At 45.3% G+C, this 461,373-nt stretch carries 403 protein-coding genes, 6 tRNA genes and 1 riboswitch (2 of these 410 running past the window's edge); of the genes, 224 read left to right on the forward strand and 185 right to left on the reverse strand.

Annotated elements, in window-relative coordinates; genetic code table 11:
• The 6 genes from GFS24_RS14520 to GFS24_RS14545 all read right to left on the reverse strand — a co-directional run.
• A protein-coding gene (locus GFS24_RS14520; RefSeq protein WP_153660379.1) for a murein L,D-transpeptidase family protein crosses the window boundary here: on the reverse strand, positions 1-462 show its 5' portion. It extends 93 nt beyond the left edge of the window; only the first 462 of its 555 coding nucleotides appear in the window; its start codon is at positions 460-462; its stop codon lies beyond the left edge, outside the window.
• Positions 463-572: 110 nt separating this feature from the next.
• A complete protein-coding gene (locus tag GFS24_RS14525; RefSeq protein ID WP_153660380.1) occupies positions 573-3,509 on the reverse strand; it encodes a pitrilysin family protein in 2,937 nt (978 codons plus the stop codon).
• 120 nt (positions 3,510-3,629) lie between these two features.
• Positions 3,630-3,962 carry a hypothetical protein gene (locus GFS24_RS14530; RefSeq protein WP_153660381.1) on the reverse strand — a complete coding sequence of 111 codons (333 nt, stop codon included), beginning with the start codon at positions 3,960-3,962 and terminating at the stop codon, positions 3,630-3,632.
• 121 nt (positions 3,963-4,083) lie between these two features.
• On the reverse strand, positions 4,084-5,013 hold the full coding sequence (locus GFS24_RS14535) for an outer membrane beta-barrel protein (protein ID WP_173003086.1): 930 nt from the start codon (positions 5,011-5,013) through the stop codon (positions 4,084-4,086).
• 25 nt (positions 5,014-5,038) lie between these two features.
• A complete protein-coding gene (locus tag GFS24_RS14540) occupies positions 5,039-6,079 on the reverse strand; it encodes an anti-sigma factor (RefSeq protein WP_153660383.1) in 1,041 nt (346 codons plus the stop codon).
• A gap of 27 nt (positions 6,080-6,106) precedes the next feature.
• Complete coding sequence (locus tag GFS24_RS14545) at positions 6,107-6,592, reverse strand: RNA polymerase sigma factor (protein ID WP_153660384.1); 486 nt, start codon at positions 6,590-6,592, stop codon at positions 6,107-6,109.
• Between the two features lie 363 nt (positions 6,593-6,955).
• Here GFS24_RS14545 and kbl point away from each other — a divergent pair, with 363 nt between their 5' ends.
• The 4 genes from kbl to GFS24_RS14565 all read left to right on the forward strand — a co-directional run bounded on the left by kbl (position 6,956) and on the right by GFS24_RS14565 (position 10,984).
• Positions 6,956-8,158: a glycine C-acetyltransferase gene (kbl, locus tag GFS24_RS14550; protein WP_153660385.1), complete on the forward strand. Its 1,203-nt coding sequence runs from the start codon at positions 6,956-6,958 to the stop codon at positions 8,156-8,158.
• Between the two features lie 116 nt (positions 8,159-8,274).
• Complete coding sequence (gene blaOXA, locus GFS24_RS14555; RefSeq protein WP_153660386.1) at positions 8,275-9,078, forward strand: class D beta-lactamase; 804 nt, start codon at positions 8,275-8,277, stop codon at positions 9,076-9,078.
• A gap of 113 nt (positions 9,079-9,191) precedes the next feature.
• Positions 9,192-10,229, forward strand: coding sequence for a VWA domain-containing protein (locus tag GFS24_RS14560; protein WP_153660387.1), 1,038 nt, complete (start codon positions 9,192-9,194; stop codon positions 10,227-10,229).
• The gene (locus GFS24_RS14565) at positions 10,226-10,984 is read left to right on the forward strand and encodes a tetratricopeptide repeat protein (protein ID WP_153660388.1); all 759 of its coding nucleotides are present in this window, start codon (positions 10,226-10,228) and stop codon (positions 10,982-10,984) included. The genes GFS24_RS14560 and GFS24_RS14565 overlap by 4 nt, the downstream gene beginning before the upstream one ends.
• Before the next feature lie 191 nt (positions 10,985-11,175).
• On the opposite strand, the gene GFS24_RS14570 is transcribed toward GFS24_RS14565, so the two are convergent.
• Entirely contained in the window at positions 11,176-12,042 is an 867-nt protein-coding gene (locus GFS24_RS14570; protein WP_153660389.1) for an AraC family transcriptional regulator, read from the reverse strand.
• A gap of 201 nt (positions 12,043-12,243) precedes the next feature.
• Between GFS24_RS14570 and ispG the strand changes: the two genes are divergently transcribed.
• Both ispG and GFS24_RS14580 read left to right on the forward strand, forming a co-directional pair.
• Positions 12,244-14,226 (forward strand): (E)-4-hydroxy-3-methylbut-2-enyl-diphosphate synthase, encoded by a 1,983-nt coding sequence (gene ispG / locus GFS24_RS14575; RefSeq protein WP_153660390.1) that lies wholly within the window; start codon positions 12,244-12,246, stop codon positions 14,224-14,226.
• 249 nt (positions 14,227-14,475) lie between these two features.
• Positions 14,476-14,997 carry a hypothetical protein gene (locus GFS24_RS14580; protein WP_153660391.1) on the forward strand — a complete coding sequence of 174 codons (522 nt, stop codon included), beginning with the start codon at positions 14,476-14,478 and terminating at the stop codon, positions 14,995-14,997.
• Positions 14,998-15,043: 46 nt separating this feature from the next.
• Here the strand turns inward: GFS24_RS14580 and metH are convergent, their stop codons facing one another.
• Both metH and GFS24_RS29095 read right to left on the reverse strand, forming a co-directional pair.
• Positions 15,044-17,752 (reverse strand): methionine synthase, encoded by a 2,709-nt coding sequence (metH, locus tag GFS24_RS14585; RefSeq protein WP_216647429.1) that lies wholly within the window; start codon positions 17,750-17,752, stop codon positions 15,044-15,046.
• A 30-nt stretch (positions 17,753-17,782) separates the two neighbouring features.
• A complete protein-coding gene (locus tag GFS24_RS29095) occupies positions 17,783-18,796 on the reverse strand; it encodes a homocysteine S-methyltransferase family protein (RefSeq protein WP_216647430.1) in 1,014 nt (337 codons plus the stop codon).
• Positions 18,797-19,249: 453 nt separating this feature from the next.
• Between GFS24_RS29095 and GFS24_RS14590 the strand changes: the two genes are divergently transcribed.
• The gene (locus tag GFS24_RS14590; protein WP_153660392.1) at positions 19,250-19,438 is read left to right on the forward strand and encodes a hypothetical protein; all 189 of its coding nucleotides are present in this window, start codon (positions 19,250-19,252) and stop codon (positions 19,436-19,438) included.
• A gap of 96 nt (positions 19,439-19,534) precedes the next feature.
• Here the strand turns inward: GFS24_RS14590 and GFS24_RS29335 are convergent, their stop codons facing one another.
• Positions 19,535-20,218, reverse strand: coding sequence for a phosphoribosyltransferase family protein (locus GFS24_RS29335; protein WP_153660393.1), 684 nt, complete (start codon positions 20,216-20,218; stop codon positions 19,535-19,537).
• Positions 20,219-20,261: 43 nt separating this feature from the next.
• Positions 20,262-21,629, reverse strand: coding sequence for a DNA repair protein RadA (gene radA / locus GFS24_RS14600; protein WP_153660395.1), 1,368 nt, complete (start codon positions 21,627-21,629; stop codon positions 20,262-20,264).
• Between the two features lie 577 nt (positions 21,630-22,206).
• Here radA and GFS24_RS14605 point away from each other — a divergent pair.
• The 6 genes from GFS24_RS14605 to pyrH all read left to right on the forward strand — a co-directional run bounded on the left by GFS24_RS14605 (position 22,207) and on the right by pyrH (position 26,895).
• A complete protein-coding gene (locus tag GFS24_RS14605; protein ID WP_153660397.1) occupies positions 22,207-22,902 on the forward strand; it encodes a zinc metallopeptidase in 696 nt (231 codons plus the stop codon).
• 249 nt (positions 22,903-23,151) lie between these two features.
• Positions 23,152-23,595 carry a 50S ribosomal protein L13 gene (gene rplM / locus GFS24_RS14610; RefSeq protein ID WP_153660399.1) on the forward strand — a complete coding sequence of 148 codons (444 nt, stop codon included), beginning with the start codon at positions 23,152-23,154 and terminating at the stop codon, positions 23,593-23,595.
• 13 nt (positions 23,596-23,608) lie between these two features.
• Positions 23,609-23,998, forward strand: a complete 390-nt coding sequence (rpsI, locus tag GFS24_RS14615; protein ID WP_153660400.1) for a 30S ribosomal protein S9 — start codon at positions 23,609-23,611, stop codon at positions 23,996-23,998.
• A gap of 45 nt (positions 23,999-24,043) precedes the next feature.
• A complete protein-coding gene (gene rpsB, locus GFS24_RS14620; RefSeq protein ID WP_153660402.1) occupies positions 24,044-25,087 on the forward strand; it encodes a 30S ribosomal protein S2 in 1,044 nt (347 codons plus the stop codon).
• A gap of 138 nt (positions 25,088-25,225) precedes the next feature.
• Positions 25,226-26,050 carry a translation elongation factor Ts gene (tsf, locus tag GFS24_RS14625; RefSeq protein ID WP_153660404.1) on the forward strand — a complete coding sequence of 275 codons (825 nt, stop codon included), beginning with the start codon at positions 25,226-25,228 and terminating at the stop codon, positions 26,048-26,050.
• A 131-nt stretch (positions 26,051-26,181) separates the two neighbouring features.
• Positions 26,182-26,895 (forward strand): UMP kinase, encoded by a 714-nt coding sequence (pyrH, locus tag GFS24_RS14630; protein WP_153660406.1) that lies wholly within the window; start codon positions 26,182-26,184, stop codon positions 26,893-26,895.
• Positions 26,896-27,306: 411 nt separating this feature from the next.
• Here the strand turns inward: pyrH and GFS24_RS14635 are convergent, their stop codons facing one another.
• The 3 genes from GFS24_RS14635 to GFS24_RS14645 form a co-directional block, all read right to left on the reverse strand.
• Positions 27,307-27,843: a hypothetical protein gene (locus GFS24_RS14635; RefSeq protein ID WP_153660409.1), complete on the reverse strand. Its 537-nt coding sequence runs from the start codon at positions 27,841-27,843 to the stop codon at positions 27,307-27,309.
• A 271-nt stretch (positions 27,844-28,114) separates the two neighbouring features.
• Entirely contained in the window at positions 28,115-28,294 is a 180-nt protein-coding gene (locus GFS24_RS14640; protein ID WP_153660411.1) for a hypothetical protein, read from the reverse strand.
• A 168-nt stretch (positions 28,295-28,462) separates the two neighbouring features.
• A complete protein-coding gene (locus tag GFS24_RS14645; protein WP_153660413.1) occupies positions 28,463-30,400 on the reverse strand; it encodes a tetratricopeptide repeat-containing sensor histidine kinase in 1,938 nt (645 codons plus the stop codon).
• Positions 30,401-30,755: 355 nt separating this feature from the next.
• Between GFS24_RS14645 and GFS24_RS14650 the strand changes: the two genes are divergently transcribed.
• From GFS24_RS14650 to GFS24_RS14675, 6 genes are all read left to right on the forward strand, one after another.
• Positions 30,756-31,037, forward strand: coding sequence for a hypothetical protein (locus tag GFS24_RS14650; RefSeq protein ID WP_153660415.1), 282 nt, complete (start codon positions 30,756-30,758; stop codon positions 31,035-31,037).
• Positions 31,038-31,107: 70 nt separating this feature from the next.
• Positions 31,108-31,383: a hypothetical protein gene (locus GFS24_RS14655; RefSeq protein ID WP_153660417.1), complete on the forward strand. Its 276-nt coding sequence runs from the start codon at positions 31,108-31,110 to the stop codon at positions 31,381-31,383.
• Between the two features lie 97 nt (positions 31,384-31,480).
• Positions 31,481-32,242 carry an exodeoxyribonuclease III gene (locus tag GFS24_RS14660; RefSeq protein WP_153660419.1) on the forward strand — a complete coding sequence of 254 codons (762 nt, stop codon included), beginning with the start codon at positions 31,481-31,483 and terminating at the stop codon, positions 32,240-32,242.
• Between the two features lie 2 nt (positions 32,243-32,244).
• The gene (locus GFS24_RS14665) at positions 32,245-32,547 is read left to right on the forward strand and encodes a DUF4286 family protein (RefSeq protein WP_153660421.1); all 303 of its coding nucleotides are present in this window, start codon (positions 32,245-32,247) and stop codon (positions 32,545-32,547) included.
• A gap of 296 nt (positions 32,548-32,843) precedes the next feature.
• Positions 32,844-33,113 carry an HU family DNA-binding protein gene (locus GFS24_RS14670; protein ID WP_074241463.1) on the forward strand — a complete coding sequence of 90 codons (270 nt, stop codon included), beginning with the start codon at positions 32,844-32,846 and terminating at the stop codon, positions 33,111-33,113.
• 130 nt (positions 33,114-33,243) lie between these two features.
• Complete coding sequence (locus tag GFS24_RS14675) at positions 33,244-33,360, forward strand: 30S ribosomal protein THX (protein ID WP_153660423.1); 117 nt, start codon at positions 33,244-33,246, stop codon at positions 33,358-33,360.
• 66 nt (positions 33,361-33,426) lie between these two features.
• Here GFS24_RS14675 and pdxH read toward each other — a convergent pair whose 3' ends face one another.
• The gene (pdxH, locus tag GFS24_RS14680) at positions 33,427-34,062 is read right to left on the reverse strand and encodes a pyridoxamine 5'-phosphate oxidase (protein ID WP_153660425.1); all 636 of its coding nucleotides are present in this window, start codon (positions 34,060-34,062) and stop codon (positions 33,427-33,429) included.
• A gap of 66 nt (positions 34,063-34,128) precedes the next feature.
• Here pdxH and GFS24_RS14685 point away from each other — a divergent pair, with 66 nt between their 5' ends.
• The 9 genes from GFS24_RS14685 to GFS24_RS14725 all read left to right on the forward strand — a co-directional run bounded on the left by GFS24_RS14685 (position 34,129) and on the right by GFS24_RS14725 (position 44,903).
• Positions 34,129-35,244: a DUF3298 and DUF4163 domain-containing protein gene (locus tag GFS24_RS14685; RefSeq protein WP_153660427.1), complete on the forward strand. Its 1,116-nt coding sequence runs from the start codon at positions 34,129-34,131 to the stop codon at positions 35,242-35,244.
• Positions 35,225-37,144 (forward strand): RecB family exonuclease, encoded by a 1,920-nt coding sequence (locus GFS24_RS14690; protein WP_153660429.1) that lies wholly within the window; start codon positions 35,225-35,227, stop codon positions 37,142-37,144. Before GFS24_RS14685 ends, GFS24_RS14690 begins: the two co-directional genes overlap by 20 nt.
• A 51-nt stretch (positions 37,145-37,195) precedes the next feature.
• Positions 37,196-38,641, forward strand: a complete 1,446-nt coding sequence (locus GFS24_RS14695) for an Ig-like domain-containing domain (RefSeq protein ID WP_153660431.1) — start codon at positions 37,196-37,198, stop codon at positions 38,639-38,641.
• Between the two features lie 28 nt (positions 38,642-38,669).
• On the forward strand, positions 38,670-39,293 hold the full coding sequence (gene recR, locus GFS24_RS14700) for a recombination mediator RecR (RefSeq protein WP_153660433.1): 624 nt from the start codon (positions 38,670-38,672) through the stop codon (positions 39,291-39,293).
• Positions 39,294-39,382: 89 nt separating this feature from the next.
• Positions 39,383-39,904, forward strand: a complete 522-nt coding sequence (locus GFS24_RS14705; RefSeq protein ID WP_153660434.1) for a glutathione peroxidase — start codon at positions 39,383-39,385, stop codon at positions 39,902-39,904.
• A 6-nt stretch (positions 39,905-39,910) separates the two neighbouring features.
• Positions 39,911-40,438, forward strand: a complete 528-nt coding sequence (locus GFS24_RS14710; protein ID WP_153660436.1) for a hypothetical protein — start codon at positions 39,911-39,913, stop codon at positions 40,436-40,438.
• Between the two features lie 20 nt (positions 40,439-40,458).
• Positions 40,459-41,595 (forward strand): hypothetical protein, encoded by a 1,137-nt coding sequence (locus tag GFS24_RS14715; protein ID WP_153660438.1) that lies wholly within the window; start codon positions 40,459-40,461, stop codon positions 41,593-41,595.
• 128 nt (positions 41,596-41,723) lie between these two features.
• Positions 41,724-43,400, forward strand: coding sequence for a regulatory iron-sulfur-containing complex subunit RicT (gene ricT / locus GFS24_RS14720; protein WP_153660440.1), 1,677 nt, complete (start codon positions 41,724-41,726; stop codon positions 43,398-43,400).
• 66 nt (positions 43,401-43,466) lie between these two features.
• Complete coding sequence (locus GFS24_RS14725) at positions 43,467-44,903, forward strand: rhomboid family intramembrane serine protease (protein ID WP_153660442.1); 1,437 nt, start codon at positions 43,467-43,469, stop codon at positions 44,901-44,903.
• Between the two features lie 600 nt (positions 44,904-45,503).
• On the opposite strand, the gene GFS24_RS14730 is transcribed toward GFS24_RS14725, so the two are convergent.
• Positions 45,504-46,556 carry a nucleoid-associated protein gene (locus GFS24_RS14730; protein WP_153660444.1) on the reverse strand — a complete coding sequence of 351 codons (1,053 nt, stop codon included), beginning with the start codon at positions 46,554-46,556 and terminating at the stop codon, positions 45,504-45,506.
• A 57-nt stretch (positions 46,557-46,613) separates the two neighbouring features.
• On the opposite strand from GFS24_RS14730, the gene GFS24_RS14735 reads away from it, so the two are divergent.
• The gene (locus GFS24_RS14735) at positions 46,614-47,492 is read left to right on the forward strand and encodes an SMP-30/gluconolactonase/LRE family protein (protein WP_153660446.1); all 879 of its coding nucleotides are present in this window, start codon (positions 46,614-46,616) and stop codon (positions 47,490-47,492) included.
• Positions 47,493-47,640: 148 nt separating this feature from the next.
• On the opposite strand, the gene fabG is transcribed toward GFS24_RS14735, so the two are convergent.
• From fabG to lptB, 3 genes are read right to left on the reverse strand one after another with little or no spacing between them, the layout of a single operon-like run.
• Entirely contained in the window at positions 47,641-48,390 is a 750-nt protein-coding gene (gene fabG / locus GFS24_RS14740) for a 3-oxoacyl-[acyl-carrier-protein] reductase (protein ID WP_153660448.1), read from the reverse strand.
• Between the two features lie 31 nt (positions 48,391-48,421).
• On the reverse strand, positions 48,422-49,945 hold the full coding sequence (locus GFS24_RS14745) for a GH3 auxin-responsive promoter family protein (RefSeq protein WP_153660450.1): 1,524 nt from the start codon (positions 49,943-49,945) through the stop codon (positions 48,422-48,424).
• A gap of 30 nt (positions 49,946-49,975) precedes the next feature.
• On the reverse strand, positions 49,976-50,737 hold the full coding sequence (gene lptB / locus GFS24_RS14750; protein ID WP_153660452.1) for an LPS export ABC transporter ATP-binding protein: 762 nt from the start codon (positions 50,735-50,737) through the stop codon (positions 49,976-49,978).
• 147 nt (positions 50,738-50,884) lie between these two features.
• Between lptB and metF the strand changes: the two genes are divergently transcribed.
• On the forward strand, positions 50,885-51,838 hold the full coding sequence (gene metF / locus GFS24_RS14755) for a methylenetetrahydrofolate reductase [NAD(P)H] (protein ID WP_153660454.1): 954 nt from the start codon (positions 50,885-50,887) through the stop codon (positions 51,836-51,838).
• A gap of 204 nt (positions 51,839-52,042) precedes the next feature.
• Here metF and GFS24_RS14760 read toward each other — a convergent pair whose 3' ends face one another.
• From GFS24_RS14760 to GFS24_RS14775, 4 genes are all read right to left on the reverse strand, one after another.
• Positions 52,043-52,759: an outer membrane beta-barrel protein gene (locus GFS24_RS14760; protein WP_153660456.1), complete on the reverse strand. Its 717-nt coding sequence runs from the start codon at positions 52,757-52,759 to the stop codon at positions 52,043-52,045.
• A 296-nt stretch (positions 52,760-53,055) separates the two neighbouring features.
• A complete protein-coding gene (locus GFS24_RS14765) occupies positions 53,056-53,676 on the reverse strand; it encodes a porin family protein (RefSeq protein ID WP_253906490.1) in 621 nt (206 codons plus the stop codon).
• A 71-nt stretch (positions 53,677-53,747) separates the two neighbouring features.
• Entirely contained in the window at positions 53,748-54,455 is a 708-nt protein-coding gene (locus GFS24_RS14770; RefSeq protein ID WP_153660458.1) for a porin family protein, read from the reverse strand.
• A gap of 92 nt (positions 54,456-54,547) precedes the next feature.
• Positions 54,548-55,957, reverse strand: coding sequence for a TlpA family protein disulfide reductase (locus GFS24_RS14775; protein WP_153660460.1), 1,410 nt, complete (start codon positions 55,955-55,957; stop codon positions 54,548-54,550).
• A 64-nt stretch (positions 55,958-56,021) separates the two neighbouring features.
• Between GFS24_RS14775 and rlmD the strand changes: the two genes are divergently transcribed.
• From rlmD to GFS24_RS14815, 8 genes are all read left to right on the forward strand, one after another.
• Positions 56,022-57,431, forward strand: coding sequence for a 23S rRNA (uracil(1939)-C(5))-methyltransferase RlmD (gene rlmD, locus GFS24_RS14780; protein WP_371730792.1), 1,410 nt, complete (start codon positions 56,022-56,024; stop codon positions 57,429-57,431).
• Positions 57,432-57,459: 28 nt separating this feature from the next.
• Entirely contained in the window at positions 57,460-58,317 is an 858-nt protein-coding gene (locus GFS24_RS14785) for a rhomboid family intramembrane serine protease (protein ID WP_216647431.1), read from the forward strand.
• A 39-nt stretch (positions 58,318-58,356) separates the two neighbouring features.
• Positions 58,357-59,307, forward strand: coding sequence for a rhomboid family intramembrane serine protease (locus tag GFS24_RS14790; protein ID WP_153660462.1), 951 nt, complete (start codon positions 58,357-58,359; stop codon positions 59,305-59,307).
• Between the two features lie 161 nt (positions 59,308-59,468).
• Entirely contained in the window at positions 59,469-60,575 is a 1,107-nt protein-coding gene (locus GFS24_RS14795) for an endonuclease/exonuclease/phosphatase family protein (RefSeq protein WP_153660464.1), read from the forward strand.
• 50 nt (positions 60,576-60,625) lie between these two features.
• A complete protein-coding gene (locus tag GFS24_RS14800; RefSeq protein ID WP_153660466.1) occupies positions 60,626-61,738 on the forward strand; it encodes an endonuclease/exonuclease/phosphatase family protein in 1,113 nt (370 codons plus the stop codon).
• 89 nt (positions 61,739-61,827) lie between these two features.
• The gene (cysS, locus tag GFS24_RS14805) at positions 61,828-63,324 is read left to right on the forward strand and encodes a cysteine--tRNA ligase (RefSeq protein WP_153660468.1); all 1,497 of its coding nucleotides are present in this window, start codon (positions 61,828-61,830) and stop codon (positions 63,322-63,324) included.
• Positions 63,325-63,335: 11 nt separating this feature from the next.
• Complete coding sequence (locus GFS24_RS14810; protein WP_153660470.1) at positions 63,336-64,304, forward strand: M28 family peptidase; 969 nt, start codon at positions 63,336-63,338, stop codon at positions 64,302-64,304.
• Positions 64,305-64,308: 4 nt separating this feature from the next.
• A complete protein-coding gene (locus tag GFS24_RS14815; protein ID WP_153660472.1) occupies positions 64,309-64,923 on the forward strand; it encodes a DNA-3-methyladenine glycosylase in 615 nt (204 codons plus the stop codon).
• Here GFS24_RS14815 and GFS24_RS14820 read toward each other — a convergent pair.
• Complete coding sequence (locus tag GFS24_RS14820) at positions 64,913-65,521, reverse strand: hypothetical protein (protein WP_153660474.1); 609 nt, start codon at positions 65,519-65,521, stop codon at positions 64,913-64,915. The two genes, GFS24_RS14815 and GFS24_RS14820, sit on opposite strands and share 11 nt — an antisense overlap.
• 208 nt (positions 65,522-65,729) lie before the next feature.
• On the opposite strand from GFS24_RS14820, the gene GFS24_RS14825 reads away from it, so the two are divergent.
• The 3 genes from GFS24_RS14825 to GFS24_RS14835 all read left to right on the forward strand — a co-directional run bounded on the left by GFS24_RS14825 (position 65,730) and on the right by GFS24_RS14835 (position 71,385).
• Positions 65,730-68,810 carry a TonB-dependent receptor gene (locus GFS24_RS14825; protein WP_153660476.1) on the forward strand — a complete coding sequence of 1,027 codons (3,081 nt, stop codon included), beginning with the start codon at positions 65,730-65,732 and terminating at the stop codon, positions 68,808-68,810.
• A gap of 11 nt (positions 68,811-68,821) precedes the next feature.
• The gene (locus tag GFS24_RS14830) at positions 68,822-70,567 is read left to right on the forward strand and encodes a RagB/SusD family nutrient uptake outer membrane protein (RefSeq protein ID WP_153660478.1); all 1,746 of its coding nucleotides are present in this window, start codon (positions 68,822-68,824) and stop codon (positions 70,565-70,567) included.
• Between the two features lie 353 nt (positions 70,568-70,920).
• Positions 70,921-71,385: a hypothetical protein gene (locus GFS24_RS14835; protein WP_153660480.1), complete on the forward strand. Its 465-nt coding sequence runs from the start codon at positions 70,921-70,923 to the stop codon at positions 71,383-71,385.
• Between the two features lie 418 nt (positions 71,386-71,803).
• On the opposite strand, the gene GFS24_RS14840 is transcribed toward GFS24_RS14835, so the two are convergent.
• Complete coding sequence (locus tag GFS24_RS14840; protein ID WP_253906491.1) at positions 71,804-74,797, reverse strand: glycoside hydrolase family 3 N-terminal domain-containing protein; 2,994 nt, start codon at positions 74,795-74,797, stop codon at positions 71,804-71,806.
• Between the two features lie 377 nt (positions 74,798-75,174).
• Here GFS24_RS14840 and GFS24_RS14845 point away from each other — a divergent pair, with 377 nt between their 5' ends.
• From GFS24_RS14845 to GFS24_RS14865, 5 genes are all read left to right on the forward strand, one after another.
• A complete protein-coding gene (locus GFS24_RS14845) occupies positions 75,175-75,762 on the forward strand; it encodes an adenylate kinase (RefSeq protein WP_153660484.1) in 588 nt (195 codons plus the stop codon).
• A 116-nt stretch (positions 75,763-75,878) separates the two neighbouring features.
• Positions 75,879-76,925 (forward strand): GTPase ObgE, encoded by a 1,047-nt coding sequence (obgE, locus tag GFS24_RS14850; protein ID WP_153660486.1) that lies wholly within the window; start codon positions 75,879-75,881, stop codon positions 76,923-76,925.
• A 4-nt stretch (positions 76,926-76,929) separates the two neighbouring features.
• A tRNA-Thr gene (locus tag GFS24_RS14855) sits at positions 76,930-77,002 on the forward strand.
• 179 nt (positions 77,003-77,181) lie between these two features.
• Complete coding sequence (locus tag GFS24_RS14860) at positions 77,182-77,979, forward strand: hypothetical protein (protein ID WP_173003087.1); 798 nt, start codon at positions 77,182-77,184, stop codon at positions 77,977-77,979.
• 9 nt (positions 77,980-77,988) lie between these two features.
• Positions 77,989-78,780: a hypothetical protein gene (locus GFS24_RS14865; protein WP_153660490.1), complete on the forward strand. Its 792-nt coding sequence runs from the start codon at positions 77,989-77,991 to the stop codon at positions 78,778-78,780.
• Positions 78,781-78,825: 45 nt separating this feature from the next.
• Here the strand turns inward: GFS24_RS14865 and GFS24_RS14870 are convergent, their stop codons facing one another.
• The 4 genes from GFS24_RS14870 to GFS24_RS14885 all read right to left on the reverse strand — a co-directional run bounded on the left by GFS24_RS14870 (position 78,826) and on the right by GFS24_RS14885 (position 85,883).
• On the reverse strand, positions 78,826-79,593 hold the full coding sequence (locus GFS24_RS14870) for a ThuA domain-containing protein (RefSeq protein WP_153660492.1): 768 nt from the start codon (positions 79,591-79,593) through the stop codon (positions 78,826-78,828).
• Positions 79,594-79,601: 8 nt separating this feature from the next.
• The gene (locus tag GFS24_RS14875; RefSeq protein ID WP_153660494.1) at positions 79,602-80,366 is read right to left on the reverse strand and encodes a ThuA domain-containing protein; all 765 of its coding nucleotides are present in this window, start codon (positions 80,364-80,366) and stop codon (positions 79,602-79,604) included.
• Between the two features lie 84 nt (positions 80,367-80,450).
• A complete protein-coding gene (locus GFS24_RS14880) occupies positions 80,451-82,931 on the reverse strand; it encodes a ThuA domain-containing protein (protein ID WP_153660496.1) in 2,481 nt (826 codons plus the stop codon).
• Positions 82,932-82,937: 6 nt separating this feature from the next.
• A complete protein-coding gene (locus GFS24_RS14885) occupies positions 82,938-85,883 on the reverse strand; it encodes a glycosyl hydrolase family 28-related protein (protein WP_153660498.1) in 2,946 nt (981 codons plus the stop codon).
• 73 nt (positions 85,884-85,956) lie between these two features.
• Between GFS24_RS14885 and GFS24_RS14890 the strand changes: the two genes are divergently transcribed.
• A complete protein-coding gene (locus GFS24_RS14890; RefSeq protein WP_153660500.1) occupies positions 85,957-86,769 on the forward strand; it encodes a DUF72 domain-containing protein in 813 nt (270 codons plus the stop codon).
• 274 nt (positions 86,770-87,043) lie between these two features.
• Here the strand turns inward: GFS24_RS14890 and recA are convergent, their stop codons facing one another.
• The 4 genes from recA to GFS24_RS14910 form a co-directional block, all read right to left on the reverse strand.
• A complete protein-coding gene (recA, locus tag GFS24_RS14895) occupies positions 87,044-88,054 on the reverse strand; it encodes a recombinase RecA (protein WP_153660502.1) in 1,011 nt (336 codons plus the stop codon).
• A gap of 208 nt (positions 88,055-88,262) precedes the next feature.
• Entirely contained in the window at positions 88,263-88,928 is a 666-nt protein-coding gene (locus tag GFS24_RS14900) for a hypothetical protein (protein WP_153660504.1), read from the reverse strand.
• Positions 88,929-88,944: 16 nt separating this feature from the next.
• A complete protein-coding gene (rpoN, locus tag GFS24_RS14905; protein WP_371731044.1) occupies positions 88,945-90,369 on the reverse strand; it encodes an RNA polymerase factor sigma-54 in 1,425 nt (474 codons plus the stop codon).
• 77 nt (positions 90,370-90,446) lie between these two features.
• A complete protein-coding gene (locus GFS24_RS14910; RefSeq protein WP_153660508.1) occupies positions 90,447-91,058 on the reverse strand; it encodes a ribonuclease HII in 612 nt (203 codons plus the stop codon).
• A gap of 118 nt (positions 91,059-91,176) precedes the next feature.
• Here GFS24_RS14910 and GFS24_RS14915 point away from each other — a divergent pair, with 118 nt between their 5' ends.
• Both GFS24_RS14915 and GFS24_RS29455 read left to right on the forward strand, forming a co-directional pair.
• The gene (locus GFS24_RS14915; protein ID WP_253906492.1) at positions 91,177-92,205 is read left to right on the forward strand and encodes a COX15/CtaA family protein; all 1,029 of its coding nucleotides are present in this window, start codon (positions 91,177-91,179) and stop codon (positions 92,203-92,205) included.
• Positions 92,206-92,316: 111 nt separating this feature from the next.
• Positions 92,317-94,554, forward strand: coding sequence for a patatin-like phospholipase family protein (locus GFS24_RS29455; protein WP_153660510.1), 2,238 nt, complete (start codon positions 92,317-92,319; stop codon positions 94,552-94,554).
• Positions 94,555-94,705: 151 nt separating this feature from the next.
• On the opposite strand, the gene GFS24_RS14925 is transcribed toward GFS24_RS29455, so the two are convergent.
• Positions 94,706-95,695: an alpha/beta fold hydrolase gene (locus GFS24_RS14925; RefSeq protein ID WP_153660512.1), complete on the reverse strand. Its 990-nt coding sequence runs from the start codon at positions 95,693-95,695 to the stop codon at positions 94,706-94,708.
• Between the two features lie 203 nt (positions 95,696-95,898).
• Between GFS24_RS14925 and typA the strand changes: the two genes are divergently transcribed.
• A complete protein-coding gene (typA, locus tag GFS24_RS14930; protein WP_153660514.1) occupies positions 95,899-97,713 on the forward strand; it encodes a translational GTPase TypA in 1,815 nt (604 codons plus the stop codon).
• An 80-nt stretch (positions 97,714-97,793) separates the two neighbouring features.
• Here typA and GFS24_RS14935 read toward each other — a convergent pair whose 3' ends face one another.
• Positions 97,794-98,108, reverse strand: coding sequence for a YbaB/EbfC family nucleoid-associated protein (locus GFS24_RS14935; protein ID WP_153660516.1), 315 nt, complete (start codon positions 98,106-98,108; stop codon positions 97,794-97,796).
• Between the two features lie 84 nt (positions 98,109-98,192).
• Here GFS24_RS14935 and GFS24_RS14940 point away from each other — a divergent pair, with 84 nt between their 5' ends.
• The 3 genes from GFS24_RS14940 to GFS24_RS14950 are packed head-to-tail and all read left to right on the forward strand — an operon-like array spanning position 98,193 to position 103,098.
• Positions 98,193-99,431: an NAD(P)/FAD-dependent oxidoreductase gene (locus GFS24_RS14940; protein WP_153660518.1), complete on the forward strand. Its 1,239-nt coding sequence runs from the start codon at positions 98,193-98,195 to the stop codon at positions 99,429-99,431.
• Between the two features lie 8 nt (positions 99,432-99,439).
• The gene (locus tag GFS24_RS14945; RefSeq protein ID WP_153660520.1) at positions 99,440-100,531 is read left to right on the forward strand and encodes a DUF2891 domain-containing protein; all 1,092 of its coding nucleotides are present in this window, start codon (positions 99,440-99,442) and stop codon (positions 100,529-100,531) included.
• Between the two features lie 29 nt (positions 100,532-100,560).
• Entirely contained in the window at positions 100,561-103,098 is a 2,538-nt protein-coding gene (locus GFS24_RS14950) for a DUF3857 domain-containing protein (RefSeq protein WP_153660522.1), read from the forward strand.
• Between the two features lie 36 nt (positions 103,099-103,134).
• On the opposite strand, the gene GFS24_RS14955 is transcribed toward GFS24_RS14950, so the two are convergent.
• The 5 genes from GFS24_RS14955 to GFS24_RS14975 form a co-directional block, all read right to left on the reverse strand.
• Positions 103,135-103,458 (reverse strand): Dabb family protein, encoded by a 324-nt coding sequence (locus GFS24_RS14955; protein WP_153660524.1) that lies wholly within the window; start codon positions 103,456-103,458, stop codon positions 103,135-103,137.
• Between the two features lie 7 nt (positions 103,459-103,465).
• Positions 103,466-104,773, reverse strand: coding sequence for an amidohydrolase family protein (locus GFS24_RS14960; protein ID WP_153660526.1), 1,308 nt, complete (start codon positions 104,771-104,773; stop codon positions 103,466-103,468).
• Positions 104,774-104,802: 29 nt separating this feature from the next.
• The gene (locus tag GFS24_RS14965; RefSeq protein ID WP_153660528.1) at positions 104,803-105,990 is read right to left on the reverse strand and encodes an ABC transporter permease; all 1,188 of its coding nucleotides are present in this window, start codon (positions 105,988-105,990) and stop codon (positions 104,803-104,805) included.
• Between the two features lies 1 nt (position 105,991).
• A complete protein-coding gene (locus GFS24_RS14970; protein ID WP_153660530.1) occupies positions 105,992-106,642 on the reverse strand; it encodes an ATP-binding cassette domain-containing protein in 651 nt (216 codons plus the stop codon).
• A 94-nt stretch (positions 106,643-106,736) separates the two neighbouring features.
• The gene (locus GFS24_RS14975) at positions 106,737-108,476 is read right to left on the reverse strand and encodes a DUF4836 family protein (protein ID WP_153660533.1); all 1,740 of its coding nucleotides are present in this window, start codon (positions 108,474-108,476) and stop codon (positions 106,737-106,739) included.
• Between the two features lie 167 nt (positions 108,477-108,643).
• Between GFS24_RS14975 and GFS24_RS14980 the strand changes: the two genes are divergently transcribed.
• The 3 genes from GFS24_RS14980 (at position 108,644) to GFS24_RS14990 (ending at position 114,329) form a co-directional block, all read left to right on the forward strand.
• Positions 108,644-108,928 (forward strand): YciI family protein, encoded by a 285-nt coding sequence (locus GFS24_RS14980; RefSeq protein WP_153660535.1) that lies wholly within the window; start codon positions 108,644-108,646, stop codon positions 108,926-108,928.
• A gap of 431 nt (positions 108,929-109,359) precedes the next feature.
• The gene (locus GFS24_RS14985) at positions 109,360-112,599 is read left to right on the forward strand and encodes a TonB-dependent receptor (protein ID WP_153660537.1); all 3,240 of its coding nucleotides are present in this window, start codon (positions 109,360-109,362) and stop codon (positions 112,597-112,599) included.
• 17 nt (positions 112,600-112,616) lie between these two features.
• Positions 112,617-114,329 carry a RagB/SusD family nutrient uptake outer membrane protein gene (locus GFS24_RS14990; protein ID WP_216647432.1) on the forward strand — a complete coding sequence of 571 codons (1,713 nt, stop codon included), beginning with the start codon at positions 112,617-112,619 and terminating at the stop codon, positions 114,327-114,329.
• 188 nt (positions 114,330-114,517) lie between these two features.
• Here GFS24_RS14990 and msrB read toward each other — a convergent pair whose 3' ends face one another.
• On the reverse strand, positions 114,518-115,069 hold the full coding sequence (gene msrB, locus GFS24_RS14995; RefSeq protein WP_173003088.1) for a peptide-methionine (R)-S-oxide reductase MsrB: 552 nt from the start codon (positions 115,067-115,069) through the stop codon (positions 114,518-114,520).
• A gap of 175 nt (positions 115,070-115,244) precedes the next feature.
• On the opposite strand from msrB, the gene mutL reads away from it, so the two are divergent.
• The gene (gene mutL / locus GFS24_RS15000; protein ID WP_371730815.1) at positions 115,245-117,083 is read left to right on the forward strand and encodes a DNA mismatch repair endonuclease MutL; all 1,839 of its coding nucleotides are present in this window, start codon (positions 115,245-115,247) and stop codon (positions 117,081-117,083) included.
• Here mutL and GFS24_RS15005 read toward each other — a convergent pair.
• Complete coding sequence (locus tag GFS24_RS15005; RefSeq protein WP_153660539.1) at positions 117,054-118,553, reverse strand: gluconokinase; 1,500 nt, start codon at positions 118,551-118,553, stop codon at positions 117,054-117,056. The genes mutL and GFS24_RS15005 overlap by 30 nt on opposite strands.
• 98 nt (positions 118,554-118,651) lie before the next feature.
• Here GFS24_RS15005 and GFS24_RS15010 point away from each other — a divergent pair, with 98 nt between their 5' ends.
• The 3 genes from GFS24_RS15010 to GFS24_RS15020 all read left to right on the forward strand — a co-directional run bounded on the left by GFS24_RS15010 (position 118,652) and on the right by GFS24_RS15020 (position 121,359).
• Positions 118,652-120,385 carry a GMC family oxidoreductase gene (locus GFS24_RS15010; RefSeq protein ID WP_153660541.1) on the forward strand — a complete coding sequence of 578 codons (1,734 nt, stop codon included), beginning with the start codon at positions 118,652-118,654 and terminating at the stop codon, positions 120,383-120,385.
• Between the two features lie 5 nt (positions 120,386-120,390).
• Complete coding sequence (locus GFS24_RS15015) at positions 120,391-121,077, forward strand: gluconate 2-dehydrogenase subunit 3 family protein (RefSeq protein WP_153660543.1); 687 nt, start codon at positions 120,391-120,393, stop codon at positions 121,075-121,077.
• Between the two features lie 87 nt (positions 121,078-121,164).
• On the forward strand, positions 121,165-121,359 hold the full coding sequence (locus tag GFS24_RS15020; protein WP_153660545.1) for a hypothetical protein: 195 nt from the start codon (positions 121,165-121,167) through the stop codon (positions 121,357-121,359).
• A gap of 107 nt (positions 121,360-121,466) precedes the next feature.
• Here the strand turns inward: GFS24_RS15020 and GFS24_RS15025 are convergent, their stop codons facing one another.
• On the reverse strand, positions 121,467-123,104 hold the full coding sequence (locus GFS24_RS15025) for a peptide MFS transporter (RefSeq protein ID WP_153660547.1): 1,638 nt from the start codon (positions 123,102-123,104) through the stop codon (positions 121,467-121,469).
• Positions 123,105-123,324: 220 nt separating this feature from the next.
• On the opposite strand from GFS24_RS15025, the gene GFS24_RS15030 reads away from it, so the two are divergent.
• Positions 123,325-124,773, forward strand: coding sequence for a Gfo/Idh/MocA family protein (locus GFS24_RS15030; RefSeq protein ID WP_153660549.1), 1,449 nt, complete (start codon positions 123,325-123,327; stop codon positions 124,771-124,773).
• A gap of 132 nt (positions 124,774-124,905) precedes the next feature.
• On the opposite strand, the gene GFS24_RS15035 is transcribed toward GFS24_RS15030, so the two are convergent.
• Positions 124,906-125,433 (reverse strand): hypothetical protein, encoded by a 528-nt coding sequence (locus tag GFS24_RS15035; RefSeq protein ID WP_153660551.1) that lies wholly within the window; start codon positions 125,431-125,433, stop codon positions 124,906-124,908.
• A gap of 196 nt (positions 125,434-125,629) precedes the next feature.
• Between GFS24_RS15035 and GFS24_RS15040 the strand changes: the two genes are divergently transcribed.
• On the forward strand, positions 125,630-125,971 hold the full coding sequence (locus tag GFS24_RS15040; RefSeq protein WP_153660553.1) for a type II toxin-antitoxin system RelE/ParE family toxin: 342 nt from the start codon (positions 125,630-125,632) through the stop codon (positions 125,969-125,971).
• 2 nt (positions 125,972-125,973) lie between these two features.
• Complete coding sequence (locus tag GFS24_RS15045; RefSeq protein ID WP_153660555.1) at positions 125,974-127,062, forward strand: HigA family addiction module antitoxin; 1,089 nt, start codon at positions 125,974-125,976, stop codon at positions 127,060-127,062.
• Positions 127,063-127,256: 194 nt separating this feature from the next.
• Here GFS24_RS15045 and GFS24_RS15050 read toward each other — a convergent pair whose 3' ends face one another.
• The 7 genes from GFS24_RS15050 to GFS24_RS15080 form a co-directional block, all read right to left on the reverse strand.
• Complete coding sequence (locus GFS24_RS15050; RefSeq protein WP_173003089.1) at positions 127,257-133,412, reverse strand: MBG domain-containing protein; 6,156 nt, start codon at positions 133,410-133,412, stop codon at positions 127,257-127,259.
• A gap of 17 nt (positions 133,413-133,429) precedes the next feature.
• Positions 133,430-134,320 carry a PorP/SprF family type IX secretion system membrane protein gene (locus tag GFS24_RS15055; protein ID WP_153660560.1) on the reverse strand — a complete coding sequence of 297 codons (891 nt, stop codon included), beginning with the start codon at positions 134,318-134,320 and terminating at the stop codon, positions 133,430-133,432.
• A 193-nt stretch (positions 134,321-134,513) separates the two neighbouring features.
• On the reverse strand, positions 134,514-141,125 hold the full coding sequence (locus tag GFS24_RS15060) for an MBG domain-containing protein (RefSeq protein ID WP_153660562.1): 6,612 nt from the start codon (positions 141,123-141,125) through the stop codon (positions 134,514-134,516).
• Positions 141,126-141,141: 16 nt separating this feature from the next.
• Positions 141,142-142,005: a PorP/SprF family type IX secretion system membrane protein gene (locus GFS24_RS15065; protein ID WP_153660564.1), complete on the reverse strand. Its 864-nt coding sequence runs from the start codon at positions 142,003-142,005 to the stop codon at positions 141,142-141,144.
• Positions 142,006-142,152: 147 nt separating this feature from the next.
• The gene (gene dinD / locus GFS24_RS15070; RefSeq protein ID WP_153660566.1) at positions 142,153-143,010 is read right to left on the reverse strand and encodes a DNA damage-inducible protein D; all 858 of its coding nucleotides are present in this window, start codon (positions 143,008-143,010) and stop codon (positions 142,153-142,155) included.
• 200 nt (positions 143,011-143,210) lie between these two features.
• Entirely contained in the window at positions 143,211-143,660 is a 450-nt protein-coding gene (locus GFS24_RS15075) for a hypothetical protein (protein WP_153660568.1), read from the reverse strand.
• A 27-nt stretch (positions 143,661-143,687) separates the two neighbouring features.
• Entirely contained in the window at positions 143,688-144,155 is a 468-nt protein-coding gene (locus GFS24_RS15080; protein WP_153660570.1) for an META domain-containing protein, read from the reverse strand.
• Positions 144,156-144,348: 193 nt separating this feature from the next.
• Here GFS24_RS15080 and GFS24_RS15085 point away from each other — a divergent pair, with 193 nt between their 5' ends.
• Positions 144,349-146,490, forward strand: a complete 2,142-nt coding sequence (locus tag GFS24_RS15085; RefSeq protein WP_153660572.1) for a S46 family peptidase — start codon at positions 144,349-144,351, stop codon at positions 146,488-146,490.
• Positions 146,491-146,541: 51 nt separating this feature from the next.
• On the opposite strand, the gene GFS24_RS15090 is transcribed toward GFS24_RS15085, so the two are convergent.
• The 3 genes from GFS24_RS15090 to GFS24_RS15100 form a co-directional block, all read right to left on the reverse strand.
• Positions 146,542-147,828, reverse strand: coding sequence for a D-alanyl-D-alanine carboxypeptidase/D-alanyl-D-alanine-endopeptidase (locus tag GFS24_RS15090; RefSeq protein ID WP_173003090.1), 1,287 nt, complete (start codon positions 147,826-147,828; stop codon positions 146,542-146,544).
• A gap of 85 nt (positions 147,829-147,913) precedes the next feature.
• Positions 147,914-149,260 carry a Gfo/Idh/MocA family protein gene (locus GFS24_RS15095; protein ID WP_153660575.1) on the reverse strand — a complete coding sequence of 449 codons (1,347 nt, stop codon included), beginning with the start codon at positions 149,258-149,260 and terminating at the stop codon, positions 147,914-147,916.
• A 91-nt stretch (positions 149,261-149,351) separates the two neighbouring features.
• Complete coding sequence (locus GFS24_RS15100) at positions 149,352-150,317, reverse strand: formylglycine-generating enzyme family protein (RefSeq protein ID WP_153660577.1); 966 nt, start codon at positions 150,315-150,317, stop codon at positions 149,352-149,354.
• Positions 150,318-150,519: 202 nt separating this feature from the next.
• Between GFS24_RS15100 and GFS24_RS15105 the strand changes: the two genes are divergently transcribed.
• Positions 150,520-151,449, forward strand: a complete 930-nt coding sequence (locus GFS24_RS15105) for a hydroxypyruvate isomerase family protein (RefSeq protein WP_153660579.1) — start codon at positions 150,520-150,522, stop codon at positions 151,447-151,449.
• Positions 151,450-151,524: 75 nt separating this feature from the next.
• Here GFS24_RS15105 and GFS24_RS15110 read toward each other — a convergent pair whose 3' ends face one another.
• The 5 genes from GFS24_RS15110 to GFS24_RS15130 form a co-directional block, all read right to left on the reverse strand.
• Complete coding sequence (locus tag GFS24_RS15110) at positions 151,525-152,250, reverse strand: DUF2490 domain-containing protein (RefSeq protein ID WP_153660581.1); 726 nt, start codon at positions 152,248-152,250, stop codon at positions 151,525-151,527.
• A gap of 6 nt (positions 152,251-152,256) precedes the next feature.
• Entirely contained in the window at positions 152,257-153,147 is an 891-nt protein-coding gene (locus GFS24_RS15115; protein WP_153660583.1) for an alpha/beta hydrolase, read from the reverse strand.
• Between the two features lie 21 nt (positions 153,148-153,168).
• Positions 153,169-154,062: a YitT family protein gene (locus tag GFS24_RS15120; protein WP_153660585.1), complete on the reverse strand. Its 894-nt coding sequence runs from the start codon at positions 154,060-154,062 to the stop codon at positions 153,169-153,171.
• 9 nt (positions 154,063-154,071) lie between these two features.
• Entirely contained in the window at positions 154,072-155,211 is a 1,140-nt protein-coding gene (locus GFS24_RS15125; RefSeq protein ID WP_153660587.1) for a formimidoylglutamase, read from the reverse strand.
• A 183-nt stretch (positions 155,212-155,394) separates the two neighbouring features.
• Positions 155,395-155,613 (reverse strand): hypothetical protein, encoded by a 219-nt coding sequence (locus GFS24_RS15130; protein ID WP_153660589.1) that lies wholly within the window; start codon positions 155,611-155,613, stop codon positions 155,395-155,397.
• Positions 155,614-155,997: 384 nt separating this feature from the next.
• On the opposite strand from GFS24_RS15130, the gene GFS24_RS15135 reads away from it, so the two are divergent.
• Entirely contained in the window at positions 155,998-157,098 is a 1,101-nt protein-coding gene (locus tag GFS24_RS15135; RefSeq protein ID WP_153660591.1) for a glycosyltransferase, read from the forward strand.
• Between the two features lie 34 nt (positions 157,099-157,132).
• On the opposite strand, the gene GFS24_RS15140 is transcribed toward GFS24_RS15135, so the two are convergent.
• Positions 157,133-157,483 carry an arsenate reductase family protein gene (locus tag GFS24_RS15140; RefSeq protein ID WP_153660593.1) on the reverse strand — a complete coding sequence of 117 codons (351 nt, stop codon included), beginning with the start codon at positions 157,481-157,483 and terminating at the stop codon, positions 157,133-157,135.
• A 35-nt stretch (positions 157,484-157,518) separates the two neighbouring features.
• On the opposite strand from GFS24_RS15140, the gene polA reads away from it, so the two are divergent.
• From polA to GFS24_RS15155, 3 genes are all read left to right on the forward strand, one after another.
• Complete coding sequence (gene polA / locus GFS24_RS15145; protein ID WP_153660595.1) at positions 157,519-160,338, forward strand: DNA polymerase I; 2,820 nt, start codon at positions 157,519-157,521, stop codon at positions 160,336-160,338.
• 117 nt (positions 160,339-160,455) lie between these two features.
• On the forward strand, positions 160,456-161,001 hold the full coding sequence (locus tag GFS24_RS15150; protein ID WP_153660597.1) for a GNAT family N-acetyltransferase: 546 nt from the start codon (positions 160,456-160,458) through the stop codon (positions 160,999-161,001).
• Between the two features lie 62 nt (positions 161,002-161,063).
• The gene (locus tag GFS24_RS15155; protein WP_153660599.1) at positions 161,064-162,209 is read left to right on the forward strand and encodes an aminopeptidase C; all 1,146 of its coding nucleotides are present in this window, start codon (positions 161,064-161,066) and stop codon (positions 162,207-162,209) included.
• 35 nt (positions 162,210-162,244) lie between these two features.
• Here GFS24_RS15155 and GFS24_RS15160 read toward each other — a convergent pair whose 3' ends face one another.
• Entirely contained in the window at positions 162,245-162,865 is a 621-nt protein-coding gene (locus GFS24_RS15160) for an L-threonylcarbamoyladenylate synthase (RefSeq protein ID WP_153660601.1), read from the reverse strand.
• A gap of 108 nt (positions 162,866-162,973) precedes the next feature.
• Here GFS24_RS15160 and mtgA point away from each other — a divergent pair, with 108 nt between their 5' ends.
• Positions 162,974-163,696, forward strand: coding sequence for a monofunctional biosynthetic peptidoglycan transglycosylase (mtgA, locus tag GFS24_RS15165; RefSeq protein WP_153660603.1), 723 nt, complete (start codon positions 162,974-162,976; stop codon positions 163,694-163,696).
• On the opposite strand, the gene GFS24_RS15170 is transcribed toward mtgA, so the two are convergent.
• The 4 genes from GFS24_RS15170 to GFS24_RS15185 all read right to left on the reverse strand — a co-directional run bounded on the left by GFS24_RS15170 (position 163,683) and on the right by GFS24_RS15185 (position 167,111).
• Positions 163,683-164,195, reverse strand: coding sequence for an AAA family ATPase (locus tag GFS24_RS15170; protein ID WP_371730828.1), 513 nt, complete (start codon positions 164,193-164,195; stop codon positions 163,683-163,685). The two genes, mtgA and GFS24_RS15170, sit on opposite strands and share 14 nt — an antisense overlap.
• On the reverse strand, positions 164,167-164,778 hold the full coding sequence (gene pnuC / locus GFS24_RS15175; protein ID WP_153660605.1) for a nicotinamide riboside transporter PnuC: 612 nt from the start codon (positions 164,776-164,778) through the stop codon (positions 164,167-164,169). The genes GFS24_RS15170 and pnuC overlap by 29 nt, the downstream gene beginning before the upstream one ends.
• Positions 164,779-164,784: 6 nt before the next feature.
• A complete protein-coding gene (locus tag GFS24_RS15180; RefSeq protein ID WP_153660607.1) occupies positions 164,785-166,449 on the reverse strand; it encodes a PNGase F N-terminal domain-containing protein in 1,665 nt (554 codons plus the stop codon).
• Between the two features lie 80 nt (positions 166,450-166,529).
• Complete coding sequence (locus GFS24_RS15185) at positions 166,530-167,111, reverse strand: NifU family protein (protein WP_153660609.1); 582 nt, start codon at positions 167,109-167,111, stop codon at positions 166,530-166,532.
• A 120-nt stretch (positions 167,112-167,231) separates the two neighbouring features.
• Here GFS24_RS15185 and GFS24_RS15190 point away from each other — a divergent pair, with 120 nt between their 5' ends.
• Positions 167,232-167,687, forward strand: coding sequence for a methylglyoxal synthase (locus GFS24_RS15190; RefSeq protein WP_153660611.1), 456 nt, complete (start codon positions 167,232-167,234; stop codon positions 167,685-167,687).
• 70 nt (positions 167,688-167,757) lie between these two features.
• Here GFS24_RS15190 and GFS24_RS15195 read toward each other — a convergent pair whose 3' ends face one another.
• Entirely contained in the window at positions 167,758-168,762 is a 1,005-nt protein-coding gene (locus GFS24_RS15195; protein WP_153660613.1) for a DUF3500 domain-containing protein, read from the reverse strand.
• Between the two features lie 165 nt (positions 168,763-168,927).
• Between GFS24_RS15195 and GFS24_RS15200 the strand changes: the two genes are divergently transcribed.
• The 5 genes from GFS24_RS15200 (at position 168,928) to GFS24_RS15220 (ending at position 178,671) form a co-directional block, all read left to right on the forward strand.
• Positions 168,928-170,469, forward strand: coding sequence for a glycoside hydrolase family 10 protein (locus GFS24_RS15200; RefSeq protein ID WP_153660615.1), 1,542 nt, complete (start codon positions 168,928-168,930; stop codon positions 170,467-170,469).
• Positions 170,470-170,761: 292 nt separating this feature from the next.
• On the forward strand, positions 170,762-175,297 hold the full coding sequence (gltB, locus tag GFS24_RS15205) for a glutamate synthase large subunit (RefSeq protein ID WP_153660617.1): 4,536 nt from the start codon (positions 170,762-170,764) through the stop codon (positions 175,295-175,297).
• A gap of 33 nt (positions 175,298-175,330) precedes the next feature.
• Positions 175,331-176,806 (forward strand): glutamate synthase subunit beta, encoded by a 1,476-nt coding sequence (locus GFS24_RS15210; protein WP_153660619.1) that lies wholly within the window; start codon positions 175,331-175,333, stop codon positions 176,804-176,806.
• A gap of 456 nt (positions 176,807-177,262) precedes the next feature.
• Positions 177,263-178,111, forward strand: a complete 849-nt coding sequence (locus GFS24_RS15215; protein WP_153660621.1) for a neutral zinc metallopeptidase — start codon at positions 177,263-177,265, stop codon at positions 178,109-178,111.
• A gap of 5 nt (positions 178,112-178,116) precedes the next feature.
• A complete protein-coding gene (locus tag GFS24_RS15220; RefSeq protein ID WP_153660623.1) occupies positions 178,117-178,671 on the forward strand; it encodes a putative glycolipid-binding domain-containing protein in 555 nt (184 codons plus the stop codon).
• Here the strand turns inward: GFS24_RS15220 and GFS24_RS15225 are convergent.
• Positions 178,668-179,729, reverse strand: coding sequence for a lipase family protein (locus GFS24_RS15225; protein WP_153660625.1), 1,062 nt, complete (start codon positions 179,727-179,729; stop codon positions 178,668-178,670). The two genes, GFS24_RS15220 and GFS24_RS15225, sit on opposite strands and share 4 nt — an antisense overlap.
• 81 nt (positions 179,730-179,810) lie before the next feature.
• Between GFS24_RS15225 and GFS24_RS15230 the strand changes: the two genes are divergently transcribed.
• The 6 genes from GFS24_RS15230 to GFS24_RS15255 all read left to right on the forward strand — a co-directional run bounded on the left by GFS24_RS15230 (position 179,811) and on the right by GFS24_RS15255 (position 183,353).
• Positions 179,811-180,308, forward strand: a complete 498-nt coding sequence (locus tag GFS24_RS15230) for a GNAT family N-acetyltransferase (protein ID WP_153660627.1) — start codon at positions 179,811-179,813, stop codon at positions 180,306-180,308.
• A complete protein-coding gene (locus tag GFS24_RS15235; RefSeq protein ID WP_153660629.1) occupies positions 180,305-180,670 on the forward strand; it encodes a septal ring lytic transglycosylase RlpA family protein in 366 nt (121 codons plus the stop codon). Before GFS24_RS15230 ends, GFS24_RS15235 begins: the two co-directional genes overlap by 4 nt.
• A gap of 71 nt (positions 180,671-180,741) precedes the next feature.
• Positions 180,742-181,272 carry a hypothetical protein gene (locus GFS24_RS15240; RefSeq protein WP_153660630.1) on the forward strand — a complete coding sequence of 177 codons (531 nt, stop codon included), beginning with the start codon at positions 180,742-180,744 and terminating at the stop codon, positions 181,270-181,272.
• A 68-nt stretch (positions 181,273-181,340) separates the two neighbouring features.
• On the forward strand, positions 181,341-182,609 hold the full coding sequence (locus GFS24_RS15245) for a DUF3472 domain-containing protein (RefSeq protein ID WP_153660632.1): 1,269 nt from the start codon (positions 181,341-181,343) through the stop codon (positions 182,607-182,609).
• A 120-nt stretch (positions 182,610-182,729) separates the two neighbouring features.
• On the forward strand, positions 182,730-183,146 hold the full coding sequence (locus GFS24_RS15250) for a hypothetical protein (RefSeq protein ID WP_153660634.1): 417 nt from the start codon (positions 182,730-182,732) through the stop codon (positions 183,144-183,146).
• 6 nt (positions 183,147-183,152) lie between these two features.
• The gene (locus GFS24_RS15255; RefSeq protein WP_153660636.1) at positions 183,153-183,353 is read left to right on the forward strand and encodes a helix-turn-helix transcriptional regulator; all 201 of its coding nucleotides are present in this window, start codon (positions 183,153-183,155) and stop codon (positions 183,351-183,353) included.
• Between the two features lie 171 nt (positions 183,354-183,524).
• Here GFS24_RS15255 and GFS24_RS15260 read toward each other — a convergent pair whose 3' ends face one another.
• Positions 183,525-184,235 (reverse strand): hypothetical protein, encoded by a 711-nt coding sequence (locus GFS24_RS15260; RefSeq protein ID WP_153660638.1) that lies wholly within the window; start codon positions 184,233-184,235, stop codon positions 183,525-183,527.
• A gap of 208 nt (positions 184,236-184,443) precedes the next feature.
• On the opposite strand from GFS24_RS15260, the gene corA reads away from it, so the two are divergent.
• The gene (gene corA, locus GFS24_RS15265) at positions 184,444-185,541 is read left to right on the forward strand and encodes a magnesium/cobalt transporter CorA (RefSeq protein ID WP_153660640.1); all 1,098 of its coding nucleotides are present in this window, start codon (positions 184,444-184,446) and stop codon (positions 185,539-185,541) included.
• A gap of 37 nt (positions 185,542-185,578) precedes the next feature.
• Here corA and GFS24_RS15270 read toward each other — a convergent pair whose 3' ends face one another.
• On the reverse strand, positions 185,579-186,082 hold the full coding sequence (locus GFS24_RS15270; protein ID WP_153660642.1) for a DUF2480 family protein: 504 nt from the start codon (positions 186,080-186,082) through the stop codon (positions 185,579-185,581).
• Between the two features lie 260 nt (positions 186,083-186,342).
• Complete coding sequence (locus tag GFS24_RS15275) at positions 186,343-188,460, reverse strand: peptidylprolyl isomerase (RefSeq protein ID WP_153660644.1); 2,118 nt, start codon at positions 188,458-188,460, stop codon at positions 186,343-186,345.
• Between the two features lie 755 nt (positions 188,461-189,215).
• Here GFS24_RS15275 and nadA point away from each other — a divergent pair.
• Together nadA and GFS24_RS15285 are read left to right on the forward strand one after the other, a co-directional pair.
• Positions 189,216-190,223, forward strand: coding sequence for a quinolinate synthase NadA (gene nadA / locus GFS24_RS15280; protein ID WP_153660646.1), 1,008 nt, complete (start codon positions 189,216-189,218; stop codon positions 190,221-190,223).
• 255 nt (positions 190,224-190,478) lie between these two features.
• Positions 190,479-190,673 (forward strand): hypothetical protein, encoded by a 195-nt coding sequence (locus GFS24_RS15285; RefSeq protein ID WP_153660648.1) that lies wholly within the window; start codon positions 190,479-190,481, stop codon positions 190,671-190,673.
• A 77-nt stretch (positions 190,674-190,750) separates the two neighbouring features.
• Here GFS24_RS15285 and GFS24_RS15290 read toward each other — a convergent pair whose 3' ends face one another.
• The gene (locus tag GFS24_RS15290) at positions 190,751-190,981 is read right to left on the reverse strand and encodes a FeoA family protein (protein WP_074241570.1); all 231 of its coding nucleotides are present in this window, start codon (positions 190,979-190,981) and stop codon (positions 190,751-190,753) included.
• A 173-nt stretch (positions 190,982-191,154) separates the two neighbouring features.
• Between GFS24_RS15290 and ybeY the strand changes: the two genes are divergently transcribed.
• The 5 genes from ybeY (at position 191,155) to GFS24_RS15315 (ending at position 197,756) form a co-directional block, all read left to right on the forward strand.
• Positions 191,155-191,541: an rRNA maturation RNase YbeY gene (gene ybeY / locus GFS24_RS15295; RefSeq protein ID WP_253906493.1), complete on the forward strand. Its 387-nt coding sequence runs from the start codon at positions 191,155-191,157 to the stop codon at positions 191,539-191,541.
• Between the two features lie 68 nt (positions 191,542-191,609).
• Entirely contained in the window at positions 191,610-192,074 is a 465-nt protein-coding gene (locus tag GFS24_RS15300; RefSeq protein ID WP_153660652.1) for a hypothetical protein, read from the forward strand.
• 1,516 nt (positions 192,075-193,590) lie between these two features.
• A complete protein-coding gene (gene mnmG, locus GFS24_RS15305; protein ID WP_153660654.1) occupies positions 193,591-195,459 on the forward strand; it encodes a tRNA uridine-5-carboxymethylaminomethyl(34) synthesis enzyme MnmG in 1,869 nt (622 codons plus the stop codon).
• A gap of 396 nt (positions 195,460-195,855) precedes the next feature.
• Positions 195,856-196,431 carry an RNA polymerase sigma factor gene (locus GFS24_RS15310; RefSeq protein WP_216647433.1) on the forward strand — a complete coding sequence of 192 codons (576 nt, stop codon included), beginning with the start codon at positions 195,856-195,858 and terminating at the stop codon, positions 196,429-196,431.
• A complete protein-coding gene (locus GFS24_RS15315; RefSeq protein ID WP_153660656.1) occupies positions 196,428-197,756 on the forward strand; it encodes a porin family protein in 1,329 nt (442 codons plus the stop codon). The genes GFS24_RS15310 and GFS24_RS15315 overlap by 4 nt, the downstream gene beginning before the upstream one ends.
• 5 nt (positions 197,757-197,761) lie before the next feature.
• Here GFS24_RS15315 and GFS24_RS15320 read toward each other — a convergent pair whose 3' ends face one another.
• From GFS24_RS15320 to GFS24_RS15355, 8 genes are all read right to left on the reverse strand, one after another.
• A complete protein-coding gene (locus tag GFS24_RS15320; RefSeq protein WP_153660658.1) occupies positions 197,762-198,295 on the reverse strand; it encodes a CopD family protein in 534 nt (177 codons plus the stop codon).
• A gap of 11 nt (positions 198,296-198,306) precedes the next feature.
• Positions 198,307-199,122, reverse strand: a complete 816-nt coding sequence (locus tag GFS24_RS15325; RefSeq protein WP_253906494.1) for a carotenoid biosynthesis protein — start codon at positions 199,120-199,122, stop codon at positions 198,307-198,309.
• Positions 199,123-199,259: 137 nt separating this feature from the next.
• On the reverse strand, positions 199,260-200,561 hold the full coding sequence (locus GFS24_RS15330) for an MFS transporter (RefSeq protein ID WP_153660661.1): 1,302 nt from the start codon (positions 200,559-200,561) through the stop codon (positions 199,260-199,262).
• 209 nt (positions 200,562-200,770) lie between these two features.
• Positions 200,771-201,841, reverse strand: coding sequence for a winged helix DNA-binding domain-containing protein (locus GFS24_RS15335; protein ID WP_153660663.1), 1,071 nt, complete (start codon positions 201,839-201,841; stop codon positions 200,771-200,773).
• A gap of 76 nt (positions 201,842-201,917) precedes the next feature.
• Complete coding sequence (locus GFS24_RS15340) at positions 201,918-203,327, reverse strand: Gfo/Idh/MocA family protein (RefSeq protein ID WP_153660665.1); 1,410 nt, start codon at positions 203,325-203,327, stop codon at positions 201,918-201,920.
• 18 nt (positions 203,328-203,345) lie between these two features.
• Complete coding sequence (locus GFS24_RS15345) at positions 203,346-204,110, reverse strand: SDR family NAD(P)-dependent oxidoreductase (protein WP_153660667.1); 765 nt, start codon at positions 204,108-204,110, stop codon at positions 203,346-203,348.
• A gap of 6 nt (positions 204,111-204,116) precedes the next feature.
• The gene (locus GFS24_RS15350; protein WP_153660669.1) at positions 204,117-205,481 is read right to left on the reverse strand and encodes a putative oxidoreductase C-terminal domain-containing protein; all 1,365 of its coding nucleotides are present in this window, start codon (positions 205,479-205,481) and stop codon (positions 204,117-204,119) included.
• 15 nt (positions 205,482-205,496) lie between these two features.
• Positions 205,497-206,348, reverse strand: a complete 852-nt coding sequence (locus GFS24_RS15355; protein ID WP_216647434.1) for a ThuA domain-containing protein — start codon at positions 206,346-206,348, stop codon at positions 205,497-205,499.
• A 256-nt stretch (positions 206,349-206,604) separates the two neighbouring features.
• Between GFS24_RS15355 and GFS24_RS15360 the strand changes: the two genes are divergently transcribed.
• From GFS24_RS15360 to GFS24_RS15370, 3 genes are all read left to right on the forward strand, one after another.
• The gene (locus tag GFS24_RS15360; RefSeq protein ID WP_153660670.1) at positions 206,605-207,621 is read left to right on the forward strand and encodes a LacI family DNA-binding transcriptional regulator; all 1,017 of its coding nucleotides are present in this window, start codon (positions 206,605-206,607) and stop codon (positions 207,619-207,621) included.
• Positions 207,622-207,825: 204 nt separating this feature from the next.
• Positions 207,826-210,861: a TonB-dependent receptor gene (locus GFS24_RS15365; RefSeq protein ID WP_153660672.1), complete on the forward strand. Its 3,036-nt coding sequence runs from the start codon at positions 207,826-207,828 to the stop codon at positions 210,859-210,861.
• A gap of 11 nt (positions 210,862-210,872) precedes the next feature.
• Positions 210,873-212,360, forward strand: coding sequence for a RagB/SusD family nutrient uptake outer membrane protein (locus GFS24_RS15370; RefSeq protein WP_153660674.1), 1,488 nt, complete (start codon positions 210,873-210,875; stop codon positions 212,358-212,360).
• 38 nt (positions 212,361-212,398) lie between these two features.
• Here GFS24_RS15370 and GFS24_RS15375 read toward each other — a convergent pair whose 3' ends face one another.
• From GFS24_RS15375 to GFS24_RS15385, 3 genes are read right to left on the reverse strand one after another with little or no spacing between them, the layout of a single operon-like run.
• Positions 212,399-212,929: a hypothetical protein gene (locus GFS24_RS15375; RefSeq protein WP_153660676.1), complete on the reverse strand. Its 531-nt coding sequence runs from the start codon at positions 212,927-212,929 to the stop codon at positions 212,399-212,401.
• A 10-nt stretch (positions 212,930-212,939) separates the two neighbouring features.
• Positions 212,940-213,341, reverse strand: a complete 402-nt coding sequence (locus GFS24_RS15380; RefSeq protein WP_153660678.1) for a hypothetical protein — start codon at positions 213,339-213,341, stop codon at positions 212,940-212,942.
• Positions 213,342-213,350: 9 nt separating this feature from the next.
• Positions 213,351-214,118 carry a hypothetical protein gene (locus GFS24_RS15385; protein WP_153660680.1) on the reverse strand — a complete coding sequence of 256 codons (768 nt, stop codon included), beginning with the start codon at positions 214,116-214,118 and terminating at the stop codon, positions 213,351-213,353.
• A 204-nt stretch (positions 214,119-214,322) separates the two neighbouring features.
• Here GFS24_RS15385 and GFS24_RS15390 point away from each other — a divergent pair, with 204 nt between their 5' ends.
• A complete protein-coding gene (locus tag GFS24_RS15390; RefSeq protein WP_153660682.1) occupies positions 214,323-216,527 on the forward strand; it encodes an ATP-binding protein in 2,205 nt (734 codons plus the stop codon).
• A 144-nt stretch (positions 216,528-216,671) separates the two neighbouring features.
• Positions 216,672-217,406 (forward strand): HAMP domain-containing sensor histidine kinase, encoded by a 735-nt coding sequence (locus GFS24_RS15395; RefSeq protein ID WP_173003092.1) that lies wholly within the window; start codon positions 216,672-216,674, stop codon positions 217,404-217,406.
• A gap of 106 nt (positions 217,407-217,512) precedes the next feature.
• Here GFS24_RS15395 and GFS24_RS15400 read toward each other — a convergent pair whose 3' ends face one another.
• The 4 genes from GFS24_RS15400 to recQ form a co-directional block, all read right to left on the reverse strand.
• Positions 217,513-218,304, reverse strand: coding sequence for a hypothetical protein (locus GFS24_RS15400; protein WP_153660686.1), 792 nt, complete (start codon positions 218,302-218,304; stop codon positions 217,513-217,515).
• 109 nt (positions 218,305-218,413) lie between these two features.
• Positions 218,414-218,486: transfer RNA gene (locus GFS24_RS15405), tRNA-Phe, on the reverse strand.
• A 61-nt stretch (positions 218,487-218,547) separates the two neighbouring features.
• On the reverse strand, positions 218,548-219,312 hold the full coding sequence (locus tag GFS24_RS15410; RefSeq protein ID WP_153660688.1) for a DUF3050 domain-containing protein: 765 nt from the start codon (positions 219,310-219,312) through the stop codon (positions 218,548-218,550).
• A complete protein-coding gene (recQ, locus tag GFS24_RS15415; RefSeq protein WP_153660690.1) occupies positions 219,302-221,509 on the reverse strand; it encodes a DNA helicase RecQ in 2,208 nt (735 codons plus the stop codon). The genes GFS24_RS15410 and recQ overlap by 11 nt, the downstream gene beginning before the upstream one ends.
• A gap of 176 nt (positions 221,510-221,685) precedes the next feature.
• Between recQ and GFS24_RS15420 the strand changes: the two genes are divergently transcribed.
• Complete coding sequence (locus tag GFS24_RS15420) at positions 221,686-222,660, forward strand: SIS domain-containing protein (RefSeq protein ID WP_153660692.1); 975 nt, start codon at positions 221,686-221,688, stop codon at positions 222,658-222,660.
• 3 nt (positions 222,661-222,663) lie between these two features.
• On the forward strand, positions 222,664-223,755 hold the full coding sequence (locus tag GFS24_RS15425; protein WP_153660694.1) for a mannose-1-phosphate guanylyltransferase: 1,092 nt from the start codon (positions 222,664-222,666) through the stop codon (positions 223,753-223,755).
• 49 nt (positions 223,756-223,804) lie between these two features.
• Here the strand turns inward: GFS24_RS15425 and GFS24_RS15430 are convergent, their stop codons facing one another.
• The 3 genes from GFS24_RS15430 to GFS24_RS15440 all read right to left on the reverse strand — a co-directional run bounded on the left by GFS24_RS15430 (position 223,805) and on the right by GFS24_RS15440 (position 226,691).
• Positions 223,805-224,479 carry a carbonic anhydrase family protein gene (locus GFS24_RS15430; protein ID WP_153660696.1) on the reverse strand — a complete coding sequence of 225 codons (675 nt, stop codon included), beginning with the start codon at positions 224,477-224,479 and terminating at the stop codon, positions 223,805-223,807.
• A 28-nt stretch (positions 224,480-224,507) separates the two neighbouring features.
• Complete coding sequence (locus GFS24_RS15435) at positions 224,508-226,154, reverse strand: SulP family inorganic anion transporter (protein WP_153660698.1); 1,647 nt, start codon at positions 226,152-226,154, stop codon at positions 224,508-224,510.
• Positions 226,155-226,427: 273 nt separating this feature from the next.
• Positions 226,428-226,691 carry a hypothetical protein gene (locus tag GFS24_RS15440; protein ID WP_153660700.1) on the reverse strand — a complete coding sequence of 88 codons (264 nt, stop codon included), beginning with the start codon at positions 226,689-226,691 and terminating at the stop codon, positions 226,428-226,430.
• Between the two features lie 405 nt (positions 226,692-227,096).
• On the opposite strand from GFS24_RS15440, the gene GFS24_RS15445 reads away from it, so the two are divergent.
• The 4 genes from GFS24_RS15445 (at position 227,097) to GFS24_RS15460 (ending at position 232,488) form a co-directional block, all read left to right on the forward strand.
• Positions 227,097-227,441, forward strand: a complete 345-nt coding sequence (locus tag GFS24_RS15445; RefSeq protein ID WP_153660702.1) for a PadR family transcriptional regulator — start codon at positions 227,097-227,099, stop codon at positions 227,439-227,441.
• Between the two features lie 40 nt (positions 227,442-227,481).
• Positions 227,482-229,254, forward strand: coding sequence for a PspC domain-containing protein (locus GFS24_RS15450; RefSeq protein ID WP_153660705.1), 1,773 nt, complete (start codon positions 227,482-227,484; stop codon positions 229,252-229,254).
• Between the two features lie 180 nt (positions 229,255-229,434).
• The gene (gene feoB, locus GFS24_RS15455; RefSeq protein ID WP_153660707.1) at positions 229,435-231,561 is read left to right on the forward strand and encodes a ferrous iron transport protein B; all 2,127 of its coding nucleotides are present in this window, start codon (positions 229,435-229,437) and stop codon (positions 231,559-231,561) included.
• Positions 231,562-231,597: 36 nt separating this feature from the next.
• Complete coding sequence (locus GFS24_RS15460) at positions 231,598-232,488, forward strand: M28 family peptidase (protein ID WP_153660709.1); 891 nt, start codon at positions 231,598-231,600, stop codon at positions 232,486-232,488.
• A gap of 451 nt (positions 232,489-232,939) precedes the next feature.
• On the opposite strand, the gene GFS24_RS15465 is transcribed toward GFS24_RS15460, so the two are convergent.
• From GFS24_RS15465 to GFS24_RS15475, 3 genes are all read right to left on the reverse strand, one after another.
• Complete coding sequence (locus tag GFS24_RS15465; protein WP_153660711.1) at positions 232,940-234,379, reverse strand: S41 family peptidase; 1,440 nt, start codon at positions 234,377-234,379, stop codon at positions 232,940-232,942.
• Between the two features lie 23 nt (positions 234,380-234,402).
• A complete protein-coding gene (locus tag GFS24_RS15470; protein WP_153660713.1) occupies positions 234,403-234,834 on the reverse strand; it encodes a carboxypeptidase-like regulatory domain-containing protein in 432 nt (143 codons plus the stop codon).
• 61 nt (positions 234,835-234,895) lie between these two features.
• A complete protein-coding gene (locus GFS24_RS15475; protein WP_153660715.1) occupies positions 234,896-235,525 on the reverse strand; it encodes a hypothetical protein in 630 nt (209 codons plus the stop codon).
• Between GFS24_RS15475 and paaA the strand changes: the two genes are divergently transcribed.
• From paaA to nadD, 5 genes are read left to right on the forward strand one after another with little or no spacing between them, the layout of a single operon-like run.
• Entirely contained in the window at positions 235,524-236,648 is a 1,125-nt protein-coding gene (paaA, locus tag GFS24_RS15480; RefSeq protein WP_253906495.1) for a 1,2-phenylacetyl-CoA epoxidase subunit PaaA, read from the forward strand. The two genes, GFS24_RS15475 and paaA, sit on opposite strands and share 2 nt — an antisense overlap.
• A gap of 7 nt (positions 236,649-236,655) precedes the next feature.
• Complete coding sequence (locus tag GFS24_RS15485) at positions 236,656-237,033, forward strand: 1,2-phenylacetyl-CoA epoxidase subunit B (protein ID WP_153660717.1); 378 nt, start codon at positions 236,656-236,658, stop codon at positions 237,031-237,033.
• Positions 237,030-237,794 (forward strand): 1,2-phenylacetyl-CoA epoxidase subunit PaaC, encoded by a 765-nt coding sequence (paaC, locus tag GFS24_RS15490; RefSeq protein ID WP_153660719.1) that lies wholly within the window; start codon positions 237,030-237,032, stop codon positions 237,792-237,794. Before GFS24_RS15485 ends, paaC begins: the two co-directional genes overlap by 4 nt.
• 2 nt (positions 237,795-237,796) lie before the next feature.
• A complete protein-coding gene (gene paaD / locus GFS24_RS15495; protein WP_153660721.1) occupies positions 237,797-238,282 on the forward strand; it encodes a 1,2-phenylacetyl-CoA epoxidase subunit PaaD in 486 nt (161 codons plus the stop codon).
• A gap of 17 nt (positions 238,283-238,299) precedes the next feature.
• Positions 238,300-238,872, forward strand: coding sequence for a nicotinate (nicotinamide) nucleotide adenylyltransferase (gene nadD, locus GFS24_RS15500; RefSeq protein ID WP_153660724.1), 573 nt, complete (start codon positions 238,300-238,302; stop codon positions 238,870-238,872).
• Positions 238,873-238,888: 16 nt separating this feature from the next.
• On the opposite strand, the gene GFS24_RS15505 is transcribed toward nadD, so the two are convergent.
• Positions 238,889-239,965, reverse strand: a complete 1,077-nt coding sequence (locus GFS24_RS15505) for an AI-2E family transporter (RefSeq protein WP_153660726.1) — start codon at positions 239,963-239,965, stop codon at positions 238,889-238,891.
• A gap of 202 nt (positions 239,966-240,167) precedes the next feature.
• Here GFS24_RS15505 and GFS24_RS15510 point away from each other — a divergent pair, with 202 nt between their 5' ends.
• Genes GFS24_RS15510 through GFS24_RS15520 form a run of 3 tightly spaced genes read left to right on the forward strand, consistent with a single transcriptional unit; the run spans position 240,168 to position 241,152 of the window.
• Complete coding sequence (locus GFS24_RS15510) at positions 240,168-240,362, forward strand: YtxH domain-containing protein (protein WP_153660728.1); 195 nt, start codon at positions 240,168-240,170, stop codon at positions 240,360-240,362.
• Between the two features lie 33 nt (positions 240,363-240,395).
• Positions 240,396-240,782, forward strand: coding sequence for a hypothetical protein (locus GFS24_RS15515; RefSeq protein WP_153660730.1), 387 nt, complete (start codon positions 240,396-240,398; stop codon positions 240,780-240,782).
• Positions 240,783-240,795: 13 nt separating this feature from the next.
• Positions 240,796-241,152 carry a hypothetical protein gene (locus GFS24_RS15520; RefSeq protein WP_153660732.1) on the forward strand — a complete coding sequence of 119 codons (357 nt, stop codon included), beginning with the start codon at positions 240,796-240,798 and terminating at the stop codon, positions 241,150-241,152.
• A 5-nt stretch (positions 241,153-241,157) separates the two neighbouring features.
• Here GFS24_RS15520 and GFS24_RS15525 read toward each other — a convergent pair whose 3' ends face one another.
• Positions 241,158-242,186: an SPASM domain-containing protein gene (locus GFS24_RS15525; protein ID WP_153660734.1), complete on the reverse strand. Its 1,029-nt coding sequence runs from the start codon at positions 242,184-242,186 to the stop codon at positions 241,158-241,160.
• A gap of 111 nt (positions 242,187-242,297) precedes the next feature.
• On the opposite strand from GFS24_RS15525, the gene GFS24_RS15530 reads away from it, so the two are divergent.
• On the forward strand, positions 242,298-243,065 hold the full coding sequence (locus tag GFS24_RS15530; RefSeq protein ID WP_153660735.1) for a glycoside hydrolase family 25 protein: 768 nt from the start codon (positions 242,298-242,300) through the stop codon (positions 243,063-243,065).
• 9 nt (positions 243,066-243,074) lie between these two features.
• Complete coding sequence (locus tag GFS24_RS15535) at positions 243,075-243,326, forward strand: hypothetical protein (protein WP_153660736.1); 252 nt, start codon at positions 243,075-243,077, stop codon at positions 243,324-243,326.
• A gap of 5 nt (positions 243,327-243,331) precedes the next feature.
• Here GFS24_RS15535 and GFS24_RS15540 read toward each other — a convergent pair whose 3' ends face one another.
• Positions 243,332-243,883 carry a CAP domain-containing protein gene (locus GFS24_RS15540; RefSeq protein WP_153660737.1) on the reverse strand — a complete coding sequence of 184 codons (552 nt, stop codon included), beginning with the start codon at positions 243,881-243,883 and terminating at the stop codon, positions 243,332-243,334.
• A gap of 234 nt (positions 243,884-244,117) precedes the next feature.
• A complete protein-coding gene (locus GFS24_RS15545; RefSeq protein WP_153660738.1) occupies positions 244,118-244,669 on the reverse strand; it encodes a CAP domain-containing protein in 552 nt (183 codons plus the stop codon).
• Between the two features lie 621 nt (positions 244,670-245,290).
• Here GFS24_RS15545 and GFS24_RS15550 point away from each other — a divergent pair.
• From GFS24_RS15550 to GFS24_RS15560, 3 genes are read left to right on the forward strand one after another with little or no spacing between them, the layout of a single operon-like run.
• Entirely contained in the window at positions 245,291-245,869 is a 579-nt protein-coding gene (locus tag GFS24_RS15550; protein ID WP_173003093.1) for a DUF4241 domain-containing protein, read from the forward strand.
• A 12-nt stretch (positions 245,870-245,881) separates the two neighbouring features.
• Positions 245,882-246,469, forward strand: a complete 588-nt coding sequence (locus GFS24_RS15555) for a YiiX family permuted papain-like enzyme (RefSeq protein WP_153660741.1) — start codon at positions 245,882-245,884, stop codon at positions 246,467-246,469.
• 31 nt (positions 246,470-246,500) lie between these two features.
• Positions 246,501-247,199: a DUF4377 domain-containing protein gene (locus GFS24_RS15560; protein ID WP_153660744.1), complete on the forward strand. Its 699-nt coding sequence runs from the start codon at positions 246,501-246,503 to the stop codon at positions 247,197-247,199.
• Here the strand turns inward: GFS24_RS15560 and GFS24_RS15565 are convergent.
• Both GFS24_RS15565 and GFS24_RS15570 read right to left on the reverse strand, forming a co-directional pair.
• Entirely contained in the window at positions 247,180-247,452 is a 273-nt protein-coding gene (locus GFS24_RS15565; RefSeq protein WP_153660746.1) for a hypothetical protein, read from the reverse strand. The genes GFS24_RS15560 and GFS24_RS15565 overlap by 20 nt on opposite strands.
• Positions 247,453-247,494: 42 nt before the next feature.
• Positions 247,495-248,085, reverse strand: a complete 591-nt coding sequence (locus GFS24_RS15570) for a type 1 glutamine amidotransferase family protein (protein ID WP_173003094.1) — start codon at positions 248,083-248,085, stop codon at positions 247,495-247,497.
• Positions 248,086-248,232: 147 nt separating this feature from the next.
• On the opposite strand from GFS24_RS15570, the gene GFS24_RS29340 reads away from it, so the two are divergent.
• Positions 248,233-248,364: a hypothetical protein gene (locus tag GFS24_RS29340; RefSeq protein ID WP_256379082.1), complete on the forward strand. Its 132-nt coding sequence runs from the start codon at positions 248,233-248,235 to the stop codon at positions 248,362-248,364.
• A gap of 65 nt (positions 248,365-248,429) precedes the next feature.
• Here GFS24_RS29340 and GFS24_RS15575 read toward each other — a convergent pair whose 3' ends face one another.
• The 5 genes from GFS24_RS15575 to GFS24_RS29460 form a co-directional block, all read right to left on the reverse strand.
• Positions 248,430-249,548: a polymerase gene (locus GFS24_RS15575; protein WP_153660750.1), complete on the reverse strand. Its 1,119-nt coding sequence runs from the start codon at positions 249,546-249,548 to the stop codon at positions 248,430-248,432.
• Positions 249,549-249,714: 166 nt separating this feature from the next.
• Positions 249,715-251,124 carry a nicotinate phosphoribosyltransferase gene (locus GFS24_RS15580; protein ID WP_153660752.1) on the reverse strand — a complete coding sequence of 470 codons (1,410 nt, stop codon included), beginning with the start codon at positions 251,122-251,124 and terminating at the stop codon, positions 249,715-249,717.
• Positions 251,125-251,259: 135 nt separating this feature from the next.
• Positions 251,260-251,952 (reverse strand): NUDIX domain-containing protein, encoded by a 693-nt coding sequence (locus GFS24_RS15585; RefSeq protein ID WP_153660754.1) that lies wholly within the window; start codon positions 251,950-251,952, stop codon positions 251,260-251,262.
• Positions 251,953-251,973: 21 nt separating this feature from the next.
• The gene (locus GFS24_RS15590) at positions 251,974-252,357 is read right to left on the reverse strand and encodes a hypothetical protein (RefSeq protein WP_153660756.1); all 384 of its coding nucleotides are present in this window, start codon (positions 252,355-252,357) and stop codon (positions 251,974-251,976) included.
• An 18-nt stretch (positions 252,358-252,375) separates the two neighbouring features.
• Complete coding sequence (locus GFS24_RS29460) at positions 252,376-253,998, reverse strand: M20/M25/M40 family metallo-hydrolase (protein ID WP_153660758.1); 1,623 nt, start codon at positions 253,996-253,998, stop codon at positions 252,376-252,378.
• Positions 253,999-254,152: 154 nt separating this feature from the next.
• Between GFS24_RS29460 and gcvT the strand changes: the two genes are divergently transcribed.
• The 3 genes from gcvT (at position 254,153) to GFS24_RS15610 (ending at position 256,532) form a co-directional block, all read left to right on the forward strand.
• The gene (gene gcvT / locus GFS24_RS15600) at positions 254,153-255,241 is read left to right on the forward strand and encodes a glycine cleavage system aminomethyltransferase GcvT (protein ID WP_153660760.1); all 1,089 of its coding nucleotides are present in this window, start codon (positions 254,153-254,155) and stop codon (positions 255,239-255,241) included.
• An 81-nt stretch (positions 255,242-255,322) separates the two neighbouring features.
• Positions 255,323-255,796 carry an SRPBCC family protein gene (locus GFS24_RS15605; RefSeq protein ID WP_153660762.1) on the forward strand — a complete coding sequence of 158 codons (474 nt, stop codon included), beginning with the start codon at positions 255,323-255,325 and terminating at the stop codon, positions 255,794-255,796.
• Positions 255,797-255,806: 10 nt separating this feature from the next.
• Positions 255,807-256,532 carry a 2-phosphosulfolactate phosphatase gene (locus GFS24_RS15610; RefSeq protein ID WP_153660764.1) on the forward strand — a complete coding sequence of 242 codons (726 nt, stop codon included), beginning with the start codon at positions 255,807-255,809 and terminating at the stop codon, positions 256,530-256,532.
• Positions 256,533-256,567: 35 nt separating this feature from the next.
• On the opposite strand, the gene GFS24_RS15615 is transcribed toward GFS24_RS15610, so the two are convergent.
• Positions 256,568-256,999: a DoxX family protein gene (locus tag GFS24_RS15615; protein WP_153660766.1), complete on the reverse strand. Its 432-nt coding sequence runs from the start codon at positions 256,997-256,999 to the stop codon at positions 256,568-256,570.
• A 105-nt stretch (positions 257,000-257,104) separates the two neighbouring features.
• On the opposite strand from GFS24_RS15615, the gene GFS24_RS15620 reads away from it, so the two are divergent.
• The 3 genes from GFS24_RS15620 (at position 257,105) to GFS24_RS15630 (ending at position 263,548) form a co-directional block, all read left to right on the forward strand.
• A complete protein-coding gene (locus GFS24_RS15620) occupies positions 257,105-257,896 on the forward strand; it encodes an MBL fold metallo-hydrolase (protein WP_153660768.1) in 792 nt (263 codons plus the stop codon).
• 190 nt (positions 257,897-258,086) lie between these two features.
• Positions 258,087-261,818 (forward strand): DEAD/DEAH box helicase, encoded by a 3,732-nt coding sequence (locus tag GFS24_RS15625; protein WP_153660770.1) that lies wholly within the window; start codon positions 258,087-258,089, stop codon positions 261,816-261,818.
• Between the two features lie 8 nt (positions 261,819-261,826).
• Entirely contained in the window at positions 261,827-263,548 is a 1,722-nt protein-coding gene (locus GFS24_RS15630) for a S41 family peptidase (protein WP_153660772.1), read from the forward strand.
• Here the strand turns inward: GFS24_RS15630 and GFS24_RS15635 are convergent.
• Positions 263,538-264,227: a response regulator transcription factor gene (locus GFS24_RS15635; RefSeq protein ID WP_153660774.1), complete on the reverse strand. Its 690-nt coding sequence runs from the start codon at positions 264,225-264,227 to the stop codon at positions 263,538-263,540. The genes GFS24_RS15630 and GFS24_RS15635 overlap by 11 nt on opposite strands.
• A gap of 6 nt (positions 264,228-264,233) precedes the next feature.
• A complete protein-coding gene (locus GFS24_RS15640) occupies positions 264,234-265,736 on the reverse strand; it encodes a cell wall metabolism sensor histidine kinase WalK (RefSeq protein ID WP_153660776.1) in 1,503 nt (500 codons plus the stop codon).
• Between the two features lie 129 nt (positions 265,737-265,865).
• Here GFS24_RS15640 and GFS24_RS15645 point away from each other — a divergent pair, with 129 nt between their 5' ends.
• Both GFS24_RS15645 and GFS24_RS15650 read left to right on the forward strand, forming a co-directional pair.
• The gene (locus GFS24_RS15645; protein WP_153660778.1) at positions 265,866-266,744 is read left to right on the forward strand and encodes a GLPGLI family protein; all 879 of its coding nucleotides are present in this window, start codon (positions 265,866-265,868) and stop codon (positions 266,742-266,744) included.
• A 43-nt stretch (positions 266,745-266,787) separates the two neighbouring features.
• Positions 266,788-269,553: an outer membrane beta-barrel protein gene (locus GFS24_RS15650; protein ID WP_153660780.1), complete on the forward strand. Its 2,766-nt coding sequence runs from the start codon at positions 266,788-266,790 to the stop codon at positions 269,551-269,553.
• 72 nt (positions 269,554-269,625) lie between these two features.
• On the opposite strand, the gene GFS24_RS15655 is transcribed toward GFS24_RS15650, so the two are convergent.
• Positions 269,626-269,946, reverse strand: a complete 321-nt coding sequence (locus tag GFS24_RS15655; protein WP_153660782.1) for a hypothetical protein — start codon at positions 269,944-269,946, stop codon at positions 269,626-269,628.
• A gap of 222 nt (positions 269,947-270,168) precedes the next feature.
• Here GFS24_RS15655 and GFS24_RS15660 point away from each other — a divergent pair, with 222 nt between their 5' ends.
• A complete protein-coding gene (locus tag GFS24_RS15660) occupies positions 270,169-271,062 on the forward strand; it encodes a hydroxypyruvate isomerase family protein (protein ID WP_153660784.1) in 894 nt (297 codons plus the stop codon).
• Positions 271,063-271,064: 2 nt separating this feature from the next.
• Here GFS24_RS15660 and GFS24_RS15665 read toward each other — a convergent pair whose 3' ends face one another.
• The 3 genes from GFS24_RS15665 to mqnC form a co-directional block, all read right to left on the reverse strand.
• Positions 271,065-271,607, reverse strand: a complete 543-nt coding sequence (locus tag GFS24_RS15665) for a GNAT family N-acetyltransferase (protein WP_153660786.1) — start codon at positions 271,605-271,607, stop codon at positions 271,065-271,067.
• Between the two features lie 165 nt (positions 271,608-271,772).
• A complete protein-coding gene (locus tag GFS24_RS15670) occupies positions 271,773-272,414 on the reverse strand; it encodes a hypothetical protein (RefSeq protein WP_153660788.1) in 642 nt (213 codons plus the stop codon).
• Positions 272,415-272,549: 135 nt separating this feature from the next.
• On the reverse strand, positions 272,550-273,674 hold the full coding sequence (mqnC, locus tag GFS24_RS15675; protein WP_153660790.1) for a cyclic dehypoxanthinyl futalosine synthase: 1,125 nt from the start codon (positions 273,672-273,674) through the stop codon (positions 272,550-272,552).
• A gap of 130 nt (positions 273,675-273,804) precedes the next feature.
• On the opposite strand from mqnC, the gene GFS24_RS15680 reads away from it, so the two are divergent.
• The 4 genes from GFS24_RS15680 to GFS24_RS15695 all read left to right on the forward strand — a co-directional run bounded on the left by GFS24_RS15680 (position 273,805) and on the right by GFS24_RS15695 (position 278,044).
• Positions 273,805-275,022 carry an aspartyl protease family protein gene (locus GFS24_RS15680; RefSeq protein WP_153660792.1) on the forward strand — a complete coding sequence of 406 codons (1,218 nt, stop codon included), beginning with the start codon at positions 273,805-273,807 and terminating at the stop codon, positions 275,020-275,022.
• A gap of 78 nt (positions 275,023-275,100) precedes the next feature.
• Entirely contained in the window at positions 275,101-276,339 is a 1,239-nt protein-coding gene (locus tag GFS24_RS15685; protein ID WP_153660794.1) for a pitrilysin family protein, read from the forward strand.
• Between the two features lie 9 nt (positions 276,340-276,348).
• On the forward strand, positions 276,349-277,632 hold the full coding sequence (locus tag GFS24_RS15690) for a pitrilysin family protein (RefSeq protein WP_153660796.1): 1,284 nt from the start codon (positions 276,349-276,351) through the stop codon (positions 277,630-277,632).
• Between the two features lie 64 nt (positions 277,633-277,696).
• Positions 277,697-278,044, forward strand: coding sequence for a phage holin family protein (locus GFS24_RS15695; protein WP_153660798.1), 348 nt, complete (start codon positions 277,697-277,699; stop codon positions 278,042-278,044).
• 66 nt (positions 278,045-278,110) lie between these two features.
• On the opposite strand, the gene GFS24_RS15700 is transcribed toward GFS24_RS15695, so the two are convergent.
• Together GFS24_RS15700 and GFS24_RS15705 are read right to left on the reverse strand one after the other, a co-directional pair.
• Entirely contained in the window at positions 278,111-279,688 is a 1,578-nt protein-coding gene (locus tag GFS24_RS15700; protein ID WP_153660800.1) for an amidohydrolase family protein, read from the reverse strand.
• A gap of 11 nt (positions 279,689-279,699) precedes the next feature.
• Positions 279,700-280,131 carry a DUF4440 domain-containing protein gene (locus GFS24_RS15705; RefSeq protein WP_153660802.1) on the reverse strand — a complete coding sequence of 144 codons (432 nt, stop codon included), beginning with the start codon at positions 280,129-280,131 and terminating at the stop codon, positions 279,700-279,702.
• Positions 280,132-280,222: 91 nt separating this feature from the next.
• On the opposite strand from GFS24_RS15705, the gene GFS24_RS15710 reads away from it, so the two are divergent.
• Genes GFS24_RS15710 through GFS24_RS15730 form a run of 5 tightly spaced genes read left to right on the forward strand, consistent with a single transcriptional unit; the run spans position 280,223 to position 284,184 of the window.
• Positions 280,223-281,416 (forward strand): DegT/DnrJ/EryC1/StrS aminotransferase family protein, encoded by a 1,194-nt coding sequence (locus GFS24_RS15710; RefSeq protein WP_153660804.1) that lies wholly within the window; start codon positions 280,223-280,225, stop codon positions 281,414-281,416.
• Positions 281,416-282,153, forward strand: a complete 738-nt coding sequence (kdsB, locus tag GFS24_RS15715) for a 3-deoxy-manno-octulosonate cytidylyltransferase (protein WP_153660806.1) — start codon at positions 281,416-281,418, stop codon at positions 282,151-282,153. Before GFS24_RS15710 ends, kdsB begins: the two co-directional genes overlap by 1 nt.
• 6 nt (positions 282,154-282,159) lie before the next feature.
• Complete coding sequence (locus GFS24_RS15720; protein WP_153660808.1) at positions 282,160-283,236, forward strand: iron-containing alcohol dehydrogenase family protein; 1,077 nt, start codon at positions 282,160-282,162, stop codon at positions 283,234-283,236.
• A 51-nt stretch (positions 283,237-283,287) separates the two neighbouring features.
• On the forward strand, positions 283,288-283,782 hold the full coding sequence (locus tag GFS24_RS15725) for a hypothetical protein (protein WP_153660810.1): 495 nt from the start codon (positions 283,288-283,290) through the stop codon (positions 283,780-283,782).
• Between the two features lie 6 nt (positions 283,783-283,788).
• Positions 283,789-284,184: a group III truncated hemoglobin gene (locus tag GFS24_RS15730; RefSeq protein ID WP_153660812.1), complete on the forward strand. Its 396-nt coding sequence runs from the start codon at positions 283,789-283,791 to the stop codon at positions 284,182-284,184.
• Here GFS24_RS15730 and GFS24_RS15735 read toward each other — a convergent pair.
• The 8 genes from GFS24_RS15735 to thiS form a co-directional block, all read right to left on the reverse strand.
• Positions 284,158-285,429: an MFS transporter gene (locus tag GFS24_RS15735; RefSeq protein WP_253906496.1), complete on the reverse strand. Its 1,272-nt coding sequence runs from the start codon at positions 285,427-285,429 to the stop codon at positions 284,158-284,160. The genes GFS24_RS15730 and GFS24_RS15735 overlap by 27 nt on opposite strands.
• Positions 285,430-285,460: 31 nt before the next feature.
• Positions 285,461-286,573: a 2-iminoacetate synthase ThiH gene (gene thiH, locus GFS24_RS15740; RefSeq protein WP_153660814.1), complete on the reverse strand. Its 1,113-nt coding sequence runs from the start codon at positions 286,571-286,573 to the stop codon at positions 285,461-285,463.
• An 11-nt stretch (positions 286,574-286,584) separates the two neighbouring features.
• On the reverse strand, positions 286,585-287,364 hold the full coding sequence (locus GFS24_RS15745) for a thiazole synthase (RefSeq protein ID WP_153660816.1): 780 nt from the start codon (positions 287,362-287,364) through the stop codon (positions 286,585-286,587).
• Entirely contained in the window at positions 287,352-287,990 is a 639-nt protein-coding gene (locus GFS24_RS15750) for a thiamine phosphate synthase (RefSeq protein ID WP_153660818.1), read from the reverse strand. Before GFS24_RS15750 ends, GFS24_RS15745 begins: the two co-directional genes overlap by 13 nt.
• 47 nt (positions 287,991-288,037) lie before the next feature.
• Positions 288,038-288,778 (reverse strand): hydroxymethylpyrimidine/phosphomethylpyrimidine kinase, encoded by a 741-nt coding sequence (locus GFS24_RS15755; protein WP_153660820.1) that lies wholly within the window; start codon positions 288,776-288,778, stop codon positions 288,038-288,040.
• Entirely contained in the window at positions 288,763-289,377 is a 615-nt protein-coding gene (locus GFS24_RS15760; protein ID WP_153660822.1) for a thiamine phosphate synthase, read from the reverse strand. Before GFS24_RS15760 ends, GFS24_RS15755 begins: the two co-directional genes overlap by 16 nt.
• A 5-nt stretch (positions 289,378-289,382) precedes the next feature.
• Positions 289,383-291,203: a phosphomethylpyrimidine synthase ThiC gene (gene thiC / locus GFS24_RS15765; RefSeq protein WP_153660824.1), complete on the reverse strand. Its 1,821-nt coding sequence runs from the start codon at positions 291,201-291,203 to the stop codon at positions 289,383-289,385.
• A 114-nt stretch (positions 291,204-291,317) separates the two neighbouring features.
• A complete protein-coding gene (gene thiS, locus GFS24_RS15770) occupies positions 291,318-291,521 on the reverse strand; it encodes a sulfur carrier protein ThiS (RefSeq protein WP_153660826.1) in 204 nt (67 codons plus the stop codon).
• A 50-nt stretch (positions 291,522-291,571) separates the two neighbouring features.
• Positions 291,572-291,673: riboswitch (TPP riboswitch) on the reverse strand.
• 57 nt (positions 291,674-291,730) lie between these two features.
• Here thiS and GFS24_RS15775 point away from each other — a divergent pair.
• Complete coding sequence (locus GFS24_RS15775) at positions 291,731-292,210, forward strand: lipocalin family protein (RefSeq protein ID WP_153660828.1); 480 nt, start codon at positions 291,731-291,733, stop codon at positions 292,208-292,210.
• 110 nt (positions 292,211-292,320) lie between these two features.
• Here the strand turns inward: GFS24_RS15775 and GFS24_RS15780 are convergent, their stop codons facing one another.
• The 3 genes from GFS24_RS15780 to dnaN form a co-directional block, all read right to left on the reverse strand.
• On the reverse strand, positions 292,321-292,581 hold the full coding sequence (locus GFS24_RS15780; protein WP_153660830.1) for a hypothetical protein: 261 nt from the start codon (positions 292,579-292,581) through the stop codon (positions 292,321-292,323).
• Positions 292,582-292,617: 36 nt separating this feature from the next.
• Positions 292,618-293,448 carry a sterol desaturase family protein gene (locus GFS24_RS15785; RefSeq protein WP_153660832.1) on the reverse strand — a complete coding sequence of 277 codons (831 nt, stop codon included), beginning with the start codon at positions 293,446-293,448 and terminating at the stop codon, positions 292,618-292,620.
• Between the two features lie 294 nt (positions 293,449-293,742).
• On the reverse strand, positions 293,743-294,861 hold the full coding sequence (gene dnaN / locus GFS24_RS15790) for a DNA polymerase III subunit beta (RefSeq protein WP_153660834.1): 1,119 nt from the start codon (positions 294,859-294,861) through the stop codon (positions 293,743-293,745).
• Between the two features lie 278 nt (positions 294,862-295,139).
• On the opposite strand from dnaN, the gene GFS24_RS15795 reads away from it, so the two are divergent.
• The 6 genes from GFS24_RS15795 to GFS24_RS15820 all read left to right on the forward strand — a co-directional run bounded on the left by GFS24_RS15795 (position 295,140) and on the right by GFS24_RS15820 (position 303,939).
• Positions 295,140-296,399, forward strand: coding sequence for a pyridoxal phosphate-dependent aminotransferase (locus GFS24_RS15795; protein ID WP_153660836.1), 1,260 nt, complete (start codon positions 295,140-295,142; stop codon positions 296,397-296,399).
• Between the two features lie 645 nt (positions 296,400-297,044).
• Entirely contained in the window at positions 297,045-297,650 is a 606-nt protein-coding gene (locus GFS24_RS15800) for a TetR/AcrR family transcriptional regulator (protein ID WP_153660838.1), read from the forward strand.
• A 2-nt stretch (positions 297,651-297,652) separates the two neighbouring features.
• Positions 297,653-298,267 carry a TetR/AcrR family transcriptional regulator gene (locus tag GFS24_RS15805; protein WP_153660840.1) on the forward strand — a complete coding sequence of 205 codons (615 nt, stop codon included), beginning with the start codon at positions 297,653-297,655 and terminating at the stop codon, positions 298,265-298,267.
• A gap of 15 nt (positions 298,268-298,282) precedes the next feature.
• On the forward strand, positions 298,283-299,650 hold the full coding sequence (locus tag GFS24_RS15810; protein WP_153660842.1) for a TolC family protein: 1,368 nt from the start codon (positions 298,283-298,285) through the stop codon (positions 299,648-299,650).
• An 8-nt stretch (positions 299,651-299,658) separates the two neighbouring features.
• Positions 299,659-300,723, forward strand: coding sequence for an efflux RND transporter periplasmic adaptor subunit (locus tag GFS24_RS15815; RefSeq protein ID WP_153660844.1), 1,065 nt, complete (start codon positions 299,659-299,661; stop codon positions 300,721-300,723).
• A 21-nt stretch (positions 300,724-300,744) separates the two neighbouring features.
• The gene (locus GFS24_RS15820) at positions 300,745-303,939 is read left to right on the forward strand and encodes an efflux RND transporter permease subunit (protein WP_153660846.1); all 3,195 of its coding nucleotides are present in this window, start codon (positions 300,745-300,747) and stop codon (positions 303,937-303,939) included.
• Positions 303,940-304,025: 86 nt separating this feature from the next.
• On the opposite strand, the gene proC is transcribed toward GFS24_RS15820, so the two are convergent.
• From proC to dusB, 3 genes are all read right to left on the reverse strand, one after another.
• Positions 304,026-304,826 (reverse strand): pyrroline-5-carboxylate reductase, encoded by an 801-nt coding sequence (proC, locus tag GFS24_RS15825; protein ID WP_153660848.1) that lies wholly within the window; start codon positions 304,824-304,826, stop codon positions 304,026-304,028.
• A gap of 137 nt (positions 304,827-304,963) precedes the next feature.
• Positions 304,964-305,533 (reverse strand): HNH endonuclease signature motif containing protein, encoded by a 570-nt coding sequence (locus GFS24_RS15830; protein ID WP_153660850.1) that lies wholly within the window; start codon positions 305,531-305,533, stop codon positions 304,964-304,966.
• A 37-nt stretch (positions 305,534-305,570) separates the two neighbouring features.
• A complete protein-coding gene (dusB, locus tag GFS24_RS15835; protein ID WP_153661628.1) occupies positions 305,571-306,641 on the reverse strand; it encodes a tRNA dihydrouridine synthase DusB in 1,071 nt (356 codons plus the stop codon).
• A gap of 92 nt (positions 306,642-306,733) precedes the next feature.
• Between dusB and GFS24_RS15840 the strand changes: the two genes are divergently transcribed.
• The 5 genes from GFS24_RS15840 (at position 306,734) to GFS24_RS15860 (ending at position 309,803) form a co-directional block, all read left to right on the forward strand.
• Positions 306,734-307,693: a CPBP family intramembrane glutamic endopeptidase gene (locus tag GFS24_RS15840; RefSeq protein WP_153660853.1), complete on the forward strand. Its 960-nt coding sequence runs from the start codon at positions 306,734-306,736 to the stop codon at positions 307,691-307,693.
• Between the two features lie 3 nt (positions 307,694-307,696).
• The gene (locus GFS24_RS15845) at positions 307,697-307,930 is read left to right on the forward strand and encodes a putative signal transducing protein (protein WP_153660855.1); all 234 of its coding nucleotides are present in this window, start codon (positions 307,697-307,699) and stop codon (positions 307,928-307,930) included.
• Positions 307,931-307,961: 31 nt separating this feature from the next.
• Positions 307,962-308,837: a phosphatidate cytidylyltransferase gene (locus GFS24_RS15850; protein ID WP_153660857.1), complete on the forward strand. Its 876-nt coding sequence runs from the start codon at positions 307,962-307,964 to the stop codon at positions 308,835-308,837.
• Between the two features lie 72 nt (positions 308,838-308,909).
• The gene (locus GFS24_RS15855; RefSeq protein ID WP_153660859.1) at positions 308,910-309,566 is read left to right on the forward strand and encodes a phosphatidylserine decarboxylase family protein; all 657 of its coding nucleotides are present in this window, start codon (positions 308,910-308,912) and stop codon (positions 309,564-309,566) included.
• 36 nt (positions 309,567-309,602) lie between these two features.
• The gene (locus tag GFS24_RS15860; RefSeq protein WP_153660861.1) at positions 309,603-309,803 is read left to right on the forward strand and encodes a hypothetical protein; all 201 of its coding nucleotides are present in this window, start codon (positions 309,603-309,605) and stop codon (positions 309,801-309,803) included.
• 154 nt (positions 309,804-309,957) lie between these two features.
• On the opposite strand, the gene GFS24_RS15865 is transcribed toward GFS24_RS15860, so the two are convergent.
• Positions 309,958-310,653, reverse strand: coding sequence for a YjjG family noncanonical pyrimidine nucleotidase (locus GFS24_RS15865; protein ID WP_153660863.1), 696 nt, complete (start codon positions 310,651-310,653; stop codon positions 309,958-309,960).
• 96 nt (positions 310,654-310,749) lie between these two features.
• On the opposite strand from GFS24_RS15865, the gene GFS24_RS15870 reads away from it, so the two are divergent.
• The 3 genes from GFS24_RS15870 (at position 310,750) to GFS24_RS15880 (ending at position 314,266) form a co-directional block, all read left to right on the forward strand.
• Positions 310,750-311,457, forward strand: a complete 708-nt coding sequence (locus tag GFS24_RS15870; protein WP_153660864.1) for an SDR family oxidoreductase — start codon at positions 310,750-310,752, stop codon at positions 311,455-311,457.
• Positions 311,458-311,554: 97 nt separating this feature from the next.
• Positions 311,555-313,492, forward strand: coding sequence for a BatD family protein (locus GFS24_RS15875; protein WP_153660866.1), 1,938 nt, complete (start codon positions 311,555-311,557; stop codon positions 313,490-313,492).
• 6 nt (positions 313,493-313,498) lie between these two features.
• Positions 313,499-314,266 carry an SH3 domain-containing protein gene (locus GFS24_RS15880; protein ID WP_153660868.1) on the forward strand — a complete coding sequence of 256 codons (768 nt, stop codon included), beginning with the start codon at positions 313,499-313,501 and terminating at the stop codon, positions 314,264-314,266.
• Positions 314,267-314,301: 35 nt separating this feature from the next.
• Here the strand turns inward: GFS24_RS15880 and GFS24_RS15885 are convergent, their stop codons facing one another.
• The 7 genes from GFS24_RS15885 to GFS24_RS15915 form a co-directional block, all read right to left on the reverse strand.
• Positions 314,302-315,045, reverse strand: a complete 744-nt coding sequence (locus GFS24_RS15885) for a LytTR family DNA-binding domain-containing protein (protein WP_153660870.1) — start codon at positions 315,043-315,045, stop codon at positions 314,302-314,304.
• Between the two features lie 50 nt (positions 315,046-315,095).
• Positions 315,096-315,791 (reverse strand): sensor histidine kinase, encoded by a 696-nt coding sequence (locus GFS24_RS15890; RefSeq protein WP_173003095.1) that lies wholly within the window; start codon positions 315,789-315,791, stop codon positions 315,096-315,098.
• 267 nt (positions 315,792-316,058) lie between these two features.
• Entirely contained in the window at positions 316,059-316,769 is a 711-nt protein-coding gene (locus tag GFS24_RS15895; RefSeq protein WP_153660875.1) for a response regulator transcription factor, read from the reverse strand.
• A 62-nt stretch (positions 316,770-316,831) separates the two neighbouring features.
• Positions 316,832-317,848 (reverse strand): sensor histidine kinase KdpD, encoded by a 1,017-nt coding sequence (locus GFS24_RS15900; RefSeq protein WP_153660877.1) that lies wholly within the window; start codon positions 317,846-317,848, stop codon positions 316,832-316,834.
• Between the two features lie 6 nt (positions 317,849-317,854).
• On the reverse strand, positions 317,855-318,340 hold the full coding sequence (locus tag GFS24_RS15905; protein WP_153660879.1) for a gliding motility lipoprotein GldH: 486 nt from the start codon (positions 318,338-318,340) through the stop codon (positions 317,855-317,857).
• 24 nt (positions 318,341-318,364) lie between these two features.
• Complete coding sequence (locus GFS24_RS15910; RefSeq protein WP_153660881.1) at positions 318,365-319,240, reverse strand: YicC/YloC family endoribonuclease; 876 nt, start codon at positions 319,238-319,240, stop codon at positions 318,365-318,367.
• A gap of 69 nt (positions 319,241-319,309) precedes the next feature.
• Complete coding sequence (locus GFS24_RS15915; protein ID WP_371730890.1) at positions 319,310-319,897, reverse strand: pseudouridine synthase; 588 nt, start codon at positions 319,895-319,897, stop codon at positions 319,310-319,312.
• Positions 319,898-319,968: 71 nt separating this feature from the next.
• Here GFS24_RS15915 and GFS24_RS15920 point away from each other — a divergent pair, with 71 nt between their 5' ends.
• The 3 genes from GFS24_RS15920 (at position 319,969) to GFS24_RS15930 (ending at position 322,739) form a co-directional block, all read left to right on the forward strand.
• The gene (locus GFS24_RS15920) at positions 319,969-320,673 is read left to right on the forward strand and encodes a Crp/Fnr family transcriptional regulator (RefSeq protein ID WP_153660885.1); all 705 of its coding nucleotides are present in this window, start codon (positions 319,969-319,971) and stop codon (positions 320,671-320,673) included.
• 421 nt (positions 320,674-321,094) lie between these two features.
• Positions 321,095-322,036 (forward strand): UDP-3-O-(3-hydroxymyristoyl)glucosamine N-acyltransferase, encoded by a 942-nt coding sequence (locus GFS24_RS15925; RefSeq protein WP_153660887.1) that lies wholly within the window; start codon positions 321,095-321,097, stop codon positions 322,034-322,036.
• Positions 322,037-322,040: 4 nt separating this feature from the next.
• Positions 322,041-322,739, forward strand: a complete 699-nt coding sequence (locus GFS24_RS15930; RefSeq protein WP_153660889.1) for a hypothetical protein — start codon at positions 322,041-322,043, stop codon at positions 322,737-322,739.
• A gap of 118 nt (positions 322,740-322,857) precedes the next feature.
• Here GFS24_RS15930 and GFS24_RS15935 read toward each other — a convergent pair whose 3' ends face one another.
• From GFS24_RS15935 to pheS, 3 genes are read right to left on the reverse strand one after another with little or no spacing between them, the layout of a single operon-like run.
• Positions 322,858-323,835, reverse strand: coding sequence for an NAD-dependent epimerase/dehydratase family protein (locus GFS24_RS15935; protein ID WP_153660903.1), 978 nt, complete (start codon positions 323,833-323,835; stop codon positions 322,858-322,860).
• 35 nt (positions 323,836-323,870) lie between these two features.
• Entirely contained in the window at positions 323,871-324,713 is an 843-nt protein-coding gene (locus tag GFS24_RS15940) for a 3-hydroxyacyl-CoA dehydrogenase NAD-binding domain-containing protein (RefSeq protein WP_153660906.1), read from the reverse strand.
• Between the two features lie 49 nt (positions 324,714-324,762).
• Complete coding sequence (gene pheS, locus GFS24_RS15945; RefSeq protein ID WP_371730893.1) at positions 324,763-325,797, reverse strand: phenylalanine--tRNA ligase subunit alpha; 1,035 nt, start codon at positions 325,795-325,797, stop codon at positions 324,763-324,765.
• Between pheS and GFS24_RS15950 the strand changes: the two genes are divergently transcribed.
• Together GFS24_RS15950 and GFS24_RS15955 are read left to right on the forward strand one after the other, a co-directional pair.
• Positions 325,771-327,156 (forward strand): histidine kinase, encoded by a 1,386-nt coding sequence (locus GFS24_RS15950; RefSeq protein WP_153660910.1) that lies wholly within the window; start codon positions 325,771-325,773, stop codon positions 327,154-327,156. The genes pheS and GFS24_RS15950 overlap by 27 nt on opposite strands.
• A gap of 32 nt (positions 327,157-327,188) precedes the next feature.
• A complete protein-coding gene (locus tag GFS24_RS15955; RefSeq protein ID WP_153660912.1) occupies positions 327,189-327,530 on the forward strand; it encodes a hypothetical protein in 342 nt (113 codons plus the stop codon).
• Positions 327,531-327,624: 94 nt separating this feature from the next.
• Here GFS24_RS15955 and purU read toward each other — a convergent pair whose 3' ends face one another.
• From purU to GFS24_RS15980, 5 genes are all read right to left on the reverse strand, one after another.
• The gene (gene purU, locus GFS24_RS15960; RefSeq protein WP_153660914.1) at positions 327,625-328,443 is read right to left on the reverse strand and encodes a formyltetrahydrofolate deformylase; all 819 of its coding nucleotides are present in this window, start codon (positions 328,441-328,443) and stop codon (positions 327,625-327,627) included.
• 29 nt (positions 328,444-328,472) lie between these two features.
• A complete protein-coding gene (locus tag GFS24_RS15965) occupies positions 328,473-328,913 on the reverse strand; it encodes an SRPBCC domain-containing protein (RefSeq protein WP_153660916.1) in 441 nt (146 codons plus the stop codon).
• 118 nt (positions 328,914-329,031) lie between these two features.
• Positions 329,032-329,520 carry a molybdopterin-dependent oxidoreductase gene (locus GFS24_RS15970; RefSeq protein WP_153660918.1) on the reverse strand — a complete coding sequence of 163 codons (489 nt, stop codon included), beginning with the start codon at positions 329,518-329,520 and terminating at the stop codon, positions 329,032-329,034.
• A gap of 9 nt (positions 329,521-329,529) precedes the next feature.
• A complete protein-coding gene (locus tag GFS24_RS15975; RefSeq protein ID WP_153660920.1) occupies positions 329,530-331,470 on the reverse strand; it encodes a TonB-dependent siderophore receptor in 1,941 nt (646 codons plus the stop codon).
• A gap of 128 nt (positions 331,471-331,598) precedes the next feature.
• Positions 331,599-332,015 carry a winged helix-turn-helix domain-containing protein gene (locus GFS24_RS15980; protein WP_216647435.1) on the reverse strand — a complete coding sequence of 139 codons (417 nt, stop codon included), beginning with the start codon at positions 332,013-332,015 and terminating at the stop codon, positions 331,599-331,601.
• A 291-nt stretch (positions 332,016-332,306) separates the two neighbouring features.
• Between GFS24_RS15980 and GFS24_RS15985 the strand changes: the two genes are divergently transcribed.
• The 3 genes from GFS24_RS15985 (at position 332,307) to GFS24_RS15995 (ending at position 334,853) form a co-directional block, all read left to right on the forward strand.
• A complete protein-coding gene (locus tag GFS24_RS15985) occupies positions 332,307-332,876 on the forward strand; it encodes a hypothetical protein (protein WP_153660922.1) in 570 nt (189 codons plus the stop codon).
• Positions 332,877-333,038: 162 nt separating this feature from the next.
• Positions 333,039-334,199 (forward strand): hypothetical protein, encoded by a 1,161-nt coding sequence (locus tag GFS24_RS15990; protein WP_153660924.1) that lies wholly within the window; start codon positions 333,039-333,041, stop codon positions 334,197-334,199.
• Between the two features lie 21 nt (positions 334,200-334,220).
• Positions 334,221-334,853 carry a hypothetical protein gene (locus GFS24_RS15995; protein ID WP_153660926.1) on the forward strand — a complete coding sequence of 211 codons (633 nt, stop codon included), beginning with the start codon at positions 334,221-334,223 and terminating at the stop codon, positions 334,851-334,853.
• Between the two features lie 45 nt (positions 334,854-334,898).
• Here GFS24_RS15995 and GFS24_RS16000 read toward each other — a convergent pair.
• A tRNA-Ile gene (locus GFS24_RS16000) sits at positions 334,899-334,972 on the reverse strand.
• A gap of 129 nt (positions 334,973-335,101) precedes the next feature.
• Here GFS24_RS16000 and GFS24_RS16005 point away from each other — a divergent pair.
• Complete coding sequence (locus GFS24_RS16005; protein WP_153660928.1) at positions 335,102-335,719, forward strand: HAD family phosphatase; 618 nt, start codon at positions 335,102-335,104, stop codon at positions 335,717-335,719.
• On the opposite strand, the gene GFS24_RS16010 is transcribed toward GFS24_RS16005, so the two are convergent.
• Genes GFS24_RS16010 through GFS24_RS16020 form a run of 3 tightly spaced genes read right to left on the reverse strand, consistent with a single transcriptional unit; the run spans position 335,720 to position 336,685 of the window.
• A complete protein-coding gene (locus tag GFS24_RS16010) occupies positions 335,720-335,974 on the reverse strand; it encodes a hypothetical protein (protein WP_153660930.1) in 255 nt (84 codons plus the stop codon).
• A gap of 53 nt (positions 335,975-336,027) precedes the next feature.
• On the reverse strand, positions 336,028-336,381 hold the full coding sequence (locus GFS24_RS16015) for a TM2 domain-containing protein (RefSeq protein WP_153660932.1): 354 nt from the start codon (positions 336,379-336,381) through the stop codon (positions 336,028-336,030).
• A gap of 7 nt (positions 336,382-336,388) precedes the next feature.
• Positions 336,389-336,685 (reverse strand): DUF2752 domain-containing protein, encoded by a 297-nt coding sequence (locus GFS24_RS16020; protein WP_173003096.1) that lies wholly within the window; start codon positions 336,683-336,685, stop codon positions 336,389-336,391.
• A 201-nt stretch (positions 336,686-336,886) separates the two neighbouring features.
• Between GFS24_RS16020 and rimP the strand changes: the two genes are divergently transcribed.
• The 7 genes from rimP (at position 336,887) to GFS24_RS16055 (ending at position 347,294) form a co-directional block, all read left to right on the forward strand.
• Complete coding sequence (rimP, locus tag GFS24_RS16025; protein ID WP_153660936.1) at positions 336,887-337,351, forward strand: ribosome maturation factor RimP; 465 nt, start codon at positions 336,887-336,889, stop codon at positions 337,349-337,351.
• 14 nt (positions 337,352-337,365) lie between these two features.
• Positions 337,366-338,613, forward strand: a complete 1,248-nt coding sequence (gene nusA / locus GFS24_RS16030) for a transcription termination factor NusA (RefSeq protein ID WP_153660939.1) — start codon at positions 337,366-337,368, stop codon at positions 338,611-338,613.
• Between the two features lie 68 nt (positions 338,614-338,681).
• Positions 338,682-342,203, forward strand: a complete 3,522-nt coding sequence (gene infB, locus GFS24_RS16035) for a translation initiation factor IF-2 (RefSeq protein WP_253906497.1) — start codon at positions 338,682-338,684, stop codon at positions 342,201-342,203.
• A gap of 119 nt (positions 342,204-342,322) precedes the next feature.
• Positions 342,323-343,711, forward strand: a complete 1,389-nt coding sequence (locus GFS24_RS16040) for a peptidylprolyl isomerase (RefSeq protein WP_153660941.1) — start codon at positions 342,323-342,325, stop codon at positions 343,709-343,711.
• A 675-nt stretch (positions 343,712-344,386) separates the two neighbouring features.
• On the forward strand, positions 344,387-346,234 hold the full coding sequence (locus GFS24_RS16045; RefSeq protein ID WP_153660943.1) for an amidophosphoribosyltransferase: 1,848 nt from the start codon (positions 344,387-344,389) through the stop codon (positions 346,232-346,234).
• Positions 346,235-346,410: 176 nt separating this feature from the next.
• The gene (locus GFS24_RS16050; protein WP_153660945.1) at positions 346,411-346,917 is read left to right on the forward strand and encodes a histidine phosphatase family protein; all 507 of its coding nucleotides are present in this window, start codon (positions 346,411-346,413) and stop codon (positions 346,915-346,917) included.
• 47 nt (positions 346,918-346,964) lie between these two features.
• Entirely contained in the window at positions 346,965-347,294 is a 330-nt protein-coding gene (locus tag GFS24_RS16055; protein ID WP_153660947.1) for a hypothetical protein, read from the forward strand.
• Positions 347,295-347,296: 2 nt separating this feature from the next.
• Here GFS24_RS16055 and GFS24_RS16060 read toward each other — a convergent pair whose 3' ends face one another.
• From GFS24_RS16060 to GFS24_RS16070, 3 genes are all read right to left on the reverse strand, one after another.
• Positions 347,297-347,683 (reverse strand): acyl-CoA thioesterase, encoded by a 387-nt coding sequence (locus GFS24_RS16060; RefSeq protein WP_153660949.1) that lies wholly within the window; start codon positions 347,681-347,683, stop codon positions 347,297-347,299.
• Positions 347,680-348,570 carry an S-adenosyl-l-methionine hydroxide adenosyltransferase family protein gene (locus GFS24_RS16065; protein WP_153660951.1) on the reverse strand — a complete coding sequence of 297 codons (891 nt, stop codon included), beginning with the start codon at positions 348,568-348,570 and terminating at the stop codon, positions 347,680-347,682. Before GFS24_RS16065 ends, GFS24_RS16060 begins: the two co-directional genes overlap by 4 nt.
• A 340-nt stretch (positions 348,571-348,910) precedes the next feature.
• Positions 348,911-349,465 (reverse strand): RNA polymerase sigma factor, encoded by a 555-nt coding sequence (locus GFS24_RS16070; RefSeq protein WP_173003097.1) that lies wholly within the window; start codon positions 349,463-349,465, stop codon positions 348,911-348,913.
• A 115-nt stretch (positions 349,466-349,580) separates the two neighbouring features.
• Between GFS24_RS16070 and GFS24_RS16075 the strand changes: the two genes are divergently transcribed.
• The 11 genes from GFS24_RS16075 to GFS24_RS16125 all read left to right on the forward strand — a co-directional run bounded on the left by GFS24_RS16075 (position 349,581) and on the right by GFS24_RS16125 (position 363,751).
• Positions 349,581-350,570 carry a FecR family protein gene (locus GFS24_RS16075; protein WP_153660956.1) on the forward strand — a complete coding sequence of 330 codons (990 nt, stop codon included), beginning with the start codon at positions 349,581-349,583 and terminating at the stop codon, positions 350,568-350,570.
• A 38-nt stretch (positions 350,571-350,608) separates the two neighbouring features.
• Positions 350,609-354,079 carry a SusC/RagA family TonB-linked outer membrane protein gene (locus GFS24_RS16080; RefSeq protein WP_153660958.1) on the forward strand — a complete coding sequence of 1,157 codons (3,471 nt, stop codon included), beginning with the start codon at positions 350,609-350,611 and terminating at the stop codon, positions 354,077-354,079.
• 36 nt (positions 354,080-354,115) lie between these two features.
• Positions 354,116-355,705 (forward strand): SusD/RagB family nutrient-binding outer membrane lipoprotein, encoded by a 1,590-nt coding sequence (locus tag GFS24_RS16085; RefSeq protein ID WP_173003098.1) that lies wholly within the window; start codon positions 354,116-354,118, stop codon positions 355,703-355,705.
• Positions 355,706-355,735: 30 nt separating this feature from the next.
• Complete coding sequence (locus GFS24_RS16090; protein ID WP_153660963.1) at positions 355,736-357,064, forward strand: glycosyl hydrolase family 18 protein; 1,329 nt, start codon at positions 355,736-355,738, stop codon at positions 357,062-357,064.
• Between the two features lie 101 nt (positions 357,065-357,165).
• On the forward strand, positions 357,166-357,669 hold the full coding sequence (locus tag GFS24_RS16095) for an RNA polymerase sigma factor (protein ID WP_173003099.1): 504 nt from the start codon (positions 357,166-357,168) through the stop codon (positions 357,667-357,669).
• 26 nt (positions 357,670-357,695) lie between these two features.
• On the forward strand, positions 357,696-358,130 hold the full coding sequence (locus GFS24_RS16100; protein WP_153660967.1) for a hypothetical protein: 435 nt from the start codon (positions 357,696-357,698) through the stop codon (positions 358,128-358,130).
• Between the two features lie 92 nt (positions 358,131-358,222).
• The gene (aspA, locus tag GFS24_RS16105) at positions 358,223-359,629 is read left to right on the forward strand and encodes an aspartate ammonia-lyase (RefSeq protein WP_153660969.1); all 1,407 of its coding nucleotides are present in this window, start codon (positions 358,223-358,225) and stop codon (positions 359,627-359,629) included.
• A 2-nt stretch (positions 359,630-359,631) separates the two neighbouring features.
• The gene (locus tag GFS24_RS16110; RefSeq protein ID WP_153660971.1) at positions 359,632-360,684 is read left to right on the forward strand and encodes a type II asparaginase; all 1,053 of its coding nucleotides are present in this window, start codon (positions 359,632-359,634) and stop codon (positions 360,682-360,684) included.
• A 35-nt stretch (positions 360,685-360,719) separates the two neighbouring features.
• Complete coding sequence (locus tag GFS24_RS16115) at positions 360,720-362,060, forward strand: anaerobic C4-dicarboxylate transporter family protein (protein WP_153660973.1); 1,341 nt, start codon at positions 360,720-360,722, stop codon at positions 362,058-362,060.
• Positions 362,061-362,085: 25 nt separating this feature from the next.
• Positions 362,086-363,243, forward strand: coding sequence for a porin (locus GFS24_RS16120; RefSeq protein ID WP_153660975.1), 1,158 nt, complete (start codon positions 362,086-362,088; stop codon positions 363,241-363,243).
• A 19-nt stretch (positions 363,244-363,262) separates the two neighbouring features.
• Complete coding sequence (locus GFS24_RS16125; protein ID WP_153660977.1) at positions 363,263-363,751, forward strand: VOC family protein; 489 nt, start codon at positions 363,263-363,265, stop codon at positions 363,749-363,751.
• Here the strand turns inward: GFS24_RS16125 and GFS24_RS16130 are convergent.
• From GFS24_RS16130 to GFS24_RS16140, 3 genes are all read right to left on the reverse strand, one after another.
• Complete coding sequence (locus GFS24_RS16130; RefSeq protein WP_153660979.1) at positions 363,748-364,200, reverse strand: low affinity iron permease family protein; 453 nt, start codon at positions 364,198-364,200, stop codon at positions 363,748-363,750. The two genes, GFS24_RS16125 and GFS24_RS16130, sit on opposite strands and share 4 nt — an antisense overlap.
• Positions 364,201-364,205: 5 nt before the next feature.
• Positions 364,206-365,642, reverse strand: coding sequence for a sigma-54 dependent transcriptional regulator (locus tag GFS24_RS16135; RefSeq protein ID WP_153660981.1), 1,437 nt, complete (start codon positions 365,640-365,642; stop codon positions 364,206-364,208).
• Between the two features lie 69 nt (positions 365,643-365,711).
• On the reverse strand, positions 365,712-366,071 hold the full coding sequence (locus GFS24_RS16140) for a response regulator (RefSeq protein WP_153660983.1): 360 nt from the start codon (positions 366,069-366,071) through the stop codon (positions 365,712-365,714).
• Between the two features lie 391 nt (positions 366,072-366,462).
• Between GFS24_RS16140 and GFS24_RS16145 the strand changes: the two genes are divergently transcribed.
• A complete protein-coding gene (locus GFS24_RS16145; protein WP_153660985.1) occupies positions 366,463-366,648 on the forward strand; it encodes a CsbD family protein in 186 nt (61 codons plus the stop codon).
• 282 nt (positions 366,649-366,930) lie between these two features.
• Here GFS24_RS16145 and GFS24_RS16150 read toward each other — a convergent pair whose 3' ends face one another.
• Entirely contained in the window at positions 366,931-367,389 is a 459-nt protein-coding gene (locus GFS24_RS16150; protein WP_153660987.1) for a PA2169 family four-helix-bundle protein, read from the reverse strand.
• A 219-nt stretch (positions 367,390-367,608) separates the two neighbouring features.
• On the opposite strand from GFS24_RS16150, the gene GFS24_RS16155 reads away from it, so the two are divergent.
• Positions 367,609-367,761 (forward strand): lmo0937 family membrane protein, encoded by a 153-nt coding sequence (locus GFS24_RS16155; RefSeq protein ID WP_153660989.1) that lies wholly within the window; start codon positions 367,609-367,611, stop codon positions 367,759-367,761.
• Positions 367,762-367,823: 62 nt separating this feature from the next.
• Here GFS24_RS16155 and GFS24_RS16160 read toward each other — a convergent pair whose 3' ends face one another.
• Entirely contained in the window at positions 367,824-369,260 is a 1,437-nt protein-coding gene (locus GFS24_RS16160) for a hybrid sensor histidine kinase/response regulator (RefSeq protein WP_153660991.1), read from the reverse strand.
• Between the two features lie 54 nt (positions 369,261-369,314).
• The gene (locus GFS24_RS16165) at positions 369,315-370,733 is read right to left on the reverse strand and encodes an ATP-binding protein (protein ID WP_153660993.1); all 1,419 of its coding nucleotides are present in this window, start codon (positions 370,731-370,733) and stop codon (positions 369,315-369,317) included.
• A 314-nt stretch (positions 370,734-371,047) separates the two neighbouring features.
• On the opposite strand from GFS24_RS16165, the gene GFS24_RS16170 reads away from it, so the two are divergent.
• From GFS24_RS16170 to GFS24_RS16180, 3 genes are read left to right on the forward strand one after another with little or no spacing between them, the layout of a single operon-like run.
• On the forward strand, positions 371,048-371,428 hold the full coding sequence (locus GFS24_RS16170) for a hypothetical protein (RefSeq protein ID WP_153660995.1): 381 nt from the start codon (positions 371,048-371,050) through the stop codon (positions 371,426-371,428).
• 3 nt (positions 371,429-371,431) lie between these two features.
• Positions 371,432-371,989, forward strand: coding sequence for a ferritin-like domain-containing protein (locus tag GFS24_RS16175; protein WP_153660997.1), 558 nt, complete (start codon positions 371,432-371,434; stop codon positions 371,987-371,989).
• A 17-nt stretch (positions 371,990-372,006) separates the two neighbouring features.
• The gene (locus GFS24_RS16180; protein WP_153660999.1) at positions 372,007-372,876 is read left to right on the forward strand and encodes an SDR family oxidoreductase; all 870 of its coding nucleotides are present in this window, start codon (positions 372,007-372,009) and stop codon (positions 372,874-372,876) included.
• Positions 372,877-373,029: 153 nt separating this feature from the next.
• Here the strand turns inward: GFS24_RS16180 and GFS24_RS16185 are convergent, their stop codons facing one another.
• Positions 373,030-373,398 carry a hypothetical protein gene (locus tag GFS24_RS16185; RefSeq protein WP_153661001.1) on the reverse strand — a complete coding sequence of 123 codons (369 nt, stop codon included), beginning with the start codon at positions 373,396-373,398 and terminating at the stop codon, positions 373,030-373,032.
• Positions 373,399-373,607: 209 nt separating this feature from the next.
• Between GFS24_RS16185 and GFS24_RS16190 the strand changes: the two genes are divergently transcribed.
• From GFS24_RS16190 to GFS24_RS16255, 14 genes are all read left to right on the forward strand, one after another.
• Positions 373,608-374,378 carry a Ku protein gene (locus tag GFS24_RS16190; RefSeq protein ID WP_153661003.1) on the forward strand — a complete coding sequence of 257 codons (771 nt, stop codon included), beginning with the start codon at positions 373,608-373,610 and terminating at the stop codon, positions 374,376-374,378.
• Positions 374,375-375,064 (forward strand): DNA polymerase ligase N-terminal domain-containing protein, encoded by a 690-nt coding sequence (locus GFS24_RS16195; RefSeq protein WP_153661005.1) that lies wholly within the window; start codon positions 374,375-374,377, stop codon positions 375,062-375,064. Before GFS24_RS16190 ends, GFS24_RS16195 begins: the two co-directional genes overlap by 4 nt.
• A gap of 17 nt (positions 375,065-375,081) precedes the next feature.
• Entirely contained in the window at positions 375,082-377,112 is a 2,031-nt protein-coding gene (ligD, locus tag GFS24_RS16200) for a DNA ligase D (RefSeq protein ID WP_153661007.1), read from the forward strand.
• Positions 377,109-377,252 (forward strand): hypothetical protein, encoded by a 144-nt coding sequence (locus GFS24_RS16205; RefSeq protein WP_153661009.1) that lies wholly within the window; start codon positions 377,109-377,111, stop codon positions 377,250-377,252. The genes ligD and GFS24_RS16205 overlap by 4 nt, the downstream gene beginning before the upstream one ends.
• A 5-nt stretch (positions 377,253-377,257) precedes the next feature.
• Entirely contained in the window at positions 377,258-377,758 is a 501-nt protein-coding gene (locus GFS24_RS16210; protein ID WP_153661011.1) for a DUF4199 domain-containing protein, read from the forward strand.
• A gap of 24 nt (positions 377,759-377,782) precedes the next feature.
• Complete coding sequence (locus tag GFS24_RS16215) at positions 377,783-379,123, forward strand: sigma-54 dependent transcriptional regulator (protein ID WP_153661013.1); 1,341 nt, start codon at positions 377,783-377,785, stop codon at positions 379,121-379,123.
• A 158-nt stretch (positions 379,124-379,281) separates the two neighbouring features.
• Positions 379,282-379,620, forward strand: a complete 339-nt coding sequence (locus GFS24_RS16220; RefSeq protein ID WP_153661015.1) for a hypothetical protein — start codon at positions 379,282-379,284, stop codon at positions 379,618-379,620.
• Between the two features lie 91 nt (positions 379,621-379,711).
• Positions 379,712-379,789: a potassium-transporting ATPase subunit F gene (locus GFS24_RS29465; RefSeq protein ID WP_371731047.1), complete on the forward strand. Its 78-nt coding sequence runs from the start codon at positions 379,712-379,714 to the stop codon at positions 379,787-379,789.
• A 9-nt stretch (positions 379,790-379,798) separates the two neighbouring features.
• Complete coding sequence (gene kdpA / locus GFS24_RS16230) at positions 379,799-381,514, forward strand: potassium-transporting ATPase subunit KdpA (protein WP_153661017.1); 1,716 nt, start codon at positions 379,799-379,801, stop codon at positions 381,512-381,514.
• 18 nt (positions 381,515-381,532) lie between these two features.
• Positions 381,533-383,581: a potassium-transporting ATPase subunit KdpB gene (gene kdpB, locus GFS24_RS16235; protein ID WP_153661019.1), complete on the forward strand. Its 2,049-nt coding sequence runs from the start codon at positions 381,533-381,535 to the stop codon at positions 383,579-383,581.
• A gap of 11 nt (positions 383,582-383,592) precedes the next feature.
• Positions 383,593-384,156 (forward strand): K(+)-transporting ATPase subunit C, encoded by a 564-nt coding sequence (locus GFS24_RS16240; protein ID WP_153661021.1) that lies wholly within the window; start codon positions 383,593-383,595, stop codon positions 384,154-384,156.
• A gap of 90 nt (positions 384,157-384,246) precedes the next feature.
• Positions 384,247-385,326, forward strand: coding sequence for a porin (locus GFS24_RS16245; protein ID WP_153661023.1), 1,080 nt, complete (start codon positions 384,247-384,249; stop codon positions 385,324-385,326).
• An 88-nt stretch (positions 385,327-385,414) separates the two neighbouring features.
• Positions 385,415-386,521: a universal stress protein gene (locus tag GFS24_RS16250; protein ID WP_153661025.1), complete on the forward strand. Its 1,107-nt coding sequence runs from the start codon at positions 385,415-385,417 to the stop codon at positions 386,519-386,521.
• On the forward strand, positions 386,518-388,188 hold the full coding sequence (locus GFS24_RS16255) for an ATP-binding protein (protein ID WP_153661027.1): 1,671 nt from the start codon (positions 386,518-386,520) through the stop codon (positions 388,186-388,188). Before GFS24_RS16250 ends, GFS24_RS16255 begins: the two co-directional genes overlap by 4 nt.
• On the opposite strand, the gene GFS24_RS16260 is transcribed toward GFS24_RS16255, so the two are convergent.
• Positions 388,185-391,151, reverse strand: coding sequence for a PAS domain S-box protein (locus GFS24_RS16260; protein ID WP_153661029.1), 2,967 nt, complete (start codon positions 391,149-391,151; stop codon positions 388,185-388,187). The two genes, GFS24_RS16255 and GFS24_RS16260, sit on opposite strands and share 4 nt — an antisense overlap.
• 251 nt (positions 391,152-391,402) lie before the next feature.
• On the opposite strand from GFS24_RS16260, the gene GFS24_RS16265 reads away from it, so the two are divergent.
• Positions 391,403-392,110: a porin family protein gene (locus GFS24_RS16265; protein WP_153661031.1), complete on the forward strand. Its 708-nt coding sequence runs from the start codon at positions 391,403-391,405 to the stop codon at positions 392,108-392,110.
• Between the two features lie 370 nt (positions 392,111-392,480).
• Here GFS24_RS16265 and GFS24_RS16270 read toward each other — a convergent pair whose 3' ends face one another.
• Positions 392,481-393,263 (reverse strand): enoyl-CoA hydratase-related protein, encoded by a 783-nt coding sequence (locus GFS24_RS16270; RefSeq protein ID WP_153661033.1) that lies wholly within the window; start codon positions 393,261-393,263, stop codon positions 392,481-392,483.
• A gap of 18 nt (positions 393,264-393,281) precedes the next feature.
• Positions 393,282-395,291 (reverse strand): S9 family peptidase, encoded by a 2,010-nt coding sequence (locus GFS24_RS16275; protein WP_153661034.1) that lies wholly within the window; start codon positions 395,289-395,291, stop codon positions 393,282-393,284.
• A 111-nt stretch (positions 395,292-395,402) separates the two neighbouring features.
• On the opposite strand from GFS24_RS16275, the gene hflX reads away from it, so the two are divergent.
• Both hflX and GFS24_RS16285 read left to right on the forward strand, forming a co-directional pair.
• Positions 395,403-396,599: a GTPase HflX gene (hflX, locus tag GFS24_RS16280; RefSeq protein WP_153661036.1), complete on the forward strand. Its 1,197-nt coding sequence runs from the start codon at positions 395,403-395,405 to the stop codon at positions 396,597-396,599.
• Positions 396,599-396,937, forward strand: a complete 339-nt coding sequence (locus tag GFS24_RS16285) for a Rieske (2Fe-2S) protein (protein WP_153661038.1) — start codon at positions 396,599-396,601, stop codon at positions 396,935-396,937. Before hflX ends, GFS24_RS16285 begins: the two co-directional genes overlap by 1 nt.
• Before the next feature lie 151 nt (positions 396,938-397,088).
• On the opposite strand, the gene GFS24_RS16290 is transcribed toward GFS24_RS16285, so the two are convergent.
• The 4 genes from GFS24_RS16290 to GFS24_RS16305 form a co-directional block, all read right to left on the reverse strand.
• Positions 397,089-399,512: a TIM-barrel domain-containing protein gene (locus tag GFS24_RS16290; RefSeq protein ID WP_216647436.1), complete on the reverse strand. Its 2,424-nt coding sequence runs from the start codon at positions 399,510-399,512 to the stop codon at positions 397,089-397,091.
• Between the two features lie 81 nt (positions 399,513-399,593).
• Complete coding sequence (locus tag GFS24_RS16295) at positions 399,594-401,141, reverse strand: RagB/SusD family nutrient uptake outer membrane protein (protein WP_153661042.1); 1,548 nt, start codon at positions 401,139-401,141, stop codon at positions 399,594-399,596.
• Between the two features lie 20 nt (positions 401,142-401,161).
• A complete protein-coding gene (locus GFS24_RS16300; RefSeq protein ID WP_153661044.1) occupies positions 401,162-404,110 on the reverse strand; it encodes a SusC/RagA family TonB-linked outer membrane protein in 2,949 nt (982 codons plus the stop codon).
• Between the two features lie 238 nt (positions 404,111-404,348).
• Entirely contained in the window at positions 404,349-405,944 is a 1,596-nt protein-coding gene (locus GFS24_RS16305; RefSeq protein ID WP_153661046.1) for a DUF6377 domain-containing protein, read from the reverse strand.
• Between the two features lie 119 nt (positions 405,945-406,063).
• Here GFS24_RS16305 and GFS24_RS16310 point away from each other — a divergent pair.
• The 3 genes from GFS24_RS16310 to GFS24_RS16320 all read left to right on the forward strand — a co-directional run bounded on the left by GFS24_RS16310 (position 406,064) and on the right by GFS24_RS16320 (position 408,193).
• Positions 406,064-406,137, forward strand: a tRNA-Asn gene (locus GFS24_RS16310).
• Positions 406,138-406,322: 185 nt separating this feature from the next.
• On the forward strand, positions 406,323-407,606 hold the full coding sequence (locus tag GFS24_RS16315; protein WP_153661048.1) for an AAA family ATPase: 1,284 nt from the start codon (positions 406,323-406,325) through the stop codon (positions 407,604-407,606).
• Positions 407,606-408,193, forward strand: a complete 588-nt coding sequence (locus GFS24_RS16320; protein ID WP_153661050.1) for an HNH endonuclease domain-containing protein — start codon at positions 407,606-407,608, stop codon at positions 408,191-408,193. Before GFS24_RS16315 ends, GFS24_RS16320 begins: the two co-directional genes overlap by 1 nt.
• Before the next feature lie 151 nt (positions 408,194-408,344).
• On the opposite strand, the gene GFS24_RS16325 is transcribed toward GFS24_RS16320, so the two are convergent.
• Complete coding sequence (locus GFS24_RS16325; RefSeq protein WP_153661052.1) at positions 408,345-408,749, reverse strand: contact-dependent growth inhibition system immunity protein; 405 nt, start codon at positions 408,747-408,749, stop codon at positions 408,345-408,347.
• Positions 408,750-408,919: 170 nt separating this feature from the next.
• Positions 408,920-409,231 (reverse strand): barstar family protein, encoded by a 312-nt coding sequence (locus GFS24_RS16330; RefSeq protein WP_153661054.1) that lies wholly within the window; start codon positions 409,229-409,231, stop codon positions 408,920-408,922.
• Between the two features lie 234 nt (positions 409,232-409,465).
• Here GFS24_RS16330 and GFS24_RS16335 point away from each other — a divergent pair, with 234 nt between their 5' ends.
• Positions 409,466-409,927: a hypothetical protein gene (locus GFS24_RS16335; RefSeq protein ID WP_153661056.1), complete on the forward strand. Its 462-nt coding sequence runs from the start codon at positions 409,466-409,468 to the stop codon at positions 409,925-409,927.
• Here the strand turns inward: GFS24_RS16335 and GFS24_RS16340 are convergent.
• The 5 genes from GFS24_RS16340 to GFS24_RS16355 form a co-directional block, all read right to left on the reverse strand.
• The gene (locus GFS24_RS16340) at positions 409,924-410,562 is read right to left on the reverse strand and encodes an NAD(P)H-binding protein (RefSeq protein ID WP_153661058.1); all 639 of its coding nucleotides are present in this window, start codon (positions 410,560-410,562) and stop codon (positions 409,924-409,926) included. The two genes, GFS24_RS16335 and GFS24_RS16340, sit on opposite strands and share 4 nt — an antisense overlap.
• Positions 410,563-410,579: 17 nt before the next feature.
• Complete coding sequence (locus tag GFS24_RS16345) at positions 410,580-411,299, reverse strand: SDR family NAD(P)-dependent oxidoreductase (RefSeq protein ID WP_153661060.1); 720 nt, start codon at positions 411,297-411,299, stop codon at positions 410,580-410,582.
• A gap of 13 nt (positions 411,300-411,312) precedes the next feature.
• On the reverse strand, positions 411,313-411,900 hold the full coding sequence (locus tag GFS24_RS16350; protein ID WP_153661062.1) for an NAD(P)H-dependent oxidoreductase: 588 nt from the start codon (positions 411,898-411,900) through the stop codon (positions 411,313-411,315).
• A 79-nt stretch (positions 411,901-411,979) separates the two neighbouring features.
• Positions 411,980-412,156, reverse strand: coding sequence for a hypothetical protein (locus GFS24_RS29100; protein WP_216647437.1), 177 nt, complete (start codon positions 412,154-412,156; stop codon positions 411,980-411,982).
• Between the two features lie 9 nt (positions 412,157-412,165).
• A complete protein-coding gene (locus GFS24_RS16355; protein WP_216647438.1) occupies positions 412,166-412,567 on the reverse strand; it encodes a Crp/Fnr family transcriptional regulator in 402 nt (133 codons plus the stop codon).
• Between the two features lie 81 nt (positions 412,568-412,648).
• Here GFS24_RS16355 and GFS24_RS16360 point away from each other — a divergent pair, with 81 nt between their 5' ends.
• Complete coding sequence (locus tag GFS24_RS16360) at positions 412,649-413,218, forward strand: hypothetical protein (RefSeq protein ID WP_153661064.1); 570 nt, start codon at positions 412,649-412,651, stop codon at positions 413,216-413,218.
• A gap of 50 nt (positions 413,219-413,268) precedes the next feature.
• On the opposite strand, the gene GFS24_RS16365 is transcribed toward GFS24_RS16360, so the two are convergent.
• Positions 413,269-413,661, reverse strand: coding sequence for a DoxX family protein (locus tag GFS24_RS16365; protein WP_153661066.1), 393 nt, complete (start codon positions 413,659-413,661; stop codon positions 413,269-413,271).
• Between the two features lie 319 nt (positions 413,662-413,980).
• On the opposite strand from GFS24_RS16365, the gene GFS24_RS16370 reads away from it, so the two are divergent.
• The 8 genes from GFS24_RS16370 to GFS24_RS16405 all read left to right on the forward strand — a co-directional run bounded on the left by GFS24_RS16370 (position 413,981) and on the right by GFS24_RS16405 (position 424,605).
• Complete coding sequence (locus GFS24_RS16370; protein ID WP_153661068.1) at positions 413,981-414,553, forward strand: phage tail protein; 573 nt, start codon at positions 413,981-413,983, stop codon at positions 414,551-414,553.
• A 22-nt stretch (positions 414,554-414,575) separates the two neighbouring features.
• Positions 414,576-415,658 (forward strand): ABC transporter substrate-binding protein, encoded by a 1,083-nt coding sequence (locus GFS24_RS16375; protein WP_173003100.1) that lies wholly within the window; start codon positions 414,576-414,578, stop codon positions 415,656-415,658.
• A 34-nt stretch (positions 415,659-415,692) separates the two neighbouring features.
• Positions 415,693-421,275 carry a gliding motility-associated C-terminal domain-containing protein gene (locus GFS24_RS16380; protein ID WP_153661071.1) on the forward strand — a complete coding sequence of 1,861 codons (5,583 nt, stop codon included), beginning with the start codon at positions 415,693-415,695 and terminating at the stop codon, positions 421,273-421,275.
• Between the two features lie 12 nt (positions 421,276-421,287).
• A complete protein-coding gene (locus GFS24_RS16385) occupies positions 421,288-422,196 on the forward strand; it encodes a PorP/SprF family type IX secretion system membrane protein (protein ID WP_153661073.1) in 909 nt (302 codons plus the stop codon).
• Positions 422,197-422,263: 67 nt separating this feature from the next.
• Complete coding sequence (locus GFS24_RS16390) at positions 422,264-422,656, forward strand: hypothetical protein (protein ID WP_153661075.1); 393 nt, start codon at positions 422,264-422,266, stop codon at positions 422,654-422,656.
• A gap of 348 nt (positions 422,657-423,004) precedes the next feature.
• Complete coding sequence (locus tag GFS24_RS16395; protein ID WP_153661077.1) at positions 423,005-423,370, forward strand: hypothetical protein; 366 nt, start codon at positions 423,005-423,007, stop codon at positions 423,368-423,370.
• A 152-nt stretch (positions 423,371-423,522) separates the two neighbouring features.
• Entirely contained in the window at positions 423,523-424,164 is a 642-nt protein-coding gene (locus GFS24_RS16400) for a Crp/Fnr family transcriptional regulator (protein WP_153661079.1), read from the forward strand.
• A 69-nt stretch (positions 424,165-424,233) separates the two neighbouring features.
• Positions 424,234-424,605 (forward strand): helix-turn-helix transcriptional regulator, encoded by a 372-nt coding sequence (locus tag GFS24_RS16405; RefSeq protein ID WP_173003101.1) that lies wholly within the window; start codon positions 424,234-424,236, stop codon positions 424,603-424,605.
• On the opposite strand, the gene GFS24_RS16410 is transcribed toward GFS24_RS16405, so the two are convergent.
• From GFS24_RS16410 to GFS24_RS16425, 4 genes are all read right to left on the reverse strand, one after another.
• Positions 424,602-425,399: an SDR family oxidoreductase gene (locus tag GFS24_RS16410; protein ID WP_153661083.1), complete on the reverse strand. Its 798-nt coding sequence runs from the start codon at positions 425,397-425,399 to the stop codon at positions 424,602-424,604. The two genes, GFS24_RS16405 and GFS24_RS16410, sit on opposite strands and share 4 nt — an antisense overlap.
• A gap of 45 nt (positions 425,400-425,444) precedes the next feature.
• Positions 425,445-426,527 (reverse strand): slipin family protein, encoded by a 1,083-nt coding sequence (locus tag GFS24_RS16415; RefSeq protein ID WP_153661085.1) that lies wholly within the window; start codon positions 426,525-426,527, stop codon positions 425,445-425,447.
• A gap of 467 nt (positions 426,528-426,994) precedes the next feature.
• Positions 426,995-427,069 (reverse strand) — tRNA-Phe (locus GFS24_RS16420).
• A 4-nt stretch (positions 427,070-427,073) separates the two neighbouring features.
• Positions 427,074-427,147, reverse strand: a tRNA-Lys gene (locus GFS24_RS16425).
• A gap of 681 nt (positions 427,148-427,828) precedes the next feature.
• On the opposite strand from GFS24_RS16425, the gene GFS24_RS16430 reads away from it, so the two are divergent.
• Positions 427,829-428,572 (forward strand): murein L,D-transpeptidase catalytic domain family protein, encoded by a 744-nt coding sequence (locus tag GFS24_RS16430; RefSeq protein WP_253906498.1) that lies wholly within the window; start codon positions 427,829-427,831, stop codon positions 428,570-428,572.
• A gap of 49 nt (positions 428,573-428,621) precedes the next feature.
• Complete coding sequence (locus GFS24_RS16435; protein ID WP_153661089.1) at positions 428,622-430,364, forward strand: glycoside hydrolase family 9 protein; 1,743 nt, start codon at positions 428,622-428,624, stop codon at positions 430,362-430,364.
• Here GFS24_RS16435 and GFS24_RS16440 read toward each other — a convergent pair.
• Positions 430,338-430,886: an RNA polymerase sigma-70 factor gene (locus GFS24_RS16440; protein WP_153661091.1), complete on the reverse strand. Its 549-nt coding sequence runs from the start codon at positions 430,884-430,886 to the stop codon at positions 430,338-430,340. The genes GFS24_RS16435 and GFS24_RS16440 overlap by 27 nt on opposite strands.
• A 193-nt stretch (positions 430,887-431,079) precedes the next feature.
• Here GFS24_RS16440 and GFS24_RS16445 point away from each other — a divergent pair, with 193 nt between their 5' ends.
• From GFS24_RS16445 to nagA, 4 genes are all read left to right on the forward strand, one after another.
• On the forward strand, positions 431,080-432,063 hold the full coding sequence (locus GFS24_RS16445) for a FecR family protein (RefSeq protein ID WP_153661093.1): 984 nt from the start codon (positions 431,080-431,082) through the stop codon (positions 432,061-432,063).
• Positions 432,064-432,336: 273 nt separating this feature from the next.
• Entirely contained in the window at positions 432,337-435,858 is a 3,522-nt protein-coding gene (locus tag GFS24_RS16450) for a TonB-dependent receptor (protein ID WP_216647439.1), read from the forward strand.
• Between the two features lie 19 nt (positions 435,859-435,877).
• Positions 435,878-437,632, forward strand: coding sequence for a RagB/SusD family nutrient uptake outer membrane protein (locus GFS24_RS16455; RefSeq protein ID WP_153661095.1), 1,755 nt, complete (start codon positions 435,878-435,880; stop codon positions 437,630-437,632).
• Positions 437,633-437,653: 21 nt separating this feature from the next.
• On the forward strand, positions 437,654-438,757 hold the full coding sequence (gene nagA / locus GFS24_RS16460) for an N-acetylglucosamine-6-phosphate deacetylase (protein WP_153661097.1): 1,104 nt from the start codon (positions 437,654-437,656) through the stop codon (positions 438,755-438,757).
• A 1-nt stretch (position 438,758) separates the two neighbouring features.
• Here the strand turns inward: nagA and GFS24_RS16465 are convergent, their stop codons facing one another.
• Genes GFS24_RS16465 through GFS24_RS16475 form a run of 3 tightly spaced genes read right to left on the reverse strand, consistent with a single transcriptional unit; the run spans position 438,759 to position 441,571 of the window.
• Positions 438,759-440,144, reverse strand: a complete 1,386-nt coding sequence (locus GFS24_RS16465) for a hypothetical protein (RefSeq protein WP_153661098.1) — start codon at positions 440,142-440,144, stop codon at positions 438,759-438,761.
• Positions 440,141-440,722, reverse strand: coding sequence for an RNA polymerase sigma factor (locus GFS24_RS16470; protein ID WP_173003102.1), 582 nt, complete (start codon positions 440,720-440,722; stop codon positions 440,141-440,143). The genes GFS24_RS16465 and GFS24_RS16470 overlap by 4 nt, the downstream gene beginning before the upstream one ends.
• A 60-nt stretch (positions 440,723-440,782) precedes the next feature.
• Complete coding sequence (locus GFS24_RS16475) at positions 440,783-441,571, reverse strand: RDD family protein (protein WP_153661102.1); 789 nt, start codon at positions 441,569-441,571, stop codon at positions 440,783-440,785.
• A gap of 57 nt (positions 441,572-441,628) precedes the next feature.
• On the opposite strand from GFS24_RS16475, the gene GFS24_RS16480 reads away from it, so the two are divergent.
• The 5 genes from GFS24_RS16480 to GFS24_RS16500 are packed head-to-tail and all read left to right on the forward strand — an operon-like array spanning position 441,629 to position 447,040.
• On the forward strand, positions 441,629-442,615 hold the full coding sequence (locus GFS24_RS16480) for a stage II sporulation protein M (RefSeq protein ID WP_153661104.1): 987 nt from the start codon (positions 441,629-441,631) through the stop codon (positions 442,613-442,615).
• A complete protein-coding gene (locus tag GFS24_RS16485) occupies positions 442,612-443,421 on the forward strand; it encodes a DUF4129 domain-containing protein (RefSeq protein WP_153661121.1) in 810 nt (269 codons plus the stop codon). Before GFS24_RS16480 ends, GFS24_RS16485 begins: the two co-directional genes overlap by 4 nt.
• Positions 443,422-443,425: 4 nt before the next feature.
• Positions 443,426-444,709: a DUF4350 domain-containing protein gene (locus tag GFS24_RS16490; protein WP_153661124.1), complete on the forward strand. Its 1,284-nt coding sequence runs from the start codon at positions 443,426-443,428 to the stop codon at positions 444,707-444,709.
• Positions 444,709-445,695 (forward strand): MoxR family ATPase, encoded by a 987-nt coding sequence (locus tag GFS24_RS16495; RefSeq protein WP_153661126.1) that lies wholly within the window; start codon positions 444,709-444,711, stop codon positions 445,693-445,695. Before GFS24_RS16490 ends, GFS24_RS16495 begins: the two co-directional genes overlap by 1 nt.
• 1 nt (position 445,696) lies before the next feature.
• Positions 445,697-447,040 (forward strand): DUF58 domain-containing protein, encoded by a 1,344-nt coding sequence (locus tag GFS24_RS16500; protein ID WP_153661128.1) that lies wholly within the window; start codon positions 445,697-445,699, stop codon positions 447,038-447,040.
• 9 nt (positions 447,041-447,049) lie between these two features.
• Here GFS24_RS16500 and GFS24_RS16505 read toward each other — a convergent pair whose 3' ends face one another.
• The 3 genes from GFS24_RS16505 to GFS24_RS16515 form a co-directional block, all read right to left on the reverse strand.
• On the reverse strand, positions 447,050-449,722 hold the full coding sequence (locus GFS24_RS16505; RefSeq protein ID WP_153661130.1) for an outer membrane beta-barrel protein: 2,673 nt from the start codon (positions 449,720-449,722) through the stop codon (positions 447,050-447,052).
• 249 nt (positions 449,723-449,971) lie between these two features.
• Positions 449,972-450,676, reverse strand: coding sequence for a LytTR family DNA-binding domain-containing protein (locus GFS24_RS16510; protein WP_153661132.1), 705 nt, complete (start codon positions 450,674-450,676; stop codon positions 449,972-449,974).
• Positions 450,673-451,668, reverse strand: a complete 996-nt coding sequence (locus GFS24_RS16515; protein WP_153661134.1) for a sensor histidine kinase — start codon at positions 451,666-451,668, stop codon at positions 450,673-450,675. The genes GFS24_RS16510 and GFS24_RS16515 overlap by 4 nt, the downstream gene beginning before the upstream one ends.
• A 222-nt stretch (positions 451,669-451,890) precedes the next feature.
• On the opposite strand from GFS24_RS16515, the gene GFS24_RS16520 reads away from it, so the two are divergent.
• Positions 451,891-452,745: an alpha/beta fold hydrolase gene (locus tag GFS24_RS16520; protein ID WP_153661136.1), complete on the forward strand. Its 855-nt coding sequence runs from the start codon at positions 451,891-451,893 to the stop codon at positions 452,743-452,745.
• 133 nt (positions 452,746-452,878) lie between these two features.
• The gene (locus tag GFS24_RS16525) at positions 452,879-454,363 is read left to right on the forward strand and encodes an OmpA family protein (protein ID WP_153661138.1); all 1,485 of its coding nucleotides are present in this window, start codon (positions 452,879-452,881) and stop codon (positions 454,361-454,363) included.
• A gap of 380 nt (positions 454,364-454,743) precedes the next feature.
• Here GFS24_RS16525 and GFS24_RS16530 read toward each other — a convergent pair whose 3' ends face one another.
• The 3 genes from GFS24_RS16530 to GFS24_RS16540 all read right to left on the reverse strand — a co-directional run bounded on the left by GFS24_RS16530 (position 454,744) and on the right by GFS24_RS16540 (position 458,823).
• On the reverse strand, positions 454,744-455,217 hold the full coding sequence (locus tag GFS24_RS16530; RefSeq protein WP_153661140.1) for a Dps family protein: 474 nt from the start codon (positions 455,215-455,217) through the stop codon (positions 454,744-454,746).
• Positions 455,218-455,253: 36 nt separating this feature from the next.
• Positions 455,254-456,162, reverse strand: a complete 909-nt coding sequence (locus tag GFS24_RS16535; RefSeq protein ID WP_153661142.1) for a transglutaminase domain-containing protein — start codon at positions 456,160-456,162, stop codon at positions 455,254-455,256.
• A gap of 90 nt (positions 456,163-456,252) precedes the next feature.
• Entirely contained in the window at positions 456,253-458,823 is a 2,571-nt protein-coding gene (locus GFS24_RS16540; protein ID WP_153661144.1) for an NACHT domain-containing NTPase, read from the reverse strand.
• A 748-nt stretch (positions 458,824-459,571) separates the two neighbouring features.
• Here GFS24_RS16540 and GFS24_RS16545 point away from each other — a divergent pair.
• On the forward strand, positions 459,572-461,373 hold the start of the coding sequence (locus tag GFS24_RS16545) for a gliding motility-associated C-terminal domain-containing protein (protein ID WP_153661146.1). 8,170 nt of this gene lie beyond the right edge of the window; only the first 1,802 of its 9,972 coding nucleotides appear in the window; it begins with the start codon at positions 459,572-459,574; its stop codon lies beyond the right edge, outside the window.

Raw genomic sequence — 461,373 nt, forward strand, 5'->3', positions numbered from 1 at the left:
GTTAATACGTTGCTCTACATAATTATCACGGATGCCGGATGCGTACTCCACACCATGAATGCCAATACCACCACCAATATCCGCACCTTTTTGAATGAGCCCTCTCGCCTGGCGTTGCTGAAACTTCTCGCGTGATTCTATGTTGGGATAATCCAGCAGTAAGAAACGGCTCCAGCGATTGTCGTAACGTTTGGCAAGAATACGGAATGTTCCATCTGGTGTACGGCGATCTCCCTGCACGTATTTATCTCTTGCATCTTCATTGCCAAACACCACTTTATAGATCTTAATTAAAGTGGCATCTTCATAGAGATACATGCGGTAATCACTCTTGTCTACCAGCAGAAATACTTTGTCAATATCTATCCGCGCGGCGTTCAGCCTAACGCTATACAGATCATTGTTATTGTGCTCAAAGGCAAATAGCGGCAATAAGGAAAATAAAAAGCAAATACGCCACATTGTAGTTACAGGATTTCAGAATAGATTAACGGTGAGCAGAATGCGAATATTGTGTTAAAAAAAATGGAGCCGCAATAATTGCGGCTCCATTTATAAAAAAGCTTTTAAACTTAATATCCGAATATCTCTTCCAGCGTTACTTTCTGTACATCGCCATACTTTTTCAGGTCATCCAGTTTAATGCGTTTCTCAGACGCCAGGATGCAGTATGAATAAGGCTTTCCGGCTATGTTTTGATCGTGCAGTTGCTTCACATCGTCAAAGTTCAGCTTGTCTACACTTTCATATACTGTTTTACGTATATCAGTATTCAGGCCCAGTTTCTGTGCGCCCAGGTAGCTGAAAATAATACCGTCTTGTGTGATGCGTTCCGTTTCAATATCTTTCTTCATGCTGCTGCGCGCAGTTTCAAAAGACTTCTCTGCTTTAGGAATAGTCGTTAACAATTCATTCATGCCTGCAATCGCTTCGTTCACTTTATCTGCCTGGCTGCCTACATAAGCCAGCACCGCATAACGGTCTGTTTTCTTATTGGGCGCTGCGTAAAAAGCATACGTAGAATAAGCCAGCGCTTTGGATTCGCGGATGGTCTGGAACACAATAGAACCCATACCTCCTCCAAAATAAGAGTTGAAGAGGTTTATTACTGCGGTGTTGGATGGATTAAACACATCCCCGTTACGTACCCAGTTCACTTCTGCCTGCACCATGTCGTAGTCTGCAAACAAAACTTTATTACTGCTCTGCACAGTTTTCTCAAACTGTTTTGCAGGCATGTCTGCTTTGAAAGCAGCTGGTTGCTGATGCAGTTTGAAAACGGCTGCAGATGTTGCTGCCAGATCATTAGGACCGTAATAAATAACCGTGTGTTTATAGTTCGGCAGTTCGTGCAGGATGTCTGTTAGTTCCTTTGCCGTTAGCGCATCCAGTTCTTCTTTGCTCAGCTGGTTATTGAACGGATTTTTAGCCCCGTATGTTGCGTAAGACCTCAAACCACTTAAGATCTGGGCTTTATTCAGTTTACTATCTGAACGGGATTTCGCGATCCGGTTCTTGAAACCAACCAGCGCTTTTTCATCCGGTTTGCAATTAGCGATCACATGATCAAACAATTGCACCGCTTTGTCGAAATTCTCCTGTAAGCCGGTGATGGTAATGGTTGTTTCTTCTGCTCCGGCAGCGAGGTTAAAGGAACAGGCAATATTGTAGAATTGCTTGCTGATCTCTTCTGAAGAATATTTGTCCGTACCCAGGAATTGCAGGTATTGGGCTGCTATCGGGAGTTTGTTATTGCTCCAGCTGCCCATGTTAAAACGGTAGTAAAGGCGGAAAAGGGAATTATCCTTGTTCTGCACATACAACAGGTCCGTATTGCCCACTTTTCCTTTCTGGATGTCTTTGTCGTAATCCAGCCAGAGTGGTTTTACAGGCGTTTCCGGCAGGGCGGCTACACTCTTCAGGAATTCAGATTGCGCATCGCGGTTTACTTCTACCGGGGTGATCGGTGGTTTTTCCACTTTCTCAATATTCTTATCTTCTCCCTTACGTTTGTACAACAGCACATAACTATCGCTCATGTATTTGTTCGCAAAATCAACGATCTGTTGTTTGGTTACTTTGCGCATGTCCTCTACATAGGAAACATCATACAACCAGTTCTTGCCGGAATGTTTGATGAAGCCATCCATCAGGCTGGTAGCGCGATTTTCGTTGCTTTCCAGTCCCTGGATCTCGTACAGTTTGAAGTTGTTAACGATCGCAGTGATGAGGGATTCATCAAATTCACCTTTCTTCAGAATATCCAGCTGGCCCAGCAGCAGGTCTTTCACTTCATCCAGCGTTTGGCCTTCTTTGGCGCGGCCGCTTAAAGCAAATACGGTATAGTCTTTCCAGGGCAGTGTGCTTACGCTGGCACCCAGTACTTTTTGTTGTTTGTTCAGGTTAAGGTCCAGCAGACCAGCCTTTCCGTTGGAAAGGATCTGGGAAAGCACCGTGAGGATAACGGAAGATTTAGTATCCAGGGCGCCCGGCATGCGATAAGCCAGGTTCACATTCTCTGCATCAGGTCCAAATACATCCTTCACAATGGGTTTTGTAATTGGCGCTTCGGCAGGAGCTTTATATTCCTTCACCGGCTTGGCTTTCATATAACCAAACTGCTGATCGATACGTTTGATCACATAGTCAGGATCAAAGTCACCCGCAAATATGATGGCCATATTATTAGGTACATAATACTCATTATAGAACTGGCGGATAGCCTTCAGGGAAGGGTTCTTCAGATGTTCTACTGTTCCTATGGTAGACTGCTGCCCGTAATTATGCGTAGGGAATAAATTGAACAGCATGGCTTCGTACATTTTGCGGCCATCGTTATCCAGCCCACGGTTCTTCTCTTCGTATACGGCTTCCAGCTCTGTATGGAAGATCCGGAAAATGGGATCACGGAAACGTTCTGCCTGCACTGCCAGGAATTTATCTACTGCCGTGGAAGGAATGTCTTCCTCATAAACAGTTTCCTCTACCCAGGTATGGGCATTGGTTCCCTGAGCGCCCATGTTCGTCATCATCTTATCATACTCATTGGCTATGGCGAATTTAGCGGCAGCGCCGGACATGCTGTCTATCTGTTTGTAGATAGCCTTGCGTTTTTCGGCATCGGTGGTTTTGTTATAAGTGTCGTACAGGCCCTCTACCTTATCCAGCAAAGGTTTTTCTTTGGCCCAGTCCAGGGAGCCAAACTTTGTGGTGCCTTTAAATAACAGGTGTTCCAGGTAGTGTGCAAGGCCGGTATGGTCTTTAGGATCACTATTGCTACCTGCGCGAACCCCTATGAGGGTTTGGATACGTGGGTCTTTTTTATTCACACTAAGGATAACGGTGAGGCCATTCTTTAATGTGTAAAAGCGTGCCTGCATTGGGTCTCCGGTTATATACCGGTAGGTATAGCCGCCAGAAGTGGCGTCTTTCCACTGGTGCTTTTCCTGGGCTGATAATTGTACAGTCCCGGCCAGCAGCAGCCATAAAACAAGGGAGGTTATTCTCATACAGTTGGTTTAAAAAAATTGATCTTTTCAAATATAAAAAATGCCGGAGGACATTCAACGGCCAGATCAGGATTTTTCTACGCCAGAAAGGATGAGCGGAAGATTTTGGGGATGGGGATTTTATCTGTAGATCATATTGCCTGCATATACACGGCTACCGGTTACAGGGCCGGGAGTGGTCAGGAACAGGGTATCTGTTTTAACATATAATACGTGATAGTGGTTTGTTACATATAAGTTATGATCCCCGCGGTAAGACTGGAACAGGCTATCTGGCAAATATACCAGGGACTCCGTAGCCTCAGGAACAGGCAATTGTGCCGTACTGCCAGGTATGGATGCAGATGCTGCAAAGCCTTCTAAGGATGTGGGGGTTTCAGGTAACCTTAAATTGGTGGCATGCATGAACACAATGAAAGTCACTACAGCTACAAACATCAGGATAGATCGCATACTTTTTTGGATTTGTGGTTGTACAGTTTTAATAGGATAAAGGAAATGAGGGGATTGTTACCCCTTCCTTTCAAAATTCATCCGGTTATAAATAGAATATGTGCTCTTACTCTTTGCTCATTTAGAATCCGTTGAACCGGAAACCCACTGAAAAAGGGTATTGTTCCAGTCCATAATCATGTAAAGGAGTGAGCGCAAAGTTACTATATAGTTTAATAGGACCATACGCAATCTCTCCGGTAAGGCCTAAACGCCATTTATTTAGGCTGAAATCGTCTGTGTGCCTCACTTTACCTCTTTCTTCACTTATTTGTTTGGTGCGTGATTTCAGCAAATATCCGCCGGAAAAGCCCAAACTCATTTCAAAAGAGCGTCCCGGACGGGCTGGATTTGAGTTAAAATTCAGCATTACAGGGATCGTCAGATATTGTGCAAACAGCTTGTTTTTGGAAAACCCTACTGTATCACGAATGATAGTGGTAGGATAACCAGCCACATAGGTGATATTCCGTGCAAACCGATAGTTATTCATTTCTACACCTAAAGCGTAGATAAGGTTCAATTTATGCTGATGAATATTTAGGCGCTGCATCACCACCCATATATTAAAATTGACTGATTTTCCCGTCATAAGTTTAAATTCAGACGGTGTTAATGGCTCACTGGCCCTCCGTGGGGCGAATTTATTGAGCGCGGCGCCGGAGTAATCAAAGCTGGCTTCCCCTGCTGCAGTAAGATTGGGGTAATTGTAATTCTGCTGGTTCTGCGGGTAAAGGGACATAACCATTGCGCCCGGATAATTGCTCCGGTCCCGGTAATTATTAAAGCCTACGTCAAAAACCAGCCATTTGGTATGGAGGTTCTTTTTCAGTTTCTGGCGGGCATATGCCGTATCCTGGTATGCTTTGAATACACTTTTCCCTCTGTCGTTCTTCCCCTTTACAATAACCAAACCCTTGATCTGGATGGTGTCCAAAGACTCCTGCTGAGCAAAAGCGCCGCCCATTGCAAGGATCATTGTAAGAATGGTGAGTAAAAATTTTCGCTTCATATGACTGTGCCGTTTTACCGGTTCGTTATTTATTTTTCTTTCTGGCAAAGAACCTTGCCACATTAGTTACCTTATCCAGCACTTTGCTTTCCAACCCGTTACCTGTAACAGACATGATCAGTTCTCCGGGTTCTGCTGCCGGTGCAGGAGTTGCCAGGGAAGTGGGGGTACCTACTTCTATAGAAGGGCGGTTGGCCGCTACTTCACTACCCGGGATCTGTTTCAGCTGTTGCGAGATATCCTGTGCAATGGCTTTATTATTAAGCTGTTCTGCCGGTTTTTCCGTTGGAATATTTGTTAGGTCTGCTGTATTAGCTGCGGCTAAAAGGGTTTCTTCTTTTACAGGAGCTGCATCCTGGCGAACAGCTTTGGGTGCACTTTTAGGAGCAATAGCCGCTACTGCAGGGGCTGTTGCTACGTTTCCTGTTGTTGCCGCTGTTTCCGGAGTTGTTACTGCTGGATTTGTAGTTGTTGCGGTTGCGGCTCCCGTTGTTCCAGATTCAGGAACTGCTGTTTCCGGAACTGTTACTGCCGGTTGCTTCACAGCCACTATATTTTTTGTTTCCGTTGTATCTGATAATGTGAGGAAGAATAATGCCCCGGCCACTACAGCTGCGGCTCCCCACCAATAAGCAGGACGGATCGCTATCCGGCGGCTGGTTTTACGATACAGCACCGATCTATCTTCAAAACGAACTGAAGTATCTGCGGCTACCTTAGTGGCCTGCCAGATCTTTAACTCCTGCTGTACATGCGCATGCTGAGAAACAAATTGTTCAAAAGCCGCTTTCTCCTGCTGGTTCAGCTCCCCGTCTATATAACTTAAAAGATGGCTTTCGTAAGTCTGGAGGCTTATTTCACTACCACGGTAAAGGGAAGCCTTGTTGCTGAACACCATGATTTCCGGCTGCAGGCGGGTGGACATCAAAACGTCCAGCTCTGCCTGGAATTGCGGATGCATTTCCAAAAAGCTTTCCAGGGCCGCTATCTCTTCGGCCTGCAGTTCACCGTCTACATAACTGTAGAGGTAATCTTCGTAATTTGATATGTTGATGTCTGTTGACATAAAATGCTGATTTTGAATACCTTTTACCTAGATCACATTTTCCATCTTAACCAGGTATTCCTTCAGATGGGCCCTTGCCCGGTGCAGATAAACCTTTACCTGTGAGGGGTTTAAATGCATTATTTCTCCAATCTCCTCATAGCTGTACCCTTCGTAATCTTTCAATAACACCAGGGATCGCTGTACATCACTTAACCGGTCCAGCGCCTTTTCTATAATATGGCGGGCGTTGTGTATTTTTTGTTCAGCCACCTTCGCCTCCTCCTTAAACTCCTCCACCAGCGTGATCCGCTTCACTTTCCGCACATGATCTATCATATTATGGTACGCTACGGTAAACAAATAACTCTTGGCCTTCTCAAAAGGCACATCAGTACAATGTTTCCATAATATTTCAAACGCGTTCTGTACCACATCCCTGGCATCTTCAGTGTGTTCGAGATTCTTCACAATGAACCGGAAGAGATTATCGCTATACAGATCTACGCATTTGTTGTACTCCTTTTCCGTCATCCGGCGCTATGGCTTTTGAGTGCAAATTTCCGACATTTTGTTTACAAGTGCTCCTTTCCGATGCATCGGAAAGCAAAAAAGCCACTTTTTACCAGCTCCATGACTATATTTCCACAACGTGCCGCCTTCTGATGACTTCAGGGACATCCCGGCCTTTGCCAGTTTCCCAACGGATCAGTGAGCGTACAGTACCTTTCGTCATTTATTACCGTCTATGATAATTGTATGACGCTGGGCGACTCTTAAATGTTACACATCGGTCAAACTTTTTATCATTGGGGAGATTCCACTCCTTTCCCGCTGAATTACTAGATACATTTAAACCCCTAACTTTGTCAGATACAGGATAAAACACGCGATAACATGAACCAACATTTCATCAAACGTTTACAACAGGAGCTGGATGAAATACAAACCGCCGGCTTATACAAGAACGAGCGGATCATTACGTCCGAACAGGGCGCCGAAATTAAAGTGGGTGGCAAAACGGTTATTAACCTTTGCGCCAACAATTACCTCGGCCTCTCTTCTCATCCCAAAGTAGTGTCTGCTGCTAAAAAAGCAATTGATACCCATGGCTATGGCATGAGCAGCGTACGTTTCATTTGCGGCACCCAGGATATTCACCGGGAACTGGAAGAAAAGATCTCCAAATTCCTGGGCACGGAGGATACCATTCTGTATGTGGCAGCCTTTGATGCTAACGGCGGCGTGTTTGAACCCCTGTTCTCAGAACAGGATGCCATCATTTCCGATGCATTAAACCATGCCTCCATTATAGATGGCGTACGCCTCTGTAAAGCACAGCGCTTCCGTTATGAACACAATAACATGGAAGACCTGGAAGCAAAACTCAAGGAATCTCAGGGTGCCCGCAGCCGCGTGATCGTTACGGATGGCTCTTTCAGCATGGACGGCACCATTGCACAATTAGACAAGATCTGCGACCTCGCTGATAAATACAATGCCATCGTGATGTCCGACGAAAGCCATTCTTCCGGCTTTTTAGGCAAAACAGGCCGTGGCACACATGAATATCGTGGTGTAATGGGCCGGGTAGATATTATTACCGGCACCCTGGGTAAAGCCCTGGGCGGAGCATCCGGCGGTTTTACCAGCGGCAGCAAAGAAATGATAGACATACTGCGCCAGCGCAGCCGGCCCTATCTCTTCTCCAATTCAGTAGCCCCCAGCATCGTTGGCGCTTCCATTGCAGTATTGGATATGCTCAGCGAAACCACTGAACTGAGGGATAAACTCGAATTCAACACTAAATACTTCCGTGAAAAAATGACGGCAGCGGGATTTGACATCAAACCAGGCGATCACCCCATCGTTCCGGTGATGCTGTATGATGCCAAACTCAGCAAAGAATTTGCCGACAAACTTTTACAGGAAGGTATTTACGTGATCGGGTTCTTCTTCCCTGTTGTGCCGAAAGGCCAGGCGAGGATCCGTGTGCAGCTCAGTGCAGCACATAGCCAGGAACAGCTGGATAAGGCTATCACCGCCTTCACCAAGATCGGACGGGAACTTGGCGTAATCAAAGAACCTGTAACCATATAATAATTTATTGATTAAGAAAGGCTCCGATCCAGATCGGGGCCTTTTTTTATTCCTTTCCGTAAAATCCATTCCGCATCCCTTACTTTTGCAGCATTACCGTTAAAAACAGATACCAGATGAAAACGTTCGGCCTGCTTATGCTGTCCGCCACTTTATGGCTGAGTGCGTGCTCCCCCAACAATGTAGAAGATGCAAAGAACTGGGAGAAATATTTTACACAACACAAGCTGGAAGGCTGTTTTATGCTGTTCGACAATGGGCAGGGTACTTTCAAAGTGTATAATATAGATCGTGCCAAAGAGCGGTTTATCCCTGCTTCCACCTTTAAGATCTTCAATTCCCTGGTAGGTTTGCAAACCGGCGTGATCAGCGATACCAATATGGTCATAAAATGGGATAGCGTTAAACGCTGGAATGACGACTGGAATAAAGACCTCACTATGGCACAGGCTTTCAGGTTATCTTCTGTTGGTTACTACCAGGAAGTAGCCCGCCGCGTTGGTAAGGATACCATGCAGCGCTGGCTGGATTCCGTACAGTACGGCAATCACAGGATCAGCAAAGTAGATTCCTTCTGGCTGGATAATTCCCTGCAAATTTCCCCTGATGAAGAACTGGGCTTTGTAAAGCAACTATATTTCAATCAACTTCCTTTCCAGCAAAGGGTACAGGAATTAGTAAGCGCTGTGATGGTGCAGGAAACCACACCTAAATATAAACTGGCCTATAAAACCGGCTGGGGCATAGTGGGCCCTAAAAATATTATCTGGATCGCCGGCTGGATCGAGGAAAATAAACACCCCTGTTTCTTCGTCCTGAACTTTGAAACAGAAGATAAGAACCTGGATGTCCGCAAAGTAAGAATGGAGATCCTGCGCAACATCCTCACGGAAGAAGGCTTCTTTAAAGGCGAAAAATAGGGTTCCCTGTTAAAAAACTCCTAAATCCTTTTATAACATCCTTGTAATACGTTATAAAAAAATTATTTTTGAACTACTTGCCCCGGCAATGACCGGGGTAAGTCATTTTAACCATGTTAAGATTTCAACATACAGAATACCTCTGGGCTTTTGTGCTCCTGATCGTACTGGTACTGGCTTTCGCCTGGGTTACCTGGTGGAAACGCAGGTCGGTTCGCCGTTTAGGTGATCCCGTTATGGTGGAAAAGCTCTTCAGTGGCTATTCCCGCCGCCTCTTTACCGTCAAATTCCTCTTGCTTTTTATTGCCTTCTTCTTTGGGGTGATAGGGCTGGCCAATCTCCAGAAAGGTAGCCGTGTTGAAAAGATCACCCGCAAAGGGGTAGATGTGATCATCGCACTGGATGTGAGCAAAAGTATGCTGGCCACAGATGCCAAACCAGACCGCCTCACCCGGGCTAAACAATTGGTGATCAAACTCATGGAGAAACTGGATAATGACCGGGTAGGTATTGTGGTATTTGCTGGCAATGCATATCTGCAAATGCCCCTCACCGTAGATTATTCCGCTGCGCGGATGTACCTGGGCAGCATTTCCCCGGACCTCATTCCCAAACAAGGCACGGAGATCAATGAAGCCATCCGCGTAAGCGATGAAGCTTTCAATAAAAAAGAACGCAAACACAAAGCCCTCATCATCATTTCCGATGGGGAAGATCATAATGAAGGCGCCATCGCTGAAGCCAGGAAAGCATTGGAAAATGGTGTAGTGATCAATACAGTGGGTATTGGTTCTCCTACCGGTTCTCCCCTGCCTGATCCTGAAAACGGTGGTGTAAAAAAGGATCGCGAAGGCAATACCGTGATCTCCAAATTAAATGAAGATGCCCTGAAATCCCTTGCTGCTGAAGGAAAAGGAATGTACCTGCACCTGATGAACAATACGGACGAAGTGGTGGAAGCCCTGGCTACCAAAATAGACAGGATGGAACAGAAAGAATTCGGAGAAAATGTGTTCACTGATTACAATAGCTATTTTCAATATTTCCTGGGCATCAGCCTCCTGCTGATCCTGCTGGAATTCTTTATACCGGAAGGCAAAAAGAAAAAAGCAGAAGAACTGCCCGGACTTAAAACTGCGCAAGCCAAATGAAACAGAACTTTTTTCATATAGCTGTTGCCGTTACCGGCCTGCTGTTATGCAGCGCAGGGGCAACATTTGCTCAGGAAGGCACCAATAAACTGATCCGTAAAGGAAACGACCAATATAAAAAGCAGCAATACGCAGATGCGGAAGCCAGCTATAAAAAGGCGTTGGAACGAAACAACAAGTCAGTTGCAGGGAATTACAATCTCGGCAACTCCTTATACGAACAGAAAAGGTTTGATGCCGCCCGCGCACAATATGCCAATACCTTAAAAGTAGATGGAAAGAAAGAAGTGAAGGCAGATGCTAATTACAACATTGGCAACACTTTCATGGAAGATAAGAAATGGGAGGAAAGCATCAAGAGCTATAAATCCGCACTGAAAGCAAATCCCACAGATGAGCAGGCCCGTTATAACCTGGCCTACGCACAGGCCATGCTGAAAAAGCAACAGCAGGAAGGTGGCGGAGACGATAAAAAAGATAACAAGGACAAACAGAAAGACAAGCAAAAGGATAACAAAGAGAATAAACAGGACGAGAAGAAAGAGCAGGATAAAAAAGACCAGGAGAAGAAGGATCAGGAGAAGAAAAAACAAGAGGAAAAAGAACAGCAGCAGCAACAGCCTAAACCCAGCAAACTATCTCCGGAAGAAGCAAAACGTTTATTACAGGCACTGGCACAACAGGAAAAGAAATTGCAGGAAGACAAGATGAAGAAAGTAAAAGCCAGCCCTGGCACAGTAGAAAAAGACTGGTAACCATCACCATAAAAAAGCCGCCCGTGTATAAACAGGGCGGCTTTTCTCTTACTTTCCTTTCCTTTTTACCTTTTAAATTAAAAAACGCGTTTGGTAAAAACGCGCCCTAAAAGCATGGTTTCCTTTTAACGAGTTGTAAAAGTAGTCACCATTTAGCCGCTATGTTTGGACAAACGGCCAATTGGCTGGTACTATTTGAACATTGTCTCCCTGAATTCATGGGGGGAGGTGGAAGTATGCTGCCGGAAGAAGCGGCTAAAGTAGGCCGGGTCCTCAAACCCTAACTCATAACAGATCTCTTTTACGCTCCTGTGGCTGAATGCCAGTTGCCGTTTGGCCTCCAGGATCAGCCTCGCACGGATCATATCTGTGATGGTTTTACCTATTGCCTCCCTTGTAATTTCATTTAAACGCTTGGCCGTGAGGGCAAAATGCTGGGCATAAAAGGCTGCCTGGTGCTCTTTGCGGAAATGCTTTTCTACTACCCTCCGCAACTCTATGATGCGGGCATCATGATGTAACAGCGCGGGGGAATTTGCCACGTTGTGTTTTTTCTCCCGCTCTGCCAGTAAGAGAAAGGCATTCAATAAGTGTTTGATCACACTACTGCTGCTGCCCTCAAACTGAATAGATAATTCCTGCTGCATCAGTGTGATGAGCATAGAAAAATTACTCGCCGTGGCATTACTGATGCGTATGGGCGCATACTCCTGGGAATCATCAAACAAAGTGGTAAAATCGTACAAGGATTCCCGGTCGTGCTTATTGGAAAAGTAAAATTTCTCTGTGAAGGTGATGCTAAACCCATAAATGCCACTGTCCGGCAATTGATGGATCTGGCCAGGCCGGAGCAGGAAGATCATTTGATCCGCCATATCGTATGTAACGAAATCTACCACATGCTCACCTTTTGCTTTTGTAAGCCAGATGATCTGAAAGTCGTGATGCCGGTGTGGCAGGCCCGCCAGGTCACTATGGAAGTGTTCCACTTCAAAGATACTGAACTGGCCTTTTAGCGGTAATTTCTGATAGGGTATGGTATCCACGGTTTTATTCATGGTGCATCAATATGCTGATTAAAAAAGCCGGTTACAAACATACTATGAGGTTAAAACTAGGCATAATAACGGCATGTTCTTTACCGTTCATATAAAACATGTTAAACGGGAAGGGGTTATGTCGGAAAAGATTCCGTGAATCTTTCTTCTTTCCGCCGCTGAATCTTTCCTAATTTTGCGTTACATCTATATATTATTTTCATGCAATTGTATTGCCATTCGCTGACTCAGTATAAACGTTTAGCCACTCTGGAAGTAAAGGTGGGCGATCTTACTATCGGAAACTTTAACCCTATCCGCATTCAAACCATGACCACTACGGATACCATGGATACCCAAGGGACCGTAGCCCAGGCCATCCGTTGTATTGAAGCCGGAGCAGAACTGGTACGTATTACCGCACCCAGCAAAAACGAAGCAGAAAACCTGCTTCCCATCAAAAATGAATTACGCCGCCGGGGTTATACCACTCCGCTGGTTGCAGATATCCACTTTACACCCAACGCTGCAGAAGCAGCCGCCCGCATCGTAGAAAAAGTACGGGTGAATCCGGGTAACTATGTAGATAAAAAGAAATTTGAACTGCTGGAATATACGGATGCAGAATACCTGGAAGAAATTGACCGCATCCGCGATCGCTTCACTCCACTGGTGAACATCTGTAAAGAATATGGAACCGCTATGCGCATCGGTACCAATCACGGTTCCCTCAGCGACCGGATCATGAGCCGCTATGGAGATACACCCATGGGAATGGTGGAAAGTGCTATGGAATTCCTCCGCATCGCAGAGGACCTCCACTATCAGAATATTGTGCTCAGCATGAAATCCAGTAACCCGCAGGTAATGGTACAGGCCTATCGCTTACTCGTGCAAACCATGCAGCAGGAACTGGGCCATTGTTACCCTCTTCATCTCGGCGTAACAGAAGCTGGCGACGGAGAAGACGGACGGATCAAATCTGCAGCAGGTATCGGTACTTTGCTGGAAGATGGTGTAGGAGATACCATCCGGGTATCCCTCACAGAAGATCCTGAATTTGAACTCCCCGTTTGCCGCGACCTCGTAAAACGTTACACACATCGCATTTCTCATACTCCGATCCTTCCATTAAAAGATCCGGAAAAACTCCCCTACTCCCCCTTTGCTTTCAAACGCAGAGATACAGTGGCTGTAGATAATATCGGCAACAAACAGGTACCGGTAGTGGTAGCTGATTTCAGCCACCTGCATAACATTTCCCCGAAGGAACTGCAAAGCATTGGTTATACATATGATGCGGACACGGATAAATGGAACATCGGCGATGCCGCAGCAGATTATATCTTCACCGGCAACCAGGAGTTAAATTTTGCATTGCCCGGTACACTCAAAGTGATCGTGCAATACCATACCTGGCTGCACGTAGCAGATAAAGAAAAGTACTTCCCTTATTTTGATATACAAGGATACCTCGCGGCACGCCAGGATAACCGTTTGGCCCAGATCAATTTCGTTCATGCAAATACAGATGAACTGGGCACTGCGGACTTTACAACTTTCCTGGAAAACCTGGAAAGCAGCGTGGTGCCGGTATTGCATTCTTCCTCTGCGCATGCCATGGCATCTATCAGAAGAACGATGGTAGATCTGATGGAAAGGAAGATCACACAACCCGTTATCCTCCTTTGCAACAGCGAACATAACAATCCGGAAGAAGACCTGATCCATTATGCCACAGAAACCGGCGCCCTTTTGCTGGATGGTTTTGGAGACGGCCTTTGGCTGAAAGCATTGCCAGACCTGTCTGTAAGCCGGCAACCTTCTGCCGTAACAGAACCCTTAGGCCTCATCAACAATGTAGCCTTTGGTATTTTACAGGCAACGCGTTCGAGGATCTCTAAAACAGAATATATCTCCTGTCCTTCCTGCGGCCGCACCCTGTTTGATCTGCAGGAAACCACCGCCCGCATTCGCGCAGTCACCAATCATTTAAAGGGAGTGAAAATAGCCATCATGGGCTGTATCGTAAATGGCCCCGGTGAAATGGCAGATGCGGACTTTGGCTATGTAGGCAGCGGCGTAGGCAAGATCACATTGTATCGTGGTAAAGATGTGGTGAAACGTGGCCTGAGCAGCGATGTAGCGGTTGATGAACTGATCGGCCTTATCCGGGATAATGGGATGTGGGTAGATGTGAAGTAATGAGAAAAAATAAGAGAGGCGCATTTTGCCATACGCCTCTCTAAAACTGTAACTGGGGTTAACAAAAGCAGTGTACCTTAACTTGATTTCAAATTCTGAACTTTTTTGGGGTTAAATGCGATTCTTAAGCATGTCGTAAAGGTACTACCCTCAAGAGGGTAGATCAAGCGTAGTTTTACGCAAATTTTAACGTGGTTTCCCTGAACATCAGTTGTTATTATCATTATCTTTAAATTAAACCATCTTGTTATGAAAAATATCTTCGTTGTGGGATGCCTCTTGCTAATGGCCTGTGGTGGCGGTAATAAACCCAACACTACAGATTCCCTCAAGACAGATAGCCCTCATGTAGTTACTCCCACCACCAACGCTCCGATCCATTTCAGACAGATCAATGGATACTTTGTAAAGAACACGCTGAATCAAAAAGACAGTATAGCCTGTTGGGTGATCCAGTCCCAGCCTATCTTTGATAATATTTTCGGTGCGGCCAAAACGATGAACAATACGGTAGATACGATCAATTTCGATCGGGAAGTACTGCTGGCGGCAACACTTCCTGCTTCTTTTGAGAGAAGAACGCTGGGGCTTACTAACTATAAACTGGATCAGTCTGTATTACATGTGCAGTTATCTGTAAACGGGGGAAAGAAGGAAAGTTATAGTTCTACAGCTGCCTGGCTGGGTACGGTGGATGCTATACCAGGGCTGAAGGAGATTAAGTTTTATAATGGGGATCTGCTGATTGCAACGATTCCTTTGTTAAAATAAAAAAAGCCCCTCACAGCGTGAAGGGCTCTTCGTTTATCCACAAAGGTTACATATCATATTCAAGGCTCGGACGCAGCCATTTCTCTGCTTCCTCCAGAGGCCAGCCTTTTCTCTCCGCATAATCTTCCACCTGGTCCTTCTCGATCTTACCCAATCCAAAGTACTTCGATTGAGGATTGGCAAAATACCATCCACTCACACTCGATGCCGGATACATGGCCAGAGACTCTGTAAGGATGATCCCTGTTTCTTCCGTTGCATTCAACAGATCAAAGAGTTTATATTTCTCTGTATGTTCCGGACAGGCAGGATATCCCGGTGCCGGACGGATACCAAGGTATTCCTCCTTGATCAGCTCTTCGTTGCTGAGATGTTCTTCTGTAGCATAACCCCAGAATTCCTTCCGCACCCTTTCATGCAACAGTTCAGTAAATGCTTCTGCAAGGCGGTCTGCCAATGCTTTCAGCATGATACTGCTATAATCGTCATGTTCTTTCTTGAAATGTTCCAGCCACTCTTCAATACCTTCTCCCGTTGTAACCGCAAAGCCACCAATATAATCCTGCTTGCCGGTAGATTTCGGAGCAATGTAATCTGCCAGGCTGAAGTTAGGTTGGCCTGGCGCTTTCTTGATCTGCTGCCGCAGGAACTCCAATGGGAATTCCGCACCATCAGGAGCCGTTACCATAATAGTATCTGCTGCAGAAGTATTAGCAGGGAACATTCCTATTACCGCTCTTGCACGTAACCATTTCTCATCAATGATCCGTTGCAGCATTTCCTTCGCATCATTATATAAACGGGTAGCTTCTACTCCCACCACTTTATCCGTCAGGATCTGCGGGAATTTACCATGCAGTTCCCATGCAATGAAGAATGGCTGCCAGTCTATATACTTAGCGATCTCTGCAAGATCGTAATCCGTAAATGTTTTAGTACCCAGCAAGGCAGGCTTCACAGGCTGGAAGTTATTCCAGTCAACAGGCGCCTTATTTTCCCTGGCCTGTCCAACAGTCAAATATTGTTTAACCGGACGTTTATTACGGAAGGCATCGTTCAGTTTAACGTACTCCGCCTTCACATCTTCCAGGAAATTCTTATTCAATGCTTTGTTCAGCAGGTTACCAGTAACGGTTACACTTCTGGAAGCATCCAATACGTGCACTACTCCATTCTCATACTCAGGTGCGATCTTCACCGCAGTATGTGTACGGGATGTGGTAGCACCACCTATCAGCAAAGGAATATCAAATTTCTGCCGTTTCAGTTCACGGGCAATGTGTACCATTTCATCCAGGCTGGGCGTGATCAAACCACTCAGGCCAATAATATCTACCTGGTGTTCTTTAGCGGCCTGTAATATTTTATCAGCAGGCACCATCACACCAAGGTCTATGATATCATAACCATTACAACCTAATACCACACCAACAATGTTTTTACCAATGTCGTGTACATCACCTTTCACCGTGGCGAGTAATATTTTACCGGCAGATTTGATCTGTCCTCCATTTATCCTAACGTATTCCGCTTTCTCTTCTTCAATGAACGGCGTCAGCACTGCAACAGATTTCTTCATCACCCGTGCGCTCTTCACCACTTGTGGCAAGAACATCTTACCACTACCAAAAAGATCACCCACAACATTCATCCCATCCATCAACGGACCTTCGATCACCTGTAACGGACGATCATATTTTAAACGGGCTTCTTCCGTATCTGCTTCAATATAATCTGTAATACCATTCACCAATGCATGGCTAAGTCTTGCTTCCACTGTACCTTCTCTCCAGGCCTGGCTTTTCTCTTCAACCTTTCCTTTTGCTTTTACTGTTTCTGCAAAATTGATCAGGCGTTCCGTTGCATCATCTCTGCGGTTGAGGATAGCATCCTCACACAGTTCGCGGAGCTGTGGTTCGATCTCATCATAGATCTGGATCATACCGGCATTCACGATACCCATATCCAGCCCGGCTTTGATGGCATGGAGCAGGAATACGGAGTGCATGGCTTCACGTACTGCATCATTTCCCCGGAAAGAGAAAGAAACGTTACTCACACCACCACTGATCTTGGTGAGCGGCATGAGTTTTTTGATCTGGCGGCAGGCTTCGATGAACTCAACTGCATAGTTGTTATGTTCTTCAATACCTGTAGCGATCGCAAAAATATTGGGATCGAAAATGATGTCCTGGGGATCGTATCCTACTTTTTCTGTAAGGATCTTATAAGCACGATGGCAAAAATCCACCCGCTTCTGCAATGTGTCTGCCTGGCCGTTTTCATCAAAGGCCATTACAACAACAGAGGCTCCATAGCTCTGGCAGATAATAGCATGCTCAATGAACTTCTCTTCTCCTTCCTTTAAACTGATGGAGTTCACAATACATTTACCCTGCAGGCATTTCAATCCTGCTTCTATCACACTGAACTTACTGGAGTCGATCATTACGGGGATCCGGGAAATATCCGGTTCAGAAGCCAGCAGGTTAAGGAAAGTCGTCATGGCTTTTTCGCCGTCCAGCAGCGCATCGTCCATGTTCACATCCAATACCTGGGCACCGCTTTCTACCTGTTGGCGGGCAACAGATAATGCTTCTTCATATAAGCCTTCCCGAACGAGCCTTGCAAATTTCTTGGAGCCTGTTACGTTGGTACGTTCACCTACGTTAAGAAAGTTAGTTTCCGGCCTTACAACCAGTGGTTCGAGACCACTTAACCGCATATACGGTTTAATAATATGTGGAGTATTCATGCTTGTTGTTCCTCTTATTCAGATACTATATTACAATGTTGTTTCCAACACTGGTAAAGGGCGTGGGGTGATGGGTCTTACACTTTCAGCCATATGGCGGATGTGATCCGGGGTAGTACCGCAGCAGCCTCCTACAATATTTACAAATCCTTCTTTCGCAAAATCTTCAATGATGTGCGCTGTTTCATGCGGCTCTTCATCATATTCACCAAATGTATTCGGTAAACCGGCGTTAGGATAACAGCTAACATAACAGTTGGCGATCTGGGAAAGCTCTTCTATATAAGGCCTCATCTGCTCTCCGCCCAATGCACAGTTCAAACCAATAGAGAATGGTTTGGCATGCATCACGGAAATATAGAAAGCCTCCAGCGTTTGACCACTCAGCGTTCTGCCGGAAGCATCTGTGATAGTACCAGAGATCATAATCGGCAGTTCAGGTTTGCCTGAATCCCTGTAGTATTTTTTAATAGCGAAGATGGCGCCCTTGCAGTTCAGTGTATCAAAGATGGTTTCTATCAGGAGGATATCTGCGCCTGCTTCTGATAAAGCTTTCACCTGCTGATAATAAGCATCCACCACTTCATCAAAGGTCACTGAACGGAATCCCGGATTGTTCACATCCGGAGAAATAGACAGTGTCTTATTTAAAGGACCAATGGCGCCGGCAACAAAACGAGGTTTGTCTGGCGTGCGGCGGGTATAATCTTCAGCTGCACGTTTAGCTACCTGTACAGCAGCAATGTTCATTTCGTATGCCAGGTCCTGCATATCATAATCAGCCTGTGCAATCACCGTACTGCTGAATGTGTTAGTTTCAATAATATCCGCGCCTGCTTCCAGGTATTCCCTGTGGATAGCTTCAATGATACCGGGTTGGGTAATAGACAACAGATCACTGTTACCTTTCACGTCACTGTGATAGTTCTTAAATCTTTCTCCCCTGTAATCGGATTCTTCGAGTTTATAGCGCTGGATCATGGTGCCCATGGCACCGTCAATGATGAGGATACGCTCTTTGGCGCATTGTTGTAATGATTTCATGGCAATAACGTTTATTAGTTACGGTTTACAATGAAACCCGGAGGTCGAACAATAAACAAATCTACCCTCGGGCATTTGCAAAGATAGACAACTCCTGATTAATAACAGCATATGTATTGCCTATGAGCCCATTGTACAGCCTTATGAGAATTTAATCTTTCTAACTAATTAATAATTAACCAGTTACAATAAATATGATAGAAATCATAAAAAATAATTTTTGTGGGAATGAAAAGTCCACTAGATTTGTAGAGTAATAGCAAACAAAACAGAAACCAACCGTTCAATTTTTTAAAACTATGCTTTTAAAGGAGACGCTTAAAGATCCAGATCACCTGCAGGCAGCTGTACCTTACCACCACCGCGCTGCCGCCGGATGTTGTTATATGTGTTGCTGATATCATTTAACCCGATCAGTAAAAACATATTAATAACCCGGAAAAAACATTCGAGATGACGATCAAAGACGATATCGGACAATTGAGCCGCAACCTGGAAAAACTGGGATTGCAACAGGTGATTGTTGAAAACTCCCTGGCGGATGATTCCTTCAGAGTAGTATACATCAACAAGAATGTGCGTAAACAGGGATCTGAACAAAGCACTCCAGGAAAAGGAAAAAATAAAAAATCTTCCTCATAAGCTGTAGTTGACATAATGCAACAATTGCGTATTCATAACGTGGAATAGTTACCAGAGACAGGTGTTTTCGAACACCTGTATTTTTTTGCCCCTACCCTACCTGTTGGCATAAGCCAGGCTGCAAATACTCAGTTCTACCTCCTTTACTGTCTGCAATGCATGTGCACAGGCCTCCAGCGTAGCGCCGGTGGTCAGTACATCATCCACCAGCAACACATGCCGGTCTTTTACTTTCTCCGGGCAACTCAGCGAAAAGACCTCCGCCACATTTTCCCATCTTTCCAGCCGGTCCTTATGGGTTTGGGTAACAGCATTTGCTTTACGGGTCAGCGCGTTGGCTGATACATCGCAGCCCAATACTTCAGCCATGCCATTTGCCAGCAAAGCCGCCTGGTTATATCCCCTGTGCCGTTGTTTTACTTTGTTTAAGGGCACCGGCACTATCAGGGAGATCTTTTGCCACCAGCTACTTTGCTTTAACTGCAAGCCCAGCTGGCGCCCTAAGTAAACAGCAATATCTCTTCTTCCGCCATATTTAAACTGATGAATGAGATGCTGCAAACAAGTATCCCTGGCAAAGTAATAACCAGCCATAGCATGTTGCAGTTGCACACGCCCATAAAAGATCTGTTCAACAGGATTGTCTGCTACTGATTGAAAAGAGGTAACAGGCATTTTCCGCATGCAGCTGATACATAACACTTCTTCCGTAGCGGTAAGATCATGTCCGCAATTTTCGCAGACATGTGGGTATAACAAGTGCAGCAATGATTGGATCACAGTGCTCCATTTAAGGTTAACAAAACAATAAGGCTCCCTCAGATCAGAATAAGAAACGATATACTTCTTCTACCCTGCCAAGCGGAACCACTTCGATATTCAATTTACTGAAATCAAGTCCTTTCTTATGATATTTTGAGATAAATATTTTATCAAACCCTAACTTCTCTGCTTCCGCGATACGTTGCTCAATCCTGTTCACAGCGCGGATCTCACCACTTAAACCAACTTCCCCTGCAAAGCAATATTTATGGGATACACCGGTATCTTCGTAGGAAGACAACAAAGCACACAACACAGCAAGATCAATAGAAGGATCTTCTACCCGGATCCCTCCGGCTATATTTAAGAACACATCCTTTACACCAAAATGAAAGCCGCCTCTTTTCTCCAATACTGCCAGTAACATTTGCAAACGGCGAAGATCAAAACCGGTAGCTGTGCGTTGCGGTGTTCCATAAACAGATTGTGTTACCAATGCCTGTACTTCCACTAACATAGGACGCAACCCTTCAATCGTAGATGCGATGGCTACACCACTTAAAAGATCATCCCGTTGAGATATCAGTATCTCGGAAGGATTACTCACCTGCCGGAGTCCTTCTCCTGTCATCTCATAGATGCCCAATTCTGCAGTTGAACCAAATCTATTCTTGATAGTACGAAGTATCCTGTAGGCATAATGCTGGTCGCCTTCAAACTGTAAAACCGTGTCCACCATATGTTCCAGGATCTTTGGCCCTGCTATGGCGCCATCTTTTGTGATGTGACCGATGAGAAAAACAGGTGTGTTGGTCTCCTTAGCAAAGCGTTGCATTTCAGCAGCGGTTTCTCTGATCTGCGATACACTTCCGGGAGCAGATTCTATTAAGGGAGATTGTAAAGTTTGAATGGAATCTATGATCACCAGTTGTGGCTCCAGTTTTTTAATCTCCTGGAAAATAACCTGTGTAGATGTTTCTGTAAGCAGGTAGAATTGATCGTTATTGATCTTCAATCGGTCTGCCCTCATTTTGATCTGTTGCTCACTTTCTTCTCCGCTGATATACAACGTTTTAATGCCCTTCAGTAACAGTGCATTCTGCAGGAATAAAGTAGACTTTCCAATTCCTGGTTCTCCACCTACCAATACCAGCGAACCCGCCACTATGCCACCTCCCAGCACTCTGTTCAATTCTGCATCAGGTGTTAGCCATCTTCTTTCTTCAAGGCCTTCCACTGCATCCAGGTTCACTACTTTTGGTGCCTTGGGATGATCTGATTTCCATTCCTGCTGACGTAGCGGTATATCCTTCTGAACTTTTTCTTCTACGAAAGTGTTCCATTGATTACAAGAAGGACATTTACCTGTCCACTTTGCTGTTTCATAACCGCAATTCTGACAAAAAAATGCCGTTTTGATTTTACTCATGCAGCAAAGTAAGATGAAAAAAAGGAGAAGAATAAATCAACGATCTTATCATCGCGTTTTGATGCGAAAAATTGAAAATTGAATCTAAAAAAAGAGAAAATCGGGGACAAGAATGGCTTAAATGAGAAAAGAGCCAACGGAGGATTCCGCTGACTCTTTCTACTTACTAACCCATTAAATTCAGGACTAAATTACTAAATGGCTCGAGAATAAAAAAGTTTATTTAAAGGATGTTAATAACTTTTAAAGTGTTAATTCAGGTGGCAGCCTGTCGGCTGTAAGCCTCTATTGTAGCCTATTTCGCCCGCAAGTAATTTTCAGCAACTACTCGTAAAATATTGATAAAGAAGGGAGGTAATACAAGCTTTCATATATTAATATTCGAACATATTAAGATTAAGTTTAACTATATAAAATGCCCCTTAAGCTAGCCTCAAAACCCCTCTTTCGGACAAAGTGGCAGTGTTAATTTTTTGCTGCTGCCAAATAACTCTGTTTTTTTGTATTTATTCAAATGGTAGGAGTTTTGATAGTAGTTAAGGGTAATAATTAAGACAACACATTAAAAAGAATTACGATGCTAACACCCGGAGTGACTATCATTTCATTGATCTTCTTTGGCATCAGTATGCTGGTTAGCTACAGATTAAAAAATAAATTCAAGCAATACAGCGCGGTGCCAACCTCCTCAGGCCTTACTGGTCGTGAGATAGCTGAGAAAATGTTGAAGGATAACGGTATTTATGACGTAAAAGTGGTATCTGTGGAAGGCCATTTGAGCGATCACTATAACCCGGCTACTAAAACAGTGAACCTCAGCCCTGATGTATATAATAACAATAGTGTGGCCGCTGCAGCGGTAGCAGCCCATGAATGCGGGCACGCAGTTCAGCATAATACTGCTTACCAGTGGCTGACCTTACGGTCTAAACTGGTACCTGCAGTACAATTTAGCTCCACTATCATGCCCTGGATCCTTTTAGGGGGTGTATTGATGATCAATATCTTCCCCGGCCTCCTGTTGGGCGGGATCATCCTGTTTGCCATTACCACCCTTTTTTCCGTGATCACCCTGCCGGTGGAGTTTGATGCTTCCAAAAGGGCCCTGAACTGGCTGGACAGTGCAGGCATCACTTATCAAAAAGAGCATGCCATGGCCAAAGATGCACTTTGGTGGGCTGCAATGACTTATGTAGTGGCGGCTGTATCCTCCCTGGTTATCTTATTCCAGTACGTTTTGATGTACATGGGCGCCAGGGACCGGAATAACTAATAACAGCTATAATAACTCCATATAAAAAGCAGAAAGGATCGGATTTCCGGTCCTTTCTGCTGTAAAAGCGCCTGTAAAACCGGGCATTTAATAACCTGTTGATAACTCTTTGTCAAATTCTTTATTGAATATCAATTCGTTACAGGCATGCTCTGAAAAAAAGAGCCTCAAACTGATGGTTATTTTATTTTTACAACTTAGCTTTGCACTCCCAAATAGGGCGAGAAAAAAAACTTATTTTATTAAGCAATGAATACTTTAAGCTACAGAACAAAATCTGCCAATGACGCTTACGTAAAGCGCGACTGGCATATCGTGGATGCTACTAACCAGACGGTAGGTAGAATGTGCGCGAAAATTGCAGCCATACTGAGAGGTAAGAATAAACCTTACTACACTCCTCACACTGACTGTGGTGACAACATTATTGTGATAAACGCTGATAAAGTTGTTTTCACAGGTAATAAACTGAACGATAAGGAATACCTGACTTACTCAGGTTATCCCGGTGGTCAGAAAGCAGAAACTGCAAAGAACCTGCTGAACCGTCGTCCGGAAGTTGTGATCGAAAGGGCCATAAAAGGTATGTTACCTAAGAACCGCCTGGGCCGTGCGATGTACAAAAAACTTTTTGTATACGCTGGTGCAGAACATCCTCATGGTGCACAGAAACCACAACCTTTAACTTTCTAATCACACCTGAATAATGGAAAAACAAAAAAATACTATCGGTCGTCGTAAGGAAGCAGTTGCCCGTGTTTACATGAGCAAAGGCACCGGCACCATTCTGGTGAACGACAAGGATTATAAAACATATTTTGCGCTGATCTATCTGCAAAATCAGGTAGAAGCGCCTTTCAAAACCATTGACGCGCTGGATAAATTCGATGTAAAGGTGAATGCGCAAGGTGGCGGTATCAAAGGTCAGGCAGAAGCTGTAAAGCTGGGTATTGCCCGCGCACTGTGCGAGGTTAATCCTGAATTCCGCCCTGCACTGAAAGCTGCCGGCTTGCTGAAACGTGATCCGAGACAAGTTGAACGTAAGAAACCAGGTAAAGCTAAAGCAAGAAGAAGCTTCCAGTTCTCTAAACGTTAATGATTGTATCATTCAATTCTTGACCATCAATTTGATTAAAACAACATGGAAAATAATACTTCATTACAGCAGCAGTTACTGGAAGCCGGTGTACACTTCGGTCACCTGAAGAAAAAATGGAACCCGAAGATGCTGCCTTATATTTTCGCAGAAAAGAAAGGTATTCATATCATTGACCTCAACAAAACCGTTGAAGGTTTACAGGAAACAGCCGCAGCGCTGAAATCCATCGCAAAAAGCGGTAAAAAGATCATGTTCGTAGCTACTAAGAAGCAAGCGAAAGAGATCGTTGCCGACGCTGCAAAACGCGTAAACATGCCTTACGTTACCGAAAGGTGGTTAGGTGGTATGTTGACCAACTTTGCTACCATCCGTAAGAGCGTTAAGAAAATGCAGAGCATCGAAAAGATGCTGGCTGATGGTACCTTTGATAACATTACCAAGAAAGAGCGTCTCACGCTCTCCCGTGATAAGGATAAAATGGAAAAAGTGCTGGGTGGTATCTCCCAACTGGCGCGTGTTCCTGCTGCCCTGTTCATCGTAGACATCAGCCATGAGCACATTGCACTGGCAGAGGCAAAACGCCTTGGTGTTTCTACTTTCGGTATGGTGGATACTAACTCCGATCCTACTAAAGTTGACTTCGCTATCCCTGCGAACGATGACGCAACTAAATCTATCGCTATTATCGTAAGCTACATTGCTGCTGCAATCGCTGAAGGTCTTGCTGAAAGAGCAGTTGAAAAAACTGACGAAGTTTCTGAAGAAGAAGAAGCAGACAACCGCATCCGCAAATTTGAGCTGGAAGGTGGTGACGAAAAAGGTGAAAGAGGTCGCAAACCTGGTGGTCCCGGACGTGGTCCTGGAGGCCCCGGCGGTAGAGGCCCTGGTGGTCCCGGACGTGGTCCTGGCGGCCCTGGTGGCGGCGGCGGTAACCGTGGTGGCGGTCCTGGCAGAAGCGGTGGCGGTAATCGTCCCGGTGGTGGTGGTGGCGGCAACCGTCCTGGTGGCGGTGGTGGCAATCGCCCAGGTGGCGGTGGCGGCGGATTCCGTCCTTCCGGTGCAGGCAGACCTGGTCCTTCCAGATAATTTAATGCTGAAATAATAAATAGTGAATCGTGAATGGTATTTAATCGTTCACGATTCACTTTATAAAGATTCCCTGAGCCATTTGCATCCCGCAAATGAGTCAATTCAAATTTTTAACGTATAAACTGATTATATACCATGGCAACAATTACAGCAGCTGATGTAAATAAACTGCGTCAGCAAACAGGAGCTGGCATGATGGATTGCAGAAAGGCACTGGTAGAAACTGACGGTGACTTTGAAGGAGCAGTTGATTACCTCCGCAAAAAAGGTCAAAAAGTAGCCGCGCTGCGTTCTGACCGTGAAACCAAAGAAGGTGTTGTGATCGCTAAAACTACTGCAGACGGTAAAGCCGGCGTGGTAATTTTGCTGAGTTGTGAAACTGACTTCGTAGCCAAGAACGAAGATTTTATCAAATTTGCCCAATCAATTGCTGACCTGGCACTGGCTAATAACAGCCAATCCGCTGAGGAACTGAACGCTACTCAACTGGATGGCGCTACTGTAGCTGATAAAGTAAATGACCAGGTTGCCAAGATCGGCGAGAAGATCACCCTGAGCAAATTCGAAAGAATTGAAGCAGCTGCCGTTATCGCTTACATCCACGGTAACTACCGTATGGGCGTACTCGTTGGTTTCAGCAAACCTGTATCTGAAGAGGTCGGTAAGGACATCGCCATGCAGATTGCAGCGATGAACCCAATTGCACTTGATGCGGATGGTATTCCTGCTGAAGTGATCGCCAGAGAGAAAGAGATCGCTATCGAGCAGATCAAAGCAGAAGGCAAACCCGCTGAAATGGCCGAAAAGATCGCTGCCGGCAAAATCAGCAAATTCTTTAAAGAAAGCACCCTGTTACAGCAAGGATTCGTAAAAGACGACAAGAAATCTGTAGCAGACTACCTGAAATCTGTAGATGCAGAGCTCAAGGTGGCTTCCTTTAAGCGCGTTGCTTTAGGATAATCTAACCAGATAATACAAAAGGAGAGAATGTAAAAATTCTCTCCTTTTTTTTGCATATCACATTCCAGGGAATATTTTTGAAGATGGAATTGTATATTTATTAGTAGAATCTTACAATAATCATAGCTGACATGTTGCCAAAGTACAAAAGAATTTTGCTCAAACTGAGTGGGGAGTCCCTGATGGGAGATAGTAATTATGGAATTGATTCAAAGGTGATCACTCAGTATGCGCACGACATCAAAACCGTTACAGACCTGGGAGTGCAAGTGGCTGTAGTAATTGGCGGAGGTAATATCTACCGCGGAATGAATGAAGCAGAAACCGGTATTGAACGGGCCCAGGGAGATTACATGGGCATGCTGGCAACGGTGATCAATGGAATGGCACTGCAAAGCGGCCTGGAAAAAGCGGGAATGTACACCCGCCTGCAATCAGCCATCAAAATGGAACAGATCGCAGAACCTTATATTCGCCGCCGCGCCATCCGCCACCTCGAAAAAGGCCGCGTGGTGATCTTTGGGGCTGGTACCGGGAATCCTTATTTCACCACAGATACAGCCGCCTCTTTACGTGCTATCGAGATCCAGGCGGATGTGATCCTGAAAGGAACCCGCGTGGATGGTATTTATACGGCAGATCCCGAAAAGGACCCAACCGCCACTAAATATGAAACCATCACTTTCTCCGAAGTGTACCAGAAATCACTGAATGTGATGGATATGACTGCTTTCACCCTCTGCCAGGAGAACAAACTGCCGATCATCGTATTCGACATGAACAGGACCGGTAACCTGTTGCAGGTGATCATGGGCAGAAATGTAGGAACGCTCGTTAAAGGATAATAAAACTTATTCCGCATATAAAGTAGCTGGCCGGATTCCCAAAAGGGTTTCCGGCCAGTTTTTTGAACTAAAATCACCATAATATCCAGGGAGGAATCCCCGAAGCACTGTTAGTCATATTCATTACATTATAACCCAAAAGAAAGCTTGCTGCCTGTATGCTAAAGGAGAAAAGGAGGAAGAAAACGAGTCAGAAAAAACACCGGGGAAGACTCCCCGGATCACATTTTTTCTCCATCTATGAAAATATTTTAATGATCTTATAACCACGGGAGGAAAAATATCCGGAGAAGAATCCCCGGATCCCCGTTAAGGTTATGAAATCGTACTTGTGATCTTAATAATTTTATGCCCCTTCAAAAGCCAGGAAAGAGATATCCAGAGAAGAATCCCCGGATCACTGTTATCTCGTTATATCCGTTTTACTAAATATTTTTCCGGCTGTTCATCAAAACAATCCCGATAATCCGTCATCATACACTCCGGATCATGCCCCCTGAGATAAAAGGATGCAGAAGAAAAAGCATAGTCTGTTGCACAGCTGCAAAGCCCCGCGGAAACAGGAGCTTCATGTAACTGCCCCAGCTTTTCTTCCGCCGCACCGGGATCAGGAATGCTCGTTGAAAAGGACGCTTTCTCCCAGAACTGGAACTGCCGGTCGTGCAGATCGCTTCTATAAAGTTGCAGTTCCTTCCTATCCTCTGCCCAAAGTTTCCGCTTGATCCGCTGGGCAGTGAATTTCAGCAGCATCTGCCGGATGTTCTTACCTTCCCACTCCGGTTGTTTTTTCCAGAGCAGATGAAATTCATCTTCCATGATCACATATCCGTATAGCCATATCCGTTTCTCCATTACCATGAACGCGAGACTGTTCATCACAATCTCTTTATGTTCATCCTTTCTTAATAACAGCCTGTTATTACTACAGCTGGCAGTAAAAAGTTCCATATCGTTTTTTTGAGGATACGCATAACTTGCTGTGCGCTGAAATGCAGATCGGACAATGCAGACCGGGTGGCCTCCCCCCAAACATTTCCTCCGGATACAACCCCATATTCATCCAGTAATACAGGCCGGTGGAAAGTATATCATTTTGAACCCCAAATCCGTATTGGGGGGAGGTGTTATTGCAGAGATCCAGAATAACCCGGTCATAAAGTGCATACGTTTATCTGCATACAGTGGAATATGCTTTGCTCATGCGTATTACGTGAATAATTTATTTGCCTTTTTTGAATTGACGGGAAGGAAGCGGCCAGTCATTTCCCTTGAAATGCGCAGCCACCATTAGTAGCAATTTACTCAAACCTCTTTCCGGCAAACTTTCGGCAGGAATATCGCCCAGATAGAAAGATTCCGATAGTCTACCTGTGATAAAGGTCTTTCCTGGTTTCTTCATGATTGGTGGTTTTTGTGTGGTTGTTGGGTAACAAAATTTGAAATATTTATGCATGCAATTTAGGATGCAAAAACGAAAAACCGATCGTTCAGTTTATTCATTATCACTGGGGTGTTAAGACCTGTTTGCAACAAAATCTATCAGTAGACAGAGAAAATATCGGGAGATTTATATCGTGTACTCAAACGTCGTATAATGTGTGCCATCACTTTTCACAGCAATAGCGCCACCCATCTTCTCAATGAAATCCTTGCAGATGATCAATGCGAGGCCTGCACCACGGCCTGTTTCACGGGTTAACGTGCCGGGTGTTTTATAATCAAATATATACGGCTGGTCATTTGCAGAAATACCACTGCCTTCATTCGTGATAGAAACAAATGCATGTGCTGCTTCTCTTGCAGAAAAAATAGTGATACGGCTCCCTCTCAGTGAAAATTTAACGGCATTATGCAAGAGGTTACGATTTACAAATTGCAGCATTTCATGATCTGCCTGTATCTTCAGGTCCTGCGGTATATGCATTTCCACGATCAGTCCTTTATCATTGATCTCCTGGAGCAGCGGCTCCTTCGCTTCATTCCAGAGATCACGCAAAGAGTATACCTGCGGGGAATATTCAAAACCTGCCAGCTGTGATTTTATCCAGCGGAGCACTGTTTCAAACAACACCAATGTTTCTGTTGCCCTCGAGGCAATGTTCACCGCTATCTCCCGAAATTGCTCTGCCTGTATATCTTTCTGCGTAAACAATTCCGTTACTTTAATAATATGCGCCAGCGGCATGCGGAAATCATGTGCCAGGATACTTAATAATTTATTCTTGAAATCATCATGATGCTGCAGTTCTTTATTCTTCATAGCAATCATCTTTGCTGCATTCCTGAAGTGTTTGGTGTTCTGTTTGGAATTTCTGAAAGAGCGGTAATAAGTAGCCAGCAATCCCGCCAGCAAAACACTGCACACGGTGAGAAAGATGATCAGCATGATCCTTTTATTCTTTTCCAGCCTGTCTGTAGCAATGGTTTGTTCCTGCAGCGCATTATTTAACCGGAGCGTTTTCAATTCCTGTTCATGCAGGAAGGATTCCAGGTAATCCAGTTCTCCCTGCGTACGAAGCTCTTCCTGATGTGTTGCGATCTCACTCATGATATCCGCATATGGAATAGCCGCAGCTGCATTAATGGCTTTATAATACCGGTAAAGGGCTGTGACCGGACGGGTCATTAATTTTTTATATCCTCCCATCACGGCAGCATCCAGCATTTTCTGTTTATAGAGGATGCTATCCGCCATGCCGGCTTCTGTTGCATAAAGGTCCAGTTGTGCATTGGCATATACTGCCAGGTATACCATCCCTTCTTCCAGGGCGTGTGCAGATAATATTTTCAGATCTTCCATAGCCTGCGGCACTTCCTTATTCCGCGATCTTTCATGCGCAATGAACAGACCGGTATAAGTGATCATACGATCATCATGATACCTGATGGCAATGTCCCTCGCTTTGTGTAATGCCCAGCGCGCAGAATCCTGCCGCGTACTGTCTTCCGCAAACATCCTGTAATAATTGGCCAGCATGGAGGACCAGGAGGAATCGCTTAAAAGACGGCTGCCAATAGCCAGGGCTTCTGTTATTAAAGGAGCAGCTATCTCCGGACGCCCTTCATAATGATAATAAGCGCCGATGTTATAAGTAGCCTGGCAAATTCCCGCGGAGTCGCGCATGCTTTTGAAACGTTGCAGCGCTTCCATGTAAAAACGATGGGCCAGCCGGCCGTTATTCAGGAAAGTAAAACAGGTGCCGAGATTCATATAAGCCTCCGCTAATCCTTTAGGATAATGGATCCGGTCTGATAACAGCTGTGCTTCTTTTGCATATTTGCCACTACTGTCCAGCTGCACAGCAATATATAATGAGCTAAGGCGGTTCAGTGCATCTGCATAACGCATACTGTCTTTACCGAGCTGGGGAAGTTTTGCTTTTACTGTATTGATCAATTTTGTTTGTGTATATGCCTGCCGGGGAATAGAGATCAGCAGGAACATGCATAAGGAAACGGAGCACAGGTATGTGCGCAGCAGAAAGGAAAGGGGTGATTTTGTCATGCTTCAAACGTGTATCAGGCCAGTACAATGGCTCTTCTCAATATCAAGGCTAATTTCCAATTATTTTGTTAACCGTTTGCTAATCCAACCTGTTCAAGTTCTGTTCAATAAATGAACGGAATCCTACCTATCTATCTGATAATGAACAAAATGAACAGTTGCTGATCGATTGCACTGTATTAATTTAGAGGTTATCATAGAAGAATGATCATGGAAGTCCCCGTCGCAACGTTCGCCAAACGTTGGGCTCCTTTTCCTGTAAACTACTGGTGTTAATGAATGGTGGCCATAATCCTGTTATGGCCAGGAAAAAACGGCGGCCTGCTAAAATGTTTTTAACCAAAAATCCTATCATATGGAAAATTTACAAGCACACAACTATGGCTGCCAGGAAATGAACGCAGCCGATGTAAAAGATGTTAACGGCGGATTCTTTTTGTTCAGCCTTACCAACACAGGTGGTAAGATCACAGCTGGTGCGCAACTGGATACTAACGCCCTCACTTCCGGACTGCCTTTACCAGGTGGTGGCGGTGGATTGCCAGGCCTTGGTGGTTTAGGCAGTTTGCTCACCCCGGTTACCAGCCTCCTCAACAGTTTGTTAGGCAGCCTCGGTGGTGGATTACTCGGAATGTAATCACAAAATTTCAGTGACGCCCTCTTCCCGGGCGTCACTCTTTTTTTACTTTTCACTCAAACCCTGTTATATGCAAAACTTACAAGCAAACAATTACGGATGTCAGGAACTGGATCTGCAAACTGCCCGTGACGTAAACGGCGGTTTAATTGATCTCGGTTTCCTGAAACTTGATTTTACCAATACAAATGGTAAGATCAACGTAGGTATTACAGTAGACCCTAACGGACTCACCAGCCTTCCTGGTGGCGGCGGAACAGGTGGCCTCGGCAATCTGCTTTCTCCCGTTACCAATCTCCTGAACAGTTTGCTCGGTGGATTGGGCGGTATTGCCTTACCATTATAATCCGGAATTATCTCAACGGTTTTTTAAAGGTTGTCTGCAAAGACAGCCTTTTTTATTTGTGTATACTGAATCCTTACTTTTGCGTAAACTATTAACCATGAGAATCGTCACCTATAATGTTAATGGCCTCCGCTCTGCCATGACTAAAGGATTTACCGAATGGCTCAAAACCAACCCTGCGGATGTCATCTGCCTCCAGGAAGTAAAGGCACACCGGGATAATGTAGACTTCCAGCAATTTGAGCAACTCGGCTACCAGGATTACTGGTTCCCTGCGCAAAAAAAAGGGTACAGCGGCGTGGCTATTCTCACCAAAACAAAACCGGACTTCCTGCAATACGGGAATGGCTATATGCAAAGTGATGCAGAAGGAAGAGTGATAAGAGCCGATTTTGGCGACATCACCATTATTAACACATACATCCCCTCCGGAACCACCGGCGACGAAAGACAAGCTTATAAGTACCAATGGCTGGATGAATTCTATGAGTACCTCCAGTTATTAAGAAAGGAAAGGCCGAACCTGGTCGTTGTGGGTGATTATAATATTGCACACATGCCCATCGATATACATAACCCGGTGGCCAATAAAGACTCCTCTGGTTACCTCCCGGAAGAACGGGCCTGGATGAGTAAATTGTTCGATAACGGTTTTGTGGATACTTTCCGGAAGTTCCATCCGGAACCTGATCAATATAGCTGGTGGAGCTTCCGCGCTAATGCACGTAACAATAATAAAGGATGGCGTATCGATTATATTAATGTAACCGCTCCATTACAGGACCGCCTTGCAGATGCCGCCATCTGGCAACAGGTAAAACATTCAGACCACTGTCCCGTATACCTTCAATTGAAATAAGTATGATCATATATAATGTAACTTCTAAGGTTTCCCCCCTGATCAAGGACAGATGGCTGGAATGGATGAAGCAGGAACATATCCCGGAGATCATGGCCACAGGGCTTTTCCACGATTACCGGATGGCCCGTTTGCTGGAACAGGATGATTCCGACGGCCCCACTTATACCGTCCAGTATTTCACTGATACCCTGGAAAACTACTACACTTATCTGCAGGAGCAGGCTCCGGCCCTTCGGCAAAAAGCTTTCGATGCTTTCGGAGACCAGTTTGTAGCCTTCAGAACGGTGATGCAGGTAGTATAGATAATCAAACTTATCCACAGGAAATCCACTATTTTCAGGCACTTCAGGCTTTGGTACAATAGTTGAAGTAAGGTCGTGATTTAGTGCCAGATGCATTAAAACTCAATGCAGTAGCGCGTTTCGTTCTGAGCATACTATATGCTCATTTGATACGTTGTTACCTGCAATCAGCTGTAAACGTTACCTGTAGGGTTTTTCAGCCTCTAAAAAAAAGTTTTAAAAATTTGGTAATCTTATAAAACGCGCTATATTTGCTCACATCAAACATTTTCTCACTAGTTAAATCTTAACTAACTATGAACAAAGCCGAATTGATCGACAAACTCGCCAAAGATGCTGGCGTTACTAAAACACAAGCTAACGATGCTTTGGATTCCTTCACTAAAGCTGTTGCTGACACCCTGAAAAAAGGTGGTAAAGTAACTTTAGTTGGTTTCGGTACTTTCTCTGTTTCCAAACGTGCTGCACGTAACGGTAGAAACCCCCAAACCGGCCAGATCATCAAGATCAAAGCTAAAAAAGTGGCTAAATTCAAAGCCGGTAAAGCGTTGTCTGACAAACTCTAAGAGTTGGCGACCCAACTTATTTAAGCAAGGAACATTATTTGTTTCTTGCTTTTTTTATTTTTGCAGTGCAGAAACGCCCGAAAAAGCGCACTTTTGTGAAAGATCATTCATCAATTAAACATTTAAAATCATGGGTAGAGGAGATATCAAAACCAAGAAAGGTAAGATCACTAAAGGATCTTTTGGTAAAGTTCGTCCGGCTAAAACCAAGAAAAACGTTGCTCCTAAAGCGGAGCCTAAGGCCTAGTTTATCTTTGCCAGATATAGGGGATTCCGGGTATTTGCCTGCAAATACCCGGAATCCCTTTATTGTTTAAGGGGCCAGGCGGCTGATCTTCCAGTTGCCATCTTCTCCTAAAGTATACAATAACCGGTCGTGCAACCGGCTGCTCCTTCCCTGCCAGAACTCCATCTGCAAAGGTTTTACGAGATATCCGCCCCAATGTTCCGGCCGTTCTAATGTTTTTCCTTCCAATGCTTTCACCTTTTCTTCCAGGAATGACCGGCCGGGAATCACTTCGCTCTGCGGAGAAGCAATTGCTCCCATCTGGCTCCCAACGGGCCTGGAACTGAAATATTCATCACTGATAGCTGCCGCAGCTTTGCTAACGGTACCTTCTATACGAACCTGCCGTTGCAGCTCTTTCCAGAAAAATAACAACGTCACCTGCGGATTAGCAGCCAACTCATGTCCCTTCCGGCTCTCATAATTTGTAAAGAACAGGAAACCGTCCTCGTCAAAACTTTTCAATAACACTATCCGGGCTGATGGTTTGCCATCCGGCGTACTCGTAGCCAGCGTCATGGCATTGGGCTCATCCAGTTCACTCTGGATCACTTCCACCCACCAGCGGTCAAATTGTTGTACCGGCCCTGCTGCCATCTCTTCCTCATTAAGCGTGGCCAGCTTATAATCCAGCCGCAGATCTGCTATCTTTTGATTGATCATCTGGTTACTTTTTGACAAAATTAAGGCATATATCCCCTAATTTACATCAGCTTTAAATCAGCATCCATGAAAAAACACCTTTGTTTACTGGCTTCCGTGGTTTTGCTCGTGGCTTGTCAGCAAGCCCCCAAAAAGCCCGTAGAACAAAAAGATTCCACCGTTACCACGGCAGTCACCACTTTCTATAAACAACTGAAAGGCACGCTGGCAGGGCAACCTGTAACCATGCACCTGATCAGTTCCCGGGAACATGCATACGAAGGCTGGTATTTTTATGATAAAGTGGGCATCCCCATTCAACTGATCAACCAACCGGATTCCGGGAATAAGATCACACTCCTGGAATATTCCAGCGAGGACAATCCCAATGTTTTCAATGGCCAGCTCTCTGCAGACGGTCATTTTACCGGTACCTGGAAAGGTGCAGATGCGCAATATGATTTTGATCTGAAAGAAGATTATACACAGGCCGTTCAATTCAATATTTTCACTTTTTCCGACTCTGTTACTCTCTTCTATAATAATCCGAAATCCCCCATGGGCATCGCCTCAGCCAGTATTGTCTGGCCAGTGGGTGGAGCAGACGATACTGTACTGAACGTCATCAAACAAGTGATTTCCGCTTCTTCCAATAATGCAAAAGGCGAAAAAGATCCGGAATTACTGGTGAAAGCACCCGTAGATACTTTCCTGCAATTCTATAAAAACAGCCGGGACGATGCGGATTCCAATGCATTGGGCGCTATCTGGGACTGGAATACGCAAACGGATACACGTGTTGTTTGGAACCAGTATCCTTTACTCGTATTGGAGAATTCAGATTATTCCTATACTGGCGGCGCGCATGGCAACTGGGGCAGCGGATTCCATGTAATAGACCTTTCAAAAAAGAAGGAACTTACACTGAACGATGTATTTAAACCGGGCTACAAAACCGCGCTAAGTTCTGCGCTGGCAAAGTCCTTCCGCAAAAAGTACAAACTCCCCGCCAATGAGCCGCTGGATAAACAATTCCTCTTTTCCAAAACCATTGTGCCCAACGATAATTTTTTCCTGACAAATAAAGGGGTGGTGTTTAATTATACTCCTTATGAAATTGCGGCATACGCCGTAGGTCAGATCACTTTATTCATCCCCTTTGAGGATGTGAAAACAGTTGTTAATGAAGCTTACCTTCCTTGAAGATGAACCCATCCTCGTATTTACAGGTATAACTATTCATACCCTCCATTCCTTTTGCGAAGAAGTGATACAGGATCATCCCGCTTTTTTTAATAACAATAGCGACACGCTTATTTCACCACTGGAAAAGATCCGTTTGCTCAAAGCCCTGATAGATGGGTTTTCCAGCGACAATCCACTCAAAAGGTACCGCGGGGATGTATACGCAGAATTGCATCCGCTGGCCCGCCTTTTCTCTTTCATGAAAAGGAATAAAGAAGAAGTGGATGCCCCCGGAGCCGCGCAGTTCAGCACTTTTCAGCAAATGATGCAGAATGCCGGCAAATATGATACAGATGATATGGTCAGCTGGGTGATCACGGCTTTTGAGCAAAACCCGGAACTCCTTTTTCAATATAGAGAACGGCTGTTATACGCCACAGGCACACCAAACCGGCTGACACAATTACTGGAAGCCAGGATGGAAACCCCGCAGATGGAGATGCACGCCATTGAAGAGAAAATAGAACAGCTGGGCGCCAAAAATGAAGAGATAACAATCATCAGCCAGGATCGTCCCCCGCAACCTCGCCAGGCACTTAACATTTTGCGGTACATTGCTGCGGAACAAGAAATTCCCACCAGCGGGGAAGACCTCCTTTTTGAGATCATGCATGATGATCATTTCAAGATCCCTCCTGTTGAAGCAGCAAAGATCTGCAGGCAGGCGGCAGATCAGAAAACATCTATCCGTGCGTTTCTGCAACAACCCCGCATTCCTTCTTTGTTCTCAACCGGGCCGGATGAAAACGCCCTTCAGTTAAGCTCCCTGCTGGAAAAATGGATGTTGCTGCCGCTGCCGGAATTATTAGAAACAATCCCCGGAACACCGGAGGTTTTAAAAGAAGAAATTCGTCACAATCCGGGTCTCACGCTGCCGGCATTAATGGAAAGTGTAGACCTCATCAAAAAGCTCCCCAACATAGGAAAAATAAAAACCACCCACGTATTCTTTCTCTCAAAACAAAAGCCACTCAACCAGGCCCCCGAAATTGAAAAGATGGATCCGCTCTTCATAGACCCTTTGCTGAAGGACTTCGCGATGAGCGCCACGATCCTCAATAATTATCTCCGCTGCCCCCTGGCTTTCTTTTATCAGCAACTCATCAAAGCCCCGATGGGCAGAAAGGAAAACCTCGCGTTCGGCTCTGCCGCTCACTTTGCGTTGGAAAAACTCTTCCAGAAAATGCAGCTGGCGGATGCGTTTCCTTCCAAAGAAATATTCCTGGAAGATTTCAATGCCTATATGAAGAGTAACCGTATTTCCTTTACCACAGAAGCTTTTGAAAGAAGGATGGAATATGGCCACCGGATCTTAAGCAGTTATTACGACCGGTATATTCATGAATGGAACCCCATTGTAAGTGTGGAGCGCACTATCCGGAACGTCTTCATCAACGGGGTGCCGGTGAAAGGAAAAATAGATAAGCTGGAATTTGACGGCAACCGGGTAAACATCGTGGATTACAAAACGGGAGATTATGAAAAAACGAAGCGGGACTGGAAGAAGTTTGCGCCCCCGGAAGAAAACTTACCGGAGGGTGGCGACTACTGGCGGCAGGGTGTATTCTATAAAGTTTTGTTAGATAATTATAAACAGAAGAATTGGCAGGTAGTTAGCACAGAATTTGATTTCATAGAGCCCGGCCGTAACGGGGAATATTTTAAGGAAAAGATCAATATCACGCCGGCAGATATTACCACCGTCACCCAGCAGATCAAGGAAAGCTGGGAACGGATCCAACAAAGGGATTTCTATACCGGATGCGGGAAACCGTATTGCGAATGGTGCAATTTTGTAAAGGACAACCACCTCCAGGTGGCCTTACATACATTGCCCGGGGAGGAAGAACAAGAATAATGGACAACAAACAGTAAGTTTGCAAATAATTTAATTTTCAGGTTAGAAAACATGAATCAGAACTTCCGGGGCTTGTTTGGCTCACTGATCGTATTGGCTTTGTGCAGCTTTTTTACCCAATGCGCTAACATTGTGCCTCCGGGCGGCGGTTCCAGGGATACCCTGGCACCCAGGCTCATATCCGTTAATCCGGAGGATTCTACACTGAACTTTAAAAGTCAGAGTGTGGTTTTCCATTTTAATGAATTCGTGGAGCTGGATAATGTGATCGAAAAAATGATCGTTTCCCCTACCCTGAAACGTACGCCCACGGTAACTGCCAAGTTGCGGACCATCACCTTGCTGATCAAAGACTCCCTGCAGCCCAATACCACTTACACATTCAATTTCGGCGATGCCGTAAAAGATGTGAATGAGCGCAACCCCATCGAAGATTTTCAGTATGTAGTGTCTACCGGCACTTACCTCGATTCTTTGCAGGTCACCGGAAAACTGCTGATCGCAGAAACCGGCAGGGTGGATAGTAACGTAGCCGTTATGCTGTATTCCAACATGGAGGATTCCGCCGTATCAAAAGAGAAACCACTCTACCTCGCCAAAACCAAAGGAGATGGCACCTATCGTTTTAAGAATATCAAACCCGGCACCTATCGCATCTTTGCTATTAAAGAAGAAGACCGGGATTTTCAATATACTTCCAAAAAGGAAATGATCGCTTTTGCGGATGAGCCGATTGAACTGAAAGAAAATCTGGCGAACGTGAACATGGCCCTCTTTAGTGAAATTGATACTGTAAAAGCAGAAGAAGAACAACCACAGGGAGAACCACCGCCACCGCCGAAACAGCCGAAGAAACCTAAGTTGCTGGCTGCTGCGGAACTCAATGGAGGCAAACAGGAACTCGGAGATTCCCTCTCCCTCGTTTTTAATTACCCCCTTAAAACACTGGATACCGCCAAAATACTGTTGCTGGAAGATACCACACACAAACAGGTACCCTTTACCCTGCACGTAGCAGATACCACTTCCAAAAAATACAAAATGGCCTATAACTGGAAACCCGGAAAGCCCTATCAGCTGATCCTCCCGGAAGGATTTGCAACAGATACTGCCGGCATTACCACGTTGAAAGCAGATACCATTGCTTTCGAGGCTAAAAGTATTGACGATTACGGCATCATTAAATTATCCCTCACTGTAGGAGACAGTGCCCACCTGGTACTGCCAGCGGATACCGCCTACCAGTTTGTGGTACAGCTGGTTTCCAATAAAGAGATCAAATACCAGGGCGTTATTAAGAACGGCAAATGGGAAAGAGGATTAGTGCAACCCGGAGAATATGAGATCAGGGTGCTGGTAGATGAAAACCGGAACGGGATCTGGGATACGGGTGTTTATTATGGCAAACCGAAGAAACAACCGGAGAAGGTGTTCCCGTACAAAGAAAACCTGGTCGTCAAAAAGAACTGGACCTTGTCCCCCACGGTGAAACTCTAACCACAGGTATAATCCGTATTTTTGCAGTATGATCTTCTCTTCCGCATTAATTGAAAATGCTGTTAATGAATTTGCCCGGTTACCCGGTGTGGGTAAGAAAACAGCCCTCCGGCTGGTACTCCATCTGCTTAAACAAGATACTGCACAGGTAGAACTGTTTTCCGAAACCATCGCCCGCATGCGGCGGCAGATCAAGTTCTGCAAACAATGCCATAATGTTTCTGACGACGATACCTGTAGCATCTGCGCCAGCCCTGCCCGCCATAATCATACAGTATGTGTGGTGGAAAGCATCCGGGACGTGATAGCCATAGAAAACACACAGCAGTTCAACGGAGTTTACCATGTGCTCGGCGGGATCATTTCTCCCATAGACGGTATCGGGCCGGACCAGCTGAACATCCATACACTTGTTGAAAGAGTGAAAGCACAGAACATAGAAGAGGTGATCATGGCCCTGAGCCCTACTATTGAAGGAGACACCACTATATATTACCTCTCTAAAAAACTGAAGGAAAGCCCCGTAAAGATCACCACTATTGCCCGTGGTATCTCTTTTGGGGGAGAGTTGGAATATGCAGATGAAATGACGCTGGCCCGTTCTCTTACCAACCGCTTACCACTCGAAAACTACCTCCAACAGGGAAAATAGCCTTCACCTTAGATTAACATGGATTTTTCCCGGAGGTTAACTAACTTTATACAGGTTATCATATAGCTGATCCTGAAAACATTATACACATGTTCAAATTAATGCTCCTCTCCGCTTTCTTTTCTTTAGCATTCGGCAATATCTACGACTTTAAAGTAGACGCCCTGGATGGCGGAAAAATAGATTTTTCCAAATACAAAGGAAAAAAGATCATGGTGGTAAACACCGCTTCTATGTGCGGCAACACTCCTCAGTATGCTGAACTGGAAAAACTCGCTAAAAAATATAAGAACAAACTGGTGATCATTGGCTTCCCCGCAAATAATTTCGGTGGTCAGGAACCAGGCTCCAATGCAGAGATCAAAGCTTTTTGTACAAAAGAGTATGCAGTAACTTTTCCAATGGCAGCAAAAATTTCTGTAAAGGGATCCGATATCCACCCTCTTTATCAATATCTGCTGGCTGAAAGCAAAAAGAAACAATTCGAACCGGAAGAAGTACAATGGAATTTTCAAAAGTACCTGCTGGATGAAAAAGGCGAATTAGTAGCTGTATTCAAACCGCGTACTTCCCCCACATCGCCCGAAGTGATCGCAGCGATCGAAAAATAAACGTCAATGACCAAACACCTAATGAACAGCCTCGCAGTAATTTGCTGCGGATTCTTTTTTATGCCTGCCTGTAAAGATTATAACGCCGCAGAACTGCTCAATTGTGAAAAAGCGGCGATCGACCTCAGGGTTGATAACCAAATAGTCCCCATGAAAATCCTCAGTTCCACATTGCTCCGCACCGGAAGCTTTAAGGTATTGAGCCTGGAGGCTTTCGTGGATACCATGAAAGTAGTGATGAACATAAAGGATGGCGCTTACAACAACGAGATCCAGCTGCTTTCTGACAGTTTAAAAGTAAAAACCTATTCCTACTCCCGCAAAACCGGGCAGGATACCACAGGGTTAGTACTGGTAGGTGTTAAAATTGGCCAGGACTACAAATTCTTAAAAACAGATTCAGCCGCCTTCACCATCACAGAAATAGATCCGGACAACAAGAACCTTACAGGGAACTACTATATTCAAACCACCAGCCCCGTTTTAAAAATAAGTGGCGCATTTACCAAAGTGTGTTTTCTTTCCATCAAATAATATGAAGTATTTTTACGCCCATGTACTTTTCTCAGATCATCGGGCAGGATGCTGCACGGCATCAGTTATTGCATGCTGTTCAAAATAACCGCCTCAGTCATGCTATGATTATGCTGGCGCCGGAAGGCGCGGGAGGATTACCTGTGGGGTTAGCCTTTGCACAATACCTCGTTTGTGAAGACCGCCAGGAACAAGATGCCTGCGGCCAATGCCAGGCCTGTAAAAAAGCCGCTCAATATATTCATCCGGATATCCATTTCTCTTATCCCGTGATCCCCCGCAAACCAGGGGATAAACCCATCAGTACAGACTATGCCGCGGAGTGGAGGGAATTTATTGCCCAACAGCCTTATGGTAATGCGTACGACTGGCTGCAATTTATTGGCGCAGAAAACAAACAGGGTAATATCACAGCGCATGAATGCAGTGACATTATCCGGAAGCTCAACCTCAAAAGTTTTGAAAGTCCTTATAAGATCCTCTTCATGTGGATGCCGGAATATCTCGGCAATGAAGGGAACCGGCTGTTGAAACTCATAGAGGAACCTCCTCAGAATACCGTTTTTATCCTCGTGGCGGAAAACCAGGAACAGATCCTGGCCACTATTCTTTCCCGCACACAGCTGATCAAGATCAATCCATTATCAAAAGCAGAAGTAGTAAAAGCTTTGGTGGAAAGGAACCAGGCCCCGGAACCCCGTGCCCGCCAGATTGCTACCATTGCTTCCGGTAATTATAGGGAAGCCCTGCAACTACTGCAACACAACGATAATGATTACCACGAATTGTTGCGCAACTGGCTCAACTGCATTTTCATGCAAAACAGGGCCGGGTTGCAGGAATGGGTGGATCATATTTCCAGCCCTAAAATGGGCCGGGAAAACCAGAAGCAATTCATCCGGTATTTCATCAATGTGCTGGAACATAGCCTCCGCGTGCAATACATGGATAAAAGCCAGCTGGCCTTCTCCGATGAGGAAGTAGACTTTGCGGAAAAGCTGAAAAAGCTCGCCAACCTGGGGCAAATGCAGCAGCTGATGGATGAACTGGACAATGCTTATTATCATATAGAAAGGAATGCTAACGGCAAGATCCTCTTCCATGCACTGTCTATCCGCCTTCAATATGTATTTAAGGGAAGGCCCCTTCCGGTATAGCTGTCAACAATTTACCTTACCTTTGGCCTTAATTCCCTATACGTCTTTAGATTCTGGAAGTAAATATGTACTTTTAGTGACCTGAGAATGCAGGGATAATTATTTCTTAATATTATAAACCGTAATATATGGCTTGTGCCGGATGTGGTACGGGTGTGGATGGGAAGCCGTCGGGATGCAAGAGTAATGGAGGATGCAGTACAGGAGGATGTAACAGATTAAACGTTTTTGACTGGCTGTCCAATATACCCTTGAGTGATAGTTTAGCACCATTTGACATCATAGAAGTTAGTTTTAATAACGGCAGTCGCAAGGATTTCTTCCGCAATTCCACCAAACAGATCTTCGATAAAGGAGACATGGTGTCAGTAGAAGGGATCAGCGGGTTCGACGTTGGTACGGTAAGCCTCACCGGGGAACTGGTAAGGTTGCAGATGAAAAAACGACGGGTGGAAGATACCCCCGAAGTGAAAAAACTGCTGCGCCGTGCATCTACAGACGACTTACATCGCATGTCCGAAAACAAAGGACGCGAACCGGAAGCTTTGATCAAAGCCCGGGTAATTGCCCGTAGTATTGGCCTGGAAATGAAACTGGCCGAAGTGGAAATTCAGGCCGATGGCCGAAAAGCCACCTTCTTCTATACGGCAGACGACCGTGTGGATTTCCGTGAATTGATTAAAATGTATGCCTCCGAATTCCGGGTGAAGGTGGAAATGCGCCAGATCGGTGCCCGCCAGGAAGCTGGAAAAGTAGGTGGTATCGGTAGTTGCGGCCGGGAGCTTTGCTGCTCTACCTGGCTCACAGACTTTAAATCAGTTAACACTACCGCTGCACGTTACCAGAACCTTTCCATCAATCAGGCCAAATTATCCGGTCAATGCGGCCGCCTCAAATGCTGCCTCAACTATGAGCTGGATACTTACCTCGATGCCCTGAAAGATTTCCCGGATGACTGCGATGTGATAGAAACCACCAACGGCAATGCGACCCTGCAAAAGCGGGATATCTTCAAAAGCCTCATGTGGTATTCTTTTGACAGCGCCAGCGCCAAACAATACCCGCTCACCATTACCCGCGTGAAAGAGATCCGCCAGATGAACAAACAGGGCATCAAGGCAGAAGAACTGAAACCCGTGGAAGTGGTTAGCACCAAACCAGATGTCGAAGCGGACCTTGGGTTTGCAGATGTGGTAGGCCAGATCAGCTTGCGCTCCCTGGAAAAAGCATCTCAGAAACGCAAACAAAAGAGCCGGGATAGTAAACAAAAAGAAGGGAAGGATATCAAACCTAAAGGTGCTCCGCAAGGACAGGGTCAGCCACAACAAGCCCGTCCGCAAAGAGATCAACGCCCTAAGGGAGAACAAAAACCCGATCAGCCAAGAGGCCCGCGTCCTGATCAAAGGCCCCGCGGTGAAAACCGGGGAGGTGAAAACCGTGGCCAGGGCCAACAGCAACGTGGTGGCGAAAGTCGTCAACAGCAAGGCCAGGGTGGAGGTGAAAACCGCGGTCAGGGTCAGCCACAACAGCAGCGTGGTGGCGAAAGCCGTCAACCACAAGGCCAGCAGGGAGGAAATCAGGGCCAGCCACGCAACCCGCAAGGTCAGCCGCGCAGCAATGAAAACCGTCCGCCAAGACCGGATCAGAAACCCCGCCCTGAAAACCGCGGCGGAAATGAACCCGGAAAACCCAAAGATCCCAACCGGGAAAATCGGGAAGGTCAAAAACCACAAAACCCTGGCGGTCAAGGTGGTAACAACCGGCACAGAAATCGTCCCCCTCGTAAACCGGACGACAAACAATAAATAGTATTTACTGCACGTATTATATAGTAGAGACGCAATATTGCGTCTCTACGTATATTAGCCATAATGATCGGATTTCCTCCCAGATATGGAACCACCTACGACCTAGAAAACCGCACATCCGCTGAACAGCTGATGATTGCCTGGATGGCTGTTGAAAAAATGAATTGGGAGATCAGCACCGTTACGCCAGACAGCCTCACCGCCTTTACAAATTTCAGCCTCCGCTCCTGGAATGAACAGGTAAGTATCCGGATCACGGAAGAAGGTCTCGAACTTTTCAGCGTATCCACCGGTGTACAGGTATTGGATTTTTTCAGGAACCGCCAGAACATCCGGCGCCTGCTGAAAGAAATGGACCTTATCAATGCTAATACCTCCACAGAACAACTGGCAGCACAATACGAAGAAAGAAAAGTGCAATTGGACCGGAAAGAAGATTTCGTTCACCTTACCCATAATACCCGGATCGTAAGTGGCTTCATGAATGTATTCCGCCCTGTAAAGGGATACTTCATCACTCCCATCCTGATCACCCTGCAAGTATTAATATTCCTGCTCCTCACCAATAAATGGCTTTTCCCGGAAAGCACCTGGTGGACGATTTCACCACAGGCATTGTTGGATGTAGGCGCAAATTATAAACCCCTCACGCTTTTCGGACAACCATGGCGCCTGCTCACGGCTAACTTTCTACATGCAGATGTATTACACCTGTTCTTTAACATGTATGGCCTCATGGTCTGTGGCATTTACCTGGAATCGCTTCTGGGCAGATGGCGCTTCCTGCTCATCTATTTGCTTTGTGGTATCGGAGGAGGTATCGCCAGTTTATGGTGGCACGACAGACTTGTTTCCGTAGGAGCCTCCGGAGCCGTTTTCGGATTGTTTGGATTTATCCTCACACTCCTGTTGCATCGTTTTCTGCAACCGGGCGAACGGAAAGCCCTGCTGATAAGCATCGGTATCTATCTTGTTTTTAGTTTTTCTGCCGTTTTCTTTGCGGACAATTTTGATCATGCCTGGCATATTGGGGGGTTACTAACTGGTGCTGTCCTGGCCCTGGGAATTTACCCCAACATGCAAACCCGCACGGTTTGGGTAGCTGGTTTGATGACTTCCTTATTCATTGGCATCTGGTTCATGCTGCCCAGAGATGTAAATATCTATATCGAAAAGTTGGAAAAGATGGATGAGAACTTTGTGCTCGCAGCCGTAGTATACAACAATCAGCATTCCGGAGAGGAGCGCAAAAAACTGCTGAAGGATTATGGTATTTATTACATGAATGAAAATCTGCGCATCATGGATGAGATCGATCAGTTGTCTCTCAGCGCGGATTCCCGCAATCATAATAAGTTATTGCGCAGGCTGATCACTACACAAAAGAGCATGTATAATTACAGTTATAAAACTTTGGAAGAAGGGAAGAACAGGTATGATAAAGAGATCCTCGAAGCTATTCATGAACTGAGCAGGATGCAAAAGCAGCTGGGAGATTAAGGGGGGCTTTTTTTTAAAAAGTGTTCTTCAAAAAAGCATTCACAAAAGCAACTGCAGGCTTTATTCTAAAAACCCATTCAATGCCGCCGTAGGCTGTATTCAAAAACAATCTAAGCCTTTATTTTAAAAAGCATTCGCAAAAACAATCCTGGACTTTATTCCTAAAGAACATTCAATGCAGCTGTAGGCTGTATTCAAAAACAATCTAAGCCTTTATTTTAAAAAGCATTCGCAAAAACAACCCTGGACTTTATTCCTAAAGAACATTCAATGCAGCTGTAGGCTGTATTCAAAAACAATCTAAGCCTTTATTTTAAAAAGCATTCGCAAAAACAACCCTGGACTTTATTCCTAAAGAACATTCAATGCAGCTGTAGGCTGTATTCAAAAACAATCTAAGCCTTTATTTTAAAAAGCATTCGCAAAAACAACCCTGGACTTTATTCCTAAAAAACATTGAATGCAGCCTACGGCTGCATTCAAAAACATTCTTCAAAACAACCCTGACCGTTATTTTAAAAAACAATCAAATACAGCCGCCGGCTGTATTCAAAAAATCACTCACAAAAAACAACCCGCCTCTCTCTAAACAAAAACCCTCTACTTCTCCTCCTCAAAATACAGCTTATAAAAATGCATCGTCCTTTCCTCATCATATCCCCTTTCAATCATCTCCCGGTTACCATGAATATACACATGAAAATTCCTGTCCAGTTTTAAAATACTCTTAAACACCCGCTGCTGCTTCTTTACAGCCGCACCGGAAATGTCAAATTCATCCGGCACATCCAGTTTAAATTCTTCCCTGAAATGCTCCCGGTAATTCTTAAATGCATCCACCGCATCAGGATGTCCCAGCACTTCTTCCGCAAATTCATTCAGCTGGAATTGCTCCTTATCTTTAAAATAGGCCGCAGATTTATTCAACAATTCAATCTGATCTACCCGGTTCATCTCAAATTCTTCCGGTAGTTTTTTCTGGATGAACTGCTGGCAAATACTCACCATCGTTTCCGTCTGATGATAACTATCTTCCCTCCGTTGCACCTGCAGGAAAGCATCTTTCCAGTAAACCGCTTCATTCTGTTTACTGATACTGTCTACAATACTTACTTTATATCCTTCTTCCTGTTCAACATTAAAAACAAGACAACCTTTATCCAGTTTATTGATATTGATCCCGTCGTCATAATTCACTTCGTAGTTCTCATTACTGAGATATACTTTCAGGTAAGTATCCCTGTTCTCCGATTTGAAGATGCCGATCGCTTCCACTTCTTCCCCATCCACCTGGCATTTGGAAAAATGAACGATGTACAATTCTCCCCCTTTGATCTTAGGATGCGTGGAATGTTTATAAAGATGTTTCGCGATGTTTTCAGACTGCTCCTGGAAGTTATCCTTGTTTTCAAAGATCAGGCTGCAATACTTGAAAACCTCATTCAGATGCAGGTCTGCTTCATGGGTGAACCTGAAATACTCCGCATTATTGGTGAACGGCTGAATGAAATAACTCAGCAGCAGCGTGCCGATAGTTTCGTCCGTCAGCTCCAGTGGCTGTTTGGAGAGGATCAGCGGATCTTCATTCGTTGCATTGCCCACCTTATGAATGGTGAGTCTTTCCAGGTCTTTTATATCAGATACATGAATCATACGGGCTGCAAATTAGGCGCATTTGTACTTTTACGCTAAAAAATTTAATTTAAAGGTATGAAACGCATACTCTCCCCCCTCTGCCTACTCTTTAGCATGGCCTGTTTCGCACAGGAACCACTTTACACCGCTAAAGACCTGACCCCTGAAAATATGTTCTCCTCCAACATTGAAGGCCCCAATTTCGACAAAGCCGGTAACCTGTACGTCGTGAATTTTATCAAAGACGGCGTGATCGGCAAGATCAATTCCACCAGCGGAAAAGGAGAGATCTTTGTAGTGCTGCCGGATACCAGTATCGCCAACAGCATTCAGTTCAACAGCAAAGGCAATATGTACCTGGCAGATTTCAAAGGCCACAATGTACTCGAAGTAGCCATGCCTTCCAAGAAAGTAAGTGTGTATGTACACTCTTCAAAGTTCAATCAGCCCAATGATCTCTGCATCAATAAAAAGGACCAGCTATTTGCCTCAGACCCTAACTGGCAAAACCAGACCGGTCAGATCTGGCGAATAGATCCGGGAGGAAAAATGGTGTTGGCAGCTGGCGATATGGGAACCACCAATGGCATTGAATTAAGCCCGAACGAAAAAATACTGTATGTGAATGAAAGCGTGCAGCGGAAAATATGGAAGTTCGATGTGGACACCAAAGGCAACATCTCCAATAAAACCCTCTTCGCGGAATTTCCGGACCATGGCTTTGATGGCATGAAATGCGATAAAGCCGGCAATCTGTATGTAACCCGCTACGGCAAAGGATCCATAGCCGTGCTCAGCCCTGCCGGCGAACTCATCCGCGAAATCCAGATGAAAGGAAAATCCACCAGCAACCTCGTGTTCGGCGGCAAAGACGGCAAAACCGTTTTCGTTACCCTGCAGGACAGAAAATGCATGGAAACCTTCCGCGTAGAGATCCCCGGTAAGAAGTTCTGATACTATTTTAGCAAGGCGAAGAAACATCATTTGTTTACCACGGGTTCGATACGTGTTTTACATTCCTTCGCTACCGCTATAGGTGAATATAATATCAATAAAAAAGGCTGACCATGTGGTCAGCCTTTCCCAATTATATAAAAAGATCTTATGTGTTCAATCCACCACAAACACTGATCACCTGCCCGGTCACATAACCGCTCAGATCAGATGCCAGGAAGAGGCAAACATTTGCGATGTCTTCCGGTGAACCGAATTTACCCAAAGGAATTTTATCCATATAAGTTTTAGCACCTTCTCCATCTTTCAGGTAATGCGTCATATCTGTTTCCACAAAACCTGGCGCTACTGCGTTCACACGAATATTGCGGCTGCCTATCTCCTGGGCGATGGATTTTGAAAATCCGATGATGCCTGCTTTGGAGGCAGCATAACTGCTCTGGCCGGCATTACCTTTCATACCAATGATAGAGCTCATATTAATGATGCTGCCGCTTTTCGCTTTCATCATCGGGCGCATCACCAGCTTGGTCATGTTGAATACGCTCTTCAGGTTAATGTCCATCACTTCATCCCATTGTTCAGCGCTCATGCGCAACAGCAGGTTGTCTTTAGATATTCCGGCATTATTTACACAAATATCCACCGTACCAAATTCCTTCAACACATCAGTAACCAGTGCTTCGCATTCTTCGAATACACCGGCATTACTTTTATAGGCTTTGGCTTTTACACCTTTTGCGATCAGTTTAGCTTCCAGGGCTTTGGCTTTCTCATCAGAGCTCACATACGTAAACGCAACATTTGCTCCTTCATCCGCAAATTTAAGTGCGATCGCTTCTCCGATCCCACGGCTTGCTCCAGTTACGATGGCTACTTTGTTGTTGAGTAATTTCATTTTAACAGATAGGTTTTAGCTTTAGTTTGAATTAGTGTTTTTCTACGAACCGGAGGATCTCCTCCAATAAATGCCGCTCGTTATTGAGACGTGGAACTTTATGCTGCCCACCCAGTTTTCCTTTGCTTTTCAGCCATTCCGTAAAACAGCCCTGGGCCATTACCCGCACTGTCGGGCGTTGTAATGCCATATCCTTATGGCGTTTAGCCTCGTAATCGGAATTGATCGTCTTAAGCGTATTGTCTAATACGTTGATAAACTCTTCCAGGTTTGCCGGCTGTGTTTCAAATTCAATCAGCCACTCATGCCCGCCATTTCCTTTATCGCTGAAATAAATGGGCGCGGCCGTATAGTCATTCACGATGGCCCCGGTCACTTCACAGGCCCTCCCGATGGCTTTATCCGTATTGTCTACGATCAGTTCTTCCCCAAACGCATTGATGAAAGATTTAGTACGTCCGCTTACACGGATGCGGTAAGGGGCCAGGGACACAAACTGAACCGTATCGCCAACGAGATAACGCCAGAGGCCACCATTTGTACTGATCACAATAGCATAGTTCTTTCCCATTTCCACTTCATGTAATTGCAGTGTTCTGGGGAATTCCTTGCCATATTCTTCCATCGGCATGAATTCATAGAAGATGCCATGGTTCAGGAACAGCAGCAGGCCTTCTTCTCCAATGATATCCTGTGCAGCGAAGAAACCTTCAGATGCATTATAGGATTCCAGGTAATTCATGTTCGGTTTGCGGATCAGTTTTTTAAACTGTTCCCGGTAAGGCGTGAAGCTCACACCACCATGCATATACAACTCAAGATTAGGCCATACATCCGCAAGGTTGTCTGTACCCGTGAGTTCAAATATCCGTTTGATCAATACGATCGTCCAGGTAGGTACTCCCGCAATGGAAGTCACATTTTCGTGGATCACCGCATTGGCCATGCGTTCTATTTTTTCTTCCCACTCATCCATTAAAGCAATGGAAAGGTCCGGCGTGCGGATCATGTTCCCGTAAAAAGGCATGTTCTGCAACATCACGGCACTAAGGTCTCCGGAGTAGCTGTCACTATCCGGTGCCAGTTTATTCACCTGGTGGCTTCCGCCGATCACCAGTGATTTGCCCGTGAGCACATCAGATTCCGGCAGGTTATTATAATAAAGGGAAAGTACATCCCGCCCGGCGCGGTAATGACAATCGTCCAGGCTTTCTATGGAAACAGGAATGAATTTGCTTTTATCTGCTGTGGTGCCGCTCGATTTGGCGAACCACTTGATAGGAGTGTTCCAGATCACATTCTGCTGCCCTTCCATCACCCGCTGGATATACGGTTTAATGGATTCATAATTATGAACAGGAACGCGTTGTTTGAATTCGTCTATCTTAAAAATATTGGAGAAGCCATACTGTTTGCCGAATTCCGTGTACTGGGCAGCGCTAAGCAGATTCTGAAATACCTGCTGCTGTACCTGCAGCGGATATTGCATAAAGTGCTCAATACGGCCCATACGTATTCTGGCCAATTGTGATAAAGCTGGACTTAAAATCTTCATACCAGGTTTTAACTAGGGTTGTGATAGTGGTTATTGTTTAGCAGCTTCGTCCAGGTAATCCTTCCTGCGAAGTACGAAATTTTGGCCAAGATACACTTTTCTTACCTGTTCATCTGCTGCCAGTTCTTCCGCCGTACCGGCTTTGAGGATCTTGCCTTCAAACAATAAATAGGCTCTGTCTGTAATGGAAAGGGTTTCCTGTACGTTGTGGTCCGTGATCAGGATGCCAATGTTCCTGTATTTCAATTTAGCTACAATGGCCTGTATATCTTCCACGGCAATAGGATCGATCCCTGCAAAAGGCTCATCCAGCAGGATGAACTTAGGGTCCACAGCCAGGGCACGGGCAATTTCCGTCCTGCGGCGTTCGCCCCCGCTGAGTACATCTCCCGGACTTTTCCGCACGTGTTGTAAACGGAATTCCTCCAGCAGTTGTTCCAGTTTCTCTTTTTGTTCCGCTTTGTTCAGCTTCGTCATTTCCAGTACGGCAGCAATATTATCCTCTACACTCAGCTTACGGAAAATACTGGCTTCCTGCGGCAGGTAGCCAATTCCCATCTGCGCCCTTTTGTACATCGGCAGTTTGGTGATGTTCTGATCATTCAGAAAAACCTCTCCCTCATCCGGTTTGATAAGCCCTACTACCATATAAAAGGTAGTGGTCTTTCCCGCTCCGTTAGGCCCCAGCAGCCCAACGATCTCTCCCTGCGTAACTTCCACAGATACGTGATTTACCACGGTCCTTGCCCGGTATCTCTTAACTAATTGTTGTGTATGTATTCTTAGCGCCATAAACTGAATCTGAGCAAAAATAGTAAAATAGGGGCATGAACCACGGATTCGCCCGATAGATACAAATTTTTAACCATTTATTGGCTATTAGTTAATTAGTATCCTAAATAATATCTTTGCGTGGTTTTATAATTACCGCTTCAAAATATGAAAGTTACTGAACATATTTCCCAGGCAAAAGATACATTGATCTCATTTGAGATATTGCCGCCCCTGAAAGGGAAAAGTATTGAATCCATATACGACCACCTCGACCCCCTGATGGAATTCAAACCATCTTTCATCAACGTTACTTATCACCGCAGTGAACATATGTTCAAAAAGCGTGCTGATGGCTCTTTTGATAAAGTAGAGATCCGCAAACGCCCCGGCACAGTTGGTATTTGTGCCGCTATCATGAACCACTACCAGGTAGATGCAGTTCCGCACCTTATCTGCGGCGGTTTCAGCAAAGAAGAAACAGAAAATGCCCTCATAGACCTGAATTTCCTGGGAATAGACAATGTACTGGTGCTCCGCGGAGATGCCCCAAAGAACGAAACCTTCTTTGAAGCACATCCAAATGGTCACCGTTACGCAATCGATCTCCTCCATCAGGTAGTACAGATGAATAATGGTATTTACCTGGAAGAAGACCTCATGGGAGGCCTCAAAACCAAATTCTGCATCGGCGTTGCTGCCTATCCGGAAAAACATTTCGAAGCACCGAACATGCAAACAGATATGATGTACCTCCAGCGCAAAGTAGAAGCCGGCGCAGATTACATCGTTACCCAGATGTTCTTCGATAATAAAAAGTATTTCGACTTTGTGGCAAAATGCCGGGAAGCAGGGATCACTATCCCCATCATTCCAGGTCTGAAACCTTTGACCACAAAGAAACAAATGACCATATTGCCTCGTACTTTCCATGTGGATATGCCGGAAGACCTGTACACAGAAGTGAATAAGTGCAAAACAGATAAAGATGTGGAACTGGTAGGTACAGAATGGTTGATCCAACAGTCAAAGGAATTGAAAGCTGCCGGTTCTCCTGTATTACATTACTACACCCTCGGCAAACCGCATGTGGTGCGTAAAGTAGTAGAAACGATCATGTAGGTAAAAAAAATAGCCACTACGTAGATACGCGATGGCCTTTTTTCCCTATAACTGTCACACCTTTTGTTTTTGTTAAAAAACTTATTGGTGATGTATTGCTGATAGTAAGACGTGGGCAAATAGTTTTACCCCCACGGTAAAGAATAAAAAAAGAAGCCGCCCATATGGACGGCTTCTTTTATGAATATCGTTTTACAGATCAGATCAGTAATCTTCCCGGTTGAATAAAAAGCCCACGCTTACACCCAGGTACTTGTTCTTGGTACTCATCCTGGCTATCCGGTCAATATCTGTAAGCCCCATGCTATAGTTGGCGCTTAACATTAAACCGTTATCAAATTCATAACCCAGTGTAAAGTTGGCGCCGGCATCCCAGGGATACATCCTCACTACAGCCAGGTTATTATCTTCCCTGCGGGAAAATTGTACCTGCTTTGAATTCTGTGTAACGCTGCGCCCGTTTTGCATAATATCAAAATCATAACGGCCCTGCAAACCATACCCCACATAAGGACCAAAGCCTCCTGTAATACTTCCAACGCCTAACGGACACTTATATATGATATTAAACGGCAACTCCAGGTAGTTCAGTTTCATCTGGCTGCCGGTAGGAATGTACACGCCTGTCAATTCTGCCTTAGGTATCCGGGATCCCTGGAAGCTGGTGCCTTTGGTGATATAACGTATTACCGGTTGCAGGTAAAACCCGTCATAACCAAGGGGCATATTGATCACCAGGTCCAGATGCCAGCCATGGAACGTTTTCATGGCACCGCTCACATCTCCCAGTTCGCTGCGCACGTCTCCTGAAATTTCCATGTTCGCAGCTGTATAGCCGGTTCTGATGCCAAGGCTTACCTGTGCCTGTACATTGAATAATAATGAGGTCAAAAAAACGATCAGCAGACCTGTTCTTTTCATAAAATATGATTTTTAAATAGGGGTCTCGTGCTGCTAAATAGAGATAGTAAAGTGCTCGACGAAAAAATGCGAGTAGAATTGCTAAATGTGCTCTGTCTATTATTGGGATCAAACTTAATACATTCTTCTTCAATTTTATAATGGACAGGAGCGTTTGATGGTTAAATAATAGTGAACGGATAACACAACCGGCCTCGGGATTGTTTAAAAAAAAGACCAAAAAAATGGCAGGCTAAGCATTGCAATATTTTGAAATGCTTAACCTGCCTGTTTATTAACAAGAAATGTACGCGTGATTAACGCATGCCACCGAACTTATATCCTACGGAAACACCAAAGGATGTGTTCTTTACCCTGTTCTCATCATCTCCTGCGCCATTGATATTCACTAAACCAAGGTCTGTATGAAGACCAAAGTTCAGGCCCATCGGCAATTCATATCCTACCTGGAAGTTAGCGCCCGCATCCATTCTCTTGGTCTGCAAGGCATTGTCACTTCCAAATTCGATGTCGTTGTCTCCTGCCTTACCGCCTAATGCATAAGAAAAGTAGGGCCCAAGGCCAATAAACAGGTTACCTGTTCCTACTTCTGGTTTGTACATAAAGTTGATGGGAAGTTCCAGGTAATGCAACCTGGTTTTAACGTCTGCTCCTAAAGCATTCTCTGATTTACCGCCTTTGCCTACATACAAGAGGCTGGGCTGAATAAAGAACTCATCTGCCAGTGGAAGATCTACAGTCACCCCTGCACGGAGTCCTGTCATCATATCGCTGGTCTTCTTGTTCCCGTTGTTCACCAACGGATTCTTGTAAGTGGTACTCGAAAAGCTCGGTCCTGCTGTTATTCCAAATTTAACCTGTGCAAATGAAGCACCGGCCATTAGCATAACCGCAAAGGATAACAATACTTTTTTCATTGTTTTTATATTTATCTGTTAGGATGAAATGGTGTATTCCTGACTAAATAATGCTTTAGTCCTGAAAATGTTTATTCTGTTACGTTTTTGCCACTGCGGCTGCCTCCAAAAAGGTAACCAACGGAGAAGCTCCATACACGGTTCTTGCTCTTATCATCACGGGAATCATCTGCTCCGGAAAGGATCTTAGCGAAACCAAGACCATACTGTGCAGATAACAGGAAGTTGCCAAACTCAACACCGGCCAGTAAATTACCACCGTAGTCAAAACGTTTGTACTTGTCATAACCCTGGTTAGGATCTGTGTTATCAAAAGGGGTATCATCGTCCCACTTGATATTACTTTCACCACTTACAGGCCCGAGTGCGTATTTGTTCTTACCGCCTACACCAAAAGCTGCATAAGGACCGGCACCAAAGAAGATACGGGTATCCTCACCCACAGGTATCTTACCTACAAGGTTTACAGGAATTTCAATGTATTGAGGGTTAGTGGAAGTTTTGAAGTAAGTAGCGCTTCCGGGCTCTCCTCTTTCTAATTTGGAACCTTTACCGGTATAGTAAACACCGGGTTGAAGTGATAGAACGGGGGAAAGCGGAAAATCCGCAATAACACCAACATGGAAGGAGCTTTTGAATTTGTTTTCTTCTACATTCCCGCCGCTACCGGTAGTGATATTGGCGAGATTATACCCGCCTTTTACACCTACCCTTGCTTGTGCCATGGCAGTTACCGACAACCCGATAGCCATACATGAGAGAACAATCTTTTTCGTCATAACCTAGTAGTTTGATTATGACCCTGAATTTCAAAGACTGTGCCAAAGGGGCCTCCTGTTGTTATATATGATTATATATCAATAGCTTATATCTACTTTTTTGCTGCATCTTTTAAGTCCCGCTCCAGGAATTCCTCTAACTGTTCCACGCCTAAACGTTTTGCGAGGATCTTTTTATTTTCATCCAGCAGGTAAACAAGCGGTGTGCTATAAACGTCATAGAACTTGCGGTAATTGCTCTTGTAACCAGGGTCCCAAACATGCGCCCAGCCTGTAAGATGCTTGTCTTGAATGAACTTCGTCCACTCTGCCTGTGTGCCTTCTGTTTTCACACCATACATCGTTACCCCTTTCTTCTTCCAACTTGCCTTGTAAGCAGAATCCAACCTGGGTACTTCTGTGATGCAATGTCCACAAGTGGGGTCCCAGAAAACCAATACTGTGTATTTTGATTTGACGTCGTAAAGAGATTTCGGTCTTCCTGCTGTATCCACCAAAGCCAGGGCTGCGGCCTTCTGACCAATAAGATTTGGTGCAATGGTAAAAGCCCTGGAAATGATCTTTTCATTCTGCTCTTCACTTACCCAGTAAGCCTGTTTAGTGACGTAGTACTTTTCCACCAGGTGTACAAACACCGCATCCATTCCCATGATGGGAGACTCCTCATAAGTACGGGTCAGCCACCATACCACAAACTTGAAACTCTCTTTATCCTTCTTCGTTTTCGCAATCAGCCGGTCTCCTTCCGCAATCACAGAATCCGGTACCGGGGTCACCAGCTGATTAAAATATCTGGTAAGGCGTGTTTCAAGAATAGGGGTGCGGACCAGTCTTCCATCACTAAGATCTACATCATCCCAATAGTGACTTTTGTAGGCCAGGAAAGGGTAAGAAGAGTCCAGGCTGCCATCCTTTTTACGGGGCATGGGTGGAACCTGCGGTTCCCGCATGGCTTTAAAGATGCTGGCCAATAAAGTTTTCGGTTGTTTCTGGATGATATCATCCCGGTAAGCCAGTAACCTTTTACCCAGCTCTTCTGTAATAGGACGCACTTTTGCAGTGTCCTCCGCTGTACGGGCTGCTGCCAGCTTACGTTGGATATCATTCATGATATCAGACTGGGAAGCCAGGAATTTATTATACGCGGAAAACATATCGTTGTCCGGAGAGTTCTTATAGACCGTTTTACCGGAAAGATCACTGGAATCCGCCATAATGGAGAAAGTTTGCACCTTATCCAGCAGCATTTCAAAATAGCGGGTTTTGCCCGGTAATACGATCAGGTAAATGCCACCAGGCTGCTTTTCAGCTCCTTTTAATACGGCAATGCCTTCATTATTGATCTGCGCGGAATCCATTACATAGGTGGTTTTGCCCATGTAGTGGCCCAGGTACAGTGTACCGGACTGATATCCTTTCAACTGAACCGTGATATTGTATCCCTGAGCATGGAGGGAAAAAGAGCTGCAAAGGCAGCATAAGAAGTATAGCAGTTTTTGCATAGGTAGAATAAAAGTAAAGAAATTTCTTATAGCCTGATGCGAAATCCATCCTACCTTTGCACCCGTGAGGAAAAAAAATGTAATTCTGGAAAATGTGTCCGTAACAGCTTATGCCGCAGAAGGTAAAGCGCTCGCGCGGGTAGACGGTAAAGTGATCTTTATTGAAGGTGGCGTGGTGCCCGGAGATATTGTAGATGTACGGCTCAGTAAAAATAAAAAAGACTGGGCAGAAGGAAAAGCCACACAGATACACACCTATTCACCGGATCGGGTAACGCCTTTTTGTGACCATTTTGGTCTTTGTGGTGGTTGCAAATGGCAAATGCTCCCTTACGAAAGTCAGCTGGCTTACAAACAGCAGCAGGTAGAAGATCACCTGAAACGGATCGGCCACCTGGAATTTCCTGCCCTGCCCCCCATCCTGGGAGCAGAAAAAACAAGGCACTACAGGAATAAACTGGAATTCACCTTTTCTAATAAAGCCTACCTCACAGATGAGGAGATCCGCGAAGCCGGGGAAGATTGGCCCCGCCGCAACGCTTTGGGGTTTCACATCCCCAAACTGTTTGATAAAGTGCTGGATATTCAGACCTGCTATCTGCAGGAAGAACCTGCCAACCTTATCAAGAACACTATCCGGGACTGGGCAGAAAAACACGAATTGTCTTTTTATGACATCCGCCGCCAGGAAGGATGGCTGCGTAACCTCGTTTTACGTATCTGCACAACAGGAGAAGTAATGGTAAATCTCGTGATCCACCATGAAGCAAAAGAACAGCGGGAAGCCCTGCTGAATCACCTGCTGGCAACAGTCCCCGGTATTACCACTTTGTTATATACCCTCAATCCCAAAAAGAATGATAGTATCTTTGACCTGGAGCCTAAAGTATTCTTCGGTAAAGGTTATGTAGAGGAAAAACTGGAGGATTTTACTTTTAAGATCGGCCCTAAATCTTTCTTCCAAACAAACACTTATCAGGGAGAAGCGTTATATAAAGTTACACGTGATTTTGCAGGGTTAACCGGAAATGAAGTAGTGTACGATCTTTATTGCGGTACCGGCAGCATCGGCATATTTGTATCCCGCAGCGCCGGAAAAGTGATAGGGATTGAGTTAATAAAAGAAGCCATCGACGATGCAAAGGAAAATGCAGCCGCTAATAATGTAAAAAACGCCACGTTTTTTGCAGGTGATGTGATAGACATTTGTGATGACGCATTTTTTGCAGCACATGGCGCCCCGGATGTGATCATTACAGATCCTCCACGGGCAGGGATGCACGAAAAACTAACCGCGAAACTGCTGGAAGTAGCAGCCCCGCGGATTGTTTATGTAAGCTGCAACCCCGCAACGCAGGCCAGAGATCTTGCGCTGCTCAACGAAAAATATACAGTGGAAAAAGTGCAGGCCGTAGATATGTTCCCGCATACACACCACATTGAAAATGTAGTTTTACTGCAACGCAGGTATTAATTTAACTTAACGAATAAGCATCAACGCAATGAGTGAGTTCAGACCCGGCAGATTCCAGATGTTGCCCCTGGTAATCAAAAACCTTCTGATCATAAATGGATTGGTATTTCTGGCACAGGTTACCCTGGAAAATTTGTACGGCTACCATATGGAAGACCTGTTTGGGCTGCATTACTGGGGCTCCGAACTTTTTAAACCACACCAGTTTATCACTCACCTGTTCATGCACGGCGGAATCGGTCACATCTTCGCCAACATGTTTGCACTGTGGATGTTTGGCAGTGCTCTGGAAAATATATGGGGGCCCAAACGTTTCCTCGTTTTTTACATGATCTGTGGCCTTGGTGCTGCACTTTGCCACATGGGCGTGCTCACTTATGAAAATATGCAGGTAGTTAAAGATGCACAACATTTTTATGCACACCCCTCTTTTGATACTTACAATACTTTCTTCCAGGAATACCCATCATTAAAAAATTATACGCTCAAGGAAGGAAATACTGAACTGCCAATGCAAAGTTTTGTGGATGGATGGCGCAACCTGCCTCCAGAATCATATGACATGATTTTCCGCGCCAAGCTTTACGTAAGCAAGTTTATCCAGGATTTTGCAAATGTGCCCACCGTTGGAGCCTCCGGAGCCGTGTTCGGAATATTGTTCGCATTCGGATATCTTTTCCCTAACAACTATTTGTTCATCCTCCCCATTCCTTTCCCCATCAAGGCCAAATATTTCATCGGCGGATACATCCTCCTGGAACTCTACCTGGGTATCAAAAGTGCCGGAGATGACAATGTTGCACACTGGGCACATCTGGGTGGCGCATTATTTGGATATCTGTTACTCAAGTTCTGGAACAAACGGAACCGGCGGACACTTTATTGATTTCAAAAAAGCCTAAATTTGTATACAAATACCAGCGCCATGCAAGTAGCGGAAAAAGAGCGAATGCCCCGTTTATCACTCGGGGAAGAGAAGAACATGGTAACGCAACTGCTGCTCCTGAATATCACCGTTTACATCCTACTGTTGTTTATACAGGTGATCTATAGAATGGAGGATTACGGCATACCCGCGTTTAATCGGGACATCCTGGCTAATACCATGTTGCCCGCAGACCCCATGACCTTACTAACAAAGCCATGGACCATCATCACCGCCATGTTTGCCCACCTTCAGTTCTGGGACATTTTCAGTAACATGGTATGGTTGTTCGTCTTTGGCACCATTCTTCAAAATGTGTCCAGTCACCACCGGCTGGTGATCCCTTTGTATATTTTCGGCAGTTTCTGCGGTATGGCATTTTATGTTACCGGCATGAACCTCATTCCCGCTTTCCGCCCCCTCGTTCCCACCAGTTCATTGATGGGAGCAGGCGCAGGGGTAATGGCCCTCGCTGTTGGCGCCACTGTACTTACCCCCAAAGGCCGCGTATTTCCTTTGCTGATGCAGGGAGGCGTACCCGTTTGGGTGATCACCCTCATCTTCTTCGCACTGCATGGCACAGCCGTTTTTGCCGGCGGAGGAAGTTTAACCGTATTGCTTTACTTACTGGGCGGCGGTTTCATGGGCTATATGTTCATGGCCCAATTTAAAAAAGGCCACAACTGGGGAACATGGATCAATGATATTTTCTTCAACGTTGGCCATATCTTCCATCCCAAAGAAAAGAAAGAAGCCCTCAAAGCTGAGATCACCACTTCCAGATCTGGTTTCCGCGCTACCCCTGTTCCCTTCACCAAAGTAGGACATGTACCGGAACATAAAATAAATGAGATCCTGGATAAGATCAATGCACATGGAATTGATACACTCACCGCAGAAGAAAAAGAAACACTTTTGCGCGCCAGTAAAGAGAAGGAAGGAGAAGTATAATTTTTAATTTCATTAAAGATAATATTTGATATCTCTTACATGTGTGAACCCGCGCCGCAGTAGGATTTCCGGCCATCACATACTTGTGTGAATTCTTTGTTTTCCCCTTTCTTTTATCACGCCTACACGCTATTTTTGCGGTTCATAAATTTACCCCGGCCTTGAAAATTGTTGCCACCGTCGTTCGGCGGCTGATGCTTTGGAGCAATGTACTCCTCGCTATCGGACTGCTGCTTTCGTTCTTTATTCCCTTTACCAATCCAGCCACTTTCTGGCTTGGCGGTTTTGCGGGTCTCCCGTTCCCATTCTTCTGGATCGCTTGCGTATGCTTCATTCCCCTCTGGATAGTGTATCGTCGTAAATACTGGCTGATCTCTTTACTGGCGGTGGCTGTAACAGTTACCGGTGTATGCAGTACCTGGGGATTCCATCTCTTTGGCGGTAACAAAACAGCCTCAGACAATTCTTTCACCCTGATGACCTACAACTGCAGCAGCATGGGCATCAAAGGATATAAAGAAGTACCTGAAGTGCGCAACCGCATGTACGAAGAACTGCAAAAAGCCAGTCCGGATGTACTGTGCCTCCAGGAATTCTACTCCAATACCAATCCGGATAAGCCCAATAATTTCGACAGCATCCGCAAAATGCTGAATTACCCCTATCATTATTTTGTTAGGAGTCTTATCCATTGGGATACCTGGCATTACGGCACCGTTATCTTTTCCCGCTTTCCCATCATAGATACCATGCGGGTAAAAATGTTCGATGGCCCCGGTGGTCCAGGCTCTGAAGATCTGATCGCCGCCAGCCTGCTGATCAAAGGAGATACCATCAGGATCATGTCTGCCCACCTCGCTTCCTACAAACTCAAAGAAGACGACTACAAAACCGTTGCTTCTGCTGAAGTACATAAGGCCCATGGCCTGTTATATAAGATGCGCCGCACTTTCAAACTCAGATCCGATCAGGCAAACAGGGTAAGAAATGAAATAGATCGCAGCCGCCACCCCCTGATCATGGTAGGAGATTTCAACGATGTACCCGTTTCTTACACTTACCGGGCCATCCGCGGAGATCTCCAGGATGCGTTCCTGAAAGAAGGTTCCGGATTTGGCAGAACATTTTCCGCCATCTCCCCCACACTGCGGATAGATTACATTTTACCGGATAAAATGTTCCACGTGGAAGATTTCGCCATCTATCGCAGACGCGGGTTCGAGCACTTCCCCATCATGGCCAGGTTATCTATAAATAGAAAAGATTAACACCTTGTCTTTTAATGCGTTAAATTTATAGCGGCCAAACTATCTGCTTGTTGAAATTTTTACGACTTTTTACAAAAGGGTTTTTCCTTATCGTGAATGCGGTAACTGTTCTATTTTTCCTGCTGGCCTGCCTGGCGCCATTTATTTCGCCGGTCAGGTTCTGGCCGATCAGTTTCATCACGCTGGGTTTCCCGTTCCTGTTAATGTTGCTCCTTTTGTTCCTCATCTTCTGGATCATCTTCCATCCTAAATATGCGCTGATCCCACTGGTTGCTCTTGTGATCGGCTGGAAATCTGTTTCTGCTTTCATCTCACTCCGCTGGCCCACCAATTGGGAAACGTACGACAAACCGGAAGGCACCATCAATGTGATGAGCTATAACGTGGCGTTGTTTGGCCTGTATGCCAAGAAGGATAGCAAACCCACGCGGGAAGCCATGTTTCAGCTGATAAGCGAGCATAAGCCGGATGTGCTTTGCCTCCAGGATTTTTACACCTCTGAAAAATTAGACGATTTTAATAACCGGGAAGATCTTTCCCGGGTACTCAAACTCCCCTACCGTTTTTTCTCCAGTGACTTTAACCGGAATGGCACACAACACTGGGGCAGTATCATCTATTCAAAATACCCCGTTATCTTATCAGACAAGGTGAAACTATCTCCCGGCCCCATGGGCGAAAGTCTCATCTATGCAGATATTCTCCGCAACAAGGATACCATCCGCATCGTGAACATGCACCTGGAATCTTACCGCTTCAACGCCAAAGATTATCAATCCATAGAAAAAATAAAGAAACAGGAAGATACCGGCCTCGTAGCAGCAAAAGGTATTGTGGTAAAAATGCGTGATGCATATGTGCGCCGCAGCCGCCAGGCCAATATTGTTGCGGATTTTATCAGAACAAGCCCCCATCCTGTGATCGTTTGCGGAGACTTCAATGATACGCCCGCATCCTACACCTATTTCACCATCAAAGGGAATCTGCAGGATGCATTCCTTAAAAAAGGCAGTGGCATCGGCAGAACTTTTACCGGCCTCTCTCCCACACTGCGGATAGATTACATTTTTGTAGACAGAACCTTTACTATTAACGGTTTCCGTACCATACATTCTGATCTCAGTGATCATTACCCCGTTATTACCAATGTAACCATCCCCTGAACCACGTATATTTGTCTTCCACTTTTGCCTAAAAAATTCGACATTCGGGTTGAAAAATCCGAAATTCGCCGATCCACAATATTAGACTAATGTCAGAACAGCTTAAACTACACAATACCCTAAGCCGACAAAAAGAACTATTCACTCCGTTATATCCCGGTCACGTTGGTATGTACGTTTGCGGACCAACAGTTTCCGGTGAGTCGCACCTGGGCCATGCACGCCCCTTCATTACATTCGATGTATTGTACAGATACCTCCTGCACCTTGGTTACAAAGTACGTTATGTAAGGAACATCACAGACGCTGGCCATTTTGAAGAAGAAGGCCGCGCTGCAGAAGATAAGATCGCCAAATTTGCACAGCTGGAAAAACTGGAACCCATGGAACTGGTGCAGAAATACACCAACCTCTTCCATTGGGCCATGGAACAGTTCAATACTTTAAAACCAAGTATAGAACCCACCGCCACCGGCCATATCGTAGAACAGATAGAAATGATCAAAGAGATCATGGACAAAGGATTTGCCTACGAAGCAAACGGCTCCGTTTATTTCGACGTGATGAAATATTCAGAAGGTCACCATTACGGTATCCTCAGCGGCCGCGTACTGGAAGATCAACTGGAAACTACCCGCGAACTGGATAACCAGGAAGAGAAAAAGAACAAAGTAGATTTTGCCCTCTGGAAAAAAGCACCACCGGAACATCTGATGCGCTGGCCAAGTCCATGGGGAGACGGTTTCCCCGGATGGCATATTGAATGTTCTGCCATGAGCGGTAAATACCTCGGCAACCAATTTGATATCCATGGTGGTGGTATGGACCTTCAGTTCCCCCATCACGAATGTGAAATAGCACAAAGTGAAGTGGCTCATGGAGAAATGATGGCCCGCTACTGGGTACACAATAACATGATCACCATCAACGGTAAGAAGATGGGTAAAAGTTATGGCAACGTGATCCGCCTCACGGATCTGTTTGCCGGCACACACCCATTGCTGGAACAGGGTTACAGCCCTATGACCATCCGCTTCTTTATTTTGCAGACGCATTACCGCAGCACGCTGGACTTCTCCAACGAAGCCCTGCAGGCCGCTGAAAAAGGTTTGCAACGTTTATGGTATGCTTACGAAGTATTACAGAAACTCGTATACACCGCCAACGGCACAGACATCAATAAAGAACTGGACGATCAGGTGCAAGCCTGGTGTAATGATTGCGCCGTTTCCATGAATGATGATATCAGCACCGCCAAGGTACTGGCCAATCTTTTCGAACTGTCTCCTGTTATTAATTCATTAAAAGGCGGACAGGTAAAAATGCATGAGATCAGTGAAACTACTTTCACACTCCTGCAACAAACCTGGAAAACCTATCTGATCGATGTTCTGGGCCTGGTACCGGAAAAACCGGCAGAAACTGAAAAACTGGATGGTGTTTTACAATTGCTGATAGACATCCGCAAGGAAGCCAAAAGCAAAAAAGATTATGCTACTTCAGATAAGATCCGCAACCAGCTGCTCACCATCGGTATTCAACTGAAAGATGAGAAAGATGGTACCGTATCTTACGCCATAGAATAAATAAATAAACCATGAGGAGGCTGATCCTGCTGGCTGCAATTACATTTGCCGCCTGTAATACTAATAACAGCAATCAAAACGCCGGAGAAGAAAAACAAGCCGTCAATGCCCCCGCATTTTCTGTGGATACTGCTTACGCAGCCATAGAAAAACAGGTAGCCTTCGGCCCCCGGATTCCAGGAACTCCTGCACAGGAAGCTTGTGCAGCCTGGCTGATCAGCTATTTTAAAAACCTGGCAGATACTGTATATGTGCAACGCACAAATGTGATCGCACCACGGAAAAAAGAACTGCCTTGTATTAATATCATCGCCTCCTTCAATCCAGCTGCAAAGAACAGGGTGTTATTATTCTCCCACTGGGATACCCGCCCCTTTGCAGATAAAGATGCCTTTGATAAAAAGAAACAACTGGATGGTGCTGATGATGGCGCCAGCGGAGTAGGTGTGCTAATGGAAGCAGCCCGTCAGTTTCATGCAAGGAAACCTGCCATAGGTGTGGATATCCTGCTAACAGATGTAGAAGATTACGGCGAATCTGATGTGGCGGACAGTTATTGCCTCGGCACACAATACTGGGCTAAAAATCCCCACATCAAAGGTTACACTGCCCAATACGGCATCCTGCTGGATATGGTAGGCGGCCGCAATTCCAGCTTCTACATGGAAGGCAATTCTAAACAATATGCCTACACGCAGATGAAGATGTTCTGGGACGTAGCCAATTCCATCGGCTATTCAGATCTCTTCCGTTACGAAGAATCACCGGAAGGCCCTGCTTACATTACAGATGATCACTACTATGTGAACACACTCGCAAAGATCCCGGCCTTCGATATCATTGCCACACAGCCGAAGGGAGATTTCATGCCGCACCATCATACTTCAAACGATAATATGTCTGTGATAGACCGTAAAACACTGCAGGGCGTGGGCCAAACCATCCTGCATGTGATCTATGGTGACCCATTCAATTATTAAACACATGAACACCCATCACGATATTTATATCCCCCATCTGCACAAGGACAAAAAGCTGAAACGCATTGTTACAGAGCCGCTGGAAGTGATGTCCCTCGGAAAGAATGTTGCACTCAAACTCATCGGCTCTATCATGAGCCAGCAGTTATCCGTAAGAGTGGCAGAAGTGATCTACGGTCGTTTCCTTAATTTATACGGAGGCAAAGAACCCCGCCCACAGCAGATCCTGGATACAGATCCGGTTACACTCCGCAACATTGGATTGTCCAACGCAAAGGTTTCTTACGTACTCAACGTAGCCCGCTTCGTGATCGATGAAAAACTAACAGATGCCAAACTGCACAAGCTCAGCAACGAAGAAGTGATCAGCTATCTCACCACCATCAAAGGTGTTGGCAGATGGACAGTAGAAATGTTGCTGATGTTCTATTTGGGAAGAGAAGATGTTTTTGCAGTGGATGACCTGGGTATTCAACAGGCCATGATTAAATTATACAAACTGGATCCAACGGATAAGAAAGTTTACCGTGCAAAATTACTGGAGCTTTCTCAAAAATGGTCGCCGTACAGAACCCATGCCTGTCGCTACTTATGGACCTGGAAAGACACTAAGGCCTGATATTATAAGATTGCAGCCGCGTGGTATCCTCAAACCGGTCCAGCTCTATCAGCCCAACACCTTTCGCATAATAATTAGTACTTAAGATCTGTGGTGGTATGAATGGCGGAACAGACACTTCCATCTCTACGCCTATCACATTCGTATAAGCTTTACCAAGCACGGTTTTATTACTTCCTTTCTGAACAATGGTATACCGGATGTTCAACATAAAATCTCCGAGCCCCGTGATCGTAATAGGAATATCTTCAGACCAGCCCTGCCCCAGCGGAACATTTTCTTTCAGGTAAGTAGTTTTGATCGGTTGCGTTGGTGCATTGGGAATCCCCGTTACAGCCAGCAGTTGCACATAATCCCCGCTGCCACAATCAAAGAGAGAGAATTCACCCGTCATATCATCTTCTAAAACACGATAGGTTTCATTCCCGATCACAGAATCTCCTTTCACCAGCAACACGAAGTCCTCACCCCCTGGTGGGTTCACATTTTCAAATGCATAATTAAAGCTGGAGCCTGTTGTGTAAGGCGCATAATTACAGACATGACTTTGAAGCGGGCCTTCATCACTCTTCTCTTTCTTACATGCTGCCAATACCATTATTGCGAAAACTAAACATAGAAAGGGGCTCAGTTTCATGGTGTTATCAATTCTATCTCTAAGTTACCCGATATTTTTCTAAATATATAGGTCAATTTGACACTTAATTTTCGAAAATATTTAAAGGGAAACAAGATAACTTTAGAGTACAAAGAAAAACTAAAGGAAAACCTTAATTTCTTAACCCAGCATCTAAATCGTTTACAGTATGAAACCCGTTCCACGTTATGGCGGCGCCATTCTTATGGCCGTATTCGCCTTATTTGCCGGAGGCTTGCCCGTCTCCCATGCGCAAACAACAACCACACAAACATCAAAGAACATCACGGTGAAAGGCAGGATCAGAGATGTACAGAACATTTCTCTTCCCGGCGTTACCATTGTGGTGAAAGGAACCAGTAAAGGAACCGTGTCTGATGAAAAGGGGAATTTCTCCATTTCAGATCTAGACCCTCAGGCCATACTGGTCCTTCAATTCATCGGGTACGAACAGCAGGAGTATCCTTTGAATGGTTCCGCTTCCGTTAGCATCCTGCTGAAAGAAACAGAAAAACAGTTGGACGAGTACGTTGTTACCGGCTATGGTACTACCAAAAAAGTAACCAAAACCGGATCTGTTAGTACCGTAAAAGGCTCCGAAATTAAACAGGCGCCCACCGTGAACATTTCAAATGCATTAGTAGGACGGGTTTCCGGCCTCATGGCCATCAACAACAGTGGGGAACCCGGTTACGACGGATCCCGGATCCTGATCCGTGGCCGCAGTACCTTCAACAATTCAGACCCGCTGGTAGTAATTGATGGCATTCCAAGAGATGGTTTTCAACGCCTCAATCCTAACGACATTGAAAACATCTCTGTATTGAAAGATGCCTCTGCAGCCATCTTTGGTTCCCGCGCAGCAAATGGTGTAATTCTCATCACTACAAAACGCGGGAAAACCGGTAAACCATTACTGAGTTACAGCTTTAACCAGGGCCTCACACAAGCTACCCGTCTCCCCGAAATGGCCGATGCACCTACTTATGCACGCATCGTAAATGAGATCAGCAAAAACGCAGGAGACCAGCCCAAATTCACAGAAGAACAGATCGGGAAATTTGCAGACGGCTCCGATCCATGGCGTTATCCCAACACAGATTGGATAGATGAAGTCGTGAAACCCTTGTCCAGCCAAAACCGCCACGATCTTTCCCTTCGCGGAGGTTCAGACAAGTTCATTTATTATGTATCCCTGGGAACACTTTACCAGGATGGTATTTTCAAGAATAGCGCCACAAAATATCGTCAGCATAATCTGCGCGCAAACCTGGACGCCAACGTAAACAAGTATCTCACCGTAAGAGTAGATATTGCAGGGAGACTGGAAGACAGGAATTTTCCACCCCGCAGTGCCGGTTCCATTTTCCGTGCATTATTACGAGGAAGGCCCACTGAAGCAGCCCGCTGGCCAAACGGATTACCCGGTCCGGATATTGAATATGGAGATAATCCTGTTGTAACAAGTACCAACGAAATCGGTTATCAGCGGGATAAAACCTATGTGATCAATTCTAACCTGGGCCTGGTATTATTTATTCCAGGGGTAGAAGGTTTATCCGTAGATGGCAACTTTGCGCTGGACCAGAATTTCAATTTCCAGAAACGTTTCATCAAACCATGGACGCTTTACACCTTGCAGGGTTTTGATGCCAACAACCAGCCACAGCTGGAAGCAGCCAGCCGTGGTGTGAGTGCACCGGAAATGGAAGAATGGTTCTATCAGAACCAGAGCATTACCCTCAACGCCAAGATCAACTATGTAAAGAGTTTCGGCAAACATAACCTCAGCACCATCTGGGCCATTGAACACAATGAAACAAAAGGTGATAATCTGTGGGCACGGCGGCGCTATTTTGTTTCTGATGCAATAGATCAGCTCTTTGCAGGTAGTAATGATGAAAAGGATAATACCGGTACTGGCTTTAATTATGCGCGCATGAATTACTTCGGCCGCATCTCTTATAACTACGATGAAAAGTACCTCTTTGATTTCAACTGGCGGTATGATGGATCACAGAACTTCCCTTCCAATAAACGTTTCGGTTTCTTCCCCGGTGTATCTGCCGGTTGGGTACTTTCCCGTGAAAACTTCTGGAAACGCGCCATCGGCACTACAGTAGATTACTTCAAAGTGCGGGCTTCTTATGGCCAGATGGGGAACGATCTGGTGAATCCATTCCAGTACATGAACACGTTTGGTATTGCAGAGGGTGGTACCGTTTTCGGAGATAAACTGAACCAGGGTATCTATACGTTACGGGTACCAAATGAGAACATCACATGGGAAGTGTCCAATAACCTGGATGTGGCCATAGAAGCCAAGTTCTTCGATGGTTTAATAGGTATCGAAGCGGAATACTTTAACACAAACCGCTACAGCATCCTCACCAAAAGATCTGCTTCCGTTCCCATCTACACCGGTTTAACATTACCCGATGAGAACATTGGTAAAGTACAGAACCATGGTATCGATCTGCACCTCACGCATAAACGAAAAGTAGGCAAACTAACATACGAAGTGATCGCCAACATCTCACATGCCCGCAACAAAATTGTGTTCTGGGATGAAGTGCCCAATGTACCGGAATGGCAAATGTCCACCGGCAAACAGATCGGCGCTACGTTATACTATGAAGCCATGGGCATCTTCAGAGACCAGCGTGCAGTGGATGATTATCCACATGTGGGTGGCGCCATTCCCGGAGATATTATTTTCCGTGATGTAAATGAAGATGGTCAGATCAATGACCTCGACCGTGTACGCGTGAACCGTTCTGAATATCCTGTATGGAATTATGGCCTCACGCTGGGAGCAGATTACAGGGGTTTTGATATCACCATGCTCTGGCAGGCTGCCACAGGTGCCAGTCAATATATCCGCACAGAATCAGGCCTTATCGGAAACTTCCCGATGAAAATAGTGGAGAACCGCTGGACACCTGATAATATAGATGCTGTGTACCCAAGGCCATACGACAGGGACAAAGAATACTGGGTAAGCCGCCAGAACACTTTCTGGTTATGGAACACAGACTATCTGCGTTTAAAAACCATGGAGATCGGTTACACCTTATCTGAAACTTTGCAGAAGCGCATCGGTTTAGATGACCTCCGTATTTATGTAAGCGGGCAAAACCTTCTCACCATCGATAAGGTGAAGATCTTTGATCCGGAATCACCCACCGGCAGCGGACAGTTCTATCCGCAAACCAGGATCTTCAACGTTGGCCTTAATGTAACCTTCTAAAATCATGCGTTATGAAAAATATTATCTTATTTGTACTGTTGATAGCAGTAGCTACCGCCTGTAATAAAGACTTCCTCGAAAAGAGACCCTTAACGGAATACATGGAAGATGCCGTTTGGAAAGATCCAAACCTGGTGCAGGCTTACGTGAATGACCTCTATCCTAAAATGCGCCATGGCTTCAATGAAGTAATGCTTTCTTCCATGACAGATGAAAGCCGCTTCATTCATAACTACGGCGCCACCACTTCTGTAACAGAAGCCATGTCCCCTGAAGACCTGGGCGCACTCAACCTCTTCGGGGAATGGGATAAACATTACAAAGCCATCCGCACCTGTAACATCTTCTTTGAAATGGTAGGCAAAACTCCTTTCAAGAATGAAGCACAACGCACACGGCTCAACGGAGAAGTTCATTTCATGCGGGCTTATTTTTATCACATGCTCATCAAATACTGGGGTGGCGTGCCTTTAGTGACACAGATCTTTAAACTCACTGATGGAGAAGCTATGCTGCTCACCCGCAATAGTTTTGATGAATGTGTAAAATATGTAGTAGCGGAATGCGACAGTGCCATTGCTGTATTACCGGAAGTGCATGACAGGGACAATAAAGGCAGGGCTACCAAATTCGCCGCCATGGCGCTCAAATCAAGGATGTTGCTGTATGCCGCCAGTGATCTCTTTAATAAACCCGGCAATACAAGACCGGAATTAGGATATGTAGGAGGAGACAGAACTGCACGCTGGCAGCTGGCCAAAGATGCCGCCAACGCACTCATCCTCACGAACAAGTTTTCCATCTACAAGCCCACCAGCGTTGCCTTTGACAACTACACCCGTGTGTTCATGGATAAGGATAATCCGGAGATCATCTTCTGCAAATATTTCAACAAACAACAACTGGGCACCTCTCATGATCTGTACAATGGCCCCAATGGTTATCACAACTGGGGAGGTAATGTGCCGCTTGAAAATTTTGTGGAAGGATACCAGATGGCAGACGGTACAGATTTTTCCTGGAGTAATCCCACCATGGCTGCAAAACCTTATGTTGGCCGTGATCCCCGTTTCTACGCCACCATCCTTTATAACGGCGCACCCTGGAAAAAGAGACCCACAGATGCGGTAGCCAATGATCCCCTTGGTGTTATTCAAACAGCACGTTATGAAAGGAAAAGAGCTGATGGCACCATTGAGTTAATAAATGGATTGGATACCCGCCAGAGTCCGCTGGAAAACTGGAATGGTACCTACACCGGTTATTACATCCGCAAGTTCATGGACATTAATCTGGATGCGCAATTCTTCCGTGGAGACCAGGCCTGGCCATTCTTCCGTTATGCAGAGATCAAACTGAATTTTGCAGAAGCTAGCCTGGCATTGAATGAAGAAGTATTAGCACGCGATGCGATCAATGAAGTTCGCACACGCGGAGGCATGCCTGCTTTGGAAACAAGTGTAACAGGAGATGCGTTAATAAAAATGTATCGTTATGAAAGAAGGTACGAACTCGCGTTTGAAGAACACCGTTATTTTGATGCGCGCAGGTGGTTAATTGCTGAAACAGTTTTCAGCGGTCCTGCCAAAGCCATTGATATTTACGGCAAATTGAACCCGGACACCCTCTTTTATACTTACAATGTGTTAACAAACGGAGTGGAGAGCCGGAAGTTCACTCAAAAGCATTATTTCCTCCCAATTATGGCAGAAGAGATCCGCAGAAACAGCAAATTGGTGCAAAACCCAAATTACTAAGACCCTTTACCAACATTGCCTGTAGCCGGAATTCGGCTACAGGCAATCTTTGCGTATTAAATACACATCTCTTTTTAAAAAAAATCTAATGGGTTTTGTGTATTGTATGTGCATAAGTCGTACATTCGTCTCCCGATTAACAACTAATTAACCACCAAAAGAAGAAAGCTTAAGCTAGTCCACGAAATGAATTAAAAGACAGGTTCATAACATTAAGGCAACTATCTGCTCACATTTACTTAATGCCCCCTTAATGTTCCGATAACGCCAGTAGCTGAAATTTGTGGTGAAAAGAAAGGTATCAAGTACATAAAACAAAACGTACGAGTTAACTTTTTAAACACTTAACCATCATGAAACACAGTATTGTTTTTACACCAAAGCACATTTTTACCCTGTTAGCCATTGTATTAGGTTTCAGTTTACAGGCATCCGCCCAAAGCGAAACATTCGCTTATGCCAATAACCCCGGTTCAGGTAACAAATCAGTAAGAGTTGCCCCTGAAAAAAATGAAATGGCCAGAAAAGGTTGCAAGATCGATATTCAGCAGGAAGGCGCAGAACAACTTCGTTTTCTCGTACAGATCGATAATCCAACAGGCGAGAAGTTAACCTTGTTCATTAAAGACGTTAATAATAATACCCTGCACAAGGAAGTACTTGACGTGACTTCACCAAAGTTTGTTGCCCGTTATAATTTGGAAAAGCTGGAGGACGGAGCATATACTTTTGAGATCCGTAACGGCAAAAACAAGCTTGAAAAAGCTGTTGATATTAAGACACAACTGATGGTAAATCGTGTTGTATCTGTTGAGTAGTCTATAAATTCTTATGAACAAGGAAAGGGCTGTATCTGATGAGATACAGCCCTTTTATGTTTTTATTCTATAAAAAATCTCTTCAATCAAAAACCGGCGGCGGGGTCTTTTTTTTATAAAAAAACGCCCCTCTTTAAATAAAAAAAACTCTCTGGGCCTTCATTACATCTATGCTTTTTACAAAAACACATTCCCCTTAAAATAAAAAACCTCCTCTGGGGCTTCGCTATATCTATGCTCTTTACAAAAACCCGTTTCCCCTTAAAAGAAAAAAACTCTATGGGCCTTCGCTATATCTATGCTCTTTACAAAAACCCGTTTCCCCTTAAAAGAAAAAAACTCTATGGGCCTTCGCTATATCTATGCTCTTTACAAAAACCCGTTTCCCCTTAAAAGAAAAAAACTCTATGGGCCTTCATTACATCATAGCCTGGTACAAAGTCTCCATAATATTAGCCCGCACACTCAAAGTAGAGATCTTATTATTAGCCCCTCCATTCGGACAAACCCTGTTACTCAGATAAACAAACACCAGCTTAGACTGCGGATCAACCCAAATACAGGTACCCGTAAACCCCGTATGCCCAAAAGTAGCCGGGGACGCACTCTTACAAGGATAAGCCTCCTGCCGCGTAGCATTATCTTTCTCCGGTTTATCAAACCCCAACCCACGCCGGCTGATCTCTGAATGATAAGCAGAAAAATACTGTATCGTTTCCGGCTTAATATAAGTTTTGCCATTAAAGCTCCCACCATTCAACACCATCTGCAACAAAACCCCCAGGTCAGTAGCATTGGAAAAAAGCCCCGCATGCCCAGCCACACCACCAAACATAGCAGCTCCCGGATCATGCACATCCCCCCTAATCCACTGCACCCGAAATAAATTCTCAAACTCCGTAGGCACCAGCTGAGACAAAGGAAGCCTGCTGCGTGGCTCAAACCCTGTAGTGATCAACCCTAACGGCTCATAGAAAGTTTCCCGCACATAATTATCCAACCGTTTACCCGTGATCGCTTCCACTATTTTACCCAGGAAAATAAAATCATTATCACTGTAGATATATTGCCGCCCAGCCGGGATCAGTTTACTGTCCAGGATCCGGCGATACATCGTATCCACATAGTGCGGTGTCATATAAAGTTTTTCAGCGACCCGCAAAGTATGCAGGGAATCCTGGTAAGCTTTGTAGATCAGCGTATCAGGCCATCCATTCTCATAGATCGTTTCTTTATAAAAAGGAATGTAAGACACAAGCCCCGCCTGGTGCAGTAAAATATCCCGCAGGCGCAGATGCTCTTTATTACTGCCCCTCACCCAGGTAAGATAAGTACCCAGTGTACTGTCTATATTTAACTTTCCTTCATCATACAGCCGCATCACAGATAAAGTGGTAGCACATATTTTTGTAACAGAAGCAAGGTCGTACACTGATTCAGAAGTAACCGCTTCCCGCTGGCTATAATCAAAATAGCCGAAGTTCCTGTTGTATACTATCTTACCATCCTTCAATGCCAATATCTGACAACCGGGCGCAGCACCTTTACTGATCATATCTTTCGCCAGCGAATCGATCCTTCCAAGGACCAAACTGTTCATGCCAACTGTTTCAGGCGTTACGGTTTCCAGCAATGGCGGAGGAGGTGGTGGCGGAATAATAGAAGTGATCCCCGTTCCATACTGGAAGTTATTACAAACCGTTACCGGCAGTTTTCCTTTCGGCTCCATTTTACCAAACAATACCTGCGCTGCAGCTTTATGGGTAAGACTATCATCTTCATACGCAGCTATGATGGTAGGCCCATCGCAGAAAAACCGGATAGCATAAGGATTCCCAAATGCAATGGTCACCGCCGGCATTTCTTCAGACAGTTGATTGATGAGCGCTTTCTCAGAACGTGTGATCCCGAAATCATTCGCAGGACGGCGGCTGTAATTCTGCACCGCGATGATCACTGCTTTATAATTTGCTTTCAAACGTTGCACCATGGCAGAGATCTGTTCTTCAGACTGACTGGCAGAAAACACATACGCATCTGTATTCGGCCGGTATTGTTTTACCGCTTCAACAAAAGTATTATTCCCACCATCTACGCCAACCGCCACTACAGCCAGTTTCTGAGAAGCAGCCGTATCAGAGAATGGTAACAGGTGATTATCGTTACGCAACAAAGTGATCGCTTCTTCAGAAACTCTTTTCTTCAAAGGAAGCACCGCTGCATTAAGGTCGTTCGTAATGTTGTTCGCATCTATGGTTTGCACGTGTGCAAGCCCCAGGTCATATTTCGCGCGTAATACTTTCTTTACACGGCGGTACACTTCTTCTTTAGATACTTTCCCTTTTTTGATGGATTGCGCAATGGCCGTGATACTGCCTTTTGAAGTAGAAGGCAATTCCATCAGATCATTACCTGCCAGTAAAGACTGTAAAGACTCCTGTCCGCCGGTATAATATTTTGAGATGCCTTTCATTTCCAAAGCATCTGTTACGATGAGGCCATCAAAGCCCAGGTCTTTCTGCAAGAGGTTGGTCACCGCTTTATATGAAATGGAAGTAGGTGTGTTCGGTTTGTTATCAATGGAAGGGATATATAAATGCGCGATCATGATAGAACCAACACCGGCTTCTATGGCTTTGCGGAAAGGATATAATTCCAGGGAATCCAGTTGGGCGATGGTTTTATTAATAGAAGGAAGATCGTAATGAGAATCCACATCTGTATCACCATGACCGGGGAAATGTTTGGCGCAGGCCATGATACCTGCATCCTGCATACCTCTGATGATTGCAACACCATGCCCTGCCACACGATATTTATCTTCTCCAAAAGACCGGTCATTGATCACCGGGTTATTGGGATTGTTATTTACATCCAGTACAGGTGCAAAGTTGTATTGAATACCCATCCGTTTGCATTGTTCGCCAATGGCTTTCCCTACTTCATAGATCAGGTTGGTATCCTGCACAGCCCCTAACATCAGGTTGCGCGGAAAGGAGATCACACTGTCCACAAACCGCATTCCCAGTCCCCATTCACCATCCACTGCTACCAGCAAAGGAGTTTTACTGATGGCCTGATACCTGTTTACCAGTTCCGCCTGTCTTACCGGGCCACCCTGGAAAGTAACAAGACCGCCTATTTTATTATTCCTGATATCCGCCGTAACAGCAGCAATATGATCCGCCCCCAGGTTGGAATGCATCCGGATCATGATGAGTTGGGCAATCCGTTCTTCGTGGGAAAGCGAATTGAACACACTATCCACCCAACGATCTGCAGGCGTGGGGCCCTGTTTAACTTGTGCCGTTTTCTTTGTCTTGTGTTGCTGCTTTTCCTGAGAACGTATTCCCGGTTGCCCGTTAGCGGCCAGCAATAATCCGGTGAGTCCCAATACCAAAAAATGCTTCATCATTTTATAAACATACAAAATTTAGCCCGCTCTTCTGCGGCACCACTGCATCTAAAGTCGCGAAACTCAACACATTACGGCGAAATAGCATATAAATGCTGCTAGCTATTATAGCCATGGGGCTGTTTTTATCATTTGTCTATCATTTAGCTTTATTCCTTGAATTATATTTATTAATTTGGATTATTCTTTTACAGTATCGCATCAATCTTAATTTTAATTACCGATACATTCAATTGTTTGCTATATTTGCACACTATGCCTTTCGGTAAATCTCGCTGAACTTTTTAGCTTAGCTTAGGTTAATGATTACTGAAAACCGTAACAAGTTTTAAAAAAGTAAGTGTTGTACTTACGAAATGAATATTAACAACAACATGGTCAATCTGATTTTATTTGGCCCTCCCGGAAGTGGAAAAGGGACCCAGAGTGCCAACATCATCGAAAAATACGGTCTTATCCACCTGTCCACAGGCGACCTGCTCCGTCATGAGATTGGAGGAAAAACGCCTTTGGGCCTGGAAGCTCAGAAGTTCATGGATCAGGGTTTACTGGTTCCGGACGAAGTAGTGATCGGCATGATCGGTTCTAAACTGGAAGCTAACCCGGAAGCGCGTGGTTTTATTTTTGACGGTTTTCCCCGCACCACGGCACAGGCTGAGGCGCTGGACAAATTGCTGTCACTTAAGAAAACCGCTATTCACGTAGTATTGAGCCTGGAAGTACCGGAAGATGAACTCATCCGCCGCCTGCTGGATCGTGGTCTTACCTCCGGCCGCCCGGATGATGCCAATGAAACCATCGTGAAGAACCGCATCGTGGAGTATCATAACAAAACTGCTCCGGTGGCTGACCACTACGCCAAATTTGGCAAGTTCAAAAAGGTGAAAGGTGATGGCACTGTTGATGCTACTTTCGACCTGCTGAGCAAAGAAATAGACGAATTAGTGAGTGTGAGGGCATAACCTCGCTTTCAGACATATTTAGAACGCAAAGATCATGTAAGGCTAAACTTTACGATCTTTGCGTTTGTTTTTATAGCCTATCCCCGCATTAAATGGGATAATGGGAGATTTTTGATATGGAGAATTTTGTTGATTTTATACGGGTATTTTGTAAATCCGGCCACGGTGGCGCAGGAAGCAAACACTTCATGCGCACCAAGTTCAAAGCCATGGCTGGTCCCGATGGTGGCGACGGCGGCCGTGGCGGACACCTCATTTTAAGAGGTAACGCCCAGCTGTGGACACTGCTGCATTTACGCTGGTATAAAAATGTAAAAGCCGAAAATGGCGAAAACGGCAGTGGAGACAACTGTACCGGCGCCATGGGTAAAGATATTGTGATTGAAGTACCCCTGGGTACCATCGTACGGGACGAAGAAACCGGTGTTGTAGACGCAGAGATCCTCCGCGACGGAGAAGAAGTTGTCTTCATGCCCGGCGGACAAGGTGGCAGAGGAAATGCTTATTTCAAAACCGCCACCAACCAGGCCCCGGAACATGCACAACCCGGAGAACCTGGCCAGGAAGGCTGGAAACTGCTGGAACTGAAAGTACTGGCGGATGTAGGACTCGTTGGTTTCCCGAATGCCGGTAAATCCACCCTGCTCTCTTCCATCACTGCAGCAAGACCAAAAATTGCCAACTACGCTTTTACCACCCTCACCCCCCAACTGGGCATGGTGGAGTACCGCGACGACAAGTCATTCTGTATGGCCGATCTTCCAGGTATCATTGAAGGAGCTCACGAAGGCAAAGGACTGGGACACCGTTTCCTCCGTCACATTGAACGGAATGCTGTGCTGTTGTTCGTGATCCCCGCAGATAGCGAAGATCATCTGAAGGAATTCAAAGTGCTCAAGAACGAACTGGAACAATTCAACCCGGAACTGCTGGACAAGCAATTTCTTATAGCCATCAGCAAAAGTGATATGCTGGACGATGAACTGAAAACCGCTATATCCGCTGAATTGCCAAAGGATGTACCGCATGTGTTCATTTCTGCCGTTACGCAAACTGGCCTGCAGGAATTGAAAGATATACTGTGGGAAGCCCTGATCTCAGAATCTAACCGGATCCCTGCTTCCCAGGAAGAAGAGATAGAAGACGAAGAAGCAGAACAATAAACCCGCCTCCTGGCTCAGCTGGCTAGAGCGGTTGTTTCGTAAATAACAGGTCGTCGGTTCGATCCCGATGGGTGGCTCTCACAAGAAGCCGTTTTCTGGTTGCCAAAACCGGTAAACGGCTTCTCCTTTGTAGGAGATCCCTTCTCTTCACATAGGCTCAACATAGGCTACTTCTTTTACTAAGCATAGGTATGCCTGTCTGTAACATTCCTCCCTGGTTCCCCGTTTTACAGGCAATCCCTTTAATTCCCTGTATATGCGCCTCTCCCTACTACTGTTTGCATGTTTATGTTTAACCGGCAGTTCCTATGCCCAAAGTTTTATGCGGCTCAAAAACCTGCAGCTGGGTCCATCATTCGCTTTACAGGCAAAAGGGCAGGATACTACCGTTGCCCATCTCGCACCCTTAACAAAAGATCCGCAGGCTTTTCCAAACTGGAACATTGATACAATGCATACAGTTAAGCCGCTCATCCAAATGGGACTGGCCAGAGCAATCGTTACGAATGTCAGCTTACTCACTACCTGGGAGTTTTACAATCCACGTAAAAAAGGATATGATGACCGTAAAGAATTGAAAATAGGTATCGAGTATACCTATGTGGAAAATAACAGATTTTCTATGTCGGGTAAGCCCAAAAGCTGGCGGGACACAACATGGGACGACGTAAATTTTCGACGCACCAGTGCACACCTGGGCCTTTACACAGACTTTGTATTCAAAAAAGCACTTAACAAAAAGATGTATTTTTATTTCGGAGCCGGAGGATCCCTGGCTTATACTATCAGTGGAAGGATAACAGAAACGAAAGGTGACATGGTAAATTACAAGGTCGTATCCACTGAAAAGTATGAACACCCCACGCTTTCCCGCCGGGATATTTCGCTCTTTTTACCTGTTGGTTTTGAGCTGTGGGGATCAAAAAACATTTCCCGCGTGGGCATGAACGTTGGAATGCGGCCGGGATTAATGTTTATCAAAGAAACGAACCTGCCTGCCTTTATTTCTCCTACAATGGGAGTTACCATCCGCCTTATCTATAACCTCCATTAAACCATCTCTATGCGCTTATTTCTACTACTGTTCATCTTAATACCCAATCTGGCTAATGCACAAAAACTCCGGCTAAAAAATCTCCAATTCGGCCCCACGCTTGCCGTTCAGGTAGACCGTCCCGATACAACCCTGGCGGATATCCGCAAACTTGTAAAAGATCCGCTGCGTTTTCCAAAAAACAGCCTGGATACGCTTGAGAGAGAATTTGGCCGGGGGCTCTTCTATGGATCAACCAGCCATGTACAAGTTTCTCTGCTTACCACCTGGGAACTCAATAGTGATAAAAAAAGTAAATGGGGTCTGCAAAAAGAATGGCGGATAGGAATTGAATACAGCTATGTAGGAAATAACGAAGAGCGCTGGAGTGCCGTAGACGCTACTGATCCCTCTAAATATGCGGTCAATGAAGTTTTCTTCCGGCGCAATAATCATATGCTTGGCTTGTACACAGATTTCATCCTTAAAAAAAGTGTTGCCCGTAACCGCATTTCCTTCTATGGAGGTTTAGGTGGTTACCTCGCATATGCCATCTCCGGAAATGTACTGGAAACAAAAACCCACAGGGTCGATTCCGAGGAATCGGCTGTTGAAAAATACCGCCACGCTACATTGGGCCGCCGGGATATTGCGGTGCTTTTTCCGATTGGACTGGAAATGCGTCCCGGAAATCAACGCCGGCCATTAGGTGTAACGTTTGGTATCCGCCCTGGTTTTATGATCATAAAGGAAAAGAACTATGCCGCCTTCATGCCCGGAATGCTTGGGTTTAATGTGCGGCTGATGTATAATCTTTATTAAAAAAGGGATAGACTATCGCCTATCCCTTTTAACTGATTCTGGTAATTAGTGCTCGAAAACATTTCCTTTTTTATCCGTTGCAATCACCCATCGCAGCGCTGAAATGATCAGCCTGTTCTGCGTGGCATCTGTAAAAATATGCGGCCCATGGCCCATGTTCAGATAGATCATGCGATAATCAAGATTCGTCCACATAACAGGTGTATCACCACCGGGGATAATATCTTTCAGGCCAAAGGGATAGTTATCATAAGATAAAGTAGCCAGTACCTTGATGTTCTTTCTTTCCCTGGGACTGGGTTTCCATTGATACCATTCATTGATAGGTGCAATGAAAGTAGTGGGTAATCCTTTTGTAACAGGATGTGTGGTATCATCTATCACCAGCTTGGCCGGCATCGGTGGCCAGTTGTTGCGATTAAAAACGGCGCCACCCAGGAAGTCTACAAACCAGGGCCATTTTGTAGTGCGGTCATTATAAGCCGCTACGTGAAAGCCAAACCAGCCGCCACCATTCTTCATGTATTTTTCAAACGCTTCCCGTTGCGGAGGGCTATGCGGAAAGTCGTTGATCATCATCAGTAACTGATAGTCCTTAATTTTATCGTCATTCAGATCTGCCATGTTGCTCGTGGTATCAAATACAAAACCACGGCCAACCGTAAGGTCTTTGAAGAATTTGATAGCATCGTTGGCAAATTCCACATGCGCAGATTCTACATGTTTATTGTAAAAAGCCAATACTTTGAACCGTGGAAATTGTGCGCTTGCTGAAGTACTTATTACTAACAGCAGGATAAATACAGTCTTCATGTTATCATTTATTTAGTAGTACCTGCCGCCCATAAAATGGCATTGGCAAACATCTTTTTAAACTCTGCTGAGCCTAACAGGTTGGCATGATGCCCCATTAAAAAATATACATTCCGGGCCTTCATCTTTTCATTCATCCAGATAACAGGATGATCTCCCATTTTAATGTCTGAGGCCGGCTGGTAGCTGTTTTCATCTACATTGGCCAATACCTTCACATTGGGTCTTGGATTCTTATCAAACGTGTACCATTCATCATCCGGGATAGAAAAAGAATCCGGCAGGCCCTGCATTACGGGATGGCTTTTATCTTCCACATGCACTGTGGCCGTTGCCCGTTTGGCGATGTAGTTCTTGAAACGGATACCGCCCATGAATTGTGAAAACCAATCCCACATTTTATAGCCATCAAATTCTCCCAGCAAAGTAGCATGATGGAAACCAACCCATCCGCCTCTGCCTTCTTCGATATATTTAATGAAAGCGCCCTCCGCTTCTTTACTCCAGGTATAAGGAGGAAAATTCAGTTGGATGAATACTTTGAATTGTGATAAATAGGCTTCATTGATAGAATCCGCGCGGTTGATCACCGTGATCTCAAAGTTTTGTTCTTTCGCATAGGTATTCAGCCATTCCAATGCTGCTGCTACAAAACCTTCATGCCCGCCACCACGTTCAGTAAGTACAAGCGCTTTGAATTTCGGCGTTTGTGTAAAACTGCTGCCGGAAATAAAGAACAGCATCAGGAAAAAAGCGATCAGTTGTTTTTTCATATTATTCAGTTTATTCTGGGTATAAGCCGCTGCCGCGGCTTATAATTTTTTTCTCTTGAGAAATGATGGTGCCTCCATCCATATTTATTTCTCTGAAGAAATAGCGGTAACTGCCTGAAGGAACCAACCACTATGTGGTATCCATTGTTCACTCCATCGCCATTCATTACCATTATCTTCCATTTTGAAATCAATTCCCGAACCATCACCTTTGCCATTCTTCCCGGTAATACCATTTGAAATACCTCCTCTTCCCGAGCCATGGCCATACAATGCGGCCATATATGGCACATTGTTTTTCCCATATCCATACATCATGCAGATATTATACGGATTGCTACCAAGCACCCAGGAAACGAGGTCTGTTGCGTAACTGGCAATTTCCGGTTTCACACCCAGTGGCCCTTTTGCCGGATACACCAATCGTCCGCCCACCAGCATAGCAGCTGCCAAAGAACCTAAACGCGCATCTTCTCCCTGCCACCACCAGCCGCTTTCATTTTCATGCGGGATAAAAAAGCCGTGCTGTACTTTCCCTTTATATAAAAAGCTCTGCCGTGGATAACCGAAAGGATTTATTACCGCATGTGTCACCTTCAGATTATAATCGATCGCTTTTTTGATTGTTTCTAAAGCATGTGTGCGTTGTGTTTTATCTGTTTCTATTTGCAGGTAACGCGCCAATGCCATAATGGGTAAACCCGCATCCGCAGCATGCCAGAAAGGACGATCCGTATCATTAGCGATAAAATACCCTTCCGGTGAAAGCCTTTTCCGGAGATTATTTGCTCGTTGCCGCGCTTCGGTTTGGTAGATGTTTTTCCCTGTTGCTATCCATAATTCCGTAGCCCCCATCAGCGCACAATAATCATCGATCACGTTATCCTTTCCATCATCCGCATAACGCGTACTGAACTTTTGCAGATGGGCAAATGCACGTTCCGCAGCAGCAAGATATTGTGCAGAAGAAAATGCCCCATCTCTTTTCCACATAGCAATACGCGCCAGCGAAGCCACTGCCATTCCACCCCCTTCCCGGTAAGCACACTGATAATCAGAAGTCGTTTTGCTGTCTGCCAGCAAACCCACTACCCTTCTGGCTTTCGGATCTTTATTAAAATATGTGAAAACCGTCATGTAGAAATAATCATCCGGAGATAAAGACCGCATGATGTAATCGGCACCATACAAAGCCTCTGCCATCAATGTTTCTTTAGAACCTGTTTGTTCCAGCAATTCCGGGATTTGCTCCACGGTATTGATCATAGACCAATCCACCATTGGTATCTGCTGTGGCGACATAAAATTCGTGTACGCAAGATGAGAAAAATACTTGCTCACATCTCCAGATGCATCACACCATCCACCTCTCAGATCTACCGTTTTATCACTGCCGAAAAGAATGATGGCCTTATCCCCTTCCTGCTCTTCCGGCGAACTGGCACGCTGGTGATAAAAGAAATTCACAATAGCCGGTAACGCTACTGTAGCTAATGCTTTTTTCTCCAGCGTAAAGGGATATGATTCAAATGTTTTCCCTTTCACTTCTACCTGGATCTTATAATGCCCTGGCTGATCAAAAGCTGAGAAATCCGCACGGCTGAACCAGATGTCCTGCTGCCAATCTGTTACCTGTTGTGCTTCCCCCAGCTTGCCGGAAAACACAGGTTGCAGCGTTAAAGCATTCAGTAGTTGGAAATTCAATCCCTCAGGCAAAACTTCCTTACTTCTGATCATGGCACTCTTTGGTGCATGCAGATCATACGCCACCTGGTTAGCCAACACCGTTACTGGCTGACTTAACGACGCATCCAGGTTATGTTGCTCTTTGTCTTTTATAGGAGCAGCTGCCCAATGGATAGCATCTCGTAGTAGCACAGCAAAATTGCTATCTGCACAAACGCTGGCATCATGGCCCACACCAATGTATAGTGCTTTATCATATGCAGGATTCGTCCAGATGATGGGATGATCTCCCATTGGTTTGTTGGGTTTGTATGTTTTTTCATTCGCAGTGGCGAGCACATGCACATCCGGCCGGGGGCTTTTATCAAACTCATACCATTCATCGCGGATAGAAAAAGAAGCCGGCAGGTTTTTAGTAACAGGATGACTACGATCTTCCACTACCACAGCACCTTGTTGTATAGCAGGATGAGGAGAATAGATCACATTACCCATCAACTGTTCAAACCATTTCCAATAGGGCATGCCGGGGTTCAGGAATTGTTTGCCTGTTAAACCTGCAGCATGTAATCCTATCCACCCTTTTCCTTTCGAGATAAATTGTTGCACGGCAAATTGCTGTGCGGGCGTCATATCAAAAGGAGCCAGATGCAGTTGAATGAACACCTGGTATTTCGCCAGGTTGTCTTCCGTGAGTACTGTTGCATCCCTGGTAAAATCGATCTTGAAATTATTTTGCTCCGCCAGTTTTTTAAAGAAGGGCTGGGAAGCATTTATCATTTTATCGTGATCAGGATCATCTGATGCCACTACCAATACTTTCTGGGCGGTAGTCTTTAAAGAAATGAATACAAAACACAGGTAAAAGAAAAAGCGCATCGTTCCTTATTTAATGGTTGTTCTGTATAAAGCTGTACGCCCTGTAAAGTATAATGTTTTGCCTACAATAGCCAGTGACGATGGCCGCTCAGGAACACGCAGGGATTGCTGTTGTTTTCCGGCGGCATCAAAAGAATAGATATCTCCATCCGCTACCCACACATTGCCCTGTGCATCCGGCACAGAACTGAATTCTCCTTTCTCTGCAAAGTAGCGCAGGTCTGAAAGATACCCTTGTGTATCCACCTGGTATTTTACCGTACGTTTATCATATTCATCCACTGCAAATAAAGGTTTGCCGGGAAATGCTTCTACCAATGCGCAGGACCTGGCCAGGTCATAACATACCGGGATGATGGTTTTACCATCTGGTGCTACCCAGCATTCCTCATTCCTGTTGAGCGTTACACGATTGAAATCGTGATAATCCCGCCAGCGGTTGGAAGGATATAAAGCCTTATGGATATTATTTACTGATCCCATCGCTACTTTATCCAGTATTTTCAACGTTTCTTCCGGGCGTTCCGGATCAACTGAATATACCAGGGAACCAAATCCTGAATTTCCCCAACCACTGAAAGATGTACCACTGGCATCAGGAGGATTCTGATATTTTTCCGGCTGCCCATTGATCATAAAACCTGGTTGCGGATTATAGCGGAACACCACCAGCAAATTATCGTTTGCATCACAAGCCAGGGAAAGCGGCTCCCAGGGGAAATCCGCTACCAGCTGAAGAGATTCCATTGCCGGCGACCATTTGTAGACCCGTTTCATGCGTTGCTCCCCAAAGTAAATATTGCCCTTTGAATCCGCACAAAGTCCTATGGCAAACTCAAATCCTTTCGCCAGCAATTGTACATTGCCGGATAAGTTTTTGGGTGAACTACCGCTGATGTATAAACGCGCCAGCTCAGTAGGCCGAACTTCTATACCGGTATTCATATCATATAACGGGTTGTCCGTTGTGTATTTGATCTGGCTGTAGTTATGGATATTCAGCATTTCCAGGTTGCTGCAATTCCAGGTACGTACGGAATAAGGATGCGGCACTTTTACCCTGATCACTCGGAACATGTAGAGGTTCGCAAAGGTCATATCCTTGCAGCCATCTATTTCCAATGGCTGGCATTCGGAGCTTTCCTGGCTTTCTTCTTCCAGCTGCAAAGCATATACATTCCAGTTGGAAACATCTTTAAACCTTACTTCATTTCGCACATGATGTTCTACAGACATCGCGTAGATCCTTCCCCGTGTGGAAGTATTGTTCGCATAAAATCCCGACGTAGCATACGTACTGGCAGACCAGATATTTTTAAAGATGCCGCCGCCATTATTGGTGACCCATAAACTCCAGTATTGTGTATCCCAGAGCTGATCCATTCCTGGTCTGCGTTCTGTTTGCCGCTCCTGCCATTTCCAGGAAACCATTGGCCCCGGACGGATGGAACCATGACCGCCGATCAGTTTCACATCATCCACCATGGATTGTGCTCCTGCCATCCATTTACAACCCACAGCGCGGTAATTACTTTCTCCCGTATACAAGCCAATACCGGTTAAGATATTCGTGCCTCCTGCAGGTGCTTCCACCATCGCTTTGGGAGCACCAAAACTTCCAAACGCCGGGGCATTTTCTGTTAGTGCAAAATTTGTCGCGATCGGATGCAAACCTATCATGACAGTATTAGGTTTCAATTGCAGGGTTTGAGAAATGCGATAAGAGCCCTGCGGCACATAAATGACCCGGTGTTCATCGATCGCTTTCTGAATGGCTTTGGTGTCATCTGTGATACCGTCACCTGCTGCCCCCAGGGTTTTCAGGTTTACCCATTCCGTCATGGCCGGAAGTTGCGGGATATCACTTACAAATGCTGCCGGCATACTTTTTAATGGTTCCGCTTCGCATATGGATTTATATTCCGGTTCTTTATGCAGATCGTCCATTTGCAGACCATATACTAAACGCTTTACAGCATACATACTGGCCGGCGCTTTCATGGCCGTATCATATTTAGGAGAGCGAAGCAGTATAGGTACTTTATTACAAACGAGGTTGCGGATGTTCAGTTGCATATTGGCATTGTCCTCATTGCTCAGCACAATAGCGGGTCCGCTTATATTTTCAAAACGAGCATCTTCTATGAAGATCTTTTCCCAATAATTACTATCCACCTGTATGGCTGCCGGTACATTCTTTATCTCCATACGCACAATAGTAAATCCTGCCTGCTGGGTTTTGATGGCCGTTTTCCGTTGTCCTTCAAAATAAGTGTCCATCATCATGAACTGCCATCCCGGCGAAGCCTTTGTGGTATAGATCCCATATTCTCCGCCGAAGAATTTTACATCTTCCATCATGTTCCCAATATCAAACAGACCAGCCTTTCCTTTTCCTATTTCAATATTGCAATGTGCAATAAAGCTGTGCTGTGCGAAATGGGTTCTGAGGGCTACGGCAGCAGGGTTTCCGGCTTCAATCTTCAGGTCGATGTTAGATAAGGCACTGTAGAAAGTACTGGCACCGGCATCATTGATATTTCCACCCGGTTCTACCAAACTGCTGGTGAACCAGAACATGTAGGTGGCCTTGCCTTTATCCTTCTGGTTCTCTTCCTGGAATCCGGGAGCATTCTTTTTCAGTGCAATCACCGGACGGTTCTTTCCGTAACCGATCAAACGGATGGCTGTGGGTATATAGATGGTTTTCGAAATAAAATAGGTTCCCTCCGGGATGAAAATGATACCGAAGTTCTTATCCTTCTTTAATTGATTGATGGCTGTTTGCAGTTGGTCAGAGATATCCGTTCCGTTGGGGGTAAAATAAACGGCCTGTGGGTCTTCTGGCTTTTGCGTATAAAAGGAACGTCCCGGTTTGAACTGGGCACATAGATCTGCGTTAAAGATCATCAACAGGGATAGCACTAAAAATGCCTTACCGCTTTGTCTCATAATAGTGGAATTGAGATCGAAAACTACAAACGATAGCAGTAAATTCCTATGGCTCAGGGTACAAATTTGGGGCATGAGAGGTAATGTAGTGGTACTTTTGGGCAAAAATGGTATCAATATTGGTTCCTTACAGGTAAAAAGGTTGGAGCGTTTACATATTGGCACATCGGGATGGAGCTATAAAGAATGGAAGGGACTCTACTACCCGGAAAAGCTGAAACCCATTCAGTACCTGAATTTCTATAGCCAGGAGTTCAAATGCGTAGAGGTCAACACCAGCTTTTATCATTTGCCCAGAGCCCAAACTGTATTGAACTGGGCGTTGGCAGTTCCGGAGGATTTTAAATTTTGCCCCAAGCTGAGCCGTTATATCAGTCACTACCAGAAACTCCATGATGCTACAGACAGCCTGCGCTTATTCTTCACCATCTTCGATCCCATAAAAGATAAACTAGGCCCAATCCTGATCCAGCTGCCGGCCCAGGTACCTTTTAACCGGGAAGTGGCTGAAGCGTTTTTTGCGTTGCTCAAATCCGTTTACGGGGAGTATGTGTTTGCTTTGGAAGTGCGACATGAAACCTGGCTGGAACCACAAAGTGTAGAATTGCTGCAACAGTATGATATCTCACTGGTGATAGCACAATCAGCGATGCCTTTTCCTTATCATGAGATCATAACGGCACGGGATGTTTACCTGCGGTTCCATGGCCCCGGAAAATTATATGCTTCCCGGTATGACGATGCGGCGATGTTATCTTATGCTCAAATGTCGGCTGCCTGGCTCCGGGAAGGACGTTCCGTATGGGTGTTCTTTAATAATACTTTTCACGGGGATGCTATAGAGAATGCGCGGTTACTGGAAGCGTACATTTTATCTCAAATATAAAAACACAAAAGGTTCCGGGGCAGTGATTCCTTTTATAATAAGCGCGCTCTCTTTCCTTAGATCCTTAAAAACACAAAAGGCCCCGGCAGCGATTCCTTTCATAATAAGCGCGCGCTCTTTCCTTAAATCCTTAAAAACACAAAAGGTCCGCTAGACAACGGACCTTTTACTTTACTAACCCAAACAAACGTTTTAAACTTTAAAACGTTTAATAAAATCTTTATGCTGATGCCAGCGGCATATCGCGCAGTTTGCTTAAACCTAAGCCTAAAGCTTAAGCTAATGCAGCCTGCTCAGCCAACTTGGCTTTGATCTTCGTTTCTATTTCAATGGCCACTTCAGGATTATCCAGCAGCAATTGTTTCACAGCATCACGGCCCTGACCCAGTTTGTTGCTTTCATAGCTGAACCAGCTACCGCTTTTCTGAACAATACCATATTCCACACCCATATCGATCAACTCTCCAACTTTGGAAATCCCCTGGCCGTAGATAATATCAAATTCAGCCATACGGAAAGGAGGTGCTACTTTATTCTTCACCACTTTCACTTTTACACGGTTACCCACAGCTTCGTCGCCATCTTTGATCTGGCTCATCCGGCGGATATCCAACCTGATGGAAGCGTAGAATTTCAGGGCGTTACCACCAGTGGTTGTTTCAGGGTTACCGAACATCACACCGATCTTTTCACGTAACTGGTTGATGAAGATACAGCAGCAGTTAGTCTTGGAAATGGTAGCCGTCAGTTTCCGGAGTGCCTGGGACATCAAACGGGCTTGCAGACCCATTTTGCTTTCACCCATTTCTCCTTCCAGCTCTGCTTTGGGAACCAACGCAGCCACGGAGTCAATTACCACCACATCCACGGCGCCGGAAAGGATCAGGCGATCCGCAATTTCCAGGGCTTGTTCACCATGGTCAGGCTGGGAGATCAGGAGCGCATCCACGTCCACACCCAGTCTGCGTGCATAACTGCTGTCAAAAGCATGTTCCGCATCGATGATGGCACAGATACCACCTTTCTTTTGCGCTTCTGCAATAGTATGTATAGCTATAGTAGTTTTACCGGAAGATTCTGGCCCGTAGATCTCTACCACACGGCCTTTAGGCAAACCTCCAATACCCAGGGCAATATCCAGGCCCAGAGAACCGGTAGAGATGACCTCCATAGGAACTTCTGCTTTCTCCCCCATCATCATTACTGCTCCCTTCCCAAAATCCTTGTCGATCTTGTCCATTGTAAGGCGGAGCGCTTTCAGTTTGTCAGTATTGGTGTTTGACATAATTAGTAAGTATTTGTTACAAATTTAATGGTAGTGCAAGTTATAATTTAATTTTCGAATTGTCCTAAAAAAATTAGCATTTTTTGCTAATTGCTAAGTTTAATAGTATCCGGCGTTTCTTCTTTTAAATTGGGGTAACACGCAATGGACAGTACAAAAGTGCTGCCCGCTTGCGCAGAGAATGTGCGTAGTAAAAAAAGATTATTTTTTATCCAACAATTGAATAGGCTATCACCTGAGAAAGGATGCCCACAATGAATCCCACATATATTTCTGAAGTGGTATGCGCACGTAATACCAGCCTGGAAGTAGCCGCAATACCTGCCAGCACAAAAGCCAGCGCCAATGGCAGCGCCACATTCATTTGCATGCCCCACATCATACAAAGCATGAAACCCAGTACCCCGCCCCAACCCGTAGTATGCATGCTGATCTTGGCAAAGTTGTTCAATACAAAAGAGGCGATCACAGCAATGAAAATCCCCAGGAAAAAGGCGTTGAAGAACTCAGGGCTCCAGCCCTGACGGAGAAATGTATAGAAGGTCCAGAAGTAGAAAATGATGATAGACACATAAGGAATGATCCTGTCCCTTTGCGCCTCCAGCCGGATGCTGCCTACAAAACCAAGCAGTCTTGACAGTACCACTACCAGCAAAGGAAACAAGAGGGTGGAAACAGCCACTCTTATATATAAGGTGTCAAAAGGGAAAACGCGGCTGTCTGATTTAAAGGTGGCAAAATACTCCGGAAGCGCAGTAATGGCTACCAGGGTAATGAGCAGGGGTATGAATAAAGGATGCAGCAAATATGAAAATACTTGTGCTATGGCCCGCAATCCGGGCGAAAATGTAATGGGTGCTTTCTGCTCTTCCATGAAAACGAAAATGTAATTATAATTCCTTGCGCAATCGTGCTACGGGTATATTCAGCTGCTCCCGGTATTTGGCTACTGTACGGCGGGCAATATTATACCCTTTGTCCTGCAACATCTTAGTCAGGTTCTCATCGCTCAGCGGTTTACGTTTGTTCTCTCCCTCGATCATATCAGAAAGGATCTTCTTCACCTCTCTCGTAGATACTTCTTCGCCGCTATCTGTTGATAAAGACTCAGAGAAAAAGAATTTCAGTTTAAACGTACCGAACTCTGTTTGTACATATTTACTATTGGCTACCCGGCTAACGGTAGAGATATCCAGTTGAGTGATATCCGCTATATCCTTCAGGATCATAGGGCGCATGGTAGTTTCGTCGCCGGTAAGGAAGAAATCATATTGATAGTTCATGATGGCTTCCATTGTGCTCAGCAATGTATGCTGGCGTTGTTTGATAGCATCTATGAACCACTTGGCGGCATCTATCTTTTGCTTGATAAATAATACGGCCTCTTTCTGACGTTTATCTTTCTTATCACCACGGTCGTATTCCTTGAGCATATCCCGGTATCCTTCAGAGATACGGAGGTCTGGTGCATTTTTACTGTTCAGGGATAACTCCAGTTTGCCTACATTATTCAGGATGAAAAAGTCCGGGATCACATAACTCTCCGCTTTGTTCATCACACTATAGTTACCACCTGGTTTTGGATTGAGGCGGATGATCTGGCCGATCGCTTCCCGCAGATCATCATCTGTGAGGTTAAGCGAACGCTGGATCTTTTCGTAGTGTTTCTTGGTGAATTCGTCGAAGTAATTATCGAGGATCTGTGTAGCAGTAACCACACCGGGATCTTCCGGATTCTTGCGTTTCAGTTGCAATACCAGGCACTCTTTCAGGTCAACGCAGCAAACACCCGGAGGGTCAAATTGCTGGATCAGCTTAATGAGGTCCCTGATCTCTTCTTCTTCTGTTTGTACATTCTGTGAGAAAGAAAGGTCATCTACAATAGCACCCACTTCCCTGCGGAGATAACCATCATCATCAATACTGCCAATGATCTGTTGTGCAATGCGGGAACGGCGTTCATCCAGACTCAGCATGCCCAGCTGGTCCAGCAGGTGATCATGAAAAGTGGTTTCTACCCTCACCGGAATGGTGCGTGATTCATCGGGATCGGGGTAATTATCATCCCGCAACCTGTAGTCGGCAATATCATCATCGCCTTCGGACACATATTCTGAGATATCTATATTGTCGTATTCGTTCTCACTGCCATCGGGTTCAAACTCTTCTTCTCCTTCCTTGGCTTCAAAGTCTTCTGTCGTTTCCTTGAATTCTTCTTCCTGACCATCTTCGCCATATTCTAAAGCAGGATTTTCTTCCAGTTCTTCTTTGATACGTTCTTCGAGTACGGCCGTAGGCACCTGCAACAGTTTCATGAGTTGAATCTGTTGTGGTGATAACTTCTGTAATAACTTCTGTTGTTGCGATTGCTTTAACATGGCTCTATCCTATTTTACCACTTTTCCTCCCCATCCAAACTTAGTTGATCCGGTAACAAACGAAACGTCTTGCGGTGATAGGACGTGTCGCCATGTGTACGGATGGCATCCCGGTGATGTTTGGTTGGATAACCTTTGTTGTCCTTCCAGCCATAATGCGGGAACTGTTCATGCAGCTGTTGCATATATTCATCCCGGTAGGTTTTTGCCAGGATGGATGCCGCCGCTATCGAAGCATAAATTCCGTCTCCCTGAATTACGCAGGTATGCGGGATATTGCCATAGGGATTGAAACGGTTACCATCAATGAGTAACATCTGGGGCTGAATCAATAATCGTGCCAACGCTTCGTGCATCGCCTTGAAAGAGGCTTTCAGGATATTTATCCTGTCAATTTCCTCATTGTCGATACTCGCTACCGCATATGCTATCGCTTTCTCTTCGATCACTAATCTCAACTCATCCCGGTGGCTCTCTTTGAGTTGTTTGGAATCATTGAGTAATGGGTGACGAAAATCCCGTGGCAATATTACTGCCGCCGCAAATACGGGACCTGCGAGGCAACCCCTTCCGGCTTCATCACATCCGGCTTCTGTAAGCGTTTCCTGGTAATACGGCAATAACAAGTTAACTTATTTTATGGGCGATAAAATTACAAAATCAGGCGCGCTACTGCAAAATCATTCCAAAATTGATAAAAATCATACTATGCGCGGCGGATTAACCCCTAATTTTGCAACGTTTATGGATATGCAGCAAAATAAGCAGAATAAAGCGATAATAATCTGGCTTTTCACCGGAGTTTTCATGATCATCGTGCAGGTACTCCTGGGTGGCATCACACGCCTTACCGGTTCAGGACTTTCCATTACAGAATGGAAACCCATACTGGGCGCACTTCCACCTATGAATGAAGCAGACTGGCAGGCTGCTTTTGCCAAATACCAGGAAATAGGACAATCGAAATATATTAATAGTCATTTTACCTTGTCTGACTTTAAAGGCATCTATTTCTGGGAATGGTTGCACCGTAACTGGGGCCGTTTGATAGGAGTCGTTTTTGCTGTTCCTTTTATTTATTTCATTATAAAGAAGAAGATCGATAAAAGCATGATCGGCCCCATGATCATTTTATTCCTGTTGGGAGGCCTGCAGGGAGCCATCGGCTGGATCATGGTGCAAAGCGGATTAAATGATGAGGATCTGTATGTTAGTCATATTCGTTTAGCCATTCACTTTATTGCTGCGTTGAGTTTATTATGGTACACCCTCTGGTTTGCACTTAAACTCAGCATTCCACAAAAAAATATTATCTCCGCTCCCTCCCTTCGTAAATTATCCGGCTGGATATTAGGGTTGCTCACCCTTCAGCTGATCTATGGCGCCTTTATGGCAGGACTGCATGCTGCTTTATCTGCCAGCACCTGGCCAAGCATAAATGGCATGTGGTGGCCCATGGGCATGTTCACACAAGGTGGTTTCCTGGAAGATATCACTCACAACCCCATCACCATTCAATTCATTCACCGCGCACTGGCTTATCTCCTGACCATTTTAATTGCTGTCTGGTATTTCCGCGCCAGGGCATTTTCCCAACTGGATGCCGTTCGTGCAGTAGCCCTGTTTGTAGTACTGTTGCAGGTTCTGCTGGGAGTACTCACTGTTTTGAACAGCCAGGTGAAGATCCCGCTCAGTTTTGCGCTGGCACATCAGTTTACCGGCATGGCTTTGCTCATGGTATTGGTTTGGGCCAGATTCGTAACAAAAAAATAAACCCCCCTTTTTTCGCAACGGTACGCCCATTCATTTATTATTTATAGCTTTTCATATTTAAATAATTTGTAAATTTTAAATTTGCTTTTTATTTCTTCGTAATTTATACCTGTGAAAAGACTTTGGTTAAGATTCTTCTATTCCTTTCCTATTCAGCTACTGTTGCTTCATTTCCGAAAGTACCAGGTCTTGCTGATCTTCTGGGCCATCTTATTCAGCACCATTAACGGGGGCTTCGCCAAAGTTTTTGGCGGGGACGCACTGTACCTGGCACCGGAATACATGGGAAAGGTGAATTTCTACAGTACCACCGTCATGGGTGTTGCCGCTGCCATTTTTACCATGAGCTGGAACATCACCACTTTCATTTTACATAGCGGCCGGTTCAAATTCCTGGCTACCACCTCCCAGCCCTTTTTCCGTTACTGCCTTAACAACGCCATTATTCCCGGTGCTTTCCTGTTATGCCTGCTTTGGCGGGGATGGCAATACCAGCGCTGGCAGGAGCTGAACACCATTCCACAGGTACTGCTGCTGGCAGAAGGTTTTATCTGTGGATTCCTCGCAGTCATATTTTTCTCTTTCTTCTACTTTTTCAATGCGGATAAAAACATCGGCAGGCGCTTATACAAGAAATTCGGCAACCCGCGCAACTTCCTGAAAACGGTGCTAAAACCTACTCAGGAAAAGGATGAGAACGCTCTGCCTGTTATCAATTACTTCTCCAGCCCCTGGCGTATCCGCAGAGCCAGGAATGTTGATCACTACAATAAACACTACCTCGATAATATTTTCAAGCAACATCATTTTGCCGCCATGATAACGGTTGGCCTGGCATTGGTGTTCCTCGTGATCATGGCTTACCTGATGGACTACAATGCTTTCCGGATCCCCGCAGGTGCCAGCGTGATGATATTTTTTGCCTTCCTGATCGGCGTGGCGGGAGCTTATGCATATCTCCTGGAATCATGGGCCATTCCTGTATTGATAGGGCTTATCCTGAGTTTGAACTGGATGGTGAAAAATCAGTGGATCGATAACCGGAACAAAGCATACGGACTGGATTACCGCGAAAAAGATACCCGGCCATTGTATAGTGTGCAAAGCCTCCAGGATTTTTTCACGGCTTCCCGCAGTGATGCAGATAAAAAACAAACTTTACAGATCCTAGAGAACTGGAAAGCGAAATTCCCTGCCGGCAGTAAACCTCCATTCATCGTTATCAATACAAGCGGTGGTGGTAGCCGTTCTGCGGCTTGGACGATGAATGTACTGCAGCGGTACGACAGTCTCACGCAGGGGAAATTACTGAAACATACTATGCTGATGACGGGAGCCTCCGGCGGTATGATGGGGGCTACTTATTTCAGGGAATTATATCTCCGGGAACAAACGGGCAGACTGAACGGCCCTGATCTATATGATAGTGTTTATTGCGAAAGGATCTCCCGCGACCTGCTGAATTCTGTATTCAGTTCTTTTGCAGTGAATGATTTCATCACGCCTTTCCGGCATTTCTATATTGGCAATAACCGCTACGCAAAAGATCGCGGATATGCATTTGAAATGCAGCTGAACATCAATACGGATAACATGTTGAACAAAACGGTCTCGGATTACCGGGAGGCTGAGTTTACGGCAAAGATCCCTATGATGATCTGGTGTGCTACCATTAATGCAGACGGGCGACGCCTCTTTGTTTCTCCTCAGCCGGTGAGTTATCTCTGTGCTGCGGATTATCAATATCCTACACGGAGTATTCGTGATATTGATGGGGTTGATTTTGGGCAGTTCTTCAATCTGCAACATGCACAGGATCTTCGTGTAACCAGTGCTATTCGTATGAGTGCTACTTTTCCTTATGTATTGCCGAATGTATTCCTTCCCAGCAATCCTATTGTGGATGTGATGGATGCGGGGATCAGGGATAATTTCGGGCAGGAAACCAGTCTTCGTTTTCTCTATACTTTCCGGGAATGGATCAATGAAAATACAAGTGGGGTGATATTTATGCAGATCAGGGATACGCGTAAAAATGATGTGAGTCCTATTAAGCAAAAGAAGGATCTGGGTGATCTGATCTTTGAACCGCTTTTTTCCATGCAGGCGCATTGGATGAGCATGCAGGATTTTCACCAGGATCACCTGATCAATTATATGGAAGGATATTTCCCGGGGAAATTTAAACGGCTCATTTTTCAATATGTTCCACAACAGGCTGAAAAAGCGGCTGCGCTTAGTTTACACCTCACCCCTCGTGAGAAGCAGGACATTGCAAGGGGTTTAGAGAATCCGGGAAATATGCAGGCGTTTTTGTTATTACAAGAGGCTTTAGCGGAATTTAAGTAAGGAGAGCATCCAGTGCTACGAGAGGTTTTTTTCTTTTAATGTAGGGAGTCCTTTTTTCTTAAAACATGGTTTCTTCTTAAAAAGAAGCACACATTTTCTTAAAAAATAAAAAAATACCGCCCTTTGCAGCGCGGCATAATCTCCACCAACATCAATGCAAAAACTCAACCACCGCATCCCGGAACTTCGCAAAACCTTCAATATGCGGCAAATGCCCAATACCCTCCAATTCCACCAACTTAGCTGAAGGGATCCGCTTTGCGGCATTTCTCCCCAGAACGGGGTAATTCCCCAATGTATCTCGTGTAGCAGCAGGGGCATTTGCTTTACCCAGCGCCGTTCTATCTCTTTGTCCGATGATCAGTAATGTGGGTACTTTGATCCGTTCAAACTCATAATATACCGGCTGGGTAAAGATCATATCGTAAGTGAGCGCTGCATTCCAGGCCACTTTAGGATAATCCGGATGTATCGTCCAGCCGGCTAGTAAGCGGGCCCATTTATCATAAGCGGGCTTCCATTGCCCTGCGTAATAATTATCCAGCTGGTACTTTTTGATCTTCTCATAATCCTGCGCCAGCTCTCCTTTGTACCACTGATCGATGGATTGATAAGGTACCGCTGTTTTCCAATCTTCCAGCCCGATGGGATTTTCCAGGATCAGTTTTTCTGTGATATCAGAGTACATGAGTGCAAACCTGACCGCCAGCATACCTCCCATGGAATGCCCCAGCACAGCCACTTTTGTGATCTGCAGGGAATCCAGCAGGGCTTTGGTGTTTTGCGCGAGCAATTGAAAAGAGTATTGCAAATGTGCCGGTTTAGAGGACTTCCCAAAACCTATCTGATCCGGCATGATCACCCGAAAACCTTTTTGGGCAAGGGCTGCAGCGGTACTATCCCAATAAGCACCACAGAAATTCTTGCCATGCAGCAACATGACCGTTCTGCCATTTGCATGGGTAGGTTTCACATCCATGTAGGCCATTTTCAGCTGCTGGCCCTGATTTGAGACAGAAAAGAACTTTACCGGATAAGGATAGATATAAGTACTAAGTTCTGCATCATACGCTTTCACTTCCTGTGCTTTTATAGGAACAGCTATGAAAATCAGCCCTGACAAACAAATAATTGCCCGCATAAATTGTTGATTATGAGTGTAAAGCGTGTAATACAAATATGGTGCCCGGGCAGAATGTCTTCATTCTGTTATTTCACACATATTTAAGACAGCCCCCTTCTAAGTTCCACGTATTATTCGTACCTTTGCGCCTTCATTTAGGAGTTGTCTGTGAAAAAATGAAGTTTTAAAAGACTTCAAAGGCAGCTAAATCATTCATTCTCATGCAAATAAGAAACATCGCCATTATCGCGCACGTAGACCACGGTAAGACTACCCTGGTGGATAAAATCCTCCACTCTACGAACGTATTCCGTTCCAACCAGGAAACGGGAGATCTGATCATGGATAATAACGACCTGGAAAAGGAACGTGGTATCACGATCTTAGCTAAGAACGTATCCGTAATGTACAAGGACACGAAGATCAACGTGATCGATACACCAGGCCACGCCGACTTTGGTGGTGAGGTTGAACGTGTACTGAAAATGGCAGATGGTGTGATCCTGCTGGTGGATGCATTTGAAGGCCCTATGCCACAAACACGTTTTGTGCTGCAAAAAGCCCTCAATCTGAATTTGAAACCTATCGTTGTTATCAATAAGGTAGATAAACCTAACTGCCGTCCTGATGAAGTTCATGACGCAATCTTTGAACTGTTCTTTAACCTGGACGCTACGGAAGAGCAATTGAACTTCCCTACTTACTACGGTTCAGGTAAAAACGGCTGGTTCAATGATTCATTGACTCAGCGTGAAGATATCCTTCCCCTGCTGGATGGTATCCTGGAACACGTTCCACAACCTAAGATCGCTGAAGGTTCTCTGCAAATGCAGATCACTTCCCTGGATTACTCTACTTTCCTTGGCCGTATCGCTATCGGAAAAGTAACCCGTGGTAAACTGGTGGAAAACCAACCTATCTCGCTGGTTCAGGCAGATGGTACTATTAAGAAATCACGCGTTCGCGAATTATATATTTTCGAATCTCTTGGTAAAAAGAAAGTAACAGAAGTTCACCCTGGTGATATCTGTGCACTGGTTGGCCTGGAAGATTTTGGTATTGGTGATACTGTAGCTGATTTCGAAAATCCGGAAGCACTGCCTATCACTTACGTGGATGAGCCAACGATGAACATGACGTTCAGCATCAACAACTCTCCTTTCTTTGGTAAAGATGGTAAGTTCGTGACCTCCCGTCACCTGCGTGACCGTTTGATGAAAGAAACTGAGAAGAACCTGGCGCTGCGTGTAATGGATACTGATGCTGCTGATAGCTTCCTCGTTTATGGCCGTGGTATCCTGCACTTAGGTGTACTGGTTGAAACCATGCGTCGTGAAGGTTATGAGTTAACTGTAGGTCAACCACAGGTAATTGTGAAGATCATCGATGGTAAACGTTCTGAACCATTTGAAACACTGGTGGTGGATGTTCCGCAGGAATTTGCTTCTAAAGTAATTGACCTCGTTACCCGCCGTAAAGGTGAAATGCTGATCATGGAAACCAAAGGTGATATGCAGCATTTGGAATTTGAAATTCCTTCCCGCGGTTTGATCGGTTTGCGTACGCAAATGCTTACCAACACTGCAGGTGAAGCTGTAATGGCTCACCGTTTCAATGAATACAAACCATGGAAAGGACCAATTCCTGGTCGTGGTAATGGTGTACTGGTAGCTAAAGAAGCTGGTACTACTACCGGTTATTCTCTGGATAAACTACAGGACAGGGGTTCATTCTTCGTTGATCCGGGAGAAGAAGTTTACCGTGGTATGATCATCGGTGAAACTAACAAACCTGGTGACCTGGTGGTAAACCCTAATGAAGGAAAGAAACTGACGAATATGCGTGCAAGTGGTACTGATGGTGCTGCTAACATTGCTCCGAAGATATTGATGACCCTGGAAGAATGTATGGAATACATTCAACAGGATGAGTGTATTGAAGTTACGCCCAATCATATCCGTATGCGTAAAACGATCCTCGACGAAGAAGAGCGGAAAAAATACCAAAAGATGCTGAAGACAGAAGAGGTAGGATAAGAAGATACAGACTAAAAGGATATATAAGCCGGGCAGGATCTGCCCGGCTTTTTTTGTTATTTATGCTACAAGCCCCTCTCCTACATCCCCGGCAATCCCATTCCACCCAGCATTCCACCAGCCACACCTTTCATTTCAGTTTCCCATGCATTCTCTGCATTCTTCAACGCACGGTTCAGTGCTGTGATAAGCAGATCTTCCAATTCCTCTTTCCGCTCTGCGCTTAAAAGAGATGGATCTACTTCCAGGGTTTGCACTTCCCTGTTGCCGGACACTACTACTTTTACTAGTCCATTACCAGCTTCGCCTTCCACAGAAATGTGTTTGAGGCGCTCTTTACTATCACTCATTTTTTGCTGCGCTTCCTGCAGCTTTCCGAACAGATCTCCGAACATATTTTCCCGTTTTAGGGCAAAGATATATATTTCCTCCGCGGAGCCAGAATACGTATCTTGGCGCTCTATTCGGAATAATAGCTTATGATCACCACTTCAGTATGTATAATAGGTGCAGGTCCCGGTGGGGCCACTGCTGCACTGCAATTAGACAGGTTAGGCATTTCCTGTGTTGTTGTTGATAAGGCCGTTTTCCCGCGCGATAAAGTTTGTGGCGACGGGCTCAGCGGAAAGGTTCTATCCGGGCTCGAAAAGATCGACAAAGGGATTGCCGAAAGATTGCAGCAGATTGTGGAAAAAGAGAACAGCTGGGGCGTTACGTTTGTTTCCCCCGGCCGCCAAAGTATGGACGTTCCTTACAAGCCCAATTTTAATAAAGCAACAGAAGCGCCTATCGGCTTCGTTTGCAAACGCATCCACTTCGATAATTTCATGGTGGATGAATTGAAACGCAGCCCGAATGTTCAGTTGTTTGAAGGCGTAACCGTAGATAAATATACGCTGGAAGAAGACGGTTATCTGATCTCCGATGCTTCCGGTCAATTCGCGGTGAAAGCAAAACTCCTGATCATAGCTAACGGCGCCCATTCTTCTTTTACCCGGGACGTGGCAAAGATCAAAATGGAGCCGAAGTATTATGCAGCTGGTATCCGCGCTTATTATAAAGGCGTGAAAGGCATGCATGCAGATAGCTTTATCGAACTGCATTTCCTGAAGGACCTGCTGCCCGGTTATCTCTGGATCTTCCCCTTACCCAACGGAGAAGCCAATGTAGGCATGGATATGTTAAGTGATGCCGTGCGGGATAGAAAAGTAAACCTCAAGTCGCTGCTCACAGATACCCTGAAGCAGGACCCGATATTTGCAGAACGTTTCCGCGATGCAGAAATGATCAGCACCCTGGATGGATACGGCCTTCCTTTAGGTTCCAAAAAACGCGTGATCTCCGGCAACCGTTATATGCTCGTGGGTGATGCCGCTTTTCTCATAGATCCTTTTACAGGAGAAGGGATCGGCAATGCTGTGTGCACAGGGATCATTGCTGCCAAACAAGCTGCCGCCAGTCTGGAAGCAGACAATTACAGTGCTGAAACGCTGGCTGCTTATGATGAACGCGTTTATCGTGTTTTAGGGCCGGAACTTAACCTTAGTTATAAATTACAACGGCTGGTGAAATATCCGAAGTTATTTAACTGGGTGTTTAAAATGGGAATGAAGAACAAACAATTGAGGGATGTGATCTCCAGTATGTTCTATGAAGTGGATCTCAGAAAAAAACTCGCCAGACCATCTTTTTATTTTAAATTGTTACTGAACCGGTAGTATACACTATGAAAGTACTTGCACTGTTTCTATGCCTGTTGGCGGCCACGAGTAGTTACGCACAGTCTCCCTTATACGATGTAAAGGATGGCCAGATGAGATTAACTACGGAGGGCGCCATGCATTTTGCGCAATTGCCCCTGAAATGCATGCAGCATGAGTTTCCCTACAAAACAGGTATTGTATTTTCAGACTCTTCCCTCATCACAGCACCAAAAGATTACCATCCTGCTTTTTATGGTTGCTATGACTGGCATAGCAGTGTACATGGTCACTGGATGCTGGTACGTTTACTGAAGATGTTCCCTGATCTGCCCAATGCGGCATTGATCAGGAAAAAACTGGCAGAGAATTTATCACAGGAACATATAAATACGGAACTGCTGGTTTTCCGCGGTAAGGAGAATAAAGGTTTTGAGCGCATCTATGGCTGGAGCTGGCTGATGCAGCTGCAAACAGAACTGCTCACCTGGGATGATCCGCTGGCCCGTAAATTGAGCCGGAACATTGCACCCTTAGCAACTTTATTCAATAATGCTTGGCGTGATTTCCTGAAAAAGATCGCTTATCCTATCCGGGTGGGCGAACATACCAACCTGGCTTTCGGATTAAGACTGGCCTGGGATTATGCGATAGTGACCAATGCCCCCAGCCTTCAGGCTTCTATCAAAGAAGCAGCGATGCGTTTCTATGGAAACGATCGTGATTGCCCTGCCAGCTGGGAACCCGGTGGATATGATTTCCTCTCTCCCTGCCTGGAAGAAGCTGACCTGATGTGGCGGATATTACCAGCAGCGGATTATCAACATTGGGTGAAGGCATTCCTCCCCGGTTTGTTTTTCTCAGACATACAACTCTTTCATATCGCTACGGTGAACGACAGAACGGACGGAAAACTGGTACACCTGGATGGTTTGAACCTGAGCCGCGCCTGGTGTCTTTATGGTATTGCCAAACATGCCGGTCAAAATAGCACTGCTATCCGGGAGCTTGCCAATAAACATTTACAGGCCGCCCTGCCGCATATTGCCAGTGGTGATTATGCAGGAGAACATTGGCTGGCTACCTTTGCCGTGTATGCGATGACGGTAGAATACTAGCCCGCAGAGATCTAAAAATATTTATTCCCATGTACCGCTATTCTTTCCTGTTATTACTGCTACTCTTGCCCGCGCTGGGATGGGCGCAGGGAAAGAATTTTTCTACGGCAGCCAAGCCCGGCTGGCTGGTACCTTACAAGCCCGATGCCGCTTTAACCACTAATACCAAAGAGGTGAGCGAAGGGTATTACCAGTTGCTGTTTGAGGAGCAATATCACCTGGAACAAAAAACCATCTACCGCCATATTATCCGCCAGATCGTTTCTGAAGCCGGAATCCAGAATGGTTCACAGATCAATGCCTCTTACAATCCGGAATATGAAAAACTCGTGTTCCACGAAGTGCTGATCCGCCGGAACGGAACAATCATCAACCGGCTTACCCCAGGCAAATTCAAGATCATCCAGAAGGAAGAAGAGTTGTCCCTGCATATTTACAGTGGTACTTACAATGCATTCTATCTTGTGGAAGATGTAAGGAAAGGTGATCAGATAGAATATGCTTATTCCATCATTGGGGAGAATCCCATCTTCGCAGATAAGTTTTCCGAAACACTTTATCTCGCTTCTTACGAACCCGTCACCAATTTTTACAAGGCACTGATCGTAAGTCCAACACGGAAATTATATTTTAAGTCATTTAATGATGCGCCAAAACCCCTGAAGAAAACCATCAACGGACTTGATCTGTATGAATGGAATTTAGGTAACAAGGTGTATATACTTGATCCGGAGGATTACGCACCTTCCTGGTATGCAGGCTTTCCTTATTATGAGGTGAGTGAGTACAATAGCTGGAAGGAAGTGATAGACTGGGCGGCGAAAGTAAATGATATTCCGATGACCGGCCCTGAATTACAATCCCGCATAGCACAGATCAAAAAAATGGCGGGGGATGATAAGGAGAAGTATCTGCTGGAAGCCATTCGTTTTGTGCAGGATGATATCCGGTACATGGGCATAGAACTGGGAGAATATTCTCACAGGCCCAATACTCCTGAAAAGGTTTGCCAGCAAAGATTTGGTGACTGTAAAGATAAATCCCTGCTGCTCTGTGCTCTTCTCCGCGCCAATGGTATTACGGCCTGGATGGCTTATGTGAACACGGGCCTTAAAGGAAAAGTAGCAGATGAGCAACCCAGCCCCACACGGTTCAATCATGTGATCGCCAAAATATTCTTAGATGATCACAACTATTGGGTAGATGCCACTTTTTCCTATCAGCGGGGACCGTTGAAAAAACGTTACAATCCTGATTTCGGGAAGGCTTTGGTATTAGGAGATAGTTCTACCACCTTAACGGATATTCCGTTAAAGGACTTTGGCCAGCTGTATGTGAACGAAGAAATTACGCTCCCCAATTTTAAGGATGATTCTGCTTCTCTTACTGTTGTAACAGAATATACAGGCTTATATGCAGATAACCTGCGTGCCATGATAGCGAATACCAGCATGAAGAATTTAGAAACCGACTACGTGGATTTCTATAAGAAGATCTATGGAAAAGTGAACCTCCTGGATTCTTTGCACATCGCTGATTTTGATAAAGAGAACATGATCCGTGTGAAAGAAAAATATACGATCAGGGATCCCTGGCAGGTAGACAGTGCCAACAATAACCAACTTACATTTAACAGCACGGCACATGTGCTGAAGGATAAGCTGGTGATCATAAATGATACCAGCCGGAAAACACCACTCACCCTGTTTTTCCCCAATCAACTGGACTACACCATCACGATAAAACTCCCGGAACCTTGGGCGCTGGATGCAAAAAATTATCGGCTGGAAAGTCCATTTTATGACTTTTCGTTCAAGTCAACGCTCGATGACAAGACCGTTACCCTGAAATATGATTTCCGTGCCAAGACGGACCATATTCCTGCTGAGGGAATAGAACAATACATTAAAGACATGGATAAGCTGGTGAGTTCCACCGGTTACCTTTTTAGTTATGATCCATCTAAGGTAGGAAAGGAAAACACCAGCCCTTCAGGGATCAACTGGCTGGTATTATTTGTGGCGGTGGCCAGCGGGGCCTTCTTTATTTACGTAGCGCTGAAATATTATAAACGATCTGTAACGCAGGAGCATCCAACTTATGAGGCATGGGATCTTGGTGGCTGGTTAGTGCTGGTGGGTATTAGCCTGGTAATTTCCCCCGTTATCATAATGATCGGTTTATTTGGCATGGAAACATTCCATAATTCGCTATGGACAGGTTTAGGTGCTGCATATCCTGATAAGAACCTCTCGCTGATGCAGTTGTTCTTATTACTGGAAGTAGTTGGGAATGTGTTCCTGCTTATACTGATCTGTTTTACAACTTTACTATTCTTCCGGAAGAGAGATCTTTTCCCACGTACCATGATCTTTATGCTGGCCTTCAATATCCTGCTTGTGCTAATAGATTCTATCATGGCGGAAGTGGTGTTCAACGCACATATGCTGGCGGAGAATTTAAAGGAGATTATCAGGCCTATGATCTTTGCGGGGATATGGATACCTTATTTACTGGTCTCCCATCGGGTTAAACATACTTTCGTAGTTCCTTACGAAGAAGAGTAATAAAAAACGGGGCTTTAAAATAAGGCCCCGTTTCTTTTATAACTGGATCGTTTCCGAATCAAAGATCACCACTTTCTCCCAGAGGTACTCACAGTTCTTAATGAATTCCAGGTGCACAGGGTGTTCCTGGTAAATATCGTGGCCGGACTCATCGTTAAAAACGGTGAGCAGGCAATAGCTGTAACTTCTGTCTATTACCGGACGGTCTGTATTCGCCGGTTTGCCTACATTAAACACTAGCAGGCTTTCTATTTTTCCCAGTGTGCTTACACCTTCTTCAAAAGCCCTTACATCTGCAGCAGATAATCCTGGTTTAAGATAGAAGTTTACAACGTGCACAAATTTTCTTGTATGTGGCATGATCCTATTATTTTGAAACAGTGGACAAGTTACTCGTTCCCTGCTTAAAAATCAAGCCGTCTTTCATCACAAAGCTCACCTGGCCCATTACCTGGATGTCTTTCAGCGGATCTCCATTAACAGCTGTAAAGTCTGCGATCTTTCCGGCTTCAATACTTCCCAGCTGATCTTCCATGCCCAGTAGTTCGGCAGCTTTAATGGTGGCGGATTTGATAGCATCCATGGCTGGCATGCCGGCTTCTACCATATAAGTGAACTCCAGCCAGTTTTTGCCATGCATATAAACACCGGCATCTGTACCAAAAGCAATCTTCACTCCCTTCTTCCAGGCTTTCGCAAAAGTTTGCCGGATCATGGGGCCAATGGCTTCTGCTTTGGGTTTTACGATAGCGGGATAGTAACCGGGGATCTTTGCAGAATCTGCTACAGAGCGGCCTGCGGTCATAGTGGGCACATACCAGGTACCATGTTTAATGGCCAGGGCCATTCCTTCATCATCCATTTTGGAGCCGTGTTCTATAGAAGTTACACCGGCACGGATAGCTCTTTTGATACCTTCCGTACCATGCGCATGTGCGGCTACTTTCATGTTGTAATCCTTTGCGGTACTTACAATAGCTTGTAGTTCCTCATCCGTGAACTGAGGGCTGCTGCCATCTTTTGCCACACTTAATACACCACCGGTAGCGGTGATCTTAATAAGGTCTGCGCCATTTTTGTAAGCCTGCCTTACTGCTTTGCGACATTCGTCCGGGCCATTGGCCACTCCTGCTTCCGGACCAGGGTCACCCATCAGGTCTGCACGAAATCCATTTGTTGGATCTGCATGGCCGCCGGTGGTAGCAATGGATTTACCAGCGGTGAAAACACGGGGGCCAATGATCAGGCCTTTGTTGATTGCATTGCGGAGAGAAATGTTCACACCAGAACCACCCAGGTCCCTTACGGTTGTAAAACCGGTGAGTAAAGTCCGTTCTGCGTACCGTACACTCTCGAAAGCGTGGTCCGCGGGGTTTTGTGTAAATCTATCCAAATACGCGCTCTTGCTGGTTTCACCTTCCAAATGCACATGCATATCCATCCAACCGGGCATTACGGTTTGTGTTTTCAGATCTATCACTTTATCTCCTGCCGCCGGCGTTATATACCCCGGTTTTATCTCAAGGATCTTCTTTCCTTCAATGATCACAGACATTTGCTGACGGGGTTTGTCAGACACACCGTCTATGAGGGTGCCGCAATGCAGGATGGTTTTCTGCGCAAAGGCAGTGCTCATGCATGCAAGGGAAACAAGTAGGAACAGGGTCTTTTTCATAAATGATGAGGTATGATGAAATAAAGAATTTACATTCCTGCAATATGCTTTTTCACTGCTCTCAGATTCACGATATATACCAGCAATAAAATAATGGCGGTGGCCACTACAGCTGTGGTGCCAGGCACCGCGGACACAAACATCTTCTTTTGGGCAAGGAAACCGGAAGCCCACCATTGCAAGCCGGCTACAATGGCCAGGGCCAGCAATCCTATCACAATATACAAAGGCACAAATTGTTTCAGCAGGTATCGTTGCAGCTGGCCGGGTGCCGTACCCAATGTGATCAGTAACCTGATCTCTTTCCGGCAGGATTCTATTACTAACTGGATGAACATGCTGAACACCAGCAGGGCAAAGATCAATAATACCAGTCCGAAGAAACCCACTACACTCACAATGGTCTGTACGATCACGCGGACTGTACTAAAGCGGGTCTTTTCTTTATTCGTAGCATAATTATGATCATCGAGGTATTTGGTGAGGATGGGATCACTGGGGTCTTTGGATTTGATGATCACCCGCGAAGGCGCTTTGGTGACACCGGTTCCGAAAGTACTGTTGCCCCATTCCATTAAAGACATAGGTACGAGTACGGTGGAAATACGATCTGAAAAACCAACGATCCTTGCGGCAAAACGCCCTGAGCGTAAGCCCTGGCTGATCACGATCTCGGGAGATAATGTTTTGATGGTTTCCTCCGAGAACTGTGGCATGCCGTTCCCCATGGCAAATCCAAAGTTGAACATGTCTAAAAAACTGCTGGGTACGATCAGGGGGATCTCCTGCTGGCCTTCTGTCCATTTCCAGTCTGCGGTTTTTACATCGATGAAACTATCTGGTACGGCTTCAAAGAAGAGTTCTGAAGTGATACCGAGTTTATCCATTTCCAGCTTTACGTTAAAATCCGCAGCGGTGATCATGCCGAAGCCGTTCACGAAAGGTTGTGCCTGGAGGTCTTTAATTTCTGTGGGCGTGAAGGTGCTCATTTCCGGTTTGCCCATCATATCATTCGTGATCCTTTTGTTGATCACGAGAAAGTCCGCCGTTTCGTTCTCGTTCTTATCGCTGTGTAATAGTTCGTTAAAGTTCTGGTGTACCTGCAGGGCCACGAGTATCAGCAGCATGGCTATTCCGAGGCCAATAGCGGCCATCCAGAAACGTCCTTTTCCTACGCCGGTACGGATGATCTTTTTGAGTATCTGATAAAACTGCATGTTATAAATGATAGGTCACGTGATAGTCGAAATGTTGGTCATGATCCAGGTCTGTGAGAACGAAGCCGGCTTTGCGTGCGGTGCATTCTTCTGCGATCAGTTTGGCTGCTTTGCTTGCATTGGCTTCATCCAGGTGGCTGAAGGGTTCGTCCATCATCAGCCATTCGAAAGGTTGCATCAGCGCCCTTATAATAGCGATCCGCTGTCTTTCTCCATAGGACAATGTTGCACCACTCTGGTTCAGCACATGGCTTACCCCGAGGCGGTCTGCCATTTCCTTTATTTTCTCAGCCGGGTAATAGGGTTCCGGCAGCATCACTCTTTTCAGTTCTATATTTTCCAGTGCGGTCAGCTGGTCGAACAGGCGAAGGTCCTGGAAGATGACGCTGATCTGTTGCTGGCGCATCACGGCCAGCTGGTCTTTGGCATAAGAGGGCCAGGGTTTGTCGTTGATGCGGATGGTGCCGGTATAGTCATACCGGATATTATAGAGATAATGTACCAGCGTGGTTTTGCCGGTACCGGAGGGCGCCTTGATCTTGATGAATTGTGCGGGCGAAAAAGTAATGTCGCGGTTCCAGATGTCCGACTGCTGCTGCAATACTTTATCGCGCAGCGGAACGGGCACAACCGCAGATAACTGGATCTGCATGTCCTTTCTGTTTGAAAGATATAAATATAACGATAAATAAAAAGCTGCCCCGTTATGGAGCAGCTTTTTAAGGAAGGATAATGTTATCCGTTAATTAGTTTGTTGGTGCTGCAACCGGAGCTGCAGTTGTATCAACTGCCATCACCGTTGAATCAGTTACCATGGTATCGTTACCCCATGCCGCTGCCTGCTCTTTCTTATGTGCGCTATAGTAAGCGAACATTTTCTTAGAGAAGTTAACGATCTGTACAAGGGTGTTCTGATTTTCATTTTTGAAATTCAGTTCCAGTGTAGAGCGCTGAGAGCTGCCGTTGTTAGGTTCAGTAGCTACGGTAAAGTCTTTCAGCAGACCTTTCACGTCGTTCAGTACGCTATCCGGTAATTTCATTTCTTCAGCAGGAATGTTATTTACCAGTTTCTCTACGCTCAGGTACATGCTCATTACATTGCCTTTTGCTTTGCTGAGTATGCCTTCGTCCAGTTTCACTTTGGATTTGCCATCTGCATAAGAAGTGAGCAGGCCATTATCAGAAGCCGCCAGGATGCGTTTATCGTTGATAGATACTGCTAATTCGCCGAGGGGCTGGTTAGGTACATATTCATTACCTTGTTTGGTGAACATCTGGCCAACCATTGGTGTGTTCATTACTTTTTCGAAAGCTGCTTTATCGCCTACTTTCATATTGAACACCCATTTAACTTCCGGTTTGGTTACTTTATAAGAGCTATCCCATTCAGAAGCTTTGCTTACTACGCTGAAATCAGAACCTATCACGGCAATTTCACCTGTGAAGGCTTTCAGGAGATCATCTAAAGTAAGACCGGTTTCAGCCAGGCCCATATTTGCAAAACCGTCCATACCCATCAGTTTGATGATATCTCCCAGCATGCGCAGGTCAAAGTTCATCAGGGCAAAACCGAATACATTTTCAGAAGGATAATTTTCCAGTGATGCGATGTTCACTTTCTCCATGGGATATTTTTTCATGATATCCTGCATCTCTTTACCTGCATAAGAAAGGCTGTTCACCGTGATCTTACCGTTCTCGAAATGTACAGCGGCAGTCTGGTAAGAACCCGTTGTGAGTTTCTTGATGTTGGTAGTAACCAGTGCAGCTACGCCAGCAGGAGTACCCGGATTGAAAGCATAGATCTGCTCGCTGCTCATCCAGAAGGATACATCACCTTTTTCTTTCTGTACTGCTTTGAAAGATTCGATGGTACCTACAGACTCATCTGCTTTCAGATGGAAGAGGCCATTCAATACTTCTACCCAGCCTTTTTCATCTGCTGAAGGGCCTGAAGGAGTTTGTGTTCCCACGTCTCCGGTGAAGTCGTATTTATTACCCTGGTTGATGCTGAAGATGCCGATAACGGTTTCTTTGTTGAAACCGATCATGCCTTCTCCATCAATGATGTATTTAAAGTCCGTACCGGATTTAATTTCTTTCTTAGATTTCTCTTTCATGAAAGTTTCAAACTTGCCGGCATCGTCCAGTTTAGCAACAGCAGTAGCATAGCTTTTGCCTTTTTCACCTGGGATCAGTGCGATAGATACATCGCCTTTCAGATCAACGCCGGAGTTTTGTGCTTCTTTCAAAGCTTTTGTCATTTCGTTGGTGCTATCCTGGCCTTGTACGGCTTCGAATATTTTATCAACGGAAAGACCTTCTGTGATCAGCTTTTCCTGGATCTGTTTAGAATTGATGGTAAAAACCAGTGCTGCCGTTTTAGGTATGTGTTTACCTCCTTCGGGAGCTTTGGAACAGGCGGTTAACAACAACACCGCTGCACCTGAAATCATGAGGAGTGCCCTTGTAGTCGTTCTTTTCATAAAGAGAAAGATGTTAAATGGATTTGAAAATTACCGTTAAAAATACAACGTTTTTTGCTAATACGTTTAAAATTATTACGAAATTGGGACTGGTAGCAGGAATCAACAATTTGTCTACCTTTGTAAATATTCTGATTATTAACCATTTACTGAAAGACCGACAAACTATGTATCTGATCCTGGTTCAATACATCCGCCCTTTAGCGGCCATAGACCACTATATTGAGGCGCATAATGCTTTCCTGGAAAAACAGTACAGAGAAGGCAGGTTCATCCTTTCGGGCGGGCGGAAACCTCGTACGGGAGGTATTATTCTCTGTAAGGCCAGCAGTCGCCGTGAGGTGGAGGCTATCCTGGCAGAAGATCCATTTGACAAGTTTCAACTGGCTGTTTACGATATCATAGAGTTTGAGCCTAATACCTATGCTGAATTAGCCAATCTGAATTCCTGAGCATTCACCCCCTTTCCTGCGTTCTTTTCCGCTCCCCTTCTGCCTGACCGCAATTTACATTGCCGGAGTAAAATTTAATTGTAAACTTATCTTGAAAAAGCTTCCTATTTAGGAATAAAGTTTGTACTTTCAATTACCGCCTATCCGTAATAAAGACCAATACCCTGTTTTATTAACCATTTAAACCCGAGCACGTTTACAAAGAAAACCTAACACACGTTGATGAAAAGTAGCCATTTCTAATTACCGCATCTAAATCGAAGTCAGAGACATGTTGACCAGGGCGTAACCCGTTCTTTCACAATTTAAATTCAAACCCGAATGAAGAAAAAGTCCGTACAAGCTGCGGTGTAAAACTGCGCGTTTCGCCATGCTAAATCGATTTTGTTAACCAGGAGGAACCCGATTTTCCATCCTAAACTAAAACATGTATGTACTTCCACGTAAACAGCTGTGCCCGAAGGCACATAGCCGTATGGCTACTCCTATTCCTCAGCTCAACCGCCTGGGCCCAATCTGTAACTGTTACCGGCAAAGTGAGCGGTAGTCTTGATAAAACGCCACTCCCGGGCGTTACGGTTGTTATCAAGGGAACCAACCAGGGCACGGTCACTGACCCTACCGGAGTTTATAAGATCACCGCTCCCACCGGCAGCACCCTGCTTTTTACTTTTGTGGGTTTCACTCCCAGGGAAGTTAAAGTAGGCAGTGTTTTGCAACTCAATGTAGAACTGGATGAAAATGCCGGAACACTCAATGAAGTAGTGGTCACCGGTTATGGCAGTCAATCTAAAAAAGATATCACCGGCGCCGTGGCCACTGTTAATGTAAAACAACTGCTCTCTGCTCCTGCCACCAATGTGGGCCAGGCTTTGCAGGGAAGGGTGGCAGGTGTTACGGTTGGCAATGAAAATGCACCGGGAGGGAATGTAATGGTGCGGATCCGCGGATTCGGAACTATCAATGATAATTCGCCGCTTTATGTAATAGATGGTGTTCCCACCAAAGGCAATCTGAACACGCTCAACCTGAATGACATTGAAACCATGCAGGTATTGAAAGATGCCTCCTCATCTTCGATCTATGGCTCGCGCGCAGGAAATGGGGTGGTGATCATCACTACCAAAAAAGGAAAGATCGGAAGGCCTAAGCTGACTTACGATATGTATTACGGCACTCAAAGGCCGGGTAAGTTCCTCGATCTGCTGAACACTACGGAATATGCCAACCTGCTTTGGGAAGCCCGCATCAATGCAGGGAATGTAGATCCTGTTACGGGATTTCCTAAACACGCACAATTTGGCAGCGGCACCAATCCTGTTACACCGGATTATATTTTCCCGGATGGGGCTTCTGCCAGCGATCCACGTGTAAATCCTGCCAATTATAGTACGGATATAGATGGCGCTGATTTCAAAAAAACCAGGTGGCTCATCACACCAGCTAATAAAGCAGGCACGGATTGGATGGATGAGATCTTTGATCCGGCACCCATTCAATCTCACCAGGTGGGCGTTTCCGGGGGAAACGAAAATGGCCGTTATGCCATGAGCCTGGGTTATTACAACCAGAAAGGGATCATGATCTACACGGGCTTTAAACGTTATTCTTTGCGTGCCAATACGGAATTCAATGTCAATAAGCGGATCCGTGCGGGAGAAAACTTACAGGTTTCTTACAGTGAAAGGATTGGGCAGCCGGCGGGTAATCAGAATGAAGGGAATCCTATTTCCTTTGCTTACCGCATGCAGCCTATTATTCCTGTGTATGATATCATGGGCAATTTTGCAGGCACAAAAGGAGGTGACCTGGATAATGCCAAAAACCCTGTGGCCGCATTGTACAGGAATAAAGACAATGTTGGGAAAGAGGTCCGGCTGTTTGGTAATGCTTACCTGGAAGCGGATATCTTACCTAACCTTACCGCACGTACGAGTATTGGAATAGACTACAGCAATTTCAATATCCGCACATATACCATCCGGGATATTGAATCTTCTGAGTCTGCCTCCAACAGTAACCTCAGTACCAATAACAATTATGAAGCTACCTGGACCTGGTACAATACACTTACGTATAAACTCCAGCTGGGTTCTCTGCATCGTTTCAACCTGATCGTGGGAACTGAATCCATTGGTAATTATGCGGAAGCATTTGCGGCCGGCCGCGCAGGATTCTTTGTGGACGACCTGGATAACCGTTACCTGGATGCCGGGAACGGAGGAACTTCCACCAATAGCGGCAACGCTTCCAACTGGCGGCTGGCTTCCGAATTCGGCAAGCTGAACTATGTATTTGATGATAAATACCTGCTGGACCTTACCCTGCGCCGTGACCGTTCTTCCCGTTTTTCGGAGCAGTTCAGGGTGGCTTATTTTCCTGCTGCCAGTATCGGATGGAGGTTATCAGAAGAAGGTTTCATGAAGGGCGTTTCCTTTGTGAACGATCTGAAATTAAGAGCAGCATATGGGCAAACAGGTAACCAGGAGATCGGTAACTATAACGCGTATACGTTCTTCGGCACTAATCCTACCACTTCTTTTTATGACCTGAACGGTTCCCGTACTTCTGCTTTGCAGGGATATGATCTTACCCAATTCGGGAACCTTCGCGCGAAGTGGGAAACCACCAGCTCACTGGACTTCGGCTTAGATGCCAGTATGATGAAAGGCAGACTGGGCTTTAATTTCGACTGGTTCCGCCGTAAAACATCTGATATGTTATTCCCTGTTGAATTACAGTTCACACAAGGTATTGCCACTAATCCGTTCCGGAACATTGGCACCATGGTGAACCAGGGCATTGAACTCGGCATCAATTATATCAATGCAACCGCAGGAGGAGATTTCACGTATGATATTGGCGTGAATTTCTCGAGCTACCGTAATAATGTTGAAGTAACAGACGGCAATCCCAAGACGCGTTACTTTGGCTTCACGACCCGCCTTCCATCCATGACAGTTACCCAGGCCGGCTACCCCATTTCTTCTTTTTTTGGTTACGTGATCGATGGCATCTTTCAAACAGATGCCGATGGCGCTAAACATGCTGCCCAGTTTGGCGGCGGCGCCAATAATAAAGCCGGCCAGTTTATTTTCCGGGACCTGGATTCCAATAATGTGATCAATGCGGATGACCGTACGATCATTGGGAGTCCGCATCCTGATTTCAGCTATGGTATTAATGTACAGCTGGGTTATAAGAATTTCGGACTAACGCTTTTTGCACAAGGCGTGAAGGGTAATAAGATCTTCAACTACGTGCGCTACTGGACGGACTTTCCAACGTTTGCCGGAAACCGCAGCCGCCGTATGCTGGAAGATTCCTGGAGGCCGGGTAAAACAGATGCGTTGCTTCCCCAGTTGCGTTCCAACGATGTGATCAGCAGCAACCCTTCTACCTATTACCTGGAAAATGGTTCTTACCTGCGGATGAAGAATGTGCAGCTTTCTTATAAACTCCCTGCCAGCCTGCTTAAAAGGGTGGGCATTGAGCAGCTGCAGGTTTATTTGCAGGCGCAGAACCTTTTCACGATCACGAAATACACGGGGCTTGATCCTGAGATCAACCTGCGTGCTTATGGTGCCAATAACGACCGGCACATGGGGGTGGATGAAGGAGCTTATCCTACTTCCAAAGTATACCTGATCGGTGCAAATCTTACTTTCTAATCTTCAAACTTACTGTTATGCACATACGTAAAATAGTTGTGGCGATGATGCTGTTGCTGATAGCTGTTTCCTGCGGGGATGGCTTCCTGGATGTAAAACCGAAAGGGGTGTTACTTCCGGAACAGCTCAATAACCGGAAAGGTGTGAATGCCTTGCTCATTGCGGCTTATTCATTGGTGGATGGTGTTGGATCCGGGGGTACTTCCTGGCATGGTTCTGCTGATAACTGGATCTATGGCAGCGTGGCTTCTGATGATGCTTACAAAGGATCTACCTCTGGTGACCAGCCGGAAATTTCTTTTATTGAAACGCGGAAGATCCTGCCGGATAACGGTCATTTTCGGGGGAAATGGCGTGCGGTGTATGATGGCGTAGCCAGGTGTAATGATGTACTGGCGGCGCTTTCAAAAGCTACGGACATTCCTGATACGGAGAAACCACTGATTGCTGCGGAAGCTCGTTTCCTGCGGGGGCACTTTCATTTTGAAGCAAAAAAGATGTTTAATAATGTGCCGTATGTAGATGAGAAATCCTACAACCCGGAAGATCCGAACAGTACAAAGTTGCCTAATACGGAAGACATCTGGCCGAAGATTGCGGAAGACCTGCTCTTTGCTTATCAGCAACTGCCTCCCCGGCAAACGCAAAAAGGGCGTGCTACCAAATGGGCTGCTTCTGCTATGCTGGCAAAGGCTTACCTCTTCCAACGGAAATATGCTGAGGCGAAACCCTTACTGGATGAGATCATAACGGCGGGTGGATATATCCTTACGGAGCGGTATGCAGATAATTTCCGCGCGGCTACGAATAATAATTCCGAATCCATTTTTGAAGTGGAGCATTCTGTGAATGATGGCGCTGGCGCTGGTGAGAATGGGAATAATGGGGCTACGTTGAATTATCCATATGGCGGGCCGACTACCTGTTGCGGATTCTTTCAGCCTTCGCAGAATGTGGTGAATGCTTTTAAGACAGACGCAAATGGGTTGCCTTTGTTAGATAGTTTCAATGATATGGATGTGACGAATGATCAGGGGATTGAGTCTACTTCTCCTTTTACGCCTTATGCAGGGACACTGGATTCACGGCTGGATTGGACGGTTGGGCGGAGAGGCATTCCTTTCCTGGATCATGGGGATCATCCGGGGAAAGCGTATATACGGGATCAGGCTTATGCAGGGCCTTATTCTCCTAAAAAACATCTTTTCTATAAAGCGGATATTGGCAGTGCTACCTTCAACAGCAATCCGCGGCAGAATGCTAACAATTACCGGATGCTGCGTTATTCACATGTTATCCTTTGGCTGGCAGAATGTGAAGTAGAGTTGGGTAGTTTGGAAAGAGCGCGTGAGCTGGTGAATATGATCCGTACGCGGGCATTGAATCCTGTGGGCTTTGTGAAGAAAACGGATGGTAGTAATGCAGCGAATTATAAAGTAGGACTGTATACCACGCCATGGGCGGATCCTGTGGTAGCGAGGAAAGCGGTGCAGTTTGAAGAGCGGCTGGAGTTTGCGATGGAAGGGCATCGGTTCTTTGATCTGGTACGTTGGGGGATTGCGGATGTTGTGTTGAATGCTTATTATGAAAAGGAGAAATTGAAACGGACTTATTTTAATGATGTAGCGTTTGTGAAGGGGAAACATGAGTATTATCCGATACCGGCGCAGGAGATCTTGAATAGCACGAAGGATGGGCAGGTGACGTTGAAGCAGAATCCTAATTACTAGGAGCGTGTTTTTTAGAAGAAAAAATCCAGAACGGCGGCTTTACAAGCCGCCGTTCTTTTATAAAAAAGATCCCACCTCACATTATATGTAAGACAATCGCTTATCTATGTAATTGAAAAGTTCTTCCGGCAGAAGAATTCAGGCCGGGAGTTTCACAGTTAGGGTTCGGTTTTCCAATAAACGGCTCTCTACTCTTTCTCTTTAAACTTCTTTTCTGCGTCCTGTGCTTTGTCGAAGTCCAGGATCACGGAGTTGATACAATAACGCAAACCGGTTGGTGGAGGTCCGTCGTCAAAAACGTGGCCAAGGTGAGCTTTACATCTGCCGCATTGCACTTCGGTACGTGTCATACCGTGTGTGTTATCCGGCGTGTAGATCACACTGGTTTTACTGATAGGCTGGTAAAAACTCGGCCAGCCGCAACCGCTTTCAAACTTGGTGTCTGATACAAAAAGCGGGTTTCCGCAAGCGGCACAATAGTAAGTACCTTTTTCTTTGCTGTTCCAGTATTTACCTGTGAACGCCCACTCTGTTCCTTTTTGTCTCGCGATTTCATAAACGTCTTTGGGTAAGGTTTTTTTCCACTCTTCGTCGGTTAGGTTTACTTTACCAGTATCCGTGCGGGAGTACGCCGGATTCTTTTTTTCTTCCATTGGTTTCGTTTTAGCCCCGTTTTGAGAGTAAGTACAGTGGCTGATGAATAAAGTCAGGCATAAAAATAGCAGATTACTTGTCTTCATGTTAACTATTGATTATGTGTTAACTACGTTTTAACACCAAGAATAATACCAGCGGCATGGTTACTGGTCAGCAGGTCAATATTAAAGTTACGAAATGCCGGGAGGATTGGTTTGCCATGTGAATGTATTTAACAATATTTTTTTTAATCCTACCTTTATGTGAAAAGGCAGGCAAGTGGCGGATATCATCAATTTGTTACCGGATAATATAGCAAACCAGATCGCAGCAGGGGAAGTTATTCAGCGGCCGGCATCGGCAGTGAAAGAATTGCTGGAAAACGCTGTAGACGCCGGTGCAACGGAAATTCAACTCTTTATCAAAGACGCCGGCAAAGAGCTGGTGCAGGTCATAGACAACGGGAGCGGCATGAGTGATACCGATGCCCGTATGTGTTTTGAGCGGCATGCTACTTCCAAGATCCAAACCATCGACGATCTGTTTCATATCCGCACCATGGGCTTCCGGGGTGAGGCACTTGCTTCTATTGCCGCTGTGGCCCAGGTAGAGCTTAAATCCCGCAAACATGCTGATGAACTTGGTACTCTCATAGAGATAGATAACAGTATGGTGAAAAGGCAGGAACCCTGCCAAACTGCTCCCGGCACCAGCATCGCCATGAAAAATCTTTTTTTCAACGTGCCTGCCAGAAGGAACTTCCTCAAAAGCAATGCGGCGGAAATGCGCCATATTGTAGACGAATTCATCCGGGTGGCGCTCGCTTTTCCCCATTTACAGTTTTCTCTCAACACGAACGGACAGGAAATGTTCCACCTGGAAAAGGGGTCTCTCAAGCAAAGAATCGTAAATATCCTGGGGCAAAACTATAATTCCAAATTAGTTACTGTGAAAGAGAGTACCGACTACATGAATGTGTCGGGATTTGTGGGTAAGCCGGATACGGCGAAGAAAACACGGGGTGATCAGTTCTTTTTTGTGAACAACCGGTTCATCAAAAGTGGTTATCTCAACCATGCGGTGATGACGGCTTTTTCTGAAATGATCCCTTCTGAAAACTTCCCGCTGTATGTGCTGTTCATTGATCTGGACCCTGCGCATGTGGATATCAATGTGCATCCTACCAAACAGGAGATCAAGTTTGATGATGAAAGGATCCTTTACGCTTTTGTGCAATCTGCGGTAAAACATGCACTGGCGCAATTCAACGTAACGCCTGCATTGGATTTTGAACTGGACCCGGGCATTCAATCGCTGGATGCATTAACGCAACCTTTTACTGATCAGAAGAAAGTACAATCTGCCAATACATCTATCTACCGCTCTTTCACACAAGCCAACCAGGCGCATATGATCGATCACAGCGGTAGCAGTAACAGCAATCTCCGTAACTGGAAAGACCTGTACGGCCCTGAGGATAAACCGCTGGAAGCCCCTGCGGCTACAGCTTCCCTGATAGATGAACGCTGGCAGGAAGCGGCTACGGATCAGAAAGTACCGGTGCAGGTGCATCAGCAATATATCTTGTCTCAGATAAAATCAGGTTACATCTTAATAGATCAGCGGGCTGCGCATGAACGGATCCTTTACGAACGTTATCAGCGGGCACTTTCTGAAAAACCAATTGCTACGCAGCAAAGTCTTTTCCCGCAAACGCTGGAACTGTTACCGGCAGATGCTATTGTGATTGCAGAGATGCTGCCGGACCTGCAGGCTTTGGGTTATGACCTGGAACCTTTCGGGCTGCACACTTTTGTGGTGCGTGGTACGCCTGCGGATATTCAGACGGGTAATGAACAGGCCAGCATAGAGGGTTTGCTGGAGCAGTTCAAACATTTCAGTCATGAATTAAAACTCAACCGCCGCGAACATCTTGTTCGTTCCATGGCGCGCAACAATGCTATTCCGGTTGGAAAACCGCTGGGCACAAGGGAAATGCAGAATATCATTGATGAATTATTTGCCTGTACCACACCCAATGTTTCTCCGGGCGGCAGGTATACTTTTATTTCCTTCAAGCTAAACGACCTAGAGCGGATGTTTGACAGGGGTGCCTAAAATTTCTGTTACTTCTTTCAGCTGCTGATAGAGCATAGCAAATGCGCTGTAATTTCTTTGGTAAACGGCCAGGTGTTCTGCGCCTGGTTCAAAAACCCTTGCAGCAGCGGCTGGATCAAACTGCCAGGCATCTATTTTTTCCAAAGCATGCCATCCCAGCAAAGCTGCGCCCAGTGCGGAAGCATCTTCATCCTGGTGCAGGATCATGGGTTTCTGGAAAATGTCTGCCAGCAATTGTATCCATAATGGTGAGGCGGTGAAACCTCCGCTTACAGTGATTTCCCTGATGGGTGTTACCACATTTTCCAATGCTTCTCCCACGCTGTACAATCCAAAACAAATTCCTTCTATCAATGCACGTTGAAAATGTGGCGCGCTGTGTTGTTGCTGCATTCCAACAAAAGCTCCGCGGGCATGACTATCCCATACAGGTGCCCGTTCTCCCAGCAAATAAGGTAAACACAACAATCCATCAGACCCGGGAGGTGCTGTGAAGGCGGTTTTCAGGAAGTCGTTGTAATCAGACCAGGGCAGGAAGGATTTAGAGAACCATTGCAATGCGCCGCCGCCATTGTTGGTGGCGCCGCCACAAACGTAATGTTCAGGGGTGAGCACATAAGAGAACAATCTTCCTTTTTCATCTTCTGCAGGTTTGGCCGTCATCATCCTGATGGCGCTGCTGGTACCGATTGTGAGGGCAGCATGGCCAGGTTGTACTGCTCCGCTTCCTAATTGTGCCAGGCAGCCGTCACTGCTGCCGGCCATGATCAGTGTATCTGGCGAAACTCCCAAAGCTCCTGCCATGGCGGCATCCATGCCAATCAGCAAACGGGTGGTTTCTACCGGGATGGGCAAACGTTCGTCAGTAATGCCTGCTGCCTGTAAAGCTTCGGGGCACCAGTCGAGTGTGCGGATATCAAATAATCCTGTTGCCGAGGCAATGGAATAATCTGTGATGAATTCATGGAAACAGCGATGCAGGAATAATTCCTTGATGCCAATAAAACAGGCGGCCTTTTCAAATACCTCGGGCTGGTTTTCCCTGATCCATTGAATTTTGCATAAAGGAGACATGGGATGAATGGGGGTACCTGTTGCCGCGTAGATCCTTTTGCCCGCTGCTGTATTTTTCAGTGCGGCGGCGTACTTTTCGCTGCGGTTATCTGCCCAGGTCATCAGTGGCGTGAGGGGTTGTCCGTTCCCGTCTACTGCCATGAGGCTGTGCATAGCACAACTCAGGGTAATGGCGGCAGGGGCGGAACCCATTTGTGCCACAGTGTGCTGAATAGTGCTGATAATAGCTGCCAGTACCGCTTGCGGGTCTTGCTCGCTAAAGCCAGGTTGTGGATGCAGTGTTGGATATGCCTGCCTGTGTGCAGCAGATATCTGGCCGTTGGGATGTACGGCAACTGCTTTGGCGCTTCCTGTGCCAATGTCAACTCCCAGGATATAAGGTATGTTAGTAGTCATAGAATAGAAGCCGAAAGTAAAAAACACTTTTCATTTCCGCATTTAATTTATAGATTTAAAGCCTTACAGGTCAAATCTTTCATAAAATCCACGTGCAAATGGCTTTTGAGATAAAAAAACAAGCGAAGGTGTATGATGTTTGCATCATTGGCTCCGGAGCCGGTGGCGGCATGGCAGCAAAAATACTGTCCGAAGCAGGTTTAAAGGTAGCGCTTCTGGAAGCGGGACCCAAATACGATCCTGCAGATCCTGCTCAGCAAACCCAATTGAAATGGCCATATGAATCTCCCCGTCGTGGTGCTAATACAACACGGCCTTTCGGAGATTTTGATGCGGCATATGGCGGATGGGAAATTAACGGTGAACCTTACACGCAAAAGAATGGTAGCAAATTCGATTGGTTCCGCTCCCGTATGCTGGGAGGCCGGACTAACCACTGGGGGCGCATCTCCCTGCGTTTTGGACCGAACGATTTTAAACACGCAAGTATTGACGGACATGGTGACGATTGGCCAATTGGTTATGATGATGTGAAACCTTTTTACGACAGGGTGGATAAACTGATCGGTGTGTTTGGCTCCAAAGAAGGGATCCATAATGAACCAGATGGATTTTTCCTTCCTCCTCCCAAACCCCGTTTGCATGAGCTGATGGTGAAAAAGGCGGGCGATAAATTGAATATCCCGGTGATCCATTCCCGGCTGTCTATTTTAACAAGGCCGGTTAATAAAGAACGCGGCAGCTGTTTCTTCTGTAGTCAGTGCAGCCGCGGATGCAGTGTGTATGCGGATTTCTCTTCTTCTACCTGTTTGGTTAAACCGGCTATGAAGATCGGCACGATGGACCTTTACACAGAAGCCATGGCGCGTGAGATCCTTACTGATACCAGTGGTAAAGCAACAGGGGTTTCTTATGTTGACAGAATTACTTTAGAAGAACATCAGATCAGTGCGCGTGTGGTGGTGTTAGCTGCCAGTGCTTGTGAGTCTGCGCGTTTGCTGCTCAATTCAAAATCTCCAGCGCATCCTAATGGCCTGGCCAATTCAAGTGGTGTAGTAGGTAAATATCTGCATGATTCTACCGGTGCATCCAGATCAGCATTCCTTCCTGCATTGATGAACCGCAAGCGGTATAATGAAGATGGTGTGGGTGGTATGCATATGTATGTTCCCTGGTGGCTGGATAATAAAAAGCTTGATTTCGCGCGTGGTTATCATATTGAAATGGGTGGAGGCATGAGCATGCCGGGTTATGGATTTGGTTTTGGGGTGGAGAGTGTGCAGGCTAAAGATCCTTCCCGGGTAGCTAAGACTGCTGGCGGGTACGGGGCTTCGCTGAAAGAAGATTACCGTCGTTTTTATGGCGCTAACATTGGGTTTGCAGGAAGAGGCGAAGCCATTCCGCGGATAGATAACTATTGCGAAATTGATCCTACCGTGGTGGATAAATTTGGTATTCCGGTGTTGCGTTTTAATTATACCTGGAGCGAACATGAGATCAAACAGGCCAAACATATGCAGGATACTTTTGAGCAGCTGTTCCATGAAATGGGGGCTATTCCAAATGGTGTGAAAGCTGGGGCTGATACCATGTACGGGCTGGAGAATCCTGGTCGCATTATTCACGAAGTGGGTACTGTGCGGATGGGGAATGATCCTAAAACTTCTGTGCTCAATAAGTTTAATCAAGCGCATGATGTGAAGAACCTGTTTGTAGTAGATGGTGGTGCATTCGTTTCGCAGGCGGATAAAAATCCTACCTGGACGATCCTTGCATTGTCTATGCGTGCATCTGAATACATTGTAGATGAATTGAAAAAACAAAATCTCTAATTATCATGGATAGAAGAGAATCGTTAAAAGCCTTGATGATCGGCACTTTATCCTCCGGTGTGATCCTGAGTGCCTGTTCGCCTAAACCGAAAGAGGAAGCCAAAGTGGGTGCGGGTGTGTTGAAAGATTATGGCCGGACGCCAGATGAGGTGTTACGGGATAATGATTTGCTCGCTGAGAAATTCTTTACGGATGCGGAGATGAAGAGCATTGTTGTGCTCGTGGATATCATCATTCCGAAAGATGAACATTCCGGTAGTGCAACGGATGCCAAGGTGCCGGACTTTATAGAATTCATTGTAAAAGATCAGCCGAGATATCAAACGCCTATGCGTGGTGGTTTACGTTGGCTGGATGTGCATTCTTTGAAGAAGCATAATAAGTCTTTTACGGAACTGGCGCCTGCTGAGCAAATTGGTGTGGTGGATCAGATTGCGTTTCCTGAGAAAGCGGCACCTGAGTTAAGTCAGGGGGTGGCTTTTTTTAGTACGATACGGAATTTGACGGCTACGGGGTTCTTTACGAGTAAAATGGGATTGGAGGATCTGGGGTATAAGGGAAATCAACCGAATGAGTGGGATGGTGTTCCGGCGGATGTGTTGCAGCAGTATGGGTTGGCGTATGATGAGAAGATGCTGGCGGTTTGTTTGAAGAAGGAAGATCGGGGGAAGGTGATGACCTGGGAGAGTTAGGGGGAATCGAAGAAGAATGGCAGAGAAAAAAGCCGTGTTAGCGACACAAAAATTAAAGAGAAAAATACCTCCAAGCATGGGGTGCCGGTGAAAATTAGCGACACAAAAGCTAAAAAGAAAAATACCTCCAAGCATGGGGTGCCGGTGAAAATTAGCGACACAAAAGCTAAAAAGAAAAATACCTCCAAGCATGGGGTGCCGGTGAAAATTAGCGACACAAAAGCTAAAAAGAAAAATACCCCAGCACGGGGCGCAGGTGAAAATCAGCGACACAAAAATTAAAAAGAAAAATCCCCCCCCGGCAGGGTGCGCAGGTGAAAAATGGAATCTGTTTAATTAACACATATAAAAGAGGGTGTTTCATTTAGTCGAAACACCCTCTTTTCATTTTATGTATTCGCTTTGAAAACCCTGTTCAACCAGCGTAACATAATAAATATGATCCCCGCTGAAAAGATCAGCAGCACAAAGTTTACAAGGAAGTAATTCGCCTTATTCTCATACAGATCCCATGTAGCCGCTAATACCCCGGATAATTTATTCCCCATGGAAGTAGCCAGGAACCAGCCACCCATCATCAGAGAAGTCAATCTCGGCGGACTGAGTTTGGACACCAATGAAAGTCCCATCGGACTTAATAATAATTCTCCTGCGGTGATCACACCATAACATCCAAAGAGCCACCAGAAAGAAGCTTTTTCTGTTCCATTGCCACAGGCTATCACAGCAGCTACCATCATAAAAGTAGATAAGGAAGAGATCACCAGCCCCCATGCAATCTTAGTTGGTGTGGAAGGTTCTTTCTTTCGTCTTCTCAGGAAAGCAAAGAAAGCTACTACCAATGGTGTGAGTATGATCACAAAAAATGGATTCACGGACTGAAAGAGTTCTGTATTGATCAGGCTCAGGCTGCCACCTTCCGGCGGCATTTTTTCCGGTGCTACATTTTTCAGGTATACTGGTCTTCCTAATTCCTTCACCGGTTGGCCAGCCGCATCTTTGATCACACGGAATTCCTGATCGTAGGAAACAACGGTATCCAGTTTATTGGTAACGGTTTGCGAGAGGAGCAATGTTTTAGCGGGTGCTACCAAGGGCGCAGGCATTTCCCTATCTGTATAATATTGTGCCCAAGTGGTGAGGGCGGTGCCATTTTGTTTGAATACGGCCCAGAATAAAATGGAGACGGCGAAGATAGCCAGCAATGCTTTTACGGGTTGTTTATCTGTAGCACCTGCTTTACGAAGCAGATTGGCAAAGAAATATACAATAGGCAAACAAGCGAAAATGAAGGCGTCTGTAGAATCTGTGCCGAAGATATTATTAGGAATGAACCATCCGATAGCCCCAACTACCAGAACAGGAATGAATACCTGTGCAAAAATGCTGTTCAGGCTCATGTCTCCCGGCTGTTCCGGTTTGCGGACATCTGCATGGCGATAATGTTTAAGGCCGATCACAAAAATGATCACGCCCAGGAACATGCCTATACCGGCAGCAATAAATGCAGCGCCCCAGCCAATGGTATTTCTTAGGTAAGCGGCAATGAACGTACAGATAAAAGCGCCGAGGTTGATACCCATGTAGAAGATATTATACCCGGTGTCTTTCAGTTCTTTGTATCGGTCATCATTATATACATTCCCCAGCAGGGTTGAAATATTGGGTTTGAAAAAACCGTTACCTATACAGATGAGGGCAAGGGAGGCATAAAAAACGGTGAGATTGTGTACAGAAAGGCCAATGTAACCGATGCCCATCAGGATCCCTCCCCATATAATAGATTGGATATATCCTATTTTCCGGTCTGCCAGCAGGCCACCCACAAAGGGGGTGAGGTAAACGAAGGCGATGAAAGTTCCGAAGATATCTACGGCTGTTTTGCGATCCATGGCCCAACCGCCGGTTTCAGCATCTGTGAGGTACATCTGTAAAATGGCCAGGAGGAGGTAGAAGCCGAACCTTTCCCACATTTCGGAAAAGAATAAGAACGGCAGTGCGGCCGGATGCTTGCGGTTAGAACTCATTTTAGCAGGTTGTTTTGATGTGGCTAAAAATAACAACAATTCCCCATAGGGGCCAAATTTAATGATGCCTTAACGGGGCGATTTATTAACTTGTATGTCCCGCGGGATGGGCGTTTTCCTGAAGCCCTCTGTAAAAACGATTTAGCAAAGGAACCACCCATAGATTTTATTGGATATTCTAAAGAATTTTCTATTATATTGAACGAAAATTTATCAAATCATGGTTACGGAAAAGAATAACAAAGGAAACCAGATTTCACGTAGATCATTTCTAACGGGCACAGCAACAGCTGCCGCAGGATTCATGATCGTTCCACGTCACGTATTAGGAGGTAAAGGATACACAGCACCAAGCGACAGGTTAAGAGTAGCGGGCATCGGTGTTGGCGGTAAAGGAGAAAGTGATCTCGCTGAGTTCGCAAAAGGACCGGCAGATATCACTGTATTGTGTGACGTACACGACAGCCGCGCGGCAAATTCTGTTAAACGTTTCCCGAAAGCGAAGTTCTATAAGGACTTCCGTGAGATGCTGGACAAAGAACACAAGAACATTGATGCCGTGTCTGTATCCACACCGGATCACAACCACGCTATTCAGGCAATGGCTGCTATGCAGCTGGGCAAGCACGTGTATGTGCAAAAGCCATTAACCCATGATATTTATGAGGCGCGCATGCTCACCCAGGCTGCGAAGAAATATAAAGTAGTGACGCAAATGGGTAACCAGGGTGCTTCCGGAGATGGCGTTCGCCAACTGATGGAATGGTATAATGCCGGCATCATTGGTGATGTGAAAGAAGTATACTGCTGGACTAACCGTCCGGTTTGGCCACAAGGTATTCCCTGGCCTTCACAACCTTCTCCTGTTCCATCAGATCTGGACTGGAACCTCTGGTTAGGTACTGCTCCGCAGAAGGATTATGTAAATAAACTGGTTCCTTTTAACTGGCGTGGCTGGTGGGATTACGGTACAGGTGCTCTTGGAGACATGGGTTGCCATATCGTTGAACCTGCGTTCCGCGTACTGGACCTCGGTTATCCTACTTCTGCTGAAACCAGTGTGGGTAGTGTTTATGTAGATGAGTTCAAACAAGGTTATTTCCCTGATAGCTGTCCTCCTTCTTCTCATTGCATCATGAACTTTGCCGGCAAAAATGGCAAACCGGATGTGAAGTTACATTGGATGGATGGTGGTATTCAACCTGCGCGTCCTGAAGAGCTGGGTCCTAATGAAAAAATGGGCGACGGCGGTAACGGTGTTATCTTCATTGGTACAAAAGGTAAGATGATGTGCGGTACTTATGGTGTGTCTCCTACCCTGTTACCTACTTCCCGTAATAAAGAGGTGAGTGTGGCACAAACCATTGCACGTGTACCGGAAGGGCACTATGTACAATGGGTGAATGCTGCGATTGCTGGTTACGGTAAGAAAGAACTGAGTTCTCCATTTGAGATCGCTGGTCCTTTAACAGAAACTTTGCTGATGGGTAACCTGGCTATCCGTAGCTATGATGTTCGTCGTCCGAAAGCAAATGGTAATGGTTTTGATTTCCCTGGCCGTTACATCAAATTGCTCTGGGATAGCCCGAACATGAAGATCACTAACTTTGATGAAGCGAATCAGTTTGTGAAGAGGACTTATCGTGAAGGTTGGAAACTGGGCGTGTAAGAATTTTATATACGATGGTTGAAAGGGCGTCCCAGTGCGGGATGCCCTTTTTTTATGATCTTTGTACACAAATGTTTTTTGTGTGCGCGTTTTGTTTTTTTTATTTGCGTTGATTGGACGTAAATATGTTTTTTAGGTGTATCGGTACTTTTTCTGAACGATGTTTCCTGCAATATCGTGTACCCATAACCGTATGCTCTCTCCTTTTTCTATATTTCCGAGATCGAATTCCCAGAGGTCTACTTTCTTTATGGCGAAGCCCGTTCTTTTTTCTGTTCCTGCGGCGTTTTCGATTGCCACTTTTACGCTTGTTATGCGGTGTTTTCCTTTTGCTTCTACTTCGATCGTTTGCTCTTTTACGCTCGCTATTACTTCCGGTTTGTGGTAGGCATCCTGGAAGGCTGCGTTGAAAGCCGTTTGGTTTGGCTTGGCGATGGATTTATAGAAGGCCTTTTTAGCCGGGTCTTTAACGGCGGCTTTGGCGAAGTCGTTGGCTCTTTTGAAACGTTCCTGGTTCGCGATCTGGGTAGGGGTTTTGGGTGGGTATTTGCAGGGGCGGTTGCACATCACGGTTTTGCCGTTCCGCTGACGGAAGACGATCTGCTTTGCGAAGGTGCCTGTGGCTCCTTTTGTGATGACGTTATGTTCAGATACTGCCATAGGTACTAAGGTAAGACTTATTTCTTGATTTTCACTTCGAATCTTGAGCCTATGTGGAACGAATATAGGGTATTAGATTGTATAGGGAGGGAACCGGGCGTGTTTCAAGAGTGTGATTCCGAAAGAATCATATTGACTGAATCACTTTCATTTTTTAATTTACATTTGATGTTAATTAAAAATTAATATCTTTGTAATGGTTATTACTTTTGCGGATAAGAAGCTAGAGAAGCTGATCAATGATGATAAAAAGCTGCTACTGGAGTATGGCAAACCTCAGGCGAGGACGATCAAGAAACGCTTGCAACAGTTAAAGTTTGCTGCTACTCTTGAGGAAGTGCGGTATGTGTCGGGAAACTATCATGAACTTACTAATAAAAGGAAAGGGCAATGGGCCTGCGACCTCATACAACCGGACCGGTTGGTTTTCACTCCTCATGAAAAGCCTATTCCTTCCAATGAATATGGACAGTATATCTGGCAGAAAATTACCGGCGTAGAAATAATTGAAGTTATCAACTACCACAAAAAAAAGTGAACATGTTAAAGGAAAATCAATATCATCCTCAGTCTATATTACATCCGGGAGAAACATTGGCAGAGAAGCTGGAGGAAATGGGAATGGGACCCAAGGAGTTTGCACTGCGAACGGGCAAACCGGAAAAAACGATCACTGCCGTACTGAAGGGAGATAGTTCGATTACTGCGGATATGGCTGTTCAGTTTGAAAGTGTGACCAAGATTCCGGCGAACTTCTGGATGAACTACCAAAGGGGGTATGATGAATTCATAGCCAGGAAAAAGCGTCAGAATGCTATAGCGCAGTCTGTTGAATGGGCGAAATCGTTCCCCTTGAATGAGATGATCAAAAAGGGGTGGCTGCCTCCGGGTAATAATGCTCAGGAGAAAACAATAGCCATGCTGGGCTTTTTTGGGTTCTCTCATCATTCTGCCTGGGAAGATTATTACTTTAATCAACAGCTAAAAGTAGCCTTTCGTATCTCACTAGCCAATACCAGGGAACCGTTTGCTATTTCTGCCTGGTTGCGTAAAGGAGAACTTCAAGCAGCCGTGTTACAGGCTAAGGAGTATAAAGAGAAGAAGTTCAAAGAGGCATTGCCCGCTTTAAAGCGCATCATGGCTGAGCACCCGGCGGATTTCTTTCATCAGTTACAGGATATTTGTCTGGAAGCCGGTGTAAAAGTGGTGCATACTCCTACCCTCCCTAAGGCTCCGATATGTGGCAGTACCCGGTGGTTGAATGATACCCCACTTATTCAATTAACGGGGAGATATAATCGGAATGATAGTTTCTGGTTTACTTTTTTTCATGAAGCGGGGCATATCCTGTTGCATGGTAAAAAGGATATTTTTCTTGAGAAAGTGGAATATTCTGATAAAGATCTCAAGAAGGAAAAAGAGGCGGATGAATTTGCGGTGAAATGGACATTAACGGAGGAGGAAGAAGCGACTATACTGGCGGCTGTGCCACTTGATGAACAGAAGGTAAGAAGCTTTGCTGCGCAGTTCAATACGCATCCGGCAATCATAATTGGCAGATTGCAACATAAGCAGTTAGTGCCGTATTCATTGGGGAGGGAATACTTTGAGCCTGTGGTGTTTGAATAATTTGATGATCATCGGAATATCTATTGAAGGATAGAATTGGTTTAAAACAAATGATGGTAATTGACCAATAGTGAAGCAATTGCTGAAGAGTGCGACGCAACGGGGGATTGATTGAAAAACAAATGCCGGGTACCTAAAAACTACCCGTTTAAATAAAAAGGAGATAGCCGATGGTGACTATCTCCTTTTCTGTTTTAATATTCTAATACAAAGAATCCACTTTGTTTTATGCCCTGATAGATGAGGACATAGTAGTGTACTCCTTTCGTTAGTTTGTTGCCCTTATTATCGAGACCTCTGAAAACATTGCCGGTGTTGTTGTAACCTCTCGCTTCGAACACGATCTTACCGTTAGCGTTGGAGATGTAGAGCTGGTTATCCGGGTATTGGCGGATGCCTTCTATCATCAGGAAGTCGTTGATGCCATCTCCGTTTGGCGTTACGGCATCATTCACTTTTATGTAACCGATGATGCCGGTTACTTCCAGGCTCTGCTCTACTGCGATAGCTGCTAAGTAATTATTATTACCTGGCTGCGTGGCGGTAACTTTTGTGATGCCGGCTTTCAGGGCTGAGATCAGGTTGCCGTTTATTGTTGCAATGGTGGTATTTTCTATCACATAAGTGATAGGCAGGCCGGAACTTGCTGTGGCACCAGGATCAAAAGGTGGCTCTCCTGCCGTGCGTTGGATCATTGTACCGAAGCTGATGGTTTGTGCGGCTTTGGCTATTACGAGTTGCTGCGGTATTGCTGTGGCAGCGTTGTAATTTCCATCTCCTGGCTGGGTTGCCGTGATCGTTACAGTGCCTGCTCCAACGATGTGGATGTTGCCGTTTACGATGGTGGCTACATTTGGATCAGAACTGGTGTAGATGATACCCAGGCCGGATGTTACCGTTGCACCGGCAGCGAAATCTGCATCGCCGTATGTTTTTGCGGGTAAGGTCGCGAAGGTGATTGTTTGTGCTGCTTTCTGAATGGTGAGGATACCGTTTACATAAGTGAATGTGTAATTGGCCGCAGCTGCACCTGATGCGGTGATCGGATGTGTGCCGCCGGTTGTTCCTGTAGCATTTATGCTTATTGGTGTTGTGAATACAGCTTCTGTTTCTCCAAACACGAATCCTGTTATTGTGTACGTGAATACTGGGTTTGGTTGGCCGTATACTTTTGTTTTATCGTCCGCGGTAACGGTGAGCGTTTTCTTGTTTACCGTGAGCGTTACGCTTACATCTGCTGCTGCGTTGTAATTAGCATTGCCTGCCTGGTGTGCTGTGATCGTTGCTGTGCCTGCTCCTGTGATGTGGATGTTGTTGCCGACGATCGTGGCTACACCTGTGCTGGTATAAGTAATAGGCAAGCCGCTGCTGATAGTTGCGCCGGGGGCGAAGTCTGCATCGCCGTAAGTTTTTTGCAGGGCGTTGAAGATGATGGCCGCCGTGGCTTTCTGAATGGTGAGTGTACCTGGCTGGTAGACGAAACTATAATTAGCAGCGGCAGCGCCTGTTGCTGTAATATTATAAACACCTACTGCCGTGCCGGCATTTGTTGTAATAGTTACCGGGGTGGTGAATGCAGCTTCTGTATCCGGACTTACCAATCCTGTTATCGTGTACGTAAGCGTTGGTAACGCCTCTCCGTAGTTGATGGTTTTATCATTTGCCGTTACGGTGAGTTGTTTTTTATTCACCGTGAGCGTTACACTTACATCTGTGGCAGGATTGTAATTACCATTTCCCACCTGGTGTGCGGTGATGGTAGCTGTGCCGGCTCCGGTAATATGGATGTTGCCGTTTACGATGGTGGCTACACCTGTGCTGGTATAAGTTATCGGCAAACTGCTGCTTATTGTAGCGCCGGGAGCGAAATCTGCATCACCATATGTTTTTGTTGGTAATGTAGTGAAGGTGATCTGCGCGGTGGCTTTTCCAATGGTAAGCGTGCCATTTACATAATTGAATGTGTAGTTAGCTGCTGCTGCACCTGATGGTATGATGGGATAAGTGCCCACATTTGTGCCGGTTGCGCTGATGCTTACCGGTGCTGTGAATGTCGCTTCTGTATCCGGGTTTACGAATCCTGTTATCGTATAAGTGAGTACCGGGGTGGGATCTCCGTAGGTTTGAGTTTTATCCGCAGCGGTAACGGTTAACTGTTTTTTATTCACCGTGAGCGTTACGGGTACATCTGTGGCTACGTTGTAATTTGTATTCCCTGCCTGCTGTGCGGTGATCGTTGTTGTACCAGCTCCTACTATATGAATATTACCGCCTGCAATAGTAGCGACATTGGTGTTGCTGCTTATATATGTAATAGGCAATCCGCTGGCGATCGTAGCGCCGGGAGAAAAGTCTGCATCACCGTATGTTTTTACTGGTAATGTAGTGAAGCTGATCTGCACGGTGGCTTTTCCGATCGTGAGTATGCCGGGTATATAATTGAATAGATAGTTGGCTGCTACTGCGCCTGATGCGGTGATCGGGTATGTGCCTACGTTGGTGCCGGTTGCTGTGATGCTTACTGGCGTAGTGAATACGGCTTGCGTTTCTGTCCCCGCGAATCCTGTTATGATGTAAGTTAACGTTGGCAGCGCTTCTCCATAATTGATGGTTTTATTCTCCGCTGTTACGGTGAGTTGTTTTTTATTCACCGTTAATGTTACGGGTACATCTGTGGCAGCATTGTAATTACCATTTCCGGCCTGGTGTGCGGTGATCGTTGCACTTCCTGCTCCCGTAATATGGATATTACCATTTACGATGGTGGCTACGCTGCTGTTATCGCTTGTATAAGTAATGGGCAAGCCGCTGCTGATTGTAGCACCGGGAGCGAAATCTGCGTCGCCGTATGTTTTTACGGGCAATGCAGTGAAGGTGATGTTTGCTGTGGCTTTCACAATAGTGAGTATGCCAGCTACATAATTAAATGTGTAGTTGGCTGCTACCCCGCCAGATACCGTGATCGGATAAGTGCCCACATTGGTGCCGGATGCGCTAACGCTTACCGGTGTCGTGAACGTGGCTTCTGTATCCGGATTTATGAACCCTGTTATGATGTAAGTGAGGGTTGGTAATGCATCACCGAAGCTGATGGTTTGGTTACTGGCCGTTACGGTCAGTTGTTTTTTATTCACCGTGAGCGTTACGGGTACATCTGTGGCTGGGTTGTAATTACCGTTCCCTGCCTGCTGTGCAGTGATCGTTGTTGAGCCAGCTCCAACGATATGAATATTACCGCCTACAATAGTAGCGACATTCGTGTTGCTGCTTATATAGGTGATCGGTAAGCCATTAGGGATCGTAGCTCCGGGAGCAAAGTCTGCATCGCCGTATGTTTTTACGGGCAGGCCGCTGAAGCTGATCTGCGCTGTGGCTTTTCCAATGGTGAGTATGCCCGGTTGATAAACGAAATCGTAGTTAGCTGCTGCTGCACCTGATGCTGTTATCGGATATGTGCCCACGTTTGTGCCGGTAGCGGAAACGCTTACCGGTGTTGTGAGTACTGCTTCTGTTTCACCGGGGATGAAACCAGTTATTGTATGCGTGAATGTTGGCAGCGGGTCTCCGAAATTGATGCTCTTATCTTCCGCTATTACAGTCAGTTGTTTTTTGTTGACAGTTAATGTTAGTGGCGCATCGGGGGATGGGTTGTAATTAGCATCTCCCACCTGATGTGCAGTGATCGTTGCGGTACCGGCTCCCACGATGTGGATGTTTCCGCCAACGATCGTGGCTACGCTGCTGTTATCACTTGTATAAGTGATAGGTAATCCGTTGCTGATCGTAGCACCGGGAGCGAAATCTGCATCGCCGTATGTTTTTGCCGGCAGCGATGCAAAGGAAATATTAATGGTGGCTTTTTGAATGGTGAGCGTTGCCGGCACAAAGAGGATATCGTAATTATCCGCAGTGGCTCCGCTAAGCGTAATGGTATAAACACCTATAGCAGTGGTGGCGTCTGTTGTGGCGATCACAGGGGTGAGCAATGCGTTTTCATTTTCGCCGGGAGCGAAACCTGTTGACGTATACGTGAGCGTTGGCAATGGCTGGCCATAGTCGACCGTTTTATTCTCTGCGGTGAACGTGAGCGTTCTTTTACCAATGGTCAGTGTTTGGTCTACATCGGTGGCGATTTCGTAGTTATTGTTAGTTCCGTCCTGTGAGGCGGTGATGGTAACTGAGCCTATTCCTACAATGTAAACAAGGCCATTGTCGATATAGGCTATCAGTGGATCAGAACTTGTATATGTTACAGGTAAACCATTGCTCACAGTGGCACCGGGACTGAACGCGTTATCACCATATATTTTTGCGGGTATCGCATTAAAGGTGATGCTTGCAGCTGCAGGCAGGATCGTGAAGGAACCTGGCACATAGCTGAAATCATAATTAGCGGCTGCTGCTCCTGAAACGTTGATATTATATTGACCAGCGTCTGTGGCAACATCTCTTGTGATGCTTACGGGCGTGGTGAATACGGCTTCTGTTTCCGGGTTTACGAATCCTGTTATGCTGTAAGAGAGTGCTCCTGGCAGTGGTGCAGCGTCTCCGTAAGTAATGGTGATATCATCTGCTGTTACGGTGAGTGTTTTTTTGCTGACGGTGATGGTGACGATCACATCTGGTGCGGGGAAGTAAGAAGCATTTCCTACTTGTGAAACGGTGATGTTAGCCGTTCCTGCTCCAACAACATGAATCTTTCCGGCAACGACGTCAGCCACACTGGCATTGTCACTGCTGAAAGAAAGCGGTAAAGATGAAGAGGCGGAACCTGCTGGCGTGAAGTCCGCATCTCCGTATGTTGCGGTAAAGTTTGAGATCGTAATGGTTTGTGCGGTTCTTACTATAATCTGGAAATTTTGCTCAGGAGCAAAAGGAGATCCGGCAAATGCACCATCCACAGCCTGTACACTCCAGTAATATGTTTTATTGGACTGAAGTCCTTTAATAGTAGTGGTGTTCAATGATCCGGTGTTACCGATCTTCACTACTTTTCTGAAACCGGTGAGGATATCAGACATGGCCGGCTTTAGGTTTCCCTGGCCGGCAACATCACTGATGTATACATTATAGTTGAGTCCGTTCTGCGGAGTTTGTGTATCTGTGGTTTTGTCCCAGGAGAGGATCATGCTTACGCCATCCACATGGGGGATTGAATTTAAATTGGTTGGTGCAGTTGGGATGGTGTTTGCTGCCGGCGGAGCATCGTTCCTGTAAATATTGGTGATGAGTGCTGTGCCGTTGTATCCTGAAGTTATGATATCGAGGTCGTTGTCATTATCGTAATCTGCCCATGCGGCGGTAGAATTAGATACGCCGGTTAAAGTATGGCTGTTTACAAAAACTGCGGCTCCGTCATTGCGGTATACCTGGCTGATGCGGGTGCTGGAGAGTAACTCACCTGTGAATAAAAGATCCAGATCTCCATCGTTGTCGCAATCACCCCAGGCTACGGAACCGTTTATAATAGCAGGTAAGGAATTGACGATATCTTCAAACGTTCCATCTCCTTTATTGTGATACAGTTTAGTAATATAGAAAAAAGTATTATCCCGGCCTGTTAATATAACATCCAGGAAACCATCATTATCATAATCGCCCCAGGCTACGGAACCGTTTTCAACACCGAGTATTGTTACACCAACGTTTGCTGCTGCAAATGTTCCGTTCCCTCCATTACTGTAGATATAACTGACCCGTTGGTTTGCATTATTGAAACCTGCTAATAAGATATCCTGATCACCATCATTATCATAATCGCCCCAGGCTACCGAAGAGTTAGATACGCCATCTAATGATATGCCGCTATTTACAAATTGACCACTCCCTGTATTAGTATAGATCCGACTGATCTTTGTTGAGCCGTTTAATCCTGTCAATAAAAAATCCAGGTCTCCATCGTTATCATAATCTGCCCAGGCTACGGAACCACTTTCCACACCAGGGAGTACAACACCAACACTGACGTCTGTAAATCCGGTCCCACCATCATTACGGTACATATAGGTAAAGCCTGAACCTGTTAATAACAGATCCAGATCTCCATCGTTATCATAATCACCCCAGGCAGAAGCAGCATTTGTAACACTGCCCGGAAGGGTTATACTATTTGTAAATGAAGCGCCCCCATACCTGTAGATCAGACTCTGTTTAGTAGTATTGCCTGTGTTTGATCCTCCTGCTATTAAAAAATCCAGATCACCATCATTATCATAGTCAGCCCAGGTTACGGTACTGAATTGCAGTCCGGGGATAGCAGGAGCCACGCTTCCTGTTACATCCGTAAACGTCTGCGCCTTTATCCCTGTGGTGAAACATAAGCATAAGAAGAATAGTATATTTCGAGTCATAGTTATTGTCTTTTTACTTACCACCATTTAAATGGAAGGGCGATATTATTGATGCGGTAGTTGATGAACACTTCATGGGAACCACCACTAAAGCGACTGATATTCTGACTGTTGCCTACTGAGAAGATGTAACCATATCCCACCTGCAATGTTTTCTGGAAACTATATTGTAATGATGCGTTCATTTCTCCGGTACTGCGATAGGTGGCGCCTACACCCAATGTTTCCTGGATGAATAAAGTGGCGCCTGCATCCAGTGCGCGGCTTTTGTTGAGCACGTTCCAGATCAAAGCGGGTGCAACAGAAAGCTGCTCATTGATGGGTAATAACACGCCGGCTGATAAATAACCGTTGCTTTCTACGGGTACATCTTTATAATCTTTGAGGGGGATCCTTGGCATGGATGCACCAAAGTAAAAACGTTCTCCATGTAACACGAGTCCTGCTCCCACAATGCCTCTCCATTGATTGATCTGTTGCTTTTGCGCCAATGCGGGATCTCCTCCTCCCAGGCCGGTATAGTTGGCTGAGAAGTTATCTGCGCCACCATAGAAACCTAAACTTAAATATTCTGTTTTGCTGAGCTTCACGGTTTTGGAAAGCATCAGGCCTAAGGAGGTATACTTATTAACTGCTACCGATTTATGTTCTGCTACCACACCGATGGACATCCCGGGATCGTTAATGAAAGTGCTGCCGGAAAAGCTAAAGGTAGATGGGGCATCGTTGATACCTGTCCATTGTTTTCTTCCGGCGGCGGTGAAACTGGTGGAGGAATCCATGCTTTGCATCGCGGGATTCGCTAACGCAGCGTTCCGGTTGAAGTTGGGGAAGACGAATGTTTCCTGCGCATTTGCCTGAGTGCCAAGCAAAAGCAGGAGTGCACACTGCCATAGGTATCTTGTCATTACTAGTTGTTTTATCTCTGTGATGTTACAGGTGGAATTGATGGCCCCGTATTTTATGCTGCCTTGCCCTTTTGCGGACACGAAAAACCAGCACAAAGTAAACACTATCTGCGCGATTCTACAATACCCATTATGTGTCAAAATTATCTCATATCAAAAAAGGCGGATAATCGTTTGATTATCCGCCTTTTAGCTAGTATTCGAGGACGAAGAAGCCGCTTAGCTTTTTGCCCTGATATAAGAGGACGTAATAATATACTCCCCTGGTTAGTAAGGTGGTACCGCTTCCGGCGAAACCTCTGAAGGTATTATTCGTGTTATTATACCCTTTGGCCTGGAACACTATTTTGCCTGATGCGTTGGAAATATAGAGCTCGTTATCCGGGAACTGGCGGATGCCTTCTATCAGGAGATAATCATTAATCCCGTCTCCGTTTGGTGTTACGGCGTCTTGAATTTTTATCGTGTTGCCGGTTACGATCTCCAGTTCCTGTGTTATGGCTGCAGCCGGTTCATAATTATTATTACCTGGCTGCGTGGCAGTGACCTTTGTGAAACCGGGTCTTGTAGCTGTGATCCGGTTGGCGGCTAAGGATGCAATGCTGACGTTTTCTATCTGATAAGTAATGGGCAGACCGGAACTTGCTGTGGCACCAGGATCGAAAGCCGGTCCTCCTGTTGTGCGTGTTGCCATTGAGCTGAACGTGATGGTTTGGGTGGCCTTGTTTACTATCAGTTGTTGCGTTGCGGGTGTGGCGGCATTGTAATTATTATTACCGGGCTGCGTTGCCGTGATGGTTGCCGTTCCTGCTCCGGTGATGTGAATGTTGCCGTTGGCTACGTTGTTGTTGCTGCTGGTATAAGTGATGGGTAATCCGCTGCTGGAAGTAGCATTGGGATTGAAGTCGGCATCGCCATAGGTTTTATTTGGCAGCGCGTTGAAGGTAATTGTTTGCGCTGCCTTCTGAATAATGAGTGTGCCGGATTGGTAGATGAAATCATAATTCTCCGCTGCTGCATTTGAAGCTGTGATCGGATAAGTTCCTGCGTTAATGCCTGTGCTGGTGATATAAAGCGGGAAAGTGAATGCGGCTTCTGTGTCTGGATTCACTAACCCTGTGATGGTGTAGGTAAATGCAGGGTTTGGTTCTCCGTAGACCTTTGTTTGATCATTTGCTTTTATGGTGAGGGTTTTCTTACTCACCGTGAGGATTACGCTCACATCTGCTGCTGCTTCGTAATTATTATCCCCTGCCTGTTTTGCAGTGATCATTGCTGTACCTGCTCCTGTAATGTGGATGTTGTTATTGATGATCGTGGCTACGCCGGTACTGGTGTAGGTAATAGATAACCCGTTGCTAATAGAGGCGCCGGGGTTAAAGTCGCCATCCCCATACGTTTTCGTTGGCAGCGTCACGAAGGAGATGGTGGATGGTGCTTTATTGATTGAGAGCACACCATCCGTGTAAATGAACAAATAGTTATTGGCTGTTGCATTTGCCGGTGTGATCGGATACGTTCCTGTATTGCTGGCGTCATTAGCAGGTGTAGTGATAATTACCGGCGTGTTGAATACGGATTCCGTTTCTCCATTTTCAAACCCTGTTATGGTGTAAGTGAGCACCGGGTTTGGTTTTCCGTATGCTTTGGTTTTATCTGCAGCAGTTACGGTGAGTTGTTTTTTATTTACCGTGAGCGTTACGCTTACATCTGTGGCTGCGTTGTAATTACCATTTCCTGCCTGGTGTGCTGTGATGGTAGCTGTACCGGCTCCGGTGATGTGGATGTTACCGTTTACGATGGTGGCTACATTACTGTTGGCGCTTGTATAGGTAATGGGCAATCCATTGGCGATGGTGGCGCCGGGGTTTAAATCTGCATCGCCATATGTGGCTTGTTGTGCATTGAAAATGATACTCGCCGTTGCCTTTTGGATGGTGAGCGTTCCTGCCTGATATACGAAATTATAATTATCGGCGGAAGCGTTGGTGGCAGTGATCGGGTATGTGCCGGCATTTGTTCCTGTTCCGGTGATGTTTACCGGTGTAGTGAATGCTGCTTCTGTATCTCCATTTGTTAACCCGGCTATCGTATAAGTGAATGTTGGTAAAGCATCGCCATAGGTGATGCTTTTATCTTCGGCGGTAACGGTGAGCTGTTTTTTGTTTACGGTGAGCGTTACGGGAACATCTGTGGCTGCATTGTAATTACTGTTACCGGGTTGTTTTGCGGTGATCGTTGTTGTGCCGGCTCCGGTGATGTGGATGTTGTTGTTTATAATAGTGGCTACAGTATTGTCGCTGCTTGTATACGTGATGGGTAATCCGTTGCTGATCGTAGCACCTGGATCAAAATCTGCATCACCATATGTGGCTTGTTGTGCGTTGAAAATGATATTCACCGAAGCTTTTTGAATAGTAAGCGTTGCTCCCTGGTAAGTGAAATCGTAATTGGCGGCAGCGGCATTGGAAGCTGTGATACTAAAAATACCTGCATCGCCCGTGGCATCTGTTGTGATGTTTACCGGTTGGGAGAATACGCTTTCCGTTTCCCCGGTTATGAAACCTGTTACATCATACGTGAGTACAGGCAATGGATCGCCGTAGGTGATGGTTTTGTTTGCTGCGGTTACGGTGAGTTGTTTTTTACTTACGGTAAGCATTACGGGTACATCTGCGGCTGGATCATAGTTGCCATTTCCTACCTGGTGTGCTGTGATGGTAGCTGTCCCTGCTCCGGTAATATGAATGTTGCCGTTTACGATGGTGGCTACCCCTGTGCTCGTATAAGTAATGGGCAATCCATTGGGAATAGTGGCGCCGGCGGCAAAGTCTGCATCTCCGTATGTTTTCACTGGCAATGTAGTGAAGGAGATGTTTGCTGTTGCTTTCTGAATGGTGAGAGTGCCCCGTTGGTAGATGAAATCATAATTAGCAGCGGCGGCACTGGCAGCATCGATGTCATATACACCAACGTTACTGCTGGCGGTAGCGGTTGTGGAAATGCTGATGCCTGTGGTGAACACACTTTCTGTTTCTGTCGGAATGAGGCCGGCGATGGTGTAAGTGAGTGGGGGCAAAGCATCTCCGTAAGTGATTGTTTTATTCTGAGCAGTGACGGTGAGTTGTTTTTTACTTACGGTTAGTGTAACAGGCACATCTGTTGCCGGAAGGTGGTTTTGATCTCCGGGGTATTTTGCTGTGATCGTTGCGGTACCTGCTCCCGTAATGCGAATATTGCTGCCGGTGATAGCAGCTACATTTGCATCTGAAGTGGTATAGTTTGTTTGCTGGCCATTGGTTATTGTGGCCGCAAGGGCAAAGTCTGCATCTCCGTAAGTCTTTACCGGCAGGCTGCTGAAGCTGATCTGTGTGGGTGCTTTTTGAATGGTCAGTGTTCCGGGGAGATAGGTGAAATCGTAATTAGCAGCTACGGCTCCGGTTGCGGTGATATTGTAAGTGCCCGCATCGCTGGTGGCATCTGTGGTAATATTTACCGGTGTGGTAAATACGCTTTGTGTTTCTGGTGTTACTAAACCCGATATGGTGTAAGTCAGCACTGGTAAAGCATCGCCGTAAGTAATGGTTTTGTTTGCTGCGGTTACGGTGAGTTGTTTTTTGCTTACGGTGAGGGTTACCGTTATATCCGGTGCCGCAATATACGCACTACTGCCAACCTGGGATGCTTTGATATTTGCCGTTCCGGTTCCGGTAATATGAATTTTTCCTCCCACGATGGTGGCCACACTCGCATTGTCACTGCTGAATGTTACCGGCAATGATGAACTGGCCGTTGCAGCGGGTGTAATATCTGCATCTCCGTAAGTGGCGGTAATGTTTATAAAGGAAATTGTTTGCGGCGCTTTTGTGGTGAAGGACCGTTCTGTTGCAAATGGTGATCCCGCATGGGCAGCGTCAATGGCTTGTACACTCCAGTAATAGGTTGTACTTAACTCAAGACCTTTGATCGTATCCCTGTTGAGAGACCCGGTGTTTCCTGTAGCTACTACCCTTCTGAAACCATTGCTGGTATTAGACAGGGGGGATTGGCGGGTTACTGCTCCGGGAGTTTGACTGATATAAACATTATAGTTAAGACCGTTCTGAGCTGTCTGCCCATCTGTTGCTTTCTGCCAGGTGAGCACTGCGCTTTTACTGTCTGCAGATAATGTTACCTGCAAACCAGCGGGTGCTGTGGGTTTTGTATTGGGTGTGCCAGTATTATTTTTATAGACCGCGTAGGCATTGGAGGAAGCGGTACCTGTTATCACCAGGTCCAGATCGTTGTCGTTATCATAATCAACCCAGAAAGTCCTTGTTCCTGCTTCTGTGGGCGTGATAGCGGCTGCCTCTTCAAATGTACCATCTCCTTTATTGTGATAGATCTTCGTTGTGAAGGACGTAGACGATGAATTGGCAAATCCCGCCATCAATATATCCAGGTATCCGTCATTGTCATAATCGCCGAAGGATGCAGAACCATTTTTGCCGTTATTCCTTAATGGTGCGAAGGGCAGGGTAGTCTCATAAAGATTACCATCTCCCGCGTTACGAAGTATCTTTGGGTTCGTCCCGACACCGGTAATTAAAAGATCCTGGTCTCCATCATTATCATAATCCCCGGAGGCCGCGGAGGGGCTGGAGGGAATCATCGAAATGCCGGAGGTGGATTGAAATGTTCCGTTTCCATTATTCCAATACATCCTGTGGGCCATTTGTCCGCTACTATTAGTCCCTGTGCTAATGAGGTCCTGATCACCATCATTGTCAAAGTCTTCCCAGATGAGGGTGGCATCGTATGCACCTGTCAGCGGAATCCCACTGTCCTCAAACGTTCCGTCTCCTTTATTACGATAGATCTTGCAGATAGCCGCTCCTCCTCCAGGACTGAGGCTGCCGGTTAATGTAATGTCCTGATCGCCATCATTATCATAATCACACCAGGCCACCGTACCAAGGTAAAGGGTGGGAAGCGGAATGCCGGCATCTTCAAAAGTTCCGTCTCCTTTATTATGATAAACAAAACTTATCCCTCCTGTCAGTAAAATATCAAGGTATCCGTCATTATCATAATCACCCAGGGCAGCGACACCATCCTGCAATGGAGCGTAAACCATGGTCCTGCTATCAAATGTACCATCTCCTTTATTAAGATAGACCTTATTGCCGAATGTATCATGCACCACGAATGCATCCAGGTCCCCATCGTTATCAAGATCACCCCAATGGTAGGTGCCTGGGCCTAATGGCACTGACGCGAACGGTAATTTTTCGAATAATGGTGTTGTAAATTCCTGTTCTGCAGCAAAAGCAGAGCCGGCAAAAGCAGCATCAACAGCCTGTACACTCCAGTAATATTTTTTGCCGGGTGTTAATCCTTTAATGGTATCTCTCCCAAGGCTGCCTGTATTACCGACGGCAGCTATCTTTCTGAATCCATTGGTGGTATTGGACATTGATGATTGGCGGTTTCCCCCGGCTGGCGTTTCACTTACATATACATTATAACTGAGCCCGTTTTGTGGTGTTTGTGCATCGGTGGCTTTTTGCCAGGAGAGCGTTGCGCTTTTACCATTAGGAGACAGCACAACCTGTAACCCTGTTGGGGAAGTTGGTTTTGTATTGGGAGTGATAGCATTATTTCTGTAGATCCTGGTGAGAGGATTTATAGCTCCTCCACCATCATAATACATCCCCGTTTGCAGGATGTCCAGATCTCCGTCATTATCATAATCGCCCCAGGCAACGGAACCTTGATGAAGTCCGTTGAGGGATATACCACTATCTTCAAATGTGCCATCTCCTTTGTTACGATAGATCTTACATGTTCCGGCAGAACCATAAGCGCCCGATATTAAAATGTCAGGATCGCCATCATTGTCATAATCTCCCCACGCGATGGAAAGCTCATAAAGTCCAGGTAATGGGGTATTACTATCTTCAAATGTGCCATCTCCCTTATTATGATAGAGCTTATTGAAATAGGCACCGTTTCCAGTACCTGCTATTATGAAATCAAGGTTCCCATCATTATCATAATCTGCCCAGCCGAGGGAGGAAGCATAAAGAGCGGGAAGAGAGACTCCCCCATCTTCAAACGTACCATCTCCTTTATTACGATATAGCTTGCCTCCGTTTGAAAAATCCGATAATAAGAAATCAAGATCGCCATCATTATCATAATCTGCCCAGCCAACGGAAGAATTACCGCCGGTAAAATTACTAATGAAGGGCAGTGTAACCCCGCTATTTTCAAATGTGCCATTTCCTTTATTACGATAGAGTTTACTGTCATAGCCATAGCCAGTACCCGGGTAGTAAAAGCCCGTCAATAAGATATCCAGATCGCCATCATTATCATAATCGCCCCAGGCAACGGAACCCTGCAACATTGCTGGTAAGGATATGCCGCTATCTTCAAATGTACCATTTCCTTTGTTGCGATAAACCTTACTGACAGCCCCCAGGTTTGAACCGCCCATCAATAAAATATCCAGGTCGCCATCATTATCGTAATCACCCCAGGCTGCGCTGACGTCACTCAAGTTATTCAGGATGATCCCGCTATTTTCAAATGTTCCATCTCCTTTGTTACGCCAGATCTGGGTGGCATAACTATAGCTGGTACCACTAGGATTACCCGTTAATAAGATATCCAGATCACCGTCATTATCATAATCGCCCCAAACAGCAGAAGACTCCCAGATACCTGGTAAAGGAGCCGAGAGCTGATCCACCTCTGTAAATTGTTGTGCCTTAAGGCTGGTAGTACTTATACAGATCAGGAATAAAATAAATCGATTCATATTTTTATCTTTTGGCTTACCACCATTTGAAAATGTTGCTGATCCTATAGCTCACAAATACTTCGTGAGAACCTCCACTAAAGCGGCTGATGTTTTGGCTGTTACCTACGGAGAAAATGTACGCATAGCCCAACTGGAGTTTCTTTTGGAAAGTGTATTGCAGGACTGCATTTACTTCTCCTGTGGTCCGGTAAGTGGCCCCTATACCAGCTGTTTCCTGTATGAATAACATAGCGCCTGCATCCAGTGCCCTGTTTTCATTGACGATGTTCCAGAGTATGGTTGGGCTTATAGAGAAGGTTTCATTTAGTTGTAGTAATATCCCTGCCGAGAGGTAACCGTTTATCTCTTTGTTTTCTCCTTTTAGTGGAATGCGTGGCATGGAGGCGCCGAAGTAGAAATTCTCTCCGTGCAGTAAGAGTCCTGCTCCTGCAATGCCGCGCCATTCATTGATGCGTTGCTTTTGTGCTAATGCGGGATCGCCTCCTCCTAAGCCGGCATAGTTGGCAGAGAAATTATCTGCGCCGCCGTAGAAGCCTAAAGTGAGGTATTCTGTTTGGCTGAGCTTTACTGTTTTAGAGAGCGAGAGCCCTATGGAGCTGTACTTGTTGACAGCTACGGATCTGTGTTCTACGTTTATGCCGGCAGAAAATCCTTTTATAAAAGTACAGCCGGTGAAGCTGAAGGCTTGTGGCGCATCATTAATGCCCGTCCATTGCTTTCTGCCTGAGGCGGTGAAGTTCGTGGAGGAGTCCATGCCTTGCATGGCAGAATTTGCAAGTGTTGCGTTCCTGGAAAAGTTGGGTAAGATGAACGTTTCCTGTGCATTTGCTTGTGTGGCAAGTAGCAGGAGCGCGAGCTTCCATAGGTATCTGGTCATAATGTAGTGGAAAAAAGAATTCCACCCACAAAGTAACGGGGAGTTTTTTCTCTATGCTATACCTATAATACGGTATATATCTTACTGGTAGGTATTAGAAATAATTAGTTATAGGTATTTGTTTTAATGGGAGGTTTTAGTATGGGGTTATTTTTTCGCTGGTTTTTTGCGGGGTTTCTTCGCATCTTTCATTACCTGTTTTGTTTCTCCCTCTAGTTTTCTCTGGATCTTTTTGACGTCTTCTGCCGGAGATAGCTGCTCCGGCTTAACTCCTCTTTCTTCCAGCATTTTCCTGACAGCAAGGTTATTATCTACATGTTCCTGTGAGATCTCTTTTTCGCCGTTAATGTCTTTTTCAATTACATTATGGCTGGTTAATTCTGTAGCGAAATCTTTAGCTTTAATGGTAAGTGTTGGGAGAAAATCTGCTAAGGGCCTGTTCTCTGCTATATTTAGCTTCCTCTTCATATCATTCGTACTGAAGCCTCCAAATAAAGCCTGATCTCCTTTGCTTCTTATAACAGCAAAACCTCGTTCATCTACACCGCGCTCATAAATAATGCCTGATAATTTTTTCTCTGATTTGGATAGTTTCTCCCTCGCTGCTACACGGGCTATATCCATTAAGCGTTGTTCTATTATTTCCTGTTTCCTTGTTTGTACGGCGAAATATGTTTGTGCGAAAGCGATTTCGCTTTTACCGGCATCTCCGTTTTGGGCAACCAGGTAACAGGCATATCTTGAAAGTGCGATGTCTTCGATTTCGCGTTGTGCGCCTTTGGCTAACTCGATCATTTTGCTGATATCGGCAAAATGATCAGAAACCTTTCCCCCAGCGGTTTCGCATGCTATTTTGGCTTTGTCAATAACTTTTATAAAGTTCCTCCACGTGGCATATCCGAGTATTTCTTGTAACTCTCTGGCACTCCAGCACTCAATCCCTTTATATTCATAACAGGCTTGCTCAAATTGTTCAAAAAGTTGGTGTATTTGCTCTTTTTTCATCGCAAAAAATTAATGATTATAGAATAGTCAAGATAAAAAGGAGCGCAGTTGTATAAATGTACTGAAAAAATAAATCGGTCATAAAAACACTTCATTACTTTAGTCAATCCGCTCATTTTCCCGATATCGGGAAAATGAGCGAAAACTAATCTGGCAGCGGTTATACATAAAAAGGGTGTTCTCAACGAACACCCTTTTTCCTATTTAAACAACTCTTTAAAATCATGCTTAAATTCCTGCCACTCATCATCCGCTTTCTTCATCGATTTATCAATTCCTTTCTTTGTATCCTCCCAGGCCTCTGCAGTACTGTTCTTCACATCTTCCATCGTTTTGCTCAGATCATCTCTTGCTTCTTCTAATTTCTTACGCGCACGCTCACTCTTTTTGCTGCCGTCTTTTTTCAACTCTTCTATTTTCGCATCCAGCTCATCTCTTCTTTCCTTCAACTTTGCTTGTGCTATTTCTTTTTGTTCTTTCAGGTAAGCGCCCACTGTATCTGCTTTCATCGCTGCGCCTTCTTTTATTTCTTCTACTCCCTCTTTCATTTTATCTGCTGCGGAATCTGTGGTGGTTTGTGAACTATTGGTATTACTCTGGCAGGCCATGAATGTAAAAGCGGCTGCCGCTATTAGAAAATACTTTTGCATAAACTAGATATTATTTGGGTGATGAAATTATTGCTGCATAACGGTGAACGTTGCCAGGATAGAATCTCCACTTTGCAAACGCAGGAGATCTTTATCGATCGTATACTTATTGGTGGCTGCCATCGCTTTCCCCAATGTATTTTCCACATCTAAAGAAGGACAAGCCATTTGTGTAGAGATCACATCGGTGATCTGCAGATCGCCATTGGCTGTTGCCAGGTATTTACCACCGAAACCGTTGCAACCCAGGAATCCCTGAATTTGGGAAGAGGTGTCTACAAAAGAAATGTAGATGTCCTTTTCACTCTGCGGGATCGTAATGGGATTGGCGGGAAATTCCTTCAGCTTCCAGCGGGTGCCTTCCAGTTTCCAGGAAGGAGATGCTGTTGTCACTACTGCGGAAGTATCTCCGCCCGTCGTGTTTTTGCTGGTGCCCTGGCAGGCAAAAACCAACATGGATATAGCGGCTAATCCGCCAAATAGTACCTGTTTCATAGTTTGATTTTATGGTGCATGAAAATGTATGATCAATCTTCAAGCCATTTTAACATCCCACCCGGATAATTGTTCTGCAATTAACAACAAATTAAACTTATCTCTCATGTTGGTGAAAAGGGGTAAATCCATCAGCGGCAGCGCTAATATCAAAAATTTCGCTAGGTTTGGGCCTCTTTACAAAATCTGAACTATGAAGAAAAATCTAATCCTGCTGTTACTGATCCTTTCAGTAAAGCTGGCGAAAGCTGATGAAGGTATGTGGTTACCTTATCTTCTCGGTCCCCAAGTATACGCTGACATGGTAAAAAAAGGGCTCAAGCTCACCAAAGAACAGTTGTACAGCATCAACAAATCTTCCATGAAGGACGCTATCATTATCTTCAATGGTGGCTGTACCGGGGAAATAGTGAGCAGTGAAGGCCTCATCTTCACCAATCACCACTGTGGTTATGGCGCTATCGCAGCCGCGAGCAGTGTTGAGAAAAATTTTCTCAGAGACGGTTTCTATGCCAGGAACAAACAGGAGGAAATTCCTTCCAGCAACATGTTTGTTCAATTCCTCGTTCGCGTAGAAGATGTAACAACTAAAGTAGACAGTGCGCTGATCGGTGCTGCTGCCAACGAACGTAACGCGAAATTACAAGCGGCTTATGGTACCATCATTAAAAATGCTACCAGCGGTACGGGTTATGAAGGTCGCGTTGTTCCTATGTACAATGGCAACCAATACATCCTCTTTATTTACGAGCGTTTTACGGATATCCGTTTAGTGGGTACACCTCCTGAAAGCATTGGCAAATTCGGCGGCGATACGGACAACTGGGAATGGCCACGCCATACTGGTGACTTCTCTGTATTCCGTGTGTATACCGGCAAAGATGGTAAACCTGCTGCGCATAACCCAGAGAACATCCCCATGAAAGCAAAGTCTTTCCTGCCGGTATCTATCAAAGGAGTGAAAGAAAATGATTACGCCATGATCTTCGGTTATCCCGGTGGTACTACGCGTTATGAAACTTCTTTCGGCGTAAAACTAAAAACGGATATCGAAAATCCTTCTACAGTAAATCTGCGCGACATCCGCCTGAAATATATGTTTGAAGAAATGAAGAAAGACCCGGCTGTGAAACTGCAACTGGCTTCTTCTTACGCAGGTATTGCCAACTACTGGAAATTCTTTGACGGTGAAAGCAAACAATTGCTGAAGTACCATGTGTACGAAGAAAAACAAAAACAGGAAGCTGCTTACCAGCAATGGGCGAAAGGCAAACCTGAATTTGAAAGCATCTTTGCGCAATATGAAAAGGCTTACAAAGCATGGGAACCTTATGCTAAACACCGCATCTATCTGCGTGAAGCTACTTTCGGCTCTCCTCTTGCTGCTTTTGCTTCTTCCCTGGCCGCTGTTGAAGATGCCATCCTGAAGAAAGGTAATGTAAACGCCGCAGTGGCTGCTGCAGACGCTGCACGCACCAACTTCCTGAAAGATGAAAATAAAGTAAGCGATCAGAAGATCCTTGCAGCTACGGTTCAGATGTTCTATACGGATATCGTTAAAGATCAACAGCCGATCGGTTTTTATGAAAGCCTCAAATCCTACGGTGACCTGCAGGATGAGAAAACTTATAAAACATGGGCTGCTGCTGTATTCGCCAACACCATGATCTTCAACGATGCCAAATGGAGCGCGTTCGTTAAAAATCCTGATGCGGTAACGCTGCAGGATGATCCGGCATATGCTTATTCCTCTGCATTCCTGAAAAACTATGTCGGCAAATACGCGCCGCTGTTTGCTCAATTCACTGCACAGAATACTGAACTCGGACGTCTTTACCTGAAAGGGGAAATGCAAATGAACCCTAACAGATCCCGTTATCCGGATGCGAATTTCACCATGCGTCTTTCTTATGGTCAGGTGAAACCGTATTCTCCAAAGGATGCTGTGGCGTATGATTATGTGACTACTGCTACCGGTGTGCTGGAAAAATATGTTCCAAAGGATTATGAATTTGATCTGCCTGCCGGTTATGTAGACCTGGTGAAGAAAAAAGACTTCGGCCAATATAAAGACCTCAAACGTAACGATCTCGTTGTTGGTTTTATCACTACCAATGATATCACGGGCGGGAACTCTGGTTCTCCTGTTATCAATGGCAACGGTGAGTTGATCGGACTTGCTTTTGATGGTAACTATGAAGCATTGAGCCACAAGATCCAATTCGACAAAAACTACAACCGTACCATTTGTGTGGATGTGCGCTATGTATTATGGTGCATTGACAAGCTGGGTGGTGCTAAGAATATCATTGACGAGTTAAAGATCGTTAAGTAACCATTTTAAACTTAAAAAGCCTCCCGGCAACGGGGGGCTTTTTTATTTGGGTTAGTTATTGGCGACTTTAACTAAAAAATCCTCTACCGCTCTGCGCACTGCCGTAGCAGTGCTATTATGATTATTCACCAGCACACTAAAGATCAACGTCTTTCCATTCTTGGTAACCAGATATCCGCTCAGGGCCACGCATCCGCTGAGCGTGCCGGTTTTGGCATGTAATCTTCCCGGGAGGGCCTGGTAGTAATTACGTAAAGTGCCTTTGCCGCCGGTAGGGAAAAGCTGATATAACCTTTCCTTCGGATAGATCTTGTACATTTTATCTAATACGGCCACAAAGTCCCGCGGGGTAAAAAGATTATAACGGGAAAGACCGGAACCATCTACCCAGCTTGGTGGGTGTGGCAGATCTTTCAACGTACTGTCCAGCATATAACCGATTGTTTTTCGCGTATTGATGGTATCCCATTTAAGCGCAGCGCACATCATCAGGACCTGTTCTGCAAAGAAATTATCGCTGCGGTGCATCATGGGTTGAAAGAGGGTATCAACCGGAATGCTTTTAAATATTTTGCCGGTGCTTGCTGCTGCGGTGGGTAACAGGCCGATCTCTTTATGCAGGGTGTCTTGTAATCTTTGCAGTAGTTGCTCATTACCGCCGGTGATAAAAGGCACTTCAAAATCATGTGCTGTTCTATCTTCCGGGCGGAAGTGTAATACAAATTCATTCTCCCGTTCTTCCCTGTCTGCCAGTACCTCGTTGGGTAAACGTTCTCCTGAGCGGGTGGGATATTCCGGCACCATGGTATATTCACTGCCCTGCATTTTTATGCGCGCCACGTTTCCATACATCGGCCATTCATTTAACTCAGGCTGATAATAATCTGCATAATCACTCCAGGCCCATCCGGGACCGAACCTTTTGTTTTTAATAATCGCCGGCTGGTACCAGATCCGTTTGTGCGTTTGCGTTAATAATTCTTTGACAGGCTGATAAGTGAAATCAGGATGCAGGAAAGAAGGATCTGCCATGCCCTGTATATAAATAGCCGTATCATTTTCTGTGTAACGCATGCCCGGCAGGGAATCTCCCAGTAGTTGTAACCCGGTAAAAAGTGTGAAGATCTTGGTGTTGGAGGCTGGCATGAAGAACTTATCATCCTGGTACTGGATCCAGTATTTTCCGGTGGCGGGATCCATGATGCTGATCCCTACGTGCGCGCCAGTCAGGGCTTTTGCATTTAAAACATCCTGGTTGGCCCACTGACGGATATTCTTAGGCTGGGCGGTTGCGGCGCCTGCTATCATGATAGCCACTAAGGATAAGTATAGTCTCATACCCATTAAGTTACTTCGTTTTAACAGAAAAAGAAAACCTCCTGAATGATCAGGAGGTTTTCGGTATTTTATTAAACTATTTCAATTAGCTGAAATATTTAGTGATACCTGGTTTTGCGTAAGCGTAGTTACCATTTGCATCAGGCAATATTGGCGGTGGTGCGTCAAATGCATACTTCGCTGGTTGCAGGTTGAGACCGGATGCCAGTGCTTTATCAAATGCAATGGTTTGACCGGAATAAGTTGCCAGACGGCCGATGATAGCGGAGAGTGTGGTTTCTGCACCTCTCTTCGCATCTGCGAATTTGTACTGACCGCTCGCTATTGCAGCAAACAGTTCATCATGTTCTGCCTGGTAAGGACGGTTCTCCTGTTTTTTATCAAACTGGTAGATCGTTTTTCCTTTACTGTCAAGGATCCTGCCTCTGTCGCAGAGCACCTTACCTTTCGTTCCTACAATCTCTTCATCCACACGGCTCACGGCATCTTTCCAGTGACGGCATTGTGCATTCATTACCACACCATCTGCATAACGGTATTCAACATAGTGGTGATCGTAGATCTCACCATATTCTTTACCGGTGCGGACAGCGCGGCCACCCATACCCATGGCAGTTACAGGTACTGCGTTCTTGAACCAGTTACCTACATCGATATTGTGAATGTGTTGTTCTACGATATGATCACCACAGAGCCAGTTGAAATAATACCAGTTGCGCATTTGGTATTCCATCTCTGTGTATTCAGGTTTACGTTCCTTTACCCACAGTGCGCCCTGGTTCCAATATACCTGCATAGAAGTGATATCACCGATGATACCATCCTGTACGCGTTTGTACAGTTCCAGGTAAGATGTTTGGTAACGGCGTTGCAGACCAACTACCACGTTCAGTTTCTTTGCTATTGCTTTTTCTGCTACCTCCAAAACTTTGGCAATACCTGCTGGGTCTGTAGCCACGGGTTTTTCCATGAATACATGTTTGCCCTGGCGGATAGCTTCTTCAAAGTGAATAGGGCGGAAACCCGGAGGGGTGGTGAGGATCACCACATCTGCTTTCGCGATCGCTTCTTTGTAGCCATCAAAGCCTACATATTTATCTGCTTCGGCAACTTTCAAGCGCTCAGGTGTAGCTTTCATGGAATCAAGGATCTCATTGTAGCTACCGTCCAGCCTGTCTTTGAAAGCATCTGCCATCGCAACAAGTTGTACATTTTGTTTGGTGCTCAGGGCTTGTACGGCAGCCCCTGTACCACGGCCACCACAACCGATCAGCGCTATTTTGATAACGCCGGGTGCACCGGAAAAATAATTAGCCTGGCTGGCTTCAGCGATAATAGGCGCTGCTATTAATCCACCTGCCAGTAGGGAAGATTGCTTTACAAAGTCTCTGCGACTTTGTCCGTGGAATGATTGTGATTTTTCGTTTTCCATTGATGGGTATTTTACAGGGAGCGTTTAAGTCCTTGGTGATTTATAAATAGACGATTAGCTTACAGAAATTACGTATTCCCTTTGTTAAATCCTAGCGGGCGCCCACGAATTTATCGATCACGTCTGCAAAGAATTTGTCTGCCTCTGCCTTAGACGGTTGTTTTACCGGGCGTACGATCCGGAATCCGATGAACGGCGCATCCGCATTCCACCATTTACTGCGGGGGATCTGGGGATCACGGTTGTTCCAGGATTCATCTGATTTCAGGCGGGCTGCGCTCCTGGCGGCTGTTGCCGGTTCCAGGTAAGTGCCTCCTTTGATGGTCCGGGGTGTTTTAACCGTGGGTTGATTCCAGGGATTTTCTGCTCCTGCTTTCTCATACCCTTTTTCATCATACTGATCCAATGTCCATTCTCCCACATTACCCATCATATCATATAAACCCCAGGCATTGGGTTTCTTCTCTCCTACTTTATGATAAACCTCTTCGCTGTTTTCCTGCGTCCAGGCGTATTCTCCCAGTTTGGAAGCATCGTCCCCGAAAGGCCATGCTGTAGCTGATCCTGCACGGCAGGCATATTCCCATTCTGCTTCTGTAGGAAGACGGTAAAAGATGCCGGTTTTACCATACAGCCAGCGGCAATACATTAATGCAGCGTACTGGCTCATGCTGTTGGCCGGAAATCCGCCGCTTTTTCCCATTCCCAGGGTAAGGTCAATATAAGGAGGGCTGGGCCTCGTCATACCATCCGGCAGCGGGGTTTTATCCTTTTCTGCGTCTGCATACACATCATATTGGTCGAATGTAAGCTCGTAAGCTCCCATCCAGAAAGGATCTATCTTCACTTTCTTTTGCGGCCCCTCGTCTGCACTTCTTCCTTTTTCTTTAGCAGGACTGCCCAAAAGGAACTCACCACCTTTAACAGGCACCATTTTGATGGGAATCTCAGATCCTGGTACTTTCTGTTCGTAGGCTGTAAAAGGTTCGTTGTTCTGAGCGTAAGTCCCGCTGGTCACTAATCCTGCGAGTAACAAGGCCACTGTGTTCTTTCTCATTGCTAGACGTGCTAAATTATTGAGCGTGTGAATTTATCAATTTTGATGGTTAATACAATAATTATTTTATAAACGTCAAAAAATATTGCTTATGTTTCAAAAACGGTGAAAATTGAGGGACTTTCGGTTAATTTCTGGAATTCCTCGTTTTTACATAGAAAAGCTATTAAATTTCGGATTCAGCATTTAAATCTATCACGCTATGGAAAGAAGAACATTCCTTCAACAAAGCACATTGGCTGGCATTTCAGCCCTGGCCCTTGGTGGTTCCGCCACATCTGCCAACGCAGCAGATACAAAGCCTGCCCTGGCAGGGAAAACTTTTAACCTGGACTATGCGCCACATGCGGGAATGTTCAAAAACAGTGCCGGCGAGGATTTCCTGGATCAGATCCGCTTCATGCATGATCAGGGATTTCGCTCTATTGAGGACAATGGCATGCTGGGCCGTGATACTGCGCTTCAAAATAAGATCGGCGACCTGCTGGCGAAACTGAATATGCGGATGGGTGTTTTTGTGATAGAGGGCGGAGACAATTGGAAGATCTCTCTTACCACGGGTAAAAAAGAATTCCTGGACACCTTCCTGAAAACCTGCGAACGTTCTGTAGAACTAGCCAAACGCGTGAATGCAAAATGGGCTACGGTGGTTCCTGGTTTCTTTGAACGCAAATTACCTATGGGTGTTCAAACCGGGAATGTGATCGATGCTTTGCGCAGAGGATCTGAGATCCTTGAAAAGGGTGGCCTCACCATGGTGCTTGAGCCATTGAGCGATACACCAGACCTGTTCCTCCGCAATTCTGATCAGACGTATATGATCTGCCGCGCGGTGAACAGTCCTTCCTGCAAGATATTATTCGACATCTATCACATGCAGAAAAATGAAGGCCAGCTGATCACGAATATCGATCTCTGCTGGGAAGAAATTGCTTACGTACAGATCGGAGATAATCCTGGGCGTAAAGAGCCTGGTACCGGTGAGATCAATTATAAGAACATCTTCAAACACCTGCATAAGAAAGGTTATAAAGGTGTGATGGGAATGGAGCATGGCAATGCGTTGCCGGGGAAAGATGGGGAGTTGGCTTTGATTAAGGCTTACAGGGAAGCGGATAATTTTCTGGGATAAAAGATCCCGGTATTTATAAAAATAAGAAGGCGGCCTGATAACAGACCGCCTTCTTATTTTATTCTTATCGTCCTTTTATAATCTTAAATACCCCGCCAGCTGTATAACATGCACACTGCTAAATGCAGTGCCTCTGCCGGAAATATATTGATTCAGATAACCTGCTTCCAGATCGAACTGTTTGCTGAAACGATACCCCACCGCCAGATACGCCCGATTCTGATCAAACACTTTTCCATTCACTGCATCTGTATTGGCAAAGTTCAGGAACACTTCATTCTGCGCTGCCGCAAAAGGGCCTTTCGTAAAAGTCTGTTCCCCGCTGAAAGGAATAACACCCCGCAGAAAATAACGGAAGCGATGTGCCAGTTCATGACCATCCTTTTCCAGCTTATTATCATTTACCACCGGCGTTCCTATAAAACGTTGTTCCACACGGAAGCGGTGTTGTATGGGAATAAAGCTGAGTTTATGATTCACGATGAACTGTTCCCAGATACGGTGTTCAGCCAGATAAGCAGATACATCCTGCAAGGAACGAAGATTATGCACCCAGGCATAACCCACTGTGGCAACCATGTTCTTCCTTACATGATAATTCAGTCCCTGCCGCACAATGAAGGTTTGGAATTCCCGCCATTCATTTGTGCTACGCACTTGCGCATCCAGGTGAATACTGAATTTCGTTTTCGGAATGGCAAAAGAATTGAAAGATGCCAGCCAGCTGGAAAATTGTTTCGATTGGGCTTTTACGGCCACAGTACCCAATATGCAAAAGCTAAAAATTAAAACAACCCTCATCCTCTCTTAACTTTTCGGTTTAAACACTACGCCCTGTAACCATTGGATACTCAGGCCGGGCCAGCTGTTCAGTACAGGATCTTTTGGTCCCATGCCATATCCGTGACCACCGTGATCATATATATGCAAAGAGGCGGAAATATTATTTTTCTTCAAAGCGGAATAAAATGCCCAGCTGTTTTCTACCGGTACAACTTTATCATCTGTTGAATGCACCAGGAAAGTAGGCGGCGTTTGCGCGCTTACTCTTTTATCGGTAGACAATGAATCCATCATAGCCTGCGATGCGTCCTTGCCTAATAAATTCACGGTGCTGCCATTATGCCGGAAGCTTTCGCTCATGCTGATCACAGGGTATATCAACATAGCAAAGGCCGGGCGGGAACTCCATTTTTCCAGTTCGTTCTTTGAATTGGGATTAGCAGGAATGATCATGGTGGCCAGCGTGGAAGCAAGATGCCCTCCCGCTGAAAAACCTATTACCCCTATTTTTTCCGGATCCAGTTTCCAGGCGGCGGCTTTGGATTTCACCAAACGCATGGCGTTGGTCACATCATTATACTGTGCAGGAAAACGGGAGCCTTTCTGTTCTGCATCGTTTAAGCGGTAATGCAAAACAATCGCCTCATAACCCTGCGCGGTGAAGAAATCTGCAATGTCTTTTCCTTCATGCCCTGTGGCCAGACCAGCGTATCCGCCACCAGGACAGATCAAAATGGCTTCGCCGGTCTTTTTATCCGGAGCGGCCGGGTAATGATCAATGTGTGGTACATCGTCTATTTTTCGGGCGCCTGCTATTTTCAGTTCAGGCTGGCCAGGATAGAGGTCTATCCTTTCCTGTGCTAATGCGGTCATTGTTGTGATCATGAGCAGTGCGGTGGCAAAACCGTTTTTCATGTGGTACGATTGAAGAGTGGATTAATGATGCGTGGCGCGTCGTTTGATCATGCCCCCACGCGTGTCGTTAATATTGTGTTGCACAATAAACGCTTTTTCATCGATTCTTTCAATCTCATCTATAATATTATGTACCTCTAAGCGGGTAACAACTGTATAAACGATGTCTATTTCTTCATCTTTCTGCCCCCGTTTGCCAAATCCGCTTTTGCCTTTGAATACGGTGACGCCCTTTTTCAACTTGAGTGTAAGGGTTTTGCGGATCAGTTCGCTTTTTTCTGAGATGATGGTGAGGGCGATATATTCTTCAAAACCCTGGATCACAAAATCCACCGTTTTGGAGGCGGCGAAATAAGTAAGCATGGCATACATGGCCGTTTCCACATTGATCAATACCGCGGCTATACCAAAGAGCACCACATTAAAATACATGATCACCTCTCCCACAGACAGGATCGTCTTGCGGTTGATATAAAGGGCCAGTACTTCCGTTCCGTCCAATACAGCGCCGCCGCGGATAGACATGCCAATACCCGCTCCCAGGAAGAATCCGCCGAAGATGGCGATCAATAATTTATCCTGTGTGAAAGTGGGTACTTTAATGAGTACCAGGCAGGTGGCCAGGCCAATAATAGCCGCGATGGTTTTAATGGTGAATCCCCTGGAGAGCTGTTTATAGGCCAGCAAAATAAAGGGCGCATTGATGAGGATCAGCAACACGGAAAAAGACCATCCGGTGAGCCTGTTCACCAACAGCGATATCCCCGTTACGCCACCATCCAGAAATCCGTTGGGCAGCAGGAAACCCCTCAGTCCAATACTGGCCAGGAGTACACCGATAGCGATCAATGCAATGTCCTGCGAATTCTGGATGAGGCTTAACCGTACCGCCCTTGCTTTGCGGGAATTAACCATCTTATTGTTTTAAAGTCTTTCCTGGCTTCGCATCCAGCGTTCCGGAATTTCGTTGTTGCTGGCCAGCAGGTAATCACTGTAGGCGCAGGGCGCAAATGTTTTATCCGGCAATTGCATCCACCAGCGGCCTGTTTTTTTACTTTTCAGGAAAACGGTGTCTATGTCTGTAAACGCGATATGAAATTCAAGGAAAGATTCGCGTTCTGTTAATTGTGCTTCTTTGTTCTTTACGGAGCGCCCGTCCATAAAGTACCACAGCATCTGTGAGATCTGTTTGGCCGTGAGGTTGTCTTTATCCTTTGCTGAATCATACCCGTAAATACCATAGGTGCTGAGTTGTGAACTCATGCCGGCATAACGGGAAAGCGCGCAGGCTTCTTCTCCGCTGAATCCGTTGGGAGAAAGGGAATTGGCCGGAGCGTCCGTATGTTTGATCATATTCACGTCTACACTGAAAAGATCCGTGTTGCGGAGAACGGGTTCTATGTCTTCCATATTCTCGCGCACATTACCCAGGCGGAAACAATCGAAGCGCAGTTTATCCAGCGTTTCCAGCATGCGGGGCTGCACAAAATAACTCTGGAAGCCGATGTGGTTATAGTGGCGGATGTAGTTAGGCTGTTCCATGAACATATCCAGCAGGAAACGTTGGGAGCGTACAGGAGAATTTTCCTGCAGGTCTATCAGCGCATCTGCTACGGTTACTTCAATGATGTATTTTTTTGTGGCGTAAGCCTGGTATTGTGCATAGGTAAGATCATGAGAGCCGCCGAGGATGATCACTGTTTTTCCGGCATCTATGAATTCTGTGAGCACGCTTTTCATGGCTGCGTAAGAATCAGTCAGGCTGCGGCCGGCAATGAGATTACCGGCATCAGCGAGGCGTACATCTTTATGCCAGTGATACAGACGATAGAATTCTCTGCGGATGGCATCGGGTGTACTATTGCCTCCGCTGATGGTGCCATTGCCTCTTTCTTCACCTGCACCTAATAAAATAATGTCTGCCGTATCCAGGTCAGGAATATTGTCTTCTTCATACAGGTCTATCATACGGCCGATCTGCAGGTCGTCGTATTCTTCGTCATCGTGTAATTGTGTTTTGGAAACAGGCGTGAGAAAATCCTGCAGGTGCGTAAAGTCTATCATCACAACGGATATTGTTTGCTCGCAAATCTACAAGAAGAAATTTAATTCATAGCATAGGAAGTTAATGTTCATAAAATGAACATTGCGAATGTTTTCCGGCTTCTTGAATAATTGAGTGTGCGGTTAGTGTGCAGTAGGGACCAGGCAGGAAAATACTACCGGATAGGGATGAAAATTCTTAAATCAGTTTTTGTGGACGATGAACTCAAATGCTTTTGGCTCTTTGCGAAAGAAGGCACGTTCAAGGATGCGGCGTTTGCTACTAACACGATGTTTGTTGCAGTCGGCTACTTCTGTTGCGCGGGCAAGGTAATCCATGGTTTCAACCAGAGACAGCATATCGCTGATCTGCTTTACTTCGTGCTGGATCTCCTGCTCGTTGTAACGGTCTTCATGTAGCAAGATGAGTAAATCCCTCTCTACAGGCTTCATGCTAATTGATTGTTTTTATTTGTTGTTGACATATTTTTCGATAACGTGTTTTCCCCCATTAATCGGTTTCTCCAGCATGGTTTTGGTATAGTTTGTCTCAGTTTCTATGTCTTCTAATGCTTCATCCGCCCTTTCTGCATTGGCGGGCATCCACAGTCATTTTTCTTCAACACGCTGCAACCTTGCCCCATTAAGCTAACCATAAATAAGAAGAGAAAAACCCATTTAAACTTTTTCATAGTGCATTATAAAAAAACTTATTCAATATTGCATTTACTAGCCTAAAAGAGTTTACCGTTTCTTAACAATGGTCATTTCTAAATTAAGCTATTTTCGCATAAAATTTCTAATTATTTGTCCACACACTCCCTTGTGCAGAAAAAAGTTCTCGTAGTACCATTGGATTGGGGTCTAGGCCACGCCACGCGCGACATCCCGCTGATCCACGAACTATTAAACGCTGGTTGTGAGGTCCTTATTGCGGCGGAAGGAAAACATGCCGCCCTGCTTTCCCGGGAGTTCCCACAGATCACTATTTTACCCCTTCCCGGCTATCAAATCCAATATTCCCAGAAAGGCCTCTTTTTTGGCCTCAAAATAGTACAGCAGATCCCCAAGATCTGGAAGGCCATTCGTTACGAACAGGCCTGGTTACGCAAGATGGTGGCGGATCTTGGCATCAATGCCGTGATATCCGACAATCGTTTTGGCCTCTATCATCCCGATATTCCCTGTGTGTTTATTTCCCACCAGCTGCTCATCAAAACCCCCTTTGGCGGTTTTACCGAGCGCGCGCTGCAAAGGATCAACTATAAATATATTAACCGCTATTCCGCCTGCTGGATCCCCGATTTTGCCGGAGAACCCAATCTGAGCGGGGTTTTGGCACATCCTACCACCCTTCCGGAACACACTACTTACCTGGGCTGCCTTTCCCGCTTTGAGCCCATGGAAAATGTAGAAAAGAAATATGATCTGCTGGCATTGATCTCCGGACCGGAACCACAACGCACAAACCTCGAAGAACTGCTGCTGGCGCAGGTTAAGCAGATACCAGGAATGAAAGCCCTGATTGTCAGCGGCCGGCCGGATCAGGTGGAAAAGAGGGAGATTGCCCCGGGGGTTTTCCAGGTAAGCCACCTTGGCGCAAAAGAATTAAATGAAGCCATGCTGGCATCCGACATGGTATTGAGCCGCTCTGGCTACACTACCCTGATGGATCTGGCCAAACTCAATAAGAAAGCCATTCTCATCCCCACACCCGGACAATCCGAACAGGAATACCTGGGCAAATATTTAATGCAGAAAGGATATTTCTACAGCCTCCCCCAACACCAGTTCAACCTGCAAAAAGCCCTGGAGGCAGTAAAAACATTCCCATTCACCACTTTTCAGCACGGGCAGGACATGGAAGCCTATAAAAAAGTGGTGCAATCTTTCGTAAAAACACTTTAGGATTTTGCCCCATTTGGAATTGATTAACGAAAACTCAGATGTTTTCCTTCAGCGATTCCACGGCTTTTTTCTCACTACCCACGAATATTTTCTTCCCTATAATTGTTACCGGCCTCTTCAGGAATGTATATTCTTCCAGGATGAGCGCCCGGTAATCTTCTTCTGTTAATTCTTTTTGCGCCAGGCCCATGGGTCCATATTTCTGAGAACGGCGGCTGAACAAAGCCTCATAACTCCCGGCCAGTTTACGCATCTCATCCAATTGCTCTGGTGTGATCTTATCCTTCTTAATGTCCTGCAACGCATAGCCCTTTCCTACAGCATCCGTTTCATCTAATATACGCTTGCAGGTACTGCAGCTCGACAAATAATAAATCCTTTTCATGGCCGCAAAATTAGGTAATTGTTTACTTTTACCGAATGAGCAAGAAACTCTTTCTATTAGACGCCATGGCACTTATTTATCGTGCCTATTATGCATTGATCAGAAGCCCAAGGCTCACCAGTAAAGGGCGTAATACCAACGCCCAGTTTGGATTTACCTCTACCCTGCTGGACCTCCTTAACAAAGAAAAACCCACCCACATTGCTGTGGCTTTTGACACGCATGCCCCCACTGAACGTCATACGGACTTTGCTGATTATAAAGCTAACCGGGAAGAAGCACCGGAAGATATCATCGCAGCTATCCCTGATATCAAGAGGATCATTGAAGGATTTAATATCCCCGTGCTGGAACTGGATGGATTTGAAGCGGATGATATTATTGGTACCGTTGCCTGGCAGGCTGCCGCACAAGGCTACACGGTTTATATGGTAACCCCTGATAAAGATTACGGCCAGTTGGTAAAAGATAATATTTTCATCTGGAAGCCGCCGGCATTGGGCAATAAGGAAGAGATCATGGGGTCCAAAGAAGTTTGCGAACGCTGGCAGATCAAAGATGTAAGCCAGGTAATAGATATACTCGGCCTGATGGGTGATGCTGTGGATAACATTCCCGGTATTCCCGGCGTTGGTGAAAAAACGGCGATGAAATTACTGGCAGAATGGGGTTCTCTTGAAAATATCCTGGCCAATGCAGATAAGATCCCCGGTAAAATGGGAGAAAAGATCAAGGCAGGAACAGAAAGTGCCATCCTCTCCAAGAAGCTCGCCACCATCATCACAAATGTTCCGGTAGATTTTCATGAAGAAAATTTCTGCTGCACAGAAGTGAATAAAGAAGCCCTCACGGAGATCTTCGCAGAACTGGAATTTAAAACGCTGGGCAAACGTATACTGGGTGACAGCTTTAACGCGATCAGCGGGGAGGCCTCCGGCAAACCAGTACAGCAAGACCTCTTCGGCAACAATGTAGAAACCTCTTCAGCAGAAAACCTCGCCCAGGGAGCAGAAGCTATCGAAAGCGTAGGCCTCGTTGCTGATAAAAATATCGACAATACACCACATACTTATCATCTGGCAGATACCCCTGAAAAACATGCGGAACTGATTGCCATGCTGATGAAAGAAGCGGAGATCAGTTTTGATACGGAAACAACGGGTACAGATGCCAACGCAGTAGAGATCGTGGGAATGAGCTTTGCCGTGAAACCCGGCGAAGCATGGTATATTCCATTACCCGTAGATCAATTTGTGGTAAAAGAGATCCTGGAAAAGTTCCGCCCGGTATTTGAAAGGGAAGATGCGCTTTTCATTGGCCAGAACACCAAGTATGATATGATCGTACTGAAATGGTATGGTATTGAAGTGAAAGGCCAACTGTTCGACACCATGCTGGCGCATTACCTCATTGAGCCGGAAGGCCGGCGCAGTATGGATCTGCTGAGTGCACAATATCTGCAATACGCGCCTGTATCCATTGAAACGCTCATTGGTAAAAAAGGAAAAGGCCAGGGCACGATGCGGGATGTGGAGATCGAAAAGATCAAAGAATATGCTGCGGAAGATGCGGACATTACCCTGCAACTGAAACACAAGTTCCTGCCAATGGTGAAAGAAAAGGATGTGGAAAATGTGTTTTACAACGTGGAGAATCCGTTGGTGAAAGTGTTGACAGACATAGAATACGAAGGTATTTCTATTGATATGAAAGCGCTGGCAGACTATTCCAAAGACCTGGAAACGGATATCCGCAAAGCAGAAGAAAGTGTTTACCAGCAAGCGGGTGTAAGATTCAACCTGGCTTCTCCCAAACAACTTGGTGAAGTGCTGTTTGATAAACTGCAACTGGATCCCAAAGCCAAGAAAACCCGCACCGGGCAATATGCTACAGGAGAAGATGTGCTTTCCAAACTGGCCAGCAAACATCCTATCGTAGATAATATCCTGGCCTTCCGGGAACTGAGCAAACTGAAATCCACTTATGTGGATGCCCTGCCATTAATGCTGAATCCGCGCACAAACCGGGTACACACATCCTTTAACCAGGCAGTGGCAGTAACCGGCCGGTTAAGTTCCAATAATCCTAACCTTCAGAATATCCCTATCCGTACGGAAAGAGGCCGCGAGGTGAGGAAAGCTTTCGTGCCAAGGAGTGAAGAATTTACGTTGCTCTCCGCGGATTATTCCCAGATAGAATTACGCATCATTGCCGCTATCAGTGAAGATGCGAACATGATGGAAGCCTTCCGCACAGGACTGGATATCCACACCGCCACAGCAGCAAAAGTATATGGCGTAGAGATCGGAGATGTTTCTTCTGAAATGCGCCGGAACGCCAAGAGTGTGAACTTCGGTATCATTTACGGCGTGAGCGCATTTGGCCTCAGTGAAAACCTGGGCATTCCGCGCGGCGAAGCCAAGATACTTATCGACAACTATTTTACACAATATCCTTCTATTAAAAAATACATGGAAGACCAGGTGAAGTTTGCCCAAAGAACCGGTTATGTACAAACATTGCTGGGGCGCAAACGCTGGTTAAAAGATATCAATTCCTCCAATGCAGTGGTGCGTGGTTTCGCAGAGCGAAATGCCATTAACATGCCCATCCAGGGAACTGCGGCTGACATGATCAAATTAGCCATGATCTCCCTGCACAAAACGTTCAGGGAGCACAACTTCAAATCCAAAATGATCCTGCAGGTGCATGATGAGTTGGTATTTGATGCCCATCTGGACGAAGTAGAGATCATTAAACCGCTGATCATTGAAGGCATGCGCAGTGCCATGCCGTTGTCCGTTCCGGTGGAAGCGGAGATCGGGACCGGTAAAAACTGGCTCGAAGCCCATTAACAACTTTTTCTTTTAAGGCCGGAGGAAATTTCTTCCGGCCTTTTGTCATCTAAAAATCTGTCAATTCTTCTTGGCACGCCCCTTGCTTTTCCCAAAATCCTTTACTAGTTTTCGCTTATGATCCAAACCTTGAGGTTACAGTTGTTGCCCTGCACGTTGAAACACTTTGAAGCGCTTTTGCATGGGAATGAAGCATTAGCCCAAACTTTGGGGGTAGACGTACCAGAACAGTGGACAGAATATCCTGAAATGGTGTTGGTTGCTTATGATAAATTGCGCAATGACCCATCCCTGCTGGGGTGGTTCTTCTATCTGGCTATTCATAAAACTGATAAACGCCTGATAGGTACCGGTGGCTTTAAAGGTCGCCCTACACCGGAAGGAGTAGTTGAAATTGGTTATGAAGTGTCCTTAGAATACAGGGAACAGGGTTATGCCACAGAAATGGCCGGAACCCTTGTCCGTTTTGCATTTAATCATTCCTATGTTAATAAGGTAATTGCCCATACGCTCGAAGAATATAACGCAGCAGTGATCGTTCTCCAGAAGAACGGATTTCATTTCGCCGGCGCCGTGAATGGTACCGATGCGGGAGAATTATGGCGTTGGGAGATCACCCGTGAACAATTTGAGGCTGCAAATACCGCTCATCAATCAACCTGAATGCCGTAATACCCAGATCCTTTACATTTGCTTCATTCTTTTATTTTAATCTAAACCTGAGCATGAAGAAACTGATCATGGGCGCAGCGCTGTTATGGAGCATGGCCGCGGTTGCACAAAACGTTCCCCTTACCAACAAAGAGGGTAGTAAATATCAATTCACCGTACTGAAAAGCCAAGATGCCTTTGGCGTACAGAACCAGGGCCAGACAGGTACCTGCTGGTCTTTCTCCGGTCTTTCCTTTTTTGAATCAGAACTTTTACGCAATGGCAAAGGCAAAAACCTTAACCTGAGCGAAATGTTTGTGGTGCGCAAAATGTACCCGCTGAAGGCAACCAATTATGTACGCATGCATGGCAAAGCCAATTTCGGCGAAGGTGGCGGATTCCCTGACGATCTGCTCTGCCTGAAAAACTTCGGCCTCGTACCGCAGGATGTGTATGATGGCAACCGCCAGAAAACATACAACCATGCTGAGATGGTGGGATTACTGGAGAGTATGTTAAAACCCCTCGGCAACGCCAACACCGTAAACCCCGCCTGGCAAAAAGCTACGGATGGTGTGCTGGATGCATATCTCGGAGCTACGCCTGAGAAATTCCAATACAACGGCAAATCTTATACTCCCCAATCCTTTGCAAAAGAACTGGGCCTGAATGCAGATGATTATGTGATCATCTCTTCTTTTAATCACCATCCCTTCTATCAGCAATTTGTACTGGAAGTGCCGGACAACTGGAATTGGGAAAAGGTATACAATGTGCCTTTAAATGAATTCACGACCATCGCGGAACAAGCTGTGCTGAATGGCTACACCCTTGCATGGGCTGCTGATGTAAGCGAAAAAGGATTCTCTTTTAACAATGGCCTGGCTATTGTTCCGGAAAAAGACTGGGCAGATTATTCTGAGAAAGAACGCCAGGACCTGTTCACGATCCCTGCAAAGGAAAAAGTGATCACACAGGAAAACCGTCAGCTGGCTTTCGATAATTACGAAACACAGGACGATCATGGTATGCACATTACCGGTCTGGCTAAAGACCAGGATGGTAATAAGTTCTTTATCGTGAAAAATTCCTGGGGAACGGCGAATGCCTGTGGCGGATATTTTTATGCCTCTGTACCTTACTTCGCCTATAAAACCACCTGTTTCATGGTGAATAAAAAAGCGATCCCTGCGGATCTGGCAAAGAAAATGGGTTTATAATATTTTGAAAGGCTGGCCATCTGGTCAGCCTTTTTTTATGCAAATAATTCTTCCCAGCTGCCGGCGCCTTCCCGGATCAGTTCAATTTCCGGCCCTGTACAATCTATCACGGTAGAAGTGATCAATCCCCCTGGTCCTCCGTCAATCACAATATCCACCAGCTTCCCGAATTTTTCATGGATGATCTCGGGGTCCGTATATTCTTCCACATAAGTATCAATAGGCAGCGAAGTACTCATGATGGGATTGCCGAGTTCTTTCACGATAGTGCGGCAGATAAGATTATCCGGCACCCGGATACCTACCGTATCTCTTTTCGTTTTCAGTAATTTGGGCACCTGTCTGCTGGCAGGGAGAATGAAAGTATATGGCCCTGGCAAAGTTTTCTTGAGCAGCCGGAACAGCGGCGTGTCCACACTTTTGGTGTAGTCCGTGAGGTGGCTGAGATCTGAACAGATAAAGGAGAAATGTGCTTTTTTTGGATCAATTCCTTTTATCCGGCAAATGCGTTCCACCGCTTCACTTTTGGAAATATCACAACCCATCCCGTACACGGTATCTGTTGGATAAATAACCACGCCTCCGTCTTTCAGGCATTCTATCACCTTACTCAAATTTCGCGGATTCGGATTTTGCGGGTGCAATTCTAAAAGCATGATCCTGTTTTTATCTGTATATATAACAATCGTCGTTCTTACAATGTTGTATGTGAAAAATACGCAATAATCTTGCTAACTTTCCGGCCGGTATTGAAAAACTATTGAATGAAATTAAAAGGTATAGTCCCCAGAGCCTGGCGAGTGCTGAAGAAAGTATTTATCATCCTCTTTATCGCGCAACTGTTGTACATCATCCTGCTTCGCTGGGTGAATCCTCCTGTTACCACAACAATGATAGCCAGTTGGTTCAGCCTTTGGGGTACCGATAAATCATTCAAAAGGGATTATGTGAGCATGGATGAAATTTCTCCTTATGCCAAGCTGGCGGTGCTGGCCAGTGAAGATCAACTATTTCCTGATCATAATGGTTTTGATTTCAAATCCATTGAGAAGGCCATGAAGCACAATCAGAAAAGCAAAAAGATCCGTGGTGCCAGTACCATCAGTCAGCAGGTGGCAAAAAATGTGTTCCTCTGGCAAGGCGGTGGCTGGTTTCGTAAAGGACTGGAAGTGTATTTTACTTTCATGATAGAAAAGCTTTGGGGTAAAAAAAGGATCCTGGCCGTGTATCTCAACGTAGCGGAAATGGGAGAAGGTATCTTTGGAATTGAAGCGGCGGCACAGGCTTATTATCATAAACCGGCGGCATCGCTTAACAGAGAACAGGCTGCCATGATTGCTGCTTGTTTACCCAATCCTGTTAAATACACCGTGGTTCCTCCGGCACGTATTACTTCCTGGCGGCAACGCAGGATCTTAACACAGATGCGCTTTTTAGGACCAGACCCGGATATTTCAGCTTTGGTAACAGGGTTTAAAGGGAAGTAACTGCCTCAATAGCTGTTTGCAAACGTTCTTCATATCCCCCGCGGATGTCCGCCCATGGCAGTCCGGAGTTCATCACGATATCCCTGTAGATCTGGTAGAAGTATTGTCTTTCTTCCGGTTTGGGATGTTCGCGTAGCGGATCATCTTCCCAGGCAATATCAATATAGGTGAGTAAGTAAAGATCATATTTCCGGGAGGCGATCATTTCTAAGATCCTCGGATCACAATCACCATATTTTGCTTCGCTCCATACTTTGATCACCTGCAGGTCTGTATCACAGATCAGTAATTCATTCGCTTTTACCGCGGCTGCATCTTCTGTGATCAACTGGCCTTCCGCCATGCGTAAAAGATCTTCCTGTTCATAAGGCCGGTTCAGCTGCATCAGGTAATCCCGCGCAAACTCAGGCACCCACAGTGTTTTGTAATGTGCTGCCAGTTGTGAACTGAGCGTGCTTTTACCGGTGGACTCAGGCCCTATGACTACTATTTTCTTCACGATAAAGTTTTAACCAATGGAAATACCCTGTTACGGCTACAATAAATAAAAAGATAGTGAGTGTGGCGGTGGCAGGATAATGTTTATGGAAGAACAACGGCACGGCTACAAAGTTTGAAATATTCAGGAAGATCCAGTTCTCCACTTTCCGTTTCGCCAATAGCCACATGCCACTGCAGGCTGTAGCGGAAACAAATGCATCAATGGCTGGCACATCTGAATTAGAAAAGATCCGCAACAGCGTATAGAAGAGTCCCCAGCCAATAACCGCAATGGCAATAGCCGTGATGAGTTCCTTATTATTCACACGGGTAATGCGTACCTCTTCCTTTTGTGTTCCTTTTACCCAGTAATACCACCCGTATACACTCATGATAAAATAATAAACATTCAGCGTGGCTTCCGCATACAATTTAGCATGTTGCTGTGCCAGCATCCAGGCATAAATAGCGGTGCTGATAAGCCCTGTAGGATATACCCACACGCTGTTCTGGCGGGAACACAAAACACTGATCACCCCAAACAAAACCGCAATGGCTTCCAGTAAGCTCATGTGCTGAAAATCGGTTATTATTTCCTGCATGTTCTTTTATTCTTTATCGCCAATCAATACTCCTGAAACATTCCAGGCGCTGAAACTTCCGCCTTCCGGTTTACCCAATGGAATGGCTACTTGTATGGTATGTTTACCTGGTGCCATGTCTGGTAAAGGAATTTCTACAGGTAAAGTAATAGTACCGGGGCACCAGTTGGAACGACTCAGATCTGAAGAGGAAAGCCCGTTTCCAAAGTTGCCGGATGCAGGATTTAATAAACGGTAAGTAGCGCAATCTTCTCTCCAGGGAATAAAGTGATACACTCTTTTACCATCCGCAAAGATCTCATTCAGCTTGGGGACAAATTCATCTCCTCCACCCCAGCCACCATGGCCGGTTGTGAGGTAACGTAATTTCAGGTTCTTTACACCTTGCGGTACTTCTATAGTTACAGTGAGGGAATCTTTATCGAACATCGTACCGTATTCTTGTCCGCCCATTTCCATGAGGTTGGTGCTATTGAACACCGGCATAATCCATGTTTTATTCTCCAAAGCACCTTCTCCATCATACCCCGGATAGTATTTGAATTGCAAACTGGCTTTATGCCCGCCTTTATCATAGTTGCCAATGAAAACGCCTATCCAAACTTCTCCCTGCAGGCTTGGCAGCAACACAGAAATATCCTGTTTATATACGGCGGAATCTGCCCAGTCGTATCCTTTGATCTTTGCCTGTGCATTAAAATGCCTTACGCCAAACGGCGTGAAAAAACGCATGAGTTCCAGTGGGGGTAAGTAATTACCTGTGGCCACTACACCCTGGTATTTTTTCCCGTTGCGGCCAGTATATACCGGCAACGCCTGCACGCCTTGCTGTAATCCATTCAGGAAAGACAGTGGCTGGTTAGCCGGGATCATAAATACAGAACCCGTACGGTCATACGCATCGCCATTGGAATATTGTACCAGCTCTGCAAAAAGCCGCTGGCCGGGCTTTGCCGCCGGGAGTTTTACTTTTTTAAGGATCACGGTGCCGCCGGAGAAATGATACACGGCATCTAATTGTTCGCCAGATGGATTGTTGATAGGATTGCCAAAACTGATCTGCTCTCTATCGAAAATGGTCAACGTAGTGTAACGGCTTTCAATCACCTGCCGTTGATAAGTGGGTTCATCTACAATAACACCCGTGTTAGTTGGCCAGGCTAATTCTTCAGAAGTAATAGTCCTGTATTCTATGTTCTTCGCAATCGTTTCTGAATTCCCGTTACGGATAGTTTTTAAAACGAGTCCCATACCCGGTGCAATAGAAATGCTGGGTGTGCCTTTAATTTTCAGATCGTTTGTGTACCATACTTCTATGGTATTGGAACGGATAAAGAGTTTTGCTTTTTTACAAGGGATGCCGATGATAGTATCTATGCCAGGCAGCAGTTCTGCTTTCACGTATTCTGAAAATGGTTTTTTCAGTGTGTAGAAAGTGCCGTTGCTATTCAACACCTGGTAGCTGGCTTTTTCTCCCAGCTGGAGGAATTGCTGCTCTGTCTGCCGGCCCTGGGTAACCAGGCGAACCCGGTTACCTTTAATGAAGAGCTTTTGTTCTCCGCGGGATTCTTTCCCGTTATTGCGGAACCCATAGGTAACAACGGCCTCTGTTTGTGCAAACAAAGGCGCACTGGCCAATACCAGTGCACATGCAATTAAAATCCCTCTCATGGTGTAAAGCTAAGGATCATAAATGAAAAAAGCGCAGCCTGAGGCTGCGCTTATAACACTATCATTCACTCAACTATGGCTTATTCTGCTTCCGCCACTACTTCCTTCACCTCAGGGATCATTCTCTTCATCATCCCTTCAATACCCGCCTTAAGCGTGATCATGGAAGATGGGCAGCCTGAACAGGAACCTTGCAGCATAACGGTTACAACACCGTCATCGTAATCTTTGAACTGGATAGCACCGCCATCCATTTCAACTGCAGGTTTCACATAATTCTCGAGTAATTCTTTAATACGTTGAACAACGTCGCTTTCGTCTCCGCTGAAAACGGGAGCCGCCACGATATCGTCCTCATTGATCACAGCACGGTTGTCTTCCAGGTATTCCTTCAGGAATTGCTTGATGGCAGGAATAACATCCGTCCAGTCTGTATCATTGGTTTTAGTAAGCGTTACAAAGTTGCTGCAGATGAACACACCCTTGATGAAAGGGAAAGTGAACAGCTCAGCTGCCAGGGGTGAAGGTGTTGTGCTGGCCGCATCAGGGAAATCGATCGATTTATTCGGATACAGGAGTTTGTTTACGACAAACTTCATCGTTTCCGGGTTCGGCGTCATTTCCGTATAGATACTGATGATTGGATTTCCTGTTTTGATCATTATATAACTATTTTCTTCTGCAAAATTAGCAAAATTTAGCGAGAGTTGGGCGACGAAATCGCTTCTTCTTCACTAAAGCTTGTTCTAACAACTGTAATCTATTTGATTACTTTTGCATATATGATGTCACACAGCAAAACGCTTCATGCCCGCAAAAGGATCGCTCTGATTGCGCATGACCACAAAAAGGCGGAATTATTAGAATGGGCAGTTTACAACAAAACGGTTCTGGCCCGCCATGAGCTTTATGCAACTGGCACCACCGGCAAGTTGCTGGAAGAATCGCTGGATGTATCTGTTCGTAAACTGCTGAGCGGCCCCCTGGGTGGGGATCAGCAAATTGGCGCTGCTGTAGCGGAAGGCAGGATCGATGTGATCATTTTCTTCTGGGACCCCATGGAGGCTTTGCCCCATGACCCGGATATCAAAGCTTTGCTGCGGCTGGGCGTGGTTTGGAATATCCCGATGGCCAGTAACAGGGCCTCTGCGGATTTCCTGATGACCTCCCCCCTGATGCACCAGGAATATACTGCCAGTCTGCCGGACTACAGTTTGTACCTGGGACGCAAAATGTAAGGGCGCCCTTTTTTACGTTGGTTCCACAAAAAAAGTTCTTGGCTTTTCGGAACATGGGCATTCCATTTCCCTAATGTGCTTTATCATAATGCTGTTTCAGCATATCCTCTCCAAAATCATTCTTCAGATCCCGGAACGAAGTATGCACATGGTTTGCTTTGTTCTGGGTATTATCATATTCAATGATAAAAGTAGGTCCCTGGATCCGGTAGTAATGCCCTATCCCCCATTCCTTCCCGCCTGCCCAGGCAAAATGTAATTGATCCCAACCTGCCGTTTCTATCTCTTTCCACAGGATATCCGCCATCAGCTTGGTATAGCGGTCAATATACACCGCCAGTAATTTCTTTAATAATTGCTGCTGGGCGGGTTTCAGTTTACTATAAGACAATCCCGGAGGGTCCTGCAACCAGGCCGTTCTTTTATTCCCGGTAATAATATCTGCCGGAGCGGTTTCTGCTACCAGGGCAACTTTCAGCTGTTCGGCATCTAAACCGTTCAATAATTGAAAACCCAGCACAGATTCCTCTTTTAAGATCTGCAATCCCTTTTTAGGACCGTCCGGAACGATGGCCGGATTGGCACCCATAAATCCCGGAGTTCCGGAAATCAAGGTTTTATCTGCCGCAGAAAAATTCAGGGAGAGGTGATGGCCTTCCATCCTCCAGCCCCAGGGCTTTCCTGCTCCCGGATCTCCAAAGACGGTAAAGTAATATTTCCCGGGATTCCTGTAATCATCATCATCCCCGCGGCCTTCCAGTGCACGCAGTACCAGTTCCATTTCCACAATAGAAGATGCCTTTTTATACCCGTCCGCACTCATGCATAATTTCAGGAGGTCATATGCCTTCCCCCGTTGTGCAACACTCATGGCTCTTAAAGGAAGCCCCTTTCTTTCACGTGGAACAAAATGCCAGTTGAAGCGTTCTGCATCTTCCCAGCTCATGCAAGCCTGTTGCCGAAGCGGGGCGTCCAGCGAAACGATGAATTCTTTTGCCGCTTTTTCTATGGGGGATTGCCCAAGTGTTGCAATGCTAAATAGGACTGAGAGAAAGAGAAGTACCCGCTTTTTCATGACGATGGAATGTGTGATAAACAAAATACAAATCTTTTATCATTATCGGGAATTAAGGTTTGGCGTTGCTTTTGCTGGAAATGAAGCACTTCTGCATTTGGGATTTGACGATGGGAGGGTTATTTTCGCAGTTTTCAGGATTTTTCAGGATAAAAGTATCAAGGAATGGTGAAGCACTTTTTGGCAGGATTACTACTGTGTGGCTGCATGGTACAACTAAGCAAAGCACAATTGCCCCCCAAACGGGAGATGCGGGCCGTATGGATAGCCACGATAGAAAATATCGACTGGCCATCACGTAAAGGTCTTTCTTCCGAAGAGCAGCAACAGGAATTCATTCGCCTGCTGGATCAGCACCAAAGGAATGGCATGAACACCATCGTTTTCCAGGTGCGCCCGGTAAGTGATGCCTTTTATGCTTCCCCTTTTGAACCCTGGAGTGAATATCTTACCGGCGTGCAGGGCAAACCTCCCTATCCTTATTATGATCCGCTGGAATTCATGGTAACGGAAACGCACAAACGGGGGATGGAATTCCACGCATGGTTCAACCCCTACCGCGCTGTAGCCAATATCCGCAGCAGCAGTATTGCCCCCAATCACATTACCCGCCTCAAACCACAGTGGTTTGTAACTTATGGCGACAAGAAATATTTTGATCCCGGGATCCCTGAAGTACGCAGTTATGTAACTGAAGTGATCCGCGATGTAGTGAAACGCTATGACATTGATGCTGTGCATTTCGACGATTACTTTTACCCTTACCGCATTGCCAACAGGGATTTTCCGGATAGAAGCTCCTACCGCATGTATGGTAAGAACCTTGGCCTGGACGATTGGCGCCGCTCCAATGTGGATACTATTATACAAATGCTCAATACTGCCATCAAAGCAGAAAAGCCCTGGGTAAAATTCGGGATCAGTCCGTTTGGTGTTTGGCGCAGCAATGATAAAGATCCGGATGGAACCCCCACCCGTGGAAGCCTCACCAACTATGACGATCTCTATGCAGATGTTATAAAATGGCAGCGGCTGGGTTGGATAGATTACCTGGCGCCACAGCTGTATTGGGAATTTGGTCACCGCCTTGTTCCATTTGGCCTGCTGGTAAACTGGTGGGGTAATCATGCATATGGCAGACATATATATATAGGACATGCTCCTTATCGCATTGGCAGTAATGCCAGCTGGAAAGATCCTGGGGAAATTCCCCGGCAGATACAAGCTACCCGTGCCCTCAGCACTATACAAGGCAGCATTTATTACAGCGCTAAATGTTTCGCGGACAATGCTTTAGGTTTTGTGGATTCCCTCCGGAACCACTTCTACCGTTACCCTGCCCTGCGGCCCACCATGCCCTGGCTGGATAACAAACCACCGGAACCTCCTTATTTCACGGATGCCTTCGAAAAGCCCGAGGGGCTTGAGATCCGCTGGGCGGATGACGATACTTCCAACCAAACAAAACAGTTCGTGGTATACCGCTTTGAAGACAAGGATGTGATCAACGTAAACGACCCTACGAAGATCCTCAGCATCGTGATGCAAATGCCGGATCCCGTTTTCATCGACCGTAATTATATTAAAGGACGGAAATATATTTATATAGTTACCGCTCTGGATCGTATGCAAAATGAAAGTATGATCAGCGATCCGTTAAGAGTAGAAATGGTGAACGGAAAGGCAAAATTTGAATTCGAGCCCTGATCTACATTGTTTTACACAACTTATTACCAGGCCGGGACAATCTCCCGGCTTTTTTTGTCCGGAATGGGTTCCGGAGGCTGTTCATTTTTTAATATTATCAAATGAACCAACGTCCTTTTTTAATCTTTTCTAAATTTTGGGCCGTTAATAGAACTTTCTATAAAAAATACCGCGTTCCTTTAGTATCTTTAAACCGTTCCCAAAGCAATTACGGTACCAAGGCCCGAAGGTTAACCCCTTCCGGGAGGAGTGTATCTGGTATCTGATATAAAAAGGAAAAAATCTAACGCTAATGAGTAATGTGAGCCAAGAGCTGGGTTTGTATCGGTCGGAATTTGAACATGACGCATGCGGTACGGGCTTTACCGCCCATATTAAAGGAAGAAAGTCTCATTCGATCATCCGTGATGCATTAACCATGCTGGAGTGTATGGAACATCGTGGCGCCAGTGGCTGCGAACGTACAACTGGCGACGGTGCCGGCATTCTTATCCAGATGCCGCATGAGTTTTTATATGACGAATGTCTGAAACTGGGCATCCGCCTTCCTGAAACCGGTAAATACGGTGTGGGGATGGTTTTCTTTCCAAAAGAACAACGCTGGCGTGATGAGTGCCGCGAAATTATACAACGCTGCGCTGATAAATTAGGATTGAATCTTCTCGGTTATCGTCTTGTTCCCGTTCGCCCCGATGGCATCGGAGAAACCGCGCTTTCTGTAGAACCACAAATAGAACAACTGTTCATTACCTGTGGTACTGACGTAGCAGATCAGGATGCATTTGAACGTAAGCTCTTCGTTCTTCGTAATTATATTACCAAAACGGTTCGTAACTCTATTCCGAAAGATAAAGCAGAGATCTATTTCGCTTCTTTCTCTTCCCGGACCATTGTATATAAAGGTCAGCTCACCACCTACCAGGTAGGTCATTATTATACAGACCTCCGCGATGAGCGGATGGTTTCTGCATTTAGCCTGATCCACAGCCGTTTTGCTACCAATACTTTCCCCAGCTGGAAACTGGCACACCCTTTCCGTTTCATTGCACACAATGGTGAGATCAATACCCTGAAAGGTAACCTCAACTGGTTGCGCTCCGGTGAAAATAGTTTCGCTACCAAATACTTCACGCCGGAAGAGATGGAAATGCTCTCCCCGATCGTGGATGAAGGCCAGTCTGACTCTGCCTGCCTGGATAACGTGATAGAACTGCTGAACCTTACCGGCCGCTCTTTACCACACGTGATGATGATGCTCATCCCCGAAGCATGGGATGGTAATAATGATATGGACCCGGTGAAGAAAGCATTTTATGAATATCATGCTTCACTGATGGAACCATGGGACGGCCCGGCTTCTATTTCTTTCACAGATGGAAAGATCATTGGCGCAACCTTAGACCGTAACGGTCTTCGCCCTTCCCGTTTTGTGGTAACGAAAGATGACCGTGTGATCATGGCTTCTGAAGCTGGTGTTCTTCCTATCGATCCTAAAAATGTAAAAGAAAAAGGCCGCCTGCAACCTGGTAAAATGTTTGTGGTGGATATGGAACAGGGCCGCATCATTGGTGATGAGGAACTGAAACAATCCATCTGCTCTCAGCAACCTTATGCAGAATGGCTGAATAAATACAAGATCCGTATTGACGAACTGCCTGAACCACGTGTAACATTCACGCACCTGGAAAAAGAGCAGATCTTCAAATACCAGAGAGCATTCGGATATTCTACAGAAGACCTGGAATCTATCATTGCGCCCATGGCCATTGATGGTAAAGAACCTATCGGCTCCATGGGAACGGATGTGCCTTTAGCTGTACTGAGTGATCAGCCGCAACACCTCACCAGTTATTTAAAACAACTCTTTGCTCAGGTAACCAATCCCCCGATCGATCCTATCCGGGAAAGACTGGTAATGTCCCTCGCAACTTTCCTTGGCAACAACGGAAACCTGCTGGACGAAGATCCTTTGCATTGCCATAGTGTTGCGTTGCCGCACCCAATCCTGAATAATTATGATCTGGAAAAGATCCGCAGTATTGATACCGGTATCTTCCAGGCTAAAACATTACATACTTACTTTAAAGCAGATGGCAAACCAGGTTCCCTGGAAAAAGGGCTTGCCCGTTTATGCCGTTATGCAGTAGATGCGGTGGATGATGGTTTTGAAGTGATCATTCTTTCAGACCGGGCCATTGATTCTGAACATGCGGCCATTCCTTCGCTGCTCGCACTTTCAGCTGTTCACCATCATCTTATCCGTAAAGGATATCGTGGTCAGGTGGGGCTGGTTGTAGAAGCCGGCGATGTTTGGGAAGTACACCACTTCGCCTGCCTGCTTGGATTTGGCGCTACTGCTGTCAATCCATACCTCGCATTGAGCACCATCCGGGATATGCGCCTGGCTGGTAAAATGCAGACGGATCTGGATGTAGATAAACTGAAGAAGAACTATATCAAGGCGGTTTGTGAAGGTTTGCTAAAGGTGTTCTCCAAAATGGGCATCTCTACCCTGCAATCTTATCAGGGCGCACAGATCTTCGAAATACTCGGTATCAACAAATCTGTGGTAGATAAATATTTCACCGGCGCCGTTTCCCGTATCCAGGGAATGGGCCTGGATGAAATTGCCAAAGAAACACTGGCAAAACACTGGACCAGCTATGGCCGTAAAGATACACCTGTACAACGCCTTAATTCAGGCGGCGTGTATCAGTGGAAAAGGAAAGGTGAGTTCCACCTCTTCAATCCTACTACCATTCACCTGTTACAGTATTCAACAAGACTGAACGACTACAACGTCTTTAAAAAATATTCTAAGTCGATAAACGATCAGATGGAAAAAGCGGCAACGCTCCGGAGTATGTTTACGTTCAAACGTAACCGTAATCCTGTACCACTGGAAGAAGTAGAACCAGCTGACGTTATCCTGAAACGCTTTGCCACAGGGGCGATGAGCTTTGGCTCTATCAGTCACGAGGCACACTCTACACTTGCTATTGCCATGAACCGCATTGGTGCTAAAAGCAATACCGGTGAAGGTGGTGAAGATGAACTGCGTTACGAGATTGCTGAGAACGGGGATAACATGCGTTCTGCTATTAAGCAGGTAGCGTCTGCCCGTTTTGGTGTAACCAGTTACTATCTGACGAATGCAGATGAACTGCAGATCAAAATGGCGCAAGGTGCTAAACCCGGAGAGGGTGGCCAGTTGCCAGGTCATAAAGTAGATGAATGGATCGCAAAGGTTCGTCACGCTACGCCTGGTGTAGGTTTGATCTCTCCACCGCCGCACCATGATATCTATTCTATTGAAGATCTGGCGCAACTGATCTTTGATCTGAAAAATGCCAACCGTGCAGCAAGGATCAGCGTGAAGCTGGTTTCCAAAGCGGGTGTGGGAACCATCGCAGCGGGTGTGGCAAAAGCACATGCGGATGTGATCCTCGTTTCCGGGCATGATGGCGGAACGGGCGCTTCTCCGATCAGTTCTATCAAACATGCCGGTTTACCCTGGGAACTCGGTCTGGCTGAAACACATCAAACACTTGTTCGTAATAAACTCCGCAGCCGCGTAACCGTTCAAACGGATGGCCAGCTGAAAACCGGAAGGGATATCGCTATCGCTACTTTACTGGGTGCTGAAGAATGGGGCGTTGCCACAGCAGCACTGGTAGTAGAAGGTTGTATCATGATGCGTAAATGTCATCTGAACACCTGCCCTGTTGGAGTAGCCACACAGGATCCTGAACTGCGGAAACGCTTCGAAGGAAATGCACAACACGTGGTGAACTTCTTCCACTTTCTGGTAGCAGAATTGCGGGAGATCATGGCAGAACTTGGGTTCCGTAAAATTGAAGATATGGTGGGCCAGGTAGAAGTATTGAAGGTGCGTGAAAATGTATCCCACTGGAAATACAAGAACCTGGATCTTACGCCGATCTTATATCGCGAACCTGCTTCTGATGAAACCCCTCTTTTCAAAACAGAAGAACAGGATCATGGTTTGGCAGAAGTGCTGGACTGGCAGTTGCTGAAAGCAGCTAAACCCGCGCTGGACAATAAGACCCGCGTGTTTGGAAAATATGCTGTAAGGAATACAGATCGTACCATTGGTACCATCCTGTCCAACGAAATATCGAAAATTTACAAAAGTGCAGGTTTGCCGGAAGATACGATCCACTTCAAATTCTCCGGTTCAGCAGGCCAAAGCTTTGGTGCATTCAATACAAAAGGTGTAACACTGGAACTGGAAGGAGAAGCGAACGATTATTTTGGTAAAGGTCTTTCCGGCGCCAAGTTGATTGTGTATCCTCCTACGGAAGCGGATTTCAAAGCAGAAGAAAATATCATTGCCGGTAACGTGGCATTATATGGTTCCACTTCCGGAGAAGCTTACATCCGTGGTAAAGCCGGCGAAAGGTTCTGTGTAAGGAATTCCGGCGCAACAGTTGTGGTAGAAGGAACAGGAGATCATGGTTGTGAATACATGACTGGTGGCCGTGCTGTGATCCTGGGAGAAACCGGCCGCAACTTTGGAGCAGGTATGAGCGGAGGTCTTGCATTTATTTATGATGTAAAGAATGTATTCGCCAGCCGTTGCAACCTGGATATGATCGATCTGGATCCATTGGGAGAAGAAGATGCAGCACAACTGCATGATCTGATCACCAAACACCATGCCTACACAAACAGTACCGTAGCCAAGTTCATCCTGAAAGACTGGGAGAACCAACTGCGTCACTTCGTGAAAGTATTCCCGAAAGAATACAAGGCAGCGTTGAAACATGCCGAACAAAAAGGTGTGAAAAGCAATGCAAAAAAGTAGGAACCAAATTTTAAAAAGAGATTAAGCAGAGATATGGGTAAACCAACAGGATTTCTGGAATTTACGCGGGAACTTCCCGGAAAGGCTGATCCGAAAGGTCGGGTAAAACACTACAATGAATTTGTGGAGAGATTCCCGGAGCCAAAGTTGAATGAGCAGGCTGCACGTTGCATGAACTGTGGTGTTCCCTTTTGCCATAGCGGATGTCCGCTGGGTAACGTGATCCCGGAGTTTAATGATGCAGTATATAGAAAAGACTGGCAGGAAGCGCTGGATATTTTGTCTTCTACCAATAACTTCCCTGAATTCACCGGCCGTATTTGTCCGGCTCCTTGTGAAAGCGCCTGTGTACTGGGTATTAACCAACCACCGGTAGCCATCGAGGAAATTGAAAAGCACATCATTGAAATAGCATTCGATAAAGGTTTGATGAAAGCCAAAGTGCCACGCGTACGTACAGGTAAAAAAATAGCAGTGATCGGTTCCGGTCCTGCAGGCCTGGCTGCAGCAGCACAACTGAACTATGCCGGTCACAACGTAACCGTGTTTGAAAGAGATGATAAACCAGGCGGGTTGCTCCGTTACGGTATCCCTGATTTCAAACTGGAAAAATGGGTGATAGAACGCAGGGTTGCTTTAATGGAAGAAGAAGGAATTGTGTTTCAATGCAATGCAAACGTAGGCGTGAACGTTAGTGTGAATGATCTGCAACGTGAATACAATGCCATCGTGCTGGCAGGTGGTTCCACCATCCCCCGTGATCTTACCATCCCGGGCCGTGAATTGAAAGGTGTGCATTATGCGATGGACTTCCTGAAGCAGCAGAACAAACGCGTAAGCAACTTACCCGTAGAAGGAGAAGATATTTTTGCCACAGGAAAGAATGTAGTAGTGATAGGTGGTGGTGATACCGGTTCGGATTGTGTAGGAACTTCCAACCGTCATGGTGCAATTGGCATTACACAATTAGAATTATTACCAAAACCTCCCGGAGAGCGGACGTCTTATATGCCATGGCCAACTTATCCCATGGTATTGAAGACCTCTTCTTCTCATGATGAAGGTGCTGCCCGCCAATGGGCCATTGCTACAAAAGCATTTGTTGGTGATGATAAAGGTAACCTGAAAGGCTTGCTGCTGGTAGATCTGCAATGGTCTCTCGGCGAAGATGGCAGACCTGCAAGGTTCACAGAAGTACCTGGTTCAGAAAGAGAAGTTCCTTGTGAACTGGCATTACTGGCCATGGGCTTTATCCAGCCACAACATAAAGGCATGATAGATGACCTGGGTGTGGAAACAGATGATCGTGGAAATGTGAAGGCATCTGAAAAAGCATACGAAACCTCTGTTGCCAAAGTATTCGTTGCCGGTGATATGCGCCGCGGTCAATCTTTGGTAGTATGGGCTATCAGCGAAGGACGTGAATGTGCCAGGAAAGTGGACGAGTTTTTGATGGGTACCTCACAGCTGGAAAGCAAAGATCATTCTTTGATGTTCCTGTCCTTGTAAAAAAGAATTTTTTAAGTTTTCTCATAAGCAGGTTTAGATTTTGTTGTAACCTTCAGCCGGGCCGGATTTTCATCCGGCCTTTTTTTGCGCGTCACAGGCAAAAATCCAGCGAGTGCATAAACATACCCCGCAAAACACATTGCTATCTAATTAACCTAATTCTAAATAAAGGATCAGTACAGGTAAAAACCTGCAACCCGAAATACATGATCTAACCCTGCTATAGGACAACCTCCATAGCAAAGACGAAAAATCCGACAACAAAAAGGGAAGTAAAACAGCGCGAGATAACAGCAACGAATATACCCCTGAAATAAAAACAAACCTCCGTTCAATTTATTCATTCCGCACGAGGGTGTTAACACCCAACTTAACAGTAACTTAACCACCAGTCCAAAAGACACACGCGCCTCGTGCTTTTATTTCTTAAATTTATCTAACTAAAACTGATCCCATATGCGTTGGCAAGGACGTCAAAAAAGCGAAAATGTAGAAGATCGCCGCGGTTCATCCAGAGGCGGGCTCATAGCCGGAGGCGGCATCGGCACTATTGTGATTGCTTTGATCGTCTACTTCCTTGGCGGGGACCCGTCCCAGGTAGTCAATATGCAACAGCAGCAAGCCCCCAGCCAGGGACAGCTCTCCCCGGAACAGGAAGCCGCTGAAAAAGATGCCGCCGAATTCGTACAAGTGGTCCTCAAAGACACAGAAGACGTCTGGAACAAACTCTTTTCGGAAACAAATCAGCAGTACCAGGAGCCAAAACTGGTTATGTTCACAGGCGTAGTGGAATCTGCCTGTGGCAATGCCAGCAGTGCATCCGGCCCATTTTATTGCCCTGCGGACCGGAAAGTATACATCGATCTTTCTTTCTACAACGAACTGAAAGATAAATTAAACGCCCCCGGAGACTTTGCCATGGCTTATGTGATTGCCCATGAAGTTGGCCACCACGTACAAAACCTCCTCGGCATTTCCGAAAAAGTGCAAAGGGCCCGCTCCCAGCTCAGCGAAACAGAATACAATAAACTCTCCGTAAAACTGGAATTACAAGCGGATTTCTTTGCCGGCGTTTGGGCCAACCATGCCCAGAAAATGCAAAACATCCTGGAACCGGGTGACATTGAAGAAGCCCTCAATGCCGCCAACGCCATCGGAGACGATCGCCTCCAAAAACAATCCCGCGGAGTAGTAGTACCGGATGCTTTCACACATGGCACTTCCGCCCAAAGGATGTACTGGTTCAAAAAAGGTTTCGAAACAGGCGACGTTCGCCAGGGTGATACATTTAACAGTAATCAATAGATATCATGAAAAAACAAATAGTCTGGAAAGGACTGTTCCAGCAAATGATGGAGTACTGCAATGTGGAAACAACGGAAACCGATATACGAATAGACGGGACTATCGTCGGTTACGGAGAGGACACGCCTTTTTCTGTTTCGTATGATATTATCACAGACCGCCTCTGGCAGGTAAGCTCTCTGGAAATGGCTGTAGAAAAATCCGGGGAATGTTCCTGGATCTCCCTGCAGCGAGACCCTGATGGCAAATGGACACAAAGCGGTCACATCCGTGAAGAGTGGGCCCATTGCATAGACATCGATATTTCTTTAACGCCGCTCACCAATACACTTCCCATCAAACGGCTCCAGTTAGAGCCACATCAACGTACAGAAATCGACGTCCTCTACATCAACATTTTCAAAGACGAGATCAAACCACTGAAACAATGGTACACAAAACTCAACGATGAGTTATACCTTTTCGAGGGCGTGGTGAAAGATTTCAAAGCAGAAATAAAAGTGGATGATGAAGGTCTTGTTGTAGACTATCCAGAACTCTTCTCCCGCATCCAGTCTTAAAACCGATATTGCTTTTTCAACAGGTAAAGATATTGGGGAGGCATGTGATTGATGAATACATTCTTTCCATCAAACGGAAACTGCCTGTAATATTCCTCATCTGCCATCAGCACAATGGGAGATCCCGCCGTCATGTAATTATTACTATACACATACGCCGGTTGCTGAAACCCCGGCAGTTTTTTCCTGGACATCTTATACACAAAGCCCCCCAGGTATTTCCTGTAACGGCGAACAGAACGATTGGTTGCGCGGGTGAGCTTATTGTACACCATGTTACCATAGAGCCGCACAAAGAATTTCTGCTTTTTTAACGTTCCAGGAATTTCCATAAATGGGTTCACTGGATTAAAGTCTGTTACCCTTTGGAGAGATAAAGGTGTTTCCGGCACCCAGTCTGCACTGTTCACAATCCTGAACCCCCAGCCATCACGGGTGATGTAATCAAAATCATACGCATAAAAAAGATTCCCCGGTTTGGGTCCTGCACTGCAATACGTTTTATACTTTATATCCTTCGGCATGTCCGGTAAATATTCAAGATAAGAGCGCGTTAAAAAAGCAATCGCACCTCCCTGGCTATGCCCCATGATAATAAATTCGCGCGCGCCCTCTTTATACTGCGCTTTAATATGCGCAACAATATCCGGCGCCATAAACCCCAAAGACACCGTCCATCCCACATGCACATAAGCCGCAGCACTATCCGGCGCCAGTTTATAATCAAATCGAGTACTATCCGTTAATTGCAAAGACCCTTTCGCCGGGATCATCGCCGCATAGAAATTGGCCAGCCAGCTTTCTGTTTTTTCTATCGTGCCCCTGATCTTGATCACCACCACCCCATCGCTCCGTTTCCATAAAAACCAGCGATTATAAAAACCCACTTCCGGGGAAATGTAGAGGAGTTTAAAATTGTCAGGGTCCTTTATACTATCTCCCCGCTCAGAGAGGCTCAGCACATCATGGTATTCTTTAGGGTCAAAACCAGGTTTCAGTTGTTGGCCGTGCAGGGGAAAATAAATGCAGGCCAGTAATCCGAAAATTAAACCACGCATGTTTTTTTATTTTTTATAAACATAACAAAAAGGAGGCAGCAAAGTTGATATCCTGTAATTTGCAATACTAACTATACGCACATGTTAACTATCACCAAAGCAACGCCGGATCAGATTCATATCATTCAGGAGATTGCTTACATCACCTGGCCGGAAACTTTTGGAAAGATCCTTTCCGCAGAACAGATCACTTACATGCTGGGCATGATGTACGACGATGCATCGCTACGCAGCCAGATCACAGAACGCGGTCATGTTTTTCTTTTAGCTAATGTAGACGGGGTCTTCGGCGGTTTTGCTTCTTATGAATTGAAATATAAAAATAGTCTGGTCGCAAAATTGCATAAGATCTATATCCGTCCGGATATGCAGGGCAAAAATGTAGGCAAAGTACTCATGACGGAAGTGGCGGGTATTGCAAGGGAAGCCGGGATGCAATATCTTACCCTCAACGTGAACCGCGGAAATAATGCAGTGGGGTTCTATCAACGCTACGGTTTTGAAAAGACCGGTGAAGAAGACATCGATATCGGGAACGGCTATTTTATGAACGACGCTATTATGCAGATGACATTATGATACAACGCAATTACATTTGGCTCATCGCCATCCTGTGTTTCGCCACCACATCCTGTGCCCGCAAAATTACCGAAAGCGGAAAAGCCTCTTACTATGCAGATAAGTTCCAGGGCCGCAAAACCGCCAATGGCGAAACTTTCAAACAGCAAAAGATGACTGCCGCGCATCCCACTTTACCCTTCGGCACCAAAGTAAAAGTCACCAATCTCAATAACGGCCGCAGCGTAAAAGTCAGGGTAAACGACAGAGGCCCCTTTGTTGCCGGACGCATCATCGACCTCTCCAAAAAAGCAGCCCGCAAATTAGGTATGTTGCAAACCGGAGTGGCCACAGTGAAGCTGAAATACAAGAAGAAACGATAGCATTAAATTTAGCTTACGTCTTTCTATTATCGGTTTTTCGTCATATATTCGGGTAATTGATGTGTTGACATATGGATACCTGGTTTACCCTACCTACCGTTTCCAATGAACGCCCTCAGATGAATAACCTGCCCGCGTATCCCGATTTCACCGTAACATTATCCCGTGAAGATTGGAGGCAGGCAGAGTTTATCAACATCCACAAACTTTGCACCGTTGGCGAAGAAGTGGATGAGATCAAAGACATCTGGATCAATCACAGTAAGGAATCCGCAGAAGGAATACGTTTGTTTCATGAACTGCATATCCGTAAGCTGATCGGCCCTGCTGAATTGTTTATCCCTCTCTTTGAACTCAAAGCATTGCTACGTAGTGATTCCCTTGGCAGTATAGCTTTTGATCAGCATCCGGGCTTCGTGAAAAATGGATTTGCACTAACCACCTCCGCCAGCTGTTATTACGGCCTGGAAGAAAATGGCGTGGTAAAGTATTTGTGCATGCACCACAGCCTCCCTCCCGCCGAACGGGAAATTGCCCGCATCATCAAATCCTTCTCCCTCATCTTCGTTAACTGGTACAGCTGTAATATTCAAACGCCCTGAAGTAACCCAATTGTCACTTTTCCAAAAAGCACTTGCATCTGCAGTAGTCCTCTGCTTAATTTGTATATATGATAAAGCAAAGCTACTCTCTGTTAATGCTGGGATTCCTGGCAATCGCAAACCTGTCTCTCGCACAAACTGCGCAAAACGCGCAAACCACCCTCCCCGGTTTCACCGCATACGCCGTTCCTGAAGAAAATGGTGTAGATATTTCCGGAAGGCAAGGCGTCGTAAAGTGGACGGACAGCACGAACACCGTAAATTTTTATTTCCACACATCTCACCCCGGCGCCCTGAAAATGGCCATCCAGGCCAAAAGCGACGCCCCATCAAAAATCAAAGTGAGCTTCAACGGCATCGAAAAAATAATTTCGGTGACTAACGGCACAGACTACACGACCATCCCGGTACTGCAAACAAAACTGAAGGACACCGGCTTTTACACCATCAGCCTGAAGGGCCTTGAAAAACAAGGAACAGTATATGCAGATGTAAAAGGGATCACCCTGGAAGGCCCCGCCACAAAGGATATCCAGTTCAATCCAAAACCCTGGCGCCGTTCTGCATCCGTACATTTAGGTTACACCGTACCGGATGATAAAAACGTAGAATGGTTCTACGGTGAGATCAATGTTCCCGTTGGCCAGGATAAACTGGGCACGTATTTTATGTCCTGCGGATTTCACCGCGGCTACTTTGGCATGCAGGTGAATGGCCCCAAAGAAAGAAGGATTATTTTCTCCGTGTGGGATTCCGGCAAAGAACCGGATAGCCGGGATAAGGTAAAGTATGAAGACCAGGTAACACTGATCGGGAAAGGAGATAGTGTGGTAGCATCTGGTTTTGGCGGAGAAGGAACCGGTGGCCACAGCCATTGGCTCTACAACTGGAAAGCCGGCGAAACTTATCGTTTCCTCATGCACGCAGTACCAACCGGAACCAACACACAATACACCGCGTACTTCTATGTGCCGGAACACAAAGAATGGAAAATGATCGCCAGCTTCCGCGCTCCGAAAGACGGCAAGTACATGGGCCACCTCTATTCTTTCCTGGAAAACTTCAGCTTTGAAAACGGATACCTCCACCGCAAAGGATATTTCGGCAATCATTGGGTAAAAACGGATACCGGCGAATGGATTGAACTCACCAAAGCCCGATTCACCAATGACGCTACCGCCAAAGCAAAAGACCGCCTGGATTTTGGCGGCGGATCAGAAAATGGCATGTTCTACCTCTGGACTGCAGGCTTCATTCCCGCAAACGCCAAACTGGGAGACATTTTCGAACGACCGGCATTGGGAAAACACCCCGAGATCGACTTACCTAAATTCTAATAACGGGCCCGGCTAACACCGGGCTTTTTTATGCCTATTTTGTCAAGCTAAGCAATCATTATGTAAAATATATTTGACATTATGTAAAACATCCCTATCTTTGGTAAAAATACATCCGCTATGAAATCTAATTATCTCTTACCGCACATTTACAAAAAGATCGGCTGGTTTATCACCATTCCTTTATTTTTTATAGGGCTTATCTTCTTCCCCCTCAATGACACATTAGAGATCTTCAGAGCACCCAGCTGGTTTGACTCTTTCCCCGGTGAATATTCTGATGAAGTGATTTCTGCCGGTTTGATCATTGGCATGTTGCTGGTTGCCTTCAGCCGGGAAAAGATCGAAGACGAATACATTAACAAGATCCGGTTGGAATCTCTCCAGATCTCCGTGCTGATAAATTATCTCTTGCTGATCATTTGCATACTTGTTGTGTATAACATGGATTTTCTGGCGGTGATGGCTTACAACATGTTCACCATCCTGCTTCTTTTCATCATCCGGTTTAATTTCATAATTTACCGCAACAAGTAACGCCTTATGAAAAACAGCATCAAAGTGGAACGCGCCAGGAAGAATCTCACACAGGATGAGCTGGCCAGGCTGGTAGGCGTTTCCAGGCAAACCATCAATACCATCGAGTCTAATAAATATGTGCCTTCCACCATTCTGGCCCTGAAAATTTCGAGGGTATTCGAAAAGCCGCTGGAACAAGTTTTTGAGTTGGAAGAAGGAGATTAGGTAGCCGGCAGCTGATCATTATTCAGCCGCCGTTGTGTCACTCACTTCGGCGGTTGGTTCTTTTTTATACTTTGCTTAGGGGGCTATGAATCGCAACGCTGGCGCAAGTCTTGTGCCGCAAGCCTCCTGCGCGTGAGCTGACTTGTGCTCAAGGTGCTCAGCAAAAACAATTCATTTCCTCTCCCCAATTTTCAACTCCTCTCTCGTCTGCACAATATTCATCGCCAGCGGATTCACGTATTGCACCAAAAATTTTGCCCGCATATTTTCGTTGAACACTTTCGTCGTATCCAGCATCCGTTCCGCTTCCATAAAGAGTTCCCGGGTTTGATCTGAAAAATGATGATCCAGTTTATCCTGGTAAAATAACCACACCGCCTTCACGCCGGCTAAAGCTCCCTTCGTATCCGCCACGCCATTTTCACTCGTCTCAAATGCTTTCATCTTTCCCATTTCCATCTCCATCGCATCAAACAATTGTGCGTCTGTAGATAACAATGTATCCGTCGATCTTCCTAAGTGATCAATATGACTGATCACCTGGAGCGTTTCTCTTCTCATCGCCGCAGTATCATTCAATGTGATACTGTCCCATCCGCTCAAAGCCTCTGCCGTAGCGGGATCAAAGTACCCTGCAAATAATTCCAGTTTCTTGTAAGCGTCCCGCGTATCCCTGAATTGTTTTTGTATTTCTGTTGCTTTTTTATGCCCCGTTACCGCTTGCAGGAATTGATGAGATTCCTTTTGCAAAACGCGAAATTGTATACCATACCAGTCAATAGCATGCGCTGCTTCCGAAGAAAGTTTTTTCGGCCGCTGTCCGTTGATAATGGAAAAAATTCCGGCGAAGAACGCTACGACAATAAAGATACCTGGACGCATATATTTTTATTAAAAGGGATGTTGGGATAGAAAGGACCCCTCCTTTCGGGAAGGGTCCTCGTACTTCTTCAGGGTTAAGAAAGAAATTGGATTACCTGAAACTAACACTTCTATGTTACCCCAGTGTTACGATCTCTTTTTTTTAACAGGAACAATGGCATTCCCCTTGCAGTGAGATTTATGCTATTTTAGCATAAAATCTCCAAGAATGGGCAAGCATGGATTAATTCCAATTCCTGATGCGATCAATCCTTTCAAAGTAAGGAAACAGCGCCTCATGAATTTCAACCCCGTAACCGCCAGTACTTCCCGCAAGGTTGTGGAGAAAGTGAAGATCACCGTTTTTGAATTCGATGAGGATAACATTCGGGAAGAAGTGATGGACAACGTATCCGATTGTTTCCGGTTCAGGGAAACCAAAACCATCAAGTGGATCAATGTGGACGGGGTCCGGCGGGAAGAAGTGGAAAAGATCTGTGAACATTTCCACATCCACTACCTGCTCATGGAGGATATTATGAGCGAAGGCCAGCGCGCCAAAATGGATGAGATCGGGGATAATGTTTTCTGTTTATTACCCATGATGTACTTCATGCAGGGAAGTTCCACTGTAGACCAGGAGCAGGTAAGCCTTGTTTTAGGAAAAAATGTGGTCATTTCTTTCCAGGATGATCCGGACCGTGATGTGTTCAATCCCGTCCGGGAAAGATTACGCACGCCCGGCACAAAGATCCGGAACTCAAGTGCCGACTATCTTTTATATTCCCTGCTGGATATCATCGTAGACAACTACTTTATTGTAATGGACGGTCTCGGTGACCGGATAGAAGTCCTGGAGGAGATCATTCCCCGTCAGCCCAACAACCGTACCCAGGCCCGGCTTAATTTTTTGCGCAAAGAAATGCTGTTGTTCAAAAGAGGGATCACACCTGTTCGCGAGGTAATGAACGGTTTGATGAAATCAGAGAACAGGCTGCTGGAAGAAAGTACGGTCAAGTATTACAAAGATGTATACGATCATATCATCCAGGCAGTGGACCTCGCAGAAAGTTATCGTGAGTTGGTGATGAACTTGCAGGAGTTGTACCATGCGCAGATGAACCAGAAACTGAATGAAGTGATGAAAGTGTTGGCGGTGGTAACAACATTACTCGCCCCGCTCACTGTGATCACAGGAATTTACGGGATGAATTTCGATGTGATGCCGGAGTTGAGAAGTCCTTATGGTTACTTCATTGTGCTGGGGGTGATGTTATTCATTTTCGTTTCCATGTTGCTGATCTTCCGGAAACGGGGTTGGTTCTGAGTTTTTCAAAAAAAATAACCCCCTCGCGGCCCGACGGTTACTTTTTCTTATACACAGGTACCGTTGAACACGGCTCCCCATACATGATACTTTTCACAACCGGACGCAGCAGCCTTGTGATTTCCACATAAGCCGCTTCCGTAATTTCCTTATCCCCGCAACCTTTCACAACTACCCGCAGATCCTGAAATTGTTGAGGATCAATGCTTCCGAGGTTTTTCAGGAACAGGGTTTTCTGTATAAAATCTGCATCCCCAAATCCGTAAAAACGTGCAACTGGCTCTAAGTAACTGGCTACCAACATATAAGCCCAAATAGGCACGATGGCATCAGCACTGCAAATGATAGCTACATTTTTATCCCGGAACTGTTCCCAGTCCGTGGTAAGCAACCCTGCCCGGAAATCTTTCTCCTTCAGGATCAGCTCCATAAAAAGATGGTCCTTCAGATCAAACACCGCTGTTTCTCCCTGAGGGTAATATTGTTCCAGATCTATAGTGGTGAGTGCGCTCTGCGCAACTTTGTTTACAATCTCGTCCATGGCTCTTCCTGTAATTATTATACAAATTTACGAAATTCCGGGGTACCGGGGATAAACAGGTCTTTTGCAAGAAAGCCTGCCGGAACAATTACAAAACTTATTCTCCTTCTGTTTCCAGAAAAACTCCTGCTCCGGTTACGCTCCTTAAAGAAAAAAACCTTCCCACCGGCTCCGACGGAGCCGATAAATCTTTGCCTCCTTATCCAATAAAAAAAGGGCCGGATTCTCATCCGGCCCTCTATAGACTATATCTTCTAAAATTAGTTTCCTGGGAAGAAAGCAGCTCTGTTATCCTTGATCTCACTTTTCTTCTTCAACGCTTCAAACAATTGCTGATCAGCAAATTGCTTCAGGCTTTGTTCATAAGCCATCCGTTGTTGTGCATAATCAGTAGCAGGCTGAGGAGCTGGTACAAAAGCACCCACTTTAATAACAAACACTCCAGTATTACCTTGAATAGGAGCAGAAACTTTAGCAGTACCCCATGCTTTATTAAATGCGGCACCAGCTACACGCGGCTCATAACCAATCGAAGCAATAAAAGGTTGTCCAAAGCTAACACCCTCTGCAGTTAACACAGGCTGATTAGTTGTGCTGGCAGCAGCTTCCAGTGTTGCAGGCTCTTTCAGCTTAGCAATGATCTGTTCTGCTTTTTTCGTTTTTTTCACTTCTGCTTCCACCATCGGGCGAACTTCAGAAAGTGGCGCAGTACCTTTTTCACGGGCACCGGTCAAAACACCTACCACAAATTTATCTTCCAATGTAAACACAGGGCTCACATCACCTTTCTTCGCTTTATAAGCCCAGGCCACAATTTCACGGGAACTACCCAAACCAGGCAATACAAAATCCATAGGATTAATATTGTCCGCAATGCGTTTGTTCAATCCTTTTTCCTGTACAGTTTTCTCAAAAGATTTTTGATCCTGGTTAGCAGTAGCAAAATCATTCGCACGGCTCAAAGCCTCGCTGCTGGTAGTGCTGCTGGCATCCACACGTTTACCGAGGTAAGCTATTTTCAGCGCAGGTCCTAAGTTCTTTTGTTCTGTGATCTTTACTACTACATAACCGATAGGCAGTTTGATCGTTTTCATTTGACCGGTGGTTCCTTCGAAAGCGAAGTCTTTCACCAGTTGCAGTTCAGGCGCAAAATATCCTGCAGGAGTAAGTGTGTACTCACCGCCGGTTTGTTTACTGTTTGGATCATCAGAGAATTTAACAGCGAGGGAATCAATATTAGCACCTCCGCGGATGGCCATCTCTAAACTATCTGCACGTTGTTTTGCAGCAGAGTCATTAAGACTTGGTTGCACAGCAATAAAGATCTGACGGATCTTAGCCGTGTCCGGCATAATTTTGCGTTCGATCATTTTTGCATAAATGATCAGGTTGCCGTCCTGGTAAGGTCCGTATACAGCGCCTACCGGAATATCCACGATAGAATCTTTATTAGGTACGCGGATCTGGCTTTTCGGAGCGAAGCCATCAAAATAAGCTACTTCAGAATTCAGTTTGATAAAACCAGCGATGTCCGGAGTAGTATCCAGTTCTGCTCTCAGTTTTACCAGTTCGCCCAAAGCAGTAGTACTGTCTGCAGCAGAAGGTAACGCATCAAAAGAAACGTATTCTACTTTGCGGCTTTCAGGAACTTCAAAGCGGGCTTTGTTCTCCTGTATATAATTATTTAATTCTCCGTCGGTCACTTTAATAGTGCTGTCTGAAATGGTAGCGTAAGGAACCTGCACATAACTAATATTAGCATTTTGTGCATTTTCCGCAGCCTGCATTTGAGCGAGCCACTTAGGATAATAAATACCCTGGTGAACCAACGTAATATATTTAAGGTTCTTTTGGTATTCAGCAATCATCTGGTCAAACTGTACCAATTGTTTGCTCACTTCTCCGCTTGGATCCTGTCTTGCATTTTCTCTTACACGGTCCAGGATAGAATGGTCGAATTGACCAGTTTGAGGATCTGTGAAATTTTGGAGTACAAGGGGGTTAGGATTTTTACCGTTGATCTGATCAGCAATTTCCGCGGTGGTCACTTCAATGCCCAGTTCATTATACTGTGCGGTCATGATCTGCTCACGAATGAATTCGTTCCAAACTTGTTCACGAATCCTTTGTTGATCTTCATCACCCAGGTTAGCACCTTGCAGTTGCTGACGTGCCTGGTTCTGAGCAACATCTATCCTGCGCATGTATTCACGATAATCCAGCTCTTCGCCGTTCACTTTACCTGCAGTGGTAGTTTGTGAAAACATGGAACTTTTTCCGAAAAATACATCTTGTAGCAAAAAGCTCACAATAGCCACGCAGATCACTACAATGATAGCAACGGCATATTTGTCCCTGATTTTCTGAATAACTGACATATATTATATAGTCTAAATTTTAGAGGTAGCAAAAATAGAATAAAATAGTTGTAACTGCAAAATAGGTTTTTCAACCTCCAAAGTCAATACAGCAAAGGGTTTGAGCGGTACACAAAGGGGGTGGTTTTCTATCTTCATACACACTTTATCCACATTTTACCCGTAATTAAGAGATAGGTATTGGTTGTTAAAAATCTTGTTAAAGTCCCGCCATCTGGCTATTTCCGGGTTTGGCGCCCGGCTGAATATACTCGTGGTTATCCACAAAATAAGAATATGCCGGATATAATCCACAACAAAATGTGGATTGATCAGAAGAAAACAGGAAAATTTTCAGAGCCACGGAATTTCAGAAAAGAGGGTTGTTTTGTTCACAGTTGTTGTGAATAACCATGGGGTTAACGTTGTTTTATGTGGGTAAACACCCCTTGAGAAGAGCGTATAACTAAATTTGTTTTTCATCGCCAATGTATTTTCAATCCTCCGGCGGTGGATAACCTCCCTCTTTTAACAATTTCTTAATACTCACAACCCCGAAAAGTTGTTCACTCAGTTCCTTGTTAACACTGTGGATAAAGCATGCCAAACTCAGCAGTAACGGGAAAAATCGATGTTAATTTGATGTGGATAGCCACTAAAATAATAATAACAAGTACATTTGTATCAGGGTGAGAAGATGAGTTTCCCCCATATTCACACCCCTAATAGTAGTGGGCTTTTCTCTTCTTTTTAAAAAGAAAAATTAATCTATAGCTATGATTATAGACTTAGCGGAAGCAAAAAAAAATTTACAGAAAAAAGGGTTCCTTGACGTGGATGTGGACGTTAAGCTGGATCTTTTTGCGGAAATAGACCGGCTGAAGAAGGAAAAAAACGCGATCATCCTGGCGCACTATTACCAGGAACCGGATATCCAGGACGTGGCGGACTATATTGGAGACAGCCTGGGACTGAGCCAGCAGGCCGCTAAAACCGATGCGGACATTATCGTATTTGCGGGCGTACACTTCATGGCCGAAACCGCAAAGATCCTCAGCCCTCAGAAAAAGGTACTCCTGCCGGACCTCAAAGCCGGCTGTTCACTGGCAGATAGCGCGCCTCCCGAGCTCTTCAAAAAGTTCAGGGACAAGTATCCGGATCATATCGTTATCTCCTACATAAACTGTTCTGCAGGTATCAAGGCGCTCAGCGATATCATTTGCACGAGCTCTAATGCCGAAAAGATCATCGAAAGCGTTCCTAAGGACCAGCCGATCATCTTTGCACCCGATCGCAACCTGGGGTCTTATTTGATCAAGAAAACGGGTCGGGACATGGTACTTTGGAATGGAGCCTGTATGGTGCATGAGATTTTCAGCCTGGAAAAGATCACCAAACTGAAGGTGCGTCATCCTGAAGCCAAGATCATCGCGCATCCGGAATGTGAAGCACCCGTACTGGCCATCGCAGATTTTGTGGGTTCCACCACTGGTTTGCTGAAATTCACCCAGCGGGACGATGCGAAGGAATATATCGTGGTAACAGAAACCGGGATCCTTCACCAGATGCAAAAAGAAAATCCAACCAAGACTTTCATTCCGGCGCCGCCAAATAATGCCTGTGCTTGTAATGATTGTCCGCATATGAAATTGAACACCCTGGAAAAACTCTACCTCTGTATGGAGTACGAAGAACCAGAGATTACGATGGAAGAAGGTTTGCGCATTGCAGCCAAAAAGCCTATCGATCGGATGCTGGATATAAGTGCGAAAGCAGGGTTGTAATACTTTCAGATATTAAATGGCTGGCCGCCTCAGGGATAATTCCCTGAGGCGGCCTTTTTTTATAGAGTTCTCAGAGGAGACGGAAAGGTCATAGATAGGGTTGACATAGGCTCAAGATAGGATATGTTTTATACTATCATTTGTTTAAAGAAGCTTTTCATAACAGGAATTGAAAGAGGTACTAAATCGGCTTGTCGGAAAATATACTTCCCTACTCTGCAGGGATATATTGTAGATTGTGAGAAACTTATTTGTATGTCTAAGCTCATTGTAATACTGGATGCCAAGGATGGAGAAGTGTTGATTAACCCAAGTAGTGTTCGGCTTGTTCAGGCGCAACTTCATAAGGAGACGAAGGAAGAATTGTGGTGTAATGTTTTTTTTGAGGGGATCGCAGATCCTATTTCCTTCAACATAAAGTATGAGGAATTAAAGAGGCAATTAATGTAACCGGGCACTTCAATTGGGATCAATAAAAAAAGGATGTACTGATCAGTACATCCTTTTTAAAATCTTTTTTTCTTATTTTAGATAGCAATCTCTTCTACCCAAATATGATCTGCTTCTGTTTTGCGAAGTGATAAATTGTACCCCGCAACAATGATACAGATCGGATCACCCATCGGTGCAATCTTTTCTACTTTAACTGTTTCTCCTGGTACACATCCCATTTCCATTAATTTTATATGGATATCACTTTTCTCGAAATCCCGGATCACTGCACTTTTGCCAAGCGTAAGGGAAGAAAGTTTAATCATGATGATTTGTTGATCGAGTTAAAACCAATCTGTGACCAAAGCCCCAGCTAATTACGATGTAAAGGTATAGCACAAAGAGGAATATGCAAAAAACTACCCATGGCGGAACCAACTTTTCATTTTAATTTTACATGATGGCAGTACAGTTTTCAGCACATGAGGTAAAGGTAGGTATGAAGGATAGAACCCGACTCAAAGCTTTTATCCAGGATTTGTTTAGAAAGGAAGAACAGGGATTGAAACATCTACAGTACATTTTTTGTACAGATGAATACCTCTTACAATTGAACGAAGAGTTTTTGAAGCATGATACCTATACAGATATCGTCACCTTTGAATTATCGGAGGATCCTGAAGTAACCGAAGGAGAGATCTATATAAGTATTGATAGGGTGAAAGAGAATGCGGAGCATTTTGAAGTGACAGAGAACTACGAATTACACAGGGTTATTTTTCATGGGGCTTTGCACTTGTGTGGATACAAGGATAAGACGAAGAAAGAAGAAGCCCTCATGCGGGAAAAAGAAGATGAGTATCTTAGTTTATACTTTCAAAAGTAAAAGGGATGTTCCACGTGGAACATCCCTTTTGTTTAATTTCGGGTATAATGAAATCAATTCGATAGTAAATGGAAATCTTAACCATAAAAAGAACAACCAGGGACCTGCCCATGATGATACTTATTGTTATCATTTTCCTCTTTCCAGGAGTATATATGATGTATCTAAACGGTCCCACCAGTGTTACGTTTATATTTGCCGCTCTTTTTAACCTTTTAATACTTGGTATCGCGGCATATGGTTTTGTGGCAATCTTTAAAAAACACGCATTTTTTGTACTGTCTAAGGATGGTTTAGTGTCTCGCTATAAGAATGAGAGAAGATTTTATAATTGGGAGGATATCAGATCATATCGAATAGAGGCTGAAATGGAGCAGTATTATTCAGAAGAGATGAATAGTCATCAGTCCAGAAAGTATAATTCCATCGTTTTAACCCTTCAGGACGATAGTTCGATACGTATTTCAATAGACAAACTCTCTAAGGAACTAGCTGAAATTATTAAACTCCTTGGTTTGTATAAGGGTGCATAGTGAGTAATTGTCGACCAGGCTTCTTCTTTTCTTTCTTAAATAGGGTAAACCATATGGATCCCAGATACTATATAGTACCCGGAATGGGATTCGAACCAAGGATTTATATGCTTAAGGGCTATAGAATCATTTCCCTTTATAAAGCGAGGTGCTTTGAATGCTTGCACGAAAGGGGAATGTTCCACGTGGAACATTCAATAACCCACTAAAACAACCATCAAAAGAGCAGTTAAGTAACCTATTTTTTCAATAAGCGAGGTTAGTAAGTAAAAGGATGGGACTGAAATGTTCTTAACTCCATTCCTATTTTATTGAAACAATAGGGTTCATTTGAGTCCAAGTTTAATAGTTGTTGCCCATTATAAGAGATGTTCCACGTGGAACATTGTCTTTTTAGATCTGAAATGGAAGGATATGGTATCCTCTTAAACAGATTTGACCACTGTGAGGTAACTCATTAGATGTTAACCATGTTGTTGTATAATGTTCCACGTGGAACATTTTCCCTTTGGAGTGACCCTTATTATTAAGAAATGCTCATGAAATGCGCTACATCTCTTCCCTTTTCTGAATCAGACCTTCAATTTCTAGCCCTTCTGCTTACATTCTTATCCTTTGTATGAGCTTGTTCTTTTAGATATTATCCCTCTTTAAAGCGGTTTGATCAAAGAATAGTATTTCTTTTGAAAGAAGGCCCATGTAGTCCATGAGGTAAAAGGAGATAGTAAGCTCCAATAAAGTGTTCTTTATAAGAAAGTGAAAGGCTATTTATTCTTTCTCTTACCACGAGATCGTCCCTTATTCTGATATTCTTCAATACTAAACTGATAAGAAAAGCCAAGCGCATTTACCTTTCCCCTATTTTCTTTCTATATAGCACCTTTAAAGAAGTAAATATTCTTCAAGAGCTCTTGTTTCCCCCCACAAAATACTTCACTATACCCCCTGTGTAATGTTCCTATCCTCATATAAGTCTTCTTCATGAACTTAATTTACCCGTCATTCAGGGAGAAATCCCTCCTTCAAACAATGAAAATCCCTCGATTAAACAGGTAAGGTTCTCTTTTTAATCCCCTTGGGTTATTCCATAAGGCCGATGATTTCCTTTCTTCAGGAAGTTTTGCTTCCTCTTTCCAGGATAGATTTCCCTTTGAAATGTATAAACCCTCCCTTCTTTCACCCTCCTTGAATACATAAAAGCTTATTTCTACCCGCTAAAGCAATATTACTTTTTAGAAAATAACCTCCGCTCCTACTTAAAGGATATAATTCTCCTCCCCCGAACATAGAAAGGCTCATTTCTCTTTTGATATTTCCTCCAAACAATACGACCTACCCCCAGCATTTATTTCCATGGAAAGCGCTTCTACCTAAAAACACTCACCCCCTTCTAAAAGAATGCTGGAAAACAGATGATCTTCCTTCTAAAAGCAAAGGACACCCCAGATAAAGAGGGCCGTTTTAACCCCCTCGCATCCAATCTTTATACTTAACTTTGCAATCTCAAAATTCAAGTATGTTCCCTTCTTACGATGTTATTGTTGTCGGTGCTGGTCATGCCGGATGTGAAGCTGCAGCTGCTGCAGCAAACATGGGCTCCCGGGTGTTGCTCGTAACCATGAATATGCAAACAATTGCCCAAATGAGCTGCAACCCTGCAATGGGTGGTATAGCAAAAGGACAAATTGTACGCGAAATAGATGCCCTCGGCGGGTACTCAGGTATCGTCACCGATCAATCTATGATCCAGTTCAGAATGCTGAACCGGAGTAAAGGCCCCGCTATGTGGAGCCCAAGAACACAAAACGACCGCATGCTCTTCGCCGCAAAATGGCGCGAAGCATTAGAAAATACCCCTAACGTAGACTTCTACCAGGATATGGTAAAGGGTTTATTGATTAAAAACGGTGTTTGCCACGGTGTAGTAACCGGCCTCGGCCATGAAATCCAGGCAAAAGCTGTAGTCTTAACCAACGGTACTTTCCTGAATGGCGTTATCCATATCGGCGATAAACAGTTCGGGGGAGGAAGAGTTGCTGAAAAAGCAGCCACGGGTATCACAGAACAATTAGTTTCCCTGGGCTTTGAAAGCGATCGCCTGAAAACAGGAACCCCTCCCCGCGTAGATGGACGAAGTCTGGATTATTCCAAAATGGAAGAACAAAAAGGAGACGATGAAATCGTAGGATTCTCCTACATGGACGTAGAAAAGATCAAACCTTCCCAACAAAAAAGCTGCTGGATCACCTACACAAGTGATAAAGTACACGATATTCTCCGCACAGGATTCGACAGATCACCTATGTTCCAGGGTAGAATTCAGGGGATCGGACCAAGATATTGCCCAAGTATTGAAGATAAGATCAACCGTTTTGCAGAAAGAGAACGCCATCAACTGTTCGTAGAACCCGAAGGTTTCAATACCGTAGAGATCTATGTGAACGGTTTTTCCACTTCCTTACCCGAAGATGTACAGCAAAAAGCACTGCAACAGGTAGCCGGTTTTGAGAATGTAAGAATGTTCCGCCCAGGGTATGCTATCGAATACGACTTCTTCCCACCTACCCAATTGAAGTTTTCACTGGAAACAAAGCAGGTTTCTAACCTCTTTTTTGCTGGTCAGATCAATGGAACAACCGGTTATGAAGAAGCAGCATGTCAGGGTTTGATGGCTGGTATCAATGCCCACCAGAAAGTAAAAGAGCTGGAACCATTGGTATTAAAACGTAGTGAAGCATACATCGGCGTGTTAATTGACGACCTTATTAATAAAGGAACAGACGAACCATACCGCATGTTTACCTCCCGCGCAGAGTTCAGAACACTCCTCCGCCAGGACAATGCAGACCTTCGCCTCACAGAAAGAAGCTATAAACTGGGCCTCGCCACAGAAGAAAGGATGCAGAAAACAAGAGAAAAACGCTCCGGTGTTGACCAGGTGAAAGCGATTTTGAAGGAATTACCACTGGATATGGAAGAGGCAAACAGCTGGTTGGAAGAGAATGGATCTGCTCCATTGAAGGAAAAACAAAGAGCACATCAGATTTTATTACGCCCTGGATTGGATATTATGTCCATGAAAAACAACATCGCAAAGGTAGGAAACGCCCTCGCCGGATTCAGCAGGGAAGTTTTGGAGCAGGTAGAGATTCAGGTGAAGTACGATACTTACATCGAAAAAGAAAATGAGCTGGTAAAAAGAATGAGTGAACTGGAAGATCTGATCATCCCCGATACTTTCGATTACACAAAACTCGTTTCTCTTTCCAACGAAGCACGTCAGAAATTCAATAAAATAAAACCACGCACTTTAGGACAAGCTAGTCGGATCAGCGGAGTGAATCCAAGCGATGTACAAATTCTCATGGTGTACATGGGCAGATAAAAAAAGGAAACTAAAAATAGATAGAAAAGCACCCAACCCGGGTGCTTTTTCATTTTCACCTCAAAAACGCATAACTAGTTGAAAATCAATAAAATAAAAACATCCTCAAATTTCAACGATCTCAGCATGGGTAAAGTAGTAGTATCAAAATCGCCCAAAATCCAATAAAAGCCTTAAAAATGTGTTTTCTGAAGAATCAGGTAAAAACAGCTTTTACGAAGGTGAAAAAAACATAATTTTTCCACATCCAAGGCAACTACTGTGAATTGAAACACGTAAAAGATGAGGAAGTAATAACAACGTCTAAACCTTATTAAAAAGATTCGGTAACTTATGGGAAGCAGAAGATTTCCAATTTTGGAAAATCTCTGAGTAAGTTAAGATAGTAACAAAACAGTGCAGGACATAGTAGATATCATCGAAGGTTGCCGCCAATGGAAACGTAGCAGCCAGGAGGCACTTTACCGGCAATTCTTCGGATATGCCATGGCTATCTGTTTGCGTTATGCTACCAACAAGGACGAGGCGATTGAAATTTTAAATGATGGGTTCTTGAAAATATTTAATCACATTCATACTTACGATACATCCCGACCTTTCAAAAGCTGGCTAAGTAAGATCATGGCCAATACGGCAATCGATCATTTGCGCAGCAGAAAGAGAATATCATTCTCAGAAGATATTACGCAAGCCTATGATCTCGGGGTGTCTGATGATAAAGCACTGGATAAACTAGCCTATGAAGAATTACTCCGACTGGTACAAGAATTACCTCCAGCTTATAAAACTGTTTTTAACCTGTACGTTATGGAAGGTTTCCAACACCAGGAAATTGCAGATATGTTAGGAATTTCTGAAGGTACCTCCAAGTCTAATTTATTCAAGGCAAAAAGAATATTGAAAACGAAAATTGAAGAATTAACGTCTCAAAATAATGACACCGGCAAGATCGGTGCAACAATGCAAAAATGAGTGAACAATTTGAAAATAGCATTCGTAAAAAACTGGAGGAAGCTGATGTTCCCTTCGATCCCGCCGCATGGGATGATATGAAAAAGCGGCTGGATGATTCGGATCGGCGCCGTCCCGTTTTTTGGTGGTGGACCAGTGGGTTCCTCCTACTCCTCCTTCTTGGTGGAGGCGGCTGGTGGTGGTATGCCCAATCGGATAAAACTACCGCACTGCAAAATGTACCGGTTGAAAAAACTGTCGCTGAAAATATAAACACGCCCAATACCAATCCAGGCAATGTAATATCAGCACCAGAAGAAAAAGTAAGCACACCCGGAAATACTGGCGTTGATAATTCCATCACACCGAAAAACTCCGCAAGGCAAAATTCTACAGTACAAAATCAGGTAACAAAAAGCTCCGCAAGGCAAAATGCTACCGTGCAAAATCAGGCAACAAAAAATTCCGCCACGCCAAATTCAACCACGCAAAATCACACCATACAAAATCACACCACCCAAAATCACATAACACAACAAACAACAACACAACAACAAACAATAATAACAGAAACACCAATATCTAATAACGAGCCATCAAAGGCCACCACCTCAATACCATTTAACCAACTACAAAAAACTACTGAACCGGTAAATGTGAATAACTCACCGGTAATAGAAAAAACAGATAAACCAGCGCAACAAATACCAGACACTACCGCCAACACCTATACGAATGTGGATAAACCTAAAGATTCCACAGTTCCTAAAAAGAAAAAGAGAGGTTTCGAAGGTGGCATCACCCTCGGCCCGGATTATAACATCGCTTCTTCTTTCGAAAGAGGGAAAATCGGTTACGGTGCTGGATTATTATTGCGCTACCATGTTAATAACCGGTTGAATATCAGCGTGGGCGCTATTTACACCAAAAAAGTATATGGTGCTGCAGCCAAAGATTATACATTCCCCTACCCCACCAATTATGTAAAAATTGATGCGAACTGTGATGTACTCGATGTTCCGCTCAATGTGCATTATACTTTCCTGGATCAACCGAAAGGTTCCTGGAGTGCAATGGCGGGGGCATCTACTTATTTAATGCTGAAAGAAAAGTATGATTATTATTGGGCCAACAATAATAAACGCACGAGAGAATTCAGCAATCAAAATCAACATTATTTTTCAGTGCTCAATCTCGGAGTAACCTACGAAAGAAAAACAGCGGGCAGATTGAAATGGGCATTACAACCCTACGTGAAAGTTCCCCTGAACGGAGTAGGTGAAGGAAAAGTAAAACTGAATTCAGCCGGCGTATCACTCCAGCTGATCTTAGGCAAAAAAGATTAAAAGATTTATTTTTCCGAGCGGGTACGGATCTTTTTATAAACACGTATCGCAATAAGCAGCACCAGTGTGAAAGCGGTAAGGCCAACTAAGGCCCAGGCCAAACTCAGCAAGCTTTTCAGCACAACAAGAAAAACGATGGCCACTAAAAAAATGGTAGCCACTTCGTTCCATATTCTTAGCTGTGTGGAAGTGTAACGGAATTGATCTTTCATCAACCCCTTAAAAATGCCGTGTAATATAAAATGATAAATATAGAGTCCTAATACAAAAGCAAGTTTTACCCACAACCAGCCGGGGATCCCTCCCAGCATAATAACCATCCATGGCCCGAAGATAAGTGTGAGCACAGCAGAGGGCCAGGTGATCCCAAACCACAACCGCTTCATCATGATCTTATATTGTTCCTGCAAAATACTGCGGCGCGGTTCTTCAGCAGATTGTGCTTCCGTATGATAAACAAACAATCGCACAATGTAAAAAAGCCCGGCAAACCAGGTGACTACAAAAATGATATGAAGCGCTTTGATGTATAAATACATATCCTGTAAAATTAAGGAAGATTGCGGGAAACATACCGATGTAATAAAAGATGCATCACCACGCCCACACACAAATTCGCCACACACCAGAACGTCATCCAACTATTCTCCAGGTAAAAATTCGCCCCAAAGAACCAGCAGGTAAAATAAACGTGGAACCAACCTGGCACTAACCAGGTTACCAAAGGTAAGCGCCCAACAGCAACCTTAACCCGCTTCCTAAACCCAACAATAGCCAAAGAAGAAAAAATGATCAGCAAAGCAACAAACCGATGCATGCTCGTAACACCAAAAGTTTTCAACCAGTCGGACAATGGGAATAAAGAAATATACAACGCAACTTGAGAAATAAGAATAGAAAGCAACGGAATAGAAATACGCCAGGCCGTGAATTTCGTCCAGCGACTTTTTTCCAGCAACCGCGCAAACACAGAATAATAAAACACTACCAGCAGCCAGCCATAAAAATTACCATAAGGAATTCCGAACCATTGCCCTGTTAAAGAATCAGCCACAGTGGTACGGCCTTCCCAATCCCAATGCCACATGTGCAAACGATAAGCCACCACATCCATACTCAGGTCAATATTGATAGCAAGTAAAGTATCTATCGCTGCCGCGGCCCAAAGCGGAACTCCCAAAGCATCCGTGATCAACCGTGCAGTGTACATGATCACGGCCCAACCCATACCAATGCATAAAGGAATATCATTGGGCGCAGTACCAAACATCACCATAAATTTTCCATACACATAAGCCCCGCTGCTGGATACATTCACAAACTCCAGTAACAGCCCGAAACCCAGGCCACCCAAGAGATACGCCATACTGCCCGGACCTTTTTTCCACGCATGCCAGCAACATAACACGAACAAAATGTACATGCAGATTTCCGTAAGAGGATAGCAAAAACCTGGGGGATAACCATAGGGCATTCCGCGAAAAGGAAGCATAGTGATACTGTTTATAATTGTTCTTTATCCATGTATGAATTCTTTCGGCTGTCCTTTGCCGTGATATACACAAGCAGCGACACAAAGATACAACCCGTTACATACCAGTAATACCAGGACTCATGGCCGATGTTCTTAAAATAAAGTGCAAGATATTCTGCCGTTCCACCAAAGATAGCTACCGTTAACGCATATGGCAAACCAACACCCAACGCCCGAACCTCCGCCGGAAATAATTCCGCTTTCACCACTGCATTAATAGATGTGTAACCACTCACAATTAACAACGCCATCAGGATGAGAAAGAAAGCAGACCATGCCGAAGTCGTTTCACTCACCGCCGTAAGAATGGGTACCGTCAATAATGAACCAAGTACGCCAAACCCTATCAGCAAAGGTTTCCGGCCGATCTTATCTGATAGCCAGCCAAATGCCGGTTGCAGACAGGCATATATTAACATCAAAGAAAAAGAGATCATGGTAGAATGTTCCTTGGATAACTTCACCGTATTCACCAGGAACTTTTGCATGTAAGTAGTATAAGTATAAAAAGCGATCGTTCCTCCTAGAGTAAGTCCCACAACCGTCAACACCGCCTGCGGATGTTTTTTCAGCAACACCATAACAGAACCGCGCTCTTTCTTTTTATCATGCAGATCTACAGATTCATGCATATTACGGCGTAGGTACAAAGCCACCAATGCCAGAAGGGCACCGATCACAAAAGGAATTCGCCAGCCCCATTCACTCAGCTGTGCGGGAGTAAGAAAAACTTTCTGCAGCAACAACTGAATACCCAGCGCAAATAACTGACCACCAATTAAAGTAACATATTGAAAGCTGGAAAAGAATCCTCGCCTGTCAGACGAAGCCACTTCACTCAGATAAGTAGCGGAAGTTCCATATTCACCACCTACACTCAACCCCTGTAAAAGCCTTGCCAGCAAAAGAAGTACCGGTGCCGCCAAACCAATGGATTGATAAGATGGCGTGAGTGCAATCATCATAGAACCAAAAGACATCAGCAAAACCGATAAGGTCATCGATGCTTTCCTCCCCTGTTTATCAGCAATGCTGCCAAACAGCCAGCCACCAATTGGCCGCATAAGAAAACCCACTGCAAAAATAGCTGCCGTATTCAGCAACTGTACGGTAGGATTCCCCGCCGGAAAAAACACCGGCGCAAAATAAATAGCAAAGGCGGCATAGGCATACCAATCGTACCACTCAACCAGGTTGCCAATAGAACCAGTAAAAATTGCCTTCAATCGCCAGGCGGTAGAAGCATTCCGGGGAAGCGGGTTTTTGGACATAGTTCAAAAATAATTATTTTAGAGGGATGAAAACAAGGAAACTAAAAACCTGTATCAGCTTATTCCGCAAAGAATTAAAAAAAATGGAAGAGCGCGTAACCGAGCAACAAAAACCGCTTCTCGAAAAAGCAGAAAAATTGCAGGAGCTGATGGACAAAATGGAAAAACTTTGGAAGATCCCCGTAGACTACAACGAACTGATAGCCTTATCAAAACTCCCACTCCACCGGCAATCCCATAAACTTTGAAAATGGCTTGGATGCCTTAACCATGGCCTGCTGACGGGCATCGCTAAATGGCTGGAAAGGAACACTTTCCATTTGCAGCACATTCTTTTTCACCGTACGTTTCCAGGTCCCTTCTATCCTTCCGTTCACAACAATGGTAGGACTAAATATCCCATTCAAAGGCAGTAATTTTTTCAACCGCTCTTCATCCACGATCAGTGTCCTGTCTGCATAACCAATAAAATATTCATCAAACCCCGGCAGCAAAAACACACCTGAAGTATTTTTAAATGAACCAGGAACATCCGGCATCCAATATTCCATATCATTAAAAGTGATCTTAGAAAGCGAAGAAGTTACAGACAATAACCCCGCTCTTGCATCCCCCAACGTCAACCCGGCCCATGAAGCAAAATCCTGCACCGTAGCCGGACCATGCCCTGTAAAATATCGAAGCGCTAATTTCGCCCGCGCTTCTTCTGCAGAAATACCAGAAGAAGATGGCGCCCAACTATCCAGCAACTCATAGGTAAATTCCTTACCCCGCCTGGCCCCGCAGCAGATCACCTGATCCAGCGCAGCGCGGCTAAGAAAATGATTCATCCTTTCATTGGTAACAGCAACACCATTTTTCACCAGCAAAACTTCCAGTTCCTTACGGGTCAAGGAAGAAGAAGCTAAAGCCTTCTCAAAAATGGTATTGCTTTTCGCCACCACCGCATCGTCCAATTCCAATTGTTTATAACGCCCGGCATATTTAGAAACAATGCGTGGTCTCACAAACGCAGCGATCCATCGAACATCAGCCGGCGAAACAAAATGTAAAGTTCCGCGGATGGTGGTAGTACGCACAATTAAACGAGAGAGGATAGCCTGTTCAATATCCGCATCTGTAGTTCCCGGTAAACGCAGGCCAATAGACCATTTCGCTCCTGCATAATCCTGTGCCTGCATAGCACAGAGATGCGAAACCACATCAACAACAGAAGTTGCCGTTGTTTGAGAAAGCAGCTGATGGTGTAAGCGGAGATGAATAAGGTCCCGGGCTGTCATGAACCCAAATATAAAGAAAATGGGCTGTCCCGAAAATCTTCAGAACAACCCACTTATATCTGTCCGCCAAATAAAACTAATCTAATGCATAAGGGAAACGCTGCGGCCTAGTGAGCATCGCATTTGCTTCATCATCATTTTTAAATACTTCCTTGATCGGATCCCAGTATAATTTACGTTTCAATTTCATACCCGCATGATTCAACAGGCAAACCGTACACGCACGATGCCCTACTTCAATTGGAGCCAGTGGCGGATTCCTGCTGATAACAGATTCCAGCCAGTTACCATGATGGTCCTTACTGTCTATCAAATGAATTTCATTCGGTCCAATTACAGAAGACAAGATCTTCGGATCACTGGCATCCAATGCTTTACTGTTCTTGGCAGCAGAAGCAGGATCATTGGCCGTAGCAGAATAATTGCCGCGGGAAACAAAGATCCATCCTTCAGATCCCATGAATTTCACTCCGTTAGGATAACTATCGCTGGCCAACACTTTCACACCATTGGCATACAGGTTCTCAGATTTGAAAGGCCCGTGTACATTCCATAAATTTCCGGCCGGCGGAAATTCAGCGCTGGCCATAATTTCAATAGGTCCGGTATATTCAGTACCCATTCCCCAGTTCACAATATCAAAATGATGCGCACCCCATCCTGTGATCATGCCCGCACCAAATTGTTCACAACGCAACCATCCCGGCCTGGAAAAACCAGAAGTAGGATGTACACGTTTCAATGTATAAGGAACGTAAGGCGTTTCGCCCAGCCACTTTTCATAATTCAATCCATCCGGAATAGGCATGTCTGTTTCAACCGTACTTTCCTTAGGATCATCGATCGGCAAACCAACATAGATAGTATGCAGTTTACCAATGCGCCCGTTACGTACTAACTCACAGGCTTTTTTGAATTGTGGCATAGAACGTTGCTGGCTGCCTATTTGCAGGATGCGGCCAGACTTATGTACTTCATTGCTCAATAATCTTCCTTCCGAAATAGTGAGTGAAGCAGGCTTTTGCATATATACATCCTTACCCGCACGCACTGCATGAATAGCTGGTAACACATGCCAGTGGTCAGGTGTACTGATGGTCACCGCATCAATGTCTTTATTATTTAAAAGATCACGGTAGTCGTCATACATTTTAACCGCATCAGAAGCCTGACCCGTTTTCTTTGTATAATAATCGTCCACTAATTTCTTTGCAGACGCAAGCCTGTTCTTATCCAGATCACAAACCGCAATAATGCGGGCCGCGTCATGTTTCCAAACACCGGGCATATCATGTTCCCGGGAAATACGTCCGTTGCCGATACATCCAACATTAATGCGGTTGCTGGGAGCCAGAGGGCCACTCACTACATGTGCGGGAACAATGGTAGGGAAGTTGGTTAACGCTAAAGTACCAACAGCGCCCTTGAGAGAATTTTTAAGGAACTTCCTCCTGGAGGATTCCTTTTCCGGGTTCTTTTTGTTCATGTGGAATTTTTTATCGATTTAGAATCCGATGGAATTTCCGCCGTCGACTGGCAGGATCACACCGGTAATATATTTGGCGGCATCCGAAGCGAGAAAAACAGCCGCGAGGCCGATATCGTCCGGTTTACCTAAATGTTGCATAGGTGTTCTGCTCAGCACACGGTTTTTTCTTTCCGGGTCATTGTTCAGTGCCTTGGCAGACATATCCGTTTCTATAAAACCGGGCGCAATACAATTGATGCGGAGCCCCAGTGGACTCAACTCAACCGCCAGCGCTTTGGTCATTCCTTCCACAGCAGATTTTGCCGCCGTGTACGCAATCACTTTGGGAATACCATATTGCGCAGCCATAGAACTGATCATAATGATATTACCCTTTTTCCGTTCCGTCATTTTCTTAGCCACTTCCCGCGTTAGCGAGAAAACAGCCAGTTGATTCGTACGCACCACTTCCGCAAATTCTTCATCAGTTACTTCCAGCACATTTTTTTTCAGGTTGATGCCTGCATTGTTGACCAGTATATCAATCGCACCGAAATCTTTTTCCACACTTTCCACCAAAGTAACGGCTGCCGGTAACTGTGCAAGATCACATACTTTATAAGCAGCATTGGCACCCAGTTTGGCCACAGCAGCCTGCAAAGCATCTTCCCGGCGGCCCGCAATAATTACACGGGCACCGTATGTAATGAATTTTTGTGCGATAGAAAACCCTAACCCGGAGCCTCCGCCTGTTACCAGCGCCAGTTTCCCGGACAGATCAAAATCACTGCTTGTGCTCATAAACCCTTATTGTTGTTTGGCAATTGCCAATCCTTTTGTGGTCACGTAATATTTGGCGATCATGTTACGCACTTCCCATTCAGGTACTTTACCATCTTTCAGGAATTGCAGATAACGCTGCATCACATCCGCAAAATGTGCTTCATGGCCAGTCTTGAGATTATCGGGAATAGTGATCTTCCAGTTATTTTCTTTTTTCTCTACGCCAATACCCGGATATTTTTTCGCCAGTAATTGTATCGTAGCCTGAAGGTCTTGTGCAAACTGTTCATCATTCACCGCCGGCTCTACATACAACTCCGGTTTCCAGTTTTCGTCTTTTCCCTGGCGGATCACAAGATTTGCTTTTGTACCACGCACCATCGCATAATGGCTGTCGCCACCACCTTCCGGCGCCTGATAATTCCAAAGCGCAGTAACCTTTGCATTCACGCCATTGATCGCATAATGGATCGTTCCATTAGCCGGTACATTGATAATAGAATCCTTTACAACAAAAGGTTTCAGGTTATCCGGAATAGTTTCTGCACCAGTGATGGCAGTGAACTCAGATTGTTTCAAGGCCGTTGGCCATTTCTCCGCCTGCTGTACTTCAATGTCTTTTTTGTAATCGATGATCGTAGTATCAAAAACCATCCACTGTACAATATCCACCAGGTGTGTGTTCACATCTACAATGGCATCACCTTGTTGTGCAGGATCAAAGAACCAGGAGGGTCTTCTTAAGATCTTGCCGGAAACGTATTTATAAAAATGATGGATACTTTCAATTTCGATGCCCGGTTTGTCCACCGTACCTTTTTCCAGTTCTCCAATAACAGCCGGCTGGTGTAATAATTCTTTCTGCAGCAGGTTGGTGATCTCAGAACGTTCTGTCATGATATCATACAACAATACTTTTTTAGATTCCGCATCTGCAAAAGTTTGTTCCAGTAATTGGAAGTCCGCTTCTGAAATAGCCATGGGTTTATCTCCCAGCACATTCAATCCCGCAGCGATGGATTTGTTGATATAAGCAGTTTTCAGTTTGTTGTTTCCTGCCAGTATCACCACATTTCCTTTTTTCTCTGCGAGCATTTTCTCCAGGAAGTCCGGCCCTTTGTACACCACTTCTTTCCAATGCGTTGGATTTTCCGGACGGGCATTGTAAGAATCAATAAGACTAAGATGTGCATTTAGTTCAGCGCCGTCTGGTGCATAAACATTTACCACGCTGTCAATACCCGGATACATGGATTTTTGTACAAGGGCGGCATGGAAGTGCCCGGGATCCAAAGTGATCAATTGTACCATATCGGTTTGCTCTTTTGCCGTTGGCTGATTGCAGGCTACTGTAAACAAGCCTAAAGCCAGGATGTAGGAATATTTCATCAATCTATAAATTTATTAATAACGAACCGGAGTCTGCGGACTGGTAGCATAAGCTTTGGAAAGATCTCTTACCGTTGTCTGTGCAACCAGCCAATGAAGTCCCTGGTAAAGATGGTTCACAAGATCCGCTTTTTCATAATCTTCTTTATGATGCCCTAAAGCTGAAAACCAAACATGCCCCCCGTCAAAATCCTGGTACCACACTGCCGGGTAAAGATTACCATAAGACCCCATGTTCTTTTTGATCAGGGAATCCTGGTTGGGATTCAGGCTGGATACATCATGTGCCATTACTACTTTAATCCCCGGATATAATTCTTTGGAAAAATAGCACTCGTCAAACCGCGTCCATACTTTAGGAACATCCTTCACCGAAGGATGCGCCGCATCTATCACATTCACTTTGAAAGACTGGGAACGTGCATGCCAGGAGAACGTACCACCCAGTAATTGTTTGAACCATGTCCAGCTGCGTTCCGTACCAATGGCAGAATGAACACCCATAAACCCGCCACCAGATTGTATATATCGCATGAAAGCAACCTTCTGCTGATCGGTATCAAATACTTCATTGTTCGTACTGATAAAAACAAGCGCAGCATATTTATGCAGATTCTCATCCGTGAAAACAGTGGGCGTATCAGATACATCTACCGTAAACCCATGCTCCTTTCCCATCTTTTGAAATGCCGCTACCGCGTTAGGAATGTTATCATGTACATAACCCTTTCCGTTCTTCGTGTACAAAAGCACCTGGATTTTTTTCCAGTTCACCTGGGAGCTTTCCATTTTGCCGGTAGTTTTACAAGCCAGGCAAGAGAATAGAAACACATACACCAGCAGCCTGGAAAAGCGATAGCTCATCATAAGGGAAAAATTAAAAAATAAATGTGGAATATAAAATGTGCATATGGTTTGTCCGTATCAGTATGCTCACCCACTAAAAGTAGGGATATACAGGCTGTAATACAAGATCACCATAAATTTCCGTTACTTACATAGGCCCTCAAACGATACCGGTATCGTTTGCATTAAATATATTACATTTAATTCAGGGAAAATTTATGATAATCTTATAAGCGCCCCCTAAAAGAGGGCCTTTATTAGAGAATTGGCAAAGCGTATGAACAAACAGCATTCCGTAACCATCAAGGATATTGCGCAACAGCTGAAGTTATCACCTTCCACCGTTTCGAGGGCCCTGCGGGATAGCAAGGACATCAAACTGGAAACGCGGTTACTGATCCGGCAGGTGGCGGAAGAACTACACTATAGCCCCAATCCCATCGCACTCTCTTTAAAAGAAAAACGCAGCAAGATCATCGGTGTGATCGTTCCGGAAATTGCCAACACCTTCTGTTCCGCCACCATTGCAGGAATAGAAGACATCGCTTACAAAAGAGGTTATCATGTAATGATCTTCCAAAGCCACGAGGCTTATGAACGCGAAGTGGCCAGCGTTCACTTACTGGAATCCCGCCGGATGGACGGACTCATTATTTCCGTATCCGGAGAAACCCGCCAGTTTGATCACCTCGAAGAAATGAATGCGCCTATTGTGATGTTCGATCGTATCCATGAAAGTATCCCTGCGCACAAAGTGGTGGTAGATGATCATGCCGGAGCTTTCCAGGGTGTGGAACATTTGATCCAGCAAGGTTTCAGGGACGTGGCCATTATCTCCATGGCCCCCTGGTTATCCATCACACAAAACAGGTTAAGCGGATATAAAGAAGCATTAAAGAAACACAACATCCCCCTGCGGGAAGAATGGATGATACACTGTGATTTTAACACCGCCGATATGGATGCCGCCATTCGCCATCTTTTCTCTCAACCAAAAAAACCAAATGCATTATTCTTTTCCGTGGAAAGGCTCGCCATCAGCTGCCTGAAAGTATTACGGGAATTGAATTTGCGCATTCCGGAGGATGTGGCCCTGGCCGGGTTCTCAGATAATCCCGTGAGCCCCTACCTGGCCCCTGCCCTTACTTCCATCCGGCAACCTACTTTTGAAATAGGACAGATATCCGCCGAACTACTGATAGAACAAATAGAAAATCCATCCGCAACCGTAGAACATAAAACCATCCAGTTAGGAACAACTCTCGATATAAGGGCCAGCAGCCTGAAGGTCTAAGCAACCAATGTGTAGTCCAGACACTTACTATTAGACAAGTTTAGACGAAATAAACAGCACTTATTTGAAATAAAAATAGTAGCTTAAATATAGAAATACCTAACTATTGCAATCGATTGTTTCAACAGCCAAAAGAAAGGACATTTAACCAACAGACTCCGATTCACGTTATTTCGATTATTGATTCCACTTAAATGAAAATTTATGCACAGAAACAAGGTATTGTTTGTGGCATTAGCTTTACTATCAAGCCTAGCTGCCTTTTCACAAAACAAGCGATTTTCCGGAAAAGTAACATCATCAGAAAAAGGTCCCGTCCCCGGGGTGACCGTCCAGATCAAAAACACAAAAATTGCCACAGCCACAACGGAAGACGGTTCCTTTGTACTCCAGGCTGCAGGAGACGACAGGGTCACCCTCATTTTTTCCTCCATCGGCTTTGAGCAAAAAGAAGTAACCGCCACCGCCGGCGTTCCCTTAACTGTAGAATTAAAAGACGACACCAGGAACCTCAGCGACGTAGTCGTAGTAGGTTACGGCTCTGTAAAGAAAACGGACCTTACTGGTTCCGTCACTTCCCTCAAAGCAGACAAGCTAAAAGAAATTCCCGCAGTAAGTATTGAACAGGCCATCCAGGGCCGCATGGCGGGAGTGCAGGTTCAACAAACATCCGGTCAGCCTGGAGCCGGTATCAGTATCCGCATCAGGGGTGTTTCCTCCATCGCCGGCGGAAATGAGCCACTGTATGTAATTGACGGGCTTCCACAATTCAATGATGATGTACGCGGCGCCAACGGATTGTCCACCATCAATCCTTCAGACATTGAATCCATAGAAGTTTTGAAAGATGCTGCGGCAACAGCTATTTATGGATCAAGAGGTGCCAACGGCGTCGTCATGGTCACCACCAAATCCGGTAAAGTGGGTCAGCCCAGGATCACCTTTGAAAGTTCACTCGGCTTTCAGAAGATCCGCAAGAAGCTAGAAATGATGAACAGCCAGGAATACATTGATTATTCAAAAGCCTTTTACACCAATACAGGCCTGCCTATTCCCACCGATCTCGCAAATGCTTCTGCTGCCATCAACACAGACTGGCAGGATGAAGTATTCCGCACCGCCATTTTATCCAACAACAGTTTAAGCATCGGCGGCGGCACAGAAAGGAACCGCTATTTTATATCTGCCGGTTATACCAACCAGCAGGGAATTGTAATGAACAGCGGATACAAACGAGCCTCTGTAAGAGTGAATGTAGACAGTAAAATAAGTGACCGCTTTAGCGTACAATCCCGCATCATGGCCTCCCGCGCTATCCAGGACGGATTCTCTCCTGCCGCTGGAGATAACATCCGCAACTTTGGTAAATCCGGTGTGGGATCTATCCTCAGATCTATTACGACGGTGGGTGTGTACAATGCAGATGGAACTTATACAGACACTTCTCCCTTCAGCTTCAACGGCATCGATGTAGAAAACCCGGTAGCTGTAGCGAAAGAAGTGCTGGATAAAAACACCACCACCCGCATCCAGGGCGGTCTCGATTTCAAAGCCCAGATCCTGAAAGGTCTTTCCAATACCACCCGCGTTTCCGCAGACTTTTATCATATCCGCCGGGATCTATATTTCCCAAGATTACTTCCCCGTTTAGGAAATGCCATCGGCTCTGCTGAGATGGGCCTTTATGATAAAACATCTGTACTCGCTGAAGACTTCCTGGAATACAAATATGATTTCTCGCACGACACTTATATTGAAGCTATCGCAGGGGTTTCTTTCCAGCGCGATCGTTTTAATTCAGTAGACCTTGCCGCATCCGGCTTTGGCAGTGATGCTTTGAAGAATTACAATTTCAGTTCCGCCAACACCGTCAGCAAACCCTTAACAGATGTAACGGAAAGCACCATTATTTCCGGCTTTGCAAGAGTACGGCTGAACCTGAAAAATAAATACCTGCTCGCCGCGAGCATCAGAAGAGACGGCGCTTCAGTATTTGCAGAGAATAATAAATATGGTGTGTTCCCCTCTGTTTCAGCAGCATGGCGTGTTTCAGAGGAGGCCTTCCTGAAAGAAAGCAAATGGCTGTCTAATTTAAAACTAAGGGCCAGCTGGGGTCAGGCAGGTAATCCTGCTATCAAACCTTACCAGTCGTTATTATTAGGGCGAACCGTGAACACAGGTCAGGGAGCGGGAACAGGTTTGGCAGTTGGGCTTGCACCAACTTTCCCCAATCCTAACCTGAAATGGGAAACCACTTCTCAAACAAACATCGGCGTAGATGCAGGATTCTTAAATGAAAAATTCCGCCTTACTTTCGATTACTATGTTAAAACAACCACAGACCTGTTAGCACTCGTACAATTACCACCTTCCGCCGGAGTAGGCGCTGGTATTGGTTCCGGCCCCGGTCAGATCCTGGATAACGTAGGAGAAGTACAAAACAAAGGATGGGAATTAACACTCGGCGCAAACATTGTGAATACGGCCGATTGGGGATTCTCCGTAGATGTAAACCTTTCGCAGAATAAGAATAAAGTAACAAAGACAAAGGATAATAAAGACATCCCGACAATTGCCGGCGGTAATGATGCATCCGGTGCCAACAGCATCATTCGTGTCGGAGAACCACTCTCTGCTTTCCTTGGTCCTAAATACCTGGGCATGGATAAGAACGGCGTACCCATCCACGAAAATCTGAATGGAGATAAAGATGCAAACGGTGTGGATATCATTAATGCGTTGGATAACCAGATCATCGGGAGCCCCTACCCTGATCTGTATTATGGTATCAACCCCAGCATCCGCTATAAAAAACTCACGCTCACTTCTGTATGGGCTGGCGTAAGCGGATCAAAGATCAACAACTTCGCATTGTTTGAATTAGCCGGTCCCAACATCGTACAACAATATAACAGGATGAAAGCTGCCAGCGAGTTTTATCCGAAACCAAGTCTTGCCGCCAGCAATCAGCACTTCCGTTCCTCCCGTTATATGGAAGACGGATCTTTCTTCCGCATGAGAAATATAAGACTGGATTATAGCTTCAATCTGGGCAACAGCAAAACCGTTAAAAGTCTGAATGTATATGCGAGCGGGCAAAACCTGATCACCTTTACAGACTATTCCGGCTTTGACCCTGAAGTGAACACATTTAATGGAAACGACCGCAGGCAAGGTGTTGATCTGGGATCTTATCCCGCAGCAAAAACCGTGACCTTAGGCTTTAGCATTACTTTTTAATTCTTACTGTTATGAAACGATCTAATATTTATACCATCATTGCTACACTGGCATTCATCATGCTGAGCAATTCTGCCTGCGACAAGCTGCTGGAAGAAAAACCAAAAGCCACCATCGCATTGGGAGACCTGGATCCCATCCTCCTGGAACAAACCATCATTGGTGTATACGAGCCCATGACAAGAAGCCGCGGTCGACTGTGGGAATCTACTGTGGGATTGGGTTTTGAACTCATGGCAGAATATGCGGATGGCGGTTCTGCTCAGCTGAACTGGAGTAATTATAATAACGTGATGAATGGCCCCAACAGCATGGCGCAGCCCTGGACCACTTTATACGAAGCCATTGGAAGAGCCAACCTGCTGATCGTAAACCTGGATGCCAACAGCACGCTGCCAGAGAACCTTAAAAAGTCAGCTTATGGTGAAGCCTATTTTGTACGGGCAGTGTGTTACTACTTTGCCGTACGCGTATGGGGAAAAGTTCCTTTGCGCTTAAAGCCCATCCTCAATTCAAATGATGTGGCATTGGCTTTATCAGAAACAACCGCTATTTACGATCAGATCATCACAGACCTGAAATTTGCGGAAACCGCACTTCCTGCTACCGTAGCAGAATCCAAAGCAGGCAGGGCAACAGCCGGCGCCGCAAAAGTAGCACTGGCAGATGTATATCTTACAAAAGGAGATTACCAGAATGCGCGGGACAAAGCAAAAGAAGTAATGGATAACAAAGCCACTTACGGTTATGATATAGAACCATTGCTAACAACCGTTTTCTCTCCCACCCTCGCCACCAATAAAGAAGATGTTTTCTCGCTGAAGTTTTCGCAAGTACAGGAAAGAGGTAATTTTATGGCCTCCTATTGGGCAGACTCAAGAGCAAAAGCAGCAGGCTTTTCTGTAAGCGGCAACAAGTTCGGCGGTATTATATCCCAGGCACCTTTGATCAGGGACTGGGATAATAATGATCTCCGGAAACAACTAAGTGTGTATAGCAGTTACCTGATCAATGGAGTAGTAACAGCTGCGGAAGTAGAACCGGGGATTTATGACCGGCGGATGGGTAAGTTCAGAGACCCCAACGCCCCCATCGATACCGGAAATGGAAACGACCTGTATTTCTGGCGTTATGCAGACGTACTGCTGATCTTTGCAGAAGCAGAGAACAAACTCAATGGCCCTGCTAATGCTTACGCCGCCGTTAATACTTTAAGAAGAAGAGCTTTTGGTGTAAGTATGACTGTTCCCAGCGCAGTAGCAGACTTACCAGCCGGCCTTACACAAACAACGTTTGACGACATGGTTTTCCGTGAAAGAGGATATGAATTCCTCGGGGAATTCAAACGTTGGTTCGATCTCATTCGTACCGGAAGAGCAGCCACTGTCATTGCAGCAGCAAGAGCGGTTATTCCAACACCGGCAAGGAAACCAGTGCCCACTAAATTTATATTTGCTTTACCGGATGTTGAATTACAAAACAATCCATTAGCCAAGTAAAATAAAAAAAGGGCCAGATCTGCATCTGGCCCTTTTTATTAAAACACTTTGTTCAGTTGTTCTTTAAAGATACTGGTGCCTTCCAGGAGATACATATCTCCATATGCAGACTCCCACAAAGAGAGGAACTCCGCTTCAAGACCATTAGATTGTTTGGGTGGTGATAACTCCTGGTGCCGGATGATGCCATACTCCCGGAAATAATTGATATGTCCTTCCACACGTTCCGGAACACCGCTCAGATCATAACCTTTAACCAGGAGGAAAGGAATATCCTGGATCATCACGATCGGGAATCGCGGCATGGGATATGTCGCTTCCGGAGGTGGAATATCTGGCCGGCCAATTTTAACCGTAGGATAAAATTCTTCCGGGGGAAGTTCAAAAAGCACCCGTAAGATCCAGAAGGCGCCCACGCCATCCAGTGTGTTAACGGGAAGTGCAGCCGTAATTTTTTCTAAGGCTTTTTCTTTTCCCAGCGGGATCAGCATATTCACAACAGCCATCACATCTGCCGGATCGTAAGCCTCAACAGGTGTATGCAACACTTTATTCAACAACTCATTCATAACAGTTAATTTATTTTCTGTTTTCCGGAGGGCCATATACAAACACTTGTATGGACCCAATCATTATGCCATTCGTTTTCAGTTGAAACCAATACATACCGGCATGTGGTAAAGGAAGCGGCGGAACCTCCACTGCAAACTCAATAGGCAGATGAGGATCATTGCCAAAGATCTCCAGCGCTCGTGTATCCAATAATACCTCATGGGTAGTGGCATCCACAAAATGAAGCGTGATAGATTTCTTCCCTATCACATTGGAAAGAGAAACAAAAACACCCACAGACCGGCCAAAGGTAGCAGGAAATGCAGCCACATTCAATTGATGAAAAGTTCCGGCTATCACAAACTTCCCCGTACCATGGTCGCGGTAAATGTGATCTGCCAGCAATAATGCCTGTACTTTGATATCCATGCCTGGTTATTATTGTGGCCCTGCGGAACCATCATGCGTTGGAACCGCGGAAGTAGAATCCCAGGTACCTTGCGCAAAACGATGCAATCTCGCTACGCCCAATCCTGCCGGTTGGGAGAGAGAGGATAATAATCCTCCGGCCTCCGGAGCATTGCCAACAGCAAATCCCTGTGTGGCAGGATCGGTAGTGGTGAAGTAACAGGCAGAAGAAATAGACCAGTGGCCTTGCGTATTATTACCAAAACTTCTGCGTTGCCAGAAGTCATGTGTGCCGCCGGAAGCAGGAGAAATATTCCCGGTTCCGTCCACAGCCCAGGCCTCCCAGTAAAGAGGAGTAAGCCCATCCGGTAATGCATTGCCTGCTGCATCCTGTGCACGTCGTGTGCTATCTATCTCTTGAACGATCCAGCCATTGCGGCCTGATGTATTAAAAGAGATATTCCATTGAAAATGGCCATGATTATTCCACACAGCAGGAAGTGTAGTAGCCGACGAAATATCATTTCCCGCAACCGCGCCAGCAATACCGCCAACCACATTGCCAAAAAAAGTACCAATCGGCCGGCCAACATCACCAATAAATTCTCCTAATGTGCGGCCTCCCACATCTTCTCCCTCCTGGGCGCTGGGATTTAAACCACTGCTGTCACCACCACGTTGAGAAGTTTTACCGGATGCAAAAAAGGGTTGGGTGCTATGCGAAGAAGTAGCGCTGGCCGTACTATTCATAAATTGTTTGGAAGAACGCGAACGGGCAGCATGTGCACTCGTTTTCATAATTCAATTATTTAGTTAGAGTTCGGGGTTTACTTTGGGGTTTGTATGCTTATTAAATATACGGATCTTCCGGAAGTCCTCAAAAAAATCCTCGTTTCCCCTTATTAATCAAACCGTTATCAACCAAAAACGCCTTCGTTAACAAACAATTAACATTCGCGATAGGATATATATAGTTTCTTGGTATTGGTTTAAAAGCCAATTATGCTCCTTCCACCCATTCACGTGAACTATGTGATCCTTGTGATCATTGTGCTTGAGATTGCCGTTTTCTTCAATCAATTGTTGTTCTTTCTTGCGCGTAAACATGAGAAGAACAGGAAGTATCATATGATCCTCACAGCCTTGCTGATCATTTATAACATCTGTGAAAACCTGTTTGTGCTGCCGGATCCATTGGTCCCGATTCCTATCATGTGGCAGAATATCCTCAGTGAAAGCACCGGGTATTTTGTAACCATGTACATTCCCTTTTACTGTTACAAAACACTAGAATTAAAAGTACTGCGCTTTCATGGCCGTTATGGGTTCTTATTCCTCTTAATACCCATCGGATTTTTATTCCTGATCTATTATCCCCTTACCAATAATCTGGCTTTTGTACTCACATACGCATACTATCCTCCTGCCGCTTATGCCCTCTGGGCATTGATATCGGCTTACGTTGCCATTCGCTCAAAGTATAAAGAAGACGGAGACAGGGAGAACTACCGTCAACGGTTATGGATCTTTTATGTTGTTACGGTATGGTGTATTTCTCCTGCTCTTGATGAGTTCTTAACGATTGATAAATGGGTATTAGGCACAATGTTCAATAACGTGAATTTTATAGCACTCAACTCTTTTTTTATCATCCAGTCCGTCAGGAAGTTCATGAATGAGCGGGATCAGCTAGAGGAATTAACAGTAAACTTAAAACAGAAAGTAAAAGAAAGAACTATTCAGCTTGAAAAAGCTAACGAGCAAAGGACCAATGCCCTGGTAAATCTTGTGCACGAAACAAAAACCCCTCTTACCTTAATAAAGAATTACCTGGAAGAGTACATTAATAAGTATGGCTACAAAGAAGAACTAGGCATTGTAAAGAATAATATCGATAAACTGAATAAGGACATCAGTAACCTCTTTGACCTGGAAAGATATAATAAGGGTTTTGAGATCTATAACCACAACCAGATAGCGGACTTCAGTAAGATCCTGAAAGATAATCTGGCATTACTTAAGAACTATTGCCGCAATAAAAACATTACACTGCGGGAGAATATTGCTGAAGACGTATTGATCAAAGCAGACCCGGGCGCCATCAATGGGATCGTCATCAACCTTACAGAGAACGCTATAAAATATACCAATGAGGGAGGTGAAATAAATATCGAATTAACAACAGAAGGAAACAGGATTTTTTTTAGTGTAAGCGATAATGGCATTGGCATCACCCGTGAATTGCATGAAAGGATCTTTGAACCCTATTACCAGATCAATTCAGAAAAAGGTGGGTTCCAGGGAATGGGACTGGGTTTGCCGATTGTTAAAAAAACAGTTACTGATCTGCTAGGGATCATCAACATTGAAAGCAACCCCAAAAAAGACCCTGGCACAAAGATCAAAGTAACCCTGCAAAAACATGAAAAACAAGAAAGTGAAGAGGTGGCGGCCCCCAATTATAATGTGAATAATTATGCCGGCCTGGAAATAAGCAAACTCAGCATTTCAGATTCTCCCTACGATGAAAAAAAACTGACCATCCTGGTTGTAGAAGACAATACGACCATGGTCAGCTATCTCTTCAAGAAACTAAGTGCCAAATATAATGTCACGGTTGCTTACAATGGAACCGAAGCGCTGGTCAAGATGAGGCAATACCCCGCGCTGCCGGACCTGATCATTTCAGATGTGATGATGGATAAGATGGATGGAATGAAATTTGCCAAAATAATCTCAGAAGCTCCTGATTATAAACACATTCCGTTCATATTCCTATCCGCAAAACCCAGCAGCCAGGACAGAGCACAGGGTCTGAGACTTGGCGCGCTGGACTTTATTCACAAGCCCTTCAGCTCTGATGAACTCCTCCTCAAGATTAGCTCCGTACTGGAAAATGCCGCCAAACAGAAGCGCCTGTTATACGACAATGCCTTGAAAGCCCTAAAAACCGGCGGACATCTCGACTTCAAACAAAAGGATAAAGATGCCGAAGTCGCAAATAAGTTTGAGCAAAACTGCAAAACCTATCAGTTAACCCCCCGGGAAATAGATATCTCCAAACTGATCAGCGAAGGTTATTCCTATAAGCAGATCGGCGATACCCTCTTCATCGCAGAAAGGACCGTTAAAAAACACGTCCAGAACATCTTTGAAAAAGTCTCCATCACCAACAAGGTACAGCTCATCAATAAACTGGAATCATAGCCTAAAACCCGCTATGGCAGGCCCCACTACTACTTTATACGCATAAAAATAAGGCGGTATCCTTATTGTTTTTCCCCTGCCACTGGCTGAAATTTGATGTGTATAAACCCAATACCTCAAACTTAAACCCAAAACCAATAGATGATGGCAGCTAACGATATCCTGGACGAACAATCATCAAACGAAATAATGAAATCCATTTTTCGCACCACGTTGCATGAGATCGGTACCCCGATCAATGCAGTTGTATCAGCCTCCCGTTTATTAAAACTGGAACTGGACAATGGAAACACCGAATTCGCACACGAGCTTATCCAGATGATCTTCTCTTCCTCCAATTACCTGCATGAAATATTCGAACGGGTAAGGCTGGCCGCCCAGCAGGAGAACATGCAAAAATTCCAGATGGACGAGATCATCTTTGATTTCAGAAAGTGGGTGGACAACCTCCTGCATTCCATGGCCGCCATGTTTATGGAAAAAGAGATCTCTATCGTGAAACGCGTTTCAGAAGATTTCCCCGCCACCATCTATTCAGATAAAACCTATCTGACCCAGATCATCTATAACATCTTATCCAACGCATTGAAATACAGCCCTAAATCCAGTGGTGTCACCATCGTTTGTTTCGTCCGCGATAAAAACACGGCCTGTATAGAAATAACAGACCAGGGGATCGGCATCCCCACTTCAGAACTACCCCATATATTCAAAGAATATCACCAGATCGTATCCGGCTATAAAACAAAATTTGGGGGAATGGGCCTGGGTTTATCCATTGCAAAGAACTTAACGGAGGTCATGGGCGGAAATATAGAAGTAAAAAGCGAGGTAGGAGAAGGAAGCACCTTCACCGTAACCCTCCCGCTAAAGAAATAAGTCTCGTAGAGACGTTTGGGGAAGACGACGCGATAGCAGAGAAAAGCTATCGATTGAAAGGGCCTTCGATTTTTCGAGGGCCTTTTTGCTTCGATTGTTTATGCTCTTATAAAAAATTTTTCATCGTCGAAATTCCACCGTTTATCGGAGATGTTGAAAAGAAAGGGCGGAATGGTTCATCGATCAGGTCAGAGTTTAGGAGTAATGTCTTTAAAGGATTCGTAGCAACATACTTAGCGGGAAATTGACTAATGGTCTTTTTTATTTCTTCTATATTATTGAGAATTAACCGGTCTTTTTTGTACCGGTCATGAAGGATGTCTTTAACAATAGGGTAGAATTGAAAATAGATTATCAGGATCATGATAAAGAAAACAACGATCATCGCTAAATAGGAGATCTTCATCTTCAAAGGCTGTCCTTCAAATAAAAGAGTGCCAATAGACACTACTGCTCCAAAAAGGAAGAGCAAAAACTTTACAAAAGTTGCTTTAACATTAGGCTTACCGGGGCTATAGTCATCATCATAATCGGCAAGCAGATCTTCATACTTTGGATATGTATCTGCCAGATTTTTGAAGAATAAGATCCTTCGGAATTTTAAATTGAAAGCTTTCGAATATTCATCGATCTCTACACCATACGATTCTTTCATCACGCGTTTATTATAGATGCGGCTGTTATTTATTACAACTTTTGATAAAATGGCGATATTCAGCATGATCAGGATTCCCCATAAAGAGGTGCTTGCCGGATTCTGCGGAAGCCCCCAGAATAATAGATGAACGTTGCCAAACATTACAAAGAATGTCAAAATAACACTTCGCTTTTCTTTAGAATTATAGAAAACGAATAATGATCTGTAATAGGTGGGGTATAGCTTTTTGACGTGTTTCATCACAGCAGTTAAGTGATCTCAATAAATAAGGATGATTGATTTGCCTTACTGCTTAAATGTGGAGTTTTTTCTAAAAAAAAGAGACCATCTTTCGATGATCTCTTTTCCGTGGTGTGAGCCGGGATCGAACCGGCGACACAAGGATTTTCAGTCCTTTGCTCTACCAACTGAGCTACCGCACCATGTACCCCGTTTGTTATGGGGAATGCAAAAGTATGATATTCTTTGAAAAAACAAAAAATTTTATTGAAGAATTTCCTGCCTCGCAACAATTCCATTCCACAATTCATTTCGCCACTCCAAAGCCTTCATTGCAAAAATAGCACTTTCCTCCCATTTCGTTTCATCATCACCGCACAATTCCAGTACCATTTGCTGCGCTAAAATACTATGATGATCTCCATCCACTTCAATATGTCTTTCCAGGTAATAAACAAAGATATCCAGCTTGCCGGGGAACTGCTCATTCAGGTCTTTTACCAGCGAATAGAACATATCCGGGATCAGGTCTTCCCGCCCGTAAGTGAATACAGCGGCCATTAAGTGAGCTTTGCCTGTAGCGATCACCCCAAAAGTGAAGTCCAGGAACCCTTTAACCGAAGGCGGTAGTTTTGCTGTTAAAGCCCCGATAGGTTTGCCTTGCTGCACACCGGAAACCAATTGCAGAATAGCTGTAGTATCAGCACCAGCCTGTTCCATGGCCTTGAGGTACAATTCGAAATGACTAAACCGTTTGCCCGAAGCATCCACATCACTTTCCTCCCCTACTACGATCTCATTGATTAAAAATCGCGTCTCGGGAGAGCCCTTCGGCACCCAGGGCGTCGTTACGCAAGTGAGTTCCTGCTGTAAACCTTTCAACAGGCTCATAAAATCCCACACTGCAAAAACGTGGTGTTCCATAAACAACCGCACGTCCTCCATCGTTTTTAACTGACCGTATAACGGATGTTCCACAATACGGTTGCGCACCTCCGCTATCTGCTGTTCTATCTGTTTAGTTCCCATATTCCACAAGGAATTTAATCCTCACTAGTTTCAATTGTTCCAGGGTATAATTCCCTTCGCTAAGTTCCTCTTTTGCAATCTGCAAACTCGATGTTTCACAACCCTTAAAGTATTCAATGATCTCATCCAGCGCGTATTCATCCAGTTCTTCATCAATACAATAATCCAGGTTCAGTTTAGTCCCACTGGCTACGATCGTCTCCATTTCATCCAGCAGCTGAGGGATGCTCAGTTCTTTGTTCTTAGCAATAGTTTCCAGCGGCATTTTCTTGTCGATGTTCTGAATGATGAACACCTTCAGGCCACTCTTGTTCACCACACTCTTCATCACAAAATCATCCGGTTTCACGATGTCGTTCTCTTCTACAAATTTGGCGATCACATCCACGAACTTTTTACCGTAACGCAGGGCTTTACCTTTACTAACGCCGGAGATCTTTTCCAGTTCCTGAACAGTAGTAGGGTATTGTGTAGCCATATCTTCCAGGGAAGTTTCCAGGAAGATCACAAACGGGGGCAGGTTCTTTTCCTTGGCCACTTTCTTGCGGAGGTCCTTTAACATTTCCACCAGTACAGGGTCTGCAGATGCCTGCGCTTCTCCGGTATTACCATCTTCATCTTCTCCCCCGCCGTCGCTTTCATCAAACTGATGGTTCAGGGAGAACCAGATGGAGAATGGTTTTTTAATGAATTTATGTCCTTTGGAAGTGATCTTCAGGAGGCCATATTCTTCAATATCTTTTTCGATCAATCCTTCCAGCATCATCTGGCGGATGAGGGAATTCCAGAAATGGGCATCGAATTCCTTCCCTTCTCCGAACACCCCCAGCTTATCGTGCGAGAAGGTGGTTATTTGAGGGTTGCTTTGCCCTGTGATGATATTTACTGTGTAATCCGTACCGAAACGCTCCTCAAGCTGCTGAATAGCCTTTAAAACGATAAAAGCACGGTTCTTCACCTCTATCTTTTCTTTCGGATGCAGGCAGTTGTCACATTTACCACAATTCTCGCCTTCGTATTTCTCCCCGAAATAATGAAGGATCACTTTACGACGGCAAACGGAACTTTCTGCATAGGCCACCGTTTCGTTAATGAGCTGTGCCCCCATTTCCCTTTCAGAAAGAGGTTTATCCCGCATCAGGTGTTCCAGTTTCTGTACATCCTTGTAGGAATAGAAGCAAAGACAGATCCCTTCGAGGCCATCACGGCCACCGCGGCCGGTTTCCTGGTAATAGTTCTCCAGGCTCTTGGGTATATTGTAGTGGATCACAAAACGCACATCCGGTTTATCGATCCCCATTCCAAATGCAATAGTGGCAACGATCACCTCTACATCCTCATGCAGGAACATATCCTGCCGCCCTGCGCGGGTGGTGGAATCCAAACCGGCATGGTAGGCAACCGCTTTAATGCCATTGGCCACCAGCATGTCTGCCAGTTCCTCCGTGGTTTTACGGTTGAGGGTATAAATGATCCCGCTTTTGCCTTTGTGCTGGTGGATAAACTTCACGATATCCTTGATCACAAGGTCTTTTTTCCGCTTGGCGCGGATCTCATAATAAAGATTGGGGCGGTTGAAGGAGGAAATATAGATCTCGGGTGTCCGCAATTCCAGGTTCTTTACAATATCGCTCTGCACTTTGGGAGTGGCAGTAGCTGTTAATGCAATGATAGGAAGTTCCGGGTTGATCATTTCTATCATTTCCCTTAAACGGCGGTACTCCGGACGGAAGTCATGCCCCCATTCAGAAATACAGTGGGCCTCATCCACAGCAATGAAAGAGATCTCCAGTTCCTTGAAGAAATCAATGTTTTCCTGTTTTGTGAGCGTTTCCGGCGCCACATAAAGCATTTTGGTCTTACCAGTGGTGAGGTCTGAACGTACTTTTTTAATCTGCGCTTTTGTGAGCGTAGAGTTAAGAAAATGCGCCACGTTGTCTTTACTGCTGTATGAACGGATCAGGTCCACCTGATTTTTCATCAAAGCAATCAACGGACTCACAATGATCGCCACACCTGGAGTCATCAATGCAGGAAGCTGGTAGCATAAAGACTTACCGCCACCTGTTGGCATTATCACGAATGTATCTTTTCCGGAAAGTATATTTTTTATGATCTTCTCCTGGTTACCCTTAAAGGAATCAAATCCGAAATGTTCGTGTAATGCATCCAACAAACTTACCTTTGCAACAGCCATCACATATAAAGTTTAAAACAAGTTATATCTAGAGATATTTGAATAGCGCTGATAGATGAAAAAATTTCAGCATGTATTTTTGGGGGACACGAAATTACTTAAAAAACTAGTTTGTGTCAATATAATTTATATGATCGCTGCCCTTATTTAAAAAATGATAAATTTGTAGCCGTCAGATGAAACAGAAGACTATCGTAAATATTCAGGATACAGCAAAACGGACTATCAGGCTGGAGTCTGCCGCCATTGGGAGTCTGGAGCAATATGTCAACGAGGATTTTGAGCAAACTGTGGAGTTGATTGCCCGAATTAAGGGTCGTGTGGTGGTTACTGGCATCGGGAAAAGTGCCATTATAGCCCAAAAAATAGTCGCAACCTTCAATTCTACCGGTACACCCGCTTTATTTATGCATGCTGCTGACGCCATTCATGGCGATCTGGGGATGGTAACCCCGGACGATGTGGTCATTTGCATCTCTAAAAGCGGGGAATCCCCGGAAATTAAGGTGTTGGTTCCACTGGTACAGAACCTGGGAAATACGCTGGTGGCTATTGTAGGCAAAATGGACTCCTATCTGGCACAGTCGGCACATTTTGTGCTGAACACTACCGTGACCCAGGAAGCCTGCCCCAATAACCTGGCCCCTACTACCAGCACTACAGCACAATTGGTGATGGGAGATGCCCTGGCGGTTTGCCTGATAGAACTGAAAGGGTTCACAGCAGAGGATTTTGCCAAATTCCACCCCGGTGGTACCCTGGGCAAGAAATTGTACCTGAAAGTGGGAGACCTGAGCAAATTGCACAAGGTGCCCACCGTGAAACTTGACAGCTCGTTAAGGGAAGTGATCGTGGAGATCTCTTCCAAAATGCTGGGTGTTACAGGTGTAGTGGATGAGGAAGGCCGCCTGCAGGGCATTATTACAGACGGGGACCTGAGAAGGATGCTGGAGAAAAACATGGATGCCGCCGGCGTAAAAGCAGCAGACATTATGAGCAGGAATCCAAAAACCATCCAGCAGGATGAACTGGCGGTAAATGCCCTGGAATTAATGAGAGAGTACGATATAACGCAACTACTGGCCATGAAAGGTGATCAGTATCACGGAATTATACATTTACACGATTTAATCCGAGAAGGAATTATTTGAGCGATGACATCTTTAAACAATCATTTTTACGTGGCCATCATGGCCGGAGGGATTGGTAGCCGCTTTTGGCCTTACAGCCGTACGGATTACCCCAAACAATTTCTGGACATCCTGAACACAGGTAAGACCCTGTTGCAATGGACCTATGAACGGTTCACCCAGTTTATACCAGCCGAAAACATTTTTGTGGTTACACACCATAACTATGCTTCCACGGTAGCCAAACAACTGCCCTCATTGCCCCAGGACAACATCGTGAGCGAACCCTCCAGGAAAAATACGGCACCTTGTGTGGCATATATCTCTCACAAGATCCATAAAAAGGACCCCAAGGCCAGCATCATCTGTGCGCCTGCGGATCACCTGATCATGGATCCTACCCAGTTTACCAGCACCTGCCTCAATGCCCTGTTGTTTGCACAAAAGAACAATGCATTGCTCACCCTGGGGATCAAACCAACCCGTCCGGATACCGGCTACGGGTACATTCAATATGAAACCCAGCAGGTGGCAGACAATGTGTACCAGGTAAAGACCTTCACGGAAAAACCAAATCTGGAACTGGCTAAAACCTTCCTGAAAAGCGGGGACTTCCTCTGGAACGCAGGCATTTTTGTCTGGAATGCCAAAAGCATCCTTCAGGCATTTGCCACTTACCAGCCGGAAATGGATGAGCTGTTTGTACAGGAAACGGCATCACTGAATACCCCCGCAGAGAAAGAAGTGATTGAAAAGATCTACTCCCAGTGCACCAATATCTCTATCGATTATGGTGTAATGGAAAAGGCCAGTAACGTGTATGTTATTCCTTCCAACTTTGGCTGGAGCGATCTGGGTACATGGGCTTCCGCTTATGAGAACCTGGAAAAAGATTATCTGGGCAATGCGGTACAGGGAAAGAACGTAATGGTGATAGATGCCACCAAATGTATGGTGAAAGCGCCCAACGATAAACTGGTATTATTACAGGGCTTGGACGACTTTATCGTTATCGATACGCCGGATGTCCTGATGATCTGCAAGAAAGAGAATGAACAGCAGATCAAGGAATATGTTGCAGAAGTGAAGCGGCACAAAGGCGAGAAATATTTATAAATAAAAAAGCCGGAAGCGATAAACTTCCGGCTTTTTTTATGAAAAGATCTTAAGAAGCTTTAGCTCCTGAAGCGCCTATTGATTGCCCCACATGGCAGGTATGTTCATGGAAAGTAACTACACCTGTTTCCACATCGTACATAGCACCTATAATACCCAACTCCCCACTGTCTATCATTTCTGCAATGATCACACTTTGTTCAAGGATCGCTTGTACAGAACGTTCTGTATGAATATTCGTAACGGCCTCCACAAAAGCGTGATTTTTAGAAGTCCGGTTTTCTTTGATCGTTTTTTCCTGGAAAATAGCAGGCCGGATCTTGCCCAGCAGGCCGGTAAGGTTGCCCATTTCCACATGATCGCAAGCGCCTTTGATTGCTCCGCAATTCGTATGCCCCATCACCACAATCATCTTGGAGCCCGCCACTTTGCACGCATATTCCAGGCTGCCCAGAACGTTTTCCGTAATAACGGCGCCGGCCAAACGAATACTGAAAATATCTCCCAATCCCTGATCAAAGATCAGTTCAGCAGAAGTGCGGGAGTCCATGCAACTCACGATAGCAGCGAAGGGCCATTGCCCTTCTGCGGTCTGGTTCACTTGTTGTAAAAGGTTCCGGTTGATACGAAGGTTGCTAACAAATCTTTCGTTGCCTTCGCGGAGCAGCTGTAAAGCTGTTTCAGCCGTGAGGCTGCTTTGAGTAAGTGATGTGTGTGCTTTCATTGCTACAATATTTTTAATCATTGATTTTTTAATTAGCGGATAATTCTTTCAGAAGGTCTTTGTGCGTGCCATTGGTAATAACACTTACCGGCTTTTCTTTTTCAGGACTTTCCATAAAAACATGTTCCGTGTTGTTGATCTTATAAGCTTCTTTGAATCCTTTGAGCACCACTTTTATTTTTTGCTGCGGGGCTTTGATCTGCGTAAACTCGCGGATGATCTCCAAAACATCCTGATCTATATAAGCAGTTTTGCTCGCGTCGATCACCACTGTGGAGTTTTCCGGTAACTTATCCAGCGTTAAAAGAATGCTTGCTTTGTTGAGGAAACTCACTTCCTGCGCCAGTTCCAGGCGGATCAGATCTCCCGTGCGGTATTTTTCTTTATGGAAGAAATAAGGACTCTTCATATTTCCCCATAAAAGGAAAAGAACACTCACGCCCAATCCTACGCCAACACCGATCAGCAGGTCCGTGAATACGATCACCACAACCGTAACACCAAATGGTATCCACTGATACTTCCCTTTCTCAAACATCTTCTTAAATACAGATGGTTTGCAAAGTTTATAACCAGTTACCAGCAGTACTGCAGCGAGCGTGGCATATGGAATTTTGTTCAGGAGCGTCGGTATCAGTGCCGCACAGATCAGCAGCAACGCACCATGAGCCATGGTGGCCAATTTAGTTCGTCCGCCGGAATTGATATTGGCAGAAGAACGAACGATCACCGAAGTGATAGGAATACCACCGATCAAACCGCTCACCATGTTAGCAATACCCTGCGCTTTTAATTCGCGGTTAGGAGAAGAGTAACGTTTCAACGGATCTAATTTATCCGTTGCTTCCAGGTTCAACAGGGTTTCAATAGAAGCCACCACCGCGATGGTTGCTGCTACTACCCATACTTTACTGTTTGCCAGTTCGCCAAAGTTGGGAACGGTGAATTGCCCAACGAAGTCATTGAAGGTTGCTGCAACAGGCAGTGTTACCAGGTGACTTTGCTCAAGGCCCAATACAGAACCAGAAGATAAGAACAACTGGTTAATACCAACGCCAGCCAGCACTGCAACTAATGGTGCGGGCACTACTCCCACTTTAGGGATCTTATTCCAGTATAGAAGTATAGCGATGGAAATAATAGTGATAATGACCGCTCCAAAGTGAATATGATTCAGCGTGCTTAATAAAGCGGTGAAAGAATTCTCCCCGTCCGTCTGGATAAAAGCCATGTCACTGATGGTATCAGCATCATATCCAAAAGCATGCGGTATTTGTTTGAGGATGATGATAATACCGATCGCAGTAAGCATTCCCGTAATAACGTTGGATGGGAAATAATTGGCCACCGCTCCTGCTCTCAAAAAGCCCAGGATCAACTGGAACATACCAGCTATAACAACCGCCAGCAGGAAAGATTCAAAATTACCAAGTGTAGCGATGGCGCTCAGCACAATAGCTGTTAAACCGGCTGCAGGGCCACTTACACTCAAATGAGAACCACTAAAGAAGCCAACCACCAGACCACCAACAATACCCGCAATCATACCTGAAAAGAGAGGGGCGCCGGAAGCCAGGGCAATGCCTAAGCACAATGGAACAGCGATCAGGAATACGACCAGCCCGGCCGATAGATCACCTTTAATGTTTGAAAAAACAGCAGTCTTCTTGCTCATAGAAATCGTGATTTGATCAGATTCTACGCATAATCCCCGGTCTCACAGTGCATGCTTCAAAGGCATTTGCTGGCAAGGTGGTTCATTGCTAAAGCCCGGCATTCCGCACCACAAAATTGCTTTGCCCAAAATGGCAAAAACAGTTGCGGCAATCATAACGGAACCCCAAAGCGTCAGGCAGTGATACAGGATCAGTGCGTGATCTGGTAGTAGTACAGTAAAAAAAGGAATTGAAACTTGTGCGCTACGGCATAGCACACAGATGAGTGATAATTATCCGATGTAATTCGGAGGAGGGGTTTGGATTTCCTGTATGGGACTGGCAGGAATATCCTCGTGATAACTATAAGATAAAGTACGCAGGAATAACTCAGGGTTGAGTTCAGTTTCCTGGTCTGCATACTTGTGTAAATTTAAGTCGTTGGGGGAAAGCTTTAATGTTTTAGACATACAGCCACCATCCACGTGCTCTTCCACGATCTGATTATTAAACAGCAATTTCCCCACTTGTGCAATGGGTAGCAGCTGGACACACATCAAGCTGATAAAAAATATACTGATTAATTTCTTCAAATGACTTCGTGTAAAATTTACGTTGAAGCAAAAATACTCATGGAAATCCACAATTCATATTATCCTGGGTCAAAGAATTGTTAAATACATCTTAATTAATTATAAACCCGGCACTTACAGTTGATAAACGGCCGTAAATACTTCATCCTTTCCTATTACCGCTCATCACAAAGCCAAAATGCCTTAAAAATAGAAAGAGGTTAATAATCAATTGCTTAAGTAAAAACCGGTAATGTTCTAAGCAAGTTATTTTGCATTAAAGAGTATTCGGCATTGCATAGTAGTAAATTCTTTCTATCTTTGTATCGTGAAGTTGATGATAAACCATCAAAACGCCATTACAAAAAGATATTTAAAAGCTCACTTGCCATGAATATAGATAACACGCAATCACAGATGAGAAAAGGGGTGCTCGAGTTTTGCATCCTCTCCATCATCAAGCAAGGCGAGGCTTATCCTTCAGACATTATCGAAAAAATGAAAGAAGCAAAGCTGGACATCCTGGAAGGGACATTATATCCGCTTTTGACTCGCCTCAAAAATGCGGAACTACTCACTTATCGCTGGGTAGAAAGCAGCTCCGGGCCACCACGTAAATATTTTTCCATGACAGAAAAAGGAGAAGCTTTTTATCTGGACCTGGAAAATACATGGAACGAACTGGCTAACGCTGTACACGCACTAACATTACCTCATTCCAATCCCATCCAATAATATACATCCAAGACCTAAAACCTAAAATCAGAAATTAGAGATGAAAAAGATTATCAACATAAACTTGTCCAGCCGCCTGATCCCCATAGAGGACAGTGCTTATGAGATCTTGCGGCAGTACCTGGATAGCCTCAAACGCTATTTCTCGCAAGAGGAAGGTGCCGAGGAGATCGTTGGAGATATTGAAAGCCGGATAGCGGAAATTTTTCAGGATAAGATCCGCAAAGGCGCACATTGCATCACAGATGAAGATGTGCAGGCCATCAAAACCTCTATGGGTACGCCGGAACAATTCGCAGACGAACCGCTTAATAATACAAAGGAATCTAAATCCCACGCCAGCAACGAAAGCTATGCTTCTTATGCCCGTCCGCGGAAACGCTTTTACCGGGATCCGGACAGTAAAGTACTCGGTGGCGTATGTAGTGGTTTAGGTGCTTACTTTAATGTAGACCCGATCGTTTTCCGTATCGTGTTTGCCCTCATGGCCGTTGGCCTCTGGGGTGGCGGTATCCTCCTTTATTTTATCCTCTGGTTTGCAACACCCGAAGCCGTAACTGCCGCTGAAAAGCTGGAAATGCGCGGGGAGCGGGTGGATCTGAATAATATTAAGGCAACAGTGCAGGAAGAAATGAACACCTTCCGCTCCCGCATGGAAAGAATGGGAGACGATGTCAAAAATTTTTCAGAGGGCCGCGGGAAACAGTTCGGTAGAGATGCCGGTACTGCAATTGAAGGGTTTTTCCGGGGACTGGCAAATGTTATCGCATTTGTTGCAAAAGGGTTTTTCCTTTTCATCGCAGTCGTAATACTCTTTACAATAGTAGTTGGTCTGATCGGAGCAGCTGCATTTTCCGCGGTCCTTTTCCCAATTAAAGACCTGGTTTTTGATGCCGGAACGCAAAGCCTGCTCTTCTGGCCTGCTATCTCATTGCTCATTGGTATTCCCGTGCTTGCGATCATCATGTTCCTCGTAAGGAAGATGGCTGGCATCAGGCAAACCAACAAATATGCTGGTTATACCTTAGGCTTCTTCTGGATCTTAGGAGTGGTATTATCCATCTGGCTGGCCATTTCCGTATCAAGGGACTTCAACGGGCCCACGATCAGAGAGTCTGAAAGTTTTGCTTTGACACAACCGTCTGGTGGCAGATTGATCCTTGAAAAGGATCAGGATATGCTGGATCTGGACGATACGAATATATTTGATGGTAAACTGCGGGTGGTGGATGATACCGCCATTATCGGACACATCCGCATCAATGTAAAGAAAAGTAATACAGATAGTTTTGCCGTAGAAGTGGAAAAAAGCTCAATAGGCCGCACCGTAGCGCAGGCTAAGATGCTGGCCCGTGAGATCCAGTTCCAGATGAAACAGCAGGACTCTGTATTACTTATTCCTTCAGGGTTTTCCATCCCACGTAATTCCATCTTCCGCAACCAGACCATCAAGCTAACCATTATGGTGCCTGTAGGAAAGAGCCTTGTAGTTGATAGAGAAGTATGGAATTACTACCGCTGGGATCGCAACTGGCGCAACGAATGGTGGGATAACCGGGATGGAGACGACTGGGATAATAATGATCAGATCAACATAAAAATGAATACAGACGGTTGGGAAAAGAAGGTAAAAGAAGAAGAGCGCAAAGAAAGATCTGTAAAGGATTCCCTTCAGAACAATTACCAATATAAAGGGCCTGATCAGCAAAACACCACGCCTGTAGAGGATAGTAAAGAAAAAGACTCAGCGGCAAAAGACAAGAAAAATGTGGCCGTGAGTTTCGTGAATTTCCTCTTCAGGAGCACCTTTTAACCTAACATTCAGATAATAATCGTCACAATAAGTTTAGTTTCACAAATGTATAAAACCGCGGTGTCAACCGCGGTTTTTGTGTATTTAGGCGGCATAACACTATTTTTCCCGATCCGATCACGCCCATCCCCCGATTATTGCTAGTTTTGCATATTCAAAATTCAGGAGGATCAGATAAGGATGAAGGCACCAATTAACATTGCACTGGTAGGTAATCCGAACAGTGGGAAAAGCTCGCTCTTTAATGCACTTACGGGATTGAACCAGAAAGTGAGTAATTTTCCGGGGGTAACGGTTGATAAAAAAACCGGTATTTCCCGCATTACCCCTCAGCTGGATGCAACCATTATTGACCTGCCCGGTACCTATAGCCTTTATCCTAAAAGCGCGGATGAATTTGTGACCTATGATGTGCTCCTCAACCCCAAAGGGGAAGACAGGCCCACCATGATCCTCATCATCGCCGATGCCTCCAACCTCAAACGTAACCTCCTCTTCTGCTCCCAGATCATAGACCTGAAATTACCGGTGATCATTGGTTTAACCATGATGGACCTGGCTAAGAAAAAAGGGGTGGAAATAGACCTGGCCGGCCTGGAAAGAGAATTGGGCGTGCCGGTAGTAGCCATCAATCCCCGGAAAAACAAAGGGATCCCTCAACTGAAAAAGAACATAGAACTGATCGTTCAGGAGAAATTTGGCGCACCCGCCAGGGATTTTATCGAAAATCAGCAGCTGGCCCCGGAAGTGATCGCAGACGTAAAAAAGATCTTCCCCGTAACCAGCGACTACGGCGCTTTACACGTAGCCGTTAATTATGATGAGCTGGAATTCCTGAATAAATCTCAGCAGCAGCAAATAAAAGAAAGTCTCCATAACCACGGATTCAATAAAACAAAAATCCAGGCAGAAGAGATCATGCAGCGGTACAGCCGCATCAAACATATCATGAACGTGACCGTAGTAGAAACAGATCCCCTGCAGCAACAACTGCAAACAGAAAGGATCGACAACCTGCTGCTGCATCGTTTCTGGGGATACCTCATTCTCCTCGCCGTACTTTTCCTGCTTTTCCAGAGCATTTTCTGGCTGGCCTCCTATCCCATGGATCTCATCGAAGCCGGATTTAGCGGCATCAGTGGATGGTTCGCCCAGATCTTACCGGAAAATAAACTGAGCGATATTTTCATTAATGGTATCATTGCCGGTTTAGGCGGTATCGCCGTTTTCATTCCGCAGATCATGATCCTCTTTGGATTGATCACCGTATTGGAAGACACGGGATACATGGCCCGGATCAGTTTTTTAACAGACAGGTTAATGCGCCAGGTGGGTCTCAACGGAAAATCCGTAATGCCCCTGATCAGCGGAGTGGCATGTGCCGTACCCGCTATCATGGCTGCCCGTAATATCGAAAACAAAAAAGAACGGCTGATCACCATCATGATCACCCCGTTGATGGCCTGTTCTGCAAGATTGCCCATCTACACCATCATGATCGGACTGGTGATCCCTAATAAAAGCATTCTCGGTTTCCTCAATCTGCAGGGCCTCGTGATGATGGGCTTATATTTACTGGGTTTCTTTATGGCCATTGCCATAGCTGGTGTGATGAAATGGTTCATCCGCATCCGCGAGAAGAGTTACTTCATCATGGAATTACCCGTATACCGCGCACCACGCTGGAAAAATGTGGGTACCACCATGGTAGAAAAAGCAAAGATCTTCGTAATGGATGCCGGTAAAGTGATCATGGTTATTTCCATTATCCTCTGGTTCCTGGCCTCTTACGGACCAGGCAAACCCATGGAAGAGGTACATGTGAAATATGAACAACTGAAAACACAAACAACGGACTCCCTGCAACTCGCAGACCTCGACAAACAATTTCAATCAGAAAAACTGGCCCATTCTTATGCCGGTATATTAGGCCATGCCATTGAACCAGTAGTAAAACCCCTGGGATTCGACTGGAAGATCGGCATTGCATTGATCACCTCTTTTGCTGCCCGGGAAGTTTTTGTGGGAACCATGGCAACGTTGTACAGTGTGGGAGATACGGAAGACAGTGATGCTACCCTCAGGGAGAAAATGGCTTCTGCCACAAGGATAGACGGAACGCCGGTATATACACTCGCAACAGGGCTTTCCCTAATGATCTTCTATGCATTCGCCATGCAGTGTATGAGCACCCTCGCTATTGTAAAACGGGAAACCCGCTCCTGGAAATATCCCATCATCCAGTTCGTTTACATGACAGCACTGGCCTATGCCTGCAGCAGGCTCATTTATGTAATTTTCAAATAAGAGGGAAACCATTACATTTGGAGAAATACGCTCCTGATGAAAATATTCCTCCCAATTGTTGGTTGCCTGATCAGTCTGTCCACTTACGCCCAGATCGATTCTTCTCAGCTGATGAAAGATGTGCAGACCTTATCTGCGGATAAAATGGAAGGCCGGAAAACCGGCACAAAAGGTAACCGCCTGGCCCAGTTCTATCTGCTGGACCGCTTAAAGCAAACCGGGCTGCAACAATTCAGCAACACATATGAGCAACCCTTCTATTTCACGCAAGGCGATAAGCGGATCATGGGAACGAACCTCTATGGTTACATCAAAGGGAGCACCGATAGTTTTATTGTGATCAGCGCCCATTACGATCATATCGGTACTAAGAAACCACAAACCGGCACAGACAGTATTTATAATGGAGCAGACGATAATGCTTCCGGCATTGGCGGGATGCTGGCCATGGCACAATATTTTTCTAAAAACCCACCCAAACACACCCTGATCTTTGCGGCATTCGATGCAGAAGAAATGGGATTGCAGGGCGCGAAAGCTTTTGTTGCCAAACTACCAGTACCTGCTACACGTATCCTGATGAATATCAATATGGATATGATCAGTCGTAATGATAAGAATGAATTGTACGTATGCGGCACCGCACTTTACCCGCAATTAAAACCATTCGTAACAGCTGCCGCCGCTACCAGCACAGTCAAACTCCCCATGGGCCACGACCGCCCGGAAGATAAAGACCAAAACTGGACCAACCAGAGTGATCACTACGAGTTCCATAAAAAGAAGATCCCCTTCCTCTATTTCGGCGTAGAAGATCATCCGGATTACCACAAAGCATCAGATGAATTCAGCCGGATCAATCCTTCTTTTTATTACCAGGCAACAAAGGCGGTGTTGAATATTGTACAGATAATAGACAAGCAATAAAGAAAAGGCCGCATCATACGATGCGGCCTTTTTTATAAAGATATTTTGAAAACCATTTCATTTGCAGACGGCCGTCTGCAAATGGCAGCCAGGAAAATTCATTTATTTCGTTTTTAAAAACAACCACCGCCCTCGTTTACAGCAAGATAAATTACCTGCAAAATTCGTTTGTTTTCAAAACAATCATCCTTCCATTTATTGTAAAAACTACCTTCGGAAAATTCGTTTATTTTCAAAATAATCACCTCCCATTTATAGTAAGAAACGCCACCCGGAAAATTTGTTCATTTTCAAAGCAATCTTCTACCTCTTTTGCTGTAAAAAACATTCCCCAGAAAAATGTCTTGTTTTTCAAAACAGCCCCGGGAAAAACGCACTCTCTTGCCTTTACCCCTCAAAAAAATCCCACCCGTTTAGAAAATGCCGCAGGCATTTTCTAAACGAAAAAAACTTATTCCCCCGGCCGCGGCTCAACCAGGATATGATAATAAGCCTTATTCATTTGAGAAGAACCAACATACTGCACCCTTGTTCTCGAAACACTTTCCGGAGACGCCACCCTTAATGGTGCATGCCCCAGTATCTTCGTCATCGCCTTATTTAGCAAAGGTTCTTTCACACTACCCCAATCCCCCAGTGCCAAACTTTCCAGCACTTCCTCATTCGGCGCAAACCCATTCGTATAATCTGAAGTTCCCGCAGAGTTAAATGCTTTGGAAGTAATAGGCTGAAGCCCCCAGGTATTTTTAGCATCATTGATCTTATAAAAAGTTTGGGACCCCACATTCTTACCATACGTTCTCTCCCCTATCAGCCACACATCCATATAAGGCTTCAGGCCATTGATGATCAGTTCACTGGCAGATGCAGAGTTATTACTGGTTAGAATAATGAAACTTTCCAGCCCCGCGCCGATATTATTAGCTTCGTCTGTAAAATAGGAATTGAAGAAATTGACGCCATAAGCATCCGTGTATTTCTTCATATTGAGTGTATTGTATTCTCTCCGGAAGAATACTTTCGTAGTACTTAAACCCTTTACGATGTTACTGCCGAGATTGATGGTAGAACGGGAATCCCCGCCACCATTATAACGAAGGTCCAGGATAAGATGTTTAACTCCCGCTGCTTTGAACTTCGCAAAAACGGCATCCACCTGGTTATCATATTCATTTTCATAACCCGCCTGTCCCCTGTCCGGCGCAAAGAAATTATATACAAAGTAACCGATCTTCTTACCATCGATGGTATATACAGAATCCATGTACACCGGGTTTTCGGAATATTCAACTACCGTTAGATTTTTAACGGAGGGGTTCATGGTACTATCACTCAACCCGTCTTTTGTCATGGTGTGATCGAATACCGTTAATGTATGATCTTTGCCCATGGCATCCAGGAATGCATTTACATCCGCATTGTTGGTAGCGGAAGAATATTTAAAATCAGTATTGTTGATCTGAAAGAAGATCTGTCCTCTTTTCATGCCTGCAGCAGAAGCCGGAGAATTCTTCTTCACGTATTGGATGATCCCTCCCAGCTTGGTACCATTTCCATGAAGGAACAAACCAACACTATATCCTGCTTCTTTTGTATTCCCGCTTAAAGAATTCTGAAGGTCTTTATAATTAGGCACCGCCCAGGAATACCGGTCGTCTGCATGTAGCAAACTTTCAAAAAAGCCATAAGGTTCTTTGGTATAATCCGGGGAGCCTGTGATGGAGGTGTTCCAGTAATATTCCTGTTTCATGGTTTTATAGATCCAGTCATCCACATAACCATTGTCGGTATTGGGAACAGAAGGGCTGTCTTTCTTTTTACAGGCAGTCATTAATATGCCTGCGGCGAAGAAGCATAGAAGGCATCGGAACATCGCGGAGCGCTTTTTCATAAAAACGTATATGAGATATTAAATTAGCTCTTTTTCTTTAGCTGCACCGTGAGCAGATCGTCCGGCCGCTTGTAAACATCGATGAATTGATCTGCATAACCTTTACGGCTGATGGTGATCCTGCTACCTGCCTTTACCCCTTTCAGATAAAAATGCCCGCAGGCGTCTGTCAACACATCATTCACTTTTGCATTTTGCACTGGTTTCCCCCGCTCATTGGTAACGATGCCGAAGAGGTTATATTGTTCATCTTCCAAATGAACGATCAGCACTCTTCTCCCTGCTCTTTCATGCATGCCCGTATTCCGGGGACCCGTCACCACATCTATCTTTTTAACCTTAACACCTGCCAGGTCTGCAGAATCCACTTCCCTGCCATTAATGATATAAACAGATTTTTGCTGGGCAAAGCCGGTCAGGGAAAAAAGAAGGAGAAAAGGCAAAAAGCGGTTCATAAATTATAATTATGCATAATCCATGCCAGCAATGCGGAACCCGCCACCAGCAAGAGAAAACCTATTCCACCGCCGGCCTGACCCCCTCAGCCATCAGCTCCCCCCGGATCTTCCGCTTCCATTCCAGCTGCATAAAACCATTCATCCCACTATGCACCTTATCATCAAACTCCTCCTGTAATCTGTTCATCTCCCGGAAAGATTCCAGGTATTCATACTGTATCCTGCTTTCATGGTCATCGGTGGTCAGCGGCATCTGCAATACTTTTTTCCGGAAGCGCTCAGCCACCAGCCGGGTGATGTCAAAATGCAGTTGTTCATGTTCAAGCGTATGGGAAGAAGGGGGCCTGGTACGTAGCCAGGAAGAGCTTTTCACCCAAAATACCTGTAAAACAAGCGTGATCTCCAGGGTATCCCGGAATTGCCGGCTGCTGCCATCAAAAGCGAAACTGGTAAAACTGATCGCTTCATTTTTTCCTGGCCCCGAACCCCGCGGACCGGCTTTGAAATCTTCCGGCTTAACTGCGCGCTGATGGTAAAAAAGGGTGTCGGACGCAACGTCTTCCGGCCTGGGATCTGTTAAAAAGATCACCTTTACCACTGTGCCGGAATCCTTGTTGGAAGAGGGTATAGCAGTATCCTGCAATAAAATGCAGCAGAATGTTCCGATGAAAACGAACGGGTTAAACATGGTGTACTATAAAGTTCGGAAATCTAATTCGTTTGCGCCGGTAATTTTAAAAGTATCCACTACGGCTGATTTCGGTGATCGCACAAAATTCAGTAATTTACAAGATTACCAAAACAATCATTCCATGTACGGCGGTGGATACATTTTCGACGAGCCCAATAACCGGCAGTTAAAGGAAGAGCAAATACACGATGATCCGGAAAAACTGACGGAATTTGAGGATCGCATATCCCGGGGAGAGAAGATCGAACCCGGGGACTGGATGCCTTCAGAATACAGAAGGCAATTAATCCGTCTCATAGAACAACATGCCCATTCAGAGATCATCGGCGCTTTGCCGGAAGGTACCTGGATCACCCGCGCTCCGGGATTTAAACGCAAACTCGCGTTGATCGCAAAAGTGCAGGATGAAATAGGGCATGGGCAGCTATTATATAATGCAGCAGAAACCCTGGGCAAAAGTCGTGAGGCTATGATCAATGATCTGCTCAGCGGCAAATCAAAATATTCCAACGTATTTAATTACCCCGCAGAAACCTGGGCAGATGTAACCGTGATCGGCTTTTTGATCGATGCGGCTGCTATCGTGAACCAGATAGCCAATTCCAAAGGTTCTTACGGACCTTATTGCCGGGCGCTGGAAAGGATCTGTTACGAAGAAAGCTTCCACCTGAAACAAGGGCACGATGCTTTTGTGGAACTCGCTGCCGGTACCCCCGCTCAAAGGGAAATGGTGCAGGACGCACTGAACCGCTGGTGGCAACCCATCATGCATTTCTTCGGCCCTCCAGATAAAAATTCCACCCACAGTGAAAAACTGATGCAGTGGAAAGTGAAGATGGCCAGTAACGACGATATGCGGAACCAGTTCCTGGACACTTATGTACCCAAGATCTGGGATATGGGCCTCACCCTGCCAGATGAAAAATTGAAAAAGGATGAAGCCACCGGCAAATGGGATTATTCAGATCCGGACTGGGACCTCTTTAAGATCGTGATCAATGGCGGCGGCCCCTGCAATAAAGAAAGACTGGATGTACGCAAATGGGCAGAAGAACATGGCCGTTGGGTAAGAAAAGCATTAATGAATCCGAAAGATAAAATATCCGCTCCCGTAGCATAATAATAACATGAACAACCAATCATTAGATCCCCGCGTAAACCGTCTTAAACTCAACGCCTCCGGCGAAGCGGTTACCGTACAGGAAGGAGAGAACTGGAATGTATTCGAAGTATTTCACCAGGAAAAACGCGGTGCACATCATGAACACGTAGGCTGTGTGCATGCTCCCAATGCCCAGCTGGCACTCATCTTCGCCAAAGAGCAATTTGGCCGCCGCAAAAAATGTGTAAACCTCTGGGTAGTACGCAGTGCGGACATCCTCGCATTTGATGCAGAAGATGAAGACATGTTTGCCAACAACGGTGAGAAAACTTACCGTGATGCAAGCGGATTTAAAGTGATGGAAAAGATCAACAAATTTAAAAAAGCGGCTAAAGAATCATGATCAATACAACGGCAATAAACGCACTGCTCACCGCTATGGCGGATGACGCACTGATCCAGGGCCACAGGAATTCAGAGTGGACAGGTCTTGGCCCCATTATGGAAGAAGACATTGCTTTCTCCTCTATGGCGCAGGACAAGATCGGCCATGCATGGGCCTTGTATAAGATCATGCAGGAAGAACTGCAAGGCGGCGATCCCGATCAATTCGCTTTTCTGCGTAATGAAAAGGATTACAAATGCTGCCACTTCGTAGAACATCCAAATGGTGAATACGACTTCAGCCTCATGCGTCATTTTTTATTCGACCATGCAGAAGCCATCCGGTATGAACTATTGCAGCAAAGCAGTTTCCAACCCTTGCAACCCCTTGCAAAAAAGCTCAAAGGAGAAATAAAATACCACACCCTGCACGCCAATGCATGGGTATCACAACTATGCCGGGCAGGAGAAGAAAGTCATGCGAGGATGCAATCCGCTCTCAATACCTGCTTCCCTTTAGCACTGGGCCTCTTTGAACCAGGCGGCGAAGCAGAAGAAATATTAATAGCAGAAAAAGTATATCCCGGAGAAAAAGCGATCAAAGAAATATGGCTGGACAAGATCTATAACATCCTTTCCGTAGCGGGATTAAATCTCCCGGCAGAAAAAGATGCAGAACCAGTATATGGTGGCCGCAAAGGATATCATAGCATATACCTGCAACCACTGCTGGAAGAAATGGGTGCCGTATTCCGTACAGACCCCGCAGCAATCTGGTAATCATGGAAGTGAACGAACAAAATATCTACAAAGCGCTGGAACTGGTCATGGACCCGGAGATTCCCGTACTCAATGTACTGGACCTGGGCATGATCACCTCCGTTACGTTTTCTGATAAAGGGGTGCATGTTAAAATGATCCCCACTTTCGCCGCATGCCCCGCCGTAGAATTGATCCGGCGGAATATCCATTCCGTATTGCAGGATTATTTACACACAGAGATAATAGTAGAAATAGATAAGACCGAGTCCTGGAACAGCAACCGGATGACCGAAACGGCAAAGCAAAAACTAAAGGACTTTGGTATTGCCCCTCCGAAGGTCTATAACGGAGAGGACTACTCGGAATACTTCCTCGGCACCACCTGTCCTCATTGCAGCAGTAAAGACACTTACCTGCGCTCACCATTTGGCTCCACCCTCTGCCGTGCCATCCATTTTTGCAAAGATTGCGGCCAGGTGTTTGAGCATTTCAAACCGCTGGATTAATGTAGTATATTGCCATCATGAAAATCGGTTTATACTTCGGTTCTTTCAACCCTATACACACGGGCCATATGATCATCGCCAATTTTATGGCGTATCATACAGACCTGGATAAAGTTTGGTTGGTAGTGTCTCCGCACAACCCGTTGAAAGCCTCTTCCAGCCTGCTCAACGAACATCATCGTTTTCACATGGCCGAAATGGCCGTACAGGATGAGCCCCGCTTACGGGTGAGTAATATTGAATTCTCCCTGCCACGCCCCTCCTTCACCATAGATACATTAACCTATATGACGGAGAAATTTCCCACGCAGGAATTTGTGGTGATCATGGGTAGCGACAGTTTTCAGAACATCACCCGCTGGAAGAATTATGAACAGTTAATAGCCAACTACGCCATTTACGTATATAATCGCCCGGGTTTTGAGATCACGGAAACGCATGGCGCAAAAGTGCAGATCGTGAATGCGCCCATGCTGGACATCTCTTCCAGTAACATCCGCAAATGGATCCAGGAAGGTAAATCCGTAAGATATATGGTGCCGGACTCCATCTGGAAATATATGTCTGATAATAACTATTATAAGGGATGATCAACAAACTGTGGAATTAATCCCCCGAATTTTTCATCTGCTTTTCCTTTCCGTGCGCCGTTTTCACAATTTTAACTTCTCTTTTCTTCACGAGATATTCATTGGAGTAGATCTTTAAAAGCACAATGAACAGGGAGATCAGCAAGGGCCCGAAGATCAACCCGATAAAACCAAAAAGGCTCACGCCAATGATCACACCAAAGATGGTGATCAGCGGATGCACATCCCCGATCTTCTTAGCCACCATCATCCTGAATAGATTATCAGAAGTACCTACCACACCAAACCCATAAACTAATACAGCAATACCCTGCCATGTTTGTCCGGCAGAAAGCAGGAAAATGCCCATGGGTACGTAAACAGCAGCAGCTCCGATAATAGGTAGCATGGCTGTAAAGCAGGTTACCACAAACCAGAATACAGGCTGCGGCACACCGAAAATAAGATATCCTACCAGGGATAACACCCCTTGTATCAGTGCTATCAAGGGAATACCAATAGCATTGCTCACCACCATGTTCTTCGTTTCTTTCGCCAGCAACTCTACGTTCTCATCTTTCAACGGAATATATTCCCATAACGCTTCTTCCATTTCCCGCGCATTCACCAGCATAAAATACAGGATAAAGTACATGATGGCAATAGCCGTCAGCGTGTTGAAAGTGGCGCCCACAAAGCTCGGCAACACATTCGTAATATATTCCTGTAGTTTCTGCAAACGAGCCTCCGTCATCATGTTAATCCCCACAGATTGCTGCAGTTGTTTATTGAAGGCTTCCAGACCCTTGATCAGTTCAGTGGAATGCGTAATGGCATACGTTACTTTGGAAGTAAGCATATTTACTAATAAGCCAATGGGCAGAAGGATGATCAGGAAAGACAATACCATAATGAGCGTAGCTGCCCAACCCTTGCCCATTTTACGTTGTTCCACCAGGCGGAACATGTATCTGCGGGAAAGAATATAAAAAGTAACCGCCCCCAGAAAGCCAGGAAAAAAGGCGTACAGCTCTTTAAATAGGATAATGCCCAGAAAAGCAATGATCAGTAAAAAGGTGACCTGTTTAAGGCGTTCGTTGTCGAGGTAGCTCATAGTGGGTAATGTGGGTGGTTATATCAAACCTACGTGATTTTCAGTAGTTCACAAAGCGTGCCAGTGCCCCCGGAACATGGAATTTAACATATAAATCAGGGATCTGAACAATTGTGGAACAAAGTTTGTAACCTTTAAAGCGGAGTAGATGGAAACCCAACACTCCCTGAACCCGAATCTTTCACTTTAAAAATTCTAAACTATGAGCAGAAGTTCAAAAGCGGTGGTGTCTTTTATTGTAGGAGCAGCCGTTGGCGTAGCCGTAGGATATTTCCTCAATTCAGACAAAAAAGATGAACTGGTAGGAAAATTAAAATTCCAGGCGGATAAATTGAAAGATAAATTCCGCGCTAAAAAGCAGCAGTTTGAAGATGCGATGGAAAATGAATTAACTTAATGGTTCCTTTTTAGCATCTAAAAAATCAAATGCATGGAAGATAATTTTTCCAACTATTTTACTGAGACGGGCAAGGTAGCCAGGGAATACGTGGAAACCCGGCTCGATCTCATTAAACTACAGGCAGCAGGCAAGCTGTCAAAAGCGTTAGGTTTATTCTTCTCGCTGCTGATGGCTTTCCTGTTGTTCTTTTTCGTGGTAGTTTTCCTCGGAATGTTGTTAGGATTCTGGATAGGTGAAAAATATAACAGCAACACCATCGGCTTTGCCTGGGCTGCCGGATTTTTTATATTCCTGTTCGTCCTTATCCTGGTCTTCCGTAAGAACCTCATTCAACGCCCGTTGGCTAATTTATTAGCAGCAGAACTGGTAGAAGAGATAGACGAACAAAAAGAAGAAAAAGATCAAATGGCCCAATAATACTTTCCAAAAAATGGCGAAGAAAAAAGTAACAAACCTGGCGATGCTGGAGGAGGAGATCATCCGCCTGCGGCATAAAAGCCGTGGGCTGGAAAACCAGCTGGGTGAAAGGATGGACCACCTGAAATCCAATTATAAGTCAATGGCCATGAACACCGTGATACCAGGTGTTGCCAATAGCGGCGTATTAGGTTTTGTGGGTAAAATAGCGGGCTCTGCATTAAAGAGCGGTTCCGTAAAATCCATGCTCACGAGTGCCTTGATGACTGCAGCGGAATTTATTGCTGTACGTTTCGGCATCAAACTGTTCAATAATATCAAACAAAGGAAAAGCCGCAAAAAAGCTGCTGCCACAGGGAAAGAAGCCTGACTAAATTAGTCGCTCCAGACCTTTGTTCCCTCACTGCAATTAGCACAGATATCAATGTGTTTACGCCCTTTAATGATCTGGCTCCTGAAATTCAGGTAGCTTTCATTGTGCCATAACGTTTTGAAACTGGAAGTCTTCAGGTCTCCGAGTTTATGCGTGGCATCTTTATCAAAACAACAGGGCACCACTAAACCATCCCAGGTAATTACCGGAGAATGCCAGAGACGCCAGCAATGATCTTCCATCGTATTTTTAATGGCATAAGTACCATCTTCATTTTTACGATAGCGGGAGTATTTATCGATGGTAGGGATCAAACGGTTCCCTTCTTCATAATCATATACCTGCGCAGTTTTAAAACGCACCTCATCCACCCCTACTTCTAACGCCAGTTTTTTAATATCTTCTATCTGGTGTTCGTTAGGTTTTACTACCAGGAACTGAAAGAACACAAATGGTGTCTTGGATTTCAACTCCTTTTTCCACTTCACAATATTCTTAGCGCCCTCAATCACTTTATTCAGATGTCCGCCAACGCGGTATTGCGTATAAACATCTTGTGTAGTTCCGTCAATAGAAATGATCAGCCTGTCCAGCCCGCTTTCTACCGTTTTTTTGGCATTGGCATCCGTGAGATAGTGCGCATTGGTAGAAGTAGCCGTATAGATCCCTTTCCCCGAAGCATATTTTACCATATCCAGGAAGGCCGTATTCAGATAAGGTTCCCCCTGGAAATAAAAGATCAGGTACAGCAGATCTTTATGCAATTCATCGATCGTTTTCCGGAAGAATTCATTATCCAGCATGCCGGTAGGCCTGGTAAAAGCCCTCAGCCCACTGGGGCATTCCGGACAGCGGAGATTACAGGATGTGGTCGGCTCAAAGGAAATGGAAATAGGAAAGCCCCATTGAATAGGTTTCTTTCTCCACTTGCTCCAGTAAAAACTGCCTAATACTTTCCCCGCGTTCCAGCCACGGCGTAAAGTGAATTTTGACAGAAAATTCAACGAGTCGTTTATGTTCAGTTTGGGCATAATTCGGGCCTCTTTAAGAGGCTAAATTTACTACAACTATATGGGCTTTCATGCATAGCACAAAAAATTGCCCTATACTTGCTGCTGAATTTCATAGCACACCAGTTAAGAATGGCAAGAAGTAAACGCGTGCGTCGCCGCCCCCTTATCTACATTTTTATAGTCATCGGCCTGGCCGGAGCCGCTGCTGCATGGTGGTTGCTGAGGGGAAAAGAGCCCATGACATTTGTACGGTATGAGGAATTTGGCATAGATATGCCCGTGAATTATTCCATCCACGGCATCGATATTTCTAAATTCCAGGGCAATGTGAACTGGATGGCTGTCAGGCAAATGCAGGTAGATGAAATTCGTATATCCTTTGCCTTTATTAAAGCCACCGAAGGCATCAGCCGCCAGGACGGCACTTTTCAAAGGAATTGGGAAAAAGCCAAAGAAGCCGGCGTGATCCGCGGGGCCTATCACTTTTTCTACTCCACGCGGGACCCCATCAAACAAGCCATCAATTTCCGGAATGTGGTACAGCTGGAATCCGGAGATCTCCCCCCCGTATTAGACATAGAAGTACATAATAATCAACCTCCCGCCGTGATCCGCAGCACAGCACGTATCTGGCTGGAAGACATGGAAAAAGCCTACGGCGTAAAACCCATCATCTATACCAATATTCATTTTTACGAAACGTACCTGGGAAAGGAATTTGACGATTATCCACTCTGGGTGGCCCATTATTATCAGAAGGACAAACCCCGCAGTGCCCGGAACTGGGTTTTCTGGCAACACAGCGATATCGGCCACGTGAATGGCATCAGAACAACCGTAGATTTTAATGTTTTCAGGGGAGACAGTACAGACCTCTTAAAGCTGTGTATTCCGTAACTTTATAACATGGAAGAAGAACCCAAAGATAATTTCGACTGGAAGCTGCTGCAATTCTTTGTGAAGATCATCCGCACCATATTCATTGGGCTGTTCCTGATGATGATCGATATTTTTACGGGGATGTATCTTGGCTTTGGGATTCCGGAGGAATCTACCCCCACAAGGCTAACGCTTTTCTATATTTGGTTCGGGCTGAGTATGGGGGCTTACATTTATTTCCTCTGGCGTGTATGGCGTAAGAAAATGCCAGCCCCCTGATCTGATTATTTGGAAGAAGTGGCGCCTAATGTTTGTGTCCAGATATTTCCTGCACGAGCCACGGCCATTTCCTTGTAATTCGCACTCATCATATTTTGGCAGTGCTTTTCACTTTTAAACCAGCCATCCACCACAGCCTGTTCCGTAGCAGGTCCTGAAGCAATATTCTCACCAGACCAGGAAGCTTTATAACCAGCATCTGCAATGCGCTTTTGCGGCGTAACGCCATTAGGCGTATTGTGTGCAAAGTATTTACGGTCCAGCATATCCTTACTGTGTTGGGCTGCAGCCAGCTCCAGGTAAATGTTCCAGGTAAGTGGTGCTACCGGAGGCATCACCGTATTACCGCAATTACATCCTTTGGCACGTACAGTATTAATAAGAGAAAGCAGCACATCTTTATTGACATTATTTTGAAACACAGGAACAGTTCCCGGCTCTTGGGTGGTAGGAGGTTCTTGTAATTCCGGTGTTAACGGCGCTTCCTTTGTACACGCAGTGGCGAACAACAAAACTGAAAGAACAAAAGGTAATAAACGGTTATAATTTGGTAACATGTAAAATCCCAGTTAAAATGAAAAATAGGTACTGGGCTTTTGATAGGAAAAAGGTTAAAGCAAAACGATGGTTCTTTCAGAGGAAGGGTTAAAAAGGAAAAGAATAAATCTTTATTCCGGACCAAAGGTAATGGGCCGGGCTGAATAAAGCACTGGGGGCTTGCAAAAAATATGTTAACGAAATTAACAGATTAAAGATCAATGTGGTATGACCTTTAATCTGTATCTAATCGGCTAGAACGCTTTAGGGACGGCCATTTCCTGGCTCCAGAAGTTGCCAACTTTGGCAACCCCCATTTCACGATAACTGCTGGTCATCAACACTTTACAGTGCGTAACACTTTTAAACCAACCTTCCACAACGGTACGCTCATTCAGCACACCGAGGGCAATATTTTCTCCCCAGGACTGCCAGATGTACCCCATGCTGGCAATTCTTTTTCCTCCATTTCCTCCATCCAGGTCATTATGACTAAAATAATTATTGTCGAACATATCCTTGCTATGTAACCATGCAGCCCTTTCCAGTGGCTTGCTCCATGTAATGGGCGCCGCCGCTGCCATAAAAGTATCTCCGCAGTTACATCCCTTTGTGCGGATCTCATTTACAAGTGATATTAATAATTGCTGATTCACCGGGTTGTCCATCACAAACGTTGTATCCTTTACTGGTGGTGGCGGTGGGGGTACCATTTCAGTTAATGGTGTTTTGCTGCAAGCAACAGTAAATAATACCCATAGCGATGCGCCTGCGATCATTGCAGGACGTAAGATTCCCTTCATCATGGTAGCATGATTTAAAAAAATGAACAATAAGAACCGAGATGGTTTACAGGAAGGCTACGGTAAAAATATGTTTGGCTTTAGTCGTGAGGATATGAGAAAAAATATGGTGCGTCCGGTTAAAAGGGCAAAACAAATGGACCATCGGACAATTTCAACGACTACGAGTTTGCAAAGCTAATGCCGGAATCATCTTTTAGGGCTTTCCTGCTTGTAAAAAAACTGTTAACGTATTGATTGTTAAGCGCTTGTAAATAGTTTCATAGATAATAATGTATAGGTTCATGTTAAAATACCATCAAAGGAAAACGAAGCAAAAAAAGTAACATTCCGCCAATTCGGTTTATCTACAGTTGATGACTTGCCAAATATATAAAATAATAATAAAATGTAAAAATATAAATGTCAGCTGGCAAATTGAATAGATGGCCCGGAAATTGAATTATTTGATAGGTAGATCGTATTTTTAAACACTCTTATATCAGCTATAAGATTTATATTAACTGTTACACATTGCTTGATTTCTTCAAAAGCTTAATATTTAAGTACAGCACAAAAAAAATTCGGTATGCAGCACAGGACTATAACCTGTTTTTTGAGCTGCCTGCCGTCAACGGCTTGCCGTTGGAGCGCCGCTATTTGGGAAAGCTGACCCTTTCAAGCGGTTTTGTTGTAGCATGTGATCCGTTATTAGGTCTTCATGATGCTTTACCTTTCACAAGAAGGATCCCTACCGGCGAATATCCCGTGTACATGGTATTATCCGGCAGCGGCAATCATCAGAAGAACACACTCATCAAACTCGCACTCTCTGATAAACGGGCGGTACGCTGGGAATTAGCCATGGTGCCCGGCCAGTCTTCCGGCCACTCTTATATTGCAGATGTATATTATGGTTTTACCGTGGATGCCGGCATAGGATGTATTTGCGATGCCCACACACAGAAACACTATAATAGTTACCTGGAGCGTTTCTTTAAAGATCATCCGAACGGTAATATTTATGATTCACTCTTCGCTTCCGCATTCGCACGAAACGGTATCGAAGAAAATCATAGCTTTAATTTCTATCTTCCGGCACGCCCGCAACAGAATGTGATCATGTTCCATACCGGTTATGGAGATGGCATTTATCCCGCTTATTGGGGATTGACGGAAGATGGACAAGTTTGCAGCCTGGTGATCGATTTCATGGTATTATAAATAATTCCGCCCATGTTAGCCATTCGTTTATTTCTGTTACTTTTCCTGCCAACCCAAACCAATGTTTTGGCAGAAGGGGATATCATTTTCCAATCCAATATTTCCCCGCAATGCAAAGCCATAGAACTAGCCACGCATTCCAAATACAGCCACTGCGGTATGTTATTTAAAAGAGGAAATGAATGGTATGTATGGGAAGCCGTACAACCTGTAACACAAACCAGGCTACAGGAATGGGTGCTGCGTGGCGATAAACATTTTGTAGTAAAACGACTCATACAAGATTCACTGATCACACCCGGTGTAATAATCAGAATGCAGGAAGCCGGCAATAAGTACATGGGTAAAAACTATGATAGTTATTTTGAATGGTCAGACGATAGGATCTATTGCTCTGAACTTGTGTGGAAGATCTATAAAGAAACACTGGATATGGAAGTAGGTAAACTGAATCCGCTGCGCACATACGATCTTAGCCATCCGCTGGTGAAAGCCACATTGAAAGAACGTTACGGAAATAAAATTCCCTTAGAAGAAAAGATGGTTTCCCCGGGGGATATTTTTGAAAGCCCGCTACTGAAAACCGTAGTTTCCCAATAAACACTATCCTTTTTCAAGTGTTATAAACGATATGAAAAGACTGTTCCTGATAGCATGCATTGGCACACTAGGTTTTGCCGCTTGCCAGAATGCACCTAAATCCGCAGCCTCCGCAGATAGCGTGGAAGTAACCTCATCTCCGGAAGGTTATTACGAAGCCAGCCTGGCAGCAGCCTCTTCCCCCGGAAGATTAATAGGGCTCACGCTGAAATCCACGAACGATGCGGAAATGATCACAGATTACCTGAACAGCACTCCGGAAATCATACAAATGGGCAACTGGATCGCCCAGGACAGTAATAAATACCTCATCACTTTAGTAACCGTAGGCAGCGGCAATCCTGAAAAAGATTCCCTTACCTTTAAACAGGATGGTGATCGCCTCCTCTATATTGGAGCCGATTACGGTTCAGACGGATTAAGCCTCGTAAAAAAGGAAAAACCCGCCGCCACCACAAAAGAACTGATCATCTGGGTAAAAAGCGAAGCAGAATGCGATCGCGGCCCCGGATTCGGCAAAACGAAATGTTACGAAGTAGTATACGGTGATAAATTACTCCCGGACGCTAAATGGGACAACCTTTCAGCCCCCATAGACAGCTTTACCTTTGAGAAAGGAAACCTCTACAAGCTAAAAGTAAACCGCATCCCCCGCGATCCCCTTATCCAGGATGTAGGTGCCTGGGAGTACAAGCTGGCAGAAGTACTTTCTAAAAAGAAGGTAAAATAAGGGTACTCCAGCAACGCCCCAGAAAAGGGAAATAAGGAAGCCCTCCCCAGAAGAAGAAAAATAAGAATACTCCTGAAACCCTCCCCAGAAAAGGGAAATAAAGCCCCCCTAAAGAATACTCCTGAAACACTTTTCCTGAAAAAAAAAACAAAGCGCTCCAGAAACGCCCCGAAAAAGCCCCCCTTCCCCCAAAAAAAGAAAAAACACCGCCCTTTGCTGCGCGGCATGCTCCATACATTCCAATCCTTGACATAGGCTCAAGATAGGACCATCCTATAAGGATCCTATAGCCAACCTATACCTCCCGCAAAGCCAAAAACTCTGGCTTATGAAAGAACCCAAACCAGAAAGCAAACTGCTCATTTTGCTCCAACACCCCAAAGTGGTTAAAGATCTCATGCGCAAAACTCACCCCAGCCGTCCCATTAGCCGTAATTACCTGCCCATCCGCAACCGCCGGTTTAGGCTCATAAAGAGCCTCCCCTTTGTAACCAGGCACCGCTTCTTTCAATAACCCCAGGTCATTACTGGTATGTTTGATCCCATCCAGAAACCCCTCGGACGCCAGGTATAAAGTAGCATCACAAATAGCCGCCACCGTTTTCCCTTCCGCCAGTGCTTTTTTGACAAAAGGTGTGATTTCCCGATTCCTCCCTTCAGACCATGCTGCCCCGCCAGGAATAACAATAAGGTCTGCCGTATCTAATTCCGCCAGGGAAAGGGAAGGCGTAATTGTAAGATTCGCCGCGGAAGTAACCGCTTTCCCATCAAGAGAAAAAGTCCGTACTTCAAAATCAGTGAACTGCTGTAAACCAGCAACCGCTAAAGCCGGTTCCCAATCAGAATATCCATCAAATACAAAGAGATAACAAAGTCTGTTTTTCATAACACTCATTTTTAATGATAACACAAATGTCCTGCCGGGTAATGACAGCCTTATGTCAGTAGAAAAAAGAAGTATATGAGGAAACTCATTGGCTTTTTAAGCATAAAGCGCTAACTTGCCCTCTGAAATATCTTAAAACTGTATATCATGTTGTTGAACGTTTTACTCAGCTCCGGTTATGAGCTCGGCAATAAAATAGGCCACTATGGTGCCTGGTTTTTCATCATCCTGTTTAGCCTGATGTTTTTGTATGCAATGGTGAAGTACGTAAAACGCTAATTAGACAAGGTCAAAATATTTGAAAAAGGCTATTCGTGAGAACGAATAGCCTTTTTTATATGAGTTTAGAACGCTTCAGCCAAAGAAATGTAAAACCCGCTCTGCCGTTTCTCCCCCGGCCTCTTTTCTCCCCATCCATAATCCACCCGCAAAGTGATCCGCGCTGCTTTATCATAGAAATAACGCAACCCCAACCCATAATTGGGTTTTAACCCAGCAGTACTAAATCCCTGATTCTTGAACACCGTCCCTGTCCCGGCAAAACCAGCCAGGGCAAAGGTGGGCTTCATATCAATGAACCAGAATTTAATGTGTTTCTTAGGGTCTACGAGGTAACGGTATTCCGCCTGTGCAGCCAGGTAATTCTGATCACGGTACCGGCCGGTATAATAACCCCGCATAATATTATCGTTCCCCATTTCCGGCATCAGGTAAAAAGGCAATGTTTTGCCCTGCAGGGAATGCCCGTAAGCATTTAACCCCAAGGTGCTTTTAGCAGAAATAGGTATAAAATGACTGGCTTTTAGTTCAAAGCGCCACATCGGATGTGTGCTTAAAAACGAAGGAGCGTAAGAAGCATTAGCCCTCACAAAAGTCCCCGCGGTGCAGTAATTCTGATTATTCCGGTTGTCGTACACCCCTGTAACGCCCAGGAAAGTAGCATACCCGCCTTCCTTATCCTGCAGGTCTGCCAGAGGGTAAACCCCTTTCTGTTCATCGACAGTGAAACGGTCATGCTGATACATCACAGAAAGCCCCGCGTAAAAATGACTGGTCACCCGTTTCTCTGCTTCCAGGGAAAGCTTATACCGTTTATTCCCCACAAGGGAGCGGTTGTTATATTGGGTAGTATCTCCCATACCATAGAAGTAAAAAGGAAAATTATGGTACCGGAAGTTTGTTTTTATATGGAGGTTATTGTCCTTCGTCCAGTTTTCAAAACGAACATCAAACTTGAACTGACTATTGGTGGTGAAGGTGCTAAGTATGCTGGCAGTGGAGTTCCGCGTTAAGTGAGACGGGTTCTTTTTATCTGCATAATAAGAATAGAGTGCCGCTACGCCGAATTCAAAACCTTTTTCAGGAGAAAAACCAATCACTGGTATTGGAAACAGACTATTCCTGCGCGCCGGAATAGAATCCGGTAGAGGAGAATCCTGTGCCTTCAGTCCCGAACCAGCCAAAAAACAAAGAGATAGTGCCGAAATGGTTTTACGCATCACCGCAATATGCAAAAAATTCCCGAGGTACGAACAGTCCGCTACCCCTGCAAAGCCTTAATGGACATGATTTAACACTTTCTTACAAGCTGTTAATTCAATTCTAAACTTTCTAAATAACAACCGTTCATCAGATCGCGGCATTCTTCCTCACCTCCTCAAACCCCTGATCCCGCAACACCTTCCCATCCTCAAAAACCGTCTCCAGCACATCCGGCAACCCCGGAAAATCATACAAACCCACCGTTTTATACCCACCAGCTTCACGAACCAACTTCATCCTCCCGGCCTTAGACTTTTTAAACGAAGTCCGCAATTCCCCGGCAGCATCCAGCTCCACCGGAGATTTCCAAACATCCACCCCTTCACCATTGATTTCCGCATAAGAACACTTAAACGCAAACTCCTGCGTATCTCTGTTCACCTTCTGAAGCAAAGCCCCACCCATGCCCAGCACAAGATTTTCCGCACTGATCCCCGCCTGTTGCAAAGCAGCATAGATCTCCCCAATGGATTGGAAATTGATCCCGTCTCCTTGTATCACCCTAACCTGCGGTGGCAGTACTTTATAACCCTTTTCATTCAGCGTAAATCCAAACTTATCCATCAGAATGCCAAACACCTTCAGCAAAGTTTTCACCGGATCACCTGAATCCGGCCTGATCACTAAAGTCCCTTTCCTGGCCAGTATCTGGTCTTTCAGCAAAGTGCCCCAGTATTCCTCACAAGCGCGAAATATATTATAAGAATCAGACACACACGCAATCGTCCCTTCCGGAAAAGTATCCAGCACATGTTTAAAGATCTTCGCTTCTCCTTCTTCTCCCAATAAAGTAACAATGGAATGTTCTGTAGCCGGAATAGAAAGCCCGGGGGCTGTAGCAGCATGATAATATCTTTTCGCAAACGTAGATGCCACCAGTGTATCACTACCAGAAAAATTTACAAGATGTGCACTCCCTCCTAACCCTGCCGCCTCTACGGAGGTAGCACCACGAAATCCAAAATCATTTAGCACAAAATCAATACCTGCCAGCGAAGCCCCGCTGGCCGTGGCTTCAAAGTACTTTCGAACTACTTTTTTAATTTCCCGCGAAAGCGTAGCCACTGTATTAGGATACCAAACCTGCATTAATAATGTCTCCAAAAAATTCGGCAGCCAGTAACAGGCCGGGTCCGTATTTTCAATCGTCATCAGCACATTTTTCACCGGAACAACCGTTCCTTCAGGCACAGCACGAATCTGCACCGGCAAATGGCCATCATGTTTTTGCAGGATATGTAAAAACCGCGAAGGATCAAAAACATCCGTTCTGCCAAATACCTCCGGCAACATCTCAGATGCCTCCCTGATCTTTTCCGCAGTGATCACCGGACCTTCTAAATAAGCTTTCAGGAAATATTGTAAACCATAAAATACCGTTTCAGAAAACATCCCTCCCCGGCTCTCCAGATAGGAGTAAATACGACTGGTGCCGGGAACATATAACTTATGATGGGAGTATTTATAGGCGTCCGCGAGTAAAATGAGGTTCTCCATACGCTAAAATAAGGAATTCAATGCAGATAAGGCTTTCAGCTCGTTTGTTGTTAAACGGACACAAAAGATTGATATTTCGTCAAAATTTCATATGTTATTTGTGTAAATCGCCTGTAAAACCTGATCATCAATAACTTAAGAGAAGATCTCGATAAAAGTACCCTTTTCCTGTAATTCTGAAAATTTCTCCCTGTTGAAGCTAAATAATTGAGCCGGACGGCCTTGTAAAGGATGCTTTAATTTCTCCTGCTGCGTGGTCAGTAAACCCAATCCGTGGATCTTTTTCTGGAAATTCCGGCGATCTACCATCCGGTCATATAACCATTCGTAGAGTTTCTCCAGTTCGGAAACCGGGAATTTTGGATCCAGCAGTTCAAAAGCGAGGGGTTCATGCCGGAAGCGCAAACGCAGATGGTCCAGCGCGGCAGCAATCACTTCTGCATGATCAAAAGCCATTTGCGGTAATTCCCTTACAGGATACCAGCGTGCTTCTTTGTTTCCCGCACCCAGCGTGAGTTTTGCGCCGGAAGGTTTGATCAGTCCTACATGTGCCACACATAAAATTCGGCCACGCGGATCTCGGTTAGGAGCACCAAAAGTCTGGAATTGTTCCAGGTAATTAACCTTAAGCCCGGTCTCATCGCGGATTTCACGATGTACTGCGTTTTCCAGGGGTTCGTCATTCTGAACAAAACCACCGGGGAGCCCCCATTTAAAAATGTGAGGAGGGATACTGCGTTTGCTAAGCAGCACCATCATGCCTTCCTTAGAGTTAAAACGGAGCACAACGGCATCCGCCGTCACCCTGATGTGTTGATGAACTGGCAAGGGATACTAATTTTTACTGAGTTACTTTTCTTTGATGTACTGTTCCACCTGTGCTGTGCCTTTATGAAGGTTCACAAACAAAGGATTTTTAGCAGGGTCGAAAACAATGATGGTATTGGATTCCCAGGCATCTTGTGGTGTTGGCAGCACCAGGTCTACCTGTAATCCATTCGTCCGGCGGAACATCAAACTGTCCTTTTTGATATACCGCACCGGAAACTGCTGTTCTTTCAAATACTGCACCAGTAGCTCTCTGCTGGCATTTACGAGACTATCCGTTACAGTAGGATGTTCCCGCATCACAAAACATTTTTCACTGATCACATCATAATTGGTGGTGTCCGTTTTCTCACGTGTAGGGTTACACGCAGCAAGCACCGCCAGTGTAAGGATAAAGTAACGCATGATGCAAGTTATAAAAAATTAAAAACGGATGTCAAATACTTTCTCTTCTTTCCCACGTTTAACTTTTACCGTGGTCTGATCGCCTGCCTTAAAAGTGGATAAAGCGCCCATATAACTTTCCACATCCTGCACCGGCATACTGCCCAGCTGAATGATCACATCTCCCGTTGCTAAACCTGCTTTACTGGCAGGTTTGCCATCAGAAACACCATCTACCCGCACACCTCCTTTGTTATAAGTATAGTCCGGCATGATCCCCAATGTTACCGTAAAACGGGTACTGCGGCCCATCTGCATCTCACGGGTTTTGGTAAAGGCCAGGCGGGGTTGTGCATTTGTTTTTTCAATGATCTCATACACCGCTTTGATCACCGTAAGCTCTCCGTCATAATTGATCTTATCCGCATCGTCACTGGGCTTGTGATAATCTGCATGTGTACCCGTAAAAAAGAACAGCACAGGAATATCTTTCCGGTAGAAAGAAGTATGATCTGAAGGCCCGGTTCCGGAAGAATCATAACTTACTTTTAACATGGAAGGCAGGCTGCTTTTAAGGATACCTGTCCAGGAAGGAGAAGTGCCAATACCGCCAATTTGCAAACCTTTATCATTACTAAGCCGCCCCACCATATCCATGTTCACCATGTAATTCACAGACCTGATATCGATCGTACTGTTCTCTGTATAATATTTACTGCCAAAAAGCCCCAGTTCCTCCCCGGAAAAAGCAATCAGCAGGTAATTGTTGTTTTTCAGTTTGGAAGCCTTCAGTAATCGTCCCAATTCCAGAAGGGCAGCGGTTCCGCTGGCATTATCATCTGCTCCGTTATGAATGGCTTTTTCATTGGGCGCAAGAGAATTGTGATCTTCTCCCAACCCTAAATGATCATAATGCGCACCAATAACAACTGTAGTGGCAGCACCATTATCAATATAACCTGCCACATTCGTGCCTGTACGTTTGCTGGGTTTAAAATCCACCTGCATCTCTATCTGGAATCCATTGGCATCATCTGCAGAAAGGGTTTTGCTGGCTTCCGGTCCTACCCATACTGCCGGAATGGGCAAGGGTTCCCACTTTTCATCCAGCCAACGGGTAACCGTACTGAATTCTTCCGGGCCATTATAGAATACAATCCCTGTGGCCCCGTTCTTTTTAGCCTCTTTGGTCTTTTTAATATATAACTCCATCGGAGAAGCATGCGGACTCACCTTTTCATCCCAGGTCTTCACATTATCCAGCCATACATTATCCATTTCATTTACCCCGGGCAGCACTTCTCCCTTGGCAGCTTTTGCCGCACTGAAGGGCAGCGGCCTGTAATGTTCCGGGTTAACAGCCTGGTGGTTAATGTTAAATTTTGTATTGGCGCCAGGTTCTTTACCCTCCCGCACGATGAAAGTCTGCAGGTACCCCTCCTCCCCTTTAGGGCTCAGGCCCGCCAGTTTCATCTGTTCCGCAATATAAGCGGAGGCCAGTTTTTCTCCCGGAGAACCCGTACGACGCCCTTCCAGCTTATCACTGGCCAGGTAAGCCACATGTAATTGCAGGTTACTGACGGTTTTTCGATCTGCTTTCTTTTGCGGGAACGCAACCAGCGTAATACAAACGAGCGGGAGTAACAGGTAGCACTTTTTCACTGCATGGTAATTTGAAGCAAAAATAATGGTAATCTATGACCTAAAGTGGTATTTATCATAGGAATGTCTGGCTAAGCACCCCCCTTTGTTTTATAGTGAAATTAAATACTAAATTTGCCGGGCTCTGAAATGAGTTACAACAAAACACCAAAAAATGAAGAACACGCCGTTTACACACAAACACATCGCACTGGGCGCAAAGATGGCTCCGTTTGCAGGGTATAACATGCCAATTTCCTATACCGGTATTAATGATGAACACGCAGCAGTGCGTAATAGTGCAGGTGTGTTTGACGTAAGCCACATGGGTGAATTCATTCTCAAAGGAGAAAACGCCCTGGACCTCATTCAACGCGTTACCAGTAACGACGCTTCCAAACTCACACCAGGAAAAGCGCAGTACAGCTGCCTCCCCAATGCAGAAGGCGGAATTGTAGACGATCTGCTGGTATATTGTATAGAAGAGAATAAAGTATACATGCTGGTAGTGAATGCCAGTAATATAGAAAAGGACTGGAACTGGATCAGCCAGTTCAACACCAAAGGGGTAGAAATGCACAACATTTCAGAACATACCTGCCTGTTGGCCATCCAGGGCCCTAAAGCCACCAGCATCCTGCAAACCTTAACAGATAAAGACGTTATCAATCTTAAATACTACACCTTCGTAAAAGGTACTTTTGCCGGAGTGGAAAATGTACTGATCAGCGCCACCGGATATACTGGTGCCGGAGGTCTTGAAATATATTTTGAAGACAAGGATGGCGCAGCAGATAAGATCTGGGACGCTATTTTTGCAGCAGGCGCAGCTCAGGGGATCAAACCAATTGGTCTTGGTGCCCGGGATACCCTCCGCCTGGAAATGGGTTTCTGCCTTTACGGAAATGATATTGACGACCGCACCAATCCCCTGGAAGCAGGTTTGGGCTGGATCACCAAGTTCACAAAAGATTTTACCGCCCGCCCCATCATTGAAAAGATCAAGGCAGAAGGTGTGAAACAAAAGCTGGTAGGCCTCGAGATGATAGATAAAGGTATTCCCCGTCATGATTATGAGATCAAAGATGCAGAAGGCAATGTGATCGGCAGGGTTACTTCCGGCACGCAATCCCCCACCCTCCAGAAAGCAGTAGGATTGGGATATGTGAGAACAGACTTTGCAACACTGGATTCAGAAGTTTATATTGCAGTGCGAGACAAGCTCCTGAAAGCGAAAGTTTCCAAGGTGCCATTCCTGTCTTAAACAGGAAAAAGCCGTACAATTTAGCAGGAAAGGGCAGCGTTATTGAAACCTATCATCTTTAGTACCATATCTTTAAATGCTATGCCGCTTATTCATCTTACCACGGTAATTCACGCTCCGTTGCACAGGGTATTTGACCTGAGCAGGAGTATCACACTGCACAAACGCAGTATGGAACACTTAAAAGAAGAGGCCATCAAAGGAAGGACCAGTGGATTGATCGAATATGACGAAACGGTTACATGGAGGGCAAAACACCTGAATAAGATGCGCCAGCTCACCATGAAGATCACGGCCATGCAGAAGAACCATTATTTTTGCGATGAAATGGTAGACGGCGATTTCACTTTCATGAAACACGAACACTTTTTCCGCGAGATTGCTAATGGAACAGTAGTAATAGATATCATGGAGTTCGGAACACCTTACGGCCGCATTGGCCGCTGGTTTGAAAAACTCTATCTCAGAAAATACATGAAGCGGCTGTTAACGCTGCGTAACAATATCATCAAGGAATATGCAGAGAGTGAGAAGTGGCGTGTGATCCTTGATTAAAAAATAAAGAATGACCGAGATAACAAAACCAAGGCTGGAAGTATGTCTTTCTCCTGCCCTTCTTCATTTGTTCGATGTTAAGAACAGTATCGTTGTAATTATAGACGTTTTACGCGCAACATCCACCATTTGCACCGCACTATATAATGGTGCCGCAAAAGTGATCCCCGTGGCCACTGTGGAAGAATGTGTAAGCATCGGCCGCCAGCTGGATGCCATCACAGCCGGAGAACGGGATGGTAAAATTGCCGAAGGTTTATTGCATGGTAATTCACCTTTTGAATATCCGAATGAATTCATCGGCGGCAAAGTACTCGTGCTCACCACCACCAACGGTACCAAACTTTTGCACATGGCCAAAGATGCCGTACAGATCATCACCGGATCTTTCCCTAACATCTCTGCCGTTTGCGAATACCTCATCTCTCAGGGGCAAAATGTGATCCTCGGTTGCGCTGCCTGGAAAGACCGCGTAAATATGGAAGACACTTTGTTTGCAGGAGCCGTAGTAAGCCGGATCAAAGAACATTTCGACGTGAACTGCGATTCTGCCGTTGCTGCTGAAACATTGTACCACAGCGCCAAAGGAGACCTTTTTGGTTTCATGAAAAAAGCATCGCATTTTCAACGCCTGGCCCGTTACGGCCTGGAAGAAGATATCAAATACTGCCTGACCGAAGATGGTGCTAATATTCTGCCCATCCTGAGGAATGGCGAACTGATCAAAGAGAAATAAAAAAGGCGCGGTTATTAACCGCGCCTTTTTTATGTTTAAATCTTTTTAAGTCGTAGGAAATTATCTGCTGAATAACTGCCCGCACCGTTCAATGAAAAGAAAATGGTAACGAGTAAAGCAAAGATAGCAGGAGAAGCATCTGACAGTGTGCCACCAAGGCCAAACTTAAGTATAGTGGCCACGATCATGGTAACAACTAAAGGAATGGATGCAAAACGGGTAAATAACCCGAAGATCAGTAACAATCCGCCTAAAAATTCAGATATGGAAGCCAGTAATCCCCAGAAAACAGGCCATGCGCTAATGCCTACAAATTTCATGGCACTGCCCACACCAGCCCACATTTGTTCTCCGGCTGCCAGCTTTTGCCATCCGAAAATAAAGAACAACACCCCGACACCAACACGAAGTATTAATAATCCCAGTTCCTGGGTTTTTGAGCTTCCAATAGAGTTTGAATATGCCATAGATTTAATTTATACAAAGGTAATAGCAGAGGTACCCTGTACTCAATGGATATTTTTTCGTTTGAGTTGCACTATTTTAGTAATATCAAATAAACCCACAGCAGTATGACAAATTATATCTGCACCACCTGCGGCGTGCAATATGAAGCAAACACAGCGCCACCGCTCAACTGCCCTATTTGTGAGGACGACCGGCAATATGTAAACCCCGGTGGCCAAAGCTGGACAACCCTCAAAGAGGTTTCCAAACAGCACCGTAATATCATAGAAAAGGTCTCGGAAGATCTCTACGCCATTTATACCGCGCCAAAATTCGCCATCGGGCAGAGAGCCTTCCTGGTAATAAGTCCCGGCGGGAATATATTATGGGACTGCGTTACTTTACTGGACCCGAGCACCATCGATATCATTGAAAAACTGGGAGGAATTAAAGCCATCGTACTTTCCCACCCCCATTATTTCAGCACTATCGTGGAATGGAGCGAAACTTTCCAGGCAGATATTTATATTCATGCAGAAGATGCCTCCTGGCTGGGCCGCAAAAATAATAAACTGCGTTTATGGGAGGGCGATATGGAACCTTTATGGGATCAGATCAAGATCGTTCGCTGCGGAGGACATTTTCCCGGAGCCTGCATTTTACACTGGCCGGTAGGTGAAGGAACACTTTTGGTGGGAGATACCATCCAGGTATCCCCCAATTTAACAACCGTTTCTTTCATGTACAGTTATCCTAACAACATACCCCTGCCCAAAAAAGATATCCTGGCCATTGCATCTGCGGTTAAATTCCTGGAATACAATGTGATGCATGGGGCCTTTGGCCTCAGTATCCGGCAGGATGCCACTGCCGTGATGAAACGGTCCGTGCAACGGTATCTTAAGATCTATGAATAACCGATACCCGCAAACAGCCCCCTTCAGCACGCGCTATGTGAAATTTTATGCTTACTTTTGTGGATTGCCTTTTTATGAGCCATTTAGAGGAAAATTTAGTTATCAGACAGACGAAATTGATACGAAGCAGCAAGGTCTTTTTGTTTTATAACCCGGGTTTATTTTAAAGAAGGCAATAGCAAAGAAAAGCATGTCGCTACCCCACTTATTAAAATATGTTTACAATAACGGAACCGATGAGGTGATCCGCCGGGGGAAACGCATCTTTGCCACAGGCGGCGTTGAATTGCTGGAAGGAGATCCTGTTCTCAAATCCGCCACCTTTCGTGTAAAAAGCGATACCCACGCCAATTACTATAAAGTTTCCATCAGCAAATACCATGAGCCCGCCACCATGAGTGTGCGGTGCCAGTGCCCTTATAATTTAGGAGATATCTGCCGCCACGAAGCGGCCGCCCTTTTCCAGTTACAGGAAATGCTGGACAGGAATCACTTTGAATCATACGAAACACAATACGATCAGCAACACACGCTGATCAAGATGAAATCCATCGATCTCAAAACCCTCAAACTGCTTACCTCCAGCTCCATGATGCAGGATGCGGAAACTATTCTCCGCAAAACGCATTCCGTGATCAAATCTGCCAAAGATGAAAAAGTAGAGGCAGAGCTGAAGTTTGAAGGCAAAAAATATCCGCTCATCCTGCAACGTAACGAAGAACGGAACTTCGATACCCATTGCACCTGCGATGAACATGAACATCCCATCTGCGTACATAAATTATCCCTGTTCCTGCAATTGCTGCATGCACACGGACCATTTTATTTTGACACCCTCCGCAACTGGGATAAAGAAAAGAATAAACTCCTTTCCTCTTACGGGTATAGCTTAACAGATGATCTGAAAGGAAAATTTGCGTTCTCTTACCTCAACGGCAAACCATTTTTGCGCGTACTGGACCCCAGTATCAAAAAAGTAGAAGCCCCGGTAGCAGCAGCAAAAGCAGAACCCGTAGAAGAAGAAACCATCACGGTAACACGCAGGCTGGGCGTTATGCTCAACGCCAACGATAAACTGTTCCCTTACTTCCAGGCAGAACTCATCAACGGAGATGCCAATGAAGAAGAAACAGAATTCGTGTCCCTCGTTACCCGGTTGGACCTCAGCAAATACGTAGACTTCTATCAATATAAAGAACGGGACCGGGAACTGATCACGCCTGTACGTAAAGTACAACATGCTGAGATCAGCAAATTCCTCAACAAGAACTCACCTTTCGCGGGGATCTGGGAAAACATCATGCATGAAAATGAAGATGGCCTACCCATGGAAACCATGGAACTGATCGTGGAATACCTGCATCCCAAACTGGTAAAATTGTTCCCGCTGCTTATAGAACACCGCCTGGTATTCTTGTTAAGAGAAGGGCAGCCCTTTAAGAGCAAGAACCTGCAGGCCCTGATGGTAGCAGAGGAACCACTGGAACCTTACTTCAAAGCAGACCCCGTAGATGGCCATGTGGAAGTAACTGCCTGGGTGGATATTGAAGGAGAACCTGTGAACGTGTCTGCCAATCAGTGGGCCAGCCCTATGCTGTTCCTGTATAACGGCACCATCTTTCATTTCAAACGCCCGCAGGATAGTATCAGCATCATGCGTTATCAGCAGATGAATGCATTACGTGTTCCATCTGCAGAATGGCAGGATTTCCTGAAAGATGTGATGCTGCCGCTCGGCAAAAATTACGCCGTACAATTTGATTCCGCCTTGCTCGCAGAAGTGGACGACATTGTTCCGGAAACACGTGTATACCTCAAAGAAATGGGAGAAACATTCGTGATCCAGCCAGGTTTTGCCTATGCTGGTCATGAAGTGGAATGGAATGAGGAAACCCGCATCACCGTACAGGAAGCCAACAAAGTACTCGTCATTCACCGTAACAAGGAAGTGGAGAATGCTTTTGTAGCCAAGCTCCGTACCCTGCATACCAACTTTACTCATCTCAATAACTATAACTACTTTTTCCTGCGCTCCAAAGAAGCGCTGAAGAACAACTGGTTCTTCCTCTTCTTTGATGCCCTGAAAGAAATGGATGTGCGCGTATTCGGTTTCGAACAACTGCGCAACTTCCGTTTCAATCCGCAGAAACCCGTTACCAACCTGCAGATCAGCTCTGGCATCGATTGGTTTGATGCACAGGTGGAAGTATTATATGGAGATCAGAAAGTAGGCATCCGCGATATCAAAAGAGCATTGGCCAACAAGCAGAATTATGTGCAGCTGGCTGATGGCACCCTGGGTTTATTGCCGGAAGAATGGTTGAAAAAATATTCCCTGCTCTTTAAGATAGGGGAAGAAAAAGATAAAGGCGCCGGCCTGAAGTTGAGTAAATACAACTTCTCCGTGATCGATGAATTGTATGAGTTCATTGATGACGATGCCATCCTCGCAGAACTCGATGAAAAACGCCGCAAACTCTTGCAGTTCGATGAGATCCGTACAGTACCATTACCCAAGAATGTAAATGCTAATCTGCGTCCTTACCAGGAAAGCGGCTTCCAGTGGCTCAATTACCTGGATGAAGTGAAATGGGGAGGTATCCTGGCAGATGACATGGGTCTTGGTAAAACCGTACAGGCACTCACGTTCATTCAACACTACAAGAATGAGAATGGGGCAGCCATGATGCTGGTTGTTTGTCCTACCACGCTGATCTATAACTGGGAGAATGAGATCAAGAAATTCACCCCCGGTATCACTTACCACATTCATCATGGCCCCGCCCGGATCCGTGCTGCAGAAGAGTTACAGGCCTTTGATGTGATCATTACCACTTACGGAACATTAAGGAGCGATATTCAATTGCTGATGAAGATCCAGTTCGATTATGTAGTACTGGATGAATCACAAGCCATCAAGAATCCGCAATCCAAAGTTACCAAAGCAGCACAGTTGCTCAACACCCGCAACCGTATTGCCCTGAGTGGTACACCCATGCAGAATAATACCTTTGATATATACGCACAGATGAACTTCCTGAACCCGGGCATGCTGGGCAGTGTGGACTTCTTCAGAAATGAATTTGCCACCCCCATCGATAAGTTCCAGGACGAAGAAAGGAAAGCCCACCTGAAAAAACTCATCTATCCGTTTATCCTCCGCCGCACGAAAGAGCAGGTGGCCAAAGACTTACCGGATAAGATAGAAACCGTGATCTTCTGTGAAATGGATCCCGAGCAAAGGCATATTTACGATGCTTACCGGAACACCTACCGCTCCAAGATCCTGGGTGTGATAGAAGATCAGGGCATGGAACGTAGCCAGCTCACCATCCTGCAAGGTTTGATGAAACTGCGCCAGATCTGTGACTCACCCGCCATCCTCAACGAAACAGAAAAGTATCCCAACCACTCCGTGAAGCTGCATGAGCTGACCCGTGAGATCGCGGAAAACAGCGGGCACCACAAAGTATTGGTGTTTAGCCAGTTCCTGGGTATGCTGGGCCTGATCCGGGAAAGGATGACACACATGAAAATACCATATGAGTATTTTGATGGCAGCACCTCTACCATGGATAGGGAAAAGGCCATTCAGAATTTCCAGAATAATGATGACTGCAGGGTATTCCTCATCTCTCTGAAAGCAGGTGGTGTGGGTCTTAACCTTACCGCTGCGGATTACGTGTACATTGTTGACCCATGGTGGAACCCCGCCGTAGAACAACAAGCCATTGACCGGACGCACCGGATCGGCCAGACGAAGAACATCTTCGCTTACCGCATGATCTGTAAAGACACTGTGGAAGAAAAAATACTGGAATTGCAGGAGCGTAAAAAGTCCCTCGTGAAAGATATCATCGCAGATGATAACGGCTTTATCAAAAAGCTGTCTAAAGAAGATGTACTGTACCTGTTTAGTTAGCATAAAACATGAAAAAGATCCTGTTCGTATTACTGCTGGTGCTCGCCAATATGCAGTTGAAAGCCCAATCGGATAACCTATACTATTACATCAAGATCTGGGGGTTTCTCAAATACTATCATCCTTCCATAGCCCGTGGAGGTTTCGACGTAGATTCCTTTTTTGTGAAACGCCTGCCGGGAGCGGCAGCCACAAAGGATAACGCCGCATTTAATAAAGAGATGAAGGAGATGATCACTTCCTTAGGAACCGTACCTCCCGGAAACATAAAACAGGACATGCTGTTTAAACCGTTTACCCGTAACCTGGATAACGGCTGGCTGCAAAAAGCACCGCTGGACAAAGAATTACAGCAATCGCTCAGATACATTGAGGAGAACCGTTTTCAGGGTTCCCAACACAGATACATATTCAGTGATTACGGCGGGGATACGGACGAACCCATTTTCTCAAATATTTCATATCCCATGCCGAACTACCAGTTATTGGCGCTTGCACGTTTCTGGAACATTATTCAATATGTATTCCCTTATAAATACCTGATCTCCCAAAACTGGGATGATGTATTGCGGAAAAGGATTCCCGGTATCCGGGACGCTGCCACACAGGTGGATTACGAGAAGGAACTGATCCAGCTCATAGCTGCCGTAGATGATTCCCATGCCAGCAACTTTCAGATTAAAAGAGGGATCCCTGTATTTGGTGAATACTTTCCGGGATTTGCTTACCGGTTTATAAAAGACAGCATCGTTGTTACTTCCGTATTTGCAGATTCGGTAAATGATATTCGCAAAGGAGATGTGATCGTACAGATAAATAACATGTCTGTTGCAGCAGCCTGCAAACAAAAGGAAGGCTTCATGCCCGCATCCAATATGGCCAGGAAGAAACTGTTGTATAGTAATCCATTATATAGCCTTCCTTTCCGGGGAAAAGACTCCATCTGCGAAATAAAAATATGGAGGAAGGGAACGGTGTTAAAGAAACGGATAGCCCTGATAAAAATAAACCAGTCATTCAGAGAGAAAGTAAAGCCGGCGCTGGAACAATATTATAAAGAAACGGGCAGCGCTCCCAGCGATTATGTATTTAAGAGTGCCGCAAAAGGAATAGGCATGATCGCAGCCATGAGCATTTCAAAATTATATGAGGCGGATAACACCGAAACGAAAGTAGATTCCGTTTTGAAAATGGTGCGCGAACATGAACAAGGCCTGATCATAGACCTGCGGCAATATTGCCTGCAAAACGTGATCTTCAATAAGGTGCTGCCAGCCCTGGGTTACAAACCTAAATGGTTTGCAGATTATTATTCCCCCAATATCAAATACCCTGGAACGCTGATCAATACACATGTAAAGAACAGGATGGCCACATTTTCCAGATTGGCAGACCCCACTAACAAAGAGCCATACAAAGGAAAGATCGTATTACTGGTAAATGAAAAGAGCCAAAGTCAGTCGGAATGGGTGACCATGATCCTGCAGGCAGCCATGAAAGTGACCGTAATGGGTTCACAAACAGCTGGCGCAGATGGGGATATATTCCATTTTCAACTACCCGGTGATTACCAGGGGACCTTGACCGGCCGCCGTGTCTCTTACCCGGATGGCACAGAATCCCAGCGCAGCGGTGTAAAGATAGACATCATACAATACCCTACCACAGCAGGTTTAACCGCAGGCAGGGATGAACTGATGGAAAAAGCAATAGAGTTTATTAAGAAATAAGTTTATACCCGATGCCCCGGATATTCACGATCTGTATCCGTGGATCTTCTTTCAGGTAGCGCCGCAGTTTGGTAATGAACACATCCATGCTGCGCGCATTGAAAAAGTTATCATCCCCCCATATATCCAGCAGGATAGACTTTCGCTCCATCACCTGGTTGCGGTGTTTGCATAATCGCCATAATACTTCTGCCTCCCGGTGAGAAAGGAACTCCGTATTATTATTCCGCGAAAGCGTTTGTTTGGTATAATTGAAAGCATACTGGCCAATGATCACGGTATCCTCTCCTTGCTCCTGCTGCGCTGGCGTAGGCTGAAAACGATTGAGGAGAGACTTGATCCGTACGATCAGCTCATCCATGCTGAAAGGTTTTTTCAGGTAATCATTGCCGCCCAGCTCAAACCCTTTTACTACATCAATCGTCTGCGATTTGGCAGAAAGGAAAATGATCGGCGTTTGTTTATCTGATTTCCGGATCTCCGCAGTGAGCGAAAAGCCGTCCATATTCGGCATCATAATATCCAGCACAATAACATCCGGTTTGTGCTGCCGGTACAAACGCAGGCCCTCGTTACCATCATTGGCAATGAACATACGGAATCCCCGTATCTCCAGGCTGTCTTTCACGATCTGTGCCAGCTGCCATTCATCTTCTATCAACAATACGCTTGCGTTCATGGTATCTTAAATTTCGGGAATTTCCAGCTGGAACTCGCTTCCTTTATCCGGTTCACTTTTCACGCGGATAAAACCGCCGTGTTTTTCCACGATCTTTTTTACATAGCTAAGGCCAAGCCCAAAGCCCTTTACATTATGCAGGTTGCCCGTAGGTACCCGGAAGAATTTCTCAAAAATATTATCCTGGTAAGCATGCGGAATACCAATGCCATTATCCTTTACAACGATCTTCAGCTTATCCTGCTGGCGGCTTACCTGTATCGTGATCTCTGCCGGTTCGCCGGAATACTTGATGGCATTATCCACCAGGTTATTAAGGGCATTGGAAAGATGTGTTTTATCCACTTTCACCATAGCATCCGAAAGGATGGTATACGTGAAATCCACTTTCTTATTGGCTTTCAGGCGATGATTCGTGATGATGTGACTGATCAGTTCATTGAGGTCCGTATCCTCCCTGTATAATTCAAAATCGTCTTTTTCTTCTGTGGCAATATGCAGTACTTTCTCTACGAGATCGCTCAGGCGTTGCAGCTCCTGCCGGGAAATGCTTAAGTACGTTTGTGTTTTTTGCTGATCATTCAGTGCATTGAAGTTCTGCATAGCCTCCACCGCTGCGGATACTGTAGCGATAGGTGTTTTCAGCTCATGCGTCATATTGTTGATGAAGTCGTTCTTTACTTCAGATAATTTTTTCTGTTTGAGGATGGTGCGAAGCATGTAAAGAAAACAAAGCACCGTTAACAGCAAAAGGAGCACTGTACTCAAAAGCGGGCCCATCATTTGCCCCAGGATCCTTTGCACCGGGTTATCAAAAGAAGCCTGCACAAGGATGTCGCTGAAAGGATTGAAGGATACCTTGGCCGTTTGCAGCAGATCGATCGGCTCAGTTAGAAGAAGGATCGTATCCTTCCGGAAGGTATCTTCTTTTATACGGAAGGTATCCAGTTTATAATCTACCGAAATTCCCCGGCTCAGCAATTCCTGCCGGTAAACGGAATCGATCTTTTTAAAAGAGAACCTTTCATTGTAGAATTTGTTCAGGATCAGCATATCAGAGATCTGCCGGGAAAGGGAATCTGCATAGAGCCGGTATGCAGTATCCCTGTTTGAGAATTGGATGTTCAGTGTTCTGTTAGTAGCATGCACCACCCGCTGAAAATTTCTGGGAACAACAGTATCATCAATGGAATGAGTTTCCATGATAACCGTAGAGGCCCCGGCAGGCATGATGTTCCTAATAGCCGTATCCTTTATAAAAACGGCCGGTTTGCCCCTCATAGAAAAACCAGCATGGCCACCCTGCCCCGGCATCCGGCGCCCGATAAATCTCCCGGCATCTATGAACTGCTTATTGTACACTGCCACACGCAGTGCGTCATTGATATCCTTGTTAAACTCTTCCAGCCGTAAACGATAAGAGTTATACAACCAGTAAGCCTGGAAAGCAAAAATGCCCAGGATACAGGTACTCATCAGGATCAATATGTTGCGGATTCTGTTTCGCATGAAATGTAAATCTATCCAATCCTTATCATCTGCAAGAAGGGCTTAACACTAATTAACATTAAATAAGACTGCTTAACCCTCCCGCTGCTGCGTATCCTGCAATTTTACACAACAAAAAACAGCGTATATATGAAAACGATCATCACGGCAATGTTGCTCCTCACAGCAAATGCACAGGCCCAGCAAAAGAATTCGGGGGTGATAGAGTATGAAGTAACCTCCCGGATGGATCTCTCTAACGCCCGTATTGTAATGATGGGCCCTGGCGGCCAGGTAACCCAGGGAAGCGGAGCAGACATGCCTGACCTTCCGGACCTCATCACCAACAAACAAACCCTCACTTTTTCCAGCACCAAAGGCAAACTGGAAATAGAAGGCGGCGGCGGACCACAAATAATGAGCATGAGAGGCGCCGTGCCTGCCGGGGGGGCAACAATGAGAATGGATGTGGCTGGCAGTAGCAGCGGAAATGCATCTTTTAGTGGAGCCCCTTTCGGTGCTGGTGGCCCCGGAGGAGCACTGCGCCCTCCTCTCAGTAACGCAACGTATATTGATCTGGCAAACAAAAAGTATTTAACCGTTACCACGGAAAAAAAGGACAGTGTTACCAGCAACAGCTGGTATGCAGAAGAGGATTACAAACAGTCCGCTGAGATTAAGAACAGTGAGAAAACAAAAACCATTGCAGGGTTTAAGTGCCATAAGGCTACTGTAAAACTCGGTGAAGAAAACTTCGTTTTTTGGTATACCACCGAGATCCCGCTTTTATTCTCTCCTGTAAATGGTGTGTTGCCCGCAGAAGGAGTTGTGTTATCCATTGAAAGCAGTAAGCGTTCCTACGTTGCTAAGAAGATAGAGTTTAAACCCATAGAAGATACGGAGGTGAGCCTTCCTGCTAATGCGCAGAAAATTACCGAAGAGGAATTGAAAGCTAAAAGACGCCAGATCCTGGAAAAGTTCCACAACGAAAGATTGGAAAAACTCCAGCAACTCAATAGTAATAACTAAGCCACCCCCAGCATCATTAGACAGTTCAGTTAGAAACCCAATTATGAAACGACGCGTTTTATTGACCGTGGTGTCGGTTATTGCCATCTTAACCATTGCCAGGGCACAGACCAAACAGCTCCAGATCACCGGCCGCCTTATTGATTACTCCAATAAAGAGCCATTGCCCAATGCTGCCGTAGCTTTGCTGGAAGTAAAGGACTCTGTGATAGCCGCTACCGTAGTTGCGGATGCCAAAGGGGTTTTTAGTATCACCGGCACCAAACCCGGCCACTACATCCTCGTTGTTTCCTACATGGGATACCAGCAACTAAACCGCAACATCCAGGTACAGGATACTTCGCGCCTCATTGCATTGGGAACATTAACATTGAAAAGAAAAGGACTTACACTGAACGAAGTGGAGATCGTAGATATCAAACCGCCCATCACCATTAAAGAAGATACGGTAGAATATAATGCGGGCTCTTTTAAAACAAGAGAAAATGCCCTGCTGGAAGAACTGCTCAAAAAGCTCCCCGGCATCCAGGTAGAAAAAGATGGTACCATCAAGGCCAATGGAGAAACCGTGAAAAAAGTACTGGTAGATGGAAAACCTTTCTTTGGCGATGATCCCAAAATGGCCACCCGCAACCTGCCCGCAGATATTGTAGACAAGATCCAGCTCATAGACCGGAAAAGCGATCAGGCACAATTCACCGGCATAGCCGATGGAGAAATTGAAAAAACACTCAACTTCACCATCAAGCCGGATCGTAAAAAAGGTGTTTTTGGCCGGGCATCTGTAGGATATGGAAACGATGAACGTTTCGCCGTAAATGCCAGCATGAACCGCTTCCGGCAAACACAGCAGTTATCCATCCTGGGAGGAGGAAATAATACCAATAATACCGGCTTCTCTTTTTCAGATGGTTTCGGTTTTAATGGTGGCGGCGGTGGAAAAGGAGGAACAGGAGCAGGAAGCACAGGTCTTTCCCGTAACTGGAATGGCGGTATCAATTACAGTGATAACCTGGCCAAAGGATTGCGCATTACCGGCAGTTATTTCATGAGCGATATGCAAAGGGAAAATGAAAGAAGAAGTGAACGCGAGAACCGCCACAAACCAGATTCCTTTTCCTACGTGAATTCCAACAGTGCCTCCCTCAGCAATAACAGGAATCACCGCATCAATGCACGCATAGAATACGATATCGATTCTTTCCATTCCCTGATCATTAACCCAAACATCAGTTACAGCTCAGGGGATAACTTTTCAGAAAGCAGGACCACCACCCTCAATAATAACCGGGATACCGTGAACAACGGACGTTCTCTGAACAAAACCACCGCCAGTTCTCCCAATATCAACGGTACCGCCTTATTCCGTAAAAAGTTCGATAAGAAAGGCCGCACCTTCAGTACCAATGTAAACTTTGGCGCCAATAGCAACGACCGGGAATCTATCAACCAATCGCAAACCTCTTACCTGCAAAGGAATGGATCCTTCAGGAACGATACATTAGATCAGAAAGTGATCCAGGAGAACAGCAGCAAAACATTGGGCGTACGGATGAGTTATACAGAGCCTGTGTTCACGGACCGGTTCCTGGAATTGAATTACGGATATTCCTATAATTTCAATTCATCCAACCGTAGCACGTACGACAAAGGGAAAGAGGATTACGATCTGCTGAACGACAGCCTCACGAATGCGTTCAATAATGTGTACAGTAACCACCAGGCCGGCCTCAGCCTTATGACGCAGAAACTTCGGTATAATTATACCCTGGGCGTAAACCTTCAGTTCAATAATCTGGACAGCCGGAACATCACAAAAGATAGCACGCTGCAGCAGCATACGGTGAACATCTCCCCACTTGCCCAGATGAACTACAACTTTTCCAAAAACCGCCGGATGCGTTTATCCTATCGCGGGCAAACACAACAACCCACACTGGAACAGCTGCAACCCGTACCCGATAATTCCAATCCCCTGTTTGTGAGATTGGGCAACCCAGATCTGAAGCCCTCTTTCAACAACAACCTGAGCGTGAACTATAATAATTTTGACCCCGTGAGCATGCGCAGTTTCTTTGCTTCCCTTACCGGAACTTTTACCCTGAATAAGATTGTGAACAACACCGCGATCAACGATCAGGGCATACAAACCAGCAAACCTGTGAATGTAAGCGGCAACTACAATGTGAATGCCTATATGGTAAATGGTTTTCCGCTCAACAAGCAACAGAAAACATCCATCAACTCCAACACCTATGCAGGTTTGACCCGCGACGTGAGTTTCCTCAATAACCAGAAGAACTTTACACAAACCCTGAACATCACGCAGGGCGCGAGTTTCAATTACGTTTATAAAGAAGTATTTGACCTGGCAGCCGGTGCCAATGTGAATTATAACAGGGCACGTTTCAGTAATAACAAAGACAACAACACGAATTATTTCAACTACGGCCTTTCGCTTGATTTTAATCTGAACCTGCCAGGCGGCGTTATCATTGGCGGGGATATAGATTATACGGCCAACACCGGCAGGACTGAAGGATACAATTTGCAATACACACTCGCCAATGCATTTGTTTCCAAAACATTGTTCAAAGCAAAACAGGGCCTGATCAAATTCCAGGTGTTTGACCTCTTTAACCAGAATGTAAGCGTGAACCGCACCGTGATGGATAACTACACAGAGGATTCCGAAACAAAAGTGTTACAGCGTTATTTTATGGTAAGTTTCTCCTATTTCCTGAACCGTTTTGGAGGAAAGGCACTTAAAGTAGCGGGAGAGGGCCCGAGGAATAAAATGCGTTTTTAATAAAAAAAACAACAACCTCCCCAGCCTTAAAAAGGCCAGATGTAAAAGAGGCACGTTGCAAACAAAACAAGCCTAAGCTCGCTTTTCCGCTCTGAAATCGTTTAAGATGTTCTTCTTACGGTTCTCCTGCCACTGGTTGGTGAAATACACCACCATCCGGCTGATCGTAAAGGTGGGGATGAAATCGAGTCCCGGAAACAGCTCTTCAATGAAGTTGAAAACGCCGCCGAATCCACCGATCGGGCCACCAAACATTCTGTAAAAGATGAGAGCCGATATCGGCGCCCAAACCACATCACTTACTTCCCCAAACAACGGAACTGCATAACTGGCGCAACCCAGCAGGTCCATCAGCAGGCAAAGTGTTAAACTGGGAGTAGCTCTTCTGTCCATACACACACGGTTTATTTATATATAATCAAATAACCGACCAAAATGTTTCTCCCCGCAGTGTCAGGATTTTGAAAAATCTTCGTCCGGCTTTGTAAACCCTTGTCCGCAAAGCATTTGCGTTCAAATGCGGTTTGTCCTTATTTTTAAAAAAACGTATTTCCCCGGTGCTTGCAAACGGACAAAATTTCTCCTAAATTCACACTCAGTAAACCCGTTCCACTTATGGCAGAAAATCATTCCCGCAGAGATGCGATAAAAAAAGTAGCAACTATGGCTTTAGCAGGCACAGCGCTATCTTCCCTGACCAATCGTGTGTCCGCACATGAGCAGGCGATGGATACAAAACTCAAAGGAAAAGTGAACCACTCCGTGTGTAAATGGTGCTACAATGGCATCCCATTGGATGAACTCTGCAAGGCTTCCAAAGAAATAGGTATTGCATCTATTGACCTGGCGAGCCCGGAAGATTTTACCACCTTAAAGAAATACGACCTTACCTGCGCCATGGTGGCCTCTAACGGTAAAGAATGGGGTATCGAGAAAGGCTGGAACCGCCTGGAACATCATGATCCGCTGGTTACTTACTTTGAACGCCTCATAGACCAAACCGCCGAAGCCGGCTTCACCAACCTTATCTGCTTTTCCGGTAACCGCAAAGGCATGAGTGATCAGCAAGGTCTGGAAAACTGTGCCACCGGCCTGAAAAAGATCATAGGATATGCAGAGAAGAAAAAGGTAACGCTGGTAATGGAACTGCTCAACAGCAAAGTGAACCACAAAGATTACCAATGCGATCGCACCGCATGGGGCGTGGAACTTTGCAAAGCCGTAGGTTCCAATAATTTCAAACTCCTTTACGATATCTACCACATGCAGATCATGGAAGGAGACGTAATCCATACCATCCGTGATTTTCACCCATACATTGCACATTACCACACTGGCGGGGTTCCCGGCCGGAATGAAATAGACGAAACGCAGGAACTTTTTTACCCTGCTATCATGCAAGCCGTGATAGACACAGGATTTAAAGGATTTGTAGCACAGGAATTTATTCCTAAACGCGCAGATAAACTGGCGTCTCTGAAACAGGGTGTACTGATCTGCGACGTTTAAGTTTAATATTTCCAATCCTGGCGGAGCATCCCCATCACTACCATATCCACGTAATGCCCGTGGAGTTTGGCACTTTGCCGGAGGATACCTTCTTTTGAAAAGCCCAGTTTGATGGGGATCTGGCCGCTTTTCTCATTCTGTAATACAAAACGGATCTCTACCTTGTTGAGCCGGAGGGCGGCAAATGCATACCCGATAAGGGCTTTGCAGCTTTGGGTAACAATCCCTTTTCCCTGCTTCGCTTCCACGATCCAGTAACCGATCTCCGCTTTTTGCAGTGGATGATCCCAGTCGTGCAGATCGATAACACCGCAAAGCTGGCCATCCTGCCATATTCCAAAAGCAATGGCATCCTGCTCATCTGCTTTGCGCTGCATCAGCTCAATGAATCGGAGAGAGTGTTCCTCCGTCGTATTATAATCCACCCAGGGCAGATATTTACGCAATAACTTACGGGATGAATTGATCAGCATAAACAGCGCTGGCGCATGTTCCGGCTGCAATTGTTTTAAAAGGATGGTATCGTTTACAGGTAGTTCAAGCATAAATCAGGTAGCTCAAACATAGGGAGATTTTAAATAAAACCCAAGCAGTTTAAATTACCCTGCGCCCTGAAAGCACCAACAGGCCTAAAACAACAACAGGCAACCTGCCCTGAGGACAAATCACCTGCTGTTTCGATTATGACGGTACTGTACTACTACTAAAAACTATCGTTGTGTGATCAATTGCTGCTTCGTCATATCCTTCACTACCTGCTGCGTATACACCACGGCCATTCTGGCTGCGGAAGAAGGATCAAACGTTTCTGTACGAACGGAATAAAGCAATTGTTTGTTCTTCATGCTGTATAAATTACTTTCCAGGAAATACTTGGTGTTAGTGGTGTAATATCCGGGATCATAAATACGGTTGTACATATTACCGTAATAAGACCACCAGCCACCATAGTAAGGACGATAATACATTGTCCTGCCCGGTACGTAATTCTTTTCTTTGGATTTATCCAGCATCACGATCGTCAAAACCTGATCCACATCCTTTTTACGGATCATGTTCATGGCTTTCTCCTCCTTCAATCCTTTAAAAGTTTTAGGGCCGTATGTTTCATAAGCGGATACAGCATTATATCCCTTTTGTTTCAATGCGGCTACCATTTCTGCTTCCATCCTGGCCTGCAAAGCTCCCTGGCGGTCTTGTACCAATCCAACCACCATGATCTTCTTATCGGGACTTAAAGTAGTTTCCGGATCTTTCCAGGAAGAAGTCACTTTGGTGCTTGAACAGGCTGAAACGAATAACGCCAGTCCTGACAGCACCACCACGGTTAATATTTTCATCTGTTTCATCATCGTCTGGAGTTTTTATATTGATTAGACGTGGAAAGAGAGGCAAAAGATACATGGGGTAGAGGGAATTAACATTTATTTGGGGGAACTGTTAAAGGAAAGAAAAAAGGAGCCAGGCGGCTCCTTTTATATAGTGGATTAGTAATTGATCACCTGTTCTTCTATCTGTTGCGGGATCTCCCTGAACTGATAAAGTTGTGTGCGGAGTTGCGGTTCAAAACCTGCTTCCCGTATAGCATCCTGGATGCTTTTATAAGTAAAGCGGTGAGGCGCGCCGGCAGCAGAAACCACATTCTCTTCGATCATGATGGAACCAAAATCATTGGCGCCTGCATGCAAACATAACTGCGCTACAGATTTACCTACCGTGAGCCAGGAAGCCTGGATGTTTTTAATATTCGGCAGCATGATACGGCTCATAGCGATCATGCGGATATACTCTTCTGAAGTGGTCATGTTATGCACGCCGCGGATCCTGGCCAGCAGGGTATCCACATCCTGGAACGTCCAGGGGATAAAGGCGGTGAAACCATAATTCCCTTCCGGTTTTTCACTTTGCACCTGGCGGATGGCCGCAAGGTGTTCAAAACGTTCCAGCACAGTTTCCACATGCCCGAACATCATAGTACCAGAGGAAGCAATATTGAGTTTATGTGCAGCACGCATCACATCCAGCCATTCCTGCGCACCACATTTTCCTTTGGAAATAAGGCGGCGCACACGGTCATTTAAGATCTCTGCACCAGCTCCGGGAAGACTGTCCATTCCCGCTTCCTGCAAAGCCCGTAGTACTTCTATATGCGTGCTTTTTTCCAGTTTGGTGATATGTGCAACTTCGGGGGGGCCGAGGGTATGCAAACGCACATCCGGATATAACCTTTTTAACTCACGGAACAGATCTACATAGAAGCTAAGGCCCAGTTCCGGATGGTGGCCACCCTGCAAAAGCAGTTGGTCTCCGCCATACTTAACGGTCTCCTCGATCTTACGTTTGTATTCGTCTATTTCTGTGATGTAGGCATCCTTATGGCCCGGTATGCGGTAGAAATTGCAAAACTTGCAGTTGGCCGTGCAAACGTTGGTGGTATTTACATTCCGGTCTATCTGCCAGGTCACCTTGCCATGGGGCACCTGCTGCTTCCTTAATTCATTGGCAATCTGCATCAGTTCCGCAAGGGGAGCGTGTTCGAACATATACACACCTTCCTCTGCCGTCAAAAACTCAAACTGTTGCGCCTTTTTGTATAAATCCTGTAATTGCATCTTAAAACAAAGGTAAGGAAAGTGGAAATGTTATCCGGGGAACTATTTTGCCGTTTATACCAAATAGCCATACAACAAATGAACTTAAATGTTAAATTTAGGTAAACGAGGATGCCCGGCATCATTGCTTATGCGAATCCAAAACCTGTTTCACGTTTTTGTACTCTGCCTGTCGATCTGTAATGTTGGAGCCCGTGCCCAGGAAAAAGAAAATGCACCGTCTGCTGAGCCTGAAGCCAGGCTGATCACCCGATTCCCTTTTAAACAGTACTATGGTGGTGTAGTGGTAATTTCCGCGCGGTTGAACAATTATCCGGACACCTTGCAGTTCCTCCTGGATACCGGCAGCGCCGGAATTTCCCTGGATACCGCTACCTGTGTCCATCTTGGCATAAAACTCACCCCCTCTGATAAGATCGTACGTGGGCTGGGTGCCAGTAAAAACATCTCTTTTGCCGAAAATAATACCCTTCATTTACCCGGTTTGGATGTGGATAGCCTTAATTTTCACGTCAATGACTATGAACTGATCAGCCAGGTATATGGTATTCAGATAGATGGCATCATCGGCTACAGTTTGCTGAGCAGGTATGTGATGCAGATAGATTACGACAAAGAAGAGATTGTGATCTATACCCAGGGGAAGTTTAAATATCCCCGTGGCGGTTACCTGATGAAACCCAACCTTACTTTTATCCCTGTCGTAAATTCTCCGCTCCGCAGTGGAAAACGCAACGTAAACCACCGTTATTATTTTGATACCGGTGCCGGGATGTGTTTATTGCTCAGCACCCAGTTTGTGAAGGACAGTGCTTTGCTCGTAAAACGCAGGGCCAAAGTGATCCCCACAGAGGCCCAGGGCCTGGGAGGCAAAATGCAGATGTACATTACCACCATGAACGAATTCAGGATAGGCACCTACAACTTCCGGAATGTGCCCACTTACCTGTTCGACGATATTACCAATATTACTTCCTATCCCTCCCTGGCAGGGATGATCGGAAACGATCTGCTCAGGCGGTTTAATCTCACCCTCAATTATGCCCGCAAGGAGATCCACCTGATGCCCAATACGCATTTCAGGGACCAGTTCGACTATTCCTACACCGGCCTCATCATTTACCTGATAGACAATCGGATCGAGGTAACAGATGTGATCAGGAACTCCCCGGCAGAAAAGGCCGGCTTCAGAAAAGGGGATTTCGTGCTGGCCGTGAACAACAATTTCACCACCAATCTCCAGATCTACAGGGACCTCCTGAAGAATATCGGTACCCGTCCCACCCTGCTGATCATGCGGGAGGGGGAATTAATGCTGAAAAAGCTCCCCATCCGCAGCATATTGTAGCTAATTCCTTTTGTCGTAAATTTGCACGTTTTGGTTTGATCACCAGGCCATTATTCTTATTTTTTATCAAAGACAGATATGATCCATTTTAATAGATTCACTTTAGAGAACGGGCTGCGGGTGATTGTTCATGAAGATACAACCACGCCCATGGCAGTGGTAAATGTATTGTATGATGTAGGCGCCCGTGATGAAAACCCTGCACAGACCGGCTTTGCGCATTTATTTGAACACCTCATGTTTGGCGGTTCCGTGAACATTCCGGACTATGATGAACCCCTGCAAATGGCAGGCGGGGAAAACAATGCCTTCACCACCAACGACCTTACCAATTACTACATAGAACTACCCGCAGAAAACCTGGAAACAGCCTTCTGGCTGGAAAGCGACCGGATGTTATCCCTCGCCTTTTCAGAAAAGAGCCTGGAGGTACAGCGCAAAGTGGTAATTGAGGAATTCAAGGAACACTACATCAACAAACCTTATGGCGATGTAATGCACAAACTCCGGGAACTTTCCTACACCAACCACCCCTACCGCTGGCAGACCATCGGAAAAGAATTGTCCCATGTGGAGAACGCTCAGCTGGACGATGTAAAGAACTTCTTTTTCCGTCACTACCGCCCGATAAATGCTATCCTGGCAGTGGCAGGTAAAGTAACCACAGAACAGGTAAAAGCCCTGGCAGAAAAGTGGTTCGGTGATATCCCGGCCGGAGAAAAGTATGTGAGGAACCTGCCGGTGGAACCAGCACAAAATGCCGCGAAATTCCTGGAAATAAGAGCAAAAGTGCCTTTAGACGCGTTGTATAAAGCCTATCATATTTACCCGCGGAACGATCAGCGGTATTATGCAGCAGATCTTATTTCTGATATCCTCAGCGGTGGCGGCTCTTCCCGTTTGCACCAGGTACTGGTGAAAGAAAAGAAACTGTTCAGCCATATCGACTGTGCTCATTTTGGCAGCATAGATGCCGGTTTACTTTGCATAGAAGGCAAACTGGTAAAGGGCGTAAAGATGAAAGATGCAGAAAAAGGTATCCAGGAAGAACTGGAAAAGCTGCAACAGAACATTATCCCGGAAAGAGAATTGCAAAAAGTAAAGAACCGGGTAGAAAGCATGCTCGCCTTTGAGGACATGGGACTATTAAGCCGCGCTAACAACCTGGCTTTCTATGAACTGCTGGGCGATGCCGCTTTCATGAACAAAGAATTCGAAAATTATGAACGCGTAACAAAAGAAGATATCCATCGGGAAGCGCAGATCATCTTTAACGAAAAGAACTCCAACACCATTCACTATTACGCAGGAAACTAAGTACAAATTATGATCAACAGAAGTCAGGCGCCCGCTATAAAAGATGCAGTAGATTTTGAAGTGTTACTGAAGCCGTATGAACTGTTTAAACTGGATAATGGTATCCCCGTGTACGTAGTGCGTTCAGAAGAACAGGAAACCGTACAGCTGGAACTCGTATTCCCCGCTGGCAGCTGGTTTGAATCAGAGAACCTGATCGCTTCTGCTACCAACTTCCTCATGAAGAATGGTACCAGCAAACATTCCGCTTTGGAGATCAACGAGATGGCCGAATATTACGGCGCCTATCTCAACAGAGCCTGCTTTCACGAGAATGCCACTTATACCCTTCACTGCCTCACGAAACATACCCCGGATTTATTGCCCATATTGCAGGAAGTGATCCTCGATCCCGTTTTTCCGGAAGAAGAGCTGAGCACCTTTGTGCAGAACATGAAACAAAAACTGGCGGTGAACCTCACCAAGTGCGAGTTTGTAGCCAACCGTCACATCGATAAATTCCTCTTCGGAGAATTTCATCCATACGGCCGTGTGAGTAATATGCTAGCCTATGATGCTTTGCAGACGGAGTCTTTGAAAGCATTCTATAAAAAGCATTACACATACAACAACTGCAAGATCTTCATTGCCGGCAATCTGCCCGCCAATATCATTCCGCTGTTGAACCAATATTTTGGCAGTACAAAATGGAACGGGGAAGAACATATCATCCGTCCGGAATTGCCATTGCTGCCTGCAGAGGAAAAGAAGTTCCGCATCTTCAATGATGAAAATGGTGTACAGGGAGCCGTGCGTATTGCCAGACCTTTCCCCAACCGCTACCATCCTGATTTTGGAAAGATGCTGGTGCTCAACACCATCTTCGGCGGTTACTTCGGATCAAGGCTGATGAACAATATCCGGGAAGAAAAAGGATACACCTACGGCATCCATTCCCAGATCTACAACTTCCGCCAGATGAGCGGCATAAACATTCAAACCGAAGCCGGCCGCGATGTTTGTGAAGCCACCGTAGCAGAAGTATACAAGGAAATGGAACGTATGCAAAAGGAAGAAATTCCGGAAGAGGAACTAAGCCTGGTACGCAATTTCATGATAGGATCTATCCTGGGAGACCTCGATGGCGCCTTCCATGTGATCCAGCGTTGGAAAAACCTCATCCTGAACGACCTGGATGAAAATTATTTCTACAATAACATCCGCATTATAAAAACCATTACCGCTGCTGAATTACAACAACTTGCACAGCAGTATTATAACAAAGAGGACTTCTACGAACTGATAGTGATTTAATCGGCAGTGAACATTCAGCATGCTTTTTGCGTAATTTGATGATAGCTTTTAATCACGTTCTACCATGGGAATACTTATCCGCATCCTCGTTACAGCATTGGCAGCTTTATTAACTGCTTATTTGCTACCTGGCGTGAAGCTCGCCAGTTTCACATCAGCGCTGCTGCTTGCCATCGTATTAGGGTTGCTCAACTTACTGGTGAAGCCGGTGTTGGTGATCCTTACCTTACCTGTTACCATTGTAACGCTCGGCCTTTTCCTGTTAGTGATCAATGCACTGATCGTATTGTGGGCCAGCAGCCTGGTGAAAGGATTTAAAGTAGAAAATTTCTGGTGGGCATTGATCTTTAGTGTGGTATTGTCTGTGATCAGCAGTATTATGTTATCGCTGGGACCTGCGGATAAAGAGTAAAGCGCTTCAGCAGCGGAATATATATAATGCCGGATGGGGCTCGCAGCCCCATCCGGCATTCTTTTTTTATTCTTTATGCCTTAATACAACCCCACCGCGTGTACCGGTATGGTGGCCATTTTCCAGGGTCACCTGCCCATTCACCAACACATATTGAAAGCCGGTGGCATACTGATGCGGCTGCGTGTAAGTAGATAGATCTTTCACCGTATTAGGATCGAAGATCACAATATCTGCTGCATAACCCGGCACCAATAATCCTCTTTCCTTCAGCTTGAATTTTTGTGCCGGCAGGGAAGTCATCCGCCTGATGGCTTCTTCCAGCCCGATCACTTTTTCTTCCCGCACATATTTTCCCAGCACGCGGGAATTGGTTCCATAACCCCGCGGATGTGGAACGCCCACCCCAAATTCACGGATGCTGGCATCAGAAGCAAACATATTGAAAGGATACTTCATGATGTATTTCACATCCTCCTCACTCATACCATGGAACACCATACCCGCATTTCCCTGTTCAGAAAGGTCCAATATAGTTTGTACCTCCAGCGCCAGGGTAGATTTACGGCCTTTCATTTTATTGATCTCCATGATGTTCTTCCCGTTGTACGTAGTGTCCTGCTTAAAATAAGCCACCACAGCATAATCCAGGTGTTTGAGCTTCCGGCGTTTATAAGTAGCCGTCATTTCTGCTGCAATGTTTTTCCTGATAGCCGGCTGCTGCAAACGGTAACGGATAGAGTCCGCGCCACCGGACAGGGCCCAGTCCGGCAACATCGTCCGCAAACTGGTACTGCTGGCTGTATAAGGATATTGATCGATGGTCACTTCCAGTCCTTCGTTCCTCGCTTTTTCCACCATGGCCAATGTTATTTTAGAACGGCCCCAGTTCTGCTTGCCACCTATTTTAAAATGAGAGATCTCTACAGGAATGTTAGCCTGCCGGCCAATGGTAAGTGCTTCTTCAATCGCCGCCTCCACTGCATCTCCTTCATTACGCATATGTGTGGCATATAAACCACCATAACGGGCAGACACTTTTGCCATGCCCACCACTTCCGGTGTGCGGGCATAAAGACCGGGCAGGTAAATAAGACCAGTGGAAAGTCCAACAGCTCCATCCTGCATAGCTTTTTCTACCAGCCCTTCCATTTGTTGCTGTTCAGCAGCAGAAGGAGCACGGTCCGTACTGCCCATCACAGCTCTGCGGATATCATTGTGGCCAATGAGAGAACCCACGTTGATGGAAGTTTTCATACTATCCAGCTGCCTGAAATAGTTGCCCAGATCAACATTGGAAGAACCACAGTTACCCGTGATCACCGTTGTTACGCCATCATAAATAAAACTTTCTGCTGTGGGGATCTTGAATTCATCCCCCTCAATATGTGTATGCACATCTATAAATCCCGGTGCTACTACCAGCCCTTTGGCATCGATGGTTTTACCCGCAGAAAAAGTAGCGGGGATGGTGCCTGTACGCAACACCTTGCCATTTTTAATGGCCAGATCTCCATAGTACCAGGAATTCCCTGTACCATCAATGATCTTCGCATGCCGGATCAGGATGTCACAATCAGTTTGCGCCTTGCAGGCTAAAGAACCGGCAAAGAAAACCGGAAGGAGAAAAAGCCACTTTGCCATTGAGAAGAAGTTTAACTACTATGATCTGCTATAATTTTCCAATCCCCGTTGATCTTACGGAGCACAAGAGAAAAGTGCCCGGAAACATCACCATCCGTTCTCACCAGCATCCACTTTCCTATAACAAAATACACATCGTCCGCCAGTTTTTTAAATTCCAGCAGGTTAAAGGAAAGTGTGCCCATGGCCGCTTTATCCGGATAACTCTTTTTATAGTTCTCTAAAGTAGCCCTCCAGCCATAAGTGGGGCCGTTTTTGCCGATAAAGATGAGGGAATCAGATGCCCAGTAAGTGGCCATGAAATCATTCAGGTTTCCCTTGTTCCAGGCTTTGATCTGGGCATTCATGAGACTACGGATCCGGGCTTCATCTGTAGACTGCGCCAGTAGGGGATTTTGGCCGCAAAATGCCAGCAGGGCTATGATAATGACGAGCGAACGCATGGTAAATATTTAGCAAAAGATAAACAGTTTTTATGATTTATGCATTCTTTGATTATACTACCTTTGCACAACCACAAAAAAAATAATCAATATGCCAGGATTTGAACTATTTGGCGCTGAAGAGAAAAAAGAAGTAAATGACGTACTGGAAACAGGCATTTACATGCGTTATGGTTTTGATGGTCCCCGTAAAGGGATCTGGAAAGCAAAAGAACTGGAACAGGCGCTCACCGAGAGATTTAATGTAAAGTATGCACAACTCACCTCCAGCGGTACCACTGCCCTCACTACTGCCATGGCAGCTTTGGGAATTGGCGCAGGAGATGAAGTGATCATGCCTACTTTCACATTTGTGGCCAGCTTCGAAGCAGTATTGTCTGTTGGCGCTACCCCCATCCTGGTGGATGTGGATGATACGCTTACCCTTGCACCCGATGCAGTAAGAGCAGCCATCACGCCAAAAACAAAAGCAGTGATGCCCGTTCACATGTGTGGCTCCATGGCAGACATGGATGCACTTGTGAGTATCTGTAAAGAACACAACCTCCTGTTGCTGGAAGATGCTTGTCAGTCTACCGGCGCAACTTATAAAGGCAAAGCACTTGGGTCTATCGGTAATGCCGGTACTTTCTCTTTCGACTTTGTGAAAACCATTACCTGTGCTGAAGGCGGCGCTGTCATCACCAACGATGAAGCCGTTTATACAAAAGCAGATGCTTTCTCCGACCATGGTCATGATCACTTAGGTGGAACAGATCGTGGAGCAGACGGCCATCCGCATTTTGGTTATAACTTCCGCATTTCAGAACTGCACGCAGCAGTAGGCCTGGCGCAGATCCGCAAGCTGGACAAGTTCCTGGCTATCCAGCGTAACAACAAGCAGATCCTGAAAGAAGCCCTGGGCGCAGTACCACAGGTAACTTTCCGCCGTTTGCCAGATCCTGAGGGAGACAGTGCCACGTTCCTCTCTTTCTTCCTGCCCACTGCCGAAGCCGCAAAAGCAGCCACAGCAGCTATTAAAGCAGCTGGTTTACCTGCCTTCTACTGGTTCGATAATAACTGGCATTACTTCCGCAAATGGAATCACTTCAAAGAGGGCGCAACATTAAACCCCTTTGCAGCACCATTGGCCAAAGCCATGGAAGTATATAAAACAAAAGAATTCCCGGCATCTGATGCCATCATCAGCCGCTGCATTTCCTTCCCCATCAGTCTTGTATGGACAGATGAAGAAGCACGCGAAAGAGCAGCGAAATTAACGGCCGCTGTAAAAAGTGCTTTATAATGAAAACAATCGCATTGATCCCTGCCCGTTATGCTGCCAGCCGGTTCCCCGGTAAAATGATGGCCGTGCTGGCAGGTAAAACCGTGATTTGGCGCACCTACGAATCCGCCCTGCAAACAGGCGTGTTTGATGAAGTGATGGTAGTTACTGACAGTGACATCATTTACGACGAGATCGTTAGCCACGGCGGCAAAGCCATCATGAGCAAACGCGAACATGAAAGCGGCTCAGATCGTATTGCAGAAGCCGTGGAAAACATGTTGGATGTTGAGATTGTTGTAAATGTGCAGGGAGACACTCCTTTCACACAAAAGGAACCACTCGAAAAACTGCTAAAGGTATTTGAAGGAGAAGAAGGAAAGAAAGTGCAGGTAGCCTCTTTGATGCAGGAGCTGAAAGACTGGAAAGATATTGAAGATCCAAACTTCGTGAAAGTAGCGGTGGACAGGAACTTCAACTCGCTCTTCTTTTCCCGTTCCGTGATCCCTTATCCAAGAGATAAGTCGATCAACACCACATATTACGAACACATCGGCATATATGCATTCCGCAGGGAAGCCTTGCTGTTATTCACCAAAACACCCATGACCCCGCTGGAAGCAGCAGAGAAGGTAGAATGCCTTCGCTACCTGGAAATGGGCATTCCATTAAAGATGGTGGTAACAGATTATATGGGAGTTGAAATAGATACGCCGGAAGACCTCGAAAGAGCTTCCAGATTATTAGAAGAAAAATAACGAATTATGAAATTCAGAAACTTTAAACTGGTAGGATACGTCATCTTTGGACGTGGCGCATTTAACCAACTGGATGAGATCATTGCCCCACACCGCAAAGGCGATGCGCCAATGATCTTTTTCGTGGATCATTTCTTTGAAGGCAATCAACCCTGGCTCTCCCGCATTCCTTTACGCGGGAAAGATAAAGTGGTATTTATAGATGTAACACACGAACCGAAAACAGTTTATGTAGATCGCCTCCGCGATGAACTCACTGCTGAATTTGGACAAGTAAGCGGCATCATTGGTATCGGTGGCGGTTCCACCATGGACATGGCAAAAGCCGTATCCCTGATGATGACCAATCCCGGTTCTTCCGCAGATTATCAAGGCTGGGATCTCCTGCAAAAACCAGGCGTATACAAAGTAGGTGTACCCACACTTTCCGGTACAGGCGCAGAAGTGAGCAGAACAACTGTTCTCACCGGCCCAACCAAGAAGCTGGGCATGAACTCAGACTTTACACCCTTTGATCAGATCCTGCTGGACCCTGAATTAATAAAGAACGCACCCGTAAACCAGCGTTTCTATACCGCCATGGATTGTTATATCCATTGTATAGAATCCCTGGAAGGCACATACCTCAACGCTTTCAGCAAATCTTACGGAGAAAAGGCACTGGAACTTTGCCAGGAGATCTACCTGAAAAAAGACAAGTGGGATGATGATGCAGACGAGAAACTGATGATGGCATCTTACGCCGGTGGTATGAGTATTGCTTATTCACAAGTGGGGGTAGCACATGCCGTAAGTTATGGATTGAGTTATTTACTGGGCACCAAACATGGCGTGGGCAACTGCATCGTGTTTGATAAACTGGAAGAGTTCTATCCTGCCGGTGTAAAGGAATTCAAGCTGATGGTGGATAAACACCAGGTGGCTATTCCGCAACACATCACCAAAGGATTGTCCGACAGTGATTTTGAAAAGATGATAGATGTGTCCATGGGCCTGGCGCCATTGTGGGAAAACGCACTGGGCAAAGACTGGCAACAGCAAATGACCCGGGACAGGTTACGTAAATTATATGAATTGCTTTAATAAGAAATAAACCGGGCTGGCGTAATACGTCAGCCCTTTTACTTTTGTATTATGGAAACAATCAACAAACTCGCAGAAGATTACGCCGCATCACTGATCAAAGTGCAGGAGCGGAGGAAACATTGGCAACTGCAATCCAAGCCCTTCCTGCATAAACATCTCAAAGAGATCACGGAAAAAACCAAGCTCAACTGGAAAGCCGGGTCCAATGAAACCATGCAGAACCTGGAATCCGTTTTCATTGTATTTGATCATGAGCCCAGCGGTATTGTGGAGCAATCCCAATTCAGCGTAGCGCAGAAGATCAAGATAGGAGGGTTTCTCTCTTTCTCTCAAACCCGTAACGGACAAGTAATTGCGTGGATCAGTTTTCCTTTCATTGATGGGATGACGGAAGAGAAAGCAAAGAACGAAATATTAGAAACGATTGAACCAGAAGAATTAACCGAAGAATCCGTGAATCGTTTCATGCATAAATTCCTGGGAGAAATGATCCAGTGGGAGAATGATGCAAGAGACGAGATCGGTTTTGTGCGGCACAAATAGTTTTTTATGGAAGACATTAAAGACAGCAGAGACATAGAGACGATGGTGAATACTTTCTACGGAAAGATCCAGCAGGACCCTTTGCTGGGGCCTGTTTTTGCAGAGAAAATACCCGCCGATGCATGGACGCCACACCTGCAGACCATGTACCGCTTTTGGAACACACAGTTATTAGGCGAAAAGGAATACCAGGGGAATCCCTTCTCCAAACATCGTAACTTACCCATAGACGGAGCACACTTTACACAATGGGTAAAGCTGTTCTCTGAAACCATCGATGAATTGTTCTATGGTGCACTGGCTGCTACGGCAAAAGTAAAAGCAGAAGCTATCGGCAAAATATTCCTGAGTAAGATCTTGTTTGAAAGAGGGGCATCAATGTCTACGGGATTTGATCTTTAAAGACCTGCGCATAAATCGCATGTACTTATTCCGGTACACAAACATCAAATAAACAGTGGCCAGGATAGTAACAACGGCCATAATATAAAACACCATCGCGAAATTCTCCGACTGGTTATTATACCATTTTGCCGAGAAGAAAGCCCCCAGCCCAATACCGGCCTCCAAAGCTATATACATACTTCCCAACGCTCTGCCCCTGTGTTCCGGCAATCCAAGATCAATGGTCCAGGCCGTAACAGCCGGAGAGTTGATCCCTAATGCCACCCCATACACCAAAGCCCCTGCCAGCAAACCAACAGGAGAAGTAGCAAAACCGATCATCAACATGGAGATGGCCATTAAAGTAGCAGATATTTTCAGCATGGGAACGCGGCCAAACTTATCAGAAGCTTTACCCGCCAGTAAGCGGATACCAATAGAACTAGCCGTGAAGAAAGTAAAGAACATCCCCTTGTTCTGTAATCCAAGATGAGAACTGAAATCAGGAATGATGGTGAGCAAAGCGCCGTAGCTGAAATAAGTTAAGAAGGTGATCACCATCGGCGCCAATACCAGCGGTTCAATGATCTCCCCTTTGGATACTTTCAATAAAGCCGGGCGGAAGCTTTGCCTGTTATGCAGCGTTTCCTTCATGCCGATAAGGATCACTACAGAAAGTAAGGCAAACACTGCAGAGAGCTGGAACATGGTCATAATGCCCCAGGCATTGGCAACAGAGCCTCCAATGGAAGGGCCGAGAGAAAGTCCGATGGTACTGAACAAACCAACCACCCCCATCGCTTCCCCTCTCCTGGTAAAAGGAACCATGTCCGCCACATAAGCAGAAGTGCCGGTGGGTTTGAATCCTGTAGAGAAACCATGGAAGAAACGTAGCAGCAGGAATGCCGCAACAGAACTCACCAGCGGATACAAAAGACTGCAGACCACACAGACCACAGAACCAAACACCATTACAGGAATACGCCCGATGGTATCTGTTAGTTTACCCGAAAACGGACGGCTCAAACCGGCCATGAGGGTAAAAAGACCAATAATATATCCTTTGTAATCTGCGCCACCGAGACTGGTGAGGTAAGCGGGTAATTCCGGGATCATCATGTTGAAGCTGGCCGAAAACAACAGGTTGCTCATGCAAAGCAACCAAAACTGCACAGTATAAATCTTCCCGGACGACTGATCCATGCTGCAAAGGTAGGATGCTGCCACAAAATAATCCGGCGCAAAACGGATTATTTTCAGCAAAATGTTAGAATCTAACAGACATCATTAGAAATTAACTCCCCTGAAACACACTCCAATCCTTCCAGACCGGCTCATATCCTTGCCTGCGGATCATGGCTGCAATTTCATCCGGCGCTCTCTCATCACTGATCTCAAACTGTTCTAGTGACTGCGCATCCACTGCATAACCGCCGGGATTTGTTTTAGAACCCGCACTCATAGTAGTGATCCCCAACTGCACCAGATGATCCCGGAACTTTTCAGACTCACGGGTAGAAAGGCTCAGATCAATATCCTCATTAAAAAGCCTGTAAGCACAGATCAGCTGCACCAGCTCCCGGTCCTTCATTTCTACTTTGGGTGTGAGGCCACCAGAGAATGGCCGCAGCCGCGGAAAGGAAATACTGTATTTCGTTTGCCAGTAAGTACGTTGCAAATAATCGAGGTGTAAGGCAGTGAAGAAACTATCCGTTCGCCAGTCTTCCAGCCCGATCAATACCCCGAGCCCAATTTTATGTATCCCCGCAGCCCCAAGCCTGTCAGGTGTTTCCAGCCGGTAAGAGAATTTTGATTTCTTTCCTTTGGGATGATGTTTACGGTAATCCTCTTCATGATAAGTTTCCTGGTAAACGAGTACCGTATGTAAGCCTAAAGGAATTAATGCAGCATAATCTTCCGTTTCCATGGGCTGTACTTCCATGGAGATCTGTGCAAAGTGTTGGCGGATCAGGGGGAATACTTTTTTGAAGTAATCCATGCCCACGGTCTGATTAGCTTCGCCGGTTACGAGTAATACATGTTCATAACCCATCCGCCGGATGGCTAAGATCTCTTCCAGGATCTCTGTGCCGCTGAGGGTTTTTCGCCGGATAGGATTATCATAGCTGAACCCGCAGTAAGTACAGATGTTCTGACATTCATTGGAAAGATACAGCGGCACATACAGCTGAATGGTTTTACCAAATCGCTGCTGTGTAAGCTGCTGGCTGATAGCAGCCATTTGTTCAAGATAAGGAATGGCAGCAGGGGAGATGAGCGCCATAAAATCATCCAGGCTGCGGTGTTTGTTACGCAGCGCCGCTTCCACATCCAATGCGGTTTTAGCATAGATGCGCTGCTTCACATCATCCCATTGATACTGCCTGAAAATATTTTCGAAGGACATAAGATTAGTTTTTATTCATCCAAAAACGACAACAACGGACTACTTGCATTTGCATGCCCGCTATGGTTAACACTCCCCAATCCAGCTTCATAAGCTTCCCTTCCTGCAATCACCGCCATCCTGAATGCATCTGCCATTTTCACCGGATTCCTGGACACTGCAATCGCCGTATTCACCAACACAGCCGCTGCCCCCAATTCCATGGCCTGCGCTGCATGGGAAGGCGCACCAATTCCTGCATCCACGATCACGGGCACATTGCTCTGTGCAATAATTATTTCCAGGAAATCTATTGTACGTAATCCTTTGTTACTGCCAATGGGGGACCCCAAAGGCATCACTGCAGCAGCGCCTACTTCTTCCAGCCGCTTACAGATAACAGGGTCTGCATGTATATAAGGCAAGACTACAAACCCCAGCCTTACGAGTGCTGCTGTAGCTTCCAGGGTTTCAACAGGATCAGGCAAAAGATATTTAGGGTCTGGATGTATCTCCAGTTTGATCCAGTTCGTTTCCAAAGCCTCGCGTGCCAGTTGTGCTGCATACACTGCTTCTTTAGCATTACGAACACCGGAAGTGTTAGGCAGTAAATGAATATGCGGATACCGCAAGTGTCCCAGCATATCATCCTGCAAAGCATTGGCCGTGTCAATCCGTTTCAGTGCAACGGTCACCAGTTGCGAACCGGAAGCCAGCAGCGCTTTCTCCATTTGCACACCAGAACCGAATTTGCCCGTGCCCGTAAAAAGACGGCTGTCAAAAGTTCTGCCTGCTATGATCAGTGGTTCCATATTGCATTGATTTTTTGCACCATCTCTTTTTTATCGATGGCATTTGTAATAAGACCAGATACAGCTACACCGTAAACTCCTGCTTCCTTAAGGGCAGGAATATCTTCTAATAAAATCCCCCCGATGGCCATCACAGGAACCTTACTCCCAACGGAGGCCATCAGCTGCTGATACCCTTCCAAACCCAGTATGGGACTGAGGTTTTCTTTGGTCGTGGTGAACCGGAAAGGCCCCACACCCACATAATCCACACCATCATTAATATGCGCGAGCACATCATCCAATGTATTAGCAGTACCACCCACCCAACTTTGATCACCCACAATATTGCGCGCTTCTTTCACCGGCACATCGAGTTTGCCCACATGAACACCGTAAGCATTCACCAGTGCTGCGATAGAGGGGTTGTCATTAATAGAAAGTTTTGCACCGAATTCATCGCAGATAGCTTTTGCATCAATCGCCAGTTGTAAATGAACATTATGCAATGCATCATCAGCAGTTTGTTTGCCAGCATTGCCATTCACATCCTTCACCCGCAACTGTATCCACTTGCAACCAGCCTCGCAGGCGGCACGGATATTTTCCAGATGAGGCGCTTGAGAAATATATAAAAGACGTTCCATGTTATAATATTTAAAAAAAACAAAAACCCACTTTAGCCCCGTAGGGATTAAAGTGTATGATGACCAAGTAATCCTTCGCTACTCTGTAAGTAACGCAACGTGTAATCCTTTCCTGCCTGGCAGGCTTCCGTTAAACTTAATCCCTTTGCCAGCGATGAAGTAATAGCAGCAGACAAAACACAACCAGACCCATGTTTGGGAGGAACCGAATCAGTAACCGGCGCAAAATCAACATGAGCACCTGCAGCATACAAAGTATCCCACCCCGGCTTATCCGCTCTGTGCCCACCTTTCAGAAGTATCGCACATTTGGAAGACATCTTCCGCGCAGCACTTTCCCCGCAAGGCAAACCACTCATCGCAATCGCCTCTTCATAATTAGGTGTGAGCAAAAGAATGTGATCCAGCACCATTTCCCATTGCGAAAAAATGGCCGTATGAAACACATACCCCGCAGAAGCCTTCAGCACAGGATCTAAAATGAACTGGATACCCGGCCGCGCATTCCTCAATGCAGGTAATACTTCCAGCAAAACGCTGGGATGCGAAACCACTCCCACCTTGCAGAATGAAACCGGAAATTTCTCCAGCAGTGGCAAAGCCTGCGCAAGGATCTTTTCTGCTGGTATCCATTCCACTCCGAGGAATTCATCATCAGTCTGTGCAGTTAAAGCAGTACAAACCCCCAGCCCATTAAGCCGGTGCGCTTCAAAAGTTTTAATGTCTGCGAGCAAACCGGCTCCTCCTGTGGGATCAAGACCGGCAAGACTCATCACGTACGGTTCCATGCAGCGTATATTGATTGATAAGTAGGTACTGCATTAAATGGATCTTTCCAGATAGCGCCTAATAACACAGCGCCGCAAAATCCCATGGCTTTTAAACCACCAACGTTTTTTTGTTGGATGCCACCAATGGCCAATGTGTTGGGCGGGATGTTCTTCATTTCCTGCAAACGCCCCAGGTGACCGGGTTTGGAGATGCTATTGAATACAGGCCCAAGGATCAGATGGTCCCACATATCACCCGGAGGCAATACATGATCTACATTCCGCACCTCTACAAAAACAGCATGTTGTGCTGCGGGTTTGAAAGTCAAAGTCTGCCCTGTATGAATAGAGGTACTCATCTTAAAATCACCCGGCACAGCAGAAGAACGCAAGGCCTCACTCATGTGCAATCCTCTCAATCTGTATTTTTCAACTAATTCCCGCTGCCCTGCTATCATGATCCGGGAATAGAACAACGGATCAATTCCTTCCAGCAACCGTTCATATTGCAAAGCAGAAAACCCCGGCTTACGAAGCAACAGTACATTCAGCCCAGCGTACAGCAGGGAATTGATGTGCGAAATTTCTCCTGCTATGGCTTCGGGAGATGTGGCCACCCATATCATGAATAGATCTCTCCGCCTTGTTTAACAAATGTTTCCGCTTGTGCTTCCATACCGGCAGCAAGCGCAGCTTCTTCTTGCAAACCCTGTGCGGCAGCAAATTCTCTTACCTCCTGTGTGATCTTCATTGAGCAGAAATGTGGTCCGCACATAGAACAGAAATGCGCCACTTTAGCGCCGTCTGCCGGTAAAGTTTCATCATGATAACTGCGCGCTGTATCAGGATCTAAAGAGAGATTGAACTGATCTTCCCAACGGAATTCAAACCGCGCTTTGCTTAATGCATTATCTCTGTGTTGCGCGCCAGGATGCCCTTTGGCAAGGTCTGCCGCATGCGCTGCGAGTTTATAAGTGATCACCCCTGTTTTTACATCTTCGCGGTTAGGGAGGCCAAGATGTTCTTTAGGCGTTACATAACAAAGCATGGCCGTACCAAACCATCCGATCATGGCAGCGCCGATAGCAGAAGTGATATGATCATAACCGGGAGCAATGTCTGTAGTTAAAGGCCCGAGGGTATAGAAAGGGGCTTCATGGCATTCTTTCAATTGTTTGTCCATGTTCTCTTTGATGAGATGCATGGGCACATGTCCCGGCCCTTCTATCATTACCTGTACATCATGGCGCCAGGCTATTTTAGTGAGCTCACCAAGTGTTTCCAGTTCTGCGAACTGCGCAGCATCATTGGCATCTGCAATAGAACCAGGCCGTAAACCATCTCCGAGAGAGAAGGAAACATCATAAGCTTTCATGATCTCGCAGATCTCTTCAAAATGAGTGTAGAGGAAATTCTCTTTATGATGTGCAAGGCACCATTTAGCCATGATGGAACCACCACGGGATACAATACCCGTAATACGTTTGGCGGTTAAAGGAATATAACGCAGCAATACACCGGCGTGAATAGTAAAGTAATCCACTCCCTGTTCTGCCTGCTCAATTAAGGTATCGCGGAAAAGTTCCCAGGTAAGCGCTTCCGCTTTGCCGTTCACTTTTTCCAAAGCCTGGTAAATAGGCACCGTACCAACCGGCACCGGGCAATTGCGAATGATCCATTCCCGTGTTTCATGAATATTCTTACCGGTACTAAGGTCCATGATCGTATCTGCTCCCCATCTGCAGGCCCACACGGCCTTTTCCACTTCTTCCTCAATGCTGGAAGTAACCGCGGAATTCCCGATGTTGGCATTGATCTTCACCAGGAAATTCCTGCCAATGATCATCGGCTCACTTTCCGGATGATTGATGTTGGAAGGAATAATAGCACGCCCTTCCGCAATTTCCTTCCGTACAAATTCCGGTGTAATAGGTGCCATGCCGGCCCCAAAATTGTTTCCTTTATGCTGATGTCCAAACAATTCCTGAGAACGCTGATTCTCCCGGATAGCAATGTATTCCATCTCCGGAGTAATGATCCCCTTGCGCGCATAATGCAGCTGCGAAACATTCTGCCCTGGTTTAGCACGCAAAGGCAATTGCAAATGTTCAAACCGAAGATGTTCCAGTAAAGGAGAACGCAACCGCTCGCGACCATATTCAGAAGTGAAATCGTCTAACAGAGAAACATCTCCCCGGCCGGTGATCCAATCACGGCGCAGCTTTGAGAGACCGAGACGAACATCAATGTCAATGGCATCGTCAGTATAAGGCCCACTGGTATCATACACCGTAACCGGTGCATTTTGTTCCGCATTCCGGGAACCATGCAACCGTGTATCCGATAACGTTATCTCCCGCATACTCACGGAAATATCATGCAAAGTACCCGGTACGTATATTTTCTTTGATCCGGCAAACGAGCCGCGGCTAATAGTTTTCATGGTAAACAGATTAAAAATGTAAAAGAATGACGCATACGCGCACAGAAGCACTACCGCTCAAGTGTGCGACGCAACGATGCTGAATAGCAGTAAAATGCTGATTACATAAAAAAATTACCCGCCCTGTGTGGCCTGGATGATGGTTACGTTATCAGACGGACTTAATAATTTGGAGGGCCAGTCCGGCTTTGGGACGACTTCCTGGTTGATGGCAACTGCAATGCCTTTGAGCGATGAGAGTTGAATAAACTGTAAGAGCGCAGTAACGGAAGTGTCCGGCTGCACCGCATAAAGTTTATTGTTTACAAGCACTTCCATGTTGAAAGAGTTTAGGTGAAACAATAAACTTTAAGGATGTGTGGATGAGAAAGGTTCAGTATACTTTTTCCTACGTCAGTGTGAACTGCATCAGGTACTGAGGGTATCATCTCAGTTTCGGTTTTTTGACCGAAACACCCCTAAAGTGAACACAAATCTAGTTAAATTTATAAAACAAGGAGAACAAATAATTCAGTTAAATTGCAAGTATGAATTACCGTGCTATAATACCTTTTTCTTTATTGTTGATATCGGCCTGCCAGTCTCCCGTTTCTAAAACAGGAACAGCAGATAGTGTAACCGTTCCCGATACCATTACAGAATTGCAGGTAATAGCAACAGACACGCCGAAAGTAGCGGTAATAGATAGTATGATCATAGACTCCACTGCCATCTTCGGCAAATGGACGCAACCTGTTCAGGGAATAGACAGTATTTTCCAGGGATTCCAGCTAAAGAAGAATGGCACGGCCAGCTCCATTAATATGGAAACACTGAAATACGATAAATGGAAGCTTTTAAAGGATACGCTGCTGCTGTGGAGTCATTCAGAGGGAGTTGCAAACAGAACGGCAACAATAGATACCCTGCTGATAAGAACGCTGAATGATACCGTGTTGGTGGCCTGGCCGATAACTGCAGCTACTGGTTATCTGGAAACATTCAAACGCCCGCGTAAAGGGAAATAATTAGGACAATCAAGTTCCTCCGTCCGGATACAGGAGTTTTTCTTTCTATCGGGTACGGTTTAATGACCGACCCAGAAAGAGGAACTTGTTCAGCGTGATAACGCTATATACTATAAGTTATATGTTTGCCATACGCCAATAGCGGTTGCCACGATTGATAAGAACAATCCAGCCACTGCCATTTGCAGATCGTCAATGTTCTTACGGGCTATTACGATGGTCACTAAGCTGGCAACAACGGCAGCAGCGCCAAGGTAAATAGATACTTCAGATGATTTGCTGATGAATGCAAAACCAGCGGCTAATACGCCAATAAAGATAGAGGCAAAACCTGCCACCTTAGGCAGACTCGTAGGGTGATGTTGGTGCATTGTAATTCAGATTATGTATAGTGAACAAATAAAAAACTACTGTTGTAAACTCGTCTGCTGCTTCACTTCCGGCACTTCTTCCCACGGTGTTTTTAATAAAGGCCCGATCTGCTGATAACGGGCATCCTGATATTCATCCAGTCCATACCGTATACTGGTGGTATCTTTCACCGTTACAAAAGTGCCAAACAGGCGATCCCAGATGGAAAAGATGTTAGCATAGTTCGAATCAGTTTCAGGCTGAAGGCGGCTATGGTGCACTTTATGCATATCCGGCGAAACGATGATCCAGCTCAAACCCTTATCCAGCCAATGCGGCAAATAAATGTTGGCATGATTGAACTGGCTCATAAAAGCCGATATCGTTTGATATAACATCACCATCCAGATGGGAACCCCCGCTACCACAATGGCCACAAATAAAGCCACTACCCTGAATATACTCTCTATGGGATGATGCCGCAATGCAGTAGTAGCATCAATCGCCGTATCTGTATGATGGATCTTATGGAAGTGCCACATCCATGCGATCTTATGTTGTATTAAATGTACCAGGTAAGCCCCGATAAAGTCCAGCAGCAGCAAAGCCAATACAGCATGCAGCCAAACCGGTAAATGTAACAGATATAAAACACCAAACTTCTCCGCACTTGTCCATTCAGACGCTTTCACGATCAGGAAAGCAAACCCCAGATTTACTACTGCCGTAGTAAGTGTAAAAAAGAGATTCGTACCTGCATGTTTATATTTATTACTACTAAATCGCAACCTTGGGATAACCCCTTCGATCAACCATAATATTACCAGACCAGCTACCAAAATAGCCGTACGATAGTACGAGGGTATATGTTCGAAAAAGTCGATCATTAAATAAGAAATTACGTGGGTTATTTCAGAGGAGAGGGTTAGGTATCAGTTACGTTTCTGAAGAAAAATTACGACATTTTGCCCAATTGTAGCGGGTTTCGCGGGAAATTTTCTTATTATAAAAACAAGCTATTCATTGATAGATTCGTTTATATAACAAGAAATTGTTAACTATTGAGGGGTTTTGGGCAATTTGCACATGCCTGTAAAAAAGAAATAATATATAAGTTTGCTTAATGGGTACAAAAAAGCCCGGCAGGAATACTACCGGGCTTTTTAACTTATTTGAGAGAATTAGTTATTCAATAATAAAGGCATCACCAGCATCAGCAGATCCTCTTCTGCACCCTTTTCTACCGGGCGAAGGATACCTGCTTTAGTAGGAGCGCTCAGATCGATCGTGATCTCTTCACCTTCTGCTGCATTCAGCATTTCAATGAGGAACTTGGCGTTGAAAGCGATCTGCATATCCTCACCGCTGTACTGGCAACTCATGCGCTCATTACCTTCAAAGGAGAAATCCACATCCTGGGCAGACAGCTGTAATTCACTGCCGGAGATGTTGAGGGCCACCTGGTTAGTGCTCTTGTTGGCGAAAACGCTCACACGTTTCAGACCATTCTGGAAATCGCTTTTCACCAAAGTAAGGCGGTAAGGATTTTCCTTTGGTATCACCACTTTATAATCAGGGAAACGTGCATCGATCAGGCGGCAGATCATTTGTGCGTTCTCATGGGAAACGAAGAAGTGATTGCTGCTGTAAGACACCTTGATCTCTGTATCATTATCAGGAATAGCTGCTTTCAGGAGGTTCAAAGGTTTCTTTGGAACGATGAAAGTATCTGCCTGAGGGCATTTTACGTCTGAGCGGATGTATTTTACAAGACGGTGTGCGTCTGTAGCTACGAAAGTGATGTTATCAGGATGCAGTTCAAAGAACACACCCGTCATTTGCGGACGCAGATCATCATTGCTTACTGCGAACAGTGTTTTATTAATAGCAGTGATCAGCGCAGAGGCAGTCATCGTGAAATTGGTAGCATCTTCAGCAGCAGGTTCTTTCGGGAAATTCTCCGGATTTTCACCCATCACTTTATACTTACCATTGTCTGATGTGATCTCAACAGCAAATGAATTAAGATCAATGTTGAAGGTCAACGGCTGATCAGGCAGGTTCTTCAAAGAATCCAGCAGGATCTTTGCAGGAATGCAGATACGGCCGGTTTCTTTGGCTTCTACCTCCAGCTTTACCTTCATAACGGTTTCCAGGTCGGTAGCCACTACGGTGAGCTCGTTCTTGTCTATCAGGAAAAGGAAATCTTCCAGGATAGGCAAAACCGTGTTGGAGTTGATCACACCGCTGATCTGTTGCAATTGTTTCAATAAGGTAGAAGAAGAAACGATAAACTTCATAAGGTTACTTAATAATTGTTGCAAATGTAAGGCAAACAAAGATAGAAAGTTTTGCCAATCCTCCTCGCCCGCTTTTCCCCCATTTACATGCATTATGCGGAAGTGTAATGTTTGTAAAAAACGACGGATTTGCGTCGTTTATTGAACGAATCGCAAGAATGGAGCCGCTGTATTGAAAATATAGAAAACACTTCGCCCATCCTTTAAAATTATCTATAAATCGGTTAGTTTTGCGGGCGCAAAAATCATCATTCATTTTTAAATTAAAAACTGGGGTTATGAAACTGTCTCATTTAGCCGAAACGCTGATAGGTTCCGAAATTATCAAACTAGCAGGGGAGATCAAGGAAAAGCAGGCTAAGGGCGAAAAGATCTACAACTTCACCATCGGTGACTTCGACCCCAAGGTGTTTCCTATTCCCATTGAATTTGAGAATGAGATCGCCCAGGCGTACAGAGATAAATACACAAACTATCCTCCGGCAGATGGTATCGCAGAATTGCGCAAAGCTGTTGGTGATTTCATCGCAGAGCGCGAAGGCCTCAGCTATGATCCTAACAGCGAGATCGTGATCTCCTGTGGTGGCCGTCCCATCATCTATGCTACTTACCGTACTATCGTAGACCGTGGTGAGAAAGTGATCTATGCTACTCCATCCTGGAACAATAATCACTACACCCACTTCCTGGAAGGGGAACACGTAGTGCTGGAAGCTAAAGCTGAAAATGATTTCATGCCCACTGCTGCAGAACTGAAACCTTTGCTGAAAGGCGCTACCCTCCTGGCACTCTGCTCTCCGCAGAACCCAACCGGTACCACCTTCGGAAAAAAGCAACTGGAAGATATCTGCGACATGGTGCTGGAAGAAAATAAGAGCCGCGCTGAGGGAGCAAAACCCCTCTACGTGCTGTTCGATCAAATGTACTGGGTACTCACTTTTGGAGATACAGAACATTTCAACCCCGTAACCCTCCGTCCTGAAATGAAGAACTATACCGTCTTCATAGATGGTATGAGTAAAGCTTTCGCCGGAACAGGTGTTAGAGTAGGTTGGGCATTAGGACCAAAACATGTAATGACCAAAATGAAAGCCATCCTTTCTCACGTTGGTGCATGGAGCCCTATGGCTGAACAGAAAGCCGCCGCCAAATACCTCGTGCAAAAAGATGCTGTAAATACCTACCTCGCCCATTTCAAAGGAGAAGTAGAAGAAAGGCTGGTTAAAATCTACGAAGGTTTCGACGCCCTGAAAAAAGCAGGTCATAAAGTAGATGCCATCGCTCCGCAAGCAGCGATCTACCTAACCATCAAACTGGACCTCGTAGGAAAAACAACTGCAGACGGTAAAGTTCTGGCTGACCAGGCTGCCGTAACCACTTACTTCCTCGACGAAGCTAAACTGGCGGTAGTTCCTTTTTACGCTTTCGGTTCTGCGAAAGATTCCCCTTGGTACCGCCTCAGCGTAGGTACCTGCGTGAAAGAAGAGATCCCGGCTATGCTGGCTGCGCTGAAAGCTGCATTGGAGAAATTGAAATAAGAGAGCTTATATATAATAAGAAAGGCGTGCCGGTATTCCGGGGCGCCTTTTTCTTTTGCGCCCTGGCGGCATAGAGAGGGGTGTTTTTATTTAATGAGGGAGTTCTTTTAAAAAAAGCGCCTACCTATTAAAAAAAGGCGCATCCCCCAAAAGAGAAAAAACTCCGCCCTTTCCTGCGCGGCAAACTCCCAGCCCCTCTTTTGCGCCCTGCCGGCAGTGAGGGGTGTTTTTTATTTAAGGAGGTCTCTCCAAGCCCCATCTTCCTATATCCCTATATCACTGAAAGCCCATTCCTATAACACTCCTATAGCATTCCTATATCGTTTCGATATACCTATGCTATAAGAACGATATAGGAATGCTATAGGAGCGATATAGGAGATAACCGAGATAATAGGGAGAAAACACTTAGAATACCCTCAAATCGATATTAGTGACGTTTTTACACATATTATTTTTAAACCTGCATATAATGTTGGTTTTTTGATCGTTTGTACACAAATAGTATTAACTATACTCATTATCAACACATTACAAAAAACTGCTTCTCAAAAAGTTAAAAATCCGTTAAATGGACAACCGAACTTACTAAATCTAAGAATCTACAGTAACTTTGACTTTATAACTAAAAAAGTCAGAAAGTTAATGCAAACAGAAACCAGAGACGAAATGCGCGAGCGGATCATAGAAGCGGCTCTGAAAAGGTTCACTCATTACAGTGCGTCCAAAACCACCATGAATGAAATAGCCGATGACCTGCATTGCTCCAAGGCATCTTTATATTATTACTTCCCGGACAAGAACGCCCTGCACCTCAGCGTACTCGAAAAAGCAGGAGAAGCCTATTTCGTGGAACTGGAAACAGCCGCCGCCGGAAAAAGCTCCGCTTACGAAGCCCTCATGGAAATGATCTCCATCCGCCATGCCTTCGGAAAACGCTTCTGCCGCCTGGAACTTTTCAAAGTATTAAGGGATAAACAGATCCTCAATTCAGCGGACATCTTCAAATATGCCCGTGAAAGAGAAACTCAAATTGTGGCCAACATTATCAGAAAAGGAGTAGAGAACGGAGAATTGATAACAGCGGAACCTGAGAAAGTGGCCACCCTCTACATACAATCCATGATCGGCCTCCGCTTCTCCATGTCGCACAACGGCATGAGCGACGATATTTCCGATGAAGAGTTTGAAACTGTGCGCGGATGGCAGACCATGCTGGCCGATATTTTCATTAAAGGACTTAAAAAATAAACATGCGGGAAAGGATCTTAGATACTGCACTTCGCCTGTTCCGGACCTTCGGCATCAAAAGCATCACCATGCAGGACATTGCCCGCGACTGCGGCATCTCCAAAAAAACGGTGTATGAATACTTTGCCGATAAACAGGAATTAGTGGATGAAGTGACCACCTTCATGATCTCCGCCCATGGCCACAACCTGGAAGTATGCAGCGCCAATGGCAAAGACGCTATTGATGAACTCGTATCCTCCCTCCGGTTCACAGAAACATTTGCCAAAAGCATCAACCCTGTACTCCTGTTTGAACTGGAAAAATACCATCCCTCCGCCTGGAAAACCATCGCGGATTTCAGAAATGAACAAGTAACTAAAATCATCAGCGATAACCTGGATCGTGGTATCAGAGAAGGATTGTATCGCAGCAATATCAATATTCACATCATGAGCCATATGCGCCTCATGCAACTGAATGCTGCTTTCAACCCGGTTGATTATCCCGCTACCGAATTTGATCTGCACGAAGTGATGTACCAGGTGACCGAACATTATATAAGAGGCATTGCCACCCCTGAGGGGAACCGGCGCTTAGATCAATACCTGACTATAAAAGAACTTTCGCCACAATAGATAGCATAACAACTCATGAAAAAATGGATCGTATCCTTACTGTTCTTATCAACAGCAGGGGCTTTTAACGCTAACGCACAATCAGAAACGAAGCAGCTGTCACTGCAGGAATGCCTGAAGTACGCTCTGGCCAATAACCAGAAACTCGCTATCAGCAGGCTGGAAGAGAATATCGGAAAATTGAAAACGGACGAGATCCGCGCCCAGGCTTTACCACAGGTAAATGCCACCGGTAACCTCACAGATAACATCAAGAAACAGGTAATGGTACTGCCCGGAGAACTAGCCGGCGGCGCTCCCGGAACAGTGAAAGTCCTGGAAGTAGGAACCACCTGGAACACCTCCATTTCCGGAGACCTCACCCAGCAGATCTACAACCAGAGCGTATTCACCGGTCTCAAAGCAGCAAAGTCAGGCGAAGAATATTATCGCCTCCAAACTGCTCAAACCACCGAGAACGTGATCTTCGATGTAACCCAGCTTTATTACCAGCTATTGGTGAAGAAAGAAAAAATGGGTGTGCTGCAAACCAATATCGATAAGCTCACTAAACTGGTAGAAACTACCAAGAGCCAATTCGATAACGGCCTCGCAAAAAAGATAGACCTGGATCGTATCAAAGTGAACCTGGTGAATTACCAGACACAAAAGAGCCAGCTGGAAAATCAATTGAAAGTAGATGAGAACAGGCTGAAACAAAAAATGGGCATGCCCGTAGAAACCAGTGTTTCCCTGCCCTCCCTTGCCCTCAGCGACATTGAACGCAAAGCAGCAGCCACCGCAGATTTTGGCACTTTTGATTTTAGCAACAGAACTGAAACAAAGATCCTGAAGAAAACAGAACAACTGCAACAGTTCCAGAAAAAGGCTTACCTGGCAGAATACTATCCCAGCCTGGCTTTCAAAGGAAACTATTCTTATAACGGTTTAAGTAACAAATTCGACATCTACAAAGGAGGCAATTCAACTGCAAACTGGTATGGTATGGCCTCTATCGGTCTTACGTTGAAGATCCCCATCTTTGATGGTTTTGCCCGCCGCTCCAGAGTGAGCCAGGCAAATGTTACACTGCAAAAGATCGGTCAGCAGCTGGAAGAAAATAAACTGAACCTCAACACCGCATTCGAAAACGCCCGTCTGTTATTGCTCAATAACCTGAGTACGATTAAAACGCAGAAGGAAAACGTTTCCCTCGCCGATGAGGTATACAGTTCCACACAAAATAATTACAACCAGGGCCTCGCCAGTTTAACAGATCTGCTCAATGCAGAAACGTCTCTGGCTGAAGCACAAAACAGCTACAACGAAGCACTGCTCCAATATAAACTCGCAGAGCTTGATCTGATCAAATCCAACGGTAACCTGCCATCACTTTTAAACTAATGCAAGCCATGAAGAAAGTTTTAATCTACGGCGTTCTAACGATAGCGGCCATCGCGGCCATCATGTGGAAGCTCACTGCTAATAAGAAAGCAAACGCTGCCAAAACAGAATTTGTAAAACAAAGTAATACCGGTGATGTACCTGTGATCACAGAAAAGGTGGCCCGTGTGGAGTTTGATCAGAATTTTTTAGCGAACGGCAACTTTGAGCCTGTACGCGAACTCACTTTTATGAGTGATGTAGCTGGCCGGATCACCCAATTGATGGTAGACGAAGGAAGTTATGTGCAGCAAGGCCAGATAATAGCCCGCATCGACAATGAATTGTTAGGAACTGATCTGCAATCTGCGAAAGTGAACCTGGAGCAATTGAAAGTAGATAAAGAAAGATACGAAAGCGCCTACAAAACAGGCGGCGTTACCCAAAAGCAAATGGACGACACCCGCCTGCAATATGAACTGGCGCAAAGTAAATATGATGCCGCATCCCGCAAGATCCGCGACACCTATGTGAAAGCACCGATCAACGGAACCATCAATGCGAAATACGTTGAACAGGGAGCCTACCTGGCCCTCGGCACTAAAATGTTCGACATTGTAGATGTGTCCCGCCTCAAACTGAAAGTAACGGTTCCGGAATTACAGGTGATCCATCTCCAACTCGGTGATAAAGTAGAAGTAACCAGCAATGTATTCCCCGAAGTGAAATACAGCGGCAAGATCACTTTCATCGCAGCAAAAGGAGACAATACCTTAAGTTATCCGGTAGAAATGGAAGTATCTAATGTAAGTGGTAAAACCCTCAGAGCAGGCATGTACGGTACCGCCAATTTTGCCATGCCTAAGCAGGACCCTGCTATCCTCGTTGCCCGCACATCCTTTGTGGGTGGGGTTAACAGCAACCAGGTATATGTAATGGATGGCAACACGGCGAAGATCCGCAAAGTAATAGCCGGCCGCATCTATGGTGATAAAGTAGAAATACGGGAAGGACTGAACGAAGGAGAAACTGTGATCACCGGTGGTCAGATCAATCTGACAGAAGGATCCAAAGTGACGGTACAGGCTAAGTAGGATTTTACAAACTAATTCAACATGAAGATCACAGAAATTTCGATAAAGAGGCCTACGGTGGTAGTGGTGCTATTCACCATTCTCACTCTGCTGGGGTTCCTCAGCTACAAGTCACTGAACTATGAGCTGTTGCCCAAGTTCTCCTCACCGATTGTAACTATCGCTACAATATATCCGGGTGCTTCACCGCAAGAGGTGGAAAGTACCATCACGAAGAAGATTGAAGACGCAGTAGCGTCTATGGAGAAGATCAAGAAACTGACCTCCAAATCCTCCGAAAGCTTATCGGTTGTTACAGTAGAATTGAATAACGATGCAAATGTGGACATCGCCTTACAGGATGCCCAACGGAAGGTAAATGCCATCCTGGCGGACCTCCCCGGCGATGCAAAACCACCATCCCTCAATAAATTTTCCCTGGACGACTTACCGATCATGACCTTATCGGCCACCGCTAAAATGGACGACCGTTTGTTCTTTGACCTGATCGATAAAAAGATCCAGCCGCAATTATCCCGCCTGCCGGGAGTTGCACAGATCACTATCATTGGTGGTCAGGAAAGAGAGATCAAGATCAACATCGATCCTGCAAAACTGGAAGCTTACAAGCTCTCTATTTTACAGGTTCGCCAGGCTGTAACCAACGCCAACTTGGACTTCCCAACCGGTAAGGTAAAAACAGTAGAACAACAGATCCTCGTACGTCTCGCCGGTAAATATAAAGATGTGAACCAACTGCGCAACCTGGTATTAACTACCACCGCCACTGGTACACAAGTGAGATTAGGAGATGTAGCGGATGTACAGGATACACAAAAAGATGCAGAGCGTATTGCAAGGGTAGATGGGCAAAGTGCGATTGCCATGCAGGTACAGAAGCAAACAGATGCGAATGCGGTAACAGTAAGTGAGGCGGTACAGAAAGCGATCAAAGCCATTGAAAAGGAGTACGGAGCCAATGAATTAAAAGTAAAGATCGCCAACGATGCTTCCGTGTTCACACTGGAATCTGCGGACTCCGTGATCCATGACCTCATCATTGCCATCCTGCTGGTAGCAGCCGTGATGATGTTGTTCCTGCACAGTTTGCGGAACGCCATCTTCGTGATGATCTCTATCCCGGCTTCACTGATCGCCACTTTCATTGGTATGAAGCTGATGGGCTTTTCACTCAACCTGATGAGCCTCTTAGGACTTTCACTCGTGGTGGGTATCCTTGTGGATGATGCAATTGTGGTGCTCGAGAATATATATCGTCACATGGAAATGGGCAAGAACAAAGTACGTGCAGCGTTTGATGGTGTGAAGGAGATCGGTTTCACCGTTACTTCCATCACACTGGTAATTGTGGTAGTGTTCTTACCCATCTCCCTGACGAATGAACTGGTAAGTAAGATCGTGCGGGAATTCTGTGTGGTGGTGATGATCTCTACTATGTTGAGTTTGCTCGCATCCTTTACCATCGTGCCTTTGCTGGCTTCCCGTTTCGGTAAGTTAGTACACCTCACCGGTAAAAATCCTTTTGAGAAATTCATCCTGTGGTTTGAAAGACAACTGGAGAAATTCACTGCCTGGATGACCGGTTTGCTGAAATGGGCCCTTGCACATAAAACAATCACCATCGTTGCTTCTCTCGCTTTATTGATCGCATCTTTCCAGTTAGTAGGAAGAGGATACATTGGTGGAGAGTTCATTCCAAACGGAGACCGTGGCCAGTTCATCGTGATGCTGGAAATGCCGAAAGATGCATCACTGGAACAAACCAACCGGGCTACCCGTAAAGTAGAACAGATCCTGGATAGGAAAAAAGAAGTTACCTCCCTGATCACCACAGTAGGCCAGACTTCTGAAGATGGCTTCGGTGCATCACAAGCCACGGCTTACAAAGCAGAGGTAACCGTAATGCTCGTTGCACAGGACCTGCGCGAAGCATCAGACATCTTTGGTTCCAAAGTAAAGAAAGAACTGAAAGAACAATTGCCCGGTGTGAAAGTGAAAACCACCCCTGTGAGTATCTTAGGAACTGCACAACGTGCGCCCATAGATCTGATCGTGATGGGTACTGATCTGGACAGTGTGATGAGCTTTGCCAAAATAGCCATGGCAGAACTGAAAGGCATAGAAGGTTCCAGTGAAGTGAAACTCTCTGTAGAAGAAGGAAACCCTGAGATCAATGTGCAGGTGGATCGTGATAAAATGTCTGCTCTTGGTTTATCGCTGGAAACAGTGGGCGGAACCATGCAAACAGCTTTCAGTGGTACTGCAGATGATTCCAAAGTGAAGTTCCGCCAGGGAGAATATGAATACGATATCAATATCCGGTTCGATGATTTTAACCGTAAGAATTTACAGGATGTAGCTACGATAGACTTTGTGAACAACAAAGGAGAGTTGGTGAAACTCTCACAATTTGCCACCATCACAGAAGGTTCCGGCCCCAGCCGTTTGGAACGCAGAGATAAGAACACATCTGTATCTGTGCAATCCCAGGTAATGGGTCGCCCTTCTGGTACAGTGACGCAAGAGTTCACCACTAAACTGGCCAAACTGCAAAAGCCTGCCGGCGTATCTTATATATTCGGCGGTGATGCAGAAAACCAGGGAGACTCATTCTCTACCATGGGTATTGCATTGCTCATCTCCATCATCATGGTTTACCTCATCATGGTGGCCTTGTATGATAACTATATTTATCCGCTGGTGGTGATGTTCTCCATTCCGTTGTCTATCATCGGCGCCTTGCTGGCACTGGCTTTAACGAACAACACCCTCAACATCTTTACCATCCTGGGTTTGATCATGCTCATTGGATTGGTGGCCAAGAACGCCATCATCCTGGTGGACTTTACCAACCAGATGAAAGAAGAAGGACAAAGTACTTATGATGCATTGATCCATGCAAACCATGCGCGTCTCCGCCCCATCCTGATGACCACGATTGCGATGGTAATAGGTATGTTGCCGATTGCATTGGCAACAGGTGGTGTGGCTTCTACAAAGAATGGTCTGGCATGGGTAATTGTGGGAGGATTGATCAGTTCGATGTTCCTGACATTGATCGTGGTACCGGTGATCTACATGGTGGTAGATAAGATCATGGCGAAGTTTGGTATGAACCGGATCTCCAAAAAACGTTACATCCGTCAGAGGATGGTAGCGCCAACAAGAAAAGAATTGCAATTGGAAGAAGTGGAAACTGCTTCTATGATGAATTGACGATAAGATTTTTGTTACAAACAGTGTAACAGTTGTAGGTTTAACTAAATAAGGGCCGGGATAATCTTATCCCGGCCGTTTATTTTTTAACCTTTAATGATCTTATCCATAGAAGCTGTGATCCCTTTGATGAGGGAAGAGCTGAAGCCCTGGTGCTCCATCTCATTCAAACCTGCAATCGTGCAGCCTTTAGGAGTAGTTACTTTATCGATCTCTTCTTCCGGATGGCGTTTTTCCTTGATCAGCAATTCCGCCGCACCCTTCACCGTTTGGGCAACGATCAGGTTAGCTGTACGGGCATCAAATCCAATTTCAATCCCTCCCTGTATGCTGGCCCTGATAAAACGCAGTGCATAAGCAATACCACAGGCACCTAATACAGTGGCGGCGTCCATCAGTTTCTCGTCGATATTCACAGAAACCCCTAACTGGTCAAACATCTCTTTCACATATTGGTTCTGTTCTTCTGTGGCATTACGACCACAAATGCAGGTGATGGATTCCTGAATGGCGATAGCAGTATTGGGCATAGCGCGGAAAATAGGCAGGCCGGGAAGTGTGATCTTTTCAAGATCGTCCAGGAACACACCCGTTACCACACTGATGAGGATCTGTTTTTTAGCGTCGAAGGAAGCGCGTAGTTCACTCAGCACTTCTTTTACGTTGTACGGTTTAAGGGCCACTACTACCACATCCGCCTCGCTGATGGCTTTGGCGTTATCTGATTCTATATGTACCCCCTGCTCTTTCAGGTCCTTGAGGGTAGAAGTGTTACGCTTGGTAACTGTAATATCTGCAGCTTTGGAAAAACCGCTCTTCAGGAGGCCCTTGGCTATTGCGGACCCTAAGTTGCCTCCGCCAATAATGGCTATCTTTTTACCGGACATAGTCTATCAATTTGGAAGGGTAAGTTATGACAAAAGGGCCAACAGTGCAAGGCAAGCCCTGAAAGTCAATGGCCGCGCTGATTAGCGCGGCCATTGGAAATATTTTTCTTCAATTAACGTGGGAACTTGTATAGTTATCAGGGCAAAGTAACATGGCTCCAGTTCTCGCCACTCTTAATACGATACAGCTGCATTTCGCTGATATCAAACTGTTCAGCGATCTGCTTCATGGTCTTTTTGCCGGGCTTCACCAGCAGGCGTTTAATACTTTTCACTTTGGTCACATTCAGCTTCAGTCCCTTTTGACGGTTACGCTGCATTTCTTTGTAAGCTATCTTGGCGGGACTTTTTTGTTGGTGGGCTTCCATTTCTTCTTTAGTGGCCCAGCGGAGGTTGGAGATCTTGTTGTTCTTTTTGTCGAAATCGAGGTGGATGACAAACTTCTTTTTGGGACTTTCTTTCTTTGCAAACAGACGGGCAACTTCGCGGTGCAGATAGAGTGACTGATAAGTGTCTGCCGGTTTAATGTTGAGTACGGTGTATCCTTCAACGGTAGAGCCATTCAGCAACTTTCCATCATCCATGCTTTCCCGGTAACTGATCACTCTACCCATGTTGGACACTGCGTATCTTTTGCGCAGGGCAGATTTGTTTTTAATCTGCAAGTCCTTCCAGACTTCGTTTTTTAGATTTTTGATCGTGGCCATTGTGAAGAGGTTTTTTGTGATTCAATTTGGGATTGATTTAATCAGGGAAACCACACGCTAATTCCATATTTGGATGAATTGGTACGTCCATTGGTTCGTTCACTGGGGGCATTGTCCTCTCAAATATATGATCTTTATACTGTAATGCTACAGCATCCAATACTTCTTCTATGGTTGACGCTGTATTGCAAGTTACTAATTGTGCACGGAATTCTTTGATATGGGGTAAGCCTTTTAAGTAATTGGTATAATGCCGGCGCATTTCCAGTACACCCACCACATCTCCCTTCCAGCTGATGGAATGACGGAGGTGTTGCTTGCAGACCTTTACCCTTTCCGCCACAGTAGGCGGCGGCAGATGAGTACCCGTTTGCAGGTAATGTTTGATCTCATTAAAGATCCAGGGATAACCAATGGCCGCACGGCCTATCATTACCCCATCCACGCCAAACCGTTCCCTGGCGGCCTTTGCCTGTTCCGGTGTACAGATATCACCGTTCCCGAAAATGGGTATTTTAATCCTCGGGTTGTTCTTTACTTTACCAATGAGGGTCCAGTCTGCACTACCCTTATACATTTGTGTACGGGTGCGGCCATGAATGGTAAGGGCTTTAATACCAACGTCCTGAAGGCGTTCCGCCACCTCTTCAATGTTCCGGGAATCATCATCCCAGCCCAGGCGAGTTTTAACAGTAACGGGTAACCGGGTGGCCTTTACCACGGCTTCTGTAAGCCTTATCATCTTGGGAATATCTTTCAGGATACCGGCACCGGCTCCTTTACAGGTTACTTTCTTTACAGGGCAGCCAAAGTTAATGTCCAGCAGGTCCGGATTAGCCACCTCTACGATCTGGGCGGCCATGGCCATGGGCTCTTCATCACCACCAAAGATCTGAATGCCTACCGGGCGTTCGTAATCAAAGATGTCTAATTTCTGCCGGCTTTTAATAGCGTCACGGATAAGCCCCTCCGAAGAAATGAACTCCGAATACATGAGGTCTGCCCCATTAATTTTACACACCGCACGAAATGGGGGATCGCTCACATCTTCCATGGGCGCCAGTAATAACGGGAATTCACCCAATTCAATATCTCCTATTTTCACCATATAATTCGGATTCATATGTTGCCACTTTTTATTTTAACGCGTGAGTGGCAAACAGACTGTAAATTTACGCAAAAATACTACAGCGATAATTTATGGGCTACCTAAGGCAATATTCCCCCTTCATGCAACTGGCCACTATTTTTGGCATCTGGATTGGTTTTGTGCTGATCACCCAATTTGGCATGGTCGCTTTCTTCCCTGCTATCAGTGGCGGCTACACGATGGATCAATACAAAGACCCGGCAGTTTGGAACAACCCGGGTTTCCTGTATGCCATGAAGCTCTTCCAGGTGATCTATTCCGTTGTTGCCTTCCTGGTGCCAGGTTTGCTCTTTGCTTACCTCACACATCCGGAACCAGCCACCTATCTGGGTTTAAAGCAAAAGCCCCGCTTTTTCCAGCTACTGCTGGCCCTGCTGATAATGTTTTGCTCCCTGCCCCTGGTAGGAGCCATGAGTGAATGGAATGGTACCTGGCCCATATCCCAGAGCCTGCGGGACCTGGAAGAAAGCCTCGCAGAACAAACAAAACGTCTGCTGTACATGCCGGATATCGGCTCAATGTTATTAAACTTGTTCATGCTGGCCCTGTTACCCGCTGTAGCAGAAGAAGTCCTGTTTAGAGGGGTGGTACAAAGGATCCTCACGCCAATGGTAAAGAATGGCTGGCTGGCTGCTATCATCACAGGAGTGCTCTTCAGCGCCATCCATTTCCAGTTCCTTGGATTTATGCCACGATTTTTGCTGGGTTTCCTCATGGGGGCCATTTACTTTGTAACAGGCAATCTCTGGTTATCCATCGCCGGGCACTTTTTGAACAACGGGCTGCAAGTTGTGTTAGTGTATCTGTACCAGATAAAGCTGATCAGTTACGATGCCACCAAAGATGAACATGTACCCCTGTATTTTGTTTTCGTCAGTTTGGGGGTAACAGGCATCCTGTTATGGCAACTGCGCCAGCGCGCAAAATTAGCCGGACAAACATTCGAGCTACCGCCAGAACCGGATGACGAAGAAGAAAAAGAAGATAACGAGTCAATATTTAAAGATTGAAATATGGAAAAAGATTGGGTAAAAGTATTTAGCAGTAACATTTCCTTTGAATCAGAGATCGTAAAAGGAATGCTGCTCGAAAATGAGATAGAAGCCGTAGTGGTGAACCGCCAGGATTCATCTTTTGTACAAATGTTACCGGGCATGGATGAAGTGTACGTGCACAATTCCAACGAAGCAAAAGCAAAAGAACTGATTGCCACAAGCCAGGAAGGGAAGATGGAAAACAATCTGTAGATTTACGCCCGATCCAACTTTGTAGAAAAGCATGAAGACCTTTATCACGCGTACCATTACTGCTTTGTTTTTTGTGGCAATCATGCTGGGAGGCATATTGCAGAACGAGTACACGTTTTTCCTGTTATTTTTCCTGATCAACTTCTTTGCCTTAAAAGAATATTTTAAACTGGTAAGGCTGATTGATCCGGAATACAATGAAGTTTCGCCCTGGCACAAATACGGTGTGCTGGTGGCCGGCTCTGCAATGATGATGGCCTTTACCAGCAAACATTTTGCTTATGGGGATCTGTCCATAGGGGAAATTGGCTGGGTAACGGCTTTCATTTTTATACTGGTGCTTCCATTGGGAGAGATCCTGATGAGCAAGAACTTCACCCTGAAATTTATCGGCTATTCCTTGCTGGGCCTGATGTATGTAACCGTGCCATTAGGTCTGCTGGTGGATCTGCGCTTAAGCCATGTGCCAGAATTTTATACGGGCGAAGGCAATCCTTATGGTTATCTCATCCCCTTATTACTGATCATTTTTATCTGGATCAATGATACCATGGCCTATATTGTAGGCTCCCTCATTGGCCGCACGCCTTTTTTCCCTTCCATTTCACCAAAGAAAACCATTGAAGGTTCCGTGGGTGGAATGATCCTGGCTATCGTAGCCGCAGGGATCTATGGATATTTCTGGGGAGATAAATGGCTGCACTGGCCCCACTGGATAGGTTTAGCGACTATCGCCGCTATCTTTGGCTCTGCTGGAGACCTCCTGGAATCACGTCTTAAAAGGATGGCCGGGGTAAAAGATTCCGGAAAGATAATGCCTGGCCACGGAGGCTTCCTGGATCGCTTCGATTCCTTGCTGGTGGCTGCTCCTTTTGCATGGATCTATGTGCAGGTGTTTGTTCTTTAGATAGAATGTATTTTCTTCATACCTTCGTACCGCTGAAAAACCGGCAAAGATTTAAACTCGAAAACAAGAACAATGACTATTCACCGCGAGGGAACTGCTACCATTACCCTAACCTTTGTGTTACTGGCACTGCTTAACGGCGCTTTATTTTACTGGTTCCCTGCCTCTCCCGTTCTTTGCTGGACGGTTTCTGGTATCTCCCTGGTCTTATTCCTTTTCATCATCTCCTTCTTCCGTATCCCCAACAGGGTATTGAATCAGGATGAACAACTGGTGATTGCACCAGCGGATGGAAGAGTAGTAGTGATAGAAGAAACCGTTGAAACAGAATACTTTAAAGACAAAAGATTACAGGTTTCCATTTTCATGAGCCCGGCTAATGTGCATGTGAACAGGAATCCTATCAGCGGAGAAGTGAAGCTGAGTCAATACCATGCTGGTAAATACCTGGTGGCCTGGCATCCGAAATCTTCCACAGAAAATGAAAGGCATACCGTTGTTATCGGCAACGGCCGTAATGAAATATTGGTCCGCCAGATTGCAGGAGCCCTTGCCCGGAGGATTGTAAACTATCTGAAAGCAGGCATGCAGGTAAAACAAAACGAGGAAATGGGATTCATCAAATTCGGTTCCCGTGTTGATATTTACCTCCCAATAGGCACCAAGGTAGATGTAGCATTACAACAAAACGTAAAAGGCGGCCAAACCGTGATAGCACGACTGGGTTAATTTTACTATCTTCCCATACATTAAAAGACCTGAGCCATGAAGAAATTATTTTTCGCACTCGCAGCCGTAACCTTATTAACCGCACCCGTGGTTGCACAGGAAAAGCAAACAGTAAAGAAGAAAGCAGCGGCTTGCGAACAAACAGCAAAAGGTAAATCCTGCTGCATGCCCTCTAAAGCAGCAGCCATGAAAACAGCCAGCGTTGCTAAGAAAGCAAAGCCCGCTGTGAAGGGATAATAAGATTGTAACTCAGTAAAAATATAAACACCCCTTGCACGAATGTGTAAGGGGTGTTTTTTTATTTTAATAAGAATGCAAAAGGGCTGTTTTTTTAATATAAAATATAAATAAAAAGAAAAAACCCTCCGCCCTTTGCTGCGCGGCAAACACTCTACAAGATCTCCTTCAACTCCCTCAAACTCTTAATCGTATAAGTCGGCTTGACTCCATCCACTACTTCATTCGGCGCAAAATACACCTGGTCCATTCCCACTTGCTGTGCGCCAAGAATGTCTACATCTAAAGTATCCCCAATCATAATACTATCGGAATGCGTAGTCGCTGCGAGGTTCACTGCAAAATCATAGATCTCCCGATGTGGCTTCAAACTCCCACAGGTTTCGGAAGTAATGATATGCGTAAAGTAATGCTGTATACCGGAATGATGCATCTTCAACCGCTGGGTTTCTTCAAACCCATTCGTGATCATATGAATGGGGTATTTTTTTTCCTGCAGATAATCCAACACCTCTATAGCATGCGGAAATAACGCAGTTTTGGTGGGTAAAACTTCAAGGAATCGAACGCCCATGGCAGCACTCAACTTATCATCCCCTATCTTGAAATCAAGAAAAGTTAAAGAGAAACGTTTGGTCCGCAACTCCTGCCGGGTGATGATCCCTTTCCGGAAACGGTCCCACAATCTATCGTTGATCACGGAATAAGAAGCATAAAATGTTTCAAAAGAAGGGATGCCCCTTTGTTCCAGTGCATGTTCAATATAAAGTTCCTGTAACGTAGCTATACAATTGGCTTCGAAATCCCACAAAGTGTGGTCCAGATCGAAGAAGATATGTTTATATTTCATAAAAATGGGTGCGTTGGCAATGTTCTTCTGCCACAAATTTACGATTTCCCCTGCACACCTGTTTGGTGTAACCTTTCATTAGCTTATTTTAGAGGTATGTATGCAATAATTACCGGGGCCAGTAAAGGAATTGGCAGGGCAGTAGCCATCAAACTGGCCGCAGAAGGATTTGATATCGCTATTTGTGCACGTAATGCAGAAGCATTGAAGGAAGCACAAACAGCAGTCACAGCACAAAGGGGAAATGTAAAGGTACTGGCAGAAAAGGTAGATTTGGGGGATAAAGCACAGGTACTGGCTTTCGGCCAAAAAGTACGTGCATTTTTCGGAGAAGCCCCGGCCATATTGGTGAACAACGCCGGTATTTTTGTTCCCGGCGCCGTACATGAAGAAGAAGACGGCCACCTTGAAAAGATGATGGCCGTAAACCTGTACAGCGCCTATCATCTTACCCGGGACGTTCTGCCCGGAATGAAACAGGCCAGGAAAGGCCACATCTTTAATCTTTGCTCTACTGCCAGCCATAAAGCTTATCCCAATGGCGGATCATACAGCATCACGAAGTTTGCGCTCCTGGGTTTCTCTCAGAACCTCCGGGAAGAAATGAAACCCCATAACGTGAAGGTCACTTCTATCAGTCCGGGCCCAACTTTAACAGCATCCTGGCAAGGTTTCGACGGACCAGCCGGCCGTTTGATGGAACCGGAGGACGTTGCTTCCATGATCTGGGCTGCGTATAACCTTAGCCAGCAGGCAGTTGTAGAGGATATTCTCATGCGCCCCATGCTCGGGGATATTGAGTGAAATCCTTGCTAGTGGCTTGTCTTACAAGATTTTTTAACTAACTTTTAACGCGTCATCGGAAAAGGCCCCGTAAGCATTGGTTAAATTTGTTTTCAGGATGAAGTTCAATATCAATTTGAGGAAGTATTTTTTAACGCTGCTCGTGATATGTGCAGCGGTACTTACAACTGTCGCACAATCATTCCGTTTCACAACGGCTGTGAATACCAACACCATTGGTATGGACGAAACGGTACACGTTCAGTTCATGCTGGAGAATCCCGTTAATCTCAGCCAGTTCACACCACCACAGTTTAATGGATTCCTTGTAGTGCAAGGCCCTCAGCAAATGCAGGGGAGTTCTTATGTGAATGGAAGGAGTACAGAATATTTTGCCTTCAGTTATATCCTGCAGCCTCAAAGAACAGGTACCTTCACCATCCCCGGCGCAACAGCAAGAGTAGATGGGAAACTGGTGAAAAGTAATCCGGTGAACATTGAAGTAGTGAAAGGAGGACAGGGTGCACAACTTCCCCCGCAGGCGCAGCAACCGCAACAATATCAGCGAAGAGCTTTCCCCGATAACAGGCTGGATAATCAACCCGGCATTTTAAGGAAAGGAGAAGATGTAAAAGAAAAGCTGCGCAAGAATCTTTTTGTACGCGTAGATGTAGATAAGACGACCGTTTACGAAGGAGAACAATTAACTGCTACTTACAAATTATACACCCGCCTCCCGACTAATTCCAGTGTTACCAAGGTGCCGGCATTCAAAGGGTTCTCTGCAAGAGATATTGAACTGCCCAATCCTCCGCAGGCAACAGAGGAGATCGTGAATGGGGAACGTTATAAAGTATTCACCATCCGCAAAACATTATTATTCCCCCTGCAATCCGGCCAGCTGGAACTGGACCCTGCTGAGGTAGATAACCAGGTACATCTCGTAACAGTGGAAAGCGCGAAAAGAAAAAGAGATGATCCTTTTAAGGATGCATTCGGCGGAAGTCCTTTTGACGATCCGTTCTTTGATGATCCTTTCGGCAATCCGCAGTATGAAGTAGTACCGTATAAAATTCAAAGCCCTGTTGTAAAGATCAACGTGAAACCGTTACCAACAGAAGGACGCCCTGCCAGCTTTAATGGCGCTGTAGGGCATTTTTCCATGACGGCCACAGCAGATAAAAAAGACCTGAGCACAGATGATGCCCTCACCCTGAAAGTGACCATCGCCGGCCAGGGAAACGTAAACCTGCTGAATCCGCCGCCGTTAAATATCCCCACCGCTTTCGAGAAATATGATCCTACGCTGTCTGACAATATCGATAAGAACAGCAACCCGCTGAGTGGTTCACGGATCTTCCAGTATGTATTAATGCCGCAGGAAAAAGGAGAGCATACTTTACCACCTGTAGAGTTCTCTTACTTTGATCCCAGGGCCAATACCTATAAAACATTATTATCTTCCGCTTTCCCTTTGCATATTATTGCAGGCAAGCTGGCGAAGAGAGAAAAAGAAGACTTCGGCAATAAAACAGAACTGGGTAGCATCCGTACTGCCGGTTTGCGCTGGAGTAAACACAGCCCCTTCTTCTTTGGCAAACCTCTTTTCTGGATCCTGTTATTATTACCTTTACTGGGTGTGGCCGGAATGGCCTGGTACCGCAAACGGGAAAACTTCCGCAATAGCAATGTGGCCATGTTAAAACATAAACATGCTAACAAGGTGGCATTGAAAAGACTGGAGCTGGCAGCGCGTTATCTGAAAGAAGGAAAGGACAAAGCGTTCTATGAAGAAACGTCCCGCGCTACCTGGGGTTATCTGAGCCATAAGTTAAAGATCCCCATGGCAGAACTGAGCAAACAGGTGGTGCAGAACAAACTGGGCAACCGGCTGAAAGATACCACGAGCCAACAATTGATAGAACTGATAGACAGATGCGAAACGGCTTTATATGCCCCCGTTAGCAGTAACGAACATCGCCAGGATGCTTACCAGCAGGCTGTGCAGGTGATCAGTTCCGTTGAAGAAGAATTAAAAGGAAAGGCCGGAAAATAATAGAATATGATGCGTTCAATCGTACATCGCCTACATTACCTCTTAGTATGTTTGATCCTGGGTACTGCGTTACAAGCGCAGGCACAGGACCCTGTTCTTTTTACAGAAGCCAACAAACTATACGAACAGAAAAAATATGCAGAAGCCGCTGATAAATACCAGCAGCTCATAGACTCCGGTTACCAGGTGGCTGATCTTTACTACAATGCCGGCAACGCTTATTACAAAAGCAGCCAGACCGGCATGGCGGTATATAGTTTTGAAAAAGCCCTGAACCTTAAACCGGGTGATGAACAGATAGAACTAAACCTGGCACTCGCCAATCAGCAGGTAGGAAATAATATAGAATCATTGCCACTCCTGTTCTTTGAAAAGTGGTGGTTGCAATTGCAGGTGATACATACTTCCGCAGGATGGGCTACCGGCAGCATCGTTCTTTGCTGGATACTGGCAGCACTGGCCATCGCTTATTTTTTCATGCCTGGGATGAGGCGTCCTGTTTTTCGTTGGGGGATGATGGTTGCGGGGATACTGTTCATCGCTTATTTCAGCATGGCCATCTGGATGCAGAACAAAGCCTATAACAGCGGAAGCGCCATCGTGATGAAAACTGTGAAAGTGAAAGCCGCGCCGGATGAAGGAAGTAAAGACCTCTTCGATATAAAGGAAGGAATTAAAATTAAGGTGCTGGACAGTACAAAAGATTTCAGCAAGATCCAGTTATCTGATGGTAAAACAGGCTGGATAGCTGTGCCGGCTATCAGGAATTTATAACCGGGCAATCTGCATTAAACCAGGCCATCAGGAATTTATAACCGTTCTATCCGCATTAAAAAATCCTGTTTCCGGTTCCGCGAAACAGGGATATTCTTTCCATCCGTCATAATGATCTCGCCACCATCCCCTTTAATGTACTTGTGCATATAAGAGAGGTTGATGAGATAACTGTTATGTACGCGGAAGAAACCTTTTTCTTTCAATGCTTCTTCCACTTCTTTCAGCGATCTGCAGATAAGCGTAGGCAATACCTGTTGTGCCAGGAACACTTTCGTGTAACCGCCTGCAGATTCACAATGCGTGATATCTTTTATGGGCATCATCCGCAAACCATCTTCTGTAGGAAGGGCCAGTCTTTCATTTGGCTGCACATGCTGATGCAGGAATTGCAGGAGTGCATCTACTTTAGGCGCGGAATTGGAAGTTTGTGTAAGTGCCTTTTGTACACTTTGCACCAGTTCTTCCTTATCGATCGGTTTTAATAAAAAATCCAGGGCACTATGCCGGATGGCTTTGATGGCGTATTGATCGTAAGCAGTGGTGAAGATCACAGAGAAACCGCGGCGGGTACAGGATTCCAGGAGTTCAAACCCATTCATGCCCGGCATTTCCACATCCAGGAAAACAAGCTGCGGTTGTAGTTTTTCAATCGCTTTTAATCCTTCTTCAGGGCCGTTACAAAGCGCATCGATCGTTACTTCCGGACAATGGCGTGTCAGGAGCATTCGCAGCACTTCGCAGCAATGTTTCTCATCATCTATAATAACGGCGTGCATAGAGGGTAGATACTTTTGGTTGATTATTGTTCACTGTTCGTACTCCTAATTTACTTAAAAATTTGCTCTTCTTGAGGTAAGGATGAAGTAGTGACGTTGGGTAAATGGAAAAGGGTGTAAGTACCGGTCTTATTATGATGGGGGTCGAAGAGGTGACCAGTGCTGATAGCGGCATGTGTATGATAGCGGGCATTCATCCAGTGAAGCCTTTCTGCTGCTACACGGGTACCGGCAGTCTTTTGCTGGTGGCTGTGGAACATACTTTGTTTTGCCACGCCATTATCTTCCAGCCGGATGTAAAGTTCTTCCTCATTCTGCCCGATCTCTATCCTGATCCGGCCTTTATGATCTGGTGTTTTTTGTAAAAGCCGGTACCAGATAGCGTTCTGGATATAAGGTTGCACAATGAAAGGGGGTACCAGCATTTGCAGATCTAAGGAAGGGGCGATGTGTATTTCATACTCAAACTGCCCTTCAAACCGGAGTTGTTCCAGTTGAAGATAGAGTTCCAGTGTTTCCAGTTCTTCTTCCAGCGGTATCCATTCCTTGCTGCTGTTTTCCAGCGTAAAGCGCATGAGGCGGGAAAAGCGGGTAAGATATGCAGAGGCTTGTTCTGTACTGGCAGAGAGAATATAACTGTGAATAGCGTTCAGGCTATTGAAAATGAAATGAGGATCCATCTGCGATTGAAAAGCATGCAGTTCTAAGGACGCGCGGCTTCTTTGTGCTGCGATCCTGGCCTGCATGTTTCTGCGAAGTTTCCTGTCCCGCCACAAGAATAATGCTCCCAATATTCCGATGACTACAAAAAAAATGATCCAGTAGACCGTTTTTCCCGTTAGGGGTTGAACAATGCATGGTGTATATAATATTGTTGATCCGTTAAGGGGGTTACACATACTTTAATTCCTAAGCCTGCCAAAGATAGCGCTGTTTCCCGCCCTGGAAAAGGGGGATTGAATAGCTGGCAGCAGCAAGCTTACGGATGGCGGAGGAGGGGGGATAGTTGGTGATCAGCCATCTGTGAACTTGTACCCTACTCCGCGAACGGAATGGAAGTACTGGGAATTGCGGCTGTCCTGCTCAAAATACTTGCGGAAATTGAGGATGAAGTTGTCTATGGTACGCGTTGTAGGGTATACATTATAACCCCAAACCACCTGGAGGATCTTTTCGCGGGTCACTACCTCGCCTTTGTTTTCTATGAGCAGTTTCAGCAGCATGGTCTCTTTTTTGGAGAGCTCATGGTGTTTGCCGTCTTTGCCTACACATTCCTGTGCGGCAAAGTCTATCATATTATTGCCGAAGCGGTAGATATTAGGTACACTGTCCTTATCCTGGATCTTTTTGTTCTTCACGATCAGCTTCTCTACACGGAGGAGTAACTCTTCCAGGTTGAAGGGTTTGGTCATGTAGTCGTCCCCGCCTTTTTTCAGTCCCAGCACTCTGTCTGCACTGCTATTCTTGGCGCTGAGGAACAGGATGGGTACTTCATTATTCTGGATGCGGATGTTTTCGCACACAGCAATGCCGTCCATCTCGGGCAGCATGATATCGAGAATGATCAGGTCAAAGTATTCGTTCTTAACGGCCTTCAATGCACTGGTGCCATTGTCCACAGCCGTTACCTCATATCCTTCCAGCTCCAGGTTCAGCTTGAGTGCTTCCTGGAGATTTTCTTCATCTTCTACCAGCAATATTGATGCTTTAGTCGCTTCCTTCATATTGATGCATTGGTGAATGGTGAACGGTAATTGCCTATAAAATTACGCACAACTGGTTAATTTTATACAGATTGTAAGGAATAATCATTCCAGGTGATCTCGAAGCAAGTGCCTTTTGGGGTATGATCCCTCACTGTAATAGTGCCTCCATGCTGTTCTACGATCTTTTTGGTCAGGTATAACCCGAGGCCGGAACCTTTGGATTTACGGGTGTTTTCGTTACCAATGCGGTAGAATTTCAGGAAGATCTTATTCCTTTCCACCATGGGTATACCCTCTCCTTCATCAGCCACCGTAAGCTTTAACGTTTCTTCTTCAATAAAGAGCCGGACGTTAATGTCAGAACCTTTTGGGGCATATTTTACGGCATTCTCTACAAGATTGTTCAGCATCAGCTGCATCATGAACTTATCCGCATTGAGCCATATATAAGGTGCAATATCGGTATTTATGTGATGGCTCACAATGCGGCTTTGTAATTCTTCCAGTCCGCTTTGCAGGAGGCCGGAGAAATCCAGCTGTTCCAGGAAGGGCTGGTACTTCTGATGTTCAAACTGGGAAGCCAGCAGGATGTTATTGCATAACTGGTCCAGCCGGTTAGTTTCCCGGATGGTAGTATCCAGCAGCTTCAGTCTTTTTTCTTCATCCAGTTTATGCTTCCGTAATGTTTCCAGGTTAAGTTTAGCTACTGCGATGGGGCTTTTCAGTTCATGTGTTACCGCCATCATAAAGTTCTGCTGCTGCTGAGAGAGCTTCATTTGTTTCCATACGGCACGGTAAACAAGTGCTGCGCCGGCAAGGATGAGTACCAGGAAAATGATCCCTTCTCCTACAAATTTGAAGGTGCGCATCTGCTGTTCTTTATGAAGGCGCTGCATTTCAGACATGAACTGTGCGGGTTGTGTGAGTTCCTGCACACGATGCGTTAACTCCAGCTGTTCATACTTTGCGATCTGTTTGCTTTGCTGATGCAGCAGCACTCCCCACCATACCAGTTGAAGTACTGTATATGCCAGCACAAAAACATAGATGCCGGTGATCACCTTCCTGCTTTGCAGGCCGGGGGAAGATTTCTTCATGCTTTATTATTTCCGCGGAGCAGCTTTTTCTATGCGCAGGCCCACACTCAGCATTTCCGGCAATGGGTTTTGACGCATGTTCTGCTCAAAAGTAAAACGATATAATCCTGGTTTGGGGAAGATAGCATTTTGCTGAATGGGGATGCGGTGTTCGTAGATATCATCCACACCACTGCCCAGCCATTTACCATACGTATCAGCCAGGGGAAGTTCTATCCTGCGTACAGTGGATGTACTGTCTCCCGGCAACTGTGTACTCACCAGCAACCAGAGGTTGCTATAAGGATAAGCATCCGTATGCCTTGCATTGATGTACATGTTGTAATAAAATGCGGTATCCTCTGGCGCAAGGTCCAGTTCAAAGGACTGTTTATTATCTACTGTCCATTGAGAGCGGGGAATATCCCGGTTCTTTTCAAAGGTTTCCATCCTGGGTGGTTTGCAGGCAGCGGCCAGCAAACATAACAGGAGGCAATTGAATCGCAGTTTCATCTTCAGGGAATCTTTTTATAGGAATTACAGCACGTTCAGTACCTGTTCCTTTGCTTTTTCCAGTTCATCCTTCATCATCACTACCCATTGCTGCATAGCGGAGTCGTTGGCTTTGGAACCAGTTGTATTGATCTCACGGCCTATTTCCTGCAGCACAAATCCCAGCTTTTTACCTTTAGCGGCATCTGCTTCTGCAAGGATGTCTTTAAAGTAGCGGCAGTGATTGGCGAGGCGCGTCAGCTCTTCTGTAATATCCAGTTTTTCTAAATAAAAGATCAGTTCCTGCTCCAGGCGGTTGCCATCTACATTATCCTTTCCTACATATTCCGCCAGTAAACTTTCCAGTCGGGTACGCACGCGGTCTTTCCTTAAAGGGTCCAGTTCACGTACTTTATCAGTATAGAGGATGATGTTATCTATGCGGAGGAGGAGGTCCTTTTCCAGCATATTGCCTTCATCTATGCGGTGTGCATCCATTTCAGCAACAGCTGCGCGGATGATACCTTCTACTTCCCGCCATTCTTCTTTGGCCAGTTGTTCAGAGGCAGGTGTTACTACTTCCGGGAGTTTCATCAGCACATTGAGCATATCTTCCTGGGGAAGGTTAAGATCAGTGGCCATAGCAGAAAGTGCCTGGTGATAGTACCTGGCCAGTTCTGTATTGATCACTACGGGGCGGGTGGCGCCGTTTTGTTTGATGTTGATAGTGGCATCAAGGGTACCACGTTGCAATTCCTGCTGCAAGAGGTTACGGATATCGAACTCGTAGGGTTTTAACAACGGAGACATCTTAAGGTTCACCTCAAATTGTTTCCCATTGAGCGATTTGATTTCCGCTACAATGGTAGTTTCTCCCCTGGTGATCTCCGCTCGGCCAAAGCCGGTCATGGATTTGAGCATATTATCTGTTTATTGTGACAAACCTAGTTAAATTAAGCCATATTTCTGATTGATGCCGGATCATTTGGCTTATTTGAAGAGTGCGCTGTGTAATGCCGGCCGGGATAGTTCGATAAGATCGCCGGGTTGCATACCATCTATGCTCAGCTGTTCAATCCGGTAACGGATAAGCCTCAACGTGGGAAACCCAACAGCAGCGGTCATCTTACGTACCTGCCTGTTCTTTCCTTCTCTTAATATCAAACGGATCCAGGGAGCCGGGATGAGTTTGCGGAAACGAATGGGAGGATTCCTGTCCGGAACAAAAGGGTCCTCCGTAAAGATGGAAGCATCACAACCCCGGGTGCGGTAAGCGTTACCATCTACGTTGATGGTAACGCCTTCCTTTAGCTGCTGAATGGCGGCATTGGTAACTGCGCCGTCCACTTGTACCCAATATTCCCTTTCGTGGGCAAATTGGGGATCTAAAATGCGGTGGTTGAGAGATTTATCATTGGTGAGGATCAGGAGGCCTTCGCTGTCATAGTCCAGCCGGCCAACCGGATAAACGTCTCTGGGGACCTTAAAAAAATCAGATAATACGGCTTTATCACCTTCTTTCCCGAAGCGGGTCAATACCTCATAAGGCTTGTACACGATAAAATAGTGAAGGCTCACAATACTTGTATTGGTTAAGGGCCTGTAAATTAGTAATTTTGGCCCATCCTTGGAGGTTTTATGGGAATGACATGTTAAGCGATCAAACAAAATGCCGGTTCTGCAACAAATATCTAAGCGATATATTTTCCTCTGCCACACCAGAGCACATGGAAGAGATCGCCAATGCCAAACAATGCGCAACTTATAAGAAAGGTCAGGAGATCTTCCAGGAAGGAGCACACCCTTATGGCATTTATTGTATCAACACCGGGAAGGTTAAACTATCCCATTCAGGAGATGAAGGGAGAGAGCAGATCATACGCCTGGCAAAACCAGGTGATCTCATCGGCTATAAAGCACTCATTAGCAATGAACCATACACGGCTACTGCCACCGTGCTGGAAGATAGTGCCGTATGTTTCATACCGCGCGATCTGTTCCTGCATCTCCTGCAAAAGGATAATGCGTTATCATTGAAGATGATGCAGATACTTACCAGCGAGTTGAGAAGAGCGGAAACAAAGATCACGCACCTTTCACAGAAACCGGTAAGGGAACGGCTGGCTGAAACTTTACTTACGCTCAAAGAAACATATGGCCTGGAGGAGGACGATCAAACCATTAACGTTACCCTTTCCCGGGAAGAGATCGCCAACCTCGTAGGTACTGCAACAGAGTCTGCAATCCGCCTCCTCTCTGAGTTTAAGAAGGAGAAGGTGATTGATCTTACCGGTAAAAAGATCCGCATCTTACGCCTTCAGCAACTCATTAAAATGGCTAATCTTCAGGATTGATGTTAATTCGTTAAAATTTTTGCCCGGAAGAAGCCTTCTTTGAAAAGATTTATGTTAAAAAGGGAGGGTGAAGGGTGAAAAAGAGGAGAAATCTGAAAAACCGGCTGACCCTGCTTCCGGCAAAAATCCCTTCAAAACAGATGAGCGCAACAACACACATCTTTCGTTATGATAAAGTATGATCTTCTGAAACGCTTTGCTGCTGCGGGTTGTAGAGGCAATAAAAAAAGTCTGACCGTTGGAACAATCAGACTTTCTTGTTATGTGAATGGGTTAGTAAGTACAGGGAAATAAAATTCCCTACACAATATTAAAAAGAATTTCATCACAAAAGAAAAAAAAGGCAATAAATTTTATTCACACGCAAAAATAAATTGTGGATAACGCCCCCTAACTTTGCCATCACTTTAACGAAGTTTATATGAAGTTTGAGAAACCAATATCGGTAAAAGAAATAGCAACGCTCATAGGAGCGGAGTTAACAGGTAACGATCAGTTGATGGCTACCGGCATTAATGAGATCCATAAAGTGGAGGAAGGAGACATCTCCTTTGTTGACTTTGAGAAGTACTACAATGCCTGCCTTAACTCTGCCGCCACTATTATCATCATCAACAAGAAGGTACCTGTACCGGAAGGTAAGGCACTGCTGGTGATCAATGATCCGTTCAGTGCTTTCGTGAGCCTGGTAAAACGTTATCGTCCTTTTGTTCCGGCAAGCACTCCCATCAGTGATACGGCTGTAGTTGGAAAAGGAACCATCCTTCAACCTAACGTATTCATTGGCCATCATGTACGCATCGGTGAGAACTGTATCATTCACCCTAACGTTACCATCTACGATCATACCATCATCGGGGACAACGTGATCATTCATGCAGGTACTGTTATAGGAGCTGATGCCTTCTACTTCAAGAAACGGGCAGACCGGGAAGTGATGTACGACAAACTGGAAAGTTGCGGAAGGGTGATCATTGAAAGCGATGTGGAGATCGGCGCAAGCTGTACCATCGATAAAGGGGTAAGTGGTGATACTATCATAGGAAGAGGTACCAAGTTTGATAACATGATCCATGTAGGGCATGGTGTAGTGATCGGGAAGAATTGCCTGGTTGCCGCTCAGGTTGGTATCGGTGGAAAGGTACACATTGAAGATAACGTGATCCTATGGGGACAAGTAGGTGTTCAGAAAGACCTTACCATTGGAAAGGGAGCGGTTGTTCTTGGACAGAGTGGTGTAGGGAAAGATCTGGAAGCAGGTAAAACCTATTTTGGTTCGCCAACAGAAGATGCCCGTGAGAAGAAGAAAGAACTCGCCTGGGTAAAACGCATTCCAGAGATCTGGGCAAAGATCAACAGTTAATACTATGCTTAAGATGTACCGACTGCTCATCATGGGCTGCCTTCCATTATTATTCCTTGCCTGCTCAACAGTAAAACGGGTTGCTAAAGCACCCGATCTCTATACCACGGAAAATGAGTTAGCCGTTAAGATCAAAGACGGCTGGTTAAGCGCCAAAACAGTTTCGCTGGGTGGATACAATACTTCTTCCCGTTCAAACGGGGTAGCAGATCATTCTCCTGCCAAACAGATCAAACAGGTGAGCGATGCCTTTTACTTTACCCTGAAAGGCAAGGATGTACAGATACCTGTTCAGCTGCTCAGTACAAATGCCATTACATTTTCCAACCGTACATTACCGCAATATATGAACGGTTTACCGGGTGATGCACCACTATGGTATATTCATGTGGGTGCAACAGCGTTATCGCCTTTAAAGACCTGGGAACTAATTCTAAAACGTAATCTTTCCTTCCTTGAGCTGAACGAAAACAAACCAGTGGGTGTACTTCGTTCAGCTGCTGAGGAGATCAGGGTAACGGTACATAACCGTTTCGGTATCAGGAACAGTTACGAGAAAACCTGTTATGAATTTCAGCTGAAAGGAATTCCGGTTGCTGCAGTTATTGTGGGAGAAACTCCGAAGGCCTGGATCAATGCAAGAGCAGATGCTGATCTTCAGCAAACTTTAGCAGGGGCGATAGCAGCATTGTTGTTTAAGTAGAAGGTTGTTTAAGCTTATGCTGCTTTGCAGCATAAGCGGCCGGCTTTTAAGTTTGAGAAGAATGCTTAGCTGCCTGGAAGGTCTTGGCGGTTATGTTGCAAACCAGCATTCTTTTAGATTATTGCTTACCGGCCAGGAAAGCTTTAGAGATCTCGGTGATCGTTTGTTCCAGGGGTTTATAACAGAAGGAAGGTAAGGCTCCTTTTATCTTATCGCTGTTGTAAAATACTTTCAGCTGTGCCGTACGGGCAGTTTCTTTTGTTAATAAAGGCCGTTTACCCGTGAACAGGCCTTTTACTTTTTCCAGTCTCCATACTAATTCTGCCATCCAGGGTTTGGTGGCAATATGTGGCGGCTTTTTGCCGAGGGCATTCGCCATCGTATTAAATAACTGCCGGTAAGGCCAGTTCTCTGCAGATAAGATAAAACGCTGGCCGGTGATCTTACTGTCCATCAACTGGATCATTATATCTACCACATCCTGTACATCCACAAAACCGTTGATGCCTTCTGTATAATAAGGAAACTCTTTCCAGGCATTCTTCAGTAACATACCGGAGCCATCATGCCAGAAACCGCTGCCTAAAATAATGGAAGGGTTTACGATCACCGCATCCAGTCCTTCCGCGATACCTCTCCATACTTCTATTTCGCTGCTATGTTTGCTGATAGCATAATTGGAATTGTTCTTACTTTCTTCCCAGGGGATATCTTCCGTGATCTCGGGTAACTTCAGTGATCTGCCGATGGCAGCAACGGAACTTACATGTACCAGTTTTTTTACGCCGGCATCGAGGGCAAGGTTCACAACATTAGCGGTGCCTTCTATGTTCACCTTTAACATATGATCCCGCTTATCCGGTTGGAAAGATACGATGGCAGCACAGTGATAAACCTGTTCAATACCCTGCATGGCATCTTCGAGTGCGCCGGTATCCAGTACATCACCTTTCACCCATTCTACCTTGTCTTTAATATCATTGATCTGTTCAGGGATCTGCTGGCGGTATAATGCACGTACCGGTTTGCCGGCCTTAACAAGGGCCCGCAATAAGTAACTGCCTAAAAAACCAGTACCGCCGGTTACCAGGATCATGATCGCGTGTGTGTTAATGAAGGCACAAATGTAATTTAATAGTTGTAAAAACCTTTTCCGGTTTTACGACCCAATTCTCCTTTGGCCACTTTATCTGCCTGCAACTGGCCAGGTTTAAAACGGGGAGCGTGGTTAAACGCTTCGTATAAAGAAGTGGTAACGGCAAAGTTGATATCATTTCCAATAAGGTCCATCAAAGCAAAAGGCCCCATCCTGAAACCTGCTGCTTCCAGCAACTTATCGATCGTTTTCAGGTCTGCTGTTCCGTCTGATGCTACCTGCATCGCTTCCAGGTAATAATGTCTTGCTACGCGGTTTACAATAAAACCCGGCGCATCTTTTACACGTACCGGTGTTTTGCCCAGTTGTTTTGTGAGCGCATACAATACGTCTGCAACAGCAGGATCGGTTGCTTTGCCACTCACTATTTCTACCAGCTGCATGAGATGCGCAGGATTGAAAAAGTGCATGCCGGCTACACGCTCCGGATGAATGATCTCTTTCGCAATATCAGAAACAGATAAAGAAGAAGTGTTGGTGGCAAAAATTGTATCCGGCCGGTTGACAGTTGCCAGTTGATTGAACAGGGCTACTTTAGCCGGGATGTTTTCTACAATGGCTTCTATGATCACATCGGCAATACATAACTGTGCATCATGCACCGTTTGGATACGGGAAAGGATAACAGCAGGTTGTGCAGCATCCAGTTTTCCTTTTTCTACGGCTGTGTGTAAGTTCCGGCTGATCTGTGCGATGGCTTTAGGAAGGGCTTCTTCCCTTGTATCAAACAGGATGGTTTTAAAACCTCCGGCAGCTGCAACCTGGGCAATACCTGCTCCCATGGTCCCTGCTCCGCAAATTGCTATGGTGTTCAGCATTAGTTGGGGGATTAAAAAAAAGTGACAGGCGTTTAACCTGTCACTTCAGTTATATGACTCCCTGGAATTGTTTCAGGAAGCGAAGATCGTTTTCAGAGAATAACCGGAGGTCTTTGATCTGGTACTTCAGCATGGTTAATCTTTCAATACCCATTCCGAATGCAAAGCCGGTGTATTTGGTAGAATCGATACCGCAATTTTCCAGTACCTGCGGATGGACCATGCCACAACCTAATATTTCTACCCAGCCGGTGTGTTTACACACATTACAGCCTTCGCCGCCACAGATCAGGCAGGAAATGTCCATTTCTGCACTGGGCTCGGTGAAAGGGAAATAGGAAGGGCGGAAACGTACTTTAAAGTTCTCCCCGAACATCTCCTGTACAAAGTAATACAAGGTTTGTTTGAGGTCTGCAAAGGATACGTTCTCTGCTATATAGAGTCCTTCTATCTGGTGGAAGAAACAATGCGCACGGGCGCTGATGGTTTCATTACGATACACCCTGCCCGGGCAGATGATCCTGATCGGCAGCTTACCCAATTCCATGGTCCTTACCTGGGCGGAGGAAGTATGGGTACGCAACAGCCAGTCCGGATTGTTCTGTACGTAAAAAGTATCCTGCATATCCCTGGCCGGGTGGTTCTCTGCCAGGTTCAATGCGGTGAAATTATGCCAGTCGTCTTCAATTTCCGGGCCTTCCGCAATGGTGAAACCGAGTCTTTCGAAGATGCGGATAGCTTTGTTCCTTACCAGGCTGATAGGATGGCGGGTACCCAGCCTGTGGGGTTCGCCGGGAAGGGTAAGGTCCAGATCGCCAGCGGCGCCGTTCTCTGCTTCCTTCAAAGCTTGAAATTCCTCGTATTTAGCCTCTGCCAACTGTTTGAAGGCGTTCAGCACCTGGCCGAATTCCTTCTTTTTTTCGTTGGCTACGGACTTCATTTCCCCAAAAATGGCTTTTACGATACCTTTTGTACCCAGGAATTTAATACGGAATTGTTCCAGTTCCTCTGCCGTTTTGGCCTTGAAAGCGGCAATCTCCTGCTTATATGCTTCTATTTGCTGCACTATCTGCTCCATGGCCACAAATATAACGTGGCTGTGGATAAAAATGAGTACTTTTTGGGAGTTTTTGTAGCCATGTCTATCGTCGTCTATATTATTACCGTAGTTATTCTGTCGCTGGTGATTGTTGGGGTATACCGGCAAATGCTGCGCTATAAGCGCCAATTTAAAACAGAAGCCACTCTCAATTATTTTACCACCTCCCTTTTTGGCAAGAACACCGTAGACGATATCCTTTGGGATATTGCCAAGAACTGCATCTCCCGGCTGAACCTGGAAGATTGTGTGATCTACCTGGTGGACGAAGACCGCAATGTACTGATCCAGAAAGCGGCTTACGGACCCAAGAACCCGGATCGTTTTGAGATCCGCGATCCGATAGAAATTCCACTGGGAAGAGGGATTGTGGGGCATGTGGCTTTGTCCGGCAGATCTGAAATGGTGCCGGATACCACTCTCGACACACGATATATCGTGGATGATGAAAGACGGCTTTCAGAACTGGCAGTGCCCATTTACTATGAAAAGAAAGTGATCGGGGTGATCGATACGGAGAATTCTCACAAATACTTCTATACAGCAGAGCACCTGGGCATGATGGAAAAGATCGCGGCCATCTGTTCCTCCAAAATAGGCCGGTCCTTAATAGAAGAAAAAGCCCGCCGGCAGGAACTGGAAGTACAGCTGCTGCATAAACAACTGGCAGAATTCAGACTGGTGACCCTCAAAAGCCAGATGAACCCGCATTTCCTCTTCAACTGCCTGAACGGCATTTATAATTGCATCCTTTCAGAAGAAATAGATAAAGCATCTGATTACCTGAGCAACTTCGCGAAACTGCTCCGCATGGTATTGATGCATTCAGAAAAGAACTTTATTTCCCTGCGGGAGGAAGTAGACCTGCTGCAACATTATCTCAGGATAGAAGCCCTGCGCACCAGTAAACCTTTCGAGTTCAATATCCTGATAGATGAAGGGATCAATCCGGATGAGTACTTCGTGCCGGGTATGCTGATCCAGCCTTTCCTCGAAAACGCGATCTGGCATGGATTGATGAACAAAGAAGGGCAGCGGAAGTTACAAATTCACTGGCGGAGGCTGAAAGAGGAAGTGCTGATGTGTGAGATCCTGGATAACGGGATAGGGCGGGAACAATCATCCCGCCGGCAGGGAAATGGTTTGCGGGGAGAATCACATGCTTCCAAAGGAATGAGCCTTTGCATGGAGCGGGTGGAACTGTATAAAGCATTGTTTAATACTACATTCAATATCCATGTCTTTGATCTGTATGATGAGGAAGGAAAGGCCGAAGGGACAAAGGTGAATATTGCTTTTGAGATTGCGCCGGGGATGGGAGAAAAATCATTTATGGAAATTTAGGAAGGCTGCGTCTTAGTACAAAACCGTTCCTTATGCTAAAAAACACCACCCTCCTGGTTGCCGCATGTTTAGTTGCCGGCAGCCCATTGCTGGCTCAGGAAAAGAAGCTTCCGCCTCCGCCTCCTGTTCATCAGAAAGAAGTGACTGCTAAGCCGCCTGTTGTTGTTAAAGATGATGTCTCTCCTGCCGCCAGGCAAGTTAAGTTTACGCCACCAGTTGTGAAGAAGGATGTTGCTTCTTCTGCGGGGCCAAAGTCGAAAATGGTGAAGTTTACACCGCCTAAGGTTGTGAAAGTTGAAGAGCAGAAAGTGGATGAAGTGAAATTACCGCCACCGCCGCCACCAGCTCCTCCGGTACCCAAGAAAAAATCTTAAGTTCTTAAAGCCTCGTGTTGTTGCATGGGGCTTTTTTTATGCTACGAGCGGGAGTGGGTTTCTTTTTGTAAATAGGATTCTCTTATTCAAGGGTTTATTCGAATACTACTGTCTTATTCCTATAAACAAATACCCGATCGTTCAGCACCAGCCTTAATGCTTTAGCCAACACAGACACCTCGATGTCCTTACCCGCCTTCACCATATCCGCTGCTGTAAAAGAATGATTAACCGGGATCACCTGTTGTGCAATGATGGGCCCTTCATCCAGTTGATCTGTTACAAAATGAGAAGTAGCGCCAATGAGTTTTACCCCTCTTTGAAATGCTTGTTTGTAAGGTTGCGCACCTGCAAAAGCAGGCAGGAAAGAATGATGGATATTGATGATGCGGGCAGGGAATTTCGCTACAAAAGCAGGTGTAAGTATCCGCATGAACTTGGCCAGTACAATGTAATCCGGATCAAGGGCTTCTACATGCTGCAGGATCTTTGATTCAAACTGCTCTTCTTCATGGGAGATGTACACAAAGGGGATACCGAACCTGTTGCAGACATCTTCCAGGGTGGTGTGGTTGCCGATAACAGTGAGAACTTCTGCTCCGAGGGTTTTAAAATAATTGCGGATGAGGATATCCCCCAGGCAATGATATTCCTTCGTGACCAGCAGGATTATTTTTTTTTCCTGTTTCGGGTTGATGGTGATGAGTGCATTTTCAGGGAGTACCTGCCGGATAGCGGTTTCCAGTTGTATGGGGTCCGTTTCATTTTCTGCTTCGATACGCATGAAGAAACGGTTCTCCACTTTGTCTACGTGTTCACGGAGAGAAACAATATTAAGACCAGCTTTAGCCAGTATGCCGGAGATAACAGCCACCAGACCTATCTGGTCTTTGGATTGGATGAGGATGATCATAGTGGGGTGAAAGTATAAAATTTCCCCCGCTATTTCTCTTCAGACAATTTTTTTAATTCGTTTAATGCGGCTGGAAAGGGTTCATCAAAATGATTTCCAAAATCCTCCGGAAGATCCAGCTCTACTGTTAAGGCTGTTTGGCCATTCACTGTTTTGAGGGTATAGTTCTCTTCTGAGCCAGACCATTTTTTCACTTCCGGACTGTCCAGATCCTCTACCCCATCTTTAATGTACCCCAGGTGTTTGATGGACATGTATTCATTTGGAATATTATCATTGATCACCGATACCATTCCCTGGTTTTTATCGTCTATGAACTTCGCTTTGCTGCCTTTTTTCCAGTCTGTTTCAACGTTGGAGCCAGGGGCGAAAGGGGCTGTCCATACAGGGTAACTTTCTTTGCCCCAGAGTTGCTCCCATACTATTTCACGTGGAGCATCGATTGTAACGGAGAAGGTTTTCTTTATCATGATCTTGAGGGTTTAATTTATATAACAAAGATGGGGCCTTTTTGCGTGAGGGAGCGGGGTGAAACGTGACAAATAAGGGGTTATTTCGGGACAGAAATAACCCCATGTATAAGGCTGTTTAAGGAAGTTTCCCGACTTCAATTTCTTCTACCCATTTCACATGCCGCGGCCCTGTGGGTTTATCATTACTACAGATCATCACAAATTGCCCATCTTCTTTAATCGGCGCACCATTCACTTCAAAGACGAGGAATACATTGTCTCCGGTGGGATTATTGTAGATCTCATTCCATGAATACATCGTTGTATAACCATCGCTGGCCTTCACGGAGATGTAGTATTTCCCTCTCTCTTTATGCATGGGCATTTTGATCTTTGCACTATCCAGGATATGCTTCAGGCTTACGCCTTTATAGGTACGGAAGGTTTTCTTTATGTCTCCTGTGGAGCCGGTAATATTGAGGTCTTTGCGGGTCTCGGGCTTTAGATGACTAATGTTGGAAAGGTTTATCACGAAAGAATGTTCAACCAATCCTTTAACTGCTACTTTGTTGGTCGTAGTATCAGTTACGGCCATGGTGGTTAAGAGGGCGAGTATTGTAAGCATAAAAAGTATTTAAAGATTGAAAAGTAATTTTGTAAAGAAGTTCCTTCCTTGTTCCGGATATCCTTCTACCAGCATGTATTCTTTATCGAAGATGTTGTTCACACCGGCACTGAATTTAAGGTATTTATTAATGATAAAGCTGCCACCGCCATTCAGTAAAAAGAAGCCTGGCGCTTTAGTACCATAACTGGTGCTGTAGCGGAATGAATTATAAGATCCATCTACATTCAGCTCCAGGCGTTTGATAGCATATCCAATAATACCGGTGAGTTTATGTTCCGGTACATCCGTAAAGTGCAGGGCTTTATTATCCAGGTTTTTGCGGGTGATATAGGAATAGTTAACCCCGGCATTTAATCCCGTTGTTATCTGGTAATTGAAGGAAGCTTCCCCGCCATAAAATTCTGCACGTCCTTTATTCTGCATCTGAGACTGCCAGCGGGAAGCAGCCGTATCGAACTTCACATTATTTACCATTTGAATCACGTCGTTGATGCGGCTATAAAATACAGCTGCCTGGATCCGTAAACGTGCAATAGAAACATCGTTGTACTTTAACTCATAGTGAGTGGCCTGCTCAGCTTTGAGGTCTGGATTTGGAATAGCGGTTCCCAAACGATAGGAATACCTGTCCTTGATCGTTGCAAACCGGGTCATTCGTCCAAAAGAGGCTTCAAGGAAACGGGAGCTTGTTGGCTGGTATGATAAGGAAGCCTGTACATTCACCGCATTGTTTTTATTAGCAGGAAACTGGCTGATTACTTTAGTTGTGCTGTTATACTCTTCTGCACCATCACTTTCCCTTGCATTAAAACTAACGCCGGCAGTTGCACGCCATTTTTCTGAAAACTGGTGTTCATCTGTGAGGCCGGCGGAGTAAGTATTGTCCGACGTTTTCCTGACAGGTTCTCCTGCATTATTTTCCCGATGGATGTCTTTCTTATAATGTAATGCTGCTTTTATACTGTTGGCTGAACTTAGCGCCCGGCCATATTCTGCATTGGCACCGACGCTATAATCATCATAAAAACTGGTGAATGCATACGGCTTGGTTTGTGTTGTATATTTCGCATCATCATAACTCTCCAGGCGGTTGCGGAACTGATCATAGAAAGCCCGCACTTTGAGATAGCTGCTGCTATCCAGTTTTGTATTCGATAAGAAGTAAAGGCTTTGCTTGTCCCAGTAAGGCCATTTCCAGAAACGGGGGCTTTTGAATTGGGAATTGAGGGTATCTTTTCCTGCGTAAACAGGCGTTCCTTTTTCGCCATGCTGATTCACATATCCAATGGCATATTCGCTGTTGGCATTGGGTGTATAGGCTAGTTTGACATTCACTTTGGCATCTGAATTATAGGAATTCTCCCGCTTGCTGTCGTTTGGCAACTTGAAATAATCCCGCTGAAACTTAGACACTCCGGCCTGTACATAAAACTTCTTCCATCTGCTGCCAATATTTAATGCACCATCATAACCTCCGGAAAGCCATCCGAGATTTCCCTGTACTTCCAGTTTGCGCGTGGGCTGTTTGGAAACGAGGTTAATAGCGCCGCCCATTGTATTGGGTCCATAAAGAACAGAGGCATTGCCTTTGCTGACAGTGATCTTGGAAAGATCATAAGTAGTGAAGCGGGCGAGATCTACATATCCATCGTAAGGAACGTAAACAGGAATGCCATCAATGAAAACTGGCACCTGCCGCAGATCAAAGCCGCGCAGGTAAACCACCGATTCATTCCTCGGGCCTATATTTCCCAATGTAATACCAGGTAATAAGTTGAGTGCGCTGGCAACGTTGAGGCGTTGCAGTTGGGTCATCGTTTTCTGGCCGATAACAGAAGAAGAATCCTGTCGTTGGGAAGTGATCACAACTTCTCCTAAATTGACCTGTGCATAGCTAAAGGAGGAAATAAGGGAAAAGATAAACAGAAGCGGGGCGCGTGTTTTCATTATGCTTTTTTTTGAATAACGGCATAAATATAGACGTTTGTAAAATAAATAATATCGAAATTTTTGGAGTTTGGAGGTGCTTTTTGGCGAATTGTATTATTTAAATCATATTTTTTGAGCTGGAAAGGTCAAAAATGAAGTTGTTCGCTGTAAGAATCGAGGAATTTCTGGAAAGCGGTATTAAACGATTTGAACGCTTCAATTGCCCTTAATCCTGCTTCAGTCAATTGCGTTTGCCCACCACCTTTACCACCAACATTCATCAACACAAGCGGATCTTCTGTTTGTTCGTTCATTTGTTTAACGAACTCCCAGGCCTGCCGGTAGGACATTTTCATGGCCTGCGCAGCCTGGCGGATGGAACCCAGTTCATGTATCTTTTCAAGCAGCTCTACTCTTCCGTAACCGAGGAAAGCGCCTTCTTTTCCATCGATCCAGATCCTTCCGTTTGCTTTGAAGTTTTTGGTTTTTACCATGGTATAAAAGTATAGATTTTTGGGTGAATCCGCCATGGTAGCTTCATCCTTGCTTAATCCATGCTTCATATTGCAGCTGGGAGTGGGTTTAAGCTAGTTTAAAGCAAGGATGAAGCAAGGAAAGCAAAAGAATAAGAGATAAAGAAATGAGAATCAGTTTAGTATCAACAAAAAACGTCAAAAGCGTCAAAACGCGTCATTCGTTTTTGGAGGCCACAGAAATGAATCTACTTTTGATTTATTGATCGCCGCAATAGGGGCAGTGCTTAAGTGAAACGGGAGGAGCACCCCGGGAAACTTTCTCCTGGCGCGGGGATTACAGGTAAAAACTTAATTATTCAAATTTTAAAAAGCTATAAAATGGCCTTAATAAACGAAAACTTGCTCGTCCGCGGTGCAAGTGGTAATGTAGGTAAACAATTCGTTTACCGCAGACGCGGAAATAACACGCATATCGTAAAGATGCCGTCCATCAAAAAAGGCGCGGTAGCAACAACGGAACAGTTAGAAGCCCGCGACAGATTCGCAGATGCGGTATTGTATGCACAGGGCGCCATTTCTTCGGCAGAACTAAAGAAGGAATACCAGAAAACGGCACCTCCCGGAAAAACTGCCTATAACATGGCGTTCAGGGATTATCTGAAAGCACCGGTCGTAAAGAAGATCGATGCTTCCAAATACAATCGCACACCCGGTTCAACGATCGTTGTTCATGCAAAAGATGATTTCAGGGTAGCTTCTGTGAAGGTGAGTATTTTCAATAACCAGGGAAATTTGCTGGAAGAAGGCGAGGCATTGATCAACCCTGTTAAACGAGGGCAATGGGTGTACACGGTTACGCAGGCGGATACTGAACTGACTGCGGCTGTGATCAGAGCCAAAGCAACCGATCTTCCGGGGAATGAAGGAAGCCTGGATATCTCAGTGTGATAGACGTTTGATTTGCTTTTTGACATGAAAGGTCATCCTCTGGTGTAAAAGCCAGGGGGTGGCTTTTTAATAATCTATAAAGGAAAAAACCGGAAACCCATACGAGATGTTTTTTTTGGTATATTTATTCATATTACCCCACATGTAAAGTCCCGCGATACTATGAATCTAATCAGGTCCGTTTGCGGATTACTATCTTTTTTGATGTTGATGCATTGCACTGTAAATCGGCAAAGCACGGAAAATATCGGCCTTAGTTATGGCGATTACGTGCAAGACATGCAAAGGAAGGCGCGGATGGCAACGGCAAAAAAGTATATTTATAGCGACTTACTTAAAAATCACGACATCCTTCCCACAGCATCTGCCATTGAATTGATTTACCTGCTTAATCCCCAATTGGCGCAGATGCCAACAATTCCGGAAAACTATAAGCTCATCCTGCCTCAAAGGCCGTCTGTTACGGATTCGCTGAAAAATTCCATGCTCCGGGCTTTTGAGTACGATTCAGAGTACGATCCGGAACGTCAGCGGGCATTGGACTCTTCCGGCAGGAGTTGTATAATATTATTTTCCGGCCTTCATCATATTAGTAATTGGGCGCCGGGGGATACACTGGCTTTGGCAATGAATCAGTTGTATGCTGCATTGCGGGAATTAGACCTCACTGGGATTAACAGGGTGCAATGTACCCAACTCATTAACCTGCTGAGCGGCTGTAGTAATATAATGTCACGCAGCATTAATAACGCCAGATTAACGGATGCTGACCGATTCGGTCTCATGGATATTTGTTATGATCTTTCGTTTTTATTACCCTCCAATGCCTTGCGTGACTTTTTTAGAAAATTCAAATATCCTGGGCGGCAGTATACGTTATCGAATGAAGTGGTTATTGTACCGCAGGATGCCGGTAATTTAGAGCACTATGCGCTGCGCGGCCCCATGGTCAATAATTTCGATGCAATTCCGTTTCATCACCCTGTATTTTCCAATGGTAATAAGCTGCGATCTTTCCGGGTAAGCGTGCAATTACGCAAAGGGAATAAAATAATTTCCGACGGCCCCGAAGTTACAGGCCGTTATAAAGTGAGTTTTTTCGCACCAGCCCTTGAAGCGTATACAGCTTCGCACCTTCAGTGTGACGCGCTGGCAACTTACAGCAGCATTAATTTATCTGCCGTTACCTACGGAACAAAAGTGCTGGATGTGCGTACGAACAAAGAATGCATCATCATTGGTTCCGTGTTTGTTGATGCAAGTGTGATTGTGCATAAGCCGGGTACAGCTATTTATGAAATACAAATATTTGTGAACGAATAATAGCATTGATCAAACATTTTTATGGCTATACTTCAATTAGATCCCATCCTATATGTACTGCGGGCGCGGGTACTTGTAGTCACGCTACTGTTCACCATCTTCGGGCAGGCACTCACCAAATTGCTGAAAATAGATGAAATGGCTGCTTATTACGAATCACTCGCTCCACTGCTGGCGCTCGTGATCAGCCTGCTCATTTCATTATTTATCAAAGGACGAAAAACAAAAACACTGGCGCGGAACATAAAAATTGCCGCAGGCGTAATGTTTGTATGCCTGCTGGTGGCGGTTGGCTTTTACACACAACTGTTCATCAAAAGCACGTTCAAATTTAAAGGCTTCGACAGCAATACGGTATCGTATTACGTGAAAGGCAGTAAAGATGCATATTCTGCCTCTGCATTGGAGTTTAAGAAAAAACACCCGGTAATTACGTCGGACGATGATTTAATCCGTGAAGGATTTGGCGGCCCCGAGCATAAATCAAAAGCGTGGACCGAAGATTCCATTCAGCAAAACCTGCTGAACCTGATCTTAGGGTACTGTATGGTGGTGATGCTTTTTGCCGGAATCATTTCTCTGTTGTGCGAAAGCCTGTATGTGGCAAAACGTTCACCGCAGAAAAAGAAGAAAGAGGTTGTTACGCCGGTTTAAGGAATTAAAAAAGGTTTCAGGGATACTGAAACCTTTTTGTTTGGGTGGTCCCACTCGGGCTTGAACCAAGGACCCTCTGATTATGAGTCAGATGCTCTAACCAACTGAGCTATAGGACCAGTCCTTTCGGACAAAAATATATATAAACTTTAATTGGGCCCTTTTCAGGGACGGCAAAACTAAATATTTTTTAGTCAATCCCCCAAGAATTATTTCTTTTTTCTTTCAGCCCTTACCTTTGCCACACCATGCAAGGAATCCAACACATCATTTTCGACCTTGGAGGTGTACTCCTCAATATTGACTATCAGCTGACCAGTAAAGCATTCACTGCTTTAGGCATCACCGATTTCGATCAACATTTCTCCCAACTCCATGCCAATTCCCTGTTTGAAGACCTGGAAACAGGCAAAGTGAACGAAGAAGAATTCCTGGAGAAGATAAAGGAGCATTTACCAGCCGGCACAAAGAGCGAAGACATCATCACCGCCTGGAACGCCATGCTGCTGGATTATCCCGTAGCCCGCCTGCAATTGCTCCAGCAATTAAGGCAGCATTACAATTTATTCCTCCTGAGCAACACCAATGCCATCCACCTGGCTGCATTTAATGCCATCCTGGAAAAAAGCCGGGGCATTTCATCTCTCGCCACCTTTTTCGACAGAACGTATTATTCTCACCTGGTAGGGCTTCGCAAGCCGGGGAAGGAAATTTTCCAGCTGATCCTGGATGAAAATGATCTCAGGCCAGAACATACTTTGTTCATTGACGATACACTCCCTAATGTGGAAGCGGCGAAAGAACTGGGTATACAGGCCATTCACCTGCAGGCGCCCAAAACCATTCTGGATATCTTCAGGAGGTGATTATTTGATCTCTTCAAAATCGATGTAATCCCCTTTATCCCTTGGTTTGGAGGACACAGTTTCTGAAGGACGGGGAGGCGGAGGTGGCGGAGCTTGTTGCTGCTGCTGTTCGAATTGCTCACGCATATGCTGTTGCATATCCTTCACCTGACGGCGGACATGCTTGGTGGAATTATAAACCGGGATGATGAAATCAAAAACCAGTTTATAAAGTATCCAGCCTACGAATATATAGATAAGGTACTTTACTAACATAGTCACACAAAGATAACAGTATCTCCTATTCCTTGCCCCATTTTAGGGATTCTTTAACGAAGCCCGATCATGGCAGCAACATCCATGGAAGCCTGTTTGTTATACTCCCAGGTAAGTTTGCGATAGTTCATGGCATCAATAATGGTACCTACAAAGCAAAATCCACCGGTGAAAAGGTACAGCACCCCCATCAGGATCTGGTCCATCAGGAAACGGTGAATGCCGGCTACGGCAACAAAACCCAGCAGGCAGGTGATCAATATCGTCTGGGGATCTTTGCGTCTTCCCTGGTAAATAACGAGGAATTTCTGACGTGTTTCCTCGTCGTATTTTTTGGTCAGTTCCTCCAGCCAGATAATTTCTTCATGGTCTATGCCGGGTAACATGGCAAAATGGAAGTTGTTCATATAGCGTTTATTTTACAGGCTTAAGTGGTATATGATAAAGTTTTATCAGTTGAATGATCCGCAAGACTAAGGCAAACAACACAAGGCCTCCCAGTTTGTGACTTTCCCAGCTTTCCTGCCACTCTCCATGAAAAATATGACTGATGGAAGCACCCAGTCCACAACCCGGGCAACCGCTCAGGCCCACTAATTTAGCCAGGCAAAAATTGGGTAAATGCTCTCCGGGATGGATGATGGCCAGATAGATCAGGCCTGCCACCCACACCACCAGTTCCATGTTTATTTTGGGAAAATAACGCAACATCTCCTTACAAGATAGCGTAATCCTGTGGCATTTACAATTTCTATTAAGATTAAACAACATGTGTGTGGTTGCGGCTTTCCTGCGGCCCACACTGTATTATATTTAGAAGAAATACTTTTTGTAATGAAATAAAATGCTAATTTTGTAGTGGAAAAATGATTCAATTGAAGGGGACGAAAAAGTCCCCTTCTTCTTTTTTGTATGGCAAACGAACAAGTGATAGTACCCATCCGGGAAATGCTGGAGTCGCTACTGGCGGACAAACCAGAGTATTTTTTGGTGGATATTAAGATTAAACCTACCAACAATATAAAGGTCTTTGTAGATGCAGACAATGGTGCTTCCATTGATAAGCTGGTATCGCTGAACCGGCAATTATATCCTCTTTTGGAAGCCGCCGGCCTATTCCCGGCTGATGATTTTTCCCTGGAAGTTTCTTCTCCCGGTTTGGACGAACCATTAAAGTCCCCGCGCCAGTTCCAAAAGAACATTGGCCGCAAAGTGGAAGTAATGCTGCTGGACGGCACTGTGCTGGAAGGCAAACTGCTGAGTTTTAATGATACAGAACTCTTGCTGGAAGAAACGGTTGGTAAGAAGAAGGAAATCAAACAAACAAATATCAATTTATCCGAAATAAAGCACACAAAGGTGTGCATCGTGTTTTAAAAAATAATAAGAACATGGCTAGTATTAACCTGATTGAGTCATTCACCGAGTTTAAGGAGGCGGAAAATATAGACCGCCCCACCCTAATGAAGGTGTTAGAGGATGTGTTTAAGACGCTGTTGCGTAAGAAATATGGCTCAGATGAGAACTTTGACGTGATTGTAAATACCGAAAAGGGTGACCTCGAGATCCTTCGCCGCCGTACCATTGTAGAAGATGGGATGGTAGAAGATGACAATATGCATATCGAGTACTCCCAGGCTATTAAAGTAGAGCCGGATTACCAGGTAGGAGAAGATCTGTACGAAGAGGTAGAGATCATGGATTTCGGCCGTCGTGCTATCCTGGCTGCCAAACAAACGCTCACTGCGCGGATTGGTGACCTGAAAAAGAATATCCTTGTTAAAAAATACGCTGACCGGGTAGGTGAGATCGTGACAGGCGAGGTATACCAGGTATGGAAAAAGGAAGTTTTATTATTGGATGATGAAGGGAATGAACTAATATTGCCTAAATCCGAGCAGATTCCAACAGATTATTTCAAAAAAGGCGAAAATGTGCGGGCGGTAGTGAAAAAAGTGGAAATGAAGAACAACTCTCCACTGATCATCCTCTCCAGAACACATCCTTCCTTCCTGGCGAAACTTCTCGAAATTGAAGTACCAGAAATTTTCGACGGTCTCATTGTGATCAAAAAGATCGTAAGAGAACCAGGCGAAAGAGCCAAAGTGGCTGTGGAGTCTTATGACGACCGTATTGACCCCGTTGGTGCATGCGTAGGTATGAAAGGTAGCCGTATCCACGGTATCGTTCGTGAACTGCGTAATGAGAACATCGACATTATCAACTATACCGCGAACATACAATTGCTAATCCAACGTGCGCTTACGCCTGCAAGGATCAGTCGTATGGACGTAGACAATGAAAGCAAGTATGCATCCGTTTATCTTAAACCAGACCAGGTATCACTGGCCATCGGTAAGAAAGGCGTGAATATAAAATTGGCCTGTGAATTGACAGGATTTGAGATAGATGTTTTCCGCGACGAAGAACAAGAGGTAACTGAGTTCGACATCGACTTGGGTGAATTCGCGGATGAGATCGAAGCTTGGGTGATTGATGAATTGAAACGCATAGGTTGCGACACTGCCCGCAGTGTACTGGATCTGACTCCGGAAGAACTTGTACGCCGTTCCGACCTCGAAGAGGAAACCGTACATGAAGTGAGGAGAATTTTGCAGGAAGAATTTGAAAAAGAATAAGCCGGCCGCTACCCCTTCCCAGGTGGTAGGCTTTTTTGATTGCAGAGATAATTGAGTTATTTGTTAAAATGTTAAAAGAATTACTCCGCCGGCTGGTGGGGATTAAACGGGAAGGACGCGAATACGATATGCCTGAAGTAACAAACAACACACCGCGATTGCTGGCTGCGGCCAAGGAATTCAATATTGGAAAGGAAACGCTTATCGATTTCCTGGCCAATAAGGGCTATGATATGGACGGATTCGGATCTCCTAACGCCCGTCTCACAGCCCAGATGTATAACTCCTTGCAGAATGAGTTCCAACAGGATAAGGCAAACAAGAAGAAAAGTGATCAGATAGCCTTACCCAAAGGAACCGTGCTGGATGCAGCCAAAAAGAAGGAGAAGGAAGAGGCAGAACTGGCTGCGAAGAAGAAGGAAAAAGAGGACGCGGATACCGCTGCAAAAAAGAAAGAAGAAGCCCCTGCCAAACCTGAGCCCCAACCGGAACCCGTAGCACCTCCAAAAGTGGTACCGCAACCGGAAGCAAAGGTGGAAAAACAGGAAGCGAAACCGGAACCAAAACCCGAACCGCAACCTGAACCAAAACCACAGCCCGTACAGGAAGTAAAACCGGAACCTAAACCGGAACCAATTCCTGAACCGAAAGCTAAAGTTGAGGAAGCACCTGTTGCTAAAGCAGAAGAAGTAGTGAAATCTGAAGCCCCTAAGATCAATGGCCCCAAAATAATGGGTTCTATTGATCTGGACGCGCTTAACAAGGATAACCGCACTGCCAAAAAACCTGCTGCCAAAAAGAAAGACGACGCTGAAACTGCTGACGATAAACCCACTCCCGCTCCGCAGGAAACTGCACCAGTAGCGGAAGTGAAAGAAACGCCTGCTCCTGAAGTGAAAGAAGTACCTCCCGTGAAAAAAGAGGTAAAAGAAGAAGTGAAAGAGGAACAACCGGAAGTGAAAGTGGAAAAACCTGCTGCGAAAGTAGAAGAGAAAACCACTGAAGCTACACCGCCACCTCCTCCACCTGTGAAAGTGATAAAGAAGGAAGAAAGAACGGAAAGGCCGGCTGCCAAAGTGGAAACTCCACAAGCACCCGTTCCTAATGAACCAACAGACGAATCAGGAGAAGACAACAGCAAAGCAGTGATCGAAAACATCCAGGCCAACAAGCTCACTGGCCCCAAGGTAATCGGAAAGATTGACTTGCCAGTGCAACAAGATCGCCGGGATAATAACAAAGGGTTTAACAACTCTAAAGACGAAAAACGCAAGCGCAAGCGCATTGTTATAGAAAAGAAACCTGAACCCATCAAACCAGGTGAATTCGCTAAAGAAGGCGGAGCACCAGGTGGCGGACATCCAGGTGGTAATCGCGAAAATCGCGGCCCCGGAGGTCCTGGTGGACATCCAGGTGGCGGACATCGTGGCCCAGGCGGTCCAGGTGGAAATCGCGGACCAGGTGGTGGCCATCAAGGTGGTAACCGTGGCCCAGGTGGCGGAGGTGGACAACATGGAGGTCATGGTGGAAACCGTGGTCCAGGTGGCGGCGCTCCAGGTGCCAATCGTCCACCAAGTGCTCCAGGTACTGGTAACAGCCGTCCATTACAAGCTCGTCAACCCCGTCCTGGACAAGGAGGCGGTTACGGACAAGGCGCATCACGCAGACCGGAAGACAAGGATAAAGAAATCGACAAAAACGAGATCCAGAATAAGATCAAGGAAACAATGGCCAAACTGGGTGGTAACTCCCGTGGTCGTTCTACCAAATCTAAACGCCGTCACGACAAACGCCAGGAAATGGCCAGTCGCCGTGAAAGCACTGCCAACGGAGAAGGCGCTAAATTACAGGTAACGGAATTCGTGTCTGTAAGTGAGCTGGCCAACCTAATGGATGTGAGCTTTGCGGAAGTGATCTCTAAATGTATGGGCCTCGGTATCATGGTATCTATTAACCAACGCCTTGATGCGGAAGTTATAGAACTGGTAGCCGGTGAGTTCGGATATGAAGTAGAATTTATTGGAATTGAAGATGCAACGGACGACGATGATGAAGAAGTAGAAGATGATCCGGCTGATCTGGTTCCCCGCGCACCAATTGTTACCATCATGGGTCACGTTGACCATGGTAAAACATCCCTCTTGGATTACATCCGCAGTGCGAATGTGGTAGCAGGTGAAGCAGGTGGTATCACCCAACACATCGGTGCTTACCAGGTAACTACTGCCAGCGGCAAAAAAGTAACTTTCCTCGATACCCCCGGTCACGAAGCGTTTACCGCGATGCGTGCACGTGGTGCCAAAGTAGCGGATATTGCAGTAATTGTAGTAGCTGCGGACGATGCCATCATGCCTCAGACAAAAGAAGCCATCTCCCACTCACAGGCAGCTGGTCTTCCGATGGTTTTTGCGATCAACAAGATCGATAAAGATGGCGCCAATCCGGAGAAGATCAAAGAACAACTGGCCGGCATGAACCTCCTCGTAGAAGACTGGGGTGGTAAATACCAAAGTCAGGAGATCTCTGCGAAAAGTGGTTTGAACATCGACGTTTTATTAGAAAAGATACTGCTTGAAGCAGAATTGCTGGAATTGAAAGCCAACCCTGACCGTGAAGGTACAGGTACGGTGATCGAGGCAACCCTGGATAAAGGTCGCGGTTATGTAACAACCGTACTGGTTTCCAGCGGAACCCTTAAACTGGGAGACACCATCGTTTCCGGTGCACACTCCGGTAAGATCAAAGCCATGTATAATGAACGCGGACAGCGGGTTGAAAAAGCCGGTCCTTCCGCTCCTGTACAGTTGCTTGGTTTGAACGGAGCATCACAGGCCGGTGAGAAGTTCAAGGTATATGAAGATGAATCTGAAGCCAAGGAAGTTGCCAACCGCAGAGCACAACTCGTGCGGGAACAAGGTATCCGGACTAAGAAACACATTACCCTGGATGAAATCGGACGCCGTCTTGCACTGGGTAACTTTAAACAACTGAACCTGATCCTGAAAGGTGACGTGGATGGTTCCGTGGAAGCATTGAGCGATTCCTTACAGAAACTTTCTACCGAAGAGATCGTGGTGAGCGTAGTGCTGAAGGGCGTAGGTCAGATCACAGAATCAGACGTATTGCTCGCTACTGCATCAGATGCACTGATCATCGGTTTCCAGGTTCGTCCATCTATGAATGCGGCGAAACTGGCAGAGAAAGAAAATATCGAGATCCGCACTTACTCCATCATCTACGATGCGATCGACGAGCTGAAGAGCGCCATGGAAGGTATGCTTGAGCCGAAGATCGAGAAGAAAGTGGTGTGCAACGTGGAGATCCGCGAAACTTACAAGTTCGACAAGGTGACCATCGCTGGTTGTTATGTGCTGGATGGTAAGCTGAACAGGAACACCCGCATCAACATCGTTCGCGATGGTATTGTGGTACACACGGGTGAACTCCAGTCCCTCAAACGTTATAAAGATGATGTGAAAGAAGTGGTATCCGGTATGGAGTGCGGCTTGAGCATCAAGAATTATGCGGATCTGAAGGTGGGAGACATCGTGGAAGGTTTCGAAGAAGTAGAAGTAAAAAGAACACTCTAAAATCGTTGAAGGGCGGGCCTCAAACCCGCTCCAAAACCGAAATTTTTGTTAAATAGGTTAGCCGTCTTTGTACGGCTAATTTTTTATTGGTTATTTTGGTGTTACAGTAACGTTACTACATGAAAAAAATTCTCGTATCCTCCTTAGGCGCTATGTTACTCTTCCAGGTAGCGGTAGCACAGGGACAGAAAATGGTAGCTGACAAGATCGTTGCCAAAGTGGGGGAAAAGATCGTCCTTAAATCGGACATCGAATCTGCACTCGTAGATATGCAACAGCAGGCGCTGGAAGGGCAACCGTTGCCTCCAAACGCTACCTGCTCCGCTATTGAACAGATCATCGCACAAAAAATACTTGTTTTACAAGCTGAACGGGATAGTTTGCCGATCAGTGAAGCTGACGTAGATGGCCGTATCGAAAGCCAGATCCGTTGGGCTGAACAACGTTACGGAAGTCGTGAGAAAATGACGGAAGTAACGGGGTACACTATTTACCAGCTGCGGGAGCGTTTCCGTGATGCCATCAAGGAAAGTATGCTTGCAAAAGCAATGCGGGATAAGGTGGTGAATGCGGTGAAAGTGACGCCCACAGAAGTAAAGAGCAGCTTTGAAAAGATCCCTGCGGACAGTCTTCCTTTCTATGAATCAGAACTGGAGATCGGGCAGCTGATCATTCTGCCGAAAGCCAGCCGTGAAATGGATAAATATGCAGTGGACCGTTTGCTGGAATTCAAAAGCAAAGTAGAAAAGAAAGAAGGTGAATTTGGTACTTACGCCAGCCTGTACTCTGAGGACCCCGGGGTTAAAGAGAACGGTGGTACTTATACCCTGAACAGGAACGATAAGAACTGGGATCCAGACTTTCTGGCTGCTTCTTTCCGTTTGAAGGAAGGTGAAATGTCTTCTCCTGTTAAATCTCAGTTCGGTTACCATTTGATCAAGATGAATAAACGTGCGGGTGATAACGTGGTTGTGCAGCACATCCTTATCAAACCTAATATTGTAACGGCGGATATTACTGCTGCTATGAATAAACTGGATACTGTAAGGGCTAATATCATGTCCGGCAAAATGACCTTTGGGGAAGCTGTTGTAAAATACAGTGATGAACCAATGGCTAAGTTTAACGGTGGTATGTTGCAGAACCCGCAAACCGGTAGCAGCTACATTACAGTTGATCAGCTGAATGATCCTTCTACAAAAGATATCGTGATGATGCTGGATTCTCTGAAACCAGGTGGTGTAAGCAAACCGATGTTGTTTGATGATGAGCAGGGCAGGAAAGGTATCCGCCTGGTGTATCTGAAAACACGTACACAGCCGCATAGAGAGAATCTGAAAGATGATTACTCCCGGATTCAGCAACGTGTTTTACAAGAAAAACAAGTGGTTGTTCTGAACAAGTGGTTGATGGATAAGATCCCTACTTTCTATGTTCACGTGGAGCCTGAATATACTCAGTGCGCCAATGTTTCGAAATGGACGGCAGGAGTGGTTGCACAGAAGTAGCTTTTTCTTTGTTTAAAATATTACATCCCGGATCTGGTTTACAGGTCCGGGATTTTTGTTTGGTACGGGCTGGGCTAAAGCCAGCGGTGGTTTTTTTATTTTTTAGGAGGAGGTGTTTTTATTGGAGAGGGTCTTGGGTTTTCTGGGTGGTTTGGGCTAAAGCCAGCGTTGTTTTTTTATTTTTGGGAGAGGGCGTTTTGTTAGGAGATTCATCTCATGCTTGCGAGGTGGTTTGGGCTAAAGCCAAACCGGGTATTTGTTGTTTTTTGAGAGGGATCCTCCGTTTGTTTTTAGAAAGTAATTGTTTCAATAAAGATCTCCCCAGATAAAAAAACTTCCCCAGATGGTTTTGGCTTTAGCCAAAACCGGGTTTGCTTTTTAGAAGAAGGGATGTGTTTCATTAAAGGTAATCCCGGGTTTGTCGGATGGTTTAGCTTTCGCGAAATCGGGGTTCATTAAAAACAAACTCCCTATTTGTTCTTTTGAAAATTATCCGCCTATTACTAAAGAGAAATCCAAAAAATCCGGTTGTTTTTAGACGTAAGTGTATACTGCTAAAATAAAAAACCCCTTAACTCAAGCCCGCGGATGTTCTTAGGGAGAAGTGTTAGGGCTTTGCTAAAGCCAAGGAGGTTTGATAATTTAAGCGTAACTTTGCGACTTCAATTTTACAGCATGAGTGACGCGATTAAGCATGAATGCGGTTTAGCATTCATAAGATTAAGAAAACCATTCAGTTACTACCAGCAACAGCACGGAACGGTTTTCTACGGATTGAATAAGCTGTACCTCCTCATGGAAAAACAGCACAACCGTGGTCAGGACGGCGCAGGAGTTGCCGCAGTAAAATTGCACACGGAACCAGGTGTGCCTTTCATGCACAGGATCCGGAGTAGTGAACACCAACCCATCGCTGACGTTTTCTCCAAGATCAGAGAAGAAATTGCAGAAATTGAAAAATACCAGCCTGAGATCACCAAATATCCCGGTCTTCTTAAAGGCCACATGCGTTTCCTGGGAGAATTATTACTAGGACATCTCCGCTACGCCACTCAGGGCAAAAACAACGTAGAACTCTGCCATCCTTTTGTACGCTATAATACTATTCCCGCCCGCAACCTCACCATGGCAGGCAACTTCAACCTGGTGAATGTGGAAGAACTGTTCAACTTTGTGAAAGTATCGCCCGGCGAAACCCACAAAAACAGTGACCTGGCCGCTATGCTGGAAGTTGTACATCACTTCCTGGCTAAGGAAGATGAAGTCCGCCAGAATGGTCTGGATGTTAAATCGATCCTCCAGCAGGCATTTTCCATGTTTGATGGCGGTTATCACGTCTGCGGCCTTATCGGTTCCGGAGATGCTTTTGTGATCCGCGATCCGCATGGTATCCGTCCTTCTTACTACTATATTAATGATGAAGTGATCGTAGCGGCTTCTGAAAGAGCCGCTATCCGTACTGCTTTCAACGTAGGAGAAAATGAAGTAATGGAGCTGATGCCCGGTACTGCACTCATCGTGAAAGAGAACGGGGATTATTCCATTGAACAGATCATTCCAGCGAAAGAACGCCGCGCCTGTAGCTTTGAGCGCATCTACTTCTCCCGCGGAAATGACGAAAAGATCTATAAAGAACGCTCTTTACTCGGTTATCATTTATCTGAAACCGTGTTAAAAGCTATCGATAACGACTTGCGCAATACCATCTTTTCTTTCATCCCCAATACTGCCGAGGTGGCCTTCTATGGCCTTATCAAAGGACTGGAGGATTATCTGAACAAGATCAAGGTAGAAAGGATCATGTCCTGGGGCAAGGATTTCGATGAAGAGAAGCTGCAGGAAATGGTGAACCGCCGGGTGCGGATAGACAAGATCGCGATCAAGGATGTGAAGATGCGCACCTTCATTACAGAAGATGCCAGCAGGAATGAAATGGTGCAACACGTGTACGATATCACGTATGGTACTGTTAAACCCGGCACGGATACACTGGTTGTGATAGATGACTCTATTGTAAGAGGAACGACCCTGCGGGAAAGCATCATCAAAATGCTGGACCGTCTTGGCCCGAAACGTATCATCATCATGAGCTCCGCACCACAGATCAGGTATCCCGACTGTTATGGTATAGACATGAGTAAGATGGGTGAGTTTGTGGCCTTCCAGGCAGCGATTGCGCTGATCAGGGAACAGGGCAAGGATTACATCTTACAGGAAGCGTACGGCCTCTGTAAAGAACTGGAACGCACCAATACACTCCATGCACAGAATGTGGTGAAGAATATATACAAAGCATTCACACCAGAAGAGATCTCAGCAAAAATTGCAGAGATCATTACACCAGCTGGCATTAAGGCCAGGGTGGAAGTGATCTATCAGAATATTGAAAGTTTGCACGCCAGCTGTCCCAACAATCTTGGGGATTGGTATTTCACCGGAAATTACCCCACTCCCGGCGGTAACCGGGTAGTGAATAAATCCTTTATGAACTACATGGAAGGCAAAAACGAAAGAGGTTACTAAGCGGTTATGGGGGATATGAATAGAGCACCTATTTTTTCTATTTGTATTCCCTAACCCACTATGTTAATTTTATCTTAATTCCCCTCCCAAAGTTCCCCTCCCAATCATTACACATTAACTTACAGTAAAAACCCGTATTTTCGGTAAGTGTTTGTACTCAATGGTTTACAATGTGTATGAAAACATTGTTGCTTATTCGTCACGCAAAATCAAGCTGGAACGATCCGGACATGGACGATTTTGACCGGCCGCTTAACAAGCGGGGCAAACTGAACGCTCCTGAAATGGCTTCAAGACTACTCACCAGGGGAACAGTTCCGGAATTGATCATTTCCAGTCCGGCCAAACGTGCCCGCACTACTGCCCGCATCATGGCCAAGGAGTGGAATTATCCTAAAGAAGCCATTTTGCTGGAGGAGGAGCTTTATCTATGTTATGCCTCCACCTTCCTCAAAGTGATCACTAAAATTGATGATGATTTTAAAGCAGTAGCGATTTTTGCCCATAACCCCGGCATTACGGACTTTGCCAATTACCTCACAGAAGAGATCCGCATCGATAATGTTCCCACCACCGGCATCTTTGGTATAGAAGCCGAAACAGACCACTGGGAAGATTTTGACCGGGCTAAGAAACGTTTCCTTTTCTTCGACTACCCAAAGAGTGAAGCCGGCCTCGTATAGTTTTTGAGAATATTTAAGTAGCTTGTTGAACGATAGCTTATCAAAGTATGGACGAAGAAAAATTAGCACGAAGGATCGACCGGTTCATGATCATTTATGTATTAGCAGCTTCTATGCTAATGCTGTTCCAGATCTTAGGATTTTATTTTAGCACGCAGATGGAAACGGGCAGATATCTGTCTGAAAGATGGCCTGCCATCATCAATAAGATCTCCCGGATAACATTGGCCATCAACCTCATGAATGTTATTACCGTGAGCGTTTTTGCTTTCCTGTTGATCATATACCGGAAAACGATCCGCGTGGGACTCATCGGATTACTGGCTGCGGGCCTGTTTGTTTTCTTTGTTTACCTGCGGTTCCGGGTGATCATGTAAGATCAGGCATCAATGGGTACCGGGCGTTTGTATTCATCAATAGCCACAAAGGTGAATGTGCCGGTGATCGCTTTATATCTTTCTGTTGAATACATTTCCTCCACAAATATCTCTACCAATACTTTCAGACTGGTGTTCCCGGTCTCGATCACTTTGCCGATCAGTTCCACAATGGTGCCGGCGGGGATGGGTTTCTTAAAATCGATCTTGTCTGAAGATACGGTGACCATGCGTTTGCGGGAATAACGGGTGGCGGTGATAAAGGCCACTTCGTCCATCAGCTGCATGGCGGTTCCGCCGAAGAGGGTGTCGTAGTGGTTGGTGGTGTTTGGGAATACGGCTTTGAAAATGCGTGTTTCCGATGAAAGGATCTTCTGTTCGTTACTCATCTGATTGATTTTACTTCTACTGTCCATTCAGGGCCGCTGGCTACTTTGTGTTGCTCTGCAAAGTTTCCGTAGTTGATAGCAAATGAGAGATTCATTAAGCTATTCTGGTAGGCCAGCGGGAGGCCTTCTTTTACAGCAGCAAAGGTAGTTACATATGGCATAACCCCTTCAAACACCTGCTTTTTATTATGCAAGATCCTTATGTTGAGCTGATCGCCGTATTTCAGGTTCAGTTTGGCGAGTATAGTCGGGTCAATGTTCGTCCATACGTTGCCGTATTGGATGTCGAGGATGGGGATGTTGCCGTAGATGATGCCTTGTTTGAATTCTGCTTTCTGATAGGGGATGCTGACTACTGTGTTGGGCAAAACCGGGCCTACTGAATCGAAAGGGATCACTCCGGCTGCGAGTCTTGCTCCCGTATAGGCGTATACGTCACGGCCGTGGAAAGTATAAGATGCATTGGAGCCTGGTAACCTGTTGCGTTTTTCGTCTATTTCCCGGATGGCTTTGATACCCAGGTGTTGGGCGATTAGCGTTAGTGTTCCGTTATCTGGTGTTACGAAGAAATGGCCGCTGTTGGTTTGTAATACGATTGATTTTCTTTCTGAGCCTACGCCGGGGTCTACTACGGAAACGAATACGGTGCCGGAGGGCCAGTAGGGGGCTGTTTGTTCTAAGCGGTAGGCGGCTTCCCAGATGTTGTATGCGGGGATTTCATGGGTGAGATCGAAGATCTTTAATTCATTGGATACACCGAAAGCTACACCTTTCATGGCAGATACGGCGCCGTCTTTGAGGCCGAAATCTGTTTGGAGGACCAGGGCTTTTGTTTGTGCGGAGGCTGTGGTGCTGAATATTATCAGGAGTAAGTACAATGGTTTCATGTAATAAAATTAAGGAAAGTGCAGGGATTTTGCCGCGCAGCAAAGGGCGGAGGTTTTTTTATTTTTCAATAAGAAGATTCTTTTAAATAGAAAGCATTTTCATCAAAAAAGAAAATCCCCCTAATCCGTCGCGCAGCAAAGAGCGGGGGTTTTTTTATTTTTCAGTAAGAAGATTCTTTTAAATAGAAAGCATTTTCATCAAAAAAATACCCCCCAACCCATGCCTAGCAAAGGGCGGAGGTTTTTCTTTTTCAGTAAGAAGATTCTTTTAAATAGAAAGCATTTTCATCAAAAAAATACCCCCCAACCCACGCGCAGGAAAGGGCGGAGGTTTTTTCTTTTATAATGGAGGCATCTCCTTCCTCAACACCAGCAAAGCATTATGCAGTGTATTATAAATAGTCCGCTCAGTGAGGCCGGTGGCTTCTGCCATTTCTTTGAAACCCCTTCCTTCATAATAACGCATCTGCACCAATTGCATCTGGCGGCCGGATAATTGTTTCATAGCTACAAGGAGTTTGGCTTTTACACTTTCATCGGTTTGGAGGGCAATCAGGATCTCTTCATAAGAAGATTGCGTTAGCTCCATGTGGGTGGCTTCATCAAATAACACCACTTTGGTACCGTTGGTTGCTTTATATAAGATGCGTTTGAAGATGGTGATCACATATTGCTGGATGTTCTGCACTTCTTTCAGGCGTTCCCTGATCTTCCATAATTCCAGGAAGAGTTCATTGATGCATCCTTGCACCAGATCTACATCATGGTAAAGGGAAATACCCAGTTTGAAGAGGTCGTCATAGAAAAGGTCAAAGCACTCGTACAGGCCCTCACGGGCCCCTCCGGCAAGCAGGTGCCAATTCTTTTCAATTTTTGACGTACGAAGCTGGTTCATCAGGCGATGAAAACTTAATTTTTGGTTGATATGGAGTAAAGTAAAATATTTTTTTGAATTCATTGGTAAAAAGGGAACCTTTCTCACACTTGTATAGTATCAACCAATATAGTATATGCTGCATTCGCATTCTACCGCAGAAGAATTACTGCTGATCGACTCATTCCTCCACTACTGTGATGGTACCCCGGAAGCCGATGTACTATACTGGGAGTTACAACTCCGGGAACATCCGGAATTGCAGCGGGAAGTAGCCAGAGCACGCGAATTATACCTCACCATGCAAGGATATCCTCCCATTTCCCTCAAAACCGCTGCCCTTCAAAGATTGAAGGACAGCCTGGATGCCCAGGAAGTGACCACACCGGTACGCAGGCTCTCCTATAAATGGATCGCCGCCGCCAGCATTGTGGCCGTTGCCGTAACTTCTTTCCTGGTGTTTAATAATAAGAAAGATAAAAGCATCCACTATACTCCCCTCGCGCAAACCGGACTGCAAGATCGCAGCAGTCTTACGCTTCCCGATGGTTCCACTGTTATCCTCAACACAGCCAGTAGCTTACAGCTGAGTGATGATTTCAACAAAGGGGACCGCTCTGTTTACCTTGACGGGGAAGCGTACTTCGACGTAAGATCAAATGCCAGCCTTCCTTTTACTGTTATCACCAGCAAAACCGCTACCACTGTATTAGGTACGGCATTTAAAGTGCGCAGTTATCCAACAGATCATAATGCACAAGTCATGCTGGCTTCCGGTAAAGTGAAAGTAGAAGCGCAATCAAAGAGCATTGAATTGACCCCTGGTGAGGAAGCGATCTGTGAAGATGGCGCAGGAATTAAAAAAGCAAACTATCAGCCTGACAATATGCAACGATGGATCCAGCGTAAAGTAGAGTTTGTAAACGCAGACCTGGATCAGATTTCAAAGACCCTTGAGGAATATTATGGCGTAAATGTGAAACTGGAGAAACGCCCCACTGGCAAAGCCGTAAGGTTCACCGGTGTATTTAACAACCAACAACTAAAGGTAGTATTGGACGCCATCAGCTTCACCAATGAGTTTACTTACCGCCTGGACAGCAATGAGGTGGTGATCCGCTTTTAAGACAGGACGCAATTTTTGGTTACCTAAAACCTATATACATGACTAAAACGCTACCACGTTCATGTATGATGTTTGCTATGCTATTACTATGGCAGGCCATCACTACATTTGCCTATGCGCAGCAGAAAGTTTACTCTTTCAATTGGGAAAATGTTGCCCTTTCCAGTGTGTTCAAACAAATTGAACAGGCTGCGAATGTCCGGTTTTCCTACAATCCCTCCGGCATTAAAGAAAACATGCCTATTCATTTACGGATAGACAGTCAGCAACTGGATGCAGTTGTTGCCAGGCTTTGCCAGGCCATTAATTCCAATTACAGGATCACAGATAACATTGTGATGATCCGCCCCACCACTGCTCCGGCAGAAGTAACTGTACATGCACTCTATGGCAAGGTGATCAATGAAAAGGGAGAACCGCTGCCTGGTGTAACGGTACACAATCTTCGTCTCCGGAAAGCAGTGCATACAAAAGACGATGGGATGTACACCATTGAAGCCAGCCAGGGAGACCGCATCGAATTTACGATGATCGGTTTTGAATCGCTTACACGTATAGCGGGTTCTGAAGGCAGCGTGTTGAACATCACCCTGAAAGAAAAAGTAACGGAACTGGGCGCTGTAGTGGTAACGGCACTTGGTATCCGCAGAGAGGCCCGCGCCTTAGGTTATGCGCATGCAGAGGTTTCAGGTGATGATATGAAAAGAGCACGCGAAACAAATGTGATCAATTCCCTGGCAGGTAAAGTACCCGGCCTTGTGATCAACAGTACTGCTGGCGGCCCCGCTGGTTCTTCGCGTGTGATCATTCGTGGTAACACTACGATCACGGGTAATAACCAACCGCTTTATGTAGTGGATGGTGTACCCATTGACAACTCCAATTACGGCCAGGTAGGCAGTGAAAAATATTCCAGCGGGTTTGATTTTGGTGATGCGATCTCTGCCATCAATCCGGATGATATTGAAACGATCAGTGTATTGAAAGGTCCTTCTGCTTCTGCGTTATATGGTAGCCGCGCAGGACATGGCGTTATCCTGATCACCACAAAAAAAGGAACACTTAAAAAATCCCTCGGCATAGAGCTGAACAGCACGGCCACGATGGAAAAACAACTCACCCGTTTTGATGATTATCAATATGAATACGGGCAGGGTACCGGTGGCACAGTGCCTCGTGACAAAGACCAGGCAAGGACTACCTTGTTCAGCAACTTCGGTGCAAGGTTAGATCCTAATCTGCCGGTAACAGGCTTTGATGGCCAGTTGCGGCCTTATGGACTGGTGCGCAATAACATCGAAAACTTCTTCCGCACCGGCTCTACTTTTACGAATACGATCTCACTCACGAGTTCAACTGATAATACGGCCTTTCGTCTGTCTATGTCTGACCTGCGTAACAACGACATTGTTCCCAACAGTTTTATGAACCGCAACACGGTTAACTTTTCCAGCAATTCAAAGTTTGGCAAGAAACTAACAGTGGATGCCAAAGTAATGTACATGCGGGAGAAAGTGAACAACCGCCCGGCATTGGGCGATGATGCAGGAAACATCGGTAACTCCTTTGTAGGTTTAGCGAATAATGTGGATCAGGCTATTTTCTCTACGGGATATAAAAATATCAATGGTGATTATGTTGACTGGGGTGGTGGAGAATATCGGCTTAATCCTTACTGGGTGATCCATGAAATGCAGAACATCACCAAGAAGGATCGTGTGATCGGAAACCTGGTGGCCAACTACCAGTTTTCAGACTGGATCGGTTTGCAGGGACGTTTTTCTACAGACTTTACTTATTTCAATTATCGCAAGTTCAGTCCTCCGAGTACGCCTGGATCTATTACCGGCCGGTATGAAGGGATTGATCAGAAATACCAGACCACAGAAACAGACCTTCTGCTTACGCTGCAAAAACAATTCACACCGAAATGGTATGCAGCGGCAAGGTTGGGGACCAGTATCTCTCAATATTCTAAACCCGGAACCAGCTTACTGGCTACAGATATGCAGGTAAAGGATGTGATCAGCTTTAACAGCTTCAATGATAAAGTGGTCACAGACCTGGAATCCCGCAAACGCACCAACTCTGTTTATGGATTATTCAGTGTGGCGTATAAGAACTGGGCTTACATAGATGCTACTGTACGGAGGGATGCTTCATCCACTTTACCAGAAGAATCTAATTCTTATATATACGGTTCTGTATCGGGTAGTTTTATATTCTCAGATGCATTGAACCTGAAAGGCAAAACACTCACGTATGGTAAACTGCGGGCTTCTGTTGCAGAGGTGGGCAATGATACTGATCCGTTCATGAATGGATTGTATTACAGTTTGTCGCCCTACCCTATTAACGGACAGGCCACGGGAGGTGTTGATGGTAAAACAATGCCCATTAAAGACCTGAAACCTACGCGCACGCGTTCTTTTGAAGTGGGTACGGAAATGAAGTTCCTGAATAATATCAACCTGGAAGTAACCTACTATTCACAGGATTCAAGAGATCAGATCAATTACTTACCGGCTCCTACTTCCTCCGGTTTTACACAGCGGCTGATCAATGCCGGTGTGATCTCTAACAGCGGATGGGAAATTGCACTTTCTGCAACGCCCATTAATAAAGGAGATTTCCGCTGGGATATCAGTGTGAATGCTGCACGTAATAAGAACGTTGTTAAATCACTGGCCAAGGATGTTCCATTCCTTACGCTTTCTGATGCACGCTGGCTGGGCGTTTCAGTGGTAGCACAACCTAACACACCTTATGGTGCTATCCTGGGTTATGATTATCAACATGATGCGGCAGGCAATGTGATCCTGGATTCTATAACGCTTACACCGCTCACTACAGATAACCGGCAGGTGTTAGGAAAAGGTACCTGGGACTGGACGGGTGGTATGACTACTTCGCTCTCCTATAAGAACTTTACGTTTAATGCCATCCTGGATATTAAACAGGGCGCTGATCTTTTTTCCATGACGAATCTTTTTGCTGTAATACGTGGTAGTCACAATACTACTTTGGAAGGCCGCCAGGAATGGATCCATTCAGAAGAAGAAAGACTGGCTGCTAATAAAACAGTGATAGAATGGAAAGAGATGGGGAATGTAAGAGGTTATGTTCCGCAGGGCGTTGTGCCGAATGGTATGGGGCCTGATGGTAAACAACAATATGTGAAGAACACGGCAGCTGTGGATCCCGGTCAATACTGGTCACTGTTCTACAGTGATAACAAAGGCATCACCACACCTTTCCTGTATGATGCTTCTTACATTAAGATGCGGGAAATGTCTTTGATGTACAGTGTTCCTTCCAACTTTTTAAAACGAATTGGTATCAATGCTTTAACGCTGGCTATCGTAAGCCGTAATCCTTTCATCCTGCATAAGAAGGTGCCGAATGTGGATCCTGATTCCAACTATAACAATGGTAACGGTCAGGGCCTGGAATATGGTTCCCTGCCTTCCCGCAGAAGCTGGGGGCTGAATCTGAATGCAAGGTTCTGATAAATTATGCCGATTGCTCAACCAAAAATGAAAAGTATGAAACGTTATTATAATTCCCTGTTGTACTTATGCCTGGCTTTGGTGACAGGATTGATGAGCTGCGATGATTTTGGGGACATGAACGTGAACCCCACGAAGAGCAGTAACATGGATCCTGCACTTCAGCTTGCGCTGATCCAGGCCCGGTTTTCCGGAGACCTGGAATCGAATGAACGCGTAATCACTTTTAACTGTATGCCCATGGTGCAACAGCTGGGAGGTGCATGGGCCTGTCAGTATGGAGGCTTTTATGTGAAACAGCAACAATACATGAGCATCCTCTGGGAACTGAGTTATCCCAATGATATCCTGAATATCTCTGATGCAGTGACCCGTACAAAAGATGATCCTAAAAAGCAGAACCTGCATAACATCAGCCGTATTATGAAGGTGTATGTTTTTGCGCGGTTGACAGACCTGTATGGTGATATTCCTTATACAGAAGCATCATCCGGGTATAGCAAAAGCATCACACATCCTAAATATGACAGGCAGGCGGATATCTATGATGATTTCTTTAAGGAACTCACAGAAGCTTCCACTGCATTGGACCCAACTAAAGACCAGGTAGCACAGGACCAGTTCTATAAAGGTGATATTGCTGCCTGGAAGAAATTCGCCAATTCTCTTCACCTGCGTTTGGCTATGCGGCTCGTAAAACGTGATGAGGCAAAAGCAAAGGCAGAAGTGCAGAAAGCATTTGCCCGTGGTGTGTTTACCGGCAACGGGGATATTTGTAAAATGACGCATGAGAATGTGCAGAACAATTATGCAGATATACGGGGGAATGGCCTCTCTGCTTCTATTAACCAGGGAGAGTTGGTGCCTTACCGTTATAACCAGGTATTCATCAATGCACTTCGCAATACCAATGATCCCCGCCTGGAATACATGGCGCGGTATTACATTGATCTGCCGTATAAATTTATGGAGCGCCTGGATGTTACAGAACAGGTAAGAGCGGTGGTGGGTTATACCGGTTGCAATAACGGTGATTTTGTGTGGGACGACTGGAAGAGCAACTTTACGATCACGGTTCCCGGCCGCGGGGATTTTGATATTGGTAACAACGGGCAAAAGATACAGCTGGCTAATTTCCTCATTGCCAACAACGCTCCTTTCCTGCATCTTACTTATGCAGAAACAGAATTGTTACTGGCTGAAGCTTGTTTCCGCTGGGGGCTTAACCTGAATGGTGATTACACCACACACTATAACAATGGTATAGAAGCAGGCATTCGCCAACTGAATGTTTATCCCGGTGGCCCTTCTATAGAAACGGGAAAGATCACACAGTATAAAGCGGATAACGTATTAGCGCCCGGCAGGGAATTGCAGATGATCAATCACCAGCTGTGGGTGGTATTGTTCATGAACGGGCCAGAGGCTTATGCCAACTGGCGCAGGTCAGGATTTCCGCAGTTAACACCAGGGTATAAACCCGGCTATTCCAACATCAATACTATACCGCGCCGTTTTGAATATCCATTATCTGAGAAAGAACAGAACAAGGTAAACTATGATAAAGCCCTGCAGGATATGGGTGGAGCAGATGATTGGACAGCCCGCGTATGGTGGGACAAGTAATAAGCATTCTATCATTTAACAACCACGAACATGCATAAGAAAATATACATACTGCTGGTGTCCCTTCTTGCAATGATGGCTTGCGACAAAGAGCGGATCAAAGATCCGGAATTTGGCGCAGGGGATTATCCGCGCATCTTTGATATCAGGAATGTTTTTGTTTCACCTGTAGTGATCCTTGCTCCCGGGCAGGCTGCAAACTATACCGGCTTGTTGTATTCACCAGGTGGTAAAGTGAAAATATCCTGGAAAGTGAATGGAGAACAGAAGTCTACGGACACCGCATTTTCTTTCACACCACCGGCTCCGGGAGAATATACGGTGTTGCTGGATGTGGAATATGGCGGATTGAAAAGCACCCGCACCACGAATATCTTAGTGCCTCCGCCTACTTATACATTGAAACCATACACGAACGTCATCAATGCATATCTGTCTGATGCAGGTACTGCCAAGAGTTTGAACTATGAGCAATTAACGCACGTGACTTTTCAATCCGGCCGTGTTTCTTCAGATGGTACGGTAGATCTTTCTGCCGGTGAAACCAATCAACGGATGGATGAAGTGGTGGCCCGTGGGCATATTGCAGGTAAAGCAGTATTGCTGGGACTTGCCGGAAGACTTTCTCCTATAGACGGATGGGCTATTTATGAAGCCAATGATTTTGGGGATGCTATCAAAGATCCGGCTAAACGGGCAGCATTGGTGAACACAGTGAAGAATTACGTAACCGCCAAAAAGCTGGATGGTGTGGATGTGATGATGAGTGATGTGAATTCAGGAGCTTATGCAGGAAACCTTGCCGCCATGGCTCCTTTTATTACTGAACTGAAAGCAGCCCTTCCGGCTAATGCTATCGTTACTGCAACAGTTGGCGCCGGCTGGCAGCATTGGGATTATCCAAGTCTTGCTGCAGCCACCTGGGTAAATGTAAGGGCTTTTGAAGATGGTTTACATGTAGGGCCTGCCGCACCAAGAGGTCAGGCATCCAGTTATGATTACATGCTGGCGGCCGCTAAGATCTGGGTAGATTTCCATTTGCCCGCCAATAAACTGGTGATCGGTATTCCGGCTTTTGGGTTGCGGTATAATGCAATAGATGGGAATGGCAATAATGAAGGATGGGCTTCTTATGATTATGTGCCTTACAGGACCATCCTGGGTATGGACCCTGCGGCAGCGGGAAAAGAGAAAGTGGAAAAGAACTTCGGCATTTACTATAATGGCCAGCCGCTGGCGAAGAAAAAGGCAGATCAGATCAAGTTAGCCGGTTTCAAGGGAGCTTACCTCTGGGGGGCGGATTTTGACAGTAATGATGATAAGAGTTTGTTGAAAGAAATACATAACGCATTGAAATAGTTGCTTTTTTGGTTAATTGAGCAATGGGTCGGCTGAGAGGCCGGCCTTTTTTTGTCCGGGTAATTTTCCTTACTTTAGACTACACCAAAACCAGCCGATATTTGCAACCAGCAGCAGTATATCCTGATGAGCGCATTTTAATTGAAAAGATAATAGCCGGAGATCCCCACGCAAAGCATTGGTTATATGACCAATATGCAGCACCTGTCTATGGACTGTTATTACAGTTGTTCCCCAGAGAGCAGGATGCGGATAACGCGTTGGTCAGAACTTTCGTGCATGTTTTCAAAAACATCAGAGATTATTATCATTCCGGCGGAATATCCTTATTTTCGTGGTTAATGAAACAGGCGAGGGAAACTGCGGAAGCAGAGGTTCCTTTTGCCGGATTAACTGGTAATGACATAAGCATCCTAGCAAAAAGTGGTTTAATGCAATTTAGTGACACGTTGAGCGTTGAATGCCGTGAGGTATTTCACTTGTGTTATTGCATGGGACTCTCCAGATCAGTTGCGGCAGCCCGCCTGGGCAAACGTGAGCAACAGGTGTTTGTCTTATTACAGCAAGCAATGAAGGCATTCAGAAAATTTTCCAATAGTAATTGAATCTGCAAGAATACATAGACAATGGGATGGTTGAAAGCTACGTGCTGGGCCTGGCAACTCCTGAGGAAGCCAGGGAACTGGAACGTTTGATGAAAGAGTACCCGGCATTGCGCGAAGAGTTCAATAACGTGGAACACACCATTCACAATTTATGGCTGGAAGATGCCGTACCTCCCCCCATGGAGTTACGTGAGCGTTCCCTGCAACCGATCAGCTGGGCAGACACAGATTCCGGCACACCTAAAAAACCGAACTATACCTTCATTAATATCCAGCATAATCCAAGCCATTACATCACCGTCCATAAAGTATGGAAATGGATCTTTGTGATTGCTTTCCTCCTTTTCAAATTTTGTTTATTCCTCGCTATTTATTTCTACTTCAAATACCGCCAGGTAGAGGATCGCCGGCAAGAAAGGGAGAAGATCAGGCTGGAGCAGCAGCAATTATCTCCAAAATAGCATTATCGTATCTCTTCGTACCCGCTTAAACAAAATTTCTTTTGTGCTGTTTATTGAGGATAGTAACATTACTAAATCTTCAATATTAAGCTATGGCACAACGTGTTGAACATGATTTTCTGGGTGAAAAAGAAATCCCTAAGGATGTCTATTATGGCATTCAAACCCTTCGTGCAATTGAGAATTTTCACATTACAGGTATCCAGTTAAAAAGTGAGCCCATCTTTATACAGGCGCTGGGGTATGTGAAGAAAGCAGCTGCGCAGGCCAATGCAGACCTTGGCGCATTGGATAAAGGCATTGCAGAAGCTATTGTAAAAGCGAGTGACCGTTTGATCAACGGAGAATTCCTGGACCAGTTTCCCACAGATCTTATACAAGGTGGTGCAGGTACTTCCGTGAATATGAATGCGAATGAAGTGATCGCTAACGTGGCATTGGAGATGATGGGAAAAGAGAGAGGAAACTACGACTTCTGCCATCCCAATAATCATGTGAATTGTTCGCAATCTACCAACGATGCGTATCCTACTGCATTCCGCATTGCGCTAATGAATAAGCTCACGGCTTATAGCGAGAGCCTCCGGGCATTGGCTGATTCCTTTCATGCAAAAGGTGTGGAATTCAGGCAGGTGCTGAAGATGGGCCGCACACAATTACAGGATGCGGTGCCCATGAGCATGGGTGATGAGTTCATTGCTTTTGCCACCAACCTGCGGGAAGAGTTATCCCGGATAGAAGACAGCAAACGACTAATCTCTGAAGTGAATATGGGAGCTACGGCTATTGGTACTGGTGTGAATGCTCCGCAAGGATATGCGGACCTGGTGGTTAAATACCTCAACAAAGCAACGGGGCTTGACCTTTCGCTGTCCACCGATCTGATAGAAGCTACGTATGATACAGGTGCTTACGTTCAATTGTCCGGCGTGCTGAAACGTACTGCCGTAAAGGTTTCCAAGATCTGTAATGACCTTCGCCTTTTATCTTCCGGGCCACGTTGCGGACTAAACGAAATCAATCTCCCCAAGATGCAACCCGGCTCTTCCATTATGCCGGGCAAAGTAAATCCCGTGATCCCGGAAGTAGTGAACCAAACAGCATTCTATGTGATCGGTGCGGACCTTACTTTAACGCTGGCCGCAGAGGCGGGGCAATTGCAATTGAATGTAATGGAGCCGGTGATCGGGTTTTCGCTTTTCACTTCCATCACGTATATGACCAATGCCTGCAATACACTGCGGGAAAAATGTGTAGTAGGAATCACTGCAAATGCAGAACGGACAAAAGATATGGTGATGCAAAGCATTGGCATTGTAACACAACTGAACCCCATCCTTGGATATGAAAAATCAGCAGCCATCGCCAAGGAAGCCCTGGAAACCGGTAAATCTGTACATGATATTGCGGTGAAAGAAAAGAAACTGGTAACACAGGAAAAATGGGATGAGATCTTTACGTTCGAGAATCTCATCCGCCCTAAGTTTATCAATAGTTAGCTATGAAACCATACACCATATCCTTCTTTGTTTTGCTTTTCGCATTACAGGCGTCTGCGCAGCATAAACTCCCCAATGTTGTGATCCTGGCTACTGGCGGTACTATTGCCGGTGCCGGGGAATCCAGTGTGGGCACAGCTTACACCGCGGGCAAATTACCCATCGATGCATTACTGAATGCATTACCGGAAGCCCGCAAAATTGCTAACCTCACCGGAGAGCAGGTGGCTTCCGTAGGCAGCCAGGCTATGCACGACAGTATATGGCTGAAACTGGCCAAACGGATCAATGAGCTGGCGGCAAAACCGGAAGTAGATGGTATTGTGGTTACCCATGGTACAGATACGGAAGGGGAAACGGGATTCTTTTTACAGCTCACAGTTAAAACGGCAAAACCTGTGGTACTGGTAGGCGCCATGCGTTCTGCCACCGCAATTTCCGCAGATGGCCCTATGAATTTATACAATGGGATTGCAGCAGCAGCGAGCAAAAGATCTGAGAACAGGGGCGTACTGGTATGTATGAATGACCAGTTATTTTCCGCCCGGGAGGTTACTAAAACCAACACCACCAATGTGGCCACTTTTCAAAGTCCGAACACCGGCCCACTGGGTACGGTGTTCGACGGGAAGGTGGAATATTACCACAGCATTCTCCGTAAACACACTATTCAGACAGAATTTGATATCAGCCAGGTGAATTCTTTGCCGAAAGTAGATATCTTGTACGGCTATGCCAATATGAACCCTGTGCTGTTAGAAGCTGTAGTGAATGATAAAGCGCAGGGAGTTGTAATTGCCGGAGTGGGCAATGGTAACCTATATCCAACTGTGGAAAAACGTGTAAAAGAGATTACCCGCAAGGGTGTGGTGGTGGTACGTTCTTCGCGTACCGGCAGTGGCAGGGTTACCCTCAACTCCGAAACTGATGACGCTGCGCTTGGGACAATTGTAGCTGATGATCTGAATCCGCAGAAAGCACGCATCCTCTTACAACTGGCATTGTTAAAAACAAAGGATACGAAAAAGATACAGGAGATGTTCTTTACGTATTAATAGCGCTGCTTTCAATTATCGTATAAATAAAACACATGATCTGGCTTCAATTTGCAATCCTGTTAGGTGCTATTCTGATCGGCGCCCGAATGAAAGGCATCGGCCTTGGCGTAATGGGAATGATAGCGCTTGCCCTCTACCTCTTTTTATTCCGTATGCGGCCAGCCGAGCCGCCTATTGATGTAATGCTCATCATCCTGGCCGTGGTAACTACAGCTGCAACCATGCAGGCTGCAGGTGGAATGGATTACCTCGTACGTGTGGCAGAAAAGATCCTGCGCAGCAAACCCTCCATGATCACTTTAATGGGGCCGCTTGTTACGTTCTTCTTTACTGTTTTTGCCGGTACTTCTCATATCACTTATTCGCTGCTGCCTATCATTGCAGAGGTGGCTACCAAAAAAAGAATAAGGCCGGAACGCCCGCTCAGTATTTCTGTTATCGCAGCACATCTGGGTATTACGGCCAGCCCTATTTCAGCAGCTACGGCGGCTATGATCACTATCCTGGCAGGACAGATTGAAATCATACACATCCTAAAAATATGTATCCCCGCCTGCCTCATTGGTATTTTAGCCGGTGTGGCGGTTGTGTGGAAGAAAGGAAAAGAGCTGGAGAATGATCCCGTGTTCTTAGAAAAAATGAAAGACCCGGAGTTTGCAAAAGAACTGGATGCAGAGAGTACGGATAATAATAAACCGTTGCCAAAGGGCGCCAAAACTTCTGTGGTCATTTTTGGCATTGCGGTGTTATTAATTGTGTTGGTGGGAGCGTTCAAAAACATGTTACCCACTTTTGAACCCGGGCCGGCAAACCTTTCTGTGAATGCAAACGGTACGATCAAAATGGCGGCAGTAATAGAGCTCGTGATGCTGGCCGGGGCTGCGCTGATGTTGCTGCTTACTAAAACCACTACCGCTGCTATAGCAAAAGCAAGTTTATTTACAGCCGGTGCACAGGCAGTGGTATCTATTTTTGGTGTGGTATGGATGAGCGCAACTTTTATGCAGGCAAATGATGTGGCTATTGAAGGTGCGTTAGGAGATATGGTTAGAGCCGCTCCATGGACATTCTCTATTGCTTTATTTATACTCAGTATGTTATTGTTCAGTCAGGCGGCCACCACCAAGGCTTTAATGCCGCTTGGTGTAATATTGGGCCTGGCCCCCAGCAGTATGGTGGCCATGTTCCCTGCTACGAACGGTGATTTTGTGTTACCAGGTTATCCTACCCTGCTGGCAGCGATCAACTTTGACCGTACAGGCAGTACTCACATTGGAAAGTATTTGATCAACCATAGTTTTATGATCCCCGGATTAGTGAGTGTTGCTGTTTCGGTGGCCGCTGGATTTTTGTTAGCCAGTATATTCTGGTAGCCAGATCCTTTAAAAAACCTTTCATATGCGTACCCTGATCATTGTTCTGTTATTTGTACCCATGGCTGTGATGGCACAGCGGCAGGAAGATACGGCAGCCAATAAGTTGCCTGTTATTCCGGTAAGCAAACAATCACTGTTGTCTAATATAGACGTGATTGCAAACATGCAAATGGCTTTCCGGAATGAATTCAGTGAGGGAACTTACCAGCGTTCCCGGTTTACGATGGAGCAGTTCAGACTGGAGATCAAGGGTAAGGTACATGAGAAGGTTTATTTCCGTTTCCGGGATAGGTATACCCGTAATGTGGTGCCGCAGTCGATAGATAATATGAGCCGTTCTACGGACCTGGCTTTCATCCGTTTTGATCCTGCGCCTAACTGGAAGATCTATGCAGGAAAGCTGTGTGCAGACTGGGGCGGGTATGAGTTTGATGCGAATCCCATTGATATTTACGAGTACTCGGATATCATCAATTACTCGGATAATTTCCTGGCGGGTGCAGGTGTTGGTTATATGCTGCCGGATAATAAAAACGAATTCACCTTACAGGTACTGAATACGCGCACAGCCAGTTTTTATGAATTGTATGATACCATTTCCGGGATCCGGGAGGCGCGTTTTCCTTTTGCTGCCGTGGCTAACTGGCGGGGCCGTTTCTTTAACGGGAAGTTTAATACCATCTGGTCTTATTCCTTATTCCGGGAAGCAGAACATGAATACATGAATTACTTCGCGCTGGGTAACCAGCTGAGCCTGGATAAATTTACGCTGGAATATGATTTCAAATTCAGCCAGGAGCAATTGGACAGGAAAGGGATCGTATCCGGATTCACGGAGAACATTGATATTAAAACAGCGCAGAATGTACGGTACATCAGTCATTGGGCGAAAGTGGATGTGAAGTTGTCCGACAAGGTGAACCTGTTCTTTGTGGGGATGCTGGATGATGCTTACTGGAAAAAACCACAGGAAAGCAGCCATACGAAACTGCGGCAGGCATGGGGATATATTCCGGGGCTGGAAGTGTATCCTATTAAGAATTTCAACCTGAAAGTGTTTGGTGCATTTATAGGGAGGGTGTACAAATATACAGATGAGGCCAAAAGGAACCTTGGGCAGGTGAATACAGATAATTACAGGGTTTCTGTGGGAGTGATCAGTCCGCTGGTGATATTATAAACCCCCTTATCTTTGTTCCATGAGTTACACAGTTCCTGCACAAACGCGTATTGGCCATGTGCATTTAAAAGTTTCAGATCTGCAGCGTTCCCTTGATTTTTATTGTGGGTTACTGGGGTTTGAGTTGATGACAAAATATGGTGACCAGGCTGCTTTTATTTCTGCGGGCGGTTATCATCATCATATAGGGCTGAATACCTGGCACAGCAAGGGAATGCCCCCTGCTCCGGAAAATGCACCCGGACTGTATCATACGGCTATATTGTATCCTACGCGGAAAGACCTGGCGGCGATCTATAAAAGATTAACGGATGCAAATGTACCTTTTACGGGTTTTGCAGATCATGGTGTTTCCGAAGCATTATACCTCAATGATCCGGATCAGAATGGTGTGGAGTTATATTGGGATAAACCCAGGGAGCAGTGGCCAAAGGATGAGAACGGATCACTGACGATGTACACACATCGCCTGAACCTGGCGGATCTGTTAAAGGAGCTGGAAAGCTAACTTTTCTTAAAAGCCTCTACTTTATCTTCGATATTATCAATGGCCTCCTCAATGGAATGAGAGTGTTTGAGGTCCAGGTGTTTTTTGGTTTCCAGTGCCAGCTTTGTATAGAACTGGCGGAGTGTATTTAATTCTTCTTCTGATAAAGATTCCACATCAATTAAACGATTGCTGGCGGTTTTAGTGGCCGCTATCAGTTCATTCAGTTTCAGCTGGATGGATTTGGAATCTTTATTCTGTGATTTCTGGATGATGAACACCATCAGGAAAGTAATGATGGTGGTGCCGGTATTGATGACCAGTTGCCAGGTATCAGAATATTTAAAGATGGGGCCGGTTACACCCCATACGATAATAGTCAGAAGGGCCAGTATAAATGCCCATGGGCTTCCGGTTGCTGCGACTACTTTTTCTGAGAACTTTTCAAAAGCGTGTACCTTCTGGGCCATATACTTTAGTAATTGATATTGAGCAGGCGGAGTTTATTGTACAGGGTTTTCCTGTCAATATTCAACAGCTGGGCTGCTTTGGTTTTGTTATACTTCACTTCCTTGAGTACATTAATGATCTTATTGTACTCTGCTTTCAACGCCACGGATTTCAAGTCGTTAGACTCTGGCATTTCAATTTCTTCTTCACCATCCTGACCCAAACTCTCCTGTGGCGGGGCCATGGTAGTACGGAAGGTGCCACCTCCTTTCATTTCCAACGGAAGCGCAGCCATGCTGATCTCCTTATTGGCGGGCGTTAATAAACTGGCGCGGCGGATCACGTTCTTCAATTCACGGATATTTCCCGGCCAGTCGTACTGCCTGAAGCATTCCCATACTTCTTCGCTGAGCACCACAGGTGGTTTATTCAGTTCTTTACTTACCTGCACCATGAAGGAGTCCACAAAGAATGGAAGGTCTGCATTGCGGGTACGTAATGGGGGAATATGAATAGTGAACTCATTGAAACGGTGGAAAAGGTCTTCTCTGAACTTGCCTTTTTGAACGGATTCAAAGAGGTTTTCATTGGAAGCTACGATCAGGCGTACATCTATGGATATTTCCTTCATGCTTCCCACGCGGCGGATCTGTTTTTCCTGGATCACCCGGAGCAGTGCTACCTGGATGTCGTATGTGAGATTGGAGATCTCATCGAGGAATAAAGTACCGCCGTGTGCTTGTTCAAAAGCGCCTATTTTGGTGTTGATGGCCCCTGTAAAAGAACCCTTTTCATGCCCAAAAAGTTCACTGGCTGCCAATTCCCGGGAAAGACTGCCACAATCCAGGGCTACAAAGGGTTGTCCTTTGCGGCTGCTGTGTTCATGGATGAGATGGGCTACGGATTCCTTGCCGGTACCTGTTTCACCAAAAATGATCACGCTGTAATCAGTTGGTGCTACGAGGGTTAGCTCGCGGTACAATGCTTTGGATGGTTCGCTTTCACCATATACGTAAGAACCGGTTTTATGTTGCTGGGTAGCGGGTAAGTTATTTTCTTCGTGGGCATGGGGGGCCACGGCCACTTCAGAGAGCACAACTGGTTTTTGCGACAGGGCTTTATTTACCAGGCTGAGGATCTCGTCAGGATACAAAGGTTTGGAGATATAGTCGTAAGCGCCATTCTTCACCATTTCCACAGCGATCCTTACATCCGTATAACCTGTAATGATGATCACTACGGTTTGCGGGCTGATCTGGCGGATATCGCTCAATAACTTGGCGCCATCGGTATCTTTCAACCGATAGTCACATAATACCAGGTCATAAGGCTCCTCCTTAATCATTTTTAAAGCCTGGCTACCGGTCATGGTACTATCTACCTTGAACCCGTGTTTGCTTAAAAATTTACTAAGAAGGGTACAAATGTTTATTTCATCATCAATAATGAGGATACGTTTCATACTTAATTTGGTATTGGACGGGTATTAAATTTACGACTAATTATGCACATGCTTTACTTAAGCTAACATCTAACTTTTTACGTCAGTAATGATCTCCTGCAATTTCCCTACATTAAAAGGTTTAGGCAAAAAGTGGGCCGCTCCTGCTGTTAGGGCCTTTTCTTTTTCCAATCCGTTGTCATAGGCACTGATAGTGATCACTTGCAGGGCAGGGTAAAGCTTTTTTATCTGAGGCAATGCCTCCAGTCCGGAACCATCCGGGAGGTGTATATCCAGGAATAGGACGTCCGTTGGATGACTTTTCAGGAATTGCCAGCCTTCTGCCAGGGCATGAACATATTTTACTTTATACCCATACTTGCTGAGATTCAATTGCAGTAAGCGGCAGATGTCCGGTTCATCATCTATGATCAGAATTGAATTTCCCATGATCGTTTGGTGTTGAGTATCCTGTTTTGGGTGGTGGTTATTGGCATATTGAACAGGTTTTGTGGCGGTATGTATAGGTACCCGGCTTTCGCGGGTTGGGTTGATGATCGACAGATCAAAAACATTTCCGAATATCTTGTTCCAATATGTGTGTCTTCTGTAGCCCATGGTAACAACCTTCTGTTCAAATATAAGAGGTGCAAACTCTCTGCCGGAAAAAAATGCCTGTCTTGCCTGCTAATCTGGGGATAAAATTCCACACTTTCCCCAACTGCTGTTTCCCAATCTGCGATAATAATAGGTCATTTCTCTTGTTGTTTTCCTGCTGTTAACCCCGCTGGCCCGGTGGTATAGTAATTGCCTTTTTATCAGAACAATAAAACATTATCATATGAACTCACTGCAATTGAAAGGAACATGGAACGAGGTTAAAGGTAAATTAAAACAGCAATATGCGGACCTTACTGATGATGATCTGTTGTATACCGAGGGCAAAGAAGATGAGCTGTACGGTAAACTGCAAAAGAAACTGGGTAAGTCCAAAGAAGAAGTACAAAAATTAATTAGCGATCTATAGCCGATGCGTAGGCTATACTTTTATCATAGCTGTTGTTTTAGTTATTGGCTGCTGTAAAGGTTTTATAATGCGAGCAGCATTATAACATTTATCAATAAAATGATAAGGTGTTTTATGTGAAAAGCGAAACAATATAAAACCAGATAGCTTGCCTTGCTGTCCTGCATATTCATGCAGGACAGCTTTTTTTTATTCCTATGCCCCATGCGGGCGGGGCAAAAAAAAGCCTTTGGTAACTTAATACCAAAGGCGATGGAGTTTTTCACTAAATGGAGGAATTGATTATTTATTCACAGCTTCAACATCCCGCATATGGCGGATCTGGTCATGTGATGCTTTGAGTGTTCTTTGCTGATCTGTGATAATAGAACGGATATTTTCCGGTAAGTAATCCTGGGCTAAAGCTTCGCGGTAGGATTTCTGTGCGGCGTCTTCTCCATATTCGCAGGAAGCGAGGATAGCGTGCCGGTCGTTTCCACCAAAGGATACTTTCACATCCATCCAGGTACGATAGATCTTACCTGCAATGGTAGTGTCCCTTTCTCTTTCTTCTCCCATGGTCCGGAGTTCCTTGTTCAATTCAATGGTGAAATTTTTACTATCTGCAACCATATTATCGAAGAGGATCTTCAGGTCGCCATCATCCGTTTGTTTAATGGCTTTCTGATACCCTTCGATCCGGTCGTTATTAATTTTCACCAGGTCTTCCAATACTTCTGCTGTTTTTTCAGAATGTTGCATAATGGTAATTTTTTTTGGATGATCAATAATGTAATAACTCCAAAAACACTGCCACCTGAAAACACCGGTTGTTACGTTATTTGTGACGATCATTCACCCCCTATGGGGGAAGCACTTCCACAATGTATCCCACGAACGCTGCCACAGATAAGGATACTGCCGTTCTTTGGCATTGGCACAATTTTTCCATTACAATGAATGAACTTAAACTATAAAGCCATGAGTAATTTACTTTATCTGATAGCGGTAATCCTTATTATAGGCTGGTTACTTGGATTCTTTGTTTACTCTGCTACTGGCCTCATTCATGCATTATTGGTACTGGCTATTATTGCCATACTCATCAACATTATTCGTGGAAGGGCCGTTTAGCGAAAGAGCGCCTATATAATAAAAAGAGGAAAAGGATGAAACCCTTTTCCTCTTTTATTTTTTTAAGCCGGGGGTAATGTGATGGTGAACAAAGTTCCTTCACCCAGTACACTTTCTACCTGGATGGTGCCTTTGTGATTGAGGATGATGTTCTGTGTGGAAGTTAAGCCCAGTCCGGTGCCTTTGGCTTTTGAAGTGTAAAAGGGATCGAAGAGTTTGCCTTTGTTTTCTTCCGGAATGCCGGTGCCGTTATCACCGATGCGGATCAGTAACTTGCCCTGGCTCATTTGCGTGCTTACGGTGAGGATACCATTACCGGGCGTCATGGCTTCAATAGCATTGATCAGAAGATTTAAGAGGGCAATATTCATTTTCTCTTCATCTACTACCAACACTGCTTCTTCTTCCATGTAGTGTTCCAGCAAGCGGATACCGTTTAATTGCAGACGGTCCTGGGAAAGGACCAGCGCTTTTTTTACCACTTCGTTGGCGGGGTATTCCTGCATGTTGAGTTCCAGCATGCGGGTAGATTGCAGGAGTTCTGTTACCAGTACATTGATGCGGGTACAATTCCGCTCAATGATATCCAGGTAAAGGTTGCTGTCTTCCACGGTGGGCACTTCATCCTGCCGGTACTGGCCAACAGCCAGCAATATATTGGTGAGCGGATTTCTTACTTCATGGGCTATTACACGGGCAATGCGGCCGGTGATCACAAACTTTTCCTGATTCCGTTTTTCCTGTTCTTCCCGTTTCTTATCAGAAATATCTTCAGCTACGCATAAAAAGGTACCCAGCTGTTCATCCAGTTTATTAGCATTGATGAGCATATCCAGCTTTTGCCCGGATTTGCTTTTGAAGGTGAATTCCTTGTGCACGATGGCACTGTCTTCACAGATGTCCAGCAGGAATTGCAGGGCTTCTGCTTCCTGCATGAAAAGTTCCTTCAGGTTCATCGTCAGCAATTCTTCCTTGCTGTATTGCAACTTCCGCATGGCGGTTGGGTTGACCTCGATAACGTTCTTATGGCAATCTGCGAGGATGATCAGGTCGTGGCTCTTTTCAAAGATGCCGAAATATTTCCTTTCATTTTCTGCAATGAGGCGCAGGTGTTTGAACTCTGTAATGCCGTAACGGATGGCCCTCTCCAGTTCCTGCCCGGTTATTTCCCCTTTAACGAGGTAGTCCGTGGCGCCTGCCATCATCGCTTCATTATCTATGGCATAATCCCCTTTACCGGTGAGCATGATCACGGGGGCTTCATAACCGATTTCCTGAAAATGGCGGAGGGTGTCTATACCGGTATATTGGCCAAGGCGGTAATCCACCAGGTATAATTCGTGTTCCTTTTTCTCAATGGCGGCAATGCCTTTCTGATAAGTGGGCGCCCATTCCAGATGGTATTGTTCCGGGGCAACATCCTGCAATAAACTATTGACGAGGAAAAAATCATCCTCATCATCATCTATCATTAAAATACGTTTACGTGTGTTTTTCATTCTTTAGATTATAATGGCCTGCCCTGTATCAGCAATAAACGTGCTCCTTTTATTTTATTGTTTTATGGGCAGTACGATCACGAATGCGGCTCCCTTTTCCGGGTAGCCATAGGCTGTGATGGTACCATGGTGCGCATCCACGATCTTTTTGCAGATGGCCAGCCCGATGCCGGTTCCTTTATATTCGCTTACGCCGTGCAAACGTTGAAAAATGAGGAAGATCCGCTCCGCATTGGCCTGATCGAACCCAATTCCGTTATCTTCTATGGTAATGCGGCAGAAAGTTTCTTCCCGTTTGTCTTCTTTTATGGTGCCTGTTTCCCTGCCAGACAGCAACTCTTTTTTGATCCTGATCACCAGGGGGCGTTCAGGATCGGCAAATTTTACGGAATTGGAAAGCAGGTTGAGGAATAACTGGTGAAAGGCGGTATCACTACCCTCAATTTCGGGCAGCTGATCATGATAGACAATCCCTTTACGATCCTGCAGGGCTAATTCCAGGTCTCCGATCACATTCTGGAGAAGCTGGTTCATATCTACCGGTTTTACGCTTTCAGGTGTGATCCTGCCTGCGCGGGAAAAACTGAGCAGATCATTGATGAGTACACGCATCCTGTGTACGGCCACTACCATGCGATCTATTAACTGAGATGCATCCGCGGGAAGTTCCGGTTTATATTTTACCTGGAGGCGGTCTGAGAAGGTGGATATTTTACGTAAAGGTTCCTGAAGGTCATGCGAAGCCACATAGGCAAACTGTTCCAGGTCCAAATTGCTTTTATTGAGCAGGGTGATGTTTTCCTGCAATTCCCGCTGATAGTTCTTGAGCCGTGTTTCTACATGCAGCTGCAGCCTGAATTCCCTGTTAAGGATGATGTAGGAATAAACACCGATCAAAATGGCGAAAATGGAAATGATAAAAACAACGGGGATCCAGAGGGTGGAGAAAAACTGGAAGAGGCGGGACCTTTCTGTTAACTGGGCTTCTTCGATATCCGTCATATCCTGCACCTTTTTATCTATCAGGTCCATGGACACTTCTCCTTCCTCTACGGAAATGCGGCCGCCTACAGCAGTGTTCGTTTGTTCTCCGGCGGTGAGCTGTTTGTATTTTATATCCAGGAGGTTCTTTAATGTATCCAGGTTCTTTTGCTGAGCAGGATCATTGATGATCTTGCGGAGGTTCCGGTATTCCTTTTCAATTTTAGCGCTGCGCTCTTCCATACTGGGATGCAGGAAGGCAGCTTGCTTAGTAAGGTTATACCCCCGGATGGCGGCTTCCGCATCTTTCAACTGTTTGGTGATCACCTCCAGCTTTTTGGAGACCTCAATGGTGTGGTTCAGCTGATTAGCGTTGTGCATGAGGTTCTTGGCTATCAGATATGATAACACGGTAGCCCCTACTATGATAGTAAACGCGATAAAAAAGCCGATCCTGATCTTTTTCTGTACGCTGATATGCATTGGTTTCATTAAAATGGGGCTAACTAAGTTACTTAAAAACAAGTACTTATTTACATTCCCCCCTCGTGCAACAATTTCTACAGTTTGAAAAGGTATTTCTACATAACAGATCAGGGTGATAGCATGGAATACTTCGCTATAGTGGTTGCCGTATGATTATTAAGGTTGTTAACAGCAATTGGAACCACTTGTGGTTATAATTCTCATTCTATTTCTCTTATCTCAACGCAAATGTGATACCGTTATTGGAATGCTGTTTGAAATATTTATTCCTGTGATGCAGCAAGTGCATATCTATTTTTTACATCTTAAAATTGTGAGTTATGAACAGCCTAACCAATCAGGACACTCCTGTAAAACCCGGCCAACCACAGCCGCAGCCACCAGGAAAGGAAGAAGAAAAAGGAAGACATGGGGAAGGTGGTGGGCAACCTAAACCTGAGATCCCGGACATACCGGAGGAAGTTCCAAAACGTGAAATAGACCGTAAACCCGGTGACCCGAAAGCTGTTCCCGAACAAGGGCCCAAAGAGCAGATCCCGGACAAAGGAGAGAGCGAAGAGAACAATGACGTAGAAGAACAAGACCCGGACCTGTTAGTGGAAGATGACCGTGATTCAGGGAACAAAGACCAGGATAGCGTGGTAGACAGCAGGGACCGATTCCCATTTCCTAACAAAGAAACACCATATAAAAAACAATAAACAATGGCAACTAAGAAAACATCCCCCGGCAAGACTTCCGCTGCAAAAAAGAATGGCGGCGAGAAGATGGAGAATTCCAAATTCCACAAGTTATTCATGGATGAGCTGAAAGACATATACTGGGCTGAAAAACACCTGGTAAAAGCACTGCCTAAAATGCAGAAAGCGGCTACATCAGAAGAACTTGCCAGTGCCATAGGTGATCACCTGGCCACTACAAAAGGACATGTAACCCGCATTGAGGAGATCTTTGGAATGCTTGGCGCCAAGGCTACTGCCAAAAAATGTGAAGCCATGGAAGGCCTGGTGATGGAAGCGCAGGAACTGATGGAGGAAGAAGAAGAGTCCGCAGTGCTGGATGCCGGTTTGATCATTGCGGCGCAGAAAGTGGAACATTATGAAATTGCCACTTATGGTAGTCTGCGTACGCTGGCTAATATTATGGGGCATACAGATGTAGCTCATTTACTGGAACAAACGCTGGCAGAAGAAAAAGAGGCAGACAGTTTATTGACGCAGATTGCTGAATCAACGGTGAATGAAGAAGCGTTATCTGAATAAATCATTTTTCCGGAAACATGCAGAAAGCAAATCGTAAAAAGGATGTAAGGCCACCGCAGCATCAGAACAGACAGCCAGGAATAGAATCTAAGATGAAACCGCTGCCGGTTGCCGAGAGAGAGATCGTATCCGCCAGTGGCCGGCTACTGGGGAAAGTAGCTGTGATCACTGGCGGAGACAGTGGGATAGGAAAAGCGGTTGCATTGGCATTTGCTGCAGAAGGCGCAGATGTTGCGATCGCTTACCTGGATGAACACGAAGATGCGAAACGCACTGCTGAGCAAATTGAAGCATATGGCCGTAAGGCGTTATTGATCGCGGGAGATATCGGTCGTGAAAAACATTGTGAGAAAATTGTTCGGCAAACTGTGCAGCAATTCGGGAAGATCGATATCCTCGTGAACAATGCTGCTGTGCAGTATCCGCAGAAATCCATCACGGATATTACAGCAGAGCAGTTGCTGAAAACCTTTACGGTGAACATCTTTGCACAATTCTATTTAGCTAAAGCAGTTTTACCACATATGGCACGTGGCAGCAGTATCATCAATACTACTTCTGTTACGGCCTACCGCGGTAGCGGTCATTTAGTAGATTATTCTTCTACCAAAGGTGCTATTGTTGGTTTTACGCGTTCCTTATCTTCCATGCTGGCGGATAAAGGGATCAGGGTGAACGGGGTGGCTCCCGGGCCCATCTGGACGCCATTAATTCCTGCTACTTTCAGGGCAGGTGATGTGGCGGAATTTGGTTCAGATGTGCCGTTGAAAAGAGCGGGACAACCTGTGGAAGTTGCACCCTGTTATGTGTTCCTCGCTTCTGAGGATGCCAGTTATATGACCGGGCAAATACTACATCCTAACGGAGGAGAGATAGTAAACGGATAAGATCATGTGTAAGGTTGTTCTGCAATGGGCAACTTTTTTAAAGCTCCTTCTATTGAAAAACCAGTGTGATTATTTGTTGGTTGTTCACCCGTATTAAATTAAAAAACCGCCTCAGAACTTGTTCCGAGACGGTTTTTTTACACAGATCTATCTTCACAAACCACCAAAGATTGCCTGTTCATCACGATCCTCTACGGGGATCTTCTTTAAGAAGTCATCAAATCCCGCTTCATCATGCGAGCTGTACATGCCGTATGCATCTACCACATAGCCTTTATGGCCTTCCTTATCTTCCAGCAGGTACAGTACAGCACTATCAGAAGGATCTGATTCTCCTTCAAAACGATATGTTTTGATGATCTTCAGATCTTCCGGATCATAGATCTGTTCCCCTTCTACAGGTTGCATTCTTCCGTGGTCGCTCATTTTAAATTCATTATCGTATCCCTTTGAATGAAGCTTGTTCATTACCTGGGAGAGAGTTGTCATTTCGCCTGGTTTATCTGAAGTTGGTGTTTTCATAAATGTAGGTTGTTTAGTTCGATGATATAAATCCAAAACACATGCCACATCAATGTGGCGCAATTATTGGATAGGTTTTATAAAATATTTAACATCTATTCCCCCCATAGTTATGCATATTTATTAAGCTAATTCCGTCCTGGTCCCAGGACGGTTTTTTTATTGCTGGTATAATGATTGATATCCTATTAGTATAAAATCATTATACTATGAGAGCAGTATGGTCAGGTAGTATAGGCTTCGGCCTGGTAAACATTCCGGTTAAATTATACAGCGCCGTTCAGGAGAGTAATCTTGATCTGGATATGCTGGATAAAAAAGATCATTCCCGCATCCGCTTTCAACGGATCAATGAAAAGACGGGAAAGGAAGTGCAGTGGGCGAACATTGTGAAAGGATACAATCTCAACGATGAATATGTTGTACTCGATGATAAGGACTTTGAAGATGCCAGCCCCAGGAAAAGTAAGATCATAGAGATCACTTCTTTTGTAGAAGCTGTCGAGATCGATGATGTCTATTTTGAATCGCCGTACTTTATTGAACCGGATAAAAGTGGTGGTAAAGCGTATGAGTTATTACTACGTACGTTAGAGAAAACAGGTAAAGCAGGCGTGAGTTTATTTGTGCTGCGTAACCATGAGAACCTGGCGATCGTGCGGCCGAAAGAGAACTATCTCATGCTGCATCGTCTTCGTTTTGAGGAAGAGATACGCAAACCGGAGATAAACCTCCCCACTAATGTGAAGATCTCCAAGAAAGAACTGGACATGGCTGCGAAACTAGTGGCTGAATACACAGAGACATTTGATATTTCCCAATACAAGGATGAGTATAAAAAGGAACTGATGAAGATCATCAAAGCTAAAGCGTCAGGTAAACGTACTACAGTGAAGAAACTGAAAGTAGCGCATACTCGTGGTACGGATATCTTTGAACAGCTGAAAGCGAGCCTTGGTGGTAAAAAACGAGTATCATGAGCCTTTCCAAGTATAAACAGAAAAGGGATTTCAAACAGACTGCAGAGCCTGTTGCCGGTAAAGCAGAAGGCAAACACATCTTTGTTGTACAGCGGCATCATGCCACACGGCTGCATTATGATTTCCGGCTGGAGATCAATGGTGCGCTTAAAAGCTGGGCTGTGCCTAAAGGGCCTTCTTTAAATCCTGCAGATAAACGGCTGGCGATGGAAGTGGAAGATCATCCTTATGATTATAAGGATTTTGAAGGACAGATACCAGCGGGGAATTATGGTGCAGGGTATGTGTATATCTGGGATAAAGGGACGTTTGAAATGCTCGATCCAAAAGGGAATGCGTTGAAAGAATGGAAGTCTGGCAGTATAAAAGTTGTGTTGCATGGGAAGAAGCTAAAGGGTGAATTTGCGTTAGTGAAGATGAAAGGCGGGAGGGATGAGAATGCGTGGTTGATGATCAAACATAAAGATAAGTATGCGGTGGATAGGGAGTATAACAGTGAGGATTATACGCCGAAGCGGGTGATTGCGAAGGGGAAAGGAGAGGCGGAGAAGGGAGCTGTGGGTTCTGCTTCGAAAAAAGCTGGCGCTTCAGCTCCAAAGAAGGCAGCTTCGAAAAAAGCAGCACCTAAAAAGAAAGCTGCAGCCACTGGTGTAAAAAAAAAGCCCAAACGCGAAAAAGTAAAATAAAAGAATGGTATCATCCTATGCTCGCCACATTAGTGGATGAGCCTTTTGACAGAGAAGGATGGATATTTGAAACGAAATGGGATGGTTATCGCGCTATTGCCCAGGTACAGGATGGAGCAGCTGAACTGTATTCACGGAACCAGCTCTCTTTCAATAAAGTATACGCTCCTATTAAGGCTGCCGTGGAGAAAATTCCTCACAATGTGGTGCTGGACGGCGAAGTAGTGATATTGGGAGCCAATAATTACACTGATTTTCAGGCTTTACAGAATTATAAATCTACCGGAAAAGGGAAACTCACTTACGAAGTATTTGATCTGCTGCACCTGGATGGGCACGATCTGAAGGAATTAACACTCATAGAAAGAAAAACGTTATTACAGGAACTGGTGAAGCAGCTGGATGACCCCTTGGTTAGATATTCTGCGCATGTAGCGGATAAAGGGAATAAGCTCTTTGAGAAAGCACAGAAGGATGGTTGGGAAGGGATCATCGCGAAGAATGGAGCGAGTGATTATGTGGAAGGGACGCGGACGCTCAACTGGCTGAAGATGAAAATACTGAACCGGCAGGAGGTGATCATTTGCGGATACACGGAGCCGCGGGGTAGCAGGAAGAAGATCGGGGCTTTGATATTAGGAGTATATGAGAAGAGCAAACTGCGGTATGTCGGGCATTGCGGAGGAGGTTTTAATGATCAGGGGTTGAATGATATGCATGCACTTTTGCAGAAGTATAAACAGGAGGATTCTCCTTTTGCGGAGAAGGTTAAAACGAATACGGCTGTTACGTGGTTGAAACCAGAGCTGGTATGTGAGGTGAAGTTTGCTGGCTGGACGGAGGATGGGATACTGCGGCAGCCCATTTTTGTGGCATTGCGGGAGGATAAGGCGGCTAAGAGTGTTAAGCAGGAGAAACCTATAAAAGGGAAAACCATGGCTACTAAAACTGTTACGAAAGCTGCTGCGAAAGTGGCGGCGAAGAAAACAAAGGGATCCGTGAAAGCATCGGCGGCAGAGAGGTCTGATATTTCTTTGAAGGGGGGAAAAGCAATGGCGGCAAAGAGGTCTGATATTTCTTCTTTTAAGGGGGGAAAGGCAAAGACAGCAAAAGTTGCAGCTGATAAATCATCAAAAAAAGAAAACGACCGCACGTTGCTCCTGAACAAACAATCCGTTGTGCTCACCAATCAGCAGAAGATCTATTGGCCGCAGGAGAAGATCACGAAGGGGCAACTCGTGGATTATTATATGGAGGTAGCAGATCACCTGCTTCCTCATCTGAAAGACCGGCCTTTATCCTTGCATCGTTTCCCCAACGGCATTACCGGCATGAGCTTCTATCAAAAAGATATGGATGTAAAAACCATCCCCTCCTGGTTGAAGACTGTTTCCTTCCTCGCTGAATCTACCGGTAAGGAAGTAGATTATCTGTTGTGTAATGATAAAGCCACACTGGCATATATGATCAACCTGGGCTGCATTGAAGTGAATCCCTGGCTTTCCCGCATCAGCAAACCAGAACATCCTGATAATATTGTAATAGACCTGGACCCGGAAGGCATTCCTTTTTCCGCTGTGGTGGAAACAGCACAGTGTGTACATGAGATCCTGAAGAAATTCGGCATTAACTCCTACTGCAAAACATCCGGCTCAAGGGGTCTGCATATTTTCATTCCTACCGGCGCAAAATATGAATATGATACCTGCAGGCTTTTCGCAGAGTTCATTGCAAGGGAAACCAATGCACAATTACCCGGTATCACCAGTGTGGTTCGTACAAAATCTCAGCGAAAGAAAAAGGTGTATGTGGATTTTCTGCAGAACAGTCACGGGCAAACTATTGCGGCGCCTTATTCCGTGAGGCCAAAGCCCGGGGCTACGGTGTCTACTCCTTTAGATTGGAAAGAAGTGAATGAAAAACTAAACATAAAAGATTTTCATATAGGCAATACCGTAAGCAGGCTTAAAAAGAAAGGAGATCTCTGGGCCAATATCTATAAAGACAAAAACGATCTGAAAGCAGTTCTTAAAAAGCAGGTAAAATGAACAAGTATTTCATCAAAGGCCTGTTGACAGGCACGTTTATTGGATTTATACTCACATCGCCTAAAAGGGAGTTATGGCTGAAGCAACTGGAATGCAAGCTGAAACGTTTCGCCCGGAAGGCTATTACTCACCAAAAATAAAGCGTATGCCAGAAAGAACCATTTCCTCATCCCCCTTAAAACTAACATGGGTATACGGTATCCTGATCGCACTGGTTTGCATCGCCTTTACCATGATCTTTTACATGACGCATTGGTCCGCCGATCTCTGGACGGGTTATCTTGTAAGCGGCATCCTTTTCCTCGGGGTACTCTTCTCCGTTATCCACGCAAACAAAGCATTGGGAGGCAGGGCTTCCCTCGGAAGTTTATTAACAATGGGCATCCTTACCGCAGCGATCGCTATTGTGATGATCTCTACTGCCACTATTTTTTTCCACCTGGCCACTGAGCCAAACGTAAGCAATTCCGTGGATATCCCCTCTGATGGCGGCCATTTGAGTGAATACAGCGTTACAAAAAGAGAGGGTTTCTGGATCTACCTTGTTACGAATGTCCTCTTTATGAACCTGGTGCTGGGATTCCTTGCAGCTGGCATTGGCGCCATGACGGTAAAGCGGGATCAGAAAACTACTGCGGCCAAATAGTACTTTCCCCCTACCTTTGCATGCATGTCCAAAGGTCAAATTCTTATTATTGATGACGAGGAGCAGTTGCGTAAACTGCTGGGGAGATTATTGTCGCTCGAGGGATATACTATCCTGGAAGCGGGAAATATTAAGGCGGCAGCTAAGCTGCTGGAGAAGGAAGAGGTGCAGGTGATATTGTCTGATGTTAAACTTCCCGATGGCAATGGGGTGCAATTCACCAGTGAGCTGAAACGGTTATATCCGGAAACGGAGGTGATCGTGCTCACGGCTTATGGGAATATTGCGGATGGCGTGCAGGCCATTAAAAATGGGGCATTCGATTATCTGACCAAAGGGGATGATAATAACCGCATCCTTCCGTTGGTGAGTAAGGCCATGGACAAAGCGCAGCTGCAATTCCGCATCCGTTCGCTGGAGAATAAGATCGGGAGTAAATATGATTTCGGGAATATCATTGGTCAATCTAAGGAAATAAAGGATGCTATTGCGGTGGCAGAGAAAGTGGCGGCAACAGATGTAACGGTGCTGCTGCTGGGAGAAACAGGGTCTGGCAAAGAGGTTTTTGCGCAGGCCATTCATCGTGCGAGTTCCCGCAGATCGCAACCTTTTGTGGCAGTGAATTGCAGTGCGTTTGGGAGGGAGATCCTGGAAAGTGAACTCTTTGGGCATAAAGCAGGCGCTTTTACCAGTGCCATCAAAGACAAAAAAGGGTTTTTAGAGGAAGCGCATAACGGGACTATCTTCCTGGATGAGATCGGTGAGATGGCGATAGAGTTACAGGCGAAGTTATTGCGCGTACTGGAAACACAAGAGTTTTATAAAGTGGGGGATTCAAAACCCATTAAGGTGAATATCCGCATCATTGCAGCTACCAACCGGGAGCTGGAGAAAGAAATAGAAGCAGGGCATTTCAGGGCAGACCTTTATTACAGATTGTCTGCTTTCCAGATCACATTACCTTCACTGAATGAACGAAGCAAGGATATCCCTATGCTGGCGTTGTTCTTCCTCCAACAATTTGCACCTAAGAATGGTAAAAAAATAACAGGAATGAGTGAGGCTTTTTCGAAAGCGTTGCAGCAGCATAACTGGAAAGGCAATATCCGCGAATTGCGGAATGTGATAGAGCGGGCGGTGATCTTATCTGATGCGCCAGAGTTGGATACTTCTTCTTTACCCTTTGAATTTCAGTTTGCAGGGCCGGCGTCTGTGAATCATTCTTCTCTTACGCTGGCAGATGTTGAAAAACAACATATTATACGGGTATTGCAATTTGCGAAGGGAAATAAAACGAAGGCGGCAGAGATGATGCAAATAGGATTAACTACTTTATACAATAAAATTAAGGAGTACAATATATAAGACCACACTCCCATTTTTGCATATACCCTTCAATTTCTGCATGGTTGCCGCTTTTTTAGCTGCAACCTTTTTTAATGCCGTTTGTTAATTACCAATGAGTTAAGTGTGGATTGTCGCATTTGGCACCCCAATGGCATATACCGGGAAAATTAAACACCATGTTACCGGATGCTAAGATCCCACTACTAATCGCTCAACAGATCCCCGAATTATCTCCTGGTTTGGAGCAAGCAGGGCCTGTTACGCAAACGATCAGAACTTTTACCGCCTACACAAAACAATTGATCAACAAAGGACAGCTACAGGAAGTGAAGAAATGCTTTTCGATGGCTGGCGTGTTGTACAGGAACGGAAGCACGTTATTAAAGAATGCGATCGAGGATGTATTCCTCTATAGTATTTCCCCTTTCCTGGATGCACAGCAATATGTGAAGGAGTCCCTGCCGCAGTCCTTAAAACACCTGAGAAATCAACAATTAAAAAATACGCTATGTTAATGTTACTGCTCTTTTTAGCCGGGCTTATCTGCTTTTGGCTGATCTACAAATCGGTTGACTTTTTCGAAAAGATTTAAACTGTACCAACATGATGAATGCATTATTTGTATTGTCCATCCTCGTTTTCCTATACATGATCTATGTATTGCTGAAACCTGAAAAATTCTAAAGCAATAAAATGAATACAGAATTATTAGGCGTCATAGCCACTTACGCGCTGACGCTGCTCATAGCCATACCTTTGGGGAAGTATATCTCCAAAGTTTTCAAAGGGGAAAAGACCTGGCTGGATTTCCTGAATCCGGTAGAACGGTTCATCTTCAGGATCTGCGGGATCAATCCCAAAGAGGAAATGAACTGGAAGCAGCACCTCAAGGCATTAGTTACCATCAACATGCTTTGGTTTGTGTATGCTTTCTTCCTGCTTATTTTCCAGGATAAACTTCCCCTCAATCCGGATGGCAATCCAGGCCAGACGCCGGACCTCGCTTTCAACACAGCCATCAGTTTCCTTGTGAACTGTGACCTGCAACACTACTCCGGCGAATCGGGGCTCACGTATTTTACACAATTGTTCGTGATCACCTTCCTCCAATTTGTGAGTGCTGCTACCGGTATTGCTGCGTTGATCGTATTACTCAAAGCATTTAAAGACAAGACCACTACCAAACTGGGCAACTTCTGGGAATTCCTGGTGAAAACCAATACCCGCCTGTTGTTACCTATCTGCGTAGTAATTGCCCTGATCCTTGCATTTAATGGAACACCTGCCAGTTATGCCGGAAAGGATACCATTGTAACCATGCAAAATGATACAATAGGTGTTTCGCGTGGTCCTGCTGCCGGCATGATCGCTATCAAACATCTGGGTACAAATGGTGGCGGCTGGTTTGGTGCTAACTCTATCCATCCATTGGAGAATCCATCCTACCTCACGAATATGACAGAAGCCGTTGCGCAAATGATCATACCTATTGCGATGATCTTTGCCTTAGGGTTCTTCATTCAACGTAAGAAGTTTGCCTATGTAGTATTTGGGGTGATGACGGCAGGGTTCCTGATACTGCTCATACCATCCATGATGTATGAAATAAATGGTAACCCGGCCATTGCAAAAATGGGCGTGGCGCAATTAACGGGGGCCATGGAAGGGAAGGAAGTCCGTTTTGGGCCTGCAGCCACCGGATATTGGAGTACCATTACCACTGTTATTTCTACGGGTTCCGTGAATGGTTTCCATGATAGTACCATGCCACTGACGGGTATGATGCAAATGGTGGGTATGATGACCAATGCTTTCTACGGAGGATGTGGTGTAGGGTTCCTTAACTATTTCGTCTTCGTGATCATTGCGGTATTCATATCCGGATTGATGGTAGGGCGTACACCTGAATTCATGGGGCATAAAGTAGAAGCGAAAGAGGTGAAGATTGCAGCGCTTGTTGCATTGCTGCATCCTTTCCTGATCCTTGCGGGTACAGCGCTTTCTTCTTACATGATCGCACATCATCCTACTATCGACTGGGCCACGCAACCGGCCAACTGGTTAAACAACCCCGGCTATCATGGTTTCTCAGAGATGCTGTATGAATACACATCTTCTGCGGCCAACAACGGTTCCGGTTTTGAAGGGCTGGGTGATAACAATATTTTCTGGAACGTAAGTACAGGTTTCGTGCTCATCTTTTCCCGCTTCCTGCCGATCCTTGGCCCTGTGGCCATTGCAGGTATCCTGGCGCAGAAGAAATACATCCCTGAATCAGCTGGTACCCTGAAAACGGATACAGCCACTTTCGGGATCATGACCTTTGCGGTGATCGTAATTCTTGCGGCATTGGCTTTCTTCCCTGCACTGGTGCTGGGTCCTATAGCTGAGCACTTCTCCCTGTATTAATGATAAAGCTGAATTAAAATGAGAACAAACGATAATAAACTGTTCCCCGCGGACCTCGTGAAAGAAAGCTTAAAGCAATCTTTCGTGAAACTGAATCCACGGCTCCTCATCAAAAATCCGGTGATGTTTACGGTAGAGCTGGGTACCATCGTTATGCTGGTGGTTACGCTCAACACCTTTTTCACCGGAGATGTGTCACAAGGTAGCTTCGGCTACAACCTCACCATCTTCATCGTGTTATTGCTCACGGTGCTCTTCGGCAACTTTGCGGAAGCCATTGCAGAAGCACGCGGTAAGGCACAGGCTGAGAGTCTTCGTAAAACAAGAGAGGAAACACCCGCCAAAAAGATCCTGGCTGTTGGTGATATGTTCACCGATGAAATTAAGGTAGTATCCTCTTCCCTTTTACGTAAAGGCGACCTGTTCGTATGCGAAGCAGGAGATATCATTCCTTCTGATGGTGAGATCGTGAAAGGTCTTGCCAGTATAGACGAATCTGCCATCACAGGAGAAAGTGCTCCTGTGATCAGAGAAGCGGGTGGCGATAAAAGCAGTGTGGTAGGTGGTACGAAAGTATTAAGTGACCGCATTGTGGTAAGAGTAAGTACTGAACCGGGTGAGTCATTCCTTGATAAAATGATCTCACTGGTAGAAGGTGCTACCCGTCAGAAAACACCGAATGAAATTGCATTGACGATATTACTGGCCAGCTTCACACTGGTGTTCATCATCGTGTGTGTAACGCTGAAACCATTTGCGGATTACGCGAATACACCCATTACCATCGCAGCCTTCATTTCATTGTTTGTTTGTTTGATCCCCACTACCATCGGCGGTTTATTATCCGCGATAGGTATTGCTGGTATGGACCGTGCTTTAAGAGCGAATGTGATCACTAAATCCGGTAAAGCAGTGGAAACTGCAGGTGACCTGGATGTACTGTTGCTGGATAAAACCGGTACCATTACGATCGGTAACCGTAAGGCCACGAATTTCTATGCGGCGAATGGTTTTACCAGTGAGGAATTTATCCGTGCCAGTGCACTGAGCTCTTTAGCAGATGAAACACCGGAAGGTAAATCCATCGTAGAACTGGCGGGCAAGGAAGTGGTGAATAAATTATCTGTAAATGGTGCGTCGCTGGTGAAGTTCACAGCGGAAACACGCAGCAGTGGTATTGATCTGCCAGACGGTACCCGAATTCGCAAAGGCGCTTATGATGCTATTCGTGACCTGTCTGTAAAGGCCGGTAATGAGTTCCCTGCGGAAACCTTACAACAGGTAAAACAGATCTCCAATAATGGTGGTACGCCACTGGTAGTGTCTGTGAATAATAAAGTAACCGGTGTGATCGAGTTGCAGGACATTATCAAACCTGGTATCCAGGAACGTTTTGAACGTCTTCGTAAGATGGGTGTGAAAACGGTGATGGTAACGGGTGATAACCCACTGACGGCAAAATACATTGCACAGAAAGCTGGTGTGGATGATTTCATCGCAGAAGCCAAACCGGAGGATAAGATGAACTATATCCGTAAGGAACAACAGGAAGGCAGACTGGTGGCGATGATGGGTGATGGTACCAATGATGCACCAGCACTGGCACAGGCAGATGTGGGAGTGGCTATGAACAGTGGTACACAAGCTGCAAAAGAAGCAGGTAACATGGTAGACCTTGATAATGATCCTACTAAACTGATTGAGATCGTTGAAATTGGTAAACAGTTGCTGATGACGAGAGGTACGCTTACTACCTTCTCTATTGCAAACGACGTGGCAAAATACTTCGCTATCGTACCTGCTTTATTCGTTCTTTCCATACCTGCTTTACAAAGCATCAACATCATGCATCTGCATAGTCCGGAAACGGCTATCCTGAGTGCGGTGATCTTTAATGCCATCATCATTCCATTATTGATACCGCTGGCACTGAGAGGTGTGGCATATAAACCAATAGGTGCGAGTGCATTATTACGCCGCAACCTGTTGATCTATGGTGTAGGTGGTGTGATCATCCCCTTCATTGGTATCAAGCTGATCGACATGGTGGTTTCCTTATTCTATTAATATTAGCAATCATGAAAAAATATTTTTTGCCTGCTTTAAAACTGACAGCCGTACTGGTAATACTTACGGCCGGAATTTATCCCCTGCTGATTGCAGGCGTGTCTAAACTGGCACCCGGTAAAGGAGATGGGGTAACCGTTTCTCACAAGGGATTAGTGGTAGGTTACGCAAACATTGGTCAGCAATTTACTGACGATAAATACTTCCAGGGTCGCCCATCTGCGGTAGATTATAATGCCGCAGGTTCCGGCGGTTCCAATAAAGGACCTTCCAATGAGGATTACCTGAAAGTAGTACAGGAAAGGATAGACACTTTCCTGGTACACAATCCCGGGGTTAAGAAATCTGAGATACCAGTGGAACTGGTTACAGCTTCCGGTAGTGGTCTGGACCCACATCTTTCTCCTGCAGGAGCTTTAGTACAGGTACAACGTATTGCAACATTGCGTGGCATTTCTGTAGAGAAGCTGAAAGAACTGGTAAAGGAACAAACGAAAGGCCCGTTGCTGGGGATGTTTGGTCCGGCTACCGTGAACGTATTACAATTGAATATTGCGCTGGACGATATAAAGTAAAAGCCACAGCCGCCTATGCCTATGAGAAACCTTGCGGCGCTGAACGTCTGTTCAGCGCACGCTTTAAATCCTTAAAAGTTAAAAAAGAAAATGAAGAAGACAATTTTACTGGCCGCAGGTACGATCCTGGGAATGCATGTAATGGCGCAGGAGCAACAGCCTGTTAAAGAAGAAGCGAAACTCACTTTCTCCGGGTATGCGGAGGCTTATTACTCTTTTGATCTTAACGAACCGGATAACCATTTACGCCCCGGTTTCCTGTATAATCACAATCGGCATAATGAGGTGAATGTAAACCTGGCTTACCTGAAGGGTAGTTATTCCAGTGACCGTGTGCGTGCTAACCTTTCTATTATGGCGGGTACTTATGCGCAATATAATATGGCAGCGGAATCAGAACTGATGCGCCATGTTTATGAAGCAAATGTGGGTGTGCGTATTGGTAAGAATCTTTGGGTGGATGCAGGTATCATGCCTTCTCACATTGGTTGGGAAAGTGCTATCACCAAAGATAACATGACGCTCTCCCGCAGCATTGGTGCAGAAAATTCTCCTTATTATGAAGCAGGTGCAAAGATCACCTGGACGCCGAATGATAAATGGACGTTTGCAGCGATGTACCTCAATGGCTGGCAGAGGATCAAACGGGTGGATGGTAACCAAACACCAGGTTTTGGTACACAGATCACGTTTAAGCCAGGCAGTAAAGTAACGCTGAACTGGAGCACTTTTGTAGGAAACGATAAACCGGATTCCGTTCGCCAGATGCGTTATTTCAATGATGTTTACGGTATCTTTAGTATCACGGATAAATTCAGCCTGACAGCCGGATTTGATTATGGCCTGGAGCAGAAAAAGAAAGGCGAAAGTGATCTGAATAACTGGTATACCCCTGTGCTGATTGCGAAGTATGCTTTTACAGACAAGGTAGCACTGGCTGCACGGTATGAATATTACAATGATGAGAATGGAGTGATCATTGCCACGGGTACACCTAATGGATTTAAGACCAGTGGATATTCCCTGAACTTTGACGTGGCGCCTGTTAGTAATGTGTTGTTCCGTTTGGAAGGAAAGCTGTATAACAGTAAGGATGATATTTTTACGAAGAATACGGAAGTTAAGAATAGCAACGTAGCGTTGACTGCCTCATTGGCGGTGTCATTTTAAACCATAAGCAAAACCATCTCTACAGCGTTTCCAATCCTCTCCGCTAAGGGGGAAAGGGAGCGCTTAGGTGGTTTAAACCCGTTTGCAAATGATGCAACGTTTTTTACACCTGGCCAATAAAGCAGGCCGGGGTCAATTCAAGATCTACATTGGCATGAGTGCTGGTGTGGGCAAGAGTTACCGGATGTTACAGGAAGCGCATTCTCTTTTGCGGAAAGGCGTAAATGTACAGGTGGGTTTTATTGAAACCCACAACCGGAAAGAAACTCAGGCTTTAGTGGATGGCTTGCCGGTGATCCCCCGGCGGCAGGTGTTCTATAAAGGCAAAATGCTGGAAGAGATGGACCTCAATGCGATCCTCTTACTGGCGCCGGAATGGGTGATCGTGGATGAGTTGGCGCATACGAACATTCCAGGCTCAAAGAATGAGAAACGCTGGCAGGATGTGATGGACCTGCTCAATGCAGGGATCAATGTGATCTCGGCTGTGAACATCCAGCACATGGAAAGTATCAACCACCAGGTGAAAACGATCACGGGTGTGGAAGTACAGGAAAGAGTGCCGGACAGTATGTTGCAGATTGCGGATGAAGTAGTGAACATTGATCTTACGGCGGATGAGCTGATCACAAGGTTGAAGGAAGGAAAGATCTATGATCCTACCAAAGTGGAATCTGCGCTGAAGAATTTCTTTCAATCTGAAAAAATATTGCAGCTGCGGGAGCTGGCCTTGAAAGAAGTAGCTTCGCAGGTAGAAAGGAAGGTGGAGATTGAGATCCCGCGGGGGCAGCAGATGCGGCATGAGCGGTTCCTGGTTTGTATTTCCAGCAATGATGCGGTGACGAAAAAAGTGCTTAGGAAGGCGGCAAGACTGGCGGCTTATTATCATGGAGAATGGTATGTGCTGTATGTACAAACGCCCCGGGAAAGTGTGGGCCGCATTAAATTATCAGACCAGCGGCATCTGATCAACAATATGAAACTGGCTACAGAGCTGGGTGCAGAAGTATTGCGGGTGCAAGATTCGAATATCGCCAGTGCTATTATAAAAACGGCGCAGGAAAAAGAAATCACCACGGTGTGTATCGGAAAACCGCATATCAGCTTGTTTGGCATTATTTTGCGAACAAATGTTTTCTCCCAGTTGTTGAAAACGTTATCCTCAAATGAAATTGACTTAGTTATATTATCATGAAGCGGTTAGGACTTAAATCAAAGATCACTATCGGGGTATTATTCCTCTTCGCCATGCTGATGCTGGTGAGCGTACTCGGCTATTATTACCTCAACCGCGTGAACAGGGATGCCCGCACTATTCTCCAGGATAACTATGAATCTGTGGAATATGCCAAGAATATGTTGCAGGCACTGGATGCTACACCTGTGAATGAGGCTGCTTTTCTGGCTAACCTTAAAAAACAGCAGGTGAATGTAACAGAGCCGGGTGAAGCGATTGCTACTATGAATGCGGCGAAACATTTTAAGGATTCCGTGCCGCAGTGCCGGAATGACCTGTATGCCATCATGGAATTAAATATGAAGGCCATCATCCGGAAAAATGAAAGCACAAAAGATGCGGCAGACAAAGCCATCCTTTATATTGCCCTCATCAGCGGGGCCTGTTTTGTACTGGGGATCACATTCGTGTATAACTTCCCCGGTTATATTGCCAATCCTATTCATGAACTAACGGAAGGGATCAAAGGCATTGCACAGAAAAGATATGAGCAGCGGTTGCATTTCAAATCCCTGGATGAGTTTGGAGAGTTGGCGAATGCGTTTAATACCATGGCAGAGAAACTGGATGAATATGAACATAGTAACCTGGCCCGCATCATGTTTGAAAAGAAACGGGCAGAAGCGGTGATCAGTAGTTTGAAAGATGCCACCATTGGCGTAGATAATAAAGGCACTATTCTTTTTGCGAATGCGGAGGCATTGCAATTACTCAATATGCCGGAGAAGGATGTGATCGGTTGGGCGGCTTCTGAAATATCTAAACGGAATGATCTGCTGAAATACTTATTGAATCAGCAGGAAGGTGGTCCGGTGAAGATCGTGGTGAACGGCAAGGAAAGTTTTTTTACCAGGGAGATGGCGGATATTCATCATGAAGGGGCGAAGATCGGGTACATTATGATCCTTAAGAACATCACTACTTTTAAAGAACAGGACCTGGCGAAGACACATTTCATTGCTACTATTTCTCATGAGTTAAAAACGCCACTGGCGGCTACGGACCTCAGTCTTAAGTTACTGGAAGATGAACGTACCGGTCCCCTTTCCACCGAACAAAAAGAATTAATGGAGAGCATCCGGCAGGATAACCGGAGAATGATCCGCATGGTGAGTGATCTGCTGGATTTCTCGCGTGTAGAAAGCGGAAATATTCAATTGCAAATTCAACCGGTGCCACCGGAGAATATTGTGCAGTATGCATTGGATACAGTGCAGAAACAGGCTTTTGGTAAACAGGTGAATATCCGTACTACTTTACCTCCCGGCTCTCCGATGATTGCGGCGGATGCAGAAAAAAGTGCCTGGGTGTTGGTGAACCTGTTGACGAATGCCATCCGGTATTCTGCTGTGGGTACAGATGTGGAACTGGATGTGTTACAAACGGAAACGGGTACACTGCATTTCAGCGTGCGTGATCATGGAAAGGGAATTGACCCTGCTTTCAGGAGCAGGATCTTTGAACGTTTCTTCCAGGTGCCGGGATCTTCTTCTGAAGATACCAAAGGCAGTGGGCTTGGGCTTGCCATCGCCAAAGAATTTATTGAAGCGCAGGGCGGTACCATCGGGGTGGAAAGTGAACTGGGCAAAGGGAGTCGTTTTTGGTTTTCCCTGCCGTTATATTAGTTCTTCTTTATTTGCTCCATTTCCTTTTTTAAGATCAGCTGCGCATCCAGGTAGATCTTAATGGCCAGGTTGATATCCGGCAAAACGGTATGCAGGTAAGTTTTGTTCCTTACATTATGTTCAATTTCGAGGATGATCTTTGATAAAGGATCTATGCGCACGATCATAAAGCTGCTGCGTAAGAGGCTTGCATGCTGAAGAGCGTCGTCCCAGTTTTCCAGCTGTGCGCTGTTCTGCAGATTGTCGAACATGCCGGAAGTTCTTTCCAGGAAAGTATTTAAGAGGTCAAGCATTGCATCGGGGTCATCGTCTACAATGCCACGGAGGTAATGAAGATCAATGAATGGACGGTGTGATTGTTCTTCGTAATCCAGGCCATTGAAGTTGGCGAATTCGGGATCTCTTTCTCCGAGTACTTCCAGGATCTTCTGGAAGAGCACATTAGGGATGAAGGGTTTGGCGATGTAATCATTCATGCCGGCCAGCAGACATCTTTCTTTATCTCCTTTTAATGCAGAGGCTGTCATCGCAATGATGGGGATGCCTAAGCCCTGATCTCTTATCTGCCGTGTGGCGCGTAATCCATCCATCGTGGGCATCTGGATATCCATCAGGATGCAATCGTATTTATTTCCTTCAAGCTTATTCAATACTTCTACTCCGTTCTCTGCAATTTCTACTGTGGCGCCAGCCCCTGCTAATGTGCGCTGGGCTACTTTCTGATTTAATATATTGTCTTCCGCCACCAGGATGGATTTGCCATACAATGGGGGCAGATGATGGTTTCCTGTTTCGGAGGGTATTTCCTGTGGTACGGCAAACAAATGGTAAGGAACAGAGAAGCGGACAAGCGTTCCCCCGCCTTCATTATTATGTACACTGATCTGGCCCTGCTGTAGTTTGAGTAATGATCTCGTTAGCGCCAATCCGAGGCCGGCACCGCCATATTTTCGATCATCGCTGCCATGGATCTGGGAGAAACTTTCGAATACTTCTTCGTGTAAATGATCGGGGATGCCCATGCCGGTGTCCCTCAATTCGAAGGAGAAAGTTATTTTCTCTTCATCTTTTGCGCTGATCTGTGCGGCCAGATGGATGCTACCCTGTTCTGTAAATCTTACAGAGTTATCCATCAGGCTAACGATCACATCATGAAGACGGGAGGGGTCGCCTATTACGGTTTCTGGCATTTCTGGATCTATGTCTAATGCTAGTTGTAACCCTTTGTTTTCTGCTTCTTCGCGTTTGCTGTTCAGAGCTTTCCTGATCACATGGGCGGGATTGAAATCTATGCGGGAGAGCGTTAGTTTGCCGGCATTGAGATGAGAGAAATCCAGGATCTTTTCTACCAGTACCAGCAGGTTGTTGGCGGATTCCTTGATATCTGTGATGTATTCTTTTTGTTCAGGCTTTACTTCTGTTTGTTTTAAAAGATTGGAGATGCCGATAATTCCATTCAGCGGTGTTCTGATCTCATGGCTCATATTCGCCATAAACCTTTCCTGTGTTTTCCTCGCGTGTTCTGCTTTTTTCCTCGCGGAGATCAGTGCATGTTCATGTTCTATCCTGTCTGTAATATCGGTGGCAATACCGCAGAGGCCATATACCCGTTTGGTGTGATCTCTTAAAGGGAATTTTGTGATGAAGAAATAACGAGTTTCGTTATTGATCTCGAGCATGTCTTCCATTTCAACAGGTCTTTCGTGGAGGACCACTTCCCTGTCTGACGGCGCATATTTCTCCGGTTTCAGTTTGGACGGGAATTCCTTGTCTGTCCGGCCCAGGATATGTTCTCTGTTGATGCCGAACACTTCTTCGAAACGTTCATTCACCAGCAGGTATTTGCCGTAGACATCTTTGATGAAAATAACGGAGGGGGAATTGCGGAGTACGGATTGAAACCTGAAATTGATGATGTCTATTTCTTTCTGTGCGCTCTCCAGTTTCATCTGCATCATTTTCCGGGCATGGATATCCTTTACGATGCATTGATATTGCTTCACGACACCATGATGCCGGAGCAGTACAACCTGTTGTTCTACCCATTTCTTCTCGCCATTCTTCTGGCGGATGGGGAATTCTATTGTAGAATCATCCGGACCTTCAAAGGCCTGGGTTTCGTAGAAAGTGCGGAGTTCTTTTTGCTGTGGGGGGTCCAGCAGCATGGTATACTGTTTGCCCATCAGTTCTTCTGCGCTGTAACCGGTAAGGTCCAGGGCTTTGTTGTTCACGTAGGTGAAGAACCCTCCACGGTTGGTGGTGAACATGGTAGCGCCGGCACCTTCAATTAACTGGCGGTATTTTTTCTCACTGCGGCGCAGTTCGTTTTCTGTTTCGCCGGCTTTGTTGATCATTTTCACCAGTTGGTATAAGCCCCATGCGAGGAAACCTACAAAGAGGATACTGATGAGGATTGAAAACAGGTAGGGCGTACGGTTCAGCAGTTGATTGCTCAGGCGGTCGTTTAGCCGGGCATGTTCTTTTTGGAGCATGTTGGTGAGCAGCGAAGTGGCGGCGTCTGTATTCGTAGCGGGCTTCCTGGTTTGGAGCATAGCCCCTGCCATTACAGGAGATTCCTGGTTGGCCTGTATCAGATAATTGAAGAAAGTGATCTTTTTTTCTATTTCTGCCTGGAGGGATTCCAACTGTTTTGTGTCTTCTGTGTTATCCTTGTATAACACAGCCAGGTTTGCGAGGGGGGTACGGAGATGGGTTTCCATATAGTCCTCCTGGTAGAGAAAACCGGAGTCACCAGTAATCACATAGGCCCGGACGGCGGATTCCATTGTTTTTACGGTGTAGGCTATCTGTTCCAGCTGGCGGATCTTGTCATTTACCTGACGGACGCGTTGGTTGTTGGTCATGGCCAAAGCGTCGGCGGACCAGGAGTGGTAAACAAACCAGGCAATGGATATGATGGCAGCGACAAAAATGATAATGACGGGGCTGCTGAATTTTTTCATGCAAACAATTATTTTCAATCGCGCTACACGTAAGGCTTTTCAGGCTATCGGGGGCTTAAAACAACTTGCGTGTTTCGAACAACATGATTGATTTTGGTGTGATAACTACTAGCTTTACAATTTACTTAAAATAGGTGAATCAGGCGTTGGGTAATTACCATGAATTATTTTTGCAATATTTTAACCCTTTGGTTTATTTGCATTCCATTAAATTTGCCTGATATTCTTTTTGCCAAGCATTTAAACATATTATGAAAAAATTACTTTTTACACTGGGTTGTATCGCGGCCTCTACAGGTGTTTTTGCGCAGGATAATATGGCTGGCGCGGCCATGGGTAAGGCTCGCGAAAGGGCTACCTACTCCAGGGACTTCTTTGTTATCCAGTTTTCTATTGATGGCTGGGCGCAGAAACCAGATAGTGTTAAGACGAAAGGATTATCCCGCGGGTTTAACGTGGCTTTCATGTACGATGTTCCGTTTAAGAATTCTAAGTTCAGTGTGGCACCGGGTTTGGGGATCAGTACCAGCAGTATGTACCTGGATGATCAGTACATTGATATGTCTAACGGGAGCTCTACAGCGGTAAAATTCATTACCAATGCTGATAAGTATAAAAAATATAAAGTAGCTACTACTTACCTGGAGATTCCGTTAGAACTGCGTTATCGTCAGGTGGCGGATAATGCGAATACGGGGTTTAAGGCTTCTATTGGTTTGAAGGCTGGGATGCTGGTGAATGCGCATACCAAGGGCAAGAATACCCTGGGTGGTGAGAAGAACATTATTAAAGAGCAGAACAGGCGGTTTTTTAATCCATGGAGGTTTGCGGCTACTGCTCGTGTAGGGTATGGTAATTTTGCGGTGTTTGGTACGATGAACCTGAATCCTTTGTTTAAGGATAATACGAATCTGGATGTTCGTCCTTTTTCTGTGGGTATTGCTTTGAGTGGTTTGTAAGGGGAAAGGCTTAAATTTATAATAAGGGCTGACCGGATATTTTCTGGTTGGCCCTTCTTTTTGATACTATTTTACCGGTTTTGGTTGATCGAAGGGTGGTCAAAGGCGTGGCGAACCTGTGATATAGGATGGGTTTTCTCTTGGGGTGGTAAAATAGTATGGGTTTGGGGGTTTTTCGGCTCTGGCGGAGCCGGGGAGGGATTTCTAATTTTTAGGTTGGAGCCCTTTTTTATGGGTGTTTTGGTCCTGTTGGGTTTCCATTTTGATTTGTTAGGGCTACTGTTTTGTATGGAGTTTATTGCTGATTATAACATTAAATAAAAAGCCCTTTTCGGCTCCGACGGAGCTGAAAAGGGTTCTTTTACTGGGTTTACTCTCCTTTAAATGCTGGTTTTCTTTTTTCCAGGAAAGCTTGTACACCCTCCTTGTTATCTGCTGTTTTTCCGGCTATTTCCTGGCAGTAGGCTTCGTAGTCTAATACGGAGTCTAAGTCTTCGGTCATGCCTTTGGTGAGCATCTTTTTCATGAGGGCGATCGCTTTCGTGGGGGCGTTGGCGTAGAATTCTGCTTCGGACTGTACGGCGGCGTCTAAGTCTTCTGGTTTTACTACTTTATTGATGAGGCCCATTTGGAAGGCTTCTGTGGCAGTGAGTTTGGTGGCTTTTGTGGCCAGTTCAAATGCACGGTGGTATCCTACGGTGCGTGGTAAGAAATAAGAGGAACCGGAATCTAATACCAGCGCTATGTTGATGAAGATCTCAATCATGGAGGCATTCTCTGATGCGATGATTATATCGCAGGCTAATGCAAGAGAGCATCCGGCGCCGGCTGCGACCCCGTTTAGTTTGCAAATAACCGGTTTGGGCATGTTGCGAATGGCGCGGATGATAGGATTATAGCGTTTGTGGAGGGAATCTCCGAGATTTCGGGGAGCGCCATTTTCATCCATGGCGGCTTTCAGATCCTGGCCACTGGAAAAAGCCTTGCCGGCACCGGTTAGGACTATTGCCCTGACTGTGGTGTCTTTCTCTACTTTCTTTAGAGCATCCTGTAGCTCATAGCTGAGCGGATCATTGAAGGCATTGTAGACATCAGGCCGGTTGAGGGTGATGGTGGCAATACCGTTTTGTATGTCGAGTGTGAGTGATGTCATGTTTGGGTGTATTTCTTTTTACAATGTTTCTTTCAACCAATTGAAGAACTCGCGTTGCCAAACGATGGCATTCTGTGCACTCAGTACCCAGTGATTTTCTTCGGGGAAATACACCAGTTTGCTTTTGAGACCTTTGAGCTGTGCAGCCTGGTAAGCTTGCAGGCCCTGCTCTATTCCTACACGGAAATCAATTCCTCCCTGCACGATCATAATAGGCCTGTTCCAGTTATTGACAAGATTACTTGGATTGAATTCACTGTAACTTTTTGCATTGGCGGGATCCCAGTAAGCGCCAATGTCCCAGTTGGCAAACCATAATTCTTCTGTGGTGCCATACCAGCTGCGAAGATCAAAAAGACCATCATGCGCAATGAATGTTTTAAAACGGTCCTTGTGTACGCCGGCCAGCATGTAAACAGAATATCCGCCGTAACTGGCGCCCACGGCTCCAAGACGGCTTTTGTCTACATAAGGTTCTTTGCTCATGTCGTCTATGGCGGAGAGATAATCACGGATGGCTTGTCCGCCCCAGTCTTTGCTGATGTCTTCATTCCACTTCACACCATGGCCTGGCATGCCTCTGCGGTTGGGAGCTACGACAATATATCCCTGTGAGGCTATCAGCTGGAAGTTCCAGCGGTAGGAATAGAATTGTGAAACAGCAGCTTGCGGGCCGCCCTGGCAATAAAGCAGGGTGGGATATTTTTTAGCGGGATCAAAATCTGGTGGGTAGATGATCCAGGAGAGGAGGTCTTTCCCATCAGTGGTTTTCGTCCAGCGCTCGGTTACTTTGCTTTGTGGGAGCGTGTTGTAGACATCGTTGTTGACGGTGCTGAGTTGTTTCAGGGCGCCGCTTTTCAGGTCTATTGTGTAAAGTTCTGCCGCATGGTTCATGTCTGTGCGTGTAACCACGAGCGTATTGCCGGATTGACCTACGAATCCATTTACATCAAACTGACCTTTGGTGATTTGGTGGATATCTGCTTTCTGTTCGCTGGTTTCGAACAGTTGTTCTGTTCCTTTTATCACGGCGATGAACTGGATCTTTTTACCGTCGTTGCTAAAGCGGGCGGCAGAAACAGTACCATCCCAATCCTTTGTTAAGTTGATGCGGGTTTTGGTGGCTAAGTCGTAACGGATGATATCGTTTTTGTCTGCTTCAAAACCATCGCGGGCCATGCTCAGCCAGAGTAATTTGCTGCCATCAGGACTGAAAACAGGTTGCACATCGTAACCATTCATTCCTTCGGATAAATTCTCCGTTTGGCCGCTGGCGATAGTATAACGATAGATGTCTGTGTTGGTGCTGACCGCATAATCCTTGCCGTGTTTCTTTTTGGACACGTAAATGATCTGTGTGCCGGTGGGGTCCCAGATAAAATCTTCGCCACCACCAAAAGGCATTTGGGGGCAATCGAATAATTCTCCTTTCATGATATCTATGGACTCTCCTACTTTGCCGGACTGGGCATCGTAAGTGGCGTAGAACACATGGTTATATTTCCCGTCCTCCCAGGTATCCCAGTGGCGGTAGTTGAGACTTGTATAGATCTGTACGTTGGATTTGGGGAGGTCTTTGTGAAAATCTTCCCCGCTTACTTTTTCCAGCTTTACTTCATTGGAAAACAGCAGGTGGGTACCTTTGGGAGAGAGGCGGATATTCTGCATACCACCTTCCACATTGGTTTTTTGTACGGGATTTCCACCGTCTTTATCCATTTCCCACAACTGCCCTTTATAGCTGTAAAGGATACGGCCATTGGGAAGAACCTGTGTGCCAGATTCCGCACCAGGACTGGTAGTGAGTTGTTTTGCCGTTCCTCCGCTGAGGGGGATGGCGTACAGGTTCCTTTCGCTTTTGTTGTCTGCAAGGTTGTAGCGGGAAACGCCGTAAAGTACGGTACCATCTGCGGTAACGGTTTCGCCGCTCACTCTTCCCAGCTGCCAGAGCAGCTCAGGGCTCATTTTCTGTTGTGCCATGCTGTTTTGAATGAATAAAATACCTGCTAGCAGGAGACTCTTATGCATTGGTGTAGATTTTGTTGTGATGAGGCATAAATGTAGGAAAAAATAGCTGAAGGCAGCGGTTGCTGTAAGCGGCTAGTAATTCATTAACTTTGCACAAATTCTTATAATACTTTGATAGAAAAGCAACAAGAAATACAAAACGATGAACGTGCGGTACTGATAGGTCTTATTCACAAGGATAGAGAGCAAACAGACACCGAGGTAAACGAGTACCTGGATGAATTGGCCTTCCTGGCTGAAACTGCAGGTGCTATAGCGGTAAAACGGTTTACACAAAGGCTGCCACATCCTGACAGGGCTACTTTCATTGGGAAAGGCAAACTGGAGGAAGTACGGCAATATGTATTAAATAAAGATGTAAGTATCGTAATATTTGATGATGAGCTTTCCGGCTCCCAGATCTCCAATATCCAGAAGGAACTGAAGGTAAAAGTGATTGACCGGAGTGATCTGATCCTGGACATCTTTGCCCGCCGCGCCAGAACGGCTCAGGCCAGAACGCAGGTGGAATTAGCCCAATATCAATATATCCTTCCAAGATTACGTGGTATGTGGACCCACCTTGAACGTCAGAAAGGGGGTATCGGGATGCGCGGACCGGGTGAAACGGAAATTGAAACGGACAGGCGGATCGTGAAGGACAAGATTGCACTCTTGCGCAAACGGCTGGGGGAAATTGACAAACAAGCCCTCACCCAACGTAAGGAACGGGGTGAATATATCCGTGTAGCATTGGTAGGATATACCAACGTAGGCAAGAGCACCATCATGAACATGCTCAGCAAAAGTGAAGTGTTTGCAGAGAATAAACTGTTTGCCACGCTGGATACCACCACGCGGAAAGTAGTGTTCGAACAAACTCCTTTCCTGCTGAGCGATACGGTTGGGTTCATCCGCAAACTGCCCCATCACCTGGTGGAAAGTTTCAAATCTACTTTGGATGAGGTGCGTGAAAGTGATATCCTGCTGCATGTGGTGGATATTTCCCATCCTAAATATGAAGACCAGATAGAAGTGGTGAACAGAACGCTCGCTGAGCTGAAAGTGCTGGACAAACCGACTATCATGATCTTCAATAAAATGGACCTCTACGAAAAGAATACTTTCGATGAGTGGCTGGCGGATGATGTGAAGGATGATATCCTGCATCAGTTGAAAGAAATGTGGATGCAGAAGGCGAATGGCAATTGTGTTTTCATTGCGGCTACGGAGAAAAGGAATATTGAAGAACTGCGGAAAACGATCCTCGATAAAGTGATGGAGATGTATCACCAGCGCTTCCCTTACAGATCAGAACATTTCTTTTAATGAGTAAACAGTATAACTGGTACCGGCTAACGGATGATGTGATAGCGGATGAACAGACTATTGCGGTGCAGGAAGTAAATGGCAAGAAGATTTGTTTCTCCCGGTACCAGGGGCAGTTGTATGCTTTTGCGTATAAGTGTCCGCATGCGGGAGGGATCATGGCAGATGGGCGAATGGATGGGAATGGGAATGTGGTGTGCCCTTTGCACCGGTATAAGTTTAGTATCCGTAATGGGTATAATAGTAGTGGGGAGGGGTTTTATTTGAAGACGTACCCGGTGGAATTGAGAGAGGATGGGGTTTATGTGGGATTGGAGAAGAGTTGGTTGGGATGGTGAGGGCTTTGTGATATGGGTTTGAAAGCCGGTATGAATGTGAGGTGTTATGAATGATGCTGCTGAAAGAGGGCTTCATTGAAAAGTTAGGTTGGCTTGAAAATTATTTTCTTTTTAAAGATAAAAGCCGGGAGAAGTTAATCTCCCGGCTTTCTTATTTCAGTTTAATCGTTATCTCTTCCTTTTCATTTGGGAAAGTTATTTTTTGTACACGGCATTGTATGGGAGGGGTAGCATCTCCCTGTGGATCAAAACGGGAGATCGGTTGCAGGAATGCAATTTCATCCAATTGCATATCTTCCAGTTTTTCAAACCCATGTAAGATCAACTGCAGCCACTTAAACTTTGAACTGCTTTGCCCTGTTGGCGCTGCCAGCACCAATGTGCCGGCAGCGGGATCATACGTCATGGCGCGTTTGTAGAATGCACCTTTTTCATAAGCATAACTCTCTCCATCATCTTCGTAATAAACAAATTCATTCTTTACATCTCCTTTATATACATGCAGGAATAAAGTATCTGTTGGTTGATCAGCAGTTGTCTGGATCAGTGATTGCATCGGAATGATACTGCTTTCCTTTACAAATACCGGCAACTGTTGCATAGATAAGGTAAGCATTTTTTCTCTGGCACCCAATTCCAGGCTATCGTTATAAAAATTATACCATTTTCCTTTAGGGAAATACATCGGCGCATACACCTGTTTGCTTTCATATGGCGCGATCAGGAAAGAAGGCCCGAAGTTATATTCATTCTGAAAACGCACATCGTAGACATTTGCATCGTGTGTGTTTTCCAATGCCAGCGTGCGCATAATGGGGAGGCCGGATACAGATGCTTCGTAGAAGTTCGAATATAAATAAGGCAGTAATTTATAACGCAGGTTGATGTAATTGCGCGAGATCTCTAACACCTCTTCTCCAAAAGCCCATGGCTCTGCGGATTTGGTGTTGATGCCTGTATGGCTTCTATAGTAAGGAATGAAGGCTCCGATCTGGATCCAGCGTGCATACAAGCTGGGGGAGCCATTTCCGGTGAATCCTCCAATGTCCATACCGGAAAAGGGAACGCCACTAAGGCCGAGGCTATTCATTAAACGGATGCCGAGTAACATGTGATCTTCTTCTGCACGATTGTCTCCCGTCCAGATAGCGGAATAACGTTGCAGGCCAGCATAACCTGCGCGGGTAAGGATGAAAGGCCGTTTGTTGGGCAAGGCTGCTCTGTAACCTTCATAACTGGCGCGGATCATTTCCAATGCATATACATTATGGGCCTGCTGATGTGTAACGGGATTTCCTTCAAAATCAAAGATCACATTGTCCGGCATGTTCTGGCCCCAGGTGGCAATTTCATTCATGTCGTTCCACAAACCGGAGACGCCGCTTTTGGCATAATGGGTTACTTCGTTCTTCCACCAGGCTCTGCCTTTTGTGCTGGTGAAGTCCGGAAAGTGGCACCAGCCGGGCCATACCTGGCCTGTGTAATTCTGGCCATCGCTGTATTTAATAAAGATGTCCGACTGCAAACCACTTTCATAGGAAGCATATCCTTTTTCTACTTTAATACCTGGATCCACGATCACTGTGGTTTTGAAGCCCATCTTATTCAGTTTGGCATTCATACCGGCAGGATCGGGGAAACGTTCTTTGTTCCAGGTAAAAAGTTTGTAGGCATCCATGTGATGAATGTCCAGCGTGATGCCATCTGTGGGGATCTGTTTCTCCCGAAGGGTTTGCGCAATGCGGAGCACTTCTGCTTCCGGGTAATAACTGTAACGGTTCTGCTGATAACCAAGGCTCCATAGGGGTGGCAGCGTGATGCGACCTGTTAGTTGTGTATAAGAAGTAATAATATCTGCCACCCGCTGATGGAAAATGAAGTAGTAATTCATTTCGCCGCCATTGGCATTAAAAGAAGAAAAACGGTTATTGCTGGCGCCGAAGTTGAAATTGCTGCGATAGCTGTTATCGAAAAAGATACCGTAATTCAATCCATGATGCACGCCGATATAAAAAGGAATGGTAGCATAGATCGGGTCCTGGTTTACGGTGTAACCGAATGCGTCTGTATTCCAGTTGGTGTAGGAGTTTCCTTTACGATCCAGGTTGCCGGTTTTTTCACCCAGCCCAATAAATCGTTCTCCCTCCTGCATGGTTTTATACGTAGTAACCTCCTCGCCGATCCATGAAGTACCCAGGCCGGGTTCGTCCGTATTAATTACTTTACCATCCGGTGTGCTGAATTTAACGGCGAAGGGATTTTTGCTGATCGTTACGATGAGGGAATCCGTTTCGAGTTTTATTTCATCTGCGTTCTGCGAGATGCGGGGTTTAAAAACAAGCGGACTGCCGATCACTGCATAAGAGAAATCTTTGGCCAGCGGTTGTTTGTTTAACCGCACACGGATAACAGAAGGGCTGTAAGCAGTGATGACTGCAAATCCGTTCTGCGTGGTGATCTTAATTTCCTGTGGCTGCAAACTTACCGCAGTGACTTTGCCGGGGTTCTTTACCGGTTGTGCTTTTGAGGATACTGAGAAAAATAAACAGAGAAAAAAAACGACTCTACATACCATGATCATCTTTTTTAAATAAGGATCCACCAGGGGGCATATTACATGCCCCCTAATGGTTTTTCTTGCTTTGAAAAGCAATCCTTAATAACCGGGATTCTGTGAAAGATTGGGATTAACAGCCAGATCGTTTACGGGTATCGGGAACAGCAGGTTCTTTGGATCATCAGCCGGTTTCAACTGCCATATGGCGAGATACTTGTTGAAACGGATGAGATCATGCCTGCGCCATCCTTCCCAATAGAATTCACGGCCGCGTTCATCGAGCATTATATCCAGTGTTAATGTGGCCAACGGTGTAGCTTTGCGCTTCACACGCAGATCATTCACAATGGGTAATGCGCCGGCTGCATTGCTGCGAAGCAGGGCTTCTGCTTTCATCAACAATACATCTGCATATCTCAGGATCACGTAATCATTGTTTCCGTTGTTGCTGTTGGAGCCGCCGGGTGTGATCATATCCGGTGGATATTTTACTACGCGGATGCCTTTCACTTCCAGATCGTTGCCGGATTCCTGCAGGTTCAGTTCACGTGTGAAGATGAGGTTGTTGCCGTTACGGTCTTTCAGCGCAACCCCGTCTTTGTTATACTGCTGGCCAACGAGGAAACCAACATTGGTGCCGGTAAGATTTGTTACACCTGTGTAGGGGCCACCCCGGCGGGAGTCCACAGCTTCAAATTTGTCGTAGAAATCAGACACCGTTGCAAAACCATTCCAGCCTCCGGGAGTTTGGAAGTAATGCAGCGTGGGTGCCCAATGGCAGAATGCAGCATTACCTGGTCTCACAGTACTAAGGCCGGGGCCGTTTTCCTGTGTGAAGATATTTTCGGTGGACAGTACGTTGTTGTTCTGCGTAAAGTTGTCGAAGTAATTTGTAGCAATAGAATATCTGTTGCTGGTAATGATCTGGTCTGCGAGTGTCACTACCTGTTGCAGATCAGTGGCTGCAAACGTAGGTGCAGCGGGAGTTGCGAAGGCCCCTCTTTGCAGGAAACATTTCATCAGCAAAGTTTTCGCGGCATCTTTGGAGGCCACAAAAGCAGGTATTGTAGCAGAACGTTCAGGGAGATCAGGAATAATGGCCGTGAGTTCAGCAATAATAAAATCTGCGGCAGCGGCACCTTTCTTAACCTCTGGTGCTTCCAGCAGATTCGCACCAGGTTCGCGGAAAGGAACCTGTCCCCATCCTTCCAGAACAGAATACATGGATAATGCACGGAGGAAACGGGCTTCCGCTGCCTGGCGTGCTGTAGGATTAAAGTTCAATACATTGGTAGCACTGAACTGCAATAATAACAAGTTGCTGAAAGTGCCGGCGATGTTAGTTTGTTCTCCATTCCAGCTATGCGTTTTCAGCGCACGCCATGCTCCGTTATCATCCCAGTCTCCACCACGGGTTGGCGCAACTGCCTCATCAGAAGTCATTTCCTGTAATGCCCAAACGTTGCCCTGGTCCTGGTAAGGAAGTTGTAAAGCATCGTAAGCACTTTTCAACAGAGAGGATACTTTTATTACAGAATCAGCCTGGTCTTTGGTGATAGTGGAACCTAATTTTTCATCCAGCTTGGAGCAGGAAGCAAAGCCATATCCTACCAGTAATAAACAAGCTATTTTTTTATATAGATGCATGATCGTAGTTTTTAAAGTGATTAAAGGGAAAGATTGATACCGAAGATTACGTTCCTGGCAGTTGGGTAAGGTGAATACTCAATACCAAAGGAGGTAACGCCGTTTACATTCTTATCTGTATTCACTTCAGGATCAAAGCCACTGTACTTAGTGATCACAAAAAGGTTTTGACCGGTGAGGTAAAGCGATACATTTTTGAAGGTCTTACCAATGTCTCCGATAGCATAACTCAGGGTAGCATTGGTGAGTTTCATAAAGTTGCCATTTTCCAGATAACGGGTAGAAGTAGTGATCGGGTTAGATCTGTTCTCTTTTAATGTCAATAGTTCCAGGGCAACGTTCCTGGAGCCGAGGTTATTGATCGGCAATACAGTGTTGGCTGTGTTGTTGTATACTTTGTGACCGAAGGCGCCATTCATATTAACAGACAGGAACAATTTCTTGTAACCAAATTCTGTGGTGAGGCCCAGCATTTGTTTTGGATTGGGATCGCCGGAATAGTAGAAGGAGTTTCCGTTGTCTTCAAAAATACTTAAGCCGTCTTTATCCAGGCCATTGAATTTCCTTACATAGAATACGTTCAGTGGCTGGCCATTGGCAAAACGCTGAACGGTTGCTCCACTTACACCCTGACCACTGATCGAACCAGTGAGTACATTTGGTCCTGTGTAATTCTGCAATTCGTTTTTGATGAAAGTAGCATTCACACCCAGCATCCAGGAGAAGTCCTTTCCGCGGATGATATCTCCTCTCAGTTGTAATTCCACACCCTTGTTGATCACTTCACCAGGAAGGTTCACCCAGGTATTGGAAGCAGGTGCAGGAGCGATAGCCGGGAAGTTGAAGAGCAGTTTGGAAGTATTCTTGTTGAAATAATCTACGCTACCGGTGATCCTGTCCCGCAGGATAGAGAAGTCCACGCCAATGTTCAACTGTTTGGAACTTTCCCATTGGAGATCCGGATTGGCTACGTTCATTAAACCAGCGGCACCACCGGCACGGAGATCATATTGTTCCTGTGCGGCACCTGCCGGAAATTCCTGGTTACCTGTCTGGCCCCAGCCAGCACGTACAGCAAGATTTTGTATAAAGTTGCTGCCTTTCAGGAAATTTTCTTCACTCACATTCCATTTTGCGGCGAAGGAAGGGAAATAACCATACCGGTTATTCTTACCGAATTTATTGGAACCATCCGCTCTTAAAGTAGCGGTGAGGAGATATTTTTCTTTCAGATTGAATGTTACCCTGCCGAAAATAGATTGCAGTTCAGAACTCGGGTTTTCATAAGAAGACATGAAAGTATTAGACTGCGCGGCATTTTGCAGGATGCTGGTATAAGGTACCGCATTCGTTGAAAAGCCCGTGGCGCCAAGGTCTGCTCCTTTGAAATTGAAATCCTGGTATTCATAACCTACCACTGCATTCAGGTTGAGGGCAGAAGAGATCTTTTTATTATAGCTCAGGGTGTGAGAGAATAATTTCGTGGTAAGCTCTGCATTACCATAATAGGCAATCCCCTGATCCTTGATCCCCTGGATGTTGATGAAAGAAGCGATCTGTGCACGGCGGATACCAGTTTGGCGATTCACAGAGAAGAGGAAACGATATTCCAGATCGTCTGTGATCTTATAGTAAGGAGAGATGCTGCCAAGGATGTAAGAGATATCTGCTTTATCATCCCAGGCTTCTGACATCGCCAGGGGGTTGATGGGAGAGTTATCTCCTTCCGGAATGTACAGAGAGCCATCTGCATTATGGAGATTACGGGTAGGGTTCCACTGTAAAGCCTGGCCTATCAGACTTCCCAGGAAACCGGCATTATTGGAAATAGGTGCCAGCGTTTCCGTAGTATTGGAAGCCATGATGTTGAAATCAAGCCCCAGTTTTTTAGACTCCAGGAATTTATATTGACCATTGATGTTACCGGTATATTTTTTCATCCCTGTTTTGCGGATGATGCCTTCCTGGTTCATAAGGCCAAAAGAAGCACGGTATCTGCCATTTTCGCCTCCGCCGCTAACACCAACATTGAAGTTTTGGGTAAGCCCTTTACGAAGGATAGCATCCATGGCATCTGCGCTTCCACCTTCATCACCTGAGGTAAGGTTGTATTGGGCGAGTGCAGATTTATATTGATTGGCGTCCAGCACTTTCAGTTTTTTCATGATGCTGCTGACACCAACAGAATAACCGAAATCCAGTTTAGCCGCTCCCGTTTGTCCTTTTTTGGTGGTGATCATGATCACACCATTGGAACCGCGGGAACCATAAATAGCAGTAGCTGATGCATCTTTCAGTACTTCCATGGAAGCAATGTCGAACGCATTGACGAAGTTGAGCGGGTTGGCATCAGGGGTTGTACCTATAGCCGTATTTACGCCTGGGCGGGCAATCCGTCCATCTAAAGGAACGCCGTCGATTACGTAGAGGGGTTGGTTACCAGACCTTACAGAAGAGACGCCACGGATTCTTACAGTGGTTGCAGCTCCGGGGGCTCCACTGTTGTTGACAACCATGAGGCCGGCAACTTTACCCTGGATCAGTTGATCCGGGGCATTGGTGATACCCCTGTTAAAGTCTTTCGCTTTAAGGGAGGCTACGGCGCCCGTGAGGTCTTTTCTTCTTGCTACACCATAACCTACTACCACAACGTCTGCGAGGGTAGTATTATCCAGCTCAAGCGTAATATTGAAATTAGTTTTGTCTATGGCCACTTCCTGCTTCAGGTAACCGATATATGAAACAATAAGGGTTGTGGCTGAATTGGGAACATTCATTTTAAAGAGGCCATTGCCATCCGTTACGGTGCCTGAATTGGTGCCTTTTATTTGCACATTGACACCTGGAATGGCTACACCTTGAACGTCCTGGATTTTTCCGGACACGGCTTTTGTCTGGGCTAAAGCTCCTGCGGTAAGCAATAGGAGTGGGAAGAACAGAAGCGCTTTGAGTAGTCGCATTTTGATCATAACGTAGTGTTTAAGAGAGTTACTAGGATGTGTACAGGAAACCCGGTGGAATTATGCTTTCTGTACGTGGAATGAATTTTTGGTTGAAATCAGGATCAAATTAACGGGTATGCTCACAGTGGCCAATTAGTATGGTCAAAGTATAGAAATTAAAGGCCGATCAAGACGGGTTGAGCGATTTAGATATTTGATTATTAATGGGTTAATGACAAATATAAATTAATGTAATATTGACTATTTAGATCTTAATTCCCATGATTTTGTCTTCAAATTCGTCGTTTGCGACGAGGGATTTGTTCCTGATCTTGGTTTTATAGGCGTAAATGGTGTTCACGGAATATTCGAGGATCTGGGCTATTTTTTCATTTTCGCTGATACCGATCCGGATGAGGGCATAAATGCGGAGGTCAGTATTCAGCAGTTCGTTGTCTTTTAGTTTGATCTGGTCTTCTTCTTTGAAGAAGGAATTGAACTGGGCTACGAAATTGGGGAAGATCTTGAGGAAGATGCGGTCAAAGTTGCGGAACAGTTCGTCCCTTTCCTGTTTGATATTGATGTTGTTCACCAGGAAGCGGATCTCAGAATATTTATGATCCACTAATTTATGGTCTACCTGGTTCTTGAGTTTTTCAATTTTATCGATATAAGCTGATGCGATCTGGAAGCAGTAGCCGATGTATTCTTCCTTTATCTTGTTGGCTTCCAGGAGTTTGTCGTTGATCTCCTGCTGGATCAGGTTAGCTTTGGTGATGGTGTTCTGCGCCGTTTTCAGCTTTTGCACCTGTTTGAAGATGATAAAAGACATTACAATAGAGGCCAGCAGCAGGAAAGTGGCTACTGCAGAATAAACGAAAAGACGGTCCTTCTGACTTTCCACCGTGTTGATCTTCTCTCCTTCTATAATAGGAAGAATGGCGCTCACCTGTACTTTTCGTTGCCGGGCACCATAAAAAGTAGCGTCTTCCACGGCTTTTTCAATATACCGGGAGGCATTTTTTACATCCTTTGTTTTGAAAAGAATGGAGGCGAGGTTAAAAGTGGCCGTGGTTTCTTTTACAGAGCCTTTGGTATCCGCTATGGCAGATTTGGCCAATAGTTCAATGGCCTTTTCGTATTCGTTTTTGATCACATATATGAAGCCCAGGTTGGCATTTACCCTGGCCTGCTCGTGAAAAGTGAGGTCGTTTTTTGCGATGATACGGTTGAAGTAATAGAGGGAGGAGTCGAGATTTCCCTGTTTATAATATTTGTATCCCAGGCAGTCCAGCCGCTGAAAATGATTTTCCGGGTAGAGGGCAACGGCTGAATCTGTGTATCGGGCAGCTTCTTTTAAGTAAATGGGGGAATAATGCTGATCATTCACATAATCTGCGAGGTCGTAGTAATATCTGCGCATGAGGACGAAAAACTCCGCGCGCATGCTATCCGGGAGGTGATTGGTTTTGAGGGTATCCATGATCTCCGCGGTTTCGCGGAACATGCCGGAGGAGAGTAAAATGAAGCCCAGCTTGATCTTAGCGTACTGGCTGCGATGAGCGTCATGCATTTTATCTGCGATGTGCTGGAGGAGGAGGGCATAAGAAAAAGCCGAATCGTAGTGGAAGGCTTTGTAGGCATCGTAGAGTTGAAGGCACGCGTCGAACTGTTCCGGCAGTTGTTTTGCCCATGTCAGGTTATTTTTAAGTTTTTTGAGTTGGGTTAGTTTGGCATCGTCGAATGATTTTGTTTGGGCAAGGGTTTGGTTGAGCTTACGGAGTAAGCTATCCGTACCGGAATTGGCTTTCACCCCGGCGGATGCGAGTATTAAGAAAAGACTAAGCAGAATCCACTTCATATTAAATCTGGCTGCTATAAAGATATCAGAATTAAGGGTGTTTAGAAAAAAAGTTGAATTAGATTTTGCAGAAATAAAAATTTGTCTATTTTTGCAATCCCAATTTGAAACGGGAATATTCCTCCTTAGCTCAGTTGGTTAGAGCATCTGACTGTTAATCAGAGGGTCGTAGGTTCAAGTCCTACAGGGGGAGCGAAAAGGAAAAAGCCTGTAAACTTAATGTTTGCAGGCTTTTTCCTTTTATGTATCTTCAATAACAACGTAATCAACTATTAAGATGGTTTGGGTAGGCTTCAAAATTACTCCTCAATGGGTGCTCAATTTTCATCAAGACTTTCTAAATTAATATGCCTTAGTATATTTGTTTAATTGCAAATTATGAAGATTAAAAAGCTTAACATAAAGTCATATAGGCATCTGGAAAATATAAATCTTGATTTTACCTATCCAGAAGGACATCAAAAGGCGGGAAAGCCATTAGATAAAGTATGTATTATAGGGCAAAGTGCGACAGGAAAGACGAGTATTTTGGAGTTATTAAGACATAATATTTCAAAGCTAACAGAAATTGAGATTGCAAATGGAACAGAATTGTTTCAATATGACAACTTAAATTTTGATGGGGATATAGAATACTTATATAAAAATGAATCTTTAATAACCGCAAAGGGTAGAGTCATTAAGGACGGAAAAGAGTTCAGAATAATGGGTTCTGGTGGCGGGACGATAACCAATCTTATAAACGATGGATTAAGATTGTTATATTTTAGTTCTGAAATCATCTCAAAAAAGACAATTAGTATTTTTAATAAAAATCCTCTCGATATCCTTAATGTTTTACCCGATCCAGAACGCACCAATCTTAATAGATATTATAACCATTCAAATTATATCTATGAATTTTTGCAGGATATAGATGAGCAAATTTGGGTTTCACTTTTAAGTAAAATACTGGATTATAGAAAGAGATTTACTCAAATGGCTTCTGAATTAATAAATAAGGGGGCTATTGGGGATATAAATAGATTAAATAAAGAATTTGCTAAATGGTCAGTAGCTAATGAAAATCCTCTTGTTCCTTTTGCAGAATATTTTAACCCAATTTTGAGCAAATTAAACTTGGAAATCGATTTAGTTAATACCGAATATTCAATCCCTGTTAAATCAAAAATTAATGATGAAGTAATCCCTATTTCTGGCTTAAGCACAGGTACTCAAGGGTTATTACTTTCCCTATTTCCTTTGTTTCAGTTGGACACTACGGATTCGATCATTTTATTAGACGAGCCAGAAAGATCGCTTTTCCCTGATTTGCAAATTGATTTGATATCATATTATCGGACCTTTGCTCCTACCGCCCAATTTTTGGTTGCTACGCATTCGCCATTTATTGCAGCAGCCTTTGAGCCTGAAGAAAGATTTATTTTATACTTTGACAAAATTGGTAAGGTAGCTGTTCGTAGAGGAGAATCACCAATAGGAGATGACCCTAATGATATATTATCGAATGATTTTAAGGTTGACTATTATAATGATTTTGGGAAAGAGGCATACCAGCACTATTTAGATTTAAAAAGAAGAATGGCTCAAGAAACAGAACCAGAAAAAAAGAAAGATCTTCTTATTGAATTAACACAGTTAGGTGATAAATATAATTTTTAATGAGAAAAGTGCTTAAAGACACGGAATCAAAAATTATAGTAGACGAGCTGAAGTATATTCCCAGAAACTCTACGAACAACAAAAAGATCGAAGAAATATTATTGAAAGAACAGAAAAGCTTTTGTGCTTATACTGATGAATACATAAGTAGAACAGATGCAAGAGATATCGAACATTTCAATCCTACCTTAAAAGGTACGCCTGAGGATAATTATAAAAACTGGTTTTTAGTAAAAAGCCAATGGAACAAAGAAAAAAGCACTAAATGGGAGAAATTACAGCCGGTATTGCATCCAACCGCAAATGATTTGGAAGAAAGAATTATTTATTTAGATGGAGACTATTTTGCCAAATTGGATACAGATGTGGAAGCCAGCAACTTAATTAGGTTGTTGAAATTAGATGATCAGAGATTAACAGACAAAAGAAAAAAATATATAAAAAGGAAGAAGGAAGAAATGGCAATTTATAACCAAAATCCCACTACTTTTTTTACTATCTTGATAAATGATGATGCATGCCAGGTGTCTTATTTGAGAGCAATAAGGGAGGAGTTTGGGATTGACATCTGGCAAATTTTACAATGATTTGATTCACTTGGGAATCGACAAATACATCTGGATATTCCAATAATTAGTTAGATAATTCTCCTGTTAGGGAGCGAAAGAAGAAGGCTTGCATTAGTGCTGGCCTTTCTTTTTTACAGAATTTTATTTTTAGGATCGTAATAGATCATTTCTAATATCCAAAGGAAGTGCAGGTTTTCAAGAACTGATTAAAGAGTTCTGCATCATCGGATTGATCGAGTAATTGCTTATTAGCCTCAATGAGGTGAAATACTTCCGATTTAATGGCAGGGTTTTGTTCCCAGAATGATATTTTTGCCTTTGCAACCGCCTCTAACAAGTCTCCCTCGTAAAGCTCAGCTTCCAGCAACACATTTTTCTTTAGCATTTCTAACGCTAACGGTATTAAGAACTTCATGCCAATTTGCTGACTAATGAGTGTTCTGATCTGCCCAGCTGTTAGGCTACCAATGGGTATTCTTCTATAACGATAACAGCGCTCAACAAGCCCTGTGGGGAACGCTATATCTTTCCAGTAGTCATTTTCAAGTTGTTCGATTGATTTAGTAAGGATCATGATCATTTATTTATACCCCATTATTACTAAATTTAAAGTCGAAATGAAGTTTATCCGTTGGCCCGCAGCCAAGCTTTAGTAATTTGCCAGCTTTCCCGAAATGGCCTTCGTAGTGTTGCTTAAGCTTGTCAACATATAAGCTTGTCAACATATTTAATTTGCATGAGGTATCAGCTTTCGATAAATTCAATATGTTCATGGCTCTTTATTATCTCTACTAGTGCCTGATAGGCTGTTTGCCCGGCACTTACCATACTCAACTCTGTTTTGCTTTTCTCGCTACTCTCCCAAATCAACCTTATCGGTTCTTCATATTCATGAACACCAAATCCACCACGCAACAGATCATTAAATGCATCTAAATTGTGTCCGGTCGCCCATTCTATATTTTTCGTCAAGACTTTGTCAACTTCATCATAGAAGCCCTCAAGGCTTGAAAAGCGGCCACCTTTTATTGTAATTGTCTTCTTGTTAACTAACATTATGGGAAAAGTTTCTCAAATTCTATCTTAAATACGTCGGCGCTTTTAAATACCAGGCCTGGTATGATATATCTCCGTTCGGAATAAATATTGTTTGTAATTTATCATTTACACGTTACGTTGGCAAAATAGCGCTTTTTAGGATCAATCATTTTCCCGGTAGGGGAAGCGAATTAAAGAATTCTGTATATTTAGCTGAGTTCGCATTATTCCCTTACCTCCCAAAATAACGTTATGCTACACGTAGTAGATACTCCAATACCACCCGAAGGGCTCCATAACTGGAGCAATGAAACAAAAGAAAAACATGCGGATACTATTCGCAGACTGAATGAACATGAAAATGAACTGCTCAATATGCGCTTTTCCTGGTTTACGACACTGCAAGGACTACTTTTTGCAAGCCTTGGTTTTGTATGGAAGGATAATCTCCTGTTTGTGATGATCATCATCAGCGTAATGGGTATTATTGTTTCTCTCTCCTTTCTGTCATCCATCAGATTGACCCGTGCTGCGTATGAGAATCTTAGCCAATGGTGGGACCTGCATCTGGCAGACTATGACGGGCCTCCGCTGAAGGCGCTGCAACTTTCCAAAAAGATGACTTTCATCCGGTACTTTCGTCCATGGCGGATAATGCCCTGGATTTTTATTTCGGCATGGGCAATATTGCTTGTTTATAGGATACTATTCTAAAACCCAAAGATCTTATCCAACGCTATAACATGCTTCCCTGCTGTAAGAACTTTGGGAGCCTTAGCCATTTTTTCAGCAAGTACAGCAGTAGGTAATGGCCGGAATTTCCTGATCACTCCCAAACTATTCAGGAAATTTAATACACCGGCCATTATACGCTCGCCTGATCTGTCTGTGTTCTTCCGTAACAACATTCCGGGTTTGAAAACAATGTACTGATCAAATGCAAGGCTTGCGATGTCCTCCTCCAGCTTTCCCTTCATCCTGGAATAAAATACCCCGCTATTTGAGGATGCGCCATGTGCAGAGAGCAAAACCATTCTGGGAATTCCTTTCTCCGAAGCAATCCCGGCAAATTTCAAGGGAATATCATAATCGATATGCCATTGTTTCTCTTTGGAACCGGCTGCTTTCAGGGTGGTGCCCAGGCATAGGAAACATACGTCTCCTGTAATCTGCGCGCCCACCTCGTCCAGTTTGTCAAAGTCTGTGAGGATCTCCAGCAATTTGGGGTGAGTCATTCCGCTGGGGCGACGTACAAATATTACAACGGCTGTGTATGCCGGATCCTGAAGGAGGACATTCACCAGGTCTTTCCCTGTGGCCCCCGTGGCTCCGATGATCAGTGCTTTCATAGTTTTCTTTTTTTACGTTATTGGGCAGTATAACCGCCATCAATTATTAATTCGGAACCTGTTATATAACTCGCCTGATCACTTGCCAGAAATGTTACCCCATTAGCAATTTCTTCTGGTTCACCACCTCTTCCCATTGGCGTATTGTCAATAACTATTTTGTTGAGTTCTTGGGCTTGATTGTCTGTAAGCGGCGTTTTTATAAAGCCTGGGTTTACCGAATTTACGCGAATTCCGGCTTTGGCGTATGTAATTGCCGCATTTTTAGTCATAAGCCCTACTGCGCCTTTTGCTGCGTTATAGGCTACCACATTGGCAGCGCCTACTTTCCCCCAAATGGAGGAAACGTTTATAATGGAGCCGGACTTTTGTTTAAGCATTTGAGGGATGACGTGTTTCATGCCCAAAAGAACGCCTGTTTGATCCACAGCAATTAATTTATGCCATTCTTCCAGCTCTATTTCATGAATGGGTGTATAAGCAATGATTCCTGCATTGTTTACCAGTATGTCAACACGGCCTTGCTCTTTAAGGACCTGTTTTACACCTGCTTTCCAGTTTTCCTCATTGGAAACATCCATTTTGATAAAAGAGATATCCTGACCGTAGTCCTGATCTTCTTTGATATCAAAGGCATACACGGTAGCACCCTCTTCTGCGAACTGTTTTGCTATGGCAAATCCGATTCCCTGGTTTGCGCCTGTTACAATTGCGATCTTGTTTTTTAATTGTTTCATTTTATGTAGTTTTTTATTTAAACTGTTTACCTAATTGTTCAACTTTTCTTAACCAATTACTCCGCTGCTTGTCGGTTGATTTTCTCATGGATCCAAAAGTGGAGAACCTGATGGGGTTGAATCCAACGTATCCGAATACGATATCTTTCAATATCTGGTACTGCGATGCACGATAAATAAGGTGGAACCACCATTTGGGCGTATCCATTGTTACCATCAGCCGCATACTTTTTCCCTTTAAAAGTTTCTCCGGGAATATTTTTCCTGAATGATGTTTGAACGCAAAGCCGGGCAGGAATACTCTGTCAATAAAACCTTTAGCTATGGCAGGCATAAAGCCCCACCAGTTGGGATAAACCATTACTACGTGGTCGGCCCATTGGATAAGTTGCTGTGATGCGATCAGGTCTTCCTCCAGCTGCATCGCTTCTCCGTTTTTATATCCGTCTGAAAGGTTTACATCAAAATTCAGTTTGGAGATATAGATGGTTTTGCAGATAGCGCCTGCGCCTTCCGCGCCTTTTTTGTAGGCATCCAGCAACGCATTACAAAAGGAGTTTTCCGAAGGGTGTCCGAGTATGAGTAAGATATTCTTTGCCATTGCAGATCGTATTAGTTTGATACTGCAAAGCTGCTGAATAAAGGGAAGGCGTACCTGACGCAAATGCGTCAAAAAATGGTTAGTGGGCTAATTTCTGGCGGATCCGGGTAAGTGTTTGCCGTTCTATGCCAAGATAGCTGCAAAGGTGAGATAGGGAGATCCTGTTGAATAAGGTTGGGTGCTGTTCGATAAAATCGAGGTAACGTTCTTCTGCTGTCTGAAATATGAAACTCTCGATGCGGGCTTGTTGCGTCATCAGAATTCCTTATGCAATTAACCGTCCATATTTTTGAAAGACGGGTAGCTGCTGGTATGTCAATTGCATGTCTTCAAACGAAAGATAAACCATGGTGGTGGGTTCTAAACATTGGATAGAATAGCGACTGGGTTTCTGCGTAATAAACGCAGCGTAATGTGTGACATAGTCGCCTTCTGCATAGAAACCAACGGTTATTTCATTTCCATTCCCGTCAATAAAAAAGGAACGGACTAATCCCTTTTCTATAAAGCCTATGGCCTTTTGTATTTTACCTGATTGAAGGAAAAGATCTTTCTTTTTTAATTCTTTAGAAGTGAGTTTTGAGGCAAACTGAGAGAGTTCAATATCAGTCAGTTCAGGACAGATCGCCCTAACTGATTTTAAGAATATTTCTGTTCCTGTTTCCATTCGTTATTTAGCATGATAAGATAATAATTGTTATTGATAAACAGCATCGTCTTCCGGCTTTTCTTTAGTATATTTAAGTAAATGTATACCCTAAGAATCAGTTTTACCCTGTTGTTGCTTTTGGCACCGGTTTTCCTTTTTGGTCAGCAAAAGATGGATGGGCTTGTCTGGGCCAAAGATGTGCTGAGCTGGGAGCACTTTCATAAAAAATCATATACGGGAGAAGGAAAAGGCATAGCGGCGACATATATGAAGATGCTGGTGGAGGTGGCAGATAGCGTGAATGATCTGCACAAGGTAGAAGTAAAGATCTATGCTTTAATGATCCCCGGCCTGTCCTATGTTAGAAAAGGATATCAAACCAGCGGAACGCTTGCCCATGAGAGCATGCATTTTAATATCCTCGAGGTTTTCGCACGCCGGCTGAGGAAGGAGCTGTTAACAATGGAGTTTGATAAGAAAACGTATAAAAAACAAATAGAACGCCTTCGCAGGAAGAACTGGACAGCAGTAGAAAAGGCCCATAAGCAATATGATAAAACCCACCGTCAGAAGGAAGGCGGGCATGATTGGTGGGTGGTGGATATCAATAACTCCCTGGAGGAATTATCTGCTTATGCGGATCCTGTCATTTCAGTTGTTGTAAACTAACGGACTTAATAGGAGGAGGCTTGCAGCAATGCAAACCTCCTTTGTTATTTTTAGTTGGTAACCCTGGAATAGGTAGCAGGGTATAATTTTCTGAACATAATATAAGTCACAGTTACCATTACAAATGCTACAACAGCATCTACTGCGGATGAGGGCTCCAGTACACTTAATTTTGAAAGGAAGGCGAAGGTGATGTCGAAAAAGATCCCTGCAAATACCCACTCTTTTAATCTCAGGAATCTGTCAGGCGTTAAGAGAACGATAATGCCTGAAAGCTTAGCTATTCCGAGAATATAAATGAAATGCGGCGGGTAGCCTAGTTGTACTGTTATATCCCATACGATCGGGTTTTTTGTTAATTCGAAAAAGCCGCTGGCTCCAAACCATAATGAGGTTAAGACGGCCCCTGTCCAGTAAATTGCTTTTGTTGTTTTTAAATTCATGGCTGCTGGTTTTATTTGTTTAGTGAAGCGAAGTTGTTTTAAAACCAGCAGGGGTGGTAGTAGTTTATGGTGAAGTGGACAGATTGGACGGTGAGGTGGGCGTTTGGGGATTTTGTTTTAGTATCATTAAAAACGTTAACAAACAACCCTCTGAAAAACCAATTGGCCATAACTTTTTTATTCCAATTATTTTCCTACCTTCACGATCTATTGAATTTTTTATAGCGGTTAACCACCCAAAACAATTTCGCAAACATCTCCTATTTGCGCCGAGCCCTAAGCAAGCTTTAAATTTTATTATCAAAAAACGTTTGTTCCAATGGAGACATTCATCAGCGCAATTTTACTTTGGGCTCCTAATTTCGCGCCCAGAGGCTGGGCTTTTTGTGCCGGCCAACTACTTTCTATCGCCCAGAACACTGCTTTGTTTTCTCTTTTAGGTACTACCTATGGCGGAAATGGCCAGACAAATTTTGGCTTACCTGATTTTCGGGGGCGCGTACCAGTTGGCGTAGGTCAGGGCCCGAACCTTTCTAATTATGAATTAGGTCAGTTTAGCGGATCTGAAAACGTTATACTCACTATTAATCAAATGCCCTCACACACGCATGCTGCTGCCATGACTGTTACGGTGTCTGCTTCCAACGCAGCCTCTACATCAAACGTTGCTGCCGCAGGAGCAAGTACGCCTGGTGCATTGGCAGATCCATCCACCGGTAATCCTGTTGCGGGGTATAACAATGCAACGCCTAACATTCCATTGAATGTGGGCGGCGTTGTAAACGGTACTATTCAACCTGCGGGCAATAACCAGCCTTTTTCTATTATGCAGCCTTACCTGGCGATCAATTTCATCATTGCTATGGAAGGAATATTCCCTTCCCGTAGCTAAGGATGTTGTGCTTATGAAAAAGATGAAGATTGGGTTTCTGATCCCATACTCGGGTGTATTTCCCTCCCTGAAGGAAGATTTCCTTCAGGGGTTTTTACTTGCCTTCCCGCGAGGATGGGAAGAACGCCTGTCCTTTTTGTATGAATTCATTCAAATGGGAGACCTTAAAAAAGTGCAGGACGCGTTGCAGAAGCTGATCATGTTTGATCGGGTGAATGTGGTGGTGGGCATTGTGAGTAATAATGTGATCGCACAATGCACGGATATTTATGTTCCCCGTAAGATACCGGTGCTGATCAATAATCTCGGTGCCAGGATACCGGACCAGCATTTCAGTAATCCCTTTCTTTTTTACAACAGCCTGCATTTATGGAAAAGCCAATGGTCTATGGGCCATTGGGCGCAGCAGCAGTTTGGAGGGACGCCTTCTATCAACATGGCTTTATATGAAAGCGGGTATAGTCTGCATGAATGTTTCAAACTAGGTACTGCAGCATCGGGGGCGGAACAGGTTCATTTAAATATATTGAAATACACGCCAGGTAATGTAGATGCTACTCCATTGGTCGACTACCTACTCGCACAAAAGCCTGCACATGCTCATGTGTTACTCTCCGGAAAGGAGGCACATCATTTCCTGGAACAATACCATGCAGCGGGCTGTTCGGCAAACCTGAGCGTAAGCCCTTTTATGGCAGATGCTACTTTAATGCCGGATATGTCGTTGCTGGAAAATACACATCATGCTACTACCTGGAGTGTGGATCTGCCTGCTGATGAGAATAAAAAGTTTGTAGATAACTACCGCGATGGATACCAGGAGACCCCTACCGTGTTCTCTATGCTGGGATACGAATCCGGCTTGATGGTAGCGGAAGAAATGCAGGTAAAACAAGTAAAAGGCCCCAGGGGTGACGTTAATTTTTCAACAGAACCATTGTCTGCACTCCTCCCTGTATATATAAGAAAGACAGTAAAAAGAAACGGACAGATCATACACGAACAAATAAGCAAGGAGCCAGGTATTTCCTGGTCTGACGAAGCTTTAATAAGAGGTTCCGGCATGGAGGCTTCCGGCTGGCAAAATCCATATTTATGTGTTTAACCCCGGTAGTAAGAACCGGTATCAATCAATTGATATGAAACATTTTTACCTGAAAGCGCTGGGGATCCTGGCGTTGTTATTACCTAATTATATTGCACTCGCACAAAATCAGATCCAACGTACAACGGACCCGTTCACAATGACGATCGCCAATCCTGGCCGTATGGTTATAGGTGATTTCGATAAAGACGGAGATACAGATATCCTTTATCAGAATGGCACCACGGCGGGAACAGGTATTGGATTTATGAAAAATAATGGCGGCGGGATTTATCAGGACTTTCCAGATGCCACCGCAGCGGGAAGCCCTTTTGCAGGATTTTCATTTGCAGGTGAAAATATTTCACCTACCGCATTGTTTGTTTTCGATTATGATAATGATGGTGATGTGGATATCCTGGACAGGGATAATGGCGCAGACCCGGCCACAACAATGGGTATCTGGCGAAATGAAAACGGAACTAGTTTTTCAGAATTAGCGACTCCTTTTACCGCAGCCACCTGGACTACTTTTTTCCCCAGGATGATCGCAGGGGATTTTGATAATGATGGTGACAAGGATATCCTCTTTCAGGCGGGGAATACTATGGGCATTGGGTTTGGGTATATTAGAAATAACGGTGGCGGGTCATTTACCACTTTTGATAATGCAAATAGTCCGGCTACCCCATTTACAGCATTCCTATTTTTAACCCAGCAAATGATTGCGCTCACAGTGGTGGATTATGATAATGATGGAGATGTGGATATTATTGACAGAGATGGGGGATTAGGAGTTTGGAAGAATAATGGCGGCATTTTTTTATTTGACCCGGGACCTTTCACTACGTTGGATGTTGGCACCACCCATAACCGTATCTTGTTTGGAGATTTTGATGCCGATGGCGATCAGGATGTTTTGTTCCAGAAAGAAGCTGTTATGTCAACGGGTTTCGGATACGCCAGTAATAATGGCAGCGGGATTTTTACCATTTCTCCGAATGCCACTACAGCAGCTGGGCCATTCAACGGCTTCGATTTTATCAATGAGCAGTTGTCAAATCTATTTGTATTTGACTATGATAATGATGGGGACGCGGATATTATTGACAGAGACAATTTTGGAGTCGGGGGCCAGACAGGTGTCTGGCGGCAGGTCGGCCCTCCGCCATTGCTTATTTCCACCAGCCCTTTAGATAATGCTACTAATGTTTCCTCAACGGCAAACATCGTTTTAACATTTAGTGAAGCGGTGACAAAGAACACCGGTAATATATACCTGTATAATACAACTACCAATAGTCTCGTCACCTCGCTGGCGATTGGTAGTCCATCTGTTACTACAACTAATAACCTCAGCTGGACGATCGACTTTCCGGATGATTTCACCTCAAACGGTTACTATGCTATCCGGCTGGATGCTAATCTGTTTAGAGACTCGGAGAATAGGGGCACGGCAGCCATTACAGATACTACCACCTTTAACTTTTTTGTTCCCGGCCATGTTCCACCGGTCATTACAACCCTTAATGGAGATGTGGCGATTTTCACGGAAGGGGGAGCTGCTGCTAAATTAGATGCAGGTGGCAATGCTACTGCTTCAGATAACTCACCTGATTTTAACGGTGCAATCTTAGTAGCTAATTTTACAGCCAATCATGTAAACGGGCAGGATATCCTGGGTATAGAAAACCAGGGCACCGGCCCTGGCCAAATTGGTATTTCCGGTGGGAATGTAACAATCGGAGGTACAATATTTGCCACCTTCACAGGAGGTATATCACCTGCGCCTTTGGTAATAATAATGAACAGCGCTGCTTCCCATGCAGCGGTTACTGCTTTACTGAGGGCATTGACTTATTCAAACAATAGTAATAATGCAAATACTAATGTCCGCAGTATTTCAATTGCTTTGACAGATACAGAAGTACTTACCGCCACTGCTAATGTGACTGCTTCTATAACGCTTGTAAATAATCCTCCGATATTAACAGCGCCTGACAACATAACGGTAAAAGAAGATGAAAGTAAATTGCTGACGGGTATATCATTTACAGATCCGGATGGAGCTAATGGTGCAGCAAGGGTTAGTTTTCTAACTGCCAGTGGTACGTTTATCGCGAATCCGGTTGCAGGGATCACTATCACCGGGAACAATTCAAGCACACTGATATTGGATGGTACTTATGCTGCTTTGAATAGTTATTTGTCCGGGGCCTCTAATGTTGCTTTTGCATTCCCTGCAAATCAATCTTCCTTCCTGGTGATCAATGTACTGGTGAGTGATCTTGGAAATACAGGCGGAGGCGCACAAACAGCTGATAAGAATATTCAACTCCTGGGAGCTGAGGTGAATGACAGGCCAACCATTACTGCGCCGGCATCCATCAATGTAATAGAAGACCTGCGGAGTCCGCTCAGCGGTTTTTCTTTTTCGGATATTGATGCAGGAATAGTGGATGTTACTTTAAGTGTACCAGCCAGTAACGGAACGATCAGCACGCAGTCCATGGCGGGAATCACGATCAATACTGTTTCAGCGAATGAAGTGAAGCTAACGGGGATCCTTACTGCCCTCAACAGTTATATCAGCACAAATAATGTGCACTTCACTACTGCATTGAGCAATACGGCCACTGTGGCCTTAACGGTAACGATCAATGATGGCGGATCTACAGGGGAAGATCCGGGCACTTCGGGTACACCCACCAATGAAGAATCTACAGCGGTCATCGATCTGGTGGTAGAAGGAGTAAACGATGCCCCTACTATTAGCGGTGTATTTGATCAGTCTACTTTAATGAATATTACCAAAGTGCTGGACCCCTTCTCTGTCAGCGATGTGGATGCAGGTAATGGCATACTCAATATGCGGTTGGAGGCTTATGCCGGTTTGTTGAATTTGCCGGGCACAACCGGATTGACATTTATTGCGGGAGATGGAACCGCAGATGCGATAATGGAATTTACCGGTACACTCACTAATATCAATGCAGCATTACATGCATTGAATTTTGTACCACCTGCTAGTTTTGTGGGTGATATTAATATTACCCTAAGAATAGATGACCTGGGTAACACGCCTGGCATTCCTTTTTCTGAGATCCAAACCCTGGTGTTACATGTATTACCTACCACACCAGATATCCTGCACGTGTCTTCCAGTACGGCGAACGGCACTTACAAATTGGGAGATGCAATAGAGGTGACCGTCACATTTGACCAGCCTGTAAATGTGACCGGTACTCCCGTGATCATGTTGGAAACCGGAACAACTGACCGTGCAGCTGCTTATACCAGTGGTTCAGGTACCAGCACGCTATTTTTCAATTATACAGTAGAAAGCGGAGACGAGTCCAGTGACCTGGATTATACGGCAACCAATGCGTTGATGCTGAATGGCGGTACTATCCGCAATGGAAGTCTGCTGGATGCAGTATTAAACTTGCCTGCAACAGGATCTGCTAATTCCATAGCGGGCAGCAAGAACCTGGTAATAGATGGTAGTGCGCCAGTCATTACATCTGTAACGGTTCCTGCGAATGCTACCTATGTTGCCGGCCAGGTGTTGAGTTTCGCCCTTAGCTTCTCAAAGGTCATTACAGTTACAGGCAATGCTTCAAGTATAACGATTCAACTGGAAAGCGGTCCGGTACAGGCTACTTATGTTTCCGGCTCCGGTAGTAATGTATTGCTGTATCGTTATGTAGTGGTAACGGATAACCTGGATACAGATGGCATCACACTTGGTAACCTTACATTAAATGGTGCCACATTGCAGGATGCTGCAGGCAACAATGCCGTGCTCACCCTAAATAATGTACCAGTTACCACAGGCGTACGGATAGATGCAGCAGCACCGGTTGTTACAAGTGTAATGGTACCAGCTGACAAAATATGGAAAGAAGGAGAGGTACTTAGTTTCACGGTCAATTTTAATGAAGCCGTTATAAAAGATGGTGCTACTGATCCATATATATTGCTCACGATAGGAGAAACGCAGGTGCAATTGATTTATGTGAGTGGATCTGGTACGAATGCCTACCTGTTTAGATATACTGTGAAAGCCGGGGACCTGGACAGGAACGGTATTGAGATCGGGCCTTCCATCAGATTAAACGGCGCAACGTTGAAAGATGCTGCAGGGAATGATGCAAAGACCGGTATTAATAATGCCGGCAGCCTGGTGAATGTGTGGGTGGATGCAGTGCCGCCGGTGGTTACAGCCGGCCAGGTATTCAGCATTGCTGAAAACAGTGCAGCGGGAACTGCTGTGGGTACTGTGCTGGGAACAGATCCCGGATCAACAGGTACTTTGCAGCAGTGGACCATCACCAGCAATGTAAATCCTGATGGTGACGGAAATCCTGCATTTGCGATCAATGCTAACACAGGCGCTATCACAGTGAATGATGCAGGAGACCTGAATTTTGAAGCAACCGCCTCGCTGGCCATATCGGTTACTGTGAGTGATGGTTTGAATACCAGTACAGCAGAAACTGTACGGATCAATCTTACCAATGTATCGGAAGCTCCAACTGATATTGCTTTAAGTAATAACACGATCCTGGAGAATAATCAGCCGGCTGCACAGGTAGGATTGTTGTCGTCTACTTCTTCTGAAACAGGCGCTACGTTTACTTATACATTAGCTGCGGGTGGTGCGGACAATAGTGCATTCACTATTTCAGGCAATAGCCTGAGAGCTGCGGCGGCCTTTAATGCAGAAGCAAAATCAACGTATAATATCCGCATCAGGTCTACTGCGCAGAATGGAGAGTTCTTCGAAAAAGCTTTTGTGATAACCGTAACCAATGTAAATGAACCTCCAACATTGGATGTTATTACAGACCGCCCTTATTGTGCAACAACGGCAGAGGTTATTATTCCGCTGGCAGGTATTACACCTGGCCCTGAAACAACACAAAACACAACGGTAACAGTCAGTTCTAATAATCCTGCATTATTCACACAACTGACAGCGGATAATACGGCCATCCGGTTAAGGATTGCCGCCGCCGCCAATGGTAATGCCACGATCACTGTAACGGTGAAAGATAATGGCGGAACTGCCAATAATGGGATAGACCAGGTAGTGCGTAGTTTCAATGTTAGCGTAACAACTATGACTGCGCCTGTGATCACCAGTAATAAAGGAACCACCATGTCCAAAGGTATTGTTGCTGCCTTAACGGCAACAGGCGGGGTGAGTTATGTATGGGATAATAGTCCGGGGATCATCAGTGGGCAAAATAGTAATGTACTCAATATTCGTCCGCTGCAAAATGCCACCTACCGTGTAACGGCATCGAACGCTGCCGGTTGTTCTGCAAGTGCGCAGATTGCCATTGAAGTGGTAGATGATCATAATGTGAACAGCGCCAATATGATGTCACCTAATGGTGATGGCATTAATGAACGTTTTGTTATTCAGAACATCGATAGTTATCCCAATAATGAACTGAAGATCTTCGATCGCTCCGGCAGGCTCATTTATAACAAACGTGGATACCAGAATGAATGGGATGGTAAAATGAACGGCAGGGTACTGGAAGAAGGTACTTATTATTTCCTGCTGGACTTTGGCCCGGGCCAGCCAAAAGTAAAAGGTTTCATCACTATTATTCGTGACAAATAAAAAATACTGGTTATGAAAAGATATATCTGGAGTGTAGTTTTTTGCCTGCTGGCGCAGCAGTCCATAGCACAGAGTTTTGGTAATACCAGTTCACAGGTAGCACCGATGGGCACACAATATTTCCACAACCAATACCTGGGAAACCCTTCATTTGCAGGGGTTGACACAGGACTTCATCTGAATGGCGCTTACAGGCGGCAGTGGAATGATGTGCCAGGCGCTCCTATTGCCATGGCATTTACCGCAGATTACCTGGTGGGCAAAAGAGTAGGTACAGGGCTGAATATATTCCGTGATGAAGCGGGTTTAATTACGCGCACCAGGGTTTCGCTCACTTACGCCTATCATCTCCCCCTTAATAACAGCGGGCGGCAGCAATTGCATTTTGGATTGTCCGCTGGTTTGCGGAATGACAGGTTAGATCTTTCCAAAGTAAATGGCAACGCAGGAGATCCTTCGCTCGGTGCATTTAACCGCCGCGATAATTATTTCGATATAGATTACGGCATGGCCTACACGGATGGGCATCTGACCTTACAGGCTGCATTACCCAATGTAATCGGGTACTTTAAATCAGAGAATAAAGATGTTGCAAACAGTGATACCTGGTTTGCTGCAGCAGGTTACAAGATCGGCCTGGGAGATCATACAACATCTATTGAGCCGAAGGTTTGCTTCCGTGGCGTGCGGGGTTTTGATAATGTATTTGACCTGGGTGCCAATTTTGTTTTGCTGAACAACTGGGTGAATGTGTTCGGGATGTATCATACTTCGCAGAACTTTACAGTGGGCGCAGGATTCAACTATCGTACAAGATTCGGCTTACAGTTGATCTATACTTCTCAGACAGCCGGGTTGAAAAATTACCTGGGAGATAGTTTTACACTAGGCTTGACCGTTAACCTGTTCAATGGGGAATGAGATTTGAATATGAACCATTTACACTGGCCCCGATTTTGCTAGGTATATTATCAAACACGAGGACAGTATGGGTATCGCAGATGACTTCTCCACAAAAAAGGCAAAGGACCTTTTTATCTCAGAAGACTCCACAGAGATCATCTATTTACGGGATGATCTGGTGTTTGAGAGATTTTACGTCCATGCAGATCACGATCTTAAAGAACGGTATGCAGGGACCTATGTGCCTGGGGATAAGGAACTGCGGTTTCGTAAAGATGATGGCGGTGAATCGTTTACGTTGGTCTACCAGGGAAATGATCACCTTATTTCTGATGAAGGACAGCATTTTTATCGCATCGATTCTGCTTTGTTACAGGAGAACTTTTTGCTGAAACGGGCTATTTATATGGGGAAAAAGTTTCTTTCTCATACCCGCCTGAACGGAATCCCTAAGATTTGCACCGGAAAGGATCTATAAGAACTTTTCTGCGGAAGCTATTGATCTGGATGAGCTTACATGATGTAGGACATATATACACTATCTGCACTATGTTAGGCTTTGCAGAAATGAATAAATCTCCACTATTGGTTGATTAACAGTTATTTACATATTCCACTGCTGTTTGGGAAAGGGCTTTTGTGCCTTAAAATACCCTGAAAGCCATCAAAATCCGTATCTTTACCTCCGATTACAGCTATGTGAATGTTTTATTTCGCCAGATATTAATTCCCTTCGCCTACGATCAACCGTCCTCGTTTGTAATTCACCAGAAGAGAAAAGGAATCATTTAGCGCATTATTTTGTTTAAAAAACAATCAAACATATATGAACAACGAAATTGGGAGATATCAGCAGTTGTGGAAAAAATACGTACCTGTTATCAAGATTTTACTGAAAAAATCTTTGGCTGAGGAGCAACGTTTAGCGCTGTCTAAGAGAGAATTTGAAGTTGCTGCCAATAAGATCAAGTACAATTACCAGTTTACGATGGAGATCGAAAAAGGTAAAGTACAAAATGATATCAGGGATTCCGCTGTTGCGATAGATTTAATGCAGTTGTTGAATGAGAATGGTGATGTGCAACGTTGGTTGATCGATAAAAATGTGAAGATGAACATGAGCAAAGGATTTGAACTGATCCTGAATGCTTCAGTGTTAGAGCCGGTTGCAGTAGTTGCCGATCCTGAATAATAAATAAAGATAGTTTTTATACTATAGGCCGTCCTCTTTGAGGTGCGGCCTTTTTTATGGATTTTACTATATTTGCCCCACCCTATTATTCGTATCTGACTGATCATCGAACCGAGACCCATTTAATTACTCAAAATTAAAAACGGTATCGTATGTCAGAAAAACAGCCTCAGTACAACATTCACAAAAGTGCATCTAAATTAAGCATTGAGATCATTGAAGCTATTTACAAAGTATTGTTTGAGAGATTCAATATGATCTACCCTGTTAGTGAAGATTTATGGAACTCCATCATCAGGCATTCGCAGGTAAAGGTATTTAAGAAAAAACAGCATATGCTGGAGATCGGAAAAATAAACCGTGATATACATTTTATTTTTTCCGGTACTTTATGGGCTTATTATGTTGGTGAAAAAGGAGAACGAATTTCATGGTTTTTGATTGAAGGTGATATGGCTATTTCTGTAGTAAGTTTTCATAACCAAATAAAAAGTTATGAAGGTATATACGTGCATGAAGAGGCGATCTGCATTTCAATGTCTCACGAAATGCTACAGTGGCACTATGCTAATTTTGTGGAGTTTAATGTTATTGGACTACAAACCATTATACCCTATCATGTGAAGGATAATGTAAGGGTATATTCTTCTATTATGGAAGACGCCACAGAAAGATATAATCGGTTACTGGAAACAATTCCGGACATTTTTACTCGTGTGCCGGCTAATCGGGTAGCTAGTTACCTGGATATTTCAGCTGAAACACTCAGCCGGATAAGAGCCGGAAAATATTGATATAGATCAAGATTTAGGTAATAAATGAGGTTTAACTTTGAACCTCATTTATTATGTAAATCCACAAATATGAAAGACCTCAGTAAAAAACTCTTCCTGTTAAGAGCACTGCACCAACTCACACAAAAGGGAGTAGCAGACGAAATAGGCGTTTCCACTACTATATATGGAGGCCTCGAAAAGGACGCTTCCAGTATTCCCATTAAACGGCTGGAAAGGATAGTGGCAATATATGGCCTTACATTGGAGAACTTATTTGCCTTTGATGAAAAAGACCTCATTGCTCTTATGAAAGGTAAAACACCGAATTCCTTACTGGAGGAATTCCTGCCGGAGCTGGTATCAAAAATGGATGCCATTAATAAGCTGCTTTGCCAGCTTGTTCAGCATTCTATTCTGCAGATAGAGATACTGTCGAGAAACAGGCCGGGGCTTGGTTAATGTTTCAGCCCGGCTTTCCTTGCAATAGAATAATATAAAGGAGGAATAAACTTTCGCAAATACCAAAGCAGTTTTTCAGAGCGTGCAATGATCAGATGCCTTTTCTTTCTTTCTATTGCTGTCAGTATCCTGGAAGCACATACAGCTACAGGAATACCATTCTGCTGTCCTTTATCCATCTGACCATGCAAACTACCGGTGCCTGTAAGGGCATGCAGAGAGATGGGCGTGTTGACCCTGCCCGGGCTGATGATGGTAATATGTAATCCGGGAATGGTGTGTTCTACCTGCAATGTTTCGAAGTAACCATGCAATGCATGTTTGGCTGCGGAATAGGCCGTGCGTAAAGGGAATCCCATTAGCCCGGCCATGCTGCTGATCACTATCACGTGGCCAGATTGCCTTTGCCGGAAATGTGGTAATAAATGTTTGGTCAGGGATACGGGGGCAAAGAAATTTATCTCCATGAGGGTTCTATCTACTTCCTCAGCTGTGTCTACAGCCAGGGAACGTTGTGTAACACCGGCATTGTTGATGAGGATATCAATATGACCATAGGCCCGCAGGGCTTTAACTGTGAGAGATGCTAATGGATCATTGACCAGGTCTGTGGGAAGTACAATACAATCCGTGGTGTAGGTCAGGCACTGTTGTTGAACAGCCTGTAGAGCGGTTTCGTTCCTGGCACTCAGGATCAGGCGGGCTTTTTCTTTTGCCAGTTGCACTGCGAGCTCTGCTCCCAGTCCGGAGGAGGCGCCTGTTATCCAGATCACTTTATCTGCAAAATGCTTCATGCCTATAAAGATAAGGAGCCGGCCGATACACCAGCCAACTCCTTTTTATTTTTGGGTAACAAAGATCTGTCTTAACTGATCGATCAACACACCATTTCCGCTTACACTGATACTATCGATCTTTTCAGCAATCTTCTCCACATATTCCATCTCCTTCAATTTGAACAACATGGGATTATCTTCCATCAGTTTAGCAGTGTTCAGCAAACTACGGGTGCTGGCAGTTTCCTCCCTTCTCATGATGATATTGGCCTGCGCTTTCTTTTCCGCTACCAATACCTGGTTCATGATGTCTTTCATCTCCCCTGGCAGGATAATATCCCTTACACCAATGGCAGATACTTCCACCCCTAATGCAGCTACATCCACATGCAGACTGATGCTGTCCTTCTTTTCCAGCAATTCATCAAAGCTCAAAGCAGAGATGTATTCCCTTAAAGCTAACTGAACCATGATGTACAACTGACGTTCACAGTCCTTGTTCTCCAACAGGGCTTTTATAATGTCTGTAACCCTGTACTGCACCCAGGCATTGATTCTTAATCCGGCTTTATCCTTCGTTAAGATCTCCTGCCCGTTGATCTCCAGTTGTACCTGACGAGTATCTGCTTTCCTGACGCTTATCATCATGTTGGTCTTCCACCAGAGGTATGTTCCGCCATGTAAGGTTTGTACATACTTACCATCCACGAACAGTAATGCCTGCTCGTAACTTTCTACTGTATAGGAAAACACATATGGCGCCATCAATTTGCTTTGCAAAGTGGCCTTATTCAGGTCTTCTGTGATCTCGATCTTGCTGATGTCCGCATGAACGAACTTATATTCGATCAGGCTTTTCCAGTAAGCATAACGCCCTGGTGCTAATACTTTCTTTAACAGACCGTTCTCGTATTGCAACGCAATTTCATTGTCTTTTACTTCAATCACCTGCAAGGCTTCTGCTAATGCAGCATCCTGCAAATAGATATTTAATTCCTGTGCAGGATTAAAGATCTGGAACTTATCGTGGTACACGACATCCTCAGAAAAGGTAAGCCAGTGCTTTCCTTCCGTCAACATCCTTTTGTACACGCCGCGTTTGAAGACCAGACCAACCTGGTACGCGTTAATGGTAACCCTTTTCATTTCTACAATTTTTAATTTTAAAAAGTCAGCTATGCTTTCCATTCAATTCACACGGAAGCGGATTTCAATGATGTTAAACCTGGTAGTTGTGCAACTCATCATAACAAGTAACAGGAATGCGCATCACCTCTACATCCGCTTGCAGAGCGTTCACCGAACTATACGGCAAGCGTCACTGACTTTTTTGTGGCAGACCATTTATTAAGGAGTGGTCTAACTCCTTCAAATCACCCTTTGTGAGTGCGGGATTTTACCCCGCGTTTGCTGTTACTCTATCCAACTGAGTTACGGAGCTTTTGCTCCGGAAGGATTCGAACCTTCGACCCACAGATTAATGGAATGCAACAATTATCACAACAGCATACAGCCGGTAAACTACCACTGTACTATGGGGCTATACAGAAACCCTCACCTGGTTTGTTAATAATGTTTGCAACCTTCTTTCATTGATGTTGTACATCAATGTTTGGTGGACAAGACAGGAATCGAACCTGTACAGGTGGTGCTTCAAACCACTGCTCTACCATTGGAGCTACTTGTCCTTTGTTGGCCCGATGAGACTTGAACTCATAACACCCGGTTTAAAAGACCGGTACTCTAACCACTTGAGTTACGAACCAATAACCAGCATTATTCAAAACAAAAAACCCGGTCGCATGAACGGCCGGGTTTTATTTTCCAAACATAAAATTATTTATGTAAGGACATAAAAAGGCCATATTGATCTTTGATCAATCATATGTTTTCCTGGTATGTATCTAAATCGTAACCGCATCATCCTGAAAATAAAAAACCCCGCAATTGCTTGCGGGGCCTTAGTTATATCGAATAAAACTTATTCTGTTACATAACATGCGCCGCAAACTTCATAGCCCCGTACAGGACTATCTGTTTGTATCTGATTTGTATGTTTGATAAAGCGTTGCATGTGTTTAATTATTTGAACGATGCAAAGATGAAACTAAATTTTATAAAACAAAAACTTTGCATGCAGCAGACTGTAAAGAAAATTTGTGCGGCATGCATTCATCCATAATAGTACTTAGCTGCGTGACGAAGTGAGTTGATCATTTGCGTTTATTTCAATCCATAGAATGGATGTTTTTTGCGCTAATTCAACTAAAGGACAACCGTAATGGTAGGTTTTTCACCAAAAAAGGCCCATTTCACCTCAATTTTGACATCTTCCTGACACTTAACGATTTAACAACAGTATCAAATAATAAATAATCTGTATCTTTGTAGACTGCAATAACATATCAGAAAAACCGTTTTATTAATTAGTAAAAGCAATGTAGCGGATGAAAATGAAAATTAGATTTAGTAAAAAAAGATACATACTACCCTTCCTGGCGCTTACCTCTTTATTAAGCCTGAAGGTTTCTTCCATAGGTAAAAAAACGACCGGTGTTGTAAAGCATACTGTTGCAAAAGCAGCTGTATCTGCTAAGGCCATGTTGTATGATCAGTTGGCGTTAGGTTCATTGGGCCTTTCCCAGCAGGCATATCAATATGCACTGGAAGGATATGAGCGTTTGCTGGAAGAAGGAAAACTGAAGAACGATGAGATCTTATCTATCGTAGACTTTAGCCTCCCCTCCTCTAAAAAGCGCCTCTTCGTGATAGATCTTGCCTCGGGTAAGTTGTTGTTCAATTCGCTTGTTTCTCACGGACGTAATTCCGGTAAGGACATGGCGACTAACTTCTCCAACTCCCAGGAAAGCTTTCAGAGCAGTCTCGGATTCTATGTTACCGGCGGTACTTACAAAGGGAAACATGGTTATTCCTTAAAACTGGAAGGGGAAGAAGATGGTATTAATTCCAATGCCATGGAAAGAGGGATCGTGATGCATGCTGCCAGTTATGTAGATGAAAAGCTGGCCCGCCTGCAAGGTTATATCGGCCGCAGTCTTGGATGCCCCGCGGTTCCGGTGAAACTGCATAAAAAGATCATCAGCAAGATCCAGAATGGTACCTGCCTCTTTATGTACAGTCCTGACCAGAAATATATCGCTGCCTCCAGGATGTTGCAACACGCTGCATAACGGTTCATTATAAACAGTTTGTCTATCTTACATAGACAAACTGGCCACGATGAAACGCTGTATTTTCCTATTTCTTTTATTCGCCACTACTGCAAAAGCAGATTATATCCGGATCAATCAACTCGGGTATCTTCCTGCGGGTATTAAAGTGGCTGTGTGGGGAAGTCTCACAGATGGAATGCTGCAATCATTTGAATTGCTGGACTCTGCTTCCGGCAAAGTAGTATTCAAAGCTGCTGCGGGAAAAGCGTTTGGCAGTTATGGTCCTTTTAAACAATCTTACCGCCTGGATTTTTCTTCTTTTAAAACGCCGGGCACTTACCTGTTAAGAACAGGCAATACTTCTTCTCCTCACTTCCGTATCGCCCAAAATGTATATGATGGCTCCGCTGATTTCTGCCTGCGTTATTTGCGTCAGCAGCGTTGCGGATTCAATCCCTTCCTCAAAGATTCCTGTCATACTTTTGATGGTTACACACTCTATGGTCCCATGCCGGACAGTACACATATCAATGCTATAGGGGGCTGGCACGATGCGAGTGATTACCTGCAATACTCCACCACCTCTGCGAATACGGCTTATCATTTACTCGCTGCGTACCGGGATTTTCCGAAAGTATTTGGTGATCTGCATGATGCCAATGGCCTGCCGGGAAAGAACAAAACAGCAGATGTGCTGGATGAAGCACGCTGGGGATTGGACTGGCTATTGAAAATGCACCCACAGGAGAATTGGCTTTTTAACCAGATAGCAGATGACAGGGACCATAAAGGCATGCGCATTCCAGGAGAAGATCCTTTTTACGGAAAGGGTTTTGAGCGGCCGGTCTATTTTTGTTCAGGAGAACCACAGGTGCAGGGCGTAAAATATAATAAGATGAATAAAAGCACCGGCGTGGCTTCTACAGCGGGCAAATTCTCCAGTGCTTTCGCGTTAGCTTATTCTCTCTTCCAAAAAAGTGATCCAACTTATGCGAGCCTGTTATTAAAACGGGCTCATACTGCTTACAACTTAGGTGTGAAAAAGCCCGGTGTACAACAAACGGCTTCTGTATTGTCCCCTTACATTTACGCAGAAGATAACTGGACGGATGATATGGAACTGGCAGCAGCACATCTTAACTTCTTAAACGCAGGGCAGGCATATGCAGCAAAAGAACCGGTTACTCCATGGCTGGGTAAAGATACCGCCAGTCATTATCAGTGGTATCCCTTCATTAATATCGGGCATTACGAATTAGCGAAACGTTCCAAAGGAGTTGCCAAACAACAACTCATTCAATATTATAAAACCGGTGTGGAAAGGGTTTGGGAGAAGGCGAAGGAGAATGCTTTTTATCGCGGAGTGCCTTTCATCTGGTGCAGTAATAACCTGACCACTTCCTTTGCTATCCAGTGTTACTGGTATCAGCAACTGAGCGGAGACGATTCCTTTGCCGCACTGGCACAGGCAAATGTAGACTGGCTGTTTGGTTGCAATCCCTGGGGTACCAGTATGGTATATGGTTTGCCGGCTAACGGAGATACACCAGTTGATCCGCATTCTGCTTTTACACATCTGAAGAATTACCCGATTGACGGAGGGTTGGTGGATGGACCAGTGTATGGTACTATTTATAACAGCCTTCTCGGTATCCGTTTAGCGGACCCGGATGAATACGCTGCATTTCAAAGCAGCCTTGTAGTGTACCACGATGATTACGGGGATTACAGTACAAATGAACCTACCATGGATGGTACGGCATCATTGATCTACCTGCTGGCATTAAAAGAAAATGAAAGGAATAATTAGCAGCGGCGTTCTTTGTAATCCGTTGCGGAGGAGGCGTAATGCTTTACGCATATGCTGTTCTACGGTGTTCACGGAAATCCCGGAGCGTTCAGCAATCTCTTTATTGCTTAGTTCTTCTGCGCGGCTTAATATAAATACCTGGCGGCATTTCTCCGGTAACCGCTGGATGGCATCGGATACCTGGTGTGTGAGTTCTTTATGGGAAAGATAGGATTCCACATCGTTGCTCATGGCAGGAGGACGGGTTTCCTGGTACACTTCATATCTATGATGGATGGATTGGCGATGCAGATAATTCAGCACGCGATTGCGCAGTGCGGTGAAAATATATGCTTTAAAAGAAGTGTGAATATCCAACCGGTCTTTCCTTTCCAGCACCTCCAGGAAAACTTCCTGTACAAATTCACGGGCGGTTTCTTTGTTGCCCGTCTTTTCATATGCTTTCTTTAATAACATCACGGCATAACGCTGGTACAAGGCGTCAAATGCAGCCTGATCGCCCTTTTTCCATGAGGAGAGCAACTCAACGTCCGTATGGTGTGTGTAAAGTGGAATAGACCCTTGTAATTTTATGTAAGTTAAATGTAAGGAAATTTAAGCGCTAATTTTCCAAGGAAAACAGGATTTCACCAAAGAATAATATTTTTTTCAGGGGAGTAACGGTTTGTTTTTTATTGTTTGTCCTTATATACGACCGACGTATCAATTCCCACTTATGAGCTTGTTAGATGTTAAAGAATTATTAGAAAAGTATAAATCCGGTACCTGTACGCCGGAGGAATTGCGGGCGTTGGAAAGCTGGTACGAAACCTGGCAGCATCCGGAGGCAGAAATGCTCCAGTGGCGGCCGGACGAGGAACTGGCACAGGAATTACTACAGGATTTTACAGATTACCGTCGCAGAAAAGAAACCCTTTTCCGTAGCGGATCCCGCCATATCTGGCTGAAGGTGGCTGCTGTGCTGATCCCTATTATCGGGATCGGGGCTTTATTGTGGTTCACCCGCCCATCGGCAAAAGATGCTGGTGTGGCCAGTCCGCTGTTGGCTGTTTCTCCGAACACACCGGAGAGTAAACGTTTCATCCTGCTGCCGGATAGCAGTACCGTGGTATTGCGTGAAGGCAGCAGCCTCATATATCCTGCTTCATTTAACGGGAACACCAGGGAGGTGACCCTTAAAGGGGAGGGTTACTTTGATATCCGGCAGCAGCCGGGTAAGCCATTTGTGATCCATTCCGGAAGATTGCTCACCACTGTATTGGGAACAGCTTTTAATATTAAAGCCTATCCCGACCAGACCTCCGTAACAGTAACTGTTACACGTGGCAAGGTGAAAATAGAAGATGAGCAGAGCCGTAAATTACTCGGCATACTTTTACCTGATCAGCAAATTGTGTATGAAAATGAAGTGGCCGCCACCAAACCGGTGAAAGCGGAAGAAACTGTGGCGTGGCTGAAAAAGGGCATGGACTTTAATTCTATACCATTCGAGGATATCGCCAGACAGATCGGCGAACAATACCAGGTACCCATTAGTTTTGCCAACCCTGCCCTCCGCCATTGCAGGATCCGCGCCACTTTTGAAGGAACAGAATCGCTTGATAAAGTTTTATATATTCTATGTACCGTTGGAAACGCTTCTTATTCTGTGGAAGGAAATGAAGTGATCATAGACGGGAAAGGATGTACTGATAAGTAAAGAGAAAATTCGCTAACGTTAATTTTACCAAAATCTTTTTTTCCATGAACTGGAACACGCGTCCGCCATCCTAACTAAATTATCGGACAAAAAAATTCCCCTCCGCGCTGTGGAAGGTTGGGAGGGGATTTGCTTAAAACATTAAACAGCCATCAGGCTATTCTTCATCATTCTAAACAATTGCAAAATATGCAAAAATCAGCGGTTTTTGCTACAGGGCGACTTACGTCTGCGTTGTCTATAGCAGTTTATTCCTCGCAAATGCGTTTTTTTATGAAATTGAGCCTCTCCACCATCATTTGCATGCTGGTTAGCTTTCAGCTTCTCTTGGCAGTTTCTGGCAAAGGCCAGGCGCTGGACGAGAAGAAGATCACCATGGAAGTGGCTGATGCCACTCTGGAAAAAGCGTTAACGCAGGTCGAAAAGCTTTCCGGCTTTCGCATTGCTTTTGCCTCGGAACTGGTAGAAAAGTCCGGGCGCGTTTCTCTCCATTATGCCACCCGCAGCGTGGGTGCCACGCTTAGTGCTTTACTGAAACAGGCCGGTCTGGGTTATAAATTAACGGACAATACCATCATGATCGTTCCCCGGAATGAACAACCGGCTGAGGTGATCCCTGCAACGGCGGCTGATTCCAGCATTACCATAAAAGGTAAGGTGACGGATGAATCCGGGGTACCCATGCCGGGTGTTTCCGTGAGGATACAGAGTACCACAAAAGGGGTATTCACGGATGCGGATGGAGCTTATACACTGACGGCTAATCGTGGGCAGGTAGTGATCTTCAGTTCCATTGGTGCCATCCAGCAGGAAGTGATAATAGGAAAAACCGGGGTGATGAACGTAACGCTGAAAAGTGATAACCGCAAACTGGATGATGTGGTGATCGTGGGGTATGGTACTCAGCGGAAAGCAAATTTAACCGGTGCTGTGACTACTGTTGATGTTGGCAAAACATTAAACTCACGGCCCATTTCAGATATTGGCCGTGGATTGCAGGGCACTGTGCCAGGTTTAACAATAACATCTGCGAGCGGAGATCTGGGAAGGAATCCGGCTATTCGTTTACGTGGCCTGACGGGTTCTCTTAATTCAAGTAGCGGTGCCTCGCCATTGATCCTGGTGGACAACGTAGAGATGCCCAACCTGCAAATGATCAACCCGCAGGATGTGGAATCCATCTCAGTATTGAAAGATGCGGCTTCTACTTCTATTTATGGAGCGCGTGCTGCATGGGGAGTGATCCTCATTACCACTAAATCAGGTAAAAAAGGCGCACCTGCTATGGTTAATTATTCCAACAACTTTTCCTGGAGCCAGCCTACTACAATGCCTAAAATTGCAGGAGCTGCTGCCGGTGCGGAAGCGATGTTTGCTGCTTATTTAAGGCAGGAACCTAATAAGGCTTTCTTTGGCACACTGGGTATGGGCTTTGATAGGGAAGGCATTGAAAAAATGAAACAGTGGGAGAAGGATTATGGTGGCAAAGAGCTGGGTGATTCTATGGTGTTAGGCCGTGATTTTGAGATCAAAAATGGCCTGCTCTATTTTTACCGCCCATGGGATGTGGGTAAGAAATATATGAAAGACTGGACGATGATGCAAAAGCATGACCTGTCCTTCAGTGGTGGTGGAGAAAAAACGAACTACAACCTGAGCCTGGGATATCTCAATCAAAGCGGGGTGTTGAAATTTAAAACAGATAAATTTCAAAGATATAATGCCACTTTATCTGTGAATTCAACTGTAAAAGACTGGCTGGATGTAAGAGGAAAGATCATGACGAGCCAGTCTGAATTCGAAACACCCATGTCTTATTCCGGTACACAACTGGGCCCCTGGTATTATCTCTATCGCTGGCCGGTGATCTATCCGTATGGTACTTATCAGGGTAAACCTTTCCGCAGTGCTTTAACAGAAGTACAGCAGGCAAATATGGATAAATCAAAATCCACCTTCAACAGGGTACAGGTAGGTGGTACGCTCAAACCTCTGAAAGACCTTACGATTGATATTGATTATACCTATTCTGCTACTAATACCCATTTCCATACTGCGGGCGGACCAACAGCTGGTATTAACTTCTGGGCCAACCCTACTCAGTTGAATTACTTTACCAATTACCAGGATGCTTCCTGGGATCGCGTAAGGACTGTGTCTAACTGGAATGAATGGAATACAGGCCGTGCTTTTGCTACTTATAAGAAGGATTTTGGGGATCATCATTTTAAATTGATTGCGGGTATGGATGTGGACCTTTACAGGAACTGGTCGCAAACTTCAGAAAGAAGAACACTGATCGATCCAAACCTTGGTCAGATAACATTGGCCACAGGTGATCAGTTTGCGGATGGTGGCGCCGGCCATTGGGCTACCAACGGTTATTTTGCACGGATCAACTACGATTATAAAAATAAATTCCTGTTGGAGATCAATGGTCGTTATGACGGATCTTCCAGGTTCCCAAGGAATGATCTGTACGGATTTTTCCCTTCCGCATCTGTGGGATATGTGATCACTGAAGAAAAGTTCATGGATTTTTCTAAACCAGTTTTATCCTTTCTGAAATTTAGGGGCTCATACGGATCTTTAGGAAATCAAAATGTGGGCGATTACAGGTTTATACCTACTATGAGTACGCCTAATTCAGGCTGGTTGATAGGAAATACTAACCAGGTGACGGTGAGTACACCGGAACTGGTTTCCAGGAGTTTAACCTGGGAAACTGTTACCACTACGGACTTTGGTGTGGATGCCAGGTTCTTTGATAATGCATTGGGTATCACCTTTGACTGGTATAACAGAACCACAAGCAATATGCTCAGCTCAGGGGTTGCTTTACCAAGTTCTTTTGGCGGAGCTGCACCCAGGCGGAATTTTGGTGAAATGCAAACCAAAGGATGGGAACTGGCTATCGATTATAGTCATTCGTTTGATAATGGTTTACGTTTTAATGTTTTGGCCACATTGTCTGACTTCCAGGAAAAGATCACTCATTATGCCGGTTCTAAAACGCTATCGCTTAATTACGAGGGCAAAACACTTGGTGAGATCTGGGGTTATCAGACAGACAGACTCTTTCAGGAAAGTGACTTTGACAAACAGGGAGGAGTATGGGTACCTAAAGCGGGTATCGCAGATCAGGTATTGCTTGGTGGAACCCAGCCCTGGTTCTATTTCCAGCCGGGAGATGTAAAATATGTAGATCGTAACGGCGATAAAAAAATAACACCCGGCGCCTCTTCACTGGATGACTTTGGAGATATGATGGTGATAGGTAACTCAACACCCCGTTATCAATATGGCCTCCGCCTGGGCGCAGACTGGAAAGGAATTGATTTCAGTATATTCATACAGGGCGTAGGGAAAAGAGAGTTATGGCCTTCCGGTCCTTTGTTCATTCCTGGTTTTGGAACTGATTCCTGGTATGATCATCACCTGGATTACTGGACGCCTGCCAATACGGGTGCTTATTATCCGCAACCCACTTTTACTGCAGGAAACAACGCTACCCGCAACTTCCAAAAGCAGAGCCGTTATTTGCTGGACATGTCTTACACCCGCCTGAAAAATATTTCACTGGGTTATACACTCCCCGTAAATCTTAGTAACAGGGCTCATATCAAACAAGCGCGTATTTATGTAAGTGGAGAAAACCTGTTCACATGGGATAATCTATCGATCCCGCTGGACCCGGAAATTGATTACACGCCGGAACAAACAGATGCTACTGCGTTTGGGCGTACTTATCCTTTCCGCAAGGAAATTTCGTTTGGGCTTCAACTTACTTTCTAAAACACAAATCTGGATCTTTATGAAATCGAAAATATATATCCTGGTATTGTTGGCATGGCTCGGCACAGGTTGCAGCAAGGAATTCCTTAACCGTCCACCACTTGACCTGGAGAGTGACGACATCTTCTGGACGAATGAAAAGAACCTGCGCACTTATGCGTATGGCTTTTATACTATCTATTTTGGCGGTTACGGTACTGGTTTTGCTTTCGGTGATTATTTCTACCAGGGCCAATCATTAAACGATGACTTTGCGCCAACCAGTCCCCCGCAATTCACTAAGATCATACCGGCGAGTGGTGGAGGATGGTCTTTCGCCAATGTGCGCAAGGCCAATATTATGCTGGAACGTGTGCAGGGCATGACCAGCCTGGATCCCGCAACGCAAAAACATTGGATAGGTATTGCCCGTTTCTTTCGCGGCATGGCATATTACCGGCTGGTGAAAGCTTTCGGAGATGTTCCATGGTATAGTAAACCCATCATGGATGTTGGAGACGATGCCGCATTATACAAACCACGTGACTCCCGTACATTGGTAATGGATAGCGTGCTGCTTGATTTCCAGTATGCTGCTGCAAATGTACGCGCAGCAGATGGAGAGAAAGGATTGAATGTAACGAAATGGATAGTGGAAGCATACATGTCCAGAGTATTCCTGTTTGAAGGGACCTGGCAAAAGTATCATCTCAACAACGCAACAAAAGCACAGGAATATTTAACAGCAGCAAAAACCGCTGCTGATGATGTGATCACTAACGGAGGATATTCTTTCAACCTCACTTACCGGGAATCTTTCAATAACCTGGACCTTTCCAAGAATACAGAGATCATCATGTACCGCCGTTATGCAACCGGTTTGCTGACGCATTCACTGAACAGTTATGTGAATGGTGAAGGGCAAACAGGACCTAACAAAAACCTCATGGAAGCTTATCTGTGCACAGATGGAAGGCCTGTAGGCACTTCTGCTGTTTACCAGGGAGATAAAACCAATGAGAAGGTAAGAACTAACAGGGACCCGCGTTTGCTGGATACTTTCAATCCGGAATTACGTCCGCCAGGTTCCAACAACCGTTACAATAAACTGGGCACATCTACTTCCGGTTATTGCACCTGGAAATTCCTGAACGATGCTATCCGTGATCTGCCCGAAGGTTCATCCAGTGTGAATCCTACACATGCTCCGGTGATCCGTTTGGGAGAAGTGATGGTTAACTATGCGGAAGCGGCTGCGGAATTAGGCGGCATATCAAAAATAGATCTTGATAAATCCATTAATAAACTGCGTCTGCGTCCTTCCGGCACGGCCACTAAATTGCCAGCGCTGGAAGTAATTGGCGGCCAGCCTGCCATTGCCGGCGTTGTATATACAGATCCTAAAAGAGATCCTACGGTATCTGAAATGCTTTGGGAGATCCGCAGGGAACGCCGTGTGGAATTAACTATGGAAGGATTACGCCTGGATGATCTCAGGAGATGGAAGAAGCTGGCCTACGTAGATACCAAAGCTAATCCGGAACTTAACAGGGGTTGCTGGATCAACCGCGCAGAATGGGCTAAAGTTCCCACAGGCAGCTGGTTATCCAACGTTACATTGGAAGGCGGTGGACAGGAAGGATATATTATTCCTGCTCCCAATGCGCTTACAGACCGTGTATTCGTAGAAGGCGCGGACAACAAATGGTACCTCGACCCATTGCCACTGGACCAGATAAAATTGTATAAAGATAAAGGAGTGGATCTGCTCCAAAATACGGGCTGGGTGCAGTAACTTCCCGTAAAATTATTACGTATGCTGACAGTGTTGACCAATGGAACTTTTTTTACCGGAAAGGGAATAATAAAAGACAAAGCATTATTACTGGAGAACGGAATAATTAAAGCCTGGGTAGATCCAGTCAACATATCAACGGAAGCCCGCGTCATCAACCATGAAGGTCACTACATTGTACCTGGCCTGCTAGATCTGCAGATATACGGAGGAGGTGGTCATCTGTTTTCAGATGATCCCTCCTTTGCTGCTTTAACAGCTATGGCAACAGGTTTGGTGAGAAGTGGCACAACGGGTTTCCTCATTACATTGGCCACTAACAGCATTGAACTGTTTGAGAAAGCGATAGATGTGGTAAGGGATAATCCGCATCCGGCAGTATTAGGACTTCACCTGGAAGGGCCTTATATCAATCCAATAAAGAAGGGTGCACATATTGAACAATACATCAAAAGACCGGAGCGTAAAGAAGTAGCAGCTTTATTGAAAAGAGCAGAGGGTGTTGTGAAGATGATCACGCTTGCGCCGGAAATGTGTGATCCGGAGATCATCCGTTTGTTATTGGATAACGGGGTGATCGTTTCTGCCGGGCACAGTAATGCTACTTATAAAGAAGCCGAAGCCGGTTACCGGAATGGCATTCAAACTACTACACATCTCTTCAATGCTATGAGCCCTTTCCATCACAGGGATACTGGTTTGCCGGGAGCAGCCTACCAGGCGGATATGGCTTATGCCAGTATTATTCCTGATGGTATCCATGTTGATTTTGCTGCATTGGCGATCAGTAAAAAAGTAATGGGAGATCGTTTATTCCTGATCACTGATGCGGTGGAATCCAGTACGGGCGCATATCCTCACGTACGGCAGAAAGACCGGTACACGTTGCCGGATGGTACTTTGTCCGGCTCTGCGATCACTTTATTGCAAGGCATTCATAATTGTGTACAATACGCAAACATTCCACTGGATGAAGCGGTGCGGATGGCTTCCACTTATCCTGCCAGGCTTTTGGGCGTGCCGGAGAGAGGAGAGATCACCATCGGGCAAAAGGCTGATCTGACCATATTCGATGAGGCATTTGAACCACAGCACGTTTACATTGACGGTGTGGTGTATGCATAACTTACTTTTTCCTTAAGAAGTAACGGGCGTGTATCTGAAAGGAAGTTCTGTCCGGCATTTTGGGATGCGGTCTTCTGTAGGATGAATCTAATTTCTGCTTGTTTAACTGCATGTAATAAACAGCGCCTATCTGCAGGCGGCGGTTTATCATATAGTCCAAACCTACTTGTGCTCTTAGATTTCCACGGCCTGTTATTTGTTTGGGATTAAAGCTAACGGTTTGAAGGTCGTCGCGGTTGAGGTTATAAACAGGCTCTCTCCTTATTTTTAAAGAAGTATCCTTGCCAAATACTTTTAATGAATACAGGTATTCCATACCTGCTGAAATCTCCCATTTGGAGAAGGTATAAGCGGCCTGTATGCCTGCTTTGCCGTATAGTATACCATTTAAAGTGAAGTGTGTAAGCACGCTGTCTGTGCTGGCAGGCCCTCCTTGATTCCACGGGCTTCCGTTGCTGGACGTAGCTCTATAGTAACGGTGATCATACACTCTGTTAAATCCTGTGAGATATTCAGCACCAACGTAAGGCCGTATGCTCCATTGCTTTTTCCAGCGGAAGGTGTATTCTATATTAGCTGCAACACCGTAAGCGTCTGCTATTGGAAGAATAGCGGCTATCCTCAAACTGTAAGGAGAACGGTCATCCACTTTTTCCTTTTGTGTGCGTAGTGATGTGGGCTGGGGGCTGTTTTTTATACCGGAATCTTTTACCGGGACGAATAACTGTTTGGTAGTGATGGTGAGTATTGATTCGGGGGTTGGTTTAGTAGTGATGGTGAGTGTTGCTTTAGTGGTTGGTTTTTTATTGATTTTATTAACCTTGTTACTATTACTATCACTACTACCACTAATCTTATTATCACTGCTAATGCTGTTGGCGCTACTATCACTACTAATAATGTTTCTACTGTTATTATCTCCATTACTGCTACTAAACTTATTACCACTACTAATGCTACTCTCATTACTAACACTATTATTATCACTATCACTATTAACGCTGCTGCCATTACTATCGCTGCTATTACTGGTTTTTACATCTACATCTACGGCTTGTTCCTTTTGTTGCGCTGGAGATCTTTTCTCTACATCCTGCAAGGCTGCTACCGTGTCTGTATGAAGTGCAATACTATTTCCTGTAGTTTTCACAGACCCTGCGCCCACTTGTAAATAAGTAACAGACCCCACCAGCACGAGGGCTTCCAGGATGATCATCCACCAGCCGGAACCGGATGAACCAGGTGTACGTGATACAACAGCGTTTTTATCCAGCATCTGATCCAATTGCCCCCAAGCCTGCTGTTTCAGCTGATCAGGCGAAACATCAGGATCTTGCGCAGCTGCCTGCCGCAACCATTCTTCAATATGTTGATTGCGTTTGCTCATGCCGAAAATTGAATGTTTAAAAGGTTTTTCAATATTCTTTTCCCCTCCGAAACATGCCACTTGGAAGTGCCGGTGCTAATGCCCAGCATTTTCGCAATTTCTTTATGTGAATAGCCTTCAATAATAAACAGGTTGATCACCAGCCTGGTGGCAGGTGGTAAATGCTGTAATACCTGCAGGAGATCTTTGTAGGCCATCGGATCGTTTGCATATAGTTCAGGCAGATTCTCTTTTATTTCGGTTTTCTGAATGTTCAATTCTGCTTCGTGCTCCCGGTAATAGTCTGCAACAGCATGTGTAATGATCCTGCGCAACCATCCTTCAAAACTTCCGCTGCCTTTATACTGGTCAATTTTTTTAAAGGCCCGCAGGAAACCATTATTTAAAATACTCATAGCCGCATCCTGATCACTAAAAGAGCGACGGATAACGGCGAGCATCTGATCAAAGAAATGCATATACAATTTCTCCTGGCACAGGCGGTCTTCCCTTTTGCAGCCTTCAATAAGCGCGGCAAGAGAGATGGGTTGATCAGCCTGATCAGCCGGATGAAATGTATTTCTTGTTCTCTGATCCAAATGTCTTAACACATATAGACACCTGCCCTGGAAGGAAAGGTTGGGTAAGTGCAAAAAAAATTATTTCCGGGTTACAAGATAATTATAGTCGTTCAGCAGGGTTTCGAGGAAGGTGGAAGGTTCCATGTCCGTTTCAATATGCAGTACCTGTTTGATCTTTTCAGACATGCGGGCAGCCATGGCCCAGTCGTTTGTGCGCATGGAACTATCCAGTACGCTTTTGATCTTGCTGAGGTCTTTGTCTGACAGGCGGAGGATCTGGGAAAACTGTGGTACATAATCCACCTGGTCAATTTCCCGGAAAATGGTATCCTGTATGCCATGACGCTGACGGGTGCGGACCATGATGGTTCCTGCGGCAATGTCTCCCAGCCGCTGATTATATTCAGAACGAAAAACAATAATAACGGGTATGATGGCTATTGCCAGGGATATCAGGATGGTGAGCGCGGAGGATTCTTCCGCCATGCTGAGGATGATAGCGAGGGTAAATATGGGTGATTCCACCATCCGGAACATCCAGCGTAACAGGATCTGGCTGAGGGAGGGGGTATTTCCTATGAGGCTCACTACCTTGATGTCCATGGCCCTTTTGCCTAAACTTTGCCCTTTCATGAGGATTTCGGAGATCAGGTAATAGAGGGAAACAGGGATCACCAGGAATAGGAATATCAGTACATCCTCTGTATTTGAATCACTTATATTCTTGCTGATTAGCATTCCTACCAGGATCATATAGGCTATCCGGATCAAAAGATCGATAAAATAGGCTACCAAACGCCGCCCAAGATCGGCGCCCTCAAACTCGAGGTCAATATTAAATGCGGTAGGTATTTTGATAATAGGCATAAACAAATTTAAAATTTATTATATTTCCGCTTAAAGTATTTTTATCGCCGCTACCGAATGAGAGAATCTTCATTTATTAAAAGGAACCTGCACCGCTGGAAAAAGATCCAGGAGGAACCCACGGAAGACCCCGATGAGATGGCTGAACGCTTTACTGCATTGCTGGACGACCTGGCTTATGCCAAAACATTTTACAGCCATAGCAAGGTTACCCATTACATTAATGGCATGGCCGGCGGCATATTTCAACGTATTTACAGCAGCCACCAGGGGGAAAAGAACCGGTTTTCCAACTTCTTTTACTACCAGTTGCCGCTGCTGATCCGCAAACATCACCGGCTTTTTCTGTTTACTTTCTGTTATTTCCTGCTGATATGTATCATCGGCGCTTTTTCTGCGGCCCATGATGAAACTTTTGTGAGAGGGGTGCTGGGAGATGAATATGTAAATATGACGGAACAGAATATTGCCAATGGGGATCCCTTTGGTGTATATAAAGACCAGAACCCCGGATACATGTGGCTCCGTATTGCTTTTAATAATATTAAAGTAAGTATGTTCTGCTTTGTATTCGGCATTGCCCTTTCTGCGGGAACCTTATGGGTATTACTGCAAAACGGCATCATGCTGGGCTCTTTTCAATATTTCTTCTTTTCAAAAGGATTGGGCTGGGCTTCCGTATTGGTAATATGGGTGCATGGCACACTGGAAATATCTTCTATCATCATCGCCGGAACGGCAGGTATGATATTGGGCAACAGCATCCTGTTTCCCGGAACGCATACCCGGAAGGATTCGCTGAAAAGAGGGGCCAAAGAAGGATTGAAGATCATTGTGGCACTGATCCCCATATTCATGGTGGCAGCATTCCTGGAAAGTTTCATCACACGACATACTTCCATGCCTATAGCCATCAGCATCAGTATCCTGGCGCTTTCGCTGACTTTCATTGTATGGTACTTTGTTATTTACCCTATTAAAGTGCAAAGGAAAGGGTATCGCCTGGATATGGAAGGAAAACTGATCAAACCTGTGCAATTATGAGGAGGGTAATATATATAGCGTTGCTCCTGCTTCTTTGTACAGGTGTGCGGGCGCAGGATTCCACGACAACGACAGATGAAGAGGAATATACAGCGGTGGTAGACACAACCGTTGCCACAGAGTCCGATAAGGAATTAACCCTTGAAGATAAACTGCGGGAAAAACAATTACCCCATTCTTTGTGGGACGATCAAAGATCAGGAGAATGGAATGATGCAGCGCAGGGAAGGCTTGCCCGGGAAGAAATTCCGGCAGAGAAAATGGAAGAACTCCGCAGTATGAAAGCGCTGCAATATGAGGAGAAACCACGTGACGAAAAAAGTACCTTGAATGCCATCGGCGCATGGGTAGGGCAACATCTTAAATTCTTCCGTTTACTTTTTTATATTTTACTGGGCCTGCTTTTATTAATGGGGATCGTTCTGTTCATTCGTAAAAATGATATCCCGTTATTCCGGCGTTCCCATCAGCGAACAGAAGAAGGAGAGATCCTCACGGCAGAGGGGCCGCAAAACTATGATGCACTGGCGCGTGCAGCGATTGCTGCCGGAAATTGGCGGGAAGCTGTGCGGATGCGCTATCTGCATTCCCTGCAATTACTGGAAGCAAAACAATTGATTGCACCCGGCAAGGATAAAACGAATATGGATTATCTCCGGGAACTTGCCAGCACGGCCTGGTATAAACCCTTTGCTACCCTCACCCTGCATTATGAATATATATGGTATGGGCAGCAACCGCTGAATAACGGACAGTTTTCACAACTGGAGGAACAATTTTCAGCGTTTAAAACATCATTAAGGTAATTCCGTGAGACAAACGATCATCATAATTATTTCTATACTTACACTCGGTGTTTTTTTCCTGCTGATGCTGGCAGGGATGAGCACGGGTCCGCGTGGTGGAGATACCAGGTTTTCACGGGAGCATATCACTTATAGCAGTCGGGATAAAGCACCCTATGGCAGTTATGTACCTTATAAGCTGCTGGAAAATTTCTTCGATAATAATAAAGCGAAGACCATCACCAAACCATTTGCACAAACCTATCGCAAGGATGAGAACTTTCAGACCTCTTCCAATGATGTATATATTATTGTGGCTGGTAAACTCTATGCTACGCAGGAAGATGTTGATGCCATGCACCAGTATGTAAGTGCAGGTAATAAGTTGTTCATGGTAATAGAGGAGCCGGATTCATTGCTGGAAGCGGCATTTAATTTCAGTACTACTCTCCGGTGGAAACGTAATATAGATTCCATTTTAGAGCAACCTGGGGATACGATAGTAAAGTATATTCATGATTTGCCTTTATTCGCTGCACAGTCTTTTGCTAATCCGGCTTTTGCACCGGATACTTTCTTCTCTGCAAAAGGTATTGCCATGGTAACCGGGCTGGATAAAACAGATACTGCTACCACTACCATACTGGGTACAAATGCATGGCATGAGCCTAATTTTTTCCGTATGAATGTGGGCAACGGGCAATTATTTGTGCTGCTGAATCCCATGACCTGGACGAATAATTTCCTGCTGGAAAAGCAGAACATCAAAGCATTGGAAAACCAGATGGCTTATCTGCCGCGGTATCCGCAGAATGTTTACTGGGATGAATTTTACAAACATCTGAAGTACCGCCAGCGTGGGGATTTCTCCAACTGGCAGGTATTAATGCGGCATCCTGCATTGAGATGGGCATTGTGGCTGGCGGTGTTATTATTGTTGCTGTATGTGTTGTTTGAAGGCAAACGCCGCCAAAGGCTGATCCCTCCAAAACCGGTGCTGGCTAATACTTCACTGGAATTTGCAGAAACACTGGGGCGCTTATATTACCTTCATCACAATAACAGGAACCTGTCCCAGAAAATGATCCAGCATTTACTGGAATACATCCGGAACCATTATTACCTGAATACCGGTCAGCTGAACGATGAATTCGTTGTGCTGTTATCCCGTAAATCAGGACATCCGCAGGAAGCAGTGGCAGCGATGATCACACAGATCCATGCTTTGCGGATGGTGGACAATGTTTCAGATACCGAGCTACAAAATTTCTATAATAGTATCTATCAATTCTATTTAAAAGCGAACTAATGGAAGAAGAAGCAGTAAATACCTTTGAACCCCGCACGGACCTGTCAGCTGTACATGCAGCCATAGCAGCAGTAAAAGCGGAGATTGCAAAAGTGATCGTAGGGCAGCATCAGATGATAGACCTGCTCACGGCGGGATTACTGGCCAACGGGCATATCCTGATAGAAGGAGTGCCGGGTGTGGCAAAAACCCTGGCGGCCAAACTCCTCGCCAGCACCATCGATGCTAAATTTTCCCGCATCCAGTTTACGCCCGATCTCATGCCGGCGGATGTGTTGGGTACTTCTATCTTCAACCCGCAAAGCAAAGAATTCGAATACAAAAAAGGTCCCATCTTCGGCAACATCATCCTGATAGATGAGATCAACCGGGCGCCTGCCAAAACACAGGCGGCTTTGTTTGAGGTAATGGAAGAACGCCAGATCACGAATGATGGTATCTCTCATTTCCTCAACCAGCCTTTTATGGTGATCGCTACGCAGAACCCCATTGAGCAGGAAGGTACTTACCGTTTGCCGGAAGCTCAGCTGGACCGCTTCCTGTTTAAGATAGAAGTGAAATATCCGCAGGTGGAAGAAGAGATAGAGATCCTGAAAGCGGCGAACTTACAACTGAGTGCACATATACTGGATAAAGTAGAAAAAGTGCTCACGGCTACGCAGGTGCAAGACCTGCAGGCAAAAGTGAGAGGCGTATTGCTGGATGAAAAACTGCTGCAATACATTGCCACGCTGGTGAATGAAACGCGTCACAACCCCAGCATTTACCTGGGTGCTTCTCCGCGTGCTTCCATTGCTGTGATGAATTGTGCAAAAGCCATCGCCGTAATGAACGGACGTGATTTTGTAACACCAGACGATATTGTGTTTGTGTTGCCGCATATTTTACGTCATCGTATTATGCTCACGCCGGAAAGAGAAATGGAAGGTATTACACCGGATGATATCATTGCTGAAATCCTTAAAGCCGTAGCGGTACCGCGTTAATATGGAAGCGCCTGCAAGATTTTATTATTCGCTTTTCTTTCACACCCGGCTGTATTTGTCGCTGGGTGCGGTTGTGGTATTTTTTGTGGTGGGGTTCTTTGCGCCGGTTGTATATCCGTTTGCAATTTTGGCGCTGCTGGTGCTTACGGCATTGGTGCTGCTGGATTTCCTGTTGCTTTATGCCGGAGGGCGTGCATTACAGGTGAACCGTAAAATGGCGGAACGTTTCAGCAATGGGGATCATAATGAGGTGAACATCTTTATCCGTAACAAATATAACTTCCCTATCTGGGTGGAGATATTGGACGAATTGCCGTTCCAGTTCCAGGAGCGTAATTTTGTGCGGTATGGTTCATTGAAGAGTAAAGAGGAACAGGTGTTTAATTATAACCTGCGCCCGGTGGAAAGAGGGGAATATAACTTCGGAGCCACACATGTTTTTGTGAAAAGTCCTTTCAGCCTGATCAGGCGGCGTTTTACTTTTGATCATCCGGAGCACGTGAAGGTATATCCTTCTTACATGCAATTACGGAATTATGAATTGTTCTCTTTCAAACATAAGCTCAATGAAATAGGCGTGCATCGCAAGCGTGCTATTGGCCACAGCATTGAGTTCGACCATATCAAGGAATACACGATGGGTGATGATGTGCGCACCCTGAACTGGAAAGCTACAGCCCGCCGCGGAAACCTGATGGTGAATAATTTTACGGAAGAAAGATCACAACAAGTGTATTGTGTGATCGACAAAGGGCGGAATATGAAAATGCCTTTCGACGGGTTATCACTGCTGGATTATGCGATCAACTCTACACTCGTATTCAGCAATGTGGCCTTACAGAAAGGAGATAAAGCAGGACTCATCACTTTTGCCGGTTCGCAAACAGAGATCCTGGCATCGAGTAATAAAAAAGTACAACTTAATAAGATCCTGGACCAACTGTATGGACAAACCACGCAGTGGATGGAAAGCGATTATGAAAGGCTGGGTGTTAATTTACGCGCGTCCCTTTCCCAACGTTCCTTACTGATCCTCTTCACCAATTTTGAATCTGCATCAGGACTGCAACGCCAATTGCCTTACTTAAGGCAACTGGCGAAATATCATTTGCTACTGGTAGTGTTCTTTGAGAATACAGAGATCAAAAAACTCAATGAGCAAAAAGCGGTTGCTGTGGAAGATATCTATATCCAGGTGATCGCACAGAAGTTTGCACATGAGAAAAAACAGATCGTAAGGGAGCTGGCGCAATATGGTATTATGTCCTTACTCACTACACCGGAACATTTAACCGTAGATGTAGTGAATAAGTACCTTGAGCTAAAATCCCGCATGCTGGCTTAACTAAAGCGGCTACAACGGTTCTTCCTTCTCAAAATCCTTCGGCCCCTTGTTACCGAGCTTCGTGAATTTGCGGATGTTATACGTAATATTCAGACTGAGGTAGCGCACATTCTTCCGGTTGTTGGAGAATTGCTCATAGTCTTTCGTTAATTCATAGAAGTTCTTCACGGTAGAACCAAAGAGGTTTTCTACGGTGAAGGCCACATTCATTTTACGTTTGAATAAGTTCACCTGTCCGCGCAAGCCACTGTTGAAACGTGCTTCCTGTTTACCTTGTGCATAGTAGCGCGGGCCGTTATATCTTCCGTTCACAGAGATAGAGAATACACGGATACGGTAGGCTGCCCATACGGTAAGATTGGAGGTCCATCCTTCCACGTGCGCAAACTTATCGCTCACTGCATCTTTTCCTTCTTCTCCGCCATCTGTGAGCGTATTATAGTAACGGATACCTCCGCTGACGTTCATATTGATGGCACCTTTATTATTCTGTATGGCTCTGAAGAAGTGTGAATTCAAAGTAAGATAGAAGCTACGATCCTTCCTGCTGGCAAGGTTCACGAAGGTACTGGTGTTGATGATGGTGGTATCATTGATATGTTCCACTTTGGTATAGCGGGAAATGATATCACCTGCATCCTGTTGTTCCAGTCCTGCTTTGATCTGGTGGCTCTTGATCTGCACGGTATATTCCATCCGGTAGTCCTTTGTGAAGGAAGGGCGGAGGTTAGGATTACCCGTACGGATATTGAAACTGTCAGAAGTATTTACAAATGGATTCAGCTGATCTGGTGTCGGGCGATCCATGTTCCGGTTGAAGTTGAAAGTGAGCTGTTGCTGTTTGTAATCATACTGGAAGTTGATACCCGGAGAGAAGTTGGTGTACTTGAACGGTACGCGGCTTCTCAGAGAATCCAGCAGGGCCATCTGGTCAAAGAGCTGGATCCCGGGATTGAAGCGGAGGTTGGCCATGTGATCTTTCCAGGGGCTGTAATTAACCCCCAGGGAACTACGCACTTCATAGGTTTCATTGTTGAAACGGTTACCGGCATATTCTTCTTCAGAATTGGAACCACTGTAGCCTAACCTGGTGGTGATGTTGTAACCCAATTTCCTGCTGCGCTTTCCTACTGCGGCACTTACAGCATAATTCTGATCGAATTTTGTATAGTCTGTGGATAGCTGCGGTGCAGGCAGCAATTCAATATCATTCACATTCTTGCGGGTAGCGAGATTGCGATTACCTCCTCCACTCATGTCGATGCTGGCACTCAGATCATAATACTTGCCATCAGAGAGGGGTTGGCGGAAATGGAAGTTTCCACGCATGCTGAAACTACCGTTGCGCCGTTTGTTCCTTTGCAGGGAAGTGTCTGAAGATAACAGGTAGAAATAGTCATTATTGCCATATCCATTGCCATTATTCTTCGTAAAGTTGAAACCTGCTTCCAGTTTCTTATCCCGCAGTTCATACTCTTTTATATAGTTCCAGTCTGTTACAGCACGATAGCCGTTTGACCGGTTCACGTTGTTCTGGTTCTTTTGCATAGTGGGCTTATGGGCGAAGTCACTATTGGTACTGTTGTTGGAACTGTTGCTGCCATCACCCGTCCAGCCGAGGGTTACAGAGCCCTGGAGTTTTTCTTTCTCCGTGATCTTTAATTCATACCGGCCGTTGAGGTTGTGGTTGTAATTATAAGAGGTCCGGAAATTTTTCTGTTCGAGGAAAGAAGTATCACCTCCGGGAACTTTCGGGAAATAACTGCGGGAGAGATAAGTACTGTCTGAATTATATACTCCGTTATTAAAATAGGTGACCTGGAAAGGTGCCAGGTTGAGGTTGTAACGCATTTTTGCATTCAGGTTCTTTCTGCTGTCCATGCCGGCAGTGAATGCTGCAGAGTAACCTCTGAACTGGATCTTGCGGGTAATGATGTTAATGTAACGGATATTGGTACGGCCTTCTACCAGTGCCTGTTCAGCTTCTACCGGATCAGGGGGTACTTTCAGTACTTCGATCCTTTCTATCATAAAAGAGGGCAGGTTGTTAAGGTAGCTGTTGTAGTCCATGCCGGTGAGGGCTATGGGCCTGTCATCCACATAAAACTTCACCCGGTCCTTACCTTCCATGGTGATATTATTATTAGCGTCTATGGTGATACCGGGAACATATTCCAGTAATTCCATACCTGTACCACCTGGCAGGAAGTTTTCGTCCGGGGTGAAAATGATGCTGTCCTTATTCATGGTGAACATCTTCTTCTGGCTAACAACGGTCACTTCTTTCAGGGTACGGGAGCCTGTTTCCATCAGGATGGTACCCAGTTCCCACAGAGAACGTTCTGCATTCACTTTCACGTTCAGGAAATAAGGGGCAAAGCCCATGGTACCGATCCTTACAATATAATTGCCGTAAACAACTGGTTTTATAATAAAAGCCCCCCGCTCATCGGCAGCGGCGCCGGTGACTACAGTAGAATCGTCCTCGTTGAGCAGGGCGATGGTAGCAAATGGAATGGGTTCCTTATTGGAGGCCTGCAAAACTTTTCCTTTAACAGTACCGGTTTCGGTATCCTTATTAGAAGGGGGTTGTTGTGCTTTTACTTCGTTAGCTAACATACATCCGAGCAAACAAACGCTTCCGAAAATGGTTGCAATGCTGCCATTTGGCTTAATATTCATCTAAAATATATATAGGTTGATGTCCGAAAAATACTACCCCGCATCCAGTAAATAGTAACAATTACACATAAGCGGGATAATCGGGATAAATGGTAGGCTGTATCTCTTTCTCCCCGAAAGGGGTTGTCTAATGATTATGAGTCGTCTGGTTCTAGTAACTATATGACGTCAAACCACTATAAATCCTGTACAACAGCAGGAGTTTTTTTAACAAGAGAACATTTTCTGTTGGTTTGGGGGAATTGAGTATCATTTTCGGATCAGCCGCTGGTCGATCAGTTTCATCAGTTCGTCCCGGTGATTTTTGCTGACGGGGATCTTGTGGGTGCCGCAGGTGATCTCATTTCCGGAGAAGGATTGGATCTTATCCGCTGCCACAATGTAGGATTTATGTACCCGGAGGAATTTTCCGGGCGGGAGCTGGCTTTCCGCAGATTTGATGGTAGCCAGGGTCATGTATTTGCCCTGGGCCGTATGGATGGTGATATAATTTTGGGCTCCTTCAATGAAAAGGATCTGTGCGTAAGCGATCTTTTCAAAGCCATGGCCGGTTTTGATAAATAGATGGTCTGCTGTTACGGGGGCATCTGTAGTGGGTTGCATTAATGCCCTGGCGCGGTTAACAGATTGCAGGAAACGTTCCGGTGTAATGGGTTTTACGAGGTAATCCAGCACATTGAGCTCAAAACCTTCCAGCGCAAAATTGGGATAGGCCGTGGTGATGATCACCAGGGGCTTTACAGTAAGACTTTTCAGGAATTCAATACCCCTGATCCGTGGCATCTGGATGTCCAGGAACATGAGGTCTATTTTCTCTGCGGCCAGTACTTCATTGGCTTCCATGGCATTGCTGCATTGGGCCACCAGCTGGAGAAAGCCGGTGTCTTTTACCAGCAGTTCCATGCCTTCCCGGGCAAGGGGCTCATCGTCTACTATGATGCAACGGATATTCATGAGAGTTGGATGCTAAGTAAAACTAAATATTTTTTCGGGCTGTCGTAGATCTTGAGTTTGTGCTGGTGGGGATAAAGCAGTTCCAGTCTTCGTTTTACATTTATCTGCCCAATCCCTCCTGCCTCCTGCTGCGTGGGCATTTCGTCTTTGCTGTTCTCTATCCGTAAGGTAAAGGTATTGTTTTGCCTGTCCATCAGGATGTGAATGTAATTCTCTTCTTCGGACGATAAATGTTTGAAGGCATTTTCCACAAAGGCAATGAGCAGCAGAGGGGCAATGGAAAAATCCTTTACACTTTCCTTCACTTCATAATTGAGCTGTACGGTATTGCCTTTGCGTAATTTCTCCAGTGCAATGTAATCATTCATATAAGCAATCTCTTTCTCAATGGGGATGGTTTCTGAATTACACTCATATAACTGGTAACGCATCATGTCTGAGAATTTGGCGAGTGTTTGGGCGGCTGTTTCAGGATCTTTGCGGATCAGTACGTAAATGCTGTTGATGGCATTGAATAGAAAATGTGGGTTCATCTGTGTACGCAGGAAACGTAACTCCTGTTGCATCTGCTGTTTCTCGGCCTGGTTGTTCCGCCTGTCTGCCACTACTTTGTCCTTTATGATCTTGGCGGCTATCAGGAACACAGATGAATAACCATTCGCCATCAGCACATAATTGAAGAAAGCGCTGAAGCCGTGGTTTCCCGGAAAGAAAATAAAATTAGCGCCTGCAATAAATAATGTACAGACCAGGATAGATAATACAATGGCTATGGCAAATGTCCAGTATCGCCGTGGGTGGAAGTAACGGGGCACTATCCAATACACGCCGAAGTATATACAGGTACCCTGCCCTATCATCCAGAAGAAAATAGACAGGACGGCATCCCCAAACGTGATGTGATTGAGCTTCATGGAAAGTGGCACCCAGAAGAGGGCATAACCGATCCAGAAAAGGATATGGAGGATCTTGTATTTGTAGATATACTTCATAACTGCCAAACTAGTGCGGTTCCTGTAATGTAGCAATCTTAATTGATGAAATGGGGGGATGGAAGGATGAACTTGCTGGGTTGGGAAATGCTTTTGGGGTTAAGCCCTCTTCATTCATGATATCCTTGAATGGGGGCTTTTCATCCTGTTGCTGCTCTCAATGGTCAATCCTGTTTTCCCATTCCGGGGGGCAGGTGTTCCTTTGCTCAATAAATCTAACATATGAAAACACTCTTCTTCCTGCTATTCATTTCTGTTACCACATTTGCACAGCAACCCTCCTTTGGTGTAAAGGTAACAGGGAAGGGCAAACCCATGATATTAATCCCCGGCCTTTACAGTGGTGGTGGCGTTTGGGATGAAACCGTTGCCCATTACGCATCTCATTATGAATGCCATGCCATCACCCTTCCCGGTTTTGCGGGGCAGCCTCCTATTGTTGCAGATAGTATATTACAGGAAGTCACCCATCAGCTGGCGGCCTATATCAAACAACATCAGCTGAAAAAGCCGGTTATTGTAGGGCATAGCCTTGGAGGATATCTCGCACTTAACCTCGCTATTTACTATCCGGCTCTTACGGGAGACCTGGTGATAGTAAGTTCAGCTCCTTTCCTTCCTGCATTAAGTATCAGCCCTACCATTACAGAAGATAGTGCGAAAGCCATTGCCACACAGATCCGTAACGGGATGAAGAATATGACCCCTGCCCAGGTGAAAGGTTCCCAGCAATATATGTTGCCCACTATGATGAATGATAGCGTGAAAGTTGCGCAGGTAACGGAAATGGCGGTTCGTTCAGATATTCCCACACAGGCACAGGTAATGTATGAACTGTTCTCTATAGACCTTCGCCCGTTGGTGAAAAACATCACTTCCCGCATACTGGTGGTGGGCGATTGGTATGGTTACAGGAACTATGGTGCTACCCGCCAGGTAACACAGGAAAGATTGGAAGGGCAATTCAAACCGGCTAAAAGTGTGAAGATCGTGATCACGGATACCGCGAAACATTTCATTATGTTTGATGAACCGGTGTGGTTCTTTGCTCAAGTGGACGAATTCCTTAAGAAATAATTGATAATCAGTAAATTGTACCGCCTCGCCTGTGTGCTGAGGCGGTTTTTCTATTATAAGGAAACCATTGATACATAATATTTTGCCTGATTTTCAGTTATAATACAAATCAAAATCCCGGTCCCACTTTCCTATGTTCCTAACGAAGAAGCATATATTATTCATATCCGCTCAATTGCTATTGCTCTCTTACGGCAAAGGCCAGAACCTCGTCCCTAATCCCAGTTTTGAAGATGTGAATATTTGTACGGAATATAATGCTCCCTGTGCTCCATCGGCCTGGGAAAGTGTTGCGCCGGAAAGTATGAAACTGGAATACATGTATAATGCGGTTACGGTAGCGGGGAATAATTTTATCAGGCTGGTATATGCTTCTCCTAATCAGGCACGCAACTATGCGCAAACACAATTACTCTGTGCTTTAGAAAAGGGCCGCAAGTACCGCATTACGCTGGTAGCCGGGAAAGATGGACCCGGTGTTCCTGAACTGGATATTCATTTTGATACTACTTACATTTTCCAGGAATTCGCAGGGCCTTTGATGGATCTGGATCATTTGAGAACGACTGCAAAAGATGTGATCAAAGAAACAAAAGGGGAGATCAATTTTTATACGCTTCAGCAGGAGTTTACGGCTACGGAGGACTATGGGTATGTATTGATCGGCAGCTTGCAACAAGGAGCTTTCAGTGTGAAAAAAGAATATTATTATATAGACAGCATCAGCATAACACCTGTAGGAAAACAGGAGCCGCTTTGTGAAAATGCGGAAACGATCAAAGCGAAATTATATGCGCAACATCGCCGGCATGCCATTCCTACTGCTTTCTATTGGCGGATGCAGCAGGCATTGAGAAAGCCTGAATTGCCGGTAAAATGTGTGACCATCCTAGCAAAGGACGAAAAGGTTTTTACTGCCAGAGGTCGGGGAATGGAGCCAGAGGCTGCTGCCAGGCTGGATTCCGTTATCCGGTTGTATGATCCTGCTTTAGGGATGAAGGTAAATATCACGGGGCATTCTGCGAAGTCAGATTCCTATAATTTCAATAAGGTGGTGTCTTTGGAAACGGCGCGGAAGATTGCGGATATCCTTGTGCACAGGAACGGATTTAGTTATGATGATGTGGCTATTGACGGGAGAGGTAATACTATGCCACGTTTTGATGCGGGTACAGACGAAGGCAGAGAAGGTAATACTTATGTAACGCTTGAATTTTGCATCCCTCAACAGGAGCGGGTAGCGGTGAAAGAGGTTCCGCCTCCCAAACCGGATACGCTCGTAATTCCGGATGTATTATTCAAATTCAATAGCAGCGAGCTGAATGCAAAATTGTATAACTCACTGGATAGTTTAATTTTCAAGATACCACAGGAAGAAGCTATACAGCTGCAATTACTGGGGCATACGGATAATGTGGGGACGGATGAATACAACATTGATCTTTCCCGCAAGCGGGCAATGTCTGTGGCGGCTTATCTGAAGAAGAAGGGGCTGGGTGAGGTTATCAGGCATGTGGCGGGGATGGGGGAAGCTTACCCTGTTACAGAAAATGATACACCGGAAGGGAGGAAGAAGAACCGGCGGGTGGAGATCATTATTTATAAAGGGGCAGATTAGTTCAGGAGAAATTACCGAGGCAGGCAATTATAAGAAAAGGCCAGTCAACGTTAAGTTGGCTGGCCTTATGTATTTGGTGCTAAGAGGTGATTTTTTTGATTTGGTTAGTGCGTGTTGGCTGGTTTTATGCATTGTTGGCCCAGAGGAGGAGTTTTTTGATTGGTTAGTGCGTGTTGGCTGGCCTTATGCATTGTTGACCCAGAGGGGGAGTTTTTTATTTAGATAATAAAGAAAGCCCGGAGAGGAGCGTTTTTTAAGGGCAATAAAAAAAATGGGGTGTTTTTTGCGGCATTAAAAAAGGCAGGTTTTAATTCAATCAATAAAAAAACCCCGCTCACCGTTTACGGTGAGCGGGGTTTTAAACAGTTCAAATAGAAAAATCACTTAGATAAATAAGAGCGCAGCATCCAGGCCATTTTCTCATGCTGGCGCAGGAGGCCCGTAACGAAGTCACTGGAGCCAAGGTCTTTTTGCTTGTCACTGAATTCAGTGATCAATTCCCGAAGATTGCGAATGATGGTTTCATGATCATCCAGCAGGTTCTTGATCTGCTCGGATTGTTTGTTGGTGTACTCAGGTTCCAGCAGGTTGGTGAGTTTCAGGAAATCTACCAGCCGGCCTGTACTGTAATGGCCTATCATACGGATCCTTTCCGCTACTTCATCAATGATCTCTGCCAGGTCGCCATACTGTTTTTCAAAGAAAAGATGCATCTCAGAAAAATTGTCTCCTACTACATTCCAGTGGTAGTTGCGGGTTTTGGTGTAAAGGATGTGTTCATCCGCCAGTAATACCTGCAATTTTTCTGCTACTTCCTGTAAATGCTTCTCGGCTACTCCAATGTTTACTTTCATGGTTATAATGTTTTTTGGGTAAAAAATTTAGACGCGTTATAATTCGATCAGGGCATAAACTTTATCATTCAAATACCGCCCGCCCGGGTGCATAGCAGAGTAATCCAGGTTGATCCAGTACTCTCCTTTCATCTCATGATAATATAACTCTTTTACAGGGGGATTGTTGAATAAAAGCACAATTGCCTGCTTTAATACCTCAAAATCCTGTGCATTGCCACAATAAAGTTCCGGATAGGCATGCCCCCTGATCAGTACAATCCGTGTTCTGGCTCCTATAGACTGCAAACAGGAAGCGACCAGGATAGAGTGATCATCACAATCTCCCCCCAGACCATTCCGGATCGTTTCCATGGGAGTGGCAAAGTATTCATCCCGCTGGCTGTCGTTCACATATTTAAAATTCTTTCTAATATGAGACCAGAGGGAAAGGTACCGGACGATCTTCCCGTACTTCGGCCAGTATTCATCAAAATTAGCGACAGAATATTCAACAGAAAAATTACGTACGGTAGAGTCCTGGTAATTGATCTTTTCCCGGATGCCCCGTACCGTTTTATCTACATATGTTTCCACTTTACGGGGATAGAAACTGAGGATGTCCAGCTGTTTGCTATCTCTTGTACCCCAGTTACCCTGTACCATACCCTGGTAATCATTGATCACATTGGTAAAAGAATAGCGGCCTGTGAGGGTATTGAACACCATCACGCCGGCTACCAGTACAAAAGCGGGAATGATCAGGGGTTTGAAGACCCATAAGAGGATGCGGGTAAATAAAAACGCAATGAGGATAGAAACGAAGAGGTCAATGTGCCATTGGCCCAGCTGGATAACAGGCATGAACCGGTTGATATAGGGTGCCAGTGGCAGCAAAGTCAACAGGCTCAGCAGGTTCAGCAAGAAGTGCTGGAAGGTTGTGTATTTGCTTTGGTCAATGGGCATTGCGGAGATTAGTACCGCAAAATTATGCCAATTATGCCGTACGAAACCTTAAACATTTATTAAAGGTTCCGTACGGCTTACACATGCGCATCAGAGAAAATGGGGTAAAGCCTGTTTGAAAGAAGTGCTTTCCCGGATGGATTCAATTTTCTGCAATGCGTCCTTCTTCTGCTTGTCCATTTGAAGGTGTTGGTATATTCGGTTAAGTACCCCGTAGTTAAGGAGGGCGAAAATCTTGAAGTCGAGTTTTTGGGCGGTATCCATGGCAGACTCTGCTGCACGGATGGCTTTGTTGAAATCATTCTCTTTATAATAGATACCGGCTGCGATGATCTTTTGCAATGTTTCCAGGTGGCGCCCATTGAAAAAGTCCGTCGCGTAATATTTCAGGATACGTTCCACGTGGATATTGATCCTTTTGGCAGAGGCAATATCTCCTGTATCCAGGTGGGCCTGTGCTTTCCAGCATAACATCATGAGGCGGAAAGGATCCGTTCTGTTATAGAGGATGGAAGGGTGTTCTTTGAATAAGCGCTGTGTGAAGTTCAGTAACTGTTGGGGATCTCCGAGTAACAGGAAGGTGAAACAGATAGCGCGGTAAACAGCTTCTTCGCTTACGGTGAATGGCTGCCTCTCCGGGAAACTCCAGCATTGAGCATAATGATAGATCTTATCCCGGGCGGCTTCATTCATGATCCCGAACTTCAGGTATTCATAGATAAAGAGGAACGCTTCGTAAGGATTGATCCACATGGCCATGACGGTATCATCTGCCATACAGAGCTTTTTGATATTGGCGAGTTCTATTTCACATTGTTCTGCATCCAGCTGCATTAAGGCCATTACAAAAAGGTTGCAGCGGATCTTCAGTTTGTCTTCCGGCGATTCTGCCATACCCAGCAGGGTATTCAGCATCTTCCGTTTTTTGAAATGGATGAAATCGTCGCTGATGAAATTGCTGATGGGGTTCTTGCGAAAATAACCAGGTGGGAAGATCCTTGATAATTGTGGTTGATGATTGCCTTCCTGCTGGTAGTGTAATACAACATATTCCAGCAGATGTGCTTTACCCATTGTGCTTAGCGGCTGCTGGAATATGTATTGAATACCCGCCACCTGATCGTTGTTGATAGCATACCGCATTAACCATTTGAACACGGAAATACGGAAGGGTGATTGGGGGAAATAATCCATCACTGTCTGCACCATTTCTTCAGATACTTCAGAACCGTGTTGCTGAATGAAATGCATGGCGGTAAAATATTCCAGCAGGAAATTATGTGCAAAGCGGATCTTCACGTTGAACATGATCTCCTGGCTGAGGTTTTCTTCTACCAGTATATTATCCGCTATCAGTTCTTTATAAGCGGGGAAGAGATCTGCATTTTGATTGAGCAGTTTGCTTTTATCTGTATAAAGACCATCCCTGCCCATGTCCAGCAACACCAGTAGTTTTTCAATGATCTTTATTTTAAAGGCATTGTTGGGGGAATTGAAAACGCGGTTCTGGATGAACCGGGAGATGATCTCGTAAAGGCTCAGGTTTTCATCTACGAAAGATTGATCCGGTGTGCTGCTAAGCTGACAAAACAATTGCAGGTAATACGGATGCCGCAGTTTTTGCAGGAAATTTTCGGAAAACAATCTTACGGTGGCAGGTTCGTATTCGCAATTATAGAGTACGGATTTCACTTCCTGTTCTGTGAGCAGGGGGATATTCGTATTAGTTTCCTCATCCATTTCAGGGCCCAGGTACCAGTATTTGCGGAATGCCGGGTATTGTGTGGATTGCTGGAAAACCTCTCCCCATGTGCTGGAACGAATGGAAAGGATCACTTTTACCCAGGTGTGCTGGTCGTTAGAGTACACAAAGTCCTCCAGTTTATTATACAACATCTTCAATTTATCAGCGCCCATGGCTAATTCATCAAAGCCATCTATAATAAGGATGAGCCTGCCGCCTTTTTCATGGGCGTTGGCGCTGAAGTATTCCCGGAAGTTTTCTCCGTTGCCAAGGTTGAGCTGATTATCCAGCCAGGCGGATAAAGAAAAACCTTTTACTAACAGGCTGCCAGCCGCATGGGCATTGATGAACCAGCAGATATCCTGTTGATATACGGGATCCCTTCCAAACCAGAAATGTTCCGCTGCATGAACGAGGGCCATTGATTTTCCCCAGCCGGCAGGTGCAATGAACACCGTGGCGGCATAGTCGCTTTCCAGGAAACGTTCAATATGTGAGAGGCAATACTGGCGGGGAACAGTATGATCAAAGGGAACGCCGCAACGGTTCTTTAGTGTAAGCAAAGTATAATGGGAAACGGCGGCGGCGCGTTTTTTTACATCGGCCCATCTGGAATGATCGGTGGTTTGTGCAGAAGGGCGGAGTGTTTTCTTATAATAATGCGTCTGAAATTCTTCCCAGTCTTTGAACCTGCAGTATTGTGCGAGTGTGTTGAGGGTATAGCGTGAGAAGCTATGTTGCGTAACCGCAAAGCCAAATACCCTCTTCAGGGTAGTCTCACTAACAAGTTTGCCAGTGTGATTTAAGATAGCCTGTGCAAGGTGTTTACATTGGTTTGGCTGTAGATTGTCCACCCCAAATTGACGTAACACCTCATTCTGTAACGTAATGATAAAGTCGTAGGACAGGTCGATCATAAGGGAACAATTAATGGAACAAAAAAGATGAATTTGGATCGGGTACAATCGTGTAGATACGTAGAAAAATGAACATGCGGATTTCGGTTTTTTAAAATGAATAAACTGAATGGACTGCATTTCAATGAACGTAGATGTATTTACATCTAAAAATCAGGTACTTACGGCAATAAATGGTAGCATAATTTTTTTGATATTTTTTTCTTCTTAATGAATCCAGGTATAAGACGTCATTCATTTCATGTAGGATACCTAACTGTGTTATTCAGAGTGAATCGTTATCGATTTTTCACAAGGTTATGACCCATTAATGACAGTAGACGCCTGTTTACCTAATATATAGACTTGTTCGTGTTCAATACACACATTGAACACACTTTGTTTTGATTTCTTTCAAAATGAACAAAATGAACAGAATTCATTCACTTTGAACAGAGTGGCATTTCGCAGTTTTAATGAATAAGAATGGTACATCGTTTACACAATAACACCTATTAGTTTTGTGTCATAACGTGAATGTTATCCTTACCGAATAACCAAAACTATTAAAACTGTATCCTATCAAAAATGAAATGAACAGCCCCTGAACAAGTGAATGCTTTCAATCTAAATGATAGGCCTCAATGGAACCATATCCTGCTAGAACGCAGGTCAGTGCTTCTTTACATGTAATTCAAAACTGCGATTAAATTCTTTATAATAACCCAAACCCTTGTATATGAGGTTAAATGTTACTCCTGGAAGCGTTATGCGCAATCTTATTGTCCTTACCGCTATTTGGCTCCTTACCGGGTCAGTTACACGTGCGCACGTTTCAAACGCCGCTCCTGTTTCTCATATGCAATATTGGTATCCCACTACTGAAATTACTACTGCACCTGCAGTAGCAAACTGGTATGGCAGATCTCCATTATTACATCAACAGGGAAATGCTTTCTTAACGCCTTCGGATATACGCAGTTTCTTTGCTGCCGGTCCTATTTCGAGTCCGGGCATCAGTGATGAGGATATCCGGCCGCTGATCTGCTTAGGCTGTAATATCACACAGCAGGGACAATCTCATGATGGCAGTCTTACTACCGCATCCCATATTACTATTGGTATTGGCCTTGCTGCAAGAGTGGGCCAGCGTATCATCTTCCCGGGTACATATGAAAATGGCGACAGTGTGGTGCTGGACTTTGAAGTGCCTGGTACATTAAGTGCTTCTGTTTTAAGTTCCATCAGGGTACAGGCTTTTAATGGTGCATCCTTAGTGACCACTGTTAACATCAGTGATCTGGGTACTTTGCAAGTCTTAGGTACAGGCATCGGCACTTCCGGAAAGAAGAGAGCTATCATGGCTATCGGTGGTACATTCGACAGAGTGGAAGTGACCATCGGTTCATTGGCGAGTCTCCTGAACGAATTATATATATATGAAGTAACTGCCGTTGTGCCGGTTACTGTTTCTCCTTCTGCCAATCCTATTGTTTCACCAGCAGGGCAATCTGCTGTATTAAATGCATCACACAGACTGGGAGCTGCTACCTTCCGTTGGTATGATGCTCCTCAATTCGGTAATTTATTATATACCGGCAGTACTTTCACCACACCCGTACTTTTCCGCGGCGTGCAACATTATTATGTAGAAGCTACCACTACTGCGGATAGCAAAAGCAGTTTCATCAGAACTGCAGCCAATGTAGATGTAGGAGGCGGCCCTGGTTTATTGTGGACGTTTGGTGATGAACAACAAAGCCCCCGGAACTCCGGTGTTTGTGCATTGTGCCTGGTGACGGATCCACAGAATGCCATTGACGGCGATACCACTACTTCTTCTATGTTATCTATGCCGGTAGGGCTTCTCAGCTCTGTTGGCCAACTCATCAAATTCCCCGGCATTTACCAATCCGGTGACAGCATTGTGCTGGACCTTGAACTGCCCGGCCAGTTATACACCAAACAATTATTATCCGGTATCAGTATACAACCTTACAATGGGGCAGCAGCTGCTGGTCCTGCCATTGTACTTGATAATGCGCTTGTTCGTTTACAGGTATTAGGTCTTGGTGTTGGCGGAACTTCAAAGTTCCGTGTGGTGGTTCCTTCCACTGTTACTTTTGATGGTGTACAGGTAAACCTGAATGCATTGTTTGCAGAGCTGGGTTTCCTGCGTGTTTATGAAGCAGCTGCTATGATACCTGTAGCTGTTACTCCTTCACCGGCGCTTATTCCTTATAATACATCTGCTAACCTGAGTGCTGCTATCCGTTCTGCGGGGGCCACTTTCAGCTGGTATACACAACCAACGGGAGGTGCTCCTGTTGCTACAGGTGCTTCTTTTGCCACCCCGGCACTTACACGCAGCACTACTTATTATGTAGAAGCTGCTACGCCGGATGGTTTAAAAAGTTTTAAACGCACAGTAGTTCCTGTTAGATTAGGAGGCAGTGATGGTCCGTTATGGAGTTATGGTGATACGCAGGAAAGCCCTAAACTCACTGGTGTTTGTATAGCCTGTAGTGTACAGAACCCTTTGCTGGCAATAGATGGAGATACTACAACTGC

Source organism: Chitinophaga sp. SYP-B3965, from assembly GCF_009647655.1.
Taxonomy (GTDB): domain Bacteria; phylum Bacteroidota; class Bacteroidia; order Chitinophagales; family Chitinophagaceae; genus Chitinophaga.

Coding starts and splice junctions, on each gene's coding strand:
- GFS24_RS15900 (WP_153660877.1), bottom strand. CDS start 317,848: ATGAAGAAATCTTCCCCCGGCCTGCAAAGCAGGAAGGTGATCACCGGC.
- GFS24_RS15255 (WP_153660636.1), top strand. CDS start 183,153: ATGAAAAACAGCATCAAAGTGGAACGCGCCAGGAAGAATCTCACACAG.
- GFS24_RS16495 (WP_153661126.1), top strand. CDS start 444,709: ATGGAAGAAGAAGCAGTAAATACCTTTGAACCCCGCACGGACCTGTCA.
- GFS24_RS15565 (WP_153660746.1), bottom strand. CDS start 247,452: ATGTCAAGGATTGGAATGTATGGAGCATGCCGCGCAGCAAAGGGCGGT.
- GFS24_RS15650 (WP_153660780.1), top strand. CDS start 266,788: ATGAAACGACGCGTTTTATTGACCGTGGTGTCGGTTATTGCCATCTTA.
- GFS24_RS15465 (WP_153660711.1), bottom strand. CDS start 234,379: ATGAAAAAGCGCTCCGCGATGTTCCGATGCCTTCTATGCTTCTTCGCC.
- GFS24_RS16445 (WP_153661093.1), top strand. CDS start 431,080: ATGAGCTTGTTAGATGTTAAAGAATTATTAGAAAAGTATAAATCCGGT.
- GFS24_RS15850 (WP_153660857.1), top strand. CDS start 307,962: ATGAAGACCTTTATCACGCGTACCATTACTGCTTTGTTTTTTGTGGCA.
- GFS24_RS15545 (WP_153660738.1), bottom strand. CDS start 244,669: ATGATGAAGGGAATCTTACGTCCTGCAATGATCGCAGGCGCATCGCTA.
- GFS24_RS15720 (WP_153660808.1), top strand. CDS start 282,160: ATGAAATTCAGAAACTTTAAACTGGTAGGATACGTCATCTTTGGACGT.
- GFS24_RS14985 (WP_153660537.1), top strand. CDS start 109,360: ATGTACTTCCACGTAAACAGCTGTGCCCGAAGGCACATAGCCGTATGG.
- GFS24_RS16110 (WP_153660971.1), top strand. CDS start 359,632: ATGAAACCATACACCATATCCTTCTTTGTTTTGCTTTTCGCATTACAG.
- GFS24_RS16380 (WP_153661071.1), top strand. CDS start 415,693: ATGAAACATTTTTACCTGAAAGCGCTGGGGATCCTGGCGTTGTTATTA.
- GFS24_RS15075 (WP_153660568.1), bottom strand. CDS start 143,660: ATGCAAAAGTATTTTCTAATAGCGGCAGCCGCTTTTACATTCATGGCC.
- GFS24_RS15450 (WP_153660705.1), top strand. CDS start 227,482: ATGAAAAAGATTATCAACATAAACTTGTCCAGCCGCCTGATCCCCATA.
- purU (WP_153660914.1), bottom strand. CDS start 328,443: ATGATCATCCTCATCCAATCCAAAGACCAGATAGGTCTGGTGGCTGTT.
- GFS24_RS16370 (WP_153661068.1), top strand. CDS start 413,981: ATGGAGACATTCATCAGCGCAATTTTACTTTGGGCTCCTAATTTCGCG.
- GFS24_RS15460 (WP_153660709.1), top strand. CDS start 231,598: ATGAAAATATTCCTCCCAATTGTTGGTTGCCTGATCAGTCTGTCCACT.
- GFS24_RS15695 (WP_153660798.1), top strand. CDS start 277,697: ATGGGAATACTTATCCGCATCCTCGTTACAGCATTGGCAGCTTTATTA.
- GFS24_RS15370 (WP_153660674.1), top strand. CDS start 210,873: ATGAAACGATCTAATATTTATACCATCATTGCTACACTGGCATTCATC.
- GFS24_RS16150 (WP_153660987.1), bottom strand. CDS start 367,389: ATGCAACATTCTGAAAAAACAGCAGAAGTATTGGAAGACCTGGTGAAA.
- GFS24_RS14735 (WP_153660446.1), top strand. CDS start 46,614: ATGAAACGCATACTCTCCCCCCTCTGCCTACTCTTTAGCATGGCCTGT.
- GFS24_RS16430 (WP_253906498.1), top strand. CDS start 427,829: ATGAAAATGAAAATTAGATTTAGTAAAAAAAGATACATACTACCCTTC.
- GFS24_RS15880 (WP_153660868.1), top strand. CDS start 313,499: ATGATGCGTTCAATCGTACATCGCCTACATTACCTCTTAGTATGTTTG.
- GFS24_RS15235 (WP_153660629.1), top strand. CDS start 180,305: ATGATACAACGCAATTACATTTGGCTCATCGCCATCCTGTGTTTCGCC.
- GFS24_RS16435 (WP_153661089.1), top strand. CDS start 428,622: ATGAAACGCTGTATTTTCCTATTTCTTTTATTCGCCACTACTGCAAAA.
- GFS24_RS15725 (WP_153660810.1), top strand. CDS start 283,288: ATGGAAACAATCAACAAACTCGCAGAAGATTACGCCGCATCACTGATC.
- ligD (WP_153661007.1), top strand. CDS start 375,082: ATGCTCGCCACATTAGTGGATGAGCCTTTTGACAGAGAAGGATGGATA.
- GFS24_RS16160 (WP_153660991.1), bottom strand. CDS start 369,260: ATGAAAAACACACGTAAACGTATTTTAATGATAGATGATGATGAGGAT.
- metF (WP_153660454.1), top strand. CDS start 50,885: ATGAAAGTTACTGAACATATTTCCCAGGCAAAAGATACATTGATCTCA.
- GFS24_RS15520 (WP_153660732.1), top strand. CDS start 240,796: ATGGCGAAGAAAAAAGTAACAAACCTGGCGATGCTGGAGGAGGAGATC.
- GFS24_RS15710 (WP_153660804.1), top strand. CDS start 280,223: ATGCCAGGATTTGAACTATTTGGCGCTGAAGAGAAAAAAGAAGTAAAT.
- GFS24_RS15795 (WP_153660836.1), top strand. CDS start 295,140: ATGAAACTGTCTCATTTAGCCGAAACGCTGATAGGTTCCGAAATTATC.
- GFS24_RS16500 (WP_153661128.1), top strand. CDS start 445,697: ATGGAAGCGCCTGCAAGATTTTATTATTCGCTTTTCTTTCACACCCGG.
- GFS24_RS15390 (WP_153660682.1), top strand. CDS start 214,323: ATGCTCCTTCCACCCATTCACGTGAACTATGTGATCCTTGTGATCATT.
- GFS24_RS16145 (WP_153660985.1), top strand. CDS start 366,463: ATGAACTCACTGCAATTGAAAGGAACATGGAACGAGGTTAAAGGTAAA.
- GFS24_RS14900 (WP_153660504.1), bottom strand. CDS start 88,928: ATGGAAGAGCAGAAAGCACCCATTACATTTTCGCCCGGATTGCGGGCC.
- GFS24_RS15085 (WP_153660572.1), top strand. CDS start 144,349: ATGAAGAAAAATCTAATCCTGCTGTTACTGATCCTTTCAGTAAAGCTG.
- GFS24_RS14530 (WP_153660381.1), bottom strand. CDS start 3,962: ATGCGATCTATCCTGATGTTTGTAGCTGTAGTGACTTTCATTGTGTTC.
- thiH (WP_153660814.1), bottom strand. CDS start 286,573: ATGTCCTTCGAAAATATTTTCAGGCAGTATCAATGGGATGATGTGAAG.
- GFS24_RS16400 (WP_153661079.1), top strand. CDS start 423,523: ATGTCAGAAAAACAGCCTCAGTACAACATTCACAAAAGTGCATCTAAA.
- ispG (WP_153660390.1), top strand. CDS start 12,244: ATGCAATTGTATTGCCATTCGCTGACTCAGTATAAACGTTTAGCCACT.
- GFS24_RS14540 (WP_153660383.1), bottom strand. CDS start 6,079: ATGTCAACAGACATCAACATATCAAATTACGAAGATTACCTCTACAGT.
- GFS24_RS16085 (WP_173003098.1), top strand. CDS start 354,116: ATGAAACGTTATTATAATTCCCTGTTGTACTTATGCCTGGCTTTGGTG.
- GFS24_RS14765 (WP_253906490.1), bottom strand. CDS start 53,676: ATGAAAAAAGTATTGTTATCCTTTGCGGTTATGCTAATGGCCGGTGCT.
- GFS24_RS16525 (WP_153661138.1), top strand. CDS start 452,879: ATGTTCCTAACGAAGAAGCATATATTATTCATATCCGCTCAATTGCTA.
- tsf (WP_153660404.1), top strand. CDS start 25,226: ATGGCAACAATTACAGCAGCTGATGTAAATAAACTGCGTCAGCAAACA.
- GFS24_RS15995 (WP_153660926.1), top strand. CDS start 334,221: ATGGCTATACTTCAATTAGATCCCATCCTATATGTACTGCGGGCGCGG.
- GFS24_RS16050 (WP_153660945.1), top strand. CDS start 346,411: ATGAAAACATTGTTGCTTATTCGTCACGCAAAATCAAGCTGGAACGAT.
- GFS24_RS15115 (WP_153660583.1), bottom strand. CDS start 153,147: ATGAAAAACGGTTTTGCCACCGCACTGCTCATGATCACAACAATGACC.
- GFS24_RS16485 (WP_153661121.1), top strand. CDS start 442,612: ATGAGGAGGGTAATATATATAGCGTTGCTCCTGCTTCTTTGTACAGGT.
- metH (WP_216647429.1), bottom strand. CDS start 17,752: ATGAATACTCCACATATTATTAAACCGTATATGCGGTTAAGTGGTCTC.
- GFS24_RS16320 (WP_153661050.1), top strand. CDS start 407,606: ATGAGAAAAGTGCTTAAAGACACGGAATCAAAAATTATAGTAGACGAG.
- GFS24_RS15685 (WP_153660794.1), top strand. CDS start 275,101: ATGATCCATTTTAATAGATTCACTTTAGAGAACGGGCTGCGGGTGATT.
- GFS24_RS15590 (WP_153660756.1), bottom strand. CDS start 252,357: ATGCGTTACTTTATCCTTACACTGGCGGTGCTTGCTGCGTGTAACCCT.
- GFS24_RS15885 (WP_153660870.1), bottom strand. CDS start 315,045: ATGCACGCCGTTATTATAGATGATGAGAAACATTGCTGCGAAGTGCTG.
- GFS24_RS15910 (WP_153660881.1), bottom strand. CDS start 319,240: ATGCTCAAATCCATGACCGGCTTTGGCCGAGCGGAGATCACCAGGGGA.
- dusB (WP_153661628.1), bottom strand. CDS start 306,641: ATGGTGAAAATAGGAGATATTGAATTGGGTGAATTCCCGTTATTACTG.
- GFS24_RS15905 (WP_153660879.1), bottom strand. CDS start 318,340: ATGAAACTGCGATTCAATTGCCTCCTGTTATGTTTGCTGGCCGCTGCC.
- GFS24_RS14825 (WP_153660476.1), top strand. CDS start 65,730: ATGAAACCCGTTCCACGTTATGGCGGCGCCATTCTTATGGCCGTATTC.
- GFS24_RS15560 (WP_153660744.1), top strand. CDS start 246,501: ATGAAAAGACTGTTCCTGATAGCATGCATTGGCACACTAGGTTTTGCC.
- GFS24_RS15380 (WP_153660678.1), bottom strand. CDS start 213,341: ATGGATATCAAAGTACAGGCATTATTGCTGGCAGATCACATTTACCGC.
- GFS24_RS15110 (WP_153660581.1), bottom strand. CDS start 152,250: ATGAGGGTTGTTTTAATTTTTAGCTTTTGCATATTGGGTACTGTGGCC.
- GFS24_RS16170 (WP_153660995.1), top strand. CDS start 371,048: ATGAACAGCCTAACCAATCAGGACACTCCTGTAAAACCCGGCCAACCA.
- GFS24_RS15660 (WP_153660784.1), top strand. CDS start 270,169: ATGGCAGAAAATCATTCCCGCAGAGATGCGATAAAAAAAGTAGCAACT.
- GFS24_RS15365 (WP_153660672.1), top strand. CDS start 207,826: ATGCACAGAAACAAGGTATTGTTTGTGGCATTAGCTTTACTATCAAGC.
- GFS24_RS15990 (WP_153660924.1), top strand. CDS start 333,039: ATGAATCTAATCAGGTCCGTTTGCGGATTACTATCTTTTTTGATGTTG.
- rpsB (WP_153660402.1), top strand. CDS start 24,044: ATGGAAAATAATACTTCATTACAGCAGCAGTTACTGGAAGCCGGTGTA.
- rpsI (WP_153660400.1), top strand. CDS start 23,609: ATGGAAAAACAAAAAAATACTATCGGTCGTCGTAAGGAAGCAGTTGCC.
- GFS24_RS15775 (WP_153660828.1), top strand. CDS start 291,731: ATGAATTACCGTGCTATAATACCTTTTTCTTTATTGTTGATATCGGCC.
- GFS24_RS14725 (WP_153660442.1), top strand. CDS start 43,467: ATGATCGGATTTCCTCCCAGATATGGAACCACCTACGACCTAGAAAAC.
- GFS24_RS14590 (WP_153660392.1), top strand. CDS start 19,250: ATGACGATCAAAGACGATATCGGACAATTGAGCCGCAACCTGGAAAAA.
- GFS24_RS15300 (WP_153660652.1), top strand. CDS start 191,610: ATGGAAATCTTAACCATAAAAAGAACAACCAGGGACCTGCCCATGATG.
- GFS24_RS16360 (WP_153661064.1), top strand. CDS start 412,649: ATGTATACCCTAAGAATCAGTTTTACCCTGTTGTTGCTTTTGGCACCG.
- GFS24_RS15035 (WP_153660551.1), bottom strand. CDS start 125,433: ATGGCAGTATCTGAACATAACGTCATCACAAAAGGAGCCACAGGCACC.
- GFS24_RS15690 (WP_153660796.1), top strand. CDS start 276,349: ATGATCAACAGAAGTCAGGCGCCCGCTATAAAAGATGCAGTAGATTTT.
- typA (WP_153660514.1), top strand. CDS start 95,899: ATGCAAATAAGAAACATCGCCATTATCGCGCACGTAGACCACGGTAAG.
- GFS24_RS16140 (WP_153660983.1), bottom strand. CDS start 366,071: ATGGGAAATTCAATTCTGATCATAGATGATGAACCGGACATCTGCCGC.
- GFS24_RS14890 (WP_153660500.1), top strand. CDS start 85,957: ATGAGAGGTAATGTAGTGGTACTTTTGGGCAAAAATGGTATCAATATT.
- GFS24_RS14790 (WP_153660462.1), top strand. CDS start 58,357: ATGCAAGTAGCGGAAAAAGAGCGAATGCCCCGTTTATCACTCGGGGAA.
- GFS24_RS16210 (WP_153661011.1), top strand. CDS start 377,258: ATGCCAGAAAGAACCATTTCCTCATCCCCCTTAAAACTAACATGGGTA.
- kdpB (WP_153661019.1), top strand. CDS start 381,533: ATGAGAACAAACGATAATAAACTGTTCCCCGCGGACCTCGTGAAAGAA.
- GFS24_RS16345 (WP_153661060.1), bottom strand. CDS start 411,299: ATGAAACAATTAAAAAACAAGATCGCAATTGTAACAGGCGCAAACCAG.
- GFS24_RS15605 (WP_153660762.1), top strand. CDS start 255,323: ATGCCGCTTATTCATCTTACCACGGTAATTCACGCTCCGTTGCACAGG.
- nagA (WP_153661097.1), top strand. CDS start 437,654: ATGCTGACAGTGTTGACCAATGGAACTTTTTTTACCGGAAAGGGAATA.
- GFS24_RS15810 (WP_153660842.1), top strand. CDS start 298,283: ATGAAAAAATGGATCGTATCCTTACTGTTCTTATCAACAGCAGGGGCT.
- GFS24_RS14785 (WP_216647431.1), top strand. CDS start 57,460: ATGAGTGAGTTCAGACCCGGCAGATTCCAGATGTTGCCCCTGGTAATC.
- GFS24_RS15935 (WP_153660903.1), bottom strand. CDS start 323,835: ATGATCCTGGTAACCGGCGGTACTGGTTTTTTAGGCAGTTACTTATTG.
- GFS24_RS14880 (WP_153660496.1), bottom strand. CDS start 82,931: ATGCGCTTTTTCTTTTACCTGTGTTTTGTATTCATTTCTTTAAAGACT.
- GFS24_RS15400 (WP_153660686.1), bottom strand. CDS start 218,304: ATGAAACACGTCAAAAAGCTATACCCCACCTATTACAGATCATTATTC.
- GFS24_RS14660 (WP_153660419.1), top strand. CDS start 31,481: ATGAGAATCGTCACCTATAATGTTAATGGCCTCCGCTCTGCCATGACT.
- GFS24_RS16355 (WP_216647438.1), bottom strand. CDS start 412,567: ATGGAAACAGGAACAGAAATATTCTTAAAATCAGTTAGGGCGATCTGT.
- GFS24_RS16175 (WP_153660997.1), top strand. CDS start 371,432: ATGGCAACTAAGAAAACATCCCCCGGCAAGACTTCCGCTGCAAAAAAG.
- nusA (WP_153660939.1), top strand. CDS start 337,366: ATGGCTAGTATTAACCTGATTGAGTCATTCACCGAGTTTAAGGAGGCG.
- GFS24_RS15780 (WP_153660830.1), bottom strand. CDS start 292,581: ATGCACCAACATCACCCTACGAGTCTGCCTAAGGTGGCAGGTTTTGCC.
- GFS24_RS15955 (WP_153660912.1), top strand. CDS start 327,189: ATGCTAAAAAACACCACCCTCCTGGTTGCCGCATGTTTAGTTGCCGGC.
- GFS24_RS16135 (WP_153660981.1), bottom strand. CDS start 365,642: ATGAAACGTATCCTCATTATTGATGATGAAATAAACATTTGTACCCTT.
- GFS24_RS15470 (WP_153660713.1), bottom strand. CDS start 234,834: ATGAACCGCTTTTTGCCTTTTCTCCTTCTTTTTTCCCTGACCGGCTTT.
- GFS24_RS14840 (WP_253906491.1), bottom strand. CDS start 74,797: ATGAAGCATTTTTTGGTATTGGGACTCACCGGATTATTGCTGGCCGCT.
- GFS24_RS15970 (WP_153660918.1), bottom strand. CDS start 329,520: ATGCTTACAATACTCGCCCTCTTAACCACCATGGCCGTAACTGATACT.
- GFS24_RS15015 (WP_153660543.1), top strand. CDS start 120,391: ATGGATAGAAGAGAATCGTTAAAAGCCTTGATGATCGGCACTTTATCC.
- GFS24_RS15920 (WP_153660885.1), top strand. CDS start 319,969: ATGTTAAGCGATCAAACAAAATGCCGGTTCTGCAACAAATATCTAAGC.
- GFS24_RS16060 (WP_153660949.1), bottom strand. CDS start 347,683: ATGAGTAACGAACAGAAGATCCTTTCATCGGAAACACGCATTTTCAAA.
- gcvT (WP_153660760.1), top strand. CDS start 254,153: ATGAAGAACACGCCGTTTACACACAAACACATCGCACTGGGCGCAAAG.
- GFS24_RS16185 (WP_153661001.1), bottom strand. CDS start 373,398: ATGAAAACACCAACTTCAGATAAACCAGGCGAAATGACAACTCTCTCC.
- GFS24_RS15245 (WP_153660632.1), top strand. CDS start 181,341: ATGATAAAGCAAAGCTACTCTCTGTTAATGCTGGGATTCCTGGCAATC.
- GFS24_RS15195 (WP_153660613.1), bottom strand. CDS start 168,762: ATGAAAAAGCGGGTACTTCTCTTTCTCTCAGTCCTATTTAGCATTGCA.
- GFS24_RS14875 (WP_153660494.1), bottom strand. CDS start 80,366: ATGAAAAAACAACTGATCGCTTTTTTCCTGATGCTGTTCTTTATTTCC.
- GFS24_RS16265 (WP_153661031.1), top strand. CDS start 391,403: ATGAAAAAATTACTTTTTACACTGGGTTGTATCGCGGCCTCTACAGGT.
- paaD (WP_153660721.1), top strand. CDS start 237,797: ATGGAAGTGAACGAACAAAATATCTACAAAGCGCTGGAACTGGTCATG.
- polA (WP_153660595.1), top strand. CDS start 157,519: ATGAGCAAGAAACTCTTTCTATTAGACGCCATGGCACTTATTTATCGT.
- GFS24_RS14525 (WP_153660380.1), bottom strand. CDS start 3,509: ATGAGAATAACCTCCCTTGTTTTATGGCTGCTGCTGGCCGGGACTGTA.
- GFS24_RS14670 (WP_074241463.1), top strand. CDS start 32,844: ATGAACAAAGCCGAATTGATCGACAAACTCGCCAAAGATGCTGGCGTT.
- GFS24_RS16010 (WP_153660930.1), bottom strand. CDS start 335,974: ATGTTAGTAAAGTACCTTATCTATATATTCGTAGGCTGGATACTTTAT.
- GFS24_RS16480 (WP_153661104.1), top strand. CDS start 441,629: ATGAGAGAATCTTCATTTATTAAAAGGAACCTGCACCGCTGGAAAAAG.
- gltB (WP_153660617.1), top strand. CDS start 170,762: ATGAGTAATGTGAGCCAAGAGCTGGGTTTGTATCGGTCGGAATTTGAA.
- GFS24_RS16130 (WP_153660979.1), bottom strand. CDS start 364,200: ATGGCCCAGAAGGTACACGCTTTTGAAAAGTTCTCAGAAAAAGTAGTC.
- GFS24_RS16450 (WP_216647439.1), top strand. CDS start 432,337: ATGAAATTGAGCCTCTCCACCATCATTTGCATGCTGGTTAGCTTTCAG.
- GFS24_RS16540 (WP_153661144.1), bottom strand. CDS start 458,823: ATGATCGACCTGTCCTACGACTTTATCATTACGTTACAGAATGAGGTG.
- GFS24_RS15060 (WP_153660562.1), bottom strand. CDS start 141,125: ATGAATCGATTTATTTTATTCCTGATCTGTATAAGTACTACCAGCCTT.
- GFS24_RS15395 (WP_173003092.1), top strand. CDS start 216,672: ATGGCAGCTAACGATATCCTGGACGAACAATCATCAAACGAAATAATG.
- GFS24_RS16055 (WP_153660947.1), top strand. CDS start 346,965: ATGGACGAAGAAAAATTAGCACGAAGGATCGACCGGTTCATGATCATT.
- GFS24_RS16385 (WP_153661073.1), top strand. CDS start 421,288: ATGAAAAGATATATCTGGAGTGTAGTTTTTTGCCTGCTGGCGCAGCAG.
- GFS24_RS14565 (WP_153660388.1), top strand. CDS start 10,226: ATGAAACAGAACTTTTTTCATATAGCTGTTGCCGTTACCGGCCTGCTG.
- GFS24_RS15645 (WP_153660778.1), top strand. CDS start 265,866: ATGAAAACGATCATCACGGCAATGTTGCTCCTCACAGCAAATGCACAG.
- GFS24_RS14815 (WP_153660472.1), top strand. CDS start 64,309: ATGAACACCCATCACGATATTTATATCCCCCATCTGCACAAGGACAAA.
- GFS24_RS16375 (WP_173003100.1), top strand. CDS start 414,576: ATGAAGATTGGGTTTCTGATCCCATACTCGGGTGTATTTCCCTCCCTG.
- ybeY (WP_253906493.1), top strand. CDS start 191,155: ATGAAGGATAGAACCCGACTCAAAGCTTTTATCCAGGATTTGTTTAGA.
- GFS24_RS15965 (WP_153660916.1), bottom strand. CDS start 328,913: ATGATAAAGAAAACCTTCTCCGTTACAATCGATGCTCCACGTGAAATA.
- fabG (WP_153660448.1), bottom strand. CDS start 48,390: ATGAAATTACTCAACAACAAAGTAGCCATCGTAACTGGAGCAAGCCGT.
- GFS24_RS14830 (WP_153660478.1), top strand. CDS start 68,822: ATGAAAAATATTATCTTATTTGTACTGTTGATAGCAGTAGCTACCGCC.
- GFS24_RS15515 (WP_153660730.1), top strand. CDS start 240,396: ATGGAAGATAATTTTTCCAACTATTTTACTGAGACGGGCAAGGTAGCC.
- GFS24_RS15190 (WP_153660611.1), top strand. CDS start 167,232: ATGATGTCACACAGCAAAACGCTTCATGCCCGCAAAAGGATCGCTCTG.
- GFS24_RS15895 (WP_153660875.1), bottom strand. CDS start 316,769: ATGAAGGAAGCGACTAAAGCATCAATATTGCTGGTAGAAGATGAAGAA.
- GFS24_RS15475 (WP_153660715.1), bottom strand. CDS start 235,525: ATGTTTAACCCGTTCGTTTTCATCGGAACATTCTGCTGCATTTTATTG.
- GFS24_RS15260 (WP_153660638.1), bottom strand. CDS start 184,235: ATGCGTCCAGGTATCTTTATTGTCGTAGCGTTCTTCGCCGGAATTTTT.
- GFS24_RS15385 (WP_153660680.1), bottom strand. CDS start 214,118: ATGAAAACGAGTGCACATGCTGCCCGTTCGCGTTCTTCCAAACAATTT.
- pyrH (WP_153660406.1), top strand. CDS start 26,182: ATGTTGCCAAAGTACAAAAGAATTTTGCTCAAACTGAGTGGGGAGTCC.
- GFS24_RS16260 (WP_153661029.1), bottom strand. CDS start 391,151: ATGAAAAAATTCAGCAGCCCCGTCATTATCATTTTTGTCGCTGCCATC.
- GFS24_RS16465 (WP_153661098.1), bottom strand. CDS start 440,144: ATGAGCAAACGCAATCAACATATTGAAGAATGGTTGCGGCAGGCAGCT.
- GFS24_RS15155 (WP_153660599.1), top strand. CDS start 161,064: ATGAAGAAACTGATCATGGGCGCAGCGCTGTTATGGAGCATGGCCGCG.
- GFS24_RS15635 (WP_153660774.1), bottom strand. CDS start 264,227: ATGAACGCAAGCGTATTGTTGATAGAAGATGAATGGCAGCTGGCACAG.
- GFS24_RS15730 (WP_153660812.1), top strand. CDS start 283,789: ATGGAAGACATTAAAGACAGCAGAGACATAGAGACGATGGTGAATACT.
- GFS24_RS14690 (WP_153660429.1), top strand. CDS start 35,225: ATGAAGCTTACCTTCCTTGAAGATGAACCCATCCTCGTATTTACAGGT.
- GFS24_RS15525 (WP_153660734.1), bottom strand. CDS start 242,186: ATGCCCAAACTGAACATAAACGACTCGTTGAATTTTCTGTCAAAATTC.
- GFS24_RS15830 (WP_153660850.1), bottom strand. CDS start 305,533: ATGGCCACGATCAAAAATCTAAAAAACGAAGTCTGGAAGGACTTGCAG.
- GFS24_RS15050 (WP_173003089.1), bottom strand. CDS start 133,412: ATGACTCGAAATATACTATTCTTCTTATGCTTATGTTTCACCACAGGG.
- kdpA (WP_153661017.1), top strand. CDS start 379,799: ATGAATACAGAATTATTAGGCGTCATAGCCACTTACGCGCTGACGCTG.
- GFS24_RS15620 (WP_153660768.1), top strand. CDS start 257,105: ATGACAAATTATATCTGCACCACCTGCGGCGTGCAATATGAAGCAAAC.
- rpoN (WP_371731044.1), bottom strand. CDS start 90,369: ATGAAACTGTTGCAGGTGCCTACGGCCGTACTCGAAGAACGTATCAAA.
- GFS24_RS15100 (WP_153660577.1), bottom strand. CDS start 150,317: ATGAGAAAGAACACAGTGGCCTTGTTACTCGCAGGATTAGTGACCAGC.
- GFS24_RS14640 (WP_153660411.1), bottom strand. CDS start 28,294: ATGAAGAAACCAGGAAAGACCTTTATCACAGGTAGACTATCGGAATCT.
- GFS24_RS16040 (WP_153660941.1), top strand. CDS start 342,323: ATGAAAAAAATTCTCGTATCCTCCTTAGGCGCTATGTTACTCTTCCAG.
- GFS24_RS15200 (WP_153660615.1), top strand. CDS start 168,928: ATGGTGAAGCACTTTTTGGCAGGATTACTACTGTGTGGCTGCATGGTA.
- GFS24_RS15045 (WP_153660555.1), top strand. CDS start 125,974: ATGTTAAAGGAAAATCAATATCATCCTCAGTCTATATTACATCCGGGA.
- GFS24_RS15215 (WP_153660621.1), top strand. CDS start 177,263: ATGCGTTGGCAAGGACGTCAAAAAAGCGAAAATGTAGAAGATCGCCGC.
- GFS24_RS16405 (WP_173003101.1), top strand. CDS start 424,234: ATGAAAGACCTCAGTAAAAAACTCTTCCTGTTAAGAGCACTGCACCAA.
- GFS24_RS15440 (WP_153660700.1), bottom strand. CDS start 226,691: ATGTGTGTCCAGCTGCTACCCATTGCACAAGTGGGGAAATTGCTGTTT.
- GFS24_RS15485 (WP_153660717.1), top strand. CDS start 236,656: ATGAACAACCAATCATTAGATCCCCGCGTAAACCGTCTTAAACTCAAC.
- GFS24_RS15890 (WP_173003095.1), bottom strand. CDS start 315,791: ATGCAGGCCAGGATCGCAGCACAAAGAAGCCGCGCGTCCTTAGAACTG.
- GFS24_RS15065 (WP_153660564.1), bottom strand. CDS start 142,005: ATGACCAGATACCTATGGAAGCTCGCGCTCCTGCTACTTGCCACACAA.
- GFS24_RS15980 (WP_216647435.1), bottom strand. CDS start 332,015: ATGAAGCATGGATTAAGCAAGGATGAAGCTACCATGGCGGATTCACCC.
- GFS24_RS15940 (WP_153660906.1), bottom strand. CDS start 324,713: ATGCTGAACACCATAGCAATTTGCGGAGCAGGGACCATGGGAGCAGGT.
- GFS24_RS16365 (WP_153661066.1), bottom strand. CDS start 413,661: ATGAATTTAAAAACAACAAAAGCAATTTACTGGACAGGGGCCGTCTTA.
- GFS24_RS15670 (WP_153660788.1), bottom strand. CDS start 272,414: ATGATGAAACAGATGAAAATATTAACCGTGGTGGTGCTGTCAGGACTG.
- GFS24_RS14865 (WP_153660490.1), top strand. CDS start 77,989: ATGCGCTTATTTCTACTACTGTTCATCTTAATACCCAATCTGGCTAAT.
- GFS24_RS15510 (WP_153660728.1), top strand. CDS start 240,168: ATGAGCAGAAGTTCAAAAGCGGTGGTGTCTTTTATTGTAGGAGCAGCC.
- aspA (WP_153660969.1), top strand. CDS start 358,223: ATGGCACAACGTGTTGAACATGATTTTCTGGGTGAAAAAGAAATCCCT.
- dinD (WP_153660566.1), bottom strand. CDS start 143,010: ATGAAAAAAGAGCAAATACACCAACTTTTTGAACAATTTGAGCAAGCC.
- GFS24_RS14845 (WP_153660484.1), top strand. CDS start 75,175: ATGGTCAATCTGATTTTATTTGGCCCTCCCGGAAGTGGAAAAGGGACC.
- GFS24_RS16300 (WP_153661044.1), bottom strand. CDS start 404,110: ATGATCAAAATGCGACTACTCAAAGCGCTTCTGTTCTTCCCACTCCTA.
- GFS24_RS16530 (WP_153661140.1), bottom strand. CDS start 455,217: ATGAAAGTAAACATTGGAGTAGCCGAGAAGCATTTACAGGAAGTAGCA.
- thiC (WP_153660824.1), bottom strand. CDS start 291,203: ATGAAAACTATTAGCCGCGGCTCGTTTGCCGGATCAAAGAAAATATAC.
- GFS24_RS15425 (WP_153660694.1), top strand. CDS start 222,664: ATGACATCTTTAAACAATCATTTTTACGTGGCCATCATGGCCGGAGGG.
- GFS24_RS16505 (WP_153661130.1), bottom strand. CDS start 449,722: ATGAATATTAAGCCAAATGGCAGCATTGCAACCATTTTCGGAAGCGTT.
- GFS24_RS16090 (WP_153660963.1), top strand. CDS start 355,736: ATGCATAAGAAAATATACATACTGCTGGTGTCCCTTCTTGCAATGATG.
- GFS24_RS14945 (WP_153660520.1), top strand. CDS start 99,440: ATGAAAGTACTTGCACTGTTTCTATGCCTGTTGGCGGCCACGAGTAGT.
- GFS24_RS16015 (WP_153660932.1), bottom strand. CDS start 336,381: ATGAACAACTTCCATTTTGCCATGTTACCCGGCATAGACCATGAAGAA.
- GFS24_RS16475 (WP_153661102.1), bottom strand. CDS start 441,571: ATGCCTATTATCAAAATACCTACCGCATTTAATATTGACCTCGAGTTT.
- infB (WP_253906497.1), top strand. CDS start 338,682: ATGTTAAAAGAATTACTCCGCCGGCTGGTGGGGATTAAACGGGAAGGA.
- GFS24_RS16270 (WP_153661033.1), bottom strand. CDS start 393,263: ATGACATCACTCACACTCGACATACAAAACGGTATTGCCACCATCACC.
- pnuC (WP_153660605.1), bottom strand. CDS start 164,778: ATGCAGGAAATAATAACCGATTTTCAGCACATGAGCTTACTGGAAGCC.
- GFS24_RS15985 (WP_153660922.1), top strand. CDS start 332,307: ATGGCCTTAATAAACGAAAACTTGCTCGTCCGCGGTGCAAGTGGTAAT.
- GFS24_RS16215 (WP_153661013.1), top strand. CDS start 377,783: ATGTCCAAAGGTCAAATTCTTATTATTGATGACGAGGAGCAGTTGCGT.
- GFS24_RS15330 (WP_153660661.1), bottom strand. CDS start 200,561: ATGTCCAAAAACCCGCTTCCCCGGAATGCTTCTACCGCCTGGCGATTG.
- GFS24_RS16125 (WP_153660977.1), top strand. CDS start 363,263: ATGAGTTACACAGTTCCTGCACAAACGCGTATTGGCCATGTGCATTTA.
- kdsB (WP_153660806.1), top strand. CDS start 281,416: ATGAAAACAATCGCATTGATCCCTGCCCGTTATGCTGCCAGCCGGTTC.
- paaC (WP_153660719.1), top strand. CDS start 237,030: ATGATCAATACAACGGCAATAAACGCACTGCTCACCGCTATGGCGGAT.
- GFS24_RS29340 (WP_256379082.1), top strand. CDS start 248,233: ATGTTGTTGAACGTTTTACTCAGCTCCGGTTATGAGCTCGGCAATAAA.
- GFS24_RS14685 (WP_153660427.1), top strand. CDS start 34,129: ATGAAAAAACACCTTTGTTTACTGGCTTCCGTGGTTTTGCTCGTGGCT.
- GFS24_RS15275 (WP_153660644.1), bottom strand. CDS start 188,460: ATGTCAGTTATTCAGAAAATCAGGGACAAATATGCCGTTGCTATCATT.
- feoB (WP_153660707.1), top strand. CDS start 229,435: ATGAAGGCACCAATTAACATTGCACTGGTAGGTAATCCGAACAGTGGG.
- paaA (WP_253906495.1), top strand. CDS start 235,524: ATGGTGTACTATAAAGTTCGGAAATCTAATTCGTTTGCGCCGGTAATT.
- GFS24_RS15625 (WP_153660770.1), top strand. CDS start 258,087: ATGTCGCTACCCCACTTATTAAAATATGTTTACAATAACGGAACCGAT.
- GFS24_RS15030 (WP_153660549.1), top strand. CDS start 123,325: ATGGTTACGGAAAAGAATAACAAAGGAAACCAGATTTCACGTAGATCA.
- GFS24_RS15125 (WP_153660587.1), bottom strand. CDS start 155,211: ATGATAGACTTTACGCACCTGCAGGATTTTCTCACGCCTGTTTCCAAA.
- GFS24_RS14665 (WP_153660421.1), top strand. CDS start 32,245: ATGATCATATATAATGTAACTTCTAAGGTTTCCCCCCTGATCAAGGAC.
- GFS24_RS16285 (WP_153661038.1), top strand. CDS start 396,599: ATGAGTAAACAGTATAACTGGTACCGGCTAACGGATGATGTGATAGCG.
- GFS24_RS15345 (WP_153660667.1), bottom strand. CDS start 204,110: ATGAGCACAAGCAGTGATTTTGATCTGTCCGGGAAACTGGCGCTGGTA.
- GFS24_RS15860 (WP_153660861.1), top strand. CDS start 309,603: ATGAAGAAATTATTTTTCGCACTCGCAGCCGTAACCTTATTAACCGCA.
- GFS24_RS16340 (WP_153661058.1), bottom strand. CDS start 410,562: ATGAAAGCACTGATCATCGGAGCCACGGGGGCCACAGGGAAAGACCTG.
- GFS24_RS16205 (WP_153661009.1), top strand. CDS start 377,109: ATGAACAAGTATTTCATCAAAGGCCTGTTGACAGGCACGTTTATTGGA.
- pdxH (WP_153660425.1), bottom strand. CDS start 34,062: ATGATCAATCAAAAGATAGCAGATCTGCGGCTGGATTATAAGCTGGCC.
- GFS24_RS15665 (WP_153660786.1), bottom strand. CDS start 271,607: ATGCTTGAACTACCTGTAAACGATACCATCCTTTTAAAACAATTGCAG.
- GFS24_RS14745 (WP_153660450.1), bottom strand. CDS start 49,945: ATGAAGATTTTAAGTCCAGCTTTATCACAATTGGCCAGAATACGTATG.
- GFS24_RS15845 (WP_153660855.1), top strand. CDS start 307,697: ATGGAAAAAGATTGGGTAAAAGTATTTAGCAGTAACATTTCCTTTGAA.
- GFS24_RS14835 (WP_153660480.1), top strand. CDS start 70,921: ATGAAACACAGTATTGTTTTTACACCAAAGCACATTTTTACCCTGTTA.
- GFS24_RS16190 (WP_153661003.1), top strand. CDS start 373,608: ATGAGAGCAGTATGGTCAGGTAGTATAGGCTTCGGCCTGGTAAACATT.
- GFS24_RS15240 (WP_153660630.1), top strand. CDS start 180,742: ATGGATACCTGGTTTACCCTACCTACCGTTTCCAATGAACGCCCTCAG.
- GFS24_RS15220 (WP_153660623.1), top strand. CDS start 178,117: ATGAAAAAACAAATAGTCTGGAAAGGACTGTTCCAGCAAATGATGGAG.
- GFS24_RS16520 (WP_153661136.1), top strand. CDS start 451,891: ATGAAAACACTCTTCTTCCTGCTATTCATTTCTGTTACCACATTTGCA.
- GFS24_RS15230 (WP_153660627.1), top strand. CDS start 179,811: ATGTTAACTATCACCAAAGCAACGCCGGATCAGATTCATATCATTCAG.
- recQ (WP_153660690.1), bottom strand. CDS start 221,509: ATGGCTGTTGCAAAGGTAAGTTTGTTGGATGCATTACACGAACATTTC.
- GFS24_RS14655 (WP_153660417.1), top strand. CDS start 31,108: ATGCAAAACTTACAAGCAAACAATTACGGATGTCAGGAACTGGATCTG.
- GFS24_RS15505 (WP_153660726.1), bottom strand. CDS start 239,965: ATGAGCTACCTCGACAACGAACGCCTTAAACAGGTCACCTTTTTACTG.
- GFS24_RS14915 (WP_253906492.1), top strand. CDS start 91,177: ATGGATATGCAGCAAAATAAGCAGAATAAAGCGATAATAATCTGGCTT.
- GFS24_RS29095 (WP_216647430.1), bottom strand. CDS start 18,796: ATGAAATCATTACAACAATGCGCCAAAGAGCGTATCCTCATCATTGAC.
- GFS24_RS16070 (WP_173003097.1), bottom strand. CDS start 349,465: ATGAACCAGCTTCGTACGTCAAAAATTGAAAAGAATTGGCACCTGCTT.
- GFS24_RS15535 (WP_153660736.1), top strand. CDS start 243,075: ATGGAAGAAGAACCCAAAGATAATTTCGACTGGAAGCTGCTGCAATTC.
- GFS24_RS16410 (WP_153661083.1), bottom strand. CDS start 425,399: ATGAAGCATTTTGCAGATAAAGTGATCTGGATAACAGGCGCCTCCTCC.
- GFS24_RS15975 (WP_153660920.1), bottom strand. CDS start 331,470: ATGAAAACACGCGCCCCGCTTCTGTTTATCTTTTCCCTTATTTCCTCC.
- GFS24_RS15445 (WP_153660702.1), top strand. CDS start 227,097: ATGAATATAGATAACACGCAATCACAGATGAGAAAAGGGGTGCTCGAG.
- GFS24_RS14810 (WP_153660470.1), top strand. CDS start 63,336: ATGAGGAGGCTGATCCTGCTGGCTGCAATTACATTTGCCGCCTGTAAT.
- GFS24_RS14980 (WP_153660535.1), top strand. CDS start 108,644: ATGTATCTGATCCTGGTTCAATACATCCGCCCTTTAGCGGCCATAGAC.
- GFS24_RS15755 (WP_153660820.1), bottom strand. CDS start 288,778: ATGGAACCGTACGTGATGAGTCTTGCCGGTCTTGATCCCACAGGAGGA.
- GFS24_RS16290 (WP_216647436.1), bottom strand. CDS start 399,512: ATGGTATGTAGAGTCGTTTTTTTTCTCTGTTTATTTTTCTCAGTATCC.
- GFS24_RS14775 (WP_153660460.1), bottom strand. CDS start 55,957: ATGCAAAAACTGCTATACTTCTTATGCTGCCTTTGCAGCTCTTTTTCC.
- GFS24_RS15005 (WP_153660539.1), bottom strand. CDS start 118,553: ATGACTACTAACATACCTTATATCCTGGGAGTTGACATTGGCACAGGA.
- GFS24_RS15750 (WP_153660818.1), bottom strand. CDS start 287,990: ATGGAACGTCTTTTATATATTTCTCAAGCGCCTCATCTGGAAAATATC.
- mtgA (WP_153660603.1), top strand. CDS start 162,974: ATGAAATTAAAAGGTATAGTCCCCAGAGCCTGGCGAGTGCTGAAGAAA.
- GFS24_RS15160 (WP_153660601.1), bottom strand. CDS start 162,865: ATGCTTTTAGAATTGCACCCGCAAAATCCGAATCCGCGAAATTTGAGT.
- GFS24_RS14935 (WP_153660516.1), bottom strand. CDS start 98,108: ATGTTCGGAGATCTGTTCGGAAAGCTGCAGGAAGCGCAGCAAAAAATG.
- GFS24_RS14925 (WP_153660512.1), bottom strand. CDS start 95,695: ATGCGGGCAATTATTTGTTTGTCAGGGCTGATTTTCATAGCTGTTCCT.
- GFS24_RS15285 (WP_153660648.1), top strand. CDS start 190,479: ATGTCTAAGCTCATTGTAATACTGGATGCCAAGGATGGAGAAGTGTTG.
- GFS24_RS15840 (WP_153660853.1), top strand. CDS start 306,734: ATGGGCTACCTAAGGCAATATTCCCCCTTCATGCAACTGGCCACTATT.
- GFS24_RS15105 (WP_153660579.1), top strand. CDS start 150,520: ATGGAAAGAAGAACATTCCTTCAACAAAGCACATTGGCTGGCATTTCA.
- GFS24_RS14715 (WP_153660438.1), top strand. CDS start 40,459: ATGTACTTTTCTCAGATCATCGGGCAGGATGCTGCACGGCATCAGTTA.
- GFS24_RS29465 (WP_371731047.1), top strand. CDS start 379,712: ATGAATGCATTATTTGTATTGTCCATCCTCGTTTTCCTATACATGATC.
- GFS24_RS16315 (WP_153661048.1), top strand. CDS start 406,323: ATGAAGATTAAAAAGCTTAACATAAAGTCATATAGGCATCTGGAAAAT.
- GFS24_RS14860 (WP_173003087.1), top strand. CDS start 77,182: ATGCGCCTCTCCCTACTACTGTTTGCATGTTTATGTTTAACCGGCAGT.
- GFS24_RS14580 (WP_153660391.1), top strand. CDS start 14,476: ATGAAAAATATCTTCGTTGTGGGATGCCTCTTGCTAATGGCCTGTGGT.
- GFS24_RS14650 (WP_153660415.1), top strand. CDS start 30,756: ATGGAAAATTTACAAGCACACAACTATGGCTGCCAGGAAATGAACGCA.
- GFS24_RS15150 (WP_153660597.1), top strand. CDS start 160,456: ATGATCCAAACCTTGAGGTTACAGTTGTTGCCCTGCACGTTGAAACAC.
- GFS24_RS14970 (WP_153660530.1), bottom strand. CDS start 106,642: ATGCAGATCCAGTTATCTGCGGTTGTGCCCGTTCCGCTGCGCGATAAA.
- GFS24_RS15410 (WP_153660688.1), bottom strand. CDS start 219,312: ATGGGAACTAAACAGATAGAACAGCAGATAGCGGAGGTGCGCAACCGT.
- GFS24_RS14675 (WP_153660423.1), top strand. CDS start 33,244: ATGGGTAGAGGAGATATCAAAACCAAGAAAGGTAAGATCACTAAAGGA.
- GFS24_RS16100 (WP_153660967.1), top strand. CDS start 357,696: ATGGTTGAAAGCTACGTGCTGGGCCTGGCAACTCCTGAGGAAGCCAGG.
- GFS24_RS16350 (WP_153661062.1), bottom strand. CDS start 411,900: ATGGCAAAGAATATCTTACTCATACTCGGACACCCTTCGGAAAACTCC.
- GFS24_RS16330 (WP_153661054.1), bottom strand. CDS start 409,231: ATGTTAGTTAACAAGAAGACAATTACAATAAAAGGTGGCCGCTTTTCA.
- GFS24_RS15540 (WP_153660737.1), bottom strand. CDS start 243,883: ATGTTACCAAATTATAACCGTTTATTACCTTTTGTTCTTTCAGTTTTG.
- recA (WP_153660502.1), bottom strand. CDS start 88,054: ATGTCAAACACCAATACTGACAAACTGAAAGCGCTCCGCCTTACAATG.
- GFS24_RS15325 (WP_253906494.1), bottom strand. CDS start 199,122: ATGGCGTATCTCTTGGGTGGCCTGGGTTTCGGGCTGTTACTGGAGTTT.
- GFS24_RS14635 (WP_153660409.1), bottom strand. CDS start 27,843: ATGGAACTTTTTACTGCCAGCTGTAGTAATAACAGGCTGTTATTAAGA.
- GFS24_RS16295 (WP_153661042.1), bottom strand. CDS start 401,141: ATGCATCTATATAAAAAAATAGCTTGTTTATTACTGGTAGGATATGGC.
- GFS24_RS15875 (WP_153660866.1), top strand. CDS start 311,555: ATGAAGTTCAATATCAATTTGAGGAAGTATTTTTTAACGCTGCTCGTG.
- GFS24_RS15870 (WP_153660864.1), top strand. CDS start 310,750: ATGTATGCAATAATTACCGGGGCCAGTAAAGGAATTGGCAGGGCAGTA.
- GFS24_RS16535 (WP_153661142.1), bottom strand. CDS start 456,162: ATGCCCATTGACCAAAGCAAATACACAACCTTCCAGCACTTCTTGCTG.
- GFS24_RS15655 (WP_153660782.1), bottom strand. CDS start 269,946: ATGGACAGAAGAGCTACTCCCAGTTTAACACTTTGCCTGCTGATGGAC.
- GFS24_RS15350 (WP_153660669.1), bottom strand. CDS start 205,481: ATGAAATATTCCTACATCCTGGCTTTAGGCTTGTTTACAGTAGCCTGC.
- GFS24_RS16245 (WP_153661023.1), top strand. CDS start 384,247: ATGAAGAAGACAATTTTACTGGCCGCAGGTACGATCCTGGGAATGCAT.
- GFS24_RS14545 (WP_153660384.1), bottom strand. CDS start 6,592: ATGACGGAAAAGGAGTACAACAAATGCGTAGATCTGTATAGCGATAAT.
- GFS24_RS15930 (WP_153660889.1), top strand. CDS start 322,041: ATGCTTAAGATGTACCGACTGCTCATCATGGGCTGCCTTCCATTATTA.
- GFS24_RS15225 (WP_153660625.1), bottom strand. CDS start 179,729: ATGCGTGGTTTAATTTTCGGATTACTGGCCTGCATTTATTTTCCCCTG.
- GFS24_RS16045 (WP_153660943.1), top strand. CDS start 344,387: ATGAGTGACGCGATTAAGCATGAATGCGGTTTAGCATTCATAAGATTA.
- GFS24_RS16155 (WP_153660989.1), top strand. CDS start 367,609: ATGAGTAATTTACTTTATCTGATAGCGGTAATCCTTATTATAGGCTGG.
- GFS24_RS14990 (WP_216647432.1), top strand. CDS start 112,617: ATGCACATACGTAAAATAGTTGTGGCGATGATGCTGTTGCTGATAGCT.
- GFS24_RS15435 (WP_153660698.1), bottom strand. CDS start 226,154: ATGAGCAAGAAGACTGCTGTTTTTTCAAACATTAAAGGTGATCTATCG.
- GFS24_RS16415 (WP_153661085.1), bottom strand. CDS start 426,527: ATGAAAAGGGTTACCATTAACGCGTACCAGGTTGGTCTGGTCTTCAAA.
- GFS24_RS16395 (WP_153661077.1), top strand. CDS start 423,005: ATGAACAACGAAATTGGGAGATATCAGCAGTTGTGGAAAAAATACGTA.
- GFS24_RS16195 (WP_153661005.1), top strand. CDS start 374,375: ATGAGCCTTTCCAAGTATAAACAGAAAAGGGATTTCAAACAGACTGCA.
- GFS24_RS15335 (WP_153660663.1), bottom strand. CDS start 201,841: ATGACAGCCCGGGACCTTATTCATCTCCGCTTACACCATCAGCTGCTT.
- GFS24_RS16220 (WP_153661015.1), top strand. CDS start 379,282: ATGTTACCGGATGCTAAGATCCCACTACTAATCGCTCAACAGATCCCC.
- GFS24_RS15700 (WP_153660800.1), bottom strand. CDS start 279,688: ATGGCAAAGTGGCTTTTTCTCCTTCCGGTTTTCTTTGCCGGTTCTTTA.
- GFS24_RS15315 (WP_153660656.1), top strand. CDS start 196,428: ATGAGTGAACAATTTGAAAATAGCATTCGTAAAAAACTGGAGGAAGCT.
- GFS24_RS15800 (WP_153660838.1), top strand. CDS start 297,045: ATGCAAACAGAAACCAGAGACGAAATGCGCGAGCGGATCATAGAAGCG.
- GFS24_RS14605 (WP_153660397.1), top strand. CDS start 22,207: ATGCTAACACCCGGAGTGACTATCATTTCATTGATCTTCTTTGGCATC.
- GFS24_RS15705 (WP_153660802.1), bottom strand. CDS start 280,131: ATGCGTTCGCTCGTCATTATCATAGCCCTGCTGGCATTTTGCGGCCAA.
- GFS24_RS16180 (WP_153660999.1), top strand. CDS start 372,007: ATGCAGAAAGCAAATCGTAAAAAGGATGTAAGGCCACCGCAGCATCAG.
- GFS24_RS16455 (WP_153661095.1), top strand. CDS start 435,878: ATGAAATCGAAAATATATATCCTGGTATTGTTGGCATGGCTCGGCACA.
- GFS24_RS16390 (WP_153661075.1), top strand. CDS start 422,264: ATGGGTATCGCAGATGACTTCTCCACAAAAAAGGCAAAGGACCTTTTT.
- GFS24_RS15570 (WP_173003094.1), bottom strand. CDS start 248,085: ATGAAAAACAGACTTTGTTATCTCTTTGTATTTGATGGATATTCTGAT.
- GFS24_RS14705 (WP_153660434.1), top strand. CDS start 39,383: ATGTTCAAATTAATGCTCCTCTCCGCTTTCTTTTCTTTAGCATTCGGC.
- GFS24_RS14820 (WP_153660474.1), bottom strand. CDS start 65,521: ATGGTATTGGCAGCATGTAAGAAAGAGAAGAGTGATGAAGGCCCGCTT.
- nadD (WP_153660724.1), top strand. CDS start 238,300: ATGAAAATCGGTTTATACTTCGGTTCTTTCAACCCTATACACACGGGC.
- GFS24_RS15140 (WP_153660593.1), bottom strand. CDS start 157,483: ATGAAAAGGATTTATTATTTGTCGAGCTGCAGTACCTGCAAGCGTATA.
- GFS24_RS15815 (WP_153660844.1), top strand. CDS start 299,659: ATGAAGAAAGTTTTAATCTACGGCGTTCTAACGATAGCGGCCATCGCG.
- GFS24_RS15580 (WP_153660752.1), bottom strand. CDS start 251,124: ATGGAGAACCTCATTTTACTCGCGGACGCCTATAAATACTCCCATCAT.
- GFS24_RS15640 (WP_153660776.1), bottom strand. CDS start 265,736: ATGCGAAACAGAATCCGCAACATATTGATCCTGATGAGTACCTGTATC.
- radA (WP_153660395.1), bottom strand. CDS start 21,629: ATGAGTAAAATCAAAACGGCATTTTTTTGTCAGAATTGCGGTTATGAA.
- GFS24_RS29100 (WP_216647437.1), bottom strand. CDS start 412,156: ATGACGCAACAAGCCCGCATCGAGAGTTTCATATTTCAGACAGCAGAA.
- GFS24_RS16335 (WP_153661056.1), top strand. CDS start 409,466: ATGCTACACGTAGTAGATACTCCAATACCACCCGAAGGGCTCCATAAC.
- GFS24_RS14760 (WP_153660456.1), bottom strand. CDS start 52,759: ATGAAAAGAACAGGTCTGCTGATCGTTTTTTTGACCTCATTATTATTC.
- GFS24_RS15025 (WP_153660547.1), bottom strand. CDS start 123,104: ATGAGTTCTAACCGCAAGCATCCGGCCGCACTGCCGTTCTTATTCTTT.
- GFS24_RS15095 (WP_153660575.1), bottom strand. CDS start 149,260: ATGGAAAACGAAAAATCACAATCATTCCACGGACAAAGTCGCAGAGAC.
- GFS24_RS16075 (WP_153660956.1), top strand. CDS start 349,581: ATGCTGCATTCGCATTCTACCGCAGAAGAATTACTGCTGATCGACTCA.
- lptB (WP_153660452.1), bottom strand. CDS start 50,737: ATGGCGCTAAGAATACATACACAACAATTAGTTAAGAGATACCGGGCA.
- GFS24_RS15320 (WP_153660658.1), bottom strand. CDS start 198,295: ATGTATTTATACATCAAAGCGCTTCATATCATTTTTGTAGTCACCTGG.
- GFS24_RS14560 (WP_153660387.1), top strand. CDS start 9,192: ATGTTAAGATTTCAACATACAGAATACCTCTGGGCTTTTGTGCTCCTG.
- GFS24_RS15055 (WP_153660560.1), bottom strand. CDS start 134,320: ATGACAAGATACCTATGGCAGTGTGCACTCCTGCTTTTGCTTGGCACT.
- thiS (WP_153660826.1), bottom strand. CDS start 291,521: ATGGAAGTGCTTGTAAACAATAAACTTTATGCGGTGCAGCCGGACACT.
- GFS24_RS15610 (WP_153660764.1), top strand. CDS start 255,807: ATGACCGAGATAACAAAACCAAGGCTGGAAGTATGTCTTTCTCCTGCC.
- GFS24_RS15080 (WP_153660570.1), bottom strand. CDS start 144,155: ATGAAACAGGTACTATTTGGCGGATTAGCCGCTATATCCATGTTGGTT.
- GFS24_RS14940 (WP_153660518.1), top strand. CDS start 98,193: ATGATCACCACTTCAGTATGTATAATAGGTGCAGGTCCCGGTGGGGCC.
- GFS24_RS16005 (WP_153660928.1), top strand. CDS start 335,102: ATGCAAGGAATCCAACACATCATTTTCGACCTTGGAGGTGTACTCCTC.
- GFS24_RS15360 (WP_153660670.1), top strand. CDS start 206,605: ATGAACAAACAGCATTCCGTAACCATCAAGGATATTGCGCAACAGCTG.
- GFS24_RS15820 (WP_153660846.1), top strand. CDS start 300,745: ATGAAGATCACAGAAATTTCGATAAAGAGGCCTACGGTGGTAGTGGTG.
- msrB (WP_173003088.1), bottom strand. CDS start 115,069: ATGAAGACAAGTAATCTGCTATTTTTATGCCTGACTTTATTCATCAGC.
- GFS24_RS16120 (WP_153660975.1), top strand. CDS start 362,086: ATGCGTACCCTGATCATTGTTCTGTTATTTGTACCCATGGCTGTGATG.
- rplM (WP_153660399.1), top strand. CDS start 23,152: ATGAATACTTTAAGCTACAGAACAAAATCTGCCAATGACGCTTACGTA.
- GFS24_RS15865 (WP_153660863.1), bottom strand. CDS start 310,653: ATGAAATATAAACATATCTTCTTCGATCTGGACCACACTTTGTGGGAT.
- GFS24_RS16020 (WP_173003096.1), bottom strand. CDS start 336,685: ATGTTGCGTTATTTTCCCAAAATAAACATGGAACTGGTGGTGTGGGTG.
- GFS24_RS15355 (WP_216647434.1), bottom strand. CDS start 206,348: ATGATGAGCTATCGCTTTTCCAGGCTGCTGGTGTATGTGTTTCTATTC.
- GFS24_RS15090 (WP_173003090.1), bottom strand. CDS start 147,828: ATGAGACTATACTTATCCTTAGTGGCTATCATGATAGCAGGCGCCGCA.
- ricT (WP_153660440.1), top strand. CDS start 41,724: ATGGCTTGTGCCGGATGTGGTACGGGTGTGGATGGGAAGCCGTCGGGA.
- GFS24_RS15630 (WP_153660772.1), top strand. CDS start 261,827: ATGAAAAAGATCCTGTTCGTATTACTGCTGGTGCTCGCCAATATGCAG.
- GFS24_RS15785 (WP_153660832.1), bottom strand. CDS start 293,448: ATGATCGACTTTTTCGAACATATACCCTCGTACTATCGTACGGCTATT.
- GFS24_RS15745 (WP_153660816.1), bottom strand. CDS start 287,364: ATGGAACCACTGATCATAGCAGGCAGAACTTTTGACAGCCGTCTTTTT.
- obgE (WP_153660486.1), top strand. CDS start 75,879: ATGGAGAATTTTGTTGATTTTATACGGGTATTTTGTAAATCCGGCCAC.
- GFS24_RS14695 (WP_153660431.1), top strand. CDS start 37,196: ATGAATCAGAACTTCCGGGGCTTGTTTGGCTCACTGATCGTATTGGCT.
- GFS24_RS15430 (WP_153660696.1), bottom strand. CDS start 224,479: ATGAAAGCACACACATCACTTACTCAAAGCAGCCTCACGGCTGAAACA.
- GFS24_RS15270 (WP_153660642.1), bottom strand. CDS start 186,082: ATGGACGAGATTGTAAACAAAGTTGCGCAGAGCGCACTCACCACTATA.
- GFS24_RS14535 (WP_173003086.1), bottom strand. CDS start 5,013: ATGAAGCGAAAATTTTTACTCACCATTCTTACAATGATCCTTGCAATG.
- corA (WP_153660640.1), top strand. CDS start 184,444: ATGGGCAAGCATGGATTAATTCCAATTCCTGATGCGATCAATCCTTTC.
- mqnC (WP_153660790.1), bottom strand. CDS start 273,674: ATGCAATTACAGGATTTATACAAAAAGGCGCAACAGTTTGAGTTTTTG.
- GFS24_RS16305 (WP_153661046.1), bottom strand. CDS start 405,944: ATGAAGTGGATTCTGCTTAGTCTTTTCTTAATACTCGCATCCGCCGGG.
- GFS24_RS16065 (WP_153660951.1), bottom strand. CDS start 348,570: ATGAAACCATTGTACTTACTCCTGATAATATTCAGCACCACAGCCTCC.
- GFS24_RS16240 (WP_153661021.1), top strand. CDS start 383,593: ATGAAAAAATATTTTTTGCCTGCTTTAAAACTGACAGCCGTACTGGTA.
- GFS24_RS15185 (WP_153660609.1), bottom strand. CDS start 167,111: ATGATCAAAACAGGAAATCCAATCATCAGTATCTATACGGAAATGACG.
- GFS24_RS16115 (WP_153660973.1), top strand. CDS start 360,720: ATGATCTGGCTTCAATTTGCAATCCTGTTAGGTGCTATTCTGATCGGC.
- nadA (WP_153660646.1), top strand. CDS start 189,216: ATGATTATAGACTTAGCGGAAGCAAAAAAAAATTTACAGAAAAAAGGG.
- GFS24_RS15420 (WP_153660692.1), top strand. CDS start 221,686: ATGAAACAGAAGACTATCGTAAATATTCAGGATACAGCAAAACGGACT.
- rimP (WP_153660936.1), top strand. CDS start 336,887: ATGGCAAACGAACAAGTGATAGTACCCATCCGGGAAATGCTGGAGTCG.
- GFS24_RS14870 (WP_153660492.1), bottom strand. CDS start 79,593: ATGAAGACTGTATTTATCCTGCTGTTAGTAATAAGTACTTCAGCAAGC.
- GFS24_RS16515 (WP_153661134.1), bottom strand. CDS start 451,668: ATGAAGTATATCTACAAATACAAGATCCTCCATATCCTTTTCTGGATC.
- blaOXA (WP_153660386.1), top strand. CDS start 8,275: ATGAAAACGTTCGGCCTGCTTATGCTGTCCGCCACTTTATGGCTGAGT.
- GFS24_RS15290 (WP_074241570.1), bottom strand. CDS start 190,981: ATGATTAAACTTTCTTCCCTTACGCTTGGCAAAAGTGCAGTGATCCGG.
- GFS24_RS16510 (WP_153661132.1), bottom strand. CDS start 450,676: ATGAATATCCGTTGCATCATAGTAGACGATGAGCCCCTTGCCCGGGAA.
- GFS24_RS14570 (WP_153660389.1), bottom strand. CDS start 12,042: ATGAATAAAACCGTGGATACCATACCCTATCAGAAATTACCGCTAAAA.
- GFS24_RS15615 (WP_153660766.1), bottom strand. CDS start 256,999: ATGGCATATTCAAACTCTATTGGAAGCTCAAAAACCCAGGAACTGGGA.
- GFS24_RS15180 (WP_153660607.1), bottom strand. CDS start 166,449: ATGAGAGGGATTTTAATTGCATGTGCACTGGTATTGGCCAGTGCGCCT.
- GFS24_RS16275 (WP_153661034.1), bottom strand. CDS start 395,291: ATGCATAAGAGTCTCCTGCTAGCAGGTATTTTATTCATTCAAAACAGC.
- dnaN (WP_153660834.1), bottom strand. CDS start 294,861: ATGAAGTTTATCGTTTCTTCTTCTACCTTATTGAAACAATTGCAACAG.
- GFS24_RS14770 (WP_153660458.1), bottom strand. CDS start 54,455: ATGACGAAAAAGATTGTTCTCTCATGTATGGCTATCGGGTTGTCGGTA.
- GFS24_RS14965 (WP_153660528.1), bottom strand. CDS start 105,990: ATGCAGTTTTATCAGATACTCAAAAAGATCATCCGTACCGGCGTAGGA.
- GFS24_RS15120 (WP_153660585.1), bottom strand. CDS start 154,062: ATGGTTAATTCCCGCAAAGCAAGGGCGGTACGGTTAAGCCTCATCCAG.
- GFS24_RS14950 (WP_153660522.1), top strand. CDS start 100,561: ATGTACCGCTATTCTTTCCTGTTATTACTGCTACTCTTGCCCGCGCTG.
- GFS24_RS15010 (WP_153660541.1), top strand. CDS start 118,652: ATGGCTTTTGAGATAAAAAAACAAGCGAAGGTGTATGATGTTTGCATC.
- GFS24_RS15805 (WP_153660840.1), top strand. CDS start 297,653: ATGCGGGAAAGGATCTTAGATACTGCACTTCGCCTGTTCCGGACCTTC.
- GFS24_RS16165 (WP_153660993.1), bottom strand. CDS start 370,733: ATGAAACCAATGCATATCAGCGTACAGAAAAAGATCAGGATCGGCTTT.
- kbl (WP_153660385.1), top strand. CDS start 6,956: ATGAACCAACATTTCATCAAACGTTTACAACAGGAGCTGGATGAAATA.
- GFS24_RS14960 (WP_153660526.1), bottom strand. CDS start 104,773: ATGAAAAAGACCCTGTTCCTACTTGTTTCCCTTGCATGCATGAGCACT.
- GFS24_RS15375 (WP_153660676.1), bottom strand. CDS start 212,929: ATGAATGAGTTGTTGAATAAAGTGTTGCATACACCTGTTGAGGCTTAC.
- GFS24_RS15040 (WP_153660553.1), top strand. CDS start 125,630: ATGGTTATTACTTTTGCGGATAAGAAGCTAGAGAAGCTGATCAATGAT.
- GFS24_RS15680 (WP_153660792.1), top strand. CDS start 273,805: ATGCGAATCCAAAACCTGTTTCACGTTTTTGTACTCTGCCTGTCGATC.
- cysS (WP_153660468.1), top strand. CDS start 61,828: ATGTCAGAACAGCTTAAACTACACAATACCCTAAGCCGACAAAAAGAA.
- GFS24_RS14730 (WP_153660444.1), bottom strand. CDS start 46,556: ATGATTCATGTATCTGATATAAAAGACCTGGAAAGACTCACCATTCAT.
- GFS24_RS16255 (WP_153661027.1), top strand. CDS start 386,518: ATGAAGCGGTTAGGACTTAAATCAAAGATCACTATCGGGGTATTATTC.
- GFS24_RS14885 (WP_153660498.1), bottom strand. CDS start 85,883: ATGAGACAAAGCGGTAAGGCATTTTTAGTGCTATCCCTGTTGATGATC.
- GFS24_RS15555 (WP_153660741.1), top strand. CDS start 245,882: ATGTTAGCCATTCGTTTATTTCTGTTACTTTTCCTGCCAACCCAAACC.
- GFS24_RS14955 (WP_153660524.1), bottom strand. CDS start 103,458: ATGCCACATACAAGAAAATTTGTGCACGTTGTAAACTTCTATCTTAAA.
- GFS24_RS15855 (WP_153660859.1), top strand. CDS start 308,910: ATGACTATTCACCGCGAGGGAACTGCTACCATTACCCTAACCTTTGTG.
- GFS24_RS15925 (WP_153660887.1), top strand. CDS start 321,095: ATGAAGTTTGAGAAACCAATATCGGTAAAAGAAATAGCAACGCTCATA.
- mnmG (WP_153660654.1), top strand. CDS start 193,591: ATGTTCCCTTCTTACGATGTTATTGTTGTCGGTGCTGGTCATGCCGGA.
- GFS24_RS14645 (WP_153660413.1), bottom strand. CDS start 30,400: ATGACAAAATCACCCCTTTCCTTTCTGCTGCGCACATACCTGTGCTCC.
- recR (WP_153660433.1), top strand. CDS start 38,670: ATGATCTTCTCTTCCGCATTAATTGAAAATGCTGTTAATGAATTTGCC.
- GFS24_RS14975 (WP_153660533.1), bottom strand. CDS start 108,476: ATGAAAAGAACGACTACAAGGGCACTCCTCATGATTTCAGGTGCAGCG.
- GFS24_RS15530 (WP_153660735.1), top strand. CDS start 242,298: ATGGCAAGAAGTAAACGCGTGCGTCGCCGCCCCCTTATCTACATTTTT.
- GFS24_RS15210 (WP_153660619.1), top strand. CDS start 175,331: ATGGGTAAACCAACAGGATTTCTGGAATTTACGCGGGAACTTCCCGGA.
- GFS24_RS16250 (WP_153661025.1), top strand. CDS start 385,415: ATGATGCAACGTTTTTTACACCTGGCCAATAAAGCAGGCCGGGGTCAA.
- GFS24_RS15250 (WP_153660634.1), top strand. CDS start 182,730: ATGAAATCTAATTATCTCTTACCGCACATTTACAAAAAGATCGGCTGG.
- GFS24_RS14710 (WP_153660436.1), top strand. CDS start 39,911: ATGACCAAACACCTAATGAACAGCCTCGCAGTAATTTGCTGCGGATTC.
- GFS24_RS16325 (WP_153661052.1), bottom strand. CDS start 408,749: ATGATCCTTACTAAATCAATCGAACAACTTGAAAATGACTACTGGAAA.
- proC (WP_153660848.1), bottom strand. CDS start 304,826: ATGTCCGGTAAAAAGATAGCCATTATTGGCGGAGGCAACTTAGGGTCC.
- GFS24_RS16080 (WP_153660958.1), top strand. CDS start 350,609: ATGACTAAAACGCTACCACGTTCATGTATGATGTTTGCTATGCTATTA.
- GFS24_RS15340 (WP_153660665.1), bottom strand. CDS start 203,327: ATGAACAAAAAGAACCCGGAAAAGGAATCCTCCAGGAGGAAGTTCCTT.